The sequence below is a fragment of the Pelagibacterium limicola genome (assembly GCF_015694405.1).
Lineage (GTDB): Bacteria > Pseudomonadota > Alphaproteobacteria > Rhizobiales > Devosiaceae > Pelagibacterium > Pelagibacterium limicola.
This window is the reverse complement of sequence record NZ_JADQDB010000003.1, coordinates 1-456,688: the sequence shown is the minus strand read 5'-3', so window position 1 is coordinate 456,688 and position 456,688 is coordinate 1. Positions and strand designations below refer to the sequence as shown.

Here is a 456,688-nt window from a genome sequence, read left to right as displayed (position 1 = left end):
AGGCGACGGTGGAGGCGACCGTCAACACCTACGAGTTCCAGCTTCGCGAGAACAATTTCGGCGGCTATCCGCGCGGGATCATCTTTTTCTTCGGCGCGCTCAACAAGTGGCTCTATGGCGGCAATCCGCTCGACGGATTGAAATATGAATCAGCACTTGAACGCCTTAAAGCGCGGCTTGAGTCCGGTGAATCGGTTCTCGAGAACTTGATACGTAAGTTGTTGATTCAAAACGGACATCGCTCGCGGGTGGTGGTCAGGGCCGACAAGGCACAGGCCGAACGCGAAGCGGCGGCGGAACGGACGAGGCTCGACGGCGTCCGCGCAGCGATGAACGACAATGATGTCGCCGAGACCATCGAAACCACGCGCAAGCTCAAGGCGCTGCAGAACGCGCCCGACAAGCCCGAGGACCTCGCAAAGATCCCGACCCTGACGCTTGCCGACCTGCCGCGCGAGAGCATGAAGATCCCGAGCGAGGAGCGGGACGTTGCGGGCGTGCGCACACTGTTCCATGACCTGCCGACCAATGGCATCGTCTATTTCGACCTCGGCTTCGACCTCAAGACACTGCCGCGCCAATATGTCCCCTACCTGCCGATCTTCACCCAGGCGCTTTCCCAGACCGGGACCAGCAAGGAAGATTTCGTCTCGCTCTCGCAGAGGATCGGTCGCTCGACGGGCGGGATCAACGCCAGTCGCGTGATTTCGGCAATGCGCGACGCCGACGAGGCGGCGGCCTATGTCCTGTTGCGCGGCAAGGCCACGGCGGACAAGACGTCCGAACTGCTAGCGATATTGACCGACACCCTGACCGATGCCCGGCTCGACAACCGCGAACGCGTCCGCCAGATGGTCGCGCAGAACAAGGCGCACAAAGAGGCGGGGCTGGTCCCATCGGGACACCAGATGGTGTTCTCGTGGCTGCGCGCCTCGCTGCACGAGGCCGATTGGGCCAATGAGCAATGCACGGGCGTTTCGCAGCTGTTTTTCCTGCGTGAACTGGCCAGGCGGATCGAGGACGACTGGGGGGGTGTCGAGGCGGATCTTTTCGCCATGCGCGATCACCTGATCAATGCCGGCGCGGCGGTGTTCAACGTCACGACGGATGCGGAAACCTTCAGGCGCTTTGAAAGGGAGTTGGCCGGATTTGCCGGCACGCTGCCGCGCAAGAGCTTTGTACGCCAGGACTGGTCGCCGCTGCCGGCGCCCGGCAATGAGGGGCTGACGATCCCGGCTCAGGTCAACTACGTCGCCAAGGGCGTGAACCTCAAGAAACTGGGGCACACGCCCAGCGCGGCGCTTTCGGTGGTGACCAAATATCTCGGCACGGCCTATCTCTGGGACAAGGTGCGCGTCGAGGGCGGGGCCTATGGCGGGTTCGCGGGCTACAATCCGCTGGCCGATACCTATGCCTTCGGCTCGTATCGCGACCCCAACCTTCTCGCCACGCTCGATATCTACGATGCTGCGCCGGACTTCCTGCGCAAGGGCGTCTCGGAAAGTGACATCGTGCGTTCGATCATCGGGACGATTGGCGACCTCGACCCGTACCTGCTGCCCGACGCCAAGGGCTATACCGCGCTGGTGCGCGATCTGACAGGGGTCGACGAGGACTACCGCCAGGCGCGGCGCGAGCAGGTGCTGGGGACGACGGCGAAGGATTTCGCCGAGGCCGCCGATCTGCTTTCGGACGTCGCGCGCAACGGACATGTGGTCGTGATGGGCTCGGAAACCGCGCTCACCGCGGCCAACAGGGAGCGCAACAATTTCCTCAAGCTGACAAAGGTGCTTTAGGGGGCAGTGGCGGGATAACCCGACCAGACATACCGAACTTATCCTCGCGTCACGCTGGTCCGCTATAGTCCTGCTATCGTGAGATTACTGTGTTCGAAGGGCACCCCGGCAACGGCGGTGCCCTTTTCCATGGAGGACGAAGCATGGGCAGAGCGGAGCCGGATTGGGATGCAATCCGCATCGAATATGAGGACGGTGTAACGCCGGTGTCCGAACTGGTCGAAAAGTACGGGATTACGACCCGCCTTTTGCGGCTGCGGCGGATCGCCGAGGGCTGGCAGCTGCGGCATACGCAGCGCTCCGGCGCCGGACACGAGGCGCTGATCGGCCAGCTGTTCGGTCTCTTCGAGACCCAGCTCGGACAGATGAGCGACATCGCCGACGAGGACCGCGCGCCCGAAGTGCAGGCGCTCGGGCATATGGCGCGCACGCTCGAAAAGCTGATCGAACTCGATCTGGCATGCAAATCGGCCAAGCGCAGGAAGCCCTCTCCGGTCCAGCTCGAGGAGATGCGCAAGAAGCTCTCGCGGCGGATATACGAGATGGAGAAACAGACTGCCTGATCCGGACAACCACCCGCTGGTCGCCGCCCTCGACGATGAGGCCCTGATCCATCAATACGGTTTGTGGAGCTGGTGGGTGCGCGGCGCGCAGGAGCCGCCGGACGGCGACTGGACGACATGGCTTCTGATCGGCGGGCGCGGCTCGGGCAAGACAAGGGCAGGCGCCGAATGGGTGCGCCTTTTGGCGCTGGCCGATCCGCCGGTTTCGCCCATCGCGCTGGTCGGGGAAACGATGGCGGAGGCGCGTGCGGTGATGGTGGAGGGGGTCTCAGGACTGCTGGCGATTCACCCTTACGACCAGCGGCCGCATTTCGATGCCAGCCGGCACATGCTGACCTGGGACAATGGCGCCCAGGCCATGCTGCTGCCTGCCAACGATCCGGAGCGCTTTCGTGGGCCGCAATTTGCGGCTGCCTGGTCCGACGAACTGGCCAAATGGCCGAACGCGGAAGCGGCCTGGGACATGCTGCAATTCGCGCTGCGGCTGGGCAAGCGCCCGCAGCAGATCGTGACCACGACCCCGCGCCCGACGCGGTTGCTCAGACGGCTGATCGGCGAGCCGGGAACGGTCCGGACCGAAATGCCGACGGTGAGCAATGCGGCCAATCTTGCCCCGCAATTTCTTTCGGCTGTGGTGGGGCGGTATGAAGGCACCGCGCTGGGCCGGCAGGAACTCAATGGCGAGTTCATCGAGGACGTGCCCGGAGCCCTCTGGACGCGCAGCAGCATCGAAGCGGCGCGGATCGGGACTGTGCCTGATCTGCGCCGTATCGTGGTCGCCGTCGATCCGCCTGTGACGGGGACGGCGCGTTCGGACGCCTGCGGGATCATCGTGGCCGGACGGGCCGACGATATCGCCGTGGTGCTGGACGATTGCACGGTGCAGGGCGTGACGCCGATCCGCTGGGCGAGCCTTGCGGTGATGGCATTTCATGAATTCGAGGCGGATGCGATTGTCGCTGAGGTCAATCAGGGCGGTGATCTGGTCCGCGCGGTGATCGGGCAGGTCGATGCCGCCGTGCCGGTGCGCGAGGTACGCGCCACGCGCGGCAAATGGGTGCGGGCCGAGCCGGTTGCGGCGCTCTATGCGCGGGGCAGGGTGAAGCACGCCGCGCCCTTCCCGGAACTCGAAGACCAGATGTGCGCCTTCGGCGCCGACGGCATGGCGGACGGCCATTCGCCGGATCGGGTGGATGCGCTGGTCTGGGCGATCACGGCGCTGATGCTGCAGGACGGGCCGGTGCCGCGGGTGCGATAGATTTTCGAAGGAAAACACGATGCCAAACTGGTTCAACCGGCTGTTTGCCGGGCGTGTCGCTGTGCCTGCCGAACGGAAGATGTCCGGGCAGCAGACGCTGTTCACGCTCTCTCACCTCGGAACGGGCACGAGCCCCAGGAAGGGCTTCGCGGCGCTGGCCAATGAGGGGTTTGCGCGCAATCCGGTGGTCTATCGCTGCGTGCGGCTGGTGGCCGAGAGCGCGGCGCGGGTGCCGCTGGAGGTCGCGGATGCCAATGCGGTGCTGACAGAGCACCCGCTGCTCGAACTGCTGGCCCGGCCCAATCCGCGCGAGGACGGCAAGGCGCTGCTCGAAAGTGTTTTTGCCTATCTACAGATCGCCGGCAACGCCTATCTCGATGCGGCGATTGTCGATGGCGCGGTGAAGGGGCTTTACGGGTTGCGGCCCGACCGCATGGCGGTGATTGCCGGGCGCGACGGCTGGCCGGTGGGCTATGCCTATACAGCGGGCGGGAAGACTACGCGGTTGATGCTCGATACAACGCCTCTGGCGCGGGTGCTGCATCTGACGCTCTTCAACCCGCTCGACGATCATTACGGGCAAGCCCCGCTCGATGCCGCGCAGGGGAGTCTCGAGACCCATAACGCAGCGACCGCCTGGAACCGCGCGTTGCTCGAAAACGCGGCGCGGCCGTCCGGCGCGCTGGTTTATAATGCCGGGTCGGGCAACCTGACCGAGGACCAGTACGAGCGCCTGAAGGGCGAACTCGAAGAGGGGTTCGCTGGGGCGCTCAATGCCGGGCGGCCCATGGTGCTCGAAGGCGGGCTGGACTGGAAGGCCATCGCACTTTCGCCAAAGGACATGGATTTTCTCGAGGCCAAGAACGCCGCAGCGCGCGAAATCGCACTGGCCTTCGGCGTGCCGCCTATGCTGCTCGGCATTCCCGGCGACAACACCTATGCCAACTACGCCGAAGCGAGCCGGGCGCTGTGGCGCCAGACGGTCATACCGCTGGTCACCAAGGTCATCGCGGCGCTCAACCACTGGCTCTCGCCTGCCTTCGGCGGTGCGCGTCTGGTTCCGGATTTCGACGTGATTGAGGCCTTGGCGGCGGACCGCAAGCTCGATTGGGAGCGCGTCGGGAATGCGGGCTTTTTGAGCGACGACGAGAAGCGGGAATTGCTGGGGTTTGGGAAGTAGAGCCCCCACCCCTAACCCCTCCCCTCAAGGGGGAGGGGAATCCATCCTGCGCGATTGGCAGGCACTTGCGACAACCACCGAACCATCCCTTCCCCTTGAGGGTAGGGGTCAGGGCGGGTGTAAGCGGAGTTAGAGACATGGACGACATCACCAAGACGATCCTCGAACGCGGGGATCTGGCGCATCTGGCGCTGTTTTTGTGGGCGAGTGGCGCGAGTGCGGTGGTCGTTTTCCTGCTGCGCGAACTGGCGACCGCCAACAAGCGCTTCAATGCGTTCGTGACCGAAATCGCCCACCTTAACAAGCTCTTCCGCGCGCCGCGGGAATAGGCGGGCAGGACCAGTCGGTTAAACGGTGAAACGAGGGACGAGAACCGGAAATGAAGAAGACGCGGGGAACGAAGGCGGGCCTGCAGGAGGCCCAAGATGTGTTCCGGCAATTTGCCTGGCTGCTGGCGGGCACGCTGGCCAGCCGCAAATCGCCACCGGCAAAGCGCAAACCCGCGAGCCGCTGAATGTACGCGGCCATCGATGCCGACGGGCGCTTTTGGGGCTACGCCTCGATTTTCAGCCAGCTCGACCAGGGCGGGGACATCGTCATGCCCGGCGCCTTTGGTGAAACGCTCAAAAAGCGCGCGGCAGGCCGGGTGCGGCTGCTGTTCCAGCACGACCCCAAGGAGCCCATCGGGCTCTGGGACGAGATCGTCGAGGATGCGCGGGGCCTGAGGGTCTCCGGGCGCCTGCTCGACGCCGTGCCGCGCGCGGCCCATCTCAGGGCCCTGATCGCCCAAGGGGCACTCGACGGGCTTTCCATCGGGTTCCGCGCCGTGCGCGCGACCCGTGACCAAAGCACGGGTCATCGGCGGCTCTGGGCCGTCGACCTGTGGGAAATCTCCATCGTCACCTTCCCGATGATGGAAGCGGCGCGGATTGCCTCCGCGCCAGGCGGGCACGACGCCCGGCTTGCCGCAACGCTCGGCGCGGCGGCGCGCATGTTCAAAAGCTGAAGGGATAGCAATGACCAAATCCACCGAACCGCGCCTTGAAAACAAGGCAGCGGCAGGCCCTGTTGCGGGCAACGTCACCGCAATGTTCGCCGATTTCATGTCGGCCTTCGAGGAGTTCAAGGCGGCAAACGACACCCGCCTCGGCGAGCTGGAAAAGCGCGGCAGCGCCGATACGCTGCTCGAGGACAAGCTCGACCGGCTGAACGCCTTTCTCGACGGCCAGAAGGCGGCCATCGACAAGGCGAGCCTCGACCGCGCCCGGCCGGCGCTGGAAGGCGGCAGGGTGCGCGCAGGCGACGAATACAAGGACGCCTTCTCGGCCTATGTGAAACGCGGCGAGGAAAAGGCGCTCTCGGTCGGCTCGAACGCGGATGGCGGTTATCTCGTGCCCGCCGAGACCGAGACCGAAATCTCGCGGCTGCTGACGGCGATCTCGCCCATGCGGGCCATCTGCGGCGTGCGGCAGGTCTCGTCCTCGGTCTACAAGAGGCCGATCACCGTCACCGGGCCGCAAGTCGGCTGGGTGGGCGAGACGGCGGCGCGCAACCAGACCAATTCGCAGGTGCTCGACGAGCTGGTGTTCCCCACCACAGAGCTCTACGCCATGCCGGCGGCAACGCAGAACTTCCTCGACGATGCCGCGGTCGATGTCGGCCAGTGGATCGCCCAGGAAGTCAACGCGGCCTTCGCGGAGCAAGAAACGGCAGCCTTTATCCTCGGCGACGGCACCAACAAACCCACCGGGTTCCTCGATGCCGATATCGTCGCCGAGGAGAATTGGGCCTGGGAAAAGCTCGGCTATCTGGCGACGGGCGTCGATGGCGGGTTCCCGGACGGGAGCGATCCCGTCGATGCCTCGGACGTGCTGATCGATCTCGTCTACGCGCTCAAATCCGGCTATCGCCAGAACGCCACCTGGCTCATGAACCGGCGCACGCAAGGCGCGATCCGCAAGCTCAAGGACGCCGATGGCAATTACCTCTGGCAGCCTGCCGCAGCGCCCAATGGCCGCGCGAGCCTCATGGGCTTCCCGCTGGTCGAGGCCGAGGACATGCCCGATATCGACGTGGATACCACGCCCATCGCCTTCGGCGACTTCCGGCGCGGCTATCTGATCGTCGACCGGCAGGGCGTGAACGTGTTGCGCGATCCCTATTCGGCCAAGCCCTATGTGCTGTTCTATACGACCAAGCGCGTGGGCGGGGGAATCGCGGATTTCGATGCGATCAAGCTTTTGAAGTTTGCTGAGGACTAGGGCTCTCGGCGAGCGCGGCCAGTCCGCGCTCGTTCCTGCCAACAAATAAAGAGAAACAACGATGACTTCCTTCCTTCTCGCGGGACCCGCGCAGGAGCCGGTTTCGCTCGCGCAGGCCAAGGTGCATCTGCGCGTGGAAGACGGCGCCGAGGACGGGCTGATCGAGAGCCTTGTCACTGCGGCGCGCATCCATATCGAGGGTATCACCGGCCGGGCCCTGCTCGAGCAGCGCTGGCGGCTGGTGCGCGACGACTGGCCGGAAAACGGCATCGTTACCCTGCCGGTCGGCCCGGCCCTGGCTATCGACGAAATCCGCACCTACGACGCGCAAGGCGAACCGCATTTTGTCGATTCCGATGGCGTGCTGCTCGATGGGCAGGGCGTGCCGCCGCGCGCGATCCTGCCGGGAAACCGCCCGGCGCTCCGCACACGGCTGGGCATCGAGATCGACTATACGGCCGGCTACGGCAGCGCGCCCGAGGACGTGCCCGCCGATCTCATCCAGGCCCTGCTGACGCTGGTTGCCTACTGGTACGAGAACCGCGATGCCGTGCTGGTCGTCGGTGCAGCCGGCATCATCCCCTCGGGTTTCGAGCGCATTCTCACCAATTACAAAAGGGTGCGACTATGAGGGAAGCATCGCCTCCGCTTGGCTCGCTCCGCGACCGCGTGCACCTGCAACGCCGCGAGATGACCGTTGCGCCCGATGGCGGGCATGAGACGCTGTTCATGCCGATCACCAGCGTGTGGGCGCGGGTCCGCGCGCGATCGGCACGGTTTGCGCGCGAGGGGGATGGTCGTGCGGCCACCTCCACCCATGCGGTGACCATGCGCTTCCGCAAGGATCTCAAGCCCGGCGACCGCATCCTCTATCGCGGGCGGGCGCTCGAAATCGTCGAAGCCGAAGACATCAACGGACGCCGCGCTTATCTCGCCTGCCTCTGCATCGAAACGGCTATGGTGGGGTAGGGGCGATGAACGTTATCGACGATATCCAGACCGCGCTGGTTTCCGCCTGGTCGGCCGATGCCGCACTGACTCTCCTCGTGGGCGCGGGGGCGGTGTTCGATGCTCCGCCAAAGGGCCGCCAGCCGCCCTATGTCACCATTCTGAGCCACGATGCAGCGCCGCGCGACGGCGACGAGACGCCGGGGCACGAGCACCGGATGACTGTCCATTGCTGGTCCCCGCAACCCTCGCGCCGCGCCGCGCTCGAAATCGCCGACCGCGTGGAGCGGGTTGCGGTGGCCGGTGTCATCGCGCCGGACCACCACGTGCTGACCGTGCGCCGCCAGGTCCGAACCGAAACGACCATCGATCTCTCGTCTGGTCGCGCGCGGGCGGCGGTGACCTTCCGATTTCTCTCCGAACCCAAGGATTGACCTGATGACGGCCCAGAGCGGCAAGGACATGCTGTTAAAGCTCGACCAGACCGGGTCGGGCGGGTTTCTCACCGTAGCGGGATTGCGCACGCGCAGCCTCGCCTTCAACGCCGCAAGCGTCGATACGACCGACGCTGAAAGCGCCGGACGCTGGCGCGAACTGCTGGCCGGCGGGGGCATCAAGCGCGCCTCGGTTTCGGGCGCGGGGATTTTCAAGGACCGGGCTTCGGACGCCGAAGTCCGCGCGCTGTTCTTTTCCGGGACGATCCGCGACTGGCAGCTCATCCTGCCCGACTTCGGCATCGTCCAGGGCCCGTTCCAGATCGTGGCGCTGGAGTTTGCCGGGGACCATGCCGGCGAGGTGACCTTCGAGCTGGCGCTGGAAAGCGCGGGCGAGATTATGTTTCTGGCGGATTAGGAGCTAAACCAAATGGCCAATCCCCAAAGGGGTGAAATCGACGCCGAGATCGGCGGCGAGACGATGACGCTATGCCTAACACTCGGCGCCCTCGCGGAGCTGGAGGCGAGATTGCAGGCGGGCGATCTCAACGGGCTTGTCGAGCGGTTTGCGGAGGGGCGGATTTCGGCGCGGGATCTGACCGCCATTCTGGGCGCGGGCCTGCGCGGGGCGGGCAATCCGGTGACCGACGACGACCTGGCTCGGCTTTCCATCGAAGGCGGGCTCAGGGGCGCGGCGGACATCGTCGTGCGGCTTTTAAAGGCCACTTTCGGAGAGGCGCAATGAGCCGGTTGCCCTGGAGCGAGATGATGCGGTTCGGGCTTGGCGTGTTGCGCCTGCCGCCGCCGGTTTTCTGGACAACGACGCCGCGCGAACTGGCTGCGGCACATGCCGGACTTTCCGGGCGTGGCGCGACGGGGCCGCTCGACCGGCAAGCGCTCGAAACGCTTATGGCGCTGCATCCCGATGGAGGCAACAATGGCTGAGCTTTTCGGCGAGGCGTTTGACAAGGAACTTTCGGACGTCTCAGTGGAGCTTGAACGCATCCGGGACCTGGGGCAGTCCGTGGGTTCGGCGCTTACACGCAACCTGCGCAACGCCATTCTAGAAGGCCGCTCCCTTCGCTCGCTGCTGAGCGACATCGGCCGCGCCTTCGCCGATATTGCCTTGAAGGCCGCGCTCAAGCCGCTTGGGACGATGATTTCGGGCGGGATCGAGAGCCTCTTTTCTGCGCTCAATCCCGCGGTCGGCGGCATCAAGCCCTTCGCAAAGGGTGGCATCGTCGGAACGGCGACATATTTTCCCATGCCCGCGCAGTGGGGCTTGGCTGGGGAGGCGGGTCCGGAAGCCATCATACCGCTGCAGCGCGGGTCGGACGGCCGGCTGGGCGTCGCCGGTGGCGGTGGATCGGTGACGGTCAATTTCAACGTCACGGCCTCCGACGCCCGGAGCTTTCTTGCCGCCGAGGCGGAGGTGAGCGCGATGCTGTTGCGCGCGGTGCGCAGGGGCGGGCGGGGGAGTTGAGGTTGGGCATCGCTCACCCCCACCCCTAGGCCCTCCCCTCAAGGGGGAGGGGAATCTATTCAGCGCTTTTGGCAGTCATCCACCCCTTCCACGATGCCGTCCCCCTCCCCCTTGAGGGGAGGGGCTAGGGGTGGGGGTACAAGGAAAATCAAAAATGCCTTTCCATCCAGTCCGCTTCCCGCTCGATATCGCGCTTGGCGCGGTGGGTGGGCCGCAGCGGTTGACCGATGTGACAACGCTCGCCTCCGGGCGCGAGGAGCGCAATAGCCGATGGGCGCGCTCTCGGCGGCGGTACAATGCCGGTTACGGTATCAAATCGAAGGCCGACATGCAGGCCGTGCTCGTCTTCTTCGAGGAGCGGCGGGGGCGTTTCCATAGTTTTCTCTGGCGCGACGCGCTGGACCATGCGTCGCGGAACGACGGGCAGGCGCCAACCGGGCTCGACCAGCAGATCGGCACCGGCGACGGGGAGACGACGGCCTTCCAGCTCACCAAGCGCTATGGCGGCAGTTTCGATCCGTGGATGCGCCAGATCACCAAGCCGGTGGCGGGGAGCGTCGTCATTGCCGTCGATGGCGTGGCAGCGAGCGGTGCGGACTTCGCCGTCGATCCGTTGACGGGGATCGTCACCTTCGACGCCGCGCCCGCTGATGGTCAGGCCGTGACGGCGGGTTTCCTGTTCGACGTGCCGGTGCGCTTCGATACCGACCGCCTGGATATCGAGCTTTCGGGGTTCGACGCTGCGGTCGCGCCCAACATTTCGCTGATCGAGGTGCTGGACGAATGAGGACTTTCGACCCTGGCTTTGCCGGCCATATCGCGAGCGGTGCGACGACGCTGTGCTGGTGCTGGCGGATCGTCCGGCGCGACGGCATCGTGCTAGGATTTACCGATCACGACATGGCGCTGGATTTTGAAGGTACGTTCTTCGTGCCCGCGCACGGGCTCGACGGGTCCGAAACGGTCGAGCGCTCGGGTGCACAGACATCGACATCGGAAGTGCTCGGTGTGCTCCATTCCGAGACGATTTCGGAAGATGACATCCTGCTCGGGCGCTATGACGGCGCGCGCGTCGAAAGCTGGCGCGTCAACTGGCGCGACGTGAGCCAACGCGCACTGATCCGCGCCGACACCATAGGCGAGATCGTGCGCGAGGACGGCGTGTTCCGCGCCGAACTGCGCTCGGGCCAGCACGCGCTCAACGTCCCCAAGGGCAGGCTCTATCAGCATCTTTGCGATGCAAGGTTGGGCGATGGGCGGTGCGGGATCGACCTTGAACAGGCACCATATCGCGGCGAAGCCACGGTGACGGCGATTGGCGACGCAATGACGATTTTTGTCGATGGCCTGGACGATTTTGAAGACGGCTGGTTCGCGCATGGCCATGTGCGCTGGTCGTCCGGCCGGCGCGAGGGGATCGACGATCTGGTGGTGCGGCAGGCGGGCGGCGTGCTGGGCTTTGCGGGTCCGGTGGGAGACTGGGTCGGGCTTGGCGACACGTTGACCGCCTATGCCGGTTGCGACAAACAATTCGGGACCTGCAGCGCCAAGTTCGGAAACGGCGTTAATTTTCAAGGCTTTCCCCATATCCCCGGAATCGATTTCGTAATGCGTTACCCCAATACATCAGACCGCCTCGATGGCGGCGTGATGGTGCGATGAAGGCTGAAATCGTCGCTGAAACCCGCCGCTGGCTCGGCACGCCCTATCGCCATCAGGCGGCGGCGCGCGGCGCAGGGTGCGACTGCCTGGGGCTGGTGCGCGGGGTCTGGCGCACGATCTATGGCGCCGAGCCGCAAACGGTGCCGCCCTATAGCGCAGACTGGCGCGATAGGGGCGCGGGGAACGGTCTCGAGGCGGCGGCGCTGCGCCACCTCATCGTCCGCGACGGTCCGCCCCAGCCCGGCGACCTTATCGTCTTCGCGCTCATCCGCCACAGGCCGCCCCGCCATTGCGGGATCTTGGCCGAGGAGAGCCGGTTCATCCATGCGCAAGAACATCTCGGCGTGGTCGAGGCCGCGCTGACCGATGCCTGGCGACGGCGCATCGCGCGCGTCTTCATCTTTCCGGAAAAACACTGAATGGCAACTCTCGCTCTTTCGCTGGCCGGACAGGTCGTTGGCGGTCTCCTCGGCGGCCCGGTGGGCGCGACCATCGGGCGGGCGCTCGGCGCGCTCGCCGGGAGCGCGGTGGACTCCGCGATCTTCGGGCAATCGGCGCAACCCTCGCGCGCCGGCAGCGATATCCGTCTGACCGGTTCGAGCGAAGGCGTGCCCGTGCCACGTGTCTACGGCTGGAGCCGGATTGCCGGGAACATCATCTGGGCCACCGATCTCGAACGCCTCCCCGGCCAGTCCGCAGGGGCAAAGGGATTTGGCGCGGGCCAGGAAGAAGATGCGATTGTCGCGAGCTTCGCGCTGGCGCTCTGCGAGGGCCCGGTTGCCCATCTCGGGCGCATCTGGGCCGATGGCAAGCTGCTTGAAACCGAGGGGCTCAATATCCGCTTTTATCGCGGCACCGCCGATCAGCAGCCGGATGGGTTCATGGCAGCGCGGCAGGGGGCAGAGGTGCCGGGCTATCGCGGGCTGTGCTACCTCGTGTTCGAGCGCCTGCCATTAAAGCAATTCGGCAACCGCATTCCCAATATCAGCGCAGAGATCAGCCGTCCGGTGGGAGAACTGGAGCGCGATATCCGGGCGGTCTGCCTCGTCCCCGGCGCCACCGAATTCGGCTATGATCCCTCCCCCCGCGTGCGCATAGCCGGCCTGGGCAGGACGGCGCCGGAAAACACCCATGTCAGCGGTTTGCGCTCGGACTGGGATATTTCCATCGACGAGCTGACCGCGCTCTGCCCCAATCTCGAACATGTCGGGCTGGTGGTGGCGTGGTTCGGCACCGATTTGCGGTGCGGGCAATGTACCGTCGAGCCGCGCGTCGAAGCGGGCCATCGCGAAATCAAGAATGCGCACTGGGCCGTGGCCGGTCGCAGTCGCGCGACGGCCAATGTGGTTTCGAGCCACGATGGCGGCCCGGCCTATGGCGGCACGCCCTCCGACGCTGCCGTGCTGGCCGCGATTGCCGACCTCAGGCCACGCGGGCTGAGGGTGACGCTCTATCCCTTCGTGATGATGGACATTCCCGAGACAAACGACCTCACCGATCCCCATACGCTGGCCGCCGGGCAGCCCAGCTATCCCTGGCGCGGGTGCATCACGTGCCACCCCGCGCCGGGCGTTGTCGGATCGCCGGACGGCACGAGCGCGGCTTCGGTGCAGGTCACGGCCTTCGTCAACGCGGGCTATCGGGAGATGATCCTCCACTACGCCGGGCTGGCGCAGGCGGCGGGCGGAATCGACGCCATTCTCATCGGCTCGGAAATGCGCGGGCTGACGCAGGTGCGCTCGGGCGCGGCCAGCTTTCCCTTTGTCGACGCGCTCAAAGCTCTGGCCGGTGACGTGCGCGGCATCGTTGGCGCGGGGACCAAGATCACATATGCCGCCGACTGGACCGAATATTTCGGCTACCGGCCACCCGATGCGCCGGGCGACATGGTGTTCCACCTCGACCCGCTCTGGGCAGATGCCAATATCGACGCCGTGGGGATCGACAATTACATGCCGCTCGCCGACTGGCGCGACGGCAAGGGGCACCCGGATTCAGTCCTCGCCAAATCGATCTACGACGCCGGTTACCTTGCGGCCAATATTTCGGGTGGGGAGGGGTTCGACTGGCACTACGCCAGCGATGCGGATCGCATGTCCGGCACGCGCACCCCGATCATCGATGGCGAGCACGACGAAGCGTGGGTCTGGCGCTACAAGGACCTCGTCAACTGGTGGAGCCAGCCCCATCACAACCGCATCGGAGGCGTGCGCTCGGAAACGCCGACTGAATGGGTGCCTGCCAGCAAGCCGATCTGGCTGACCGAACTCGGTTGCGGCGCGGTGGACAAGGGGCCGAACGCGCCAAATGCCTTCGGTGACCCCAAGAGCAGCGAGGACAGGCGGCCGTGGTTCTCCTCGGGCCTCCCGGACACGCTCGTCCAGCGCCAGATGCTGCGTGCGAACCTTGCGTACTGGAAGACGCAGGGTGGCGCCATGCTCGATGTCTCGCGCATCTATCTCTGGTGCTGGGACGCGCGACCCTATCCGGCGTTCCCGGCGCTCGATGACGTCTGGTCCGATGCCGCCAATTATTCGACGGGTCACTGGCTCAATGGCAGGCTAGGCGCCGCGGCGCTGGACGAACTGATATTCGCGCTGGCCGGGGAATACGGCGTTCCGGTTGCACGGATCGATGTCGCCCCGCCGCTTGTCCAGGGGCTCACCGTGGAAGCGGTGGCCTCTATGCGCGATATCGCGGCCATGTTGGTCGAAACCAGCGGCCTTGCCGTGCGCGACGGGCCAGAGGGCATGAGCTGGATCGTCCCCGACGACCGTCATGTCCTGTCATTGGGGCGTGACGATCTCGTGCGCGCGGACGGTCCCGTCGTCTCGCGGTGGCGCGGCGATCCTGCGGAAGCGGTGGGGTCGCTTTCCCTCTCCTATGCCGACCGGGACAGGGACTATCAGGCCGCGACGGTGCTGGCGCTGAACCAAAAGGGGACAAGGGTTGCCGCCGAGCATAGCGGGCTGGTGCTCGATCCGGCGGCCGCACGCACCGCTGCCCAAAGCATGATCGTTCGGATGAGCCGAGGCAGCGATACGCTCAATACGTTCCTTCCGCCGTCCCTGCTGGCTGTCGAACCCGCCGATCTCATCGAGATCGATGGCGAGAGGGACGGGCCGTTTCTCGTCGGTGAGGTACGGGACGGGACCAGCCGGACCATCGGTGCGAAAGCCCATGGAGAGGCGGTCGCCGCGACCGTACTGCCCGAGCCGCGCCGGTTCCGCACGATGTTGCCCCAGATCGAGGCGGCACCGCTGGTCATCTTTGCCCATCTTCCAGTGCCGGACGGCGGGACCGAACTTGCCATCGGCACCTTTGCCGATCCCTGGCCGGGCGAAATCGAAATCCGCGACGCGACAACGGGGGCCAGCTTCGCAACCCTGAACCGGCCCGCGTTCATGGGGGCTCTCGAAGCGTCGATGCCGTCGGGACCGGCAGAAGTCTGGTCACATGACGTTCCGCTTCTGGTGCAGCTTCAAGAGGGCCATCTGGCATCCGCGACCGACGATGCGACGCTCTCGGGCGTCAACCGGATTGCCGTCCGACTGGACGATGGCAGTTGGGAAATCGTCGGTTTTGCGGAGGCCGAATTGATCGGCCCGGGGCTTTATCGTCTCGACCGGGTCTTGCGCGGGCTAGGCGGCACGCAGCCGGGCACGGCCAGCGCGGGCGCGCCCGTCCTTGTCCTCGATAGCCGCATTGCCCGGATTTCCGTCCCGCAGGAGGCGCTGGGTTCGGCGCGCACCCTCCGCGTCTATGCCGGTGCGCACGACGCCCAAGGCACGTCCGTCAACGCCCAGTTCGATCTTTCGCCCGCCCTGCCGCTGGCGCCGGTCCACCTTCGCGCCGAACGCGATCCCGTCAGCGGCGATGTTACGTTGCGCTGGATCCGGCGCAGCCGGGCGGCAGGCAGCGGTTGGGAATATGGCGATATCCCGCTGGATTTCGTCCCCGAACGCTATCGGGTCCGGATTTTCGATGGCGGCGACCCGGTGCGCGAAATCGACTGCGGCACCCCGCAGGCGGTCTACACCGCCGCCGACCAGACCGCCGATTTCGGTGCATTGCCCTCGACCTTCGCCTTTTCGGTCGCCCAGATCGGCCCGGTATTGGGGCCGGGCGGAGCATCACCCGGAGTTTTCCCATGACATCTACCGCGCGGCTCGCCCTACCGCTGATCGCCGCCGAACAGGCGCAAAAGCACATCACCCACAACGAAGCCTTGCTTGTTCTCGACGCCGCCGTACAGTTGCGGGTGACCGCGCGGGACGCAACCGAACCGCCTGCGGCGCCTGAGCCCGGCCAGACCTTCGCCATCGGCAGCGGGGCTGCCGGCGCATGGACGGGCAGGGAAGGGCAACTTGCCACCTGGACCGCGGGCGGCTGGCGGTACCTCATCCCACAAACGGGGTGGATCGCATGGGACGAGACGGCAGGTGCGCCGGTCATCTTCGATGGGGCCTCCTGGCGCGCACTCCTCGCCAACCTCGACGGGATCGGCATCGGCACCACGCCCGATGCAGCCAACCGCCTCGCAGTGCGCACCGAGGCCGCCCTTTTCACGGCCATTCCCGGCGCCGAAGGCGGCAGCGGCAATCTCCGCCTCATAGTGAACAAGGCCGCCGCCGCCGATAGCGCGACGCTGATTTTCCAGTCGGACTGGTCGGGCAGGGCCGAAGTCGGACTATCGGGCAACGAGGATTTGACCTTCAAGGTCAGCCCGGACGGAGCCGCCTGGGCAACCGCGATGACCCTCGACCATACGAACGGTTTTGTGCGCTTCGATCAGCTATTCGGATCGGCCGTGAGCTTTCCCGCCGTCGTTGACGGGGTGCTGGCCGTCGAGACCAGTTGTGCCGTTCCCGCGCCTCAAAGCGGGTCTGCGGACGATATAGAGACCATCGCGGGCGGGTTCGATGGCGCGCTGCTCGTCCTCACCGGCACCGCAGGGCTTGCGCTGACCTTCAAGAACGGCACGGGCAATCTCAGGCTTGGTGCGGACCGCGTCCTCGACGCTTTCGAGGACAGCCTGATGCTGACCCGGCGCGGCGGCGACTGGATAGAGCTGAGCTACGCCAACAACAGCTAGGGCGTCCTATTTCCAATCACGGAGACCATCCATGCCGGCTTCACGCTGGACCCATTGCCTTGCGCAGATTTTAAAGCATGAGGGCGGCTATGCCGACCACCCGTCCGACCCCGGCGGGGCGACGAACATGGGCATCACCCACAAGACGCTCGCCCGCTGGCGCGGCATCGCGCCATGGTGGGCGCTCGACAAGTCCGAGGTGAAGGCGCTCGCGAAAACCGAAGCCGCGGCAATCTACAAGGCGCTCTATTGGGAGCGCGTAAAGGCTGGCGCACTGCCGCCGGGCCTCGATCTCGTGGTCTTCGATTTCGCCGTCAATTCCGGCCCGGACCGCGCGGTCAAAACGCTGCAGGCCTTGGTCGGCGTGACGCAGGACGGCTTTATCGGCCCCATCACCCTCGCCGCCATCGGCAAACGCGTGCCACGCACGCTTATCGAGGCGCTGTGCAGCCAGCGCATGAATTTCCTCCAGCGCCTTGCAACCTTCGCAACCTTCGGCCGCAGCTGGACCAGCCGTGTCGCCGATATCCGCGCAACGGCGCTCGCCGATGCCGCCGACGCCCCCCAATCCGATCAACCCAAGGGAATAAACGACATGAACATCCTCGACGGCTACAAAACCTACGCCATCGGCATCCTCATGCTGCTCGTCGGCGCCGCCCAACTCGCCGGGATCGCAATTCCCCTGTTTGGCGAATATTCCGGCACCCAACTCATCATGGAAGCGCTGGCAGTGATCTTCCTGCGCAAGGGCATCAAGAGCGAGGTGGGGCGGGCGTGACAAACGATCAGCACTAAGTGTTGCCAGTAGCTTTGCATCAGGCTTGCGTGCTTATTGGTTATCTGTAAAAAATATGTAGATTCGCTTTGGGGGGATTTTTATGGCGATTGAAGACCGAAAGGGGCTCTATTCGCAAATTGAAGCTTCGCGCGGTTCAAAAGTAATTCTTTATGCGACTAGCGATCGACCAAATATGGAGGCTCAGATTGCGAATGATGCCTTCGATTATTTTGTGCACCATCTCGATAAAATATGGCCCTCAACAAAGCTGACGCTCATATTGCATACTGCAGGCGGCGATAGCGCGGCCGCATGGCGGTTAATAAACCTCTTGCGGATATTTTGTGACGATCTTGAGGTCATTGTTCCAAATCGCGCGCATAGTGCCGGGACGTTGATCAGTTTGGGTGCTAATCGAGTTCTGATGACAAAGCAGGCTACGCTCGGGCCAATTGATCCTAGTCTTAGCGGCCCATTAGCTCCAGCTGTCCCCAACAATCCTCATCAACGCGTTCCAGTCAGCGTGGAGGCGGTTCAGGGTTTTATAGATTTGGCGCGAAATGAAATGGGTATCCGCGATGATCTGGCACTCGCTAATGTGTTGATCAATCTTTCTCAACAAGTTCATCCGCTTGTTTTGGGGCAAATATTCCGGAGCAGGAATCAGATTCGATCGCTTGCTGAGGGATTGCTCGATAACCACGGTATAAAGCCAGAAGACAAATCCAAGATCGTGGATTTTCTGTGCAGCGAATCCGGTAGCCATGATCGGACGATTAATCGTCGCGAGGCCCGTGAGCTTGGGCTTGTGATAGAGAATCCGTCGCAAGAACTTTACGAATTGGTAAACAAGGTGTACGAGAATATTGCTGAAGACATGCAACTTCGGTCAAAATTTGACCCCATGTCTCTGCTAAAGGGTGCAAATCAGGTAAATTTCTCTTGCCAAAGGGTGCTGATCGAGAGTGTGACTGGCGGCAGCACTCAGCGAGTTACCAATGGTGAAATTCGATTAGTGACCGCACAACAGTCACCCGGACCAGGGCTTCCGCCGATATCAGTTTCGGGGACAGAGGTTCGCGTCACCTATGAAGGGTGGGAGCAAAAATGAATCAGGATTACGTATCAGTGCCATTGAAGTCCAATGAGAGCACACTTCCCGTATACGGAGTTTCTGTGCCGCAGTTCGCATTTGCCAACATTAGCCTTTCAAGTACCAAATTTCATGAAGTGCGTATTGATGACAGTTCGGATTATGAATCTGTTCCAATGCGCTGGGTTGACACGGACGCATCCGAAACGTCTTGGGAATAGCGGTAAAATTGCTGGCCACGGCTTATTCTCGATGATGATGTTCGCGGTAGAGGTTGGCCGTGCTCGATCTCTTTGTTAATAGCGGCTTTGGAACCTAGCCTGCAGTTGGCCCCTAGTGTCGCAGTCAGCTGTTCATTTGCAGTTCAGCAAACTCGCGCTAATGATGGCGCATGAAAAAAGCGCTTCTTTCCAAATTGGTCTCGGCCGTATGCGTCGCAACGCTCGTTCTGCCTCTCGGGGCAGGGTCTGCCGTTGCGCAGGGTGCGTGCTGGGATAACACCAGAATTCAGGCCGCTGTTGCCAGTGGAGAAATCCGCCCGGTCGCCGATATTTTGGAGCGCGAGGGGATTCCTGCCGCCAATGTTACCGGCGCGGTAAAGGTTTGCGAGCAGGGCGGTGGGCTGGTTTACGTGCTCCCGGTGCTTGAAGCTTCCGGCGAAGCGCGTAATCTTACAGTGAGCGCGCAGTAATAATAAAATCAGCCGGGGCGGGGCAGATGCGGATACTGGTTGTCGAAGACGACGAAAATCTCAACAGGCAGCTGGTAACGGCGCTGACCGACGCAGGTTATGTGGTCGATAGCGCCACCGACGGCGAGGAAGGCCATTTCCTCGGCGATACTGAGCCCTACGATGCGGTGGTCCTCGATATCGGTCTGCCGCAGATGGATGGGCTTTCGGTGCTCGAAGCCTGGCGGCGCGAGGGGCGATCCATGCCCGTCCTGCTGCTGACGGCCCGCGATCGCTGGAGCGACAAGGTGCAGGGAATCGACGCTGGCGCCGACGACTATGTCGCCAAGCCCTTCCATATGGAAGAAGTGCTGGCGCGGCTTCGTGCGCTTGTTCGCCGTGCCGCTGGTCATGCCTCCAATGAAATCACCGCAGGCAATGTCCGGCTCGATGTGAAGGCGGGTCGCGTGACCGTTGACGGGCAGGCCATCAAGATGACCTCCCACGAATTCCGCCTGCTCTCTTATCTTATGCTCCACAAGGGCAAGGTCATCTCGCGCACCGAGCTGACCGAACATCTTTACGATCAGGATTTCGACCGCGATTCCAATACCATAGAAGTGTTCGTCGGTCGCCTGCGCAAGAAGCTGCCAGAGGAACTTATCCAGACGATCAGGGGCCTCGGCTACCAGATTCTGGCTGATTAATGCAGCGCGGCTCGATCGCATTCAGGCTGTTCTGGCTGTCAGCAGGCTGGCTGATCGTCACGCTCGTTGCGACCGCATTTTTGCTCACCGAGCTCTACTCGCAGGCGCTCGATCGTGACCTGTCCGAAAGCCTCGATTTTCACATCGCTTCGCTGGTTGGACAGACGCTTTCATCTGAATCGCCTGCATCCCCCGATCTGGCTCTTGCGGATGCGCGGTTCGCCCGGCCCACTTCGGGCTGGTACTGGCAGATCCGCAGCGAAACCGGCGCAATCCTCAACCTCTCTCCATCCCTTGTCGGCACCATATTGCCCGAACTCACTGGCGCGTTCGGCGCCGGCGGCGTGCGCAGGGGCGTCATCATGGACGCCTACGACCAGCGCCTGAGCGCCGCCGAGCGCCAGATTCTTCTTGCCGGCACCGGACGCATCTCGATCCTCGTCACGGGCAACCTTTCCGATCTCGAAAGCCAGGCGGCCGCGTTTCGCGGGCAGGCGATTATCGTCCTCGGCGTCGTCGCCCTGATCCTTGCCGCCATGAGCGCCATGCTGACCCGCTTTGCGCTTCGTCCCATCGAGCGGCTGCGCGAGGCGGTCGAGGCTGTCCGCGAAGGCGAGCGGCCTACCGTCGAGGGTGAGTTTCCGCAGGAGATTTCCCCGCTCGCCGACGAGGTCAACGAACTGCTGCGCTCCAACACCCAGATCATCGAACGGGCGCGCAACCAGGTCGGCAATCTCGCCCATGGGCTCAAGACCCCGCTCGCCGTGCTGCGCAACGAAGCCGATGCCGATACGTCCCTGCTGGGCCGGACGGTGATGACCGAGACGGAAAACATGTCGCGCATCGTCTCGACCTATCTCGACAAGGCCCGGCTGGCGGCGCGTTCAAGCGTCGTGGGCAAGCGCTCCGACACGGCAGCGGTGCTCGCGCGGCTGGGCCGCGTCATGGCCAAGATCAACAAGGCCTGCGATGTTGCGACCGTCGTGGACGAGGCCACCCCCTGGTTCCGGGGCGACGAGAGCGATCTCGAAGAGATGGTGGGCAACCTGCTCGACAATGGCTGCAAATGGGCAAGAACCTCGGTCCGTTTATCAGCCGGCCCCGACGGTGCCCGGCGGGTGCGGATCGTCATCGATGACGACGGACCGGGTCTTTCGCAGGAAGATGCCGAGAAAGTGTTGCGCCGCGGTGTCAGGTTGGACGAAAAAACGCCCGGAAGCGGCCTTGGGCTCGATATCGTCAAGGAACTTGTGGATGTGTATGGGGGTTCACTGACATTGACCCCGTCGGAAATGGGCGGACTTAAGGCGACCCTTTTGCTTCCCGCCGCCCGCAGCGGCACAAGGGCCTGAGGCAGTACGCAATTTCGCCGCATTGGGCGATGAGGAAGAAGCGAAACGGACGCGGCCGTGGAAAGGTAGCTGAAATGAAGATGCTGAAAGCAATCGCACTGGTGGTTCTGGCGTTCTCGGTGGCGGCGTGTAGCCGGACGACCGGGTATTCGACGACGCAGGCAAGTCTGCCGCCCGCCCCGACCATGCAAACCCTGCCTGAATTCGAAACGCCCCAGCCCACGCAGAGCGCGCCAATCCAGCAGGCGCGCCTCGACCCGGGCAGCTATTCCTATCTCGACGCCTCCGCCTTGCCTCAGCTCAACGCCACCCAGCGCAGCGCTGCCAACGACGCGCAGTTCTATGCGCTCCAGTTCGGCCGCCCCGGCGCTCCGCGCTCCTGGAGTGCCGCCGGCGCCAGCGGACAGGTCTCCGTTGGCCCCTATGTCCGCGTCAACAATCTCGATTGCCGCGAGTTCTCGCATCGCGTGACGGTAGGCGGGCAGACCTATACCAAATCCGGCACGGCCTGCCGCGAGGTCGATGGCGCCTGGGGCGTCGTCAGCGCCTGACCTCAGGCCTAAAGGAGTTGCAAGCGCCGGGCTCGTTCCCGGCGTTTGCTTTAGCGCATCCGGCACAAAGGTTTATTTACGTTCCGCGCATAAATTGCGAATCTGGAAAAGGCCCTTCTGTCCGTGGTAGTCCCCTATGCTGAAAGGCAAGCCCCGCGCCGGCGTTGCAAGAGAGACGCTGCCCCGGACTAGCGCCGGTGGAGCGCCGAAAAAGAACGCCGGAGAACCCCTCGGGCTCGAAGCGTTCAACATCGCCCTCGATCACGTGCTGGTCGATCCTCCCGTTCATCACCATCTCGGGGGTGCCGTCGACCGCGACCTGGCGAAGTCCATCTGGACATGGATCGCACGCGACATCGCTCATTCCGAAGTCGCACGGTTGGTCGATGCCATCGATTCCGGTGCCGAGCCGCGCACCGCCTTCCTTCTGATGATCCCCGAATTTCTCGAGCGCCTCAGGGAAAACGCCGCGCACGAGAAGGAGGACTACGAGGCCGAGCGCCGCAACACGCTGCAAATGGGCGGCGAGGATGCGCGCATGCGGCTGCCCTATCTCATCATGGCCATGCGCCGTCATGCCTTGCTCGAACAGGCGATCAATTTCGGCAAGGCCATCGGCAAGCTGCAGGACGAGGCAACCATTTCGGCCGCGCTGCAATCGATCAGTATTTCGAACCAGTTGACCCGCGCGCTCTGGATGCAGGCGATGGTGGGCCACATGGCCAATCCCAGCCGCGTGATGGCGGCGGTCACCAAGCTGTCGGGCGGCAATACCGAGGTTCACATTGCCAACGCCGGATACGCGCCGCTGGTCGAGGCGATCCTGAGCCACGCCCAGAACCAGATCGGCAAGCTCTCCGCGCATTCGGGCATGTTCGCGGACCACGATCTTGCCTGCAAGTCGATCGACCGCTTCCATCGGCTGATGCGGGCCATCAACTACAATCTCGAGATCGAACGCAAATCGCTCTGGGGCACCGTCATCACCAATCTGACCGCCCGTTTTTCCGAGCGCCTCGAGCGGCCGATGAAGGAAATCAGCCTGCACGTGACCCAGGCGCTCCGCCGCCCGCGTGACGGCGCCGACTCTCTCGATCCCGGCGATGTGTTGATGGCGCTCAACAGCCTGTATCTCCTGCTCACCATCCGCAAGAGCCGCGATTCGCTCGCGGTGAACGCCCTTCTGGACAAGGCCTGGAACGATACGGGCCAGGCGGTCGAGGTGCTGGTGACGCGGGCACTCGATCATTACCGCGCCAATCCGACCGACCCGGTGGCCCGCGAGCGCATCGATGCCGGGATCAAGATGGCCGAAATCCGCTACAACCCTGAATATGCCGAGGTCCTCCGCCGCGCCCGTGACGGCGCCGACCGCCGCATGGCGCAGGGGTGAGAAGCCTCACTCCCGCCTGCGCAACCGCGCGGGGATAGGGGTCGTCCCGTCCCGGACATAAACCACGTCGCCTTCCCCGAACGCGGTACGCGCCATGAGCGCCGTGCACGCCCCACGGCCGCCCGCAAGGATCACGCCGATTGCCGTGCGGGGATGGGCGTCGTCGGTGTTGACAAAGACAAGGCAGCCCGGCTCGAGGATACGATCCTGCTCGGGCCTGAGACTCCATTTCTCCTGACCGGCACCGAAACGGCCGACGAGATAGCGCGGCAATTGTCCGGCCTCGGGATCGGGACTGGCCGGCAGGTCGCCGCGCCGGAAGGCGCGCGGGACAATGCACCATTGCCGGCAATAGTCCGCGGCTTCACCAGTCGGCAATACACCGGCAGCGAGGGCGCCCGCGACGTCCGGCAATTCGGCCGCGCGCACATCTTCGGGACGCTCGGGTGGCTGGCGCACGAGGAAGGCCCGCAGTCCGCGCGGCGGGCGCGGCGCGAGCGCGGCCCGTCGCGATGGGCCGAACCACGCCGGGGGCGCGCGCCGTCCCCGCGCCGGACCGACGGTCATGGGGCCGTCAAGGCTCTCGTAAATGGGGTCGATCTGCGGATCGGCAATCGGGCGCGGATCGTCGCCCACCAGCCGCGCGACACCGACGGCTCCGCTCTCGATGCAGGCTGGCGTACCCAAAAACCCTGCAACTGCGCCTGCGAGCACGACAGGCCCGGCCGCGCCGGTGGGCACCAGTCGATGGCGTGCCGCGTCCCAGGCAAGCCCGCCGCCTGCCAACTGCCACAGCGCCAGCGCGGGCTGCCATCCGCCCGAAACGATCAGCGCATCCGCGCGCACCGGCTCTGCCTCGACGCCGCCGAACACGGGATCGGCCAGACGGACTTCGATGCTGCCGCGGTCGGACCCGGCCTTGGCGATCTGCGTGCCCCAGCCGAGCCGGAAGCCATAGGCCTTGCAGAACTCGATGAAACGGGTACGCGGATCGGGCCGCGGATCGCTGGCCCGGTGGACGGACTTGCCCGCTTCTGCGCCCAGGATGGCGATGCGGTAGCCTGCATTGGTGGCCGTGTGGAGATGGAAACTCTCGCCCGGCCATACCCCGTAGCGGCTTGCCAGCCGCCAGAGCGCCGCGGCGCCCATGACACCGGGCAGGCGATTGCCGGAATAGACCGGCATCCTTTCGTCGGTGCCGGTCGCCAGGACCGCATGGGAGAAGGTGACCGCGATGTGGTGCGCCTTGGGCAGCCCCGCCTGCCGCGTCACCCTGACCGCGCGCAGGCGGTTCTGGCCGAGATCGAACACCTCGGCGCCAACCAGAACCGAGATCGCCGGTTGGCGTTCGACCTCCTGGACCAGACCCGAAATGGCCTCGAGCGGAGGCGTTTCGCCGTCGGCCTTGCCGAAAAACACAGCCATCCCGCCAAGCACGGCTTCTCTTTCGAGCAGAACCACGCGAAATCCGCGTCGCGCGGCGGCCAGTGCGGCAGAAAGACCAGCCACGCCGCCGCCGACGACCGCAAAATCGGTCTCTATCGTTTCGTCGGATTCGGAATCGACCCAGCCGCCGGGGCGGCGCGGTGCACCGAGATCGTGGCCGAGACTGTACCCTCGCCGGGAAAACAGGGACTTGAGCGGCGCGGCAGCCGTGCGGAGGCCGACGGTGCGGTACTGTGCACCGTCCAGCGCCGGGCAAAGCGCCATGGGGATCTGGCCGCGCCCCCCTTCGACCGTAACGGGCGGCGCGGAAGCCGCGTCGAGCGCGACAGCGTGCCCGGACTGTGTGCCTGCGCTGAGAACGCCATTTGCAAGGAGAGCCGACAGAACCGTATCGCCTTCAAAGCCGTGAACCGTCTTGCCATCGACCGTGAAGACAACCGGGCGCGACCTGTCGATCAGCGGGGTCTCGAATTCGGTGGGCAGCGCGGCGCCCAGTCGATGGGGCTGGGTCATGCCGCTTCTCCGTCCCCGATGTCGGCGACGAGCGAGCCCGCCATGCTCCGGCCGGGCGTACGCAACCCGCACCACTCCGCCTCCAAACCATGCCCGAGGCCGCAGATATGCCGCGCAATGACCGGCGCCAATGCGATATCGAGCATCCCCAGCCCCACCGAGAGGTAAATCCGGCTCCCCTTGGGCATCCCGACGACCGGCCCGCCATCGTGGGTGCGCAATTGCCGGTAATGGCGGACCGCCGCCTGACGCGTATCCGCGGCCTCAGGCAGGCTGGCCGCCACCCGCGCATCGGCGAGCCCGTCGCCACTATCGGCATAAGCAAGCAACGTTCCATCCCGGCAGGGGCTCAGCAGCGTGCCGTCAGGCAGGCGCAGGTCCACATCCGTCAGGCCGTGGCCGCGTTCCGCAAGAAAGGCCGTGCGCGCGACGCCAAACCCGATGGCCTGGCAGAGGTTGGGGTCGAGATGCTCGAAAATCGCTTCGTCGTCGGCAAGGACGAGCTGGTCGATGTCGTCGCTGCCCAGCCGCGCCGCGCCGCTGCGGCGTATGGACAGGCTCGCCCTATCCTCGACCCATTCGAGCCCGATCCGCGATGCCCATTGACGGACATGCGCGAGGAACGGCGTGGGCGAGAGCCGCGTGACGTCACGCACCCGCAGCGAAAGCCCGTCTTCGCTGGAGGGTAGCCGCTCCACGGCCAGCCCTAGGCCCGCGCCCAGATGCCGGAAATGGCTCAGCGCCGTCGCGTGATAGGGCGTGGTCGCGTGGACGGTCAGGTCCGTCCGGTCGAAGGCTGCAGGGGCGACTTTGGCGATCCGCCGCATGATATCCGGCGCGTTGGCAGCGGCCAGTTGCAGGGTCTCGGGCCGGGTAAGGGGCGCGACCGAGAGCGAGGGTGGTGGTGGAACGCCATGAGGGGAGGGCGGGCCGGCAATGACGAACACCTTCCGGCCGTGATCGGCCGCCAGCAATCCAGCCAGAACGAAAGCAAACGGGGTCGAGCCTGCAACGGCAATGGTTTGCTGCGGTTCGCCCATGATCCAGCCAGTATTCCTCGAAATATCCGCACCATCCGCGCCTTTCGCGAACGGTGCGGCAAAGCGCGCCCCGGTTGGGCCTGCAAAGCGAACGATTTTTAGCCTATAGAAACATGATCGATCTGGTTTTCAAGGGTTTGGCTTGCACTTGCTCTGGTTATTCGCCGCTTTACTGACGCTCACCGTGCTCGCCGCGCTCTATTTCGCGATGCGCAGGCCAGTCATGGCCGAAGACGGAGATGCCCCGACGCGCGCATTCCTGCGCAGCCAGCTCGAGGGCATCGAGGAAGACCTGCGCATCGGGCGAATCTCGGACACCGAAGCGGTCGCCGCCCGCGCTGAACTTGCGCGCGAAGTCATGCGCTTCGAACGCGAAAAGAAGCACGAGGCAGCGAAGGGGTCCGTCCGCCTCCCCATGCTCGTGGCACTGCCCCTGGTTGCGCTCGTTGCTTTCGGGACCTACTTCGCCATCGGCCGGGCCGACCTCCCCGCCCAACCGCTCGCTGCGCGGGATTTCGCCGCCGACCAAACGCATGTCAGCATCGCCGAGGCGGTGGCGCAGGTCGAAGCGAGGCTGGTCGAGACGCCCAACGACGTCCGTGGATGGCGCGCGCTCGCCCCGGTCTACATGCAGATGGGCCGCTATCCCGAGGCGGCGAACGCCTTCCGGCGCATTCTCGCGCTCGATCCACCCGACGCCGAGACGGAAACCGATCTCGCCGAAGCCCTCATCATGGTCAATGACGGCATGGCCGACGACGACGTGATCGCCCTTTTGCGGTCTGCCGCCGATCGGGACCCGATGCACGTCCGTTCCCGCTTCTATCTCGCCGGTGAGCTGACCCGGCGCGAGGACTATGACGAGGCGGCGGCGCTGTGGCAGTATCTGCTCGATATTGCCGTCGGCACGGAACCCTGGGTCGCGACGGCCCGTTCCGGCCTCGCTGCAGCGCAGGCGGGGACGACGGGTGGCAGCCTCGCCGAGCCGACTCCCGACGCTACTCAAGAGGTTATGATCAGGGGCATGGTTGAGGGGTTGGCGGCGCGCCTGTATGACGAAGGCGGAAGCGCTGCGGAATGGATGCAGCTCGTCCGCTCGCGGCTGGTGATCGATGGCGCCGATGCGGCGCGCGACGATCTTCAGCGCGGCCTTGCCGAACTAGCGCCCGAGGATCGCATCGCGCTCGAAGCCTTCGCGCAGGAACTTGGATTATAAGGAGAACGCAAACGTGGCGTTGACCCGCAAGCAGAAGCGACTGTCCGTCATTGCCGGCCTCGGCGTGGTCCTCGCGCTCGCCGCTACGCTGATCTTTACCGCGCTGCGCGACCAGATCGTTTTCTTTTATTCGCCGAGCGAGATCGCCGAGAGAGGCATCGAACCGGGCCTGCCGATCCGGATCGGCGGCCTCGTGCTCGAGGGAAGCTGGCAGCAGGACGGCGAGGCGAACGTCTTTGTCGTCCATGATGGCGAGACCCAGATGACCGCGCGCTATTCGGGCATCCTTCCCGATCTCTTCCGGGAAGGGCAGGGGGTTGTCGCCGAAGGCGCCGTGCAGGGCGACGGAACCTTCCTTGCCAGCAGCGTCCTTGCCCGCCACGACGAAAACTACATGCCCCGCGAAGTCGCCGACACCCTGCGCCAGCAGGGCGTCTGGCAGGGGGACGAGGAGTGACCGTGGGTATCCTTGACATTGCAGCCCCCTCATCCGTCTCGCCCTTTGGGCGATCCACCTTCTCCCAAGAGGGGATGGGGGTGAGAGGGTGCGATGCTGGCCAACATGACCGGGCGTTACGCGCATGATTATCGAACTCGGCCACTTTGCCTTTGTCCTCGCCTTCGCGCTGGCGCTCGCGCAGACGGTGGCGGGTTTTGCATTCTGGCAGCGAGGCGGCGCCGCGTCGCATTTCGTGCAGCAGGCGGCGATCATGCAGTTCGTGCTCGTCGGCCTGGCCTTTGCCGCGCTGGTGCAGGCCTTCATGGTGTCCGATTTCTCGGTGCGGCTGGTTTACGAGCATTCGCACTCGATCCAGCCCACACTCTACAAATTCACCAGCGTCTGGGGAAACCACGAAGGCTCGATGCTGCTCTTTGTGTTGACGCTCGCGCTGTTCGGGGCGGGCCTCGCGGCTTTCTCGCGCAACCTCCCCGACGATCTGCGCACGCTGGTGCTTTCGACGCAGGGTCTGATGGTTGCGGCCTTTTCGGCCTTCGTGCTGTTTACCTCGAATCCCTTCTGGCGCGCCGACCCCGCCCCCATGGACGGCACCGAGCTCAATCCGATCCTTCAGGATATCGGCCTCGCGATCCATCCCCCGCTGCTCTATCTGGGGTATGTGGGCTTCTCGATCTGCTTTTCCTTTGCGGTGGCCGCGCTCATCTCCGGGCGCATCGACGCGGCCTGGGCGCGCTGGGTGCGGCCCTGGACCCTGGCCAGTTGGGCCTTTCTCACCCTCGGCATCGCGATGGGGTCGTACTGGGCCTATTATGAACTGGGCTGGGGCGGCTGGTGGTTCTGGGATCCGGTGGAAAATGCGAGCTTCATGCCCTGGCTGGCAGGCACCGCCATGCTGCACTCGGCAATCGTCATGGAGAAACGCAATGCGTTGAAGATCTGGACGGTCTTTCTCGCCATCATCACCTTCTCGCTGTCCCTGCTCGGCACCTTTCTTGTTCGCTCGGGCATCCTCACTTCGGTCCACTCCTTTGCGTCGGACCCCACGCGGGGCACAGTCATCCTCGCCATGCTGGCCGCTTTCGTCGGCGGCGCGTTCCTGCTGTTCGCCCTGCGCGCCTCCGCCTTGCGCTCGGGCGGCCTCTTTGCCCCCATCAGCCGGGAAGGGGCGCTGATCCTCAACAACCTGTTCCTTTCCGCCGCCACGGCCGGGGTGCTGGTCGGCACGCTCTATCCCCTGGTGCTCGAGGCGCTGACCGGCGCGCGAATCACCGTCGGCGCGCCGTTCTTCGACGTGACCTTCGGCGCGCTCATGGTGCCGCTGCTGCTGCTCATCCCGTTCGGGCCGTTCCTGGCCTGGAAGCGCAGTGACCTCGTCGCGGTCACCCAGCGCCTGATAGGCGCCATTGTCGCGACGCTGGTCGTCACCATCATCGTCTTTGCCCTTATGGGCTTCCCCGTTTCCCTCGCGCCGATCGGGCTGGGCATCGGTTTCTGGGTGATGTTCGGAGCCATTGCCGAAATCGCCGACAAGGGGGCCATCGGCCGCGCGAGCCTCGCCCAGAACTGGTCGCGCCTAAAGGGGCTGCCACGTTCGGTGTGGTCGACGGCCATTGCCCATTTCGGCGTCGGGGTCACCGTCATCGGCATCGTCTGCGCCACGGCGTTCCAGACCGAGATCGTCACCTCCATGCGGCAGGGCGAGAGCGTGGAGATCGCAGGCTATACCGTTCATTACGATGGCGAACGTCTGGTGGAAGGCCCCAACTACATGGCCGAACAGGGCGCATTCCGCGTCACGACGCCATGGAACACGACACGGGGGATCACATCGGAGCGCCGCGTCTATGCCGTGAGCCGCATGCCGACCACCGAGGCGGGCATTAACACCTACGGTTTCACCCAGATGTATATTCAGTTCGGCGAACGCTTCGGCGCCGAAGGCCGCGTGGTGCGGCTTTGGTACAAGCCCTATGTGCTGCTGATCTGGCTCGGCTCGCTGATCATGGCCGGTGCCGGGTTCCTGTCGTTGACCGACCGCCGCATGCGGATCGGCGCGCCGCAATCGGCACGCCGCAAGCAGTCGGAGCCGGCGCAATGATCCGCCGTTTCCTCGTCCTGCTCGTTGCGGTGGTTCTGCTTGCGCCGGTGAACGGCTTTGCCGTCCAGCCCGACGAGGTTCTGGACGACCCGCTTCTTGAAACCCGCGCCCGGGCCATCTCGCACAATCTGCGCTGCCTCGTCTGCCAAAACCAGTCCATCGACGATTCGGACGCCGAACTGGCGCGCGACCTGCGCCTGCTTGTGCGCGAACGTCTGGTGGCGGGGGACAGCGACACCGACGTCATCAATTATATCGTTGCGCGGTACGGCGAGTTTGTCCTGCTCAGGCCGGTCTTCGCGCTGCACACGGTCCTGCTCTGGATTGCCGCGCCGGTCTTCCTGTTGATCGGCCTCGTTGTCGTCATCCTGGGTGCGCGCCGCAAACGTGCCACCGCTGCTGCCGCGTCCGACCCCAAACTCACCGCCGAAGAGCGCAAGGCCCTCGAGCGGCTGGCCAAGGATTGAGCTTTCGGGCATCGCGATAGGTCGGTTATCACCGATGGCTTGGGTGCCGATACTGGGGCTCAAGAGCCGGGATTATTCCCGGAATCCAGTGCGATACCGCCAGAATCCCGGGCTTCGGTGTTTCTATGCTAACCCGACGCAATCCGGGCAACCGGGGCATCGCACATCGGCAATTGCGATGGGTAGGGTTTCAGGGATATGGCCCGGAGCCGGTTCTTGCCCCAAGGTCTGCCCATGCCCTTCGATCTCGCCAGCTTCCTGCCGCCTGAAGTGACGCCGCTGGTCGCCGTCGCGCTGCTGGTCTTCAGTTTTTTCACGTCCGCGCTCACGGCGGCGTTCGGGCTGGGCGGCGGCATTGTCATGCTGGCGGGGCTTGGGCTGGTCTTCCCGCCCGCTACGCTGCTCCCGGTTCACGGACTCGTGCAGCTCGGCTCCAATGCCGGCCGTGCGGTGGTCCTGCGGCGATACCTTCATTGGCAGACGATCATATGGTTTGGCCTCGGCGCGATACCCGGCGCCTTGATCGGCGCCCAGATTGCGCTGGCGCTCCCCGAAGCGCTGTTCATGGTCCTCATCGCCGCCTTCGTGCTCTACAGCACCTGGGGTCCACAGCCCGAGGTGACCGCCAAAGGCCCGGCCGCCAATTTCCTTGGCGGCGCCATCATATCCGGGCTCGGAATGCTCGTCGGGGCGATAGGCCTGCTGGTCGCCAATTTCATCAAATGGCTGCCCGATCGCCGCGCGATCATCGGAACCCAGGCCGCCGTGGTGACGTTGTCCAACGGCTTGAAGGTTGCTGCCTTTGCCATGTTGGGTTTTGCCCTCGGGACCTATCTGCCGCTGGTTGCGGCGATGATCGGTACTGGGCTGTTGGGAACTCTTGCCGGTTCCCGACTGCTCGAACAAATGCCGGAAACCGGGTTCCGCCTGGGCTTCAGGATCGTCCTGACCCTCGTCTCGCTCGAATTGATACGCTCTGCGATCTGGTAAACCGCCCCAATTCGGACGCGTCCATTACCAAGATTTAATATTGGCGAAACTGTGCGGAAAGGCGAAAGACCCTATCTAAGCGTCATGCGAATGTTAGCCTTGAACGAAAGGACCAAAACCGACATGCGCTCTATCCTCTCGACACCCGCCCGCACGCTGATTGCGGCATCCTCCCTTGCCGTGCTCGTCGCAACCGGTGCGGTCGCCACCAACGTCATACCCATGCAACCCGCGCAGGCCCAGGTCAGCGTCCCCGCGACCGAGCCGTCCGCCGGATTCGCCGATCTGGTCGAAGCCGTCAGCCCCGCTGTGGTTTCGATCCGCGTCCGCGGTGAAGTTGCCCAGCAGCAGTTCACCCGCCGCGGCCCCAATTTCGAGTTCCGCTTCCCCGACCTCCCGGAGGACCATCCGCTGCGCCGCTTCTTCGACCAGTTCGAGGAGCCGTTCGGCATGCCTCACGAAAACCGCCCCAACCGCCCGCGCCAGTTCATGCAGGCCGTGGGATCGGGCTTCATCATTTCCGCGGACGGGCTCATCGTCACCAACAACCACGTCGTCCAGGACGCAACGGAAGTAACCGTCCTGCTCAATGACGATACCGAACTTGCCGTCGATATCGTGGGCACCGACCCGCGCACCGACCTTGCCCTCCTCAAGGTCCGCGAAGAACGCAGCGACCTGCCCTATGTCGAGTTTGCCGAAAGCGAAGCGCGCGTGGGCGATTGGGTTGTAGCCGTGGGCAATCCCTTCGGTCTCGGCGGAACGGTGACCGCAGGTATCGTTTCGGCGCGCGGCCGCGACATCCACGCCTCCGCCTATGACGACTTCATCCAGATCGACGCCGCCATCAACCGCGGCAACTCCGGCGGCCCGTCCTTTAACATCGAGGGCAAGGTGATCGGCGTCAACACGGCGATCTACTCGCCGTCCGGCGGCAACGTGGGCATCGCCTTCGCCATCCCCACCTCGGTTGTGCGCGACGTGATCGACCAACTCCAGTCCGAGGGCGTCGTGACCCGCGGCTTCCTTGGTGTCTCCCTGCAGGATCTCAATGACGACCTTGCCGAAGGTCTGGGCCTTACCAACACCAATGGTGCCCTTGTCACCGAACCCATCGAAGGTGCGCCGGCCGGCGCTGCCGGCGTGCGTTCGGGCGACGTGGTCGTTTCGGTGGACGGGCAGGGCGTGCGCTCGAGCCGCGAGCTCTCGCGTATCATCTCCCAGCGCTCGCCCGGTACGACTGTCAATCTCGGCATCATCAGGGGCGGACAGGAGATCGAGATTGCCGTAAGGCTCGACCGCCTGCCCGAGGACGAGGAGGCCGGTCCGGTCCCGCCCGCGCCCATCGAGGAGCCGGAACCCGAAGCCTCCGAGACCACGATTGGCGTCATCATCGCGCCCAATCCCGGCGGTGACGGCGTGCTGATCGAAGGCGTCGAGCGCGACTCCATCGCCGCCACCCGCGGCCTGGGCGCAGGTGACGTGATCCAGGAAGTCGATGGCCAGGCAGTCTCTTCGGTCGCCGAGTTCAATGCGGCAATCGAAGCCGTTCGCGAAAGCGGGCGTACTGCGGTGCCGCTCAAGGTGGCCCGCGAGGGCGTGGTGCGGTTCATCGGCATCCCGCTCGACCAGTAAGCAACGATCCGGCCCCGCCTCGGCGGGGCCGGAACCATGGGGGACCGGCGTGAAGATCCTGCTGATCGAGGATGACAGGGAAGCGGCGAGCTATCTCATGCAGGCACTCGACGAGTGCGGGCACAACACACATCATGCCGCCGACGGCGAAACCGGCTATGCCATGGCCTCGGGCATGAGCTACGACGTCCTGATCGTCGACCGCATGTTGCCGCGCCGCGACGGCCTCTCCATCATCGAGTCGCTGCGCGCCGAAAGCGACCAGACCCCCGCGCTCATCCTCTCGGCCCTGGGGGAAGTGGACGACCGCGTGCAGGGGCTGCGGGCAGGCGGCGACGATTATCTCGTCAAGCCCTACGCCTTTTCCGAACTCCTTGCCCGCATCGAAGTCCTCGCCCGCCGCTCGTCGCCCTCCGAGGCGCAGACGCAGTACCAGGTCGGCGACCTGACCCTCGACAGGCTTTCGCGCAAGGTCGAACGCGCCGGCGAAGCGATCGTGCTCCAGCCCCGCGAATTCCGCCTCCTCGAATACCTGATGAAGAACGCGGGGCGCGTCGTCACCCGCACCATGCTGCTCGAAAATGTCTGGGACTATCACTTCGACCCCCAGACCAATGTCATCGACGTCCACATGTCCCGCCTGCGCGCCAAGGTGGACAAAGGACATGCCAAGCAACTGCTGCAGACGGTCCGCGGCGCGGGATACATGATCCGTGACTGACCGGGATGCTCGCCGCGATCCTGCCGCGGAAGCGGTGCCCGCAGCGGGGAGTCGACTCATGACTATCCCACATGCCGCTTCCACTGCCGGCAGCCTCTGGCGCACGACGACCGTGCGTCTCACGGCCCTCTTCATCACCTTTTTCGTCGGCTTCGCCATCGTCCTCCTGGGGTTCCTGGCCTACCAGACCTCGGTGCAGATCCAGCGCCAGCAGATTGGCGCGATAGAGCGCGAGGTCACCCAGATCCGGCTGCTCTCCCAGCAGGCCAACATGCGGACCATCGTCTTCGCCATCCAGCGATTGGCCGACCGGCCGGGGCCGGGCATCTACTATCTGGGCGATCCGACGGGTGCCATGCTCGCCGGCAACGTCACCGACCTTCCCCCCGCGGTGCTCGTCGAACCGGGCCGTTACGAACTCAACTATGAGCGCGGGCTGGAAATCTACGGCGAGCCCGACGAACTCCCGATGACCGTGGGTACCGCCATAGTCGAATCGCTGACGCTCCCCAACGGGCTCGTGCTCGTCGTCGGGCGCGATGTGGGGGAACGCCGCAGTTTTACGGGCATCGCGTTTACGACGTTCCTCTGGGGCTCGGTCGCCATCGTGTTGCTCTCGGTCGTCGCGGGAGGGGTGACCGCGCGCTACGTGCTTCGCCGGATCGACGGCATCACCGGCACCTCGCGCAAGATCATGTCCGGCGACCTCTCCGAGCGCATTCCGGTGACTGGCCGGAATGACGAATTCGATTCCATGGCCACACACCTCAACCTGATGCTCGACCGGATCGAGCAGCTGATGACAGGGCTCAAGGAAGTGACCGACAACGTCGCGCACGATCTCAAGACCCCGTTGACCAGGCTGCGCAACAGGGCCGAGGTGGCGCTGCGGGAGAACGCCAGCCCCGAGGCCCAGCGCCTCGCGCTTGAAACGACGATTGCCGAAAGCGACCAGCTCATCCGCACCTTCAACGCGCTGCTGCTCATCGCCCGCGCGGAGGCCGGTACGCCGACCGGCGCGCTGTCGGAGACCGACATCAGCGAGGTCGTAGCCGACGTCGCCGAGCTCTATGCCCCGGTCGCCGAAGACGCAGGGATTACGCTCACAGCGGACGTGGCCCCGGCGATCACCATGCGGGCCAACCGCGAGCTCATTGGCCAAGCCCTTGTGAACCTTGTCGAAAACGCCATAAAGTATGGTGCTGAAAGCGAGGGCGGCGGTGGCACCGTGACCCTTTCGGCAAAGCGGGAGGCTGGAGACATTGTCATTGAAGTTGCCGATACCGGCCCGGGCATTCCGCCAGCCGACCGCCAGCGCGTCTTCGAGCGTTTCGCGCGGCTCGAATCCAGCCGCACCGAACCCGGTGCCGGGCTTGGGCTTTCACTGGTCTCGGCAGTCGTTCGCCTCCATGGCGGGACGGTACATTTCGAGGACAACGCGCCCGGTGCGAAAGCCGTTATCCGGTTTGCGGCACGGTAAAGCCGATCTGTTCGTGACGAAAACCGGGAACATGCTATGAATTTGGCTGCTCTCCTTCAGCCGCTCCCGGGCGGCGACGCCCATTCGGCTGCCCTCGATGACATCATCGCCGCCGCCCCTTCGGCAGAACCGATCCGCAGCGCCGCCGCGACGCTCGGTCCGATTTTTGAAACCGCGCCCTATCTCCGCGATCTCGCGCTCCGTCACGCGGAATGGTTCGGCGCGGCCCTTGCTGCAGATCCCAAAGAAACCATGGCTGCCACCCTCGCCGATATGCGCGCCGCTGGCACCGAATGCGCAGACGAGCCCGCGCTCATGGCCCGGCTGCGCATCGGCAAGGCACGCGGCGCGCTGCTTTCGGCGGTGACCGAGATCGGCAAGGTGTGGACCGCGCGCGAGACCACCCGCGCCATGTCCGACATTGCCGATGCGGCCATCGGCGCGGCGCTCGATTTTCTCATGCGCGAGGCGGCGGCGCGGGGCGACCTTGCCATGCCCGCCGAACGCGCTTCGGCAGAGTCCTCAGGCCTTACCGTCTTTGCGCTCGGCAAGCACGGCGGGCGCGAACTCAACTATTCGTCAGACATCGACATCGTTGTCTTTTACGATCCGCTTCTCGCCGTGCTGCCCGAGGGCGCGGACCACAACAAGTTCTATGTCCGCATCGTAAGGCGGCTGGTGGCGATACTTCAGGAGCGGACCGTGGACGGTTACGTCTTCCGCACCGATATCCGGCTGCGCCCCGACCCCGGCTCGACGCCCGTCGCCATCTCCATCGATGCCGCATTGAGCTATTATGAAAGCCGCGGGCAGAACTGGGAGCGCGCGGCCTGGATCAAGGCCCGAGCCTGCGCGGGCGATATCGGGGCAGGCGAACAGTTTTTGAAGGAGCTCGCGCCCTTTATCTGGCGCAAGCATCTCGACTTTGCGACGATTGCCGACATCCAGGCCATGAAGCGGCAGATCAACGTGCACCGCAATGTCGGCGGCATGCGCGTGGCGGGCCACAACGTCAAGCTCGGACGCGGCGGCATCCGGGAGATCGAATTTTTCGTCCAGACCCAGCAACTGATCGCTGGGGGGCGCGACCCACACCTGCGGGTAAGGCCCACGGTCGATGCGTTGCAGGCGCTCGTCGAAGGCCGCTGGATCGATGGCACCACGGCGCGCGCGCTGGCCGAGAGCTACTGGTTCCTGCGCGCGGCGGAAAACCGCCTGCAGATGCTGCGCGACGAACAGACCCACACCCTTCCTGAAACCCCCGAGGCCATCGGCGAGATCGCCCACCTGATGGGCTACGAGGACGCCGATGCGTTCGAGAGCGACTACCGTGCGACCCTTGTGCGCGTAGCCGACGACTATGCGGGCCTCTTCTCGGAAGGGGAGTCCCTTGCCGGGGAATTGGGGAACCTCGTCTTCACCGGTTCGGACGACGACCCGGGAACGCTCGAGACGCTGGCGGGCCTCGGCTTTTCCGATCCGGCTGCCGTTTCCGCCACCATCCGCAAATGGCACTATGGCGGCTATGCGGCGACCCGCGCGGCCAAGGCCCGCGAGCATCTGACCGAACTGATGCCCGCGCTTTTGCGCTCGATTGCCGAAACGGGCAATGCCGACGGGGCTTTCACCCGCTTTGACAATTTCCTTTCCCGCCTGCCTGCGGGGGTTCAGCTCTTCGCGCTTTTGCGTACGCATGAAGATCTCCGCAGCCTGCTCATCGATTTCATGGCCTCGGCGCCCCGGCTGGCCGAAGCGGTCATCCATCGCGCCCATGTCGTCGACGGGCTGATCGATCCGGCCTTTGCCGGGGAGGTCGGCGTCCACGAGCGGCTCGTCGCCAGTGTCGACGCCTTCCTGGCCGATGCGCGCAGCTATGAGGATCTCATCGACCGGGCGCGCATCGTGGGTTCGGAACAGAAATTTCTTCTCGCCGCCGGGCTTGTCGGCGGCGCGCTGAGCGCCGAGCAGGCGGGCCGCCAGTTCACGGCCCTAGCCGAAACGTTGATGGCGCGGCTTTTTTCCTCGGTCCGCGAAGCCTTCGCTGCACGGCACGGCATCATTCCTGGCGCACAGGTCGGCGTTCTCGGCTTCGGCAAGATGGCCAGCCGCGAAATGACCGCGACATCGGATCTCGACTTCATCCTGCTTTACGACGTGCCCGAAGGCTCGACGGGTTCGGATGGCGAACGCCTGTTGGACCCTACGACCTATTTCACGCGGCTGACGCAGCGGTTCCTTGCCGCGCTTTCCGCGCCCACGGCGGAAGGCGTGCTCTACGAGGTGGACATGCGCCTGCGCCCATCGGGCAATGCCGGCCCGCTTGCCACCAGCCTGAAACGCTTCCGCGCCTACCAGCGCGAGGAAGCCTGGACATGGGAGCACCTAGCCCTTACCCGCGCCCGCGTGACGCTGGCCGATGAGGGGCTGACCGAGGCCATCGCGGCGGAAATCGAAATGGTGATGGACCTGCCGCGCGACCGGGAAAAGATCATCGCGGACGTGCTCGAAATGCGGGCCCTGATGGCCCGCGAACGTCCCCCACGGCACACCTTCGACCTCAAGTTGCACGACGGCGGCCTCGTCGATCTCGAATTCATCGCCCAGACCGCGCAGCTGCTGAATGGCTCGACAATCGACGCCCCGCAGGCCCCGCCCGCCCGCGTCCTGTTCCGTCTGGCGGAAACCGGCCTCCTGCCGCAAGGCGAGCGGCTGGCCGAAATCCATGGCGTCTATTCCTCCATCCTCGAGCTGATGAGCGCGTGTCTCCTCGACCCGCTCAAGGATGAAGGCTGGACCAACGCGTTCCGCGACCTCCTTGCGCGGCGCACGCACTATCCGTCATTTGCGTTGCTGGAAACCGACATCGAGGCGATGCGTAAGGAGGTGAGCGCGGCGGCGGCGGCGTTTTACGGCAAGATGCGGGCCAGCCCCTCCTGACGCCGATGTGCGGCGTTTGCGAAGGGCCTGGATATCCGGTGCTAAGCGGCCTGCGCCTGCGTGACGTCCCACACCGCCGGTAGCCCTTGTGCAGCCGGGAGCGAGATCGCGACCGTCGTTCCGCTCTCGAGCTGGGAGTCGATCACCAGCCGCCCGCCGCTCGCCTCGGCAATCGCCCGGGAAATTGCAATTCCCAGACCGACGCCGTCATGATGCCTTGCGCAGCCAGCATCGGACACGGCGAAGGGCTGGGTGAGCGCGGAAAGCTGATCTTCGGCCATGCCCTTGCCTGTGTCGGAAATCTCGAGAACGACACCGTCATCCGCCGACCACACCGCGAGCCGGATTTCGCCGCCGCGCGGCGTATAGCGGATGGCGTTATCGACGACGTTGTCGAGCATCCGCCCCAGGGATTGCCGATCCCCCGCCAAATAGCCGCAGGCATGGGTCTGCACGTCGAGATGCACGCCCGCCCGGGTCGCGCGTCCGGAAAACCGTGCGGCGGTGTTCGCCACTAGATCGTCGAGAGGGACGGGCTCGCATTTCAGGACGCGGTGCCCGCCTTCGAGTTCGGCAAATTCCAGAATGTCCGAGAACCGCTTGAGCAGCCGTTCGCCCGCCTGCCGGATGTCGCGCAGATAGGTGTTGTACCGCGCATCGCCCAGTGGACCGTAGGTCTCCATGCCGATGAGGTCGGTAAAGCCGATGATGTGGTTGAGGGGGGTGCGGATATCGTGGGAGAGGTGGGCGAGGAACGCCGTCTTTGCCCGGCTGGCTGCCTCGGCGCGGATCTTTTCCTCGTGATATTTTTGGGCCAGCGTATGCTGTTCCTCGCGGATGGCGGCCAGCATGCGGTCGGCTGACTTGCGCTGGGTAATGTCGGTGACGATGGTCACGAACCCGCCTTCGGGAAGAGGGCGCTCATCGAGAAGCAGCGTCGTGCCATCCTCGCGTTCGATCTCCACAACCCGCTGGCGGCTCTCATCGAGCACCGGAAGGGCTTCGATCCGGCCGGCGAGGCTTTTGGAAACGGCGGCATAGGAAATGCCGCGCTTGGCACACCGGTCTTCGAGCCGGAGAAGCGATTGGAACGCCGGATTGGCGGCGATCAATCGCCCGGTGTCAGACCAGCGGGCCAGTCCGTATGGCACCGCTTCGAATGCCGGCTCCAGATCGCTCCGCGCCGCAGGTGCTGCCGGACGCATGAGTCTCGCGGCGAATGTTACGATCAGCGCCAGTGCAAGCAGTCCGCCATTGCGCAATGCGATCTCGGGCGCCACGCGATCCAATTGAGCGTCGTAAAGGGTAAGGAGAAACAAGCCTGCCAGGACGGAAATCGCGAGGGTGGGAAGGGCGGGGGAAAGATCGTCGAGGAGGTAGCCTGGCTGTCGTGTAGGTTCCAAAGCGGTTGCCGCTGAGCCGAATCCCTTAGCGCCTACGCCGGATGTCTCCGTCGAATCCATGCCACGTCACCCGCTTTCGAAGCGGGCGCCCCCGAACCGTTCATTGATTGCTAAGAGCTTGAATCGGCACGTAGACTCTTGTCCATAGGCAATTTTTTCCGTCGCGGTGAGCGACAGTGAAATCGTGAGTCGCGAGAGTCACTTAGCCCTCGAGAAAAATCTTTCCACAGACGTCCGGATATTGATTGGAAGTGGATTTGCCAGCCGCATGATTCGCTGGGACGGGAATAATCGCGAACTGTAGCGTCCGGGTTACATCGCCAATCACGAACTGGTGATATTCTGTTCGGCTGCATCGACTCCGTCCGGGCCCGAATTGGATCCCGAACGTTCTTGTAGCGGCGCTGCTTGACCAATAGCACGAATAAATTTATCAAGTAGTCGCTTGTTTAATTATCAAAGCCGATTGTCCCTGCACGCGATTGTGGGAAGCGCGTGTGGGCTTTGCCGTCTTTCCCGTTTGGTGACTACCATGTTTGGCTGGTTTGAAAAGCGTCTTGACCCTTATCCGCCGCGCGACCCCGCGCAGCCGCCCAAGGGCCTGCTTGCCTTCTGTTTGCATTATATGGACGGGGTCAAATGGCCTCTCGCGGGCATGGCCATGCTCACGACCGCGATTGCCCTCGCCGAAATTGCGCTGTTCGCATTTCTCGGCAACGTCATCGACTGGCTGTCGAGCGCCGACCGTGAGACGTTTCTGGCCGAAGAAGGCGCGGGGCTTATGTGGATGAGCGTGTTCGTGCTCATCGTCCTGCCTCTGCTGGTACTGTTCTCGAACCTCATCATTCATCAGACGCTGCTGGGCAATTTCCCGCAACGCATTCGATGGATGGCGCACCGGTATCTCATCCGCCAGTCGATGACCTATTTCCAGGACGAGTTTGCCGGACGCATCGCCACCAAGGTGATGCAAACTGCGCTCGCCGTCCGTGAGACGGTGATGAAGCTCCTGGACGTGCTCAACTACGTCATCGTCTATTTCATCGGCGCGGTCATTCTCGCGGCAATGAACGACTGGCTGCTCGCCATCCCATTCCTTGTGTGGGTCGCGGCCTACATCCTGCTGCTCTGGTACTACGTGCCCAAGCTGGGCAAGATTTCTGAAATGCAGGCCGATGCGCGCTCGATGATGACCGGGCGGATCGTCGACAGCTATACCAACATCGCGACGGTCAAACTCTTCTCGCACTCGAGCCGCGAGGAAAGCTATGCCCGCGAGTCGATGGACGAGTTCCTCGGCACCGTCTATCGCCAGATGCGGATCGTCACGATCCTCAACATGGGCATCACGGTGCTCAATTCCTTGCTGCTTTTCGCTGTGGGCTTCATCGGCATATGGCTGTGGCTCGATAACCTCGTGACAGCCGGCGCGGTGGCCGCCGCGGCGGCAATCGTCCTGCGCTTCCATGGCATGAGCCAGTGGATCATGTGGGAAATGTCGGCGCTGTTCGAGAACATCGGCACGGTGCGGGATGGCATCAATTCGCTTTCGCTGCCCCGCGTGGTCGCCGACGAGCCCAATGCGCCCCGTATGGGCCGGGCTGTTGGCGGGATCGAGTTCAAGGACGTTGCCTTCAACTATGGCAAGAAGGGCGATGCCGGGTCCACGCGCGTCATCGAGGGCCTCAATCTCACGATCCCTCCTGGCGAAAAGATCGGCCTCGTCGGGCGTTCGGGCGCGGGCAAATCGACCATCGTCAATCTGCTCCTGCGCTTTTACGATCGCCAGAGCGGCCAGATCCTCATCGACGGCGTGGACGTCGCCACGGTCGCCCAGGATACCCTGCGCGCCAATATCGGCGTCGTGACGCAGGACACTTCGCTCCTGCACCGTTCGGTCCGCGACAACATAAAGTATGGCCGTCCGGATGCCTCCGACGAGGAGATGATCGCCGCTGCCCGGCAGGCCGAGGCGCATGACTTCATCCTGGGGCTGGCCGACGCCAAGGGTCGCAAGGGCTATGACGCCCATGTCGGCGAACGCGGCGTCAAGCTCTCGGGCGGTCAGCGCCAGCGCATCGCCATCGCCCGCGTCCTGCTCAAGGATGCACCGATCCTCGTTCTCGATGAAGCCACCTCGGCGCTCGATTCCGAGGTCGAGGCGGCGATCCAGAGCCAGCTCAACCGGCTGATGGAAGGCAAGACTGTGATCGCCATCGCCCACCGGCTCTCGACCATCGCTGCGATGGACCGGCTGATCGTCCTCGAGGAGGGCCGCGTGGTGGAGCAGGGGACCCATGCCCAGCTCATCGAGACCGGCGGCACCTATGCCCGGCTTTGGGCCCGGCAGTCCGGCGGGTTCATCGATGTGGACCTCGATGAGGCCGCAGCGGAATAACGGTGACGCCGGAATGGGCTATCGAGACGGTCAGGGCTCCCTCTCCCTCCACGCTAGGCGGGAGAGGGGGCCCAAAGGCCTGCGTTTGAAGTCTGGTCCCATGGAGGGCATATTCTGCGCATGAGTAGCCAAACCCGGAATCCCGCCCTCTGGATATCGCGCATTTTCGAAACCTGGATCGATCCGTTCCGCCCGCGCGAAAACCTCCAACCCCCGCCCACGATATGGGCCTTTCTCTGGCATTATGTGAGCCAGGCCAAGGGCCCCTATCTGCTCGTGATGGTGACCGGCGGGCTGGTCGCGCTCTTTGAGGCGCTGTTCTTTTTCTACATGGGCCGGCTGGTCGACATCCTCGACAGCGGCATGAGCGGGCAGGGCTGGCCGGGGCTCATCGCCCGGCATGGGCCCGAACTGGCGGCAATGCTTGGCGTCGTGATCGTGGGCCGCTTCATCGTGCCTGCCTTCAATGCATTGGTCGAGGAACAGACCATCGGGCGCGGCTTTGTCTCCATGGTTCGCTGGCAGGCCTACGGCTATGTGTCCCAGCAGTCGATGCGCTTTTTCTCCGACGACTTCTCCGGGCGGTTGGTGACCAAGGTCAGCCAGGTTTCGGGCTCGCTCAACGATTTTGTCGCCGGGGTGCTGCAGGTCTTCTGGTTCATGCTGATCTATACGGGCACGACCATCTTCCTTTTTGCCCAGCTCGATTGGCGCATGGTGGTGCTGATCCTTGTCTGGATCACCGTCTTTGCCTTGCTCGCCTGGTATTTCGTGCCCCGCATGCGCCAGCGCGCCGCCGACAACGCCGAGGCCGCCTCGAACCTCAACGGGCGCGTGACCGACAGCTTTTCCAACATACAGACCATCCGCCTGTTCGGCACCGCCGACGATAACGACCGGTACGTCCGCGACGGGTTCGAGCGGTTCCTTTTCTCCTCGACTCGCCTCTCGCGCATGGTCACGGGCGCTCGCGCCTCGCTTGGCCTGTTGTCCGCCGTCATGGTGACCGCCTTCGGTGTGCTCTCGATCCACCTTTGGGCGGAGGGCGCGATCAGCGTGGGCGCGGTGGCCTTCGCGCTGAGCCTCATCTTGCGGCTCAACATGATGCTGGGCCGCCTGATGGGCCAGCTCAACGGCCTGATGCGCCATTTCGGGATCATCCAGAATGCGATGGAAACCGTCGCCCAGCCGATCGAGATCACAGACGCCCCCGATGCCGCGCCACTCAAGGTAACCGACGCTGCGATCCGGTTCGAGGACGTGCGTTTCCACTACGGACGCACGCGCAGCGTGATCGAGAATGTCAGCCTCGATATCGCACCGGGGGAAAAGATCGGCCTTGTGGGCCATTCAGGTGCGGGCAAGTCGACCCTCGTCAACCTGCTGCTGCGCTTCTACGATCTCGAGAGCGGGCGTATCCTGATCGACGGTCAGGACATAGCGAAGGTGACCCAGGAGTCCCTGCGCGCCAGCATCGGCGTCGTGACGCAGGATACCGCGCTTCTCAACCGCTCGATTGCCGACAACATCCTGTTCGGCAAGCCCGATGCCAGCCTGGACGAAATGGTCGCGGCTGCCAGGCAGGCCGAGGCGCACGACTTCATCATGGAACTGGCCGACCATCGCGGCCGCAAGGGCTACAAGGCCCAGGTCGGCGAGCGCGGCGTGAAACTCTCGGGTGGCCAGCGTCAGCGCATCGCGATTGCCCGCGCCATCCTCAAGAACGCGCCGATCCTCGTCCTCGACGAAGCCACCTCAGCCCTCGACAGCGAAGTCGAAGCGGCGATCCAGAGCCAGCTCGGGCGCCTGATGGAAGGCAAGACCGTGATTGCCATCGCCCACCGACTCTCGACCATCGCAGCAATGGACCGCCTCGTCATCCTCGACCGCGGCCGCATTGTCGAACAGGGCACCCATGCCCAATTGCTCGCACTCGATGGCCGCTACGCCCAACTCTGGACTCGCCAGTCAGGCGGGTTCATCGGTGCGGAGGCGGACGGAGAAACGGTTTAGGGTTGAACGGCCGTCCTCAGGTGAGGGGGAACACGTCCCGGATTCTGGGCTCCCGCAGCCACAGCGCCACCCAGGCGAAAACGCCGAGGTAAACGCTGAATAGCGTATGGCTGAACAGCGGGTTGTCGACGCGAAGGTTTGCCGCTAGTGCCGCCCCCAGGAGGGCGGTGAACAGAACCGCGCCCAGCAGCGCCGTCCGCGGGATCAGAAACAGCACGATCGTCGCGACCTCGATCAGTCCGATCAGCAGCACGTATTTGGCGGGCCATCCGACGATCTCTAACGGCTCTAGCGCGAGGCTCGACCCCATCAGTTTCGGCGCCGCCGAAGCCCCCAGCATGAACAGGGCCAAGAGGCCCGACATAACCCAACCCGCAATGATCATTTTTACCTCCAGCCAAGCGCCCACTTGGCGCCGATAGCCATACGACGTCGGAGTTTTCATAGGCCCGACACTTGGAGGTGTATTTTAAATCCAGCGCCGCGTCCGCGCGAGGAAATCGGTATAGGCCGCCCCGAACTTGGCGGTGAGATACGCTTCCTCGCGCCGCACCACCACGCGGTCGAGGGTCAGCCAAAGCAGGGGCACGAGGATGAGTGTCCATTCGAGGGCAAAGACCAGTCCGATGCCCGTGAACAGCAGCAGAAAGCCGACATACATCGGGTTGCGCGTCATTCTGTAGGGCCCGTCAACGACGATGGCCGTGGTCGGCTTGAAAGGCTCGGGGTTGGTGCCCGCGGCCTTGAACAGCCGGAAAGCCCAGATATCGAGCGTGAGGCCCGCCAAGACCAGCAGAACGCCCGCCAGCGTCTGGATCGCAAGCACGGCCGGCGCGGCGAGGAACCGGATCGGCACGAGGAATTCAAGAAATATCGCCAGGAGCAGGAAAGCCACCGGATAGGTCGGTGGTATGTGGGGAAGCCCCGGATTGTCGTTCTGGATTTCGGTCATGATGCCCTCCCGCTTCACTTTCCAATTTATCCGCAGATGGAACTAAAGTAGAAAAGGTTCAAGAGCGGTGCCGTCCGGCAGCCGCCTCTCAATTTCAGATAGGGAGGAATCGCGATGGCCATCGCCGACGATCGGGCTGTGTCTGCAATCGATTACAGCAATTTCGATCTCGCGGGGTGGTTTTCCCTTTCGACGCCCGAACGGGGCTACAGGGGCGAAATCGCCCTGCCCGGAGACGTTCACACCGCGCTGCTGGACGCCGGGGAAATCCCCGATCCCTATTTCGGCCAGAACGAGGACGCGGTGGCCTGGGTCTATAAGACCCCATGGTCGGTCGAGCGCAGCTTCGAGGTGCCATCCGAGTTTGCCAGGGGTTACATCACCCTGACCCTCTCGGACGTCGATTGCATCGCCACGGTCTCGCTCAACGGCGAGGTGATCGCCCAAACGCAGAACCAGTTCATCCGCTACGATATCGACGTCACCGGCAAGGTGCGTGCAGGGGCCAATACGCTGCGGATCGATTTCGCCGCCGTACCCGATGTCGCCAAGGCCCGCGCCGATGCGCACCCGTTCGCCATTCCCTATGCAGCGATGAACCAGAAGGTCGCGCACCTCAATTTCGTCCGCAAGACCGCCTGCCACGCGGGCTGGGACTGGGGCATCTGCCTGATGCCGGTCGGTATCTATGGCCGTATGGCGCTGCGCCGGGTGCGCCTTGCGCGCACCGAAAGCGTGCAGGCAGATCAGCGCCACGAAAACGGCGAGGTGACTCTGACGCTCAAGACGCGGGTTCATGCCTTTGAATCCGGTGAGGTTTCGCTGATCCATACCATCGATGGCCAGACGATTGGCGGGCGCGTAGCGGTGCAAAAAGGCGAGAACCTCTTTACCCACACTCTCACTATCGACAACCCCAAAATCTGGTGGCCGTCAGGGCAGGGCGGGCAGCCGCTCTACGATCTCGTCACCGATCTGGACGGGGAAGTCACCACCCGGAAAGTGGGCCTCCGCAAGCTCGAATGGATCATCGAAAAGGACGAGATCGATCATTCCTTCAAGTGCCGGATCAACGGGCGCGACATCACGACGATGGGCGCCAACTGGATCCCCGCCGACGCCATTCCCTCGCGCATCACGCCCGAAGCCGTGCGAGACCTGCTCGAAAGCGCCAAGGCGGCAAACTACAACATGCTGCGCGTCTGGGGCGGCGGGCAATATGAGCCGGACTGGTTCTATGACATGTGCGATGAGCTGGGCCTGCTCATCTGGCACGATTTCATGTTCTCGTGCATGCCTTACCCCTCGGACCGGGCCTTTCTGGCCGATGTGGAAACCGAGATCACCCAACAGGTCCGCCGCCTCTCACACCACGCCTCGATTGCCATCTGGTGCGGCGACAACGAGGTGATCGGATCGCTCAACTGGTATCCCGAAACCCGCGAGAACCGCGACCGGCACCTTGCCAATTACGACCGCCTCTCGAACCTGCTCGCAAATATCGTCGCCGACGAAGATCCCCAGCGCCGCTTCTGGCCGTCCTCGCCCTCGCTCGGCTACATGGACTTTGCCGATGGGTGGCACATCGACACGCGCGGCGACATGCATTTCTGGGACGTCTGGCATTCGGCAAAAACCTTCGAGCATTACCGTACGGTGAAGCCCCGTTTTGCCTCCGAGTTCGGCTTCCAGTCCTTCACGTCGATGAACGTCATCGAGACATTCACCGATCCAAAGGACCGCAACCCGTCCTCGCCGGTCATGGAAACCCACCAGCGCAACGATGGCGGCAACGCCCGCATCCTTGAAACCATGTGCCGCTATTTCCGCTTCCCCAAGGGGTTCGAGGAGATGGTGTTCCTCTCCCAGATCCAGCAGGGCCTCGCCATCAAGACGGCCATCGAATTCTGGCGCTCCACCAAGCCGCGCTGCATGGGCACGCTCTACTGGCAGATTAATGACATCTGGCCCGTGGCAAGCTGGTCGAGCCTCGATTATGGCGGGCAGTGGAAGCTGCTCCATTACCTTGCAAAACGTTTCTTCAATCCCGTCAGCGTGGTCGCCATCCCCGAAGGTGATGAGATCGTCGTCAAGGCCATGAACGACGGCCCGTCTCCGCGCGATGTCAGCCTGCTCATCACGCTGGTCAGCCTCACCGGCGCGACCAAGGAACTGAAAAGACTCGATGTTTCCCTCGGACTTGAATCAGCCTCTGAACTGGTTCGCCTTCCACTTAAAGTCGTGGGGGAGGGTGAGTTTCTCTTCCTCGAATGGCGCGATGACGAAGGCAATCTCCTGGGGCACAACGATTTCTTCCCCCGCGCCTACAAGTATTACGACCTGCCCGACGCTCGGGTAAGCGCGGTATGGAGCGAGGAAAACGGTGTCCCCGTTCTCTCCCTCTCGGCCGATAAACCCGCCTTTTTCGTTACCGCTCATGTAGATAGTCCGGGATATTTCTCGGACAACTGCATCACCCTGTTGCCCGGTCAGACGGCGCGGCTTAGCTATAGTCCCCGGAAAGGCGCGGCACCCGCTCTGGATGATCTGAAGACGTCATTGAAGATCAACCATCTGGCCCGGACCTATTGACTCGGATTGTGTAAAGGATCGCGCATGAAACGCTCCCGCGTAAACGAAATCATCCTCGAAGCCGACGCGTTCATTCGCTCCTTCGGTTATATCATGCCGCCTTTCGCGTATTGGTCGCCGTCCGAGATGAAGGAGCGGCGGGCCGATATCGACAACATTCTCAAGGCAGGTCTCGGCTGGGACGTGACCGATTACGGGCAGGGCGATTTCGACAATCTGGGCCTGTTTCTCTTTACCGTCCGCAATGGCGACGCCGCGGACCTCACGAAGGGCACGGGGATGCTCTATGCGGAAAAGATCATGATCTCGCGCCGCGACCAGATTTCCCCCATGCACCGGCATACGATCAAGGCCGAGGACATCATCAACCGCGGCGGCGCGCGGCTTGCGCTCCAGCTCCATAATGACGACGGCACGGGCACCGGCATCGACATGGAGAGCGATGTCGAAGTCTTCACCGACGGTATCCGCCGCGTCCTTCCCGCCGGCGGTATCCTCGAGCTCAATCCCGGCGAAAGCGTAACCCTGCTTCCGGGCAACTGGCACAAATTCTGGGGGGAGGGCGGCGACGTGCTGATCGGCGAAGTCTCCACCGTCAACGACGACCGTACCGACAATACCTTTCTCGACCCCATCGGCCGGTTCTCTGAAATCGAAGAGGACCAGGAGCCGATCCACCTTCTGGTGTCCGATTATCCCAAATGGTTCGGGATCGGCGGCGGTTCGGGTTACTGAGCGTCGCATCGCCGGCCCGTCGCCTCCGGCCTTCTCCCTGCCTGGGAGAAGGTGCAACGGAGCGGGACAAAGGGCTTGGTTCCCGTCTTTGTTGCCACTGAACCAATCGTGATCGCCCCTCCCACGTTTCGGGAACACCCTGGGGAACACTTCTCCGATCCGGTCATTGCCCAAGCAACCCGGAACACAGGAGATGCTCATGCCCCGCCACCTCGTCGCCGCTGCCTTGGCGACCACCATGCTCGCGACGCCCGCATTCGCTCAGACCTTTGAAACAGAGTACGGCCCGGTAACGGTCGAGCCCTATGTCGAGGGGCTGCAACACCCTTGGGGCCTCGTTTTCCTGCCGGATGGCGGTGCGCTGGTCACGGAAAGGGGTGGCGCGTTGCGCCATATCGATGAGGACGGTGCGCTTTCCGATCCCATCGAGGGCGTCCCCGAAGTCGATGCACGCGATCAGGGCGGCCTGCTCGGCATCGCCCTCGACCCCGATTTCGACTCCAACCGCTACGTCTACCTCAGCTTCGCGGAACCGGGACCGGACGGGACCAACTCGACTGCCGTAGCGCGCGGCGTGCTGAACGAGGACCTGTCCGCGCTTTCCGATGTCGAGGTCATTTTCTCGCAACAGCCCAAGCTGCCATCGACCATGCACTACGGCTCCCGCCTCGTCTTCGATAACGACGGCTACCTTTTCATCACGACAGGCGAGCGGTCGGATGCGCAGTTCCGCGACCAGGCCCAGGATCTCGATTCCCATCTCGGCAAGGTGATCCGCATCCTGCCCGATGGCACAGTGCCGGACGACAATCCCTTCCTCGACACCGAAGGCGCGCTGCCCGAAATCTGGAGCTATGGACATCGCAACATGCAGGGCGCCGCGCTGCACCCCGAAACCGGGCAGCTTTGGGTCGTCGATCACGGCCCGCGGGGCGGGGACGAGTTCAACCGGATCGAGGCCGGCGGCAATTACGGCTGGCCGCTCGTGACCGAAGGGACCGAATATTCCGGGGCGCCGATTGACCCCCCCACGGATCTCCCCGACGATCTCATCGCGGCAGAGCGGTCCTGGACGCCATCCCCGGCCCCTTCTGGCCTCGCCTTCTACACCGGCGACATGTTCCCCGACTGGCAGGGCGACGCCTTCATGGGGGCGCTGGCGGGAACCAACCTCATCCGCATCGACATGGATGGGGAAACCGTGCTGGGCGATGAATTCCTCTTCGACAACCTGCCCTATCGCATCCGCGACGTCGTACAGGGACCGGATGGCGCGCTTTATTTGTTGACCGATGAAACCGAAGGACAGGTTCTGCGTTTGAGCGCCGAGTAATGTAGTCCCCCTGCGCCGGCCAATACGGCGCAGGGGGCGATCCAATTTCCGCCGCACGCAGTCCTTGCTGTATAAAGGCGCAAATGAGTTGCCATTTGCACCGGAGCCCTCCTTCTTGTCCAAGCTGCCTTCCAAGCCGGTCCTCGAGATCCGCAATGCTCGCATCCGCGATATTCCCGCAATCATCAGGCTGACCCAGCGGGTTTATCCCGAAGAGGGGCCCTACGAGCCGGGTATGATCAGGGGCCAAATCAACGCTTTTCCAGAGGGCCAGTTCGTCGCTGTTTATGACGGCGAAATCGTCGGCTACGCCGCCACTCTCCAGCTGGCCGAAAAATCCATCTTCCGCCAGCATACCTGGGAGGACATCACCGGCGCCGGTTACGGCTCGATGCACAACGCCAAGGGCGAATGGCTCTATGGCGTGGAAGTGTGCGTCGATCCCGGCCGCCAGCGCGCCCGCATCGGCAAGCGCCTTTACGAGGCGCGCAGCCGGCTCTGCGACGAACTGTGGCTCAAGGGGATCGCCTTTGGCGGCCGCCTCCCGGGCTATCGCCGCAACAAGAAGGACTATCCCCGCGCGCGGGATTATTTCAAGGCGGTCAAGGAGCGCGAAGTGCGCGATCCCGTAGCGGCTTTCCAGATGAAGCTCGGCTACGAGCCGGAAATGCTGCTGCGTAACTATCATCCGGACGACAAGGCGTCCGGAGGACACGCCGCGCTCATGGTCTGGCGCAATCCGCGCTACGACCCCGAGGACGAACAGCGCCCGGCCCACCAGCGCTCCAAGGAAACCGTACGCGTCACGACCGTTCAGATGGAAGCGCGCCGGGTGGCCAATTCCGACGAATTCTTCGCCTATGTGCAGTATTTCGTGGAAGTCGCCGCCGACTACGGGTCGGACTTCATCGTCTTTCCCGAACTTTTCACCCTGATGCTGCTGTCGAGCGAGCCTGAGCGCCCGCCCCATGAGGCGGTGGTGCGGTTGACCGAGTTTACGCCCGAATTCCTCGAGCGGATGCAGAAGATGGCCCTGGGCTGGAACATCAACATCATCGGCGGTTCCCACCCCACGGAAACGGAAGACGAGGACATCCAGAACGTCTGCTATGTCTTCCTGCGCGACGGCACGATCCACGCGCAGGAAAAAATCCATCCCACGCCGGACGAGCGCGACTATTGGGGCATCGTGGGCGGCGACACCGTGGACGTGATCGACACAGACTGCGGCCCGATCGGGGTGATGATCTGCTATGACTCAGAGTTCCCCGAAGTGGCCCGCCGCCTCGCGGATCAAGGCGCCCGCATCATGTTCGTGCCTTACTGCACCGACACGCGGCAGGGGCATCTGCGCGTGCGCTATTGCGCCCACGCCCGCACCATCGAGAACCAATGCTATGTCGTGACCTCGGGCATTACGGGCAATCTCGCCAATGTCGATAATCTCGACATCAACTACGCCCATTCGGCCATCCTGACGCCCTCGGACATGCCCTTCGCCCGCGACGGCATTGCTGCCGAAGCGAGCGAGAATGTCGAAATGGTCGTCGTCGCCGATCTCAACGTCTCCACCCTACAATGGGCCCGCGCCCAAGGCGCCGTCCGCAACCTGCGCGACCGGCGCTTCGACCTCTACCGAGTGAGGTGGAAGGACGGGGGCTAGACCGCCGCGTACCGCAGGAACATATAGCCGCCGTCAAAGTGTCTGTGCTCGATGAGACGCAATTTTGTCTCGCGGGTAAAATCCCCGAACATCGGTTTGCCCCCGCCGAGCAGGGTGGGATAGATGGTCACCTCGAATTCATCGACCAGCCCCAGCGCGATGAAGTCGCGCGCCAGTGTCGCGCCGCCGAGGCTCATGTCCTTGCCTGGCTTTGCCTTAAGCTCGGCAACCTCTGTGGCAATATCCCGCGTCGCGAGCCGCGCGCGTCCCTCTACAGAAGTCAGCGTGCGCGAAAAGACAAGCTTTTCCTTGCTGTTCCATATGCGCGCATAGTCGAGCGTTACAGGGGATGCGGCGGGATCCGCGGCTGCGCCGGGCCAATAGTCGTTCATGATTTCATAGAGCCGCCGCCCATAGATATGCGTATCGATCGCGGCTTCGCGTTCGTTGAAATGCCGGTGCAATTCGTCGGGAGGATTGGTGAACCCGATGCTCCCCTCGGTGTCCTCGATATAACCATCGAGCGACATCTGCATGGAGTAGATGATCTTGCGTTCCGGCATCAGATTTCCCCCAATTCGCCCTGCAGATTGCGCAACGCCGTCGTCAGGCCGTTAAGGTTGCCGCGCACCATTTCGTCTCCGACATAGGACACGATCTGTGCCGACACCTCCAGTCGCGTGCCTTCCCCGACAGGGGAAAGCGCGAAACTGATCAGCGAGGAGGACAGAGCCCCTCCCGGTCCCGACACGTTCTCGCTGAACACGATGAATTTTTGCGGCTCGATGGCGAGATAGTGCGCTTCAACCCGGAACATGAGGTTGTCCTTGGGCCCGCAATGGCTGATCTCGAGCCCGCCAACACGGAAGTCGGAATTGTCAAAGACCAGCGCCTCGTCAGCACTCGGCGCGCCCCAGCGCGAGCGGGATTCCGTATCCGACAATGCCTTGAAAACGCGCTCTGGGCTGGCGCGATAGGTGCGTTCGAGATTGAATGCGCCGTGGGTCAGGGTACTCATTTTGCGTCGGCGACCTCCGGGGCAAAGTAGGCCTCGAGCTGGTCGAGCTGATAAAGGACGCCGCCCCGCCGTGTCTGGGGATTGTCGTGCCCGTCGAAATATGCGCCTTGCTCGGTGAGGCGAAGCACCGTGCCACGCTCATCGGGGATCAGTTCGACAGTGGTCACCGACGACGAGATCCGCGTCGTGCCTTTTGCGATGGAATAGGCGGTAACGATCCGGCTGTTGGGGACGATATCGTCAAACCGCGCCAGCGACACGAACGGTTCCTCGCCCTTGGGCCCGAACCGGCTCAGATCGGTGCCGCCGATTGTGAAATCGAACGTTTCGTTTTCGAATACCCAGCCGTCGGATGGTGCAGCCCAGATTTCGATCTGCTTTGGATCCGACCACGCGCTGAAAACGCGCTCCGGGGAAACCGGATAGGTCCGCTCCAAAGTGAAGGTTCCGTGTGTAACGCTCATGTTGACTCTCCCTTGTCTGCCAGCAATTCGCCCAGCGCATCGAGCCTGCGGCTCCAAAGCGTGCGGCGGTCGTTGATCCACTGTTCGGCCATGCTCAGTGCCTCGGGTTCGATCTGGCATGTCCGTACCCGGCCCAACTTCTGGGTCCGTACCAGTCCCGCGTTTTCCAGCACCGCCAGATGCTGCATCACGGCGGGCAGGGACATCGGCAAAGGCCTGGCAAGCTCGCTGACCGAAGCGGGGCCGCCGGTCAGCCGCTCCAGCATGCCCCGGCGGACAGGGTCCGCCAGCGCCTGGAACATGTGATCGAGCTGTTCTGATTGGTTAAGCATTCCCTTAAGTATCAAGCGGAGAGTAGATAGTCAAGCCGATGCTTAACTATTGGCGTCAAAATCTCACGCCCCCAGGAGCCTGCCCGGGGAGCGCAAAATTTTAGTGCATTTATTCAGGTACTTAACCGTGATAGCGGATTCGCTGGTCGATGCGGTTGAATCGAATTGCGAGGTCCGGAAGATCAGGCGGCCAGGCCTTCGCGCCTCAGGGCTTCCTTCACACCAGGCCTCGCCTCAACGCGTTGCGCGAAGTCGAGCAGCCTCGCGGGCGGGTTGAGCCCGAAATCCCGCGCCCAGCGCACCATCACATAGAGCAGGGCATCTGCGGCGCTGAATGTGTCTCCGAACACATAGTCGGCATCCATCTCGTCAGCGATCAGGGAGAGCCGCGAGACGATCGCATCCTTTGCCGCGTCCTTTTCCGCATCTGCGGGAGAAAACATTGACCGCATGAACGGCCTGTGCACCTCGGTCGCCAGAAAAGCCAGCATTTCGAGATTGCGCTGCCGCCCCAGCGGGCCGGGTGGCACCAGTTGCGGGGCCTGTGCGCTCACCCAATCCATGATAGCGACATTTTCGGTCAGCACTGCGCCGTCATCGAACACCAGCGTAGGGACATAGCCCTTCGGGTTCACCTCGGCGAAATTGTCACCATGCTCGGTTAGCCGGTTAGTGAGATCGACATGGATCAGGTCGACATCGATTCCCGCTTCAACCAGTACAATATGGTCCGCGAGGCTGCATGCCCCGCGATTGTAATAGAGCTTCATTTTGCGAGGTACTCCGATAGCGCGTCGAGCGTGCTGTTCCAGCCTTCCTCGTGGCCGTCCCGGGCGGATTCGCTGAGGAAGAACGATTGGTGAAGAGTAAGCGACGTGCCGCCACCCTCGGCGTCTGTCAGGGTGACGGTAACCGTCGTGTCGTGCGTCTTCTGCCCGGCGTCATCGAGCCAGCTATGGGTGAAGACAACTTTCTCGTCCGGCACGATTTCGAGATACGTGCCGCCTGTCCAATACTCGTCGCCCTCCGGTGACCGCATACAACTGCGATAGTCACCCCCTATGCGGATGTCGGCTTCAGAATGGGGAATAGTGAACCCGGTCGGGCAGCACCAGAGTTTGAGCTGATCGGGATCCGTCCAAGCCCGGAATACAAGTCCGCGCGGGGCTGAAAACTTGCGCCGGATCGTCAGTTCCGGACGCGTTTGAGGAGCCATTGCGTTCATGACTTTTCTCCTTTCTGGATTTCGCTGAGGTAGTCGTCGAGATGATCGAGGCTGCCATCCCAGAAGCGACGATAGTTTTCGATCCAGTCGGCGACGCCGCGCATGGGCGCGGCCTCCAGTCGGCAAGGCCGCCACTGTGCCGTCCGGCTCCTAGAGATAAGTCCCGCACGCTCGAGAACCTTGAGGTGCTTGGATATCGCAGGCAGCGTCATCGCGAACGGTTCCGCAAGTTCATTGACGCTCGCTTCCCCGGCACTGAGCCGCGTCAGAATTGCGCGCCGGGTGGGGTCGGCGAGTGCCGATAACGTCACACTCAGGTGATCCTGGGTCATATTTATTTACCGATAGGTTAATTATCTTATCGGTTAAATAGATTCGTTTGCGTGAAATGTCAACGCCGGTTCGCCGGAAGCGCACATGTGGTGAAATTATATTTAAGAACAGTAAGTTACGTGCAAACGCGGATTCAGATGCGGAGCAACCTGAATAGATTTTTCAACTCGCGGTACTATGAAGCCCGGGTCTGCCGCCGCGAAAGCGTGTCCAGATGCTGCCGGATGTGCGTCGCTTCGGCAGTCGTATTGGCCAGCGCAATGGCCCGGTCGAAGGCCGTGCGCGCCTCGCCGTCCCGGCCAAGCTCCATCAGCAGCCAGCCGCGCAGCCCGTGAAAATGGAAATAGCCATCGAGTTGGGCTGCAAGCGGGTCGACCATCTTCAGCGCAGCCTCGGCCCCCTCGACCTTGCTCACCGCCACGGCGCGGTTGAGCGTCACGACGGGGGAGGGCTGCATCTGTTCGAGGGTTCGATAAAGCAGTTCGATACCGCGCCAATCGGTGTCTTCGGGCCGTACCGCGCGGGCATGGGTAGCCGCAATGGCGGCCTGTACCTGATAGACGCCCGGCCGGTTGTGCCGGATGGCCTTGTCGAGCAGCGCTAGCCCTTCGGAGATCTTCGTGCGGTCCCAAAGTGCCCGGTCCTGATCGTCGAGCAGCACCACATCACCCTCGGCATCGAACCGCGCCGCCGCGCGTGACTCCTGGAGCAGCATGAGCGCCAGAAGCCCCATGATTTCCGGCTCGGCCGGAAACAGCCCCAGCAGCAGCCGCGCCAGCCGGATCGCTTCGCCCGAGAGCGATTGCCGCTCGCGCTGGTTTTCGCTGGCCGTCGAGTAGCCTTCGTTGAAAACCAGATAGATCATCGCCGCAACGACGCCGAGCCGCTCGGAGCGCTCGAGGGCGTCCGGCGTATCGAATGCCACGCCCGCTTCGGCAATCCGCCGCTTGGCGCGCGTGATGCGCTGCTCCATCGCCGCCTCCCCCACCAGAAAGGCGCGTGCGATCTGCTTGACCGAGAGCCCCGAAACGATCCTGAGCGCCAGCGCGATCTGCTGGGTCGCCGGCAGGTCGGGATGGCAGCAGACAAACAGCAGGCGCAGGATGTCGTCGCGGTAGTGGGAATCGTCGAGCTGTTCTACGACCCTTGCTTCCTGGTCTTCCGTATCCGAAAGCTTGTCCTCGTCGGGCAATTCGGTCTGCTTTGCGCGGCGACGCAGCGTGTCGATGCCCGTGTTCCGACCCACGAGAATGAGCCACGCTGCCGGATCGCGCGGCGGCCCGTTGCGTGGCCAGGATTTGAGCGCCTTGAGGCACGCCTCCTGGAACGCTTCCTCGGCAAGATCGATATCCCTGAAGTAGCGATAAAGGGCCGCCACGGCGCGCGGACGCGCACCGGTCAATGTCAGCCCCATCCATTCGCTATCGACTTCGCTCACGCTGATTTCGTCCCTTGGTTGAAAAAGCCCACTGGGCGGATCTCGTAGGACCCCGAACCCGGATTTACTGCGCAGAGCTCGCGCACGAACTGCACGACCTCTTCGAGATTCTCGCAATCGACCACGTAAAAGCCGAGGAACTGTTCCTTGGTTTCGGCAAACGGGCCATCGAGCACCAGCGGCTCGCCGGCTGTCTTGCGGATGGTCGTTGCTGCCGTCGTGGGGAGGAGCCTGGCGACCGGGCCGAGCTTGCCTTTCTCGGCCATCGGCCGTTGCACGGCAATCAGGTCGCCCATCACCTTGTCGTCATAGTCCTTGGACCAGGCGGCGACTTCGGCTTCGTCGTTGTAGCAAAGAATGGCATAAAGCATGGTTCGCTCCTCGCACATGCATAAGACGTTCAGTGTTCTGCCCCGCCGACAGCATCGGCGAGTTTTTTCACGGCGGCGACTTTGCCTTTCCGGCCGCATAAAATCTACCGTCGCGGAACGACTGGCTGGCGTTCCGCATTATTACTTCCGGCGCAATCCAACGAGGGGAGACCCAGAAATGGCGATGAACCGAAGCGAAATCGAAAAGCTGCTGGGGCCGGTCGACAATCAACTGGCGGCAGAAATCGTCCGCACCGATGCCAGCCCCGTCGAACTTGCGCAGGCATTGTCGTGGCTCCATTCGGACGAAGCACGGGTCAACGAAGGGGCACATATGCCTACCGGCGTGGTGGCCGAGCTCGTCGATCTGCTTGAAGCTGTCGAAGACGAGGATGGCGGCTCGACCCCACTCGACGATGGTACGTCGGACTGGGTTTAGGCCCCGTCTGGACAAACGGCGGAAAATCAAATTGTAATAGTGTTTTGGGTTGCCGGGGTGGTGGTGTCCGGGTTGGCCATGTCAGAGCGTTTCAAGAATTTCATTATTGACCTGCTCGCCCAATGCGGGGTCGAGGTCAACGGAAGTAGGCCCTGGGATATCCAGGTGCATGACGAACGCCTCTACCGGCGCATCATGACGCAAGGTTCGCTGGGACTGGGCGAAGCCTATATGGATGGTTGGTGGGATGCCGAGGCGGTCGACCAGTTCATCCATCGCGTGCTGGTGAACGACGTGCAGAGCAAGATCAAGCTCGATCTGGCGCTCGCCGTCTCGACCCTAAAGGGTATCGTCTTCAACCGCCAGCGCAGCGACCCAAGGGAAGTGGCCGAAAAGCATTACGATCGCGGCAACGATCTTTACGGGCGGATGCTCGACCCGCGCATGGTCTATTCATGTGGGTACTGGCGCGATGCTGACAATCTCGAGGACGCGCAGGAGGCCAAGCTCGATCTCATCTGCCGCAAGATCGGCTTGAAGGAAGGGATGCGCCTGCTCGATATCGGCTCGGGCTGGGGCGGGCTCATCAAGTTCGCCGCCGAGCGCTATGGCGTTAAGGCCGTCGGCATCACGGTTTCCAGGGAACAGGCCGCTTACGCCAACGATACGCGCGGCAACCTGCCCATCGAGACGCGGCTGATCGACTACATGTCGCTCGATGGCGAGTTCGACCGCATCGTCTCGGTCGGCATGTTCGAGCATGTGGGGTTCAAGAATTACCGCCGGTACTTCAACAAGGTCAACGATCTGCTGGCCGATGATGGGCTGTTTCTGCTCCACACGATCGGCGGCAATCTCAGCAGGATGCACGGCGATCCATGGCTGGAAAAATACATCTTCCCCAATGGCATGCTGCCCTCTCCCCGCCAGATATCGGACGCCTCCGAAGGGCTGCTGGTCATGGAGGATTGGCACAATTTCGGTGCCGACTACGACAAGACCCTCATGGCCTGGCACGCCAATTTCGAGGCCGCCTGGCCCGATCTCAGGGACAAGTACGGCGAGCGGTTCTATCGCATGTGGCGCTATTACCTCCTGAGCTGTGCCGCGATCTTCCGCGCCCGCTGGATACAGCTCTGGCAGATCGTTTACTCACGGCATGGGCTGCCGGGCGGGTATCTGAGCATCCGATAGGGCAGCCGGGCCCGGCCTAGACGGTCGCGCCGATCATCGGGGCGACCAGCAGCAGCGCGAGCGGCACCGTAACGGCGCCCAGCACCGTCTGGAACGCGATGATCCCTGCCATCAGCGGCGCATCCCCGCCGAGCTGCCGCGCCATCACGTAGGAGGATGATGCGGTAGGCAGGCACTGGATCATGAAGACGACCAGCGCCGCCGGCCCGCTCAGGCCCACGGCAAGGCAGATTGCGACGGTGATCGCGGGGACCAGCAAAAATTTTCCTGCCGTTGCGACGAGGGCAGGGCGGATGCCCCGCCCAAGCGCTTCCCAGTTCAGCGCCGCCCCGACGCACAAAAGCCCGATGGGCAGCGCCGCCTGACCCATCGCCTGCATGAACCCTTCAATCCCTTGCGGCAGCACGATCCCCGTCAGCCGCAGAACGATTCCGGCCACGCAGCCGAGAATGAGCGGATTGAGTGCGATGGATTTGACGACGCCGAACGCCGTTGGCTGGCGGGTGCCGTAGCGCGCGAACACTAGCGCGCAGAGCACATTGACCGTGGGTACCAGAATGGCGTTGGTGACCGCCGCCAGCGCCGCACCCGAAACGCCCAGCAGCCCCACCGCCGCAGTAACGCCGACATAATTGTTGAACCGGATGCTGCCCTGGATGACCGAGGTCAGCACCGGCCCTTCGAACCGGAACGCCCGGTTGGCGACGAGCATGACGAGCGTACCGATGACAGCCGGTCCGGAAAGCCCGGCGATCATTGCGCCGACCGGCACGCCGCTCAGATCGGCCCTGTAGAGCCCGTGGGCAAAGAGCAGGGGCAGCAGCACGAAATAGGCCAACCGCTCGGCCTGCGGCCAGAAGGCTTCCCCCAGAAACCCGAAACGGCGGAGCAGATGCCCCAGGGTGATGATGAGCGCGATAGGGAGAAGAGCGGAAAAGATAAGGGCGAGCATTGCCGTTCTCTATCGCGCCTTCGACGCCTCGCCAAGTAATCCAATGGTTGAGTCTTGCCAAATGGCGTAATGACGCCTATTTTACGCCAAAAGGAGATAGCCATGCTGCAAGAAGTGCCGCGCACCAAGGCCGCGCCCGAGGTCCCGCTCATCACCGCTACCGAAGCGGAAGCGATGGCGCGCGCCGTGATGAACCTCTTCGAACGCTGGCAGCTGTCGGACGCCGAGGCGCGCGAAATCCTCGGGGGTCTCGCCGCGCGCACCTGGGCACGGTGGAAGGCGGGTGAGATCGGTCGCATCGACCGCGATCTCGCAACGCGCCTCTCGCTGCTCATGGGCATACACAAGGGCTTGCGCTATCTCTTTTCCGATCCCGCCCGCGGCTATGAGTGGATCAGCAAGCCCAATAGCGCGCTGGGGGGCAAATCCCCTGCAAACATCATGGCGCAGGGCGATATGTTCTCGCTCGCCCGAGTCCGTGCCTATCTCGACGCCGAACGGGGCGGCTGGTGACCTCAATCCCGCCCGTCCGCGTAAGCTGGCCGCGCGCTTGCCGCATCATCCGCTCGATCCACCCGCCCATCGATCTTTTTGAGGATATCGCCGACCCACGCGATTGGGAGGCGCTTGCCTCCGCCGAATCCAAGACCAACCCGCGCCTATGGGAACACCTGGGCCGTCTCGATCTCGTTCCCCCGGACCGGCGCGTGGGCGGCGCCGGCGCCAGCCTCCTCATGGCCCCCTTCGTCCATGTCAGCACCGACCGTCCCGGCCGGTTCACCGACGGCACATATGGGGTCTACAGCGCCGGCGACAGTGAGGAAGTGGCCATTCGCGAAGTCGCCTATCACCACGGCCGCACGATGGCCGCGTCCAATGAAGCGCCTGGCTGGACCTCTCAGTTCCGCCTTCTCATCAATGCCATCGATCTCGACCTCGCCGACCTGCGGGAATTCGGCAAATACCACCACCCCACCGACTATTCGGCGTCTCAATCGCTCGGGCGCGACCTGCGCGCCAAGGGCGCCAACGGCGTCGTCTACAAGAGCGTCCGCTCCCCGGGCGGCCAATGCGCCGGCATCTTCTGGCCCAACCTCATCCCGCCACCCGTGCAGGGCGACCATTTCGACTATCATTGGAACGGCAAGGTCGTAGATCGCGTCCGCAATTGCCGAACGGGCGAGATATTCGCCTTGTGATGCGGCCGATCACCATGCCGAGATTGGACAGCGCCGCCGCCCTCCGGTATGGAACCGCGCAAGCACCCAACAAAGCTGTCGCGATGAGCCTCCGTACCGCCCGAAAATTCTCCGTTGCTCCCATGATGGATTGGACGGGCGTCTCGAATAGATAATTGAATTCAATGTTTTAGGTGTGACGATTTTCTAATGTTGTACCGTTGTTGTATTTGTTGGACGAGTCTGGTCGGAACCAAGGAAGTGTGACTAAGGTTCAGTTAGATGGCAGATGTGTCGTCCCGACTGGCGCTGATCAGCGGATTGCCAAAAACCAGGCATGAAGTCGGCCTCGAGGCACTATTTCCGACGGAAGGCGTGCGCTTCGGACAGTGCGATCTGGCGTCGCTTGTCGAGGTATGAGGCTAGGTCCTGAAGATGAACGCCCTTCGCGCTTTTCTGGCTTTTTTCTGCCCGGGTAATTGGAAGCTCGATTTCTCCAGCGCTCACTTTGCGCAAGAATTTGGTGAGCGTGAGGTGGGAAAAATAGTCTTTGCACACGGTTTCTGCGGGAACAATAACGCGTCCCTCATACTGCGCCATGAGTAAGAAGAGTGTGTTCAAGTTCGTGGTCCGCCAGCAGTTTTCGTGACGATGATCAACCGTACGGCTTCAATGTTCAATTGGAACGGACGGCGCCACGTGGGTAGGGAAGGCGACTATCGTGTGCTCGCGACATGAATAGAAAACCGCTTCGCAGTGCAAAAATGGGTGTCGCGCTTACACTAGCTCAAACAAGTTGGCAGCTTTTTGGTTCAAGAAGTCGCCATTCTGGTGGGATATCCGGAACCATACTGGCATCATCACTAAGCCAATCTTGGCGTACTGTAGCGTGGCATTCGAGCGAAAGTCTGTGTCCGCATTCTAAGCTGCGTCGATCGACAGCGTAAGCGCCATCGAGACTTTGGGCGACTGCCCCGAAAAGGTCCGGGACATTCTGGCTGGTCTTTAAAACAGTCTGGTCCGAAGGTCCGCTCTGCTTTTCCGGGAAATGATTGCGAGAATCATTTCCCGGATTTGGTTACCGGTATTGCAGCCGGGCGACGGATCAGTAGTTGGGCTCTGGCATGAGCAAGTGGGCCAGATAGGCCAGCCCTCCTTGCAGTTCGGTGCGGCCAATGGATCCGCCAAGACATACGCGCACACATTCGTCTGCGGTGCCGCCGACAGTGAACGCATCGGAAGGAATGATGCCGATGTGCCGGCCCGTCATATTCGCCATGATGTTTGCCCGGCTCGTACCGGGCGGAAGGCGCAACCATACATTGAATGCGTTTTCGGCCGAAAGGAATTCGAGGCCATGAAGGGCCTCTGCAGCAATGTCCTGCCGGATAGCGGTTTCCTTGCGAATAAAGCGTCTGACAAGGTCCGCGGTTCCATCTTCTATCCAGCGTGTCGCGAGCGCCATAGGCAATGTTGACGGCATCACCATAAGCGCGCGCAGTGACCCTTCCAGCGCAAGCGCATGTTTTGCCGATGGCGCAACGGTATAGGCCAGACGCAGCCCTGCTCCGATGCACTTTGCCAATCCGCCGATATACCAGGTCAGATCCGGAGCCGAAGCGGCGATTGGGGCTGGAGCCTTGTCAGGCACAAAACCATAGGCGTCATCTTCGATCAGTTGCACGCGGTAGTCGCTGATAATCTGGGAAATCTCCAGGCGCCGTGCCGTCGGTGAGGTGATCGTTGTGGGATTTTGCAGGGTCGGATTGAGATAAAGCATACGCGGCTGGTGGCGTTTGATCGCTTCCTCCAAGGCATCGGGAAGCACGCCCTGGTTGTCCATTTCAACCCCGACAAGGTTGACATTGAGACGCTGGGCGATACTCCGAATGCCGGGATAGGTAATTTTTTCGCACAATACCGTGTCATTGCGTTCGACGGTCATGGCCAATATGGCCGTGATTGTAGCGTGCGCTCCGGGCGTGACCGCGATGCGTTCGAGTTTTGCCATGAGACCGCGCAGCGACAGCCAACTTGAAGCCGCGGACCTGTCCTGTTCGCTGCCAATGGCCGATTGATAGCGCAGCAATTGAATAAGGTTGGCTGACACATAGTGCAGGCCATCGCGCATCTTCTCGACCAACGCGGGGTCTGTTGGTTCGGGCGGCATATTCATCACGAGGTCTTCGCTCGCCTCACGGGATGGATCCGCCAATGTGGTTGATGCGGCGCTCGCGGCGACAAAGGTTCCGCGACCGACTTGGCTATTCACCAGCCCTCGCGCCTGTGCCTCGGAATAGGCGCGCGTAACGGTTGTAAAGTCGATCTTGAGCCTGGCAGCAAGCTGCCTTTGAGGTGGAAGCCGCATGCCGGGCTTAAGCAGTCCGGACTTGATGTCCTCAGCAATTGCCTCTGCGATCATGAGGTAGCGGGGCGTTCCGTCACTCCGCATGCCCGGAGTCCAGTTCTGCATGAGTTCCTCAAATTGAGTCGATCAATATGTTGCACAATGTATGGATCACATTTTCTCTAATATCTAGCCATCATTAGCGATATTCTGAGCAGTGGGATGCCGAAGAAATAGCTCCCGTGCGCAAAATATATGCACATATGAGTCAAATTACAGAATTATTGTATGCATATTAAACTGACAATTGACCCATACATTTTTCCAGGCATACGCTCTCCCATATTCACTAACCCGGAGAAAGAAAATGCCTGCAGTTACCCAGCCAGCGCACAAGGACGGCGACTATTTTGTAGATTATGAGCAGAAGGTTTTTGAGGACGTAAAGGCGGATGAGGGCGAAAAGGCACTCGTGACGTTCCATACGGTTGCATTTGAAGGCTCAATCGGTTTGGTCAATATTCTCAACGCTATCCGGCTCAACCGGAAGGGCTATGAGACGTCGATCCTGCTCTATGGGCCAGGTGTTACGCTGGGAATTCAACGGGGCTTCCCGACATTGGGCGATGAGGCTTTCCCGGGGCATCAGAACTTTGCCGTCAACCTCAAGAAGTTTATGAATGAAGGCGGTAAGGTCTATGCGTGCCGGTTTGCACTGCAGGCATTGTATGGACATGGCGAGCCTTCGCTGTTGCCCGGCATTACCCCAATCGCGCCCCAGGATGTGCTCGACTGCATCCTGATCCACAAAAAGGCAAACGCCGTCATTCTCGACACCTGGACCGTTTGACCCTCGCCATATGCAGGGTCGTTCGCGGCCCTGCAGATTTTCTTGAACAGCCACCAAACAGGCAGATTTTATGCGCAGCGATGTGATACGAGCCGCAGCCGTTCAGATTGCCCCGGACCTGACCGGTAGGGCCGGGACCGTGGAGCGGGTTCTCAATGCCATTGCGGAGGCGGCCGGGAAGGGTGCGCAGTTCATCGTCTTTCCCGAGACCTTTGTACCCTACTATCCATATTTTTCTTTTGTTCTACCGCCTGTGCAGCAAGGTGCCGCGCATCTCCAGCTTTATAGGGAAGCGGTGACGGTACCTTCGCTCGAAACACAGGCGATCGCAGATGCCGCCCGCAAGAGCGGGGCTGTCATCGTTCTTGGCGTCAACGAACGCGATCATGGTTCGCTATACAACACGCAGCTAATCATTGACGCCGACGGGATGCTGGCGCTGAAGCGGCGCAAGATCACCCCAACCTATCACGAGCGGATGATCTGGGGGCAGGGCGACGGCGCCGGCCTCAAGGTTGTGGAGACCAAGGTTGGCCGTGTCGGGGCTCTGGCGTGTTGGGAGCATTATAATCCTCTGGCCCGTTACGCGCTCATGACACAGCACGAAGAAATTCATGCTGCGCAGTTTCCTGGAAGTCTTGTCGGGCCGATTTTTGCCGAACAGATTGAAGTGACAATGCGTCATCACGCACTTGAGTCCGGGTGCTTCGTTGTCAATGCCACCGGCTGGCTGACCGTCGAGCAGATCGCATCCATCCATCCTGATCCTGCAATGCAAAAGGCGGTGAGCGATGGCTGCATGACCTGCATCATTTCTCCCGAAGGGCGGCACCTCGCCGAACCGCTGACCCAGGGAGAGGGAATACTGATTGCAGACATGGACATGAAGCTCGTTACCAAACGCAAGCGCATGATGGACAGCGTCGGCCATTATGCCCGCCCTGACTTGCTTCACCTTGTTCACGATACCCGGCCCGCTCTGCCACGCCAGACGGTCGAGGATCGTGGCGATCAGCCGGAGAAGTATGAGCTTGCCTCCGGAATTACCGAAGAGGAGTGTGAAAATGTCTAGCTCCGAACTCATCAATGAGCTTCAAACGCGGGGCATGCGCTTGGTGGACCCGCGTGCGGGCCATGAAAGCCGCCGTGGCGGCGCGGGCCCATCGGACCACAAGGCGGTGACGATTGGCGCGACTACGGTAATGGTCCCGGTCCATACCGCGCCCGCGTTTGAAAGCCCCTTTCTGGTTGAGGCGCCTGCCGAAGACGGCCTGTCGCGCGTGACTCGCGAAGGCGTTGAGGTGGCGCGGGTGCGCTTTCCCGGCCGTCCGCGCTTCTACGACCTCAAAACCGCGGAAGGAATCCCCTATAGCCACATCGCAACGTTGCACTCGCGCAATGTGCTGGCCACGACCGTGCTCCAGACCTGCATTCGCTATGAAAGCCGTAAGAAAACCTGTCAGTTCTGCGCCATAGGTCAAAGTCTGGCGGCAGGCCGCACCATCGCTCACAAGACACCTGAGCAATTGGCCGAGGTTGCCAAGGCTGCCGTCGAACTCGACGGGATCGAGCATATGGTCATGACAACCGGCACCCCTGCCAGCCTGGATCGAGGGGCCGCTGTTCTGGCCGAGAGTGCCCGCGCGATCAAGGCAGCGGTCAATATTCCAATCCAAGGACAATGCGAACCACCAGCAGATGACGTCTGGCATGAACGCATGGCAGATGCAGGGATCGACGCTCTGGGCATGCATCTTGAAGCGGTAACACCCGAGGTTCGCGCCCGCATCATGCCAGGCAAGGCATCGGTCCCACTCGAGAAGTATTTTTCTTCGTTCGAGGCGGCAGTGAAGGTTTTCGGGCGGGGACAGGTTTCCACCTATATCCTCGCCGGGCTGGGCGACAGCGCCGAAGCCATCCTTGAGACGTCGCAAAAGCTTTGCAGCATGGGCGTTTATCCATTCGTGGTGCCTTTCGTGCCCATTTCCGGCACGCCGCTTGAGAGCCACCCGGCTCCGAAGGCGGAGTTCATGGCATCTATTTTGCGGCCTTTGGGTGAGATGATCGTCGAGGCTGGCATGAAGTCTTCCGACATCAAGGCTGGTTGCGGGCGATGCGGTGCGTGTTCGGCGCTTTCTACCTACGAAAAACTCAAGGTGGTTTAGCCATGTCCGGGGTCGTGCAGTTTCGTTCGCCGGGCTATTTCATCCGCGCGGCATCCAGGCCATGGCAAGCGCGCGGAGCCGCCGAACTGCGCCGGCGCGTATTTGTCGATGAACAGGCTATTTTTGCGAGTGATGATCGCGACGACATCGACCTGATCGCAACCCATCTGGTTGCCCTTTCCACCCTGGGGCATGAGCCCGATCGCGTGGTGGGCACGGTGCGCATACATGAGGAGCAGCCGGGCCTATGGTGGGGATCAAGGCTGGCCGTGGACGCCGATTATCGTAAGGTTGGGCGGCTGGGGGCAGAACTCATTCGCCTTGCCGTCAGTACCGCCAACGCACGTGGTTGCCATACTTTCCTCGCCCATGTGCAGATGCAGAACGTCCCATTGTTCCGCCGTCTCCACTGGCAGGGCCTGCACGAAGTGGATTATCACGGCGTCCCGCATCTGTGCATGTCGGCCGATCTGGCGAAATACGCACCGATAACTGACCCAGATACCGGTTGGTACTTCATGGCAAGGCGGAGCGCAGCATGAGCATTGCTGACGTTCAACAACTGGCGGCGAGCCTGCGGCAGCATCCGTCAATCCGCTCAAAGCTGGCCATTGGTGCCGCGACGGGCATGCTCGATATAGGGGCAAAGAGTGCCGGGCGGCCGGGCGACGATGCTGCGGTTCTGCCGCGCGGCGACGGCACATTCGATCTTCTGGCCGGAGAGGGGTTCATCCCGGCTTTCGTCAATGACGATCCGTGGTTTGCTGGCTGGTGCGGCCTCATGGTCAATATTTCCGACATAGCGGCAATGGGCGGGCGAGCCGTGGGCGTGCTCGATCAGGTGTGGGCCCCGGATTCCGCTACCGCACGTCCTTTGCTGGAGGGGTTGCGTGACGCTGGCGCAGCCTACGATGTGCCGATCCTTGGCGGTCACACGAATTTTGCAGCGGGCAGCCTTGGCCTGGCGGTGTCGATACTGGGGCGCGCCAGGGCGATCATTTCCAGTTTCGCGGCCCGGCCTGGCGATGTGCTCGTTGCGGCCATCGACCTCAATGGTGACTACAGGAACTACGACAATTTTTTCGCAGCCGGATCGCAAAGTCCCCGGCAGCTTAGAGATAAGCTCGAAATTCTGCCCTTTCTTTCGGAAACGCAATTGGTCTGCGCCGGAAAAGATATCAGTCAGGGTGGTATTGTCGGCACCGCTCTGATGATGGCCGAATGCTCGGGAGTGGGCATAGATATCGATGTTGACCGGTTGATACGGCCCCGCGCGGTGCCGGTAGAGCGCTGGCTCCGGACTTTCCCGAGCTTCGGCTTCCTGCTCGCGGTCCCACCGGACAGCGTTGAGACAGTCTGCGGTCGTTTTCTTGCACATGATGTCTGGGCCGGGCCGATTGGCCAAATTGTGCGCGGATCAAAAATCCGGCTCCGCGCGGGCGAGGAAACGGCATTGTTTTGGGACCATGCGGAGACCCCCTACCTGAACCTGCGCGCGAGTGAGGTGGATTATGCCTGAGATGTACTGGTATGTGCGCTGGCCCGATAACAGCGAAGAGCGCTGCTATTCCCCCTCCAGCGTCATAACCGATTGGTTCACCCCGGGTCAGAGCTATCCGCTGCCCGAGTTTCTTGAACGGGCCAGATCTTCGTTGAACATGGCGTCCGAGCGGGTTGAGCGCAAATACGGCTTTGCCTGCAGTTCAGCCCTGGACCAGTTGCAGCGGATCGAGCTTCGCGGAACCCAATTTGCACAACAGGCGGGCGCCGAAGTCACCTGCCTGTCGATTTCCAGATGAAGGAACTGATCATGAATGACACCGCACATCCGCATATTCCCGTGGTGATCGTTGGCGGAGGGCAGGCCGGACTTTCTGTGGCCTATAATCTGGGCAAGAAGAATATCGAAAGCGTGGTGTTTGAACGCCATGAAAAATTTCATTCCTGGCGCGTCAATCGTTGGGACAGCTTTTGCCTGGTTACGCCAAACTGGCAATGCCGTCTGCCCGGCTTCCACTACGACAAGCAATTTGGTGGCACCGATCCGCATGGGTTCATGCTCCGGAATGAAATCGTCGATTATCTGGATGCCTTTGCGTCGACCTTTTCTCCCAACATCGTCGAAAATGTTGAAGTGACCCGCGTTTCGCCGCGCACCCTCGGCGGATATGTCGTTGAAACTTCTGCTGGCGTATGGACCTGCGATCAGGTGGTTGTGGCCACTGGCGGATATGACAATCCGATCGAGCCGGCATATGCCAAACGGCTCGACCCTTCGATCATGCAGATGCACTCGGTGTCCTATCGGAACCCGGACCAGCTGCCCAACGGTGCCACATTGATCGTGGGAACCGGGCAGTCTGGGGTACAGATCATGGAAGATTTCGTGCGCGCGGGGCGCAAGGTGCATCTTGCCGTGGGCCCGGCACCGCGTAGCCCGCGCAAGTATCGCGGCCGGGACGCAACCGATTGGTTGTACGATGCTGGCCACTACGCCGTTACGATTGCTGAACACCCCGACCCTGTCAAAGCGCTGACCCAGACCAACCACTATATGTCGGGCCGGGACGGGGGCAAGGAAATCGACCTGCGCCGCTGGCACCTTGAAAACGGCGTGTCGCTTTATGGTTCGCTGTCCGATATGGACGGCAGCCGGATCGAATTCCTGCCTGACCTCAAGAAGAACCTCGATGATGCCGATGCCAGCTATGTTCGCATTTGCGAGCAGATCGACGCCTATATCGAGCGCCAGGGCATTGATGCGCCATCGACCCAACCCTTCGAGAAGGTATGGGAGCCGGAAAGCGAAGTGACCGAAATCGATGCTGCCGAACTCGGCATCACTTCGGTCATTTGGGCGATCGGTTTCAGGGCCAACTATAGCTGGCTCGAAGTGGACGTGTTCGACGAAAAGGGGCGTCCGGTGTTCGATCGCGGCGTTACCGCAGCTCCGGGGTTATATTTCATCGGCCTGGGATGGCTGAATACCTGGGGCTCCGGCCGTTTCCTCGGCATTGAAGAAGACAGTGTCTATCTGGCCGAAATAATCGAACGCAACGCGAATACTGACGCTGTGGCAGCCGCCGAATGAGCGCAGTCATGGCATTGGCGGATCGTGCTCTCGCTCCTGTCGAACAGGTCCGTACCATTCGTCTTGGCATGGCACAGCTCGCGCCTGAGGGGCTTTCCGAGCAATGGCTCTTACGCGAATGCGGTGACATTCATTGGTCGCTGATTGCCGAAGCCGCGGGCCTGGATCGGGCCGTGTTTACCGACAGCGAGGGCCGTCCCGCCTATGCGGCATTCTGCGCGACCTCCCTTGAAGTTTCGCGCTCTACGATACGTCTGCAAGGTGCCGAAGTTATTATAAAGTCCGGTATATTCAGGCTAAGTCGCGGACGAACGGGTTCTATCCACGCCGTTTGCCACCAAGGCCAGGAACTGGCACGGCTCTCGATGATCTCAACCTTTGTCAGTCACGACGAATCCGGCCTCAATCGCCGGATTGTGCGCAACCGGACTGTCAGTGAAGCCGAATTGCCAAGTGCTCCCGCGACCTTGCTTGCACTGAACAATGCCGCGCGGGAAGTATCGAAATCCAGTCAGGAGCTTCTCGCGGCTTCGGACAAAGGGTATCGCGAGAGGCCCTGTCCAAGTCTGGATTTCAATGCGGTCGGTCTGCTGTATTTCCCTGTCTTTTCCCGATTGGCGGAACGTGCACAGTGGGAGACGAACAGAAGCCTTGCTCCGCTCGCACGCAGGGATGTTGTATATCTGGGCAATCTGGACCAGGGTGATAGCATTGAGGTTTTGAAGACCCGCCTGGGCATGGGAATATTTCGCGACGACGGGCTGTTGATCGCCTGCGTAAGAACATCCCGGCATGTGCGTCCAGTGCTTTCGGAAACGCAGCCGAACACTTGCGCATAACCTGTAGTTTGTCCTGCTAATGAATAAGGAACTTGCGGATCAACCAGAAGCCGGACGATTAAGACCGTAAAGCAATGCTTGGGATAGGGCTACGATCCCTTTTCCAGCTGTATGAGGTGCAAGATGAGGCTGGCTCCCCCCGATTTCGATAACCTTTCTCCCGACCAGCAGCGGGTCTATGACATGATCATGGCCGGGCCGCGCGGCCGGGTGCGCGGTCCGCTCGCGCTCTGGCTTCATCGCCCTGAACTGGCTGAGGCAGCGCAAACGCTCGGTAGCTACTGCCGCTACAATTCCTCGCTTCCCAAGCGCTTGTCCGAACTGGCGATCATGACGCTCCTGGCCGAATGGAAGGTCGAGTTGCCCTGGTGGGCTCATCAACAGTCCGCTGCGGAGGCTGGTCTTTCGCCCGAACTTCTCGATGCGCTCAGCAGCGGCCGTGTACCCGAACTTGACAATCAGCAGGACCGGCTTGTGTACGAGGTCACCAAGAGCCTTGCGAAAGAGCATCGCGTTCCTGAAGCGCTCTATCGCGAAGCTCTTGAGACCTTGGGCAAGGACGCGATGGTCGATCTGGTTGGCGTTGTCGGCTATTACAGCCTTATCGCGATGACTGCGGATCTGTTCGACCTGTCGCCATCGGACGGCCGGGAGCGCGTATTTCCACCCAAGTCCTGAGTGACAGGCTCATCGGCCAAGGGATCAATTCTCTGCTTCGGGCAGCCCGCAGAAGGCATCGACCGGGCTCCGGCCGGAGAACGCAATTTTGCCCATTAGCGCATCGACGACCGCTTGCTGCATGGGCAGGATCGCGGAGTAGGCGTTTACGAACGTCTTGCACTCGGGCATGTGATAGAGCAGGAACGGCGTGCCGAGCGACACATAAATGGTGGGCAGCCAGTGCCAGAGACGGTTCATGGATGCGGGAAAGCGGCCGTGGAACTCGCTCCAGCGGGGCCCGAGATGCTCCTTGGCCGACATGCCCTCTTCGGCCTGCACATACATTGCGATGTCGTACGCCGTAGCGTCGATCGGCTCGTCAGGCTGATAACAATGAACCTCGAAACCGGCTTCGCGCAATAGCCGGTCGATCTCAAGAGGCTGAAGCGGCCCGGATGGGCTGAAGCGCTCCTGCGGTTGCGCGAGGAGAATCCGCCGATGCTTATCAGGGCGCAAAGGCAGCAGGTGCTGAGTATCTTTCACCAGCGTGACGGCCGCTTCCGATGCTTCGCGTGCCCATTGGCGATGTTCTTTAGATGCAAGCCTCTGCGGTTTGTTCGACTTGTCTGGTATTGCGCCACGCGAGAGGTGAAGGCCCATCGAAGCCTTGAGCGCGAGCACTCGCAGCACGGCCTGGTCTAAACGCTCCTTGGTCAAGAGCCCCGTTTCCAAGCCGCGTCGCAAGTGACCGATATCTTCCAGAGTATCCTTGGGGAAAAGCAGGATGTCGCATCCGTTCTCGATGCACATCGGAACAATTGTTTCACGCGGCCCGCACGCTCCAAACCCATTCATAAGTGTCGCATCGGAAACGACGACGCCATTGAATCCAAGCTCCTGCCGCAGAAGGCGGATGCTAAGGTCGGCATTGAGCGATGCAGGCATATGCTGCGGACTGTCAGCGTCATCGCCCAAAGAAGCCCCATAGGCTGGCAAGGTGATATGTCCGGCCATAATGATTTGTACACCATCGGCAATGGCGTCAGCGTAGATTTTGCCGAAGCTTGTACGCCATTCGTCCAGTGGCAGAGAATTGCGCGATGTTACGAAATGCTGGTCGCGATCGTCCACGCCATCACCAGGCCAATGCTTGAGACATGTCGCGAAGCCGTTCTCGCGTGCACCCCGGTGGTACTCCATTACAAAGGCGCTCACCGCAGCTGGGTCGGCCCCGAAAGCGCGCGTGTTCACAACGCTCGATCGAAAGTTGGCGGCCAAGTCGCCTATCGGCGACCAACTGAGGTTGAAGCCAAGATAGCCTGCTTCGCGAGCGGCCATTGCACCCATGCGTGTCGCGTGAACGCGGTCGCCTGTTGCCCCGATCGCCATTTGATTTGGGAAAAAGGTGCCAGAGCCCACACTGCTCTTCTCGGAGAACTCAATGTCGCACGTCATAAGCAGCGGAGTTGCGGCTTTCAACTGCGCATAGGCTGCGCTATCACGCAATTCGGCTTCGGCGCGGCGCGGGAGGCGGTGAAGGCCTCCCACGCCCAATGCCAGTTGTTGGTCAAGCGCCTCAGCGGAAAGATCCCTGCAAATGGGGATGATGAGCTGGCCGAGCTTCTGGTCGAGATTCAATGCATCGAAAGTCGATCGGACCCATGCCAGATCGGCGTCGTCGAGATTGAACGGTGCTGCACTGAGCGATCGATCACCGAAAGCGATATTCAACCTACCCATTTCAAAACCCAGGCATGCCTCGCAGAGAGGAGGGGACTGGCGGCGGAACCGGACATTCTAGATGCGCCGCTCGGTTTGGGCGTCGAACATGGACGCGAGTGAAAGGTCAAAACCGACCCTTACAGTATCACCCTTGACAATTCGGGTCTGCCCGTCGAGTCGGAAGCGGAACGGTTCCCCAGCAAGCTTGGCCCAGACCAGAGTTTCTGAACCCATTGGCTCCACCATATCCACAACGACATCAAACTGAGTCTTGCATTTGCCAAGCGCGTCTCCGCTCACAACATGTTCAGGACGAACCCCGAACCAGACCTGTCCCGAACGCTGTTCGGAAGACCATTGATAATCTTGCTGGGGAAAGGATAGTTCCTTGAGCTTGATTTCGCCCTGACCCAATACAGCCTCGAAGAAATTCATCGATGGTGATCCGATAAAAGAAGCGACGTACTTGTTTACCGGGAGGTTGTAAATTTCGGAGGGGCTGGCGAGTTGCATGATCTCTCCGCCGCGCATGATCGCGATACGATCAGCGAGCGTCATTGCCTCTACCTGGTCGTGCGTAACGTAGATCATTGTGTTGCCCAGATTCTGATGCAGGCGCTTGATCTCGACGCGCAACTCTGCGCGCAGCTTTGCGTCCAAGTTCGAAAGGGGCTCATCAAACAGGAATACGTCGACGTCGCGGACTAGAGCGCGCCCGATGGCGACGCGCTGTCGCTGTCCGCCGGACAATGCTGAAGGTCTGCGCTTGAGCAGCGGTTCGATCTGCAGGATTCCGGCGGCACGTGCGACACGCTCGGCAATCTCATTGCGTGGTACCTTTGCATTCTTGAGTCCAAAAGTAAGGTTTTTTTCAACCGTCATTTGTGGGTAAAGCGCATAGGATTGGAACACCATGCCAATGCCGCGCCGAGAAGGTTCTTCCCAGGTAACATTCCTGCCATTGATATGAATTTGGCCATCGGTTGGCTCAAGTAGCCCGGCGATACAGTTGAGGAGTGTCGACTTGCCACAGCCCGACGATCCAAGCAGAACGAGAAACTCTCCCTTGGGAACGTCCAGGTCGAGCTTCTTGAGCACCTCGACCGGACCGTAGTTCAGGGTCAGTTGATTTATGAGGATGCTGGGTTCCATCTGTTTCATCCTTTGACGGCGCCGGCGGCAATGCCGCGGACAAAGAGTTTGCCTGAAGCGAAATAAATTGCGAGCGGAACAAGGCCGGTTAGCACGGTGGCCGCCATGTTGACGTTGTATTCCTTGACGCCCTGAACCGAGTTCACGATGTTGTTCAGCTGGACGGTCATCGGATAGTTCTCCGGGCGTGTGAAGATCACGCCGAACAGGAAGTCATTCCAGATGCCCGTAACCTGAAGTATGATGGCAACAACGAATATGGGCAGCGACATGGGCAGCATGATATTGAAATAGATGCTCCAGAATCCGGCCCCATCGACACGGGCAGCCTTGAACAATTCCTCGGGTAGTGAACTGAAATAGTTCCTGAACAGAAGGGTAAGGATCGGCATACCGAACACGGTGTGCACGAGAACGAGACCGCCAAGCGACCCGTAAAGGCCCATTTCCCTGAGCAGGATGACCATCGGATAGATCATGACTTGGTAGGGGATGAATGCCCCGATGATCAGGATAGTGAAGAAGATGTCGGCGCCTTTAAAGCGCCAGTTGGCCAAGGCGTAGCCGTTCACCGACGCTACGGCGATCGAAACGATGACCGAGGGGATGGTAATCTTTACAGAGTTGAAGAATCCTCGCGAAAGCCCATCGCAACTCAGTCCTGTGCATGTGTGGGCCCAAGCCTGAATCCAAGGCTCGAAAGTCAGTTCCACCGGCGGGGCAAAGATATTCCCCATGCGGATTTCCGGCATTCCCTTGAGAGACGTTACCACCATCACGTAGAGCGGCAGCAGATAGTAGAGTGCCAGGATTGTAAGGGTGCCGTAGATGATTACGTTGCGAGGCGAAAGTCGGCGTACCGGCTTCATGCCGCGCGGACCGATCATTACTCTGGCATCCGAACCGTTCGAAGCGATTTCAGCGTTAGAGACTTGAAGCTTATGCACGTTTTTTCCCCCCGAATTCCAGGAATGCCCAAGGAATGATGACCAGGGCCACGGCGGCAAGCATCATGGTTGAGGCAGCGAATCCTTGTGCCAGGTTTTGAGACTGGAACATGTAATCGAACACGTATTTGGCCGGGACTTCCGATGATAGCCCAGGTCCGCCGCCGGTCTGGGCGATGACGAGGTCGTACAGCTTGATTATGCCGGACGTGATCAAAACAAGGGTCGTCACGAAAACCGGCTTCATCATCGGGATTACGACAAACAGATACGTTTTCCACTGGGGGATGCCCTCAACGCGCGTCGCCTTCCAGATGTCCTCATCAATGCCGCGCAGACCGGCCAGCATCAGGCACATAACGAGCCCGGTCCCGTGCCATAGCGCCGCGGCGATGACGCCGAAGAGCACGAAATCGGAACTGGAAAGGGGATCAAATACGAAGTCAGGGAAACCAAGCCCCCTGACGAAATGTTGAACTCCAAGGTCCGGGTTGAGTAGCCATTGCCACACAAGTCCAGTCACAATGAAACTCAGGGCGTAAGGATAGAGCAGTATCGCCCTGTAAGTGTTCTCGAAGCGGATCTTCTGGTCCAAAAGCGCGGCCAGAACGAAGCCGATGACCAGAGAAAGTACCAGCATTGAAGAACCATAAATCATGAGGTTCTCAATGGAGATGAGCCAGCGTCGGGTCGACCACAGTCGTTCGTACTGTGCAAGGCCTACCCAGTTGGTCTGCGGAAGCAGTCTGGAGTTCGTGAACGAATACAGAATGGTCCACAGAGAAAATCCTAAATAGACAATGAGCGCTGTGAGGATCATGGGAACCGAGGCAAACTTGGCCGAAAGGTTTCGCAATATCCCAATGCGCCGCGCAGCCTGTGCCATGGCGTCATCTCCTTGGAAATCGGATAATCTGTACGCGAGGGGTGTCATCCTCGCGTACTTGGACGTCGACTAGTCTGCCGTGCGAACAATAGCAGCGAACTCTTCCTGAGCCTGTTCGACCGGGAAGCTGGTGTCGTTGAAGAATTCCACCATCAGATCTGTAATCTGGGCGATGGTGTCAGGAGACAACAGGCTGTTGGCGCTGCTGACGATCTGCCCGCTGTTAAGGATCCCCATTCCCGCCTGCATGCAAGGCGTCACGTTGTGAAGTTCGACATCGCGCCGGACCGGCAACGATCCTTTGGCAAGATTGAATTCGACTTGGGTGACCGGCTGAAGAATAATGGAGGCGAGCGCCTCTTGAGCTTCCTGTATGGAGGGGTCGTTGACCTTGGGGAAGAAGAATGCATCGCCAGCCGCTGTGAGGTATTGGTGCTCACCCATGCCAGCCAAGCACACAATGTCGGTGCCGATAGTAAGCCCTGCGTGAACGAATTCACCCTGCACCCAATCGCCCATGATCTGGCCCGCAGCTTTGCCGTCGATCAACATCTGTGCGGCAAGGTTCCATTCCTGGACGTTCGAGCCTACGATCATGTGGCGAGCATCATCGGCGGCCGCAAAGACAATTGCCACTTCAGGGCCGCCAGCAAATTCGGCATCCTTGTCGCCATAGACGCGATTGAAGACATCGGGGCCTCCTACCGAAATCATCAGCGCATTGAAGATCAGTTGCATCTGCCATGGCTGGCGACCAGTCGCCAGCGGAACAATGCCGTGCTCACGAAGGGTTGGCGCGGCCGCAACAAACTCCGTCCAACTGGTGGGTACTTTGACTCCTGCGGTCGCAAAAGCCTCTGTGCTCAGCCAGAGCCATTGCTGTGAATGTGTATTGGATGGAACGCAGTAGATACGGTCTTCAAATGTACAATCATCAAGCAGCGTTGATGGAAATATGAGGTCGCGCCATCCTTCACGTTCAGCCAAGTCGGTGAAATCCCGCATGAACCCAGCTTCGATAAGTTCGCCCATGGCGCGCCCATGAGTGAACTGCGTCGCGCCCATCGGGTCACCGCCTGTAATGCGGCTGGTGATCAGTGGGCGCGCGACCCCACCCGCGCCAGCAATAGCTCCATCGACCCAGTTGTGTCCGGTGGCGTTAAACTTGTCTGCCAAAACCCGTACCGCAGCGGCTTCGCTGCCAGATGTCCACCAATGGGTTACTTCAAGGTCTGTGGCCCAAACAGGCAACGCAAGTGAAAATGTAGTGAAAAATGCCGCGCACGTTGTTCTAAGCATAATAAAACCCCTCCAATGTAGTGACAGTGTTGATAACTACTGCGGGAAAAACTCGAGCTGTATGAACTGCATCAATGAGTGCAAGCTTTTTTCGTCCGCATAAAGTCGAATAGACGAAAGTTGAGCAATGCAGAAATTCCCAATTGTTGGGCTGGGCGAACAAAATCTCGGTCAGACGGGAGGTCTGTCCGCAGGCCATGAACACGGTTCATGCTTGAATAAGCCGAAGTGTCTAGAGCGGAATCCGATCAGTCTGCATCATGTCCTGCAGCAGCGAAGTAGTTTGCGCATTCTTTGGGCGTGAAGGTTTCGACCAGTTTGCCAATCCTATTCCAAAGCGCATCAACGGTTCGTTCTGCCGCTTTACGGAGCATCGCCTTGAGTTTGGAGAAGGCGTTTTCGATCGGATTGAAGTTGGGGCTGTAGGGCGGCAGGGATTTCAGCGTTGCGCCGGCAGCTTCGATCAGGTCACGGGTGCGCGTTCTTTTATGGCTGGACAGGTTGTCCATGATCACGATGTCCCCGGGCCGCAACTCGGGCACCAGAACCTGCTCAACATAGGTTTCGAATGCGAGGCGGTTGATCGGCCCGTTGAGAACGAACGATGCGATCATGCCCCGCTGCGTCAGTGCACTTACGAAGGTATGCGTGCGTCAGTGGCCATGAGGTGCACCGACCTGCTGTCGTTCGCCTCGAGGTGCCCGGCCATGGGTGCGAGCCATGTTGGTCTTCGCTCACGTCTCATCGATGAACACCAACCTGGTCGGGTCAAGATCAAGCTGTCCCTCGAACCACTCCTGCCGCTGTTTCAGGATGTCTGGCCGGTCCTGCTCGGATGTGTGGAGCGTCGTTTTTTTCGAGTGATGGCGTGACGGATAAAGAAGCGCTGAATCGTGCCGAATCCGAAGCGGTGACCACGCGCGCTCAGCGCTTGCCGCAACTCCTTGATCGTAATGTCGGGCGTCTCCTCCAGCAGCGGTAGGATCAAAACCTTACAGGCGTCGATGCGTCCGGATCGAAGATCACCGCCCAGCGCCTTGGGACGAGGCGCTCCCTGATCGCGCTCACGCGTCCTCCAGCGGCTGACACTCGCAGCGCTGACATTAAAGCGTTCAACTGCCTGGCGATGGCTGAGCCCGCTGGCCCGGCGGCGAAAACACTTCTGCGAAGGTCGAGCGAGAGAGCTTTAGACATGTCCACCAGCCTCCTCATCCGGCAGACATGCTGAATCAGAAACGATCTGATTTGAGAACCCGTGTCAATTGAATCAGCTCGGGTTCCGCTCTAGGGCGGAACGGCTATCGCCATGATGGGTTTTGCGCCACGCTGCATTTCGGCGACTGTTCAGTCCTGCATCGGTTGGCACCTGTCCTCGACACACTGGTGGGCATGCTCTGCGGCTAACTCGTGTTTGTGGCGTCAATTCTGAACGGCGACATTTTGAAGACTCTCGCCCAAACCTGATGATCCGTGTTCTGCGTCATAGAGGTTATCGGAAAAGCATACCTACGCCGCCAGAAGCCGAGAAAACAATCGGAGCCTGTAGCGTATTTCTGGTAGGTGTGAGGATTGGCGGCAGCGGTCCTCCGCTACCACATCGTACTCTATGGCGCGATAACGTACTCAGGAAACACATTTTTCTGCGAAATCGCAGTAATATCGCGATGGGCCTGTTGGTAGCGGTTGGCGGAGATGAGAACTTGCAATGTTGCGAACAAAGGCAGTGAAACGTCCGGACGGCTAGCTATTGGTCAAGATCCGTTTTACCTGTCTAGGTCGTTCACTTGTTGCCGGTGTGCGGACGCACTTCTTGGTGGAATGATGCATAAGACGGTTCAAAAGGTCATATATTGTATTGGCTACCATGGGTCATGCTGAGATTCCGCAGTCCGCAAGAATGCCGTCGGTCTCACCACTCGGAAAGGCGTGGCAAAGACCGCAGCGCTCGATATTATCTGCCGGACCGTGCGGACCGTGGCGCGGGGGATTTGGCGCTCTGAAGGTCAGACCGCTTCCAGCGCCGCCGCGATGCCCTGGCCGACGCCGATGCACATGGTGACCAGTGCGCGTCTCTTGCCCGTCAGGCTCATCTCAAGCGCTGCCGTGCCGGCAATGCGGGCGCCCGACATGCCGAGCGGATGGCCGAGCGCGATGGCGCCGCCATTGGGATTGACGTGATCGGCGTCTTCGGCGATCCCGAGCCCGCGCAGCACCGCAATGCCCTGACTTGCAAAGGCTTCGTTGAGTTCGACGAGATCGAAATCGCTTGGCTTGATGCCGAGCCGTGCTGCGAGTTTTTCCGATGCCGGCAACGGGCCGATCCCCATGACGCGCGGCTGCACACCGGCGGTTGCGCCACCGGTTATGCGGGCGAGCGGGGTAAGGCCGTATTTCTTGACCGCGGCTTCGGATGCAATGATGAGCGCGGCCGCACCATCATTGACGCCCGAAGCGTTGCCAGCCGTCACTGTGCCGCCTTCTTTCTTGAAGGGTGTACCGAGCTTGGCGAGGGTTTCGATCGTCGTTGTGCGCGGATGTTCGTCCTTGTCGACGACAATCGGATCGCCCTTGCGCTGGGGGATGGTGACAGGTGTGATTTCCCTTGCAAGACGGCCATTGGCTTGGGCTGCGGCAGCCTTGTTCTGGCTCCTCAACGCGAACTGGTCCTGATCCTCGCGGTTGACCTTGTAGTCTTCAGCAACATTCTCGCCCGTCTCGGGCATGGAATCGACGCCGTAGAGCTTCTTCATCACCGGGTTGACGAAACGCCAGCCAATGGTCGTGTCGTAGATTTCCGCATTGCGCGAAAATGCGGTATCGGCCTTGGGCATGACAAAGGGTGCGCGGCTCATGGATTCCGTGCCGCCCGCGATCATGAGATCAGCTTCACCCGCCTTGATGGCGCGCGCTGCTGTGAGCACGGCATCCAGACCCGAACCGCACAGCCGGTTGATCGTCGTGCCGGTGACGGCGACGGGAAGCCCGGCCAGCAGCAGGCTCATGCGCGCGACATTGCGATTGTCTTCGCCGGCCTGATTGGCATTGCCGAAAATGACATCATCGACCGCATCGAAATCGACCGATGCGTTGCGCTCGACAAGCGCCTTCAAGACGGTTGCGCCCAGATCGTCGGGCCGAACCGAGGACAGCGCGCCGCCAAAGCGTCCGATGGGTGTGCGGATATAATCGCAGATGAATGCTTGGGGCATTTGCTGGTTCCCGAAATTCGATTGAGTTCAGTTATGGTCCAAATTGTCGATCAGCATTGGTTGATCGTCTTAATCGCACTATTTCCAGACTACTGAACCGAGAAATCGTTTTGCAGGCATAACGTTGTGCATGGTAGAGCGAATTTTGATGAAGTGCGTGGCAGAAACAGCCGGCACGCCGGTGGTCAACGCCCAGCGGTAGATCGCTATCATTACAATAAGTAAGGTCTGGCCAAGGAAGCTGCAGTTGTCTTACCCAATTATCATTTCCAGACTGCTTCAATAGCGGACGTGGATCGGCTTCGGCCAGGTGTCTGACCATTGGTCCGCTATTTTCTGTTGGGCAGAATGAGCGGGTAATTCGGCAATGGGTGGAACTGTTCACATCGATCGAGACGGCTCGGTCGCGCTTCTGATTTTGGATAATCCGCCCGTAAACGCCATTTCAAGCGATGTGCGTTCGGATCTTTTTGCTGCCCTTGGCGAAATCGAGGGGAACAAGGAGATCGAAGCGGTCGTCCTGATCGGGGCCGGAAAGACGTTCGTAGCCGGATCAGACATCAGCGAATTTGACCTTCCGCTCGCATATCCTCAATTGCCGGCGATCCTTTCCAAAATAGAGTCGTCGCGATTACCTTTTGTCGCCGCACTACAGGGCGCGGCTTTTGGCGGTGGTTATGAATTGGCCCTCGCCTGCGACGCGCGGATAGCCTTGTCAGGAGCCTTGGTGGGCCTGCCGGAAACGACGCTCGGGGTCATCCCGGGGGCAGGTGGAACCCAGAAACTTCCCAGGATTGTAGGCGCGTCCAAGGCGATCGAGCTTATTTGCACGGGCAAGAGGCTGCCGGTTGAGCAGGCGCTGGCCTTGGGAATGGTCGACAAGGTTGTCGAAAGCGATCTCAGGGTCGCTGCAAGGCAGTTGGCCGTAGCGTTGGTCGGGACAAAGCGGCGGGTGATTGACCGATCGGTCCCGGATAAAGCTGTGGAAAGCGTAGAGGCTGCTGCACGCAAGGCGCTTGGGTCGGGCCGACACCGACCACATATCGCAGCGGCGATAGACTGCATCAGACTTGCAGGGCATGTTTCCGCACAGGAAGGACTCAATCGTGAGCGCGCAGTTTTCGAGCGGTTGCGCACAGGAGATGAGGCACGGGCACTACGGCACATATTTTTCGCAGAACGGGATGCGGGCCGGGGCCGGGAGGGCAGGCAGGCCAAGGCAAGGCCGTTCTCCAGTTTTGGGGTCGTGGGTGCGGGAACGATGGGAGCTGGTATCGCTGCAAATATTCTGCAAGCGGGCTACAGTGTGACGCTTATCGACTCCGACGAGGGTGCAATTGCGCGTGCGCGCACCTTGATCGGCACCGTCCTTGATCGGGCACAGTCGGCTGGACGGCTGTCTTCGGGGGCAGCCGATGCTGCCAAGAGTAATCTGGCAACTGGATATGATCTTTCCAAGCTCGATACTTGCGACGTCCTCATCGAGGCCATCATCGAAGATCTCGGCGCCAAGACCGCGCTGTTTCGCGAACTTGACGTCGTTGCAAACAAGCAGGCACTGCTCGCTACCAACACGTCTTATCTGGATATCGATGCTATCGCGGATGCGACGAGCCGCCCCGAGAATGTCGTTGGGTTGCACTTTTTTGCTCCCGCCTATGCAATGAAGCTGCTCGAAGTCGTTGGCGGCAAATTCAGCTCCGACGAGGCAATGGCGACTGGACTTGCCGTCGCCAAGCGCCTTGGCAAACAGGCCGTCGAGGCCGGAAACGGCTTCGGGTTTATCGGCAACCGCATCTATTCCGCCTACAGGGCAAGCTGTGAAATCATGCTCGAAGATGGGGCTTTGCCTCACGAAGTCGATGCCGCCCTTGAGGCATTTGGATTTGCAATGGGGCCGTTCGCAGTCGCCGATCTTTCCGGGCTCGACATTGCATGGCGGATGCGCCAGCAGAATGGAGGCGCGCAGGCAGCTTCTGGAAGGTATGTGCATATTCCCGATCGACTGTGCGAAGCCGGGCGTTTGGGGCGGAAGACGGGGTTGGGATACTACCGCTATGGCGATGGCGGACAGCCGGAAAGAGATCCGGAAGTCGAAAACCTGATAATGAAGGCCTCGATGGAAAAGGGGGTCGAGCGCAAGCAGATTGATCCGGAAACGATCCAGTTGCGGGCGTTGGCAGCTATCGTCAACGAAGCCGGACTCGTGCTTGAAGAGGGCATTGCGCTGCGTCCTGGGGATATCGACGTGGTTCTCGTCAACGGTTACGGATTCCCCCGCTGGACCGGAGGGCCGCTACACTGGGCGAGCCGACAGGACGCGGTGCGATTTTCTCATGCCTGCGCGAGTTTCGTTGCCGACGCCGGCCCAAACAAGCGTCTGGCCGATTTGCGCAAGTTCGGAATCGGCAATCCCGACAATTGAGAGCAAACCTGTTTCAGGCGGACCGTGTCTCTATGGCTTGGGCGGCGGCAATAGTTGACGCCGCCTCGGCAAGCAACCACTGGTGAAAAATCTGCACGCTTCCGCGAAGCGGCCTGTTGGATGGCCAGATGAAGTGGTAGCCCTCATCAAGCCGTACGCGCGCCTTGAAAGGCTCCACCAACTGTCCGTTATTGAGCGCCGGCTGAACAAGCGCCTGGATCGCCATCGCCACCCCGATACCCTCGGCTGCCGCCTCGTAGCAAAGAGCCGAGTTTTCCAGTTTCATGTTGCGTGGGCAATGAAGGTCCGAATTGCCGGAGCCGGCGAGCCAACGCCCCCAATCATCGCGCCTGGCCAGACTGTGAATCAGCGTGTGGTTTGGAAGGTCTTCGGGAACGTTCAGGTTCCCGTTTCCCAAGAGGTTCGGAGAACAGACAGACGTCAGCACGATTGGGATCAGCAATTCGCTTTGGCAATCGGTATATTTCCCGTCCCCCGACCTGATCGCGCAGTGCAACTGGCCTGAGGAAAAATCCACAGGTTGCAGGGAGGCCGAAATGCGCACCTCTATGTCGGGATGGGCTGCATGGAATTTGGAAAGGCGGGGAATCAGCCATCGCTGAGCGAAGGTTGTATAGGCCTGAATAGCCACCACATCGCGTCGCCCGCGCATGCTTATAGAATCAATTCCTTCGTAAATTTCTTCAAACGCCGACGTCAGATGAGCAACCAGTCGCTTGCCTTCCTCGGTGAGAGCAAGTGACCGGTGTCCGCGCACGAACAGCTGGGTTTCAAGATAGTCTTCGAGAGTCTTCACCTGCTTGCTGACCGCAACCTGTGTGACGTTGAGCTCCTGGGCAGCCAACGTGAAGCTGAGATAACGTGCGGCGACTTCAAAAGCGCGCAGTGCGTTAAGCGGTGCGTTTCGTTTGAGCATTTAGATACTCCTCCCGAAGGCGAGCATATTTGCATAACCCAAGGTTGGTCAATCAAATCAAAACCGGGCCGCTTCGAGCCTAACCAGATGTTTGGATGTCCGCTCCCTATTCTCAGTTGTCCAACAAGCAAGCAACACCCAAAGTCCGGCCAAATGAGAATAGACGTTCGCGGACTTTTTTGGCCGCGTGGCGCTTTGAAGTGGAATGAGGAGATCGTGATGACTCTGGGCATCATCAACCAATTTGCAGCTCTTGATGCTCTTTTCAGTCCACAAAGCGTGGCGGTAGTGGGTGCCTCGGCGGATCCGGGAAAGACCGGAGGGCGTCCGGTCAATTATTTGCTCAAACACGGCTATACGGGCCGGATTTACCCGATCAATCCCAAGGCCGATGAAATTGCGAGCCTGAAGTGTTTTGGTTCGATTGGCGATCTTCCAGAAGCGCCAGACGCGGCTATTGTACTGCTCGGCGTGGAGCGCGCTCATCAGGCTGTCCGTGAACTGGCTGCGCGCGGGACCAAGCTAGCGGTCGTCCTCGCGTCAGGGTACGGAGAAGCAGGTGCGGAAGGTGCCGCCCGTCAAGTGGAGTTGCTTGAAGCAGCCGGGTCCATGCGCGTTCTGGGACCGAATACGATAGGTGCGATGGACCTTCACAAGGGTATCGTTCTCTCAGCGAGCGGCGCGCTGGAAATGGAAAATCTTCCCGTGGGTGGGATTTCGGTCGCATCCCAGAGCGGGGGCATTCTGGGGGCGTTGCTTTCGAGGGGAACCGCGCAAGGTATTGGCTTTTCAAAACTTGCGTCGACAGGCAATGAACTGAATGTAGAGATTGCCGATCTCATTGATTATTACGTCAACGACAAGGACACCCGCGTCATTGCAGCCTATGTCGAAGGCATCAGATCGATCGATAAATTCCGAGCTGCCGCCGGGCGTGCACAGGCCGTAGGCAAGCCACTGGTCGTCTATAAGGTTGGAAGGTCGGAGTCCGGCGCGCGCGCGGCCGTGTCACATACCGGCGCACTGGCGGGTGAGGACCGGGTATATGACGCACTCTTCCGTCAGACCGGTATCATCAGGGCAGAAACATTTGGCGACCTTCTGAATCTACCCAACATGCTGGCTACCGAACGCGTGATGAAGGGCAAGCGCGTTGCCGTTCTGACCTCAACTGGTGGAGCTGGCAGCCTTGTGGCCGACAATTGCGGGCTCGGCGGACTGGACGTACCGCTACTGGACGCCCAGACGGCCGAACGCCTGCAATCCATTCTCGCAGTCGGTGAGCCATCAATGGCCAACCCGGTTGATGTAACGCTTGCAGGTGTCCGACCCGAGGTGATGACTGCGGCAACCGAGGCATTGTTGACGTCGCAGTCCATCGATGGCGTTGTCGTGGTCGTCGGATCATCAGCACTGGCGCAACCCGATGTTGCGGTCGGTGCGATCAAGAATGGCGCGGCCAAAAGCGATAAGCCTTTGATTGCCTACGTCAGCCCCAGCGCGCCCGACATTCTTCGTGATCTCAATCTCATAGGCATCCCAAGCTATACCGATCCTGAAACCTGTGCATCGGCGCTTATCGCTGCACTGCCCCGGGCCATTCGCGCCGGTGCCCCACAGATTGCCAATGGCGGCATTGATAAAAGTATCCTTCCTTCAGGGACGCTCAACGAAGCAAACTCGCGCGAACTTTTCGAGCGCTTTGGCCTCGCAGGCGCAGAGCAGCGCATTGTGCAAAGTGCCGAGGAGGCCGTCGCTGCAGCACGAGAACTGGGAGGGAAAGTGGTTCTCAAGGTGCTCTCCAACGAGATCGCGCATAAATCCGACGTGGGCGGTGTGCGGGTTTCGCTCGACGAAGCCAACATCGGCGATGCGCTGGAGCAGATGGCGCAAAGTCTCGCGGCCCAGAACCTTCCGGCCCCCGAGGGCTACCTGGTGCAAAAGATGCTCAAGGGCGGGATCGAAATGATCCTGGGATTGCGCTACGATCCGCAACTTGGGCCATTTGTCTTGTTGGGGGCAGGTGGTGTTCTGGCTGAACTGACCAACGACGTCGCGATCAGGCTCCTTCCACTCTCCGAACAGGACGCCCAGGAAATGGTGGATGAACTGCGCGTCTCCAGCCTCCTTGGCGGCTATCGCGGCAGCAGCGCCTATGACGTGTCCGCGCTCGTCAAAGCCGTTCTCAGCATTGCCAACATGGGACAGGCACTAGGTGATAAACTGGTCGAGGCCGAGATAAACCCACTGTTCGTCATGCCCGAACGGGAAGGCGTTGCGGCGGCTGACGGACTGGTGGTTCTCGCCTAAGCTTTTAGGTTGAGCGTATCAGGCGCCAGACGCCTTGCGCCGAGACGATCGGTTCACTGTCGCAAATTAGTGTGCCTTCAACAAACGCCAACCTGCCGGTCATCCTGACGATTTTTGGAGCTATTGTCGCAAACTGGCCAATAGGCATGGGGATCATGAATTGTACGGTGAGGCTGATCGTTACAACCCGGTCAACCGCACTGGTTTCCCGTGCCATTTGGCCAAAAGCACGGTCGACGAACGCCGACAACATGCCTCCGTGAACGACACCCCCACGATTGGCGTGCATATCGGTTGATGGAAATCCGAACTCTGTGGTGTTGTCTTTGCGGCGATACCAGAGGCCCCCGACAAGTGCCATAAAACCGTCGCCGGGTTCGAAGTGCCAGCCCTGTGTGATCAGCTCTTCTTGCATGTTGGAAGTATGGCTGGGCGGCCGTTCTGCCACAAGCGATCCAGCGACCCGCCATTCCTCACTTTTGGTTATGCGTCCATGCAATCTGGCAAGTTGAATGCTTCATCTATACCCCCGACTATCCAGAACGCGCCGTCGGTGCGGAGGAAACTGGGAGGGTATAGAAGTGGTAGATCGCGACTTTCGCGACATCCTTGGAGGAGGTCTACTTGCCGCGCTGGGATTGGCTGCGGCTGCCTATGCCTTCATGCACTACAACATGGGGACCATAACCCGCATGGGTCCGGGCATGATTCCGGCTGCGTTGGGCGTGTTGATGGCTCTATTCGGAGTCACCATTTCGATTTCCGGGTTCTTTCGTTCAGGACGGTTTCCCGAGGTTCGGACACTGACGCCGATCTTCATTCTTGGCAGCATCGCCGCATTTGCGGTGCTGGTCCGTCCTTTCGGACTTATTCCTGCGGTCTTTGTCGCAACCATTGTCGCAACTTTTGCTGAGTTGAATTTCCGCCCACTACTGTGCGTCATTCTTGGCCTGGCTCTTTCCCTTATGGCCTATGTCATCTTTATCGTCGGCCTCAGACTGACCATTCCGCCGTTCGCGTGGCCCTTCTGATGGAAATCTTTGCCAACCTCGCGCTCGGACTGGAAACGGCGCTGTCGCCGACCAACCTGGTTTTCTGCTTTGCCGGCGTTTTTCTCGGGACGCTGGTGGGCGTCATTCCGGGAATCGGGCCGCTTGCCGCCATCTCGATGCTCTTTCCGATCACCTTCCATCTCAATCCTACGGCGGCCCTGATCATGCTGGCCGGCATCTGGTATGGAACCAGCTACGGCGGGAGTACCGCCTCGATACTGCTCAATATTCCCGGCACCACGTCCAGTGCGATCACGTGTCTGGATGGGTATCCATTGGCGCGGCAAGGAAAGGCCGGCGTTGCCTTGCTGATGACGACCGTGGCGTCCTTTATCGGCGGGTCTATTGGGATTGTCCTCCTGACGCTCTTTTCGCCCGTGATCGCCGCCTACGCACTTACTTTCGGGTCGGCCGAGTACTTTTCGCTGATGCTGCTGGGGCTCGTCGCCGCTTCGAGCATTTCGGGCGCCTCAGCGCTCAAAGGCCTGGCCATGGTCATCCTCGGCATGTTGATCGCGACCATCGGTATGGACAGTCAGAGTGGAACGGCGCGCTACACATTCGGCTCTCTCGATCTGCTAGATGGGTTGAGCATAAGTGCACTGGCCATGGGGTTATTTGGGGTGGGCGAGATCATCGCCTCGGTGCGTCGGATCACGGTCAAAGACATCGACCGCAAGGGCATCACCTTTCGATCGATGCTGCCGAACCGGGAAGAACTGAAGCGGTCCTGGTTGCCCATGCTCCGTGGATCATCGATCGGCGCGTTTTTCGGGGCCCTCCCTGGCACCGGCCCCTCGGTTGCTGCCTTCATGTCCTATGCCGTTGAGAAACGCGTCTCCCGCGAGCCGCAACGGTTCGGGCAAGGCGCAATCGAGGGCGTCGTGGCTCCCGAGTCAGCCAACAACGCCGCCGATCAGACGGCGTTCATTCCAACCATGGCGCTTGGCATTCCTGGAAGCGCAACCATGGCGTTGATGCTTGGTGCCCTCATGATCCACGGCATTAGCCCCGGGCCAAATCTCATTACAGATCAGCCGGCCTTGTTTTGGGGACTCGTGATGAGTTTCTGGATTGGCAATGTTTTGCTCGTCATCCTCAATCTGCCGCTGATTGGGCTGTGGGTTCGTCTGCTGCTGGTGCCATATCACCTCATGTACCCAGCAATCCTGATCTTCGTCTGCATAGGGGCATATAGCGTAAGATATGTGGTTTTTGACATCTTTGCCGTCATGATCTTTGGCGCACTGGGGTATGCAATGCGCATCTTCGGCTGGCCCGCTGCGCCCCTTCTTCTTGGCTTTGTTCTCGGCCCCCTCGTTGAGCAGCACTTCCGCCGCGCAATGGTGCTGGCGCGAGGTGACTTCACGGCCATTCTTGAGCGTCCGATCAGCGGCACTGTGCTCGCGATAACGGCACTGCTTCTCGTCTGGAGCATCTGGTCCGGACTGAGACAACGCAATGGGGCACTGGCGTCTGCAAAACAGTCCTGACGAACGCGAACGAACTGCGCGCGGACAATTGTTCGCGCACCAAATCTAAACAAGCAAATAAGGAGGAGCTTGAATCATGAAGACAATAATCGCTGCAACATTGGTTGTTCTGGCCGCTGGAGGAGCTGGGGTCGCCCAGGACTTCCCGAACAGACCGGTGACGCTTATCGTCCCTTACGGGCCGGGCGGATCGACAGACCTGTTGGGACGGCAGCTTGCCAATGAGCTGCAAGAAAAATGGGGGCAACCGGTCGTCGTGGAAAACCGTCCGGGAGCAGGTTCGATGATCGGCACTGCCTCGCTGGCGCAAGCTGAACCCGATGGTCACACAATTCTGATCAATACGGCAGCATTCTCGACGGCTCCGGCCGTCCAGACTGATCTTCCCTTTGACGCAAAAGCGGACATTTCCCCGATCGCCATGATCGCCACCAGCCCCTATGTGGTCGTTGGTGGCGCCCAGGTCGAGTCCGAAACATTTGCGGAATTCCTTGCAGAAGCTCAAGCGCGCCCGATGTTCTTTGCGACTGCGGGTGTCGGCAGCTCGAGTCATTTTGCTGCTGAACTGCTCATACAGCAAGCCGGTATTCCCGGCGACGTCGTCCACTTCTCAGGAGGTGGTGAAGCCAACACCAATCTGATGGGTGGCCATGCCGATATTTATATCAGCACCACCGCCAGCGTCATGCCCTATGTAAACAACAACCAGTTAAAGGCGCTTGGCGTTCTGGGGGAAGAGCGATTTGTGCTGTTGCCGGATTTTGAGTCGAGCGGCGAGAACGGGGTGCGCGGGATCGATGTTGACGGTTGGATTGGTCTTTTTGGTCCCGGCGGCATGAGTGACGAACTTCTCGATCGGATCAATTCGGACGTGAACGAGGTCATCTGGAGCGAGGCCTTCCAGGGCATCCTCCAGGAGAATTTTGTCATCGAGGGCCGCACCTCGGCACCTCAATTCAAGGCTCAGGTCGAGGCAGAGATGGATCTCTGGGTCCGGCTTGCCGATGAACGCGGCATCACCGGCGACTAATACCACCCCGCACGGAGGACTTGAATTGAGGCCCGGCGAGTGTTCGCCGGGCCTCTTACGTTTTTCGCGCTCAAGCCACGGTTCCTGATGCGTTATTCAGTCGGGCGATGTCGTTCAGTCAGTTCATTGGTTTCGCCCGCGGGCAGGCCTATGTCGAACGCGTTGATCGTCATGGAGATCAGTGTGTAGTAGCCGCATAGTCCGATCAGATCGACAAGCCGGTCGCGGCCCAAGATGCTGAGCGCGCGTTCGTAGAGTTGATCCCCGAGCGCGCGCGTCGCGTTCAATTCGCGGACGACCTCGAAGACGGCACCGGCCATGGGATCATCAAAGTCCGGCTTTTCGCCTCGGCGAAGCGCCTCGATCACGTCCAGGGAGAGCCCAGACTTAATTGCAGGCGGCTTGTGTGCCCACCACTCGAATTCGGACTGCCATATCTGGGCGGTCGTCAGGATCGCCAGCTCGGACAGATGTGGCTCAAGCGACGAGCTGTAACGACAATAGCTACCCAGAGCTTGGGCGGCCTCTGCCAATTCCGGGCGGTGCAGCCAAACGGCCAATGGGCCGCGTACACGCCCCCGTGGGCCGGATGCGATCGCCTGGTACACTTCGGTTTGCTTCTCGCTCATCGATGTCGGGTCGGGTGGCTGAAGTCGCATTGCTAATCTCCGCTTCGTTATGAGACCGCTTCAGGGGTATTGCGCCGTTCATGGCGAACCATGAAATGTACGATCCAAGGGATGGCGGGCATGAACATGAAAATGCGCGTCAAGTGGAACGCGGTGATCAAAGACACGTTCTGGCCGAGGAATTTTGCCGTCAAGGCCATTTCTACGACACCACCGGGAGCGGCGCCCAGAACCAGCGTTTCCCAGTTCAGGCCGGTTGCGAATGCAATCACCACGGCGCAACCCGAGCACATTCCGAGAACGAGCATCGTCGAAGCGGCAAAGTGGAGGGTCAGCCGACCCGCCGACGCCAAGCGACGACGCTGAAAATTGGAGCCCAACCAAGTTCCCAGAACAACTTGTGCGAGCGCTAGGATAAGGCCAGGGAATGGCATTGGTCCATATCCTGCCGCAGCCAGCGCTGCCGCGAAGGCGAGCGGTCCCAGAAAGTTCGGATTGGGAATGCGCAGCATCCTCGCTATGAGCGCGCCGCCCAATCCAATAGCGCCCAGCAGGGTTGCGCCGAAAACGTCAAAGGCTCCCCAATGCACGGGTGTCCTGCCGGCATCTGGCCACCCCGAAAGCGAAAATAGCGCGAAGGGCAGGATAATGACAACCGCCGAAAGTCTCAACGTTTGCGCGTAGGTTACCGCGGTCGGATCGATCCCGGCCTTGATAGCCATACTCGCAGCTTCGACCGGGCTCGTCGGCGCGCCGGCGAGAAAAGCCTGGGACAACCGCATTCCGCTGGCCTTCGATAACAACGCGGACACGGCGACAATGCACAAACCCGTCATCAATGACGTCGTTACGATCACCGGTGCCCATTCCAGCAACATCGCCAGAGCGGCAGGCGTAAATGTCAGGCCGACCTGACTTGCAACAACGACCTGGCCGACGATGCGGATTTTGTTGGGGACCTGACGTTTGACGAGACCCAATGCAAAGATTGCGGCCGTTGAGACGAGAGGGCCGATCATCCATGGCAGCGGTACGCCCAGGCGCTCAAAACCCCAGCCTGCGGCAATGGCCACACAGAAAACGGCCAGAAGCCGAAAGATGTCTGGCAACGCAACTTTACGCGGCTCGATCCCCGCGTGCTGGTTGTTCTCAGAATCCTCAGTCACAACGCACAGACATTCCGCCGTCGACTACAACTTCGGTCCCGGTGATGAACCTGGCTTCGTCGGACGCCAGGAACAGGGCGGCATTTGCCGTATCCCGACCGTCACCCATGAAGGGCAGGGGGATGCGGCTCTGCCGCTTTTGCAGGAGGATCTCGACGTCGCCGCCTTCGCGCTGGCGGGCCAGACGGGCCTCAACCATCGGCGTGTGCATCTGGCCGGGTACGACCGTGTTTACGCGAATATTATGCGGAGCGTATTGGACTGCCGTCACCCGGGAAAACTGGATAACGCCGGCTTTAGCGGCGGCATACGCAACCTGTGCGGACCCGGTCCATCTTATCCCGGACGTGGATGCGGTGTTGATGATCGCCCCTCCATTCTGGGCGATCATTGTCGGCAGGATGTGCTTGCAGGTCAGAAACACGCTGGTCAGGTTGAAACTGAGCTGCTTCAACCAATCCTCTTCCGTCAACTCGACAGCACCGCCCTTGGCCGAACCGCCTACGTTGTTCACGAGAACGTCGATGCGTCCGAACTTCGACAGCGTTGATTTCACTAACCGTTCCACCGAACTGCTGTCAGTGACGTCACACTGCTCGAGGACGTAGTCGCTCGATACAGGGGAAAGGTGTCGCTCGGTTTCCTCCATCGCCTCCCTGCGGATGTCCGTGACAACAACCGTGGCGCCTTCTTCGGCAAACCGCACGGCTGCAGCTCTACCGTTCCCCCATCCAGGGCCGACGCTTCCGCCGCCGGTAATGATTGCGATCTTGCCTGCGAGCCGTCCTGCCATGTTGCCTCCGGTTGAGAAGTAAGCTCGGCCCGCGCTTTATCTCGCCGTCGTTGAGCTCTCATGCTCAGCATCAGCCATCTGGAGTGCCCAGTTAACCAGCATTTTCTTTGTCAGGCATGAGCACAGATTATGCGAGGCCGCGGGTAATCACTTATCTCCCGGCCGTTGTTGCAGTTCCCTTTTCCGACCTCGGTTGCCCTACTCTTTGGAGGGTCGGCCAGAACCAAAGATCAGTTGAAAGGAGCGCCGCGAAAAGAAGGAATAAGTCAAAGCAAAAGGGCCGTCTCCCGACTTTCAGGCGAATGGCCCGGGGAGGATATCGCAATGCAGAATCCGCTAACAACACTGGCTGATGCCGCATCGCGCTGGGCCGGTTGCCCCTTGCCAAGCGATATCGACTGGCATGCGCGCAGAGCAATCCTCGACTGGTTCGCATCCATGCTTTCCGGGACTGTTTGTGCGCCAGCCACCAATCTGTCCGCCGTCCTTGCTTCAACCCGTGGGGCAGGAGATGCGGTGAATTATGTGGACGGCCAAAGGTGCTCGGCAAGGCATGCGGCGCTGATTAACGGTACAGCGTCCCATACGACGGAATTTGACGATATATATCGCGATGGGGGCTATCATCCCGGCTGTACGACAATAGCGGCCGCGCTCGCTGTCGCCCAAGATGCTGGCGCGTCCTATGAGGATTTCCGCAGATCGGTCATCGGCGGTTATGAAGCCGGTTGCCGAATTGCCCTGGCGCTACAGCCGAGCCACTATCGCAATTGGCACATCACCGCGACGGTGGGCACAATGGGTGCCGCCGTTTCCGCAGCCATGCTGCTGGGTTGCAACGCAGAAAAGATCGCTCATGCCATAGCGATTGCCTCCAGCTTTGCAGGTGGCCATCAGGAGAATTTGCAGGGCGGTGGCCTGGTCAAGCCGCTCCATTGCGGACACTCTGCCGAAGCAGGTGTCCTTGCCGGATATGCCGCCGCCGCGGGTGTGACAGGGTCGCTCGACAGTTTGCACGCCCCGCATGGCTATGCCGCCGCAACCAGCGAGTCCAAGGGCAACTGGGCTGGCGCGCTCTCTGGCCAGGGAGAGTGGACGCCCATCTCGCGCATGACATTCAAATTCTATGGATGCTGTGGCCATATTTTCCCCAGCCTTGACGGCGTGCAGGCTCTTCGCGCGCAAGGCGGGTTCGAAGCGGAAGATGTCGCGTCGATCGAGGTCTCGGGATATTCCGCAACCAAATTGCTGTGCGACCGGATGAAGGTCGAAAATGCGCGTGATGCCCGGTTCAGCCTGCAGTACTGTATTGCCGATCTGCTGCATGGTGGGACGCTCCGGTTGTCCTCGTTTACGCCAGAGGCGCTAACCCGCCCGGCCATTCGCAACTTCATGCGCAGGGTAACGGTAGGCGAGGATCCAGAGCTCTCTACCGCTTACCCTGGAAAACGAATGGCGAAAATCAGGATCACGCTCCGCGATGGACGTGTGCTCAAGCTCACCCAAGCAACCCGCAAGGGTGATCCCGAACAGCCGCTGACGGACGAGGAACTCTACGACAAGTTCGATGAACTCGCTTCGGAGGTTCTCGATACCGAAGCGCGCCGATCTCTCACAGAGATGGTCATGACGGGCAATACCTTGCCAACAAGCATCCCGCCGTTGTCCGCACACTGATGCCAGAACACATCTCTGACGCCGAAAAAGGAAGAAATACAGTGAATTCATCTCCCCACATCGATTCTACGCCGCAGGCCGAGTTTGTCGTCGTCTCCCTGAAGAGCGCCGTCGCGACGATCACGCTCAACCGCCCCGATGTGTTGAACGCCATAAATGACCAGATGCGCGCAGAACTCATCGCAGCCTTTGAATGGGCCGATGCAAGTGTCGCAGTAAAGGCGGTGGTTCTGACCGGAGAGGGCAGAGGCTTTTGCTCAGGTGGCGATGTTGGCGGTATGAAAGAGCGGCTCTCCGCGCCTTCTGGAAAGGTCGCATTCAACGGGTGGCGTCGTCAGAAGAGCACGCACAAGGGTGTCGCCGCTATCTATGGGCTGACCAAGCCGGTTATCGCGGCGATGAACGGCGCCGCGTTCGGACTTGGTCTGGACATGGCTCTGGCCTGCGACTTCATCATTGCAGCCAAAGGCGCCAAGATGGCCATGAGCTTTGTAAAGCGCGGCCTGGTTTCGGATGGCGGGGGGATGTATTTCCTGCCGCGGCGCGTCGGTCTTGTCAAAGCCAAGGAACTCATCCTGACCGGCCGCACGATTGAGGCCGAGGAGGCTCTTGGCATCAGTCTTGTCGATCGCGTCGCGGACAGCGAGCGCCTTCTTTTCGAGGCCCAGCAGTGGGCAGAAGAACTGAGCCAAGGTTCACCCGCGGCGATTGCGCTCACCAAGGCCATTCTCAACCAGACCTTTGAAAGTTCGGCCGATCAGATCTTTGCATTGGGTCGGGAGGCTCAGGCCATCTGTTACACCACAGAAGAGCACCGTTCATCGGTAGAACAGTTCCTGAACAAGTCGAAATGATGCCGGATCGACCGCCCCAGAGGGGGCGTCGGTAGGGAATGCCCAGCGCCAGGAGCGCGAACCTGCGGGAGGGAATTTGCCCCTGCCGCAGTCATAAAGGAGGAGGAATAAATGAAAAAACGCCTAGCGAGAATGGCCGTATCCCTATTCGCTTTGACCTTGTGCGGAGTGGGGTTCGCCGAGGAATTTCCTAATCGGCCAGTTACGCTCGTCGTGCCTTATGGGCCAGGAGGCTCGACCGATCTGCTCGGTCGACAGCTGGCGGCCCAGCTCCAGGAGCTCTGGGGGCAGCCAGTGATCGTTGAGAACCGCGCAGGAGCCGGTTCAATGATCGGGACCGCCCATGTCGCGCAATCCGAACCCGACGGCTACACGCTGCTATTCAATACCACGGCTGTCGCCACGGCGCCCGCCATCTATGACGACTTGCCCTTCGATCCTCAGACAGACCTTACGCCTGTCTCCATGGTGTCCTACAGCCCGTTCCTGATGGTCGCAGGGAGCAGCGTCGAGGCCACCACATTTGGCGCGCTCCTTGAGGAAGCGGCAGGCCGTTCGATGTTCGTCGCGACGGCAGGGTTGGGCAGTTCCAGCCATTTTGCTGCCGAGTTGTTTGTGGGCGTGAGTGGGCGCGACATTGATGTCGTTCACTATTCGGGAGGCGGGCCAGCACTCACAGACCTCATGGGCGGACATGCCGACATCTATATCAGTTCGACCGCCGCCTCGATGGCAGCCGTTTCCGGCGGTCAGGTGAAGCCAATCGGCATTCTGGGTGCCGCGCGCTTTGCGAGCCTGCCCGATACGGAATCAGCCGCCGAGGTAGGACTGGAGGTTCCCGATATCAGGATCTGGCAGGGCATTTTTGGGCCAGGTGGGATGCCAGAAACCTTGATCGAAAAGATTGAGGAGGACGTGGCTACAGTTCTCGCCAACGATGCGTTTCTTCAGATGCTCAACGACAATTACATGATGGCTTCGGACGTTTCCTCCAGTGCATTCCGGACAATGGTGATCGAAGAAATGGCGTTCTGGAGCGAGTTGGCCGAGACCCGCCAGATACGTGCCGAATAGGAGTGCTCGCTGATGAGATCGCGCGCAACATGGCCTGTGAGGGCTGGCTGGCCATAGCCGGCAGGCCATTTATTCGACTGAAAGCATTCAACGATCGACAGGAGACTAAACATGAGAGCCTTGTTGGCAACGGTAGGCGTGTTTGCATTGACACTATCAGCAAACGCGTTCGAATTTCCCACCAAACCCGTGACTATCGTTATTCCCTTTGCGCCTGGTGGATCCACTGACCTCATCGCCAGGCAGTTGGCAAGTGAGCTCGGCAGTATCTGGGATCAGCCGGTAGTTGTTGAGAGTCGGCCCGGCGCTGGGTCCATGATCGGGACGGCTGGCGTGGCCCAGTCTGAACCCGATGGACATACATTGCTTGTTACGACCGCGGCTTTCGCGACAGCACCAGCCATTATGGATGATCTACCATTCGATCCTCAAACCGATATCACCCCGATTGCCATGGTCGGTTCGAGTCCCTTCATCATTGCTGCAGGTTCCAATGTAAACGCCGACAATCTGGAAGACTTCATTTCGGAGGCGCGGGAACGACCGATGTTCATCGCAACGCCTGGCGTCGGCAGTTCCGGTCACTTCGCAGGGGAGCTGTTCAGCAGCGGGACCGGAATCGAGATGGACGTTGTCCACTTCAATGGCGGCAGTGAGGCTATTGCAAATCTGATGGGCGGCCACGCCGACATCCTCATCAACACAACCGCAGCGATCCTGCCTCAGGTAAGAGGCGGCAACATCAAGGCGATCGGCGTCTTGGGTCTGGAGCGATACGAAGGGCTCGAAGATGGCCAGACAACAGCGGAACTCGGCATTGAAACGGCCGATGTCAGCGGCTGGATCGGCGTCATGGGGCCGGGCGGCATGTCAGCAGAGCTCATCGAGAAAATCTACGCCGACATTCAAGAAGCCATGGCGACAAGTACCTTCGCCGAATTGCTCGAGACCAATTCGATGAATGTCAGCACCATGACATCGGCAGAGTTCGCCGTGAACATTGCGGCAGAGTCCGCGATGTGGATCGCGCTCGCATCAGAGCGGGGAATTACACGAGACTAGCAATTGGGGCTGGCCCTTTCTGAGTGGGGGCCAGCCCAATTAACAATCCCGGCCTATACGAGGGCAGCTTGAAAACGTTACAAATTTTGGCACCGTCTGCCTTCGCTCCAGCTCTTTTGCGCTTGTCCGAAATATATGGACACTGTGATCTGAATTTCAGATGGGGACCAGCCGCTGGCGCTGCGCCCACCTCAATTGTGAGCCAGTTGAAGAGCCAGACTGCGGCTGATGCTGCGTTGTTGCCCGGTCCGTTGATGTCCCAGCAAATCCAGAACGGCTACATTGACCAAAATTGCCGCGCGAAGGCTTTTAAGACCTGCATTGCGGTGGCGGTTTCAAATCGGCGTGCTTCCGTTGAGCTCGATACAATGGACCGACTTGAGGCAGCTCTTCTGGGTGCTGAAAACATAGGTGTCTCAGAAGCGGGCAGCGGCCTGTATGTCCGGGATAGGTTGATACCACGCTTCAAGAGTTCCGAACGGATCACCACGCGTCTTAGGGTAATAGATGGTCCGGTCGGGAAAGCTGTCAGGGATGGTGAGGTTGAGCTCGGATTTCAGCAGAGAATTGAATTGATGGCCATTGAAGGGATCACGATATTGCACTGCATTCCAGAAGCGGCCATGAACCCGACACCAATCGAGATCGGCGCCATTGTGGGGTCCCCAAACCAACAGGAAGTCAAGGATTTTGCAGCGTTTTTTGCCAGCAACGAGGCAGGCGCGGTTCTTAACGAAATGGGGCTGGACGCGCCTTGATTGAAACAGGCTTATGGGTTTGCCTAACCTCTCATTAGTGCTGCCAGACGAGCGGTATGTGTTACGGCGCTGCAGAAACGGCTAGCAGTCTGCACTGACGGTGATCCTTGCCTCCACTTGAACCATAAACACAATCTTCGCGACGAGGAATTGACATGAGCAACGCCCGACCCACGACATATGTACTTGTACCCGGCGCAGGACACGGGGGATGGGTCTGGCGCAAATTGGCTGACAAACTTCGCGCGGACGGGCACAGTGTTTATTCACTAACACTGACCGGCCTTGGCGAGCGATCGCACCTCATGAGCGGCGAGATCGACCTGCAGACGCACGTCAATGATGTGGTCAATGTGTTCTTGTGGGAAGACCTGCACGATGTTGTGCTTGTCGGGCATTCCTATGCTGGCTGGGTCATCACCCAGGCCATCGAAGAGATCGAAGGCCGTGTTCGGGCCATTGTTTATCTCGATGCCTTTTTGCCCGATCATGGTGATCGGGGATATGATTTCCTCAATGAGCAGCAGAAAGCTGCCTTTGATGAAGCCCGCGCGCGCAACGAGGTTTCGCGTCCTGGTCCAAATGCTGCAGCGCTGCGGATCCAGAATCCCGAGGATGCTGCTTGGCTCGATTCCAAGGTTACGCCGCAGCCAATCGGTGTCTCGCTCCAACCACTAGAATTGACCGGAGCCCGGGAGCGCATCGCCAAGAAAGTCTATGTGCGTACCCCGTTGTTCCCACAGCCGCTATTCGACGCTGCGTTCGAGCGGTGCCAGAACGACACGTCATGGGATGCAATCGTTCTCGAGGAATGCGGCCATGACCCCATGGTCGACTGCCCCGAAAAGGTACGAGAAATTCTCATCGCTGTCTGAGGTGGCACATGCCGATCACGTCGTCTGACCAGGGATGAACTTAGGCGATTAGAACCACTGCGAGCGCGAGCATCACGATGGTTGATAAATATCTCCGGCCAATTCAACGGATATGACGAAGTTCGGCCATTACGATGGCGATGTACCGGCACATCGTCGAGAGCGATGGCGCTCTTGTCTCGAAGAGACCTATAGTTGGGCGGTGACAATTGACGGGTGCCGCACAGTCAACGAGGTGCATCGATGCCTACTCAAAAAAAGAGTGAAAAGGCCTAAGTAGTGGAAAAGGAAAGGAAATCGCAGCTTGGCGTATCTCGGCGGTTTGCCATTGCCCCTATGATGGACTGGACGGATCGGCATTGCCGCTACCTGCATCGGCGGCTCACTGCGCGCGCGCTGTTGTTCACCGAAATGGTGACCAGTGCTGCGCTCGTTCATGGTGATGCTGAGCGGTTGCTGGCTTATGACGAGGCCGAACATCCTCTCGCCGTGCAGCTCGGCGGCTCGGTCCCGGCGGAGCTTGCCGCCGCGGTGCGGATTTGCGCGCGCTTCGGCTATGACGAGATCAACCTCAATGTCGGCTGCCCGTCCGACCGTGTGCAGTCGGGCAAGTTCGGGGCCTGCCTGATGGCGGAGCCTGATCTGGTCGCCGATTGCCTGCGCGCCATGCGCGATGCCACCGATATTCCCATCACCGTCAAATGCCGGATCGGCATCGACGATCAGGACGGCGAAAAGGACCTTGACCGCTTTGTCGATGCGGTGGTCCACACCGGCATCGAGGCGCTCTATGTCCACGCCCGCAAGGCATGGCTCAAGGGTCTCTCGCCCAAGGAGAACCGTGATATCCCGCCACTCGACTATCCCCGCGTCTACCGTCTCAAAGAGCGCCTGGGCGAATTCCCCGTCTATATCAACGGCGGCATCGGTTCGCTCGACGAGGTCGAGGCCCATCTCGCTCACGTCGATGGCGCCATGCTCGGCCGCGCCGCATACCACGAGCCCATGATCCTCGCGGCTGTCGACGCCCGTTTCTTCGGGGAAACCCGTCCCGCTCCGGCCCTGAAGGACATTGAGGAGACGATGATCGCCTATGCGGAAGCCGAGCGGGGGAGGGCCACCCGCCTCAACCAGATCACCCGCCACATGCTCGGCCTGGCCAACGGCCTGCCCGGGGCGCGGCGCTTTCGCCAGATTCTCTCGGTTGAGGCTTGCAAGCCGGGGGCAGGGCCGGAAATCATCGAGGCGGCTTTCGCTTGCCTGGACAGGGCACAAGCAGCTTAGCAGCGGAGGCGAGGGGAGCTCGGGCGCCTACAGATGGCCAGCGCGCCCTAACCCGGCTTCTTCCCGATCAGGAACATGGCCTTGCTCTTGCCCGGCTGCCAGCGGTGAGCGATGTCGAATCCAGCCCGCCGGAATTTCTCCACCAGCGCATCCGCCGTCATCACATTGATGATCGGCAGCAATCCAAGCGCGCGTCCGGCCGGCGCGATCAACTTGAAAAAGCCCATCGTATCGCCCAGGCACGCCGTGCTGGAGACAAAGTGCCCGCCCGGCTTGAGCATGGCGAACACCTTGGCGATCACCGCGTCGGGGTCCTCGAGCAGGTGCAGGATGCTCATCCCCAGCACCATGTCGTAGATTTCGTCCGGCATCGCGAGATCGACGATATCCTCGCGCTCGAACGTAACGTTGTCGACGCCCGCTGCGTGCGCCCGTGCCCGCGCCTTTTCGAGCATCGCCTCGGAAAAATCGATGGCCCGAATGTGCCTGACGCGGGCTGCGTGCTTGATCGCGGTTCCCCCGGTCCCGCAGCCAAACTCCAGAATCTCCATATCGGGCCGGAGCAGCGCCTGCGTCACCTCGAGCTTGATGCGGTAGGATTCTTCATCGGCGATCGGCTGGCGGTAGTAACGCTCCGACAGCCTGTCCCAGAATTTCACCGTCTCGGCCACTGTCGTCCCCCATGGATATGTAGGCGCCAATATAGCCCGCTCGCGCTTATAGGAAAATTGCTCAATTGTGCAGCAGTGATATACATATTCTTATGAGCAATCGCCTTCCCGCCTTCGACTGGAACCAGATGCGCGCCTTCCTGGCGACGGTGGAGGCGGGCTCTCTATCGGGAGGCGCGCGGGTGCTCGGGCTGACCCAGCCGACCCTCAGCCGTCAGATCGGGGCGCTGGAACAACATCTCGGCCTTTTGCTCTTCGAGCGAGTCGGGCGTCGGCTGGTCCTGACCGAAGCGGGCCGCCAACTCGTCGATCATGTCAGGGCGATGGGGGACGCCGCCGACCGGATCTCGCTCGCCGCGTCGGGACAGTCAACAAGCGTCGAAGGCCTCGTGCGCGTGACGGCTATCGACATCGTCGCCGCGCGCATCCTGCCGCCGATCCTTGCCGCGCTGCGCGACACGGCCCCGGGCATCGTCATCGAACTCGTCGTTTCCAACTCGATAAACGACCTGATGCGCCGAGAGGCCGATATCGCCATCCGCCACGTACGCCCCGACCAGCCAGACCTTGTGGCCCGACGTTGTCCCGATGGCCTCATCCGTCTTTATGCGGCAAAGACCTTTCTCGACCGGTTCGGCAGGAGCGCCGATCCCGGCCATTACGCCGATGCGCCGTTCATCGGATTCCAACCCGAGGACGACCTGATCAAGGAACTTGTCGCCCGGGGCGTGCCCATCAGCCACAGGAATTACAGGGTTATTTGCGCAAACTCGCTTGTCGGGCTCGATCTCATCCGTCAGGGCCTCGGCATCGGCGCGAGCTTTGCGGATGCCGTCGGCGATCTCGCCGATATCGAACCCGTCCTGCCCCAGATCGAGCCGCTGCGCGCCCCCATGTGGGTTGTGGCCCACCGCGAACTCCAGACGAGCCGTCGCATCCGGATGGTATTCGATGCCATTGCCGACGGGCTGGATGCCGCCTTGGGCCCGCCTAATCGTGAATTTCGAGCGAATCCTGGCTGACCGAATAGCGCGACAGCGTCTCGAGGAACGTCATCCCGAGAAGGCTGGTTTCGAGTGCCCCGTCCTGGACGACGAAGGCCCGAATGCGGTTCCGGCTGATATTGCCCACCTCGATCCGATCGAGCGTCACGGGGGCTGCAAAGCCGGTGCCGTTCGCCGTCTGCACCGGCAGCCGGAACGAGAGGCCCTCGGTATCGATCCCAGCCCGCCGCGCATCCGCCGCCGAGAGCACGACCGCCGAGGCACCGGTATCAAAGATCATGGGAACAGTTGCGCCATTGACGGTGGTTTCTATGCGGAAACTGCCGCCGAACGAGCGGTTGATGCGCACATTGCCAGTTTCGGGGTCCACAATCGCGGCTCCCGGCTGAATTTCCCCCATCAGCCTTTGGCCCAGGCGCGGAAATTCGTCGCGCAGCGCATACCCGACGAAAAACACCGCTCCGATGGCGATCCATACGACAAAGCCCGCAACGATCTCGCCCAGACGGTGCCGCCGCCCCACCAAGGCGCTGGCCAGCAAGGTCAGGATCACGATGAGCGGGATGGCGCGGGCGGTTTCACCCTGGGTCAGTCCAAGAAAGGCACCGAAATCCGCGTTGATTGCCAGCGCAATGCCAACGGTGATCAGAATGGCGAAGGCGACAAACAGCATTCAGTTCGGTGTCCCGGATTATCTCTAAACAATCAGTCGCATAAACACCGCCAATATGGCGATTTCGAGCAATGCCTGCGCGGCCCCGATCAGATCCCCGGTCAGCCCGCCGACCAGCCTTTCGCAAAGCAGCGTCCAGCCGATAACAACAAGCGCACCGAACGCGAGAGCAACGGCAAGGCCGAGAAGTCCCGTGAATGGCGCGGCCAGCACCAGGGCAATGATCGAGGCGAAAACGATGCCGAGGATAAATCCGTTCCGTGAAAGTCTGCCGACAGATGCTGCGGTTCCTGTCCCGCGTGCGGGGGCAAGCCGCAGCGAGACGTAAAGCGAGCCGGAGCGGGCAAGCATTGTCGCCGCCATCCAGACGCTCGCAGCCGCTAGCGGGTTGCGTGCCACGATTGCCGAAAGCGCCGCCACCTTGAGCCCCACAACGAAGACGACGGTCAGGACACCATAGGTGCCGTGCCGGCTGTCCTTGAGGATTTCGAGCCGCCGCTCGGGCGTGGCCCCGCCGAACAGACCGTCTGCCGCATCGGCTGCGGCATCCTCGCTCATTGCGCCGGTCACGATGGCAAACATTGCGGCCGCTGCGAGCGCCGCAAAGAGCGGCGGCACCCCACTGACCGCCAGCACCAGAAGCAGGACAGCCGGACCGATCCCAATGACGAGACTTGCAAAAGGCAGTGCCATGGCGATCCGGTTCAGGTCGGGCACTTCGTGCGCAGAACGCCCCGCCGGCAACCGAGAATAGAATCGCAGCGCCATCACAAGGTCGGCAACGAGATTGCCTCCCTGCGAGGGCTGGGAATTGTCGTTGCCAGGGGAGGGAGAGGCCGCCAATTGCCTTTTCCTTTTCGATGCCGCACAAGAACGTCCCCTCTTATCACCCGAATCTTGGAGCCGCCATGACTGCCTCAGCCTTCGTCGACATTCAGGACCTCTTGATGCTTGGGCCTGAGGGCGATGAAGCGGCGGTCGAGGCCGTACGTGCGCGCGATTCGCAGCTGACCAAGCCTGCCGGTTCGCTCGGCGAACTGGAAAAGCTCGTGGAATTTCTGGCGCGCTGGCAGGGCAAGGCCTCCCCCACGATGGACGATCCGATGGTCGCCATCTTCGCCGCCAATCACGGCGTGACCGATCAGGGCGTGTCGGCGTTCCCACGCGAGGTGACCACGCAGATGGTCGCCAATTTCACCAATGGCGGCGCGGCGATTTCGCAGATCTGCGCGCTGCATGAAATCAACCTGCGGGTGTTCGAACTGGCGCTCGACGTGCCGACCGGCGATATCACTGTGGTCCCCGCAATGGACGCGCGCACGACCGCCGCGACGATCGCCTATGGCATGGAAGCCATCGCCGGCGATGTCGATCTGCTCTGCATCGGCGAAATGGGCATTGGCAACACGACAGTTGCTGCCGCGCTCTACGCTGCGCTCTATGGCGGCTCGGGAGCCGACTGGGCCGGAAGGGGCACCGGGGTCGACGATGAGGGCCTCAAGCGCAAGGCCGATGCGGTGGATCGCGCATTGGCGCGCCATGCAGGCCGCCTGACGACGCCATTCGATATCCTCTCCCACTTGGGAGGGCGGGAAATCGCCGCCATGCTGGGGGCCATCATTGCCGCGCGGCACCAGAAAATCCCGGTGATCGTCGACGGGTTCGTCGCCACCAGCGCCGCCGCCATCGCCCATGCCGTCAATCCCTCGGCGATTGATCACTGTCTTTTCGCCCATGTCTCGGCCGAAGGAGGCCATGCGCGCGCGCTCGAAGCGATGGGCAGGAAAGGGCTGCTCAATCTGGGGATGCGGCTCGGGGAGGGTAGCGGCGCAGCCATCGCCGCAGCGCTGTGCAAAACCGCGCTGCACCTGCACAAGAACATGGCTACGTTCGCCGAAGCGGCCGTGGCAGGGAAGATCGAGTAAACCAGACTGAACGGGAGCACCGCCATGTACGTCCTCTACATCGCCAACAAGAACTATTCCTCCTGGTCCCTTCGCCCCTGGGTTTTGCTCAAGGGGCTCGGCATCCCCTTCGAGGAGCGCTTCGTTCCTTTCCTTGAAGGCGCCACCTACGATGAGTTCCGCAAGTTCTCTCCGACGGGGCTTGTCCCTTGCCTCGTCGGTGATGGCCGCACCGTCTGGGATTCCCTGGCCATCACGGAATACGTTGCCGAAGACCACCCGTCCATCTGGCCCGCCGACAGGACGGCCCGCGCCTGGGCGCGGTCTGCCTGCGCGGAGATGCATGCGGGCTTTTCCACGCTCCGCAGCACATGCGGCATGAATGTCGGCATTCGCGTCCGCCTCCATGAGGTCAGCCCTGCGCTTTCGCGCGATCTGTCCCGCATCGACGAGATCTGGAACGAAGGGCTCACCCGCTTCGGCGGCCCCTACCTTGCGGGCGACGGGTTTACGGCGGTGGACGCCTTCTTCTGCCCCGTCGCCTTCCGCATCCAGACCTATGGGTTGAAGCTCAGCGATCCCGCGATGGCCTATGCGCAGCGGCTGCTCGCATTGCCGGCCATGCAGGAGTGGTATGCTGCGGGCCTCGCCGAAACCATCCGCGACAAGCCTCATGACAATGAGATCCCGCATGTCGGCGTGTTGGTCGAGGATCTGCGGGCGGTCTGACGCCGGTGGACCGACGGACTGTGCAGTGAGCCGGCGACGTTAAAGCGCTAGCCGGCTTCGGAATAGATTTCGAGCGTGCGTGGCTCGACGACCGGCGCCATGCCCTCCATCACCCGGGCGCGGGGGAAGGTGGCGATGGTCTCGGTACCGAACCGGAGCTTGGAGAAGAGGTCGAACCGGCCCTGGTGCAGGTCCATGATCTTCTGGACGATCGGCAGGCCAAGGCCGGCGCCCTGTTCGGCGGTTTTCTGCGCCAGCGACCCTTGGCCAAACGAGGACAATACCGTCTCGATTTCGTCCTCGGGAATGCCCGGGCCGTTATCGGTGACCTTTATGAACTGCCCGCCGTCCCCGGACCGGCCGACGCTCAGCGCGACACGCCCCGATTGCGGGGTGAACTTGATCGCATTGGAGAGGAGATTCAGGACGACCTGGCGCACCGCCCGCTCGTCGCCCCAGAGCTTGGGCAGGTTCTGTTCGCAATGGAAAACGAACTCGATCCCCTTGGCGCGCGCGCGGATTTCCAGCATCCGGCGGCAATCGTCCGCGACGTCCGCAAGGCTGATGGCTTCCTCGTTGAGATCGTAGCGGCCCGCCTCAATGCGCGAGAGGTCGAGCAACTCGTTGATGAGGTTCAGGAGGTGCTGCCCGCTGGCATGGATGTCGCCAGCATATTCCTTGTATTGCGGCACGGTGTGGGCGCCGAGGAGCTCGGACTTCAACACTTCGGAAAATCCGATGATCGCGTTGAGCGGTGTACGCAATTCGTGGCTCATCGTGGCCAGGAACCGGGACTTGGCGATGTTGGCCTGTTCCGCATGGCGCCGCGCTTCGTCCGACATGTTGCGCGCCTCCTCGAGCTCGAGGATCAGCGCATCCTTTTCGAGCTGGTGCTCAAGGTTGCCAAGTTCGGATTTATGAAGCTGGTTGGCGAGGAAAACGAAGAAGATGAACGCCCCCATCGCCACTGAGGCAAGGGCGTAGTTCAGCGTCCCGCCCGACCATGCCAGGACTGCCCCCACTGCGAGCGAAGCGGGCAGGGTGGAGACCATAGTCGCGCGCGGCAAGGTGCGCGTCGAAACCGCGTTGACAGCGATTCCCACGAGCAGCATCGCAAAGACGATGATCTGAATGTCCGGTCCGCCAGCGAGGATCGGCAACGCGGCCATCAACGCCCAGGCAAGGCCATTGATGGTTTCGCCCGTGATGAAGATGGCGGTCCACCGCTGGGCGTTGAACGCCTCCGGCTTTGCGTGCTTGAACTGGCGGCAAAGTCCTGCAATTCCGGCATTGGCGACCAGCACGAACCCGGCCCAGATGGCCGCTATCGTCAGCGGAACCCAGAGCGCGGCGGCGGTCGTCAGAATGCCGATGACAAGCAGGGTGGGCAGGAACCCCGAAAGGCGCGCCGCGGCGTAATCGTCGAGCAGATCGTAATCGAAAGAAACGCGCGTACCCGAGCTGGATGTCAGGCGCTGGCGGGCGTCGAGAACGGTGCGTTGCACGTTCCTGCGCGCGTCATAACCTGACCGCTGCGTCTCAGCTTTCTGATATGCCGCACCAACGGGCATGACGGTACTCGGTACTCAACTCAAAACTCCACCAGGGAAAACCTAACGGAGAACACACATACTCGGACGTAAACTATGGTTGTCGTGGTTAATACGGGGTTATGAGATCCGGCCGATCTCGAGCGATGCGGGCATGGCGGGGCGCGAGCGGTCGATCAGGGGACAAAATGCCGTCCCTCCGCCTTGACACCAGCAACGCCGCCGCGTCAAATGTGGCAGCCAGGCGGACGATTTTCCTTCGTCACAGAAAATCTTTTAGAGTTTGGGAAAATAATTTCAGGGGCTCAAATGGCGCTCGATAAGCTCGACCGCAAGATTCTCCAGCTTTTGCAGAAGGATGCGACGACACCCGTCGCCGAAATCGGGCGCAAGGTCGGGCTTTCGACGACTCCGTGCTGGCGGCGCATCCAGAAAATGGAGGAAGAGGGGGTCATCAAGCGCCGCGTCGCCGTGCTCGACCCCGAAAAGGTCAACGCCGGGGTGACGGTATTCGTCGCCGTCAAGACGAACGAGCATAACGACGCCTGGCTGCGCAAATTCGCGGCCGTTGTCGAGGATTTCACCGAGGTCGTCGAATTCTATCGCATGAGCGGCGAGGTCGATTATCTGCTGCGGGTCGTCGTCCCATCGATCCAGGCATACGACGCCTTCTACAAGAAGCTCATCTCGCGGATCGCACTATCGGACGTCAGTTCGTCCTTTGCGATGGAACAGATCAAATACACCACCGCGCTCCCCCTCGAGTTCGCTCTTTTAAGCGACGCCTAGAACGTTCCAATCCGTGGAAGTCGCCCGGCAAGTTCCCTTTGATGGGGAAGCGAACGGGTGGACACGTTTTCATCGAAGCGTGGGCAGATTATCCCCCCGTCACCGACATGTGACGCGCCACGGCTGGCTGGGCACGATCGATGACGAAATCGTGCCCCTTGGGCTTGAGGATCATCGCACGGTCGAGTGCGGCATCGAGCCCTTCCTCGCCGCCCTCACGGAAGGCCGCGCGCAGGTCGACGCGGTCTTCCTGCCCCAGGCACATATAAAGCGCGCCGGTGCACGTCAGGCGCACGCGGTTGCAGCTCTCGCAGAAATTGTGTGACAGCGGCGTGATGAAGCCCAGCGTACCCCCGGTTTCGGCCACCCGCATATAACGCGCCGGCCCGCCCGTTCGCTTGGCGATCGGCTCCAGCCGGTAGCACTCGGTCAGACGGTCACGAACTTCGCGCAGGGAGAGGTGGGCTTCGGCACGGTCGATCGCGACCTCGCCCAAGGGCATCGCCTCGATTAGCGTCAGATCAAAACCCCGCCCATGCGCCCATTCGAGCAGGGGGACGATTTCGTCATCGTTTACCCCGCGCATGGGCACCATGTTGATCTTGACGGCAATGCCGGCGTTCTGGGCGGCATCGATCCCGTCGAGCACCTGACCCAGCCGTCCGCGGCGCGTGATCTCTTTGAACCGCTCGGAATCGAGCGTATCGAGCGACACGTTGATGCGCTTGATCCCCAGTGTGGCCAGCCGCTCCGCTTGAACCCCGAGCTGGCTGCCATTGGTGGTGATGGTCAATTCCTCGAGCTGCCCCGACGCCAGATGGGTCGCAGAGATGGCTTCGATCAGCTTGATGATATCGCGCCGTACCAGCGGCTCTCCGCCCGTGAGGCGCACCTTGCGCACCCCGCGTGCAACGAAGGCGGAAATGATCGCCTGGATTTCCTCAAAGCTGAGTACCTCGCTTTTGGGCAGGAAGGTCATGTCTTCGCCCATGCAATAGGTGCAGCGGAAGTCGCACCGGTCGGTGACCGAAACCCGCAAATACGTCACCTGCCGCCCGAATCCGTCGATCAGGGGTCGGAAGGGAGCGCTTGGCGATGGGGGCGATGGCTGATGCATGGATAGAGTATAGGGATTTGCTGGCCGCTTCGAAACTCCGTTGGAATAAAAAAGCCGCCCAAAGGGGCGGCTCTTCGTGTCAGCGAGATAACCGCCAGTCTTATCGCCGGACCACGACCGTCGCGCCGACTTCGACCCGGTTGTAGAGATCGATGATGTCTTCGTTGGTCAGGCGGATACAGCCCGAGGAAACAGCCTGGCCGATGGACCAGGGCTCGGAGGTGCCGTGCAGGCGGTACATGGTCGAGCCGATATAGAGGGCACGCGCGCCGAGCGGATTGTCCGGTCCACCCTCCATGTAGCGGGGCAGGGATGGGTCGCGGCGCAGCATGTTGACGGTCGGACGCCAGTCCGGCCATTCGGCCTTGCGGGTAACTCGGTGGGTGCCCGACCACGTTGCACCGTCGCGTCCGACACCGATCCCGTACTGCATGGCCTTGCCATCTTCGAGAACGAGATAGAGGCGCCGCTCACCGGTCTCGACGACTATCGTGCCGACCGCATAATTGGTCCGGTATTCGACGATCTGCTTCTTGATCGGGCTGCCGCGGAGACCGCCGCTCGTGGGACGATCGACGAAGGCGTTGAGATCGGCGTCATAGACCCGGACGGTCTGGCTTGCAGAAGCCGCGCCTCCGAAGAGGCCCGCCGAAAGAACAAGTAAGAGAAAGACAAATGCCGTTTTCATCCGTGATATGCCCCTTGAAGGACGGCTCCGCCATGCGATTCCGTCCACAAACCATTTCGCTGCATAGTGCGATTGCCACATTTCGCCTAGGGGCTTCACATCAGGTTGAGCGCTGTTCACCTAGTCCGACGGGCAAAGTGTTGCAAACAAGAGACATCTGGCGGGGCTCACAAACGCGCTTTACCCCTTAGGCCAATTGACATCGGGAATTTCACCCCGGAAACCTGCCGGGAAATTTCCATTTGGAGAACCCAATGAGCGATGCGTTTAAACGCCAGGCCGCCCAGGCGGCGATGTCCGAGGTTCGGTCTGGAATGCGAATCGGGCTGGGGACCGGGTCGACGGCAAAGCACTTTGTCGATCTGCTCGGCGCCGAAGTGGCGAAAGGGTTCGAGTGCCTTTGCGTTCCCACGTCGGAGGAAACGGCAAAGCAGGCCCTGTCGCTCGGTATACCCCTGACGTCGCTCGACGACATCGACGCGCTCGACGTTACCATAGACGGCGCTGACGAGATCGACCGCGGATTCAGGCTCATCAAGGGCGGCGGCGGCGCCTTGCTGCGCGAGAAGATCGTCGCGGCAGCCTCCGCCCGCATGGTGGTGATTGCAGACAACAGCAAGCTGGTCGAAACGCTGGGACAATTCCCGCTTCCGGTGGAAGTCAATCCTTTCGGGTTCGCCGCCACACGCAGGGCCGTTGGCAATGTGATGGAGGCCTTCGGAGCCCAGGGCGGACTGTCGCTGCGCCAGAGGGGCGGAGAGACCTTCACCACCGACGGCGGGCACTATATCCTCGACGCATCATTTGGCCGCATTTCCGACGCAGAAGCGGTTTCACGGGCATTGCTGGACATTCCAGGTGTTGTTCAGCACGGCCTGTTTCTCGATTTGTGCCGCGAGGCCTATCTTGCGGCGCCGGATGGTGTTATCCGCCTGTCGGAGCAACAAGCATAGCCGAATGGCAATTCGGAAGGGACCGAACGCACAAATGTCGACCACGTTTTTTTCCTTGCGCCGCCTGCCTGCGGCGCTGTTCCTCGCCGGTACTCTGGCGGTATCGGGTATGGCTTCCGCCCAGGCGCAGCAGGAAATCTCGCCCGAACACCTCGCGGCGGCGCGCAGCTATATCGACCTCACCGACAACGCCAATGTCTATGAGATCACGCTGATCGAGATCGGGCTCAACGTCATGCGGATCCTCGTCCAGCAGGATCCGGCCCTGGCCGATCCTGTGCAGGAGGCCATCCAGACCGCGTTCGACGAATATGAAGCGAGAAAGAGCGAGCTCTACAACCAGTTCGCCCGCATTTATGCCATGCGCTTCACCCAGGAAGAGCTCGAGGAAATCCTCACTTTCTACAACAGCGACCTCGGAAAGAAGCTCCTCGCCCAAAACGTCACCATAAACCAGGACATGCGGACGGTGCTGGGCGTTTGGGAACAGAACACGCAACGCGAGTTCCTCGCTCGCGTCCGCGCCATTCTGCGCGAAGGCGGCTACAACGTCTGATCTGCGGACGTAGCGACGAGATTGCGGACCCCTCGCCTTGTGCGAGGGGTTTTTTTGTGCCACCCCGCTTCCCACATAGTGCGTTCTTTCAAAGGTTCTGGTGCAGGCGATGAGCGATACATACGACCTCGTGGTGATAGGGGGCGGCTCGGGCGGGGTTCGCGCAGCGCGTATGTCGGCTCAACTTGGTGCCAAAGTGGCCATCGTCGAGGAATATCGGTATGGCGGTACCTGCGTCATCCGGGGCTGCGTGCCCAAGAAACTCTTCGTCTATGCCTCGCGCTTTCCCGACCTCTTCGACGTCGCGCCCAGCTTCGGCTGGCAAGTCGATGCGTCTTTCGACTGGCAGACCCTCCTCGCCAACAAGGACAAGGAAATCGCCCGGCTCGAAAAGATATATGAAACGCTGCTCGATGGCTCGGGCGTTACCCTGTTCCACGACCGTGCGACGATCACCGGCCCCAACAGTGTAAGCTTGAAATCGGGCGGCACGCTCGAGGCAAGGCATATTCTGGTCGCGACCGGTGGCTCCCCCTTCAAACCTGCCATCGAGGGCGCCGAACTCGGCATCACCTCAAATGAGGCCTTTCATCTCGAAACCCTGCCCAAGACTATTCTTGTTGAAGGCGGCGGATATATCGCTGTGGAATTTGCCACGATCTTTTCCGGCCTGGGGGTGGATACCACCCTCGTCTATCGCGGCGACCGTATCCTCCGCGGTTTCGATCATGACATACGCGAAGGTTTGGAAAGCGCCCTTCATGAACGCGGGGTACGCCTGCGCTATGGCTATCACATCAGCAAGCTCGAGAAGGACGGCGAGGGGGTGTGCGTCAGCTTCTCGCACGGCGAGGAGGCGACCTTCGGGGCGGTCATGTTCGCAACCGGCCGCCACCCCAACACCGATGATCTAGGACTCGAAGCAGCCGGCGTGGATCGCGACCAGACTGGCGCCATCGTGGTCGACGCCTATTCCCGGTCGTCATGCCCCTCGATCTATGCCGTGGGCGACGTGACGGGCCGCGCGGCGCTGACCCCTGTCGCGATCCGCGAGGGAGCCGCTTTCGCGCAGACAGTATTCAACAACACGCCGACGACCGTGCCCTATGACCTGATCCCCACGGCGGTGTTCTCCGAGCCGGAAATCGGCACGGTTGGCCTCTCCGAAGAGCGCGCGGCCGAACGCTACCGCTCCATCGATGTTTACCTCACCCGCTTCCGCCCGATGATCAACACGCTTTCGGGCCGGCAGGACAAGATGATGCTCAAGCTCATCACCGAGACAGCGACCGGCCGCGTCCTCGGTTGCCACATCATGGGGCCGGGGGCAGGGGAAATGATCCAGCTCGTTGCCATCCCCATGGGCATGAATGCCACCAAGGCCGATTTCGACCACGCCATCGCCGTGCATCCGACCGCCGCCGAGGAACTCGTGACACTCAAGGCGCCGAGCTATCGCGTGGTGGATGGGGAGAAGGTGGCAGCCTGAGTCAGGCCGCGGCGGTCACATCGAAATCGAAGTGAATGTTCTCATACTCAAATTCGATACCGCTCTCGGTGCGGTCGATTACGCCAGCATTGATCAGAGTCGTTACATCCCTGTGAACGGCTTGGACGTCGCGATTTACGCGGCGAGCAACCTCCCGGATCGACAATGCACCCTGTCCGGCCAAGGCTTTGACGATGGCAAGGCGCGAGGGAGCAAGTACGCGGTGCATATCGTCGTAGCTCGAAAAATTCAGCGTAGCCGTGGCAGGAGTCGGCGTTCCCTCTGTAGCAAGCCGTCCAGCCTCGACAAAACGGGCTTTGGCATCTTCGATCGAAGCCAACCGAACGATCAGAGTGTTCATTGGATTATCCTTTCCACATCGGCTCGAAATGCATCGAACAGCGCATCCAGCGAGGTGAACACAATCGGTTCCTCACGGCCCCCGATATGCCTGTGGTCTCACTTGCCGCGTTCATTATCGTAGCGAAGCACACACTCACCGCTCACGACCAATGCCAAGCGATACTTGAACGGGTGCCCGACTTCCTGGAACGGGCGACGGCAAATGCCACAGCACGACCTCGAAAAAGGCCGTGACATTGATCATCGTCCTCGATTTCTCGATCAATACGGCCTTCATGTTGTTATTTGTAACAACAATGCAGCCTGTTGTCAATTTGAACATCGGGCTTGATGTCCAGCGTTGCTGTCACGCCATTTTCGGGTCGGCAGCATCGTCACAATACTATAGGATACTTGGCATAGGGCCGTTGACTTGATAGACCGCCTGACCCTTCGGGTTCCCCGCGGGGCGATTAGCTATTGAAACAAGCGAGTAGAACGATGAGCACGTGGACACCTGACAGCTGGAGGAACAAGCCAATCCTGCAGGTCCCGACCTATCCGAGCCAGTCCGGGCTCGAGGCGGTCGAGGCCCGGCTCGCTTCGTTTCCCCCGCTCGTTTTTGCAGGTGAGGCGCGCGACCTCAAGGCCGCCCTGGCTGAGGTCGCAGAGGGAAAGGCCTTCCTTTTGCAGGGCGGCGATTGTGCCGAGAGCTTCGCCGAACATGCGGCCGATCACATCCGCGATTTCTTCCGCGTGTTCCTGCAGATGGCCGTGGTGCTGACGCACGGCGCGTCCAAGCCCGTCGTCAAGGTAGGCCGCATTGCCGGGCAGTTCGCCAAGCCGCGTTCGGCCGATACTGAAGTCATCAACGGCGTGGAGTTGCCGTCCTACAGGGGCGATATCATCAACGGCATCGAATTCACACCCGAGGCCCGCATTCCCGACCCCACACGCCAGCTCGAAGCCTACCGGCAGTCGGCGGCGACGCTGAACCTTCTCCGCGCCTTCTCGTCGGGTGGCTTTGCCAATCTCGCCCGCGTCCACGAATGGACGATGGGCTTCATGAAGGATTCCAACTGGTACCCGCGTTATGAAGAGGTTGCGAGGAAGATTGATGATGCCATCGAATTCCTCGGAGCGCTGGGCCTCAATCCCGAAAACACCCCGGCATTGCGCGAAACCAAGTTCTTCACCTCGCACGAGGCCTTGTTGCTCGGTTACGAGCAAGCGCTGACCCGCCGCGACTCGATCACCAACGAGTGGTACGCAACCTCGGGCCACATGCTCTGGATCGGCGATCGCACGCGCAATCCCGACCATGCGCATGTCGAATATTTCCGGGGCGTGAAGAACCCTATCGGCGTCAAGTGCGGGCCGAGCCTTTCCAACGACGACCTCAAGCGGCTGATGGAGGTGCTCAACCCCAACGACGAGGCGGGCCGGTTGACGCTCATCGCCCGCTTTGGGTCGGATAAAGCGGAAGAGCACCTGCCGCGCCTCATCGAAACGGTGAAATCGGAAGGCCGGACGGTGGTCTGGACCTGCGATCCGATGCACGGCAACGTGATCAAGGCGTCCTCGGGCTACAAGACCCGGCCGTTTGACCGCATCCTCTCGGAAGTGAAGTCCTTCTTCGATATTCATCGCCAGATGGGTACCATCGCGGGCGGTGTGCACGTGGAGATGACCGGGGCCGATGTGACCGAATGCACGGGCGGCGTTTCGGCCGTCACCGAAGCCTCGCTTTCGGACCGCTACCACACCCATTGCGATCCGCGCCTCAACGCATCCCAGGCGCTGGAGCTGGCCTTCCTCATCGCCGAGGAGATGCACGGCCAGCGCAATGGCCAGCCCAAGCAGGCTGTCGGCTACTAGCCGTTTTCGGAATTGTCGATGAGAGGGCGTCCCCCCAGGGCGCCCTCTTTGTTTGGGCGTTTAGTCAACATTAACCCTAACCACCCCATAACTGTAGGAGTTTCATTTGTATCTCGTTTGATCCGGAGGGGGCCAATGTCCCGCAATGTGCTCATTCTCGCTGCTACCGCGCTGGCGCTGACGGGAGCAGGAACGGCCCACGCCGCCGACTGGGGCCTCCCGGCTTACCAGGATACGATCTTCAAGCCGGCCTATCCGATCGACTATGAACAGCCAGACCCGCTGACCTTCGAGGCGGGGGTGCGGTATTGGTACGCAATGGGCTCGCACAGCATGAGTGCGGCGGGTTCGACATTTTCATCGGCCGATCAGAGCCATATTATCGAGGGCCATCTGAGGATCGACGATCATTCCACCAGTTCCTATCTCAAGGCCATAGCCGGCTACGCCGCCGTTATCGAAGGTACATACGACGTCGGCGGCGGTACCCAGACCACATCGTCGGGCCATATCGCTTATGCCGGGGCCGATTTCGGCATGCAGACCTTCGGCAGCGACCAGTTCCGCCTGGGTGCTTTCGCCGGATATCACTACTGGCGTGATAACCCGTACATGGGGCGCGCCGGGTACATGACCGAGACCGGTGCAGGCGCTTCGGAGCCGAACGCTCTCGATATCCACGCTCTGCGCCTCGGCCTCTCCGCGAGGAGCGAGCTTGGCAACAACGTCGATTTCAGCGTTGAAGGCGCGGTCGTGCCTTATGCCTGGATCACAGGCACCTATGGAGCCATGGGAATTCCGGATTTCGGTGGCTATACCCAAGGCAGCGAGGTGACCCTTAATGGTCATCTATACGGCGCCATGGGAGAGGCGATGATCGGGTTTCGTCCCACCCAGAACATGCTGATCCGCGCCGGCGCGCGCGCCTGGTATCTGACTGGACAGGCTGATTACGAGTTTACAATGCGTGATCCCGTCAATCCGGGGGATGCGCAGCGCTATATCGGGCAGACGACCGGCCTCGAATACTTCCGCTGGGGGCCCGTACTTGAACTGACCGCCAGCTTCTAAGGTTCTTCGCTCCTCACAAGCGATCCAGCCGGACGGCCTTGGCCGTCCGGCTTTTCATTTATGAAATAGGCGTTGCATTTGCGGCCGTAGCGCGATGCTCCCGGGATTGCCGATATTCCAGGCACGAAATCGAGCAGGGAGCAGAGCGATGCAGCGGACACTCGGACGGTCGGGGATAAAGACGGGCGCCATCGGACTTGGCTGCTGGGCCATAGGCGGGCCCTTTTTTATGCATGGGAAGCCGGATGGCTGGGGTGGAGTGGACGATGCCGAGTCGATCCGCGCCATCGAAGTGGCGATCGAACTCGGCGCCAACCTCATCGATACCGCAGATGCCTACGGAACAGGACACAGCGAAAGGGTAATCGGTCGAGCCGTGGCGAACCGCCGGCCGGAAGTGGCGATTGCCACCAAATTCGGCTTCACCTACGACGAAACCACCAAGGCGCTGGGCGAGATCGACATCAGCCCGGATTATATCCGCCGCGCCTGCAAGGCTTCCCTTGAACGCCTCAGGACCAGTTATATCGACCTCTATCAGATCCACCCCGGCGAAATGCCATTCGACCAGATCGAACGCGCGGCGGAGACACTCGAAAAGCTTTGCGAGGAAGGTTCGATCCGCTTCTGGGGCTGGAGCACAGACAATGCCGCAGCGGCGGCCCGGCTGGTGAATTATCCGCACTTCACCGCCGTCCAACAGGAACTGAGCGTCTTTAGGGATGGTCCCGGGGTAATTTCGTTGTGCGAAGCCGAGAACCTCGCCAGCCTCAACCGTTCCCCGCTCGCAATGGGGATGCTGACCGGCAAGTTTTCGGCGAGCACCGTGCTTTCGACCGATGACGTGCGCGGGGCAGGGCACGATTGGGTTCGTGATTTCGCAAATGGCCGCCCTACGGCTGAAGCGCTGGCGAAGCTGGACGCCATCCGCGAACTGCTCCAGACCGGGGGGCGGACACTGGCACAAGGCGCACTGGGCTGGATCCTTGCACGTTCGCCCAAAACCATACCCATCCCCGGCTTCAAATCCGAAGCGCAGGTGCGCGACAATCTCGGGGCCCTCGAGAAGGGGCCGCTGCCCAAGGATGTCATGGATGAAATTGCGCGCGTGCTCCCGGACCGGGCGCAGGCCGCCTAGCTCGGGCGCTTGCTCTTGAGGGCGGTGCGGGATAAGTGAGGAGCGCGTTCGGGGAAAGCGGGATCCGCTTTTCCGGCTCGGACGCGCGACCACCAGAAATCCGCCGTTCGGATCGGACCTCCCGGAACCGCCCTCGTGACAGATACCCTCCGCATTGCCCTGGCCCAACTCAATCCCAAGGTCGGCGCCATCGGCGACAATCTGGAAAAGGCCCGCAAGGCACTCGCCGACGCCGAGGCTGCGGGCGCCGACATTCTGATGTTCACCGAGCTTTATCTGACGGGCTATTTCCCCGAGGATCTGCTGCTCAAACCGCGCTTCGTGATCGAGGCCATGTCGGCGGCAAAGGCGCTCGCGGCGGCAACGAAAGGGCTCAACGTTTCGCTGGTGTTGCCCTCCGTCTGGTCCGCCGACGGCAAGCTCTATAATGCCGTGCTCATCGCCGAGGACGGCGCGATCATCGACCGGCGCTACAAGGTCGTCCTGCCCAACGACGATATTTTCTACGAAAAACGGTACTTCACGGCGGGCCAGTTGCCCGATCCGGTGACGATCAAGGGTATTTCCGTCGGCATCCCCATTTGCGAGGACGTGTGGCACGTGCCAGTCTGCGAGGCGTTGGCCGCCCGCGGCGCGGAAATCATGCTCTGCCCAAACGGCTCGCCCTATTGGCGCAACAAGCAGCGCATCCGGGTCGATCTCGTGCGCCAGCGGGTCGCAGAAACCGGCGTGCCGATGCTCTATTCCAATCAGGTCGGCGGGCAGGACGAGATCGTTTTCGACGGCGCTAGTTTCGGCATCAATATCGATGGCTCGCTCGCCTTCCAGGGCAAGAGCTTTGTCGAGGACATGGTGATTTCCGACTGGAGCAAAGGCGAGGGCGGCTGGCACTGCACCGACGGCAACGTCACCGACCTCGTGCCCGTCAAGGAAGCGCCGTGGCACGCGGCCATGCTGGGCCTGCGCGACTACGTGCACAAGAACGGTTTTTCATCTGTGGTTCTGGGGCTTTCGGGCGGTATCGATTCCGCCGTGGTCGCAACGCTTGCCGTGGATGCGCTCGGCGCCGAGAACGTGCACTGCGTGATGCTGCCGTACCGCTATACCTCCGAAGCGTCCCTCCGCGATGCGAAGGCCTGCGCGGAGACCCTCGGCGTGCGCTACGACATCGTGTCCATCGGCGAGCCGGTCGATGCCGCCAACGCGGCGCTGGCAGACCTCTTTGCCGGCCGGCCGGCAGATATTACCGAGGAGAACCTTCAGTCGCGCATGCGCGGCACACTCCTCATGGCGATCTCGAACAAGCTCGGATCGCTCCTCATCACCACCGGCAACAAGTCGGAAATGGCAGTGGGGTACGCGACGATCTACGGCGACATGAACGGGGCCTACAACCCCATCAAGGACATGCTCAAGATGCAGGTCTACGATCTGGCCGCCTGGCGTAATTCCTACAGGCCCTCGGACGTGCGCGGCCCGGCAGGGATCGTCATCCCGCCGGAAATCATCGCCAAGGCGCCCAGTGCCGAATTACGGCCCGACCAGACCGACCAGGACAGCCTGCCACCTTATCCGGTGCTCGATGCCATCATCACCGGACTGGTCGAGGAGGAGCTTTCGGTGGCCGAAGTCGCCGCCGATGGTTTCGACGAGGACCTCGTCAAGCGCGTCGAACGCATGATCTACATCGCCGAGTTCAAGCGCCGCCAGGCCGCCCCCGGGCCCAAACTGACGCCCAAGGCGTTCGGCATAGGCCGCAAATATCCGATCACGTCTGGTTATCGCGACGGGAGCCTCAACCGATGAATGTCGTCGTCCGCTACGCGCCCTCGCCCACCGGGCGCCTGCATCTCGGCAATGCACGACCCGCCGTGCTCAACTGGCTCTTCGCCAAGCGTGAAGGCGGCAAATACATCCTTCGTCTTGATGATACCGATACAGCCCGCTCCACCGAAGCCTTTGCGGCGGGGATCGAGGAGGACCTTGCCTGGCTCGGGATCGAACCCGATCTCAAGGTGCGGCAGTCCGACCGCTTCACGCTCTACGATGCGGCGCGCGACAGGCTGATCGCCGAAGGCCGTCTTTACCCCTGCTACGAAACGGCCGACGAACTCGACCGCAAGCGCAAGCGTGCCCGTGCGCTAGGCAAGCCCCCGATCTATGATCGCGCGGCGCTGAACCTCACCTCCGAGGACAGGGCAAGGCTTGAAGCCGAAGGCCGCGAGCCGCATTGGCGTTTCAAGCTCGATGGCCGCCCGGTTACCTTCATTGATCTCATCAAGGGCGAGCAGACGGTCAACACCGCCTCCATGTCCGACCCGGTGCTGATCCGCGAGGATGGCACTTATCTTTATACGCTTCCCTCGGTCGTCGACGACATCGATCTCGGTGTGACCCACGTTATTCGCGGCGAGGACCATGTCTCCAATACCGGCACGCAGATCGAGATTTTCGAGGCCTTGGGCGGCGCGGTTCCCACCTTCGCCCACCACAACCTTTTGACGGACGCCGAAGGGCAGGGGTTCTCCAAGCGGCTGGGCTCGCTTTCGCTCCAGCAGTTGCGCGAAGAGGGCTTCGAGCCGCTTGCCGTCGCCATCATGGCCTCGGTCACGGGCACCTCGTTGCCCGTCGAGCCCTATGCGAGCCTTGAGGCGATTGCGGAAAAGCTCGATTTCTCGATGATCTCCCACAGCTCCGCCCGTTTCGATCCCGCCGAGCTCGTAACCCTCAACGCCCGCATAATCCACGCAATGGATTTCGAAACCGCGCAGCCTCGGCTCGAGGCGTTGGGCATCGCCGACCCGCGCGCATGGAACGCGCTCAGGGAAAACCTCGTCAAGTTCAACGAGATTGCAGAACTGCGCAAGCTGATCGACGGCGAGATCGCCCCTGTCATCGCCCCGGAAGATGCCGAATTCATTGGCACCGCGGCCGACCTTCTGCCCGAGGAGCCGTGGGATGACGCCATCTGGGCGTCATGGACCAATGCGCTCAAGGAAAAGACGGACCGCAAGGGCAAGGCCCTGTTCCTGCCCCTCCGCCTCGCCCTGACCGGACGGCCCGACGGGCCCGAACTCAGGACGCTCCTTCCGCTGATGGGACGTAAGGTGTCTCTGGCCCGACTATCCGGACGCGGCGATCCCCGAAATTGACAATCCGCAAATCGCCGCCGCTTTGCGAAGCGGGGCTTGCGACCGGCGCGACCGTGCCATCGTCGCGCGGGCGGGGACGCGGCAGGGGCACCTCCACCAGATCGGTCGCCGCCGCCGTGGCAACCGCTTCCACCGTGCGTCGCGGATCGCGCTGGGGCAGAGGGAATGTGAGATCGCCAAACTCGATCACGGCCCGGGACTGCCCGCCCTCGGCATCGGCCAGTGCGATTGACCCCAGAACCTCTCTCTGCCGGCAGGCGCAGTCGGAAGCTACTGCCTCGCGGAATTTGAAGGCATACGGCATCGAGCGGTAGGGCACGCCCGAAAGCGAAATCATGTTCTCGGGCTCTTCGCCGGGATTGCGGTAGGAAAACAGCAGTACCTCGGTGCCGGGGCACATCTCATGACAGCTTATGGCGTCCTGCGCGATGAAATCATCAGTGGTCGAAAAGCTGATCGGCCAATAGAACCCGTCGCATGTCCGCACGCATACGGTGCGCCGCGTCGCCATCGTGGACCATGGATTGAACGGGGAATCGACATAGTCGTTGCCGAACTGCGGATCGCCTGCGCCGAAAAGCTCGTTAAGGAGCGGCTGGCGCTGGGACTGGCCGAAGGTGACCCCGCTCTGGTTTCCCGCCCCGCAATTGAACCGCGCCGAATCCTGAAGCAGTGCTTCGCGATTCTGCGCCAGGTTTTGCCCCTCGCGCGCGGCGAACGTCAGTTGCTGCACCTGCGAACGCCCGCCGGTAATCGTTTGTGCCAGGGTCTGGCACTCCCGGCTCAGCGCCTGCCCTGCGTTGAGCGTCTGCTGGCACCCGCCCCGGATCCAAAGGCTTTCGCCGTCGCGTACCCGCGCCTCGGTCTCGCGCAGGCTGGCGACAATGTTGTTGTAGTTGGTGAAGGCGGTATTGCGCTCGATCCCGCGCAACATCGCAACGATCTGCGTACATGCCTGATTTTGCGCCAGCGCGGAGGACATGTCGGCGGCGAAAACCGCAGCGGCAGCGATCACGGCAAGGCCCAGCCGTGCAAAAAGGCCGATGCCAGTATGCCGCCCCTGCCTCATCAAATAATACCCTTGCCGCATCGCTATTGGGGTACGCGCCGTTTTCCCGCAAAGCAAGTCTTTAACTCGCCTTGGCTATGGGCCATTGTGCGTTCCAAGGCCAACCATTCGTTCGACCTAATTCATTTATGAAACTTGCCACGCTCCGCAGCGGCCGCCCAGATGGCCACCTCGTTATCGTCTCGCGCGACCTCTCCCGGTTCGCTTCGGCGGGACGCATCGCGCCCAGCCTGCAGGCGGCGCTCGATGAATGGGGGCGCTGTGCGCCGATATTGCGCGCGGTGAGCGATCAGCTCAACAATAGCGAGATCGCGGGGATGCCCTTCGTACCGGACGAGGCGCTTGCGCCCCTGCCACGCGCCTATCAGTGGATCGACGGTTCGGGCTATATGGTCCATCTCGACCGTGTGCGGACGCTTAAAGGCTCCAAGGATACCGAACTGCAGGACCAGCGTCCGCTGATGTATCAGGGCGGGTCGGATAGCTTTCTCTCACCCACCGCGTCCATCGTCGTGCCCGAAGACAACCTTGCCGTCGATTTCGAGGCTGAGGTCGTTGTCGTCACTTCCCATGTGCCGATGCGCGCGACGAAGGAAGACGCCTCAGAGGCCGTTCGGCTGATCGGCATCTGCAACGATGTATCACTGCGGCGTCTCGTGGCGGACGATCTGCAAAACGGCTTCGGTTTCTTCCACGCAAAACCGGCCACGAGCTTCGGGCCGGTCTTCGTCACGCCGGACGAGTTGGGCGACAAATGGCGCGACAACCGCGTGCACCTCAAAGTCCGATCGCATGTCAACTCAAGCCTTTACGGCCAGCCAAATGCGGGTATCGACATGCGGTTCGATTTCGCGGACCTGATCGCTGAGGCCGCGCGCACCCGCGAATTGGGCAACGGCACGATCATCGGCTCGGGCACCGTGGCCAACGCCCATGAGGAAATCCTCCCCATCCGCAGCAATGGCATCGGCTTTTCCTGCATCGTCGAGGCGCGGACGATGGAAAAGATCAAGATCGGCGCGGCACGCACGCCCTTCCTCAGGCCCGGCGACAGGGTCCGTATCGAAGCCGTCGATGAGGCGGGCCGTTCGATGTTCGGCGCTATCGATCAGGAAGTCGTGTTACTTTCGCGTTGACACCTTTCTCGCGATCATCAGTTCCATGCCATCGAGAAGCCGGTCCAGTCCGAAGCGAAATGCGCGTCCCGGGTCACCTAAACCATAAGTTTCGCCAGCAATCGAACCGACCCGTGCCGAGAGCGGATAGGCGCTGTAATCGAGAGTCTCAAAGAACGGCGCCACGGCGTGCCACCATTGATCGTCGCTCATCCCCGTCAATTCCTTGACTGTCTGCGCGCGCGCGGCGTTGCGCACAGCGCCGGTTACGTAGTTCGCCAGCGAAGTGATCGCCAGATCCATTTCGATCTCGTCCAGTCCGATGTCAGCAACAGCGCTGAGCGCGACTTCGTAGGCCGCCATGGTGTTAGGGCCGAGCACCGGACGGTGGGTTTCGATCTGTAGCACCCATGGGTGGGTGAGGTAGTGCTGCCAGAGTGATTCCGCGACAAGGGTCATGCGCGCGCGCCAATCCATTTGTGGCCACTCGGGAGGCGGCACGCTGCCGGCTCCACTTACATGATCGAGCATCAGGTCGAGCAGTTCGGCCTTGGATTGCACATGGGTGTAGAACGACATCGCCGAAACCCCGGCCGCCTCGGCTACCCGGCGCGTGGAAACTGCTTCGAGCCCCTCCGCATCGGCAATGATGACTGCCGCGGCAACGATATCGGACAATGCGACCTTCGGCTTCGGGCCGCGTTTCGGCGTATCGGTTTTACCCCAGAGAAGCTGCAATATCCGCGTCTGATCACTGCGGCCCGAAATTTCTTCAGCCATGTCGGCTCCAATTTAATTCTTTACACCGTACAAAGTTATGATAAAACTTTGTGTGCTGTACGAGGTTATACGCCTTGTCCACTCAAGTCGAGTTGTTGCCTGTTTGCGACCTTCCTGACAACGCCTGTCAGCAGGGCGGACTAACCATTGTCACACTTTGAGAGCCATTCCGGAGACACCCATGATCCATGCACGCGATCTTGCCCGTACCTTCAAGACCAAATCAGGTCCCGTCGAAGCGGTAAGAGGTGTTAGCCTCGATGTCGCCGAGGGAGAACTCGTTGCCTTTCTCGGCCCGAACGGGGCAGGAAAATCGACTTCGGTCCGGATGCTGACGACGCTCTTGCCGCCTTCTTCGGGAGGCGCGCTGGTGGGTGGCCACGATATCGTCCGCGATCCCGCCGCCGTACGCCGCAAGATTGGATACGTGGGGCAGGGGACCGGCTCGGGGCCTTATCATCGCGTTCGCGACGAGCTCATAACCCAGGGCCGCGCCCAGCGCATGAGCGCAGCCGATGCCAGGCGTCGCGCCGACGAACTGCTGGGGATGCTCGAACTCGAAGGGCTGGCCGATCGGGATTGCTCTTCGCTCTCGGGCGGTCAGCGGCGGCGGCTCGATGTTGCTCTCGGATTGATGCACACGCCGCAAATCCTGTTCCTCGATGAGCCCTCGACGGGACTCGATCCGCACAGCAGGGCCAATCTATGGGGGCACATCACCCGCGTCCGCAAGGAGAGCGGCATGACGATCTTCCTCACCACCCACTATCTCGACGAGGCCGACATGATGGCTGAGCGCGTGATGATCATGGACCACGGCAGGATGATCGCCGACGACACGCCCGAACGGCTCAAGGCCGATCTCGCAGGCGATACCATTCGCGTCAGCTTTCTTGGCGACGGTGAGACAGTCACCGCCGCCGAACTGGCGCAGAACCTGCCTCAGGCCCGCGATATCGCCCCGAACGGCCGGTCTCTCACGCTGACGGTGCGCGACGGCGAGGCCATCCTGCCCGAGTTTATAGCCCGCTTGCAGGCCAAGGGTCTCGACATTGCCACCGCCAGTGTCCGCCGCCCGACACTGGACGATGTTTTTCTCGGCCTGACCGGCCGCAGCCTGCGCGAAAATGCGGTTGCGGCATAGCGGCGGCCCCCTTTTGAGGAGCGATACGACAATGAGTTTCATCACCGATACCGCCACGTCCTTCCGCCGCGAAATCGGCCCGACCCTGCGCAGTTGGTATTACATCATCTTCGGCATCATCCAGCCGTTGCTCTATCTCGGACTCTTCGTCCCGCTGCTGACCAACGTGCCGACAGGCGCGGAGGGTTCGCCCCTCCAGTGGTTCGTGCCCGGAATGGTGGTCATGCTGGTGCTTTTCACTACGGTAAGTTGCGGCTGGGCGCTGACAGAGGAACTGATGTCAGGGAGCTTCGAGCGCTTCCTCGCAACGCCCATGAGCCGACCGGCCATCCTCGTCGGGCGCGCGCTCAAGGAACTGGCCCCCTTGCTCGTACAGGCCTTGATCATCATCGTCGTTGCGGCTTCGTTCGGCCTGCAACTGCATATCCTGCCCATGCTGATCGGGCTCGTGTTGCTGCTGGTTTTCGGCGTTGGCGTCGCCGCCCTGTCTTATGCCCTGGCGATCGCTTCGAAGAACGATGGCAGCCTGTTCTATATGGTATCGCACTCGGTCGCCCTGCCACTCATGCTGCTCGGCGGAGTGCTGCTGCCGATGGAAATGGCTCCGGACTGGCTCTATATCGCCAGCCGATTCAACCCGCTGACCTTCCTGGTGGAAGCCGAACGTGCGCTGTTCATCGGTGAGGTGTTCTCCGTGACCGTTCTTTACGGCGCGCTGGTGGCGGTTGCCGTAGCGGTGGTCGGCATCGCCATCGGTGCGGCCACCATCAGGAAAGCGAGTTTGTAGCCATGAAGGTGCAGGCGTGGGGCGGTTTCATGATCGAAATCACCGCCTGAACTTTTCCGGGAGGCTATTTACAGCGAAAAAAGCCCATGCCACCGTGCCCGCACGGTGGCATGGCCTCGTCGTTCATGTGTCCGTGGGGGGAAGGGTCACTTTTGTTATTGAGGAATTATCGATGAGACTGAGAATTCTGGCGGCACTTTTGCTCGCTTCTCCCATGTTCGCCGGCTTCGGCACCTCCGTTTCCGCGCAGAGCGACGCGGTAAGCGAGCGGGTCAATCTCATGCGCTCCAATGGCATGACCATGCGTGGCGCGATGCGCGCAACAGGCGATGACGCCGTGGCCGCCGCGCGCACGCTGGCCGGAAATTTTGGCACGCTCCCCAAGCTCTTCGACGATCCCTCGGCGCCAGGCGATACGCTGCCGGCGGCCTGGGAAAACCGGGACGCTTTCCTAGCCCTCTTTGCTGAGGCCGAGCAGCATTCGCTCGAAGCATTGGAAGCGGCGCAGGCGGGGGACATGGACGCCTACGGGGTGGCACTGCAAAAGGTTGGGCAAACCTGCTCTTCCTGCCACGGCACTTTCCGGCGCTGAGCAAGAGTCGCGAACGCAGAGTGGCGCTCCGGCGCCGCTTTTTTCGCGCTTGATTTGCGCGCGCGGCGAGTCCATTGTGCGCGCCATGAAAACCGTTAATCCGATCTGCATTATCGGCTGCATTATTATCCGCTAACCACTCGTTGGCGGCGCGGTTTTCTTTGATCCAGACAATCCGGATGGGACCCGCTGCCAGCGTGAAAACGTCACGCATGGGGCAACTGGATGTCGTCTGGCGCGCATACGCTCAAGGTCTACAACACGCTCACGCGGAAAAAGGAGGAGTTCCATCCTCTCGATCCGGCCAATGTGCGTATGTATGTCTGCGGGCCGACGGTTTACGATTTCGCCCATATCGGCAATGCCCGACCGGTTATCGTCTTTGACGTGTTGTTCCGCCTGCTCCGCCACCTCTATGGCGACAGGCACGTTACCTATGTGCGCAACATTACCGACGTGGACGACAAGATAAACGCCCGCGCCCTGCGTGATTACCCGGGCCTGCCGCTAAACGAGGCGATCCGCAAAGTGACGGAGTCCACCGCCCGACAGTTCCACACGGATGTCGCGGCGCTGGGCTGTCTGGAACCGAGCTACGAACCCCGCGCCACCGAACATATCGAGGGTATGATCGCTCTGATCGCCAAGCTGGTCGAAAACGGCAATGCTTACGAGGCGGGCGGGGAAGTGCTGTTCCGCATCGACTCCATGCCTGAATACGGCCAGCTTTCGGGCCGCAACCTCGAGGACAATATCGCCGGTGCGCGCGTTGCCGTGGACTCCCACAAGGAAAACCCGGCAGATTTCGTGCTGTGGAAGCTTTCGAGCGGGGACGAGCCGGGCTGGGAAAGCCCTTGGGGCCGCGGCCGCCCCGGATGGCATATCGAATGCTCTGCCATGAGCGAGGCGCTGTTGGGTAAGACCTTCGATATACACGGCGGAGGGTTGGATCTCATCTTCCCCCACCACGAAAATGAAATCGCCCAGTCTCGCTGCGCGCATGGCACCTCAATGATGGCCAACTACTGGATGCATAACGGCTATCTTCAGCTCGAGGGGCGGAAGATGAGCAAATCCGAAGGCAACTTCGTGACCATCCACGATCTGCTGGAAACCGAAAAATTGGGCGGCAGAACCTGGCCGGGCGAGGTACTGCGGCTGGCCATGCTCATGACCCACTACCGCGAGCCGATCGATTTTTCGCTCGCGCGGCTCGAGGAGGCCGAGGCACGCCTCGCGGGCTGGCAGCGCGCGGCACGGGCAGAAGAGGGCGTTGCCCCCGATTCCGACGCCGTGGCGGAGCTTGCGGACGATCTCAACTTCGTCCGCGTCGCCACTGTCCTTGATGCAATGGCTCGCAAGGCAAATCGGGGTGAGGTTTCCGCCGCACACCGCCTGGCAGCGACTCTTGAGTTCCTGGGTCTGCCGCTCGAAAGCCTATTGGTCTCCAAAAACGTCGATTCCGCGCGGGTTGAGGCCAAGATCCAGGCAAGATTGGACGCCCTTGCCGCAAAGGACTTCGTGCTTGCCGATGGCATCAGGGCCGAACTGATCGAGGACGGCATTCAGCTCATGGACTACAAGGACGAAACTGGCGAGCGGAAGACGAAGTGGGAGGTCAAGCGGTGAGCGGGGAGATTCTGAGGCCGGACGGAGGAGGGGAGTTCGCGCACCCCTCACCTGCGACCCCTCTCCCTCAGGGGGAGAGGGGTGCTCAAGAGCCGTATGTATCGAAGCCGACGTCTGGGCTTGATCCTGTGAGCCCCGGATACCCTTCTCCCCTTGAGGGAGAAGGTGGATCGGGCCGGGGGCCCGAGACGGATGAGGGGTGTGTCCCGATGGGTCCGTTCATCGCCGATTTCGTCTGCTATTCCAGGCTATTGATCCTCGAACTGGACGGCAGCCATCATGGGGACGATGCGCGCGATGGAGCACGTGACGATTGGTTCGTCGCCAAGGGCTTCTCGAAGCTCCGTATCTGGAACAGCGATTTGACAGACGGTGCCGAAGCCGTTTCCGACGCCGTCTGGCATCGGCTAAAGGAGAATGCCCATGGCCAATGAAACCCTCACCGGTGGATGCCAGTGTGGCGCTATTCGTTTCGCAACCAAGCTGGTGGGCCGCGGGTCGATCTGCCATTGCCGCATGTGCCAGAAGGCATTCGGAAGTTTTTTCGGGCCGCTGGTCACCACCCATGATGGGCATTGGACCCGTGGCACGCCGAAATGGTTTCAGTCCTCGAATGCGGCAAGGCGTGCCTTCTGCGGGGATTGCGGGACGCCGCTGGCCTACCAAACCAAATTCGGGTTGGAATTTGCTATCGGGGCGTTCGATAATCCCGAAGCGGTTGCGCCTGAAATCCAGGTCAATCTCAATGACAAGTTGAGTTTCTTCGATGGACTGGGTGCGCTGCCGGTCCGCGACAATACCGACGAGTGGCGCGATTTCGTGGCCGGGATTCACTCCCACCAGCATCCCGACCATGACACCGAGGACTGGCCGCCGAGGAGAGACGACAATGATCCGATTTGAGCCGATGTCGGGGGGATGCCAGTGCGGCGCGTTGCGCTATCACATCGAGGCGGCGCTTGAAGGTCCCGAACTCTGCCATTGCCGGATGTGCCAGAAGGCGCACGGCGCACCGGCCGTTGCGTGGGGCACGATCCCAGCGGCAGCGCTCGTTTGGTCGCGTGGCCTGCCTGCGGAATTCCGCAGCTCGGATCACGCCGTGCGGGAATTCTGCGCCCGGTGCGGCACGCCCTTGATCTTTCGCCCGGATGGCCAGGGAACCATCGATATCGCCTTGGCAACGCTTGACCAGCCGCAAGACATCGCGCCGGAAGAACAGTATGGGATCGATACCCGGATGCCGTGGTTTCCGGGGGCACATCTCCTGCCGGCAAAGCCGTCCCCTGGCCGGGGCCGCACCTTCCAGCATCCCGATCACGACACGCCGACCTGGCCCTGAGCGGAGGATAACCTGATGGATCGCGTGGATATTGAAGTTTCCGGCGGATGCCAGTGCGGTGCTGTGCGTTACCATGCAACGCAAATGCTGGACAATTCGCATCTCTGCCATTGCCGTATGTGCCAGAAAGCGGTGGGCGGTATCTTTGCCGCTCTTGTCGCTGCGCCGGACGAGAAACTGGTCTGGACACGCGGGGAACCCGCAGTCTGGCGTAGCTCCGAGCATGTCGAGCGCGGCTTTTGCGCTAATTGTGGAACGCCGCTTTTTTATCGTGATGTCAACAATGGCCGCACGAATCTGACGATCGGATCGCTCGACAATCCGGGCGATTTCCCACCCCACGCCAACAGCGGCACCGAAAACATGGTTGGGTGGTTCCAGACCATCCCTACCATTGAGGATGACGGCGCGACCGAAGCCGACCGGGAGGACTGGGCTGCGGCAATCAAGGCCTCAAACAACCAGCATCCGGACCGCGATACGGAAAGCTGGAACGCAAAGCCGAGGCAATGATGGACGAGGTGGGGGAAACCTTCAGTGGCGGCTGCCAATGCGGCGCGATCCGGTTCCGTGTCGAGGGACCGGTCATCGACGCATCGGTTTGCCATTGCCGCATGTGCCAGAAGGCGACCGGCGGCCTCTTCGGTGCCTATGTCGCGGTCGAAAACAGATATCTGCAATGGAAGCGCGGGGCCCCCGCGCATTTCCGCAGCTCGAGCGTCGCGCAGCGCGGCTTCTGTCCGGCCTGCGGCACGCCGATGACGTTCGAATGGACGCACGAGCGGACCGCGATTGCGATCGGATGTTTTGACGAACCCGACTATTTCACATTGGACGTCGCCTATGCCGCCGAGAACATGCATCCGGCGATCGCCGGGCTTGTGCACGTCCCGGCCAGACCGCTGGCCGACACGCCTGAAGCAGAACGGGCCTATCAAGAGCTCGAAAGTTTCCAGCATCCTGACAACGATACGTCAACCTGGCCTTGAGGGAGGAGCCAATGACCATGATCGACCATTTCGGATTGAGCGTTGCGGACTACGAAACGTCCAAAGCCTTTTACGACAAGGTGCTGCCGGTGCTCGGCTACACCCGCCTTGCCGAGTTCGAGATCCCACGGGGCAAGATCGCCGGTTATGGCGATGGAAAGCCGGACTTCTGGATCGAGGCGGGCGGCCGGTGTTCGGGTAAGCTGCATATTGCCTTTGCTGCCAAGTCGCGCGCCGATGTCGATGCCTTCCACGCCGCCGCACTTGCCGCAGGTGGGCGCGACAACGGAGCGCCGGGCGTTCGGGAAATCTACCATCCGCATTACTACGGCGCGTTCGTCTTCGATCCCGACGGACACAACATCGAAGCCGTGTGCCACGCGCCCGAATGAGCGGCTGAGTTCCAGGTCCAATCAATGAAAAAAGAACGCGTCTATCTCTTCGACACGACCCTGCGCGACGGCGCGCAGACGGCTGGCATCGAATTCTCGCTCGAGGACAAGATCGCCATTGCAAAGCTGCTGGACGGTTTGGGCGTCGATTATGTTGAGGGCGGCTATCCGGGGGCCAACGTCGTCGATACCGCGTTCTTTGAAACGAGGCGAACCAGGACGGCCCAGTTCGTCGCCTTCGGAATGACCAAGCGGGCGGGGCGCTCGGTCGAAAACGATCCCGGCATTCAGGATCTCGTCCGCTCCGGCGCCGATGCGATCTGTTTCGTTTCCAAGGCCTGGGACCACCAGGTCAAGATCGCCCTCGGCGTTTCGACGAAAGAAAACCTCAAGAGCCTATCGGAGAGCGTCGGTGCGGCGCGGGCAGCGGGCAAGGAAGCCTTCGTTGATTGCGAGCACTTTTTCGATGGCTACAAGGCGAACCGTACCTATGCCCTCGACTGCGTCAGGACCGCGCTGGATGCCGGCGCGCGCTGGGTTGTCTTGTGCGACACCAATGGCGGGACCATGCCCTCGGAAATCGAGGAGATCGTCGCCGATGTGCTGACGGTCGCGCCGGGGGAGAAACTCGGCATCCATGCCCATGACGATACGGGGCAGGCCGTGGCCAATTCGCTGGCGGCGGTGAGGGCTGGGGTGCGGCAGATCCAGGGCACGCTCAACGGGCTGGGCGAGCGCTGCGGCAATGCCAATCTCGTCACGCTGATTCCGACACTCGTACTCAAGCCCTCCTTTTCAGACAGGTTTGAGACCGGCATCACGGTGGAAAAGCTCAAGTCGCTGACCCATGTTTCACGCGCCCTCGATGAAATTCTCAACCGCGCGCCTTACAGGCAGGCGCCTTATGTCGGTGCGTCGGCATTTGCGACCAAGGCCGGGATCCATGCCTCGGCCATCGCCAAGGACCCCTCGACCTACGAACACGTTCCACCCGAAAGCGTCGGTAACGAGCGCGCCGTGATGGTCAGCCAGCAGGCGGGAAAGTCGAACCTCGTTACGTCTCTCGGCCGCTTCGGCATCGAACTCGCCAAGGACGACCCCCGACTCGACAAGCTCCTGAGGCAGGTCAAGGAGCGCGAGGCGCGCGGCTATTCCTATGACGGCGCAGAAGCCTCGTTCTGTCTGCTCGCGCATAAACTCCTGGGAACGCTACCCCATTTCTTCGATGTCGCGAGTTATCGCGTGGGCGTGGAGCGTCGGCACAACGCCAGGGGCGAACTCGTCACCGTTTCGGAGGCAGTCGTAAAGGTTGACATTGATGGTGAAGTGTTCATGTCGGTTGCCGAAGGTAATGGCCCGGTCAATGCGCTCGATCTGGCCATGCGCAAGGACCTTGGCAAGTATTCGGACAGGATCGACGATCTCGAACTGGTCGACTTCAAGGTCCGTATCCTTGATGGCGGTACTGGCGCCGTGACGCGCGTTCTCATCGAAAGCCGCGATGGAGCGGGCGACCGATGGTTCACCGTAGGCGTATCTCCCAATATCATTGATGCCTCGTTCGAGGCGCTATATGAGTCCTTTACCTATAAGTTGATGAAGACGTGACGCTGGCTATAGTTCATAAGGTCGAAGTGTCGTCACCGATTCTGCGCGGCATTGCTGCGGCACCATTCGATCTCTCAGGAGGGAACCCTGGCCGGTCCTTTTACTCCCGTTACTCTCGCCGTCGCTGCTGCTGTCACGACAGGCGTTCTTGTTGCAGCTGTCGTTGCCGGCCCCGGTGCCGTGAATTGTATTCAGCGCGGCGACTTTGCCCAATGCATGAGCGAGACCTTCTTCGGCGGCCAGCCGGCCGTGGCAGAGGCCGAGACGCCGACCGCCCAGGAAGTCGCCGTTGTCGCCCAGCCGGCAGCTGAGCCCGCTCAGGAGGACGTTGCCGAGGAAACCGTTCCCGTTGTGCCGCCGTCTTTCGGCCTGGTCAGGGTCGAGCCGGACGGGTCGGCGGTCATCACCGGATCGGCGTCACCGAGCAGCGAGGTGCAGATTTTTGCCAACGATGACCCATTGGGCAGCGAGACCACGGAGCCTGGCGGCGATTTTGCGTTTGTAACGACCGAACCGCTTCCTACCGGGGGCGTCGAACTGCGGCTGCTCGACATGGCCACGGGCGAATTCGCCACAACGTCCGTCGTGGTCATCGTTCAGGATGATCGGACCACCGAGCCCCTCGTGGTCGCCTCTGAACCCGGTCAAGCCAGTGAAATCCTCCAGCAGCCCGAGCCAGAACCCGCCCTCGAGCCTGACGCGCCGGTCGATGTGGCCGAGGCGATCCCCGAACCGGTAGTGGAGCCTGCAGAAGAAGCACCGGCTGCAGCACCGGAGCCATTGGAAACCACCACTTCCGCCGAAGCCCAACCAGCTGCCCAAGAGCCCGCCGTCCAAGAGCCGGCTACCCAAGAGCCGGTCGTCGCGGAGACGCCGGTAGCGGCGGAGGAATCGATCGCCGTTGCCCAAACGCCTGTGGCTATCGAGGAAGCGCCTGCCGCAATTGTGGAAACCCCCGATGCCGACGACCCAACGGCCGAGGAGCGGCTCGACGTTGCACAGGCCGGGGAGGGAACGGCGCCCGCCGTCGCGACCCCATTGACCCAGCAACCCGAAATCGCAGCGACGGAACCCGAGGCAGCAGCCGAGCCAGAGCAGGAAGCCTTGGCAGAGCCAGCAGATGCTCCGCAGCCTCTCGCGCCGCAAGAGCCAATTACAGAGGAACCTGTCACCGCCGAAGAACCGGCCATCGAGGAGGAGCCGGCACCCACGGTCGCGGTGGCAGTTGTTCCGCCGACCATCGACGCCGTTGAGATCGACGGGGACCGCAACTTCTTTGCCGGCGGCGGCACGGACGGACATACCGTTCGCCTTTACGTCGAAAACCGACCCGTGGGGACTACGCGGGTCGCGGACGGGCGCTGGCTGGTCGAAGCGATCAACGTGCTCACGGCCACCTCTCAGCGCATTAGAGCCGATATGTTGAACGCAGACGGTTCGGTCGCGGGCCGTGCGGAAGTCAATTTTATCGTCGATCTGCCTGAGGCGGAGCCCGCAGAGGAGCCGGTGGTCATTGCCGATGCACCGGAAATCGCGCCGCAACCTGCCCAGGAGCCGGAAGCGACGATAGCTGACGCTCCCGTACCGGAACCGGAGGTGACGGTCACAGAGGCTCCCGTTCAGGAACCGGCAGCCGAAGAGCCTGCCGAGCCCTCCGTAGCGGACGAGGAACCCGCCGAGGATCCCGTGCCGACAATGGTTGCCACGACAACGGGCGAACGCACGACCTCGGGTCAGGTCATCATCCGGCGCGGGGATAACCTCTGGACAATCGCGCGCCGGGTCTATGGCGAGGGCCTTCGCTATACGCAAATCTATGAGGCCAACGCCGACCAGATCCGCAATCCGGACCTGATCTATCCTGGCCAGGTATTCGAACTACCCGACACCGACATGGTGATCGGCGAAGAGCCCTGATCGATTTTGCCGCGCCGGGCTTGTTTCCGGCGCGGCAATCTTCTATCGTAAATATACGATGGAAGATTAAATGATGCAGGACGAACAGCTTTCCTTGACCTTGCGCGCCTTGGGCCACCCTGTCCGGCTCGAGATTTTGCGCATTCTCATGGCCCGCGCCGACAGCTGCTGTTGCAACGATGTGACCGACTGCTTGTCATTGGCGCAAAGCACGGTTTCCCAACATCTCAAGGTGCTCCTCGATGCCGGCATCATCGAGCGTAAGGCGCAGGGCACAAGAAACAATTACTGCGTGCGCACCGACCGTCTTGAAGCCTTCGGCACCTCGGTTGCTCGCTATCTCGAGCAACTTGGGAACCAGGCGATCTGTGAAAAGAGCCTGGCATCTGCGTCCTGATCCCGCCGCCGGCAGTTGAGGTAAATCCATGGCCACCGCGCCTAAAGTAAGTGCCGACGCGGGCGCGACCGCATCGACCATCCGTCATCTCTGGACCTATATGTGGCCCGAAAACAGGCCTGACTTGCGCATGCGGGTCATTTGGGCAATTGCAGCCTTGCTGGCCGCAAAGGTCGCAACGACGCTGGTGCCGTTCGCCTATAAGGGCATCATCGACACGCTCTCGGCCTCCGGGCCGGACACCGCGCTTGTCCTCGGCCTTGCCGTTCCCATTATCCTCGTGATCGCTTACGGACTCGGACAAATCATCGATTCCGGCTTCCAGCAGCTGCGCGATATCCTCTTTTCATCGGTCGGCCAGCATGCAGTGCGCAGGCTCGCTTACGAAACCTTCGTTCATATCCACAAGCTCTCGCTGCGCTTTCACCTCCAGCGCAAGACAGGCGGGCTTTCGCGCGTGATCGAGCGCGGCACGAAGGGCATCGAGACCATCGTGCGCTTCACCATGCTCAACACCGCGCCAACGCTTATCGAATTTGTCATCGTGGGCGTGGTGTTCGGGGTGATGTTCGGCTTAGCCTACGTGCTGGTGCTTGCCGTCACGGTAGGCCTCTATCTCGCCTTCACCGTCCGCGCGAGCAATTGGCGCATCGCCATCCGCCGCGACATGAACGATAGCGACACCGACGCCAATTCCAAGGCCATCGACAGCCTGCTCAATTTCGAGACGGTCAAATATTTTGGCAACGAGCGGATGGAAGCGGATCGCTACGACGGAGCGATGGCGGGCTACGAGCGCGCCGCAACCCGCATCTGGACGTCGCTTGGCGTGCTCAACTTCGGGCAGGGGGTGATCTTCTGGCTGGGGATGATCGTCATCTCGATCATGGCGGCGCAGGGGGTGATGGCCGGCGACCTGACGGTGGGCGACTTCGTGCTGCTCAACACCTTCATGATGCAGATCTACCGCCCGCTCAACATGATCGGATTTGTCTACCGCGAGATCCGCCAGTCCCTGGCCGATATCGAGGCGATGTTCGCGCTGCTTGACCAGTCCCCCGAGATCGATGACCGGCCGGATGCAAGGCCGCTCGACATTTCCGGGCCCGTGCTGCGCTTCGAGGACGTCCACTTCCACTACGATCCAGACCGCGCGATCCTCAAGGGCGTGAGCTTCGAGGTTCCGGCAGGCAAGACCATAGCGGTTGTCGGCCCTTCTGGAGCCGGCAAATCCACCGTTTCGCGGCTCATTTACCGCTTCTACGATGCGACATCGGGCCGGGTGACAATCGACGGGCAGGATGTGCGCGAGGTCACCCAGGAGTCCTTGCGCGCCGCAATCGGCATGGTGCCCCAGGATACGGTGCTGTTCAACGACACCATCGCCTATAACATCCGCTATGGCCGCCCCGACGCGACCGAAGCAGAGGTTCACGCCGCAGCCGAGATGGCGCAGATCGCCGGGTTCATCGAAAGGCTGCCGCGCGGCTACGAAACGCAGGTGGGCGAACGCGGGCTCAAATTGTCGGGCGGTGAAAAGCAGCGCGTGGCCATTGCCCGTACCATCCTCAAGGCGCCGCCGATCCTCATTCTGGACGAGGCCACCTCCGCCCTCGACACCCAGACCGAGCGCGACATCCAATCCGCGCTCGACACCGTATCGAAGGGTCGCACGACCCTCGTTATCGCGCACCGACTCTCGACGGTCATCAGCGCCGACGAGATCATCGTGTTGCGGGATGGCACGATCGCTGAGCGGGGCACGCACGAGACGCTTTTGGCGCTCGACGGGCTTTATGCCCAGATGTGGAACCGCCAGCGCGAAGCTGCGGAAGCCAGCGAACGCCTGCGGGCTGCTCAAGACGATCCCGAGGGTTTCGTCACCCGCCGCGCCCAGGAAGAGCCTGCCGAATAAAGAAAAAAGCCCGCTCCGGAGAGCGGGCTTCAATGACCTCGGAGGCGAGGGTCTTTATTCTGCGGCCTGGCGCGAGACGATCGTCACGCCGTTCTTTTCGGTCTCCACCAACCTGGATGCTTCGCCGTCGTCGGCAGCGGCCTGCGCTGCCTCCTTGTGCTCGGGCTGCGGTGCTTCGGTTTCCACCTCCAGCCCTTCGGGCGTTACCGCACGGGCAGGGCGGCGGAAGAGGCCGATAAACCAGCTCCAGAGTCCACCGATGAAGGCCCCCGCCGCGAAGATCTGCCGTTTCCAGCGCCCCGGAGCGACCAGAAGCACCGGCGTCAGGATGAGCGTGAGGATTGTCGAGAAGGTCAACCCGAAGATGACGGCTGTGGTGAGGAAGGACCACCAGGCCCCCGACAACCCGCCGATCTCAAGCGTGCGGTTGAAGAAGTCGAACGTCGTGCCGATGGCCATCGGAACAAGGCCCATGACCGTCGTGATGGTTGTGAGCGCAATGGGCCGCAGGCGCTGCGCCCCGGTCATCAACGCCGCCGTACTCGGTTCAACGCCTTCGCTGCGTAGGCGGTTATAGGTATCGATCAGGATGATCGAGTTGTTGACGACGATCCCCGCCAGCGAGATGACGCCGATACCGGTCATGATCGCCGAGAACGGATGACCCGTGATCAGCATCCCCAGGAGCACCCCGGCCACGGACATCACGACGGTGAAGAGCGTGAGGAACACCTGATAGAAGCTGTTGAACTGCGTGAGCAGGATCAGGAACATCAGGAACAGCACGCCAAGGCCAGCCTGGGAGAGGAACTGCATCGTCTCCTGTGTCTGTTCGTCGGCACCTCCGAAGTTGAACACCACGCCGTCCGGCCATTCCTGGCCGTCCATCCATGTTCGCAATTCGGTAATCTTGTCCGCACCCAGGATCGGTTGTCCGGTCTGCGGGTTGGTGCCCTCGACATTGGCAGCCACGTTCATCGAATACGAGCCATTATAGCGCGAGATGTTGGCCACGCGCGGCGCGGCTTCGCGCTGGATGAAGCTCGAAACCGGGATAAGCCCGTCCTGCGTCGATATCCGCAGGGAGTCGAGCGCATCGAACGTGCGTTGGTCGAGCGGAAGCCGCACGACGATATCGACCTCCTCGCGGGCATCCTCGGGACGATAGGATCCGATCCGCACGCCATTGGTCACAAGCTGCACATAGGGCGAAAGCTCGCGCACCCCGATGCCGAATCGCGCCGCCTGTTCGCGGTCGATCGTCACCTTCCAGTCGATGCCGGGCAGGGGGCGCCCGTCCTCGATGTCGATGGTATTGCCCAACTCGTTCTCGATGTAACTGCGCAGTCTGGCAACGGTCGGGATCAGGTCGGAATGACGGGAGGTTTCGACGCGGATATTGATATCCTTGCCGGCCGGAGGGCCATCTTCCGCTCCGATGACCTGAACGCCGACGCCGGAAATATGCTGCGTGCGTTCGCGGATATCGGCAAAGATCACGGCGGCCGGAGAACGGTCTTTCCAGGGCTTGAGCTCAAGCTGGAAGTTGCCCATCGTGTCGGGCGGCAACGAGCCGAAAGCGCCGGTCGTGCCGAAATTCATGATCATCTCGGCGATGCCTTCGACCGGCAGGACGGCCTGCTCGACCTCGATGAGCAGATCGCGGATTTCGGTCGGCGAATAGTTGCCCACGCCGGTGACCACAATGGTTGCGAATTCCGGCTCGGTCGGTGGAAACGCCACCACACCGGTCGGATTGCTGGCATATGCGGTGAAAATTCCGCCGATGATTCCGAAGACCAGCACGATTGCGATGATCGGATGCCGGATGAAGAAGGACAGCATCCGCAGGTAACCGCCGGTAATGCCGCCGATCTTCTTTATATCGAAGGTGCTGGCAGCGCTCGAATTGAGCATGCGGGCCTTTTCCTGGTCAGCCTGGGAAACCTTCCAGCGTGCGATGATGGCGCCGACAACTGGTATGAAGATCATCGACGTTATGAGCGAGGAAATCAGGACCACGATCACCATGATCGGAAAATAGCTCATGAACTTGCCGATGATGCCGGGCCACAGGAGCAGCGGCAGGAAGGCAGCCATGGTGGTCAGCATGGATGAAATGATCGGCGCAAACATCAACCGCATGGCGCGGATGAACGCTTCCGTGCGCGACATGCCCTCGGAAATCTTGCGCACTGCGTATTCGACCATCACCACCGCGCTGTCCACCAGCATCCCGACGGTCAGCACCAGGCCGAACATGATCATCATGTTCACCGTCAGCCCCATGAGCTGAAGGATGAAGAAGCTGGTCATGAACGAGACGGGAATCGACAGGCCGATTAGCAGCGCTGGTCGCAGCCCGAGCATTGCCACCGCCACGATCATGACGAGCACGACGGCCGTCATCACCGAGTTTTCGAGACCGGTCAGCATCTCCTGGGCAAAGACCGCCTGATCGAGCATGTAGCTCACGCGGATTGCCTCCGGCCAGTCGGCCGTTGCCTCTTCGACCACTCGGTGTACTTCGGCAGACGTCGCGATGATATTGGTGCCGGTGCGCTTGGTCACGCCCAGCACCAGCGCCGGCGCGCCGTTGACACGGGTATAGGCCGTCGCATCCTTGAAGGTACGGTTGATGACCGCCACATCCCCCACCGTGATGAGGGTCCCATTGACGTTCCGCAGGGGCAGGGTCTGGACGTCGGCAAGCGTTTGCACGAGCCCCGGGACCTCGATATTGAACCGGCCCTGGCCGGTATCGAGGGCGCCCGCGGGTACGACCATGTTGTTGCGCGACAGGGCGTCGAAAATCTCCCCGGTCGTCAGGTTGTAGGATTCGAGACGAAGCAGGTCGATAATGACCTCCAGCACCTCTTCGCGCGTTCCTGACAGGGTTGCCTCGCGCACCGTCGAGATGCCTTCGAGTTCTTCCTGCAATTCTTCCGCATAGCGCACGAGCGTCCGCTCGGGGACGTCACCGAAGATCGAAACCGTGATCGTCGGAAAACCGGAGATATCGATTTCGTGAACAGTCGGATCGTTGGCGTCGGCCGGCAGGTTCGGCTTGGCGCGATCTACGCGCTCCCGAACCGCAGTCATCGCCTGGTCCTTGTCGAAATTGATGTCGAACTCGAGGAACACCGACGCATGGCCGGTGGTCGAGTTCGAGCTGTAGTTGACGAGACCGGGAAGGTCCCGCAACTCGTTCTCAAGCGGCCGGGCAAGCAATTGCTCGGCGTCCGAAGGCGAGACCCCGGTCATCGATGCCGAAACATAGAGATACGGCACGTCGATGTTGGGCTGGCTTTCCTTGGGCAGATTGATATAGGCCGAAATGCCGAGGAACAGCAGGACGAACATCACCGTGAGAACGGTTCGCGGCCGGCGCAGGACTGATTCAAGGAAGTCGATCATGGTTATGCCTCGTCAGCGCGGCCGACAGCCACGGTCTGTCCCGCCTGGACGTATTCCTGGCCGACAGTGATGATGTCGATTTCGTCCGGTAACCCCGTCACCCAGATACCGTCGCGCGTATCCCGGGCGATCTGCACGGGGTAGAAGGCGACGGTTTCGTCCTGAACCGCACGCACGCCAATGGTGCCGTCGGTATCCAGCGTCAGCACCGATTGCGGCAGGAGATGCGCGCGCAGCGTACCCACCTGAACGATAGCTTCGGCAGTTACGCCGTCGCGGATGATGCCGGTCGGGTTGGGAACTTCGATCTCGACCGTGAACGTACGGGAAGCAGGGTTGGCGACCGAAGCGATGAAGCGCACCGCGCCCACGACCTGCTGGCCGGTGACCGTGGTCACCATCGCCTGTTCACCGACTTCCATCGAGCCTACGCGAGCCTCAGGCACTTCGGCGATAAAGATCATGGGATCGAGCTGCACGATGGTCGCGCATTCTCCGCCCGCACTCAACGATGCGCCGACGGTAGCGAGGGGATCCTGAACGATCCCTGCGGTCTGTGCGCGGATTTCAGTGCGGTCGAGTTCGGCCTGTGCATCGTCAAGTCCGGCTTGGGCGGCAAGCAGTGCGACCTCGAACTGACGCGCAGTATTGGCTGGGGCGATACCCCTGTCGCGCAGCGCCACGTTGCTCTCGAGGTCCGCCTGTGCCTGGGCGAGCTGCGCCTGGGCCGTGGAAAGACGCGCGAGGCGTGTTCCCTGGTCGAGCGTGCAGATCAGGTCGCCTTCCGCGACGCGCTGCCCTTTTGTGACGTGCACCTCCCTCACCGTACCGTTGGTCTCGGCGCGCACGGCTACGGATGCGTTCGCCTGAGTACGCCCGCGCAACTGAACGATCTCGGGCAGATCCTCGGCAGAAAAGGCCGCGACGCGCACCAGCGGCAGCGCGTGTTGCTCCTCAGCTTCCTCGGCAAGCGTCAGCGCCGCAACTTCCGGCTCTTCTTCGGGCGCAATCAGGCCCAACGCCTCGAGTAGACCGCGAAGAGGGCCGCCTTCGCCTTCTACGACGTCGACCATCGGCCGCTCGCCTTCACCCGGCCCCCGGCCGCCCTGAATCAGTGTGCCCGTCAACATCCAGGCAGCAATCCCGGCCACGATCAGCAGGGCCAGTCCGTAGGATCTCAAAAAACGCCACATGCGCGTCCCCAAATTATCTCTGCCGCGGCGCCAGCAATACAAATGAGCGCGTCGGCGATTTTAGTGTATTAGTGTTATATAACACCCATTTGCTACGCGGACAAGACTATTCGGCTGCGGCAGCGGACCGCTCGGTCGCTTCCGCTGAGGCAATTAACTCGTCCATGTGGTCACTCAGATGTGATCGCGCAAGCTCCAGTACAGCGATTCCGTAGCGCAGCACCCATGCGTCGTTTGCATGGGTAGGGGCAGCATCGGCTGGAGGAGACTTCAGTTCCTTGTCCATTTCCTTGAGCTCGGCGATTTCGTCGTCCATCTGCCGCAGTTTTTCCGCAATGCGTGACCGCACCAGTTCCGCCGGAAGCAGGTGAGAGAACCGCACAAAAAGCAGAAACGGGCTCCGATAGACGTCCTCACCCACCGGTTCGTGAAGCGCATCGACGAAAGCGGCACGTCCGCTTTCGGTGATCGCGTAAATCTTCTTCGACGGCTTGCCGGCCTGATGTTCCACCCGGCTCGTGACCAGCCCTTCGTCCTCAAGCTTGGCCAGCGCGGGATAGATCGAGCCAAAGCTCGCCTCGACGAAATAGGAACACTCACCCTCAGTGCACATCTTGCGGATTTCGTAGCCGCTGGCTTCCTGCGCGTAGAGGATCGACAGGCATAGAGTGCGGACGTTCATTATGGTTCCTTCGGGCATATGCCGGACAAGAATATGCGTGGCATATATATGATCGGCGTGCACGATGCAATGCACACCTCCGCACGTTTGCCAATAGGGAAGAATAGCGGGCCAGCCCGCTGCTCTAAGTCCGGATTTCTATGTCCAGTCCGAGATCGAGGGGCGGGGCGCCCATCGTGATCTTGCTAGAGGAGATGTAATCCACCCCGGTTCTGGCGATTGCACGCACCCTTTCGAGGGTGACATTGCCCGAGGCTTCCAGTTTGGCCCGGCCGCCGGTCAGTGCGACCGCACGCGCGAGGGTTTCGTCATCCATATTGTCGAGCAATACGGCAGCAGCTCCGGCTCCGAGGGCCTCTTGGAGCTGGTCAAGCGTATCGACCTCGACTTCGATGGCCACGAGATGCCCGGCAAATGCTCGGGCCGCCTCGACCGCCGCGCGGACGCCGCCGGCCACCGCGATATGGTTGTCCTTGATGAGGATCGCGTCGTCCAATCCGAAGCGGTGATTGTGTCCGCCGCCGCACCGAACGGCATATTTTTCCAGTGCCCGCAGGCCCGGGGTGGTCTTCCGGGTGCAGCAGATATGCGCCGCAGTCCCTGCAACCTCGTCGGCAAAACGCCGCGTGAGTGTCGCGATGCCGCTCAGATGCGTCATGAAATTAAGCGCCGTGCGTTCCGCCGCAAGGATCAACCGCGCATTGCCGGAAACCTCCAGCACGGCCGAGCCCGGCACCAGGGTGTCGCCATCCTCGGTGAAGGCCGTGACCGCAAGCCCCGGTCCGATCTGCCGGAAGGCCGCCTCCGCACAAGCCAGGCCGCAAATGATCCCTTCGACGCGTGCATTGACGCGCGCAACGGCCGTGGCCTCCGGCGCAATGGTCGCCTGGCTGGTGATATCTCCCGCCTGCCCGAGATCCTCTTCCAGGGCAAGGGAAACCGAACGTTCAATGAGGTGAAGCGGGACGCGAGGCGCATGGGCAAAGAGCATTGGCTGAGATCCGGCGTAAAGCTGGCTTCAACGCCAGCGAATTTGGTTTCCGCTCATTCAATAACGAGCCGGGCCGGCACGCGAAAGCCCCTTCGGTCCCACTCCGCCGCGCCCGTTGTGAATTGCCCGGGCAAATTAACCCTGTGTTTGCCACACGCAAGGAAAGGCATCCCCAGCGCGCCAACTTCACTTTTATTTCAGGGACATCCGCGAATGTACGCGGATTGGAGAGGGCGCGCCGAAAAGATGAAGACCGCATTCTGGACTGACGACAGGCAGGTTATCGCGACGGCACTTGACGCGATTCCTCACGGAATGGCGATTTGGGACGCCGACTTCCGGTTGAAACTGTTCAATCAGGGTTACACTGCTGTCTACGGTCTGGCCGAGGGCGACCTCAAGCCTGGAATGCACTTGCGCGAAGCCGCCCGGGCCATCCTCGATGCCGGCAACTATTTCGGCTATTCGGTTGACGACCTTTATGAAGTTCTCGTGGAGCGGTTCGAGCGGCAGGGGGAAGGGGCCGCGCCCAAGGAATACCAGCAGATTCTACGTGATCGGTCGATCCGCTCGACTTACGCCGCACGGCCAGGCATTGGCTGGCTCGTCACCTGCGAGGACATAACCGACGCGGCCGACCATCAGACCGCCCTCTCAAAACGGGAGGCCGACCTGGCCAAACAGGCCATGCGGTTTGAAACGGCCGTGGACAATATGGCTCACGGGCTATGCATGATCGATCCCGACCACAGGTTGGTCATCTGCAATTCCAATTATGCAGCCCTTTACGACCTGCCCGAACACCTCCAGCGCCCGGGCACGCTCCTCACCGACATCATGGACTACCGCTTCGACAACGGGATGCGCCCGAAGGACGGCCCGATCGCCTTCCTGCAGCGGCGCGTTCAGACCATCTCCGAACGCAAGCGGGCGATTGACATCTGCGAGTTCGAAAACGGACAGATCATCTCCGTGGTGCACCAACCGATGGCCGATGGCGGCTGGGTCGAGACGCATCAGGACATTACCGAGCAGCGCCGTTCCGAAGCGCGCATCCATCACCTCGCGCGCCATGATGCGCTGACCGATCTCCCGAACCGGACCCTGTTCGCCGAGGAAATGGCGATGGCCGAATCCCGCGTGCGGCGCGGGGAGATGATGGCCGTCCTCTGTTTCGACCTCGACCACTTCAAGGTGATCAACGATACCCTCGGTCACGGCGTGGGCGATGCGGTGCTCCAGCAAGTGGCAGCACGCATCAATCACACCAAGCGCGAGCACGAGACCGCCGCCCGTTTCGGGGGTGACGAATTCGCATTGCTGGCCGGGCCGCTCAAGGGCCCCAAGGATGTCGCCGCGCTGTCCGAGCGCCTCATCGCGGCCATTGGCGAGCCGATGGATATCCAGGGCCACCGCGTGATGATTGGCACCTCGATCGGCATCGCCGTTGCGCCGATGGATGGCGACGACGGCGACACGCTGATGAAGAACGCCGACCTGGCGCTCTACCGCGCCAAGGGCGACGGACGCGGTACCTACAGGTTTTTCGAGAAGGGCATGGACGCCACCATGCAACATCGGCGCCTGCTCGAGAGCGGCCTCAAGATGGGCCTGACGCGTGGCGAATTCTCACTGGTCTTCCAGCCGCTGATGGAACTCGAAAGCAACCGCGTTTCGTGCCTCGAAGCCCTGCTGCGTTGGGAACACTCAGAACTGGGGCTCATCTCGCCGGTCGAGTTCATACCCGTCGCGGAGGAAATCGGCTTCATCGTTCCGCTTGGTGAGTGGGTGCTGCGTGAAGCCTGCCGTGTTGCGGCGACCTGGCCCGGGGATACACGAATTGCCGTCAACCTCTCGCCCGTCCAGTTCAAGAGCCGCCGCCTTCTGGACACCGTAAAAAGCGCGCTCAGCGACAGCGGGTTGCCGCCCACCCGCCTGGAGCTTGAAATCACCGAATCCGTCATGCTCGCGGATTCCGAACAGACGCTGGAGACCCTCCACGCCCTGCGGGCGCTGGGTGTCCGCATCTCCATGGACGATTTCGGAACCGGCTACTCCTCGCTCTCCTATCTCCGGGCTTTCCCGTTCGACAAGATCAAGATCGACCGCTCCTTCATCGAGGACGTCGGAACGGACGACGCCAACTTCGAGATCATCAAGGCCGTCATCGCCCTGGGCCGCAGCCTTGGCATGGCGACGACAGCCGAAGGCGTCGAGACCGAAGAACAGCTCGATGCCGTCCGTGCGCATGGCTGCGACGAAATCCAAGGCTTCCTGTTCTCCCGCCCGCTTAGCGAACGGGACGCGCTTGACCTGATTTCGCGCCTATCACCGAACGAGAGGGCGGAATTGGCGCGCCGGAAAGTCGGCTGACGAGCTAGCGGGAAAAACTCCCAGCGAACCGGTCCATGGCAAACGGTGTGATGTCGATTGCCGGCTTCTCGCCAGTCATCACCTGCGCAAGAAGATGCCCCGTCGCCGGCCCCAGCGTGAAGCCGTGATGGGCGTGCCCAATCCCGGCCCACAATCCGCGATGCTTGGGCGCCGGCCCGATGATGGGCATCATGTCCGGCGTACAGGGCCGCGCGCCTTTCCAAGGGGCCGGGTCAAGCCGCTCGCCCAGGGGAAATAGCTCCCGAGCCGCAGTCTCGGCCTTGCCGAGCTGGATCGGGGTCGGCGCGGCATCGCGCAGCGCAAATTCTGCGCCGGTCGTGAGCCTGATCCCGCGCTCCATCGGCGCCAGCAGATAGCCGACATCGGCATCGATGATCCAGTTGTTGAGCTTTGCGCCGCCTTCGGTGCCATAATGCATGTGATAGCCGCGCTTGACGAAAAGCGGCAGCCTGTAACCCAGCGGTTCGAGCACTTCAGGTGCCCACGGCCCCAGCGTGACGACCACCTCCTGGCCCTTCACGATGCCGCTTTCGATCTCGGTCGCCCAGCCCTCCGCGGTCTGCCGGAGGTTTTTGGCCGCACCTGCGGTGAACTGCCCACCCATCGATTTGTAAAGTTCAAAATAGGCACTCACCAAAGCGCCCGGATCCTTGATTGTCCACGGATCGGTCCAGTGAATCGCGCCCGCCATCCGGATACGGAAATCGGGCTCCATAGCCGCGATATCGTCGCCTGACAGCAGCTTGTGGTTCACCCCGTAGAGCTCGTAATCCTGCTGCGCCTTGGCCGCTTCCGTCTGCAACTTGGCCTCGGTCCGGAACCCGAGGAGCCAACCCTTCTTGATGACAAGGTGTTCGGCCCCGGAAGCCGCGATCAGGTCTGCGTGCTCGTCGATGGATAGCGCAATCAGCGGCGCATAGCTCTTGACGATCCTCTTGTAGTGGCTCGGCGAGGATTCCCACCAATAGCGCAACAAAGGTGGCGTGATGCGGGGCAGGGCCAGCGGGTCATACCGCGCCGCGGTGGAGAGGTGCAGCCCCACCTGCATCAGCATGGCGAGGTCGCGCGGGAAGGCGTGCGGACGAACGCCCTCGCGCTGGATGATCCCGGCATTGCCGAACGAGGTCTCACGGCCCGGTTCGTTCTTGTCGATCAAGAGAACCGACCGGCCCCGCCGCGTAAGGTGGATGGCGGTGGAAACGCCGACGATCCCGGCGCCAAGAACTAAAACGTCGTATTTCATTTTACGCCTTTCCTGGCGTTTGGTTATCGTTGTCAGCGCGCCGCGCCGCCCGTAGCCGCCGCCTTTTCCTCATCCCACCACCAGATGTCGGGGAAGCCGATCGCATAGTAAGGAAGCTCCTCGGGATGGCTGAACCGGTTCCAACGGGCCGTTCGGATCACCGTGCTGGTGTAGGAGGGGACGACAAAATGGTTCCACAACAGGACCCGATCGAGCGCCTTGGTCGCTGCAACCAGCGTTTCCCGGTCGGGCGCGAATATGATGCGCTCGATCAGTTGGTCGATCGCCGGATCGGCAATGCCCGCGTAATTGCGCGAACTGTCGACATCGGCGGATGACGATCCCCAGAAATCGCGCTGTTCGTTACCCGGCGACATAGATTGCGCCCATGCCGTGTAGATCACATCGTAATCCCGGGCGCGGACGCGGTTGATGTACTGTGGAGAATCCACGGTACGCACCGAGACATTGGCGCCGATTGTGTTGAGGTTTTCGGCAAAGCTCAGCGCCACGGGTTCGAGCAGGGGGCCATTGAGCAGGAATTCAAAACCGAACTGCACGCCGTTCTCATCGACGAGGCGGGTATCCTCGAGCCTGTACCCAGACTCGCTGAACAGCCTTAGCGCCTCGCGCAGGTTCTCGCGCCTGGCTTCTTCATCCCCATGTACCGGGTTGGTGTAGCGCGCAGTGAACACCTCTGGCGGAATACCGTCGCGCACCTCCTCCAGAATTTCGAGCTCGAGCCCTTCTGGCAGACCCTCGTGAGCGAGGTCCGAATTGAAGAAGTAGGAATCCACGCGCTCATAAAGCCCGTAAAAGAGGGTGTGACTCAGTTCTTCGAAATCGAAAGCATAATTGAGGGCATGACGTACCCGCGCATCCTGGAACTTCTCCAGCCGTAGATTGGGCACAAACCCGAACATGATACCGGAACTGCGGTAAGGCTCCTCAAACTCTTCGCGAACGATCCGCTCGTCGTTGACGGCAGGGAAGTCGTAGGCGGTCGCCCAGCGCCGCGCCGTATTTTCCATCCACCAGTCGAATTCATCGGCCTTGAAAGCCTCGAACATCACGGTCGTGTCGCGGAAATACTCGATTCGGTATTCGTCAAAATTCGACGAACCGACATTTACGGGGAGATCCTTGCCCCAATAATCCTCGACCCGCCGGTAGGTCACAGTTCGTGCCGGCACGAAACTGTCAAGGCGATAAGGGCCGGAGCCCATCGGCGGCTCGAGCGTGGAGGCGCGTATGTCGCGCTGCCGGCCGCTGGCATCCTCGCCTTCCCACCAGTGCTTGGGCAGAACGAGGAGTTGTCCCATGATGTGGGGGAGTTCACGATTGCCGGTTTCATCGAACCGGAACGTCACCTCTCCGGGCGCGGTGATTTCCACGTCGGTGACGTTGGCATAGTAGCTCTGCGAGAAGGGGCTCAATTCGAGAAGCGTTTGGAAGGACCAGACCACGTCCTCGGCCGTCACGGGTTCTCCGTCGTGCCAGCGGGCGTCGGGATTCATGCGATATGTGACTGAGGAAAAATCGTCGGGATATCGCATCGCTTCGGCGAGCAAGCCGTACTGAGTATATAGCTCATCCTGAGAACTCGTCATCAGTGTTTCGAACACCAGCCCCAGCCCGGTCGCCGTCTCGCCCTCTGGCAGCACGGGGTTGAAGGTATCGAACGAACCCTGTGCCGAAAGCCGAACGGTGCCGCCCTTGGGCGCCTCCGGGTTTACATAATCGAAATGGGCAAAGCCCTCGGGATATTTCGGATCCTCGTCCGTAAGATTGGTCGCATGGCGCCAGCCGCTATCCTCCTGCGCATGGCCCGAAGTGGCGAGGCCGGTAAGGACGGCAAGGGAAAGACCGATGAGGAGGGGTTTCATGGCGGCACTCCGGAACTGGTTCTCTTGAAACGATCTTATCGCGTTGCGCCGGAATATCGAGACACGTTTTGTCACGCCACGGTGTCATCGAGTGCGGCGGCGAGGAGGGTGCGCGTATAATCGTGCTGGGGGGCATCGAATATTTCGGCCACCGGTCCCCGCTCGACGATCTTCCCCGCCAGCATGACAACCACCTCCGAAGCCAGCGCGCGCACTACCCGCAGATTGTGCGAGATGAACACATAGGTGAGCCCGCGCCGCGCCTGCAGGTCGCGCAGGAGGTTGACGATCTGCACCTGCACCGTCATGTCCAGTGCCGAGGTGGGTTCGTCGAGGATGATGAGTTCGGGTTCAAGCACCAGTGCCCGCGCGATGGCGATGCGCTGGCGTTGTCCGCCCGAGAATTCGTGTGGGTACCGGTTGCGGGCTTCGGGGTCCAAACCCACCTCCTTGAGCGCGTCGACGACCCTGCGCTCGCGCTCGGAGGCGGACACGTTGGGATAGTGGACCGAAAGCCCCTCGGCAATGATATCGCCGACCATCATGCGCGGGGAGAGCGAGCCGAAGGGGTCCTGGAACACCACCTGCATGTTGCGGCGTAGCGGTCGCATCCTGCGCCACGAGCGCCCGGCAATATCCTCGCCCATGAAAACGATCCGGCCCTGCGAGGAAACCAGCCGCAGCATGGCAAGTCCGAGCGTCGTCTTGCCCGATCCGGACTCGCCCACCACACCGAGAGTTTCCCCCCGCCGCACCGAAAGGCTCACGCCGTCCACGGCCTTGATATGACCTGTCGTGCGCCTGAAGAATCCGGATTTCACCGGAAACCAGACCTTGAGGTCTTCAGTCGAAATGATCGGTTTGGCTTGGCTTTCCGGCGGCGGCGGTGCCTCCAGCAACTCGGCAGACAGCAATTGTTTAGTGTAGTCATGCTGTGGCGCGGCAAAGAGGGCTGCGGTCTCGTTGCGCTCCACAATCTCCCCTTGCCGCATGACGCATACCCTGTCGGCCATGCGCCGCACGATCCCCAGATCGTGGGTGATGAATAGCATGGCCATGCTCATTTGGGCTTGCAGCTGTTTGAGCAGCGCGAGGATTTGCGCCTGCACTGTGACGTCCAGCGCCGTGGTTGGCTCGTCCGCGATCAGCAGGTCCGGCTCGTTGGCCAGCGCCATGGCGATCATCACGCGCTGCCGTTGTCCGCCCGACAATTGGTGCGGAAAGGAGCCCAATCGCGTTTCGGGATCGGCGATGCCTACCGCATCGAGCAGCTCGAGCACGCGGGCCCGCGCTGCGGCCTTGCCCAGCCCCATATGCGTGAAGAGGATTTCACTAACCTGGCGTTCGACGGTGTGGAGCGGATTGAGCGAGGTCATCGGCTCCTGGAAGATCATCGAAATGTCGTTCCCCCGCACCGCCCGCAGCGCCTTCTCGTCAGCAGCCAAAAGGTTCCTGTCCTTGAACAGGATTTCGCCTTTCGGATGGTGCGCCGAAGGATAGGGCAGGAGCTTGAGCACCGAAAGCGCCGTCACCGATTTGCCCGACCCGGACTCTCCCACCAGCGCCATCGTCTCGCCCTTGGCGATATCGAAGCTGACTCCGCGCACGGCGTTGACCGTCGCGCCGCCGACACGGAAATCGATATGCAGGTCGCGGACGGAAAGGAGGGGGGAGTGCATTGCGTTCACCCGAATGTCTTGCGCGGATCGAACGCGTCGCGCACCGCTTCACCGGCAAAGACCAGCAGGCTGAGCATGATCGAAATGACCGCGAAGCCCGTCAGCCCGAGCCATGGCGCCTGGATATTGTTCTTGCCCTGAGCCAACAACTCGCCGAGCGAAGGGGATCCGGGGGGCAGGCCGAAGCCGAGGAAATCGAGCGCCGTCAGCGTCGTGATCGAGCCGCCGAGGATGAAGGGCATGAAGGTTACGGTCGCTACCATCGCATTGGGCAGCAGGTGCCGGTACATGATCGTGCCATTTCCGACGCCGAGGGCGCGCGCCGCATTGACATATTCGAAGTTGCGTCCGCGCAGGAATTCCGCGCGTACCACACCCACCAACGCCACCCAGGAAAAGAGCAGGAGGATCACGAGAAGCACCCAGAAACTGGGCGCAATGACGCTCGAGATGATGAGCAGAAGATAAAGCGAGGGGATCGATGTCCAGATTTCGATGAACCGCTGGAACAGGAGGTCCGTCCACCCGCCGAAGTAGCCCTGCACCGCCCCGGCCATTACCCCGACCACCGAGGAGAGGACCGTCAGTACTACGCCGAACAGCACCGATATGCGGAACCCGTAGATCAGCCGCGCGAAGACGTCCCGCCCCTGATCGTCCGTGCCGAGAATATGGGCATTGCCCAAGACGCACATCGTATCGTTCACGCCGTCGCGATAGCGCGAACACACCTCTTCCCGCGTCATCATCCACGATGGGGGCGCCGGGGCGGGAACGGGCAGGGCGTTGTCGACCGTGCGGAAGGAGTAGCGAAACAGCGGCCAGACCATCCAGCCGTGCTCGTTGATTTCGGACTGGATCGCCCGCGAGCGATATTGCGTTATGGCGAGGAAACCGCCGAACTTGGATTCAGGATAATCGATAACGACGGGGAACAGCAATTCGCCCTTGTAGGACGCGATGATCGGCCGGTCGTTGGTGATCAGCTCAGCAAAAAAGGTCACGAACACGAGAACGAGAAAGATCCAGAACGCCCAGTAACCCCGCCTGTTGCGCCGAAAGTTGTCCAGCCTGCGCCGGTTGAGTGCCGAGAGTGCCATCAGACCTCCCGTGCCTCAAAATCGATCCGCGGATCGATCCACATATAGGTGAGGTCCGATATGAGGCCGATAACGAGGCCGGCCAGCGAAAAGATATAGAGCGTCGCAAAGACCACCGGATAATCCCGGTTGAGCACCGATTCAAAGCCGAGTAGCCCCAAACCGTCGAGCGAGAAGATCGTTTCGATCAGCAACGAGCCGCCGAAGAAGGCCCCGATGAATGCGCCGGGGAAACCGGCGATGATGATGAGCATGGCATTGCGGAAGACATGGCGGTAGAGGACGCGCCGCTCAGTCAGCCCCTTGGCCCGCGCCGTCATCACATACTGCTTGCGGATTTCATCGAGGAACGAATTCTTGGTGAGCAAGGTGGTCGTCGCGAAGGCCCCGAGCGCCATAGCAGCGATCGGCAGCACCAGATGCCAGAGATAGTCGAGGATCTGCATATGGAAGGGCAGGGTGTGGAAGTTGGCCGATGTCAGTCCCCGCAGCGGAAAGATCGACCAGAAACTGCCTCCCGCAAAGAGGATGATGAGCAGGATGGCGAACAGGAACCCCGGTATCGCATAGCCCACGATGATAACGCCTGACGTCCAGACATCGAACCGCGACCCGTCGCGCACGGCTTTCGCGATGCCGAGCGGGATGGATATCCCGTAGGAGATCAGCATCATCCACAATCCAAGGGAAATCGAGACCGGCATCTTCTCGACAATGAGGTCGATGACAGAGATGTCGCGGTAATAGGACCGGCCAAAATCGAAGCGGATATAGTTCCAGAGCATCATGCCGAACCGCTCGAGAGGCGGCTTGTCGAACCCGAACTGGCGCTCGATCTGGGCGATGAACTGGGGGGATAGGCCGCGCGCGCCGCGATAGGCGGTCGGCTGCGATCCAGCGGCTGTCGGACCGCTCGTATCGATCCCGCTCTGACCGGCAAAGTCGCCCTCGACTGTTCCGGTGATGCGCGAGAGAGCTTCTACGTTCATCCCGCTCATACGCGCGATGGCCTGCTCGACCGGCCCGCCCGGCGCAAACTGAATAACGAGGAAGGAGACGGCCATGATGCCCAGAAGGGTAGGGATCATCAGCAGAAGGCGTCGAAGGATATAGGCGCCCATATCAGCTCCGGTTGGCGCGGAAATACGCGATTCTCCAGGCTAACATGTCGGTTTTGCGACGGCAGGCCAAGGGTTTTCGACCCGGCTTACGCACAATTGAGGGCGGCTTAGTTGTCGTTGCCGATCAGCCCGTTCTCGATGGCGTAGCGCGTCAGCCCGGCCGTGGTCGCGATGCCAAGCTTTTTCTTGATGTTCTTGCGGTGAGTCTCGACCGTCCGCGCCGATATGTTGAGTGTCGCTGCCACATCCTTGTTGCTCTTGCCGGCAGCGACGAGCAGCAGGATATCCTGCTCGCGCGTCGTCAGCGCCCGCCCTTTTTGCGCATGCGCGCCGCGTTCGAGCAGCACGTCGGAAACCCCGGTAGAAAAGAAGGTGCCGCCTGCCGCGACCGTTTCGATGGCCTTGAGGATTTCCTCGGTAGAGACGTCCTTGAGGATATAGCCCGAGGCCCCGTACATCACCGATGTCGAAATGTACTCGCGGCTGTCGTGCATCGAGAGCATCAGCAGGCGCGTCGAGGGCGTTTGCTCCTTGAAAAGCTCGATTGCGTCGAGCCCGTTCAGTTCGGGCATATTGATGTCCATGAGGACGACATCGGGTGCGTTCTTTTGGGCAAGGTCAAGTGCGATGCGCGCCGACGGGGCTGCGCCGACGACCTCGATATGGTCGTAGGTCTCAAGAATGGCCTTGAGGCCATCCAGAACCAGCGGATGGTTATCCACCAGAAGGACCCTGATCGGACTGCGCGCGTTCATGCGACCTCCGCCAGCCTGGCCTGCCGGATGAATACCGATTTGGGCAGGATTGCCCTGAGCGTCGTACCCTTGGGCGATGTTTCGACCAGCATCTGCCCGCCAAAATGGGCCATGCGCTCCTGCATGTTGCGCAGCCCGAGGCCGCCCTGATGTGTCCTCGCTTTTCTGCGGTCGTCGGGCTGGAACCCGCTGCCATTGTCGGAAACGGTCATCTGTACGCGCCCGTGCGGGCTGGCCAGCGTAATCGAGACTTCAGTCGCGTTTGCATGGCGTTCGACGTTGTTTAGCGCCTCCTGCGCCACACGATAAAGCGCCGTTTTGGCTTCAGGCAGCAGCACGTTCTTGAACGCCACCGATTCAAGCTTTACGGCGATACCTGTCCGATCGGTGAAATTGGTTGTCAGCGCCTCGAGTGCCGCTGTCAGGCCGAGATCGTCCAGAACGCCCGGGCGGAGATCGTGGGAAAGCCGACGCACTTCCTTGATGGCGCCATTGAGCGCATCGGCGCCCTTGCCGATGGCCTCCGAAGCCCCCTCAGCGCCGCTTTCGACCTTCCTGCGTGCTAGGTCGATCATGTAGCGCACCCCGATCAAGATCTGGGAAATCCCGTCATGCAGCTCCCGGGCGATGCGTGTACGCTCTTCTTCCTGGGTGTCGATGACACGCTGGGTCAACTCTTTGAGCTTGTTGTCCGCGAGGCGACGTTCATGGAGGTTCAGGAACATCCACGTCCCGAAAACCAGCAGGACCGAGGGCACCGCGATAAGCGCCACCGTCAGGAAGGTCGCGTTGATCGTGTTGCGCAGATCCTCGTGTGCCGCCGCTGTCTGCGCATAGACGTCGTCGAGGTACACCCCTGTCCCCAGCATCCATTCCCATTTCTCGAGACCTACGGCGAAGGAAAGCTTCTCGGCCACGGTACCGGCCGAGGGTTTCTCCCAGATGTACTGGTGCAAGCCGCCGCCTTCCCGCGCTCGCTCGATGAGGTTGGCAATGACCCGGTCGCCGTTGGGGTCTTGGAGGTCGATCCAGTTGAGTCCCGGGCGGAACGTCTGTCGCGGGTGGGCAATGTTATAACCCTCGTAGTCGTACACGAAGAAGTACCCGTCCGGGCCGTAATCGAGCGCGTTGAGGATCTGCCGGACCCGCTCCTTGGCGACGCTGTCATCCGGACCGGCATTCTCGTAAATGCCGCTGATTGCCGATAGCGCCAGATTGGTGAGGTTCAGGAGTTCCTCCTCCTTGGCCTTCAGCATGTTGCGCTCGAACGTATCGATGCTGGCACGTGCCAGTGTCGTCGACTGCCAGGTCACCAGCCCGGTAATTGCCAGGATCGACAACACCAGCGGCAAGATGGCGAGCACAAGAATCTGATGCCTCAGCTGCATGGACGCAAAACTCCTCCCGGTATTCCCGCAATCCTATCATCGCCTCGCGCGCGGGCGACTTCACGCCTGCGTAGTATTGGGTAGCATTTCGCTATAAACATTGTAAGCGGCGGGGTCGGGCACTCGACAGGTGCGGGCTCTTCCGATTCAGCTAGTCTCCGCGTTGTGTTCACGCGCAATGCACACCTGATTCTGAATGCGAATGGCGCAAAAGCGCCTGGGAGGAAAAAATGAAAAGACGCGACTTCTTCAAGAAGGCTGGCGCGGTAACGGCTGGTGCCGCCGCCGCTGCAACAACATCGCTCGCCGCTCCGGCGATCGCACAGGGCACGATCAATTGGCGCATGGTCACCACCTGGCCGCGCAACTTCCCCGGTCTCGGTGTCGGCGCCGAACGGCTTGCCCAGCGGATCACCGCCGCTTCGGGCGGACGGCTCTCCGTCCAGGTTTTCTCGGCAGGCGAACTCGTTCCCGCCCTGCAGTCGCTCGATGCCGTGATCGACGGTTCGGCCGAAATGAGCCATGGCGCCGCCTATTACTGGCAGAACAAGAGCCGCGGCCTGTCGTTCTTTACCGGCGTTCCCTACGGCATGACCAGCCGCGAACTTGCGGCTTGGGTGCGCTATATGGGCGGCCAGGAAATCTGGGACGAAATCTACGACCAGTTTGGTCTGAAGGGCTTCTTGTCCGGTGACACCGGCACGCAGGCTGGCGGCTGGTTCCGTAACGAGTTGACCGGTCTTGCCGATATCCAGGGCCTGCGCTTCCGCACACCCGGTCTCGGCGGCCAGGTCTGGGAAAAGCTCGGCGCCTCTGTCACCAACCTCGCCGGCGGCGAAATCTTCGCGGCCCTGCAGAACGGTACGCTGGACGCCGCCGAATTCGTCGGCCCCTACAACGATCTCGCCCTCGGCTTCTATCAGGTCTGCAAGGAATACTATTTCCCGAGCTTCATCGAGCCGGGCCTTGCAACCGAATTGGTGGTCGACAAGGCCAAGTTCATGGATCTGCCCCAGGATCTGCAGCTGCTGGTCGAGCACGTCTGCCAGGCCGAATACGATCAGGTCGCGTCCGACTTCTACGCCAACGATCCGCGCGCCCTTCAGACACTTGTGCGCGACCACGGAGTCAATGTCCGTCGGTTCCCCGATGAAATTCTCGAGGCTGGCGCAAAGGCCGCTCAGGAGCTTTTGACGGAAGTCCGGGACAGCGGCGACGCGCTGACCAAAAAGACAGCCGAGAGCTTCATCGAGTCGCTCAACATCCTCCGCGCGCGGACCGAAGGGACCGATGCGCCGTTCCTTCAGGCGCGCGAGAAGTTCTTCTCAATCAGCTAAGTGCGAGATATATCGCGATAAGGACGGCCCGGGGGCACATCCCGGGCCGTTTTTGTTCTTAAATCAGCTACGGCTGTTGATCGCCAATTGCGCCGCGAAAGCCCGCTGATAGGCGGGCCGGGCTTCGCCGCGGGCGACATAGGACGCAAGGTTCGGGAATTCATCCAGCAGGCCGGACGACCTCAGTCTCAGCAGCACCGAAACCATCATCAGATCCCCGGCGCTGAACGCACCATCGAGCCAATCTGCACCGCCAAGCCGCGTGGAAAGCTGGTCGAGGCGGTCTCGCACGCGATCCGCGAGGATAGGCAGCCGTTCATTCGTCCAGGGTTTGTCGCGCTCGAGCAATCTCGCATTTGCAAGCCCGAGGATCGGCGGCTCAACGGTGTTGACCGCGGCAAACATCCAGGTGATTGCCCGCGCACGCGCATTGGCATCCTCTGGAAGCAGACCCTCATGGTCCTGCGCGATGTGGAATACGATCGCTCCCGTCTCGAACAGGGCAAGATCGCCGCTTTCATAGGTCGGGATTTGCCCGAAGGGATGAAGCGCCAGATGCGCTGGCTCCTTCATTGCCTTGAACGAAACAAGGCGAACCTCGTACGGCTGTCCCACCTCTTCGAGCGCCCAGCGGACGCGCGTATCTCGCGCCAACCCTTTGCCTCCGTCGGGGGACCTTTCAAATGCTGTAATGGTGATCGTCATTTGCCTTTCCAGCGGTTGTTCCATGCTTGAAGACGCGTCGATTACTGCGCAACCGACACTTTTTACTCTTTAAAAACAGGGCCTCTCCTAATCTGCAATTAAGAAATTCCTGCGATGGTGCGCGGGCCATGGAAAAGCAGTCTGCGAAAGACAGCGAGGAAACCCCGTTTTTGTTCGGCAGAAGCGGCGCCTTGTTGCGCCGCATTATCGACAATGCTGCCCTCGGGATGGCGGTGGCCGGAATGGACGGGGCGGTGGTCTACAAGAATGCCGCCTTCGCCAAGGATTTTTTGCTCCGAAACACCCCCGACGAACCCCGCCTTCTGCTCAATGTCTTTGACAGCGACGATACCGTCGTCCGGGACGCGCTAGCGGACCTTTTCGCCGGACGGCGGGAAGAATACGGCGGCGAACATTGCTGCCGTGCCCCGAACGGCAGGATGGTCTGGGCTGTCATCGCTGTTTCCGTGCTGCGCTCCGACCAGACGGGAGACCCGCTCTACGTCGTCGCCCAGTTCTCGTCCATCGACCGCCGCAAGCGCGCCGAAGCTGCGCTGGCCGAAAGCGAAAGCCGGTGGCACTTTGCCCTCGAAGCGGCAAGGCAGGGGGTTTGGGATCACGATAACCGCACCAAGACGATGTTCTATTCGCCCATGTGGTACAAGATGCGCGGCATCCCACCGGGCGAGAAGGTGGATGACAGCCAGGAAGGATGGCTTTCCCGTCTTCACCCCGAGGATCGCCAACGTATTCGCGGAGTCGTCGGCAAGCAGAACACCGGGGAAGACGGCTACGACATCCTTGAATACCGCGAACGGCACCGGGAAGGCCACTATGTCTGGATCCTGAGCCGCGGCAAGCCGGTCGAATGGGACGAGAACGGCGAGGTCCTTCGAACTGTCGGCACCGATACCGACATTACCCATCTCAAAGAGATAGAAGCCCAACTCGCCGCCGAAAAGGAGCGCTGGCGCGTAACGCTGGCGTCCATCGCCGATGCCACGATCTGCGTGGACATGCGCGGGCATATCACCTTCATGAACGCGGCCGCTGTGCGTTGGCTCGGCCTAGACTATGCCTCTGCGGAAGACCGCTTTCTTCCTGACGTGCTCACCATCGATACCTCGACGCCAGATGCCTGCGCCGTGCTGCTCCAGCGTTGCCTCGAGACCGGCGAGACTGCGCGGCTCGAAGAGGATGCCGTGCTCGTCGCTGTCGATGGCGGACGCCGCGACATCCGCTTTTCGGTCTCAGCCGTCCGGCCGGACAACGGCACCCCGCTGGGCGCGGTCATCGTCCTTCAGGACGTAACCCGCAGCCGCTCGTTGCAACGCCAACTCGAATACGCTGCGAGCCATGATGGCCTCACAGGCCTTCGCAACCGCGCCGCATTCCATGCCGAACTGGCACTAGCCGCACGCGAGGCGCAGCCGGGTTGCCTGCTCTTTATCGACCTCGACCATTTCAAGCCGATCAACGACAATTACGGTCATGCCGCGGGCGACGATCTGCTCCGCCAGATCGCGCGCATCATCCAGTCGGAGGTGCGCCGTGGCGATATCTGCGCCCGCCTTGGCGGCGATGAGTTCGCCGTATTGCTTTACGGCTGCACGGTGAGCGATGCCGCAGCCGTCGGCGCAAAGCTTTGTCGTGCCATCGCCAATGTCGTGCCCATCGGCTTACCTGCCGGCGTCCGCGTGGGAGCGAGCATCGGCCTTGCGGTCATCGAGAGCGGAGCGAGTCCCGACGCGATCCTCAAGCGTGCAGACGCCGCCTGTTACGACGCCAAGCGCAATGGACGCGGCCGGGTCGCCGGGGCGAACTGAATCCATCCCGTACGAAAAGAAGAAGCCCGCCAGCTTGAGCTGACGGACTTTTGCGCGATGTACTCCGGCAATGCCTAACGCTGCAAGACGGAAGGCAGCCAGGTGACGATGTCGGGGAAGATGAACAGCAGCGCTATCGCAAAGATTTGCAACCCCACAAACGGGATAGCGCCCTTGTAGATCATACCCGTCGAGATGCGGTTTGGCGCCACCCCGCGCAGGTAGAAGAGCGCAAAACCGAACGGTGGGGTCAAAAAGCTCGTCTGCAGGTTGACCCCCACGATCACACCCAGCCAGATCGGATCGACTCCGAGCATAAGCAGGATCGGTGCCGTGATCGGAATGACGATGAAGATGATCTCGAACGTGTCCAGGATGAAGCCCAGGACGAACATGATGAGCATGACGACGATCATCGCGCCCACGGCGCCGCCGGGAAGGGCGGTCAGGAACTCGTGAACCAGATTGTCGCCGCCCATCAGGCGGAAGACGATCGAGAACACCGAAGCGCCAAACAGGATGATGAAGATCATCGAGGTGATCGTTGCTGTTGCAATGGCCGCTTCCCGAAGCACCCGGAACGAAAGCCTCCAGCGCAGGGCAGCAAGGATCGTCGCCCCTACCGCACCCACCGAACCGGCTTCGGTCGGTGTGGCGATGCCCAACAGAATGGAGCCCAGAACCGTGAAGATGAGCAAGAGCGGCGGAACGAGCGCCACCAGGACGTCTTTCCACAGGCCCCTCCGCTCCTCGGGGGGCACCGGCATGGCAGGGCACGATTCAGGATCGGCGATGGCCTTGAAGACCATCCATGCCAGATAGCACCCCACCAGCAACAGCCCCGGTAGGAACGCGCCGGCAAACAGGTCACCCACCGTCACCGGCGTTGGCGCGAAATTGCCCTGCTGCATTTGCACCTGCGCGTTGATCGAGGACAGCATGTCGCCCATGAAGATCAGGACCGTCGAAGGTGGAATGATCTGCCCCAGCGTACCCGAAGCGCAGATGACGCCGCTGGCCAGCTTGGGATCGTATTTGGCGCGCAGCATGGCGGGGAGCGAGATAAGGCCCATGGTCACAACGGTGGCGCCCACGACGCCGGTCGATGCCGCCAGCAATGCGCCGACGATGATGATCGACATGCCGAGCCCGCCGCGCAGCGAGCCGAACAGCTTGCCCATCGTGGTCAGCAATTGCTCGGCAATCCGTGACCGTTCGAGCATCACCCCCATGAAGATGAAGAGCGGCACCGCGACCAACACCTCGTTGGTCATGAACCCGATATAGCGCGAGGCCAGCGCCCCGAAATTGGAGGGGTCGAAAACCCCGAGCATGATGCCGAAAACGCCGAAGATCAGCGAGACGCCGGCCAGCGTGAAGGCAACGGGGAATCCCAGCAGCAGGAAGCCGATGATGCCCACGAACATGAGACCTGAAAGGATCTCGCCAAGAAGAACAGGGGACATTGCGGCTTACTCCTTATCCTCGGCCGAAGGATAGCGGTAGAGCTCGGGCAGGAGGTCCTGCTTGTCGGCCAATACCAGTACCGAACGGCAGAGCCATGCGATGCCTTGCAGGACGATCAGTACGGCGAAGGCGAGAATGAAGCTCTTGAGGATGAAGTAGCCGGGCATCCCGCCGGGATTGGGCGAGGCCTCGTAGAGCCGCCAGGAGCGCTGCACGTAGGGAATGCCCCAGGCGATGACGACATACATGAAGGGAAAGAGGAAAAAGACGACGCCGATGATATCGGCGATGGCCTTCCAGCGCAAAGAAGCCGGCCGGTAAAAGATGTCGACGCGAACATGGTCGTTGCGGAACATCGCGAAGGCCGCCACCGCGGTGAACATCGCCCCGCTCAGCCAGACATACAGATCCTGCATCCACAGGAAGGTCCGCCCGAATCCGTACCGCATGACCACGACCGTAAAGCACAGGCCGACAACGGCCACGGCCAGCCATGAAAATATATTGCCGATCAGCCGGTTCAGGTCGCCGATCGCCCGAACCGTAAACGCAAGCGCGCGCATACGTCCTCCTCCCCCGAGCATTCCTCAACGGGTGTTTTTTTCGACGATACCGGTATTCGCCCGATAGTTAAACTGCAACAGGCTTGCTGTACCGCAACCGCGCAAACGGTACGGACACCCCGTAATAATGGGTATCCTGGCGCGTCAGTCCCGCCACTTGATCGAGCAGCCGATGGAGGGAATCTGGACGTCCGGGCCTTTGCCGGTGGCCGCGATCTGGCGCATGGCGTCGAGCAACTCAGTTTTTGCGCCTGGACGCAGCGGCGCCGTCCGTCCTTCGTCGAGCCGTCCCCGGTAGCGGATTATCCCGTCCGCATCGAGTCCGAAGAAATCGGGCGTGCAGACGGCTTCCCAAGCCTTCGCCACCTCCTGCGTGGCATCGTGCAGGTAAGGGAAAGGGAATCCGTTGTCCCGAGCAAATCCCTTCATGTTCTCGAACGAATCCTCCGGATAGGCGTCGGCATCGTTCGAAGAGATCGCGGCAAACCCGATACCGTCTCCGGCAAGCGCTTTCGCGGCTGCTACCATCCGGTCGACGGAGGCCTTCACATACGGGCAGTGATTGCAGATGAAAACGACAACAGTGCCCTTGGGGCCGGACACGTCAGCCAAGCTATATGTCTGGCCCGATGTCGCCGGGAGGGTGAAAGATGGCGCTGCGATGCCGAGCATGGCTTCCTCAGGTTGAACAGCCATGACGGAAACTCCCTGATCTCGTGTGATGCAAGCTTGCGGGAACTTACCGGAAGGTTCAAGGCTTAGTCGTCGTCTCGCCCTCGGAACCGTCGCTGATAGGTCGCGTCGTAGAGTGCGCTTTCGCTGAAGCCTTCGGCGTCGAGGGTGCGCCCGACAAGGATGATTGCGGTGCGCTCGATCGGATCGGCAGCGATCTTTTCCGCGATATCGTCCAGCGTCCCGCGCACGATACGCTCCTTGTCCCAGCTCGCCCAGGCAACGACCGCTACGGGGCAGTCCGCACCGTAGAGCGGGGTCAATTTGGTGACCACGTCATCGAGCGCGTGGATTGCAAGATGGATGGCCAGTGTCGCCCCGGTCGCGCCGAATCCGGCCAGCGTTTCGCCCTCCGGCATCGGCGAGGCCCGGCCCGGCACGCGGGTGAGCACGAGGCTCTGTGCCAGCCCCGGCTTGGTCAATTCCTGCCCGAGCGCCGCGGCTGCTGCGGCGAAAGCCGGTACGCCCGGCGTTAGCGTATAGGGAATGCCGCGCGCCTCCAGCCGCCTGATCTGCTCGGCCACCGCGCTCCAGACCGAAAGATCGCCCGAATGGAGCCGGGCCACGTCCTGCCCCGCCGCGTGGGCAGCGGCATATTCGGCCTCGATTTCATCGAGCGAGAGCGGGGACGTGTCCACGCGTTTTGCGCCCTGGGGGCACCAATCGAGCAGTGCCCTGGGAACGATAGACCCGGCATAGAGACACACCGGACACTTCGCGAGGATGTCGCGCCCGCGCACGGTAATGAGATCTGCTGCGCCCGGACCTGCGCCAATGAAATGGACGGTCATGCCTTCGTCCACGCCCATTGCGTGACCGGCATGGCGGGACGCCAGCCGCTCATCGAGCCCAAGGCTTCGGCGCGCGAAATCTGGATGCGCGTCAAGCTGCCGCCCATCTGGCCGTGAAGGAGAGAAAGCAGCGCCTCCATCTCCAGCGTCACCGCGTTGGCGACGAGCCGGCCGCCGGAGCCAAGCGCCGCAATGGCGGCATCGATCACCCCATCGTCAGTCCCGCCACCGCCGATGAAAACGGCGTCGGGCTGCGGCAGGTTCTTGAGCCCTTCCGGCGCGCGCCCCGGTTTGAGCGTAAGTCCCGGCACACCCATCAATGCGGCGTTCTGTGCAATGCGGTTCAGCCTCGTGGCGTCCGCTTCGATGGCGATGGCCGACAGCGAGAGATCGGCCAGCATCCATTCGATGCAAACCGAGCCCGATCCGGCGCCGATATCCCACAGCAGCTCGCCCCGGCGGGGCGCCAGTGCGGAAAGGGTTAGCGCGCGGATTTCGCGCTTGGTGATCTGCCCGTCGTGATCGAAGAGATCGTCAGCCAGCCCGGACGTCAGCGGCACCATGCGCGCATCCGGCCCGGCTTCGACCTCGATCGCAAGAACATTGAGCGGATCGACAGCGATGAGGTCGAAGCCGGATGCGGTGGTTGCCCTGATTTTCTCGCGCGGGCCGCCGAGGGCTTCGAGAACCGTGAGGGCGCTACCGCCGAAACCGCTATCGGTCAATAACTGCGCGATCTGCGCCGGCCCATCGCCATCCGACGTCAGTGCGAGGATTCTGCGCCCCTGATGGAGGTGCGGGCGTACGAGATCGAGGGGCCGTCCGTGCAGCGAAAGGACCGTGATATCCTGCAGCGCCCAACCCATCCGCGCCGCCGAGAGCGAGAAGGCGGAGGGGGCGGTAACCACCAGCATTTCGGAAGCCGGAATGCGCTGCGCCAGCGTCGCGCCGATCCCGTAGTGGAACGGATCGCCGCTCGCCAGCACGCACACCCGCTTGCGCCCACGCAGCCGCGCCACCTCCTCCACAGAGGTTTCGATGGGGCTCTGCCACCGTCGTTTTTCTGAAAGGTTGAGCTGTGAGACGAGCTCAAGGTGCCGCGCGCCGCCGAAGACGATTTCGGCATTGGCGATGAGGCTTTTCGTGAGGTCGGTGAGCCCATCGAGCCCATCCTCGCCCAATCCGGCGATTGTCAGCCAGCGCTCAGCCATCGGCGGGCACCGAACGCGGGGTGTAGACGAGGGCAGGGCGGGCGCCGCGCTCGACGATCCGCGTGTGCGCGTTGCCCACGATGATGCAGGTCGCCATGTCCGCCATCTCCGGCATTGCTTCCTCGAGCGATACCACCGCGAGCCGCTCATCCGCACGCCCCACGCCACGTCCGAAGACGACCGGAATCGATCCGGGCAGAACCGCGCGCAAGATGCTGAAAGCATTACCCAATTGGTGGGGCCGCGCCTTCGATATGGGATTGTAGAGCGCCATCGCGAACCCTGCTTCCGCCGCCAGCCGCAACCGCTTTTCGATGACCGGCCAGGGCTTGAGGTTATCCGAGAGCGAGACGGCGCAAAAGTCGTTGCCCAGCGGCGCACCGGCGCGTGCGGCAACGGCCAGCATGGCGGTGATGCCAGGCACGACGACGAGATCGACCGCGCGCCAGTCCGGCGGCCCGGCATCAATGGCTTCGCAAACCGCCGCCGCCATGGCAAAGACGCCCGCATCGCCCCCCGAGACCATCGCGACGGTTTCGCCTTTTGCCGCCAAAGCGAGCGCCGCCCCGGCGCGCGCCAACTCTTCGCGGTTGTCCGAGGCGAGGGCTGTTTGATCCGCACGCAGGTCAAGTCGGTCCAGATAGGGCTTGTATCCAAGCAGGTGCGAAGCGGCGCTGACCGCCTCGCTGGCTTCCGGCGTGATCTGCGCAGGATCGCCGGGCCCGAGTCCTATGACGAAGAGACGCCCACTCATGGCCTGCCCGCCCAGCCTGGCACCAGAACCTGCGAGAAATAGGGAGCAGGGGAGTCGTCGCGCTGTGCAAGCGGCATCACCGCCGCGTTATCCATCGTTCCGCGCTCGACATAGACCGCCCCCTCGAGCTTGCCCGCATCGGCCAGCGCCTGCCGTATTTTGGGCAGGTTGCGCCCGACCTTCATGATCGCCGCCGCATCCGCATCGCCAAGCCGGCGTGTCAGTTCGTTGAGGTCGAGCGTTCCTGGAAGGACAGTGAACACGTCGTCTCCCTGCATCAACGGGAGCCCGGCGGCCGACCAGCACCCCGAAAGGCTGGTGACGCCCGGCACGACCTCGGTCGGATACCGATTAGCCAACCGGACATGGATGTGCATGTAGGACCCGTAAAACAGCGGATCACCTTCCGAGAGCACCGACACCGTCCGCCCTGCATCAAGGTGATCCGCAATCAACTCGGCTGAAGCATCGAAAAAGCCGGAAATGGCACCGCGATAGGCGGGCTCGGTCCGGTCGATCTCGGTCGTCACGGTATAGGCCAGCGGCAACTCGATGGCGCCCTCGGGCCAATGGGGAGAAACGATCCGCCGCGCATTGCCCTCGCGGCCTTGCTTAAGGAAATGCGCGAGCACGTCAGCTTGCCCGATGGCCTTCAGGGCCTTGAGGGTCAACAGTTCGGGGTCGCCCGGCCCGGTCCCGACGCCGATCAGGCGTCCCTTGCCTGCGCTCATAGCCCCGGCCTTGCAAGCGCATTGAGCGCTGCCGCTGTCATCGCGCTACCCCCCAGCCGGCCTTCGACAATGGCGAATGGAACGCCGTAGGAATTGTCCGCAAGGGCTTGTTTCGACTCGGCCGCACCCACAAAGCCCACCGGCATGCCGAGGATCGCCGCGGGCTTGGGTGCGCCATCGCGCAAAAGCTCGAGCAGATGAAAGAGCGCTGTGGGTGCGTTGCCGATGGCGACCACCGATCCCGCTATCCGCGGCAGCCAGATATGGATCGCCGCCGCCGAGCGGGTCGTGTCGTAGTCCTTGGCGAGATGCGGCGTTTCGGGATTGTTGATCTCGCAGACCACCTCATTGTTCGCCGGGAGTCGCGACCGGGTGACGCCGCGCGCGACCATTTCGGCGTCGGTGAAAATGGGCGCTCCGGCTTGCAGGGCTCCGCGCGCCGCTTCAACGAAGCCGGACGAAAACCGGAAGAACCGTGCTGCCTCGACCATCCCGCAGGCATGGATCATCCGCACGGCGATCTCGGCTTCATCAGGCGCAAAGCGCGCCAGGTCGGCCTCCGCTCGTATTGTGGCGAAGCTCTGGCGGTAAATCGTCTCGCCGTCACGGATATAGTCGTATTGCGTCATTGCGCTTGAGGCACTCCAGCACCGTTTCACCGGATCGCCGACTATTGCGGATTCGGTCGGCGAGCGAAACGAGCCCGGTTTCAATAGCGGCAGGATCGAGGCTTGCAAACGGCTTTTGTTCCCGCTCTCCGTAGAGCATGAGGTGAGCCCCTGAAAGAACGATCCCCGGCCGCCCCCCGTAGGCGCATCCTTTCACGCAGGTGGAGACGTGGAGATGGAATGATCCGTCGGAAAGATCGGTAGCGGCTTCGTCCCAGGCCCGTGCCAGATCGGCGGCGTGGATGATCCCGCCGTCCCCGGCCTCGGCGCCCGAACAGAGCGTCAGCGCACCCGCCGCAAAACCAAGGGCAGCGAGGGCGGGGGAGAGCCCTTCGCATGCGCCCATCAACGCGAGTGTCCGCCCCGGCGCCGGACGAGCCTCGGCAACCCCATGTGCCTCCATGAATGCTGCCAGTCCAGAAAGCCGGGACGCCAAGACTTGGCCATAGGGCAACGTGATCCGCAGGGCGGTCCTGCCGTCCTTCAGCTGAATGCTCAGCGGCTCGACACGATGTGTCGACGCTTCCCTTTCACCCATCGAGGTAAGAGGCGAGGCGGCGGATCGTGCGCCCTTTGCGACGTCGCTTCCGCGCGCCCTTGGCCCCATCGCCTGCAACTGCCTTAGCACGTCCGCTACCGCATCGGGAACAGCCGCTTCGGACAGCAGGCCCGTATCGCGACCGCCAACCGCCATAGCCCACCCTTCAGCGAAGGCGGTAAGCCTGATGTCCGCCTTGTGCGCATCGAGCCGGACCTGCCCGCCGCCCTCGATGACGATGGAAAGCTTGGGCGCCAGCGGCGCCCTTTCCAACGCTTGGGTACATACCGCTTCCACCATGCTCGCGAGAGGGCGCGGATCGCGGATCTCCCCCGGGTCCTCCCCCGCGACAGGCGAGAGCTCGATGACGATGCCGGTTTTGGCCGCAATGCCTGCCAGGTCCAGCGCCTCGCGGAACGCAACCTCCGTTCGCGCGGAAAGTCCGCGCACCTGAACGCTTCCGCGCGCGGTTACCTCGATCCGTCCGTTTCCGTACGCACCCGCAGCCCGAGCCAGAGCATCGACCTGCGCGGCTGAAAACCCTGTCACCGGGCGGAACCGTGCCAAGAGGCCGTCGACGACCGGCATTGGCGAGGCAAGGGTAGGGCAAGCGCCGCGTGAGGTCGGGTGGTCCATTCAAACCCTCCGCAACAGGTAAACGTCCATGATCCATCCATGCTCTGCCCGTGCATGATCGCGCGCTAAAGCGATTTTCTCTGCAACATCGGCTAACGGGCCTTCGATCAGCATCTGCTGCTCCATGCCAACATAGGCTCCCCACCAGATATGGAGACCCTCGGAGTCGAGCTTTGCAAAGCTTTTCTGTCCGTCCAGCATGACGACGACACTGTCCGCGCCATCGGGCCAGCCATGGAGCAGCTTGCGCCCGGTGGTAATCGTGACGGGATTGCCAATGGTATTGAGCGGGATCGCAAAGGCGGCGGTTAACGCCTGTAAAGCCGTAATCCCCGGCACCACCTTCATAGAAAAAGCGATTCCCTCCCCGCGCACGCAGTCGAGGATGCGCAGCGTGCTGTCGTAAAGGCCAGGGTCGCCCCACACCAGCAGAGCGCCGGTCTCGTCCGGTCCCATCGCACCGATCATGGCCGCATATTGGGCGGAGATTTCCGCGTGCCAGCCAACGACCCCGGCTTTGTAGTCGACGTTTGCGGTATCGCGGACCGGCAAGGCGAATTCGATCGTATTCAGCGGCCGCGTGCGGTATCGGGCGACGATCTCCCGCCGCACAGCCGCCAGTGCCGCCTTCTCCTCGCCCTTGGTCGGCACGAAAAGCACATCCGCGCGTTCGAGCGCATTGATCCCCTCCACCGTCAGGTGCTCGGGATTGCCTGTGCCGATGCCGATGAGGACGAGTTGTCGGGGCATTGTCTTGATGGCCGATAGCGAAACAGCGACTTAGCGAATAGCGCCAATTTGCCTCTCTGACCATCGGTCTTGCGGCTTCTTTGCACCTTTCCTGGCTGCTCTCGCAATCGATGATTTGATCATCGGCGTTAACTCCATTTTAGCCGTGCACGAGCGATGGTGCCATTAACGACAACTGTCGGGCCTCGATTAACCAATCGTTAGAGCCCCTCGAAGCAGTGTCGCGCTCACGTCTCAGGAAGAGGCGTTTGTGAGGAGTTAATCCTAGAAAGGGATTTCGAAATGGCTGAAATCAATCTGTCCAAGGCCGTACGGTCTAACCTTCTTTCCCTCCAGAACACTGCGACCATGATGGCCAAGACCCAGGAACGCCTGGCGACCGGTCTCAAGGTCAACTCTGCGCTGGACAATCCCACCAACTTCTTCACGGCTTCCTCTCTCAAGAGCCGTGCCAGCGACCTTGGACTGTTGATGGACTCCGTGTCCAACGCCGTCCAGACGCTCGCCGCTGCCGACAAGGGCATCAAGGCGATCACCAAGCTGGTCGAATCCGCTCAGGCGACTGCCCGTCAAGCTCTCCAGACTTCGGCTACCATCTCCGAACCTGGCGTTGCCACGTCGGCCACGGTTACGGCCGGTGCGTTTAGCGCGGTTGACGTGTCGGGTGCATTCCAGGCAGGCCAGGCCGCTGAAGTGTCGGGAACCGGCTTCTCGTCCGTCGATCTCAGCAATGCGCCGACGTCTGCCGAATTGACCGGTAGCAACTTCGCCGATGTGGACGTGAGCACGGGTAGTGTTACGTTCGACCTCTCAGTCGATGGCGGATCAGCGGTCACCATTACGATCGATTCCGCAGCGGTCGCCGCCTACAATTCCGCGCACAGCACTTCGCTCGATGAGAACGCTCTGACGGCGCAAGACGTTGCCGACATGATCAATGATCAATTCGGCTCAACGGTCGCTACGGTCGATAACGGCGAATTGGTCTTGTCTTCCGGTACGTCGGGTTCGGGTTCCTCGATTGAGATCTCGAACTATGCGGATACCGCCAACGGTGGCCTGGTGGGTCTAGCGGACGGAACCGACGCCGGTGTCGCCGGCGATTCGATCACGTTCGATCTCGCTGTCAACGGTGGTTCGGCCCAGACGATCACGATCGACGCGGCCGTGGTCGCAGCCTACAATGCGGCCAATTCCACGACGCTCGACGCTTCCGCGTTGGGAGCCCAGGACATTGCGGATCTGATCAATGATCAGGCCGGCGCAACTGTTGCCAGCGTTGATGGTGGTGAGCTCGTATTGAGCGCTTCGTCCAGTTCGTCGGCACCGACGGTCGCGATCACCAACTACTCGGCCACGGTTTCGGGTGGTTCCACCGGCCTTGCTGACGGCAGCGATACCGGTACCGCCGATACGCCTGCCGATGCGATCAGCTTCTCGATCAGCATCAATGGTGGGTCTGCTACAAACGTCACGATCGATGCCGCTGCGGTCACTGCCTACAATACCGCAAACGGCACGACGTTCGATGCTGGTGCTCTCACGGCCGAGAACATCGCCGCCCTGATCAACGATCAAGTCGGCTCGAACGTAGCGTCCGTCACCACGGGCGGTGCACTTCAGTTTGCCTCGACCACCACGGGCACTACTTCCAACGTCACGATCACGGGCTATACGGCAGACGTGTCCGGCGGTTCCACCGGTATCGCCAACGCCAACCAGTCCGGTACCGCCGCCGGTGCGGCGACCGAGGTCGCCAATCCCAAGCGCGCCGAACTGGTCGAGCAGTACAATGAGCTGCTCTCCCAGATCAACGATCTGGCCAAGGACGCAAGCTTCAATGGCGTCAACCTGCTGAACGGCGACGAACTGCAGGTTATCTTCAACGAAGATGGCTCGTCCAAGCTGGACATCAGCGGCGTAACCTTCGATGCGACCGGCCTCGGTCTCGCCGAACTCGACGCCGATGCGTTCGACTCCAATACGGCCATCAACGAAATTCTCGGCACGCTCAAGTCCGGCGTCGAAACCTTGCGCACGCAGGCTTCGAAGTTTGGCTCGAACCTGTCGGTCGTTGAAACCCGCCAGAACTTCACCAAGGACATGATCAACGTGCTCGAAACGGGCGCCGCGAACCTGACCCTGGCAGACACCAACGAGGAAGCCGCTAACCTCCTCGCCCTGCAGACCCGCCAGCAGCTGTCTTCGACCGCTCTGTCGATGGCTTCGCAGGCCGATCAGGCAGTGCTCCGTCTGTTCTAAGAATAGGGACAGCAAGCTATCCGGAAAGGGCGGGCCAGGAGGCCCGCCCTTTTCATTTGTAAACCAACAAAAAAATCTCGCTTACAACCACTTGCACCCCCCGAGCAGTTTCTTTAAATCACCCCGGTCCACACCATCCGGCATATCCGCCGCAAGGAGGTTCGATCGCAAGAATTGACGCTACAGACGCCCTACTACCTGCTCGACAAATCGGTACTTCTCCGAAACCTGGAAAAAATATCGTATTTGCGTCAGGCATCCGGCGTAAAATGCGTGCTTGCGCTCAAGGCCTTTGCCACGTGGAGTGTGTTCGACATCATGCGCGAGCACATGGATGGGACCACCTCGTCATCGCTTAACGAAGTGAAGCTCGGGGCCGAGAAGTTCGGCGGGGAAACCCACGCCTATTCCGTAGCCTGGGCGGACCACGAGATCGATGAGGCGATCGCCAATTGTGACAAGATCATCTTCAATTCGGTGAACCAACTCCAGCGCTACGCGGACAAGGCTGAAGCGCTGGGCAAACCCGTGGGGTTGCGCCTCAATCCGGGCATTTCACATTCCCATTTCCTTCTCGCCGATCCCGCGCGCCCCTTCTCACGATTAGGTGAGTGGGACATGGAACGCGTCCGGCCGGTGCTCGACCGCATTTCGGGCGTGATGTTCCACTTCAATTGCGAGAATGACGAGTATGACAGCCTCGATGGGCTTTTGAAGCAGATCGAGGAGCGCTACACGGATATTCTCCATAGGATGAAATGGGTTAGCCTTGGCGGCGGAATCCGTTTCACCAACGAGAATTACCCCATCGACAAGCTCGCGCAGCGCCTCAAGGCGATGGGCGAGCGCTATGGGATACAGCTTTATCTCGAACCGGGCGAAGCCTCGGTGACCAAGTCGACGACCCTTGAAGTCACGGTTCTCGACACCATCTTCAACGGCAAGCATGTGGCAATCGTTGACTCGTCGACGGAAGCCCATATGCTGGACCTGCTGACGTATAGTGAATATACCAGCGTGGCCCCGAATACCGGGCCGTACACTTATATTGTCTGCGGCAAAACTTGCCTTGCCGGAGACATTTTTGGAGAGTTCCAGTTCGAGCATGAGCTCAAGGCAGGGGACAGGATTTCGTTCCTCGACGCCGGCGGCTACACCATGGTCAAGAAGAACTGGTTCAACGGGGTCCAGATGCCGTCAATTGCGGTTCGTCACCTGGACGGGCAGGTGGAACTCGTTCGCGAGTTCACGTTTGAGGACTACGCGCGGAGCCTGTCGTAACCTTGGGGTGAGATCCCGAATTCGGCAGAGTCGCGTAGATTGGTTCAACCTCTGAAATAGGTGTTACGTGCGAAGTGAAAAAGAACATTCTGATCATCGGTGCCGGAGGTGTGGCGCAGGTCGTCGCCCATAAAGCCGCAATGGCGAACGACGTGCTGGGGGATATCCATATCGCCTCCCGCACGCTATCGAAGTGCGAGGACATTGTTGCCAGTGTCCTTGAAAAGAAATCGCTCAAGAAACCCGGCGTGATCGAGGCCCATCGGCTCGATGCCCTCGATATTGAAGCAACCAAGGCTTTGATCGCGAAAACGCGGTCTCAAATCGTCATCAATGTCGGCTCCGCCTTCGTCAATATGTCGGTCCTCGAGGCCTGCATAGCGACAGGTGCTGCCTACATCGACACCGCCATCCACGAAGAGCCCAACAAGATTTGTGAGACGCCGCCCTGGTATGGCAATTACGAATGGAAGCGGCGCGAACGGTGCGAGAAGAACGGCGTTACCGCCATTCTCGGCGCAGGGTTCGATCCCGGCGTGGTCAATGCCTATGCGGCTCTGGCTGTGGACGAATATTTCGATACGGTAGAGAGCATCGATATCATCGATATCAACGCCGGTTCGCACGGCAAATATTTCGCCACGAACTTCGATCCCGAGATCAACTTCCGCGAATTCACCGGCCGCGTCTATTCGTGGCAGGAGGGCCAGTGGCAGACAAACAAGATGTTCGAAGTCAAGCGGACCGACGACCTGCCGGTCGTAGGCACGCAAACCGCATATCTGACCGGCCATGACGAGATCCATTCGCTCTCGCGCAATCTCGACGTGCCGAACATCCGGTTCTGGATGGGCTTCGGCGAGCATTACATCAACGTTTTCACGGTCTTGAAGAACCTTGGCCTGCTCTCCGAGCAGCCGGTCGTGACCGCCGAAGGCCTGGAAGTGGTGCCGCTCAAGGTGGTCAAGGCCGTACTGCCCGACCCGTCCTCGCTCGCGCCTGACTATACCGGCAAGACCTGCATCGGGAACCTTGTGAAAGGCACCCGGGACGGCGAGGACCGCGAGGTCTTCATCTATAACGTAGCCGACCACGAGGACGCCTATACCGAAGTGGGCTCGCAGGGCATTTCCTATACAGCCGGCGTTCCGCCGGTCGTCGCCGCAATTCTCATTGCCAAGGGCATCTGGGATGTCCGCAGGATGGTCAATGTCGAGGAACTGCCCCCGCAGCCTTTCCTCGACCTCCTCAACAGGATGGGTCTCCAGACCTCCATCCGCGATGAGAACGGCGACCGTGACCTCTCCTTCGAGGGTTGGGAGGAAAAGCCAGCCGCTGGAAAGACAGCCGCCCGTCGCTGACGGGGCCCGACGATCGCCAGACGCCCGTGCCGAAAGGCGCGGGCGTCTTGCTTTTTCGGCAATGGCCTTGCGACCGCACCCGGCCTACATGGCTTCATCGATATGCCGGAAGGCGGTATAGTCGGGAAGGGGCAGGCGGATGGACATCAAGATGGGCGCAGAGGCCGAAAAGCGATCGGGCACAGTGCAATCGGTCGAGCGAGCACTGGCTATCCTGTCGGTACTCGGCGACGACGAGGACGGCTGCCGCCTGACTGACGTTGCGCAGCGGACCGGGCTCTCCATTTCAACGGTCCATAGGCTCCTCACCACCCTCGAGCAGCATCGCTTCGTTCAGTTCGACCGCTCGGACGGCATGTGGCACGTGGGGCGCGCTGCGTTCCGTGTCGGATCCGCCTTCGTGCGCCAGCGCAACTTCGTTGCCCCCGCACTTCCCGTTTTACGCCGCCTGCGGGACCAGACCCGTGAAACCGCAAATCTCGGCGTGGTCGAGGAGGGCGAGGTGGTCGTGCTCACCCAGGTCGAAAGCCGCGAAATCATGCGCGCGATCACAAGGGTGGGGGGCAGGGCGCCCATGGTGTCCTCTGGCATGGGCAAGGCGATCCTTGCGACTTACCGCGAGAACGACGTCGACGCGCTCATCCGACGCTACGGCATGCGCAAGCTGACCGAAAAGGCGATTACCGTGCCTTCGATGCTCAAGACCGACCTCGAGGAAACCCGCAAACGGGGCTATGCCTTCGACGATGAGGAATATGTCGTGGGTCTACGCTGCGTAGCGGCCGTGGTTTATAACCACCAGGCTGAGGCCCTGTGCGCGATCTCCATCTCGGGCCTCGCGGCCCGGGTCACCGATGACCGGGTGGAGCGCCTCGGAATTCTCGTTGCCGACGCCGCGCGCGAACTGACCGGCATCGTCGGGGGCACGATGCCGGGCGCCAACAGCTGACTACAGGTGTACCTGGTATTCCGGCATTCCGCGCGCCACGCCGCGGGCGTGGAACACCATGCCGCTTTCGGAGAATTTGGCGATTGTCTCGATGTCCATGTTTTCGCGCGCCGTCGTGGCAAAGAGCGTCGAGAAATCCTCTCCGCCGAACGCCGGGCAGGTAACCTGCGGTACGGAAATGGACATGTCCCTTACGAACGTTCCTTGGGCATCATAGGCCGCGACGCGGGACCCTCCCCACTGCGCGATCCAGACCAGCCCGTCGGCGTCGATGACCGCGCCATCAGGGCTCACGTTCTGGGAAGAGAAATCGATATAGATCTCCGGCTCGCCCGCGGGCCAGCCGGATTCCGCATCCAGTGCCACCCGCATTACTTTTTTGGAGCGCGTATCCCCGAAATAGGCGTAGGAGCGGTCATGTGCAAAACAGGTCGCGTTGGGAATCGAGATCGATCCAAAAAGCCTGCGCACTTCCCCGCGATAGTAACGGTAAAAGGCGCCCGCACCATCCTCATGGGTCTTGCTCATCGTGCCGATCCAGAACCCGCCCCATGGGTCGGCACGGCCATCGTTGGACCGCATGGTGGGATCGTTAGCTTCGATATCGGCTATCCTCGTCCGGTTGCCTGAAGCGATATCAAACCGGTGGAGGCCTGTTTCGGTCGCGAGAAGCAAAGCATCCTCGTCGATCCAGCCCGCTGCCGAACCATACTCTCCGAGCTCCCACGACCTGGCGCCATCTGGGTCGCGCGTATGGAGCTTTTTGCCCAGAATATCGAACCAGAACAGCTGTTTGCGCACAGGGTGCCAGAGGGGGCCTTCAGCCAGCGTCGATACCCGGTTGTCGTAGACTGTCGCGTTCATGTCATCGTCCTGTCATAGGCAGCGACGATTTCGCGTGCCCTGGTTTGCACCTCGTTGACGCTCATGCCTGGCGTGAAGACCGCCGTGCCGATGCCGAATCCGACAGCACCCGCGTCGCGCCACTCGGAAAAATTGTCCGGGCCGACGCCGCCCACGGCATAGACCTCGCATTGGGGCGGCAATACGGCCTTGAGTGCCGCCAGCCCCTTGGCGCCCATCGTAAAGGCCGGGAATATCTTGAGCCCGTCTGCGCCGGCCGCAAGCGCGGAAAAGCACTCGGTGGCCGTGAAAACGCCGGGGAACGAAGCCAGCCCCAGCGCCTTGGTGCGCCGGATAACCTCGGGGTTGCAATTGGGCGAAACGATGAGCTTTCCGCCTGACTCGGCAACCACCGCAACCTCCTCGGCCGTCAGCACCGTCCCCGCGCCGATCAAGGCATCCCTGCCGAACGAATCGGCCATGCGCCGGATGCTTTTGAGCGGCTCGGGCGAGTTTAGCGGCACTTCGATCCGGTCGATCCCGGCCGCAATCAGCGCCTCGGTAACGGCCAGCGATTCATCGGGCTTGAGCCCCCGCAGGATGGCTATCAGCTTGCGGCTCATCGCGTTCCCCCTTGCAGTTGCCGGTAGGCGGAAACGAGCCCGGCCAGCGTCATCGCATCCCCATCGGCGAGTTGAGCCTCGCCCCCAAGCATCTCTAATGCCTCGGCATAACGGCCGCCAATACCCTTCGCCCCGATAATGACCACCGGAACGCCCGTCCACAGCGTCCGTGTCGCCGCAAGCTCCATGCCGAGCAGGAGACCCGACAGTCGCGCTCGCGCGGCCTCCGGCGCCAGCCCGTGCACAAGCCCCTCGGCTCGCAGGCGGAACAGCCCGGCAATCGCGGTCTCCGGCGCCTCGGCGCTCACCCGGAGCGCAGCTGCGAAACTGACCGCGTGCCATCCATCGGTGCCGACGCTGTGTCTCAACACGGACTGCCCCGAAAGCAGCGCAAACAACTCGCCCGTCATGAACGTCGTGAAGCCGATCACCTTGCCATCGGCGACTCGCGCCCATTTGCTGTGCGTGCCAGGCAGGCAGACAAGGCCGGAAAATTCAGGATTCTGCGCCAGATACCCGGCGATCTGCGTTTCCTCCCCGCGCATCACATCGGCAGGCTCCGCCTGCATCAGGCCGGGAAGGATGGAAACGCGGATGCGACTGTCGGTACCTGACACCGCCAAGGCGCCGTCCCCGGCCGGCGTGCAGGGCACCGCACGATACGCGGCTTCCTTCCAGCCCTGCCGGGCACCCACCATGCCGCAGGCGACGACGTCTGTAGTCCGATCCGGTGAAAGCCAGTCCTCGACAAGCGAGAGCAACGCGCCCTGAAATTCGTCCTGCTTGAGCCGTCCCATTCCGGCGTCGGAGTCTTTCATCGCAAGGGCCGAACCGCCCTTGTCGATTGCCCAGGCGCGGAGATTCGATGTTCCCCAATCCACAGCAATCCAATCGGGTGCACCCGTCCCCCCCATGCGGCCGTACCTCCAAGCAAAACCGGTGCGGAACCTACACTGTCGATGCCGGAGATAAAAGCGCGATCGGCAAAATTACCTGATTATATTAGCTCGGCTTTCACAGCCGCCCGTGGGCCTTCTTCGAGGAACCGCCCAAGCGCCAGTAACACCAGATCATTCCAGTCTGAATCTGACTTGAGCTCCTGCGGAACAAGGCCCGGCAACCCAAGAAGAGCAGCGGCAATCCCCTCCGCGGATCCATCGGCACCGGCCAATGCAGCAGCGATCTCGGCCTCGCGCGGATCGCGCAGGGCATAGGTCTCGCCATCCGGTTTGACGCCCCGTGCGTATGCCATCCATGCGGCGGTCGCAAAGGCGAACGGCGCGAGCGATTGTTTGCGTTCCCTGGCTGTCAGCGCCGCCTCGAATATGCGCGGCGGCAGCTTCTGCGTGCCATCCATTGCAATCCGATAGGTCTCATCGGCCATCGCCCGGTTGGAAAAGCGCCCGAACAGGTCGTTGGCATAGAGCGCGAGATCGATCCCGGGCACAGGCGGCAACGTGTCTGCCGCCGCATGGACGTGCCTGCGGACGAGCGCTGCGAGATCGGGATCGTCCATCACGTCGCGGACATAGCGGTGCCCAAGCAGGAACCCGGTATAGGCGAGAAGAGAATGTGCGCCGTTGAGCATCCGCAACTTCATCAATTCGAATGGGGCGACGTCTTCGACAAACAGCGCCCCGCCAGCCTCCCAATTCGGACGCCCAGCGCAAAACGCGTCTTCGATGACCCATTGAACGAAGGGCTCGGCCTCGGTCGCCGCTCGATCTTCGACACCGAGGATTCGGGCGACGTCGGTAAAGGTTTCTTCCCGCGTAACCGGGGTGATCCGGTCCACCATCGTCGAGGGAAAAGTCACGGTCTGTGCGATCCACGCCGCCAAGTCGGGATCGATCCGCTCCGCCATGTCGAGCACCAGCGTGCGGATGACCTCGCCGTTATGGGGAAGGTTGTCGCAACTGAGCACCGTGAACGGACCGGTGCCTGCGTCGCGGCGTTGCTGGAGCGCTGCGGTGATAATCCCCACCGCGCTCGCCGGCCGTGCCAGCGTCCCGTTCAGATCGGCGGCAATCGCGGGATCGGAAAGGTCGAGCCTGCCAGTCTTGCGGTCCAGCCCGTACCCCTTTTCGGTTATCGTGAGGCTCACGATCCGCGTCGATTGCGCCGTTAAGAGCGTCATCAGGTGTTCGTGCTGCTCGGGCGCGAAGACGACACCCGCAACCGACCCCACGATCCGGGGCTTTGGCGCATCTGCCGCCCGCTCGACCAGCGTATAAAGCCCGTTCTGAGGGTTAAGCTGCTCGGCCACCGCGCGCGACCGCAGGCTTACGCCCATGATGCGCCAGTCCCCACCGCCCGCCGCGAGCGCCTCGTCGGTATAGACGCCGATATGCGAACGCATGAACGCGCCTGCGCCCAGATGGACGATCCCGATTCCATGCTCCTGGGGCGCATAGGACGGCAGGGTAACCTTGGCGGGCTCCAGGCCTTCGAGCGTTGAAAGCCGCGTCATGGCAGATTGTACGCCCTTTTTGCCGCGTCGTAGCTGAGATGGGCAGCCAACACCTCGGCTGTATCGCGCGAGACGCGATGCTCGCTCACCAGTAGCGCCAGAAACCGGCACACCTCTCGCCGCCATACATCGTGCCGCGCGGGGATCGACAGCAGCGCCCGCGTATCGTCGTTGAACCCGGCAAGGTTATAGAACCCTGCCGTTTCGTGCATGGTATCGAGATAGCGCCGGATGCCGTTCGGGCTGTCGTGGAACCACCAGGGCGGCCCGATAATCACCGATGGCCAATACCCCGCCAGCGGCGCCAGTTCACGCGCATAGGTGCTCTCGTCGAGCGTGAAGAGGATCAGGCGGAAATTCTCTGCACTCCCGAACCGCGCCAAAAGAGGCCGCAGGCCGTTGACGTAATCGGCCCGGCAAGGAATGTCGGCACCCAGGTTCGGGCCGTAGCCGGCCAGAAGTGCCGGATCGAGGTTGCGCTGTACGCCGGCATGGATCTGCATGACCATTCCGTCCTCGGCCGCGAGACCTGCCATCTCGGTCATCATCTGGCCCCGGAACTGTTCGGCTTCGGCCGACGTGATTGTTCCGCGGAGCGCCTTGTCGAGCAGTGCCTGCTTCTCGTACTCAGCAAGGTCCACCGTCAGTGCCGAAGGCACGCCGTGGTCGCTCGCAGTCGCACCGTACTCCCGGAAAAACGCCCGTCGCACCGCATGCGCCCGGATCAGCCCCGCCCATGTGCTGGTCTCTTCGTCCGTCAGTTCGCCGAGCCGGGCGAGGTTGGCGGCAAAACCGGGAACGTCGGGGTCGGTCACGTCGTCGGGCCGGTAGGTCGTGCGGATGCGGCCGATCAGGCCCTTCTCCTTGAGCTTCTTGTGATGCTCCAGCGTATCGAGGGCGAATTCGGTCGTGGCGATGACCTCGACCTTTGCTCGGTCGAGCACCGCCATCGGACGCAGGGCAGGGGTCTTCAGCCCTGCATCGATCGTGTCGTAGACCGTGTCGGCCGTCTCTGCCGAAAGCGGAACGGAGATGCCGAAGAACATCGCGAGCGAATGTTCGACCCAGAGTTGCGACGGCGTGCCCGCGAAAAGGTGCCAGTTGGCACAGAAGAGCCGCCAGGCCTCGCGCCCTTCTACGAGCGGTTTTCCGCCCCGGCGTACCACTCCGAGCCTGTCGTAGTTGATCCCTGCGCTGCGCAGCATGCGTAACACATAGTGATCAGGCGTCAGGAACAGGCTTGCGGGATCGGAGAACGGCGTATCGTTCGCGAACCATGACGGATCGGTATGCCCATGCGGTGAAACGATCGGCAGGTCCGCTACGCCCTCATAAAGCGCGCGCGCAACCGAGCGCACCTGCGGATCGGCCGGAAACAGCCGGTCTTGATGCAGAAATTCGGCGTTCATCGGGCAAGTCCCAGCGTGTCGTGCTCAAGCGCGCGCATGACGCCACGCAATTCCGCCAACCCCTTGAGCCGACCGATGGTCGGGTACCCCGGCTGCGCCTGCCGGTTGAGGTCGTCGATGATGTCCTGTCCGTGGTCCGGGCGCATCGGGATAGTATGATCCGCGCGTCCCTCGGCTTTACGCCGTGCCTCCTCGCGGATGATCGCGGCGATCAGCGCCACCATGTCGGTGTTGCCGTTGAGGTGTTCGTCCTCGTAGAACGAACCGGCAATGGCATCGCTCTCGCGCTTGACGTTGCGCAGATGCAGGAAGTGCACCTTCGGTCCCAGCCGCTCCATCATGCCCGGCAGGTCGTTGTCGGGCCGTGCCCCCAACGAGCCCGAACACAGCGTCACGCCATTCGCCGGGCTGTTCACGGCTTCGAGTATGCGCACATAGTCAGCTTCCGTGGACATGATCCGTGGCAGGCCGAGAAGCGCGAAAGGGGGATCGTCCGGATGGCAGCACATGCGAAGCCCGAGCTTTTCCGCGACCGGGACGACCTCGGAGAGGAAATCGATGAAGTGAGCGCGCAAGCGGTCTGGCGAGATGGCGCCGTACTGGGCTAGATGCTCGCGCACGCCGTCCAACGTCAGGCTTTCCGCCGCGCCGGGCAGCCCTGCCGTGATGTTGGACGTTAGCGTTGCGCGCCGTTCGTTGCTCATTTCCGAAAGACGCCGGCGTGCCTCCTCGACCACTTCGGGCGAAAAATCTTCCGCCGCGCCGGGGCGCTCGAGGATATGGATGTCAAAGACGGCAAAATCGACGACGTCGAACCGCATGCACGTCCCCCCGTGCGCCACGCGGAACGCGAGGTCGGTCCGTGTCCAGTCCAGCACCGGCATGAAGTTGTAGCAGATTGTCTCGATGCCGGAGGCGGCAACGTTTTCGAGGCTGAACTTGTAATTGGCGATGTGCGTGCGCCACTCGCCGGTCTGCTTCTTGATGTCCTCCGAGACCGGCAGACTCTCGATCACCTCCCAGGCGATGCCCGAGGGCGCGCCTTTGCTCGTATGCGCGACCTCATCCTGCCGCTTTGCGATCTCGTCCTGTGTCCAGACCTCGCCCGTCGGCACGTGGTGCAGCGCGGAAACCACGCCCTCCGCACCGGCCTGCACGACGTCCTCGATTTTCGTCAGGTCCCGGGGTCCGAACCAGCGCCACGTCTGCCGCATCTAGATAGTCTCCGTTAGAACACCAACCGGGGTAGGAACAGCGTCAGGTCCGGTATGAACAAGAGCAACAGGACCAGAACCACCACGGTCGCAATAAAGGGTATCGACTCCCGGACATACTCATCGATCCGGCAGTTGAGCAGGCTGCACACCGCAAACATCGCCACGCCCACGGGCGGCGTCATACCGCCCAGAGTCACGATGGTCATCATCATGATTCCGAACTGCACAGGATCCACGCCTGCCGAGGTAACGATGGGCACGAAGATCGGGGTGAGCAGCAGGACGAGCACGGTGGATTCGATGAACAGCCCCATGACGAACAGGATCAGCAGCACTGTGATGACGATGAGATAGGGCTCGCTGATGCCACCAAGGATAAAGCCCGAAACCTGCTGCGGCACCTGAAGGAAGGTGATCGCAAATCCGATCATGCCCGACATGAGGATGATCAGCATGATCATGCCGATATCGGAAACCGCGTGGTTTATGGCCGTGACAATCTTCTGCCAGTTGAGCTCGCGATGGGCGAAAAAGCCCACGAGCAGCGCGTAGATCACCGCGCCGGCACCAACTTCCGATGGAGTGAACAGGCCGCCGCGGATCGAGAACACCAGCAAGATGGGGAACAGCAATGCCCATTTGGCGCCCCACATCGCCGCAAAGAATTCCCTGGCCGTCGGCAGCCGCGTATCGGCAGCACGGTAGTTCCGCTTGCGCGCGATGAAATAGGTGGTGACCATCAGCATCGCCATCATCAGCATGCCGGGAACGATCCCCGCGAGGAAAAGCCGGCCGATCGAGACGTTGCCCACATAGCCGTAAAGAATCAGTCCGATTGCCGGGGGCAGGGTCGCTGTAATGAGCGAGGTGACCGCGATGACGGCGGCCGAAAAACCCCTAGAATAGCCTTGCTTGATCATCGAGGGGCCAAGAATGCGCGCTTCCATTGCCGCCTCGGCGACGGCCGATCCAGACACCCCGCCCATCAGGGCCGACAGAATGACCGAAACCTGCGCCAGCCCACCCGCCATCCACGAGACGGCGACGTTGGCGAACTTGAACAGCCGCTCGGTGATCCCGCTTGCGTTCATCAAATGCCCCGTCAGGACGAAGAACGGGACTGCGAGCAGGGGAAAGCTCTGGCTCATCGTCGCGATGCGCTGCACGCCGATGGAAAGCGGCATGATGTCCGAGGTCATGAAGAACACGAACCCGGCAATGCCGATGGCAAACGCCGCCGGCGCGCCGATAAAGAGCAGAACGAAGAAAACGCTGCCGATCAGCCACATGAGCTAGTCTCCAGCCTTGGCTGGTACGCCGAAATCGAGCCGGGAATAGATCAGTGTCTCCCCGTCGCGCCGGGTCCAGGCGACGATGGCGTTGTAGATCAGCGAGCTTGAAAGCAGCAGGCAGCCCACAGGAACTGCGATGGTGACGAACCCGTAGGAAAGGCCGCTATCACCATAGACGCGCTGCCTGTTGAGCATGGTGAGGTCGGCGCCTTCCTTGGCGAGGACCACGAGGAACACGATCACGATCACCGTGATGGCCGTCTCGACAACGAGACGACCCATATAGGGCAGGTGGCGGATCAATACGTCGACGCCCAGATGCCCCTTCTCGCGCAAGGCACGTGTCGCCCCGAGAAAGCACAGCCAGATGAACAGCAGTTGCGCCAAATCGACCGACCAGATCAGCGGGTGGCCGAAGAATCGCATCACGGCAGCAACAAAGACCATGACCGTGATGAGGCCGAGAATGCCGCCGGCTACGGCAAGTTCGATCTGCCCGAGTCGTTTGAGCATTTGGAACGCCTCCAAGAGGATGCACGACTTCCGGGGCCGTGGCCCCGGAAGTCTGGCGGATAAGTGGAGGACAGCTTACTCGGCCACGAGCTCCTGGATAAGGGCATGAAGCCCACCATACCCGAGTTTGTCGTAGACGACCTCGGTCGCCTCGACGAACGGGGCAACGTCGATGTAGTCGACGGAAATACCCTCATCGACCAGCCGCGCCTCGATACCGGCCAGTGCATCGCGCGTGCCGTAGGAAGCAACGTCGCCTGCAGCCAGCGCCTCTTCGCGCAGGATGACTTGCAGGTCCTCGGGAAGCGAATCGAACCAGGTCGCGCTCGTCACGAGGCCCGTGATGAGGTTGATGTGCCCGGTCATCGTCACATGCGTGATGACTTCCTGCAGATTGGCGCCGACGAGAGCGGGAAGCTGCACTTCTGTGCCGTCGATGACGTTCTGCTGAAGGGCGCTGTAGACCTCACCGAACGGCATCGGCGTCGGCACGCCACCCATTGCGGCAACGGTTTCAAGCCAGACGGGTGCGCCCGGCGTGCGCAGGCGCACGCCCGCGAGATCAGCTGGCGTCGTCACGGGCTTCTTGGTCACGAGGTGCCGTTCCCCCTGCCACCAGTTGAACGAAAGAACCTGATGGCCCGAGGCGTCGCGCAGCATCTCGACCCACTGCTCGAAGATATCGGACGTGACGACCTTGCGGATGCCGTCGTAGCCCTGCGCCAGATATGGTGCGCCAAGAATGCCGAACTCATTGACGAAGACGGCAAGGCGTCCGCCGTCGACCACAACCGCAACGGGAGCGCCGGCGCGGGCCTGCTCCAGCACGTCCTCATCCGGACCGAGTTGCGAATTGGGGAACAGCCGCACTTCGAGCCGGCCATCAGAACGCTCCGCGACGCTTTCGACAAAGGCTTCGAGGCCTTTGTAAAGCGGGTCGGTCGTGGCAAGTGCGGTGTTGACGCTCAGCGTATAGTCCTGGGCATTCGCCGCCGTGGCTATGGTGAAACTGGCAGTGGCCGCAAGAAGCAGGCCCGTAAAACGGTGAAATGTCATCGATATCCTCCCTGACGAGTCCGGTTATCTCAAAATGACCGGGCGTGACAATTCAATACTAGTATGGTAGTAGAGCAGGAGTCAATTGCTTGACTTGCCCCCCGGCAGAACGTCCTAACTACCGGGTACAACGTCGCCACAGCCAGGGAGCCGGGCCGAGTATAATGGGAGGAATTCGGAGCGCACGCGTTGAGACGGTCGGCGGTTTCGAGTTGGCCCTATTGGCCGATGACGGAACCGGCTCGCGGCAAGCGACGATAGGGTATCGCGTGTATCAGGCGCTCAAGCAGGCCATCGTTCGCGCCCAGTTCAAGCCCGGCCATCTCCTCTCCGAAGCCGAAATCGCTCGCCAGCTCGGCGTGTCCCGCCAGCCTGTGCGCGAGGCCTTCATCAAGCTCGCCGAAGTCGGTCTCGTCGATATCCGCCCCCAGCGTGGCACTTTCGTCTTGCTGATTTCACGCCGCGAGGTGGAGAACGCCCGCTTCATCCGCGAGGCGATTGAGGTCGCCGTCGTTCGTCGCGCGGCGGAAATGGCGTCCGCAGACGATGTTGGGCAACTGCGCGATCTGGTCGCGCAGCAGGCCGCTTCGGGCGACCACCCGGATCAGGCTCATTTCCTCTCCCTAGACGATACCTTCCACCAGGCTATCGCGCGGATCGTCGAGTGCGAGAACGCCTGGCGGGTGGCAGAGGATCTCAAGGTCCAGATGGATCGCGTCCGGTTCCTCTCGCTTTCCAACGCCACCCCGGTCGAAACCATCATCCGTCAGCACCTGGCCATCGTCGATGCCATCGAATCGGGCTCCGGCGACGCCGCCGAAGCCGCCATGCGCCTACACCTCTCGGAAGTGCTGCACTCGCTCCCGAAAATCGCCGACGCGCACGCCGAGTTCTTCGTGCCGTAATCAGTGGCCATGGTGACCCGCCGGCATTTCGCGCGCGCCGGCTGGCGCGACGACGAATTCCACCTCGACCGTACCGGCATTGGCAAATTCCAGCGTTACCGCAACCGGCTCGCCTTCAACCAGCGCCTGCTGCAACTGCAGGAACATGATGTGCAGCCCGCCCGGCGTGAGCACCACGCTCTCTCCGGCGGGAATTGCCAGTCCGTCTGGCAATTCGCGCATGTTCATCACATCGTTGACCACGGCCATTTCGTGAATCTGAACGTCACCGGCGAAAGCCGCGCTGCCCCCGATCAACCGGTCTTCGGTTTCCCCCCCATTGGTGATTGTCAGATACCCGGCACCAACCGGCTGGTTGGGAAGCGTTGCGCGCGTGAACGCGCCCGACAATTCGAGATCGCCGACGCGTATGATGTCTGCGGCGCGCCCGGCGTGGGCATCGTGGGCGAAAGCCGGAACGGCGCCCAAAAGCGAAATTAGGAGAATGCCTGATGCGACTATTTTCATTTCGTGGTCCTTTTCGGAGATTTCAGGGCAATGTGAACGTTTCGCTCAGCCGCACCATTTCAAAACGCGACAGGCGGATTTCGAGATCGAACTGCCAGTCCGCCGCGACCGGTAGGCGAACATCGTAAAGGCGCCAGAACCCGTCATCATCGAGGACTGCCTCGAATCGCGAGGCCTCGATTCCGCGATCGGGCGCCGAAATGGCGGCAACAACCGAGACCGGCTCCACCGGAGCGAACTCGCCATCCATCAGATAAACGGAAATCGTATTGAATCCGACCCGTCCGGGCTCGATTGCGACGTCCGCCATGGCCGTATTCGTGTGGATATGAAAGGCGATCGGCACACTTGCCTGAAGGGTCAGCGCGCGCGGCGGCGGCGTGAACCGCCATCCCGCGACCAGCGCCAGAATCGCGATTACGACGACGATCTCTAAAACGATGCTCCCGGCGAGCCTGCGAGCAGCACGAGAGTCGCCCAAGAGCGCCGGGCCGGTCAGGGCCCACCTGTTCCAGATCGCCAACCCGAAGAGGACCGCAACCAGCGCCAGCTTCGCGGCGAGAATATATCCGTGAGGTGAGAACCAGTATTCCGTGTCAGGCCCGAGCTGGGTCATCGCGAGGGCCAGTCCGGAAACGAGAAGCGCCGCGACAGGGTAGGGCACGAAGGCCGAGAATCGGGCCAGTGGCCGCACGGCATGCTCGGGCGCACGCAGAAGCAGTACGGCCAGGGGAACCAGGGCGCCAACCCAAAGGACGATGCCGCCCAGGTGCAGGAAAACCGCAGGCCGCGTGAGCCATTGCGGTTCGGCCGAGCCCGCGTGCCCGCTAATGGCAAAGGCCGCCGCAGCGGCGGCCCACGCGGCCACCGCAAACGCAACGGACCAGCTCTTTTTAGGTGTCATGAAACTCATAAGCGCGCCGGTCAGAGCCACAAGCAGCGCCAGGACGGTCATTCCATAGCTCGTCGCAAGACCAGCGGACCATGCAGCGGCCGAGAAAAAGCCTGTCAACGCAAGCCCCAGAGCGTCCACGCCATGCAGGCCCAACGATACCGGTGTGGCAACTGCCCCGGCGAATGCGGCAGTCTTTGCGGTTCTTGCTGCCAGGCCCGGCAGTTCACCAGAAGCAACCGCAAAAACCGCACCGCCGATGCCCAGGGTAACCCCAAGATAGATCAGCACTTTGCTGGCGAGCAGCAAGCCGACGACCGCCGGGTGACCGGCGGCTTCGACTATCCCGCCAGTCACGACGCCGACTGAAAATACCGTGGTTCCCCCAACGGGATGGCCGTCGATTGATGCCACCCTCCAGCTCAGGAGATGTGTACCTTGGCCGAGGCCGCCGGGAAGCGGAACCGCGAGGTATTCTCCCCCCAAACCTGCCGGATCGATCGCGATTTGCTCTCCACCGGGTGTAATCAGCGATGCCGCGAGGAGGCTCACCGGTTCGTTGAACCCGAGCATGACCTCCGCCGGCGCCGAGGCGACCACGGCATTTGCAACCGGATCGGTCGTGAGCAGCACGGCATGAGCGTAGGCCGGACCGGCAGCAAATGCCGCCAGAATCGCCGCCGCCAGATATCGAAGCAGGACGCGCATCAGCCCCATTCCCTCACGACGGCGTGCAACACGTGCACGCCGTCCCTCACAGACATCAATTGCAACCGGCCGGGCTGCCGGCAGTCGATATCCGCTCAGTGGCCGTAGTTGTCACCTTTGACAAGCGACAGCTTCGGGGCGGGATGAGATGCGCCGTGCTCGCCGCTCGTGTCGATCCAGGCCTCTTCGCCGTTCTCGCATTCCTGAACTGTCGGAAAGTAGAAGGGGCCTGGCTCGAGCGTATCGGCGAACGTACCCCGAAAGACGAATTGGTCGAACCATTCGTTCGGCAGATGGCCACCCGACCAGACGATTTCCTGGACGCCCTCGGTCACTTCCCTGCCATGGTTGAGATAGGTCTTCTCGTAAGGACCGGTGACGGTTTCGAGCGTCCAGCCGGGTTTAGGCATCGGTTTGGCGGCAAAGAATCCTTCGGGGATTTGGATGCGCACGGTGTGAGTGGCCTCCTTCCCGCAGCCATGCGGGATGTTCATGACGGCCTTGTAGCTCGCGCCGATGCGGGCTTCCCGCACCTCAAGGGTCGCGTGAGCCCAAGCCGGAACAGCCAGTGTGGTAAGTGTGGCAGCGGCAAGCGCTACGCGTGAAAGAACACGGATCATCATCGATCTCCGGTATGTGTGGGTCTGAGTGCGCACGGCGCCGTGCCGCGCGGAAACATGGATCAGACCGCGACCGGAGGCGCGCGCGGGTGGCCGTCGGAATGACGGGTGCCTTTGGGGTGCCCAAGCGCCAGGGCACCGTAGCGAATCGCCTCCATGGCCGGAACGATTAGCGGCGTTGCAGGATCGACGTGGGGCGCCAGATCGTATTTTGTAACGCCGGTGACGGGGCAGTTGACCGCTGCCGGCGTGTCCGAATCCTTTTCCGCCCCTTTGGCGACGGTGCAGACCGACCATCCCGCGATGGTCTCATATCCCAGTTCGGCAAATCCACGCTGCGTCGCCGCCGCCTGGTGGAGAGGCATCAGCAGGGTCAGCACGTAGATGGACAGCACGGCAACCGCCGCGCCGATCTCTCTCAAAACTGACCGCGTCGAATGGTTCAAGGCTCACCTTCCTCTTTCCTGACTAACCCCGGCGCGCCGGACGGACAACGGGCAATTTTGACGCGGCGGCCGGCGAAGGGTCTGTCGATATTGGCCACCGGCAGGCTACCGCTCTATGATCGGGATCAAAGAACGGCGGCTAAAAACGGCGCATAGAGACCGGATCTCTGGCCCTGAGGTATACAAATGTCGTCTCGACCCGCGTTCGAATCCCTTGCCGGCAACCTCGCGCAACGCCGCTCGACCAGGATTGCCCGCCCCATGACCATTTTGGGGATAGCCGTGCTGATCCTGGTCGCTCTGGCAGTCGCAAGCGCGGCGTTCGGCGCCTGGATTCATTCGCGCGACGCGGCGCAGGCCCGTTCCGTCTGGAACGCTCTCGAAGGTCTGCGTGAGACCAATCCCCCGGTCTATGACCCGGCGATGGTGGAAGGCCTTCCCGAAGTCGCGCGGCGATATTTTGCCCGAGCCATAACCCCCGGAACCGCCCTTCATCGCACCGTCCGGCTCGAAATGGCCGGTAGTTTCATGATGGATGGCAACGAGATGCCGATGACTGCACGGCAAATTCTTGCGCCGCCCGCACGCGGCTTCGTCTGGCAGGCGGAGATCGGCTCGGGAGCGATGCGTTTCGGGGGTTCGGATGGCTATTTTGCCCCCGATGGCGGCCCGGCAGACAGCTGGACCAAGTTCTGGCTCGGCGGCGTCGTTCCGCTTGCTCGCTTCGGCGGGAACGAGGATCATGCGAGCGCTGCCCTCACGCGTCTGATGCTGGAATCGGTCTGGGTCCCGGCCAGCCTACTTCCGCAGTTCGGCGCCGAATGGACGCAAACGGGGGACGACACGGCCGAGATCCGTTTCGCCCGTGCCCGCGGCATCGAGCCGATGCAGATCAAGCTCGATACGGCGGGAAATCTCGTTGAGATCCAGGCGCTGCGCTGGACGGACGCCAATCCTGAAAAGGTTTGGCGTCTGCAACCGTTCGGAGGCCGGATGATCGAGTCGGGTTTCCATGAGGGGTTTCTCATCCCCACCCGCGTGGAACTGGGCAACATGTACGGTACCCCTGAATACGCCCCGTTCTTCTTCGCCACCATTACAAGTGCCGGGTTCTGAGCGGCGACGGCCCCTGGACGTCACAGGACACATCATAGCGCGCAGCCCGCCGGCGCGAGGCCAAATGACAAGGCGTGTTATGCGGCGAACGGTACGGCGCGAGAGATAAATGAATGGTGGAGCTGAGGGGAATCGAACCCCTGACCTCGTCATTGCGAACGACGCGCTCTCCCAACTGAGCTACAGCCCCATCAGCCGGTGCATTCCCAAGGGAATGCGGCAAATGCTGCGAGCCTATTATCGCAAACTCTCCAGCCCGAAAAGAGGGAAAGTGAGGCCGGGGTTAGGACCCGCTCGGGAGCGCCAGGGCGATGAGTCCCGGAAGTCTCTGCGTCGGCTCGAATGATAGATTGAAGCAGTTTTCCGCAAAGAGGTTGACCCAGGCCTGCGCCATCTCCGTGATGTATCGCGCCCGCTCCGGATCGCGCGATAGGTCAACCGCCGCCCCTTGCACTTTGGCGCGGCCGGTCGCGGCAAGGAAATCGTCGTCTACGAAATAGGAGCATCGTTCGATCTCTATCGCCTGCCAGGCGACGAGGGCGATATCGATGACGTCGGCCGCCACCTGCCGGTTGAAATCGAGGAACGGTTCGAGCCCTTCCGAGCCGCAGGCTATACTATTGGCTTCCGCGCGCATGGCCGAAGTCTCATCGGCAAGATCCTCGATTTCCGTCGCAAGCGCAGCTTCGAGTTCCAGAATGCGGATTTCCACCCCCGTTGCTTCAAGGGGCGTCAGGTAGGAAAGGCGCGAATCATAGAGCGCGCAGCGGGTGGTCACCTGTGTACCGATAATCAGCGCATCGAGATCGGTCAGCATCTGCTCCGTTACCTCAGCGGCTTCTTGCGCGCGGACCAATGAGGGAAGAGCGCTTGCCGCCAGGAACAAGGCCAATGCGCATATTTGGCGGCAAGTTCTCAAGGACCGGTCTCCAATGTTAGATTGCCTTCGGCTACACCGTAGCTTTATGGCCATTTTGCGTTATCCGGCATCTTGCATACATGCATCGCGCCGGGATGCGAACGCTCAAAAGGCATTGGATGCCCTGAATTTCCGGGTTGCAATAGCCGGTGGGCGGTGGTCCCTTCGGTCCATCGCAAGAGCAAGACCCGACCCGGCACTGTGGCCCCCGCACGCCTCGATTTACCGATCCTCAACCACCCGCGACACAAGTGTTAACAGGTGGTTTCCAGATGTGTGCTCAATTTGCAACAACTGGAGCGCAACCCTGTCAGAAGCCCTGTTGATGGTCGTTTGGCTTGTTGCGAACGGCGCGCGCGTCAGTAGAGTGATGCTTGCGAGTCCATGCATGGGATCGTTTGTCGGTCGCAGCGCGACGGCAACACACGACACCAATAACAATTGTGGTCGCGTTTCGACAAACCGCCGGCAACCCCGGCAAACTGAATGACTGACTTTGGAGGTCAATTATGAAACTCAAGAGCCTTCTTCTGGGTTCTGCAGCAGCTGTTGCCCTTACCTCGGGTGCTTTCGCTGCTGATCCGCGCGCGAGCTTCGTTTCGCTCGACGTGTGCGATGCCTACGGCATCACTGGTCTGACCATTGCTTCTTCCGATACCTGCCTGAAGATCTCGGGCCACGTGGAATATGAGTTCCGTATCGGTGATTACGGTCCGGGCGTTCCCTGGTACTTTGCCTACGGTGACGGCGGCGGCATCGAGAGCATCGATGACAACGACGGCACGACCGATTGGCGTTCGCGTCTCGAAGCTCTGCTGCGTTTCGAAGCTACCACCCAGACCGATGCCGGCGCTGCGAAGGCCGTCCTTGTTCTGCGTGAGCGTCAGCGTTCGGGCGGCGGTGTTGACGCCGGTGATACCGGGCATAACGTTCGCTTCGAGCAGGCCTATGTTTCGTTCGGTGATACCACCGTCCTCATGGCTGGCATGAAGGGCTCGATTGGCAAGTTTGGCTCCGATGAGCCCTACAACTACCTCGGCCTGTTCAATTCTTCCAAGGTCGACACCGGCGTTGACTGGAAGTTCGGCGATCTCATCCGTACCGGCGGCACCTCCATCCAGGTTACGACCGAATTCGGTGATGGCATCTCTGCCGGTATCGGTCTCGAGAACATCAATCGCTGGACCGCTCCTGGTGGCTTTAACGTCATCACGACCGACGCTCGCGCCGGTACGCTGGTTGGTTTTGTCGAAGCCAAGGGTGCCTGGGGTGAAGCTCATCTGACGGTCCTTGCTGACGATGCGCTCAATAGCTTTGCCAATGCTGTTTGGGGCTTCCATGCCGGTGCAACCGCAAAGTTCGACCAGTTCGCGCTGACTGCGGCTCTTTCGGGCAACAGCCAGGAATACTTCAACGGCTTGATCTCGGGTCAGGCGACTTTCGACCTGTTCACCATCGCAGCTTCGGCTGAATTTGCTTCGGTCGGTGCCGGCAATCCGAGCGGTCCTGGTGTTGATGTGACGGGTCTCGGCTTTGGTGGTTCGGTTGGCTTCCAGGCAACCGACACCGTGAAGATCAATCTCGGTGCGCGCTACTGGGATTGGGATTCGGGTGATGCAGTCGCTGCGGGCACCGAAGTCTGGCAGATTGCTCTCGGTGCGTCCTTCGAAGTTTCTGACGGTCTGACAGTCGATGGTGCGGTTGGATACAAGACCGCTGGTACCTTCGCTGCTCTTCCTGACGACGGCGCCTTCTACGGTGAACTCGGCGTTGCTTACAAGCCCGGTGGCGGGTTCGAGACCGGTGCTGGCCTCGAAGTCAACTCCTACGGCGCTTACAAGCTGAAGTTCAACGCAAAGAAGACCTTCTAATCAGGTCTTCGCGTTACGCGACGCATATCGGAAAGGCCCGGCTCACCGCCGGGCCTTTTCTTTTGTTGCCCCCTCGGACAGTGACAGGTTTTGGCCGAGACGGCCCCAAACATTCCCTTCGCTTTTCCGGTGGAGACCGGGACCCACACCCCCACCCACGCAGGTGTTGGGGGCATGAACCTCGGCCCCAGCCGGGCTATGGCCTGACAATGATGCGAGAGTTCCCCTCGCCCTCAAAGGACGGGTTAGGGCGGGGCCTTATCCGGTTCACACGCGGGCACCTGCGCGGCCCTCCACTATCATCCGCTTGCCGAATCGTCGCACAAAACACCTATCCAACCTGGTCCTAGCCTGAGTCTGTTATGCCCGCCCGTTCGTTCCTGAAAATCTCCGCTTCGGCCTGCCTTTCATTTGTGGCCCTCGTCACGCCTGCTGCGTCACAGCCAGCGCCCGGGGAACTGCGGCTTGCGCAGTACCAGGTCCTCGAAGTTGCACCCTCGGACGAGAGCGAGAGCCAGGCCACCTACCTCTGGACCCTTGCGATATCTAACGGTGCCATCACTGTATCCGGCGATGTCCCTGCAGAGGCTTTTCAACGTTACTTCAAAGTCCGCGCCCAAGCCGCGCTGGACGACGAATCCGTGGTCCGGGACGGTGCTCCGGAGGGTTTCGTTCTCAATGCCCTCGCCGCGCTCGAAGTCTCGCGCTTGCTTGCAAACGGCCGAGCGGGGCTGGACGGAGAGGGATGGTACATTGAGGGTGAACTTGCTGCCGGCCGAACGCGTTCCGATGTCGTCTCCGCTCTCGCCGAAGCCCTGACCCCGGCGAAACAATGGCGCATCGTGCTTGTGGAAAGCCCGGTTCTGGACCCCTGGGATGAATCTCGGGGTGACATGGATGGGGAGGAGCGCACCGAATCAACTACCCCAACCGATGTCATTCCGGGACTTGTCCCCGGAAACCAGGACGATGCTCCCGCGGACTCCGAACCTGCGGAAAACCCCGCACTGGACCCCGGGAATGAGTCCCAGGGTGACATGGTGGGGGAGGAGGGCGCCGAACAACCCGCCCAGCCGGCTTATACCTTCCAGGCGGTCAAGGGTGCGGATGGCGTTATAGCGCTGCGCGGCAACGCCCCTGCCTCGGTCCTGCAGACCATCATCGCAATGGACGAAATTCCGGTCTATATCGACCGCATCGCGACCAATCCTCATGCCCCGGATGGTTTCCGTCCCACAGCGGTCACCGGTCTGCGCGCGCTTGACCTTCTCGATACCGGGCAGGTTGTCCTGCGCGACGGCACATGGCTGCTGAGCGGAAACGCGGCGATAGACACCGTTAGCAACGCCGCGCTCGCCATGCTCTCAAGCGAAACACCCGATGTTGCCTGGAAGACGCTGGTCATCGCGCCGCCAGCACTCGATATCTGCCGCGAGGCGGTATCCAATTATATGGCCGACAAGGCCATTCTCTTCCCTTCGGCCGGCACAACGCCTACCGCCGCGTCGCTCGACCTGCTTCCGGGTCTCGTCGAACACCTCGCGATTTGTCCCGATGCCCCTATTTTCGTAGAGGGTCATACCGATTCCGACGGCACTACCGAAGCCAATCTCATCCTTTCGATACGCCGCGCGGAGGCCGTCGTCGATGCGTTGGTCGAGTTGGGCGTAGATCCGGCGCGTCTCTATGCGGTGGGATATGGCGCAAGCCTGCCTATAGCGACCAACGCCACCGCAGACGGCAAGCGGCAAAACCGCCGCATTGTCTTCAGCTTCGAGGATATTGCGCGGCCCGCGCCGTGATTTCGGGCCGTACGACTTGCGAACGGGGCGCCGATGCCTGTATTGAGAGGCACGCAAATGTGGGAGAATTTTTCCAATGACCCTCAGCGCCTTGCTTTATCTGCTGCAAATCTATTGGCCGTTCCTCGCGATCGCTTTCGCGATCGGCGTAGCGACCGGCTGGTATAGCCTGCCCGAGAGCGCTGGGTCGGAGGGCAAGCACTGATGGACGCAACACCCCATATTATCGAAAGCGCGCTGTTTTTACTCGTCGCCTTCCTGCTCGGTTGTGTCGTCGGATATCTCGCGCGGCGCATTGCGGCCTCGCGCGCGCCTGCATTGGTGCCGGCCGCCGACCCCGTGGCCGCCGCCGAGCAGCCTGCGCGCTCGAGCGAGTCCGCGGTGAGCGCCGACAGCGTTTCCCCCACCCCCAAGGGCAAAGCCCCCCGCGCGGGGCGCAAAGCGTCGGTCCCAGGCTCTTCCCAACGCGCCCGTAAAACCGTCGCCACCAGTAGTGGGCCTGCCGATGATTTGAAGAAAATCAGAGGCATAGGTCCGCGACTTGAAGCGAATCTTCAAGAGCGAGGGATCACCCACTATGACCAGATTGCCAAGCTGACAAAAAAAGCTACCTCAGAACTCGACGCCGAACTGAACCTGCGCGGCCGCATCGAGCGCGAGCAATGGGTGGAACAGGCCAAGGCGCTGATGAAGGCCGGAAAGTAGGGGCCGACGGGGTATCGTATGGGCCGGGATTTGGCCCCTCAATTTGCAGCCTCGAGCTAATCCCGGGCAAGTGCCGGAATGGAACTGCGGGAGGCTCAGGTGGCCATGTCGTTGAGGGAAGTGTTTCCCGTCACGAGAAACGACGCCCCGATGCACTCGAGGCGAGCGGGACCTACGCAACCTCTTCCTCAGCGGCCTGCGGCGTGCCGATGCTGGCGCAAAACTCGCCAATGGCCCGCAACTCTTCTGGCTCATCGAGCAGAGCCGGGCTGCCAGTGCCCGAGATAGTGATGCGCGCCGCATCCGAGCGCCGTCGCGCCATTTCCTCGAAGGTTTCGCGCCGTAGCTGGTCGGAAAGCTGCGTTCGCACCAGCATGAGCGGGAAAGGGGAAAGGGCATCGAACAGTGGCCATTGCGGTTCGAGAACATCGTCAAAATCGAACTGTTCGAGCTGCGCGATCAGTCTCGTATCGAACAGGGGAACAAGCCGCCCATGCCCGTCCTGCCGATATTGCCGCGCGATCAAAGCGTCAAGGCGCGCCTCGCTCTCTCCCGGATAGTCGGCTGCCACGGTTTTCCGAGCAGCGTCCTGCATTGCTGATCCCGATTTGAGCGCGGCGATGTGCTTGACGTTACTGCGCACGCGCACGATTCCCCGAGGGTCGGTCACCGGCCCTGCATCGATGAGCACGACACCGGCCAATAGCGAAGGTTGCGCCCGCGCGATGAGCATTGCCACCTGGCCGCCGTGCCCCTGGCCGACCAGGATGCAGCGCCCGATGCCCATCGCGGTAATCGCCGAAATGGCCGCGCCAGCATCATGTAGTGAGGAATAGCCCGATTTGGCCGAAAGATGCGCCGAGCGACCGCGGCCGGGCAGGTCAAGCGTGGCCACGCTTCGCTCGGGGTACTGAGCGCGGAAATTGCGGATGAAGTCCGCAAAGTCCAACATGTTCCGCGTATATCCGCCGATGCAGATCAATGGCGGCAGCGCACCACCCGTCCTCCCCGACATATGCACCGCCAGTTGCAGCCGCGCCGGTCCAGCCGTCACCATGGTCGCCGGCATGGCGGGGAAAGCGGGATGCTCTTGCATCTTGTTGCGGCGCAGGAAGGAAAACATCGAAGGTACTTAGCACGGCTGCACAGACCTGCAAGTCTTGCCGTTCGCGCTCGAACCTGCTTGTTGTGCCCGATATCTGACATTATGTTGCGCTCCGTTGGGTTCCGGGCTTGCAAAGCCCCCACGCCTTGCTGCAAAACGCGGATGTCACAGAACCACCGGGCGCGCCGGTGGACCACAACCGAGGATTACTGATGTTTAGCGGGTCGATCCCGGCGTTGATAACGCCGTTCCGTAATGGTGCCATTGATGAAGACGCCTTCGCGCGCCTCGTCAAATGGCAGATCGACGAAGGCTCGAACGGTCTCGTGCCGGTCGGCACGACGGGTGAGTCCCCAACGGTTAGCCACGAAGAGCACCGCCGCGTCATCGAGCTGACCGTCGAGGTCGCCGCAAAGCGCGTGCCCGTGATTGCCGGCGCGGGCTCCAATTCGACGCGCGAGGCCGTCCAACTGGCCGAATTCGCCGAACGGGCTGGAGCCGATGGCATCCTGTCCATAGTGCCTTACTACAATCGGCCCAACCAAGAGGGCCAATTCCAGCACTTCAAGGCCGTCGCAAAAGCCACCAGTCTGCCAGTGATCGTTTATTCGGTGCCGGGCCGCACGGTGGTCGATATCGCGGTCGACACCATCAAGCGCCTGCGCGACGAATGTCCCAATATCGTGGGCATCAAGGATGCCACCTCGGACATGGGCCGCGCCTCGTTCGAACGGATTACACTGGGCGACGATTTCGTCATGCTCTCGGGCGAGGATATTACCGCGCTGGGGTATAATGCGCATGGGGGGAGGGGCTGTATCTCGGTCACCGCCAATGTCGCGCCCGCCCTCTGCGCTGCCTTCCAGAACGCATGCCTTTCCGGGGACTACGCAACGGCGCTCACCATTCAGGATCGCCTCGTACCGCTTCACAAAGCTTTGTTCATCGAGCCCAATCCGGCGGGCGTCAAATACGCGGCTTCACGCATGGGCCTGTGCAGCGAAGACCTGCGCCTGCCGATGGTGCCGGTAACCGAAGGCACCCGCAAGGCAATCGACGACGCGCTTGTCCATGCGGGGTTGATAAACGGCTAACATGGCCCCCAAAAAGCAAAGCGGTATGATCTCGCACGGACCTGTTGCCGAAAACCGGCGGGCCCGGTTCGACTACGAGGTGCTCGATACGCTCGAGGCCGGGATTATGCTCACCGGAACCGAAGTCAAATCGCTGCGCACGGGAAAGGCTCAGATCGCGGAGTCCTATGTCTCGCCCGAAGGCGGCGAACTCTGGCTCATCAACGCCACCATCCCCGAATACCTCCAGGGCAACCGTTTCAACCACGACGAAAAGCGCCGCCGCAAACTGCTGGTATCGAAAAAGGAACTGGCAAAACTCGCCCGCGGCGTCGAGCGCGCGGGTAATACCATTGTACCGCTAAAGCTCTATTTCAACGATCGGGGCACCGCCAAACTCCTGATTGGTCTCGCCAAGGGCCGCAAGAATTTCGACAAACGCTCCGTTCAAAAGGACCGGGACTGGGCCCGCGACAAGCAGCGGTTGCTCAAGCAGGGATAAAATGGGGCGGACTTCATGGATATCCCTGATCTTGCCCCCGATTTTTCGTTTCCGAGACTTTCAACTCGTCCCGCCGACAGGGAATTTGCGTTTGAAATAAAGCGAGCCGCGATGGCGCCTCACATCGCTCCGCGGTGGGGTTGGGATGATATCTATCAGCGTGAAGTCCATCGCCGCCACTATTCGGTCAAGCCGTTCTTTGCGATAGCCAAGGGGGAACGGCGTATAGGTACGCTTTCATGGTGGATTCTGCCCGATCATATCCGGTTCGGCGAGTTCTATCTCTTGCCCGAACTGCACGGGCGAGGTTGGGGCACGGCAATTTTGCTACATGTTCTGATGCTAGCCGATAGTGCCGAACGTCCGGTCAGGTGCGAGTATCTTCGGTGGAATCCCGTGGGGTCGCTTTATCGGCGCCACGGTTTTGAGGAAATCGCCAGATCCGAGTCACATATCTTTTTAGAACGTCCGGCCCGCAAGATTTGGCGCGGGCCACCTACCTAGCCGGCAATATACGCCGCCGCCCGCCCGACAACATCCTCGAACATCTCGGTCGTCAGCCGGCCCGTATTGGTGTTGTAACGCGAGCAGTGGAAGCTGTCGAAGAGCATGCGTCCATCGCTCAGCCGATGCTCGGCGCCGTGCCCGAAAGGGAACGCAGCCCGACGTTCGCCGAGCGCCGTCAACAGGGAATCATGCGCGATCCGCCCGAGCGCCAGGATTGCTTTCGCTTGCGCACTTGCATTGAGCGTTGCGACAAGAAAGCGGCGGCAGGTGTTGATCTCGGGCCCGGTCGGCTTGTTCTGCGGGGGAACGCAGCGGACCGAATTGACGATCATCGTATCCCGTAAAACCATCCCATCGGCGGGATCGGCCCCATATTCGCCCTCGGCCAGCCCGAACTTGCGGAGCGTTGCGTAGAGCAGGTCCCCCGCATAATCCCCGGTGAACGGGCGTCCTGTGCGGTTCGCCCCGCGCAAGCCGGGGGCAAGCCCGACAATCAGAAGGCGCGGCGAGGTATCACCCCAATTGGGAACGGGGGCATTGTGCCAGTCGGGAAACTGCGCGCGCGCGTCCTCGCGAAAGGCAACGAGGCGCGGACAAAGCGGGCAGTCAGGAGGTGGGTTGGTCTGGTCCAACGGCGGTCAAAGGTCGGAGAATCGATCAGGCATCCTCGCGGGCAGAGACCTGACGGTCAACCTGCGATCGTCCCACCTTTTTGGCAAGCGTCGAAATTTCGAGGAAATGGTCGGCCTGTCGGCGCAGGTCGTCAGAAATCATCGGGGTCGGCGTCGAAAGGGTGGATGCGACCGTCACCTTCTTTCCCCGCCGCTGCAAGGCCGATACGAGCGCAGTGAAATCACCGTCGCCCGAAAACAACACGAAGTGATCGAAGTGCGAGGACATCTCGAGCGCATCGATGGTCAGTTCGATGTCCATATTGCCCTTCACCTTGCGGCGACCCTGGGCATCAACGAACTCCTTTGCAGGCTTGGTGACCACCGTGTAACCATTGTAATCGAGCCAATCAATCAATGGACGGAGGGATGAGTATTCCTGGTCTTCCACCAAGGCTGTGTAGTAATAAGCCCGCAGCAGATAGGCTGATTCCTGAAAGGATGCCAAAAGCAGTTTATAGTCTATATCTATTCCCAGCGCGCGCGAGGTCGCATAAAGATTTGCGCCATCTATAAACAAAACCACTTTTTCCCGCGGATCGAACATAACCGCAAAACTCCAAAACTATCAATATATTGTCCCTGCGAGCCCCCCACACTCGATCAACACACTAACACGTTAGCTGAGACATTCCAATTGCTACTGTAGTCGCATTTGGCAATTTTTGTGATTTAATCCCCCACCAATAGCCGCCCGACCACTTCCGGATGGCATTCTCTGATTTTTGAACGCGGCCCATTAAAAGCCCATAATTCGTCTCTCGCCAATTGGTTCCGTATTCCGTAAGCCCGGAATGCACTTCTCCGCCCGTCCGCCGATGGCGCGGTAGTTGCCCTCGCGCTTGTTTTTGAGTTCGGCTTCGTGTAAACGGGCCCTTCGCTCCCCTCTTTAGTCAATGGAGACCGGCCGTGGCACGCGTCACCGTAGAAGATTGCATTGAAAAGATTCCGAACCGCTTTGAGCTGGTGCTTATGTCGGCCCATCGCGCCCGCATGATTTCGTCCGGCGCGGCGATCACCGTGGACCGCGACAACGACAAGAACCCCGTCGTTGCCCTGCGCGAGATTGGCGACGGGACGATTTCGCCCGAGGATCTGAAGGAAGACCTGATCCACTCGCTGCAGAAGTATGTCGAGGTCGACGAGCCCGAGCGCGAAGCCGCGCCAATGATCGAAACCTCTTCGGACGAGGACGGTCCGGTATTCGACACGATCAGCGAGGAAGAGTTGCTCCGCGGCATCGAGTCGCTGGCTCCCCCCGAGCGCCGCGACGATTGATCGTTAACCCCCTTTTCTTATATTGTCTTTTAAGGCGTCTGGCGTTCAGCCCGGCGCCTTATTCGTTTGCCGTTCCTTGGAGTAACCCGGCGCATGATGCGTCAATACGAACTCGTTGAGCGTGTTCTGGCCTACAATCCGAACGCCGACGAAAACCTGCTCAACAAGGCCTATGTCTATGGGATGCAGAAACATGGCAGCCAGACCCGCGCGTCTGGGGACCCGTATTTCGCCCATCCCCTGGAAGTGGCTGCCATACTCACCGATCTCAAGCTCGACGATGCCACCATCGCCGTGGCCCTCCTGCACGATACCTTAGAGGACACAGACGCCACCCGCGCCGAAATCGACGAACTCTTCGGACCCGAAATCGGGCAGATCGTCGACGGGCTGACCAAGATCGAACGACTCAATCTCGTCTCCCGCGAGGAAGCCCAGGCCGAAAACCTGCGCAAGCTCCTGCTCGCCATCTCGCAGGATGTGCGCGTGCTGCTCGTCAAGCTCGCCGACCGCCTGCACAACATGCGCACGCTCGAATACATGCCCGTCCAGAAGCGCGCGCGGATCGCGCAGGAGACGATGGACATCTATGCGCCGCTTGCCGGCCGCATGGGCATGCAGGACATGCGCAACGAGCTCGAGGACCTGGCCTTCAAGTCGCTGCACCCCGAGCACTACAAGGCCATTACCCAGCGGCTCGCTGCAATGGAAATGTCGAGCCGCGAGATCATCGCGGAGATCCGCTCCGAACTCGAGAGCCATTTGGCCGAGCAGGGCATCAAGGCCAAGGTCTCCTCACGGCTGAAATCGGCCTGGTCCATTTATTCCAAGATTGAACGCAAGGCGATCGCGCTGGAACAATTGTCCGATATGATCGGATTTCGCGTCGTCGTGGACACCATCGACGCCTGCTATCGCACGCTGGGGGTAATCCACGCCCGCTGGAAGGTCGTCCCCGGCCGCTTCAAGGACTATATCTCGGTCCCCAAGCACAACGATTACCGCTCGATCCACACCACGATCGTCGGCCCGGGCCGCCAGCGCGTCGAACTCCAGATCCGCACCCACGAGATGCACGCCATCGCCGAGTACGGTATTGCCGCGCACCAGCTCTACAAGGAAGCGATCTCGGGCGACATGCGCCGGCTCGAGGAAGAAAGCCACGCCTATAACTGGCTGCGCACGACAATCGCACACCTCACCGAGGGCGATAACCCCGAGGAATTCATCGAGCATACCAAGCTCGAACTGTTCCAGGACCAGGTTTTCTGTTTCACCCCGCGTGGCCGGCTGATCGCGCTGCCGCGCGGCGCGACGCCCATCGATTTCGCCTATGCCGTCCATACCGACGTGGGCGATAGCTGTGTGGGATGCAAGATCAACGGTTCGGTCATGCCGCTCATCACCCAGCTTCATTCGGGCGACGAGGTGGAAATCCTGCGCGATCCGACCCATACGCCGCCGCCAAACTGGGAAAACATCGCTGTTACCGGCAAAGCCCGCTCAGCCATTCGCCGGGCCGTGCGGATCGGAGCCCTCCAGCGCGCATTTTCGCTCGGAGAGCAGGTTCTGGCCGCCGTTCTCGAGCGCGAGGGGCTATCGTTCTCGGACGATGACATTGCAACGCTGGCTGGACGGCTGAACGCCGGGGATCGTCAGGCGCTGCTTGTGGAAATCGGCGAAGGCCGGCTCAGCGCCGACGACCTCGCCCGCGAGGCGGCCGCCATGAAAGGCAAGCGCCGCAGGCGGTCCAAGCTGTCGCTCCCCGTCGGCGACAATGCAGAAGGTTGGTTCTCGCTCAAGCGGGGCGAATGCTTCAAGTTCCGCATGCCAGGCGGCCAGCGCAGCGCGGTCAAGCGCTTCGCGGCTCTCGTAGGGTTCGATTTCAACATGCCGGTCGAGGTGTCGCGCGAAGGTGTGGTGCCCGGGGACCGGCTTATCGGCATCCTGCAACAGAACGGAACGATGACGGTATATCCCGCCGAATCCGATGCGCTTGCCGAATATCATGACAAGGATGTAGGCTGGATCGACGTGCGGTGGGATTTGCAAGGCAAACCCGAGCGTCTTTTCAGGGCGGTGATTTCGATGCACTCGGCGAACCGTCCCGGCGCGCTTGCGCAGATTACCTCCGCCATCGCGGCATGCGACGCCAACATCTCCAATCTCGTCATGCGGGCGCTGGCCCAGGACTCCCACGAGATGATTTTCGAGCTTGAGCTTCGCGACCTGGCACAGTTGACAGACGTGCTCGCAACCCTCAAACGCACTCCGGGGCTTTCCAGGGTCCAGCGGGGCAGCGTGCTTCAGGCTAGCGCCATTGCTGGGATGGAAGGCGTCTTTTCGACCGACATGGAGAAAGCGCAATGACCCGCGACGAAGTGCTCGATATTTTCCGTTCTTGCGATGCCCTTCTTGAGGGGCACTTCATCCTGTCCTCGGGCTTGCGCTCGCCGGTATTTCTGCAAAAGAACCGTGTCTTCATGTTTCCTGACCGTGCCGAGAAGCTCTGCAGGGCGCTTGCGGAAAAGATCAGGGCCGAGGGCTATGGAGACATCTCGCAGGTCGTGTCGCCGGCTGTCGGCGGAATCATCCCGGGCTACGAAACAGCACGCCATCTCGGCGTACCTGCCATCTTCACCGAGCGCGTCGACGGCGTATTTGAGCTTCGCCGCAGCTTCCGTGTCGAGCCGGGAGAAAAAGTGATCGTCGTCGAGGACATCGTTTCGACCGGTCTCTCGATCCGCGAATGCATCGATTGCGTCAAGGCGCTCGGCGCCGATGTGGTCGCCGCAGCCTGTATAGTCGACCGTTCCGCCGGCGAGGCCGATATCGGCGTGCCGCTGGTCGCGCTCACCGAATACAAGGTGCCCGCCTACGCCCCCGACGCATTGCCGCCGGAGCTGGAGGCCCTTCCCCCGGTCAAGCCCGGGAGCAGGGGGCTCCAATGATCATCGGAATGGGCAACGACATCTGCGAGATTGCCCATATCGAGCGCACGCTCGAGCGTTTTGGTGAGCGGTTCACCCAACGGTGCTTCACGGACATCGAGCGCGCGAAATCGGATCGCCGCCGCAATCGCGCCGCTTCCTACGCCAAGCGTTTCGCCGCCAAGGAGGCCTGCGCCAAGGCGCTGGGCACCGGCCTTTCAAATGGCGTATTCTGGCGCGACATGGGAGTCGTGAACCTGCCGAGCGGCAAGCCAACCATGCGGCTGACCGGTGGTGCGGCCAAACGGCTCGCGCGGCTTGTTCCGCCGGCCCACGAGGCCCATATCCACGTGACCATAACCGATGACGTGGGGCTTGCGCAGGCTTTTGTCATCATCGAGGCGCTGCCGGTTGACCGGTGAGGGCCGCTCCCTTAACAGACAGGCGAATGCAGGAAAAATGAGCACCCCGATGTCGGACGCCGAAAAGAAGAAAAAATCCGGCAAGGGCGAATTGCGCGAAACGATCGTCGTCATCGTTCAGGCGCTCCTCATCGCGCTCGTCTTCCGCACCTTCGCCTTCGAGCCGTTCTCTATCCCCACCGCCTCGATGCAGTCCAATCTCCTGATCGGCGACTACATCCTGGCGTCCAAGTATTCCTATGGCTATTCGCGCTATTCGCTGCCCTATACCGAGGTGCCTTGGCGGGGGCGTGTGTTCGGGCGGGAACCCGAGCGGGGCGACGTGGCCGTCTTCCGTCCGGTTCCCCAGTCCGAGAATTACGTCAAGCGTGTCGTCGGCCTTCCGGGCGACCGCGTCCAGGTGACGGGTGGCATTCTGCATATCAATGGCGAACCTGTTGAGCGGGAACGCCTCGGTCAGGGGCAGGACCGCGACAGCAACTCGATGACGCTGCCGGTCAACATCTATCGCGAGACGCTGCCCAATGGCGTGAGTTATGTCATTCAGGAAATTTCCGATAACGCGCAGTTCGACAATACGCAGGAATATGTCGTGCCGCCCGGGCATTTTTTCATGATGGGCGACAATCGCGACCGCTCGCTCGATAGCCGCTCGCTTTCCCATGTCGGGTTCGTGCCGTTCGAGAACCTGCTGGGCAAGGCGGAATGGCGCTTCTTCTCGATTGAGGACAATATTCCGCCCTGGCAGATCTGGCGCTGGCCCGGCAACGTCCGCTTCGACCGCATCTTCACCTCGATTTACGAATGAGCCTGCGCGCGCGCGACAAAGAGCAGTTAGAGCAAAGACTGGGATACGCGTTCAACAACCCGGCCTTGCTCGCGCGCGCCCTGACCCATTCGAGCGCCGTAGCGCCGTCCCGGCGCACCGCCGAATCCTACCAGCGCCTCGAATTTCTGGGTGACAGGGTGCTCGGCCTCGTTGTTGCGCACATGCTCTCGGACAGGCTGCCCCGGTCCAATGAGGGCGAACTTTCGCGCACGCTCAACAGCCTCGTGCGCAAGGAAACCTGCGCCCGCGTCGCCCGCAAGCTCGGGCTTGGCCCGTTCCTGCATCTGGGTGAAAGCGAGGCGCGAACCGGCGGTGCCGACAAGGATGCGATCCTGGGCGACGTTTGCGAAGCCGTGATTGGCGCGATCTATGCCGACGGCGGTCTCGATCCCGCCTTCACTTTCGTCACCCGCATGTTCGGCGACAACCTCGATGTCACCCAGGCGCGCCGCGCTGACGCCAAGACTGCATTGCAGGAATGGGCTCAGGGCAAGGGGCTGGAGCCGCCGAACTATCTCGAAACGGACCGCAGTGGCCCAGACCACGCCCCAATCTTCACGATTTCGGTTTCGGTGCGCGGCTACGAGCCCATCACCGCGTCCGGAGCGTCCAAGAAACTGGCCGAGCATCTGGCCGCCGAAAAGTTCCTCCTGCGCGAGGATGTCTGGAGCACAGGCCTATGACCGCCACCACCAAATGCGGATTCGTCGCCCTCGTTGGCGCCCCGAACGCGGGGAAATCGACGCTCCTGAACGCCCTCGTCGGCACCAAGGTTTCCATCGTCACCCACAAGGCCCAGACCACCCGTGCGCAGGTGCGTGGCGTCGTGACCATCGATGAGGCCCAATTGGTCTTTATCGATACCCCGGGCATTTTTGCTCCCAAGCGCCGTCTCGACCGCGCGATGGTGCAATCGGCATGGACCGGGGCAGGGGATGCCGACATGGTCGGCCTCATCGTTGACGCCCAGCGCGGCCTCGCGCCCGATGTCGAAGCCCTGCTCGAGGGATTGCAGAACATCCGCCAGCCCAAGGTGCTGGTCATCAACAAGGTCGACAAGGTCAAGCGCGAAACCCTCCTCAAGCTCTCCGAGGAGCTCAACGAAAAGGCGCGCTTTGAAACAACCTTCATGATCTCCGCCCTCAAAGGCGATGGCGTTGCAGATTTCATCAATTGGTGCGTCGCACAGGCGCCCCTGGGCGAGTGGCACTTCCCCGAGGAGCACCTGACCGACCTAACCCTCGCCCTCACCGCAGCCGAGGTCACGCGCGAAAAACTCTTCCTGCGCATCCACGACGAGATTCCCTATAACGCCACGGTGGAGACCGAGAGCTTCAAGGTCCAGTCCGACGGCTCGTATCGCATCGATCAGGTAATCTACGTCACCCGCGACACGCACAAGAAGATCGTCCTCGGCGCCAAGGGGCAGACGATCAAGGCCATCGGCGCCGAAGCGCGAGCAGAGATGATCGAGATGTTCGAATGCCCGGTTCACCTCTTCCTTTTCGTAAAGGTGCGCGCCAACTGGGCCGACGACCCCGAACGCTACCGCGAGATGGGGCTGGACTGGACGAAGTGACAAATGGAATGGTCGGCTGAAGGCCTCATCATCGGCATCAGACGACATGGGGAAACCAGCCTGATCCTCGAAACCATGGTGCCCGGCAAGGGGCGCTGGCTTGGCCTCGTGCGCGGTGGCCGCAGCGCAAAGCAGGCAGCTTTCCTCCAGGCCGGCAATTCCGCGCTGCTTACCTGGCGCGCGCGCCTCGAGGATCATCTGGGCCTGTTCACAGTCGAAGCAACGAAGCTCCGCGCCGCCGGAATGCTGACCGACCGCACGCGCCTCTATCTCTGCCAGCTCCTTGCCGACCATCTCCGACTGCTGCCCGAACGCGACCCGCATGACGCTTTGCTCGATGCCATCCTGGCGCTGCTCGATGCCGACTGCACACCTGCCGAACTCGGCGCCGAGTTGGCCCGCTTCGAAATCTATCTTCTCGAAGAACTCGGTTTCGGACTCGATCTCGAAAGCTGCGCCGCCACCGGCGCGCTTGAGAACCTCACCCACGTCTCGCCCAAAACCGGCAGGGCGGTCAGCGCCCAGGCCGCGGAGCCCTACAAGGACCGACTCCTGCGCCTCCCGCCCTTCCTCGGGGCCGATATCGTGCCCGAACCCGGCGACATAGCAGATGCCTTCCGCCTCACCGGCCACTTCCTCGATCGCCACGTGTGGGCTGCGCGTGGAATAGAACAACCCGCCACTCGCGAGTGGTTGGTTGGTGTGTTGTCGGCCTAGGATGCGGCCTCTATCGGGGCCGACATATCCATATAGACGGGCTCGAAGATATTTCCGTCCGGGTCGGCAAAGGCGCGCGAGTACATGAAGCCCAGGTCCTGAGGATCGCGCACATCCGCCCTGCCGCCGGCCTTTCCGGCCGCTTCGGTCACCGCGTCCACGGCCGCCTTGTCCTCACAGGAAAACGCATAGAGCGCCCCGACCGCTTGCTGCGCGTCGGCAATCGGCTTGGTGATGAACGTCGAGAAGAATTCATGCTTGAGCAGCATGAACACGATCGCATCCGACCACGCCATCGAAACGGCATTCTCGTTGCTGAACTGCGGGTTCTTCTCGCATCCGATGGCGGTATAAAACCGCTCGGCGGTATCGAGGTCCTTTACGGGGAGGTTGATGAAAATCATTTTGGTCATGGGTCATTCTCCTGTCACCGAGGCCTTGTTGCCTCGGTGCGAGGACGATACGCCGGGGCGGCTCCCGACATTTGCGGAATTATTGCTGCAGTCATGATGGTGGGTGCCTCTACAGTTCCCCACGCTTTTTCTTGCCGCGCATGATTTCGGTGTCGAGCGCACCCAGCTTCGGTTCCCAGAACGCCCTGAAGCGATCGAGCCACATATCGACTTCCCGTAAAGGTCCCGGATCGACCGAATATACGCGCCGCTGCCCGTCCACCCGCACATTGGCAAAGCCGGAATCCCGCAACACACGCAGATGCTGCGAGACTGCAGCTTGTGTGATCCCGAATTCGGCCTGGATCACCTCGACAATCTGCCCCGAGCGATGCTCGTCCTCGGCGAGCAGTTCAAGAATACGGCGGCGCACCGGATCGCCGAGGACATCGAAGGCATGCATCACGCTTCCGGTGCCGGCTGTCCGGTATAAAAGGCAGTGGTCGCCTTCGCCGCCTTCCGGGCCGCCGCAGCATCATCGCCTGCATCGATAGCAGCCCGTGCCCAGTCATCGCTCGCGCCGCCGATAAACGCGCGGCCTTCCTCCGATGTTGCAAAGGCGGTCTCGTCAAACTTCTCCATCGTGCTGCCCGCCAGATGGTAGACCAAGCCCACCAGCCCGAGGTCCCAGCCAACGCCCACAGCGCCCGGACCATACTGATCCCAGAATTCATTGACTGGCGCGATATGGCAGAGCGTCAGCCGCGCACCATTCCCCTCCGCTTCAATGCGAACTTCGATCCAGCTCACGCCGCCGCCAAACTCCCAGGTCGCCGCGAAAAACGTCGGAGCATCGCAATCGGTAATCGTGCCGCTCGCATTGCCTTCAAGCTGATACTTTCCGCCGAGTTTGAGGTCGCCGTTGATTGGTAGGAACCAGCGCGGAATCCTTTCCGCATTGGTCACGGCATCCCACAAATCCTCGACGGTTGTCGCGTAGGTCCGTGAAAGCGTCACGCCCTTTGCCGGAGCGCCATCGCGCTCAAGATTGGAGACACTGCGCTCGATAGCGCCGAGATGGGTTGCAAAGTCGAAGTGCATGGCAAAGCCTTATATGCAAGTTTGAAATTATATAAGGCTATCCTTGTATATTTGGCATTGTCAATCCCGCGCTTGCCAGTTCCGATTTCATGTAATAGATAAAGTTACATGAAATCCAGCAGCCGCCTTTCCGCCGTACTTCATGCTCTCATGCACATGGCTGCCCATCGCGGGCCCATGACCTCGGAGGTACTCGCGCAATGCATGAGCACGCACCCCGTCGTTGTGCGCCGCACGATGTCCGGGCTGCGAGAAGCTGGGCTTGTCACCTCAACCAAAGGTCACAATGGCGGCTGGTCCATCGCTTGCGATATGGAAAAAACAACCATCCGCGACATCCACGAAGCGCTTGGTGAACCGGCGGTCTATGCAATCGCCAATAGCAACGATGCCCCGCAATGCCTTCTTGAACAAGCGGTCAACGCCGCACTCGACGACGCCATGAAGGAAGCCGAAGCGCTGCTTCTGGCTCGCTTCCAGAGCCTCACCCTCGCGCAAATCGCCGGTGACTTCACTGAGCGTCTGCGTCAAAGGCACCGCCACAAGGATCACTGAAATGAACTATGACGCCATCATCGTCGGCGGCAGCTACGCCGGCATGAGTGCGGGTCTGCAATTGGCCCGCGCCCGGCAGAAGGTCGCCATCGTCGATACAGGCAAGGGCCGCAACCGCTTCGCCGGTTTTTCCCACGGCTTTCTCTCGCAGGATGGCCGTGCCCCTGGTGACATCGCCGCCGACGCCCGCACCCAGCTTCTCGCCTATCCAACCGTCGAATGGATTGAAGGGGAAGCAGTCAAGGCTAGCGGCAAAGTCGGCGATTTCGGCGTCCGCCTCGCCAATGGCCGCGACCTCAAATCAAAAATTCTCGTCCTCGCATCCGGTGTCAGCGATACCTTGCCCGAAATCCCCGGCCTCGCTGAACGCTGGGGGAAAAGCGTTTTCCATTGCCCCTATTGCCACGGCTACGAGCTCGATCAGGGGCCGATCGGCGTGATAGCGACCGGCCCTGCTTCCATCCACCAGGCCCTGCTTCTCCCCGATTGGGGCCCGACGACCTTCCTTCTCAATGGCACGTTCGAACCCGATGCAGAGCAAAGTGTCCAACTCGCCGGCCGCGGCGCCAGAATCGAGGCCGGTCGCGTCGTCCGCATAACCGGTAGGGCCGATGTCGAGCTCGACGATGGCCGCACGATCTCCTTTGCGGGCCTCTTCACCGCCTCGCGTACCGCGCCATCCACTCCGCTGGCAACGCAACTGGGCTGCCGCATGGAGGACGGGCCCTTGGGCGAGTTCATCTGGACGGACGCCATGAAACAGACTTCGGTTCCCGGCGTACTGGCCTGCGGCGACGCCGCGCGCGGGGCGGGCAACGTTGCTGTCGCGGTGGGGGACGGCGCAATGGCGGGGGCCGCGGCCCATCGCTCGCTGATCTTTCCGTAAGACCGGCTTGTGCGGCTACCCTTAAGGGGCTACCCATTTCGGACTGAAAAACGAGGGAAGCCGCACATGCTTACAGTTTGGGGTCGGAAATCGTCGTCCAACGTTCAGGCCGTGATGTGGGCGATTGGAGAAATGGCGCTTCCCTATGAGCGGCACGACGTCGGCCATATCTATGGCGGCAACGATACGCCCGAATTTCTGGCCATGAATCCCAACGGCCTTGTGCCGGTCATCAGCGACAACGGCGCGGACCCGATCTGGGAAGCAGGCGCGATCCTGCGCTACCTCGCCAATCGCTACGGTCACGAAACCTTCTGGCCGTCCGATCCCCAGGCCTGCGCCCAGATCGACAAATGGGCCGAATGGGCCAAGATCAACGTGACCCCCGCCTTCACTGGCCCCATCTTCTGGCAACTCGTCCGCACTGCACCGTCAAAGCAGGATCCGCAAGCTGTCACCGCGGCCCTCGTGAAGCTCGACAAGCTCCTCGACATTGCCGAAGTGCAGCTCAACACCCACCCCTTCCTGGCGGGCGAGACATTTACGCTCGCCGATATCCAGTTCGGTCATATCCTCTATCGCTATTTCGATATGCCCATCCCGTTCCCCGAACGCCCCGGTCTTGAGCGCTACTACGGGGCGCTCACGGGGCGCCCCGCATATCGCGAGCACGTCATGGTGTCCTACGAGGAATTGCGCGTTACCGATTGAACCAGGATTGCGCACCATATCGCGCGGAGACATTAAATGATTGGCACTCTTCTCGTGCGCTCGTCGCCGCTATCCACATCTTCATCGCCATCGTTGAAATTGCCCTGCGGGACAAGCCGATCGGCCGCAAGATGTTCGCGCTCGCGCCCGACTTTGCCGAAAAAACCAAGGTGCTCGCCGCCAATCAGGGCCTCTACAACGGCTTCCTCGCCGCAGGACTGATCTACGGCCTCGTGACCGGCGACTTTGCCTTCAAGGTTTTCTTCCTCCTCTGCGTCGCGGTCGCCGGCATCTTCGGCGCTGCAACGGCCAGCCGGAAGATCATCTTCGTCCAAACCGTTCCGGCTGCACTTGCACTGTTGGCGGTGCGGTTTGCAATTTAAGCGCAACGCAATGCGTCGCTATCGTTGAGCAGCAGAGATTCGACGAGCGGGATTTTGCCCATTCCGTATCGAGCGAGCGGCGTATCGATCCAGAGGCCGGGCGTACCTTTGGGGCGCTGATGCGGTGCAAATGGGAGCATCACGGCATCCAGCCGCTCCATGACTTCGATCAGTTCGAGTCGCTCGGCAGGAGAAAGCGTGGAGCGTGTTCCTGAATAGGTGATTTCCCGTATCCTCACCGTGCCACCCGCCTTTGTTACGAGGCCAAGCGCATCGAAACGTCTGAGACAGACGCCGTAGCCGCCGTTTATCCAGTCCTCCCATTCCAGCAAGCCGGTTTCCCGCGCTGCCTCAGGGACAAGTCCTTCCGTCGAATAGGCGCCGGGGTAGGCCAGTTCGCCAAGTGGATCGCATTCGAGAGCCTTCAGGAATTCGGCAAGAAACATCTCGCGGAACGTGGCGGCGATCTCCGATGGCGAATGCCCTTCGTTGATAAAAACATTTGCCCGCCGTGCCCACCATATCGCTGCTGGACTGAACCATTCCGATGCCGGTTCTTTATCACGACACTCTCCGACCCAGCCGCCGATTGGGCTCCAGGCCGTACCGTCGGTCCAAAGCCGATAGATCGCACCCGGTATCGCGCGCGCCGCGATCAGCCCATCGAAGATTGGCTTTGTTATGCCGCTCGACTGGATAAAAACTATCTCATCCACAAAATGCGTTTTGAGATAGCGCGACAGCATTGCTGAAAGCATGGGACGGCTCCGTCTAGTGAATGTGCTGATGATGAGGGTGGAAGCCGCGCTAGTAAAGTAAAACGCTGGAAGCGGCTGAAATCCGCAATCCAGCGCGCGCGATATGGCCTTCGGTGGGTATACTCAACAACTGATTCGATAACCTGTACGAAGGTTGGCCGATGGCCGAAGTGATGGACCCGCCGGGCGGGGAAGAACGTATTGTCGATCTCAAGGAAGCGCTTGAGGAGCGCTATCTTTCCTATGCGATCTCGACGATCACCCAACGCGCGCTGCCCGATGCACGGGACGGGCTGAAGCCCGTTCACCGCCGCATTCTCCATGCCATGCGGCTTTTGAAGCTCGACCCCGGGCAGGGTTACAAGAAATCCGCCCGCATCGTGGGCGACGTGATCGGCAAGTTCCATCCCCACGGCGACCAATCGGTCTATGATGCGCTCGTGCGCCTCGCGCAGGATTTTGCCGTGCGCTATCCGCTGGTGGACGGGCAGGGCAATTTCGGTTCGGTCGATGGCGATGGCGCCGCAGCCATGCGTTACACCGAAAGCCGGATGACAGAGGTTGCCGCGCGTCTGCTCGAAGGCATCACCGAGGACGCCGTCGATTTCCGCCAGACCTATGACGGCGAGGACGAGGAACCTATCGTCCTGCCTTCGAATTTCCCCAACCTCTTGGCCAACGGGTCGAGCGGCATCGCGGTGGGCATGGCGACATCCATCCCCCCGCACAATGTGTCCGAGCTTTGCGACGCGGCGCTCCATCTTCTGATGGAGCCCAACGCCACAGCCGCTGATCTCATGCGCTTCGTGCCTGGCCCCGATTTCCCTACCGGTGGCATCATGGTCGACGATCCTGCGGCCACCGAACAGGCCTACGCGACCGGCCGCGGCTCTTTCCGGGTTCGCGCGCGCTGGCACAAGGAGGACAAGGGCAGGGGCGTCTATCAGATCGTCATCACAGAAATTCCCTATGGCGTGCAGAAGTCGCGGCTGGTCGAAAAGATTGCCGAATTGCTCATGGCCCGCCGCCTGCCGCTATTGAAGGATGTGCGCGATGAGAGCGCCGAGGATATCCGCCTCGTTCTTGAACCCCGCGCCGGCAATGTCGATCCGACCCTTCTGATGGAATCCATGTTCAAGCTCACCGAGCTCGAACAGCGCATCTCGCTCAACATGAACGTGCTCGACAAGGGCATGGTCCCGCGCGTGATGAGCCTCGCCGAAGTGCTCAAGGCCTGGCTCGAGCACCGCAAGGAAGTCCTCGTCCGCCGCTCGCGCTACCGCCTCGGCCAGATCGAGCATCGCCTAGAGGTCCTCGGCGGCTATCTCATCGCCTATATTAATCTCGATGAGGTCATCCGCATCATCCGCGAGGAGGACGATGCCAAGGGCGAACTGATCGCCCGCTTCAACCTCACCGATGTTCAGGCAGAAGCCATCCTCAACATGCGCCTGCGCTCTTTGCGCAAGCTAGAGGAAATCGAAATCCGCACGGAGTTTGAAAAACTCACCGCGGAAAAGGAGCACCTCGAAGCGCTGCTTGGTTCGGAAAAGCGTCTCTGGGGTGAAATCCGCAAGCAGGTCGAGGCGCTCAAGGCCGCCTATCCCAAGACCAATCCCGATGGGACGCCGCATCCGCTCGGCGCCCGCCGTACCGAACTCGCTGCCGCGCCGCATGCCGATATCGCCGATATCGAAACCGCGATGATCGAGCGCGAACCCATCACCGTGATCCTTTCGGAAAAGGGATGGATTCGGGCGCTCAAAGGCCACAACAATGATATGTCGGCCCAGAGCTTCAAGTCCGACGACAGGCTCAAACTCTCGCTCACCTGCGAGACCACCGATAAACTGCTCATGCTCACCACAGGCGGCAAGGTCTATACGCTCGGTGCGGACAAGCTCCCCGGAGGCCGTGGCCACGGCGAACCGGTGCGCATCATGGTCGATATCGAGGAAAGCCAGGACATCGTCACGCTTTTCATCCATCGTCCCGGCTCAAAGCGCCTTCTCGCCTCGGATATCGGCAATGGCTTCATCGTCGCGGAAGAGGAACTGATCGCCAATACCCGCAAGGGCAAGCAGATTCTCAACGTCTCCGGCGCGCAGGAAGCCGTTTTGTGCGTGCCCGCCGAGGGTGACACCGTCGCCGTCGTTGGGAAAAACCGAAAACTCCTCGTCTTCCCCCGCGATCAACTCCCCGAAATGTCGCGTGGCAAAGGCGTGCGCCTGCAGAAATACAAGGATGGTGGCATCTCGGATGCCAAGGTCTTCTCGTCTGCCGATGGGCTCACATGGACCGACAGTTCGGGGCGCACCTATACCAAAACGATGGAAGAGCTGCGCGACTGGCTCGGTGAACGCGCACAAGCAGGCCGTCAGGTGCCGACGGGGTTCCCGCGCAATAACCGCTTTGTCGGGTAGGGGATGTCCTGAAGGGCAAATCGCTCCGGGTAGAGCGGTTTGAGACTGAAAGCCTGGAGTGCAGGTACAGGGCCGGGCAGGGGGGCTCACTCTCCTCCCACCGAAAACCGCAATATAATCGGCAGGTGATCGGAACCGCTGGCGTCGCCGCGATAGAGCTCATGGACCGCAATCCCGCCTCGGCTCATCACGTGGTCGATGGGCAGGATGGCCGGCGTCCATCGCCAGTCACCGAAATAGTACCAGAGCTTGGGGAAGGTCGGCAGGTTGAAGGTATGGCGGATAAAACCGGCCTCGGTCACAAACCGGCGCAGCGCATATGACCATGGAGTCGAGTTGAAATCCCCCACGAGCAGCAACGGCCCTTCAACTGTTTCCAGCGCATCGCGGAGCGCGTTGAATTGCTCGACCTGCCGCGTTACGGGGGCCGGCCAGTCGTTATGCGTGGTCGCCAACGCAAAGGGTGCGCCGCTGGGTGCGGCGAAGCGCACGACAATCCGCGCGGTGCGTTCGGTATTGATGGCGCTGGCCGAACACACGTCCTCGATCAAGGGCTCGAATGGCAGTTTGCTGTAGAGCCCCACAAATGCCCGCTGGCCGCCCGCACAATACTGGAAATGCTCATAGTGCTCGGCAAGCCGGGTATGGATCGCACGCCGCACCTCGGGGCTATATTCCTGCAAGGCCACGATGTCGGTGTCGGTGCCGATGATGTAGCTCGCCAGCGTGTCGGGTTCCTCGTTCCGTCCGAAGACGTTGAACGTCATCAGCGTGTAGACCGTGCTTTCCTGGGGAGCAGGCGCAAAGCGCACCGTCAAACCAGCAATGAACTCCGGAACGTACACAACCGCCGAGGCCACCAATCCGGTTGCTGCAAGGCTCAGCGCCATCGCCCGCATGGCGCCCGCCCGAACGAAAATCCCGCAGAACAGCATCGCTACCAGTGCGGCAAAAAACAGCGCAGGCTGCATATGGTTGAAAAGATCAAGGGCGGGATGAGCAAACCCCAGCACCGCGCCGACTGCCATCAGGCATAGCGCCGCGCATCCACCCAGATAAAGGCGTGAGACAAGTAGGCTCGCGAGGGTAGGCCGCTGGGACGCCACGGGCCTAGTCGTTCCCCCATCCGGTATCGAGCACCAGCGGCACCCATCCGCGCGAGCCGCGCTGCACTTCGAGCGGCTCGAAATCAGTCTTGTATGCCATCTTGGGCGAGTTCTTCACCCAATAGCCCAGATAGAGATATCCCTGCCCCCTGCGCGAAAGCCGGGCGATATGGTCGAGAATCATGAAATTACCGAGCCCTCGCTTGGGCATGGCCGGATCATAAAAGCTGTAGACCATCGAAAGCCCATCGGGCAGCACATCGGTTAGAACGGCGGCGATGAGTTGGTCCCGATCGCCATCCGGCCCGTCCTCCTTCAGCCGGTATTCGACGAGCTCGGAGTGCACAGGTGTATCTTCGACCATGAATTCATAGTCGAGGTAGCTCATCTGGGTCATGCCGCCATTGGCATGCCTTGCATCGAGATAGCGCCGGAACAACCCGTACTGCTCTGCTGTCGCAACGGGTGGGATCACTTCGGCGCGAACATCGGCGTTACGTTTAAGAACCCGGCGATGCCGCTCGGACGGAGAGAATTGCGTGCTCAATACCCGGATCGACTGGCAGGCGTCGCATTCGAGGCAGGCTGGGCGATAGATGAGGTTCTGGCTGCGCCGGAACCCGTGGTCGGAAAGCAGCTGGTGCAGCGCGCCCGCGCGTCTGCCAGAAAGGTGGGTAAACAGTTTTCTCTCCTGCCGCCCGTCGAGATAGGGGCAGGGCGAAGGCGCGGTCAGAAAAAACTGGGCGCTTTCGGGGGTTTGGTCCATTCGGCTTCACTCGTTCAGCGCACATTTGCGCAGGATCTCATTGTAATGGTCCCACGCAAGGCGCGCAACGCGCCCGATTATCACAAAACCTAAAGCTAAACGCCCTGTCCCTCTACGTGATAGGTGCGCCAATGCCGGACCATGGGCGAGCGCCGGACCATCAGCACCCCGAGCAGAATATCGTGCAGCAGCTGCCGCCGGTTGGTGATGAGTCCCACAGCAAGAATGAAAGGGGTGAGAATCGAGCAGGTCGCCCAGAACGCGACCACATGCAGCATGGCCATCCACCCGTCGAGGGGAACGTCGCGCGTCGGGGTGAGAACGATATCCATGGCCCGCATCCCGAGCGTCGCCCGCGATGGAGATCCTAGCGTCACAGCGTAGTAGGCGACGAAGACGACCGGCACGATCAGCGGAAAGGCCAGCCAGGCGAGGCCTAGCGTCAATATGCCGAGCACCGCAGCGGCAATCGAGACCGCAGCGATAAGGATCATCATCACGATACAATCGATGATGAATGCAAACACCCGCCGCGACAGGATGGAATCGAACAGCTCCGGCGACGTCGCCGGGTTCGGAAGGTCGTCGCGCAGAATACGCCCGAAGAAATCAGTGGCCATGGTTCTAGCTCCCCAGTCGCGGCAAGAGATTGGGGTTTTGAGCCGTGATAGCAAGGGGGCGCCGAATTTTATCTTCGCGGTATCAATGCCGATAATTCACCCATTCAGCTTCCGCGCCATATCCAGTGCGAAATAGGTGAGGACCCCCGAGCATCCCGCTCGCTTGAATGCCATCAGGCTTTCGGCCATCGCCGCGTCACGGTCGACCGCGCCGGCTTCTGCAGCAATCGAGATCATCGCGTACTCCCCGCTCACCTGATAGGCAAAGACCGGCACGTCAAAACTGTCCTTCACCAGCCGGCAGATGTCGAGATAAGGCATCCCCGGCTTCACCATTACCCAGTCCGCACCTTCGGCCAGGTCCTGCTCCACCTCGCGCAGTGCATCCTCGGCATTGGCCGGATCCATCTGGTAGGTCAGCTTGGACCCCTTGAGCCGCGCCCCCGATCCGACGGCTTCGCGGAAAGGGCCGTAAAAGGCCGACGCATATTTTGCGGCGTAGGAGAGGATGATGGTCTTCTCGAAGCCCTCTTCGTCCAGCACGGCCCGGATCGCCCCGACCCTGCCGTCCATCATGTCCGATGGCGCAACCACGTCTGCGCCCGACCGCGCCTGCACCAGCGCCTGCCGCGTCAGAATCTCGACGGTTTCGTCATTGAGGATTTCCTCGCCAGCCATTACCCCGTCATGCCCGTGGCTCGTATAGGGATCGAGCGCCACGTCGGCGATAAGCCCGATTTCGGGAACCGCGTCCTTGATGGCCGAAAGCGCTCGGCATACGAGATTGTCGCGGTTGAGCGCTTCCTCGCCTCCCTCGGACCGTTTCGCGGGGTCGGTGTTAGGAAACAGCGCCAGAGCCGTAATGCCCTCGGCGCGGGCGGCTTTTGCCGCCTCGACCGCCAGATCGATGCTCAGGCGCGACACGCGGGGCATCGTCTTGACGGGTTGGCGCTCGTTCTGCCCTTCGATGACGAAAATCGGCCAGATCAGGTCGGCTGGCGTCAACGCGTTCTCACGCACCAGGTCGCGGCTCCATCCGGCCATGCGCGAGCGGCGCAACCGCCGGCCGCCTAGAAATCCAAGATCATGCTTTTGCCACTTGCCGCTCATGCCGCTACCCAACCCGGTTCGAACTGTGCACTGTTTAACAACCGACGCTTGCGGGCGCAAAGCAGCAAATGGTTCATTGCACCGGATGGAACATTTCGATCGTGATTTCTTCCGCCAGAGCGTCTTGCGCTCCGCCGAAATGCGTCACCGTCGTAAACCACCGCGTTTCGCCTTGCGGGGTTAGGAAGATGAGCGGCAGAAGGATACCGGAGCTGGTTTTGCTCAGGCCTGCTTCCAGCTCCCGCACCCCGGGCATCGCAAGCGCCTGCCTGAGCTTGTGAGCGATCGGCGCGTGCGGGCCATTAATCCGCGCACCATGTCGCAGGCGATGCAGGAAATAAGCGGCGATGTCCGGCCAGTTCCCGATCGCGGACCGAACCGGGCCGGGCGTGAATACGAGGTCGACGAGGTTGGGCTGCACGTCGCCCGGTTCGCCTAGCAGCCCCCATGCGCCGTCATTGGCATCGAGCATCGTGAAGCATCCATCGAAAACCATGGCAGGGTAGGGGCTGTGCGTATCGAGAATAAGCCGCGCTGCTGCCCGCACATCGGCAAGTTCGGGGCTGCTCCAGTCTCCCGCGCCATATCGCGGGGCAAAGCCCGCCGCGACAAGCAGCGCGTTCCGCTCCCGCAGCGGCATCGCAAGCGCCTCTGCCAAACGAATCGTCATCTCGACACTCGGTCGCGCCCTGCCGGTCTCGAGAAACGAGACGTGCCGTGCGGATACCGACGCCTCCAGCGCAAGGTCCATCTGGCTGATGCCCCGCACCTGCCGCCAATGCTTCAACATGGGTCCGAACATGCCCGTTTCCTCATCGACTCTCTGATGGACCGGGCAAGCGCCGCATTCCATTACCTTAGAGGTAATTGAAACCATTACCTCAAGATGCGCAACTGCCCGATATCAACAATCGGAGTATTTCCAATGTCCACCACCTCCCACGTCTCCGCAGCGCGCGGACTCCTCAATGTCTACGTCCTCGATGCGGTCGGCAGCGCCGTACTCGGTGCCGGAATGATCGCACTCGCTCCGATGATTCCGGATCTGTTGGGAAGCAATGTCCCTTCGCTCGTGTTTTTCATACTGGGCGCCGCGTTGCTGCCCTGGGCCGCGTTCAATTACTGGTGCGGGCGCCAGCCTTCCGTCGGTCGCGTCGCGTTCGGTGTGCAGATGGCAGGGGATTGGGGCTGGATCGCCGCGAGCCTTGTCATGCTGATCGCGGAGTTTTCTCGCCTTTCGTCGGTGGGGCAGCTTGTCGTGCCGGCTCTGACGATCTTCGTGTTCGGAATCGTGTCCCTCAAGCTCGCCTCCACAAGCCTGCGTTGATCGCAGGGTTGTCCCGCGCTCCCATTCACGTTAGCAGAATCCCCTTCGGGGGATTCTGCCAATGGATTTGACAACCGAACCGGTCGGGATTGCAGCGAGGGTTCTCGCTATAGCCAGCCTCGTCATGGGTCTGAGCGATGCTGCCCGGCTGCTTGGCGTCTGGGGCGGGGCTCCGAGCCCCATTGCTGCTTTGGGCGGCACGGGGTTCGCCTTGCTCGCGACTCTCGCGGCGGCGCGCCTGTTCGCCGCACTCGGGCTCTGGCTCCAGGTTCAATGGGGGGCGGTCCTGCTTGCCGCCGCATTGTTTATCGAACTGGCCGTCCACCTCTCGGGCAACCTCACTGTTGCCCTGACTTTGTTTGACTTTATCTTCAAACTTGGTGCCTTGCTGGCAACCATTGCCCTGATCGCCATGGGATGGTTTCTGGCCCGCCGACACGCTGCCGAATAAGCCAAGCCGCACGGCTTTGCCTTCCAGATGCCTTGGGGCGAGCTTCAATTTTCGTGCCCCGCAACTGGCCGAAACCTGCCCGAACCCTGCGGGCTTGCGCCGGTTTCCCGGCGCGTTGACGGCTTGTAAAGGTTACAAATTTCACACCTTGGGTAAGAAAGCAAAAACCAAAAAACCCCAAGTTTTCCCGTAAGATAACATTAAGCGTGTCTATTAAACCGATCTTATGGCGAGGCCGATAGTTTGGCCTCACAGACACGGAAAACCGTGCGCATAAATTGACAGTGAGGCAGAACAAATGGCTACCAATCTTTCCGCCGCAAAGGCAGAGACGGCCGAACAGCATCGCAGCTTGAAGCCGCTTTATCTCGAAGCGGTTTCTCGCGTTGAACGGCTCCACCGCCGCCTGCTCGATCTCATCAAGGACGAGTTCGACCGCATGGGCTGGGACGACATCAATCCGGTCCAGGCGCTCCTGATGTTCAACATCGGAGATAGCGAACTGACGGCGGGCGAGCTTCGGACCAGGGGCTACTATCTCGGTTCGAACGTCTCCTACAATCTCAAGAAGCTGGTCGAGACCGGCTATATCTACCAGGAGCGGTCCAAGACCGACCGTCGTTCGGTTCGTATCCGCCTGACGCCCAAGGGGGAGGAAGTGGCCGAGGTGATCGACGATCTTTACGAGCGGCACCTCAAGTCGATTGAGAAGGTGGGCGGGCTTGCCGAGTCCGATTTCAACGGCCTCAACACCGCTCTTTCGCGTCTTGAGCGCTTCTGGGTCGACCAGATCCTCTACAAGCTCTGAGCGAGCGATGCCTCGCTGTGGCAACCTTGCCACATTCTCGCAGCAAACGCCGGCCATCGAGCCGGCGTTTCTTATTTGCGCCGCAAACCCGTTTTAGCCGCATCACAGGCGGTATAGAACCCGTCGGCCTCTCTCCCGTTCGTCTGTTCCGCATCCGGTTCACAGGGCGGTGAGTGGCGTTGAGATCAGATCAAACCTGGTGCACAAGATTTCCTCGATTGCACCCAACCGATGCGACAGGGCTCCGATTCGAATGCGTGACTTTTCGTCCAAAACCGACAGGCGCACAGCGCTCAAGACGATTGCCGGCTTTGCGGCGGCGGCCGCCTTTCCGATGCCTGCCATTGCGCAGGACGGGCTTATGGAGGTCTTTACGACCAATCGTATCCTGCGCGAGACCGACCGTGATGCCAATTCACGTATCGCTATGGATGCCATCGGCGGACCGGACCCGATCGTTTCGCTCGATACCGAGTACAATCTCCAGCAGGTCGCCGAATATTATGAGCGCCTGGCCGCGAGGGGCGGCTGGCCTGAGCCTCCCACCAGCATCTACAACCTCGTGCTTGGTAACAACCGCAGCCAGGTGCGCCATCTCCGCGAATATCTGATCTATACTGGCGACCTCTCCCAGGAGGCGGGCGTCAGCAATGAGTTTGATTCCAAGGTCGACGCCGCCGTGCGTGGCTTCCAGGCCCGCCACGGGTTGCAGATCAACGGCAAGGTCGACGAGATCACCTATTGGACGATGAACGTTCCCACGTCCGAGCGTCTGCGCCAGATCCGCCTCAATCTCGATCGCGTTCGGGCGCTGGAAGGCAAGCTCACCGAGCGCTATGTGAACGTCAACATTCCGGCGGCAACCATCGAGGCGGTCGAGAGCAACCAGATCCGTCAGCGCCACACCGCCGTTGTGGGCCGTATCGACCGGCAGACGCCTATCCTGCGCAGCCGTATCCACGAGATCAATTTCAATCCCTTCTGGACGGTGCCAAAGTCGATTATCCAGCGCGATATCATCCGCCTGATGAACGAGGATCCCGAATACCTCACCAAGTACAACATTCGCATCTTCGACGGGCGGGGCAACGAAAAGCAGCCGCACGAGATCAACTGGTCGACAGATGAAGCCGTGAACTACACCCTGCGGCAGGATCCGGGCGCAGAGAACTCCATGGGGCATGTGAAGATCAACTTCCATAACCCCCACACGGTTTATCTCCACGACACCCCTGACCGTGGGCTGTTCTCCGAGAATCAGCGTTTCCACTCGTCAGGTTGCGTTCGTGTCTCCAACGTCGATGAACTGGTCGCCTGGATTCTGCGTGATAACGGCTATGATATCATCGCCGTCAACTCTACCTTCGCCTCTGGCGAACGGCTCGACGTTTCTGTACGCAATCCGGTGCCGATCTTCACAACTTACTTTACCGCTTGGGCCAACCGCAACGGTGTCGTAAGCTTCCGTGATGATGTCTACGAGTTCGACAAGGTCGGCCGCACCGAGTTCCCCGAAATCGCCTGATCACGGGGGCAGGGCATGACGCCTGCCCCTAATGGATCGCGTGAAGTCCTCTTTGAATTCCGCCCCGCGGGCAACCAGGTTCGCGTGGCGGCCATCGATGCCACGACAGGCGTCGAGGTGGTCATCATCGCACCGGTGCATACATCACAGGAGCAGATGAAGGCCGTAGCGCTGGCAAAGCTCCGCCGCCGTTTGGAGAAGGCCGGAGATAAAGCCTGACCACTTCCGATCTTTGCTTGGAATCGCCGCTACGCCTGTGCTAATCGGGGCGCGCTTGCTTGCCTTTTATTGCACTCTTCAAAGGTCGAGGGTCCGCCAATGAGCGCCACCGGGTCAACCCCGCTTTTTCCCGATTTCTTCACCCGTTCGATTGCCGATCACGATCCCATCGTGGCTCAGGCCATCGCGGATGAACGCGATCGCCAGCAGCACGAGATCGAACTGATCGCCTCCGAGAATATCGTCTCGAAGGCGGTCCTCGAGGCTCAAGGCTCGGTGATGACGAACAAATACGCCGAAGGTTATCCCGGCAAGCGGTACTATGGCGGTTGTCAGTATGTCGACGTGGTCGAAAACCTTGCCATCGATCGCGCCAAGGAACTCTTCGGCGCCAATTTCGCGAACGTCCAGCCCAATTCCGGTTCGCAGATGAACCAGGCCGTCTTCCTCGCCCTGCTTCAGCCAGGTGATACCTTCATGGGCCTCGATCTCAATTCGGGCGGCCACCTTACCCACGGCTCGCCGGTCAATATGAGCGGCAAGTGGTTCAACGTCGTTTCCTACGGCGTGCGCCGCGACGACCACCTGCTCGATATGGACGATATCGAGCGGAAGGCACACGAACATAAGCCGAAGCTTATTCTTGCCGGGGGCACGGCCTATTCGCGGATCTGGGACTGGAAACGGTTCCGGGAAATTGCCGATGCCGTTGGCGCCTATCTCATGGTCGACATGGCCCATATTGCCGGGCTCGTCGCGGGCGGCGTGCATCCGTCCCCGATCCCGCACGCCCATGTCGTAACCACCACGACCCACAAATCCCTGCGCGGCCCGCGCGGCGGCCTGATCCTTGCCAATGACGAGGAAATTGCCAAAAAGATCAACTCCGCCGTCTTCCCTGGTCTGCAGGGCGGACCGCTAATGCATGTCATTGCCGCCAAGGCCGTAGCGCTCGGCGAGGCGCTGACGCCCGAGTTCAAGACATATGCGGCTCAAGTGGTCGCCAACGCCCGCGCGCTCGCCACGGTTCTCATCGAAAACGGCCTCGATGTCGTCTCGGGCGGCACCGACAACCACCTGATGCTGGTCGATCTGCGTAAGAAGAACGCTACGGGCAAGCGCGCCGAGCAGGGACTTGGCCGGGCCTGGATCACCTGCAACAAGAACGGCATCCCCTTCGATCCCGAAAAGCCCTTTGTCACATCCGGTATCCGCCTCGGCACACCGGCAGGGACGAGCCGTGGTTTCGGGGAAGCGGAATACCGCCAGATCGGCGAATATATCGTCGAGGTTCTTGATGGTCTGCGCGAGGCCAATTCCGACGATGGCAATGCCGCCGTCGAAGCTGCGGTGCGTCAGAAGGTCAAGGCCCTTACCGACCGTTTCCCGATCTATCCGGCCTAGGACTCTTTCGACAATGCGCTGCCCGTATTGCGGAAACGACGATACTCAGGTCAAGGATTCCCGGCCGACCGAGGATTCCAATGCCATCCGCCGCCGCCGAGTCTGCAATGGCTGCGGCGGGCGCTTTACGACCTTCGAGCGCGTTCAGCTGCGCGACCTCACCGTCGTCAAGAAGTCGGGCCGCAAGGTGCCATTCGACCGCGAAAAACTCTCGCGGTCGGTCTACACCGCTCTCCGCAAACGCCAGGTCGATCCCGAAATCGTCGAGCGCATGATTTCCGGCGTCGTCCGCCAACTCGAAAGCCTGGGCGATATCGAAATCACCTCCGACCAGATCGGCGAATACGTGATGGAGGGCCTCAAGGGACTCGACGACGTCGCATTCGTCCGCTTTGCTTCGGTCTACAAGAACTTCGCCAAGGCCGACGATTTCCAGTCGTTCCTCAAGACCCTGGACGAGGAGGAGGGGTGAACTCCCCCGGCGGGGACGACCTGCGCTGGCTCGATGCCGCTGCCCGCATCGCCATGCCCTATCGAGGTACGACCGCCGAAAACCCCACGGTCGGCGCCATAGTCGTCTCTCCCGATGGCGTCATGCTCGGCCGTGCCGTCACAGCATCCGGCGGCCGTCCTCATGCCGAACCCCAAGCCTTGGCATTGGCCGGCGAAAGGGCGAAGGGGGCGACGCTCTACGTCACGCTCGAACCCTGCAATCACTGGGGCAAGACGCCCCCATGCGTCGATGCCGTGATCGCCTCGGGCATTTCGCGCGCCGTCATCGGCGCCTCCGACCCCGATCCCCGCACCGCGGGCCAATCCATCGCCAAACTGCGTGGGGCCGGTCTGGACGTAGCGGTCGCCGAAAATCACGCTCCCTCCCTCGAACTCCACGAGGGCTTTTTCTCCCGCATCGTGAGACGCCGCCCCTTCGTCACGGCAAAGCTCGCCATTTCCGCCGACGGCAAAGTCGGCCTTTCCGACAAGGCGAACGTCGCCATCACCGGCGAAATCGCGCGACGCTGGACCCACATGCAGCGCGCGCTCTCCGACGCCGTCATGGTCGGGGGCAATACCGCGATCCTCGACCGCCCGCGCCTCTCCGTCCGGCTGCCGGGATTGGAAAACCGTAAGCCCTTGCGCGTGTTCCTTTTCTCCTGGAAGCAAATGAATCACGTCGCAAATCTCGCCGGACAAGATACTGTTTTCATTACAGAAAAACGCACTCTTGAATCAGTTCCTCAACCGCATGAAGGCGTTGAATCGGAATTTGACGTCGTTGAATCGCCGTCTGACAATGGCCGCCCCAACCCCCTGAGAGGACTCGAGGAATTGGCCCGGCGCGACATTTCGACCGTGCTGGTCGAAGGTGGCGCAACTCTCAACGACGCACTGCTGGACGCCGGCCTTGTCGACCGCTTCCACCTGCTCGAAAGCGATATCGAAATCGGCCCCCAAGGCGTCCCGGCCACTGTTCATCGATCCTTGCCGGACCGTTTGGCTCAACTGGGCTTCATCCCGGTTGATCACCGCGCGCTCGGGTGCGATAGACTGACGACGTTCGAGAAGAAGCAGCATCGCTGAACCTCCCATCTTCGCCTCGCAGGGACAAAGCAAACCCAGGCCCCCATGTTCACCGGCATCATCACCGACATCGGCAAAATCCTCGAAATCGACGACCGTAACGACGGGCGCCGCCTGCGCATCGGCACGACCTATGATCCCGCGACCATCGATCTCGGCGCCTCGATCATGTGCGAAGGCATCTGCCTCACCGTCACCGAAAAAGGCACTGGCGGCGGCACCAACTGGTTCGACGTCTTCGCCGCGCGCGAGACCCTCGACGTGACGAGAGTAGGGGGCTGGCAGGTGGGCCGCCGCATCAACCTGGAGCGGTCCCTGAAGGTTGGCGACGAACTCGGCGGTCATATTGTGTCGGGCCACGTCGATGGCCTGGCAACCATCATCGAGCGGACCGATATCGGTGACCAGACCACCTTCGTCTTTGAAGCCCCGGCCGAACTCGCTCCCTTCATTGCAAAAAAAGGCTCGGTAGCCCTCAACGGCACCTCGCTCACGGTCAATTGGGTGGAAAAAAACCGCTTCTCGGTCCATCTCATCCCCCACACGCTCTCCGCGACCAATTGGCCGGATTACCATGTTGGTGATGCGGTTAACCTTGAAGTCGATCTCATGGCGCGCTATGCCGCCCGCCTGCTCGAAACAAGGATGAATTGATGGCCTCTCACGGCGACGCCTTTTCCGTTAAACCCGGTTCCGCATCCGGTCAGCATTACCTGATCGCCGAAGCGCGGTTCTATGACGATATCGCGGACGCCCTGCTCGAAGGTGCCACCAGTGCGTTGCAGGCCGCTGGCGCATCCTGGGAGGTTGTCACAGTCCCCGGTGCACTCGAGATTCCGGCTGCCATTGCAATGGCCAGCGAGCACAAGGGGCCCCGCTACGATGGCTATATCGCGCTCGGTTGCGTCATTCGTGGGGAAACCACCCATTACGAGATCGTCTCGAACGAAAGTGCCCGTGCGCTGATGGACCTTTCGGTGGCCGATGGCATTGCTCTCGGCAATGGGATCCTGACCGTCGAGACCGAGGAACAGGCATGGGTCCGTGCGCGGAAATCCGACCTCGATAAGGGCGGCGGGGCTGCTACCGCGGCCATGGCAATGGTAGCGCTCAAAAAGACCCTGGAAGGCTAACGATGGTTGACCCACGCGAAATAAAACAGGCCAACCAGCGCGGCTCGGCCCGTCTCGCCGCCGTCCAGGCGCTTTACCAGATGGATATTGGCCAGCAGTCCCTTGAGGACACGCTTAGCCAGTTTGAAAACATCCGGGCCGGCCGCGAGGTCGAAGGGGAGCAGTATCTCCCTGCCGATGCCGATTATTTCCGCCACATCGTGCGCGGAGTCGTTCAGCACCAGCTCAAGCTCGATCCCATCATCGATTCCGCACTGCAGGGCGGGTGGCCGATGACCCGCATCGACGCCACGCTGCGTGCTCTCTTACGTGCAGCCGTATTCGAGCTGACCCAGCGCAAGGACGTCCCCTTCAGGGTCGTCATCCGCGAATATGTCGACGTGGCCCTGGCATTTTACGACGACGAAGTCCCCGGCATGGTCAACGGCGTGCTCGATGCCGTGGCGCAAAAGCATTCGGAAGGCTACGAGGGACCGGCGAAAGCCTGACGTCCACATCCTTCCTATCACCTCAGCGCTTTCCGGGTGTATGGTTATCCCTTCAGATTGCATCGCCCACCGAGTCGTCCCCGGAAGGCGAAAAATTAAATGAACGATTGAACGATTTTCGTTCAATCGTTCATGAAAGAATCGGGAAAGCCCGCATGAATCATTACCGGAATATCGGTCTCCTTTCCGGCGCCCAGGCGATAGCAGGTTCGGCACAGGGCATGGTAATGGCCGTGGGCGCACTCGCGGGTGCATCGCTGGCTATCGATCCTGCCTTTGCCACCATCCCGACGACGGTGATGATCATCGGGGTCGCACTCATGGCGGGCCCGGCGGCGATCATTCTTCACCGACTGGGCCGCACCAGGGGCTTTGTGCTCGGAGCCTCTATTGCCGCCACTGGTGGGCTTCTGGCCGCATTCGGACTTTACCTGCACAGTTTCCTGATTTTCTCGGGCGCCATGCTGCTCATCGGCGCTGCCGGCGCCTTCGGCCAGCAATATCGTTTCGCGGTGGCCGACAGCGTTCCACCCGAACTCAAGGCCCGTGCCGTGTCCTGGGTGATGTTCGGCGGCGTCCTTGCCGGATTCCTCGGCCCACGCCTTGCGTCAATGACCAGCGAAGCGGTCGCCGATGCGCCCTATACGGGCTCTTTTCTCGCCCTTGCCGCTGTCTGTGCGGTCTCTATTGCGCTGCTCGTCTTCACCCGGCTGCCCAAGGGTGAGCCCAAGCGCCCTGCAAGCGAAACCGGACGGCCGCTCAAAGTGCTGATCCGTGAGCCCGACGTCTTCGTCCCTGTGCTCACCGGCATGGCGAGCTATGCGCTGATGACCTTCGTCATGGTCGCCGCTCCGCTGGCCATGGTCTTCATCTGCGGTCACACCACCGGCGAGGCCGCCAACGCCATCCAGTGGCACATCGTGGCCATGTTTGCCCCCAGCTTCATCACGGGCTCGATCATCAACCGTATCGGTACCCACCTGACCGCCGGCATCGGGCTGCTCTTGATTCTCGCCAGCGCCGCTACCGCCCTCTCGGGCACGACCACGCTGCATTTCGATATCGGCCTGGTGCTGCTAGGTGTGGGGTGGAACTTCGGCTTCATCGGCTCGACGGTGATGCTCACCAAGTCATACCGCCCCGAGGAGGCCGCCAAGGTTCAGGCGCTCAACGAGCAGCTTGTGTTTGGCGTCATGGCCCTGGCTTCGATCGGCGCCGGCGTCTTGCTCAATACCTTCGGATGGGAAGCGATCAATATGATGGTCATGCCCATTGTCGCCGCCGCATTGGTCCTGCTCGCATGGACTGATATACGCCGCCGACGCGCCGAGCGGGTCGCTCAGGCGTTTCCGGAATAATCCCAAGCCGTTATCGACGCGGGCTCGGAAGTCCGGCCCGCGGGTAGGGAGGTTCTAGGAGTTCGTCACAGAGCCCAGCAATTGCTGCACAAACGTCCGGTCTTCGCCGAAGGATGGCGTGCGGCGCTGCTCGATGGCAAACACGCGTCCGTCCTGAAGTGTATAGACCGCGCGGTCGACCACCTTATTGTTGCGGTCGAAATAGACCGCCAGCACCGTGCGCTCCTGGATCGTCGTCAACCCGAACGCGGTCTGGTTGACCTTGGTCTCCACGTAGTACCAGGCCGTTTCGTTGCCGAACGTGCTCGTCGTCTGGGGCGAGCCGAGAACGATACGGACGAGATCGGCGCTGGAGCCGGGCCGAATCTGCTGGATGGCGTCGGCGGGAATGACATAGCCCTGCGTGCGGGTCGCGACCAACCCGGAGCCCGAACAGGCCGAAAGGGTAAGTCCCAGTGCCAGTGCCGCGGCAATTGGAGACAGGCGGACAAGGGCGGAACGCAGGGTCATGGAATTGACTTTCCTCTTGGCTCTCGACTATAGCCACGCGACGCGGGTGCCGGGGCGAGGGTGTTGTTTAGCTTTTCAAAGGCTGTTCTGGCAAGCGAGCAAACGGAATTCTCCTTTCCGCGAAGCCAGTTCTCCTCGTTTTGAGACTCAGGTGATGATCCTTCAGTTTTTCAGAAAACCCAAGCTCTCCGAACAGGTTTACGCCGTCTACAACGCCATTGTGGCGCAATCCCGGCGTGAGTTTTTCTATGCCGAATGGGGCGTGCCGGACACGCTGACCGGCCGTTTCGACATGATTTCGCTCCATGCTGCGCTGGTTTTCCGTCGCTTGCGGACTTCGGAAAAGGCCACCACGGAATTCTCGCAAAGCGTTTTCGACTGCTTCTTCCACGATATGGACCGCTCCCTGCGCGAACTGGGCGTGGGCGATCTTTCGGTACCCAAGCGCATCGAGAAAATGGGCAGCCTCTTCTACGGAATGCTCTCCAATCTTTCCGCCGCTCTTGAAGGGGGAGACCGCGCCGCGCTCGAGGGCGTCGTCTCGCGCAATTTTCACGAGGGCAGGGACCATCCCGCTCTCGCCGTTTTCGTCGATTATATCCTGCTCAATGACAATATGCTGTCCACCCAGCCGATCGAGGATATCATGGCCGGGAAGGTGACGTTCGGGGAACCCAGGTGAAGCAGCAAAACGACGATATCGATCTCGACGCCCGCGTCCGCGTGGACCGGATTCCGGCGGCGGGCCGCGTGGTCGACGTGACGACCGATGTAGAGCAGCGCGAAATTCTCGCGCAGCGCTTCCGTGTCGACGCGCTGCCGGCCTTCGGTGCGAAGGTCACCGCCACCCGCTTCCGGGGCGGTATCCGCGCGCAGGGCGAGGTGTGGGGCGACGTGGTCCAACCGTGCGTCGTGACCGGCGAGCCTGTACATCAGGCAATCCGGGAGACCGTGGATCGCGTTTACCTTCCCAACCGCGACGAGACAGTGGAGCATGGCGCTGGCGCCGAGGTGTTCGTCAACCTCGAGGACGACGACTTCCCGGATTATTTCGACGGCGAGGAGATCGACCTTGCCGATCTCATTACCGAGGTATTTGCGCTGGTGATCGACCTCTATCCACGCTTGCCCGGCGTGAGCCTGCCGGCCGAAAAGGCCGGAGACGATCCGGCCGAGCTTTCTCCTTTTGCGGCTTTGAAGGCCCTGAAAAAGGAATGATTGCAGGGTTCAATCCGCTTGCGTGCGGGATTTCGTCGGGTAAGGTGGCCCCCGGGTGGGGCGCCCTGGCGTGAATATGGGCAGACGAACAGGCAGACGATGAGTGGGACAATAACGATCTCCGTTGACGCCATGGGCGGAGACAATGCACCCCGTGCGCCGATCGAAGGGGCCAGGCTGCTGCTGCGCGAGCACCCCGATGCGAGGTTCATCTTTCACGGCCGCCAGGACGTACTCGAGCCGTTGCTTTCAGAGTTCACCGATCTCGCACAGGTTTCCGAAATCCGGCATTCCGAAACCGTCATCACGATGGACGATAAGCCCAGCCAGGCCTTGCGCAAGGGACGGGGCTCCTCTTCCATGTGGGCGGCCATCGAGGCGGTGAAGAACGGCGAGGCGAAAGTGGCCATTTCAGGGGGCAACACTGGCGCGCTGATGGCTATGGCAACCTTCTGCCTGCGCCCCATGCAGGGGATTTCCCGCCCGGCAATCGCCGCCATCTGGCCCACCCTGCGCTCGGATATCATCGTGCTTGATGTCGGCGCCACGATCGGCGCGGATGCCGAGCAGCTCGTGGATTTTTCGATCCTTGGCGCGGCAATGGCCCGCGCGCTCTTCGATATGGAAACGCCCACGGTCGGTCTGCTCAATGTCGGTGTCGAGGAGGCCAAGGGCAACGAGTGGGTCAAGGACGCCGCCAAGAGCCTCACCGAAAAAAGTGGTGCGGGATTCACTTACCACGGGTTCGTCGAGGGCGACGATCTGGGAAAGGGGACGGTGGACGTCGTCGTCACCGAGGGTTTCACTGGCAATATTGCCTTGAAAACGGCGGAGGGTACCGCCCGCCAGGTCGCGACCTACCTGCGGAATGCCCTCAAGGGCAGTTTTCTATCCCGACTCGGCGCGATGCTGGCCTATCAGGCGCTCTCGGCGCTAAGGAGCAAGATGGACCCGCGAACCGTCAACGGCGGCGTTTTCCTTGGCCTTAATGGCGTCGTCATCAAGAGTCATGGTGGTACCGACGAAATTGGCTACAAGAGTGCGCTCGGCCTTGCCTACGACATGGCACGCAACGATCTGATCGAAAAGATCGGCGAAGGGCTCGAACGCATGAAACCGGGCGCCATCCCGGATCGGCAAGAAGAATCGGAGGCACCGACAGCGTGAGCAAGATCCAATCCGTAGTCCGCGGCGTAGGCGGCTACCTTCCCGAGCGCGTGATCACGAACGACGAGCTTTCAAAGACCGTCGACACGTCCGATGAGTGGATCGTGCAGCGCACCGGTATCCGGGAGCGCCATGTTGCCGCCGAAGGCGAGATGACCTCCGATCTTGCGCTCCACGCTTCGCGCATCGCGCTCGACAACGCGGGATTGACCCCCGCCGACATCGATCTGATCGTCGTCGGAACGACAACGCCGGATCGCACCTTCCCGGCGACCGCCGCACTGCTTCAGCACAAGTTGGGAATCACGCACGGCGTTGCATTCGACGTCCAGGCCGTATGTTCGGGTTTCGTCTTTGCCGTTGCCACGGCCGACGGCTATCTCAAAGGAAAAATGGCCAAGCGCGCGCTAGTGGTTGGTGCCGAGACGGCGTCTCGCCTGCTCGATTGGAACGACCGTACCACCTGTGTCCTTTTCGGCGACGGTGCCGGAGCGATGATTCTCGAAGCCCGGGAAGTCCCCGACGATGCCCCGGAAAACGGCGTGCTCGTTTCGAGTCTGCGGACAGACGGCTCGCATTGGGACAAGCTTTATGTCGATGGCGGCGTTTCCGCCACCGGAACGATTGGACACCTTCGCATGGAGGGCAAGGAGGTCTTCAAGCACGCAGTGGGCATGATCTCCGACGTCATCGAGGACGTGCTTGAAAAAACCGGAAAGACCACTGCGGATCTCGACTGGTTCGTCCCCCATCAGGCCAACAAGCGCATTATCGATGGTGCCGGCAAGAAGCTCGGCATTCCAGAGGAAAAGACCATCGTCACCGTCGATCGCCACGCAAACACGTCAGCGGCGTCAGTTCCGCTCGCGCTTTGGGTGGCGTCCGAGGATGGCCGGATCAAGTCGGGAGACCTCGTGATGATCGAGGCTATGGGAGGCGGGTTCACATGGGGCGCCGCCCTCATTCGCTGGTAGACGTTGACCCGGTCCCCATTTCCTCGTTAAGTATTTGAATTGTGGGATTGCTTCCGTCCTGCGGGTGAGGGGATAGCTATGTCCGGTAAGACCGTAACACGAGCCGACTTGGCCGAAGCCGTATATCAGACCGTTGGACTATCGCGCACAGAATCGTCCGAACTTGTCGAGCGGGTTCTCCAGGTCATTTCCGACGCACTCGCGTCTGGTGACAATGTCAAACTGTCGTCGTTCGGATCGTTTCAGGTTCGCTCAAAAAATGAGCGCTTGGGCCGGAATCCAAAGACTGGCGAGGAAGTGCCCATCCTGCCCCGTCAGGTTCTTGTGTTCAAACCATCCAATGTCTTGAAAACCAAGATCAACAAATCTATGGTTCGTTCAGCAAAATAAAGGTTTTTTGAAACCGGGGCACTGCGTTGGACAAATCGCCAGACGCCTTCCGGACCATTTCCGAAGCGGCGGACGAACTCGACCTACCTCAGCATGTGCTGCGTTTCTGGGAAACGCGGTTCAGCCAGATCAAGCCGCTCAAGCGCGGCGGCGGGCGACGCTATTATCGCCCCGATGACGTTCAGCTTCTCAAAGGCATCCGCCATCTGCTCTATGATCAGGGCTTCACCATCAAGGGTGTGCAGCGCATCCTCAAGGAGCAGGGCGCCCGTCACGTTGTCGCCATCGGGGAAACCGGCATCATTCGCCCTTTAGGCCCTCGCCCCGACGCGGAGCCGGAGATCTCTGTCGGAGGGGTCGAGCAGATCGAATTTGTCGATTCCGACGTCATCGACGACACTGTGGCCGTAACGCCAGGGCTGACCGTCGATCAGCGCGACCAACTCACCCAGGTTCTAGAATCGCTCATCGAATGCCGCGACACCCTCCGGCGCGCGCGGGAAGGTTGAGCCTCCTTCCGGCACGCACGCAGGACCTCACCGGTCGATTGAGCCCGTGCTCAGATACCGCTCCGCCAATTCCGCCGTGCCGTGCGCATATGTGCCATGGATGCTGCGGGCGAGCTCGGTTTCCGCATGGGAGCCGCTCCAGGCGAGCAGGGCCATGCGGCGGAGCATGACGAGCGTGTCAAGCATCGCTTCGTGTTGGGCGGAAAAAGCGCGATAGCGGCGATAGCCTTCCAGCCAGGCCGAACGCAGGGCAGGGACCGTCTCGGCGTCCTCGAAGAATGAGATTGCTGCGGCAAAATCGTAGCCGAACCAGCAAAAGCCGCAGTCGTCGAAGTCGATAAGGCGTGTCGTGCCGTCCTCGACGAGCAGATTGGCCAGCCGCATGTCGGCATGGATTAACCCGAACCGATCCGGGGCGCGGCCATAGGCGGCGAGCTTTTCCCGTAACGCCATGTCCAGCCTGTCGATATGGGAACGGACGGCGCCCTCTACCCCCGGCGCCACACGCCAATCCCCCCATATCGCGTCAGGATCGAGGACGGCTTCCGCGGTCCACACCTGCCGTTCGAAGGGCGTCGGCGGCTGCCAGCGTTCCACATGGGCGTGGCATTGCGCGGCAAGCGCGCCGAGTTGGGTAAAGATCGGCGAAAGATCGTCATCTACGACCGGCTCCTCCCCCGCTTCAAAGTGGAACAGCACCATGTGACGAATGTCGTCCGGACCGTCGAATGGCGCCTGCTGGACAAGGAGTCCATTGCGGCCCGGTATGGGCCGGGGCGTGAACAGTCCTGCTTCGGTGCGCAGAGCCTGCATCCAGGCGAGCTCGCTTTCTATGGCGAGGCGCGAATGATAGTGGGGCCGATGGACGCGGAGGATCGCCCTGGTCCCATCGGGGCAGTCCACCCGGAACGTGTGGTTTTCGGAGAGATTGACGAGCACCGGCAGCCCGCCCTCGAGCCCATCCCACAGCGCAAGCGCCGCCCGCACCCCGTTCCAGTCCGACATCAACCCGTACCCCCAGCGCTTTCCGCACTCTTATCAAGGCGGCGTATGTGGAAGGCAAGGTTCCTCGTGTCAGAAATTCGCGCAGGTCGAAAGCATTCCCTCGGCCGCCTCCCGGGCCCAATCGAGGGGATACTCCGCGGTGCCATCCTCGACGAACACGTAAAGCGTGCCCCGGGATGTCAGGAGGTCCGCCAGCCGCTCGTCGAGCACGGACATGCCCTCGAGGATGAAGAGATCGTCCATCTCGAGCCGCAGGCCGGTGGTTTCGATAGGTACCTCAAGGTCACCGGCCTGAAGCAGCACGATGACTTCGACGCCGTCCCGCGCGTCAATCGGTTCAAACTCGTAGGAGAAAATCACTTCGCTGTTTCCACGCTCGCAATAAAAGGCAAGCGGTGCAAAACCCGTTTCCGGAACGCCATACACCAGCGAAGCGCCGTATTCGTCCGAATGTCCGATCCATTGAAGATCTTCCTGGGCGTTAATGGAACTCGCGGCCAACGCCACGGCAACACCCAGTCCGATGGTATATATCCGCCGCATTGCTTCCTCCTCGCATTCCGGCTTACCGAGCCTAAAGATGGCATCTCATTGGAAAGTCGCAACTGGATTTTGTGAGTGCGGCCCAGTATTCGGACTAGCGGATGTCGGGGGCGCTCCGGTGGAGCGCCCCGTGTTATCAAGACGCCGATCAGGCCGCGTCGTCCACGATGATGGTGACGCTGGCGCCACCCTCGACGGTTACCGCCACGACGTCGTCAACCGTGTAACCTTCAGCCTCGAGTGCAGCCGAAATTGCTGCGCTGGCACCCAGCGCGGCGCGAATGTCGGCGATTGAGGTTTCAAGCGAACCGAGAGCTGCATCCAAAGCGGAGGCATTTGCGGCTGCGTTGCCCCGGATATCGGAAAGGGCGATGATCCGGATGCTGGCAGTCGCATCGAGGCCCTCGATGTCGGCCGCGGTCACGCCGGACGTGCGCAGGCTTGAGATGATCGAGCCGTAGTTGGTTTCGCCATGGCCGGATGCCTTGGCATTTCCCGACGCGTTTGTGCCGGCTTCGCCGCCGACACCGACTTCCACATCGACGTCACCAGACACGCCTACACCGGCATCGGCCTGCGCGAGCACGGCGGTTGAAGAAGAAGCGAGAAGAGCTGCCGAAGCAAAGAGCTTTACAAAGGTATTCATTGGGTTCTCCTGTGACCAGTAAGAAACCCCCCGTTGCACAGAAAATGCAGAATCCCGGGATTGGTTGCGACAGGCAGGAGCGGATGAGGAGGCCAAGTGCAGGCGGAGGAGCCCTGTTCGAGCAGCCGGAGGGGAAAGGTGGCCAAGATGAAAGCTGTTGCCAGAAACGACAAAACCCCACGGATCCCCGTGGGGTTTGAATGGTCGGAGCGGCCGGATTTGAACCGACGACCCTTTGTCCCCCAGACAAATGCGCTACCAGGCTGCGCTACGCCCCGACTGGCACTTCACCTATATAATCGCGGCGAGGAGTTCAAGAGCGCAATTGCGATTAATGGGGATGGCTGAAACGGGAACTCGCTGCGGCAGTTCCCCGTTCCGTAACGGACACTCACAGAGGAGTATCGGGGGCATGCCCATCATTTTCATTCTCCTGCTTGCGCTGCTGATCGGAACCCTGGGCTTTTGGGATGCGCTCGGCGCAATACTGGGCGCGGTGGCTCTGTTCGTACTGTTCTGGATATTGGTCGCCGCCGCAGCCGTCGTTGGCATTCTCTGGCTCATTCGCAGAATTACGGCCTGAACCGCTGCTATATCAGCGGGCGCCCCTGCCGTTGGTCAGCGGTGATCGTGTCGTAGCCGGCTGTAATGCCCCAAACGAGCCCGACGACCAGGAACCAGTGCCGCCAGTGGTCGGTATCGATGATCCCGGCCAACATGAACAGCGGTATCGCGGTCGAAAAGACCGGGATCAGGAGCAGGCGATTGGGCGAACGCCGTGAGAGGGTCGAGACACTTCGCCACGCCGTCCAGACCACGAGACTGAAGTAAGCTAGGGCGCCGCCCCAGCCATAGGCGTGGATGACGTTGATATACGTGTTGTGGGGAAGCTCGACGATCTTGAGGAAAGAAAACTCCAGCGGTCCGATGCCCCAGGGATTGGACAGTGCAAGGTCGAGCGCGTAGCCGATCCGACCAAATCGCCCGGTTTCGCCAGTGTCGTAGCTCTGGGTGAGCGAGAAGCGATGGACGAACAGTTCGGCGACCGAATCGATGCTGAGCAGAACCATGAGAGCGGCGGCGAACACCATCACGCCCCCGACGGCCAGGAGCAGCATCCGCACCTTGTCCTGCGCACGCGCTTCGAGAAAAAAGCACAGGAAGAACACCATCGCCGAAGACGCGGCGAAATGGCCCCACGCCCCGCGCGAGAACGAGACGAACACCCCAACGAACAACACCATGTAAAGTGCTCCCCCGATCAAGGCTCGCCTGGGGGTGCCGAGCAGGGCCCGCTGCAGGAGGAACATCGCAGGGAGAATGAGAAAAGGCCCGAAGACGTTAGGATCCTTGAAGAACGCCTTGGCCCGGCCATAGAGCAGGAACACGCCTTCGCCGGGCAGGAGGCCGAGATAAGCCAGTGTTCCGACCACCGAAGCGATGAGGGCAGCCGTGATATAGGCATTGCCGATCAGCCGCATATTGGAGAAGGGCGACTGCGCCACGAAATTGGCGGCGAAGTAACTGGTAATCATCAGGAAGATGGTGACCAGCGTGAAGAGCAGGGCATCCGAGACGTCCATGAAACGGACCTGGAACACCGCGATCATCGCAAAGGGCGCAAAAAGCAGGATGAGGGCCAGCAGTGGCAGCGTATCGCGGTGCAGCTTCAGGCCCCCGGCCAGCGCGACGGCGAACGCAGCGAGAAAGGTTACCTCGTAAGGAGAAGGCTCAATGAGGACGAACGCGCCGGAAAAAATCCAGACGGTGACCAGAACCTTGAGCAGCCCCTGCATCCGGGCCGAAAGGAATGCCCGTCCCAAAGCGCGGGTATCGGTTTCCCCGGCCGGGATTGCCGTTGTCAAAATGCATTCTCGCTTTTGGTGACGAGCGATACCGGTGTCATGATGAGAATGTAAAGATCGAGCAGCACCGACCAGTTCTCGATGTAGTAGAGATCGTGATCCACGCGCTGCATGATCTTTTCGACCGTATCGGTTTCCCCGCGCCAGCCATTGATCTGCGCCCAGCCGGTGATGCCTGGCTTGACCTTGTGACGGGCGAAGTAGCCGTCAACGGCCTCGTGGTAGAGCGTATTGGCCGCCTTGGCTTCAAGCGCATGGGGACGCGGGCCAACGATGGAAAGCTCACCCCGCAGCACGTTGAAAAGCTGCGGCAATTCATCGATGGAGGTCTTGCGGATGAAACGTCCCACCGCGGTCACGCGCGGGTCGTCGCGCGTCACCAGTTTTGAAGCCTTTGCATCCGACATGTCAGTGTACATCGAACGGAACTTGAAGATCTCGATCAGCTCGTTGTTGAACCCGTGACGCTTCTGGCGGAAGAAAACCGGCCCTTTGCTCGTCAGCTTGATCGCGATTGCCGTTCCGACCATCAAGGGGGACAGGAGGACGAGCGCCATGAGCGCCACTGCCTTGTCGAACACCCATTTAAAAACGAGGTTCCAGTCCGAAATCGGCCGATCGGCCATGTCGAAGACCGGTAGATCACCGACATAGGAATAGGTCTTGTCGGTAAAGCGCAGCTTGCTCATATGCGCCGAGAGGCGGATATCGACGGGAAGAACCCAGAGCTGGCGCAGCATCTCGAGGACGCGCGCTTCGGCCGAAAGCGGCATCGAGACGATGACGAGGTCAATTTTGGCGCGGCGTGAGAACTCGACGAGATCGGGCACCCGACCCAGCTTGCGCAGCCCCTTGATTTCGTTGGGCGAACGTTCGCCTTCGCGATCGTCGAACAGCCCCACGAGCTCGATGTCGCCGCTGGCGCTGTTGTTGATCGCCTCGATCAAAGCGGCCGCGGCCTCGCCGCCACCGACGATGACGGTACGCCGCTTAAGTTGCCCCGACGCAGACCAACGCATCACCAAATGACGGAGGGCCAGGCGGAAGGCCACCAGACCCGCTGCACCGGCGACGTACCATCCGATCAACCAGACCCGCGAAACCATATCGCTGGCTTTGAACAGGAACAGCCCGACCATGAGAACGAAGAAGACGACCGTCCAGCCGCCCAGCACCCGCAGGAGCTGCTTTGCCATCGTACGATAGGCCGGCATCCGGTGGGTTCGCGAAAGGTTAAACGCGACGTTGGCGAGAAAGACCGCGCCCAGGATGAGCGGGATGTAAAACTCTGGCGTCGTCCCTCCGACATATGTCCCGAACAGGACAAGTCCGATCACCGCAAGAATGGCGGCTTCGGCGATCTGTGCAAAGCCGGAAATAACCGTATGGGAATAGCCCGCCTCGACCGGACGCGAGGCAATCGCTTCCGCTTCGGGAGAGAGCTGACCGGCAGTTTTTGTGCTGCCGTTATTGAGATGGTTGATAACGGCTTGCTTGGGATCGACCCGGAACATAGGGAACGCCTGCTTCTAGGACTTTTGGCCGGGAATAATGGCGCGCGAGGTATGAAAACTCGGTGAAAAGCGCCGGCTAATCCTCGGCTACTCGTGCTTTGCGAGCGCCGCATAGAGCGTGGCGATGTCCGTCGCCATTCGCTCGACCGAAAAGTGCTCGGCGATGTGAGCGCGGCGCAGACCGGCATCGGTTTCCATTTTCGCCGGGCTGTCGAGCCAAGATTGCATGGCATAGCGGAGCGCGTCCGTCGCGTCAGGGGCGATCAGGGCAGGGGACGTCGGGCCGAAGATTTCAGCTATCCCGCCGACATCGGTGGCAATGAGAGGGCGCCCGGCGGCGGCGGCCTCAAGCACGATGTAGGGCAGCGATTCTGCTCGCGAGGGAACAACCACACACTTGCCAGCGGCAAACATCGATCGAGCGGGCTGGACCCCGGCAAGAGATACGCGGTCGGCCAGACCATGTTGTGCGATCAGCGCCCTGAGATGATCTTCATCAGGCCCAGCGCCCGCCATGACCAGCGTCGCGGGGCGGTCGAGCTGAGCCAGTGCGGCGACGAGCAGATCGATGCCCTTGAGTAGCCGCAGCTCTCCCACAAAAACGAAATCGGCAGCGTCCGCAGCGGGGGTCACCATCTCGAATTCGGCCTTGCGCAGACCATTGTGTATCACGGCGTTGCGGCAGCGGGGCGCGGCGATCTTTTCGGCAAAGACCCGCTGCCCGTAAGCACTCTCGAATATGATGGCATCGGTCGCTCCAAGCAGAGAACGTTCGATGGCCATGAAAACGGCCCCCGATGCGCTTCGGGTATCGAAATGCAACACCCCGCCATGCGGCGTATAGAGGGCCGAGACCCTGCTGTTGCCGACCCGCGCAAGCCTCGCTCCGAACCCGCCCTTGGCACCATGCCCGTGAAGGATCGTGACGCCGAGATCCCGGGCGAGCTTGCGGATGCGTAAGGGTGTGATGACGTCCTGGACGCCGAGAACGCGCGGCATCGGCATGCGGTGAATGCCGAACGTTGCGAATGCGCTCAGTGCCGCTAGGCGAGCCTCGGTCTGCGCATCGCCGGCGAGGCTGTCCACGACCACCCCAACCTCATGCCCCATGCCGGCAAGCGCCTCGGTGAGATCGGCCACATGCCGGAAAAGCCCGCCAACCGGCGCACGCATGATCTGTAAAATGCGCATTGGCCTCAAAGCCAGCGCTGGGAGATGACGATGGTATCTCCGGGGAGGATTGGGAAGTCCAGCCCGACCGTACCTTTGACCATTTCATGGCCCTGCCGGCGATAGACGACGGCGCTGTCGCGATTTGCCGTTTCAGTATGGCCACCGGCCGTACTGATCGCCGCCCGCACCGTCATGCCGTAGACATAGGTAAACTGGCCAGAGTTACGGACAGCGCCCTGGATGAAATAAGGCCTGTATTCAGCAACTTCCACGGCAACGTTTGGGCTCCGCATGAAGCCGTTTGCAAGTGCCCCGGTAATGCCGCGGGCCACCATTTCGGTGGTTTTGCCGCGGGCCGCCACCGTCCCAACCAGAGGCATCGCGATCGCGCCGGCATCGTCGATCCGGTAAGTATTGGTCAGGTCCTGTTCGCCATAGACAGTCACACGCAACACATCCCCGCTGTCGAGCGCATAGGGGCCTGTTTGCTCGACAAGGTAGGTCGCCGGTCGTCCATGCGCACACGCTGCCGCAAGCAGCGGCAACAGCAGCAGGAACCATCTGGCAATACGCATGGCACAACCCGTTCAGATAATGCGGACAGGAGTCCCATGTTATAGTTAAGAATCTCCTTATCGGCTGACGGCGGGCCCGGATTTTAACCGAATGCTTACCATGCAGCGCCCATAAAGGGGCTTCACTCAGGGGCCCAGTTATGAGTATTGCCGCGCCTCCGGCCGACCAGCGGGACGCCAGTATCGACATCGGGATCGTGGTCGCCGCGGTGCTCAGGCGCGTGGTGCGGGTCATGCTCGTCACGCTGATCTTGTGCGCCGCGACATTTGCCGTCTTGTTGTTCGTGCCGCGGCTCTACGAGTCGTCGGCGGGGCTTTTGATCGAGCCGCGTTCCAACGCATTCACGCGGGCGACCAACGACCCCCTCGGTTCCGCAGCCATTGTCGACGAGGCGACCGTCGCCAGCCAGATTGAGCTCATCAAATCGCGCGACACGATTGTCGCCGTGATCGAGGAGACTGGCTTGCGCGACGTTCCAGAGTTTGCAGCGAGTGGGGGAATCCTGTCGCTTTTCGGGCTCCGCGGGAGGCCGAGCGAGCAGGGAATCATCAACGCGGTCAACGACAATCTGACGGTCGCCCAGGAGCGCAATTCCCGGCTCGTTTCCGTCGCGTTCCGATCTCAGGATCCCGAACTCGCAGCACGCGTTGCCAACACGTTTGCGACCGTCCACGTCAACCGTCGGGCGGGGCAGCAGATCTCCGACACGCGCGAAGCCACGGCCTGGCTCGAACAGGAAATCGACGGGCTGCGCGCCCGCGTCGCCGAGGCCGAGCGGCGCGTGGCGGAGTTCCGCGTTCAGAATGATCTCTTCATGGGGGCCAACAACACCAGCATCGTCGATCAGCAGCTTTCCAACTATACTGCCCAGATCACCGCCGCTGCCGAGCGACGCAGCGCTGCAGAAACCCGCGCGCAACTCATCCGCTCATTGCTTCAGTCGGGGCAGTCGGTCAGTGGCGTGACAGAAGTACAGGCCTCTCCGGTGGTTCAGCAGCTGAGTAACGAGATGGCGCGTTTGCAGGGGGAGCGGGCGCAGCGATCGTCCACCCTGCTCTCCAACCATCCGACTATTCGCGCGCTGGACGCCCAAATCGGCGAGATCAACAGCCAGATTACTGCCGAGGGCCGCCGTGTTGCAGAAGCTCTCGAACGCCAGGCGCAGATTGAAGCAGATTTGGTGCGATCGCTCGAAGACGAGCTTGCTCGCGCGAAAGTGGCGGCGGGATCGGCAACCCGCGAAGGCGTGACGCTCGCCGAACTCGAACGGGAAGCCGCGGCCCAGCGGGATCTCCTCAATGCCTATCTGATCCGCCATTCGGAGGCGCTAGCGCGCACCGATGCGACCGCTGTGTTGCCGGACGTGCGCATCGTCAGCCAGGCAGCTCCATCGGTTTCACCTGTGTCGCCCAAGACCTCGCTGATTCTCATCGCCCTGGCCTTCGTTTCGGTGACGCTGCAAGTGGGCACGATCATCTTTCGCGAATTGCTTTCCGGGCGTGCGCTCGTTGAACGCCCTGGGCCGAATCCCCGCGCTGAAGATGCTTTCGAGACGCCTCCGCTTGCAGAGCCGCTTCCTCCGGAATTGGAGCCTGCTCCTGAAACCGAACCAGAGGCGGAACCCGAACCGATCCGGATAACCGGCGCCCCACCCAGCCGCACCGAAGTTGAACTGGAGTCGCTGGTCGCCACCGTACTGGCCGGCACCGTCCGTCGCGTGGTCATTGCTTCCCTGGACAGCTGGAAGGAGAGCATGTCCTTCGCAGAACGGCTCAGCGCGCGCCTGATCGACAATGGACACTCCGTCGCCGAAATAGATGCTGCCAGCCGCCAGCAGGGAATAGAGCTCGGTCTCACTGATCTTTGCGCCGAGGAGGCCGATTTCGGCGATGTCGTCCATCGCGGTGTCGAACAGCGGTTCGCCTTCGTGCCATGGGGACAGGGTGCCGCCTTGCAGCGCAACACCGAACGGGCGGCGACACTGGTCGATGCGCTGGATGACATTTACGAAGCGGTGGTTGTGGTGACCGGTAAGGTTGGCATGACATCGGCATTGCCGTTATTTGCCGGGTCGGAGAGCACTTGTGTGCTGATCGCGGCCGAGGGCGCCAATGCGGAGAGCACGCGCAAAGAGATCGATGCGCTGGGCTTTTCTCAGGTCCTTATGGCGACGAGCGGTTCCACGCAGTCCGAAGTCGCTTGAGCATTAGCATATCCGGGAGGAAGCCGTGTCGCGATACCGGGCATTTAAGGCCGCCTTCGAGGTGCTCTCGCTCCTGCACCTCTCGCCGCTGCTCCGGCGGTTTTCCGCATGCCGGGGAGTGATCTTTACCCTTCACAGGGTTTTGCCTGAGCCGCCTGCCGCTTTCTCGCCCAACGCGATCCTGCAGGTGAGACCTGATTTCCTGGAAGCTGTAATCGTCAAGGCGCGGGCAGCCGGCTTCGACATCGTCACGATGGACGAAGCTCTCGCGCGACTGCGTTCGGGCGCGCGGCACAGGCCGTTCGTCGTTTTCACCTTTGACGACGCCTATCGGGACAACCTGACCCATGCTTTGCCTGTGCTGCGCAGGCACAATGCTCCCTTCACGCTCTTCGTCCCGACTGCGTTGGTGGATGGGGTGGGGGAGGTGTGGTGGCAGGCGCTTGAGGACATCATTGCTGCCAACCTCGTCGTTTCCTTGGGAGATCGAAAGGTGGACACGGCGACGGTCGAGCAAAAAAACGCGCTGTATGAGGAACTCTACTGGTACTACCGGACAATCCCCGAGAGCCAGCGAGTCGAGGAAATCACCGCTCTCGCCGATGCCCACGGCGTCGATCTTCCTGCCCACTGCCGCGCGCTGATCATGGATTGGGACGAGTTGCGAACGTTCGCCAATGAGCCGCTCTGCACCATCGGTGCTCACACCGTGCATCATTACGAACTTTCAAAGCTCGCTGAAGATGAAGCGCGCACGGAAATGACAGCCTCCGCCGATATCCTCGCAGAAAGGTTCGGCGTACGGCCTCGCCACTTTTCGTACCCGATCGGCAGTCGGCAGGCGGCGGGAGCACGTGAATACCGGCTGGCCCGCGAGGCCGGGTTTGAATCGGCTGTGACGACGATTCCCGGCGGTCTCTATCCCGACCATGCGGAAAACACCACCACTCTGCCGCGCATCTCGCTCAACGGCAATTTCCAGGATCCGCGTTATATCGATGTGTTCCTGACCGGCGCGCTGTTCACCCAAATCGCCAAGCGCGACAAGGGGCCGGGAGGCTAGGCGTCCGGCTTGGCCATCCAGAGGATGATTGCTCTTGCGGGGAACACCCATGCGAGACCGAAGCCGACAAAGAAGACGAGGTGCCAGATTGGTGAGGCGTCCTCAAGGAACCAATCGTAAACCCACATGCCGATGGTCGCCCATATGACGAGCGACAGCACGGTAAGGACGGTTCCGATAGCTTTGCGTTGACGCTGGGTCACTTGGGGTCGAGGCCTGCGGCGATTGGGGTTATTGTGTTCGAGCGCTGCTCTCGTTAGCAGATTGGCATTCATCCACAAACCCCGGTTATGCCGTGACAGCCGCTGCTTCTAATTTCGTCGAGGCCCAGGATCGTATTCGCCCCGTAAGGATCTGGCTCTATGTTCTGGCCGCGATGGTGCTGCTTATGGTGCTCGTGGGCGGCGCAACGCGCCTTACGGAATCCGGCTTGTCGATCACCAGCTGGCGGCCTGTCTCGGGGATCATCCCGCCCCTCTCGGATGCAGACTGGCAAGCCGAATTTGAGGCTTACAGGCAAATCCCCCAGTATCAGCAGGAATTCGCCGGCTGGATGGGCGTAGAGGAGTTCAAGCTCATTTTCTGGTGGGAATGGCTTCACCGCTTCCTCGGGCGCATGATCGGTTTTGCCTTCGCCATTCCGTTCGTGATCTTCCTCGTGCAAAAGCGCCTCCCGAAGGCGCTGATCTGGCCCTTGGCCGGTCTTTTCGTGTTGGGTGGGTTTCAGGGTTTTCTCGGCTGGTGGATGGTTTCGTCAGGACTGAGCGAGTTGACCTCGGTTTCCCAATACCGTCTCGCCGCGCACCTTTCGGCCGCGTGCGTTCTTTGGCTTGCCCTGATCTGGGTGGCGCGCAGCCTCGAGCCACCCATCACGGGCACCAAACCTTCCCCCGGTTGGACATTGGCGCTATGGGGTCTGCTGGTCGCGCTCTTCGTGCAGATCGGCGCGGGCGCCTTCGTCGCCGGGCTCGATGCAGGATCGTCACACAATACCTGGCCGCTTATGGATGGGCAGTTGATCCCCGCAGGCATGTTTGCCATGCAGCCGCTCTGGGCCAATTTTTTCGAGAACGTGATGACGGTGCAGTTCAATCACCGCGTGCTTGCTTATCTCATAACCGCTTATGTTGCGCTCATGTGGTGGTTCGGGCGCAAATCGCCTGGATTCGGGGGCGTGAACGGCTGGTTCCCGCGTATCGCCCTGGTTACCGCTCTGCAGGTGGTTCTGGGCATCGCAACGCTCCTGACGGTCGTCAATATCCCGCTCGCCCTGGGCCACCAGGCGCTGGCCTTCATGCTGATCGGTATGGTGATTGCCTATCTTGCTGATCTTAAAAGAGTTCTTTAGCGGTATTATAATACCGGAATGATAACTAGTTGAAAAACAAAGATGAATTAATCATGCTTGACGCCTGCGTGCAACGTCTGTAAGACGCGCCGCGAAAAGGGCGTTTCGCAATTGAGATGTCCCGGGAAAGCTGCCGGCTCCGGCCGCTTGTTCCGTAAAGAGCGACCCAAGGAATAAGAACAATGAAGACCTACTCCGCCAAGGCTGGCGAGATCGAAAAGAAGTGGGTTCTGATCGACGCGGAGGGCCTCATCGTTGGCCGTCTCGCCGCGGTCATCGCGACCCGCCTGCGCGGCAAGCACCTGCCCACCTTCACCCCAAACCAGGACATGGGCGACAACGTCATCGTCATCAATGCCGACAAGGTGAAGTTCACCGGCAAGAAGCTCGATGACAAGCGCTTCTACTGGCACACCGGTTACCCCGGCGGCATCAAGGATCGCACCATGCGTGAGATGCTCGAGGGCCGTTTCCCCGAGCGCGTCGTCGAGAACGCCGTTCGCCGCATGATGCCCGGCGGCCCGCTGACCCGCGCTCAGCTCAAGAACCTCCGTGTTTATGCTGGTTCCGAGCATCCCCATGAAGCCCAGAAGCCCGAGACGCTCGACGTTGCCGCGCTCAACACCAAGAATGTGAGGGTGAAGTAATATGTCCGAGACCACCATCAACACCCTCGAAGATCTCGGCGCCGCCACGCAGACCGTCACTTCGGAAGCGCCTGTGCGCGTCCAGAAGATCGACGCCCAGGGCCGTGCCTATGCCACCGGCAAGCGCAAGGATGCCGTTGCCCGCGTTTGGGTCAAGCCCGGTTCGGGCAAAATCACCGTCAACGGCAAGGAATTCACTGCCTACTTCGCCCGTCCGGTGCTCCAGATGATCCTGCAGCAGCCCATCGTCGCCGTTGAACGCGTTGACCAGTACGATGTCGTCGCTACGGTCGCCGGCGGCGGCCTCTCGGGTCAGGCCGGTGCCGTCCGTCACGGCATCTCGCAGGCGCTCACGCACTACGAGCCTGAACTGCGTGGCGTGCTCAAGAAGGGCGGCTTCCTTACCCGCGACAGCCGCGTGGTCGAGCGCAAGAAGTACGGCCGTGCCAAGGCCCGGCGTTCCTTCCAGTTCTCCAAGCGCTAAGCGACTGGACGAACCACAGAATTTCGAAAGGGCCCGCTTCGGCGGGCCTTTTTTTTGTCGGCATCGGTCTAGGCAATTCGTCGTATCGGCCTATATAGGCTGCCAAGGCCGGAGGGCGGACAAGAATGAACATGCACGTGCAGGCCGCAGAAGCTGCGGTTTCGATATCCAATTTATCCAAGACATACGATACAGGGTTCGAGGCGCTCAAGAATGTGAGCCTCGATATCCGCAAGGGCGAAATCTTCGCGCTCCTGGGCCCCAACGGCGCGGGCAAGACCACTCTCATCGGCACCGTCTGCGGTCTCGTCAATCCGACTTCGGGACAGATTCTGGTCGGCGGCCACGATGTCGTCGCCGACTTCCGCAAGTCCCGTGCGCTGATTGGGCTTGTGCCGCAGGAATTGACCGGCGATCGATTCGAAACCGTCTGGGCAACGGTCTCGTTCACGCGCGGCCTGTTCGGCAAGCCGCGCAACGATGCGGTCATCGAGAAAATCTTGAAGGACCTCTCGCTTTGGGACAAGCGCAACGAGAAGCTGATTACCCTCTCAGGCGGCATGAAACGCCGCGTTCTGATCGCGAAGGCACTTAGCCACGAGCCTGAAATCCTGTTTCTCGATGAACCTACGGCCGGGGTCGACGTCGAACTGCGCCGTGACATGTGGCGGGTGGTGCGCGAACTCCGCGAGCGCGGTGTTACCATCATTTTGACAACCCACTATATCGAGGAAGCCGAGGAGATGGCCGACCGGATCGGCGTGATTTCCAAAGGCGAGATCATACTGGTGGAGGAAAAAACCGAGTTGATGACCAAGCTCGGCAAGAAGGACCTTACCATTCAGCTCCAGGAGCCGATCGCGACGCTTCCCGCGACACTCACGGCAATCGGACTGCGCCTGAACGGTGATGGAACCGAACTCATTCATACTTATGACAGCCAGGCCGACCGGACAGGCATCGCCACCCTCATGGCAGCGGTGAGCGCCGAAGGGTTGAGCGTCAAGGATTTGAGCACGTCCCAGAGTTCGCTCGAGGACATCTTCATCGGTTTGCTGAGGGACCGGGCATGAATTTCTACGCAATCAAGGCAATCTATACTTTCGAAATGGCACGCTGGTGGCGGACTATCCTTCAGTCGATCATTTCGCCGGTCGTCTCGACCTCGCTTTATTTCGTCGTCTTCGGCGCCGCCATCGGGTCGCGCATCGAGGCGGTTGAAGGCGTCAGCTACGGCGCATTCATCGTGCCGGGCCTCATCATGCTCGCACTCTTGCAGCAATCGATCTCCAACGCATCGTTCGGCATCTATTTTCCGAAATTCGCGGGCACGATTTATGAAATCCTTTCGGCACCCATCTCGCACGTCGAGACCGTGATCGCCTTTGTTGGCGCTGCAGCGACCAAGTCGGTGATCCTCGCCTTGATCATGCTCGCAACGGCGGCATTGTTTGTCGATCTCAACATCGCGCATCCGGTCTGGATGCTGGTTTTCCTCATCCTGACTGCCGTGACGTTCTCGCTGCTGGGCTTCATCATCGGCATATGGGCAGACGGGTTTGAGAAGCTCCAGCTGTTCCCTCTGCTCATCGTGACGCCCCTGGCGTTCCTGGGCGGGACGTTCTATTCGATCACCATGCTCCCTCCGCTGTGGCAGACGATCTCGCTGTTCAACCCCGTGGTCTATCTCGTGAGCGGATTCCGTTGGGCATTCTACGATGCGTCGGATGTCCATATCGGCATAAGCCTTGCCATGACACTGGCTTTCCTTGCCGTCGCGCTCATCATCGTTGCATGGATATTCAGGACCGGCTACAGGCTCCGGACATAGAGGACGGGGCATACGCACCCGGGAGGAGGAATACAATATGCGCAAGGCACTTGTCGCTTGGGGCGGCTGGGATGGTCACGAGCCTGAACAGGGCGCTGCCATCGTTCGCGATTTTCTCGCCGAGGATGGTTTCGACGTGAGCGTGCGCCAGGGGACCGCGGCATTTGCGGACGAGAACCTGGGCGCTTTCGACCTGATCGTACCAATCCTGACCATGCTTCCCATTCAAAAGGAAGAACTTGCCAATCTCCTGGATGCTGTCCGCAACGGGTCGGGCATCGGCGGATATCACGGCGGTATGGGCGACGCTTTCCGGCAGGAGCCCGAGTACCAGTTCATGTGCGGTGGCCAGTGGGTGGCGCATCCGGGAAATGTAATCGATTACCACGTCGATGTGACCGAGCCGGAAGATCCGATCATGGAAGGCATCTCACGCTTTCCATATCGGTCGGAACAGTACTACATGCACGTCGACCCCTCCAACGAGGTACTGGCCACCACGACCTTTACCGGTGAACACGCCGAATGGATCGATGGCGTCACGATGCCAGTGGTCTGGAAGCGGCGCTACGGGAAGGGCAGGGTGTTCTTTTCCTCCCTGGGGCATGTGGCGAGCGAATTCGCGGTGCCGGAGATGAAGACCATTCTCAGGCGTGGCCTGAACTGGGCGGCGCGGGGTTAAGGTCCCCTCGGCCAAGGGCTGTCTATCCGAGAGTCCGGCCGGACGATTGTTTTCGTCCGGCCCGACGCAAGTCGTCCTCAGAAGCGTGGCGCTATCTATCCGGCGCGTTCTCGAGTTTGATGGCAACCGCGCTACGCGGCGGCAGAGCCATTTTGCCCTCGCCCAACACCGTTCCGTCGCTCTTCCAATGAACCTCGCCGAACAGCGCCGGCGTGCCCGATGCGCCAAGCGTGACGCTTGTTGTTTCCGCGCTGCGACTGGGATTGATGAGCCAGAGATAGGCCGCGTCCTCTCCACGGTGAAGGCGTGCCTGCAAACGTACGTTGTCGAGCCGCACGTGCCGTGCCTTTCCGGCCCAAGAGGCTAGAGCATCGAAATATGTGCGATTTTCCGAACTCGAAGTGCGGAAATAGGCGATGGAAGGATGCGTTCCGATTAGCAGCGTGCGGCCGTTTCCGAAGCCGTGCTCAACGGCGGCAAGACGTCCATCGTTGAATCGCCCTCGCTCGCGCCCCCCGGCCAGCGCGTAGGTTTGCAAAAATCCGCCGCCGGCCACCGGCTCGCCGTCGAGATCGAACGCGATCCGGTCTCCGATGTCCGGCATGAACTCGACGTCTGCCTCTCGCACGCCGAAAACCCGATCCAGCCCATGGTTTGGCTGAACAGTGCCGACCTTTCCGCGGTCTCCGAAATAACCGGGGCACGCCTCGGAAATCAGCGTTCCTCCCCGCTCGACCCAGTCGGATATCCGCTTGGCATTCTCGCCCGTGAGCATGATCGGGTACGGGGCATAGAGGGTGTCATAACCCTCGATGTCCTCGATATGCACCCAATCGGGCTGGAACCCGTTGTCGAAAAAGCCCCGATAAGCACCCCACATGGCGTGTGCGTAGGTCTCGGGTTCGTGGTTGTGATTGAGCAGATAATCCCAGGCCTGAGCTTCGGGAATAACGAGAATCCCGATTTCTCCTTTTACCGGACGTGCGGCAAACAGCGGCTTTTGCTCGGGCGCATTCGCCCAGCGGGCAATGTCTGAAGCCATGTCGGAGCGCGGCGTGCGCGAGCCATCCATGCCATAAGATCCGAAGGCGCCGAACAGCGGCCCGTCGAGGAGCGGCCGCCAGCGCAGGTTCAACACACCAGTCGCGCCGGCGGCAAAGGAGGTCATGGTCCAGACGCAAATATCCTCCGGCGTGGCGATGCGCCCGTCGTCCTTGTCGCGGCCGACGACCTGCGGTTGCAACCATAAAGGCCCGCCCTGCCGTTCGGCATGCCAGAACGGCTTACCGCGCGCAGCCGCCCGTGTGATGTCCGCGCCATAGAAATTGCGCCATTGCTGGTCCCCCTTGCGGGCCGGAATCCAGGTCATGCCGTAGACTTCGACCTTTGATGCTGCGAGCCAGTCGTCGCACCCGTTGGCGACCATGTTGGGAATTGCACCGGCAATGCCGTGGGCGGCGATCAGGCAATCGGTATCGACCGCCCGGATCGTGTCGATCCGCCACTGCATCTGACGGTAATAATCGTCCCGCTTGAAGGCCAGCCAATCGAGGTTTTCGGGGTAGGGGGCGATCTGTGAGGGTGGTTCGATATCGTCCCATTCGGCATAGGAATAGCGATACCACGCGCGTGCCAGCGCTTCGAGGTCGCCATACTTGGCTTTGAGCCACGCGCGATAGACGACCTTGGTGTGCTCCGAATAGTCGACGTCTGCGGAATAGTTGCACTCATTCCAGACGTCATAGCCCAGTAGCGCGTCGTGTCCCTTGTATCGGCTCGCGAGCGCGGAAAGGAAGTTGCCCGCCGCCTCGCACACCTCAGGGCAGTTGAGTGTCAGCGCCCCTGCGCCGCCGCCATTGTGAGCGAACCCGCCAACAGCCGCCGAAACCCCCATGTCGGCGCGCAACGGCGTGCCATCGGCGCGCACTTGTCGCGCGTGGGCAAACTGGCGCACGGCCCAGTCCGGTACCGCGTGAATCAACTCCGCAATGATCGTCTTGAGCCCGTTCTTTGCCGCGAGGTCCATCTGCCGGTCATAATCGTCCCAGTCGTAATGGCCGGGACGGCGTTCGATAGCGCCCCACATGAACCAATGCCTGAATACGTTGAGCCCATCTTCTGCGGCGGTCGTATAGTCGCGATCCCAGTCCTCGCGCGGCGGGTTCGACTTGCGGAAATACACGGCCCCGAAGGGAATCTGCGGAATCTTGTCGGTCGGCATCGGAGGTCCTTTGGACAAAGCGGTATCGTCCGGCGGTCGGATGACCGCCGTTAATGAATGCAACGTGATGGATTAGCGTCTCAGGCCGGCGAGTGCCTCCAAGGTTCGGATCAGGCCGGAATGGTCCAGATCGCCATCGCCCATCGCGATGGCCGCATTCATAAGCTGCTGGGTCGCCGCCGTAGTGGGCAGGCTCAGGTCGAGAGCCTTTGCAGCATCGACGGCAAGGCTCAAATCCTTACGATGCAGGTGAATGCGAAAGCCGGGATCGTAGGTGCCGTCGACCATGCGTTGCCCGTGCACTTCGAGGATACGCGAGGAGGCAAAACCACCCATCAGGGCTTCGCGTACGCGCGCTGGATCGGCTCCGGCCTTCCGCGCAAATGTGAGCGCTTCGGCCACGGCCTGGATCGTCAGCCCCACGATGATCTGATTGGCGACCTTTGCGATTTGTCCCGCCCCGACATCACCGACGAGCGTGATGCTCTTGCCCATTGCTTCGAACAGCGGCCGTGCGCGCTCGAAATCGCTTTTGGCTCCGCCGGCCATGATGGTCAGCGCCGCGTTCTTGGCACCAACCTCGCCGCCAGAGACCGGCGCATCGAGATAGGCACATCCCAACGCCTTGATACGGGCTGCAAACTCCTTGGTAGCGACCGGCGAAATCGAACTCATGTCGATGACGAGCTTTCCGGCAGAAAGTCCTGCGGATACGCCATGTTCCCCGAACAGCACCGCCTCGACATCCGGCGTATCGGGGACCATGAGGATGACGACATCGGACTTTTCCGCAACCTCTTGCGCCGACAGCGCAGCGACGCCGCCCTTATCCACCAGGAATTGCGATACCGGTTTGACACGGTGGAGGTAAACGGTGTGTCCCTTGTCGATCAGGTGCCCGGCCATTGGGCGGCCCATGACCCCGAGTCCTATAAATCCGACATTCATGGCGACTTCCTCCTAGATATAGGGCTGCATCCAGCCGAGCCCGGCAGGGGTTGGCTTGTATTCGCAACCGACCCATCCGTCATAACCGAGCCGGTCGAGGGCAGCGAAAACATTGGCGTAGTTGATCTCGCCGGTTCCAGGTTCATGCCGGCCGGGATTATCGGCGATCTGGACATGCGCGATCCGTGAGAACAGGCGTTCCAGAGTGGCGATGAGGTCACCCTGCATCACTTGCGTGTGGTAGACGTCATACTGGAGATAGAGATTGTCAGAACCGACAGCTTCGAGGATCGCCTCGGCATGGTCGGTATGCGAGAGGAAAAAGCCGGGAATATCGCGCAGATTGATCGGCTCGAGCAGCAGCTTCATACCGGCATCCGCCAGACGTGGCGCCGCGTATCTGAGGTTTTCGATCAGCGTGCGTTCGAGAACACTCGTTTCGATGCCCTTGGGCGCTATTCCCGCAAGACAATTGATCTTCTTGCAGCCCAGTGCTCGCGCATAGCGAATGGCGGTATCGACGCCCGCCCGGAATTCTTCCACCCGGTCAGGCAGGCAGCCGATGCCGCGCTCTCCACCTGCCCAGTCGCCCGGCGGCAGGTTGAACAGCGCTTGTTCGAGCCTGTTTTCGGCAAGACGCGCGGCTATCGTTTCCGCGTCTTCCTGGTAGGGCTCGACATACTCCACCGCCATAAACCCGTCCCTGGCCGCCGCCGCGAAACGGTCAAGGAAGGGGCGGTCGGTGTAGAAGAACGAAAGATTTACGGAAAAGCGGGGCACGGGGAGAAAATCCTTTACGCAATGAACCTGGTGCGATGCATCATCCGCTTGTGGCGCGGATCGGGATTGGGGACAGCGGAAATAAGGCTCCTGGTATAGGGCTCCTGCGGATCGTTGCAGATCTGTTCGGCCGGGCCCAGTTCTACGACTTTGCCTCGGTGCATCACCGCAACCCGGTCGCAGAAGTAGCGCACAACGGAAATGTCGTGCGAAATGAAGACGAAGCTGAGGCCCAGCCGCTTCTGGATGTCGAGCAAAAGATCGAGAATTTGGGCCCGGATCGAAACGTCGAGCGCTGCCGTTGCCTCGTCGGCGATGACGATGCGCGGCTCGAGCGCCAGAGCGCGAGCGATGCCGATGCGCTGGCGCTGTCCACCCGAGAAGGCGTGCGGATAGCGCTCCCTCGACATCGGGTCCAGACCAACGAGTTCCAGCAGGTCTCCCACGCGCCGGTCCAGTTCCGCTCCCGATGCGATGCCGCCCACGACAAGTGGGTCCCCGACAATCTGCTTGACCGTCATGCGTGGGTTGAGCGAGGCGAACGGATCCTGGAACACCAACCTTACGTCGCGGTGAAACCCGCGCAGTGCGCGCTTGCCAAGTGCTGTGACCTCGGTTTCGGTACCCGCCCGGTCCCGGTAGACGACCGATCCGGACGAGGGCTCCACGGTACGCAGAATCAACCGACCCAGTGTTGTTTTGCCCGAGCCGCTCTCTCCAACGATTCCGAGGTTTTCGCCGGGGAAGAGGTCGAAGCTCACGTCGTTGACGGCCTTGATCGCATAGTCATTGCCCCCGAACCAGCCGCCGCTCCCGCCGAACGTCTTGGTCAGATTCCTTACGCTCAGAATCGGCTGGCGGGCTGCGGCGTCCGCGCCTTCGTGCGCCCGGCTTTGCTCGAGTTTAACCGTCGAGGCCAGCAGGCGTTTGGTATAGCCATGCTGGGCACCGTGAAAAATCGAATCCACGTCTCCGCGCTCGACGATCCGGCCGTAATGCATCACGGCCACTTCGTCGGCCACTTCGGCGACGACGCCCATATCGTGGGTGATGAGCAGCATGGCCATCCCCCGGCTTTCCTGTAGTCGCTTGATGAGGTCGAGGATTTCGGCCTGTGTGGTCACGTCGAGCGCGGTCGTGGGCTCGTCCGCGATGAGAATTTCAGGATCTGCCGCCAGGGCCATTGCGATCATGGCGCGCTGGCGCATCCCGCCCGAAAACTCAAAAGTGTAGCGGTCGAGCATCTTGTCGGGATCGGGGATTTCGACCTGCCGCAGCAATTCGATAGTCTCGGCGCGCGCCTGCTTCTTGTCCATCTTTCGGTGCAGGCGCAGGGCCTCAGTGATCTGGCTGCCGATTGTGTGGACGGGGGAAAGCGAAGACATTGGCTCCTGGAAGATGAGACCGATGCGTCCTCCGCGGATGCGCAGCAAATCGGTTGACCGCTCCGTGAGTGGCACGATGTCGATTTCGGGCTGTCCCGCGCCCCGCAGCAAAATGCGCCCGCTTGAAATCGCGCCATTGCGATCGATGATCCGCAACAATGCGCGCGCCGTGACGCTCTTGCCGGATCCGCTTTCGCCCACAAGTGCGAGCGTCTTGCCGCGTTTGAGACTGAAGCTCACATCGCGGACAGCATGGAGAATGCTCGTGCGCAGGTGGAAATCGATACTGAGATTTTCGACCGAGAGTACGGTATCGGGATTTTCGCTCATGCCGGCCCCTTCACGACTCGTAGGGGTCGGCTGCATCGCGCATCCCGTCCCCAAGGAAGTTATAGGCCAAGACCACGACGATCACGGCCCCGGCCGGCCAGGCCAGCAACCATGGCGCCGTCGCGATAGTGCGGACGTTTTGCGCCTCCTGCAGCAAAACGCCCCAACTCACCACGGGTGCCTTTAATCCGATGCCGAGAAAACTCAGTGCAGTCTCGGCGACGATCATCGTGGGCACGGCGAGCGTGACAACGGCAAGAATGTGGCTTGTGAGCGAAGGCAGGATATGACAGAAGATCAGACGCCGCTCGCTCGATCCGTCGAGCCGGGCTGCGGTAACGAAATCCTCCCCCCGCAAGGCATAGAAGCGCCCGCGCACCTCCCGCGCCAGCCCTGTCCATCCGAACAGCGAAACGATCAAGGTGATGACGAAATAGACCTGCAATGGGCTCCATGCGAGCGGGATTGCCGCTGCCAACCCAAGCCAGAGCGGGATGGTGGGCATCGACGAGATGACTTCGATGGTGCGTTGCACCGCGCTATCGACCCAGCCCCCATAGAACCCCGCGAGGCTTCCGAGAGTCACGCCCAGGCAAAGGCTGAAGATTACGCCGATGAGCCCGATCGACATCGATACCCGCGTTCCGTAGATCAGCCGGCTCAACAGGTCGCGCCCCAACCGGTCGGTGCCCAGGAGATACATAGGATCGCTGGGGTTCACCGGGCCGATGAGGTGCAGATCCATTTCGAATAGCCCCCACATCCTGTATGACGCGCCGCCGACGAAAAAGGCGATGGGCACGATTGCTTCGTCGTCCACAACGAAAGTCCGGCGTAGCGCCACAGGGTCGATCTCGATCGAGTAGCCCTTTACATGCGGCTGAAATGTCCGGTTTCCGGCCGCATCCTCGATGAACAGCCCGATGGTCTGGGGTGGAGCATAGGTATATTGGGGCCGGGACGTTCCCGGCAGGCCCGGAGCGAGGAATTCGGCGAACAGGCCGATCAGAAAGAAGATGACGATCAGGATGCCTGAGGCGACAGCCAGTTTGTTGCGTACAAACTTGTGCCAGATGAGGGTCCATTGACCAGCGGCTTCCAAAGATCCCATCGTCAGGCCCGGCTTTAGCGGGCTGATCGCGGGGCCGGTTTCGATGGGGCTCGTGAGGTCGGCGTGCGTGCGCATCAGCGGTACCGGATTCTGGGGTCTAGCAGGGCCAGCAGGATGTCGGAAACCAGCATCCCGATCAGCGTGAGGACGCCCATCAGCAGAATGAAGCTGCCCGCGAGGTACATGTCCTGGCTCACCAGTGCGCGCAAAAGCAATGGCCCCGCAGTAGGCAGATTGAGCACGATCGCGGTGATCGTCACCCCCGAGATCAACTCGGGAAGCACCCAGCCGATTGCCGAAACAAAAGGATTGAGCGCAATGCGGACCGGATATTTGAGCACCACCTTGTGCTCGGGTAGCCCCTTGGCCTTGGCGGTGATGACGTAGGGCTTGTTAAGCTCGTCGGACAGATTGGCGCGCAGGATGCGAATGAGGCCCGCCGTCCCTGCCGTGCCGATGACGACAATGGGGATCCAAACGTGGGCCAGCAGATCGACGAACTTGTCCCAACTCCAGGGGGCATCGACATATTGGGGAGAGAACAATCCGCCCACCGACTGGCCGAGATAGCGGTAGGACACGTACATCAGCGTCAACGCCAGGATGAAGTTGGGGATTGCGAGCCCGATGAAACCGAGGAACGTGAAGAAATAGTCGCCGACAGAGTGGCGGCGGACGGCGGAGTAGATGCCGATGGGCAGCGCCACCGCCCACACGAATAGCAACGCAGCCAGTGATAGCCCCAGCGTCGAGCCCATGCGTTCCCAGATCAAGTCGGCGACGGGACGGTTCCATTCGAATGAGTGGCCGAAATCACCCCGGAAGAGAATACCCGACATCCACTTCCAGTATTGGACATAGAATGGGTCGTCGAACCCGTAGAGCGTCCGCAATCTGGCGATTTCCGCAGGATCGATCGCCCGCCCGGAATCCTGCATCGAGGCGACCATGGAGGTGACGTAGTCGCCCGGCGGAAGCTGGATGATGAGGAACGCGATCAGCGAAATCCCGAACAATGTCGGGATCATGTAGAGAACGCGCTTGATCACATAGCGTAGCATCGCCAGCCTCCTCTAACCGGCGTCATGCCCATTCGACATGAACGACCTCGATCAGCTCGATACCCGGCACGCGGATATCGACCCGGCCGTTGAAGATATTCGCCTGCGCCGCCTGTCCGGCAATCAACAATTGTGCCGAGCCGAAGCGGCGGCCAGCCGGTATCTCGACAGATATCCGCTGTTCACCTACCGGCGTAATCCTTCGGATCGGCCCCTTCATCATCATCGGGTTGGAAAGATTGACGAGGCTGATCGCCATACCGGTCTCTCCCTCCCGCACTGCAACATCCAGCACCGCATCGCCTTGGACCTCGACACTCGGCCGCTTGCCGAGCGCCCAGCGTACGGCATTGGCAATAAGCCTGCCATGATCGGCCGCCAGCACTTCCCAGAAGACCGAACCGATATTCCAGGGAATGAAAACGGTACGTCCGCCGCCGGAATGTTCACGCGCGATGACAGCCGCGCCACGAGGCTCCTCGCGCGGATAAACCTCCTCCATGGGCAAATCGGGGAAATCGGGAACGTAGAGCAGGGGGACGATGGCATCTGCGGCCGGCTCCACCGCTAGCAGATGTGTCCCCCCTATGATTCTCGCTGCACCATCGAATCCCTGGGTGATCGGATGCTTGCCCGAAAAGGCGACATAGGTGTTCTTGACCGGCCCGCGCGCGGGAGATGTGAGAATGGCTCCCAGCAATCCGCCGAGTGCCAGCCCCTTTCGGGGTGTATTATCCGCATAGCGCGTGCCGGTCTCATGCGCGGCCACAATCGAACCGCCGCGCGCCACATAGGCTTCGAGCATCCTGACCTGGTCGTCGTCGAGGCAGGTCGAATTGGCAAGGATAACGACCTTGAAACGGTCGAGTAGCGCGTCGGTCATCGCCTGATCCGAGAGCATCTCGAAGGGCAGGCCCGCTTCGACCAGCGCGTGATAGAAACCGTAATCATCTGCCTCAGCGGTCTTGCGCGTTTCATAGCTATGATGGCGCAGCGTGGTGGCTGGATCGAGGACGGCGATTTCGGCAACCGGGGTCATCCCTGCCAGCGCGCCTTCGAGCGCGGCGTGCAGCGCAAAGGCGTCGGCCACCGGTTTGATCCAGCGGGTGTCGGGCACGACGCCATTGAACTTGGTGAACCAGGGCAACAGGCCATGCGCGGTCCCATCGATTATCCATGCCTGGATTTCGGGGCCGGTTGTTACGGCGTCCTTCCAGCGATGCTCCTCTTCAGGGCCGATGGAGGTGATAAGGATTGCCGGACGCTCGCGGAACGTCGCTCGCATCCGCTTCCCGTTGCGTCCCGACATCCAAATGGGCTCGGTGCCGCGCCGGCCTTGATCGTCCACCACCAGGAAGGGGCAGTGCTTTTCGATCAGCGAGAGATCGAATTCCGTCAAGGATACGCTGCCCATATTGGGAATGAAGCTGGTATTGGGCTTTATGGCCTTCATGCGGCCGTCCCAATCGACGACGAGCCTGCTCAGCACTGTCCGCCGCCAAGCTGTCCATGCCAGCCAGACCGGATCTTCAGCATCGGCGACAACCGGCAGGTCATGGCCTGAGGTCGCCTTGAACCGGCTCTTGCAACTCTCGCAGTAACACACGCCGTGTCCCTGCCAGCGATTGGCAAAAATGGCGTCGATGTCGTAGTCCCGCGTGAGTTCCTCGACGATCTGCGGCATGAATTTCGCGTTGTAATCTCCATAGGCGCACGTCACCCAAACGTCCGGGTAAGCCCAGTGGCGTCGCGGACGGCCCTCCTTGTCCACGGCGATCCATTCTGGATGCGCGTCGGCTGCATCCTGATGGATCGCGTGAGGGTCGATACGCGCCATCACGTGCATGCCCAGCTGCCGAGCGCCGTCCACCAAGGCGCCGAAGGGGTCGCAATCTTCGAGATGTTTGCTCACATAGTGCAGCGGCACCTTGCTTGGATAATAGGCGACATAGCCGCCCGCGCTGATGCATGCCGCGTTCGACTGCGTGCGTTTGAAGACATCGATCCAGAATGCCGGATCGAACCGCACCGGATCGTCCTCGGCGAGCGTCAGCTGGGTCCACCGCGTGGCGGACTTGTACCACTCGGCAGTTCTGAGATTGGGTGTGGCGGCGGTCGCGGAATCGAGCATTTTTGTCTCTGGCTATGAACTGTCGTTCTCGCCGCCGACCCTTTTTCAAGGGGCCGGCGGCAAGCCTTGGGAGGAAGGCGGTATCAGGCCTTGAAGAACTGTTCCGGCCTTGCAGGGCCTGGCGTTGGCCAGCCGAAGGAATTGGGCATCGTGTCCATCACGTTGACCATGTTGTTCTTGACGATGCCGTAGCCGTCGGGCGGCTGGCTGACGCCGAAGACCAGAAACTGGTCGGCGGCGTTATCGAGCAGCTTCGTCATCAACTCCGCCTGCTGTTCCGGGTCGCCGGTTGCGAGCAGGGTGCGGTAGAGATCCTGCTGTGCCTTGATCTCGGCCGGCGGCTCAATAGCGTTGGGATGGCTGGGGTTGTTGTAATACTGTTGCCAGCCTGGCGCGTAGAGCGAGTTCGAGTTGATCGGTACGAAATAGCGTGCGTCCAGCATGGCCGCGATGCCGCTATTGGCACCGAAGCTGTGCACGGTTGCATCGAACTCGCGGCCGTTGCGAACCCGCTCTTCCCAGAGCGAGCGGTCCATCGTGCGCAGCTGCGCATCAAGACCCACCGCCTGGAACATCGGGATCGCGAGTTCCATCATGTCGAGGAAGATCGTGCGGCTTTGGTCAACCTCGAAGATGATGGTCAACCGCCGCCCTTCCGAATCGAGCCTCCAGCCTTCCGAGTCGCGGTTTGGCACCAAGGTGTCGAGCAGCGCATTGGCCTGATCGGGGTCGTATTCGGTATGCTGTGTCGACAGGCGCTCGTGGTAGAGCGGATCGGTGTTGATGATCGAGGGTTGGGCCGGATAGCCCTGGCTGATGAATACCGTGTCGATCAAGGCCTGCCGGTCGATGGCCACCGACATCGCCACGCGGAAGTCGCGCGTATTGAACAGCGCATTCCGAACCGGGTCCGGATGATTGAAGTTGAGCTGGAAGACCATCGTGTTGGCGGCGGTTTCCTTGAGCGTATAGAATTTGTAATCGCCCGTTTCCTGGCCGTCGAACAGCACCGGCCGGTTGGCTGGGGTGCCGATATACTGGTCCATCATGTCGATCTCGCCTTGCAGCGCCTTGAGCAACAGCACTTCCGGGTCGGCGACCATCTGGTAGTTGATCCGGTCGAAATAGGGCAGTTGCGTGCCCTCGGTGTCGACCTTGAAATAATAAGGATTCCGCTCGGCCGCCGAGCGCTCGGTATCCTGGCCCGGCGCGATGGTAAGTTTCCACGCATCGAGCGTGGGCCGATTTGAGTTCTGGAAAAACACGTTGTCCTGATGCAGCCCGCATTCGGTCTGGAACAACGGAATCCAGCTCGCCAGACCGCGCTGCTCGGCGATCGCATTGGCTTCGGGATTGTATTTAAGGTGGAACTGCTTGAGGTAGTGTGCGGGCGTACGCGTCAGGTGATCCTGTTGTGCCCATGCAAGTTGCTGGACGAAAAATCCGTTCGGCGCACGGAACTGCACGCGGAACACCTGTTCGTCGACGATCTCGAGTTCCCCCACGGCGCCGCCGGCATACCACCAGGCCTGGCCACCCATCGTGACCTCTTCGTCGAGGAACACGTCCTCATACCAGAACCGTATGTCCTCAGTCGTGTAGGGGTGCCCGTCGGACCATTTCATTCCTTTGCGCAGGGTGAAAGTGTAGACGGTTGAATCGTCGCTGACTTCGTAGCTTTCCGCCACATTGGGGATGACCCCGGACCAATCCGGCGAGAACCGGAACATCGGCTCGTATGACTGGTAGCGCACCAGCATGGACAGCGATCCGCCGCCTACCAGCGCATGGTTCCACGTACCACCTTGCTGTCCCGGGCGGTGCAGCGGCGTGATGACCAGCGGGTTTTCTGGCAGGCGTTCATTGACGGGCGGCAGGGCGCCACTGGCGACCTGGGCTTCGAAAAATGCGCTCTCCCGGTATTCCTGGGCGCGCAACACATTGGGAAGAACCATCGTCCCCGCAAGTGCGGTCGTTGCGGCAACGAAGGCTCGACGGCTCATTCTGACCATGTTGATCTCCTCCTCAGCCCGGCAGTTCCTCCCTGCCGTTAGCTAATAGGAAGGCTTGCATAGCGATAATTGTTAGGTAAAGCGTTATGTTCGGATTATCGAGCCTTTTTGCACAGGCAGGGGATTGGTTCAGCATTATTGACGCAAACAAATTGCCGATACCGACAGGAAATCACGACAGGATCGGCGATTAAAAGAAAAACGTTATGTTGCGTTATCAAATGGATTTAGGTATCAGGCTATAGTGGCTAGGCAATCAAAAGGTTCCAGATGGCGCGCGTAACGCTTTCGACAATCGCCAGACAGATTGGCCTATCGAAATTTGCGGTGTCGCGTGCGCTCTCGGGAAAGAGTGGCGTCAGCGAAGAAACGCGTCGCCGCGTGCTGGAGATCGCCGGCGAACTTGGCTACGAGCGCCCGACCCCGCGCCCCGACATGCCGACCCTGGGTGTCATTTTCCATGATATGGACCTCATCAACAGCGAGCTCCATATGCTCGTCCAGAACGGGGTCCAGGCTGAAAGCCAGCGGCTCGGCTACAGGGTGGCGATGCGTTGGACGCATCTGCCGGACGAAATCGAAGCTTTGATTGCTGGATGTGCTGGCGTGCTGATGGTGGGCCCCCATGAGCAAACCAGCCTCGACCGCGCCTATGGTCTGGGCAAGCCCATCGTCCGCATGAGCTGGCTAGGCCCGCTCGAGCCCGTGGACCAGGTGTCGGGTACTGACCACGAAGCAGGGTCCGCCGTCGCCAACTACCTGCTCGACCTTGGACATCGCTCGATCGTCTACGTCCACGGAACGCCGGGCTATCGGGGTCGGATCGAGCGCTTTTACGGAATGCGCGAAGTGCTGGAAAAACGCAACGACGTGGTTTTCGAGGAAGTTCGCTTTGCCGATGGTGAACGTTTTGCAGTCATCTACGAGCAAATGGTGAGCAGAGATGTCGCGCCCACCGCGCTGTTCTGTGCCCATGATGGGCTGGGCGTAACGGTCATCTCCGAATTGCTGCGCTTGGGCATAAAAATCCCAGAGGATGTTTCTGTGGTTGGCTTTGGCGATTTTTCAAGCGCGATGCAGATATCGCCCTCGCTGACCACCGTAAATCTGCATGGCACCCATATGGGTGCGGCGAGCGTCAGGCTCCTTGACGATCGCATCGGTGGGCGCATTTCGCCCGATGTCCACATGCGCATCCTGATTGCGGGGCAAATCGTCGAGCGTAATTCCAGCGGACCCGCGCCTTCGCGCTAAAAAGCGTGCCGATCACCCGGGACGTAGCTTTCGCCCCGGGACAACCTGCGATAGCATCGCCGCTTCAAAATTGACGTGACCATTTGCATGATTGAGCGATTCAGGAACGACCCCGCGCTAGCCGGACAAGCCGCAAAACTCATCGCCATCCTCGATACGGCGGTCGATGCGATCATCACGATCAACAGGGGCGGACTCATCAAGACCGTGAACCCGGCCACAGAGCGACTTTTTGGCTACGAGCACGACGAATTTATCGGGAAAAACGTTCATTTCCTGATGCCCGAGCCCTACCATTCCGAGCATGACGGCTATCTCAACGCCTACCGCACCACCGGTCGAAAAAAGATCATCGGAATCGGGCGTGAGGTGCAGGCGCGGCGAAAAGACGGAACGATCTTTCCTGTCCACCTTGCCGTAAGCGAGTTCGAAATCGACGGGGAGCAACACTTTGCGGGCATCATACGGGATCTGACCGAACACAAGGCCACGGAACAGGCCCTGCGTGAAGTGCTGAAAATGGAAGCGATGGGCCAGTTGACGGGTGGAATCGCTCACGATTTCAATAATTTGCTGACCGTGATCATCGGCAATCTCGAAATGCTGGAGGGACGCCTCACCACCGATCAGCAGCGTGAACTCGCTGGCGATGCGCTCGAGGCTGCCGAGATCGGTGCGCGACTGACCGCGCGCCTCCTCGCATTCGCCCGCCGCAGCCATCTCGAGCCCGAGCCAGTCAATCTCAACACATTCGTACTCGATCTCACCGACATGCTCCACCGCACGCTGGGCGAGACGATCCTGCTCTCCAATGCCCTGAGCCCCAATCTCTGGACCGTGCGGGCGGACCCTTCGCAGGTCGAGAGCGCCATCGTGAACCTGGCGCTCAATGCTCGAGATGCAATGCCCGAAGGCGGCCGCCTCGCGATCGAATCGGCGAATGTGCATGTCGATGAAGACGGCGCCGACGCCGGACTTTTACCGGGGGATTATGTCCGGCTTTCGGTTGCCGACACCGGGACTGGGATGCCCCAGGAGGTGCGGGACCGAGCTTTCGAGCCCTTCTTTACCACCAAGGAAAAGGGGCAGGGCACTGGTCTCGGCCTTTCCATGATCTATGGCTTCGCCAAGCAATCGGGTGGACACGCGACGATCTACAGCGAACAGGGGCAGGGGACGACCGTCAACCTCTATTTGCCCCGCTTCAAGGACCAGGCCCCCGAGGCGGCAGACACACCGCGTTCGGTCACTGCCTACGGCCAGGGCCAGCTGATTCTCGTGGTTGAGGATGACGAGCGGGTACGCAAGCTTACCGTCTCGCGCCTCAAGGAACTCGGCTATCGCGTCGTCGAAGCGGAAAACGGCAAGGATGCGATGAATATCCTGGCGGCCAACACCGATATCGAACTGATGTTTACCGATCTCGTGATGCCCGGAGGCATGTCGGGTTACGATCTGGCCAGGGAAGCGCGCGAGACGTTCGCCCATATCAAGGTGCTTCTGACCTCGGGCTATGCTGAAGAATTGACCCGATCGGAAACACTCGCCGCAGCGCGACTGAAAGTGCTCCGCAAGCCCTACCGTTTGGTAGATCTCGCCGAGGCAATCGCCGAGGCGTTCAGCGGCTAGAGCGCTCCGGTGCAAACGTGTAGCCCGCACCTCTCACTGTTTTGAGCAGTGTGGGATTCTTGGGATCGACCTCGATTTTTTTCCGCAGCCGGGCGATCTGGTTATCGATGCTGCGGTCGAGTGGTGCCCACTCATACCCCTTGAGCTTGTCCATGATCTGGTCACGATTGAGCACGCGGTTGGGGTTGGAGGCAAAAAGTGCCAGAAGATCGAACTCCCCGGTGGTCAGCGCGACAGGCCCATCGGGCCCAGTCAGTGTCCGCCTTTCTGGATCGAGAAAATAGCCGTTGAAGGCGAGACCGGATTCCGGCTGCGGAGTCGCCGTGTCAGGCTTGGGAGCCCGAGCCGTCGAGCGGCGCAACACCGAGCGCACGCGCGCCAGAACTTCGCGCACGTGAAAGGGCTTGGCGATATAGTCGTCGGCGCCGACTTCGAGTCCCACGATACGGTCGATCATGTCGCCTTTGCCGGTGATCATGATGATGGGGACTTCCGAATGCTGCCGGATCTCGCGGGCGACCGTAAGGCCGTCGGCGCTCCCCAGATTGAGATCCAAAGTGATGAGGTCGAGCGGTTGCGACAAGTACTCACGCACCCCATCACCATCGGTTGCCTCCGATATCTGATAACCTTCATCCTCGAGGCATCGGCGCAGCATACGCCGTACCATCGGGTCGTCGTCGACGATCAGGATGTGGGCTCCTGCCCGATCGATCATGCCGTTCCTGAAGCTTGAATCACTCACCAGTCCATAATTACACATTGTTACATTTCGTTACATGGCGGGCGCAAGCGCGTTACCGCCAGCAGCCATTGTCTCCCCAACGCGATTTAAGCCTCCCGGGGAGACATCGAATGCTTTCTGCACTTGCTATTGAGAATACTGCCTACGCTTCGGCGCCGATGCCCTCGCGCGATCCGGCCATACGCACCGTACGTCCTCACGAGCCGCTCCTTTTCGAAGGTGATGACGCCGATCACCTCTATGAAGTGATCGAGGGTGTCATCCGCGTCTACAAACTGTTCCAGGACGGACGGCGCCAGATCATTTCCTTCGCGTTTCCCGGGGACGTTATTGGCCTCGGACAAGGGGATACCTATAGTTACGACTGCGACGCTGTCGTCTTCTCCCGTGTTCGCGTGATTCCAAAAGGCGACCTGATGCGCATGGTGCGCGAGCGCGCTGATCTCGGCGAGAAGATGCTCGAGATGGCCGCACGGGAAATCAGCGCCGCGCAAAACCTTTCCATAGTCTTGTGCCGCAAATCCGCTATCGAAAAGGTTGCCAACTTCCTGTGCGCGCTCGCCGATCGCCGTCGTTCAACTGCGGCCGATGTGGTTGGCGTGCCGATGACCCGTCTCGACATCGCCGATTACCTCGGACTGACCATCGAAACGGTAAGCCGCAATATCTCCAAGCTCCGTTCGATGGGCATTATCAGCCTGCCGCGTAGCGGCGTTGTCGCCATCAACGACATGCAGCGCCTGAGACGGATTGGCGACTGCGACGTCGGACTTCATTAGGGCGGTGCAAATGACCTCAGTTTCCCGAAAACGCGATGGGGGGACATCGAGCGCCGACCTACGAGGTCAATGGACGCATCGCGTTGCTGTCTGCGCATTTGCCGATCTCGCCGCGCTGCTTGCCGGTTTTTCCCGGATAGAGGAGAGAGGCATCGATCTGGCGGACATGGCCGTACTCGCCGGGCCTGACGCAGTGCTGCCAGCCGACACCAAAGGGCGACCTGCCGTTTTCCGGTTGGGCGGTGTCTGGGAAGGGTCGCGCCATCCGGAAGGAGGGACGGCCCCGTCGTTCACAGCGAACTGCCTCGCCGACATTTTCGCGTGGGCTTCCCAACCCACCGCCGAAAAGATTGCTCAGGATCTTTCGCAGGGACATTTCGTACTCTTGATCTACGGGCTGAGATCGATCCTGCACGCGATCATAGATACTATTCTCAGCGATCCCGGTGTCCGGTCGGTCGAAGTACACGATATCGCGGAGCTCAGCGCAGCCTGATCGACACGCGATGCACGCCCCCATCATCTGGTCTGGAGGCCATCCTGAACCCCAGTTCCCTGCAGAGTTCCAGCATTTTGGAATTTCCGGCGTAGACATCGCCCAACACCGTTCCGATACCGTCTGCGCGTGCGTAAGTCAGCAAATGGTCGAGCAGCGCCCGCCCCAGGCCGTAGCCTTGCAGGTCGGAGCGGACGAATATGGCGTACTCGGCCTCTTCGCGATCGGGGTCGCTATAGAGCCGGGAGACGCCCGCTAAATCGCCGGTCGCCGTGTCGATGGCAACAAAGGCCATTTCCCTATCATAGTCGATCTGCGTCAGCCTCACGAGCGTATCTTGCGGCCAGTCGCGCTTGGCCACATGGAAACGCATCCGGATGTCTTCCATCGTAACCTTCTGGAAAAACGTGGGAAAGAGGCTCACGTCGGTGGGGCGGATCGGCCTGATGTCGTAGCTGTCTCCGTCCTGCGCGTCGAAACGGATATCCCAGCCAGAAGGGTAGGGCTTGAGGGAGAGTCGATCCGCCGCCTTTTCGTGGTCGAAGTCCGCCCTGATCACGATACGTGCGTCCAGCGCGACCGCACGCTCCGTGCCGACGAGCAGGGGATTGATGTCCATGCTCTCGATTTCGGGAAATGTTGCCACGAGGCGTGAAACCTCGATCAAGGCTTCGATCAATGCTGTCCGGTTTGCGCCAGGCACGTTCCGGTACGCCCCGAGGACGCGGGAAATGCGTGTCTTTCCAATGAGGTCGCCCGCCAGCTTGTCGTCCAGTGGGGGCAGGGCCATTGCCGTATCACCGACGGTCTCGGCGGCGATCCCGCCTGCTCCGAAAAGAATGGCCGGGCCGAAAATGGGATCGGTATGCGTTCCGATCAGCACCTCACGGGCGTGGGGGATCGAAACCATCTCCTGAATCAGGAAGCCGTCCGGGACCAGGCCCGGATGCGCCTGGGACAGTCGCTCACTGATTGAATTTGCCGCAGCGATACAATCCTCACGCGTGCGGAGACCCAAAACCACGCCTCCGATGTCGGATTTGTGTGAGATCGCTTTGGAAACGAGCTTTACGACCACAGTGTCGACTTCCGACAGCAGGCAGTCGGCCTTCTCGCCGACTGAGTCTGCGGTTTCCGCAAATTGCGATCGCGGCACCGCAAGGCCGAAGCGGGAGAGGAACTGCTTGGCCTCGTCCTCCAGCAACATCGTGCGGCCCTCTCGCCGCGCCTGCGCGAGGATCTCAGCCAACGCTGGATCGTCCACACGTACGTCTTCGCTCCCTACCTCGGGGACGCGCAACAAGGCGGCTCCGACTTCCGTGCGCCGTTCGAGGTAGCTGATTGCATTGACGGCCTGGGCAGGCGTTTCAAAGCTCGCAATACCCGCCGCATCGAGGATCGCGCGCGCCGGAGCGCCGGTAAAGTCGCCGAGCCAGGACGTGATGAGCGGCTTGCCCTCGACCATCCCGTTGTTTGCCATACCGGCGATGACGTTGGCACTGTCAGCCGTCGACGCGAGACCCGTAGGACAACTTAACGCAAGAACCGTATCGACTCCCGGGTCGCGCGCCACAGTTCTGAGGACCTGCGCGTAGCGTTCGGGGGGTGCGTCGCCGAGGATGTCGACCGGGTTGGCGTGAGACCACGCATCGGGAAGCAGCTTGTCGAGCATGCCCAGGGTATCCGGCGACAGCTCAGCGAGATTGCCGCCGTGATCGAGCAGCGCATCGAGCGCAAGGACACCCGCGCCGCCGCCATTGGTTACAATGGCAGTGCGAGCTTTGGCGCGGGCAGGAACCCGCGTCAAAACCTGCGCGGCAGCAAAGAGATTTTCGAGCGTATCGACCCTAACGATACCTGCCCGCTCCAGCGCTGCATCGAATACCCCGTCTTCACCTGCAAGCGCGCCGGTATGCGTGGCAGCAGCCTTGGCAGATTGTGCGTGCCGCCCCGACTTCACCGCGACGACCGGCTTGATCCGCGACAGAGCGCGTGCGGCCGACATGAATTTGCGCGCATTGGTGACTGTTTCGAGATACATCAGGACCGCGCTGGCTTCCCGATCGCGCGCCAGCATGTCCAGACAATCGCCGAAATCGACATCCGCCATATCGCCCATCGAGATCACGTGGGAAAATCCGATTCCCCGCGCACGCGCCCAATCGATCAACGTCGTTGCAATGGCGCCGGATTGACTCAGCAGGGCGAGCCGACCGGGCAAGGGGAAAAGGTGCGCGAAACTCGCATCAACCTTCTGGCTCGGCAAGACGAGGCCGATGGTATTGGGACCAAAAATGCGTAGCGTATGGGGACGGGCCGCATCGAGCATTTTCTGCCGAAGGCCGTTGCTATCGGTGATGCCCGCGCTCAGCACAACGACCGCCCGCGTGCCACGTGCGCCCAATTGCGCGATCAGGCTGGGAACGGTCGCCGCTGGAGTGGCGATGATGGCCAGGTCGGGCGCGCCTGGCAATTGGCCGACATCGCGATAGCAAGCTATCCCCTTTAAAGTGTCGTATTTGAGATTGACCGGCCAAACCGGCCCCTCGAACCCGGCAGCGAGGACGTTCGCCAGCACTTTTTCGCCTACGGAGCCGGGACGTTCCGAAGCGCCGATGATGGCAATCGATGTGGGATGAAACGCTTTGTCGAGATTACGGATGGTCATCGGAACTGCACTACGGATCGGCGAAGAATTGCTGGGTGACGACGCTGGGCGTCAGGGCTTTTCTACCTGCGTAACGCGGTAGGTATGCATTTGGTCCCCCGCATCCGCGATCGACACATATTCGCCGATGATGAACCTTTCGTCCCCGAACCGGTATCCATGCTCGTCGTCGCTGGAACGGGATTCGTCGTAATCGAAATACCATTCGCCGTTCTCGTCCCGCTCAAGCATGCCCTTGCGGTCCTGCTGGCCGGGCGTAAAGAACCGCACCATGCAGCTCGCGGGCTCGTCTTCCCATAAGTCGCCCCAAATCCGTCCCTCATCGTCGAGCGGTGCAACGAATTCGTAGCCAGTGCGGGCGTCTCCCGAAGGACTGTGCGTTTCGCGCGCCAGTTCGAGCCTGATCTTGAAGAAATGTGGGCGATTGCGGTCCATGAGCGGTCTCCAAAAGTGATACAATTTCTTTATGGAGAAAGCCGATTAGTGGCGTTGACTTCGATCAAACCCGGGGACAAGCGACAGTGATCGCATGGAAGGAGCAAGCCATTATTTGAGGCTGCGCGCTGTTGCCGGTGGATAACCGCGCCGAGCCATCTCGTCGAGAAGGCGCTGCGGGATCGGCCGGCAGTCGCAATTGGCAGCGTGCTGGAGATGCCAGCGCATCCGCTGCTCGATAGTTGGGTTCTTGGGCATCCTGTGCAGCAGATGCCATTCGCGATTAAATCGGCCCATATCGGCCTCCTGTATCCCATGCCAGGAAAATACGCGTTGAACGGTGCGGCGGCCAAAACCTCGGCCGCAGCTCGATTATCAAATGTTAGCTTGCCCCTTGGGTTCTACCTGTAGGTGAGGGAGGCACAGCGGAACGACGCCCGGCGCTAGACAGAAGCGGTCGCTGCTTGCGTCAGGCTAGGGATACAGTATCGGGAACCGCGGGTGTTCGCGTTGACGGAAATCAAACACCCAACGCCGGAACGCCGGGCTGGAGGGAGTCTGCTTGAAGAACTAGCGAGCGCTTACGCAAGTTGGGGCTGCTCGGACATCACGAGCCGCTTCTGCATCTCACGGGGCGTCATGCCATAGGCAGACCGGAAGTGCTCGTAGAACTGGCTCTGCGAGCAGAAGCCGGATTCGAAGGCGACATTCGCGATCGACAGGTTGCCTTCGAATAGGAGGGAGCGCGCTCGGATCAGCCGCATGCGGATGACGAATTTCTGCATCGCAATCCCCATCACCGAGGTGAAGAGGTTCAGCGCATAGTTCGGGTGCAGGCCGACCACGCGGGCCACGTCCCGCGCCCCGAGAGGCTCGGACAGATTCTCCATGATGTGGCGCACCATGGCCACCACATAGCGCAGGGGCGAGGCCGCACGCGTACCGGGCGAAAGGCGTTCGATCCAGGGCGGAAGCAGAACGTCCCAGCCGATCATGGCGCTTCGCCGGAGCATATTTGCGATCTCGGATTTCAGTACGTCCGCCCGCTCTGGCTTACCGCTGCGGTAATCGGCGTACCAGCGCTGCAAAAGGGCGGTATCGGCGGCATCCTCAGGGAGCAGCGCCACGCCACCCGCCATCATCGTTTCGGTCAGATCACCGAGATTGGGCATGTATAGAAAAGCATCGAGCGGCAGATAGATGTTGCACTGTCGCGAGTCCTGCGCCGGCCCCGTATCGATTCCGACAGTCTGGTGCGGAATGCCGGCCCAGAACATGGCGAGGCGATTGGCCGGGATTCTCACCGGCCGACCGTCGAACAGGTATTCCATACTCCCGCCCGTAAGCCAGTTGAACTCGATATGGCCGTGCCAGTGTTCGCTGGACATCAAAAGCGGGGCGAACCATCGCACGCCGAATCGTCCGAACGCACGGGTGTTGGCGTAGAACTTGCGGTCGGGTCGAGGTGCGGGACCGGGGGCAGGAGAGAGATCGCTCATGGAATATCGGTTTCTTTAAAACCCGGAATAAGTGTTTAGAAAAGCGGATTGTACGGCCAATTGCAAGAGATACGATCAATGCGTCGCGTCGAGGCTGGGTAGGAGGCCCGCCTCCCGAGCGCGATCTTAATATCATGGGAGGAACCATGCGCAGGAAGCTTTACGCCCTTGGCGGGGCAGGCTTGTTGCTGGGCATATCCGCGACCGCGGTTTGCGCCCAGTCTGTCGAGCCGATGTCCCCACCGCCGCCACCCGAATTCGCTGCCCAGAGCGAGCCGATTTTCGTCGGCATTTCCGACATTCTGGAGTACCGCGCGCTTGACTCGTATTCCGAGCCCGGCTGGGTAACGGAGAACTTCGTCAACGCAGGCCGCCTGCCGCCGGTCGAGGAAAGGTTGCCGGCCGAACCGATGGTCTACAAGGCCGCCAACATGCCTGACGGCATCGGCGTCTATGGCGATGTCATGCGCCACGTCATTGGCGGACGCCCCGAAGGCTGGAACTATTTTGCCGGTCAGGTCCAGGGCTGGGGCGGCATCGACATCGGCATGTACGAATGTCTGACCCGCACCGGTCCGTTGTTCACGATCCGCGCCGATGAGCTCGAGCCGATGCCCAATCTGGCCAAGAGCTGGGAATGGTCCGAAGACGGTCGCGAGTTGACCATGCACCTCATAGAAGGCGCCAAGTGGTCGGACGGTCATCCATTCACCTCCGACGATGTGATGTTCTACTGGACCGATCACGTTCTCAACCCGAACGTCAGCCCGCTTGGCGGCGCAACGCCTGAGAGCTTCGGCGAAGGCACGACGCTGGAGGCCCTGGACGACTACACGATCAAGTGGACCTTCGCCGAACCGTTCCCGACCCAGTATCTCTACCAGATGGCCTATGGCACATTCTGCCCCGGCCCTGCACATATCCTGCGGCCCCACCATCCGGACTACTCCGACAACACCTACGACCAGTACGTCAACGCCTTCCCGCCGGAGTTCATGAACTTCCCGGTCATGGGCGCATGGGTGCCGGTGGAATACCGCCCCGACGATATCATCGTGTTGCGGCGGAATCCCTACTACTGGAAGGTGGATGAGGAAGGGAACCAGCTTCCCTATCTCGACGAGGTCTATTACCGCCTGTCCACCTGGGCAGACCGAGATGTTCAGGCCGTTGCCGGCTCTGGTGACTTCTCGAACCTCGAACAGCCCGAAAGCTATGTCGAAGCCCTGCGCCGCTCCGCCGACGAGAGCGCTCCGGCCCGGCTACAGTTCGGTCCGCGGACCATCGCCTATTCGCTGCACATGAATCTCTCCGCCACCGGCTGGGGCGATCCTGACGAGCGGCAGCAAGCGGTGCGCGAACTCAACCGCATGACCGATTTCCGCAAGGCGGTCAGCATCGCGCTCGACCGGCAGCGGCTGGGCGAAGCGTTGGTGCGTGGTCCGTTCACGGCCATCTATCCTGGCGGCCTGCTCGCAGGAACGACCTATTACGATGCCGACTCCACCGTCTATTACGGCTTCAACCTCGACGCGGCCAACGCACTGCTCGATGGGCTGGGGCTCGAAGATACCGATGGCAATGGCATCCGTAACTTCCCCGCCGACATGGCCAATGGACAGGATATCGAAATCGCCATCCTGACCAATACCGACTACGAGACCGACCGTAGCCTGGCCGAAGGCGTATCCGCCATGATGGAGAACATCGGCATCCGCGCCATCGTTCAGTTCCAGGACGGCAACGCCCGCGAAGCGGCGCGGCAGTCAGGTCGGTTCGACTGGCACATCTGGCGCGAAGTGTCCGAAGTCGTGACGGTGGTGCAGAACACCGTGCAGCTTGCCCCCACGGGTCCGCGGCTGCACAACTTCCACCGCGCTGGCTCGGATGGCACGATGGAACTGCTCGATTTCGAGCAGGAGATGGTCGACATCGTCAATGCCTTCATCAGAACGCCCGATCTTGAAGAGCGTGCGGAGTTGATGAAGGAGTATCAGCGGCTTTTCACTGAAAATGTCTATTCGGTTGGGCTGACCCAGTATCCGGGTGCGCTGATCATCAACAAGCGTTTTGCCAACATCCCGGCGGGTGCACCGATCTTCATGTACAACTGGGCGGAAGACAACATCATCCGCGAACGTGTGTATGTGCCGGCCGATGCGCAGTCGAGCAACGAATTGCATCCGCAGACGCTGCCCGGCGAGCCCGGCGGATCGGGCCCGGCGTCCTGACATCGGACTAGGCAAGCAAACGCGGGCAGGAGGCACGTGCCCCCTGCCCATCCCGGAAAGGATTCGGCGCCATGATCAGGTTCCTCACATTGCGGATATTGGGGGCGATCCCCATCCTGCTGCTGCTCTCGATGGTCACCTTCGCCATCATCGAAGCCAAGCCCGGCGACTATGCCGACTATATCCGCTCGATGCTGATGAACCAGGGCGGCGCCTCGGCCGAGCAGGCGGAAGCGCAGGCACAGGCCTACCGCGAGGCCCATGGTCTCAATGATCCGATGGTCGTACGCTATGTCCGCTGGATCACCGGGATCGTGACCCGGTTCGATTTTGGCCACTCCCTTTACTATAACAAGCCCGTTGGCAATGTGATCGCCGAACGCCTGCCGCCGACCATCGCGCTCGCGCTGACCTGCCACATCCTGGCTTCGATTTTCGGAATAACCCTCGGCATCATTGCGGCGACCCGCCAGTATAGCTGGACGGATACGTTTCTGGGTTTCATCTCGTTTCTCGGGATGACCGTCCCGCGGTTCCTGCTCGCAATCATCATTCTTTATGTGCTGGTCTTCCAGTTGAATGTATCGGAAGTCGGCATGTTCTTCTCGGCCCAATATGGCGGCGCGCCCTGGAGTTGGGCCAAGTTCGTCAACCTCCTTCAGCACGTCTGGCCGGTGATCTTCATCGCAACGCTTGGCGGTCTCGCCTACAACATGCGCGTCATGCGCGGCAATCTGCTCGATGTGCTGAACGCGCAATACGTGGAAACCGCGCGCGCCAAGGGGCTGTCGGAAGGCGCCGTCGTTATGCGCCACGCGGTACCCAATGCGCTGCATCCGCTGGTTGCCTATCAGGGCGTCGTGCTGCCCTACATGCTGACCGGTGAGATCGAAGTCGCCATTGTCTTTGGCCTGGCGACAGTCGGACCGGCCATCGTCGGTTCGATGGGCATCGGCGATGTCTGGGTCACCGCATCCTTCATGCTCGTCCTTGCGACCACCCTCATCATCGGCAATATCATTGCCGATATTCTGCTCGCCGTTCTCGATCCGCGCATCCGGCTTGGCGGGGAGGCACGTGAATGACCGACGTCCGCAACCCTCCCGCGATCCCTTTGCCCGTCGAACCGGGCGGCGGCGTCAAGCCGACTCCCGCCACCGAGCCTGCGCCTCCCTCGCGCTCGCGCTACGGCAATGAAGGCTATTACACCCTCGTCTGGCGCCGCTTCCGCCGTTCCGTCATGGGAATGATCGGCTTGGTATTGGTCCTCATCCTTTTCACCATGACCATCTTCGCCGATTTCTTCGCGCCGATGGATCCCAGGGCAACCAATATCCCGTTCGCGCCCCCCGACAGGATCAGCTTTACCGATCCCGAGGGCAACTTCACGCTCATTCCCCACGTCTACCCGATCGGGGAAACGGGTGAGTTCGACCCCATTACCTTCCAGCCTCTGACCGGCCCGGTCCTCGACGATCCCACCCCGATGGGCTTTTTCGTAAAGGGCAACCCGTACATGATTTTCTGGGTGATCCCGGCCGACATCCATTTTCTCGGGACCAGGGACGGTCGTCCCGTGCATTTCCTGGGTACCGACAAGTTCGGCCGCGACATTCTCTCGCGCGGCATCCACGGCGCCCGCATCTCGCTCATGATCGCCTTGGCCGTGGTGACCATAACGACGACCGTCGGCACGCTTGTTGGCATTACGTCCGGCTATTTGGGCGGGCATCTCGATACCTGGCTGCAGCGGTTCGTTGAGTTCGTTCTGGCCTTCCCGCAGTTGCCGCTCTATCTCGCGCTCACCTCTCTGATCCCGGTGACGGCGCCATCCAATGTGTTCATCGCCTTCGTGATTGGGGTCATGGCGGCACTCGGCTGGGCGCAGCTCTCGCGCGAGGTGCGTTCGAAAACCCTTGCGTTGGCGCGTATCGAATATGTGCGCGCCGCAATTGCCGTGGGGTCGGGGGATGCTCGCATCATCACGCGGCACATTCTGCCCAACGTCTTGAGCCACATCATCGTCGCGGTAACGATAGCAATCCCGACGGTCGTGTTACTGGAAAGCTTCCTCGGTTTCCTCGGCTTCGCCGTCAAGCCGCCGCTTATCTCCTGGGGGCTGATGCTGCAAGATACGGGCACCTTCTCGGTGATCGGCTCGTATCCCTGGATACTCTCGCCAGTGGTTTTCGTGCTCATTACCGTCTTTGCCTTCAACGCGCTGGGCGACGGCCTGCGCGATGCCGTCGATCCGTATTGAGGGAGAAGAGAAGATGACCGGAACGCAACCGAATCTCGCTCCCCCCGAACGTTACGACCTTGGCAAACATGGTCGGGAGCTGATCCTCGATGCCCGCAATGTCGCGGTCGACTTCAAGGTCGAAGGCGGCACGGTGAACGCGGTGCGCGACGTCTCCTTTCAACTCCACAAGGGCGAGACCATCGCGCTTGTCGGCGAATCCGGATCGGGCAAATCCGTGACCGCGCGGACCATCATGCGGCTGCTCACCAAGCGCGCCACCATCCTTCCCGGGACGAAGATTATGCTCGCCGGCAAGGACATCGTCTCCATGAAGGAAGACGACATGCGCAAGCTGCGCGGCAACGACGTTGCCATGATCTTCCAGGAGCCGATGAGCTCGCTCAATCCGGTTTACACCGTCGGCCAGCAGATCTGCGAAATCCTGCACCTGCACAACAAGATGTCCCGCAAGGAGGCCATGGAGCGCGCCAAGCAGCTGCTCGAAGAGGTGCAGATTCCCGAACCGGAGGCCCGACTCAAGCAATATCCTCACCAGCTCTCAGGCGGACAGCGCCAGCGCGTGATGATCGCCATGGCGCTCGCCAACCGCCCCGACGTGCTGATCGCCGATGAGCCGACAACGGCGCTCGATGTGACGGTTCAGGCGCAGATTCTCCATCTCATAAAGGGGTTGAAGGACAAGTACGGAATGGCGGTGATCCTCATCACCCACGACTTGACCATTGTCCGGCAGTTCTCCGAATACGTCTATGTGATGCAGAATGGCACGGTTCAGGAGCATAACGAGACTGAAGCCCTATTCTCCATCCCGCGGCATCCTTATACGCAACATCTTCTCGCCTCCGAGCCTAGGGGCGTTGCCAACCCGATTAAGGGTGACGAGCCGGTCGTTCTGGAAGGCAAGGGCGTCAAGGTGGCCTTTACCCTGAAGCGCGGCGGCTTCTTCAAGCCTGATTATTTCGAACTGCTCGCCGTCGACAATCTCGATATCAGGCTTCAGCGTCATGAGACGCTGGGGCTTGTCGGCGAGTCCGGCTCGGGCAAGACGACGTTCGGCCAGGCTCTCATCCGCCTGATACGGAACAATGGCGGCGAGATTTTCTTCGACGGCCAGTCGTTGCACGACAAGTCGCGCAACGAGATGCGCCCGCTGCGCTCACGCATCCAGATCGTCTTCCAGGATCCGTTCGCTTCGCTCAACCCCCGCATGTCCATCCGCCAGATCATCGAGGAGGGACTGATCGTCAACAATATCGGCGCCAACGGCCGGGAGCGGGTGGATCGCGTCCGCGCGGCCCTGCGCGATGCCGGCCTGCCCGATAACATCCTGACGCGGTTCCCGCACGAATTCTCCGGCGGCCAGCGCCAGCGCATAGCCATCGCCCGCGCTATTGCGCTCGAACCCGAGTTCATCCTGCTCGATGAGCCCACCTCGGCCCTCGATCTTTCGGTGCAGGCCCAGATTATCGATCTGCTGCGCAAGCTCCAGGATGAGAAGGGCTTGAGCTACCTTTTCATTTCGCACGACCTCAAGGTCGTCCGCGCTCTGTGCCACCGCGTGATGGTGATGCAGTTCGGCAAGATTGTCGAACAGGGGCCGGTCAGCGAGGTCCTGACCAACCCGAAAACCGAATACACGGCTCGACTCGTTCGCGCCGCATTTGAAATTGCCGCCTAATTCCTTGGAGACTTTCCCAATGGCCAACCCCAAAATCGCATTCATTGGCGCCGGTTCGACGGTGTTCATGAAGAACATCGTCGGCGATATCCTGCAGCGCCGCGCGCTGTCGGGTACCCACATCGCCCTTATGGACATCAACCCCACCCGTCTCGAAGAGAGCGAGATCGTCGTCGGCAAGATCATCTCGACACTGGGTGTCGGCGCGACCGTCAGTACCACCACTGACCAGCGCAAGGCGCTCGAGGGGGCCGACTTCGTGGTCGTCGCCTTCCAGATCGGGGGGTATGAGCCCTCGACCGTCATCGATTTCGAAGTGCCCAAAAAATTCGGTCTGCGCCAGACCATTGCCGATACGCTCGGCGTGGGCGGCATCATGCGGGGCATTCGCACCGTGCCGCACCTTTGGAAGATCTGCGAAGACATGCTCGAGCTTTGCCCACAGGCGATCATGCTCCAATATGTGAACCCGATGGCCATCAACACCTGGGCAATTGCGGAAAAATATCCGCAGATCAGGCAGGTCGGCCTCTGTCACTCGGTTCAGGGCACCGCGTGGGAGCTCGCCCGCGATCTCGACATTCCTTACGAGACGCTGCGCTACAAGGCCGCTGGCATCAACCACATGTCCTTCTTCCTCACCTTTGAGCAGAGACAGCAGGACGGCAGCTACAAGAGCCTCTATCCCGATCTGCTCAAGGGGTATCGCGAGGGGCGCATCCCGAAGCCCAGCCACTGGAACCCGCGCTGCCCCAACAAGGTGCGCTACGAAATGATGACGCGACTGGGCTATTTCGTCACCGAAAGCTCGGAGCATTTCGCCGAATACGTTCCGTATTTCATCAAGGAGGGCCGGGAGGATCTCATCGAGAAGTATGGCATTCCGCTCGACGAGTACCCAAAGCGCTGCATCGAGCAGATCGAGCGCTGGAGCAAGCAGGCCGAGCAGTACCGTAATACCGACACCATCAAGGTCGAGGAAAGCCACGAATATGCTTCCTCCATCGTCAACTCTGTTTGGACGGGCGAGCCGTCGGTGATCTATGGCAACATCAGGAATAACGGCTGCATCACGTCCCTGCCGGCCAATTGCGCCGCAGAAGTTCCGTGTCTCGTCGATTCAATGGGCATCCAGCCCACCTATATCGGCGAACTCCCGCCCCAGCTCGCCGCGCTGATGCGAACCAACATCAACGTTCAGGAACTGACCGTCCGGGCGCTGATGACCGAAAACCGCGAGCACATCTATCACGCCGCGATGATGGACCCGCATACTGCCGCCGAACTCGATCTCGATCAGATCTGGACGCTTGTCGACGATCTCCTCGCAGCTCACGGCGACATGCTGCCCGAATGGGCGCGAGGATCCCGCCAGCAGCGCGTTGCCTGACGGCTACCTCCCGGCCGTCACAGCAGACGGCCCCGGCGCACAAATCCGGGGCCGTCTCTCTCTTCACCTCAACCGATTGCGCTCAGTGCGACAAGAACGGCAAAAACGGTCAGAACGACCGCCGCGATCCGGTCGATGCCCCTTAGGGTCAGCCGTTCCATGCCGGAGCGCCGGAGCAGCGCCCCGAAGGTCATCCAGCCGATTGCGGTGACGGTGACGAGTACGGAAAATGCAGCGAAGTAAGGGAGCCGCGAAACAAAGCCGACGGGCGGGAAGATGCCGAAGGCCAGCACCAGCGCCTTGGGATTGAGCAGCGTGGTCAGGAACACGCGGCGTACCGCAATGCCGTTGCCTGGCAGACAGTCGGTGCCAGCGATCTTCCAGAGCTTGACCGACGACCATACGAGGAACGCTGAAGCGGCAAGCTTGCTGACGATCAGCACCGACGGCTGGACAGACGCGGCCGCGCCGACGATCTCCGTCCAGAACGTTATCGCCAGCCCATAGCCGGCCAACTCACCGATCAGCAACGGCATTGCACCGGCGACCCCGCGCCCGGCGCCGCCAGCCGCGACGAGCGTATTCGTCGGCCCGGGGGTGGCAAGCAGCACGAGCACGGCGAAAAGGAATAGCGGCCACTCAACCATAAGGCAGAGGCTCGCCGGTTTGCCGCGTCATGCCATCTCCCGGACGATTCTGAGGAACTCCGCGTGCCCCAGGGCCTTGGTCGCGGCCTGCTTGTACTCCTTGACGAGGCTATCATAGCTCTTTTTCGCAAACGTGCGCAGCGCAGGGTCGCGCGCCATCTCGCGCTTTGCGAGATCGCGGTCGAGCAGCCCCAGGCCGTCGAGTACAGGATAATGCAATTGCGTTTCGATGTGCGGGAGGCCATCGAGGTAGTTCGGGAAGTGTTCGTGCCGCGGCATTTCCCGTCCCCAGCGCGCAAGCCGATCCTTGGTCTCGGGATGGATGCGATTGGCCTTCACCTCGCGCCAGAAGGGGGTGTCCTCGCGCTCGACCACATAGTGCGTGTTGACGAATGTCCGGAAGTCGTCGACCTGACGGCCGACACGACGGTTATAATCATCCCGGTCCGCCTGGCTCATCTTGCTGGGCTCCTTCAGGAATCGCCCGGCAAACAGCATCACCTGGACGATCGTGCCGTGGATCGATGTGGATTCGAGCGGTTCGAGGAAACTCGACGAAAGCCCCACCGCAAGGCAGTTGCCAATCCACGGTGTTTCCAGCCGGCCAATGGAAAAACGAATGTCGCTGCGCACTTCGATCCCGTGCCCCAGAACGCGCTCGACCTCTTCCTTGGCTTCCTCGGGCGTCAGGAATTCGTCGGAATAGACGTAGCCGCAGCCATAACGGTACTGCGTGGGAATTTGCCACATCCAGCCCGCGCTTTGGGCCCATGCGCGCGTGTAGTTGGCGATCTCCTCGCCCTCCTTGATGTCGATCCAGAAGGGCAGGGCCCGATTGACGGGCAGTTCATGGGCGTAGGAGATCCAGGGCGCCTGCAACTCCTTGACGATGATCTGCTTGCGAAAACCCGTGGCGTCGATGAAAAAGTCCGCCTCAAGCCGCCTTCCTTCATCCAGGACGAGCGCATTGATAAGCCCGGTTTCAGGATCGCGCTCGACACCGGAGACGAGCGCATCGACAATATCTACCCCCTTGGATTTGCGCGCGAAGAACTTGCCGACCAGCGCTTGATCGAAATGGAACGCATAATGGAAGGGACCAAGCGGTACCAGCGAACCGTCCTTGCCCAGCGCATAGGGCGCCTTCTTGCGTTCGAGCAGCGGTCCGAAAAGATGCATATCCTGCACCGGTTTGCCCGCCGACACCGCGTAGACGTTAAGGTAATCGCTCGGTGCCCCGCGCGGCGGCTGGATGACCTGGTGCGGATCGTCGATCGGACCGTAATAGGTATAGCCCTTGCGCCGCCAGTCTTCGTGCCGGATGCCGAGCTTGAAGCTGGCCTCCGTCTCCCGGAAGAATTCGAACTCATCGATGTTGAAATGCTTGAGCAGCACACGAAACGCGGCCGTCGTCGCCTCGCCGACGCCAACCGTAGGAATTTTCGAGGACTCGACGACCGAAATCCTTGCGTTCAGCCCTTTACGCCACGCGCTATCCTGAATGATGAAGGCGGTGATCCAGCCTGCCGTCCCACCGCCTACAACCACAAAATGGCTTTGCCGTCCGTCCATCTTAACCCTCCCGCGTCGCGGCAGTCTGCCCCGCGGCGCGGCAATCGGCAATCCGGTAACGAAGACCAGATTTGCGGGTTTTAAAGATGTTAACGGCCGGTTGTCCGCAATTCCTCGACCGCCCGGATACGCTGCCGCGCCGCCCCTTCCCATTCGCGCGTCTTGACCGTGGACTTGGCAAGCCTCTCCTTGGCCGCGGGAACGGCACCGGCATATTGCGGCAGCCACTTGGCCTGCGCGACGACCATCTCGTCGGCCATGGCCCACACCTCCTCGGGCGTGCAGATCGCACCTACGAGCGGGTCGTGCAGCATGGCGAGCTTCAGCAGATCGATGTCGCCCTTGACCGCAGCCTCCATTGCCATGCGCTGCACAGAAATGGTTGCCGAACACGTCGCGGCGCAGGCCAATGGCAGCGTAATGCCCTCGACCATGTTGATCCCGAACCGGTCTACGAAGCCCGGGCTCTCGATGATCGCGTCGGCGGGTAAATTTGTGATCGCCCCATCGTTTCGCACGTTGAAATGGCCGCGATAGACGCGGCCGGTTTCGATGGCCTCAATGATATGGCTCGCATGTTCGGAGGTGCGCTTGTGCTCGCTCAAGGACTTGCCTGCTTGCTCGAGGAATTGGGGAAAATCGGTTTCGAACCAGTTGCGTTGTTCCGTGCAGTGGCGCAGATAGCCGCCCGTCTCGCCGTGAATCCATTCACTGGTATCGATCCACTTGCCGATTTCCTCGGGCCGCTTGCGGTACCAGGGCAGGTATTCCGACAAGTGCCCGTTGCTCTCGGTCGAATAGACCCCAAACCGCTTGAGCACGTCGATACGCAGCTTTTCCTGCCGCGAGTAAACGGGGTGTCGTTCAAAAGCGGCAATGAGTTCGTCCGCTTCGATTTTCCGTCCCTTCGCGCGGATATCGACATACCACGTCTGGTGGTTGATGCCTGAACAGATATAATCCAGTTCGTCGTCCGTTACGCCCAACACCTTTGCAATCTGGTGCGCCCCGTGCTGCACGCCGTGGCAGAGGCCCACGGTATTGACCCCACCGTACTGGAGAGCCGCCCAGGTATTGATCGCCATCGGGTTCGCATAGTTGAGGAACAGCGCTCCCGGCTCGGCAACTTCCTTGATGTCCCGACAGAAATCGAGGATCACCGGCACATTGCGCTGGCCGTACATGATGCCGCCGGCGCAGATCGTGTCGCCTACACATTGGTCGACGCCATATTTGAGCGGGATGTTGATATCGGTTTCGAAGGCTTCCAGTCCGCCGACGCGTACGCAACTGAGGATATAACGGGCGCCCGCCAGCGCAGCACGCCGGTCTGTGGTCGCCGTAACCTTGGCGGGCAGGTTGTTGACCGACACGATGCGTTCGATGATCTGCCGGATCATGTCGAGATTGTGCGCGTTGATATCGGTGAGGGCAATCTCGATATCCGCGAAGTCGGGTACCTTCAGAACATCCGAGACGAGGGTCCTTGTAAAGCCCACCGAACCGGCGCCGATAATGGCAATCTTGAAGCTCATGGCGGCCTTCTCCCTTTCTCGCCGTCGTTGCTATGCTCAACCACTAGCCCGGCATGACCTAAAGTTGTAGAGAAAGGATGTGCGAGGGAGGGTAATCTTGTGCTCAAGTCGCTGATTGCGCATGGCCACAGCATGAGGGAGATCGCTCTTGTGCGGGGCGAGACCGGGCTGCATTGCATGGCAGGCGGCGTCGGCTTCGAAATGCGCGCTAACGAGATTTATTCATGGGACGGCCTGCAGCGTGGCGGGGCGCCGTTCGCCCTAATCCAGCATACGGTATCTGGAACGGGCCGCCTTGATTTCGGTGGCGTGCTGCATAAGCCCGGGCCGGGAGAAACCATGCTATTGACCTTCCCGCATGCCCATCGGTACTGGCTGGCCAGCGGCGAAAGCTGGGAGTACTTCTGGGCCATACTCAAGGGCCGAGAGGCGCTGCGGCTTGCAGGGTCGATCCTGTCCGTGACCGGGCCAATCCTGCGTCCGTCCAAGTCTGGGGTGGATAGGTTGGCCGGCGCGTGCCTCGACCTGCTGGAGGGCAGTTCCGATACCCCCGGCGCGGTTTCGAGCGCCGCATACACGATGCTGATGACGCTCTATGATACCGCTCTTGGTTCATCTCGCGAGGAAGTCTCGCTGCCGCCTGCCGTCCAGCGCGCTGTCGGCTTCATCGAAAGCAATCCGGCGCGTGCCATTGATGTCGGCCTTCTCGCACGTATTGCGGGACAGAGCAGGGCCCATTTCGTGCGGACCTTTACCAAGGCTACCCGGGCAACTCCGTCCGCCTTCGTTCTGGCGGCACGTATGAACCGTGCAGAGCGGTTGCTGCTGGCGACGGACTTGCCGGTAAGGGACATAGCGCCTGCCTGCGGTTTTCCGGATCCCAACTATTTCGCAAAGGCATTCCGCCGGTTATATGGCCAATCGCCGGGAGCCTTCAGGAATGCGCGCCGCCGGGTGGGTTTCAACAATCCGGGTCAGCTCGATCCCGGGGAAGTCCGCGCCGTTTCACCACATGGCGATCAGCGGGAGTAGCCGGTCAGGCTCCAGGAGCACCAGTAACGGCCCGGCCTTGGCGTATCCAAGTACGCGCTTCGCGTGTCCCCGCAGGGTATGTTCAATCTCCTCGAGGCGCGCCAGAAATTGCGTTTGCCATCCGGACGGTCCTACGATGAGCGTTCCATGCGGACGTGTTTCATTCCAGAAACCCGAAATGAGATGGCCATCAACCGTTGTTGCGGCGTCCATCCCGGTGTGCTTCTTCTGGGCATAGAAGGCCTCGACCACCAGGTATTCGAGGACGATTCCCGGCCCAAATTTGCGGTAGCGCTCGTCGAAAGCGCATTTGGGCGTAAAGAGGATGCCGCCGGTGCCGATATTGATGCTGATCGCGATCGGTTTGTTGTCGAGCAGGAGGCTATCGACCACCACATAGCCATCCTCCGCGCCACTGTGGCCGAAGGCTTCGCGCGCAAAGGCGGCATGGGCGGGGTTCGACAGGAATGAAGTGCCACGCTCGCCTTTCCATCCCGAGTGCTCCATCTCGAGAAAGGCTTCCACGCGCCAACGGACGAGGTCGGGATCCGTTGTGCGCTCGAACCGTACCTCGCCCAGTTCACGCAGGCGTCGCAGGCTTCGCTGGACCTCCTTGGCCCGTTTGCTGCCGATGACAGCCTCGACATGCGCAGCGAATCCATCGGACATCTGCGACAGCCTGGGACGCATATAGCGTTTGATCGCCGCGATGGCTTTGTTGTGCCGACGGGCGTGGCGCTCGCAGTATTCGGCAAAGGGCCCCTTCATGTCGATATGCGGGAACGTCCAGTGCCGGGGAAGGTCCGGTAACGAGTTCATGGCTTCGAACAATGCGTCCGCCGCATGCTCGGCGTGATCCCTGTCTATCAGGGGAGCCCCGTTCACCTGATAGAGGTTCAGCGCTGTCCGGGCTGGTCCGATGCGAAGGCCCCCCGCAAGCACCGTCTGGCGAAATGGCACCAGCGCCAGAAGGTCGTCTTGTCCTTTGTGAGAAATTACCAGGATCTGGACGTCGGAAAACTGGCCAAGGGCCGTCACGCCTGCTTCGACGAACGGCCGGGCAAAGAACGGGTTTTCCTCAAGTGCATTCGCCGCCAACCGGTCCCAGGCGCCGCGGTCGATGCCGGCCAGTTCGGACCCGGAGACCACGCGCGCATCGAACGCGAAACGGCCTGTTGTTGCTCCGGCGCGCGAGCGGCGGTGACCGGGATTATGGGGGTGCGCATCAGCCACTGCCTTCACAGTTGGACCTCCTTGGGCACCTTGAATCCGAAGGCTGCCGTCCCTAGGGGCAACATCAGCCCGAGGCGGCGGTATGCGAAGTATGACAAAAGCATTCCTCTTCCAGCGAAGGCGGCCGCGGTCGCGAGGGCTGCGCCGGCCATTCCCCAATGCGGAATCAGAAGGAAATTGAGCCCGACATTGAGTCCCAAAGAGAGGGTGACGACGACGGAGCAGATGCGCTCCTGACCGAGCATGGTCAGTACATCCTCGCCAGGTCCCAGCGCGCAGGCGATCACGATGCCGAGGCAGAGCAGGGGGAGTACGGGAGCGGCTGCCGCGTATTCAGGTCCGAACAGTGTCAGCAAAGGAACCGCCATAAGCCAGAGAACGGTACCTGCAATTGCGGTTGCGACGGTCGATACGCTTGTAACCTGCCCGATCAGCCGTTGGAGATCGGCATGCCGTTGTTGAGCCGAGAGGCTGGCGTATTTCTGAGCCGAAACCGCCGTCATGCCGTAGGGCACGTAACTCAAGACCTGAGCAAACCGCGTAGCTGCAAAATAGAAGGCTACCGTTTCTGCCGGGACGAAAAGGCCCAGCACAAGGATATCGGCATTATGGAACAGTACCTCGGAGGCGTCGAGGAACGCGATGGGGAGCGCGGTGCGGAACCAGTATCCGACGCGATATTCCGGGCGCGAGCCGCCGAGAGTGGCGGACAGGTGGCGACGCAACAGGAGATACTGCACGAATACGCTGGCTGCGAGTCCCACAACGGTCATCGCCATGATCGTTATCGCGTCTCCGCCCGCGCCCATGGCGAGCATAGCCAGGACGCCGGCGATGATCGCCACGTGCCGGAGCATCAGTGCAGGCGCGATGCCGAGATTGGGCTTATCCAGGCCGCGCGCGATGGCTTCAAGAAAATCCTGCAGCACGAGCAGCGGGATGACCGCAAAGGCAAGGGTGAACAACAGCACCGTTGCGGGCTCGAGATCGAAAACACCCGTTTGAACAACAGCAATGGATATGCTGGCCACCAAGACCGCAGCGGCCCCCGCCATGCAGAACGCAAACCGGAGGAGTCCGGATGCGGCTGCCCTGTCCCCTTTGGTGAGATAATCGGCCAGGAAACGGCAGACGATCTGGTTGGTCCCCGCAGTGGCACCGTGGCCCAACAGCAGGAGCCATACCAAGGCCAGTGCGTAGTATCCAAACGCTTCCGCGCCAACCAGGCGCGAAGCAAGGACCTGTGCGACAAGCCCAAGGCCGGCGCCGCCTATGCGTATGGCAATCACCACAAAACCGGACAGACTCATCTGTCCGCCGCCGGTCCCGACAAGGGTCGCCAGCCGTGCGCTGATTGTCCGGATCATCGTTCCACTAGCCATTCCCGGCTTAGCGTTACCGCTAACCGGTCAGGCTCGTCAAAAATGCAACCGCGAGTGGCCATAAGTATTGCTTCGAATGAAAAACGAGAATCCATCCATAAATCAGCTTCGTTAAGCACTGTTTAGGATCGGAAGAGGAATTGGACCTGGGTTGCTTTTGTCGTTCCTCTGCTCGCCCAGAAGGAACACATCAGGCCAATGAAACAAACACGCAGGGGGCGCGTTGACGAGCATAACCTCATTTGAAGGAAATATCATGCCCCTGCGTTTGCTCTGCCTTTCCGCTTGCCTGGTCGCCTTACCTGCAACCGCAACAGCACAGTCTCAGGCTGCGGGCCTCGAGAGCAGCTCGGGCGGTCCGAACGCAGGTTATGCCGACGCCCAACGCGATGCGATGACCCTGGGCACCACAGGCCCGATGGAACTGCTGGGCCCCGGCGATGGGCCTGACGGCACGGGCGCCGACGGGGACGCATCGGGCGAATCCCCGGGCGCGGCTCCGCTTGAGACATCGGCGTTTACCGCGCCGCAAGTGGATGCCCAATATGTCTTGGCCGCCTGCGCGAAGTCGCCGGACAGCCATCTTGTCGATATCCTCAATGTCCAGAGTGGCACACGTTGAGCCACCAAGGGCGGTGGACTTTCTCGAGACCCTAGACTGTGGCTGACGCGATTGGGCTCAAGTGTAGCGCAAAAGCGAGAGGTCGGTCACGTGCATATCCGGATTGAACCCGCCCTCCAGGTCACTGATGACCCTGGCGGCAACCGTACCAATCGTCCACCCCAGCAGCCGTAAAGCAGGCGCTCAATTACCGGGCTCGCAGCGAGCAGGTCGGCCACCAACTAACACGCATAAATATGATAAAAATACTCTTGTTTTAACGTGTGCAGGGGTATTTAGGCGGCGCGCCTCCGTAATCTGCCAGCCTTTGGAGGGCACAAATGCAGATAAAATCCCTCTTCATCGTTTCGAGCCTTTCAGCACTGGCCGCTATCGCGGCTCCCGCAGGTGCAGGCGCCACATACTATCCGCTTACCCTCAGCAATTGCGGTGTCGAGGTGACGTACGATAACCCACCTGAGCGTGCTATCGCTTTGGGGCAGAACAGCGCGGAAATCATGCTTCTTCTAGGGCTCGAAGACAAAATGGCGGGTACGGCATTTTGGCCCAACAACGTACTGCCCGAACTGGCGGATGCCAATGCGGCGGTGAAGCTGCTCACGGTCGAGTTTCCGACTTTCGAGTCCATCCTCGCAGAACAGCCGGATTTCGTTGCGGCTGCGCTTCCCACGCTCATGGGCCCGGACAGCAATGTCGCCAAGCGCGAGGATTTCGAGAACATCGGCATTACGACCTACCTTTCGCCCAACACATGCCTGAGCACCGCGCAGGTTCACGATGCCTATGGCAGCCGGGATGCCCTGTGGAACATGGACCTTCTCTACCGGGAGATCGACCAACTCTCGCAGATTTTCGACGTGGAGGAGCGCGGGCAGGCGTTGATCGAGAGCTTCCGGGCGCGTGAGGCCGCGCTGCGCTCTGCTGTCGCGGCAGGGGGGCGGGACTTGTCCTACGTCTTCTGGTTTTCGAGCCCCGAGCCCACCGCCGACGCCTATCTGGGCGGCAAGAACGCGGCGTCCGGCTATATCGCTGAACTGCTTGGCGGGCACAACGCGGTGACTGCTGATGCGGAGTGGCCCACCCTTGGATGGGAAGGGATCATTGCACTCGAACCCGATGTCATCGTGGTGGCAAGCCTTGACCGCAATCGTTGGGAACTCGACAAACCTGAAGCCAAGATCGAATTCCTGACCACTGACCCCGCGACCAGCCAGATGCCGGCGGTCCGGAACCACGCCATCGTGGTCATGGATGGTCAGGCCATGAATCCGACGATCCGCACGATCTATGGCGCCGAACAGATCGCAACACAGCTCAAGGAACTTGGTTTAATCAGGTGAGTACCTTGATATCAACCGCGCGTCAGCAGGGAGGTTTTCTCTTCCTGCTGTTGGCCTCCCTCCTGGCGATTGCGTTTGCGGTCGGCATTAGCGTGGGGGTTGGCGATTTGCCCATCCCCCTTTCGAGCGTATGGACCATCATCTTCAACCGGTTGGGCTGGACCGCGCTTGAAATCAACGGCATTCATGATGCGGTGATCTGGGACTACCGGCTGAGCCGCGCTCTGGTAGCGGCTTTTTGTGGTGCCGGGCTTGCGCTTTGCGGCGCCATACTGCAGTCGCTGTTGCGCAATCCGCTGGCAGAGCCCTACGTACTGGGCATTTCGGCAGGAGCCTCCACCGGCGCTGTGGCGGTTGTCATTCTCGGGATCGGAGCTGGTGCGCTCTCGCTTTCTTTCGGCGCCTTTCTGGGTGCTTTTGCGGCCTTTTTTTCGTAGCCTTGTTATCGAACGGCGCGCGGGGTGGGCCAGAACGCACCATCCTGGCCGGCGTGGCAGCGTCCCAGCTCTTCAATGCCGCGACCTCGTATGTGGTCACGACATCGGGCAACGCACAACAGGCGCGGGACGTCATGTTCTGGCTTCTGGGAAGTTTCGGCGGCGTGCGATGGCCCGAATTCGCCCTATCGTCCGTCGTCGTAAGCCTCGGCCTGGTCGCGTGCCTGTTCTACGGCCGTATTCTCGATGCTTTTGCATTTGGGGACGAAGCGGCTGCTGCCCTGGGGGTCGATGTCGGCCGCGCACGACTCGGACTTTTTGCCATCACCGCCGTCATGACTGCCACCATTGTGAGCATGGTGGGCTCTATTGGCCTTGTGGGCCTCGTCGTGCCTCATGCCGCGCGGTTCCTGGTCGGCCCGCTCCATGGAAGGCTCTTGCCGGCCTGCGCCGTCGTGGGTGCGATCTTCATGGTCCTGGCGGATGTCGCCTCCCGTGTGCTCATTCCTGGACAGAGCCTGCCAATCGGCGTTGTGACCGCGCTGGTGGGCGTGCTGCTATTCGCACTTATCCTTTACCGCTCACAGATCGCTTCATGAGCATCGTGGCCGAGAATCTGGGCTGGAGAATTGGTTCCAAGCGCGTGCTGGAGGGGGTGTCACTCGCCGTCGAGCCAGGCAAGACACTTGGTCTGCTGGGCCCCAACGGGTCGGGAAAAACGACCCTTCTGCGCTTGCTGGCCGGATTGCGTTCGCCTCATTCCGGTCGTGTCCTGCTCGATGGCAATGAGATTGGCGCGCTCAATCGACGCAAGGTGGCGTCACGGGTGGCCTTTGTCGAGCAACATGCTTCGACCAATGCCAACATTCCCGTCATCGAGGTTGTAAAGCTGGGCAGATTTCCGCACCGTTCGCTTTTTTCGGGGTGGACATTGGCGGACCAAGAGGCCGTGGAAAACGCGCTCGAACGCGTGGGCATAGCCGACAAGCGCGACCGGAATTGGCAAAGCCTTTCCGGTGGGGAAAGGCAGCGCGTCCATATCGCGCGCGCCTTGGCTCAGGCTCCGTCCGAACTCATTCTGGACGAACCTACGAACCATCTGGACATCGAACACCAGATTGCCCTGATGCGGCTGGTTGCCGGGCTGCCATTGACGAGCGTCATCGCGCTACACGACCTCAATCACGCCGCCATGTTCTGCGATTCCCTGATCGTGCTCGATAGCGGCAGGATCGTGGCTGCCGGCCGGCCAAGAGAGGAGTTGACCGAAGAGCTTCTGCTCAGCGTTTTCCGGGTCGAAACGCGGATAGAGTTCGATTCCGATCAAGACAGACCGCGCATTCGCTACCTACGCTAGGTTTGCAATTGCTTTTTGCTCGACCAGTTCTGCCGAGAGGATGGCAACCTCGCCAAACTATTCCCAGTGTTTCGACTCGTGGGAATCGTCCGCCTGATCTGAAGCGGACTCCTGGTTCTCGTCCTCTCCCAGCGCTGCGAGCAATGTTTCGATTTTCTTGCTCGGTGACGGCAGATGAAATGCATCCCAATGGCTCAGGGCCTCGCGACTCATCTGCGATTGCGCAACTTCGAGGGACTTTTCTGAGAATTTCACCATCGCCCGTCTCCGGCTGTTCGATAGTGAAAGCGAAAGCTGCGGGAGTTCGTTCCGATAAATAAAATTGTCCACAGATATGGTTAAGCGTCTGTAACCCGATCGCATAGAGGCAAGGGATGTCAGGTCTCTAGGAGGATTTTTTGCGCCTGGCGGTCCGCCGACGTGATGGGAAAGCCTGCGTCGCCCGTTTCAATTGATATCGTCTATCGGCTGACGGGAATGCTTTATTGATTGAACCCGCTTTCTTTGATTTTCTAACGACTTGGCTTGGCATTCCAAGCAATCGGAGGGAATCTGCATGGCGCTGCAGACAGATGATGGCCGGGCGGCGGCCCGCGCCCTTGATATTATCGAGCGTTTCAAAGGGCTTGAAGGGCCGCTCCTTCCCATACTTCACGGGTTACAGGAAGAATTTGGCCATGTCCCTACCAGTGTCTTGCCGGTCGTTGCCGATGCGCTCAATATTTCCCGCGCCGAAGTCCATGGCGTCGTCACGTTCTATCATGATTTCCGCAAGGAACCCGCTGGCCGCCACGTCCTGAAAGTCTGCCGCGCCGAAGCGTGTCAATCGATGGGCGGTGAGCAGGTTGCCGAAAGGCTGCAGATCCTACTGGGCGCGCGCTTCGGGGAAACCAGCGCCGATGGCGCTGTGACGATCGATCCTGTCTATTGTCTCGGCCTTTGCTCCTGCGCACCTGCGGCGATGTTCGATGGCGAGCCGGTGGGTCGTCTCGACGACGAGAAGATTGTAGGGATCATCGAAAGGGTGCGCGCATGAGCGTGAGGATTTTCGTACCGCGCGACGCAGCGGCGCTGGCAATGGGCGCGGATGCTGTGGTGAAGGCGATCGAAGAAGAAATCGCCGCCCGCGGTCTCGACGCGCGGATCGTCCGCAACGGTTCACGTGGCATGCACTGGCTCGAGCCGCTAGTGGAAGTGGAAAAGGAGACAGGCCGCATTGCGTATGGCCCTGTCCGGGCGGCCGATGTGCCGTCGCTGTTCGATGCGGGATTGCCGAGGGGCAACGATCACCCGCTTTGCCTGGGGCCCACCGAGGATATTCCGTTTCTCGCAAAGCAGATGCGGCTGACGTTTGCGCGCTGCGGGATCACGGATCCGCTCTCATTGGACGACTACCGGGCTCATGACGGACTGAAGGGCCTTGAGAAGGCGGTGGCGATGGCGCCAGCAGACATCGTCAAGCAAGTGACCGTGTCCGGGTTGCGCGGGCGCGGTGGTGCGGGTTTTCCGACCGGCATCAAATGGAATACGGTTCTCGGCGCCGTTGCCGACCGCAAATATATCGTCTGCAACGCCGACGAGGGAGATTCTGCCACCTTCGCCGACCGCATGATCATGGAAGGCGATCCGTTCGTCCTGATCGAAGGCATGGCCATTGCCGGGATCGCGGTTGGGGCCACCAAGGGCTTTATCTACATTCGCTCGGAATATCCGCACGCCGTCGCCACAATGCGTAAGGCCATCGAAATCGCGCGCGATGCTGGCGTGCTGGGCTCGTCGGTGGTCGGCTCCGCCCACGCCTTCGACATGGAAGTCCGTGTCGGGGCAGGGGCCTATGTGTGCGGCGAGGAGACCTCGCTGCTCAACAGCCTCGAGGGAAAGCGCGGCGTCGTGCGCGCCAAGCCGCCGCTGCCTGCCCTGGAAGGACTGTTCGGCAAGCCGACCGTCGTCAACAACGTTATATCGCTCGCTTCGGTGCCGGTCATTCTCGAGAAGGGCGCAAATTTCTACAAGGACTTCGGCATGGGCCGCTCGCGCGGCACAATTCCTATCCAGATCGCGGGCAATGTGAAACACGCTGGCCTGTTCGAGACCGCGTTCGGCCTGACCTTGGGCGAGATTGTCGATGAGATCGGCGGCGGCACGGCTTCGGGTCGGCCGGTCAAGGCCGTGCAGGTGGGCGGACCGCTGGGTGCCTATTTTTCGCGAGATTTATTCGACACCCCGTTCGATTACGAGGCTTTTGCAGCTAAGGACGGACTTATCGGCCACGCCGGGTTGACCGTGTTCGACGACAGTGCCGACATGCTGAAAATGGCGCGCTTTGCGATGGAATTCTGTGCCATCGAGAGTTGCGGCAAGTGTACCCCGTGCCGTATCGGCTCCACACGCGGCGTCGAGACGCTCGACAAGATTGCGGCGGGGATCGATCCTGAAATCAACCGCGTTCTCATAGAAGACTTGTGCAACACGATGAAGTTCGGGTCGCTGTGCGCACTGGGCGGGTTCACGCCATACCCGGTGATGAGTGCGATGACGCATTTCCCCGATGACTTTGCACCGCGCCCCGCCGCGGTCGCCGCCGAATAGGAGCCTTGCAATGGGTCTCATCAAGGAAATCGACTACGGCACGCCCCAGGCGAAATCCGAAAAGCAGGTAACGCTGACGATCGACGGATTTGCGGTCACCGTCCCTGAAGGCACCTCCGTCATGCGCGCGGCGATGGAGGCGGGGATCAAGGTTCCCAAGCTTTGCGCCACCGACATGGTCGATGCATTCGGTTCGTGCCGATTGTGCCTCATAGAGATCGAGGGGCGTAACGGCACGCCGTCCTCCTGCACGACCCCGGTGGCCGAGGGGCTGGTAGTACGGACCCAGACCGAGAGGCTTAAGACGCTGCGCAAGGGCGTCATGGAACTCTACATCTCGGACCACCCGCTCGACTGCCTCACCTGCGCGGCCAATGGCGATTGTGAATTGCAGGACATGGCCGGCGCTGTCGGCCTAAGAGACGTACGCTATGGCTATGAGGGCGACAATCACGTCTCGGCCAAGAGCCGCGATGGCGGGAACGACAATTTCCGCTGGATGCCCAAGGATGAATCCAATCCCTATTTCACCTACGATCCGTCAAAATGCATCGTCTGCTCGCGGTGCGTGCGCGCTTGCGAGGAAGTTCAGGGCACCTTTGCGTTGACCATCGAGGGCAGGGGATTCGATAGCCGGGTCTCGCCCGGTATGCATGAGGATTTTCTCTCAAGCGACTGCGTTTCCTGCGGTGCCTGCGTTCAGGCCTGCCCCACAGCAACGCTCACCGAAAAGTCCGTCATCGAGATCGGCCAACCCGAGCATTCGGTCGTAACCACCTGCGCCTATTGTGGAGTGGGTTGTTCGTTCAAGGCGGAAATGCGCGGCGATGAACTGGTGCGCATGGTGCCTTGGAAGGACGGGAAGGCCAATCGCGGCCACTCCTGCGTTAAGGGACGCTTTGCCTGGGGCTATGCCACCCACCAGGACCGTATTCTCAACCCCATGATCCGCGAGAAAATCTCGGATCCCTGGCGCGAAGTCACGTGGGACGAGGCGTTCGCGCACGTGGCCAGCGAGTTCAAGCGCATCCAGAGCCAATACGGCCGCGGCTCGGTGGGTGGCATCACGTCCTCCCGCTGCACCAACGAAGAAACCTATCTGGTCCAGAAACTGGTCCGGCAGGGCTTCGGTAACAACAATGTCGATACCTGCGCGCGCGTCTGCCATTCCCCGACCGGCTACGGGCTTGGTCAGACCTTTGGCACCTCGGCAGGCACGCAGGATTTCGATTCCGTCGAGCATACCGATGTTGCAATCGTTATCGGTGCCAATCCGGCAGCAGGGCACCCTGTATTTGCCTCCCGGCTCAAGAAGCGGTTGCGGCAGGGTGCAAAGCTGATCGTCATCGACCCGCGCCGAACCGAGACCGTACGCGCGCCCCATGTCGAGGCCGCCTATCATCTGGCACTCCAACCCGGCACCAATGTCGCGGTCATCACATCGCTTGCACACGTAATCGTCACCGAAGGCCTGTTCGATGAAGCCTTCATCCGCGAAAAGTGCGACTGGTCCGAATTCGAGGACTATGCACAGTTCGTCGCCGATCCTAGCCATAGCCCGGAGGCAACAGAGGCTTATACGGGTGTGCCGGCAGACGCCCTGCGTGGTGCGGCTCGGCTATACGCGAGGGGAGTCAATGGCTCGATCTATTACGGGTTGGGGGTCACCGAGCACAGTCAGGGCTCGACCACCGTCATGGCGATCGCCAACCTTGCCATGTTGACCGGCAATATCGGCCGGCCGGGCGTGGGCGTGAACCCCTTGCGCGGTCAGAACAACGTGCAGGGTTCATGCGATATGGGGTCGTTCCCGCACGAATTGCCGGGGTATCGGCACATCTCCGGCGATGCGGCACGCGAAACATTCGAAATGCTCTGGGGCGTGAAGCTCGACCACGAACCTGGGCTGCGCATCCCCAATATGCTCGATGCTGCCGTCCAGGGCAGTTTCAAGGGGATTTATATCCAGGGCGAGGATATCCTGCAGTCCGACCCCGATACCAAGCACGTCTCGGCAGGCCTTGCGGCGATGGAGTGTGTCGTGGTGCAGGACTTGTTTCTCAACGAGACGGCCAATTACGCACATGTGTTCCTGCCCGGTTCGACCTTCCTAGAAAAGGACGGAACCTTCACCAATGCGGAACGCCGTATTAACAGGGTGCGCAAGGTGATGGCGCCGCGCAACGGATACGCCGACTGGGAGGTAACCCAGGGGATAGCCCAGGCGATGGAAATCGACTGGAACTACACTCACCCATCCCAGATCATGGACGAGATCGCGGCCACGACGCCCTCTTTCGCCAGGGTCTCCTATGCGCTGCTCGAGGAATTGGGCTCGGTTCAGTGGCCCTGCAACGAGCAGGCGCCAAACGGAACTCCGGTCATGCATGTCGATGGCTTCGTGCGCGGCAAGGGCAAGTTCATCCGCACCGAGTACATCCCCACGGATGAAAAGACGGGCCCACGTTTCCCATTGCTTTTGACCACCGGACGTATTCTCAGCCAGTATAATGTTGGTGCCCAGACGCGCCGGACGGAAAACGTTGTCTGGCACGCAGAGGACGTATTGGAGATTCACCCCCACGATGCAGAGCAACGCGGCATCCGCGAGGGCGACTGGGTACGTCTGGCCAGTCGCGCCGGCGAGACGGCGCTGCGCGCGACAATTACCGACCGGGTCGCGCCGGGCGTGGTCTATACAACGTTCCACCACCCCGAGACCCAGGCCAATGTCATCACGACCGACTATTCGGACTGGGCCACCAATTGCCCTGAATACAAAGTGACCGCAGTGCAGGTCTCGCCGTCCAACGGCCCGTCCGATTGGCAGGTAGAGTACGATGCACTCTCACGCCGGTCGCGCCGTATCGTGCCCAGGGATGCGGCCGAATAGCGATGTCGCATCTGCCAGTCAAATCCGCGATGCGTTTGGCCCACCGGAAGGATGGGATATCGCGCGCCACAAGGTCCGTGCCCGAGGAAACACCTGTGGCGTTTACCTTCAAGGGGACGACTCATGCCGTCATGATGGCAAGCCCGTCCGATCTGGAGGATTTTGCGCTTGGGTTTGCGATTACCGAAGGCATCGTCGGGGGCCCCGACGAAATCGAGGCCATCGAGATCGAGGATCTGGGTTTGGGCATCGATATCCGGGTACGCCTCAAGGATGCAGCCAATACCCGCTTTGAAGCGCGCCGCCGCAGGCTGGCCGGTCCGGTAGGCTGCGGGCTTTGCGGCATCGAATCCATCGAGGAGGCGATGCGCGCGGTAAAGGACGTGGGGAGGTCTACCCTGCAGCTGTCGTCCGACGATATTGCGCACGCTGTAGCCTCCCTTGCCGAACACCAGCCTCAACATCGCGAAACCGGAGCCGTTCACGCAGCCGGCTTTTATGTGCCCGGTCAGGGTCTTCTGGCGGCCCGCGAGGATGTGGGACGGCACAATGCGCTCGATAAATTGGCTGGAGCATTGTGCAAGACAGGGCGCGACGGGGCGACCGGGGCGGTGGTGGTGACCTCCCGCATCTCCGTTGAAATGGTGCAGAAGGCCGCCGCGATCGGCGCACCGGCGATCCTGGCGGTTTCGGCGCCGACCGCGCTGGCCGTCCGGACGGCCGAGGCTGCCCGGATGACGCTGATCGCCCTGGTCCGAGGAACCGAATTCGACGTTTTTACCCATCCCGAACGCACCGAAAGCAAGGCAGGAAAGCATGTCGCATGAGGAGGCCGGGGCGTCTTCGCCGCACGCAAAGATCGTCCGCATGGCCAACCAGATCGGGGCCTTTTTCCGCTCCAAGCCACACGATGAAGGCGTGGCGGGGGTCGCCGAGCATATCAACAAGTTCTGGGAGCCTCGCATGCGCCGTCAGCTCTTCGAGGTGGTCGATAGCGGAGGGACGGGATTGGCGCCGCTGGTCCTCGAGGCCTCGAGCGTCATCCGGCGGCCAACTGCCGAGCAGGAACGGACGCCGCCGGCTTGACGAACGGCGCCCGCCCGTGGTGAACCTTTCAGGCTCCCGCAATGAGGGTACGCTGAAAGTCCGCCATGTTGATCGAACGTCTGGAACTCTTCATCGTCTTGGCGCGCGAGAAACATTTCGGCCGGGCGGCGGAAGCCTGCGGTATTACCCAGCCAACCCTCTCGTCCGCCATAAAGCAGCTTGAAAACGCCCTTGGAGTCATGCTGGTCCGGCGCGGGGCCCGTTTTGGGGGACTGACGCCAGAAGGCGAACTCGTTCTCGAGTGGGCCCGGCGCATCGTGGGCGATGCCCGCGCCATGCAGGAAGAACTTGAAGCCTCGCGTCATGGTTTGTCGGGTAGGCTGCGCATTGCGGTAATACCCACCGCGCTGACCGCCGTATCAGATCTCACCACGCCGTTTCTCCTGCGGCATCCGCATGTCGGCTTTTCGGTCTTTTCCTGTACGTCGATCGAGATTCTTTCTCTGGTCGGCAGCTTCGAAGCCGATATCGGCATCACCTATCTCGACAATGAACCTCTGGGGCCGGTCGTCTCCGTGCCGCTCTATACCGAGCGCTACCATCTTGTGACGGCCACCTCGGCGCCTATCGCCGAGAAAGGCGAAGTGACCTGGGCGGAGGTCGGGGCATTGCCGCTATGCCTCTTGACCGCCGACATGCAGAACCGGCGCATCATCGATCGGCATCTGAGTCAGGCCGGGGCACCGGCCCGTCCCGCACTCGATTCCAATTCCATGATCGTGTTGCTCTCTCACGTCCGGTCGGGCAAATGGGCCTCGATCATGCCAGGCAATCTCGTTGGAGGCCTCGACTTTTCGCCAGGCATCCTCAGCATCCCTATTGTCGAACCCACCGTAAGCCATACGGTAGGCATTATCGCCGCCAACCGAGAGCCACAAACCCCCCAAGTCGCTGCCTTCCTCGCCGAAGCGCGCCAAATGGCCAACCAGGTGCGCTAGACCGGAAGCGAAGTACGAGCCGATTTGCATTCGGATTGATTTCGTCTTCTATTTTAAGGGGTTAGATTGAACAGGGGGCGATTGGCTCCCCGTTCTTGCTTCTAATCGGCCAGTTCCAGTATGTCCCCTGCGCTAGCGAAGGCCCATGATCTCGGAATATTTGGCGACCAGGCGCTCATAGTTTTCGCGGATCCATTCCTGTGGCACGTAGCCGGGATTGTACTGGGCGAGCAGCTGCGCCTTGGTGGAGTCAGCGCGGTTGATCGTTGAGTAACCCGTTGCCGCGTTCAGTGCAGCCTGGCCTTCATCGGTTGCGACAAAGTAGGCATAGAGCTTGGCTGTGTTTGGGCTCTGCGTGCCCTTCACCAGGTTCAGTGCCCATGGGGCAAGGAACATGGGTTCGATGTGTACATAATCGAGCGGTGCACCGCGGATCACCTGGGATTCGATATCGACACCGAGTGCAAGGGAGGCTTCGCCACTGAGAAGGCGTGTTGCGGCGTCTGGGGTGCGGGGTACCCAGATGACATCCTGCTCCATGATGCCTTTGAGGATCTCCGTCATCTTTTCTTCACCCACCGAGTATGTGTTGAAAAAGAACGTGCCGCCCGGGAGTTTTGGAGTCGTGATCTTGCCTTTCCACTTGGGATCAAGAAGGTCCTCCCATGAGGTCGGCAGGTCCTCAGCCGCGACCAGCTCGGTGTTGTAGGACATAAGCGGGAGGGAACTATCGATAATTTTTACCGAGGCGCCGTCAACAAGGCGGTCTTCGGGTATTCCCAGCTCACGGGCCCATTCCTCCTCGATGAGTGCGCCTTCGCTCCGCAGAAATATCGTTGTGCCTTCACCCGCATAGAAGGCGTCCACTCCGGCAGGAACGCCCCGATTGACCAGTTGTGCAACTTCTGCAGCCTTCTGGGGACCCAGGCCGCCCTGAAACTGAATGTTGAGCGAGAACCCGTAAAAGTCGTCCAGCGCTTTCTTGAAGTCGGCGGCGCTGTCTGCGGGTATCGATAGGCCGAACATCACGGCTTCGGGCTCGTTCTGCGCGGCGGGTATCAGGGCGGCAATCGATTCTGGTAATTGCGCGGTGCCCTGTGCAAAGGCAGGCTGAACCATACCAAATGCCAGCATTGTCACGCCCGCCGCTGCCTGCTTTAGCACATTGCGCCGGGGCGGCCTTTCGGTCGGTTGGGGTGTGTTTCTCAAATTGGTCATTCCAGTTTCTCCTCCTCGTTAAGACCCCGTCATGCGATCGGGGCCGTCCTTCTTCGCGACGCGAGTGCAAGCACAAGCAGGATCGCGATTATCAGCAGGCTGAATACGGCGGCCTCGTCGTAGCGGCCGGTCGCCTGAAGATCGAAAATGGTGGTCGAGATGACTGAAGAGCGCGGCGAATAGAGCATCAGCGGGATGGTCAACTCACGCGCGGAAATCAACGTGGTAACGAGCACCGCAAACATGATCGCTGGCTTGATCACCGGCAAAAAGATGCGGAGGAATGTACGCATGCGACCCACACCGGACACATAGGCCGCTTCTTCCAGCGAGGAATGGATCTGCAACGCGGAAGAATTGAGCGTGCGTGTGGTAAAGGCCAGCGAGCGGATAGCCATGGTTATGATGATCAGCCAAAGCGTTCCGAGCAGGGGGACCCAGTGATATGCGCTGAGCGCCAGGAATTGCATGGCCACGGCGGCAAGCATTCCAGGCACTGCGAGCGACAGAAACACGATGGCATCGAGAGCTTTATCGATTTTGGAGCGGACGCGTGTTGCCAACCACGAAACGCTGACACTCCACACAATCGAAAAGACGATTGTGCCGATAACCAAGAGGATTGTGTTTACAAAGGGCGCCCACACAAGTCCGGCAGCGCCACGATAGCTGCTGAAGCTCAACTGCGAGAGTGCTGCCATCGACGGGGGCTGAAGGTAAGGGGTCAGTGAGGTCCAGATCACCGTCAACAGCGGAAGAACGACGGCGAGCGTGCCCCATGTCCCAATCAGACCCCATACGGCGAAGCGCCAGCGACCGAGGTCGCGCAATATGGGTGCACGGTTCTTGCCGCTCAGCATCGAATAGCGATCGGCTCGGCGCAGCAGCCAAAGATAGATCAGCACGCCAATGGCACATAATGCGAGCAGGGGCATGCCCAGAGTGGCGGCGAACCCATAATCGGGCGGCCCATAGACGGTGTAGGTAGACTGGTAGACCAGCGTCGTGATCACATCGATATTGCCCGGCATGCCGATAACGCCGACAACGTCAAATATCTCGACCGCTAGGATGAAAAAGAAGATCGACACCGCACCAACCGCTGGTGCCAGCGTGGGCAGGACAATCTTGAAAAACGCGCGGCGAGGGCTGATGCCGCTGACAGAAGCGGCCTCTTCAAGCGTTGAATCGAAATTGCGGAACGCCGGGAGCATCATGAAGACAGCGGCAGGCGTGAGCATCAGCGCCTGAATGAAGCAGATCCAGCCAAGCGAATAGACATTGAACACCCGGCTCCAACCGAAGGCGGATTCCAGCAACCGGTTGAAGATTCCCGAATTGGGGTTGAGCAGCCAGACATAGGCCATTGCGGTCACGAAGGCCGGGAGGGCCAGCGATACCGTGAGGATGGTCAGCAAAACTCCCTTTGAGGCAAAATCTGTCCGGCTCAGTACCCAAGTGAAGGGCAGCGCGAACATCAGCAAGAAGGTTGTCGTGCCGATGCCTACAACCAAAGTGTTGAAGATGGCCGGCCAAAGCTGCCGCATTCCGGCCATATCGATGTAGTTGGCGAGCGTCCATGCGCCGAATTCAGACTTCGGGCTGAAGCTGGCGATAATCAGCATGGCCAGCATCGCAAACACGCAGATCACTGCGGTCGCCGCAATGATCCGCAGGAGGATCACAAATCCTTTTGGGCCGAGCGTCATGACGCACCCGTTTGGCCGTCTGTTGGAACAACGAGACAATGTTCAACAGGCAATCTGAGTAGAACGTCGCGTCCGGGAGGAACATCGAAACGGCGATGAAGCCGGCATTGAAGACCCGTTCCGTTGACATTCATCTGGTAGCTGATCGAGTCCCCTGAAAATGTGGCGCGATCAACACTGGCCGATACGATATTGTCGGCACCCTGATTGTCGCCAATCTCGATATCTTCCTGACGGACGCCAAACAGGCACGATTGCCCGACTTTGGCATCGTCAATGCAGTTCGTTCCAGCCCGCAAACGACCAAGCGGCGTATCGACCCATAAGTTTGGTCCGACCTCGGCAATCCTGGCAGGCAGCAGGTTCATATCGCCGATGAAGCGGGCGACAAATTCACTCGATGGTCCATGATAGAGTTCGCGCGGAGAGCCTATCTGGCGAAACTTTCCCGCATCCATGACAGCCAGCCGGTCGGCCATCTCCAGTGCTTCGTTCTGATTGTGGGTCACGTAAAGCGTGGTCACGCCAATCCTGGAAACCAACTCCTTGACCTGTCCGCGTAACCGTACCTGGAGTTCATAATCGAGGTTGCTCAATGGCTCATCCATCAGCAAAAGGCGCGGACGCAAAGCCAGCGCCCGTGCAAGTGCGACGCGCTGCTGCTGGCCACCACTCAACGTTGTGACAGGCCGGTCCCGCATGTTTGACAGGCCCAGCATTTCGAGAACCTCGGTCACCCGTTCCGCAACCTCGTCGCGCGGCACGCCACGTCTGCCTTCACGCAATGGAAAAGCCACGTTTTCAGCGACGCTCATATGCGGCCAAAGGGCGTAGGACTGGAAAACCATCGAGACCGGCCTTTTTTCAGGCGGTACCGAATTGCCAGATTTCGAGTTGTAGACGTCCTGCCCATCAATGGTGACGCTGCCCGAATGCGGGGCCTGTAGCCCTGCGACCGCACGCAGCAATGTTGTCTTGCCGCACCCACTTGGGCCAAGCAGGACAAACATCTCGCCTTCCGACACATCCAGATCGAGATACTGCACCGCGTTTTCGGATTGCCCTGCACGTCCGTATGAGACGGCCAGCCCCCTAACACTCAGCAACGGCTTGTCATTGGTTGGTTCTGACATGACTCAAACCACATTCAGGCGATTGGGGAGAGTGTTGAGGTCTTCAAACCCGGTTTTGGTAACGATTACCGTGCCGCCAATATTGACGCGGGTTTGCCCCTTGCAGACATTTGGCTCGAACGCGATGATCATCCCGGCCTCGAGCACGGTGTCCTGACCTTTGCCGGTCATTTCCGCGACGCGAGGGCTGAGTGCGCGCGCTGGCGAGTTCTCGATATTGTATCCAAGATTGCTGACGAACGGCCCCGGGCCGAGGGTGTGAACCAGCGGCGAAAGCGTCCAGTAATCAGGGTTCTCGCGGATCGGCGCGAACATCGCCTGTGCGACTTCGCCAAGCGTCACACCCGCTTTGAGAATGTTTGCGCCCTCTGCCAGCGACTTCGACGCGACTTCGCCCAACTCATAATGGAGGTCAGGAACTGGCCCGACGGCAATCGACATCTGTTGCTGGGTTTCTGCACCCCCATAGCAAGGGAAGATCTCGGCCTGGACCAGATCGCCTTGACGGACCCGGCGCGGTTCACCGCCACGATAAATCCATATCGGGGGTCCCCAGCCGATATCGTCCGCCCCGACCGTCAAGTTGAGGTGAGGCCACCAGGCATCGGCTCCGTTCCTGAAAATGGCATGCTGGACCGCGGCGTAGATTTCAGTCTCGGGAACGCCTTCGGCCGTCGCTTCGAGCATGGCACGACAGGCGATATCGCCGATCTTTCCGCTGAACCGGTACAGTTCGATTTCTTCGGCGCTCTTTTTGAGCATCATTTTCTTGAACGGCACGGAAATGTCGACGAATTCGGCTCCGGGCAGGCCTTCAAGTACGGTCTGCCACATGCGGTAGGGTACGAGGCCGTCAAATTCGCCAGGCCCCCAGGAGTCGAGGCCAAAGACGCCGATGCGCCCACGCTCGAGGCCGAGTTCTTTCAATACGCTTACTGTCTGTGGTCCATAGCGGCCAATCCGAACGTCGTTGACCCAGAATTCGCCGGGAAGATTGCTCGCAAGGCGGCGTGTCAGGCGTTGGGTCAGCGCAGTAAAGGCGATGGGTTCACCTTCCCGCGGCAGGATGACAGCCCCATCGAACTGCTCGTTGGTGAGATAGCAGTCATAGTGGTCATGGCTCTTGTAGCCAAAAAGGACGAGGCAATCGAGGTTATGCTCCTCCAGCATTGCACGCGTCCTGGACCAGCGGCAATCGCGCTCTTTTAGCGACAAAGAAGGCCACGGGCTGGGCATTCTTTCGCTCGCGTGCGCAGACAATACCGCACCTGCACCTCTTGGGGCCGCATTCATCAGATATTTCCTCCGCCTAATTCGGGATGCTCGGAGCATCACTTTCTGGGCAGCTTCTGGCACTGCCTCTCATTCGTCAAATTCATTTACCTAACGAAGCATCATTGATAATACTAATGATGTTGCAGGAGGAGCGGGCAGGGGTAAGGAGGTTGGCATGTATTCATCATTGCTGCGGCAACTCGACATCAAGTTGCTGATAGCGTTTCAGGTCATCCACAGCGAAGGTCATCTGACCCGTGCGGCAGTGCGCTGCGGATTGACCCAATCGGCACTAAGCCAGTCGCTTGGTCGCCTGCGGGTCATTTTCGACGACCCACTTTTTGTACGCACGGCGTCAGGCATGGCGCCGACCGAAAAGGCGAATGCACTGGCGCCGACCATCCAGGATGTGCTTGATCGGCTAGGCGGCATTATCGCAGGAGAACGCAGTTTCGATCCGACGAAATCGGATCGCACGCTGCGCATTGGCACGTACCAGTTCGCCACAATTACGCTCGCGCCGCACCTGCTCGAAATATTTCAGGCACAAGCGCCACGCGCAAAAATACAATTTGTGCACGCCGGCCCGATAGAAGCCCCGGGGATGCTTGCTCGTGGAGATTTGGATCTTGCCATTGCCCCGTTTCGTGAGGTTGCTGAAGGTCTGCACAAAACGGTCTTGATGACAGGCGACGTCGTTGTCGTCAGCCGATCGGACTGGACGGAAAAGTTTGGGCCCTTGACCGAGGCCAGTTATTTCGCCGCGAGCCACATATCGCTCGTCAACCAGGGACTGCAGGCCGACCCGATCGAGGCCCATCTCGACAATACCCTGCAACGTCGCCGCATTGCGATCTCAGTACCCCATTATGTCACAGCACTGCATCTGGCTTCGCGCAGTGATCTTCTGGCGACCCTGCCACGCAAACCTGCAGAATGGCTCGGCAACCAACGGCGAATTGCCATCCATAAAGCCCCGATACGCCTGCCGCCGGTGAAGCTTTCAGTCGTGTGGCATCAGCGCAGCACTTTGGACCCTTTTGTGCAATGGGTGCTGCAGATCGTGTGGAACCATCGCGAAAAACTCCTTGAGGTGCCTGACGAGTAAGGCTCGTACGGTCGGTCATGTCAGGCCGTGTTCGGCGAGGCGCGATCTTCGATTTCCCATAGACCTCCTGTTACTCGGCCGGTTCCTAAGAAAAATATTGGTTTGCCATCAAACTAAATTTATAGTTTGATATCAAACTAATCATGCCGCCGAGAAGGCAGGCCAAAAAGGGGAGGGAGGCGGATGCCCAGTGCACGGCCCGTTGCAGTAGAACAGACCATCGCCTATCATCTTCGGCTCGCTCAGGAGGCGAGCTTTGCCGCGATCAGGCGCCGCTTCGGGGATCCTGACCTGAAGCCGGGGCATTATACAATTCTGAGCATAATTGCCCGCAATCCGGGTTTGACCCAGGGCGAACTAAGCAGGGCGTCGGCACGGGACACCTCGACACTGACCTCAACGCTCAGCGAACTCTCGCGCAAGGGCTATGTCCAGCGTCAACGATCCGATGTCGACCGGCGCAGCTATCGGATCGAACTGACTTCAGCGGGTAAAACGCATCTGGCCCGTCTCGAAGACCTTGCCGTCGTTCATGACGCACTTCTCGATCAAATCGTGGGTCCGGAGAACAAGTCCGATTTGATATCGATGCTCAAACGCATCCAGGACGCACTCAGCGTGGAGACCACGCTTCAGGCAGCACAGCAAGCCGCCGTCGAAACCGCATAAACTTCAAGGGAGGGCTTTCGATGACCTATACTGCCAGCAGCGCCTTTCTCGACGCTCTCGTTGAGGCCGGTGTATCGTATATTTTCGCGAATTGGGGCAGCGACCACCCTGCGCTGATCGAAGGCATCGCATTTGCGCGTGCGACGGGCAAAAAGGTACCCGAGATCATCATTTGCCCTAATGAGATGGTCGCCCTATCGGCCGCGCATGGCTTTGCACAGACAACCGGACGCGCTCAGGCGGTGATTGTTCACGTAGAATGCGGCACGCAGGCGCTTGCTGGCGCCGTGCACAACGCCGACAAGGGGCGCGTTCCCGTACTGATATTTGCCGGAAGTTCTCCTAGTACCCAGTCAGGCGAATACAAGGGCAGCAGAAACGAATTCATCCAGTGGATACAGGACGTACACGACCAGCGCGGTATCGTGCGCGGCTATATGCGCTATGACAATGAGATACGGGCAGGACGCAACATCGGCCAGTTGGTCGAGCGGGCGCTGAAATTCGCTTATGCAGACCCCAAGGGTCCCGTCTATCTCATGGGCTCACGAGAGGTTATGGAAGAGGAGGTCCCCGAGGTTCGCCAACGGATCGATTTCCGCCCGCCCGCACTTACGGCGCTATCTGACGACAGCGTGGAAGACATCCTTGGTGACCTTATGCGGGCGCGGCGCCCTCTAGTTATCACCTCATATCTGGGGCGCAGGCCCGAAGCGGTCGCCGAGCTGGTGAAACTCTGCGACCGGCTGGGCATCGCTGTTCTGGAATCCGTCCCCAACTACGTCAATTTCCCGGCGAGCAATCCGCTCCATCAGGGCAATCAGTGGAACCAGCCGGTGCAGAATCCGGTGCTGGCGGAAGCCGACGTCGTGTTGCTGATCGATAGCGACATTCCCTGGATCCCTGCGGTCAGCCGTCCCAAGGATGATGCCATCATCCATCACATCGATATCGATCCACTCAAACAGCAGATGCCGCTCTGGCACTTCCCCACCCGACGTTCCTATCGCGCTGACGCAGCGACTGCGCTCAAGCAGATCAATCGCCGTTGCGAAACGCTGCATCTGGACGACCCGGTTCTGTCCGAACGCCGTAGCCACTATGCAAATCTGCATGAGCAACGCCGGCAACGGCTTAGTGCGCTTGAGCAGAATGAATCGCTCACGGGCGAAGTGCTCGTCGCCGCCCTTCGCCGCCATATTGGCGAGGACGCGATTTATATCAGCGAAGGCATCTCGCATTATCACACAATCGGCGATCACCTGCAGCTCGATAAGCCCGGAAGCCTATTTACCAGTGGTGGGGGCTCGCTAGGCTGGAATGGCGGGGCCGCCTTGGGGGCCAAGCTCGCCTATCCGGACAAGACGATCGTCGCGCTGACAGGTGATGGGTCCTATATGTTCTCGGTGCCTTCGAGCGTCCACTGGATGTCCCGGCGGTACAAAGCTCCCATCCTTCAGGTCGTTTTCAACAATCGCGGCTGGAAGTCGCCGCGTCTTTCAGCGCTCGCCGTTCATCCGGACGGATATGCGAGCCGGGCCGACACTGTGGATGTCACTTTCGACGAGCCGGCCGACTATGGCGGGATCGCCGCGGCTGCGGGTGGAGCCCTTGCGATCAAGGTGACCGACCGCAGTCAGCTTGACGATGCAATTGTTACGGCACTCCGCGCTGTGCGTTACGAAAACAGATCAGCGGTTCTCGATGTTTGGGTACCGCACCTTGCGGAAGGTGCCGTTGCACCAGCGCCCAAGCAGCAATCGGAACCCCGAGCCATTGCCACATCGGAGACCACGCCGAGCAGCACACACCCGACAGAGGAGAGCAAGATTATGGACCAAAGACTTCTGATCGACGGCGAGGATCGCGGAGCAACCGGTGGCGCCACATTTGAACGTAACGATCCTTTTACCGGCCGGGTTGCAACGCGCGCTGCGGCGGCAGCAGTTGATGACGCTGTCAAGGCTGTTGAAGCTGCCCAGGCAGCCTTCCCAGCCTGGTCCAAAACCGGTCCGAGCGAGCGCCGTGAAATACTGCTAAAGGCCGCCGATATCCTCAAGAGCCGGTCGGATGACTTCGCGCGCCTGATGACCGAGGAAACCGGCTCGACCGGTCCATGGGGCGCGTTCAACGTCATGTTTGCCGCCAAGATCCTGACCGAGGCAGCCTCTATGACGACCCAGATCGGTGGCGAAATCATTCCTTCGGACAAACCAGGGAATCTTGCCATGGCCATGCGCCGTGCGGCAGGCGTCTGCGTTGGCATGGCACCGTGGAACGCGCCGGTCATACTGGGTGTGCGTGCCGTCGCCATGCCGATTGCCTGTGGCAACACTGTGGTGCTCAAAAGCTCCGAAGCCTGTCCAGCAACACATCGACTTATAGGCGAAGTTTTGACCGAGGCCGGGCTACCCAAGGGGGTTATCAACGTGATCTCCAACGCGCCCGAAGACGCACCCAAGATCGTTGAAGCGCTCATTGCGCATCCGGCCGTACGACGCGTCAACTTCACCGGCTCTACCCGTGTTGGCAAGATCATCGGCGAACTTTGCGGTCGCCATCTCAAACCCGCTTTGCTCGAGCTGGGCGGAAAAGCCCCTTTCATTGTGCTCGATGACGCGGATCTGGATGCGGCGGTCAATGCTGCGGCGTTCGGCTCCTACATGAATCAGGGCCAGATTTGCATGTCCACGGAACGCATCATCGTCGACGAGAAGGTCGCGGACGCGTTCGTTTCCAAACTCGCCGAAAAGGCAAAGGGTTTGCTGGCCGGAGATCCACGCGGGCAGGTTGTGCTTGGCTCGCTCGTTGAACCCAGCGCGGCCGAGCGCATGGAGGAGTTCATAGCCGACGCCCGCAACAGGGGCGGCAATATCGTCGCGGGGGGCTATCGCGAAGGATCGGTGGTTAACGCGACTCTGGTCGACAATGTCCGTGCCGACATGCGCATTTATATCGAAGAGTCGTTTGGCCCGGTCAAACCCGTCATCCGGGTGTCGGGCGATGAGGAGGCCGTCAAGGTTGCCAATGATACGGAATATGGCCTCTCATCGGCGGTCTTCAGCCGTAACATACAGCGCGCACTCAAGATTGCCGAACAGCTCGAGACGGGTATTTGCCACATCAACGGCCCCACGGTGCACGACGAACCGCAAATGCCGTTCGGCGGCGTAAAGGGCAGTGGCTATGGCCGCTTTGGCGGCAAGGCGGGTATTGCCGAGTTTACTGACCTTCGCTGGGTTACTATTGAGGACCCAAATCAGCATTACCCATTCTAAGATAGAATTGTTTGGTCAGGCAGTGGTCGCGTGAGCCCAAAGTGTCGAACGGGGTTACCCGGCACGGGCGGCAAATGATGGCATATTTAGTTCTTCTATCCAAGCCGACAATCCGCCTTCGGCCCCACCGATGCAAGCCGCCCCAATCAGTTCTCCTTCGGCCAATCAAGGCCAAAGAGAACTGAAATGGGATAGTCTCGATATGATGCTACGGCCCGTGCCGTGCCGCTTGGAATACTGGAAAGACGGTTGAAACCAAGCGTCCTTTGACGCAAAAGCAAATCGGGCCATTTGCTTCTTCCTGGATCGAGAAGAGCGAGTCGAGACCGTACTTGCAATCGACAGCACGCTTCGCGGATGCGATCTAGGTTAGCCATAGGTTCATCGACATCGAATCAAGGGCCGTCAGTGGGATGGTCAAGCTGGTGGCCAAACCGGTGGGAAAGCCCACGATTTCACCGGCGAAAGCCGGCTTAAGCCTTTGGGAGGAAATAGTTTTTGCTGAGAGTCTGGCTGGGGAACCTGGATTCGAACCAGGACTAACGGAGTCAGAGTCCGTGGGTCTACCGTTAACCTATTCCCCAGCACAAGCGGGCGGTGGCGCCCGCTTCAGTGTGGCGCCTGTTTAGCGGCACACGGTGGCGATTTCAAGCCCGCAATTGAACTTTGCCGATCATGATTTCAGTGCCGGACGGGTACCCGCCATGCAATGGCGCGACTGGGGTTGTAGCAACCCAGGGCCACCTGGTTGGAGTAGTTGCCCGAAACGATCTGCACGTGCCCGTTATCGCATTCGCCGACGACGACGCCCACGTGATTGGACATGACCATGATCGCCCCGACCGCGCCAGGCTCTGCTTCGTTGCCATAAGATGCGAAGTCTCGCGCCTTGTTGGTGCCGTGCGGCTGGAGGCCCAGGCGGGCAAGAACGGTGTCCATGTAGCAGGCGCACCACCGGCTCGGACAGCCTTGAGGGCGGCGTTCTCCGAGTTCGGCAAGCATGGTGTTGATGACGGATTGGGCATCGCGGGTCTGCCCGGCGCCGGCGAACGAAAAGAAGGCTACCGCCGCGAGCACGGCGGAAAGGATCATACGCATATAACTCTAGTCCCTGATGGCGGCGCCTGGACTGATCCAGATGAATGCCAGAAGCGCCGGTACGCTGCTCGATACCTGTCTGGTTTGAACCATCGACGGCGAATGCCGTCCGCTCGGTCAGGCAGCGTCACGGGACCCTATGCCCACGGCAAAGAGAGTGCGCCCGTCAGCGCTGCCCCCCAATGCGTGAGCGGCATAAACAGGCGTTTTGTGGCGATAAATTGACGTCAGCCATTCGGCCTGATTGTCACGATTGCGTTGCGCGTCGCGATGCACTACCTTGATCGACGAACATGAAACGCGTCTGCCAATGGGCGCCAGTGCGGGTTTCGGGGGACGAAAAGCGATCACCTCGAAGGCCGATCGAGCGGGCGACCGGGCAGCTTGGAGATCGACCAGTGACCGATTCCGATCGGTCCGTCGCCCTTTCGCAGGCCGATGGAGTGCCTGCGGAAACTGTGCCCGCAACATTTGGCGGGCATGGGCAGGGTGCCCGTAAATCCCGCGGCAGCGGGATTGGCCGGGACCCCAGGCGGACTCACCCCCCAAGGCCGCAGGACACGCGAAAAAAGCGTGCGCCTGTTTATGCCGCTCTCGACCTTGGGACCAATAATTGCCGCCTGCTGATCGCGCATCCCACGGAAAACGGATTCCGCGTGCTCGACGGGTTTTCGAGGATCGTGAGGCTCGGGGAAGGGCTCTCTCAGACTGGCCGTCTCTCGGAGGCGGCAATGGACCGCACCATTGAGGCGCTCAAGCTATGCCGCGGCAAGCTTGCCCAGTACGAAGGCGTGCGTGCCCGCATTATCGCAACCGAGGCCTGCCGCTCGGCGGATAATTCCCAGACTTTTCTCAGTCGTGTAAAGCGAGAGGTCGGCCTCGACTTCGAGGTGGTTGACCGGAAGACGGAGGCTGAACTTGCCGTCACCGGCTGCGCGGACCTTATCGAGTTCGATGCGCCGGGGGCTTTGCTGTTCGATATCGGCGGCGGCTCGTCGGAACTCGCCTGGCTCGATTTCCGCGGCGGCCGCCCCAAGAATCAGGGGAAGACGGCTTCCTCGATCAGGTCATGGCAGTCTCTGCCCGTGGGCGTCGTCTCGATTGCCGAAAAGTTCGGGGGCGTCGATGTCACCCCCGAAATATTCGAGGCGATGGTTGCCCATGTCAGCCACCAGTTACGCCAGTTCCGCGGCCGCGAAAAGCTGCGTGCGATGCTCGCCTCGCACCCCATCCCGTTTTTGGGCACCTCGGGTACCGTGACGACGCTTGCCGGACTTCATCTGGGGCTCGATCGTTATGAACGCTCCAAGGTCGATGGCCTTTGGATGCGGTCCGAGGACGTGGATGCGACAATGCGCGTGCTGCTCGCCATGAGTTATGAGCGCCGCATGGCCAACCCGTGCATCGGCAGGGAACGGGCCGACCTCGTTATCCCGGGCTGTGCGATTTTCGAGGCCATCCGCCGCGAATGGCCCTGCCAGCGCATCCGCGTTGCGGATCGCGGCCTGAGGGAGGGCATTCTGATATCGATGATGTCGGAAGATCGTGTGTGGAAGCGCGGCCGGCCGTTCCGTAGCCAACGGGGAGGCCGCATTGCCAAATAAGCCCACGGGAAAGGGCAGCGGCCGCCGCAGCGAACGCGACCTCAAGACCCGCGTGAAGACAGCCCGCAAGCGCACAACATCATCGACCCTCTGGCTGCAGCGCCAGTTGAACGATCCTTATGTCGCCCGTGCCCGCGCCGAGGGCTTTCGCGCGCGTTCAGCATACAAACTTCTCGAACTCGACGAAAAGTACGGGCTTTTGAAGCCCGGGATGCGTGTGGTCGATCTGGGCGCCGCGCCCGGCGGCTGGTGTCAGGTGGCGGCTAAGGCGGTAAAATCGGATCCTGAAAATCCTACGGTGGTCGGGATCGACTACCTCGAAATGGACCCCGTGCCGGGTGCGTTTTTGCTCCAGAAGGATTTTACGGACGATGACGCCCCGCAGGCGCTTATCGATGCGCTTGGCGGGCACAAGGCCGACATTGTGCTGTCCGACATGGCCGCGCCAACCACGGGTCACAAGGCGACGGACCACTTGCGCATTGTCGCGCTTGTCGAAATCGCCGCCGATTTCGCCCTTGATGTCCTGGCGCCGGGCGGGACGTTCCTCGCCAAGGTTTTCCAAGGCGGTACCGAGCATGAGCTTCTTGCCATGCTTAAACGCAACTTTGCGTCCACCTTCCATGCCAAGCCGCCATCAAGCCGGGCGGAATCTGCTGAGACCTATCTTATTGCGCGTGGTTTCAAAGGGACGCGCCAGGATTAGAACTACGACTAGAACCGCGGCGATTGCCCGTCATTTCCACGCTCGCGCGAGCGCTTGAGCGCCTCTTCCCGGGACCTTGAGGAAAGGTGACCCGACACCACGCTGCCGGCATCCTTGGGCAGCAGGATGAACGGCACCACCGCAAGCGCCGACACCCCGCTGACGACAAAAAATGCGACGTGAAAATCACCCAGGCTTAACGCGTCGCCGTGAGCGCTCACCTCGAGCACGAACCCCGCCAGGGCAACCCCCAGTGCCGTCGCAACAGGTCGCGTGACGGTTGAAATCGCGGTGGCCTGTCCGGCTTCGTCCTCGGCGATCTGTGACAGGCCCAATGCGTGCTGTCCGGTGAAATATGCCGAGCGAACGAGACCGGTGACGAAAAGCAGCACTACAATCAGTGCGGTTGACGTCTGAGGTGTCACGAAACCGAGCACACCCATGCCCAAAGTCGAGAGGATCGTCGCGCCCATCAGCGCATTCCTGAAGCCGATCCCGGCATAAAGCTGCCGCGTGAAGAACTTTGTGAGCATCGCTCCGAAGGCGCCCATGAATGTCACGAGCCCCGTCTCGAATGGCGTCATGCCGAAACCGAGTTGTAGCATCAGGGGCAGGAGAAACGGCATGGCGCCGACCCCGATCAGGAAAAGCGCAGTGCCGAAAATGGTCGCGCGAAACGCCGGTTCCCGAAAGATCCTGGGATCGAGAAGCGGCTCGTCAGTGCGTCTTACATGAAAGCCATATAGAATGATCGCCGCGATGCCCGTTCCGCCGGTAACGATCGCTACCCAAACCGGGAGCACGGGCAGGCTGACGAGTGAAAGTCCGAAAATAACCCCCGAAAATGCCAGGCCGAGCAGGACGAAACCGGTTACATCGAGCCGCCGTGGTGGGCCTGGCTCGAGCTCAGGTAGACATTTGACAATCAGCCCGAGGCCAGCCAGGCCGATGGGCACATTGATGAGGAAAATCCAGTGCCAGCTCACGAAGGTGGTGATAAAGCCACCCACCGGCGGCCCCAGCGTCGGCGCGACGAGGGCCGGGACCGTCAGCCATGTCATGGCGCCGATAAGGTCGGATCGTGGTACTGACCGGAACAGAATGAGCCGCGCAAGCGGCGTCATCATCGCGCCGCCCATACCTTTGAAGAAACGTGCGAGCACGAATTCAGTCAGCGATCCTGCGAAGGCGCATGCCACCGAGCCGAGCAGGAAAACGATGATGGCGAAGCAAAAGACCCTCTTTGCCCCGTAACGGTCCGCCACCCAGGAGCTCACAGGGATGAATATCGCCAAGGCAACGAAGTAGGCTGTGAACGCGAGCTTGAGTGCCACCGGCGACGTGCCGATATCGGCGGCGATCGCGGGCAGGGACGTCGCGATAACGGTAGCGTCCATGTTCTCCATGAACAGAGCAACCGCCAAGGTGATGGGGACTATGCGCTTCAACGGACCGGGCAGAATCGGAAAAGAACGGAGGTCCACAATCGGGCCACCGGCAACCGATTGCAACCGGACCAAAGGGTCAATTGGTCCGTTCGGGCCAATGAAATCGCGAGGAAACTGAACCCAAACGCCCCCTGGCGCCTTATTCAACGGAATGAAGCAAAATGGGAAGCATGATGACCGCGCGTCGCTATTATTTCCTGATTAACGGCAACTCGGGGAGTGTCGCAGCACTCGGCCTGACGGCCGATCGTCTGCGTGACGTTCTTGCCGCACGCGGCATTGCGGCCGTTGTAGATGCCGAACTGGAGGGCGACCTCGCCGGCGCTGTCGCGCGCGCGACAGCTTCTGATGCCGATATCGTTGTCGCCGCCGGTGGAGACGGCACGGTCACGGCGCTGGCTGGAGCCATGCTTGGCACAGACAAGTCTTTGGGCATCCTGCCCCTTGGCACGGCGAACATGCTGGCGCGCGATCTCAACATCCCGCTCGATGTTGACACCTGGATCGAAGCGCTTGAGGCCATGCAGCCGCGGGCAGTGGATGTGGGTGTAGTGAATGGGCGGATTTTTCTCCACAAGGTGGTGGTTGGCCTTTTGCCTGCGCTTGCCGCTGGGCGCGAATACATCCGCGGCGAAGGGGGAGGTGCGATTCTTGGATACTGCCGTTTTTTCGTGCGGCGCCTGGCCCGCACGCGCAGGATTGCGCTCTCGGTTTCCACGGACGGGGGCCTGCCCCACGCCGAGCGCTTACAGGCGCTGGCGATAGCGTCCAACGCATACGAGGAGGGCGTCGGCATGTTCTTTTCCCGCTCCAAGCTCGATGCCGGCAAACTGACCCTCTACCGGCTCAAGCACCTGACGCTCGGCGATGTTATTCGCCTTTCGCTGCTCATGATTGCCGGCCATTGGCAGGACGACGAAGCACTAGAAATAGAAGAGGCGCAAACCGTGACAGTTATGAGCAGAAAACCCGCGCTGAAGGTCATGCTGGACGGCGAGGTGGAGACCCTGACCTCTCCGCTTGAATTTGCCATTGTCCCACAGGGGCTGAACATCCTCGCGCCGCCTATGTTGTCAGACCCTGGCATTGAGCCAGGGACCACCAAGGAGTTGGCGCCATGAGGTTGATTCACTTATCGGATTTGCATTTCGGCCATCATGACGATGCCGTCGTCGATACATTGAGCGCTGAAATCCGTGCGCAGAACCCGGATCTGATCGTCGTTTCCGGCGATTTCACCCAGATCGGCAGCAGGAGGGAATTTGCGCGAGCGCGGGAGTTTCTCGATACGCTGTCCGCTCCCGTATTCGCCGTGCCGGGCAACCACGACGTTCCCGAACGCAACCTGGTCAAGCGGTTTATCAATCCCTACGGTCACTACCGGAAATACATCCATGAGGACCTGGAGCCTTTCGGGGTCTTCGGGGACGTTGCCATTGCCGGGATTAAAACGTCCCGGCGAGCGCGATTGAGTTTCAATTGGTCCGACGGCACGATCAGCCGTGCGCAGCTGGAGCGTATCGAGCAGCGTTTCGACCTGCATCCCGAGGCAACATGCCGTGTGATCGTGGCCCATCATCCGCTTCTCCATCCCGAAGAACCCATGGCCCGCTTTCAGCGGCGCGTGAAGAGGGCCGACAAGGCGCTCGAAGTATTCGCGCGGATCGGTGTCCGGCTTGTGCTGTCCGGACATTTTCACTTGAGCTACGTGAGGCGTCACGAAGGGCCGGGTGCGGTCCGCGAAGCAGCGCCTGTCGGGCCGCGTTTTGCCGCCAGTGCTCCAATTCTCGTCGCCCAGGCGTCCTCGACGACGTCGACAAGGCTCAGGGGCGAGCCCAATGCATATAATGTGATCGAGTTCCATAACGGAGAAATCGATATTGCGGTGCGCGAATGGCTGGGGAGCAAGTGGGTGACCCGCGAAAAGACGAGCGAAAGCGAGCTTCCTCCGGTTCCTGCGGATCAGGGCCTCAGGTTGTAGGGGACCGGCGGCGCGTTATTGAGGATCGTAATGCGGATGCGTTCGTTCGCGGCAAGGTAAGGATCGTTGGCGAAATATGGCTCGGTAGATGCGCGTCCTACGACCGAATGGATGCGGTCGTCCGACAGCCCGAATTCGCCCAGCAGTGCGCGGACAACGTTCGCCCGGTCGGCAGAAAGCTCCCAGGCTCCGTAACGCGGATCGCTGTAGTGCCCCCCCGCTGTCGTATGACCGGAAATGCGGATCTGATGCGGCAATTGCTGAAGGATGGGACCGAGAACCGTTATGGCGTTGCGCGTACGCTCGAACGGGAATTTCGAGCCCTCCGGGAACATGGGGCGCCCCTCATGATCCACGATCTGGATATCGAGCCCCTCCTCGGTCTGTTCGATGATGAGGTTGTCGGCGATCTCGTTGATCTCCGGTAGGGCCTGCCAAGCTTGGCGGATACTGGCCGCCGCACTGTGGAATACCTGCTCGTAGGTCGCGTTGATATCGATCTGTGAAGCATTGATGGCGTCGTTGAGGTTGCCGGTCTCCCCTTCGCGCCCGGTTGCCGCGCTTTGGATGGAAAGAGGAACGGCGCGTTCGGTCACCAGAGCGACGCCGCCGCGCTCGACCTCGGACGACCCTGCCATCTGCTGGCCGGCCTGGTCGAGTGCGCGCCCGCTGAGCACGCCGCCGGCGCCACTGGTCGTCTCGGCAATATTGGGTGGTGCGAAATAGTCGGCCAGCCCCTGCTTCTGCTCCGGCGTCGTCATCGAGATCAGCCAGAGCAGAAGGAAAAACGCCATCATAGCCGTCACGAAGTCGGCGTAAGCGATCTTCCACGCGCCGCCGTGGTGGCCATGGACGACCTTCTTTACCCTTTTGATGACGACAGTTTCGTTCCCCCGGGGCACGGCTTATGCCCTCTTGAGGTCGGCTGTGGCCCTGTCGATTTCGGCAAAGGTAGGACGGTCTTCCGACATCACTGCCTTGCGTGCGAATTCGATCGCGATCACGGGAGCGTAGCCGGCGACGTGTGCAAGAAGGCCGGCCTTCATCGATAGGAAATACTTGGCTTCGGCATCATGGGTGTTCCGCAGCGCCTGCGCCATCGGACCAAAGAATCCGTAGGAACAGAAAACGCCCAGGAAGGTCCCGACCAGCGCACCGCCGATGAGGTGCCCGAGAACTTCAGGTGGGGCGGTGATCGAGCCCATGGTTTTGATAACGCCGAGAACCGCCGCGACGATGCCCAGCGCGGGGGTGGCGTCGGCCATAGACTGAACGGCGTTCACGACGCGCTCGGTTTCCTGGTGATGGGTTTCCAATTCCTCGTCCATCAGCGATTCAAGCTCATGCACCGCGTAAGAGCCGAGCGTGATCATGCGCAGATAGTCGCACATGAACTCGACAGCGTGGTGGTTGGCGGCAAATGTCGGGAAGCGCGCAAAAAGATCGGATTGCTCCGGGTTTTCGATATGCTGTTCGAGCGCCAACAGGCCCTTGGCCTGGACAAGCTTGAAGATCGAAAACTGCAGGCCGAGCAGTTCGACGTAGGATTGCTTGTTGTAGCGCGGGCCTTTGAACAGAGTCGAGAATACGCTGAGCGTCTGCTTGAGGATCGCTTTGGTGTTGCCGATGATGAAGGCGCCCAGCGCAGCACCCAGAATGATCACAGCCTCAAACGGCTGCCAGAGCACCTCGAGATGCCCACCCATCGCCGCGTAGCCGCCCAGGACAGATGCAAAGACTATTATGGCGCCGACGATCAGCCGCATACGCAATTACTCTCGTTCCGGCCCGCCGGTACGCTGCGGGCTATGCATTCTGCTCGTTACGGAGCCCTATTCTAATTGATGTATAGCGGTGTAAAGTTACCGAAATCTGATCGGATATGCCGAATACTGGAGCAATCCGCGCCATCGTGTGAAACCGGGAGCCAGTTAGGGCAGGGGCGCTTCTTCCAGTGTTGGAGCCGGCTGTTCCGCACGCCAAGGCAGGAGCCGTTTCTGCGCCTTGCGAGCCGTTGTGCCGAGTCCCCTGACAGCCCGGGCATAGGTGAGGGCGGCCTCTGCTTTTGTCATCGGCATCGCGCCGCTCACGGCCGCGCGTAACAACGCGGCCTTCACTGCAGCGTAGGCATCCTCGCTTGCCGCACCCAGTGCATCGAGATTTTTCGCTGCATCCGGGCCTTCGGCGCGCTGGCAGCTTTGCCCGGTTATATCGGCCACCATCGCGAAGGCCATAGGCGCGAGCCCAACGGTCGCGGGATCGGGCCTCTCCGGCAGACGCAAGGTAGCCTCCGCCAAGTCTTCGAGGTGATGCAATCCGCGGAGTACATTCGAAAGCGCCTCGACGGTCCGGTCATCGAGCGCGCCACGATTCATCTGTGCCAGATAATCCCGCACAGACATTCTGAGCTTGAGCACATCCGCGGCGGCTGGCTCATCGGCAGGGTATCCTGCTAGACGATGGTGCACGAGCGCGTAGGTGGCGTCCGACAGCCGGTCCATTTCCATGACCAGGGCGCTGAGCGCCAGGTCCGGCACCGCGAAAAGAGTGTTGTCGAGGTGCCGCGGCGCCAGTTTGTCTTCGTGCGGCTTCTCGAATCGCCGGCTCAGGAATGAGACGAGCCAAGGCGTCAGCGGCCAGATGAGAACTACACCGAGCAAGTTGAACGACGTATGGAACACCGCCAGCGCAACAGGCACATCGACCCCGCCACCCGAAAGCCAAATTCCGGGCAGGAGCAGCAGCGGCAGGGCGAAAAAGGTGAAGACCCCGGTAAGCAGGTTGAAGATGATATGCATCACCGCGACGCGCTTTGCCGTTGCGGTCGCACCGATAGAGGCAAACAAGGCGGTCGAAGTGGTTCCGATATTGGTGCCTACGATTGTCGCCGCTGCCTGCTCGAGACTGAGCGTGCCGCCAGCGCCGGCTGTCAGGGCAATGGCGATAGCGGCACTCGACGACTGCGTTAGGGTGGTCAGAACGACGCCCAGCAGCACGAACACAGGCAATTCCCAACCAGTTCCAGCAAATGGGGCAGATATTTCCGCGACATGGGGTGCCAAGTCGACGAACCCCGATTGCAGCACGCTGATCCCGAGGAAAAACGCGCCGAACCCGGCCAGGGCTTCTCCGGCGCCTTCGGTGCGTGGTCGGCTCCTGGCCATCAACCGGCCCGCCATGCCCAGTCCTAGCAGGGGCAGCGCCAGGGCCGCTACGTCGATCTTGATCCCGAGGGTCGCCACCAGCCATCCCGTCATGGTGGTACCGACATTGGTGCCGTAGATCACCCAGACCGAGTTGGTGAGAGTCATCAGCCCCGCATTGGCGAAACCGATGGCCGCAACGGTGACAGCGCTGGATGACTGCACGATCGCGGTGATGACGACGCCGACCGCCAGCCCGCGTAAGGGCGATCCGGTTGCTGTGGCCAGTCCCGACTTCAGCGCGGCCCCCGCCGCGCGCGTCAGCCCGTCCGTCATTAACCGCATTCCGAGCAGAAACAATCCGATTCCACCCAGCAGCGACGCCCAGATTTCCATCTTCCAGCCCGCCCAATGAACCCGATTCACCAATGGCCGAAGGGGGCAGGGAAATCAATGGTGGCTTGAAGCCTCTACGACTTCCATATTTCATTCCATAGGTGTCGGGAAGGGCGACCCGCCAACGTCGTTTCTTGATTGTAACCGATAGAGGAAGCCCAATGAAAACTGCCCGACTCGCCTGTACCTGCGGCAAGGTTCGCCTGGAAGTTCGCGGCGCGCCGATCATCACGACGGAATGCCATTGCAATTCCTGTCGTGCGGCCGGGGACCATTTCGAAGCGCTAGGCGCTCCGGATTTTCGCTCGCCCAACGGTGGCACGCCTTTTGTCATGATGCGCAAGGATCGTGTCGACGTCGTTGCCGGTTCCGAACACCTCAAGGCCATCCGCCTTGGGACGGGTTCGACCCGCCGTTTCATCACCACTTGCTGCAACACCCCCGTATTCCTCGAGTTCAAAGGTGGACACTGGCTCTCGCTTTATAAGAGCGTCTGGCCTGTTGGCACGATGCCTGCCGTTGAACTGCGCACGATGACCTCCGACCTTCCCGACCCGGGAGTACTGGACGGAACGGTACAAATTGGCAAACGCCAGACTTGGGGGTTTTTCGCAAAGCTCCTCGGCGCATGGATCGCGATGGGATTCAGGTCGCCGAGAGTGGAGGTGCAAGAGGAGGTTATATTGCGCTGATCAGCCCACTTCCCAAACCCCATCGCCAGTGCTATTGACCCTCGCCAACCCGAAACCGGCAGGTGAGTCTCCCGCCGGTCATCAAACCATCGAAATTCATCCGCTTAGATGAAGGGCAAGAAGGGGTCTGGCCTTGGCGAAGATTATTTCCTCAATCACTGGTGACGCCGCGCTCACTTTCGACGACGTGCTCCTCCAGCCCGCGCGCTCCGACGTTCTGCCCACCGAGGTCGATATCCGGACGCGGGTGACCAGGGACATCACGCTCAATATCCCGATCCTCTCTTCGGCGATGGATACGGTGACCGAGGCCAAGATGGCCATCGCCATGGCGCAGGCAGGCGGCATGGGCGTGATACATCGCAACCTGACCCCCGAGCAGCAGGCCGAGCAGGTCAAGCAGGTCAAGCACTTCGAGAGCGGCATGGTGGTCAACCCCATCACCATCGGTCCCGATGCAACGCTCGCCGACGCACTGGCGCTCATGGACCGCTACAAGATCTCGGGCATCCCGGTCGTCGCCAATGGCGGCACGGGCGGGCGGGTCAATGGCAAGCTCGTTGGCGTGGTCACCAACCGCGACGTGCGTTTTGCATCCGACATGGCCCAGAAGATTTCCGAACTGATGACCAGCGATCAGCTCGTAACGGTGCGTGAAGGCGTCAGCCAGCAGGAAGCCAAGAAACTCCTCCACCATCACCGCATTGAAAAGCTGCTCGTGGTGGACGAATTCCAGAATTGTATCGGGTTGATTACCGTCAAGGACATGGAAAAGGCCCAGCTTCACCCCTCGGCCATCAAGGACGAGAGCGGGCGCCTCCGCGTTGCTGCCGCCTCAACGACCGGCGATCAGGGCCTCGAACGGTCTTTGATGCTCATCGATGCGGGCGTCGACCTCCTGGTTATCGATACTGCCCACGGTCATTCCGTGCGTGTCGCCGAGGCCGTCGAACGCGTTAAGCGCGAGAGCAATTCCACCCGCATCGTCGCCGGCAACGTCGCGACCGCTGAAGCCACCAAGGCGCTGATCGATGCTGGCGCGGACGCCATCAAGGTCGGTATCGGGCCGGGCTCGATCTGTACCACCCGTATCGTTGCCGGTGTCGGCGTTCCCCAACTCGCGGCTATCATGGCCTGCGCCGAGGAGGCCGACAGACAGGGTATTCCAGTCATCGCCGATGGCGGCATCAAATTCTCGGGCGATCTCGCCAAGGCGTTGGCCGGTGGTGCATCCTGCGCCATGGTCGGCTCGCTGCTCGCGGGCACCGACGAGAGCCCGGGCGAGGTCTATCTCTACCAGGGCCGCTCGTACAAATCCTATCGCGGCATGGGCTCGGTCGGTGCAATGGCGCGCGGCTCTGCGGACCGCTACTTCCAGCAGGAAGTTAACGACCAGATGAAACTCGTCCCTGAGGGCATCGAAGGGCAGGTGCCCTATAAGGGCCCGGCAGGCGGCGTGCTGCACCAGCTCGCTGGCGGCCTCCGCGCCGCGATGGGCTATACCGGCGCCAAGGACCTCGAGACCTTCCGCCGTGAGGCGACGTTCGTCAGGATTTCCGGCGCTGCGCTATCGGAGAGCCACGTCCACGACGTGACGATAACGCGAGAAAGTCCCAATTACCGCGGGAGCAAGTAGTGAGCGGCGCGGCACTCGCCGTCGCGCTGGCGCTCTGGATGCAGGGGATGATCGTTTTTGCGCTCATCCTCGTTCTCTGCGTCCGCCGCATCCCGCGCGTCATGCGCGGTGACGTCAAGGTGCGCGATATCGCGCTCGACAGCAGCAACTGGCCCTCCGACGCGCGGCAGGCCGCGAATGCTTACAATAATCAGTTCGAGCTTCCCGTCCTGTTGTTTGTGGCCGGCGGCATCGCCGTTTGGCTCGGTGCAAGCTGGTGGGAAGCATCGCTGTGCTGGCTTTTCGTCGCCGCCCGCGCCGTACAGGCCTTTGTCCACGTCACCGACAATAATGTGTTCAACCGCTTCAAGGCCTTTATATCCGGTGCGGCCATCATCGCCGTTCTTTGGCTCACAATAGGAGTGCGCCTGCTGATGGAAGGGTTTGCCTGATGCGTTTGCCGGGACGGATAGCGGCGGCCATTGAGGTTTTGGCCGATATGGAGCTGCGCAAGCGCCCCGTCTCGGAGGCGCTCAAGGGCTGGGCGCTCGATCATCGTTTCGCAGGGGCAGGGGATAGGGCCGCCATCGGCAATCTTGTCTATGACGCGCTGCGCAAGCGGACCTCCCACGCTTGGCGCATGGGCGAGGATTCGCCCCGCGCGCTCGTCCTCTCAGTGGCTGTCAACGACTGGAATCAAGATGTGAAGTCCTTGAATCAGGACTTCAACACCGATCGATTCGCTCCTGAGCCGATTTCGGAAGCCGAGGCCGCAAGGCTTTCTACCGACTCGTTTTTTGCCGAAGCACCCGCCCATATACAGGCGGACGTTCCCGAATGGCTCTCCCCGTCACTGGAACGCAATTTCGGTGCCGATTGGATCCGCGAAGGGCAGGGCATGGCGACCCGTCCGCCGCTCGACATGCGCGCCAATACGCTCAAGTCGAGCCGAACCCGCGTCGTAAAAAGCCTTTCGCGCTTCTCGCCAGAACCGTGCGCCATAGCCCCTGACGGCCTGCGCATTGCTTCCGGCACCGCCGATGCCCGCACTGCCAATGTGCAGGCGGACGAGGGTTATCAGAAGGGCTGGTTCGAAATTCAGGATGAGGGCAGCCAGGTCGTTTCCCTGCTTGCAGGCGCGAAATCCGGCGAACAGGTCCTTGATCTATGCGCTGGCGCCGGCGGCAAATCGTTGGCGTTGGCGGCCGCGATGGGCAATTCAGGCCAAATCTTCGCTTATGACACCGAACGTCCACGCTTGGCGCCCATCCACGAGCGTTTGAAGCGCAACGGCGTCCGCAATGTTCAGGTCCGCAATCCCGATCCCGGAGCCCTCGATGATCTCGGAGGACGGATGAATCGCGTTATCGTCGACGCCCCTTGTACCGGCACGGGGACCTGGCGACGCCGCCCCGATACCAAATGGAAGCTCACGCCAGCACAACTCCATGCGCGCCTGGCCGACCAAATCGCTGTGCTGGATCAGGCAGCCGGATTCCTCAAGTCCGGAGGCGAACTGGTTTATGTCACCTGCTCGATCCTGCCCGAGGAAAACGACGATCAGGTCGATGCCTTTCTCGATCGGCACAAGGACTTTTCCCTCGTTTCGCTGCCCGAGGTCTGGACAGAGATTTTCCCCGGCGCTCCGATGCCTTTAAGCCGGAACGGCAAAACCGTAACGCTTACCCCGGCAAGCACGGGCACGGACGGGTTCTTCTGCGCGCGGATGAGAAAAGCGTAGGGATTGGATACCACCCCGGATGCGAGGGACATCCGGGGTGGCAGCCAAAGACCGAAAGAATTTGACCTTCGGTCTCTAGGCCGGTCTGGACGGGCTGGGACGCGGAGCCCGTACAACCGGCTGAAGGCATCGGACCAAACTGTGGTGATTACATCCGATGCGATAACGAATATGGGGGTGCGAAGTCCGTTGAAGCGCTCCCTTGTGTTTCCTCAAACGCACCCGCCTCCAATGAGTTGCAGTCTTGAACGAAAATTCTTGAGAGCATCGCAAACCATTGCCTGCCACTACGATTCCGATTAAAGCCTCGCCATGCAGAACGCCTCACCTTCAGACACCATTCTCATCGTTGATTTCGGTTCGCAGGTTACCCAGCTTATCGCGCGCAGGGTCCGCGAAACCGGGGTCTACTGCGAAATTCATCCGTTCAACTCTGCGGTCACTGCGCTCGAGACGCTGAAGCCCAAGGGCATCATCCTTTCCGGTGGCCCAGCCAGCGTGATCGAGGAGGGGGCCCCGCAGGTCGACCCGGCGCTGCTCGAATACGGCGTTCCGGTCCTTGGTATCTGTTATGGCCAGCAGGCGATGTGCGTTGCGCTCGGGGGCGTCGTTGAACCGGGCTATGTCCGCGAGTTCGGTCGCGCTGAAGTCCGCATTGAAAAAGACTGCGCGCTTTATGAAGGGGTCTGGGCGCTCGATCATTCCTATCAGGTCTGGATGAGCCACGGCGACAAGGTCTCGAGACTCCCCAATGGCTTTCACGTGGTGGGCACCTCACCCGGTGCGCCGTTCGCAATGATTGCCGACGAAACCCGCAGACATTATGGCGTCCAGTTCCACCCCGAAGTTGTCCACACTCCGGACGGCGCCAAGCTTTACGCCAATTTCGTACACGCGATCTGCGGTTGCGAGGCGAGCTGGACGATGGCCGCCTATCGCGAACAGGCCGTTGCAGCCATCCGCAAGCAGGTCGGCAAGGAAAAGGTCATCTGCGGCCTTTCCGGCGGCGTCGATTCCTCGGTTGCGGCCGTCCTCATTCATGAGGCAATCGGTGACCAGCTGACCTGCATCTTCGTTGACCACGGCCTGATGCGGAAGAACGAGGCCGACGAAGTCGTCACCATGTTCCGGCACCAGTACAATATCCCGCTGGTCCATGTGGATGCATCGAACGCTTTTATTGGCGAGCTCGAAGGTGTCATCGAGCCGGAAGCCAAGCGCAAGATCATCGGCCGGCTTTTTATCGAGACCTTCGAGGCGGAAGCCAAAAAGATCGGCGGCGTCAAGTTCCTTGCCCAGGGCACGCTCTATCCAGACGTGATCGAATCCGTCTCCTTCACAGGCGGGCCATCGGTCACGATCAAGAGCCATCACAATGTCGGGGGCCTGCCGGAGCGCATGAACATGCAGCTCGTCGAGCCGCTGCGCGAGCTCTTCAAGGACGAGGTGCGCAAGCTGGGCCGGGAGCTAGGCCTGCCTGAACATTTCGTCGGTCGTCACCCGTTCCCCGGCCCGGGTCTCGCTATCCGCTTGCCCGGCGGCGTCACGCGGGAAAAGCTCGATATCCTGCGTCAGGCCGACGCCATCTATCTTGACGAGATCCGCAAAGCGGGCCTTTACGACACGATATGGCAAGCCTTCGCCGTTCTGCTCCCGGTCCAGACGGTTGGTGTCATGGGCGATGGCCGGACATACGAAAGCGTCTGCGCCTTGCGCGCCGTCACTTCGGTCGACGGCATGACCGCCGATTTCTTTCCCTTCGACATGAACGTCCTCGGCCGCGCCGCAACCCGGATCATCAATGAGGTCAAGGGCATAAACCGGGTGGTTTATGACGTGACCTCCAAACCCCCGGGAACAATCGAGTGGGAATGACCTAGGGCCGCTGAAGACGGTGGTCTAGGCTTCTTTCAGGTAATGCTCTTTCTGTGCCGGATAGTAGTCATCGAAAGACGGCGGTGCCTTGCCCTCGCGCGCGGCGACCAGCATGTCGAGATAATACTCCCAGCCCGGCCCTACCTCGCCCGCTAGAGTGCGGTCGCTCAGGTTCTGCACGAAACGCAACTCGGTCGTATCGCCCGATTGTGCCAACGTCAGTTGGAGGCGCCAATCCCCGTAGTCATCTTTCATTACGAGGGTGAGACGGCGCGGCGCCTCGCATTCCTCGATCAAGACGTTTGCCCAGGGTTGATCTTTCTCGTGGACCATTTGCAGTCGCACGGTTCGGCCGGGGCCCGCGTCGCCTTCCCAGCGGCCAAACCAGCGGGCCGTGCTCTCGGACTCCGTGATGCTCGTCCAGACATCGTCGATGGGTGCGCGGAATATGCGCGTGAGGATCAGGTCGTTGCCGTCAACACGGCCGGTGGGCTGGAGGCTCATGCTGTATCCTTCTTGCTATCGTTCAAGCGTTTTGGGGTGACTGGCGTGCTCCGTCGCGTACGCGACACGCGGTGAACCTCGGTTTCGAGTGCCATGAACCGGCGCTCCCATCGGCTTGGCGCACGCAATTCGGCCAGAAACGCCTCTAATTCCACGAGCGCATCCAGCGTCAGCCGGTAAACACGCTCGCGCCCTCTCAATTCGTCACTCACCAGTCCGGATTCGCGCAGGACCCGCAGGTGACGGCTGACTGCCGGTCTACTGACCGGGAAGGCCGCCGCGATACGGCCCGCATTTACCGGTCGGTCGCGCAACATCCGCAGGATGTCACGACGAACAGGGTCTGCGAGCGCGTGGGCGATTGCATCCATACAAAAAAATGTAACAGATCGGTTACGCATAATCAACGCGCGCTGAGAGGCTATGGCAGTGCTCATCGGCATCAAAGGGTTGCCGCCTCAACTGGGGAAGGGTCGGAAGGTCACCGGCGCTGCGAAAAGGTCGTGCCGGGATGCCCCCAGACCTGAAGGCCTTTGGAGTTTTTTCAACTTCCCGCGCAGCGAATTTTGGTCGGTTTCAGGATAGTATTTTTGAACAGTTGTGCCAAATTCGTCGTTCCAAAGCGGGCGAGGATTTGGAAATTCCGTGAAGATAACATCTGTCAAGACGGCCGCCACGATAGGCCACTGCATGCATGTGTGGGTTAGGGTTGAAACCGACGCCGGGATCACCGGCCTCGGGGAATGCGTCCATGGGGGGAGCGCTGCCATCGCCCTGATTGCGGATCTCGAACGCAGGCTCATCGGCCAGGATCCCTTCGCCATCGATGCATTGTTCGAAAGCCTGCGACGCAGCCTTGTGTTCGAAGGCGGCTTTGCAGGTGCTTTCATCACCGCCCTGACCGGTATCGAGATTGCGTTGTGGGATCTCAAGGGCAAGGCACTAGGGGTGCCCGTCTATGAGCTGATGGGCGGCAAATTCCGCGACAGGATCAAGGTCTATGCCGATTGCGAAGTCGAACCCGGCCTTGATTTCGACGACGCCAAGCGCGCGGTCGACGAGATTCTCGAACAGGGGTTCAAGGCGCTCAAGATCGATCTCGACATCTTTGCCTACGGTCATCGCGGGGCAGAGACCGAGAGCTTCGTCAAGGACGCCTTCAACATGACCCCGGACAAGTGGGAATATGGCCGTATGCTCCAGCTCGCCCAAATGGTCAGCGAATTGGCGGGGCCGGAGGTTGAGGTGGCCTGTGACCTGCACACGAGGCTCGATAAGCATTCGGCGATCAGGCTGGCGCGCGATCTCGAGCATCTGAACCTGATGTGGCTGGAAGAACCCATACCGCCCGAGAACATCGATACCATGCGCGAGATCACCGCGGCGACGTCAACGCCGATCTGTGCCGGTGAAAACCTCTATCTCCGCCATGGCTTCCGCGATCTGATCGAAAAGCATGCCGTCGACATCATTATGCCGGACATCCCTAAATGTGGCGGGCTGAGCGAATGCCGCAAGATCGCCAATATGGCCGAAATCTATTCAATGCCGTTCGCACCGCACAATGTGTCTTCGCCCGTCGGTACCATGGCGTCGGCCCACGTCTGCGCTTCGATCCCCAATTTCCTCATTCTCGAGTTCCACTGGACCAAGCGCGATTACTGGTCGACGATCATCGCCGAGAAGCGCGACATCATAGAAGATGGGTTTATCGCGCTGAGTGACGCGCCAGGTATCGGCGTTACGCTCGATGAAGAGGTCGCCCGGGCCTATCAATATCCTGGGACGACCTGGTTCTCCTGAGTGGGAAGAGCGCGCTGCCCCGGTCGCATCATGCGGCCGCAGCAGCCTTCGACGTCACAATTTTTTCGCGATTGGTGACGGCTGCGCCGGTGGGAAGAAACAGATGTGCCTTGGCCGGGTCGAAACCGAAGCCGATCTCTTCGCCGACACTGACCTCAGCATCACCGGTTGTCGTGACGATCACCGTTTCCCCGCTCCTCGTTGCCAGATTGAGCACGGTCTCGCTGCCGAGGCGCTCGACGATCTGGACAACGCCGGTGGCAAAACTGTCGGGGCCGCCGATAACAAGGTCCTGGGGGCGAACGCCCAGAACGAGCGCATCGCCTGGGGCTACACCGTGGTGCGGAACTGAAAAGACAACCGGGGACACATCGTCCGAGCCGATCTTGATGCCTGAGCCGTCCACAGAAACGGCTCCGACCTGCAGCAGATTCATTTTGGGGGAGCCGATGAAACCCGCGACGAACAGATTGGCGGGTGCACGGTACAGCTCGAGCGGGGAACCGATCTGCTGGACGACGCCATGATCGAGGACGACTATCTTGTCGGCCAACGTCATGGCTTCGACCTGATCATGTGTCACATAGATCATCGTGGCGCCGAGTTGCTGATGGAGCTTGGCGATTTCCATGCGCATCTCGACGCGCAGCGCCGCGTCCAGATTGCTGAGCGGTTCGTCGAACAGGAAGACTTGAGGCTGGCGAACGATCGCGCGGCCGATGGCGACGCGCTGGCGCTGTCCGCCGGAGAGTTGGGCTGGCTTGCGGTCGAGGAGTTCACCCATCTTGAGGATCCGCGCCGCCTCGCGGATTTTTTCGTCGCGCACCTTCGGCGGGTCGCCGGCCAGCTTCAGGGAGAAGCCGACATTGTCGTAGACCGTCATGTGCGGGTAAAGCGCATAGGACTGGAAAACCATGGCAATGCCGCGGTCGCGCGGAGCGACGTCGTTGCATAGCCGATCGCCGATGAAAAGGTCTCCGCCTGTGATGTCCTCGAGCCCGGCGATCATCCGCAGCAAAGTAGACTTGCCACAACCCGACGGCCCTACGAAGACCACCAATTCGCCATGCGCGATGTCGAGGTCGAGATTCCGGATGACCGGAACGGCGCCGTAGTTCTTTACGATTTGCCTAAGCCGCAGATCGGCCATGAAATTCCTCCTTTGCGCCGTGGCGGCCCACGCATTTCTCCCCGTAGGGCATTTAGCTACGGTCAGGCCGGATTAGCAAGGCCGCGATACATCCCTCAAGTGCCGCAAAGCTATTAAACAAGCTTCTTCAATGGCTTGGCTGGATGCAATTATTATTACTAATTTTTTGATGTCAATCAGTGATTGCAATATGAATAATATTCTGGATAGGTTTGGTCGCCGGCACCGCTGTGGAGGAGGATGCTGGCAGTTTTGCCGGTCATCGGCATTTCACACGACCGACGCCTCGGGGCGGGTCAGGGAGGGAAACGAATATGAACGACAAGATTACGCGTCGCCATTTGCTCAAGACGTCGTCTGCGGCGGGCATCGGCCTAGTCGCTGCCGGCACCGGCCTTCGCGCCTTCGGGCAGGACAATGCCGAGATGGAATTGCCTGTGGGCGCGAAGGGCAAGCTTACAGTCATTCACCGCACCGAGTATTTCGAAGCGGCACAGAACATATTCCGCGAAACGGTCACCCAATTCGCATCAGCCAAGGGCGTCGAACTCGATATTTCAACGACGAACGCCGAAGCCTTCGGCGATTTCCTGGGCAAGATGACAGCCGCGGTGCGCGCGGGCAATCCGCCCGACCTCGCCTATACCAGCAACGTGTCCATCCAGCAGATGGCCGTCCTCGATATCGTGGAGGATGTTACCGACGTGGTCGAAGAGGCTATCAGCCGCTACGGCCGTGTCATGCCGGGCATCAACGCCGAAAAGATCGGCAAGATCAACGGCAAATGGTACTCCATTCCCTTCATCGCCAACACCACGGGCACCTTCTTCCGTGGCGACAAGCTCAGGGAGAAGGGTATCGATCCCCAATCGCTCGATACCTGGCAGAAGCGGGTCGATGCGGCACTTGCGATCTCCGATCCGGATAACGAATTCTGGGGTTGGGGCAACACCGTCAACCAGTCCGGCGACGGTTGGGGAATTGCTTCGGGCATCTTCAATGCCTTCGGCGGTCACTTCACGGATGCGTCCGGCCTCAAGGTGACCTTCTATTCGCCCGAAACCGTTGCAGCGCTTGAATTCATCAAGAAAATCTACGACCGCAACGGCGAATACGCAGCCATGCTGCCCCCGGGTGTCGAAAGCTGGGGCGATATTTCCAATAACGAGGCGTGGCTGGCCGGCAATATCGGCTACACCCACAACGCCTTCTCGCTTTATGCGGCGGGCAAGCGCGATAACAATCCGGTATTCCCGAATACCGTTCTGTTGCGCCAACCAAGTCTAAACGACGGCACCAGCACGGACGGCGGTCAGGTCGGCGGATGGCTCACCATCTTCAAAGGTGCGCCGAACCTTGCTCTGGCCAAGGAACTGGCTCTCGATCTGCTCAACCCGGACAACTTCACGCCGATGTCGTCCGTCGCTGGCGGTCTGCTAATGCCGGCTTATGAAAACCTTTGGACCGACGAACTGATTGCTGCTGATCCCAACTTCGCCATCATCAAGGAACAGGTGAGCGTGGAAGATCCGTGGATCGGCGCGTCTTGGCCGGCGGATCCCAATCCCCTGATCGACTCGATCCGCCCCCAGGGCATTCTGGAACAGGCGATGGGCAACGTCATCTCCGGCCGCATGTCTCCGGACGAGGCCGCGCAGGATGCGCATCAGAAAATCGTCGACCTGTTCGAAGAAGGCGGCGCGATGCAATAGGGACACTGTCCTCGATCGGGGGCGGTACGCCGTCCCCGATGCTTCGTCTGCGATCGTTCCGGTGGCGTCCTCTTGAGGCTGCGTGTCCCGGGATGTTCGTTCCGGATGGACCATTGTGGCCGCCTGCGCGGCGCAAACCGGAGCAACCATACTGATGGATCAGGCTCACGAGACCATATTGCCCGCCTCAAAACGACCTCCTGCATTGCTAAAGCGGCTCAGGATGCTCTTTGGCCCGGACTGGAGTGTGGGTTTCCCCTTTGTCCTACCTATGGTCGTGCTGATGCTGGGTCTCATCGCTTGGCCCTTTATCCAGGCGATCATGCTCAGCACGACGACATTCAACCTCTTGACCGGGGAAACCGTGTCCGTCGGCTTGCGCAACTATGAGAGGCTGGCGTCGAGCTCGGATTATCGCCTGGCGATGGGTAACACGATCAACTTCACCCTGTGGTCGCTTGGCCTGAAGCTGATCACTGGCCTGATCATCGCTCTGATCCTCAATAGCCGTCTGCCTTACCGCAATGTGTTGAGCGGCATAATTCTGTTGCCCTGGATCGTTCCGGAAATCGTGACGGCGCTGGCTTGGAAAAGCATTTTCGATCCGATTTTCGGTGGCTTGAACCCGATACTTCAGGGCTTGGGTGTAATCGACCGGCCGCTTGGATGGCTGTCCGATCCCAACCTCGCGATGTCGAGCATCATCGCGGTGAACGTGTGGAAAGGCATTCCCTTCTTCGTGCTGCTTCTGCTGGCGGGCCTCAAGGCCATCGACCGGGAGCAACTGGAGGCCGCCACGGTCGATGGTGCGGACGCAGTTCAGCGGTTCCGGCATGTCACCTTGCCTGGACTGCGCTACGTCATCCTGATCATGCTTTTGCTGTCGTTCATCCTGACCTTCAACCAGTTCGGTCTGCCGTACCTGATGACGGGTGGCGGTCCAGCCGGCGCCACCAAGCTCTATTCGCTTCTGGCCTATGAGAAGGCCATCGGCGCGTTGCAATATGGACCGGGCATTGCCATCGCGCTTTCGGTTGCGCCCCTGATGGCGGTCCTGATCTGGCTGCTGGCCAGATTCATGCGCCGGGACGAACGCAAATCCGCGTCCAACCGCAAGGGTGGAATCGGCGTCCAGGTTTCCCGAGTCTTCGCCCGGATACTGGATATCCTGCTCGATATCATATTCCTGCCCCTGCAATTGGGCGCACGCGGGTTCGCGGCCATCGGTCGCGCAATTCAGGCGGCCTTGGGTGTGGGTCGTCAGTTCGGCCGCAAACATATCGCTCGGCTCGGCATCGTGGGCCGGCTGGCCTTGCTGGTGCCATTCCTGATCTTCGTTCTGTTCCCCTTCTACTGGGTGATCATAACCTCGTTGAAGTCGACGCCGCAGATCAGCGAGCGGGCTTCGATCTTCTGGCCCGATCCGTTTACCTTGGATCAGTATACGTCCCTGCTGTACTCGACCAACTTCTTGCAATGGCTGGGCAATTCCGTACTGGTCGCGACCGTTTCGACCATCATTTCGGTCACCTTCTCGGCGCTTTCCGCCTATGCACTGTCACGGCTGAAATTCGCCGGGGCGAACCTCCTGACGACGCTGCTTTTGATCACCTACCTGCTTCCAGGCACGCTGTTGTTCATCCCGCTTTACCAGATCCTGACCCAACTGGGCGTCATCAACACTTATGCCGCGCTCATTCTGACCTATCCGACGTTCCTGTTGCCGTTCGCCACCTGGGTTCTGCTCGGTTATTTCCGTTCGATCCCCGTCGAGCTTGAAGAAGCGGCCATGATCGACGGCGCCACGCGGCTCTATGCCTTTTGGAAGATCACGCTGCCACTGGCGATGCCAGGTGTCCTCTCGGTCACGCTGATCGCCTTCACAACTGCATGGAACGAATTCCTGTTCGCCTTCGTCTTCATCACTTCGGAGTCGATCCGGACGCTGCCGATCGGTATGCTCTCGATGGTGGTGGGTGACATCCTGCCCTGGGGCAAGCTGATGGCGGCCTCTTTGCTGACGGCGATACCGGTGGCGGTGCTTTACATTTACGCCCAGCGGTTCCTCGTCGAGGGTTTGACGGTTGGCGGCGTCAAAGGATAGCGCGCCGACACAACGGAGCGTGTAGACATGGACATTGCCAGGATCAGCAGGCAGGACAAGGACCTGCTCGATAGAGTGCGGGAGGTCGGTGCTGCCACCGCCAGCGCAACGCTGGCCCATATGGGGCTGCGTAATTGCTTCCTCACCGGTCCTCTGTGTTTCAGCCCCGGTCGGGTTGTGGCGGGGCCGGCTGTGACCCTGCAATGCATGCCCAAGCGCGAGGATCTGTTGGACGAAGGCGAATATGCCGACGTCGAAGCCCAGCTCCATCGTCATGTTCTCTATCAGGTCGAGGAGGGGGACGTCGTCGTCGTGGATGCGCGCGGCGATATGACGTCGGGCATATTCGGCGACATGATGATGACCTATTTCAAGGGGCGCAAAGGGGCGGGCGTCGTCATTGACGGCTGCATCCGCGATTGGGGTCGCGTGCAGAAGCTCGATCTCGCCCTCTGGATCAGGGGCGTCACGCCGAATTATCACGCCCAGACCAATATCATGCCCTTTGCCGTCAACGTCCCGGTCGCATGCGGTGGCGTAACGGTCGTGCCCGGTGACATCATCGTTGCCGACGATGACGGGGCCGTCTGTGTTCCGGTTGCGTTGGCCGAGGAGATGGTCGAGAAAGCCCACAAAGACCACGGCTGGGAGGAGTTCTCGCGCGAAAAACTGCTCGCCGGCGAATCTTTGAAACGCTACTACCCGCTCCACAAGGACGCCGAGCCCGAATACCGCGAGTGGTTGGTCAGGACTGGACAAGAGCCCGAATAACCGATTCGCTCTGAACGGTCTGACGCTCCGGCCTCGGGACGGAGTCTCTTTCAACCAGCTCGCACTCGACCTTGATCTGGTTGAGGCGCGGGTCGAGGTCCGTGGTTCCGTCGAGCAGCAGCTCGGCAGCAATTTCGCCCATCTGGCGCTGCGGCAAGCGCATGGTCGTGAGTGGCGGGCGCGTATATTGCGCGATCTCGCGGTCATCGAACCCGATCACCGGGATGTCGCCGGGCACCGAGATATGCAATTCCTTCAACGCCTCGAGACAACCGATCGCCATCAGGTCGTTGGCGCAGAATATCGCGTCCGGCGGGCTGGCGAGCGACATGAGCTCGTGGGTCTGTTCATAGCCTGACGGGGGCTGGAAACTGCCAGGCCGAACAAGGTCGGCATCATAGGGAATGTCGTTACTGGCCAGGGCCTGGCGATACCCGCGCAGCCGGTCGCGAGAGGACTCCACGCCCTGTTGGCCGTTAATGAAGCCGATGCGGCGGCACCCTGCAGCGAGCAGCCGCTCGGTCGCGGCGCGCGCGCCGAGCAGGTTGGCCGGCAGGACCGAAGCGAAAGCGCGCTTAGCATCGTAGCCATTCACCAGCACGACGCGCTGGCCGCGCAGGGCAGGGGGCACCTCGATAGCGCGGGTCACGATGGAGGCGTAAATGAAGCCGCGCACGGTAAGACGGCGCATACGCTCGACAATGGCGGCCTCGACATCGGGATCGCCATTGCTGACTTCGAGACAAATGTCGACCCCCAATTGCGAGGCCTTCTCGCGGGCGCCTTCATAGGCGAGCGCGACCCAGGGGTCGGCCGTCAGTTCGTCGGCGATGAAGACAATTACCGAATGGGGGTCCGTGCTCTTCTGGCTGTTGCGCCGCACGAAACGATAGCCGACTTCTTCTGCGGCCTCATATACCCTGCGCCGCGTAGCACTTGTGAGCGTTGCGCCCGGACTTCCATTGAGCACCAGGGATACCGTCGCCTGCGAAACGCCCGCCTTTACAGCCACGTCCACCATGGTGGGGCGGCCGCTGCCACCACGGTTCTTGCTTCTGGACATGCGCGCTGGGCCCCCGGGCGGCAAGAGACTTGGATATTGGTCGTTTCTAACAGGCACAGGGTAAATTGCAATCGCCGGGGCCTGGAATCGGCGCGGCCTTTCGTCCCAACTCGACCATTTCGATAAGGTTGGATAGCCGCTGTCATGCCCGTGAGTCGAGGAAAAGCCCGTACTTTTTCTTGGGTTAATCTGGATTGCAAAGGGCGGCGAGCCGAGTAATATTTCTTTAATAATATTAATCGGCCGCATTCAGGCTGCCCCCGCCTTGGGCGGCAAACGCACTGACCGTTGGGGAGAGGCAATGTATATTGGCGAACAACTCATCAATCCGACCGACGACCGCCTGCGGCTTTCCGCTCAGCTTGGCGCCGAGGGCATTGTCGACGACGCGCGCCCCAATCATGCGGTTCTGGGAGACAACGGTTCCTGGGACAACCGCAGGCTCGCCCAACGGCGCCGCTACGTCGAAGGGTTCGGCATGAAGTACGAGGGATTGGCGCTCGACGTCGGCTCGGTTCTCCTTGATAGCCTGCATAATCCCGAAAAGGCCGCCGCGACAATGGACAGGCTGCGCCGCGACATACTTGCGGCGGGCGATGCCGGTATTCCGATGGTGAAATACATGGTGGGTATGGTCGGCATCACCCGGACCGCGCCGGTGATCGGGCGTGGCGGTGTGAAATGCTCGAGCTTCAAGGCGGCCAGCTATTCGCAGCAGGATGACGTCCTGTACTCCTACCGCGGCACGCTGATCCCGGAGGAGGGCGATGGGGCCTTACTGGATGAAGCGGAGGCCGGAGGTCAGGTGCTGGCAACGCAGATCGACGGCGTCTCCCGCGCGCAGGGTTGGCAGGCCATCGAGTATCTAGTTCATGGCCTGCTGCCGGCTGCCGAAAAAGCCGGCGTGCGGCTGGCCTGCCATCCCCACGATCCGGCCTATCCCCCTGAGGGACTGAACGGCGTCCACCATGTCCTAGGCTCGCTCGAGGGCATGCGGCAATTCATTGTGCTGGCGCCCGAAAGCCCTTGGCATGGTTTCAATTTCTGCCAGGGAACCATCGCCGAGATGGCGACCGACCCGAACGCGACGGTGCTCGAAGCCATCCGCGAATTCGGGCCGCAGAAGCGTATTTTCATGGTCCACTTTCGCAACATCGTCGGCGGCTACCTCGATTTCCACGAGGTTATGCCCGACGAAGGCGTCGTCGACATGGCCGCTTCGATCCGCGCCTATCGGGAGGTCGGCTACGAGGGCGTGCTCTGTCCGGATCATGTCCCGCAATCGGATCTCGATCCGGACCGTGAACGCTTCTTCGCCTTCTGCCTGGGCTACACCAAGGCACTTATCCAAACCCAATAGCTCATAGAAGGGATCAGAGCTTGAAGACTCGCCGGGCGTTATCCTCGAAGAACTGCTTGAGCCCGGCCGCATCGAGCCCGAGATTGGCTTCGAGCTCGCCCACCTCCTCGGGCACGAACTGCCAGGGGTAGTCCATCGCATACATCATTCGATCCGGCCCGATCACATCGCGCACGAAATTGACGGGCGGCGCCCAGCCGACGCCGCTGTTGCTGTAGAGAAAGTTCTCGAGCAGATAATCCCGCGCCCGGCGCTTGAGCGGCCCCACATCGGGATAGCGCCCTGTCACCGAGATATGGCCGTGCATGTAGTCGATACGATAGAGCCAATAGGGCAGCGCCTCGCCGCAATGGCCCAGCATGATCTGCAGTTTGGGGAAACGGTCGAAGAGGCCGGAGACCATCAGCCGTAGCGCATGCAGCCCTGTCTCGCAGGCAAAGCCATAGACCGCCGCATCTAGGCCGCGCTTGAGGAACGGCTCGATCATCTGCGGGGACGGCGTGTTTGGGTGCAGGTAGATCGGCACATCCAGCGCTTCGGCCGCCTCGAAAATCTCCCAATACTGCTCGTCGTCCAGATAGGTCCCGAGCGTATGCGAGTTGAGGATGCCGCCTTTGAGACCGAGCGTGTTGACGCCACGCTCCAGCTCCTTGGCCGCATTCGCCGGATCGAGCGGGCTGAACGCGGCAAGCCCCGCGAAGCGGTCGGGATGCCTGGCAATGCCCTCGGCCAACTCATCGTTGAACCGGATGGCCATAGCGCTGGCATCCTTTGGGTCGAAAATCTGCACCCCTGGCGAGGTCAGCGAGATGATCTGCATGTCGATCCCGCTGTCATCCATATCCTTGAGGCGCAATTCGCCCAGGTCCTGGATGCGGCGCCCATGTGCCTGCGCCTTCTCGCTCGTGCCCGAGAAAAAACCCCAAAGGCTGTGGAAGCCGGGCTCTCCTATGGCTTTGGTTTCGATCTCCTGACGATAGAGCTTGATAAGCTCCTGGGGTGCCCAGGCTTCTTCGGTCGCAATGCGCTTGTAGGGGGGATTGGGGTTCTTTTCTGGCACCTTGGGCTCCACTTATTCGGATATACGGGTAGGAATGCGGTCGCGGAAATAGACGAGGAAAACGACAAGCGGGACCGCAACGAGCGTGATGGCAATCGCTTCGATGCTTGCCGGGGAAAAAATCGAGGTCGTCGCGCCGATCAGGATGGCAAAGCCGCCCCCAGCCAAACGTCCTATGCCTCCACCGAGCGCACGACGGTCGGCAAGCACGTTCGCCAGCAGAATTGCTGCCGCGAAAACGCTGACGCACGAGACTGCGATTTCGAGCGCCGTGCCGTCCAGCAGCAATGCTGGGTTGAACGCAAAGGCAAAGGGTATGAGATAGGCGACGATGGCAAGCTGGATACCCGTCACGCCTGTCTTCCACATATCGGATTTGGCGAGCGTTGCCGCCGCATACGAGGCGATGGCGACCGGCGGGGTCAACATCGACAACAGCCCAAAGTAGAAGATGAACATGTGCGCCGACATCTCACCGATTCCGGCGCGGACGAGGGCTGGCGCAAGCAAAACGGAAACAACCACGTAAACGCCGGTTGTCGGCATGCCCACGCCCAGGACGATTGCGATGATCGCGGTCGTTGCAAGCAGGGCGAGCGTGCCGCCATGCTCGGCGATCTTGCCAAGCGCCATGGTCAGGGCAAAGCCGAGCCCCGATATGTTGATGGTGCCGATGACAATGCCTGCAATGGCGCAGACCAGCAGGATGGGCACGACCGTCATGCCGGCGCGCTCCGCCATCGTGCCCAGTATCGCGAACCGTTGGGTGCCCTTGGGGGCGAAGATGACGAAGCTCAGATACGCGACCATTGCCGAATAGAGCGCCGACTTGCCCGGGGAGTATCCGAGGCCGAACAGGAAATACATGAGAACGGCGAGCGGCATCAGAAGTGGCCACGCCTTGAAAATGCTTTCGCCCAGCTTGGGTAGGTTTTCGCGCGGTTCGCCTACAAGCCCTTTGACGGCCGCGTAGCGATCGACCTGCAGATAGAGGGTCACGTAATAGGCCGCAGCTGGAATGATCGCCGCAAGCACGACTTGGGAATAGGGAATCTGCAGAAACTCGGCGATAACGAACGCCGTTGCTCCCATGACCGGGGGCGCGATCTGCCCGCCATTGGAGGCAACCGCTTCGATCGCAGCGGCATAACGCGAAGGAAATCCGGAGCGGATCATCATGGGGATGGTCACGACGCCCGTCGACATGACGTTGGCGACAGTGGAGCCGGACAGTGTACCGAAGAGAGAGGAGGCGAGAATAGAAACCTTTGCTGGCCCGCCTCGCTTATGGCCCATCGCGGCCATCGCCAGGTTGGTAAGCACCGCGCTTCCGCCCACGGCGTTAAGAACCGCCCCGAAAACGATAAAGCCCAGAATTTGTGTCGCACCCACATTGAGCACGAGACCTAGAATGCCATTTGTATCGGTGAAGATGTAGAGTGCATACCGGGCAGGGGCGAGCGGTGCTGCCGAGAAAATTCCCGGCAGCACGTGCCCGAAAAGGCCATACGCAATGAAGATTCCGGCAAGAATGGCGAGAACGTTACCGCAATGTCGGCGCGTGCCCTCGATGACGCCTGCAATGGCAATGACGGCAGGAATCCATTTGTGCGGCCCCCTGTTGATGGGATCCATCAGCCATTGCTGGTAGTTCATGGCCAGCCAGATCCAGGCGGCAAGGCACGCAATCCCGAACACCCAATCCAGCACGACGAGACGCTTGCTGAGTGGGCTCATGACGAACCCGGTCAGCGTCGTCAGACCGATCATCAGGGCGAGATATTGCTCGCCCATGATGACAAGGCCCAGATGTCTGGGAACGTCCAAAAGCCAAAGGATGCCTGTTGCGATGAGAATCATCGCAAGGATGCGCGCCGCCATGTCAGTTGCCTGTTATGAGCCTTACAACCCAGCGTCTCGTGCGGCGTTCTCTTCTGTCCAAAGACCCTTCGAGACGAAAAAGTCAACTGCCGCAGGGTGGTAGGGTATCGTATTGGACGGAAGCGACAGCAAATCCTGCCCGGCCTGCGCTAATGCGGGATAGTCGGTCTTGAGCTGGGGCAGGGCATCATAAAGCGCTTCCAGAATCCGCGTCACATCCTCGTCCGGAAGGTCCGAGCTTGCCGAAATGAAGACGTCGAAAGCCCCCACGGTCACCGGCTCGGTAACTTCGGGAAGACGGGGATTGGGAGTCAATTCTGCAAGATAAAGACCTGCCAGCTTGGCGTCGGCGTTTTCCGAAGTCGCATCCGGGCCGGCAACGCTCAAATAGCGTATGCCGCCGGGAATCGTCGCATGTGCCTGCTGCGTCAGCGGAATGCCGGTCGCGATCAGCGTGGCATCCAGCGAATTTTCGGTCAGTCCTTCCATGCCGGGTGCCAGTCCGGCAACCGTGACGTTCTCCACGTCATCGGTTGAAAGCCCGGACAACTCCAGCATCACCTGGGAAACCACGCTCATCGAGCGCAGGGCGCTGAGATCTGTAACGACGCGCTTGCCGCTCAATTCTCCGACTTCGGTGATGCCGAGGTCGTTGCGAGCCACAAGGGCGACCGTAAGCGGCCAAAGGCGAGCGAGAACCCTGAGGTTTTCCATGGGTTCGCCAAATTCGCCCTCGCGGGCGCTGGCAAGGTCGAGACTCGAATTAAGGCCAAGCGTGACTTCGCCCGCACTGATCATCGGCAGGTAGACCGAGGCCCCCGTATAAGGCTGAACCGTAACCTGCACGCCCAGCGCGTCCTGCAGCGTGGCGGCGAGCCCGCCGCCGATCGTGAAATAGACGGTGCCCTGGGGATTGGTTCCGATGGTGTAGCGCTGGGCGTTGGCAGTCCCCGCCATCAGCATTGCGGTGCCGGCAAGCGCCAGCGCCGAAAGTGTGCGCAATTTCATTGTTCTCTCCTCCTCATCGCTTCACGCCCTCGCCTTCCGGCGTTTTTGGAGCGCTCGCTCCGGGGCATTGAACGACATCGGCATTGTGAATAAAATCGAAAAATTCAAAACCATTCATGCAGTCGCTTTATGGATATCCTTGGCCGCCTGACCTTCAAGCAACTTCGTGCTTTTGTGCTGGTCTACCAGCACCGCAAGTTGGCTGCGGCCGCTGAAGATCTCGGCGTAACCCAATCCGCCGTCAGCGTGCTGATCCGCCAGATCGAATCTGCGCTCAACATCCGACTGTTCGACCGTACGACGCGCTCGCTGGAGCCGACCCTGGCCGCCACCGAAATCTTCGGCATGGCGGAACGCATTCTACAGGACGTGGGCTCGCTCGTGGACAGCGCCGGTGACCTGACCGCGGGCATCAGAGGGCGCGTAACCCTCACGGCCACGCCCGCAACGGCCAGCGGATTGCTCACGACCACGGTGCGCCGCTTCGCCCGTGAATACAGTTCCATCCGTCTCGTCCTCGATGACTGCGCACCAAACCAGTTTCTGCCCAATATCCAGGGCGAAAGGGTCGAGTTTGGCGTCGGCACGCCGCCACCGGAGGGCGGCGATTTCATTTCCGTTCCCCTGATCGAGGACACGCTCCATCTGGTTTGCTCTGAGACGCACGCCCTGGCCGACCGCGAAGCGGTGTCCTGGGCCGATCTCACCGGTCATCCCATCATCGCCTTTCGCCCCGGCTACGGCGTGCGACGGCTCGTCGACAGCGTCGCGGCGCGAAATGGTGTAACGCTCGATATCGCCCACGAAGCGGGTTTTCTCGATACCGCGATCTGGATGGCCGCAGTCGAACTCGGCGCCTGCATCCTGCCTTCCACCCTCGCGCGCAACCACGCCCACAATACAGTGCGGCTGATTCCAATGATCAATCCGGAGGTCAAGCGCACAGTTGCCCTTGTCACCAAACGCGGCCGGTCTCTTTCCCCCGCCTGCCAGATCTTCGTCAACATGCTTCGAGCGGACCTGGGTGTATCGGGCTAAACACTTTGTGGGGCTTCGCGTCGGCTCTCATTTGTTTTATGACAGCGCAGCTTGCGAGAAGCCGTTGTGGTTCCGACATATAGACGGAGCCTTCAACCATCAGGGAAGGGTTGAGCAATGACCTATGGCACGGGCAAATCAGCACCGCTGACGCCGCCAGACATAACGGCCCGCAAGGGCGGTGCGCCCATCGTGTGCCTCACCGCCTACACCACGCCAATGGCCGAAATTGTCGACAGGCATTGTGACCTCGTTCTCGTTGGCGACAGTGTGGGCATGGTGTTGCACGGGCTGCCCGATACGCTCGGCGTCACCCTCGAAATGATGGTCATGCATGGCAAGGCCGTCCGCCGGGGCCTCAAGCATGCGCTTATGGTCGTGGACATGCCCTTCGGCACCTATGAGGAAAGCCCCGAACAGGCCTTTCGCAACGCCGCGCTTTTGATGCGCGAGACCGGCTGCGCCGCAGTCAAGCTCGAGGGCGGCAGGGCAATGGCCTCGACGATCGGCTACCTCACCGAACGCTCGATCCCTGTCATGGCCCATGTCGGCCTAACGCCGCAATCCGTGAACGCCAAAGGGGGCTACAAGGTACAGGGCAGGGGCGCTGCTGCAGAGATAGTTCTGCGCGACGCTCGCACCGTCGCTGAAGCCGGGGCATTCTCCGTAGTCATCGAAAAGGTGCCGGATGTGCTCGCCCGCCGGATTACTGCCGATATCGATATTCCAACCATTGGCATCGGCGCTTCTGCTGCATGCGACGGACAGATCCTCGTGGTCGACGACGCGCTGGGAATGTTCACCGCCTTCCAGCCCAAATTCGCCAAGCGGTATGCCGAACTGGGCGAAATGGCCGACAAGGCCGTAGCTGCCTATGCCGAGGACGTCCGCTCCCGAGCCTTCCCGGCCCCCGAGCATACCTATGGCGACAACCCGCAACCTTTGCCGGGTGGCAAGTCGGCATGAGCCTTGAAATTGTCCGCTCTGTTGCAGCGCTCCGGGCGCGGGTCGCCGGTTGGCGCAAGGAAGGGATTCGCGTCGGTGTCGTGCCGACCATGGGTGCGCTGCACGAAGGACATATGAGCCTCGTCCGGCTCGCGCAGTCCCACGCCGACCGGGTCATCGTCACCCTGTTCGTCAACCCGACCCAATTCAACAACAAGGATGATCTCGCCGCCTATCCGCGCACGGAGCATGAAGACGCAGCCAAGCTGGCTGCCCTCGATGTGGACATCCTCTACGCCCCGGATGCAGCCGAAATGTACCCGAATGGCTTCTCCACCACTGTCTCCGTAAAGGGGGTCAGCGAGGGGCTGTGCGGCGCCTTCCGCCCCGGCCATTTTGATGGCGTCGCCACCGTCGTCACCAAGCTACTGCTGCAGTCCGGGGCCGATTGCGCCGTTTTTGGCGAAAAGGACTTCCAGCAACTCTCAGTAATCCGCCGCCTTGTCGCAGACCTCGATATCCCGGTCGAAATCATCCCGGGTCCCACGGTACGCGAAACCGACGGTCTTGCCATGTCCTCGCGCAACGTCCGCCTTACCCCCGACGGGCGAGCAGCGGCGCCCGCACTTGCCGCTGCGCTGTTCGAAGCCGCCACCAAACTCCGCACCGGCGCGCCAATCGCGCCAACCATCGCTGCGACTCGCGACGCCATCCTCGCCGCCGGTTTCACCGAAGTTGAATATCTCGAACTGCGTGACGCGATCTCGCTTGCGCCCGTTGATGCCTTGACCGGCCCCGCGCGCCTGCTTGTTGCGGCGTGGCGCGATGGCGTAAGGTTGATCGACAATGTGCAGGTGGACCGGCCATGAGCTTTCAAGCCTATCTTGATACGATCCAAAGCAAAACCGGCAAGGGACCGGAGGACTTCCAGGAACTCGCGGATCAAAAGGGCTTTTCCGAAGGCGGTAAATTGAAGCTCGGCGTCAAGGCCGGAGAAATCGTCGAGTGGCTTAAAGCGGATTATGCTCTCGGCCACGGCCATGCGATGGCGATCTACGCACTGCTCACGGGCAGGAAAAAGCCTGGCGATTAACTGGTTTCGGCCAGCGGGAGGGTGACCCGAAAGCATGCACCTTCGGTCCCTGGCACCAGGTCCAGTTTCCCGTCCATGCGCGACACGATTTCGCGGCTGATCGGCAGTCCCAGCCCCGCGCCTGCATAGGGTGCCGCTTCCCCGAGCCGCCCCCGATAGAACTTGTCGAAGATGTGCGCGCGCTCCTCCTCGGGAATGCCCACGCCGTTGTCCTGCACCTCGACGACGTAGTGCTTGCCCCTGATACGCGAGCGTACCTCTACTTCCGGAGCGATAGTGCCGTTATATTTTATGGCGTTGGAGATGAGGTTGATCATCACCTGGCTTAGCCGGTCGGGATCGGCCAATACGATGGCCTCGTCCACCCGCCATCCGTCCTTCATTTTCGTGTTGCTCTGACGCGCCAGCGCGTCGCAAACGCGCAACGCCCGGTCGAGGGATTCTTCGGCATTGATGGGATAGTTCTCCCACGTGCGTTCCCCTCGCTCCAGCGCGGAAAGATCCAGGATTTCATCGAGCAGGGAGGTCAGGCGCAGGCTTTCCTTGTGGATCGTGCCGACAAAACGCTCCCGCGAATCCGGTCCCAGGTCTCTTTCGGTGAGGAGGATTTCGGAAAAGGCGCGGATGGCGGTCATGGGCGTTCGCACCTCGTGGCTGACCTGGCTCAGAAATTCGTCTTTCTGCAAATCGACCCGTCGCAATTCCCGGTTGGCGGCCTCGAGCTTTTCCGCTGTAGCCCGCAACTCGGCCGAGGTGCGTTCGAGTTCCTGAGAGTACTCGATGGCCTGTTGGGTTTCGTCGGCCATCTGCATGACCTCTTCGAGCGAAACCGAGTCGCCCGAAACCACTTTTGAAAGCATGACATGCGCCGATGCTGCACCGATCGAGCCGGCCAACTCGCGCTCGAGGGTTCGGATAAAGGTCGGGCTCGGTTCCAGCGCCGACCAGGGCAGGCGCGCCCGCTTGGCTTCCTGGGAAAACAGCGCCACCGCCTGCTTGTGCCCCAGCACACGTCGAGCCACGAGGAACAGGTCGTCAGCAGTGGCGGACCCTCGGATAGGGCTTGTCTCACCCGTCGCCTTGCGGAAAACGTTTAGGAAAACCGACGCCTGAATGTGCTCGAGTGGCGATTGCTTGGTAATGAGCGAACCGAGGATCAGGACCGTCGTATTGAGGAAAAGGCTCCAGAATACCGCGTGGGCGAGGGGATCGAGCCCGTTCATTCCGAACAACCCGTGTGGCCTCAGCCATGCGATGCCCATTGGGCCTTCCGCCATGATCTGTGCGACCACAGGAGATGACGAGGCGAACGAGGGCATGAAACTCGACCACAGCCACACAAGGAATCCGACCGAAACCGCGGCTATCGCCGCCTTGGTCGAGGCGTCGCGCCAGAACAGGCCCGCAAGGATCGCCGGCAGGAACTGCGCCACCCCGGTAAACGAGATGAGTCCGATCGGCGCCAGGGCGTCGGAGGCGCGGGTGAGATAGAAGTAGCCGAACCCCAGGAACAGGATCAGCACGATGGATAACCTGCGTGCGTTGAGGATCAGCCGCCGCACCCCCTGCCCATCGCCGATATTGTCGTCCGACGTCGCCCTGAGCATGATGGGGACGACGATATGGTTGGACACCATGATCGAAAGAGCAATCGACTCGAGGATGATCATCGATGTCGCCGACGAGAAGCCGCCGATAAAGGCGAACAGCGCCAGCGCGTCCTGACCCGCCGCCAGCGGCAGCGTCAGAACGAACATGTCCGGATTGGACCCCACGGGTAGGAAAGTCAGCCCGAAAAGGGCAATCGGCAGGGTGAAGAGGCTCATCGCGAGCATGTAGAACGGGAATGCCCAGCTCGCCGTGCGCAAGTGGTTTTCGTCCGAATTCTCCACCACTGTCACCTGGAACTGCCGCGGCAGGCAGATGATGGCCGCTGCCGCGAGGAAGGTCATGGCGATCCAGCGGTCGTCAAATGTCCCCTCGGCGTGGATTTGGTGGCCGGCTGCCACCGCGTCCGCGAAAATGGTGTCGAGCCCCCCACCGATATAGAGTACGAACACCCCGACGGCGACGAAGGCCGCGAGCTTGACGACGGCCTCGAACGCAATCGCCGCTACCACCCCGTGATGCTGCTCCTTGGCATCGACATTCCGGGTTCCGAAGAGGATCGTGAACACGGCCATCCCCGCCGCCACCGCGAGCGCCAGCCCGGTTTCGTCCAGCCCTTCGATGCTTCCCCGTCCGAATTGCGAAGCGCCTGCGATCGCGCCGATGGAGGAGGTGATGGCCTTGAGCTGGAGTGCGATGTAGGGCGCAATGGCAATTACCGCGAGAACGGTAACCAGCACCGCAAGGCTGCTCGATTTCCCGAACCGGGAGGAAATCAGGTCGGCGATCGAGGTGATGCGCTGCTCGTGGCTGATGCGCACGAGGCGCCTCAATATGAACCACCAACCCACGAAGACGAGCGTGGGACCCATATAGATCGTGAGGAACTCGAGGCCCGTCCGGGCTGCCGAGCCCACGGCGCCGTAAAAGGTCCAGCTGGTGCAATAGACGGAGATCGAGAGCGTATAGACGAAGGGCGAGCGCAGGAACACGCCGGCCCGGGTGTTCGTGTTACGGTCGGCGAGATAGGCGATGAAAAAGAGCAGGCCCACATAGGCCACGGCGGAGGCGATGACGAGATCGGCAGTCAGTGTCATCGTCACGACGTCTCATCTCCCTCGCTGGGTGGCAGATGGTGTTCGTGCGGCAGCACATAGCTGAACCAGCATGCGCCGATCACAAGGAAAATCCACAGGCCGAAGAGATAGACCGTTTCGACCGGAATGCCGAACAGAAGCATGTCGAAACGAAAAAGCAGCACCAACGGCGGCAACATGGCCATCAACCCGAAGAGGGTGAAGAACAGTGATGCACCGATGATTTTCCTGCGGTTCATTAGCGCACGCCGCTCAGGTGGCCACCTTGGGCTCTGCCTCGCCGAGCAGGCTGCGCACGGCATTCACCACGTCGGAATTGGAATAGGGCTTGGTGATAAACGCATCAGCGCCGAGTTCCTCGGCAACGCGGCGATCCTGCTGTTGGCCTTTGGCCGTCAACACGAGAACGCGCAACCCGGCCGTCGCGCGGTCTGCGCGGATTTGCTTGAGAACTTCGAAGCCGCTGCGCTTGGGCAACATGACATCGAGGACGAGCACGCGCGGACTGAGCCGCCGCACTGCATCGATGACAGCCTCTCCATCCATGACCGAGTCGATCGACCAGCCGGCCCGCTGGAAGACGAAATCCAGTGCCTCCAGAATGCTCGGCTCATCCTCGGCGATGAGTACGTCTATGGACAATATCGCCCCTCCAGACCTCCTCCTCCGGAAGCCACCTGTCACATAACCTTATTTCCAGGACCGCGCCAACCCCTAGGCGGGCCGGAGGGCGGGCGCTGGTGTCATCGTGGGGGAGAAAGGTTCCTCCTGCCGGCTTGCGCAGTCGGGGCGCGCGCACAGTCTGCACGTTGGGCCCACGGCAATGTCCGCCTGTCCGTCGGCAAGGTTGAGGCCATCGGCATAAACCGTCCGGTCGGCATGCAGGATATCGGTGGCGATGAGGACCGAATGGGGGAGGGCTTGGTCGGTGAAGCCGGAACTGCGGCGCGTCACCGCTTTGGCGATGAACAGGAAGCGGGAGCCGTCGAGGAAGCGCACGGGTTGGCGCACGATTTGCCCCGGCGTGCGGAAAGCTGAATAGATCGCCCAGAGCGGGCAGGCATGACCGGTGTGGGGCAGCAGCAGCCCGGGAAGCGGAAAGTGCTTTGTCAGCCGCCCGGCAGGGTCGGACCGCAGGAAGCCGAACGGCACGCCCTGCGCATCCGACCGCCTGAGCGTCACCAGCCGGTGCGCCATCTGCTCAAAGCTCGCATTATAGAGTTCGCTCAGCGCATCGATGTCGTACCGCACCGATTCTGCGTCTTCTATGAACCGGTCGTAGGGGAAGAGCATCGCACCGGCAACGTAGGCCGCGAGATAGCGCCGTGCCAGCGCACGCCCGCGGTCGGTCAGGAGCAGAGGGGTATCGACAGCGGCATCGAGCGCTTCGGGGTGCAGCATTTCGGCAAACAGCCGGGCCATCTGGAACTGGCGCGTGGATTGCGGCACCGTGTTGCGAAACCATAGCGTGCGGAACTCGGGGTAATACCCGAAACTCTTTCCGTCTCCCTTGCGCGCGGTTCGCAACACATTGATGCCAAGCATGCTCTCGAGACCCGAGACAAGCGTTGCCTCATTGATAGGCCCTGCCGCTTCGAGTTTGAGCCGGACTTTGTCCGCCACGGCTTCGAGCGCTGGAAAGTAGTTGCCGGCGGCGAAAATCATGTCGTCCACTTCGCGCCGTGTGGAGACCGAACGGCCCGCATCGCTCGATTGGTCGAACTGTCCGATGAGGTTCTGTGCGACAGCCGAGAGGCTCCCCGCTTCTCTGAGGATCGAAGTGACGAAACGCTCGCGCTCCTCAGACGAAAGATCGGGGACGTCGCCGAGAATTTCGGCACCGGCGCGCACCGCGGTGATTCCCGAAAGCACCTGATGGAGCAATTGGCTCAGTAGAGGATCGGCCCGCAGCCGGTTGGCATAGGCATCCGCGTTGGCATTTGCGGTGGTGTAGCCCCGGTAGAGCGTTGCGAGAATCTGGGCGATTTCCGGGCTAGTGGCGACGAGTTGGCGCGCATTGTCGAGCCCGAACCCGCGGCCGGCCAGAATGGGATCGGCAAATGCTTCGATCAATTCGTGGATGAGTCGGTGTTCAGCTTCGCCCGTCAACTCGTCGATATCGATGTCGAGCGCCGTCGCAATCTTCTGTAACAGCGTTCCGCCGACCTGACGCTTGTTGGCTTCGATGAGGTTGAGGTAGCTGGCCGATACGCCAACGGTCCGTGCGAGAGCGGCCTGCGATTGGCCTAACGCCTTGCGGCGTGTGCTAATTCTCAGCCCGATCGGTGCGCGCAATGCTTTACCTCTGTCAATGAATTTACATAGAATGTGTATTTTAGGTTCAATAATTTACAGAATTTCTTTTGAATTACAATAAGATATTGAATCGTTGTTACCACGGCCCGATAGTGCTTCTGCGCGATCAGGAGCGATTCCATAACAGCACCGTTCGCGCCGTGGAGGGGAAATGATCAACGCTTGGGACAGGACTGGAAGTAGCGCGCTTGCCCGCGTGGTTTCCGTGTCGGCTATGTCCGCGGATCGTATTCACGTTTTCCAATTGCCGCATGTTGACGCACGGCAATTCTCCAACGTCCCCGTGGGCCGTGGCCCGCTTCCGCTCGTCGTTGCGCCCCACCGCGACTCGTTTGCCGGAAGCCTTCGGCCGCGCGCCCACGGGGCGACTGGTTTTAATCGCCGGGCCCAGCGCCCGGCCGCGGTCTCCTCGACGCCCGTGGCGCGGGCCATTGCAACGACGGTTTCTTTCCGTCGCGGGAATGGCCGGCCATGTGGCTCGGAGACGGATTCAGCTTCATGGCGCGCCAGTTCGGTTCGCCATGCTAACGGGCTCCTCCAGGTAACCGGTATGTCAACGCATGGAAGGGTGATCAATTACCCCGCCATCCGTGGCGGGGCGGTGGGTTTCCACGTTCCGCGGATGCCGTATCGGTAACCTGGCCCGGCGCTGCTCGCAGCGTTCGGGCGAAATTCGCCGTCCTCCCGCGAAGGCGGCAGGCGGAATAAGGAACGCCCCGCGCACCCCGATGTATCGTCCGGGTGCGCGGGGAGTTTGTAATGCCGGGGCCATCCCCACCGAGCGTACACCCCTGATCGGGCAGGGGTAGGGGCCTCCGGCCCGACAACAGGCGCGAGGAACGAACCGCGCCATTCAGGACGTCAGAAGAGGCATCATCCATGAACAGCCACGCTTTCCTTACCCGCCACACCCGCCTTACGCCCGAAAGCTACGCGCAAAAATACGATCTCTCGCTCGCGGAGCCCGAAGCGTTCTGGATGGAGGAAGGCAAAAGACTCGATTGGATCCAGCCCTACACCAAGGCCAAGAACACGACCTATGCCTGGCCGGATGTCTCGATCAAATGGTTCGAGGACGGCGTTCTCAACGTTTCGGCCAATTGCATCGATCGGCACCTCGAGGACAGAGCGGATCAGGTTGCCCTGGTCTGGGAACCGGACAATCCGGCGGATGCGGCGAAACACATTACCTTTCAGCAATTGCATGACGAGGTCTGTCGCTTCGCCAATGTGCTCAAGAGCCTCGGCGTGCGCAAAGGTCACCGGGTCACCATTTACCTGCCCATGATCCCGGCCGCCGCCTACGCCATGCTCGCTTGCGCCCGCATCGGTGCGGTGCACTCGGTGGTTTTCGGCGGGTTTTCACCTGACGCCTTGGCCGGTCGCATCAACGACTGCGACAGCCGCGTGGTCATCACCGCCGACGAAGGCCGCCGCGGCGGCAAGTCGGTGCCGCTCAAGGCCAATGTGGACGTGGCTCTCGAGGACTGCCCCGGCGTCGAGAAGGTGCTGGTTGTCGAGAACACCGGCGGCAATATCGCCATGAAAGGCAGCCGCGATGTCTGGTGGCATGAAGCCGCCGCGGGCGTCGAGCCCTTCTGCGATCCCGAGCCGATGAACGCCGAGGATCCGCTCTTCATCCTCTACACGTCCGGTTCGACCGGCAAGCCCAAGGGTGTGCTGCACACCACCGGCGGTTACCTCGTTTGGGCTTCGCTTACACACGAAATGATCTTCGATCCCCGTCCGGGCGAGGTCTACTGGTGTTCCGCCGATGTCGGCTGGGTCACAGGCCACTCCTATATCGTCTACGGTCCGCTCGCCAATGGCGTCACGTCGTTGATCTTCGAGGGCATTCCCTCCTGGCCCGATGCCTCGCGCTTCTGGCAGGTCGTCGACCGCCACAAGGTCGGCATCTTCTATACCGCACCGACCGCTATCCGCGCACTGATGGGGGCCGGTCTCGAATACGTTGAGAAAGCCGATCTTTCCAGCCTGCGCCTCATCGGAACTGTGGGCGAGCCGATCAACCCCGAGGCATGGCAGTGGTATCACAAGCATGTGGGGCGTAGCCGTTGCGAGATCGTCGATACCTGGTGGCAGACTGAAACCGGCGCCTCGATGATCATGCCCCTCCCGGGCGTCATTCCGACAAAGCCCGGCTCGGCGACAAAGCCCTTCTTCGGCGTCAAGCCTCTCGTTCTGACGCCTGAAGGCCAGGAAATCACCGAAACTGCCGCAGAAGGCGTGCTGGCAATTGCCGACAGTTGGCCCGGTCAGGCCCGAACCATCTGGGGCGACCACCAGAGGTTCATCGAAACCTATTTCTCGACTTACAAGGGCCTCTATTTCACAGGCGACGGCGTCCGTCGCGACGAGGACGGCTACTACTGGATTACGGGCCGCGTCGACGACGTGCTGAATGTTTCAGGCCATCGTTTGGGGACTGCCGAGATCGAAAGCGCACTCGTCGCCCACCCGAAGGTCTCGGAAGCCGCTGTGGTCGGCTATCCGCATTCGATCAAGGGGCAGGGTATCTACTGCTATGTGACCCTGATGGCGGACGAGGAAATCACGCCCGAGCTTGAAGCCGAATTGCGGGGCTGGGTGCGCAAGGAAATCGGTCCCATCGCGACGCCCGACCTGCTCCAATTCGCGCCTGGACTGCCCAAGACCCGCTCCGGCAAGATCATGCGCCGCATCCTGAGAAAGATCGCCGAAAACGACTACTCCTCGCTCGGGGACACGTCGACCCTCGCCGATCCGGGAGTGGTCGACAACCTCATCGATAACCGCAGGAATCGCTGACAAGCCTCTTTGCTGCCTCGCATTTATTCAATCCGCGAGGCAGGGCCCGCCTTACCACCGAGGCACAGATAGAGCCCCACGCCGACAATCGCGGCGCCGGCGAGGGTGCGCAGCTCGATGCCCGTTTGAAATACTGCATGGGATAGCAATACGCCGAACACCGGATTGAGCAGGTGAAACGCCGAAGCTCGCGCAACGCCGCCCATGCGGATCAGTGCGAGCCAGAGCAGCATCCCGCCCATCGTCACCCCGATCGTGAGATAGAGTACCGCAGCCAGCGCCGCCGGGGACAAACCACTGATCACTCCCGCTGTCAGCAGGGCGAATGGCAGGAGCACCACGGCGCCTGAAACGGACTGCCAGAAATTGAGGGCCATCAACGGCATGCCCGTGGACTTGCCGCGAAACAGTACCGTCGCCAGTGCGAAGCTCACTGTTCCCGCCAAGGCGAGCCCGATCCCGAAAATGTCGTTCCAGCCGAGATTGATCCCGGTAATGACAACCACGCCTGCAACGCCGATCACCGTCCCCAGCCCCTTCCGCCAGTTCAGCCGCTCGATACCCATAAGCGCCGCCAGTCCCAAGGCGATGAAGGGGGCACAACTTACGCACACGACGACGAGCGCCGGAGAGATGTATCCGAGCGCGTAGAAGGTCAGCCCGAGATAGACTCCATTGTTGAGCGCACCGAGTAGCAGACCGGTCCCGACAAGCCGCTTCTCAAGAATGCGGTTGTCCCGCAAACACCATGGCAGCAAGGCAATGGCGCTGAGGACGAAGCGCAGGACAAGCGTGGGAAACGGCCCGAGCTCGGGAACAGCGACAGCCCCGGCAATGAAGGCCGAACTCCAGACCAGGCTGAACAGCACGCCGAGCGGAACGAAAAAAAGCGGCGGGGAACCGTTCATGGTACGATTCTCACGTGGAGGATTTGGTCTTGTCTGGCTCCAGATACCGAGCCGTTACCAGGGCAAGTAGCAGGAATGGCAGGATCATCGCAAAACTCACGCGTATGCCCAGAGCCTCCGCGACAAGTCCAATAAGGACCGGCGTGCCCAGATTGATGAAGGTCATCGTCATGGTGACCGCCGCGACGTTTTCTGCCGCAGGCCTGTCCCCCAGCCGCGCTGCCGCCGAGAGCATCAGGGGGAACGAGGTGCACACGCCGAGCCCCAGAAGCGCAAAGCCCGCGATCGCCATGACAAGGCCCAGGGGCAGGACGACCATCAGGAGTCCGACCAGCGAGACCAGGGTGAGGATTCGCGCGGTCCGGATCGGCCCGAACCGCGACGTCCAACCGTCAGCGAGCATCCGTCCCGCTGTCATGGTGATGAGGAAGGCCGGTAGCGTCAGCGTTTCCACCCATTCCAGTGTTTCGAAACTGTCGCGCATGAAGATGACCGACCAGTTCCGTGTCATCACCTCGATCAGCACGCCCGCAAGCCCGAAGCCGACAAGGCAGACGGTGCCGAAGGTCGGCAGGGCAAAACGCGGCCGCTTCTCGGCCCCCGAATGCCCGCGCGGCGGGGCGGGACGCATGGCCACGAAAAGCGGCACGCTGACGAGGAGGACCAGCGGAACCAGAGCGAGCAAATGCACCTGCTGGGATATCCCCGCGCCGCGCACCGCGGTCGAGAGGAGGGCGGTTCCGAGAAACCCGAGACTCCACAGCCCGTGACACCGGTTCATGATGCGTGCGCTGGTGCTGGCCTCTATCCGGTCCGCTTCCACGTTCATCGAAACATTGGCGATCGCAAAGCTCGCCCCGAAGCCATAGAACGCAAGGCCCAGGAGCCAGGCGTTTGGAGCGAGCGACATCAGCCCCAGAGCAATGGATAGACCCGGTATCGAGCATGCCAGAAGGAACCGCGTGCCGAGCTTCTCGACCAGCATCCCCGAAAAAATGAAGATCGTCAGGGCGCCCAGCGGCTGGCCGAGGAGCGCCAGCCCAAGCGTTGCCTCCCCAATCCCGAGCGCGGCCTGAATGTCGGGGATGCGCGCGTAGATGCCGCCGCTGGCGAAGGCCTGAAGAAAAAAGACGGCCATTATGATATAGGCCGCGCGCTGGTCCTGCCCGGAGAGGGGCTGGTCGGTTGTGGTCATTAGAGTGTCCCCGGCCCGAATGAGCGATGCCCTCAATAACCGCTCCGCACTCAATATGCACCCCCAAAGGGCCGCCTCGCGGCAGCCCTCTGGGGCAAACATTGCGATGATCAGATCACCTTGCCGAAGAAGGCCCGGATATCGTCGGCGAGAAGCTCGGGCGCCTCGGCCGCAGCAAAATGTCCGCCTTGCGGCATCTCGGTCCAGTGCACGATATTGTTGGCGCGCTCTGCAAAAGCACGCACCGAACGGAAGTCGTTGGGAAACACCGCGACGCCGGTGGGCACCGTATTCATGACTTCGCGATACCCCGCGCCGGTTTGGGCATCCTCGAAGTAGATATTGGTCGCCGAACCGCCGGTTGCGGTGAACCAGTAGATCGAAGCCATCGTGAGATAACGGTGGCGATCGGTCGTCGTTTCACCCTCGCCGAGAAAGCCGAAGTGGAGTTCAGCATTCCAGGCAAGCAGCGCGACCGGCGAATCCACCAACCCGAAAGCAAGCGTCTGGGGGCGCTTTTGGTGCGCGTCGTTGTAGGATGCATATTTCTGGAAGTGGCCGAGAATGGCAAATCCTTCCATCTCAAACGGCGTGAGCTTTTCCATTTCCCCTTCGGCGCCTGTCGGAAAAGCAAAGATCTGCTGGACATGCACGCCTTTAAGTCCGTCCGGCGCGAGGATGCCAAGTTCGCGGCCGATTCCCGAACCCACGTCCCCGCCGTGATAGCCGTATTCAATGTAGCCAAGACGCTTCATCAGAGCATCAAAAGCCCTGGCGACCCGGGCGCCGTCCCATCCCGGCGCCGTCACCGGACCCGAAAAGCCATAGCCAGGGATAGAGGGAATGACGAGATCGAAAGCCTGCCCGCCTGCTTGCCGGTGGGCTGCGGGATTGCTCAAGGGGCCGATCACATCGGTGAATTCGAAAGGCGTGGAGGGCCAGCCGTGAACGAGGAGCAGCGGAAATGCACCGGCTTCGGGCGATTTGATATGAAGGAAATGGATCGTCTGTCCTTCGATCTCGGTCGTGTATTGCGGGAAGCGGTTGAGCTCGGCTTCGACCGCGCGCCACTCGAAACCATCGAGCCATTGTGCGGCGAGCTCCTTGACGAGATGCAGGGCTTGGCCGCGATCCCAATCGGCTGTCGGCGCGACCGGCCAACGCGTCATCGCCAGCCGCTCGCGAAGGTCTGTAATCTGGTCGTCGGAGACGGAAATCTTGAAGGGGAGGATGGTCATGGTCTTGTCCTTTCGGTGTCTCGGCAGCGCCCCGCCGCCGTTGAAAGGACCATGCACCACCCTGCTGACAGCCCGCGTCAGGAACCGCGCTCGCGCCATTCGGCATACCATTGGGCGGCAAGAATCGCCCGGCGGTTGCCATACCGGTTTGCTGTCAGTTCTGCGGCATTGATCCGCTCAGTCCTGAAATGCCGGAAGGCCTTACGCAGGGTGCACCATGCCGCGACGATCTGCTTGTTCTCGTAAAAGGCGAGCTGCACGGGCCAGATTTCGCGCGACGAGCTGGAACCCTTTTCGTCGCTGTAATCGATCCACAGCGCCTTTTCCCGCCGCATCGCTTCGCGCACGAGGCCGAGCAGGGGGAGGGGTGCATAATCGCCCGACACGCGAACAGGCCAGAGCCCGGTATCGGCGATCTTGTCGCGCAAATCCTCCGGTGAGGCCGTGGCGATCTTTCCCAGCGCGTTCTTTGCCGCCAGCGAGAGCTCGGTATCGGGCTGCGCCTCGACCCAGCGAGCGCCCAGCACCAGCGCTTCGAGCTCTTCTGCTGAGAACATCAGCGGTGGCATGAAAAAGCCCTGCCTCAGCATGTAGCCCACCCCCGCTTCGCCATCGATGGGCGCGCCGAGCCCGATCAGCGTCTGGATGTCGCGGTAAAGCGTGCGGACTGATACGCCCTGTTCCTCTGCAAGCGCGGCCGCGGTCACCGGGTGCCGGTGACGGCGCAGGGCGTCCATGATGGAAAAAAGGCGTTCGGTCTTGTCCATGAGGCGCACAATGCGCGAAGCCCCCCATCCATTTCAATCTCGATTGCCAAGCGCGAGCGCACAACTCACACTTGCCTTCCACGCGACTCAGTGAGGGAGAGGGCATATGTGGGTTCTGATCGTCGGCCTCGTTCTGTTTCTGGCCATCCATTCCGTCCGTATCGTTGCACCGGGCTGGAGGGACGCCCAACTGGTTGCCCGTCCCGGAACCTATAAGGGCGCCTATGCAACGCTTTCGGCTGTCGGGCTCGTCATGATTGTTGTGGGCTACGCCATGGCGCGGCCCGAGAGCGGCTTCGTCTTCTCGCCGCCGGGCTGGGGGAGGCACCTTGCCGGTCTCCTGACCGTGCTCGGCTTTGTTGGCATCGCCGCCGCCTATGTGCCCACCGGGCGGATCAAGGCGACCTTGCGCCATCCCATGCTGATTGGCGTGATGCTCTGGGCATTGGGCCACCTCCTCGTCAATGGCGACTTGGTCTCGCTCATCCTGTTTGGTGCGTTTCTGATCTGGACCGTCGCCGATCTCGTCTCGCTCAGCCGCCGGGACGATCCGGCCCCCGTGGCCGGTCCGGTGCTCAACGATGTCATTGCTATCGTCCTTGGTGTTGCGCTCGCCCTGATTTTTGCGTTCTGGCTTCACGGACCCCTGATCGGCATTGCGCCATACGGCTGAGAAAAGCCCTGGCTTTCAATTGCAATCGCGCGGCCGGGCCACTATTGTCCGGCCGAATTTCATTGAGCCCAGGGCGTACCCATGAGTGATGACTCCTTTCTGCGCGAAGTCGAAGAGGAACTGCGGAGCGACAAGCTCAAGGCGTTCTGGAAGCGCTACGCGCCGTTCATCATCGGTGGGGCGGTCCTGATCGTCCTGGTCGTCGCGGCCAACGAGGCCTGGAAATGGTGGCGCGATACTTCGGCCGCCAATGCTTCGGAGCGTTACTATGCCGCCGTCGCGCTCGCCGACCGTGGCGACCTCGGCGAGGCACAAGCTGCGCTCAAGGCAATCGCCAACGAAGGTCCCGAGGGTTATGCGATCCTCGCCCGTTTCCGCGCCGCGGGGCTTCTGGCCGAGCAGGGAAATGCAGACGCTGCGATTTCCGCCTATGACGCCCTCTCGTCCTCGCTCAACGAAATCCGCCTGCGCGAGCTCGCGCTGATCCTCGGGGCCTATCTCGCCGTCGATCATCTCGATGTCGCGGGCGTCGAAGCGCGTGCCGGTTCGCTCACCGGCGAGGAGAATGCGCTGCGCAACCAGGCTCGCGAAGCGCTTGGCCTGGCCTATTACAAGGCCGGCGATTACGAGGCAGCGCGCCAGAATTTCGAGGCGATCGCCGCCGATCCGGCCGCTAGCCAGGATATCCAGATGCGGGCATTCGTATACCTCGAACAGCTTGCATCCGCCGGTGTCGCGGTGAACGAGGAACTGCTGGTGCCCGAAGGCGAACTCGACCTTGGGCTCGAACCCGCTGACGATCCGTTCGCGACCCCCTCCGAATAGGCGCGCCATGACCGTCACCGTCGCCATCGTAGGCCGCCCCAATGTCGGGAAATCGACCCTGTTCAACCGGCTGGTTGGCAGGAAGCTCGCTATTGTCGACGACACCCCCGGCGTCACGCGCGACCGCCGCGAAGGGCCGGGGCGCATCGGCGATCTGACCTTCAATCTGGTGGATACCGCCGGCTATGAAGACGCCAATGACGACAGCCTCGAAGCGAGGATGCGGCAGCAGACGGAGATGGCCATTGCCGAGGCCGACATCATTCTCTTCATGATAGACGCGCGCGCCGGGGTGACCCCGACCGACGAGCATTTCGCGCGCCTCCTGCGCCGCGCCGACAAGGACATTCATCTCGTTGCCAACAAGGCGGAAGGCCGGGCCGCCGACGCGGGGCTGATGGAGGCATATAGCCTCGGCTTCGGCGAAGCGATCCCGTTGTCCGCCGAGCACGGGCTGGGACTCGCCGATCTCTATACGATCATTTCGCAGGCGGTGGACAAAGCCGAAGCGGAAAAGGCGGAAGCCGAGCGGCAGGAAGATTTCGACTACGAGATGGTGCAAAAGCCCGCCGTCGACGTCGATGTCAACGAGGAAGAAGGCGAGGACCAGGCTGGCGACACCGCGCCCATGCGCTGGGACCCCAACCGCTACCTCAACGTCGCCATCGTCGGACGGCCCAACGCGGGCAAGTCGACGCTCATCAACCGTATGGTCGGCGCCGAGCGCCTGCTGACCGGCCCCGAAGCCGGGATCACCCGCGATTCGATCATGGTCCCGTGGGAATGGGACGGCCGCGTCATTAACCTCGTCGATACCGCCGGTATCCGCCGCAAGTCCCGCGTGCAGGGCAAGCTCGAGAAGCTCTCGGTGGCCGATAGCCTGCGCTCGATCCAGTACGCCGAGGTCGTCGTGCTCCTGCTCGACGCGACCATCCCGTTCGAAAAGCAGGACCTTGCACTGGCCGATCTCGTCGAGCGCGAGGGCAGGGCCATGGTCATCGCGATCAACAAATGGGATCTCGTCGAGGACAAGAATGCCAAGCTTGCCGAACTGCGCGAGCAGTGCGAGCGGCTCCTGCCGCAATTGCGCGGTATCCCGATGGTGACCCTGTCGGGTTTACAGGGGCGCAATATCGACCGGCTGATGAAGGCCATCTTCGATATCGAGCGGGTGTGGAACGTCAAGATCAGGACGGCCAAGCTCAACCGCTGGCTGGCGGCACTGATCGACCACCACCCGCCCCCGGCGGTCTCCGGCCGGCGGCTCAAGCTCCGTTACATGACACAGGCCAAGACGCGGCCGCCGAGCTTCATTGTCTTCGCTTCTCGTCCCGATGCGCTGCCGACGGCCTACCAACGCTATCTCGTCAACGGCCTGCGGCAGGATTTCGGGCTGTTCGGCACGCCTATTCGGCTATGGGTGCGCGGTGGGAAGAACCCGTACGTGGATGAAGCGGACCGGTAAGCCTGGAAATCTTTATTGAACGAAATGAACGAAATGAACGAAATTCGTATAATTCGTTCAGTTAAATATTTGCCGCGCTCTGTCGAACCCCGTCCACGTGCATCCAGTCAACCGGCGAATATCGCGCCGGTTGAGATGACGGGAATATTTGCACCCTAAGCCGGAATAGCCTCGTCGATGCGGCGTCCTGTGGCAATCGTCGGACCCGACGCGTTCAGTTGTTCGACGGCAAACCCTGCGGCTGCTTTGTATTTTGCCATGAAATCCCGGCGTTCGTCGGGAGGGATGATATCGTCGATATTCTCGAAAATGCCGCCACAGCGCTCATCGACCATGTTGAGCAACCCGAAAGGTCCGGCGCTGCGATTGCGCAGAATAACCTCAGATATCGGACCGCAGAGCTTCTGGTCGTAGGCGGACAACGCAGCCTGTGTCACACCGTGCGCCAGTATGGAAGCGCCAAGTATGCGCGCATCGATGATCGCCTGGCTCGCGCCGTTGGAACCGGTGGGATACATCGCATGGGCGGCGTCCCCCAGTAGCGCCACGGGTCCATCCTGCCACGTATCGACCGGGTCGCGATCGATCATCGGGTTTTCGTAAGCAATGTCGGCGCGGCCGAGGAGGTCCGGAACGTCGAGCCAGTCGTAGCGCCAATCGGCAAAATGCTCGATGAACTCGCTGACTTCGACGGGCCTGAACCACCCGGAATTCTGCCAACCTTCCGAATTATCGACGGTACGCTCAGCGATCCAGTTGATCGTTGCGAGTCCTGTTTCCGGGTCGGCCGGCGAAATCGGATAAAAGACGATCCGGTGTTTGTGGGTGCCGAGCCCGATAAAAGACGATCCCGTCCGGATCGGGCGTGCCTTGGTCGTTCCACGCCACATGATGGCGCCGCCCCAGTTGATGGGCGGTTGGTCGGGGTGCATCTGCGCCCGCACGGCGGAATGGATGCCGTCGGCGGCTACAAGCAATGCGCCGCGATCCTGGATAACAGAACCGTCAGCCGTGTTGACTGCGATAGTGACGGACCGGTCCGCACCGATCGCATAACCGGTCACCTTGCAACCGAGCCTTACGCAATCGGGCCCTGCGCGCTCGACCAGCTTGCGGTACAGCAGCATGTGCAATTGGCCGCGATGGACCGAGTATTGCGGCCATTTATAGCCGGCGAGTAGCCCGCGCGGCTCGGAATAGATATCGTTGCCATTGAGACCGACAAGCGCCCATTCCTTGGAGGGAACACCGATCGTATCAAGGTCTCCGGCCCCGATGCCGAGGTCGTACATCTCGCGCACGGCATTGGGCTGCAGGTTTATCCCCACGCCGAGGGGCGCAAGCTCGCGAACGGATTCATAAACCGTGAATGGTACGCCAATCTGATCCAGCGTCAGGGCCAAGGCCAATCCGCCGATGCCGCCACCGGCGATAAGAACCCGATTTTCCACTTAGCCGGTCCCCCTGGTACTTCTTCGGGCAACGGCCCGAGCGTTTATTGTTATGCTTAGTAGCAAAAGCTGGCGGGATGGCCAACCTATTCGACGGCGTAGAGGTCAATCTGCACCATGGTGGCCAGGCGCGCGCCGGTGCCCACGAACATCGTCCGGTTGACCCAAGCATAATCGGGGTGCCCGGTTGTCAGCCTCGCGGCCGTCCGCATGTAGTAGGAGTCCGGGGGACAGATTTCGCCAGCCGCGAGCTTGCGGATGACATCCTCCGGCCCGTGTCGGAATCCGAAATTGCGGATTTCGATGACTGCACCGTCATCGGTTTCGAAGGCATAGTGGGCGTCCAACTCTGCAACGCCTCCCTCGAAAACCGATTGCCAATCGGCGCCGATCGGCAGGATCCGCCCATTGATATTGGGACCGTGGACCCGCCCGCCGGTGATCGGAATGATCCGCTTCGTGCCGTTAAGCGTTTGCCCGGTGGCCACCGGCGGCGAAAGATCGACCTCCAGCGTGCAGAAATAGTCGAGGCCGGGCGCTGGCAGAAGGGGCATCGTCAATCTCCCGGATTGCCGCGATTAAAGCGGCTCTTCGTCCTTGAGGACGTCCACGCGCATCCCGGTCTTTGTGTAGGCTGGGGAAACGAGGTCGACCATCTTGGGCGCGATCTCATCGGGAGAGGGCAGGGTGGCCGGATCCTCCCCGGGCATCGCCTTGGCACGCATCGCCGTACGCACCTGGCCTGGATAGAAGATGTTGACCTTGACGTTGGTTATGGCCATTTCACCAGCATAGCTCTTGACCATTGCATCGAGAGCGGCCTTGGAAGCGGCATAAAGGCCCCAATAGGGTTTCGCCGACAGCGCAGCGCCCGATGAGATGAAAACTGCGCGCCCGGCATCTGACTGGCGCAGGAGCAGATCGAGCGAGCGGATCAGGCGGTAATTGGCCCCGACATTGACTGCAAAGACCTTCTCGAACTCCTTGGGTGCAATGTGCGGCAAAGGCGAAAGCACACCCAACACACCCGCATTGCCGATCAACCCGTCCAGATGTCCCCAGCGCTCGAAGATCGCCGCGCCCAACCGGTCAACGGCATCGCCATCGGTTACGTCCATCGGAACCAGGGTCGTCGAAGAGCCAAGCGCCTGGATTTCGTCGTCGAGATCCTCCAGCCCTCCCACCGTACGCGCAATCGCGATCACGTGCGCGCCGCGTGCTGCGGCGTTCTTGGCGGCGGCATAGCCGAGCCCTCTCGAGGCCCCGGTGACCAGCACCACGCGGCCGGCCAAGTCTTTTTGCTCGGTCATATTATACGGCTTCTCTCAGCATGGAGACTCTCTTGGGGTCGCTCTTGTCGCGCCCTTCGAGATCGGTAAGCGGCGTCGGATAATCGCCAGTAAAATAGTGGTCTGTGAACTGCGGGGTCTTGGGATTCCGCTTCTCGCCGCCCACCGCGAGATAAAGTCCGTCTATGGAGAGGAACTGCAGGGAATCGGCGCCGATATACCGGCCCATTTCCTCCAACGTCGCATACTGGTTGGCCAGCAGCTTCTCGGGGTCGGGCGTATCGATGCCGTAATAGTCCGAATGAAAGATCATGGGGCTGGCAACACGAATATGAACTTCGCTCGCCCCGGCATCGCGGATCATCTGGACGATCTTGAGCGAGGTGGTACCGCGCACGATGGAATCGTCGACCAGCACGACGCGTTTGCCGGCGATTTCAGCACGGTTTGCGGAGTGCTTGAGCTTGACGCCAAGCGCCCGGATCGACTGTGTCGGCTCGATGAAGGTGCGCCCCACATAGTGATTGCGGATGATGCCATATTCAAAGGGAATACCTGACGCCTGCGCGTATCCGAGTGCGGCGGGTGTGCCGCCATCGGGCACCGGAACCACGACATCGGCCTCGACGGGCGCCTCCTTGGCGAGGTTGATGCCCATGTTCTTGCGCGCGGCATAAACCGAACGCCCGGCTACGACCGAATCCGGTCGGGCGAAATAGACATACTCGAACAGGCATACCCGTTCACGGCGGGGCTTGAAGGGCTTGAAGCTGTCGATGGTGATCTCGCCGTCGCGCTGGATTTCACAGACGATCACCTCGCCGTTTTCGACATCGCGCACGAACTTGGCGCCAATGATGTCGAGGGCGCAGGTTTCGGAGGCAAAGATCGGCTTGCCGTCGAGATCGCCCAAGACCAGAGGGCGGATGCCGTTGGGGTCGCGCGCGCCGATCAGCTTGGTACGCGTCATGGCGACCATCGCGTAAGCGCCCTCGACGGCGCCGAGCGCATCGATAAACCGGTCGGCCGAACCGCTGCGCTGCGAGCGCGCGATGAGGTGCAACACCACTTCGGTGTCCGACGTGGACTGGCAGATGGCGCCCTGCGCGATCAGCCGCTTGCGCAGCGAGAGCCCGTTGGTGAGATTGCCGTTATGGGCAATGGCGATGCCCCCGACTTCGAGTTCTGCGAACAGCGGTTGCACGTTGCGCAGCACGGTCTCGCCGGTCGTCGAATAGCGCACATGGCCCATGGCGATGTTGCCGGGGAGGCGTGAGAGCGTTGCGGCATCTGTGAACTTGTCGCCGACAAGCCCAAGGTGGCGTTCGGAGGAAAAACGTGAACCGTCGAATGAAACGATGCCTGCCGCTTCCTGCCCGCGATGCTGGAGGGCATGGAGCCCAAGTGCGGTAAGGGCAGCGGCGTCTTCATGCCCCAAAATGCCAAACACGCCGCACTCTTCGCGCAGCGTGTCGCCGTTCATTTCGAGATCGAGGCCGGTCATTTTGTCTGTCGTCGCGTGAGGCTGGCTCAAAGTTTCCACCGTGGCTGGCGAGGACTGATATTTATCGCGGGGATTACGCCCCGCTGCCCGTCAAGTCAACATAACACGGCGGAAGACTTGCGCCCATCACGCGAGGGTGACCAAAGGCCACAGGTCGCGTATCAGGCCTGCGGATCGTTGGCGCCTTCCTCATTGACAATCGTCTCGCTCGGCACCGGGGGAACGCCATCTTCCGGCGCGACACCGCGCTGCAGGATATCGTTGACCTGCTCCTCGAGGTTTTCGGGCAAGAGCGCGATGAGCCGGTCTCCGAGACTTTCGAGCGTCGGCAGGGTTTGCGCCTGCGCAGCCCAATCCGGCAGGTTGGTGCCCAGGAGCCACTTGCCGAAAATGACGACGACGACGGCGATCAGGATGCCGCGCAGCGCGCCGAACACAAAGCCGAGCGTACGGTCGAGCGGCCCCAGCCGGCTATCGGTAATCCAGTCCGCGATCCGCATGGTAAGCAGGTGCAGAACGATGAGCGCGACGAGGAAGCTCGCCACGGCCGTGGCCACATCCGCCCAGATATCAGGGGTGATATACTGGCGCGCAATATCGGGGTGGTAGAAGAACATGTAGGCGGCAAACGCTGCCGCGCCGGCCCATGTGATGAGCGAAAGCACTTCGCGGGTCAATCCGCGCGTCGTCGCCAGCAGAGCCGAGACCAGAACAAGGATACCGACACCGATGTCGAAAGCGGTCAGCATAGGGGATGTCTCCACCAACTCCGGAATTGGCTCCGTTTAGCGGCTAAATGTGTCAAAGCCAAGCGTTTGCTTGGAATTATGCAAGGGAAATCAGTTCGTCCCGGTGGGCGCCCTCTGCCCACGTTGTAGCGAACGGACCGCTAGTCCTCATCCCCTGCGACCTGGGGGCGGCGATTGGCGGCGATGCGCCCCACCAATTCGGCGAGCGCGGAAAACTCATTGATGGCCACGCCGTCGGCACGATCGGCCCGACCGAGACGGGCGGTGTGGACCGAACCGAAGCCCAGCTTGGCCGCTTCGCGTATGCGGAGATTTGCGTGAACGACCGGGCGGATGCCGCCAGAAAGGCTGACTTCACCGAAATACACCGCATCAGCAGGAAGGGGGGCGTTTGTGAGGGAGGAGATGAGCGCGGCTGCGACGGCAAGGTCGGCCGCCGGCTCGTTGACCTTCAACCCGCCCGCTACGTTCAGATAGATATCGTTCGCCCCGATCCGCACCCCGCATCGGGTTTCAAGCACAGCCAGCACCATCGAGAGCCGAGCGGAATCCCACCCGACCACCGCCCGCCGGGGCGTGCCGAGGGGGGAGGGAGCGACGAGGGCCTGGATTTCGACGAGCACGGGGCGTGTGCCCTCCACGCCAGCGAAAACGGCCGATCCTGCTGCGCCGCTGTCGCGCTGGTCGAGGAAAAGTGCGGAAGGATTGGGCACTTCGCGCAGGCCCGAGCCCGCCATCTCGAAGACGCCGATCTCGTCGGTCGCGCCGTAGCGGTTCTTGACCCCCCGCAGGATACGGTAGGTCAATGAGGTATCGCCCTCGAAATAAAGCACCGCATCAACCATGTGCTCGACGACGCGCGGGCCTGCGATCTGCCCGTCTTTGGTGACGTGCCCTACCAGCACGACCGCGGCCCCGGACTTCTTGGCAAAACGGGTCAAGGCCTGCGCGCTGGTGCGGACCTGGGTCACGGTACCCGGCGCGCTCTCGACGCGTTCTGTCCAGCAGGTCTGGATCGAATCGATGATGACGAGGTCGGGCGCATCACCCTCTTCTATGGTTGCAAGGATCGTCTCGACATGGGTTTCGCTGGCCAGTTCCACTGGTGCGTCTGCGACGCCCAGCCGCGAAGCACGCAGGCGCACCTGTGCGATAGCCTCCTCGCCGGAGATGTAGATGACGCGCTTGCCTTGCCGCGCCAGCGCGGCCGCCGCTTGCAGGAGCAGGGTGGATTTGCCGATTCCCGGATCGCCGCCGACGAGAATAGCCGATCCCATGACGAACCCGCCGCCCAGCACGCGGTCGAGTTCACCATTACCGCTGACGATGCGGATGGCATCCTCGCTTTCGCCCGAAAGCGCCACAAGTTCCACCGGACGACCAGATGAAACCGCCGCCTTGGGACCGGCGCCGACGCCTGAGGACGCGATTTCCTCGACAATCGTGTTCCACTCCCCGCAGGCCTCGCACCGCCCCGCCCAGCGGGGGGTGATGTTGCCGCACATCTGGCAGATATAGGTGCTGCGCGCCTTGGCCATTCAGCGCCCCGCGCCGCCGCGGGCGGCACACCGTTCGGCCAGTCCGCGCACCGTGTTCCAGTTACGCGCAGTCACAACCCCCGAGCGCTTTTCGATGATCCGGGGGAGCCGGAGGCTCTGCGTGTGGTCCTCGCCATAATCGACGATGAGGTGCATTCCCTGGACATGAATTCTTTCAGGCCCCTCATGATCCCCAATCCAGCCGAAATCGGGCCGCGCACCGAAAAAGAAATAGACGCCCACCCTTTCCGGCCGTTGCGCCGCAGCATCGGGGAAGGGATCCGATCTCAGAATATCCTTCAATGTACCGGGCTTGCGCACGATGGCGTTGTTGTTCTCGCCAAGCCCCAATTGCCGCACGATCCGGTTCATGGCCTTAGTCATTTCTGCAAGCGTCTTCCCGCTTTCGACGATCATGTTTCCAGTCGCGACATAGGTTTCCGGGGCCCCGAACCCTTCGGCCTCGCACGCCGCCCGCCAGTCCGCCATTGACATTACCTTGTGCGTCATCGGGCCGATTGCGCGCAGCAAGACGACGTACGCGCCCATCGCTATACCGCCTCCAGACCGAGATTCCTTTGCCGCACCATAGGAACGAATTCTACTTCGTCAAGAACAAAATATGAACATCATTCGACCGAAATGCCATCCGGCACGTTTTCGTAGCGCCGCGGAAAGCGCCCGTTAAGCGATGTCAGCACCTCGTAGCTTATTGTGCGCGATGCGTCGGCAACATCGTCGATGCCGATGGTGGAGCCGAGGATTTCGACCAAATCTCCCGGCTGGATGAAGCCTGGGACGTCCGTGATGTCGACGGCGGTCATGTCCATCGATACGCGGCCGAGCACCGGGGCAAGGGCGCCATTGATTGCGACCTTGCCGCCCATCTGGCCGCCGATCCCTGAAAGCGCGCGGGTGAATCCGTCTGCATAGCCGATTGCAATGATTGCGAGCCGCGTATTGCGCACGAGGCGATGCAGGGCACCGTAACCCACGGTTTCTCCAATCCGCGCTTCCTTGATCTGCAGGATCGGCACCTCCATGCGGATGACCGGCGCCATCGGATTGGCCCGCCCGTTGACCGCCCGCCCACCAAAGACCGCAATGCCGGGGCGGACCATGTGATAGTGATAATCCTTTGAGGCCATCAGCCCCGCAGAATTGGCGAGCGATGCCGGCGTATCGGGGAAAAGGTTGAGAATGCCCTGAAAGAGCCCATTCTGCTTGCGGGTCATCTCGTGGCTGGGTTGGTCCGCACACGCAAAGTGGCTCATGATCATCTGCGGTTCGAACCGGGTCTGCTCAATCTCGCGCTTGACCAGTTCGGCCTCCTTGAGCCGAAAGCCGACGCGATTGAATCCGGTATCGAAGTGCAGCGCTGCGGGAGCAGCCTGGCTCCGGTTGAGGCAGAAATCGAGCCATTCGGTCAATTGCCCCATCGAGGCCAGCACCGGCATCAGGTTGTGCGCCGAATAGTCGGCCGCGGTGCGCGGCACGAGCCCGTCGAGGACGAAGATGTGTGCCCGCGGCAAAGCTGCTCGCAGCGCTACACCTTCATCAGGCGTCGCCACGAAAAAAAAACGCGCCCCGGCCTTGTAGAGCGTGCGCGAAACTGCCTCCAGGCCCAGCCCATAGGCATCAGCCTTGACCACCGCAGCGGTCAAGGCACCGCCCGATACCTTGTCGAGCGCCTTCCAGTTACGTGTGATCGCCCCCAGATCGACGGTTATTCCGCCGCCGAGAATTGTCTGGTTGGTTGCCATTCGCCCTCAAAGACTGCGCATAAGCGCCATCAATCATGCCGTGTGGGGAGATAATCCTCGCGCGCCAGATTCGAGAAGCGTGTCAGATTCGCTTCGAAATGCAACTGAACGGTGCCGGTGGGGCCGTGGCGCTGCTTGGCAATGATTATTTCGGCCCGCCCGTGGATCTTTTCCATCTCGGCCTGCCACTCAAGATGCTCCTGCGTGCCCTCCTTGGGCTCCTTGTTCTTGAGGTAGTATTCGTCACGGTAAACGAACAATACGACGTCGGCGTCCTGCTCGATCGAGCCCGATTCACGAAGGTCAGCCAGTTGCGGGCGCTTGTCCTCGCGGCTTTCGACCTGACGGGAAAGCTGGGAGAGCGCGATGATGGGCACCTCGAGTTCCTTGGCGAGTGCCTTGAGACCGGTGGTGATCTCGGTCAACTCCTGCACGCGGTTTTCGTTGGCCTTTCGCGATGATCCGGAAAGCAGTTGCAGATAATCGACAATCAACAGGTCGAGGCCCTTTTGGCGCTTCAAACGTCTCGCGCGTGCCGCCAACTGGGCAATGGAGATGCCGCCCGTATCGTCGATAAAGAGCGGCACCTGCTGCATGAGTTGGGAAACGTCCATGAGCTTTGCAAACTGGCTCTCATGGATATTGCCGCGTCGGATATCTGAGGAAGAAATCTCTGCCTGCTCTGCCAGAATACGGGTCGCCAGCTGCTCAGCGCTCATTTCGAGCGAGAAAAAGCCGACTACGCCACCATTGACGGTTTTCATGTGGCCATCGGGCAGGGGCTCGGCCTTGTAGGCGCGGGCAACGGCGAACGCGATATTGGTCGCGAGCGAAGTCTTCCCCATCGCGGGACGCGCCGCGAGGATGATAAGGTCCGAACGCTGGAGACCGCCCATGAGGCGATCGAGATCGGTCAAGCCTGTCGCGGTGCCGGAAAGCGAGCCGTCGCGCTTGAACGCTTCGCCCGCCATGTTGATGGCTTCGGTCAGCGCCTGGCTGAAGCCCAGGAAGCCTCCGTCGTAGCGGCCCTTTTCCGCGAGGTCGAAAAGCCGCTTTTCGGCTTCCTCGATCTGCTTGGTCGCGGTGGTTTCGACCTCGGCATTGTATGCGCTGTCGATGACCTCCTCGCCAATGAGGATCAGGTTGCGGCGGATCGCAAGATCGTAGATGGCCTGGCCATAATCGGCCGCATTGAGCACGGTCGTGGCTTCTGCCGCCAGCCGGGCGAGATATTGTGCCATCGTTACGCCCTCGATGAGGTCGTCGGGCAGATAGGTCTTGGCGGTGACAGGGGTGGCGGTCTTGCCCGTTCTTATGATCTTGCCGCAAACTTCGTAGATATCGCGGTGAATGGCTTCGTAGAAATGTCCGGGCTCGAGAAAGTCCGACACACGGTAGAACGCCTCGTTGTTGACCAGGATCGCGCCCAGAAGCGCTTGCTCCGCCTCAATGTTGTGCGGGGCAACCTTGTATTTCGGCTCAGATTCGGTCGGTACGGGCGCAAGCCGCCTTACAGCTTCCATGGTGGTGTCGGTGTCCTGATGCGTTAAAAAGGTCTTAACGCGATGGTTTGGGCTTGCAATCGCCAAGCTCGAATCCGGGTGATTCCAAGGCGAAAATTTTGATCCACCACGGCAAATTCGACTCGGTGGAAAGCCAGTGGGAATTATGGGGATAATTCGGACAAAAAAGAAGGCCGGACTTGGCAGTCCGGCCTCAAATTGTGTCGGTTGGCTTCAAAGCCTACGCAGCAGGCTCTTCTTCTTCGGCCGCAGCGTACTCGTCCTCGTCCATATCGGCGAGGGAGACAAAAGCCTCTTCCTCGTCGTTATAGTCTTTGCGGGCAAGGTTTTCGCCCTTTGCCTGGCGTTCCGCCTCATCCGCCGAGCGGGCGACGTTGACGGTAACCGAAACGGTCACTTCGGCGTGCAGCTGGATGGCCACGATATGCAGGCCAACGGTCTTGATCGGCGCGCCGAGATCGATCTGGTTGCGTTCGACCTTCTCGCCATCGGCAACAAGCGCGTCGGCGATGTCGCGGGCAGAAACCGAGCCGTAAAGCTGGCCGGTCTCGCCAGCCTGACGGACCATGACGACAGTCTTGCCGTCGAGCGAAGATCCGGCTTTTTCCGCTTCCGAGCGGCGCTCGGCATTGCGGGCTTCGATGGTCTGGCGTTCGGTCTCGAACTTGGCGCGGTTGCCTTCCGAGGCGCGAAGCGCCTTGCCCTGCGGAAGCAGGAAGTTGCGGGCGAAGCCGTCCTTTACGGATACTTCGTCGCCGATACCGCCGAGGCGGCCGACGCGTTCAAGCAGGATAACTTTCATTGTATTTCTCCAATGCTGTCCCGCTCCTGTTTTGGGAGGAACGGTTAGAGGATGCAGACCATTCCGCATCCCCAACGGATGACGCCGCTTTAGTTCACGGCGTAGGGCAGGAGGCCCAGGAAGCGGGCGCGCTTGATGGCGCGGGCCAGCTCACGCTGCTTCTTGGCCGAAACGGCGGTGATGCGCGAAGGCACGATCTTGCCGCGTTCGGAAACATAACGCTGAAGCAGGCGGACATCCTTATAGTCGATGGCCGGCGCGTTGGCGCCCGAGAACGGGCAGGTCTTGCGGCGGCGCTGGAAAGGACGGCGGGCCTGCGAGGTGGTGAGATCACGAATAGCCATGTGTCAGTACTCCTCAGGCCTTAGAAACGGCGCGGGCCGCGCGGACGGTCGCCACCGGGGCCACCGCGCTCGGGACGGTCGTCACGGTCACGCTTCTGCATCATCACCGACGGGCCGTCTTCATGGGCATCCACGCGGATGGTCATGAAACGCAGCACGTCTTCATTGATGCGCATCTGGCGCTCCATCTCGGCAACGGCGGCAGCCGGGGCTTCGATGTTGAGCAGCGTGTAGTGCGCCTTGCGGTTCTTGTTGATGCGGTACGAGAGCGACTTGACGCCCCAGTATTCCGACTTGGCGACCTTGCCGCCGTTTTCAGCGAGAAGGTCGGTATAGGTCTTGGTCAGATCTTCAACCTGCTGCGCGGACACGTCCTGGCGCGACAGAAAGATGTGCTCGTAAAGGGGCATGGAAAGCCTTTCCTCAAGCGTTGAATCAACACGTACCCATCGGCGCGGAGCCTCTTTGAAGCCTTCGGAAAAGGCAGCAAAGGTTCTACTTCAAGAGCGGGAACACGGGAGGCCAGACCCAAATCCAAAAGGTCTTATCCGGCAAAGCCGAACCCTCCGTTCAGCCCCCGGCCAAACGAATACGAGGCGGTGTGTATAGCGGAGAGGGCCGGAAGGCAAGGAGAAACTGGGGGTGTTCTGTCGCATGTTGTTTTGTCTCACGGGCCGCACCGAGAAAATCATGACGGGCTCGATCTTTTGGCCTCGCGCCGGCGGGCTGCGCCCTATGACTTTCACTGGCCCTCCGACGGGGCGCGCGAAAACCCTCGGGTCGCGCCCGAGGGCAGGCTCTGCACGGGGTCGTCGCGATGCTCCTCCTTCCCGTACTGCGGCATCGATTGTCTCCATTCGTGGCCTAAAACTCAAATCGTCATCCTTGGGCTCCACCCGAGGGTCCGCAATGGTTTCGCTTGCACCGGTGGAAGCGTGTCCTCCCTGATGCTGGAGCCGCATGGCGGGTCCTCGGGCGGAGCCCAAGGATGACGGCAGTGGGGTGGAGGGCTTGTGGGCAAACAGTTGGCGCTCCTCTGCGTTGTTGCGGCACCTCATGGGTCCTCGGGTCGAGCCCGAGGATGACGAGGGGTGGGAAATGGGGGGGCCTCTCATGCAGGCGCGTCCAAGCGCCCGATGGCGTTGAGCCTCGGGGGATGATGGCAGTCGAACAGGCATGGGGCGATGAACGCTCCGCACTCTTTTAGTCTAGTATGAAGCGATCATCGCCCCAGGCATCCGGGATTTTAGGCTTATGGCGGCTTGCTCGGGCTGGGGATTGTTGGGAGCCAATGGCTCCCGCTGCCCCTCCGGGTTTCCCCGGTGCGACGTGGGAGAGTCACACGGGACCGTTCTTCTGGCCCGCACCCCTCACATGTTATCCACATCCGGCCATCCGTCCGCTTTGGACCTCCGCTGGGACGACTCCCATCGGACCCGGACCGACGCGGTTGTCTGGGCCGGCCCAGGGGGTAATCCGCCCTGAACCCTTCCATCCAACCTCCCGCCACACGTTCGTTGCGCATGCGTTCGGCGCGGGGTCGTGAGGGCAGTATGGCGCGAGTGGAGAGGGCGGGGATAAGAATTGTTGCGTTGTACTGGTTTCCGCTTTCGACGCAATCTCTGTCATCCCGTGATCACTGACGGCTGTCCGAAAGCCGTCGTTCTTTAGCTGCTAACGCAGCAGCCCGTTCAAATGCTTGAACGCCGCCTCAAAGCGGTCCTTCGTTTCGTCTGAAACCTTGGGCCACAGCTTGTCTAGCTGCTCGGTGAAGTAGCGCGCCGGGCGGTAGTGCCCGAAGGAGCCGGACTTCATCGGATTGTCCGCCAACCAAGCCTCAATGGCCCGCAGGGTGCGAGGCTCCTTCGCGTTTAGCTTGGTCTTAGTGATCTTCTCAGGCAGTTGCCCAACGAACTCCCCGTTCACCAGGTCGATGTAGAAGGCACGGTCGAACATGTCCTCCACGTCTGCCTCGACGGTACCGGTGAAGTCGGCGTAGGTCGAAACCTGCTTCTTGGTGAGCAGCTTCTTCTTGTAGAGGTCTTCGATGAGCTGCTTGTCGCTGTTCTGAATGTCCAGCAGCGTGGCCACGTTCATGCCCTTTTGGGAGCCAAGCATGGCAACGAACGTCGGGACCTTGCCGCTTCCACCCACCGGAGTGATGACCCAGTCCTCCGACAAGCCAGTCCTACCTTCACGCTCCAGCTGTGCAGACACTGCGCGGAGGTAGAGCATATCGGCGACGCCCTCTACGACCAGTGAGTTGGGGCCTATAAATAGAGTCTGTTGGATTTCGTACCCCAGAGCACCCTGTAACGGGAACAGGCTGTCGTCCGTGGCGTCGAACACGTTAGCCAGCACTTTTGTCCCGTCCTCATCTTTGGGCAGGGCTTCAGTGGCGTCGATTCCCAAGTCCTGCACAATGCGCACGCGCCCGAACTTGGTCGAGTCGATCATGAACGGTGAGTGCGTGGTGTAGAGAAGCTGGTGTCCCGACAACTCAGCGTCGAAGTACCTCAATAGGTCGGCTTGGGCGCGGCCGTGCAACGACAAGCCAGGCTCATCGAGAAGCAGAATCACGTTCTCACCCTTACGCTTTACATCTTCGTACCAAGCGAGGAACGAGAAGAACCAGACAAACCCACGCGAGCGATTCCGCAGCGGGGTCGTGGCCCAGTGCACGGTGTCGTAAACCTCGCCCCAGACATTCACACCCTCCCGCATGCCCTCAGGGTCCTCGGCGCGGGCATCGCGCACGTCGAAGCGCATCTGAATGTGCCGATTCTGCGACCAGTACTTAACGATGCGTTGGGTTAGGTGGTTGCCCGCACCCTCCAACTTGTTCTTGAGTTCGGTCGTGTTGTTGGTGGACACGAGCTTGCGATGGTCGAGGCGGGCGAGATTGATGAGTCCGATGAGTGGGTAGTCCGAATCCAGAAGGTCTCCACTATCCTCGCGCGTGATGAGGGCATTCAGGTTGGCTTGGCCCTCCATTTGATAGTACTCATCGAAGTAAAGGAACTTTGGCACCCGAGGCCAAATCAGATTGTGATAGATGTAAGAACGAACGCTTCCGCTCTTAATCACCTTGGCGACGAGCGACTTGAGCGCCGTGACAGCGTCGGTAGCCTCTGCCTCATCGAGCGCCGTGGAAAATGCCTGCCAGTCCGCCGCTCCAAGTAGCTGGGCCTTCAAATCGTCCGTCAGAGCTGAATTGTTGGCAAGGTGCTTCCGCGCAGCCGCTTCGTCGCAACTGAGGTAGCCCATGCTGGAATTCTTGCCGTAGTAGCAATCGCGGGTGAAGGTCGGCGCGATAAAGGCTTTAGGTCCGAAAACTTCGCTTATCGCGTCGAAATCATTCTGCTCAAGTTCGTAAGTACAACTTACGACGACAGCCTCGTCCCGCTCACCCTTCTCGACTGCGAAACGGTAGTCCTCCACCTCACGCTTCGGATAATCATAGGTTTCATCAAAAACTGCGTCCTTCGCACGAATTGGATTCGTCCGATACAGCGCGTCTAAGATTGTGGTCTTGCCCGCCTCGTTTTTCCCAACGAAACAGGTGGTCTGATTATCGACCTCAATCTTCCCCGAGTCCCAGATGCTGCGGAACTCGCGGACTCTGAACTGCTTCAGCTTCATCTCACGCCCCCTGTTTCTTTGCCGGTCGGTATTTGCCCACAGCATCTATGAAGGAACAGAAGTCGAACGGCAAGACTTACGACCTGCTGACCTATTCTGATCAGTCAAGTGGGAAGATCGGCAGGAAATCAACACCGACCAACCGATGGCCGCCGGTAAGAGTATTTGCTGGAATGGCGTATCTGCGCGTCAGACTTGGAAAAGCTCGGTGTGGGAGCAGAGGGCTCTGAAAACGCGCGCGCACAGGTTTGGCACATCGTGCAGTTGACCATCCGGCGTTTTCACAACGACCGCCTCAGGCATGTCGGACCAAGTGACATTGCCTACCAAATAGGATCCGTCGCAAAAATGTTGCCCCCTTTCCCCTAACCAGGTGCTCAGCACGAAGTCCCACCAGTCCGGACTTCGGATGGCGGGTTAGCTCGACGTGCTTGCCTGCGTTGGCAATGGCCCGAATCGTGTGGAAATCGGGGACCTTCGCCGCGATCTCCTCCGAGACGTCATGTACTGTACGGCCCCGAACGTGGGCCACCACATCCGCGAAGTGGTACAGAATGATGCAGGATGAAATGGCGAGGTCGTAGGCGGTCGGCTCCGCTTCAAGGCGACGGCAGAGCGGCCCGACCAATTCTTTCATGTATACTTGAGGGTTAGAGAAAGCCATGGGTGGAGCATACTCGAAGCCGACCAACTATTCCATGAGGCATCATCACCGACGAAGCTCGTGGGCCATGTGAAGGGCAGCTTTCCCGGCGTAGTCGCCTGAAACTTGCCCGTCCGCTCTCCACCCCGTTCAAGCCGATAGGGTCGCGCGGTGTGCCGTGATCGAAGATTGGCAGGAGTCGACCCCATTTCGGTCGATTGATCGGAATGATATCTGCGACGTAAGCAGATATCAGGGGGCAGGCTCAATGAAACTTGAAAAATCCTTTATCCCCTCAGTGGAGCCTGGCGCTCGTTTGGAGATCGTTACCGCGAGGCCCCAGGGCGAAGGTCCTCATCCAGCTGTCGTGTTTAACCATGGCTCGACCGGAAGGGGGCAGAACAAATCCCTCTATTCTAGAACGGTCGCTCCTGCGGTCGTGGCAAACTACTTCGTGGAGAGGGGATGGATGGCACTGTTCCCTCAACGGCGGGGAAGGGGAAAATCTGGCGGGGGATACGGTGAAGGTCTTGCTACAGATGGATCTGGCTATTCCTGCGACGTTGATATCGCGGTCTCGGGCTTCGAGCGAGCCGCTGAGGACATCGATGCCGTAGTCAGCCATCTGCGCAGCCGATCCGACGTAGACCAGGAACGGCTGGTTATCGGGGGCGTGTCACGCGGCGGCATATTGGCCATCGCATATACCGGGATGAGGCCGAACACGTTTCGCGGCTCGATCAACTTCAACGGGGGATGGCTGGGGAGGGGTTGCCCGAGCCATGAAATCGTCAATCCACTGCTTTTCGAGCGTGGCGCACGTGCCGGTATTCCGACCCTATGGCTGCATGGCAGCTACGATCAGTACTACCGGATAGCGCATTGCCGAGGGAATTTTGACAGGTTCCAATCTGCGGGCGGGCAAGGAAAATTTGTAGCAGCACCGATGGGCCATGCACTGATGTTCAAGCCTGCGCTTTGGAGTGAGCATGTCGACCAATACTTGCAAGAGATGGCCGAGTAAGCCTCTAAAAGGGCAGCTTCGCGATCTGCCAGGCTAAGAGCCGACTGCCCGCTTTCCACCCCGAATAGGACGCAAGGACGTTTGCCTTCAGCGCACCACGAGCACGGGGGTGGTCGTGCGCACGAGAACCTCGGCGGTCTGGCTGCCGAGCAGAAGCTTGCTCAGGCCCCGGCGGCCGTGCGACGCCATGACGATCAGATCGATGCCATGCTCCTTGGCGGCGCGCACTATGGCTTCGGCCGGCACATTCTCCGTCTCGCGCAGAACCTGCAGCGGAACGCCGAGTGCGCGGGCCTTTTCTTCGGTCGGCGCCGATATCTTCCGGAAGCGGGCCTCCATCTGTTCCTCGTAACGATCGAGCGGGTTGGCGACTCCGCCATTGGCCGCCGCTTGCAGATCCGAAAGCGATATGGGCTCGTTGACGAGCAGCAGCGTGGCTTTCGCGCCGAGCACCTTGGCGAGCACCAGCCCGTGTTCGACGCCCTTGGCGGCGAGTTCCGAACCATCGGTCGTCAACAGTATATGGGAATACATGGCCAGCCTCCTGAGCAATTGCCGCTCCTATGAACCCTTGAATACGTCGCCGCAGCGACCGGCGCCTTGACTTCGGTCAACTGCCGGGCGGATCCGATTATCCGCAGCTTTGTTGGGCTCCCGCCTTGACACTGCGCGGCATTGCGGGCAGTTGCGCGGCCCATCACCGCGCCATAAAGTTCCGTCAATAAAGAACAATCGTTCGGAGGGATCATGAGCAAACCTGCATTCACCTTCCCCGGCCAAGGTAGCCAGGCCGTCGGCATGGGCCGCGATCTCGCCGATAATTTCGTCGAAGCCCGTGAGGTGTTCGCCGAAGTCGACGATGCGCTGGGCCTAAAGCTCTCGGCGATCATGTTCGAGGGCCCCGAGGATACGCTGCGGCTCACCGAGAATGCCCAGCCCGCGCTGATGGCCACATCGATGGCGGTGATCCGGGTGCTGGAAGCCCGGGGCGTAACGGTGGCCGGTGCCGCCAGCTATGTCGCCGGTCATTCGCTGGGCGAATATTCCGCTCTTTGCGCGGCCGGCACGTTTTCGCTCTCCGACACCGCGCGGCTCCTGCAGATCCGCGGCCGCGCCATGCAGCAGGCCGTGCCGGTGGGGCAGGGCGCCATGGCAGCGTTGCTGGGGCTGGAGATGGACGACGTGAAGGCGATTGCCGCGGAGGCCGCACAAGGCGAAGTCTGCGACGTCGCCAATGACAATTCTCCGGGACAGGTCGTCGTCTCGGGTAACCTCGCTGCGATCGAGCGGGCTATCGAACTCGCCAAGGGCAAGGGCGCCAAGCGCGCCCTGGCGCTGCCCGTGAGCGCGCCGTTCCATTGCGCGCTGATGGCGCCGGCTGCCGAGGCGATGCGTGAGGCGCTCGCGGCAGTCGAGATGAAGGCGCCGGTGGTGCCGGTCGTCTCCAATGTCCTTGCGCGACCGATTTCCGATCCCGGCGAAATCCGCAACCGACTTGTCGAGCAGGTTACGGGCATGGTCCGTTGGACTGAGAGCGTGAGCTGGCTGGCCAAGGATGCCGGCGTAAGCGAACTTTATGAACTGGGCACCGGGAAGGTCCTGACCGGACTTGCCAAGCGCATCGATCCCGGCCTGACCGCTCAGGCCGTTGGGACGGCAGAGGACATCGAAGCCTTGATCGCCGCGCGTGGCTGAGGCTCAAGAAGAAAAGAAGGTAGCCATCATGTTCGACCTCACCGGTAAAAAGGCATTGGTCACTGGCGCGAGCGGCGGCATCGGCAGCGCGATCGCCAAGGCGCTCGCGGCCCAGGGGGCTGAAGTCGCGCTCAGCGGAACCCGCATGGGCGCCCTCGAAGATGTCGCAAAAGGCATTTCGGGCAAGACCCATATCCTGCCCTGCAATCTTTCCGATCTCGACGCCGTCGAGCGCCTCGTCCCGGACGCGGAAGCCACCATGGGCGGACTCGATATCCTCATCAACAATGCCGGCATGACGCGCGACAACCTCTTCATGCGCATGAAGGACGAGGAGTGGGACGATGTCCTCAAGATCAACCTCACCGCGCCCTTCCACCTGACGCGCGCAGCGGTGAAGGGCATGATGAAACGCCGCTTCGGCCGCATCATCTCGATCACTTCGGTCGTCGGTGTCGTCGGCAATCCTGGCCAGGGCAATTATGCCGCAACCAAGGCGGGCCTTGGCGGCATGTCCAAAGCGCTCGCATACGAAGTCGCGAGCCGCGGTGTTACCGTCAACATGATCGCCCCGGGCTTCATAGCCTCGGCCATGACCGACGAACTGAACGAAAAGCAGCACGAAACCATTATGCAGAAGGTGCCTGCCGGTCGCCTCGGCACAGCCGACGAAGTCGCCGCCTGCGCGGCGTTCCTTGCCAGCGATGCCGCCGGCTATATCACCGGCCACACGCTCAATGTGAATGGCGGGATGGTTATGCTTTAGAGCGAGGAAAGGGCTTGCGTTGACAGGCGTTGGCGATATGGTCATCGCCAAGAAAGTGTGTTAAGTGCGCCGGCACATTGTGGCCGGACAGCGAGGAAGAGAGCCAAAAATTCTTTGTCCCGGCACTGCGGTGGAGCTGATTGAAAAGCTTGTGTTTAGGTTCCCCGCTGAAACAATGCCCAAGATCAACAAACGATTGTCTGAAAAAAGGAACTCAGTATGAGCGACATCGAAGATCGCGTCCGCAAGATCGTCGTGGAACACCTTAACGTCGAAGCCGACAAGGTCACCGAAAAGGCCAGCTTCATGGACGATCTGGGTGCGGATTCGCTCGATCAGGTCGAGCTCGTGATGGCTTTCGAGGAAGAGTTCGGCGTGGAAATCCCCGACGACGCCGCCGAATCCATCCAGACGTTCGGTGACGCTGTCGCGTTCCTGACCAAGGCAACCGCATAAATCGGCCGCTGGCCGGTTAGCGTACCCATGACCATGCGTCGCGTTGTCGTAACGGGTCTCGGGATCGTCAGCCCCTTGGGCGTCGGTCACGAGATCGTCTGGTCCAACATGCTGGCCTCGAAAAGCGGGGCGCAGCGCGTTACCGATTTCCAGGTCGACGACATCCCCTGCCAGATCGCCTGCCGTATTCCCCTCGGAGACACCTCCGAAGGGAAATACAATCCGGATGACTGGATGGACGTCAAGGAACAGCGTAAGGTCGATCCGTTCATCGTATTCGCGATGGCCGCTTCGACCCAAGCGTTGCGCGACGCGGGTTATGAGGCAAAGACCCTCGAACAGCAGGAACGCACAGGCGTCCTGATTGGTTCGGGTATCGGGGGTATCGGGGGCATCTACGATGCTTCGATCACTCTCGCGGAAAAGGGGCCGCGCCGCATCAGCCCCTTCTTCATTCCCGGTCGGCTCATCAACCTGGCCTCGGGTTATGTTTCCATCGAACACGGCCTGAAGGGTCCGAACCACTCGGTTGTCACCGCGTGTTCCACCGGCGCGCATGCCATCGGCGATGCTGCCCGGCTCATCATGCTCGGCGATGCCGACGTGATGGTGGCGGGCGGAACGGAATCTCCCGTCAATCGGCTCTCGCTCGCAGGCTTTTCTGCCTGCCGCGCGCTTTCGACGAGCTTCAACGATACCCCCGAAAAAGCCTCACGACCTTATGACAAGGACCGCGATGGCTTCGTCATGGGCGAAGGGGCAGGGATCGTCGTGCTCGAGGAATACGAGCACGCCAAGGCGCGCGGCGCCAAGATCTACGGCGAAGTCATCGGCTATGGGCTTTCCGGCGACGCGCATCACATCACAGCGCCCGCCGAAGACGGCAACGGCGGCTTCCGGTCCATGTCGGCGGCCATCAAGCGTGCCGGCATTTCGACGGCCGAAATCGACTACATCAACGCGCACGGCACTTCGACACCGCTCGGCGACGAAATCGAACTGGGCGCGGTAACCCGTCTTCTCGGCGATCATGCTGCCAATGTCGTGATGAGTTCCACCAAATCGGCGACCGGGCACCTGCTCGGAGCGGCTGGAGCAATCGAAGCAATCTTCTCCCTACTCGCCATGCGCGACAATGTCGCGCCACCCACGCTCAATCTCGACAATCCGTCCGTCGAGACGGTCATCAACCTTGCGCCGCACAAACCGGTCCAAAAAGAGATCAATGTGGCGTTGTCCAATTCCTTCGGGTTCGGCGGCACCAATGCGTCGCTGGTCTTCCGCAAGGTTTAAGGACCGGCGCCGGCTGAGCCTCTTGTTTTTGCCGGAATTTTTCGACCATATGGCGTTTGATCACCGGGTCGCCCGACCCCTATGAAGAATCAGGATGAGCTACCGTCATGGCTGACAGAAAGAGACGGGCGCGCCGCCGCTCCGGAAACGGTTTCCTTGAAGCACTGAACGGGCTGCTGACGCTCGTACTTCTGGTGCTTCTCGCCGTCGCCGGCGTCGCCATTTATGGCGTGGTGACCTTCAATGCCGATGGGCCGTTCGGGGAGGATCGCACCTTTGTCGTCGAGCCCGGCAATGCGCTGGCGACTGTGGCCCAGCGTCTCGAAGAGCAGCAACTGATCTCAAACGCCATGGTGTTCCGGCTCGGCGCGAGCGCGCTCAAGCGCGATGCCGACATCAAGGCCGGAGAATTCAACATTGCCGCTGGCTCATCCATGTCAGATATCCTGCGTGAGTTGACTGAGGGCCGTGCGATCCAGCTTCAGGTCGTGATTCCGGAAGGTTTTACCTCATGGCAGGTGGTTGAGCGGGTCAATGCCGACCAGAATCTCAGTGGAAACATTTCTGTACTCCCACCCGAGGGCAGCCTGTTGCCGGGAGCATACGCATATCAGCGGGGCGAATCGCGCGAAGGCGTGATTGCCAGGATGGCTGAAGCTATGGATACGGCTCTAGCCTCCGTTTGGGCGGAGCGTTCGGACAATCTGCCGATCGAGACACCCGAGCAGTTGCTGATTCTTGCGTCGATCGTCGAAAAGGAAACCGGTCTGGCGTCCGAGCGCCCGCAGGTTGCCGGTGTCTTCGTCAACCGCTTGCGCATAGGCATGCGGCTCCAGTCCGACCCGACCATCATCTATGGTATTACCCAGGGCCAATCGACCCTCGGACGTGGACTGCGTCGATCAGAGATAGACCAGGTGACACCATACAATACCTACCAGATCGATGGCCTGCCTCCCGGGCCGATTGCCAATCCCGGTATCCAGTCGCTCCGGGCGGTCGCTAATCCGGACGATCACGACTATCTCTATTTCGTCGCGGCAGGCGCGGTGCCCTCCGATGGCCATGTCTTTGCGCGTACCTATACTGAGCACCAGCGGAACGTTGCCGCTTATCGCGAGATTGAGCGCCAGGCGGCCCAAGAGCGCGCCGAAGCCGAAGCACAAGCCGCAATGGACGCCTTGGCCGCTGAAGAGGCCGAGGAAGCAGGCGTGCTTGGGGATGAAGACGCGACGGCTGGAAACGGCAATTGACCGCACTTTAGGAGAGAAAGCCCGCGCCATGAGCAAACCGCTCGCCTCGATGACCGGATTCGGCCGCGCTTCTGCAGAGGCGGAAGGCGCGACCATCCTTGTCGAGATCAAGTCGGCCAATGGGCGCGGGCTCGATATCCGCTCCCGCCTTTCCCCCGGCCTCGATGGTCTCGAAGCCGACATTCGCCGCCTGATCGGAGAGCGCGCGGCGCGGGGATCGTTCTCGGTTTTCATCAATCTCCAGCGCGACGTTGCCTCGACCGAACTTGTCATCAACACCCACGCCCTCGACGCCATCCTCGCAGCAATGGATGCTCTTGGGGACCGCATCGATGCCAGAAGACCTAGCCTCGACGGTATATTCGCTCTCAAGGGGGTTCTGGATACGAAAGAGGCGCCGCTCCTCCCGGATGCCGAGGAACGGCTCAACGCCGCGATACTTGGCTGCGTCGAACTGGCAATGGCCGCCCTTGTTGAAACGCGACGCGTGGAAGGGGAACGCATCGGTGCGGTCCTCAGCGCGCGGGTCGGGGAAATCGAAACCCTGACGGCAGCCGCAGAAAACCACCCCGGGCGTAGCCGTGAGGCGATTCTCGCGCGCCTTTCCGAACAGATCTCCGCGCTTACCGAGGCTGCCAACGGGCTTTCCGAAGATCGTCTTCATGCGGAAGCCCTGCTCCTGGCGACCAAGGCCGATATCCGCGAGGAACTCGACAGGCTCGCAGCCCATAGCAAGGCGGCAAGGGCATTGCTGGCCGCGGGCGGCCCCATTGGGCGCAAACTCGATTTTCTCTCCCAGGAATTCAACCGCGAAGCCAACACGCTTTGCTCCAAGAGCAATGATGTGGGCTTGACCGCCATCGGACTTGACCTCAAGGCGGCGATCGATCAGTTACGTGAACAGGTTCAGAACCTGGAATAGGGGGCTTTGATGGACTTCGCGCGCCGCGGTGTCATGCTCGTGATCGCTTCGCCGTCCGGTGCAGGAAAATCATCGATCTCGCGTGCGCTGTTCGCGCAGGACCCCAATATAGAATTGTCCGTCTCCGTCACGACCCGTCAGCGCCGCACGGACGAGCTCCATGGAACCCACTATTGGTTCATCGACGAGGCCGAATTCGCCCGGATGCGCGAGAGCGGCGATTTGCTCGAGTCCGCAGAAGTGCATGGGAACTTCTACGGAACCCCGCGTTCGAAGGTGGAGGAGCGCCTTTCTGCGGGCAAGGATATCCTCTTCGACATCGACTACCAAGGGACGCTCCAGCTTTACGAAAAATGCCGGGACGATATGGTCACGGTTTTCATCCTGCCGCCCTCGATTGCCGAGCTTCGGGCACGATTGGAGCGCCGGGCTCAGGACAGCAGCGGGACGATCGAGAAGCGTCTCCGCAACGCGCTGATCGAGATGGAGCACTATGACGAGTACGATTTCGTGCTGGTCAACGAAGACCTCGAACAATCGGTCCAGATGGTCCGTTCCATCCTCGCCAGTGCTCGCCTCGCCCGCCAGCGGCAAACGAAACTCGGCGGGTTTGTCGAGGACCTGAAGGCTCAGATCGCCGCGCTAGGATAGGCGCGCCGTAACTTTCCAACCTCGCGCGCCAGCTCGACATAGGTAGCGACGGGAAGGTTTTCGGCGCGCTCGTCGCCTTTGAGGCCCGTGGCTGCGAACAAGGCGTCCAACGGAACGTTCAGGCCCTTGAGGCTCTGCCGGATCATCTTGCGGCGCTGGCCAAAGGCGTGGCGGGTTATTTCTTCCAAAGCGCGGACAGCGATATCGGGAGCTACGGGCTTCGGGACGAGATGGACGACCGCGGACGTTACCTTGGGCGGGGGCGTAAAGGCGTTGCGGTCGACCTTCATTACCGTTCGCGCGTCGGTGCGCCATCCTGCGAGGACACCGAGACGACCATAGGCATCGTCCGTGTGTCTCGAGACGATGCGGTCGGCGACTTCCTTCTGAAACATCAGCGTGAGCGAGGAGAACCAGGCGGGCCAGGGTTCCTGCGACAGCCATCCGGTCAACAGCGGCGTTGCGATGTTGTAGGGAAGGTTGGCGACAATCTTTGTGTCGCTATCGGAAAGCGCGCGGTAGTCGGTCTCGAGCGCATCGGCCAAAATGACATCGAGCCTCCCGGGATAAGCGTTCGAAATCTGCGCGAGTGCCGGCAGGGTGCGCTCATCACGTTCGATGGCGATGACCTTTTTCGCGCCTGCTGCAAGGAGCGCCCGCGTGAGGCCGCCCGGCCCGGGGCCGACTTCAATGACGGTGCTCGCCGTCAGGTCGCCGGCAGCCCGAGCGATGCGCATGGTGAGGTTGAGATCGAGCAGGAAATTCTGCCCGAGCTCCTTTTTTGCGCGCAGGCCATGTTCGGCGATCACCTCGCGCAGCGGCGGCAGCGTATCGATAAGACTCATGAAATTGCGTCCGCCAGCCTGATCGCCGCCAACATGGAATTTGTGGAGGCTTCACCCTTTCCAGCGAGGGCGAATGCCGTGCCGTGATCTGGCGAGGTCCTGACAAATGGCAGGCCCAACGTGACGTTGACCCCTGCATCGAAAGCCAGCGTCTTAATGGGGATCAGTGCTTGATCGTGATACATCGCCACCACCACGTCATAGCGGCGCCAGTGGGGCGGGTAGAAAATCGTGTCGGCGGGATGCGGTCCGGAAACGTCCAGCCCGTCAGCACGGAGAATTTCTAGGGCAGGCGAGATCACTTCTATCTCTTCGCGGCCGATAGTACCGTCTTCCCCCGCGTGAGGGTTGAGCCCCGAAATCGCTATCCGCGGGCGGGCTATTGCGAAGCGGTTGCGCAGATCGGCATCGACAATGCGCACGGTTTCGAGGATCAATTCCTGATTCACGGCGTCCGGGACGTCCGCGAGCGGGATATGGACAGTCAGCGGCACCACCCGCAGGTCGTCATGCGCGAGCATCATCACTGGACGCGGTATGGTGTCGTCCTCTGCAGCAAGCGCGGCGAGAAACTCCGTATGCCCGGGATATTCGAACCCAGCGCCATAGAGCGTTGCCTTGTGGATGGGAGCCGTCACCAGCCCGCGCAAATGGCCATGGCGGATCGCGCGTACGGCATTTGCTATGGAACCGATGACAATGGGAGCGACATTGGGATCGGGCTCGGCGGGCGTATCCGCTACCTCGCCATCCATCGAAACGACCGGAAGCGCGTCGGCAAAGCCTGCGGGGACGTACACCGCGGTCACCTCGACAATGTCAAAATCGAGCCCCAGCCGCCGCGCCCGGGCCGCCAGCAGGCCGCGATGACCGAACACGACGAATGGAGGTAGGTCGAGCGACTCCCTTTTCGCATATAGCTGCAGGATGAGGTCAGGGCCGATACCCGCAGGCTCCCCCATCGTGAGGGCGAGCGGTTTGGGCCCTGATCCGAACATCAACGGCGGACGATGGCAGCCTGCTGGCGCAGCCGCGCGAGATAGGCTTCGGCCTCGGCAATCAGAGCTTCCGTCCCAGCCTCCTGTCGCAGTTCATCCTTGATGAACGTCAGGTCACGCGCTTCTGCCTTTTCGCAGATTGCCAGCATGGAAACACCCTGCTCGACCACGCGAGGGCTGGTGATCTGTCCGACATTGAGCCGCGCAAGCTCAGCCGCAATGGCGTCGGGAAGCTGGGTCGCGTGGCGGCGCCCGATATCGCGCACTGCGGCGTCGCTGAATTGAAGGACGAGATCCACAGCCGAGTCACAGCCCTGGAAGCGGCTGCGATACTGGTTGGCCTCCGCCGTGCGGCGTGAGGCCGATACCCCCGATCCCTGCGGAATCACGAAAACGACTTCCTTGAGGATGTAATCGAAGCTCGACGTCTGTTGTACCTGCTCGGCGGCCCGCAGATCGAGATCGAGTTCGGAGAGCTGGATGCGCGGAGAAATGGCCTGCTGTACCACGGCCTGCCAGGCGATGGCGGCCTGCAGCCGCGAGCGAAGCGTCTGCGGGTTGACCCCGTTCTGGGTCAGGATCTGGGTGAGATTGGTGGCGCTCACGTTCATATTGCGGGCAATGGTGGTAAAGGCCCCGTCGACCTGACCTGGCGAAACGGTGACGCCGATCCGCTGAGCCTCGGCGAGCTTGAGTGCATCATCGATCAACTCGTCGGTCGCCATCTGCGTCCGCGCCGAATTGCTCGTCCCCCGACCCTCGATCCGCAGGAGCTGAGCCCGCTCGTTGATCATCTGGTCGGTGATCGGTGTGCCGTTTACGGTCACGCGCACGGCTTGTGCGTGCACCGCGGCGGTCGCTACGAGCACCAAGCCGAAAGCCAGCCAGGCCGCCGCCATCCGTGCTGCAATTGAGCGTACCATCATGTCCGAAACTCCCCGGCGCGTTGCTTGGTTATTGCGCCTCTTCTTCACTCACAATTGCGGCCAAAATCTGCGGGGGGACTAGTTGTCCCAACTATACCCCAGACCGACCACCTCACGATTGCCCGCAGCGCGCAGACGCAAGCTGAATTCAACCCTGAAGTCATTGCCCCAGTTCGAAACCGGCCCACCCAGCCGCGTGCCTACGCCAAAGGCGAGGTATCTGTCGTCATACTCCAGAGCACCTTTGGTTGTCAGCAACTGGTTCGCGACAAGATCATAAGATGTTCCGAACCTGACCCGCCAGTAATCGGCGATCGGAATGGTAACGTCGGCGCCGACGTCGTGTCGCTCCTGGGTAATGCCCAGCGCAGGATTGACGTCCGCCCATGCGTAGGTTCCGGAAACGGCATAGCCTTCGTGAGCAATCGTGGCGCGCATATTGGCCGCGGGAATGGCGCCCGTCGCCGGATCGACCTGGAGCCGACCGCCGCCGCTGAACAACTCGCCAAAGCCCGCTTCCAGTCCTGCGACAATATAGGAGGACGCCGATTCCAGGCTCGTTCCGACGCCTCCCGTCGACCCGTCTGCGGTAGCATAACCGTTCGGACCTGCCAGATGATGCGACTGCCCGATGCTGGCAGACAGCCAGCCGCCGTCATCGAAACTGGTGTCGAGCGTTACACCGACATTGGCCCGCAACCCTGTTTCTTGCCGATCCGCGCCGGAAAAACGATTGAAGGAGAAAATGTTTGCGGTGTCGAGATCCACGTTCTGGGAATCATTGTTGGTGATTCCGGGTACGGGCGGGCCGTCGCGATAAACCAGCTGCACGATCGGCGCGATGATCGTCGTCGCGCCTGTGGCGCGCACCGCCAACGGATAGCGGACGTCGAGCGCCGCGATCGGCGTGGCGGACAGCAGCGTTTGCGCAGCTGGCGCTGATGCCAGAGCGCTCGAGCCGTCATATCCGGCCGCATCGCCACGGAGGCCCAGATAGGGCGAGACCTCTAGTCCGCCGGGCACGATATACTGGTTCGTCCAGGCACCCTGCAGCATCAAATGGGCCGATTGACCTTCATAGCCATGGACATAACGCTGGCCGCCGAAAATCCTGGATTGGTGGTCCTGCAGGCGCGTCAAACCCAGCAGGCGCGCCGAAAACTCGAACCGGTCATTATCGTCTCCGAGATCCTGCACGTGTTCGACCCGGGCGTTCGGGTGGGTTAGGGCCTGGCGCTCGACCGCGTTGTCGAAACGCGCCTGATGACTTGCAGCACTCTCACCATTGCCCGGGACGGTCTGGGGTACGAACTGCTGGAAGCGTACGTCGGCGAAGGTGGTCTCGTTCAGATGGGTGGCATAGACCTCATTGCGAATGATCCGCCTCTCGATCCGGTAATCGCGAAGGTAGCTCGGGTCGGTTGCGACAGTATACGACCAGCCCATCGTCCATTCGACCGTGGGCGTAAACTTTCCGGTGGTTTGCAAGTGACCGCGAAACGGCCGGTTCGCAAGCCCATTGTAGGCACCTGGATCGAGTTGATAGATGCCCGAACCCGCAACCGTATAAGTAAGATCGCCCACCGTTTGCCGCCATTGCGCGCCCAGCATGAAGCCCTGTCGCGAATAGAGGGAGGGCATCAGCAAGAGCGTCCCGCCCGAGATCCGATAGTTAAAGAGAGGAAGGTGCAGCCCAATACCGTAGCGGTTGTCGAAGCTGGCGACCGGAAACTCGACATCCTCGTCCATCGGCATTGTCAGCCAGGGCAGGTGCAATACCGAAACGCCGAGCAATTCAAGGGAAGGCTGCTCGAAATAGACGACGCGTTCCTGTTCGTCCGTGACGACACGGGCCGCCCTGACTTTCCAGCCGATCGTATTGCCGTTCTCGTCAACGCACGAACCGCAAGGCGCATACGTGCCATCGATATAGATGCGCTCGACACCCTGATCGAAGCTCGTTTCCGCAGCACTCAACCAGGTGCCGTCGGGCTGGGCAACGGTCAAGGCTTCGAGGAAGCCGCGTCGGAATCCGTCTTCGAGTTCGACGCGTTCGGCGATGTATTCGTGCCCCAGGGGATCGATGAAGGCGACATTGCCGACCAGTTCGACCCGACCGGAACGCTGGTAATAGATCGCGCGATCCGCAGTGACCCGGAAGCCGGCGTACCGAATGCCGACATTGCCCTCGGCAATCACGGCGTCGGACCGTTGGTCGAACACCATCACATCGGCCTCAAGCGAGAGCCGGCCGGCCACCTCGGTCGGGATGCGCGAGAAGAAATCGGGCGGCAAAATCTGCTGGGCACTGACCGGGAGGGCAGGCGCACAGGCGAGCGCAACGGCCAGCGCAACCGTGCGGGTTGCGCGCAACGCGGCATGTCTGCGCGACGTTCCCCCCATCAAACCGTGCCGTCCTCCCGTAGCAGGATGATCGTCAAGCCGATTCCTATGGCACCGATGGCAGGCCCCCAGGCAGCGGCAATGGGATCGAGAACGCCAGCCGTTCCGGCCCTGTCGGCCATTTCCATAATCAAAAACACAATGAGGCCCAACGCGATACCAAACAGGATAGTCCACCCATAATGCCCGGCTCTTCGATAACCGGCGGTAAAGGCAAACGCAATCAGCAATGATCCGATAAGCACGAACGGCATGGCATTGAGCTTATGAAACCGCGTCTCGGCAGCCGATCGGGCAAAGGGATCGTTGATCCCGCGTCGCAGCGCCTCGCGCAGACCGAACCAGGAAAGATCCTCGGCCGTCCCAAGCTTGAGGCTGAGTTCGGAGAGGGTCGCGGTCGTGGCAAGTTCCATCATGTCGAACGCCCGCGGAGCCCGGTCCACGTCGAGCACGGTGCCCTTCTCGATCCGCCAATACCCGCTTTCGAGAAATGCACGTTCGCCATGGATGCGGGTCCCGGATTCGCCGTCTTCGAGAAGCCGGAACACCGTGATACCGCGCAATTCGGACCCGCCGCGCAGGACGTTGCGAGCGAACAGCATGTAGTTGCCGTCGTCTCCGGTCTGATTGAACCACGTTGCGCGGTTCTGGACACCGTAAGCGCGACCCCACCCGATCTGGGCAGCATCGAACTGTTGATAAATACGGATCGCGTAGCTATCGACCACGGTGGTCACCACCACGCCGGCGACCAGGGTCATCAGCACCGGCCAGCGCAGGGCGGTCCATATCGAGTGTCCAGCCGCGCTGACGATGACCATTTCGCGGTGCGTGTGCAGATCGATCAGCGCCACGATTGCGCCAATCAGCACCGTCACCGGCAGCCCGAGCAAACTCCAGCGCAACGCGCTGAGAAAGGCGAGCCCGGTCGCCGTCCAAGGACCAGCAAGCGTGGCGGTCTGGTTGAAGCGGCCAGTATCGAGAAACTCGACCAGAAGGATGATGCCGAAAAAAATTCCGACCACCAAGCCTATACGCGCGGCAAGCCGGATACAGAGTAGGCGTCCAATGCGGTTCATTGCGCGCGCCTCCAGCCCGACCATGGCAAGGAAGCCCGGGACGCCTTGCGCCAAAGGAGCAAGAGACTGGCAAAGAGGATGAGGGCAGGGGAGATATAATGGTTAGCCCCGCCACCGGAGAATGCGCTCACCGCCTGTTCGGCAAAGGCGACGAGCAGGACCACCAATTCGAGGGGCAGTCGCTTGGCGGCCCGTTTACCGTCTGGGAAGGCGCAGAGCGCAGCGACAAAGGCGCAAAGCGCCAGTGCGCGCAGCGTATCGGCTAGTCGGCCGTGGATTGTAGCGATGGCGGCCTCGGGGTTGCGGATTTCCTCGGCCGCGATCCTCTCCATCAGGTCCAAGGTGTCGGCTTGATCGATGCCACGGTTGGGCGAGCCTGCATCGATCAGGCTGGCGAGGCTAATGTGGTATTGCACGAACCGGATCTGGCTCAGCCCGCCACGCACGCGGTTTTCATACTGGATGGCGCCGTCATTGAGAATGAGCTGGTAGCCGTCGTCATCCTGGAAAACGCTTGCCGTATCGGCGAAATAGGTACGGCGTGTGTCGGTATTGGTCGAATCGTCAAAGAAGAAATCTATCAGCGTTCCATCGGGATGCCGTCCGGAAATCGAGAACACGAGGCCCTGCTCGATTTCCGAAAATCTCCCCGGGACCAGCGCCCGGCCCACCACGTCCGCTGCGATTTCTGCCGACCAGTCCGCCGCGATCCGCCGCGAATGGGGTTCGATCCAGTTAGCGACCAGCGTCACCGCCGTCGCACCGATCAGCGTAAAGGCAAAAACGGCACCCCAAAGCGCCGGCGTGCGCTGGGCAGCGTGGATGGTGTGCAACTCGCGCGATTGATGCAGGGCCCTAAGCCCGCGCACCAGCCCGATGGCAAAGCACACATAGAGGATCGAACGGGCAAAGGTCGGCGTCGTCAGGGCGCTTTGGCCCATGAGGGTCAGGAAATTCTGCCCCTTCGCAGCCACGAGGTCGAATAACCGCAAAAGCTGCATCAGCCAGATCAGCACGCCACCTGCCGCAAAGATTGTCAGCGCCTGCGCGAGAAACTGGGTCAACAGATATCGGGAAAGACGGTCCATACTGTCCTTACAGGCGGCCGGTTCGGTCAAATTGTTTGTATCGCAAGGCAGCCCAGGACGATAGCGTCGCGGCGACACACCTGGGGCTAAATAACATTGGCAGGAAAACAATGCGGCCGCGCCAGGCGCTCATTGACCTTGCCCCCTTCGATGCCGATGTTGGAGCGTTCACCCCAACCGCTTGCTGAGTCGCTGCGCAGATGCCCCAAGTTCTTAACATTGCCTACACAAGCAAGCCCGTATCGCGGTCTGGCGCCATTGTAATCTATGTGGCTGAGAACGGCGTCCCCGACGGCCTCGCGGAGCCCATCTGGGCGCGAACTGGCCTCGATTTCAAGAACGTCGCCGGCGCCACCGGATTCGCTGGAAAGCCGGGCCACATGATTGATCTCGTCACGCCATCCGGGCTTGATTGCGACAGGCTCGTCGTGCTGGGGCGCGGCAGGAACGGGGACATGAGCGGCGAAACGGTCTGGGCCGACCGCGGCGGTTCGCTTTTTGCCAAGCTCGATTCTCTCGGCGTCGATTCAGCTGCGGTCGTCATAGACGAACCGGGGCAATCTCCGGATGGTGTTGCCGCCCTGCTCGCGGGCCTGCGCCTGCGCCAATACAGTTTCGATCGCTACAAGACCGCCGAGCCTGCGAACGGCAAATCCACAAATCTGGCGGTAACCGTGCATCTCCGTAGCGAGGACGGCATGGAGTCGGCCTTGGCCCAGCGCATGGCCACCGTCGAAGGCACGTTGCTGGCCCGCACGCTGGTCAATGAGCCGCCCAACGTCCTGGGGCCCGTCGAATTTTCTGCCCATGCCAACCTGTTGTCCGAATTCGGCATCGAAGTCGAGATACTGGCGCCCGAAGACATGGAAAAACTCGGGATGGGTGCACTGCTGGCCGTGGCGCAAGGGTCGGAGCGACCTGCTCGTCTCGTGGTCATGCAATGGAAGGGCGGGGCAAAGGAGGCCGCGCCCCTTGCTTTCGTGGGCAAGGGGGTCGTGTTCGATACCGGCGGCATATCGATCAAGCCCGCATTGCCGATGTTCGACATGAAGGGTGACATGGGCGGAGCTGCGGCTGTCACCGGGCTCATGAAGACCCTGGCGCTGCGGAAGGCGCCTATCAATGCGGTGGGCATCATCGGCTTGGTCGAGAATATGCCGGATGGCAAGGCCTACCGGCCCGGTGATATCGTCACCGCCATGTCGGGCAAGACCATCGAAATCATCAACACCGATGCCGAGGGTCGCCTCGTCCTGGCCGATGCGCTGTGGTACACACAGAGCCGCTTCAAGCCTTCCGCCATCATCGATCTCGCCACGCTCACCGGTGCGGTGACAATTGCGCTTGCCCACGACCATGCAGCGGTCTTTTCGAACGACGATGCGCTGGCCGACCGGCTTATCAGGGCTGGGCTTGCGTCAGGCGAGAAATGCTGGCGCATGCCCATGTCGCCGGCCTATGCCAAACTCATTGAAAGTCGCTTCGCGGACATGAAGAATTCGGGCGGACGCCCTGCAGGGTCAATCACGGCGGCGCAATTTCTAGCGCACTTCATTGGCGACGTGCCTTGGGCCCACATCGACATTGCCGGCACGGCCTTCGGGGTGCCCAATACGGAAACCAACACGTCCTGGGGCACGGGCTTTGGCGTTGCCCTGCTCGACAGGCTGGTCCGAGACCATTACGAAAACCAGGGATGACACCTTCGAGCGCGCCAATGGCCACCGAACTGCTCTTTTATCATCTGGAAACCCGTCCGCTGGATTCAGTCCTGCCGGTTCTGCTCGACAAGACACTGGAGCGCGGGTGGAAGGCCGTGGTGGAAGTGGGATCGGCCGAACGGCTCGAAGCGCTCGATGCCGCGCTCTGGACCTATGCCGACGACAGTTTTCTGCCGCATGGCGCTGCGACAGGAAGTGCGCAGGACGCGCTCCAGCCTATTCTCCTCACAAACGGGCCGGAAAACCCGCATGGGGCCGATATCCGCTTTTTTGTTGACCGCGCGACGCCCGCGCCGGGCCAGGACTATGCGCGCCTCGTCTACATCTTTGACGGCCACGACCCCGACGCCGTAACCGAGGCGCGCACGTTATGGCGCGACCTCAAGGATACATACGCGCTCACCTATTGGCAGCAGGATGCCAACGGGCGGTGGTCGAAAAAGGCCTGATTATCAAAACGGAGCACTGAATTGGTTCCCGTTTCCGACAAGCCGGCCCGGCACACGCTGGCGGAGGATGCCGCAGCCATCGCAGTGGGCACCCTGTTCGTAGGGCTGGGCGTCACATTCTATTCCGAAGCGCACCTGACGACCGGCAGCACGGCGGGGCTCGCGCTTCTGGTGCAATATGTCACCGGCTTGCCATTCGGTTCTGTCTTCTTTGTGTTGAACCTGCCGTTTTACCTGCTCGCTTTCCTCCGCATGGGGATGCAGTTCACGGTCAAGACGTTCATTTCGGTCGCCCTGGTCTCGGCCTATCCCGCGTTCATGCCGGCGTGGCTGGATATTTCAGGCATCAACCCGCTATTTGCGGCAGTGGCTGGTGGGGTATTGATGGGAATGGGCATTCTTGCCCTGTTCCGACACCGCGCGAGCCTGGGCGGCGTCAACATCCTCGCCCTTTACCTCCAGGACCGGCACAATGTCCCTGCCGGTTATGTGCAGTTCGGAATCGACCTGGCTATCCTGGCAGTAGCTTTTTTTGTTCTGCCGCTCGACCGTGTCGTGCTCTCGATCATTGGTGCCGCAGCGTTGAGCATGGTCATCCTGCTCAATCACAAGCCCGGCCGATACATGGGAGTGAGTTGACGGGCGCGGCTAACGCGCCCGCCGCATGTCTCACTGTTCTTCGGAAGCCCAAACGATAAGATCGCGGAAGTATTGCGCGAGTTCGTAGCAGAACACGACGCTTCCATCCTCCGGATCGTAGAAGGCGTTGGCCACGCCGCATTCGGTTGCAATGATCACGACATCGCGGGGCAACTCGAATCCCATGAGCGCCTGCGTCGCGGCATACTCGAGCAGTTCGCCTTCTTCGAGCATGGCTGCAATTTCGGAGAAGTTTTCGCTCGGGTGGTAGCCAACGGTGATCTGGACAGAGGGACCGGTGTCGGACATGTGCGGCTCAAGGAGCGTGAACCAGCTTGAGGCGGCTTGCTGGAAGGTGAAAGCGCAACTCGACTGCCTATTCTCGTCCATTCCGAATTCGGTCGCGACCTCGGTGAAGACTTCCATGTTCGCCCCGACCATCATGCAGACGGCGGCGAACGAACGCTGGAGGTCAAGGCTGTGTTCTCCATAAAAGGAGTCCAGATCGTATTCGGGAGACTCCTCGGCAGCGTACGCATCAGACAGATACCAGCCATCAGCGGCGTCGATCAGGGCCTGGTCGGCCTCGTCGGTTTCCTCCAACAGCAGGAGGAGCGCCGCGAGGGAGTCGGCGGCGTCCTCTTCCCGGCCGAGAACCGGAAGGCCGAGCTCACCGATGAGGAGATGGCCGATTTCATGGTACACGACGAAAAGCGAGTTGTTGAATGCGAACTCGTCGTAGAAGGCGTCGTCGGTCATTTGCGCGGACGCAGGCGAAATGATTGCCGCAAGGATCGCTGCCGAAGCGACACCCGCAGCCAAACGGCGGCGTTTTGCCATTGTATGTGATACCCCCAAAAAATGCGTTCGGCCGGACGACCGATCCGTCGCACATTATAGCTAACCCTGCGGGGCTGGGAAATCCGATTTGCGGCAGGCGGTTAACGGTCGAGCTTTTCGAGCTTGAGTTTGCGCATTTCCGCAAAATGTTCACGTATATCCATGATATCGCTTATAAAAAGTTCATAAAAGTAATCGGCCCACTCATAGCAAAGAATGACTTCGCGCGTGGTGGGGTCGTAAAACGCATTGACCTGCCCGCATTCTTCCGCAGTCAGCCGGACCGGTCGCGGCAGAACGTATGTTTTGCGCAGCCAGTCCGCCGTGTTTTCCAGAACGAGGTTTTGCTTGAGGATGGCGGCGATATCGCGGTAGGCGGGATCGTGGGAACGGTAGACGACCGACACCTGAGAGTTCGCAGTTTGCCCGGCCCGCACATGGGGCTTGAGTACGCTTTCCCAGCCATACCCGGTCAACCGCAGATCCTCTTCGCAGCTTTCCTGGCGATTGTGGGGCAGTCCCACGCGCGTGGCAAACCAGGTGAACCGATCATAATCGTGCGCGACCATGAGGCAGGCCATCGCAAAGGAACGCTGGATATCGAGACTGTGCATCCCGTAGAAGTCGGAATTGGAATAGCGCCGCCGCGTGGTTTGCTGTTCCGAGTAGATCCAGCCATCCACCGTATCAATCAGCGCCTGCAGGCTTTCGGGCGTGCCCTCCGCCAGCATGGTGAGGGTGGCGAAATTGTCGACGGCATCCTCTTCGCGACCGAGAACGGGCAGTTCGAACTGATCGACAAACAGATGCCCAATCTCATGGAGCAGGGTATGCCGGGTATTGTTGAGCATGAATGCGATCGCCGCATCCCGCTGGGCGTTCGTCAGCTCTCGTGCCCAAGCGGGTGCGGCAAGCCCCCCAAAAGCGATCGCTACCGCCATCAACTTGCCGAGCGTTTGCATTCGGTCCCCCAAAGCTATCCCCCTGCAAGCAAATCGCGGAGAAGGGCGTCCGTCAATCACCTATCGCAGCGGCCGCGTCTTCGAACTCGGCACTCTTTTCGAGCCATGTGTCTTCCAGAGCGGCAATTTCGGCTTCCAGCCGGGACTTCTCGATGCCGAGCTGGATCGCGCGATCTGGCTCGCCGGAATAGATCGCAGGATCTGCCAGCTTGGTCTCGACCTTGCCAAGATCGGCGCGTCTCCATTCCAGCTTTTGCTCGATACCCTTGATTTCCTTCCGCAGGGGCGCCAACTCAGCGCGCCGCGCGGCGGCCTCCTGCCTTTCCTTCTTGCGGTTGGGTGTAGACGTGCCGCCCCCTGAATTGCCTGACGCCCCGAGCAATGTGCGCTGGTAGCCATCCAGATCCTCCTCGAGCACGCTGACCGTGCCGTTTTCGGCAATCCATAGCGTATCGCACGTCGCTTCGATCAAATGCCGGTCGTGGCTTATGATGAGCACGGCCCCTTTGTACTCGTTGAGCGCGTGAACCAGCGCGTCCCGGCTGTCGATGTCGAGATGGTTGGTCGGCTCATCGAGGATGAGCATTCCCGGGCCTTGGAAGGTGATCAGCCCCATCAGCAATCGCGCCCGTTCACCGCCCGAGAGATTGGCGGCCTTGGTATCCATGCGCGAGGTCGAAAGCCCCATCTGCGCGATCCGCGAACGGCGTTTTGCTTCACTTTCCAGAGGCATCAGGTCGATGATGTGCTCGTAGGGCGTCTGGTCGGGCTTGAGTTTGTCGAGTTGGTGCTGGGCGAAATAAGCGACCTCCAGCGTCTTGGCACGCTGGAGCTTGCCGCCCATCGGCCTGAGATCGCCCGCAATCAGCTTTGCAAAAGTGGACTTGCCGTTGCCGTTAACGCCAATCAAAGCGATGCGGTCGTCGGGATCAATGCGATTGGTGATCCTGCGCAGCACCACCTTTTCGCCATACCCTACCGAGACATCATCGAAGGCGATCATCGGCGAAGCCTGCGCTTTTTTGGGCTGCGCGAAGGTGAAGGGCGCCGAAAATTCGTCGAACAGCGCCTCGGGGGGCCTGAGCTTTGCGATGGCCTTGAGGCGCGACTGGGCCTGCTTGGCCTTGGAGGCCTTGTAGCGGAACCGGTCGACATATTTCTGCATATGCTCGATCTGGGCGAGGGTTTTATCCCGCGCCTTGTTCTGCAGCTCCATCTGCATCCGGCGGGTTTCCTCGAAGGTATCGTAGCCGCCCTTGTAGAAAGTGAGCTTGCCGCGATCGAGGTGGATGATCGAGTCTACCGCCTTGTTGAGCAGGTCGCGGTCGTGGGAGATCATGAAGACCGTATAGGGATAGGTCGCCAGATACTTTTCGAGCCACAGGGTGCCTTCGAGATCGAGGTAGTTGGTCGGCTCGTCAAGCAGCAGAAGATCGGGCTGCGAGAACAGCACGCCCGCCAGCGCGACGCGCATCCGCCACCCGCCCGAGAGCTCGGAACAGGGGCCGTTCTGTCGATCCAGTGCAAAGCCCAGGCCCTTGAGGATAGCGCTGGCACGCGCTTCCGCAGTATGAGCATCGATGTCGGCCAGCCGCGTGTGAATTTCAGCAATTCTGTGCGGGTCCTGCGCCGTTTCGGCTTCCGCGAGAAGGGACGTCCGCTCCTTGTCCGCCGAGAGCACCATGTCAATGACGCTCATCGCACTTGCTGGCGCTTCCTGCGCGACCGCCCCGATACGTGCGCGTTTGGCGAGTTCGATGGTGCCTTGTTCGGGCGAGATGAATCCCTGGATCAATTGAAAGAGCGTGGTCTTCCCCGACCCGTTCTTGCCCACGAATCCGGTCTTCGCGCCGGTCGGCAGCGTGACCGAGGCGCCATCGAAGAGGGACCGGCCTTGTATCTTGTAGTGAAGGTTGGAAATCGTAAGCATAATGGCGGCTCACCTATCGTTCAGCGCCGATGAGTGCAACACTCTTGATTGTGAATGGAGGCGTCAATGAATGCGAACGAGGTGCGGGAGTTCGCTTTGGCCCTGCCTGGGGCGCAGGAAAGCGGGCATATGGGAAAGGCCGATTTCCGAGTGGGAAACAAGGTCTTCGCTACGTTGCCGGATTCCGAGTATGCCGTGGTCAAGCTGACGCCCGAACAGCAGGAGATGCTGTGTGCGACCGAGCCGGAAATGTTTTCGCCGGTTCCAGGTAGCTGGGGAGCGAAGGGCTGGACGCGCATCCAACTACCATCAGTGGATGCAACCACCCTCAAGAGCGCCTTGCGCATGGCCTGGCGAAACGTTGCGCCCAAATCCTTGTTGTCGCAGAGCTAGCCACTGTCTTGCAACGGCAATGGAGGGAGGCTAAAAGGCGCCACCTTCCGATCCATTTATTTTCAGGGACCACAGACAGATGGCCAATCAGCGCACCTTTTCGATCATCAAGCCGGACGCTACCGCGCGCAACCTGACCGGCAAGATCATTGCCAAGTTCGAGGAAGCCGGGCTGCGCGTCGTTGCGTCCAAGCGCATCCGGATGACCCGCGAGCAGGCCGAAGGGTTCTACGCCGTACATAAGGAACGTCCGTTCTTTGGCGAACTCGTAGACTTCATGATCTCCGGCCCGGTGGTCGTGCAGGTCCTCGAAGGCGAGAACGCGATCGCCAAGAACCGCGAAGTGATGGGCGCAACAAATCCCGCCGACGCCGCGCCGGGCACCATCCGCAAGGAATTTGCGCTCTCGGTGGGTGAAAATTCGGTCCACGGTTCGGACGCGCCGGAAACCGCTGCTGAAGAGATCAAGTTCTTTTTCAAGGACGAAGAGATTGTCGGCTAGACCGATACCCAAGGAATAAAAAAGGCCGCCTTGGGCGGCCTTTTTTATTGGCCATTTCAGGCTCAGCACGATTGGTAGGCGGCGGCGCGGTCGAGAACGATTCTGTGTTCGGCAACGAGCCGATCAACGTCGCCGCGATTAAGGCCGATATCGCGCAATTGCCAGTCGGGCATTTCCGTCATCAGGATGATCGCCCGCCTTTGTGCCAAACGCCTTGCGCGCTCAGCCCGCCAAGTGGTGAAAGCGGTCCCAAGGGCGACAAGAAACGCGCCGAAAAGCCGCTCCCGGGGAAGGTCTTCTTCGTCGTGATATGTCGTCATTTGAGTGTCTCCTTCTTGGATGAGACAATCATGACGCATTCAAATTCATTGATCTAACGAATGTTTTTTGTTAGTTTCATCGAGAAATTCGATGAGAGGTTCTGGCCGTGTATTCACTCGATCCTGACTTCCTGAGGACATTCCTGGCCATATCCGAGACGGGAAGTTTCGGCGCCGCCGGAGAAAAGGTGAACAAGACGCAATCCACCGTTTCCGCCCAGATGAAGAGGCTCGAGGAGATCGTGGGTGTGAACCTTTTCGAAAAGGAAGGGCGACGGAATATCCTGACCGTCGAGGGCCACAAGCTGCTCGAATACGCCGCTTCGATGGTGCGGCTGAACGACGAGGCCCTCCATGCGTTCCGGCCGCCTGAGGTGACAGGAAACATTAAGGTCGGCGCAATCGATGAATATGCGCAGGCCTTTTTCCCCGAGGTGCTGGATAGCTTTACCAAGGCCCAGCCCGGCGTTCTGGTCAGTGTCACGACGAGCACGTCCACCATACTCAAAGCAGGGCTTGCGGCAGGCGAGTTCGATGCGGTTTTCGTTTCCTGTCATTCGGGCGATGCCGACATCGAATTGCTGCGCATCGATCAATTGCACTGGATCGGCGGCGAGGGCCACAACTTGCATTACAACGATCCACTGCCGCTCGCAGCGTGGTCCGAAGGGTGCTCATGGCGCGAGATGGCCCAGGCAGCGCTCGCAAAGCACGGGCGCTCGGTGCGCCTGGCGTTTTCCACGTCGAATGCTGCGCTGATGACGACGACGCTTAAACGCGGCCTCGGTGTCACGGTTGCGCCACGCTGGTTTGTGAGCGAGGGACTGCGCGTTATCGAGGAGCTCGATGCCAAATGCCCACTCGGCCGTGCCGAGATCGGTGTGAAGCGCAAGCCCGGGACGAATCCTGCGCGGGAAGCATTTATTGCGCATCTGCAGCAGCACTTGCGGCTATCTGCTCTTGCGGCCTGATTTTCCGTTATCTTTCGCCGGGTAGGCGGCGCTTTCGGCGATGGCGGCAATTTCCCCGGCCAACCGTGCTTCACTGGCGGCGACATCGCTAAACCAGTCGGTGTAGCGCTCAAGGAGCGGGACGAAGGTTGCGATGTCCTGGCGCGACCAGCCGGCGAAATAATCCGCCATCATCAACCATTTATAGGACCGTACGGCATCGATCATGGCCAATCCCTTTTCGGTCAGCTCGACGACCGTGCGCCGTGCATCGGCTTGCGATACTGCACGCCGGGCAAATCCGGCGCCGACCATATCGGCTACGATGCGGCTGGCCCGCGAAGGATCGATGGCAAGGCGCTCGGCGACGGTGGCCACCATTGTCTCGCTGTCGGCATCCGTCCCATAAAGCGGCGCCGCGATGGCGAACAACACGTCGAGCTGGCTCTGCTCAAGTGGAAGGTCGAGCTTTTCGATCGCCCGGCGGCCAAGCTCGCGCTTGGCCATCTTGCGCCGCAAGTGCTGCATAACGGCATCTAGCCGCATCACAGCGTCGACGATCTGTGGATCGGCGCCGACGCGGCCGAGCAGGGCCTCTATGTGGTCCTTCTTGTCGATCATTCGCACCCTCGAATTACATGCTATTGACATGTAAATGCCAGAGGCAGATATATCAAGCTCATCTGCTGCGGAGCATTTTCTTGTCCACCGGTCCCATTCCCGAACAGGCACCCGTCAACGTCAAGCTGGTGATGGGCGCTGTGCTGGCAACCTTTTTGCTCGCCTCCCTAGGACAGACGATCATCACAACGGCACTACCCATTATCGTGGCTGATCTCGGCGGGATCGAACATATCTCATGGGCCCTGACAGCTTATCTGATGGCCGCGACAGTCGCCTCGCCCATGTTTGGCAAGCTCGGCGACATGTACGGCCGCAAGCTCGTGCTCCAGATCTGCATCGGCATCTTCCTCGCCGGTTCGGCGCTGGCCGCGATGTCACCCAATCTTCCCGTCCTGGTGCTATTCCGGTTCGTCCAGGGGCTCGGCGGCGGGGGATTGATCGTCACCGCCATGGCTGCCATCGGCGATGTGCTGCCACCACGCGAGCGTGGCAAGGCGCAAGGTGTGGTCGGCGCAGCATTCGGCATATCGACGGTCATCGGCCCGTTGATGGGCGGCGTAATCGTCGAGATGCTCAACTGGCGATGGCTGTTTCTGGTCAATGTTCCCATCGGTATTCTAGCTTTCGCGATCATCGCTATCGCCTTCGAAAGCCGTACCAAAGGGCCCAAGCGCAAGATTGACTACGCCGGCGCCGGGCTATTGGCGACAACCCTTGCGGCGCTGGTCATCTATGCCAGTATCGGCGGTACGATCCTGCCTTGGCTGGCTCCGCAAGCACTCATCCTGCCGGTCATCGGGGGCTTTGCGCTCGCCGCCTTCATCGTCATCGAACGAAGGGCCGCAGAGCCAATCCTGCCGCTGTTCCTCTTCCGGAACAACGCCTTTCTCGTGAGCAATGCGGTGGGTTTTGTGGTGGGGACAGTGATGTTTGGTACCATCACATACATGCCCTCGTACCTGCTGATCGTCCAGGGTTTCTCGCCAACCGCGGCGGGACTGGCCATGCTGCCGATGATGATCGGGCTGATCGGCGCTTCGATGCTTGCGGGCACCTATATGTCGCGCACCGGACGCTACAAGGTCCTGCCGATCCTTTCGACTGCGGTACTCGCGGTTGGCGCGTTTCTCCTCGGCACGCTCGATGTGGATACGCCTGTCCCGCTGGTCCTCGCCTATACATTCATCGTCGGGATTGGAATCGGGCCGGTGATGAGCGTCGGTGTCGCTGCAATCCAGAACGCAGTGCCGCGAGAGGTGCTGGGGGTAGGAACAGCGAGCGCGCAGATGTTCCGTCAGATCGGGGGTTCGCTCGGCGTTTCGGTTCTGGGTGCGTTGTTTGCCAACCGCCTCGCTTTCGAGACGGCTGCTATTGGACATGCCGAGGGGACCGCTGCCTTTGCCGCACAAGCGCTGGCGGGCCTGCCGCAAGTCGAGCGTTTGGCGATGCTCGAAGCCTATGTGGCGGCCCTGCATCCCGTCTTCTGGGCTGGCGCGGCGTGCGCACTCGTCGCCTCGTTTTTGGGTTGGCTGCTGATAGAGGTTCCGCTTTCGGACGACGCCGTGCCGGAGAGGGAGCCGAGCGCCGCCGAATAGATTCCGGCTTTCGTTCGACTTTCCCGCTGACAGCGCCGGGGCCTCGCCATACAATGGCCGGCAACTCATCAGATTCCTCTCGTCATGAACAAGCCAGTCTCCCCCCGCATCGCGCGTTCCGTCTGCCCGCATGACTGCCCCTCGACCTGCGCGCTGGACGTCGAAATCATCGATGAAAGAACCATTGGCCGCGTGCGCGGGGCCAAGGATGACCCGTATACGGCCGGGGTGATCTGCGAAAAGGTGGCGCGCTATGCCGAGCGGGTGCACCATCCCGAGAGGCTGTTGCACCCGATGCGGCGGACAGGCCCCAAGGGTTCGGGGCAGTTCGAACGCATAAGCTGGGACGAGGCGCTCGACGAGATCGGGCACAGATTCCTCGAAATTGAAGGGGAATTCGGAGCCGAGGCGATCTGGCCTTACTACTATGCAGGCACGATGGGCCACGTGCAGCGCGACGGTATCAACAGGTTACGCCACGCAAAGGGCTATTCGGGTCAGTACGATACGATCTGCGTGATGATCTCCTGGACCGGCTATGTCGCGGGGACAGGGCGGCTGTCGGGGGTAAACCCGGAGCAAATGGCCGAAAGCGATTGTGTGGTCATTTGGGGCACCAACGCGGTCAACACCCAGATCAATGTCATGACCCACGCCACCCGCGCCCGGCGCGAGCGCGGCGCGAAGATCGTCGTCGTCGACGTCTATCGGACCACCACGATGGAGCAGGCCGACATGGCGCTTCTCATCCGCCCCGGCACGGACGGCGCGCTGGCGCTGGCGGTGATGCACGTGCTGTTGCGCGAAGGGTTGGCGGCTCGCGATTATCTGGCAAGCCATACCGATTTCGATGAGGACGTCGAGGCGCATCTGGCTGACAAGACGCCGGAGTGGGCGGCAGAGATTACGGGCTTAAGCGCCGCCGAGATCGAGGATTTTGCGCGACTGATCGGCAAGACACCGAGAACGTTCTTTCGGCTTGGCTACGGTTTTTCGCGCCAGCGCAACGGTGCGACGAACATGCACGCAGTGCTGTCGATCCCGGCGATGACCGGTGCCTGGCGATACCGGGGTGGCGGCGCGCTGCATTCCAATTCCGGAACCTGGGGGCTAGACAAATCCGCCATCACCGGCGCCGCGCTGGCCAGCAGCGGCGTGCGAACGCTCGACATGAGCCGGATCGGCGCGATCCTCAACGGCGATCCCGACGCGCTCGATAATGGCGTGCCGGTCAAGGCGCTGCTGATCCAGAATACGAACCCGATGGTGGTAGCTCCCGATCATAGCCTGACGCGAAAGGGTTTCGAGCGCGAGGACCTCTTCACTGTCGTCCACGAGCAGTTCATGACCGAAACTGCGCTGATGGCCGATATCGTACTGCCCGCGACGATGTTTCTGGAACATAACGACTATTATACCCGCGGGGGGCATACGCGCGTGCTGTATGGACCCAAACTGGTCGAGGCGCCGGGGGAGGCGCGGCCCAACCATTTCGTCATCAACGAAATCGCCAGGCGGGTCGGGGCTAAAGCGGCTGTGGACGAGCGGTCGGACCGCGAGATGGTCGCGGCGGTTTTTGCCGTTTCCGGCTACGGGGATCTGGATGATATCGAAAAGACCGGTTTCGTAGACCGCGCGCTGCCGGACCGCGAGGCGCGCTTTGCGGAAGGCTTCGGTTGGCCCGATGGAAGATACCGGTTCAAGCCTGATTGGGAGGGGACGCGGATAAAGCGCGGCGCGCTTTGGGTCTGCGCACCGGATGGCATGCCGAAATTGCCTGAGTACATGGACTGGAACGAGCCGGTGACGGAGAAGACCCCGTTCCGGCTGACCACATCGCCCGCGCGGACGTTCCTCAATTCCAGCTTTGCTGAAACGCCGGGCAGCCGGAAACGCGAAGGCGACCCTGCCTTGCTCATGCATCCTGCAGATGCAGAACGACTTGGCCTCGTTGACGGATCGCCAGTGACGGTGGGCAACCATCGCGGATCGGTGGAATTGTCACTCAAGCTGTTCCAGGGACTCCGCGAGGGCGTGGTGGTCGCGGAGGGGCTTCACCCAAACAAAGCACACCGCAAGGGTAGGGGGATCAATACCCTCATTGGTTCAGATCCCGTGAAGCCCTTCGGTGGAGCGGCGTTCCACGATGCCACTGTCTGGGTGAGGGCGTCGGAATCGTGAGTGGTGCGACTGACATGACCGCCGCCGCTGCGCCGGTGCGCGAGCGGTTTGCCGCCCTCGATATGGCGCGCGGCGTCGCAATCCTTGCGATGATCCTTTATCACTTCGCGTGGGACCTCGGTTTCGTTGGGCTTATCCCGCTCGACGTGACCGTCGAGCCCGGTTGGGTCGTCTTTCAGCGTGCCATCGTATCGAGTTTCCTGTTCCTGACGGGCGTTTCGCTGGTGCTGGCGCATGGGGACGGCATTCGCTGGCCCGCCTTCTGGCGACGCTTTGCGATCGTCGGCGGGGCTGCACTTCTGGTGACGTTGGGTACCTGGCTCTTTGCGCCAGAGACCTTCGTTTATTTCGGCATTCTTCACGCGATCGCGCTGTTCGGGCTGATGGGCCTACTGTTTTTGCGGCTGCCGCTCGCCGTGGTCGGCCTTATCGCCATTTTCGTGCTGACGCTGCCGCTCTTCCTGCAAAGCCCCGCATTCTCCGAGCGGCCGCTTTCATGGATCGGATTATGGACGGTGCCGCCCCCAACCGAAGACCTCGTGCCGCTTTTTCCGTGGCTTGGCGTGGTGCTGATCGGCATCACGGCCATGCGCTGGGCGCGCCAGAGCGGATTTATTGCAAGGCTTTATGGCATAAGGGCTGGAAACGGCGCGGCCAGGGCGTTGGCCCTTGCGGGGCGTTGGAGCCTCGTCATCTATCTCGTCCATCAGCCGTTGATGCTCGGGGCGCTGCTCGCGGTGACGCAAGGCGGCATCCGGCAAGAGGCGTCGCGGGCCGAGAATTTCACACTCAGCTGCCAAGCGAGTTGCACGGAGACCGGCGGACAGGAAGCGTTTTGTACCAGTTACTGCGCTTGCGCGCTTGAAGAGGTCGCCACCCGCGATCTGTGGGATCTGCTCGAAGAGCCTGTGCGCTCCGAAGATAACGAGGCGCTATTGCAGGAACTCGTCGACCAGTGTGCGGTACGGATACTCGATGAGAGCCTGCTGGCACCGCAATGATCAGAAATAGGTGATCCAGAAGAAATACGCGGTGAGTCCCACGCCATAAACAATCACGAAACCGCGGATGACGCGTGCGGGAACGAGCGGAGCGAAATACGCGGCAACGAACCCGCCGACAACGGCGCCCGCCAAGGCTGCAGAGCCTTCAAACCACGCGATCGAGCCAGTCGCGGCAAAGCGCACCACCGCAACGACGGCCACGACGGAGGAAACCAGCAGCTTGAGCCCGTTCATCGCGTGAACGTCCTCGAAGCCTGCGAGCGCGAGCCAGGCGAGGAGGATTATGCCGAGGCCGGCGTTAAAGAACCCGCCATAGACGCAGATCGCGAGCAGCAACAATGATAGGCCGATTGCCCCCGCAGCTTTCGCGCCTCTGCCGCCCTGCGAGCGCGAGGCAAGAAAGCGGTTGATCCTTGCCCCGAAGACATAGGTGATGACCGCAAACAGCATCAGCCAGGGGATGATGACAGCGAACTGCTCGTCCGATACCCGCATGAGCAGTTCCGCACCCAGATAACCGCCGACAAGTCCGAGGAGCGCATAGATGAAAATCTTGTCCCTGTGCGCCGCGATGTGTCGCCAATAACCGATCGCGCCGCTGACATAGCCGGGCATGCAAGCATACGTGTTGGAGGCGTTGGCCAATACGGGGGGAACGCCTGCAAAGAGCAGTGCAGGAAACATGATGAACGAGCCGCCACCGGCCAGAGAATTGAGCATGCCACCAAGGAAACCGGCGGCAAAAAGCAGAAAGATAGTCAACACGGTTTTTCCATCCGAGCGCTGCGGCGCGCAGACCTTGAACATCTTCTTGCGCAATTGCAAAGGCTAAAGCTGGGGATTTCCATATCGCGAGATGTGCGTATTCCACGTATCTGCCACGCACTTGACGAACAGAGACCGCGCGCCTATCTCACGCTGTGGTTTGAAGCGCCCGCCGTCCGCATGGAGTACCGCTCCAGAGGTAAAGGCTTCCACGCCACCAAGCGTGCATGAAAGCAATCATCGTCCCTCACTTCCGGCGGTGCTTGGCAATGCGGACCCCAAGTCGACAATGCCGCCAAGGAGATGACGATGCGCAAGGCTGCATCCTTTTTGACGACGTCTGACCTCAAGGCGGAGGCGCGCAACTGGCGTGCCGAGCAAGGTCAGGCAGGCAATTCAATTACCCATTCCCATGCGCTCGAGATGGTCGCGCGCTTTCACGGCTTTCGGGACTGGAACACCGCAAGCGCAGTGCTGCCGGCAACGCGGGCACCGGCTTTCGCCGTCGGCCAGGCCGTCAAGGGCAAGTACCTGAAACAGCCCTTCACCGGCTCGATTACCGGGATGAGCATTCTTGGAGGCGGTGACCTGTTTCAGGTTACCGTGGAGTTCGATGAGCCGGTGGACGTCGTGACGTTCGATAGCTTTTCGGCATTCCGGCACCGGGTAGTCGCGACAGTAAATCGCGAGGGCGTTTCGCCTGCCAAGACAGGGGATGGAATTCCCCAGATGGTCATGGACGGAGTCACCTGAAGCGGACATAGGTTTGGGGAGGGTTGCCTTTATCGTAAAATTACGATGAAGTGCGTTTCCCTCCCCAATCCTCCGAGGACCCCATGTTGAAACAGACCCTTCCAATCGATCTCTATTATTTCCCGACCCCCAACGGGCACAAAATTTCGATTATGCTCGAGGAACTGGGCGTACCTTACAAGGTCCACCCCATCCACATCGGCAAGGGCGATCAGTTCAAGACCGAGTACCTGGCGATTTCACCCAACAACAAGATTCCCGCGATCGTAGATCCGGAAGGGCCTGACGGAAAGCCGATCTCGGTGTTCGAGTCCGGAGCCATCCTCAAATACCTCGCCGAGAAGTTCGGCAAGTTCTATCCCTCCGACTGGCGTGCGCGGGTCAGGGTGGACGAATGGCTGTTCTGGCAGATGGGCGGATTTGGTCCCATGCTGGGTCAAAATCATCACTTCGCGATCTATGCGCCCGAAAAGATTCCCTATGCCATCGATCGCTATCGCAACGAAACCCATCGGCTCTACGGCGTGCTCAATAAGCAGCTCGAGAGGCAGGAGTATATTGCGGGCGACTATTCCATTGCCGATATCGCCACACTGAGCTGGTCGCTGGGCTGGGAGCGGCAGGGAATTGATCTCAAGGAATTTCCCCATATCGCGGACTGGCAGGAACGGCTGAAGGCCCGCCCCGCCGTGACCAGAGGGCTGGCGGTCGAACTGCCCGAAGAACCCAAGGTGGATCTGGCGACCGACAAGGAGGCGCAGAGCGTTCTCTTCAGTCAGAAGGCGCGGTAGCTCTCGTCGACACTGCGAATTAACCTGGGATTCACCTAGGACAGCTTTCCGGAAATCGGGAAACGATTGTCCCCTCCCATCATTGGGTCAGTGCGGGCGTGCGATACGTCCGCTCTCCTGAGCGACCGCCCCTTCGGGGGCGGGCGCGACGGATCAGGAGTTCGACCCGAAGGGTCAACAATCCGAACATAATGATGAAAGGAGAGGCAATCATGCTTCGAACGCTTCTTGCGACCACCGCTCTTGTGACTTTTGCCGCGGCACCTGCCTTGGCTCAGGCCCAGATGGAAACCGCGCCGGACGCGGGCGCCGGACTTAATGGCGACCCGTTTGGCCAGGCGGCTGAACAGGTCTTTGTGTCGCCGGGCGACACCGTAATGGTCGTGGCGCCAACCGGCCACGAGAGCGTCACCCTCAATTTCGTTTACAGTGATCCGGCTACTCTTACTGAAGGCCTCGCCGGACAGAATCAGGCCGGCTTTGCCGGTACTGCTCAACCCCAGCCTGGTCAGGCTGGACAGGACGGCCTAACTGGCCAGGACGGCTTTGAAGGGCCGGGCCAGGCAGGAGCTGCCGTCGGGATGGATCAGCACGTCGTCTCGGACGGCGGCACGATCGTGATTGACGGACCGGCTGGCGCAGGTGCAATCGACATCGATCTGCGCATCGTGGCTCAGGCGGACGGCATGGCCGGCAACGCCGGTATCCAGCAGGATGGCCAGTTGGGGCAGCAGCCCGCTCAAGGCATCCAGCCGCAGGGTGAAACCCTGCAGGACGGCACGATGCAGGCGCAGGATCCAATCGCACAGGATCCTCTCGCCCAGGATCCCCTGGCAACCCAGCCGGCGCAGCCCGGCACGGCTGACGGGATGGCCGGCCAGTTCAGCGCCGATCAATTGATCGGAGCGACGGTCTTTGGCGCGGACGGCGACAATATCGGCAATGTGGACGATGTTCAGTTGACTGCCGAAGGCGAAGTCGGTGCGATTATCGTGGATGTCGGCGGGTTTCTCGGATTCGGCGCACACCGTGTAGCGCTCCCGCTGCAGGATGTTGAAGTCAGCCAGGACCAGAACCAGATTCAGGTCTTTTCGCCCTATACCCAGCAGCAGCTGGAAGACCAGCCTGAATTCCAGGATGACGGCGGTTTCTGGGACTGGAACTAATTCCGCTCTCCGATGACATCCTTTGGCCCACGCCTCACGGCGTGGGCCTTCTTTTTGGGGGGTGTAGCCTTGCGACTTGGCAGTTCAGTCCGATCAGGTGAGGGGAAAATTGTTTGGATCATGGTGCCATGCATTACCAGGGTCGACCAACCGAGCCTTTCGATTCCCCGACACAGCGACAAAAGCACCTGAAAGCGCCCACCCAACACATCCAGCCCAAACGCCATTTAGGGGGAACGGAGAAAGGAGTGTCTTTGACGCAAACTGGCCGCTAGGCTTGCAGCCTTACCGATATTCCACGGTTCAGCGAATTCATGGCCATGGAAATCTCGCTCGTCCGCCGAATGAGGTCGGCACTGTCCACTCCCTCCGCCAAATGAACCCAAGCGCGAAGTACCGCATCTGTTGCGATAATCGGGTCGCCTTGCAACGTGACCTCGACCGAGATGCTGATATCCTGGATTGTCAAACCCTTTTCAGCAGCAACATAGCGCAGGTCGTTGGCGAAGCATCCGCCGATGGCGAGACCCAGTAACTGGGCTCCATTGAAGCCGAGCCCCAAGCCGCCCGCTTTGCCCACGGCGCGATCGATTACAACGGTATGGCTACCTGCCCATCCCAGGGCGGCTTCTGTGCCTTCCACATTCCTGATCTCGATCGTTTCGGTCGGCATTATGCGCTCCTTTGAACCGGCAACTAGTGCGAAATTCTCATCAAGGCCAGAAGAACGGCAAGTTCTTTTACTGGACTGTTCGGCTGTCGCAGGCGTTTTACCAACCGAGACGGCGGGCAATGCGGGCGGCGCTGGCGCGGACGAGCTGGGGAAGATCGGGCTCGGTCTGTGCAACCTTGTTGTCCGGAACCACAATGGAAATTGTAGCGCGGCAATGGCCTGCCGGATCGACGATGGGTGCGGCAATGCACGCAATGGCGTAGGCGGATTCGCCAGCCTGGATGGAGAGACCGGATTCGAAAGCTTGTCTTGAGGACGAGACCAGCACGTCGATGTCAGTTTCCGCGCGTCCGGTGGGCGAGGGACGGGTTGCTCGCGTGAATATCTCGCGCCGCTCGGCTTCGGGCAAATGACCGATCAGCAGGCGGCCCGAGGCAGACCAGTTGAGCGGGGTGCGGCTGCCCACTTGCGAGGCCACCTGAAAATGGTCAGGGCCGTCGACCATGCCGAGCACGACCATGTGGTCGCCGTCACGGCCGCAGATCTGGACGGTTTCTCCCGACGCGAGGGCGAGATCGCTCATCTCGTGATTGGCAGCGCTCAACAGATCGACATGGCGGGCATAGGTTAGGCCATAGTGATAAAGCCTGTGCCCGAACCACAGGCGACCATCCTCTCGCCGGTCGATCATCTCCTTTTCCACAAGATCCTCGACCAGAGTATAGATCGTCGAGAGCGGCGCGCCGACGGCGCGGGCAATCTCGTATGCGGTGGCGGGCGCATCGTTGTTCTGAAGGAAATCGAGCACTTGCAGGATGCGGTCGAGCGCACTGGTGCGCGTGCGCTTCGCCTTGCCTGGAACGTCTTCGTTGGTTTCGATAATGCTCATGCGGCTCAGTTTTTCATTCCGGTCGGCGCCAGATTGCACCATTCGCGCCAACCTGCAAATGCCCTGGCCTTCAATCGGGCCAGTTGAGGATTGCCTGCTCCTGTGCCAGCAAGCGTCCGGCGAAATCGGAAACGATCGGCTCGTTTGATCTGCGGGCGGCGTCGAGTTCCTCGACGAGGCGCTCGGCGACGATGAACTCCTCATCGGGATGGAGGTTGCAGGGGTCGAGATAGAAATAGCCATGCTCGGCTTCGTGGTCGCGGACGATCACCGGGCGTTCGCCTTTGCCGAGCCGGTCGGCGAGGTCCCAGGCGGAAATGTTGGCGCGCTCTGGGTCGACCCAGATTTGCAGGCGATCGAGAGGGTTGTCAGTCGGATCCGGGACGATGACGGGGGCGATGCCCTCTCGGCCTTCGAGCGTTGCTTTCCAAAGATCGAGGGCTTTCTGTTCGCGGGCGCGGATAGCAGAGTGGTCCCGGGTTTCCCAGGCTTCCAGCGCCGCGATGACTCCCGCCATGCCTTCCTTGCCGATCTTCATACCACGGCCAACACCGCGGTTCTGGAGGTAGCAGGCGACGACAAGGTCCTTTTTACCGGCGATGATGCCGGAGGTCGGGCCGCCGAGAAATTTATGGCCCGAATAAAGAACGAGATCGGCACCAGCTTCAAGGAAGCGCTTGAGGTCGTATTCGGACGCAGCATCGACGATGACCGGCACGCCCTTCTCATGGGCGATCTTGCAGAAGGTGGTGAGCGGTATCTGGCCATAGTCAACGACATGGTGCGAGACGACGTAAACAGCCGCAGCGGTGTTTTCGGTGATGGCGCCGGCGAGCTGGTAGGCGTGTGCGCTGGTGGCCTGGCCTACGGGCACGAGTTTGGCACCCGAGAGGCGGATGCCCTGATCGACCGGCGCGCCATAGGACACCAGGTGCCCGGTCTGGACGACGATCTCGTTTTTGAGGCCGGTAGAGTCAGGCAGGCGTTCGATGGCGGCCAGGTCCTTGCCGGTCATTGCGGCGGCACAGGCGAGCGTGATGGCTGCGGAGCACGATGCCGTGACGCAGCCTGCCTCCGCACCGGTCAGCCGGGCGATGGTGCGGCTGGCTATCCGCTGGAGATCGGATAGCTCGGTCCACTGCGTCAGGATCGCAGCGATGGTTTCGACAGCGTGCGGCACGACGATGGAAGCGCCGAGCGAGGTCATGGTTCCCGAGCAGTTTATGACGGGGCGGAGGCCGAGTTTGGCGCGGATATCGGGTTCGGACATGGGGTGTACTCAGTTCTCGATGGCAACGATGGCTTCGATTTCCACCGTGATTGCGTTGGGCAGGGAGGAAAAGCCGACCGCCGAGCGGGCGTGTATGCCCTTTTCGGCAAAGACGGCGTTGAACAGGTCCGAGCAGCCGTTGATGACCTGGGGATGCTCGGTGAAATCGGGGGTTGCGTTGACCATTCCGAGGAGCTTGACGATGCGGCGGACCCGCGCCAGGTCCCCCAGCGCTTCCTCCATGACCGCCAGGAGGTTAAGACCGGTCAGCCGGGCGTGCTCATAGGCCTCGGAGGTCGAGACATCTTCTCCCACCTTGCCGGTATGCTTGCGACCGTCGGGATGGGTGGGGCCTTGACCAGAGAGATAGAGCATATCGCCTTCGATGACGTAGTTGACAAAATTGGCGATGGGAGGGGCAGCGGAAGGCAGCGTCAGCCCAAGCTCGGCGAGCCTGTCGTAGGGGGTTTGCGCGGCGCGCTTTGGTGCCTCGGACACGGTCATGAATACTCCAGACTTCAAGAAATTTCTGCCAGCTCGCGATGGCGGATACAGGCTACATGATGGTCGCCGCCGATATGGTCGGCGGTCGGAACGGTTTGCGCACAGGCGTCGATAGCGTGCGCGCAGCGGGTACGAAACACGCAGCCCGAGGGAGGATTGATGGGACTTGGGATGTCCCCGGCGAGCGGCACGTGGAGCCGCCGGCGCTCCGGATCGGGGATCGGTGCGGTGGCGAGCAGGGCCTTGGTGTAGGGGTGACGGGGGGAGGTATAGACAAGGCGGGAAGGACCACGTTCCATGACGCGCCCCAGGTACATCACCACGACCTCGTCGCAGAGATATTCGACGACGGAAAGGTCGTGGGCGATGAACAGGAGCGTGAGGCCGAGTCGCTTTTGCAGATCGCTCAGAAGGTTGAGCACCTGTGCCTGCACCGAAACGTCGAGTGCGGAAACCGGCTCGTCGGCGACGACGAAATCGGGTTCGACCGCCAGCGCACGAGCGATGCCGATACGCTGGCGCTGACCACCGGAAAATTCGTGCGGGAAGCGGCGGGCATGGTCGGGCTGGAGGCCAACCAGGCTCAGCAGTTCGTTGACCCGATCCTTCCGCTTGGAGCCCCGCGGATAACCGCACGCATCGAGAGCCTCGCCGAGTATCGCCTCGATCCGCATGCGCGGGTTGAGCGAGGAGAAGGGGTCCTGAAAGATGATCTGCATGCGCCGGCGATAGGCTCGCATTTCTTTATCCGGCAGGGCAAAGATATCGGTGCCGTCGAATATCGCCCGTCCACCCGTGGGTTCGATCAATCGCAGCAGCGTACGCCCGGCGGTCGTCTTGCCGGAACCGGATTCGCCCACCAGCCCGACGGTCGTACCGCGCTTGACGCTGAAGTTCACATCCTCGACGGCGTGCACGGTCTTCCCGCCGCGCGCAGGAAAGCGCTTGATCAGACCTTCCACTTGGAGAAGTGGAGGGGTGGTGCCGGGGATGGAGCTCACAATTCAGCACTCCTCAAGCAGCGTGAGAGGTGATGGTCGCCGACCGCTTCAAGCTGGGGTGGGATCGAAGAGCAGGCATCGATCGCATAGCGGCAGCGCGGTGCGAACGCGCAACCGGGCGGCAGGGCGGTGATGGGCGGGACCGATCCGGGAATGGAATAGAGCGCCTTGCGTTCGCCACTGGCGCTCAGATCCCGGGCGGCATTGGGTGTGCAAGCGAGGAGGCCCTGCGTATAGGGGTGCTTCTGCTTGCGGAACAACGGAACGACGGGCGCGTGCTCGACGACCCGACCCGAATACATCACCACCACGTCCTGGGCGATCTCGGCGACGACGCCCAGATTGTGGGTAATGAACAGGATCGACATGCCGAACTGGTCCTGAAGCCTGCGCAAGAGATCGAGGATTTGGGACTGGATGGTGACGTCGAGCGCTGTCGTCGGTTCGTCCGCGATCAGAAGCGAAGGGTTGCAGGCGAGTGCCATGGCAATCATCACGCGCTGGCGCATGCCTCCCGACATCTGGTGGGGATAGTCGTCCAGGCGGTTGGCGGCATCGGGGATTTCGACATGTCGGAGCATTTCAAGCGCGCGCCTGCGCGCTTCTGCGTGGCTCATCCGCTCGTGAAGCGCGATCATCTCGCCGATCTGGTCACCCACCGTATAGAGCGGGTTGAGGCTGGTCATCGGCTCCTGGAAGATCATGGCGATTTCCTTGCCGCGCAGCCTGCGGAATTCGCGGGCGGATGCCCGGGCAAGATCGTGGACCACGCCTTTGGAATCGCGAAAAAGCACCTCGCCGCTTTCGATACCGCCCGGCGGGGACAAAAGTCCCATGATCGAAAGGGACGTGACCGACTTGCCGGAGCCGGACTCCCCGACCACCGCAAGGGTTTGTCCGCGTTTCAAATCGAATGTCACCCCGTCGACGGCCTTGGCAATGACCCGCCTGGACTTGAACCAGGTGCGCAGGTCGCGCACGGACAGGATCGTGTCGGGGGCGAGGTCACTCATAGTGCCCATCCGCAATGCGGGCAGTTGTTGAGCGCGGTGCCCGGCGCGGGCTGGTAGCGATGCGCCTTGATCGCGCGGGCGCCGAGGACGGCGTGGTGCGGCTCGAAAATCTCGTGCAATCTCGATTTGATGCCTTTGGAATCCTTGACTTCGAGCTCGCTCTTTTCGAGGCCGAAGATCGTGAATTCGGCGGGCTTGCCGGGGGCCAGGAGATCGGCGTGGTCCAGCCTTATCGCCTTGCGCGGGGCGATGGTTGCGGCGTGAACCACATCGTCGAACGTCATGCCGAGCGAGAGGAGCTTGGACATGGTGGTCCCCATGTCCCAGACCGCCCCGTCCATCGAGCGGTTGTGGAGGTCTGTCGAGATGGTCTGCGGTTTGAGACCCTTGTCGAGCGCGGCCTTGGCCACCTCGAAGGAAAAGGAGGCGCCGCCATGGCCGACATCGAGAACGATGCCGCGCGCGGCAGCGTCCTCCGCAAGGGCATAAAGGTCCTCGTCCTCCAGAATCGAGCCACCGACCTTGCCGTTGAAGCAGTGGGTGACGATGTCACCTTCGGTCAGAAGCGCGAGGATGTCGTCATAGAGCGGGGGCGGTTCCCCCACATGCACCATGATGGGGAGCTTGAGTACGCGGCCAAGCTTTTTCGCGAGTTTTACGGGCACGAGGTCCCACCCGCCTGAGATCACCGCGCTGGCGCGGACCTTGAGGCCGACGATGACGTCGCGATTGGCCTCGACCGTGGCAGCGATGCGGTCGATATCGATCGAGCGCATGTCGGCGAGTTCGGTCACACGGTTGCAGGCGACGAGGCCGATGGAGCCGATGTTGAGGAAGGCATAGACGTTCTCGACGGCCGGTTCGATCATCAGCTCGCGCAAGCCGTGGAAGTTGGCTTCGCCAGCCGACCCGGCATCGACCATTGTGGTGACACCGTGGCGGGCACCGCATTGCTCGGGTTTGAGTGAAATGTCTGTGCCACCGTACCAGATATGGGTGTGGATATCGGTCCAGCCGGGAGAGAGGAAGGAGCCACCGGCATCAAGGATTTCGACATTGTCGGGGGCGCACATGTCGGTGCCCGATTGCGCGATTTTCCCATCCTTGCCCACAAGAATATCGAGGGCAGGAACGTCGACCCCTGCGAAGCCTACGGGTTTGGCATTGCGGATCAGAAGCGGTCTGTCGGCGGAGGGGAAACGGTTACCGATCATTCAGATGTCCTTTGCAAGACGGGGGTCGAGAAGATCGCGCAGCCCGTCGCCGAGAAGCTGGAGTGCCAGCACCGTGATGACGATCGCAAGGCCGGGGTAGAACAACAACCAGCTTGCCGAGTTCATGAACTGGCGGCCAGCCGAAATCATGATGCCCCATGTGGGGATGTCGGGCGATATGCCGACGCCGAGGAAGGATAGTCCCGCTTCGGCAAGGATGGCCTGGGCAAATATGAATGTGCCTTGCACGAGGAGCGGGGAGGTCACGTTGCGCAGGACGTGCCGGACCAGGATAACCGGGGTGGGCACAGCCAGGGCGCGGGCGGCTTCCACATAGGGCAGCTCGCGGATGACGAGGGTGGAGGCGCGGACGACGCGCGCCATGCGGGGGGCATAGACGATGCCGAGGGCAAGGACCACGTTGAAAGCCGACGCGCCGAGCGCGGCAACCAGCGCGATGGCGAGAAGGATGTCGGGGAAGGCCATCATGGCATCGATAAGGCGCGAGACCGGGGCGTCGGCTTTGCGGAAGAAGCCCGCCACGAGACCGAGGACGATACCGATGATGGACGAAACAATCACCACCGAGAAGGCGACGGAGAGCGATGTGCGCCCCGCGTGCAGAACGCGGGTGAGGATGTCGCGTCCCAACTCGTCGGTGCCGAGCCAATACACGGTGTTGGGTGCGGTGAGGCGATTGGCGATGGAGAGCTGGGTCGGGCTGTGGGGCGTCACATACGGCGCCAGTATGGCGGCGAGGGCGATGAGGACAATAGCGACCAGACCCGCCGCCGCTGTGGGCCGCGAGAGCAGCCGGACTAGGAGGCCTGGGTTGTGCCCTTGCGTGGAAGTAGCGATGGCAGCCATCAATACCTCACGCGTGGGTCGACGAGCAGGTAGAGCATGTCGATGAGGAAATTGACGAGGACATAGAGGCCGGCGACGATCAGCAACGCGCCCTGGATGACCGGGTAATCGCGGCGCAGCACCGCCGAGACGATGAGGTTCCCGATGCCGGGCAGGGCAAACACAGTTTCGGTGACAATGGCGCCGGAAATGAGCAGTGCCGCGGTGAGGCCCAGAACGGTGAGGATCGGGATGAGCGCGTTCTTGAGCGCATGACGGATGACCACGCGCCACTCGCTCATGCCTTTCGAACGCGCTGTCCGCACGTAGTCGTCGTTGAGGACGTCAAGCATGGAAGCTCGGGTGAAGCGCATGATGAGAGCCGAAGAGACGATACCAAGCGTCGTGGCGGGCAGGGCGAGGTGAAAGAGCCTTTCGCCTAGCGAGGAGTAAGGGCCGCCGTAACCCGAGGTGGGGAACCAGCCCAAACCCACGGCGAAAGTCTGGATAAAGACGAGGCCAAGCCAGAAGCTCGGGACGGACGCTGCAAACATTGCCAGGGTGGTCGTGGCCTGATCGAACCAGGACCCGCGCCAATAGGCTGAAGCGATTCCGATGGGCAGCGCGACGGTTGTTGCGATGGCGAGCGAGAAGATGGTGAGGAAAAAGGTCGGCTCGGCACGCAGCCAGAGCGCGGTGGTAACGGGCTGTCCGAGGAAAATGGATTGACCGAGGTCGCCGCGCAGGATGCCGCCGACATAGGAGACGAACTGCTGGAGGATCGTGCCGTCGAGACCCAGACGTTGCCGCAAGGCTTCGACGTCGGCTGCTGTTGCATCCGGGCCCAGCATGACAGCGGCGGGGTCGCCGGGCGTGACGCGAACGATGACAAAGACGATGGTAACGACGATGGCCATCACCGTCAGCATGCCGATCAATCTGTTGAGCGCTGCGCGGAGCATTGCGAGGTACCTTGGCGTTAATCCGGACAAGGGCGCCGCTCAGGTCACACGGACCGGGCAATAGCGGCGCCCCCGGGAGGATAGCTTACTCTTGGATGTAGGCGTTCCAGAAATATGGCCACGGGGCAGGGACCACACCCTGAAGCTCGGGCGACTGGGCGGCCAGCGCGTTGAAATTGCCGACCTTGTACGCGGGCACTTCCTCGTAGACGGCTTCCTGAACCGCTGCCCAGAGGGCCACGCGGGCATCCGGGTCGGCCTCGGCGTTAAAGGCCTCGAGCGCCGCGTGCTTGGTGTCCGACACCCACCAGCCGGGGGAAGTATCCGACATGATGCCAATCAGCGAAGGCTCGGGCAGGAAGGGCGAGTGGGTTATATAGATGTCCCATAGGGCCGGATCTGTGCGGCGCTGGGTGAGGGTCGCCCATTCGACCACGTCGAGCTGCACGTCGAAACCGGCAGCCTCAAGATACGCCTCGGCGACCTGCGCCATGGTGTAGTGGAACTCGTACTGACGCGAGGTCAGGACGCGGATCGGCGATCCGTCATACGAAGACCCCTCGCGAAGCTGGACGGCCAGGTCGTTATCGCCCATGGGCTTGTACGGATCGGTGCCGGCTTGGGTGTGCCAGACATAGCCCTCGGGATACATGGCGCCATCGATCGAGAAGAAGTCTTCCGAGCCGAAGGCGGCGAGCATCATGTCGTGCGGCGCCAGCGCGGCCTGGATCGCCTTGCGGACCTGGACGTCGGCATTGACTCCCTCTGCGGTGTTCATGACGAAGACCGGCCAGCCGAACGGAGCCAGCAGCACAGGGTCGGTATTGCCACCCGCGATGCGGTCATAGGCTTCGACAGCAATGGAATCGACATAGTCGAACTGCCCGGCAACTGCGCCTTCGATGCGGGTGTTGGGATCGGGGACCGGCACGAACCGGATTTCGTCGAGATACTGATGGCGAGCGCCACCATAACCATTGGCTTCGCCCTCGCGCGAAGCATAGTCCTCGAAACGGGTTACCTGGATGTACTGATCCGGACGCCGTTCAGCAAGTTGGTAGGGGCCGGTGCCGATGAAGCTCTCCATGACATCGTCGGCGGCGATTTCCGCCGGGATAACGATTGCCGCCGAGTTGTTGAGCGAGAGTAGCGAAAGGAGCGGCGCATAAGGGCCGTTTAGCCTGATCTCGACCGTCAGGTCCCCGACCGCGGAGACAGTTTCGACCACGGTTGCTGCCTGCTTGCCGCGACTGGCAATGCGCAGCCAGCGTTCGAGGGAGGCGACGACGTCCTCGGCGGTCATGCTCGAGCCGTCATGGAAGGTCACGCCTTCGCGCAAGGCGATTGTGTAGACGGTGCCGTCTTCTGAAATCTCCGGCATGTCGGCAGCCAGAAGCGGGGTTACCGCCCAGTTTGCATCGAATGTATAGAGCGTTTCAAAGATGTGTTGGGTGATGATGCCGACGAGATCGGCCGTCGAGGTCATGGGGTCCAGGGTGGGGGGCTCGCCGATCGTGGCGACGTCGATCGCTCCGCCTGCGGTCTGTGCGACGGCAAAATTAGGCAATGCGATACCGGCCAGGGCAGCGAAGGCCGCTGCCTTGAGAATGGATTTCATGATGGTGCTCCCTTTGCTCAATGATATATAATAATGTAATATATACCATTGTTTTGTTATGAGAGCAGAGTTGGTGAGAGGCGTCAAGGGTGAAGAAGCCAGCGCCCGATCGCTTGCAATCTCGATTTAGTCAGGCCTGCGGCTGAACAATTGAGGGAATGAGGCGCAACGAGAACGAAAGTGGTTTCATAGACCGAACCTCTCCACGAACTGAAACGGAGCGAGTTCGCTCCGCTCCCTATACTTATACATTTCGCTCGCCTGTGGTCGGCTCGTAAACCTCGCGACTAGTCAATCCGCTCCCTGGGGGCAACGCTGACACCGTCCCGAACTCTATCTCCGGGATGCAAGATCACATATTCGCCCGGCGACAGCCCCTCGAGAATTACTGCCTGGCGGTTGGTCCTTGCGCCGAGCGCTACCGTCCTGAGTTCAGCCATCCCGCCTTCAGCAACCACGAATACGGCCCATTCGTTTTCATTTCGAAACAGGGCGCTCAAGGGGGCAAGAACGGCATCCTCGGCACGTTCGACAATAATGTCGGCCACAACCCTGTAATTGTGCCCGAGCCGCCCAGCGGAAAGAGCGTGCGATTCGGGTGTGAGGTCGAGGATCGCGCGTACGCGCTGCTCTTCGATGCCAAGAGCGGAAACCCGTGTGAAACCCGCCGGTTCGAGTCGGCGCACCGTTGCGGCCAAATCTTCGCCACCCCAACCTCCGATTGCGGCACGGGCACCGGCGGTGACCCTGACCGCATCGGAGGAGATCAGATCCACGACGATTTCCAGCTCGGCAATATCTCCGATTTCCAGCAGTGGGGCGCCGCCCGCGATCACCTGTTCGCTTTCATGGTGAATGGCGAGAACGCGGCCGCTTACCGGCGCCATCACGTCGACGCAGCATTCGCCATTGACCGGCCCCGTCGGGGTGTCCGGACCAATCAGGCGTGCTCGAGCGGCATCGGCTTCCCGCTGTCGGATCAGCAGGGTCGCTTCGGCGACCGCGAGTTGCCCATCCGCAATTGTCGTTGCGATTCTCAATTGCTCGAACTGGCTTTCCGACAGGGCGTCGCGCTGGCGCAATTGGGCACCACGTGTGTATTCGCTATAGGCAAGGGCCGTTCGGGCTTCGGATTCCTGAACCTGGGCCCGCGCCAGACGTACGGCGGCGTCCGCCGCCGCCACAGCTGCCAAAGCTTCGGCTCTGGTGCGGGCGTCCAGAAACGCGGGTGCGGGAGGCCGGATGCTCGCAACAATCGTTTCGCCTGCGCGCACCTCTTGGCCAAGATGCAACTGGGAGCGCGTGAGCGTGCCGCCGATGGGCGCCGACACTGCATAGATATCGGTCACGCGCGTCCGCCCTTCCTGGCTGATTGTCACCTCCAGCGGTCCTGTTGATATCCGGGCCATGTCGACTGGAACCGGCTGGGGCTGTAGCGCCCAAATCACCGCCACTCCTACAGCGACAAGGAGAGCACCGATCACAAGCGTGGTGCGCCACTTTTTGGCCATGAGACTACTCCCGTGTCTTGAGAACTTCGATGAGATCGAGCCGGCCGACGCGGCGGCGAACGATGAGCGCAGACCCTAAGGCGGCAGCGAGAACGATCAGTGAAGCCATGGCGTAGGTGCTGCGCTCAACGATCAGAGGAATACGGAACAGCTCGGTTTCAAATCCTATCGCCATCGCGGCAGCCAATCCGAACCCGATCAGCCAGCCGACCGGCAGTGCCAGAAGGGTCAAAAGCGCAAGCTCTGCCAGAAGGATCCAGGACACTTCCGCTTTTGTGAAACCAAGAACGCGCAGGCTGGCCAGTTCCCGGCCGCGCTCGGACAGTTGGATGCGGGCACTGTTATAGATGACACCAAAGGCGATGATCGAAGCGAGGATAGCGAACACCCCAGTCATGAGCAGGATGTTCTCGTCCATCGTTTCACGAAGCGCCTCTCTGGCGAGGCTTTGGAGGGACACGCCGACAATCGCCGGTGACTGCTTGATCCGGGCAAACAGTTCGTTCTCCAGGGTGGGGTCGAGCCTGATATTGGCACCCCCGATCAGTGGCCCGTCGCCCATGATGCGATTGAGTTCGCCGAGATCCATGTAAACGGCGGAGCCGACATAAGACCGCACGATCGCGGTAACGGGTATTTCGGCAGTGATGGCCCGACCGTCGAGCGTTTGCATCCGCGCCAGATCGCCGACTTGCAGTTCGAGCGTTCTTGCGAGCCAGTCCGAAAGAACGAGGCCCGTCTCGGGGAGGGGAACCCAACGCCCGTCCTCGTCCACCAGTTGAGAAAGCGTGGCATCTCGATGCCGGCCATCGATCGCGACACGGCGGGTCAGGTGGCCGTTGGCCAGTTCCACTGGAATGGCGCGTACCGGTTCGGCGGCCATGATGCCGGGCAGCCGCTCGATATCGAAAAGGGCGCCTTCCGGGCGTGGGAGATTGAGTACAATGGATGCGTCCTGACGTTCGGCCTTGTAATAGGTCAGGTCGATCATGTGATCGATAGCGTCATAGGCGAACATGGAAGCAACAAGCACCGATACTGCCAACGCCATGCCGAGCATGGTGAAGACCGCCCGTAATGGCCAGCGCACAATGTTGCGGATGATCATGACCGTGGCTTGCGAGAATCTGGACGCCAACCCCGTCGCAAAACCACGCCTGTAGCGCGGCGGTGCAGCCGGTTGCATTGCCACCGAGGGGGAAAGCCGGACAACGCCCCAGACAGCTTTGGCAGCACCCAGGCTTGCCGCTGCCATGGTCGCGGTGGCGGCGAGCAGGTAGACACTCGTATCTACCCGGAAGATGAGGTAGGGGAAATGGAAATACTGGCTATAAAGATTGGCGAGCTCGCGGCCGAGCCAGCTTCCGGCGCCGAAGCCGATTATGACGCCGATTGCTCCAATGGCCAGAACGAACTTCAGATAATGCCAGGCGACTGCCAAAGAGGAGTAGCCCAGCGCTTTCATCAGCCCGATCTGTTCGCGTTCGAGCGCGATGAGGCGCGAGAGGGTCAGGTTGACCAGAAAGGCGGCGATGAACAGGAATATGGGAGGAAGAACGGCGCTCGAACCCTGCAGCTGTTGGAGTTCCGCATCGAGAAAGACATTGCTTTGCTGTCCGTCACGGCCATGGGCACCAAGCCCGCCATAGGATGCAAGGATGTCGTCGATCCGGTCGATCACGTCAGCTTCTAGAGCGCCGGGCAAGAGCCGCGCTGTTACCGACGAAAACGCACCTTCAAGATCGAATGCGGCAGCAAGTGCCCTGCGTGACATCCAGACGATTGCGAACCGCCGATCGTCCGGCATCAGCGCGCCGGGCGCCAGACTGTAGATGAACTCAGGGCTGAGCGCTATGCCCACAATCCTGAGATCTCGCCTTTGACCGTTGAGGATGGCACCGAAGCTGTCACCCAGATCCAGTCCGTGTACCCGGGCAAACCCTTCATTGACAACGACCTGGTCTGGCTGGGTCGGATCCGGCAAGGCGCCGGCGCGCATATAGAGCGTATTAAGCAGCGGCTCGCCGTGGTCAGGCACAGAAACCAGTTGCGCCGAACCGGGCTCGATCATGTCCTCGAGATCGAGTATCGCCCGGTCGACAATCCGGCTCTCTGCCATGGCGACACCGGGAATGCGCTCGATGGCTCCAAGGGCATGTTCAGGGGCCCGGCTGGCCTGGGCGAAAACGTCGGCAAACCGGCTGCGATCGTAATAGGCTTCGCGCGTTTCAAAAAGCGACTGATAGGTCGCAACGCCGAGTACCAGGGTTGCAACACCGGCCGCTACCAACAGCGCGATCGAAAATACCTGTGCTCGAAGCCGCCAGAGTTCCCGAACCAATTTGCGATCGAGCATTCTCATCGCAGACTCACCAGCTGATTTCGGAGGGACGGATCCGCTTGGCATTGGTCCTTATGTCGGTGACCCTGCCGTCGCCAAACTGGATGACGCGATGGGCCATGCCACCGATGGAGACATTGTGAGTTATCACCAGCGTCGTGGTGCCGAGTTCGGAATTGACTGTGTCGAGCGCTTCAAGAACACGTACGCCGGTTTTGGAATCGAGCGCGCCTGTCGGCTCGTCGCACAAGAGCACCTCCGGTCGCTTGGCAATAGCGCGGGCGATGGCAACGCGCTGCTGTTCGCCCCCTGAAAGCTGAGCGGGAAAGTGATCGTGGCGCGAAACGTCCAGGCCTGCCAGTTCGAGCGCTTCGCCGGGTTCCATGGGATTCGGAGCGATTTCAGTGACGAGGGCGACGTTTTCGCGCGCGGTGAGGCTTGGAACGAGGTTATAGAACTGGAAGACGAAGCCGACATGGTTCCGTCGGAACCGCGTAAGAGCGGCGTCGTTGCGCCCGGTCAACTCGTCGTCGCCAAAATAGATGCGACCTTCGGTCGGTGCATCGAGAGCGCCGACGATATTAACTAATGTGGACTTTCCAGAACCCGACGGCCCGAGCAGAACCAGAAATTCACCGGCCTCGATTTTGAGATCAACGCCCCGTAACGCATGCACCTCCACGTCGCCGGTGCGATAAACCTTGGTTATCCCCTCGATACGAAAAATTGCGCCCATCATCGCTCTCAACCGTATGCCAAGCTCGACCTTACCGCAATTTGTACTTGGATTCGCCTCTCGTATGGGAAAGCGCGCCGCTTGCTGCAACCGGCGCCTTGGACGAACGAGACACCAAGTTTGACGACTGTGGGGTTTGGTAATCATATGCGCCATCGTCGGGCGCCCAGCGCTAACGGGGCTCTCGTCTCGCGCCGATTTCCCCGACATCGCCGTGCCGACCGCGAATGTGCCCGCTGTACAGATCAGGGATCGAGCCGAATTTCCGCAACGGCAAATCTCGCCTGCCGTAGTCTGCCCTAAACCCGTATTGGGGTCACTGCGGTTACTTGGAAAACTGACGAGCCGTGGCGCGATTTTGCTCGAGCATGGCGCCCATAGCGTCGCACGCAGCTTGTGGATCCCGGCGCTTGATAGCTTCGGCCACGTTGATGTGGCCCTGCCTGGTAACAGGCTCTGTGTCGACAGCGAGCACGCCAAATTCATATGAAATGCGAAGCATTGTGAGGATGATCGAACGCAGCTGTCGCATCATCTGGTTGCCAGTGGCATCGAGCATCGTGGCGTGGAAACGGCAGTCGGCGGCAAAAAGCGTTGTAGGATCGTTGTTTCCTGGCTGCATGGCATAGGCCGCATCAAGGATCGTCTGGATCTGGTCTTCGGTCGCTCTTTCGGCGGCAAGTGCAGCCGCGGCTGGCTCGAAAATGCTGCGCAGCTCAGTGGTCTCGATAAACATCATACGCAGGCGCGGATGGTTGGGCTCGTGCCATGCCGCAACGTCTGCATCCAGCAGGTTCCACTCATCGACCGGGCGGACGCGCGTTCCATAGCGGCGCGCGGTTCTGACCAATCCCTTACCGGACAGCACCTTGATTGCGTCGCGAACGGTGGCGCGGCTTACCCCAAGAGATTCGGCAAGTTCGAGCTCGGTCGGCATCACCTGGCCGGGCCGATAAAGATCATTGGCGATGCGTCGACCCAGAACGGAAACCGCCTGCTTGGCCGCCCCCGTGGGCATGGAGGAGCCAAGATCGATTGGGAAAGCGAGGGTCAATTCAAAATCCGGACGCTCAGCGCTCATTATCCCCAACCTTACGTATGATCTTTACATATGATCTAGAGATCGTCATAGTCGATCCATCGGCCACAGGCGGACCAAAGAAACCCCAGCCGCCGATGTCAAGCAAATAGCTTGAGGCCATCGAATGGGAGGAAACCATGGCATTTAGAAAAATGTTGGCTGCTGCGTGCGTTGCAGCTCTGATCGGCCTGCCCCAAGGCGCAGGTGCGATGGAAATCAAGTTCGGTATCGGCGTCGCCGAAGGCGACTATCCTGAATATAACGCCCTTGTGCGCTTCAAGGAATATGTCGAGTTCAAGACCAATGGCGAGATCACCGTCCGCCTGTTTCCGGGCAACCAGCTCGGTGGCGAACGCGAAATGATCGAGCAGGTGCAACAAGGGAGCCTCGAGCTGACATTCCCTGCCGATGGGGCGATGGCCGGCTTCTATCCACCCATTCAGGTCTGGTCGATTCCCTATGTCTTTGAAAGTGCGCCGCAGGCCTGGAGCGTGATGAACGGTCCATTCGGTGACGCAATGCGCGCCGATATTCTTGAGCAGACCGGCATTCGTGCGCTGGCCTTCTCGCAGAACGGCTTCCGCTCGTTCACCAACAACACGCGCCCGATCGTCAATCCGGAAGACATGGCCGGGCTGAAAATCCGCACCATGGAAAGCCCAGTCTATATGGAAATGGTTGGTGCGCTCGGCGCCACGGCCGTTCCGATCAGCGGCGCCGAAGTGGTGATGGCCCTGCGTCAGGGCGTGGTCGATGGTCAGGAAAACCCGCCAGCCGTGGTCTATAGTGGCGGGCATGGTGAAGTTCAGCGCTATTATACTCTGAACGAGCACACCTTCGGTCTGCATGTCATCATCGCCAACAATGACTGGTTCGAGGCGCTCTCACCCGGTCATCAGCAGATCATCCAGGACGCTGCTATGGTGATGGCGCTGACCGAGAACCTCGAAAAGACCGAAGGTGACTGGCTCTATAGCCGGAAGCTCGCAGAGGAACTCGGCATGGAGATCCATGTGTCGTCGCCTGAAGAAAAAGCAGCGTTCCGCGACATCGTTCAGGCGCCAGTCGTTGATTTCATCCGCACCCGTGTGGGCGATGAGCTTGTCGACGAGCTTCTTGCCGAAGTCGAAGCCGCCAAGGATCGCCTCTACAATTAATCCCTGGGAACCGGGGCCGCTCCTCCCCTATTGGGAGCGGCCTCCGGCCATTCATCATGCGCCAAATCGCTTTCAAAACGGCCCGGCTGCTGACGCGCACAACCGAAATTGCCGCAACGCTGTTGCTGATTGTTGTGACCGCTCTCAACCTGACACAGGTGATCGGACGCTATGCGTTCAACACAGGTTTCAGCTGGACCGAGGAAGCCATGCGCTATCTGATGGTCTGGCTGATGATGCTGGGCTCAGTAGCGTGTATTTTTCGTGCCGAGCACATGGCGCTCGCGACGCTTGAAAGCATGGTTGCGCCCTCGAAGGCCCGGTTCGTGCGCTCCGCGCTCTATACGATTGCCGCGATATTCTGTCTTTTCGTGCTCGTTTATGGCGGGCCGCTGGCCATGCGAAACGCCGCGCAGGTCGCCCCCGCTTCGGGTATTCCCATGATCTATCCCTATCTGGCGTTGCCCGTGGGCGCTTTCCTGATGCTCGTGCAGATCGCGCTGACCTGGTTCGCCGGGTTCGACCCGATTGTCGACAATGAAGGCGATCCGGAGGGCGTACAATGATCTGGGTTGCGCTTGTCGGGTTGGCGCTTCTGTTCATCGGTGTACCGGTCGCCTTTGCGCTTGGACTTGCAGGGTTGGTCGGGGTCTGGATCGCAAATATACCGTTCTCGATTGTCACAACCCGCTTGTTTACCGGCGTTGACAGCTTCATCTTTCTTGCCGTTCCGTTTTACATCCTCGCCGCAGAAATCATGAATCAGGGCGGCATTACCTCGCGACTCATTACGCTCGCTCGAAATGGCACACGCTGGCTTCCGGGCGGCACGGCCTATGCCAATGTCGGCACGTCAGTCATGTTTGCGGGCATTTCAGGTTCGGCGGTTGCCGATGCGGCGGCGCTTGGCCGGGTCTTCATGGCCGAGATGCCCAAGGAAGGGTACACAAAGCCCTACGCTGCTGCCGTTACGGCAGCGTCTTCGGTTATCGGGCCTATTATCCCGCCGTCGGGGCTGGCCATCCTTCTGGCCGCGGTGTCAGGCCTTTCGGTGCTCGATCTGTTTCTGGCCGGCGTCATTCCAGGTCTGCTGATCGGTGCTGCCTGCTGCGCGGTTGTCGCCATCGACTCTTTCCGGGGCAAGGTGCCGCGCTCCCGGCCTGAAGTGCGTGGTGGCGAGCGGTGGCGCATGCTCATCGAGGCGATTGCCGTCATTACGCTGCCGGTCATCATCGTCGCGGGCATGGTGCTCGGTGCCTATACGGCAACCGAAGGGGGCGGGATCGCGGTCGCATATGCGATCTTCCTGTCGATCGTCGTCTTTCGACAGCTCGACATGAAAGGGCTGTGGCGCGCCTTTGCCAGTGCAGCGCGGATATCGGCTACGATCTATCTGCTGGTCGCGGCGGCAACGGTCCTGTCCTATGCGCTGAATTTGCTCGGTATCGCCAGTTGGGTACGGGAAGCCGCGATCCTGTTTGAAAACCAGCCGCTGGCCTTTCTTTTCGCCATCGCGATGCTCATGCTGATCCTAGGGACGTTCCTCGATATCGGCGCGGCGATTCTGATCTTCATTCCGCTGATCCTGCCAGCGACTTATGCACTTGGCATCGATCCGTTGCAGATGAGCATGGTGGTTATGGTGACGCTGGCGATCGGGCTGATAACACCACCCGTCGGAGTGGTGTTGTTCGTCATGATCCGGGTGGGAAACATTTCCATGTTCCCGCTGATGCGGGCGCTCCTGCCTTTTCTGGTCGCGCAGCTTGTTGCCGTGGGCCTATTGTGCCTCGTTCCCGAGTTCTCGACCTGGCTGCCATCCATATTGAACCCCTGAACATTCGAGGCCAACTTGAAGATCACTGCCATTGAAACGGTCATCGTGAACGCTATCCACCGCAACTGGATATTCGTCAAAGTCGTGACCGATCAGCCTGGCCTTTATGGATGGGGCGAGGCTACGCTTGAATGGAAAACGCGCGCGGTTACCGGGGCTCTGGAGGATCTCGCCCCCTTTGTCATCGGCGAAGACCCGTTCCGTATCGAGCACATTGTGGCGCGGATGACCGGGTTCAGCTTCTGGCAATTGGGCGCGATCGGCATGAGCGCACTATCGGGTATCGAGCAGGCCCTGTGGGACATCAAGGGCAAGGCGCTGGGGGTGCCCGTCTGGCAATTGCTGGGTGGTTCCGTGCGCGATCATGTACGGGTCTATACGCATTTGCGGCGCGCAAAGATCGGGCAGCAAGTCGACAATCGCGACATCTCGGCCTTCTGCGATGCAGTGCAGGAGACGGTCGAGATGGGATACAACGCCATCAAGCTCGGCTTTGTGCCCTATACGGGCTATGACGCGTCGCCCGCCACCGTCCGCCATGTCGAAAAGCTCGCGGCAGCGGTTCGCGAGCGCGTCGGCTGGGACGTCGATATCATGACCGATTTTCATGGGCGCCCGGATTCGATCGATGCGGCCAAGGCCTATATCGACGCAATCGCACCGATCCGCCCGCTATTTGTCGAAGAGCCGATCCAGCCCGGAAACACGCCGGCCATGGCCGATCTTGCGCGGCGCGTGGATTGTCCTCTCGCGACCGGCGAGCGCCTGTTCACGCCGCGCGAGTTTGCCGAAGTTGCCGAGACACGGGCAGTCGCCTTCATCCAGCCCGATCTTGCCCATTGCGGCGGGTTTTCGGGTGGGCGCAAGATTGCGGCCATTGCCGAAGCTGCTGGAATTGGCGTTGCCCCACACAATCCCATGGGGCCGGTCGCGGGTGCGGTTGCGCTTCAGTTCGACATCGCAACGAAAAATTGTGTCATTCAGGAAGAAGCCGTCGGGCTGGTACCGTGGTTTGAAGAGATTTGTTCAAGCTATCCTTTGGCACTGGTGGACGGGGCATGGGCGATCCCTCAGGCTCCGGGGCTCGGAATTGAGATCGATGAGGTCCGGGCCAGCCGCTATCCGTTCAAGCCCGAGGAAATTCCGGCTCTCGATGCCGTTCTGTCGGATGGACGCATCGCAAACTGGTAGATGCGTGAAAAGAGCAAAGTCCTTTACACTATTCGTCTCGAGTCAGCCCCTGACACTGCGAGACAGTCAGTGTTGCCGGTAAATTCGTGGCCGGCTTTAGCGCTCGAATGTGAGGTGGATCGTCCCGCTCTCGGCCGGTTCAGTCTTGATGGTGTAGCCGGCCTCCAGCCCGCGCAAGTTGTCCCAAAGACGGATGCCGCGCCCGAGCAGGATCGGAGTGATGGCGACATGCAGGCTGTCGATGAGACTGGCCTTGAGAAAATCGCGGACGAGGCTGGGTCCGCCGCCGACGCGTATATCCTTGCCGCCGGCGGCCGCCACGTGCCCGAGCGCATGGGTAAGGGACGTATTTAAAAAATGGAACGTGGTGCCTACTGCCATTTTCAGGGGAGGCCGCGGGTTATGCGTCAGGACGAAGACTGGGACGCGTGAAGTTGCCCCCATCTTTTATCCAGCGTGACGCTCGCTCATCTCGAAGGTCTCCCTGAGATAAGCGACAGCCTTTCGCTTCGCGGCGGGCGCTACCATTTTTTTCCCAGAAGATCCTTGAGTGCGGAGTTGTCGAGCATGGTATCGGCCAAGAGTTTCTTGAGCTTGGCGTTCTCGTCTTCGAGCGATTTAAGCCGCTTGGCTTCGCTCACATCCATGCCGCCATACTTGGCTTTCCATTTGTAAATGCTGGCGTTGCTCACGCCGTGCTTGCGGCACAAATCGGCAACCGGAACGCCTGCCTCACGCTCTTTGAGAATGCCGATAATCTGTTCTTCGCTAAACCTGGTGCGCTTCATCTCTGGTCCTTTTCGAGGGGCCAGAGTCTATTTCAAACTGGATTAGGTCCGTGGGGCAACGTTAAGAGGTTTCGTCCAATCGTTCTTCGGGCAAACTGGACCGCGCGTTCGATTGATTGTGCGCAATCTGAGCCGCTTCGCAGGACTATGAAAGCGACCTGATTGCGGTCGGTTCGGGCCCGCCATATGCCCAATCGAGCAATAGCGCGGTATGCAGGATGGGGATATCGGTGCCCTGGGCAATCTGCGTCATGCACCCGATATTGCCAGCCGCGATGATGTCGGGCGTGGTGCGCATGATGTTTTTGATCTTGCGCTCACGCAGGCGGGTGGCGAAGTCGGGTTGGAGGATGTTGTAGGTGCCGGCCGAGCCGCAGCAGATGTGGCCTTCGGGCACATCGCGGACGGTAAAGCCGGCGTTTTTCAGGAGGCGTTTGGGCTGGTCCTTGATCTGCTGGCCGTGCTGCATGGAGCAGGCCGAGTGATAGGCCACGACCATGCTTTTTGGTTCAGCGGCGGGCAGATCGAGCGTGTCGAGATATTCGGTGATATCCTTGGAGAGCGCCGAGACGCGGGAGGCCTTTTGCGCATAGGAGGGATCATCGCGCAGCATGAAACCGTAGTCCTTGATCGTCGTGCCGCAGCCCGACGCGGTGATGATGATGGCGTCCAGCCCGTTCTCGATCAGTGGCCACCACGCATCGATATTGCGCCGCGCAAAGCCGAGCGCATTGTCTTCCTGACCCATGTGATGAACGAGCGCGCCACAGCAGCCCTCGCCGGGTGAAAAAACGACGCCAATGCCGAAACGGGCCAGCAGGCGATTTGTGGCGGCGTTGATTTCGGGATCGAGAACCGATTGCGCGCAGCCGCCGAGGATTGCGACCTGGCGCGAGGACTGGATGGCGGCTGGCTCGTCGCTGCTGGTTTGTGGCAGACCGCCTTTCGGAATAAGCGAGAGCATGGCTTTGAGACGATCGCCCCCGGGCAGGGCGGCGAGCAGTGGCGCGAAGGGACGCCCGAGCCGTCCAAGCGTCAGAGCTAGGCGGAAGCGGTTGGGATAGGGGAGGATGGCGGCAAGCATGGAGCGGATCAGCCGGTCGTGCCAGGGGCGCTTGTAGGTTTTTTCGATATGGGCGCGGGCGTGATCGACAAGGTGCATGTAATGCACGCCGGAGGGGCAGGTGGTCATGCAGGATAGGCAGGAGAGGCACCGGTCGATATGGGTGACGACTTCGGTGTTTGCCGGCTTGTCGTTCTCGAGCATGTCCTTGATGAGATAGATGCGCCCGCGCGGGGAATCGCGCTCATCGCCTTCAAGCAGATAGGTGGGACAGGTCGCAGTGCAGAAGCCGCAATGGACGCAGGAGCGCAGGATCTTTTCGGATTCGCGCGTGTGGCTATCGGCAAGCTGTTCGGGGGAAAACCGTGTCTGCATGGTCAGATATGTCCTGCGAGCAGGCCGGGATTGAATATCCCGTGCGGATCGAAGGCGTGTTTGACCTTTCGGGCGAGTGCGGCGATGGCGGGACTTGCTGGCGTGAGGACCGGGAGTGTCACAACTGCACTTTTCACGATCATTGGGTGCCCGCCTGCCTCCGATATGCGCTGGATCGTTTCGGACGCGTCAGCGCCTTGTGCCAGTCCCAGCCAGATCAGCCCGCCACCCCAATCAAGCATGATTGAGGCCTTGTTTGCATGGGCGATATCGACAATGGCGCCGGCTTTTGACGGGGCGACATGGACGCGCAGGACAGTGGCGAAGTCACTGCCCGCAAAATCTTCAGCGTCGCGGATGCGCTGCCAGAGGGCGGTGCCTTCATCGATCTCAAGGAGGCGCAATGTCCCGAAATTGTCGAGGTGTTTCGAGAGGCGCTCGGCGCGATAGGTGCAGCTTTCGGAAAAGCCTTCCAGCCGCAGAAATGTAAGAGAAGGTGCGCTGGCATTGGCCGAAACGTGCGCGGCGGCGCTGATCTCGAAGGGCGTGGCCAATGCCTCCGCCATTGCGCTGACGGCATTTTGTGCAGAAAGGCCGTCGAGAGACAGCGTCATTGCCGTTTCCGGTCGGGGCAGAACCTTGAACGTCACTTCGGTCAGGACACCAAGCGTGCCAAAGGCTCCGGCGCTAAGTTTGACCAGATCGAGACCGGTGACGTTTTTCATGACACGGCCACCCGACTTGATGATGTCGCCATAGCCATTGACCAGCCGGACACCGATCAGGTGATCGCGGGCAGCGCCAATGCTCACGCGGCGGGGGCCGGAAATATTGCCGGCGGCAATCGCTCCGATCGTCGGTGTGCCGGTGGTGCCAAGTAGCGCGCGGTGATCCATCGGCTCGAAGGGCAGCATCTGGCCCTTCGTAGCGAGTGCCGATTCGATCTCGGCAAGCGGCGTGCCCGCGCGGGCGGAGATGACCATTTCAGCCGGTTCGTAAAGGGTGATGCCTGTCAGCGCCCTTGTCGACAGGGGCGCGCCATTGCCGCGTCCACCGATGCTGCCGCGCGTTCTGCCGCCGACAATCGATAGCGGCGCTCGATCTGACACCGCCTTGTCAATGAGGGCCGCGAGTTCGTCTTCGCTTTGCGGTGCTGCCGGAGCGTTCACGAGGTGCGGCCCTCGAGCGGAAAGACCTTGGCGGGGTTCAGCCGCCAATCGGCGTCGAACGCGGCGCGGACGCGGAGTTGCTGGTTGAGGTCTGCGGCGTTGAACTGGACGCCCATCAAATCGCGTTTTTCGATGCCAACACCATGTTCGCCAGTGAGGCAGCCGCCGACTTCGACGCAGAGTTTCAAGATGTCATTGCCGGCGGACTCAGCCTTTGCCTGTTCGGTCGGATCGTTTGCGTTGAACAAGATCAGCGGATGAAGATTTCCGTCCCCTGCGTGAAAGACGTTGGCGACACGGAGCCCATATCCGGCAACGATCTCGCTCATGCGCTTGAGCACGTAAGGCAATTGGCCGGTGGGGATGGTGCCATCCATGCAGATGTAATCGGCAACGCGCCCGGTTGCGCCGAAGGCGGATTTGCGGCCCTTCCAAATCTGGGCCGTTTCAATAGCGGATTTCGATTCCTTGACGACGCGCACGCCGTGCTGGCGAGCGATGGCGACAATGCGGGCGAGGCTGGCATCGATTTCGGCCTCCGAGCCTTCAACTTCGATGATGAGCATGGCTTCGACATCGAGCGGATAGCCCGCCTTGGCAAAAGCCTCGCAAATCTCGATGGCGGGCTTGTCCATGAATTCCATCGCGACCGGCACGATGCCCGCCGCGATGATTGCGGCAACGCAAGCGCCTGCGTCCTCGCTTGAATCAAAGCCGAAAAGCACGGGCCGCGCGCCTTCGGCGGTGGGGATGATGCGCAAAATGGCTTCGGTGACGATACCGAGTTGGCCTTCCGAACCGATCATCAACCCAAGTAGATTGAGGCCCGGCACGTCCATTGCATCGCCGCCCAGATCGATGATGGTGCCGTCGATCAGGACCACTTTGACGCCGAGAACATTGTTGGAGGTGACGCCATATTTGAGGCAATGCGCTCCGCCCGAATTCATGCCGATATTGCCGCCGATGGTGCAGGCGAGCTGGGAGGAGGGGTCGGGGGCGTAGAAAAAGCCTTCCGGTGCAACGGCGGCCGATACGGCGAGATTGGTAATTCCGGCTTCCACGGTGATGGTCCGGTTCGCGATGTTGAAATCAAGAACCTTATTGAGTTTGGAGATGCCTATGACCACGGCGTCTTCTTGCGGAATCGCGCCGCCGGCCAGCGAAGTGCCCGCGCCGCGCGGAATGACGTTGACGCCCGCGTCGTGGCAATAGCGTAGTACTGCGCTCACTTCCTGGGTGGACCGGGGGAGTACGACGGCGAGCGGCATACGGCGATAGGCGGTCAGCGCGTCGGTTTCGAAGGGCCGCATTTCATCATCGCCGGTGACGAGGCATTCGGGTTCCACGAGCCGCGCAAGTCCGGCGATAATCTCGTCTCGGCGCACGATGATTGTGTTGTCCGGCGCGGGGAACGCAATGGCACTCATGTGGGATATTTCTCCTCGACCTTACATTGAGTTTCGAAGGTGTCTTGCCACAACCGGCCGGTCAAACATTTCCGCATGATGGAAAGCCGAACCGCACAGTGCAGCAATTTCGGTGCCGCTGTGCATGGTGTTGATCCTGACGAAACCGAAGGCCGGAGGATCAGCCTATGTACAGTGTAACACGTCTCGATATCGCGGATGCGCGCATTCTGATTGCGGGGGCAGCAGAGAAATCCCGCGAAATCGGGGTGCCGATGTGCATTGCCGTCACGGACGAGTCCGGCCAGCTCATCGCGTTCGAGCGCATGGACGGCGGCAAGGTCACCAGCACAACCATTGCAATCGACAAGGCATTCACCGCGGCCGGGGCGAAGCGGGCAACACATGAATATGGCGCAGTCAGCCAGCCCGGAAAGCCTGCCTATGGGATCAATTCGGCAATCGGGGGGCGCCTGATGGTTGTGGGTGGCGGGTTGCCTGTCATTGTCGACGGCGAGGTGGTTGGCGGTATCGGCATCAGCTCGGGCACGCCGGATCAGGATCTTGCCTGTGCACAGGCCGGAGTCGATGCGTTTCTTGCCGCCCGATAAACAAAGAACATGAGGGCGAAAAGTACGCGATGTGCATTTCGGATATGAAACCGTGCATAGCGGGCATGTTAAAGGGGTATGGTTTCGTCTATAGAGTGGAGAACGATAATAAGAAACGAAATCGTTCTGGATCTAAGGAGGAGACCATGACCAGTTTTCTGGGGCGTCTGTTGACGTCCAGTGCTCTGATTGCTGCCGGTACTGTGGCTGCAAATGCACAAGTTTCCAATGATGTGGTGCGCATCGGCGTCCTCACCGACATGAGCGGAATCTATTCCGATCTGGCCGGTGATGGCGCGGTTGAAGCCGTGCGCATGGCGATAGAAGATTTTGGTGGCGAAGTCGCCGGTGCGCCGATCGACCTCGTCGTTTACGACCACCTGAATCAGGCTGACGTCGCGGCTGCCAAGGCCCGTGAATGGTTCGATGTCGATGGCGTCGACATGATTACCGATCTTTCCAACTCCGGTGCCGCTCTTGCGGTGGCGGGCGTTGCCAAGGAAATGCAGCGCCATATCATCGTCAATGGCTCGTCCAATATCGGCATCACCAATGATGCGTGCTCGCCATATGCTGTCCATTGGGCCTATGATGCCTATTCGCTTGCCAACGGCACCGGCAAGGCCGTGGTCGAGGACGGTGGTCTCGACTGGTTCTTCATGACCGTCGATTTTGCCTTCGGCATAGGGCTTGAAGAGCAAGTTACGGGGGTTGTCGAGGCTGCCGGTGGTCGCGTGCTCGGTTCTGCCCGCCACCCGCTCGGCACGACCGACTTCTCGTCCTATATGCTGCAGGCCCAGACGTCGGGCGCCGAGATCATCGGCATCGCCTCGACCGGCGGTGACGCGATTAACGCGATCAATGCTGCGGCAGAATTCGGCATCACCCAGAACCAGACGCTCGCCGCTCTACTGCTCTGGGCAAACGACATCCACTCGATTGGCCTTGAGGCCGCCGGTGGGCTGATGCTGACCAATGCCTGGTATTGGGACATGAACGAAGAAACGCGCGAATTCGCCAACCGCTATTACGAGCGGGTCGGCATGATGCCCAATATGAGCCAAGCCGGCAATTATTCGGCGACCATGCACTATCTCAAGGCCATCGAGGCAGCGGGAACTGACGATCCGGATGCTGTGTCGGAAACGATGCGTGCAACGCCGATTTCAGACTTCTTCACGCCCAATGGTTATATCCGCGAAGACGGGCGGATGGTGCACGACATGTATCTCTGGAAGGTCAAGACTCCTGAGGAGTCTCAGTATGACTGGGATTATCTGGCACCCGTTGCCACAATCCCTGCCGAGGAAGCGTTCCGTCCGCTTGACCAGAGCACCTGCTATCTTGTGACTGGCGGCTAAGACCGGCATTTCGTACCCTCCCAAGGGACAAAAGCTGCCGGGCCAATATACCGGCCCGGCAGCTCCTTTTACGCCAGACGGGTTGCGCCATGAGTGAACATGTTCTCGAAGTCTCCGGGCTGACCAAGGATTTTCGTGGTTTTGTTGCCGTCAACGATGTTTCGATTTCGGTCAAACGGGGCGCGATCCACGCGCTGATCGGGCCGAATGGCGCGGGCAAGACCACCTGCTTCAATCTCCTCACCAAATTCCTCAAGCCGACTGCCGGGTCGATCCGGTACAATGGCAAGGACGTCACGGACAAAGGTCCGGACGCGATTGCGCGCATGGGGCTGGTGCGATCATTCCAGATTTCAGCTGTGTTCAACACGCTGACCGTGCGCGAGAATGTCATGCTCGCCGTGCAACGCCTCAGGGGCGAGTCATTCGATTTCTGGCGCTCGAAATCCACGCTCAACGAAAAGCGCGAAAAGGCAGAGGCGCAGATCGAGGCGGTGGGGATTTCCCGGCTTGCCGATACGCCGGCTGGCGAATTGTCATACGGCCATCGCAGGGCTTTGGAGATCGCCACGACGCTGGCGCTTGAGCCTGATGTCATTCTGCTCGACGAGCCGACAGCCGGCATGGGTATCGAAGATGTCGAGCGCATCACCAACCTCATAAGCGAGGCGGCCAAAGGCCGGACGGTGCTTATGGTGGAGCATAATCTGGGCATCGTTTCGCAGATCAGCACCGATGTGACAGTGCTGGCGCGCGGGCGCATTCTGACGGAAGGCGACTATGCGTCCATTTCCGCCAATCCCGAGGTTATCGAGGCCTATCTTGGAGGCGGACATGGCTGAGGCAGCGCAGAAATTGCATTCACACAGCCATCTTGCAATCAAGGGGCTGGAGGCCTGGTACGGGCCGAGCCAGGCGCTCTACGGCATCGATATCGATGTACAGCCTGGTGAGCTCGTGACCCTTTTGGGGCGCAATGGCGCTGGCAAGACGACTACGCTGCGCTCGATCATGGGCATGGTTTCGCGACGGTCCGGATCGATTTCTGTGCTTGGCGAGGAGACGATTGATCTTCCTTCGCACCGGATTGCACGCAAGGGCATTGCTTTTTGCCCGGAAGATCGCGGGATTTACGCTACGCTTTCAGCAGAAGAGAATCTGCTTTTGCCGCCCGTTGTTGGCAAGAACGGGCTTAGCGTTTCCCAAATTCTGGAACTGTTTCCAAGCCTTGAAGGCAGGCTGCAAAGCCCCGGTACAAAATTGTCCGGTGGCGAACAGCAGATGCTTGCCATTGGACGGATTCTGCGTACCGGCGCGAAGCTGCTCTTGCTCGACGAGCCGACCGAAGGGCTGGCGCCCGTGATCGTCCAGCAGATCGGGTCCGCAATCGCGCGGCTCAAGGATCAGGGCTATACGCTTTTGATGGTGGAGCAGAATGTGCGTTTCGCTTCAACGGTCGCGGACCGGCATTACATCATCGATCGCGGACGTGTGGCCGATAGCGTGAGCAATGACATGCTGGTCAAGGATTTTGACCGGATAACACGATTACTCGGCGTCTAGTTTTTTCGATGTGACTGGAAGCGCGAGGGGCGGAAGCCGGTCATGCGCTTGAAGGTATTCGAGAAAGCGAACGGGTTCTGGTAGCCGACTTCAAAGGCAACGTCTTCCACACGCATTTCGGTGGTCGCGAGAAGGTGGGCCGAGTGCTGGATGCGCAGATAGGTCAATTGTTGCATCGGGCTGCGGCCGAGCCGGGACTGGCATAGTCGCCGAAGATGTTCGCCGCTCATGCCCGCCATGTCGGCCAGCATTTCGAGTGTCCAGGCGTGGCCGAGATCTTCGTTGACCTTGCTCCAGAGCGTACTCAGTCGCTCTTCGCCTTGCAGCGGTTCGACGAACAAAGAGACATAGTGCTCAATGAGGTTGATCCAAAGTGTTGTCGAGCGGATATCGGCCCCGTTCTGCATTTCGTGATAGAGGCCGAGAATGGCGTGCGAAAGGGGGCGGGCATCGAAACTGGCGACCAGCGGGGTCATGCCGCTCCAAGATGAACGCGGCGAGGTTGGCAGATACCGCACCCAGCAATATTGCCAACGCTTGCCGAGAATTGCGTGGAAGGCATGGAGCACGTGGGCAGGGGCAAGCGTGACCATGCCCTGCCTATGAGCGCGCCAGCGACCATCCAAAAGCATGCGCCCTTCGCCGCCGAGGCAGGCATGGAGATAGGCGCCAGACAGATTGGTGCGGACAACGCGGTAGGGTACGGCCGCGTCACCGACCCCCACATGCGATATCTGTCGTTGGGCGAGTGCCGGGCAATCCTCGGCACGGACGATCTGCTGGAAGGTGTCGTCGCCGACAATGTGTGTTTCGGATAGTTTCTCGTGCATGATGGCCATTGTTAGGCCGATAAATGCCCGTGTAAAGTGGGGAACGATAAAATGCGTACGCAGGTGGCGTATTGATTTCCGCCTGAAACAAAGCGCGCAGAATGAGGAGGAATCCACATGGGTTTCGCGCAGTGGGGCGCGCGGCCTTGCTCGATCAGAATCGCCGGTTCCGGCGTTGCGATGGAGTAGGCCGTGGACCTTTTTGGCATTCCGATTCAGGCGTTTCTGGGCCAGATCATGCTCGGGCTGGTCAACGGGTCGTTTTACGCCGTTCTGAGCCTGGGACTGGCGATCATTTTCGGCATCGTGAAGATCGTCAATTTCGCGCATGGCGCCTTCTTCATGACGGGCGCGTTCGTCGCGTTCCTGATCGGGCGGCATTTCGGGATCGGCTATTGGCCGGCTCTGATTGTTGCACCACTGATCGTTGCAGCGATAGGCGTTCTGGTCGAGCGTCTCCTGCTGCGCCGGATTTACGGGCTGGACCCGATCTACGGACTGTTGCTGACATTCGGGATGGTGCTTGTGATCGAGGGAGGATTCCGGATTGCCTTCGGGTCGTCGGGCTATCCCTATCCGGTGCCTGATGAATTGCGTGGTGTCACAAATCTCGGGTTCATGTTCCTGCCCAACTACCGGATTTTCGTGATCGTCGCAGCGCTGGTCGTTTGCGCAGCCACATGGTTTGTGATCGAGCGCACAACGATCGGCGCAAAACTCAGGGCTGCGACCGAGAAGGCAGAACTGACTCAGGCTTTTGGCGTGAACGTTCCGCTGCTCCTGACGCTTACCTATGGGGCTGGGGTTGGTCTTGCTGCCTTTGCAGGCGTGCTTGCAGCGCCAATCCAGCACGTCAATCCGTCTATGGGTTCCGAACTGGTGATTATCGTTTTCGCAATCGTCGTGATCGGTGGTCTGGGCTCGATTTCGGGCGCCGTTTTCACTGGTCTCATGCTCGGTGTCATCGAAGGCCTGACCAAGGTTTTCTACGCCGAGGGTTCAACCGTGATCGTCTTTGTCGTCATGGCGCTGGTGCTTTTGCTGCGTCCAGCTGGACTGTTCGGGCGGGAGGAAAGCTGAGATGAGTTTTCCTCTCATTCCACGCGGCGTCGTCATCGCCTTTTTCGTTATCCTGCTGGGATTGCTGGTTGCGGTGCCGTTCTTTCCGACGGTTGTTTATCCCGTCTTTGTCATGCGGATCATGTGCATGGCGCTGTTTGCCTGCGCATTCAACATCCTGCTCGGGCACACCGGCATTCTCTCATTCGGCCATGCGGCGTTTTTCGGCAGCGCGGCTTACATCACCGGTTACGGACTTTTGCATCTTGGCTGGGCGCCCGAGTTTTCGATCCTTCTGGGGGTTGCGTTCGCAACAGTGCTCGGGGCGATATTCGGCGCACTGGCGACCCGGCGGTCGGGTATTTATCTGGCGATGATTACCCTGGCTCTTGCACAGCTCGTCTATTTCGTCTTCCTGCGCCTGCCGTTCACGCATGCGGAAGACGGGATGCAGGGCGTACCGCGCGGAACGTTGTTCGGCTTCATCAATCTGCGCTCGGACCTCAACCTCTACTTCATGGTGCTCATTATCGTCGCGCTGGCGCTGGCGCTGATCCATCGCATTATCAACTCGCCATTCGGTGAGGTGTTACGGGCCATTCGCGACCATGAGCCGCGTGCGCAGTCGCTCGGTTATCCTGTGGCGCGATACAAGATAATGGCGTTCACGCTTTCAGCAGGACTTTCGGGGCTTGCAGGGTCGCTCAAAGTCATCATCTACCAGGTCGCGTCGCTTCGCGACGTGCACTGGTCGATGTCGGGCGATGTGATCCTGATGACGCTGGTTGGTGGGATGAATTCGGTCTTCGGGCCGGTCATCGGCGCGGCCATCGTCTCTGCGCTCTATTATTACTTCTCCGGCTTTGGCGGCTGGGTGACGGTGATGGTGGGCAGTGTTTTCATCATCTGTGTTCTGGTGTTCCGGCGCGGCGTCGCGGGCCAGATCCGTCATTTGCTCGAAACGGGCCGTGCAAGGTCCGCCGCCGCTTCCCATTCAGAAATCAAGGACAAACAGAATGCCTCGCATTGAACGCGCAAAGATCGTTGAGCGATTGCAGGACATGGTGCGCAACCGTCGCCCCATCGTGGGTGGAGGCGCCGGTACCGGGATTTCGGCCAAGAGCGAGGAAGCGGGCGGGATCGACCTCATCATCGTCTATAATTCCGGCCGCTATCGCATGGCGGGCCGCGCCTCGTCGGCGGGTCTGCTGGCTTATGGCAACGCAAACGAGATCGTCAAGGAAATGGCGCTCGAAGTCCTCCCGGTCGTCAAGCACACGCCGGTGATCGCGGGGGTCAATGGCACCGACCCATTCGTCATCATGCCGGTGCTGTTGAAAGAGCTCAAAGAGTTGGGTTTTTCGGGCGTACAGAACTTCCCCACTGTCGGGATTATCGACGGGACGTTCCGGGTGAGCCTTGAGGAAACGGGGATCAATTATTCTTCGGAAATCGACATGATCCGGCAGGCGCACGAGCTCGACATGCTCACGACGCCCTATGTTTTCGATGTCGAACAGGCGATCGAGATGACCAAGGCCGGTGCCGATATGATCGTACCGCATATGGGGGTCACAACCGGTGGCACCATCGGAGCAACGACGTCAAAGACGCTGGCGGAGTCCGTCGCGTTGATCGATGAATGGGCCGAGGCGGCGCGCAAGATCCGCAAGGACGTGATCGTGATCGCGCATGGCGGCCCCATCGCCACCCCGGAAGATGTCGCTTATGTTCTCGAGCATTCCGAGCATTGCAACGGGTTCTATGGCGCATCGAGCGTCGAGCGGCTGCCGGTGGAAACTGCGATCAAGAAGAATATCGAGGCGTTCAAGAACCTCAAGATGAAATAGACCGGAACGGTCAAGGGAGGAGAGCATCATGGCAAGGGTTTATATCAGCGCGATCATCAATGCGCCGATCGAGAAGGTCTGGGGTGTGCTGCGGGATTTCAATGCCCTGCCGCGCTATCACCGGTTTTTCGCTAGAAGCGAGATCGAGGATGGCTTGCCGTCCGATCAGATCGGGTGCGTACGCAATTTCTACACTCATGATGGCGGGCATATCCGCGAGCGGCTGCTGACGCTATCCGATCGGGAATACCGGTGCTGCTACAACATCATCGAGGCGACGCTGCCGGTGGAGAACTATGTTGCGGAAATGACGCTCAGGCCGATCACGGAAGGCAACAAGACCTTTGGTGAGTGGTGGGCGGAATATGACGTTTCGCTGGAAAATGCCTCTGATGTGCATCAGACGGTTTCTGACACCTTCCGCCTCGCATTTGAGGGCGCGGAAGACGTGATCTATGGCCGCGAGGTGCGGCGGTGAACGCCAGAAGGGTTTATGTCGTCGGCACGTTCGACACAAAGGCCGATGAACTTCTCTATGTTGCGGGATTGATAAAGGCCCAAGGCATCGGCGTCGTCACCGTCGATGTCGGGACCACCGGAAGTCACGCCGCCGCTGATGTTCCAGCCAGTGAGGTTGCGGCACATCACATTGATGGCGCTGCTGCTGTGATGGATGCTGGAGATCGGGGCAGGGCGGTGATTGCCATGTCCGAGGCACTCACGCGGTTCATCGCGACGCGGGACGATGTGGCCGGCGTCATCGGGCTTGGCGGTTCGGGCGGCACCTCGCTTATCGCGCCGGCCATGCGCGCGCTGCCGCTGGGTACGCCCAAGCTGATGGTCTCGACGGTCGCTTCGGGGGATGTTTCCGGTTATGTCGGGGTGAGCGACATGACCATGATGTTTCCGGTGACCGATATTGCCGGGCTCAACTCGGTGTCGCGGCGCATTCTGGCCAATGCAGCGCATGCGATTGCGGGGATGACGAAAGTTGATGCGGTTAGCGTCGACGCGTCCAAACCGGCGCTTGCCATGTCGATGTTCGGGGTCACGACAGCGGCGATCCAGAAATTGCGGGACCGGCTTGAGGCCGATTACGATTGCATCGTCTTTCATGCAAACGGGTCAGGCGGCAGGGCGCTCGAGGCTATTGCTGCGAGCGGCATGGTTCGCGCGATTGTCGATATCACGACGACCGAGACGGCAGATCATTTGATGGGTGGAATTTGTTCGGCCGGACCGGAGCGGTTCGATGTGCTGGCCAGGACCGGCATACCCTGGGTCGGATCGTGCGGCGCGATGGACATGGTCAATTTCGGACCGCGCGAGAGCGTGCCGCCGAAATATGAAGGGCGCTATTTCCATATCCACAACGCCAACATTACGCTTATGCGGACGACGCCGGAAGAGAACGTCAATATGGCGCGCTGGCTGGCAGCAAAGCTCAACGCGTCGCCCGGGCCGGTTGATCTCGTGCTGCCGCTGGGTGGCGTTTCGGCGCTCGATGCGCCGGGGCAGCCATTCTGGGACCCGGTTGCAGATGAGGCCCTGTTCAAGATGCTTGAGGCCGAGTTTGTGCAAACGGAAATGCACCGGCTGCACAAGGTTGATGCCCACATCAATGATTGTGCGTTTGCGGATTATTGTGCTGAATTGGTGCTGGATCGCTCAATATACTGAGAACGGACCGGCCACCCATCCGGCAACAAGGCTACGCTTGAGGAGGCGATCGCCGGCAAATCAAGTGTTCGCGGTTTTGCACGGAAGTGGCGCGCCGGTCAGAATAGAACTACGAACACCTACTCACTGGAAATTACTCGTCAACGCCAAGTGTAGTAGTCACATGGATGCCCGCTTCCGGCCCCCAATTCGCCGTAGCGGAGGGTTTGAGAGACTTAAGCCTACGGCGGAGAGCGGGGCGTCGCTGCTTTTGGCAAGTAGGGCTCGAGCCAGATCGTTCGGCAAGTGGCCTGCTCAACATTATCTGTGATAGCCCTGCTGCTACTCAATCTCCATCCACTGTTTTGATAGCTGAATTTGGAGGACGCTTTATCGGAGTGCGATGCCGGTACGCGGCCCATATGCTCCAAGCCAGCAGGAGCGCAGCAAGAATGATGAACGTGGCGCTCATCGGCCTTGTCATGAACACATCAAAGCTTCCGCGTGACATCAGCATGGTGCGGCGAAATTGCTGCTCCATCAGGGGACCGAGCACGAAGCCCAGCAACATCGGCGCGACGGGAAATCCGAGGGTCCGGGCGCCGTAACCAACAACGCCAAATATGATGATCAGAAACACATCGAATGCGCTGCCGTTCACACTGTAAACGCCAATACAGATAAAGACGATGATCGCCGGATAGAGATAATGGTAGGGAATGGTCAGCAGGCGGACCCAGATCCCTATCATGGGTATGTTGAGCACCAGCAAAAGCACGTTGCCGATCCAAAAGCTCATCACGACGCCCCAGAACATTTCGGGGCGATCGGTGATCATGGACGGGCCGGGCGTAATCCCGTGGATGATGAGCACCCCAAGGATCAAAGCCATAGTGGCACTGCCTGGAATACCCAGAACGAGGGTGGGAATGAAGGCTGCCTGATCGGTGGCGTTGTTGGCGGTTTCAGGAGCGACAACACCTTCAATCGCACCTTTGCCAAAGCGTTCAGGTTCCTTGGCGACGCGCTTTTCGATGGCATAGGAGATGAAGGATGCGACCGTCGGACCAACGCCGGGCATGATGCCGAAAAACGATCCAAGGGTCGATCCGCGCACCATCGGCATCCATGAACGCCTGACGTCGTCCCGTGTCGGGATCATTGATTTCAGGGTGATGTGCTGGATCAGGGTACCCGTTGCCTGCCTTACGCTGGATGTCACCTCGGCAATGCCGAACAGACCCATTGCGAGTGCCACAAGCGATATCCCGTCGATCAGATTGATCATGCCGAAGGTAAACCGCGTCTGTCCTGTCTGGACATCAAGCCCGACAACGCCGAGCAGGATGCCCATCAGCACCATGGCAATGGCCTTGAGCGCCGAACCGTCCGAAATAACCGAGGCGGCAATCAGTCCGAGGACCATGAGCGAGAAATATTCCGAGGGGCCAAAACTCAGCGCTAGGGCCACGAGCGGCTGGGCGAAAGTCATCATGAGGAGGATGCCGACGCTGGCGCCAAAAAAGCTGCCCATTGTCGTCATGAACAATGCAATCCCGGCCCGGCCCTGGCGGGCCATGGGATAGCCGTCGAGACAGGCAACCGCGCTCGATGGCGTGCCGGGGAGATTGAGCAAAATCGAGGCGATCGAGCCGCCGTAGGAACTGCCGTACCAGATGCCCGCCAGCATGATGATTGCCGACGTCGGATCCAGATAAAAGGTAATCGGAAACAGCATGGACATTGTTGCCAACGCTCCAATGCCGGGAATTACCCCCACAAAGGTGCCGAGCGTAACGCCGAGAACACAATACAATAGGTTCTCGATGGAAAATGCCGTCGACAGCCCGAGTGCGATATTGGTCGAGAATTCGCCTAGCATGATGTCACCACGGCCAGTTAAAGGCGGTCAGAGTCAGTTTCAGCCCGATCTGGAAAATGAGAACGGCCACGACCGAGAGTATGGCCGACAAGATCACAATGCCCCCCGGCGAGAGCTTTGCGTCGGCCCGGCTGGCGAGTATGACCACCGCGGTAATTGCAGGGACCAGCCCGAACGAACGGATCAACAGTGCAAAGGCGAGAACCGACAGACCGATGAGCACTATCGAGCGCAGATCGAAATCGATAGCTTCGCCCGATCGGAGTATGCCCGTAATGAGCAGCACGACGCCGATGGTGGCCAGCAGGACGCCGACCGCCGCGGGAAACATCCCCGGCCCCATCTGCCAGATTGTGCCTAGCCGCAGGGTCATTATGGCGTGCACAGCGGCAAAGCCACCGATTGCAACAAGGGCGGTGCCCCCGATTATGTCCTTGTGGTCTCGCATGTAATCCCAATCGAAAATTTGCTGTCCGCCTGCCGCACGCATGCGCTCTCGAATCTGCTGGCGAACATCCTCCCGTGCAACCTGAGCCCCATTGCCGGACAGTCTTGCAGGCACACGAACTAAGGCCGTTTCACAGTATTGATGTCGATGGACATGTCCATCCGTTCCACGATGTGAAATGCTGGGGGTGCCGAACAGCTCAGCCCGCGAACATTCCGGGGAGAATTCCGGCCACATCGACAGTCATGGAGAACAGGCCCCCGGCCAGTGGCTGCGCCGCGAGCTCTTCGGGCGTCAGCTTTCCCGAAGCCGTCGTGATGTAAAGCGTGCGCAGATCCGGCCCACCAAAGGCAAGGCTCGTGACCTTGCTCACCGGCAGGGAGATACTGTGGGTGATCCGGCCATAGGGATCGATCCTCAGGATTCGTCCGGCGCCAAAGCCGGCGCTCCACATGTAGCCCTCCGCATCAATGGCCGCGCCGTCGGGTTTGCCAGGCTCGCTTGAGAGATCGCAAAACACGCGCCTTTCATCGACCAGTCCTTGCTCGGCGTCGAACGCGAACGACCAGATCAATTTGCGCGCGGAATCCGCAAAATAGAGCGTTGTGCCGGTTGGATCAAAGCACAAACCGTTCGGGGTCGTTATGCCGCCCAAAGCCTGATGCACTGCGCCGCTCGGCCCGACACGGAAAAGCCCGCCGCTGGGGCCGCTTGCGCTGCGTTCCATCACACCTGCCCACAGTTGGCCGGCGCTATCGACTGCGGTTTCGTTGACCCGGTGGGAGGCCTGCAATGATCTTGCGGGAATTTCGGCTACCAACGGGCCAATTTCGGTGTCCGTGAGGCCGAAAAGTCCGTTATCCAGCGCGACGATGGCGCCACCTCCTGCTCGCAAGGCCCAGCCCCCGGCAGTATTCCCCGGGAGCTGGTGGATTTGGTGCATACCCGACGTCACGTCGAGGGTCTGCAGGCGTGCCCGGCTTACATCGAGCCAGCAAATACGGCTATTGTCCTTGTCCCAGATCGGCACCTCGCCAAGAATATCGGCACAGGCGAGTATACATTCCGGCGTCACGACACCCCCCGGATCAGCAGGACCTAATTGGCCGGGTTGTCGTAAAGTGCCCGGATTCTCGCATCTCGACTCGATATTAGGTCGACGACGCCTTCAGGACCACGATTGAGAGCCTCGTTGTTAAAGGAGACCATGAGGTTGTGGTAGATTTCCGAGTTCACGGCCTCGTCCACGACCTGCTCCAGGCATATCCGCACATCGTCGGGCAGACCCTTGGGCGCCATTAGGACTGTGACGCTTTGGATGGGCAGGGCGGTTGCGCCCTGTTCCTCGAGCGTCGGGGAGTCAGGCTGATAAGGCAAGCGATGAGAGGTCACCGAAGCAATCTGCTTCATATTTCCCGATTCGAGTTCCGCCAGATGTGCGACGCCCTGAATGGTGGCATCCACATGGCCGCCCAGCGTCAGCATCATCGATTCCGCCGATCCCGCGACCGGGATCGGCACGAGATTGATGTCATACTGATCTGCAAGCTGCTCGACCACAAGCGTCTGATTGAAGCCCGCGACCGCCACAGTCGCCATGCCGATCTCGCGGGTATATTCCACAAGGCTCGCAATATCATCGAAAGGCGCGGTCGAGAGCGCTGCAAAGCTGTTCCAGCTATCCATAGCCGAGCCAAGAAACAGGAAGTCGCTATAGTGAAAGTCGAGGTCGCCCGATGTGGGATTCCACACTAGCGTATCGCTGCTGCCCAGCCCGATCGAATGTCCATCGGGTTCCATGTTGAGCAGGCTCTGTGCCATGACCGCGCTCGCGGCACCGGGACGGTTTTCGACGACGATATTCCAGCCTTGGGCCTGTTCGATGGCCTGCGCGAGCGTACGGGCAATTGAATCGGTGCCGCCGCCGGCGGCAAAGCCCACATAGAAATTGATAGGCCGTTCCGGGAAACCTTCCGGGCAGGCGGCCGCCAGTGCACTCTGCGCGCCGAGCGCCAGACACGATACTGTCGACAATAGCAGGAACCTGCCGATCTTTGTTTGCTTGTTCACCACAAAATCTCCTCCTTATTGGTGCATGCTGCGGCTGTTGAAGCAGCACAAGGTCTTGAAACCTGTGCCAGTGTGCGGACAGCTCTCCTGCGGCTCCACTTATTCCACACGACATTTCAAAGTGTGAAATGCAGGATGCGGGGTATGTGAACCGCTCCGGCGGCAAGAGTCTTTCCGGAACAACTCGGACCCGTTGGTCCGGTTTGAAAATGGCATGTGAGGAATTCTGAGCCGCCGTATCAGTTCAGTCAGAACAGCGGTTCTTAGGTGAAATAAAGCTTGAGCGGGGTTCGTGCGCCGACGGCATGGCGCATATCCGGGTTCGGCACCCAGCGCGAAAGATCGGCAATTGTATCGGCATAGGTCACCTTCTCCTCGAAGGCGGCAAATGGCCAATCGCTCGCCCAGACCAGCCTATCCCAACCGCCGGCATTGACAAGCGCGGCAGCACAGGAATCGGCCAATCCCTGCGTCGTGAACCTGTAGCCCCCAGAAAGCTTGACCCAGGTGCGGCCCCGGTCAATCGCCGCAAGGATCGCGCGAAATGCCGGATCGTTGACACCCTGAGCGGTATCGATCAGACCGATATGGTCCAGAACGACATTGACGCCGGCGTCCTCGATGGCGCGCACCGTGGCATCAAGGCGTTCGGGCTTGTCGGTCAGATGGATGTGCCAGCCCAGATCCGCGCAGCGGCGCAAAAGACGCCTGTAGGCGTCGGAATTGATGTCGGGGATTTCGGCAAGCGGCCGCCAGAGAAGGCGCAGGCCGACAAAACCGTCATCGCGCATCCTTTCGAGTTGGTAGATGTCCCATGCCGTATCAATGATCGCGGTGGCGCGCAGCCGTGAATGGGCCTTCAGGGCCTTGCGCACATAATCATTGTAGGTCCCGTAAAGGCTCGCGGCGGAAATGACGCCAAAGACAACGCCGTGCGCGTCGAGCGTTTCCAAACACATCTCGATCGTGGCGTCGTGCCCGGGTCTGTGCCATGCGCTGCCGAGCAGCGGCATGTCCCGCGTGTAAACGTGAAAATGGGAGTCAACCAGCGGCCCGGTATGGGGTGTCATGAGGTTGCGCTGCCATTTGTGTCAAGCCCGAGCAAACGGGTTGCATTGCCCGAAACCATAGCGCGGACGTCCTGCTCGTTATAGCCGAGTTCGAGGCACAACCGGATGACGGCACGATAGCCTTCGACCGGACGGGGATTTTTCATTTGTCCAAGGTCCGAACCCAATATTGTCTGGCCGACCGTCGCCGCGTCGATGAAGGATTTGAGTTCGTCGGGATCGAAATGGCGGCTCGGGCAGTCGATGACCATGCAGGCGCACTGTTCCATGAACACGCCCATTCCGGCAAGCTCGCGCATGTCGGCAAGGCTCGCATCGATGAAGAGGCCCGGATGGTTGACGAGCAACCGGCCAACGCCGCGTTTTTGAGCTTCCGCAAACAGCACCCAGATCTCGCTGATATGGAGGTGTCCGGCAGAGAGGACACCGTCATATTCGGCAATTATGTCGAGGATTTCCTTGACCTCGTCGAACAGATTGCCCAGCGCATCGGTCACCTCGAGCCCTTTGTGACGCTTCATGGGGCGGGGTGGCTTGAGCGCGCCGGAGCGATGGACATGGCGGATATGGTTGGCGGCCGAAATTGTCGGCATCCAGATCAATTGCCCACCTAGCATCAGGTCATGCTCGACCGCGTACGGGTTTAGGCCACCCGTGGCGTTGTTCAGTACGACGCCGGACAAAAGCGAAAGCGAACTTGAGGCAAACTCCTGGCGCTTGAGCAATTGAACCACGGGCGTCGAGGAATAATAGTGATCCTTGAACATCAAAGCGCGCATGCCCGCAGCTTCTGCCTCGCGGGCAGCCTCGATATGGTCAAGCTTGCGCTCCATGATTGATGGCCCGCTGTGGCAATGAAGGTCGATTGCCCCTTCCATCAGGGAGTCGATCAGCGCATCGGTGATTTCGGGGGATTTTTCGGAAGCCATTGAATTTGCCTTTTAGTTCAGGAAGCCATCGAGGCGGACGAGCAATTCGCTCCGCCCGCGTTCGGGGCGGTCGAGCAGCAGGTAGTGGGTGGAGTTTGCTGCCCGCCAGTGAATGACTTCCGGACTGTGATAAAGGTCCTCGCAGAAGACAGCCATATCGGTATCACGGCAAAGAGAATCATATTCGGGATTAACGATGAAAACCGGGCAGTAGATCTGGCTGGCGTGAAACAGCTTCTGGCCTTTGGCGCCCATGAGGTAGAGGTCTTCGAGCATGCCGTTTGGGCTGCGATAGGTGGGCGGTGTCCGCGTGCGGGCCGTGGGGTCGCCATCGAGAAGGGCGTTGCGGAACGCCACCACCATTTCCGGGTCGCGCCATGCCACCTTGTCGTCGATCGGGATTTGCTCGTCCCAATGTGTTTCCAGCATCTCTATGCCGTTGAATGTGTAGTTGCCGTAGACTTTCTGGTTGAACCGCCCCGAATTTTCCGGATCGTCCCAGGGCGACCCGATATTAATCAAAGGGTGATCGGCTGTTGCCCCATAGACCATGCAATAAAGAACGAGATGGCTGGCCTTTTCGGGATACAATGCAGCATACATCGCCACGCAAGTTCCGCCGACGCCCCAGCCGAACAGTCCCACTTTCTCGCTTTGACTGGCGGCGCGCAGATGGTCGGCGGCGGCATCGATATCGCGCATGATTTCCATGCAGCGCACAAGCGGAGCGCTGGGCTGGGGCGGTAGAGCCATGGCGTCGGGGCGTTGAGAGCCGCCAAATCCGCGCGCATCGACGATGTAGCAGATATGGCCGGCGGCCGCGAGGTCGGCAGCGAGCGAGCCATTGGCCACCGGAAGGTCATATTCGCTAATGCCAGGGATACGCGTGCCATGCATGAGAATCATCGGGGTGCGGTTAGCGTGCCCAACTGGTCGCACCTCGCGCACCGCGATTGTGACGCCATCGACTGTGCGAACGGTAAAATCACGTCTTATGACGTCCATATGTATTCTCGCTCCCGAACTTTTTCCAACCCTAGGGCCGGCACCCCCGGCATGCGAATGCAAAACCCATCTCGTTTCAAGCAGTGAAATCCATTCTCGCCCGAGTTGTGTACCGGACGATGGCGCCGGCCTATACTCCAGCTGCTTCCGGAACGGATACTGTCATGCCTGATCTCATTGTGGACACCCATGTCCACATCTTCGACCGCAACACGCCCATGCTTGAGGATAAATGGTGGCCAAACGGCGAGGAGGCCCCGGTCGAGGATCTGATGGCATGCTTTGTGGCGTATGGGATCTCCTATGGGGTTCTGAGCACCGCGAGCATATACGGATATTTCAATGACGATTTCCGGCACGCGCTCAAGCGCTTTCCGCGTTTGCGCGCCACTGCGAACTTGCCGCCCGATGCCGATGCCCACGCCTTTGAGCAGATGAGCAGGGAGGGTTTTCTGGGTATTCGCCTGCTTTGGCATGGTGATGGTCACGTGGCGGATTTGATCTCTGACGCCAACCGGCGGTTGCTGCGCCGTTGTGCGGACCATGGATGGCATGTGCACCTCACCGACCGCCCTGACCGCATCGGAGCGACCATAGCGGCGCTGGAAGCCTCGGGCGTCCGGGTGGTGGTGGACCATATGGGCATGATCGACACCCAGGCCGGGATCGACGATCCGGGTTTTCGCGCCATCCTCGATGCTATCGATCGGGGGCGTACATGGGTCAAGCTTTCCGGGGCCTTCCGTTACAGAAATCCGCAAAACGCCAAAGCCGCCGCTAGAGCCCTTGTGGCCGCCGGAGGGTGGGACCGCCTGATGTGGGGCAGCGATTGGCCGTTTGTGGGGTATATGGGTAATGTCACCTATCGCGACACGCTCGCTTATCTCGACTGGGTCGAAGATGGTGACATGCGCCGGCGCGTTGCCGCACTAACGGCGCTGGATTTCTACTTCTAGAGTAGAAATGGTTTTACGCGATAGTCCGCTTCTAGCGCTGACATGTCATCTGCGCTCAACTGCAGGTCGAGCGATGAAACGGCGGTGTCCAGTTGCGCTGCGGATGTGACACCGATGATCGGTGCGCTGACAGGGTCTGTCTGGCGCACCCAGGCAAGCGCGACTTCGGCGCGTGACACCCCGTACCGCCCGGCGATGGCGCCCACTGCATCAATCACAGCCAGGTCTGCCGCGGTCTCGTGCGCATAAAGCCGGGCTGTCACGACATCGGTCTGGGCGCGCCCTGTTGATTGTCCGTGTGGACGGGCAAGCTTGCCGCGGGCCAGAGGGCTCCAGGGGAGGAGGCCGATCTTCTGGTCACGGCAGAGGGGGAGCATCTCGCGCTCTTCTTCCCGGTAAAGAAGGTTGAAATGATTCTGCATGGACACAAAGGGCGCCCAGCCGTGCTTTTGCTGGGTGAACAGGGCCTTGGCAAATTGCCAGGCATACATTGAGGAGGCGCCGATATAGCGCGCCTTGCCCATGCGCACGACATCGTTCAGCGCTTCCAGCGTTTCCTCAATGGGCGTGTCGGGATCCCAGCGGTGGATCTGGTAGAGGTCGACATGATCGGTGCCGAGCCGTTTGAGGCTTGCATTGATCTGCTCGAATATGTGCCGGCGCGAGAGGCCGGACCCGTTGGGGCCGGGGCGCATCCTTATGCCGACCTTGGTGGCGATAACCACCTCTTCGCGCCTGGCGAAATCCTTTAACGCGCGTCCGAGAAATTCCTCGCTGGTTCCGTCCGAATACATGTTGGCGGTGTCGAAGAAATTAAGCCCGGCTTCCAGTGCGCGGCGGATGATGACCCGGCTGCTGTCCTCATCGAGCGTCCAGTCATGCTCGCCGCGGCCGGATTCCCCAAAGCTCATGCAGCCAACGCATAACCGCGCGATCTCGAGGCCTGTGCTCCCAAGGCGTCCATATTGCATTATGTGTGCTCCACCGGTTCTAGCCCGCCAAGGCAGACATATTTCAGATTGAGGAACTCATCGATGCCGTAGCGCGATCCCTCGCGCCCGAGGCCCGATTGCTTTATTCCGCCAAACGGCGCCATTTCATTGCCGATCACGCCGCAATTAACCCCGACCATTCCCAGCTCAAGTGCCTCGGCGACCCGCCAAATACGCGAATGGTCGCGCGAATAGAAATAGCCCGCCAGCCCCAACTCACTGTCATTGGCCATCTCTATGGCCTGGGCTTCTGTATCGAACGTGATGACCGGGGCGAGGGGGGCGAAGGTTTCCTCATGGGCGACGCGCATGTCCTGCGTGACACCCGAGAGGACGGTCGGCTCGAAAAAGGTCCCGCCAAGTTTCGAGCGATGCCCCCCAACGTGCAATTGCGCACCTTTGCCGACGGCATCGGCTATATGGTCCTCAATCTTGGCTATAGCGTCCCTGTCGATGAGCGGTCCGAGATCGACGTCTTTGCCAGTGCCCATGCCAAGTCGCAACCGGCTGACCCGTTCTGTCAGCTTGTTCGTGAATGCTTGCGCGACGGTGCTCTGGACATAGATGCGGTTGGCGCACACGCATGTCTGTCCCGCATTTCGGAATTTGGCAGCCATGGCCCCATCCACGGCTGCATCGATATCGGCATCGGCAAATACGATGAAGGGAGCATTTCCACCCAGTTCCAGCGACAGTCGCTTGATTCCGTCCGCGGCATTGCGCATCAGCCAGCGCCCCACCTCGGTCGAGCCGGTAAAGGTGATCTTGGCGATCCTAGGGTCGGAGCAGAAAGTTTCTCCGATCATCCGGGCCGAACCGGTGATGACGGAAAATACGCCCGGTGGCACGCCTGCGCGCTCAGCAAGGACGGCAAGCGCTAGCGCCGACAGTGGCGTCTGGGAGGCAGGTTTGAGGATCATGGTGCAGCCCGCTGCAAGCGCCGGGCCTGCTTTGCGCGTGATCATGCCATTGGGAAAGTTCCAGGGGGTGATCGCCCCGACCACCCCAACCGGCTGCTTGAGCACCAAAATGCGCTGGTTGGGCGCGGACGATGGAATGATGTCGCCATCGATCCGTTTTGCTTCTTCGCCGAACCAGTCGAGATAGGCGGCGTTGCTGGCGATCTCGCTGCGGGCCTCGGCAAGCGGTTTGCCCTGCTCATGAGTGAGGATCAGCGCGAGGTCATCGAGATGTTCTATGATGAGGTCATGCCAGCGGCGCAAGATTCCCGCGCGCTCTTTTGCGGTCCTCCGCGCCCAGACAGGCTGGGCCTTCGCGGCCAGCGCAATTGCGGTTTGTATCTCTGCCCGATCGAGGCTAGGGACACCAGCAAAGACTTTTCCATCACCTGGATCGGTGACCTCGATATGATCGCCGCTGGCGGCGTTTTGCCATTGACCTGCAAAGAAGGCCCGCTCCTCGAACAGGCGAGGATCACTGAGTACCGGTTTGGTCATTATGTTTCCGTTCGTTGTGGACGCTAATGCACGACCGTCCGGGCCGATTGGATCGCGGTCTGCATGCGAGCGACATTGTCGCTGACCGCTTCCGCCGCAACCATGAGATTTGGCACCAGCTTGTCCATGATCTCGCTGCGCTTCACGGCGCTGGCATAATATGTAAGCCCTATCGTCCCGAGCACGCGGTTGGTTGCCTGCTGATAGATCGGCACGGCTATACTGGCCGATGTATCAGATTTGAGGCAACTTTGGCGCTCGGCAAATTGCTGCTTACGGGTTGCCCGCATGATCTGTTCGATGGCGTCGGGCGCCCCCATCTGGTCGTTGTCCGGATGGGACGTCGTCAACAGGAGTCTATGGATCAGGCGCCGTTCTCCGGCAGGGCAGAACGCGAAATAGGCGCGACCCAGCGCCTTGCTGACGAGACCAAGCCTTTTGTAGATGAGCGCATGATAGGGTGCGACAGGACTTTCTCCACTGGTGGTGTAGCAAACCTGAACCGCATTGCGGTCAAGCACGGCAATGGCTGCCGGCCAGTTGAACATCCGGGTCAGTTCCTGTGCCCAAGCGCGCCCGGCCTCCACAACCTGGGGTGCGCCGTGAAAGCCGCAACTGAGCGCATTGACCTGTGACGCGACCTGGTAGCCCTTTCCCGTATCGTCCCTGACCACATAGCCGGCCTCGATAAGCGTTTCGAGCAGCCGCACGATTGTGGATTTGGGCAGGCCGGTCAGGCGATAAAGATGGTCCACGGTCGAATAGCGCTGCCGATTGAGCGCCTCAAGCACCTCGAACGAACGCATCACTGAAACAACCGGCCTATAGGATGTCATGTTTTCCTCCCCGGAAACACAAGCGGACTGTGACGCATCGGCCCGGGTGATTGCAAATCAAATGCGCAGGAATTTCAGGCAATCTTCTCCCAGGTTAAATCCCGGTACTGAACGATACCATCGATCTCGACGGGCGGCGCGGTGAGAATGACGCAATTGCCCTCGAATCGTGCAGGGCGCACCTGGTCGGTGCCAATCCGGTTCGGAATGGTGGGCGTCGAACAGTCGACTCGCGTAACGAGCGTCGTGCCGTCGAATTTGTAGTTTCCTGCATAGGACGTGTATTCGCGCTGGGTCTCGCCGTCACCCAGATGCTCGCGGCCATCACAGATGACGACCATCATGCGGTTTTGCTCGGTGAAGGTAATCAGACCCATTTTCAGAGGACCATAGGATGAAGGCAGAACGCGCCCATCGGCATCCTTGTTGGTAATATCGACAAGGCGCCATACGCCAACGAGACTAGGCAAATTTCTGCTCCGCTTCTGAAACATCCGAACGCATGATGAAAGTGTACGCCTTGGGGTCCGGGCGGCGGGTCATGTGCCAATAGTCGACCATGGACCATGGCGAGTTCGTCGTGACGCGCCCTTTTGCGTTCTTGTACCAGTTGGTGACGCCCTCGAACGACCACACCATCTCGGCAAGCGTTTCTTCCGCCAGACGGTTGTAGTCGTCATGGGCTTCGTGCGTGCAGTCGAGCGCATCCGCGCCGCTTTCGAACAACAGGGCCAAGCTGGCCATGATGTAGTTCACCTGGCATTCGATCTGGAAAATAATGCTGCCGCCATGCGCCAGGTTGGTGTTCGGCCCATAGGTGAGAAAGAGATTGGGGAAGTCTGGAACTGTGATGCCGAGATAGGCACGAGGGTCATCGTCGCCCCAAAGGTCCCGCAACCTGACCCCATTACGCCCCGTGACCTCTATAGGATAGAGCATGCGGCTGGCCTCGAACCCCGTCGCATACACGACGACATCGACAGGGTGATGCCTGCCGTCCCTGTCGAGAACGCCGTCTGGGACGATTTCGGCAATTGGCGTGGTGACCAGTTCGACATTGTCGCGACGCAGCGTCTGGTACCAGTCATTGTCGCGAAGCGACCGCTTTCCGTAAGGGGGGTAATCGGGGAGCACCTTGGCATAAAGCTCGGGCAGGTCTCCCATCTCGGCCTTCACATATTGCGTCCAGGCTTCCCGGATCTCGTCATTGCGCGCCGAAATCGAAGTCTTGCCGGTCCATGACCGGTCGATCTTGAGGAGCGGGTAGACGCCGTCGCCATATGCCCAGAACAGCAGGAACCGGTACCATCGCGCATAATGGGGCACATTGGCGAGGACCCATTTGACATTTTCGCTGACGGTGTTGTGGTAATTGTGCCGGGGCAGGACCCAGGGCGCCGACCGCTGGAAGATCGTGAGCTTGCCGACCGTATCGGCAATCGCGGGCCCCACCTGCATACCACTTGCGCCGGTGCCGATCATGGCGACCGATTTGCCGGCAAGGTCGAGATCGTGGCGCCAGCGCGCCGTGTGCATGGCCGCGCCTGCGAAGCTTTCCATGCCCTTGAGTTTTGGATAGGCGGGCCGGTTGAGCTGACCCACCGCGCTGATCACGGCGTTGGCGGTCACATGCCGGGTTGACCCATCCGGTTGAGTGATCGACACATGCCAGAGCGCAGTTTTGGAATCGTACCGCATGGCGGTGACGGTCTGATTGAATTTTACGTGGCCGATAAGGCCGTACCGCTCGGCGCAATCGCGGAGATAGGACCGCAGCTCGGGCTGTTTGACGTAATAGCGCGACCAGTTGTTGTTGAGCTCAAATGAGTAGCAATAGAGGTGGTTGGCGCTGTCCACGCCGCATCCGGGATAGGTGTTCTCGTGCCAGACGCCGCCTATGTCGTCATTTCGCTCCACGATCTCGAAAAAGATACCGGCCTTTTTGAGCGCGATGCCTGCGCATACGCCCGAAGCACCGGCACCCACAACCAATACCGAAAATTCTGCGGCGCGGTTCGGCTGGGCGGCGACCGCTGCGGGCAGGGGCTGCTCGGGCGCCTTGAAGCCGAGATCTTCCATCAGGAGGGGCATATAGAGGTCGGAAATGTCCTCGCCGACAAAGGTGCTCATCATCCGGCGCAATTTTTCCGGTGCGGTTGCCTCGCGCTTTCTACGATCTTTTTCGAGCTCGGCTGTCAGCTTTTCGAGCAATTCCTCGACCATTGCAGGGGGCAGGGTGTGCGTAAATTCGCCGGGCTTGCCCAGGAATGGTACGTAACGGTCGAGCAATTCGATATCGCCCGAAAGTTGTACCGCAACCATCAGCAATATGGAAATATCGGCGTCCCTGAGTGCCGCCTTGATCTCGTCGCGGCTGCGTCGGCCCGGCAATCCGCCATCCCTATTCATGTCGCCCATAGTCATCCTGTTTGTAGTGTTATGAGTTCTAGGCTGGCGACACCGGGATGGCTCTCCTGATTTGCCAGCGTTTCATCTGTTGAAATGCTCGTCAGGCGCGAACTTCGACCCCCGCCCAGTCCTCTACGACGCGACAGATGGAGGTGAAGTCGGAATCGGGGCCAAAGCGCGCATTGGTGACGGCAAGCATCTGGCGGATAACTGCACCCGCGACCATGGGCACGCCCATGGCCTCGGCCTCGTCGATACAGAGCCGGACATCCTTGTAGGAGAGCCCGGTGGCAAATCCGAAATCGAAGGTGCCCGGCAGCACCGAACGGGGAAATTTGTCCTGGGTGGCACTGTTGCGCCCGCTGCCCGCGTTTATGATGTCAAGCAGAACATCGGGACGGATTCCGGCCTTGGTGCCCATCACCATGGCTTCTGATGAAACCACCATTGCCGCCGCGGCCAGCAGATTGTTGGCCAGCTTGGCAACCTGGGCAAGACCGGATTTTTCGCCGACATAAAAGAGGCGCCCGAAGACTGTTAGTACGGCTTCGATTTCGGTGAACGTCAACTCGTCACCGGACACCATCACTGCCAGTGTACCATTGGTCGCGCCCGCAATGCCGCCGCTGATCGGGGCGTCCATCCAGCGCAGATTGCGTCTGGCCAGCTCCCCGCCAATGCGGGCCGCCATGCTAGGACCAGTGGTCGAGAGATCGACGACGGCGCGGACCTGTTTGCCATCGGCCACGCCATCGTTTCCGGCGACGACTTTGTAGACAATGTCAGGTGTCGGCAGGCTAACGAGCACAATATCCGCCCTGTCGCCGACGTCACTCGGCGAACTGGCAATTTTGGCCCCGTGGGATGCTGCAGCATCGAGGGCAGCCGAGCTGGTATCGAACACGGTGACATCATGGCCCGCATCGAGCAGGCGTTTTGTCATCGGGCCACCCATGCGTCCGAGACCAACGAAACCAAGGTTGAGAGAACTCATCGATAACTCCTAGATCGACATGTCGCCGGATCAGAGCGCCGGCAGTGATTGGGGATCGGCGTCGAGACGGACAATCCAGTCCGTCGTACCGGCGCTGAATGCGGGGTAGAGGTCCGCGACAAGCGGGTCATGGCCGGGAATGATGTGGGAAATGTCGGGTGCGAGGCTCAAAAGCCGGTCGTATCCGGCATGGACATCGGCCACGCTATCGACCGTCGGGAAGACCCGCCGCTCGCGCAAATGGGCATAATGGTGTGCGGTGTCGGATGCGATGATGACTGGTCCACGGCGTGTATTGACGCTCAGCGCCTGCAACCCGCGGGCATGGCCGCCGATATGATGAAGATCGATGCCCGGAAAGAGCGTGCTGTCGCCATCGTAAAAGCGGACGCGACCGGCAAAAACCCGCCGGACCATCGAGACGACATCCTCGATCTCGTAAGGATGATTCATCCCCGGGTGGCACATGCACCGCCCAGTGGCAAAGGACATCTCGCTGTCCTGCAAATGAAAGCACGCATTGGGGAACAGCCCGTCATTGCCGGCATGGTCATAATGCATGTGGGTGATAACGACGTCGGTGACTGCCCCGGGATCGACCCCGAGCGCGGCAAGGCCCTCGCGGACGGGGCGCGTGATCGTCCGCCCTCTCAGTCCCGCGCCGCGCTCATCAAAGCCGGTATCGATGACGAGCGTCCGCTCGCTGTTTCGCAGGACCCAAACATAGTAGTTGAGCGGCATCGGCCCGTTATGGGGGTCGCCGCCGATGAAATTTTCGGCGGCGCCACGCTCATGCCGGGCATAGGCGATGGCATAGGCTTCATAGATGTCGTTGCTCATCGCTCACTCCTGCGCAGCGCCGGTCAGGCGCCGCTGTTCTCGCTGAAAACGTCACGCGCGATGCGGAAGGAATCGACGCCTGCGGGAATGCCGCAATAGATGGCGACCTGCAGGAAGACCTCGCGGATTTCCTCCTTGGTGACGTCATTGCGCAGCGCGCCCTTGATGTGCATCCGCAACTCGTGCGGACGGTTTAGCGCGCTGATCATGGCGAGGTTGAGCATGCTGCGCGTGCGCCGGTCGAGCGTGTCGCGTCCCCACACGGCCCCCCAGCAATATTCGGTCGTCAGTTCCTGCATCGGCCGGTTGAAATCATCGGCAGTGGCCAGCGACTGCTCGACAAACTCGGCGCCTAGCACCGATTTGCGAATTTCAAGCCCGATATCGAATGTCTTTTGGTCCATGGCAGAAAGTCCTTTCAGTCGACAAGTTGGACGCGCGGCATTTGCAGCGCATTGAGGGGGAGGGCATCGTCTGCATCCGCGATGAGGCGGACAAAGTCATAAAGATCGGTCCCGCCCTGGTCGCCCAGCGCCGATTGCGTCGAGATGAGGAAGCGGTCGATGACCATCTGCTCGTTGGCAGGAACGATATCTTCGCGAACGGCATCAACAATTCTGCCATCGGCGCAGGTGATGCTGACCGAGGCGGGCTGGCGCGCCGGAAAGGCTGCCGAATAGTCCGGATTCTCGACGAGCGTGGTCACCGCGATTAGGCGGGCGATTTCGCCATCGTCAAGATCGGCATAGTTCTCGCTTTCGATCACCCCGCGCGCCAGCGCTGCGGCAACGCCGAACTGAATGCTCATCTTCGCCTGAAGCAGGTTCGCAAAGGGGCCGGTCGAATCACAGCCGGGATAGAGCATCGCGGCGCGGGTAACGCCGACGCGCACTGCGGTGATGGTGTTGCTTGGTGCGCCGAGTGCAAGCCTTGCCTCAAGAGCTGCCTGACTTGGGGTCTGCGCGAAGTTGCAGGCCGGGGCCGGCTTGTGAAAAACCGAGCAGATCTCAAAAAAATCATTGGGGAAAAGCGAAATCTCGCCGGTGAGCGGGCGCCGCGCAAAGGCTGCGAACAAGCCCGCTTCCCCTTCGATGACATCGGGCGAACCAAAGGCGCCTGCCTCCGCGAGATCGGCGCACAACAGGGCGTTGCGCGCGGCAAAACCTGCATGAAAATACATGTCGCTGCCGCCGCTGGTCGGCCATTGGTTGAGACCAGCCGAGCAATTTATGGCCAGAGCCATCGCCGACGCTGTTTGTTCCACCGTCAGGCCGCGAAGATGGGCGATGGCCGTGACGGCTGCAAAGGGACCAATCAGTCCCGTCGGGCGAAACAGCCGGGACAATTCGGCTGTCATGAGGCTTTGGCCCAGCCTTGCGCCGGCCTGATAGCCGACAATCGCTGCGGCCAGCAAATCGCGGCCGCTTGCCACCCGTCCCGGTTGCGCAAGATCGGCCAGGAGCGCGGGCCAAACCACAATGCCCAAATGGGAGACCGAGGCGGTGTGCATGTCTTCGCGGACCAGCCCGTGTGCCGCCACAGCATTTGCAAAAGCGGCATCCGCCGGGGCGACATTGGATCCCAGAGCAATCGCTGCCGCTCCCTCTGCGCCCGGCATCAGACGCGCTATCGCCTGCTGACTCCAGGGCAGAGTGCGCGCCTCATATGCGCTCGAGAAATAGTCAAAGAGGCACAACCTTGCCTTTTCGAGAACCGGACGGGGTATTGAACCGGCGCTGACTGCCATTGCCTGGGCCGCCAAAGTGCGCGCAAGAAAAGGCATCGGCGTCATCTCGGTCCGGCGATCGTAAGACCGGCATCGATCTTGAGTGTAACCCCCGTGATGGTGGCGGCAGCGTCGGAAGCCAGAAACACCGCGGCATCGGCGACCTCGGTGTCTTCGATGAGCCGCCCCATGGGAGACAGCAAGCGGCGTTTTTCCCAGCCTTCCTCTTCGATGACCGAGCGTGCGCCGGGCGTGGACACAGTGCCGGGCGCGAGCGCATTGACCCTTATGTCGTGCCCGCCAAGCTCCACCGCCTGCTGGCGCGTGAACGCATCGATTGCACCCTTGACCGAGGTGTAGACAGCCGCGTTTTTGATGGCAAATGAAACAGCGATCGAGGAAAGATTGATGATCGTGCCCCCACCGCGGGCAATGAGATGGGGCGTCGCTGCGCTCGTGCCCCAGAACGTCCCTTTGATGCCGACATTGAGCATCCGGTCAACAGCGTCTTCGGGCATCTCGGTCAAGGGCGCATAAAAGAACGCCACCGCGTTGTTGACAAAGATATCAAGTCCGTCGGTCGCAAAGGTATTGACAGCATTGGCAAGCGCGGCGCGGTCGCAGACGTCGACGACGAATGACTGTGCGTCGGCAATGGTCCCGGCAGTCTCGCGGAGCAGGTCCGCATTGATATCGGCGAGCCCGACATCTGCGCCTTCATCGGCAAAACGCCGCGCTATTGCCGCGCCGATGCCGCCACCTGCACCTGTTATGAATGCGCGCTTCCCGCTAAGCCTGCCCAAACCCGCTCTCCCTGATTTTGAATTTCATCCTCGTTAAAGAGCGTTCGGGGCATCCGGAGTCGATGCCTTCATGTGCTGGTTTCATCATGTGAAACGGGCAAACTCGGAAGTGCTCAACGCCGAATTGGCAGGCTAGATTCGATCCTATGGAAATCCTGAAGGACCAGACTCGATGAACACCCTTGGCCAAGAGGCGATAGGTTTTGCAAGGCGTATAAGAGACGGTGAGGCGTTGCGTGGAACCTTCATAAAGATCCCCACAGTGCATTCGACAGAAGTCATGGGTTCGGTCGGGTTCGATTTTATCGTCGTCGATCAGGAACACGCGCCATTCGATCGCCTGGCCATCGACAGCGTCATTCTGGCCTGCCGTGCAGTGGGAATGAGTGCGCTGGTCCGTGTGGGCGATCCCTCTCCGGCCAATATTCTCAATATGCTCGATTGCGGCGCCGCCGGGGTAATGGTCCCCCATGTCGAAAACGTTGAAATCGCGACACGGATCGCCGCAGCGTGCCGGTATCGGAACGGCAAAAGAGGTTTTTCGCGAACGGGTCGCGCCGGCGGATATGGCTCAGCCGATGTCGGGAACCACATCGCCAGCCAAGACGCCCAAACGCTCTGCATAGCAATGATCGAGGATGTCGGCGCCATCGATCGGGCCGAGGCGATCGCCTCTGTCGAGGGCATCGATGCAATATTTGTCGGCCGGGGCGATCTCTCGGCCGCTATGGGTGAACTGTCGAGCAACACACCCAACGTCTGGGCTGCCGTCAAAAATGTGGCGGAAGGTACGCGCCGCGCCGGCAAGCCAATGCTTTTTGTTGCCGAGAACCCCGCCGACCGAAATGCCATGACCGATCTTGGTGGCTCCGCCTATCTGGTTGGTTCCGATCTGGCCTTCTTGCGCAGGGCTGCCATTGAAGCGCTGGCCTGAAATTTTCTAACGACCGACAAGGACCAATTGCATGTATGTTGCATCCGATCCCCGCAGCAGGCTGAACTCTAGCGAAACCGAGGCGCCTGCCCCGTTGCAATCGGCTGCAAACTGCGCGCGGTTCTATGAGGAGGAGAGCCACACCACCTCCGAAGCCTTGAAAACCTGGTACACGCGCGGCCAGAATTTCGTTGTGGCCTATAGTGAGGCGAAAGCCGGTGCGGTGTTCGCGCGCGCGGTGCAACCGGACGAATTCATGGTGCTGCTGCCCGACCCGGCAAGCCGGGCGAGACTTCTCTGGAACGGCGAGACGTCAATTCTGGAAGGCCATTCCGTAACCTTCGTTCCGCCGGGCGAGAGCCGGATTTCAATGGAGAGAGATGGCACAATTGTGCAATTCTTCACAACGGCGTCCGACGACTTGGTGGCCACCTGTCCCCCCGGCTATGATAACGATCCCAACGTTCCAGCGCTTGTCCCGTGGCCAGAGCCCAATGGCGGCTGGAAGCCGCGCTGCTATTCAATGGACGTGCCCCCCGAAAAAGGCCGCTTCGGCCGCATTCTGACCAGCACCAATTTCATGGTGAACTATATTTATCCGCGCACGGGACCGCGGGATCGCAGCGCGATGTCCCCCCACAGCCATGTCGACTTCCAGCAATGCTCGCTCGTCCTCGAAGGTTCATATATTCACCACATGCGCTGGCCGTGGGGCAACAATGCCGATCTCTGGCGTGACGATGAGCACGCGATCTGCGATGCCCCGTCAGTCATGGTTATTCCAGCCCAGGTCGTCCACACTTCCGAAGCGGTTGGGCTTGCGACAAATTTCATGATAGATGTGTTCTGCCCACCCCGGCGCGATTTCTTGCGCCAGCCGGGATGGGTGTTGAACGCTGACGACTACCCAGAACCCCAAGACCCGTGACACTCCAAGACCTTACGAGCCGGACCCGATGGACCACGCAGTGACGGGGTCTGCACGTGAACAGTTGATCTCCGGATTGCTGGTCGGCGCGGTCGATCTTCACTGTCACAGCGGTCCGGCTGTCATGCCGCGCATTCTCGATCACCATGATCAATTGATCGATGCTGCCGCGGCCGGTTTTCAAGCCGTGGTGACCAAGGACCATTATTATCTGGGGACGCCGCACGCGATTATTTTAAACAAACTCTTCCCCGATGCGGCCACGCACATGTTTTCCGGCATTGCGCTCAACAATGCCGCAGGCGGGATCAACCCCCATGCGGTCGATCACGCGCTGAAACTGGGCGCGAAAATTGTCTGGATGCCGACTCTCTCTGCGGCCAACCATATCGAGAAACTGGCGAGCGAGGCCAAAACCTTCCCCACCGTGAGCGGTTCGCTCAAACCCGTACCTCTTTCCGTTTTCGATGCAAATGGCCGGCTGACGGACGATACGCTCAGAGTGCTGGACCTGATTGCGTCTGCCGACGCAATTCTGGCGGGCGGACATTTAAGTGCGCATGAACTGATCGCATTGTTTGCGGAAGGAGGGCGGCGCGGCGTACGCCATATGTTGGTGAACCATCCCACTTATCTTATCGGCTGTACCGATGACGACATCCGGACGCTCGTGGAACTGGGCGGCAAGATGGAGCACTCGATCTGCCAGTTTATTCCCGGACGGGCGCAGAAATTCCCTCCCGAAATGCTCGTGCACCTGATTGCTGTAGCCGGTGTACAAAATACCCTGTTCGGGTCCGATCTCGGATTGGAAGGGCTTCCCCGTCCGGTGGAAGGGTACCGCATTATCGTTGACATATTGCTGGACCTTGGCATATCGGCGTCGGATATTTCCATTATGATTTCACTTAACGGCTCAAGTCTGCTGAATCTGCGAGCGGCCTAACGGCACTTTAGATTGTTGCAAGGCGTTGCGCGGTATTGAACCCACTTTTGCTTCGAGGCTGCGGCTGATTGTGATACCGGCCCGCCGCTTCTCTGATCACCAGGACGTCGAATTTCTCCGCTTCTGCGCAGCAACCGAACAGTCCGGTAACGGCCCGTGTCGCGCCGTTGCGAAGGTGATGTAAATTCCGCAGGTCGACCGCGATGGAGTGGGAACCAGCCGTTCATTTTTTGCGGTGGAGTGGTGGAAGCAGACGCAATCACTCAACCAAACAGAAATGATTTCCTTCCGGGTCGGCCATCACCGTGTACCCTTCGGCCTCTCTCACCATGGAAGCGCCCCGCTCGATAAGGCGATCACGCTCGGCACGGCGATCTTGGACCCGTAGGTCGAGATGAAGGCGCCCTTGCGCCCTCCCGCGCTCGATTTCATGAAAACATAAGGTCGGTCCGGGGCCGTCAACCATTACCACTGGATCGGTTTCTGGCGTGAGCCCGAGCGAAGCAAGGCGTGCAAGCTCCCCGTCATCGTAGGCGCGCACAGCATACCCATCCAGGAGGTCAGCCCAGAATCTTGCCAGTGGAGCCGCATTGCGGCAGTCGATAACGATTTCCTTGAGAGTTCCTGCCATCGCCTCAACTCTGCACTACAGCAACGATATCTTGGTTCCCGCGTTGAATGACGTCAACATTTGGCGAACCAACGGCAGACGCTCCCGGGGGCGGACACCAACGCTGATCGTCCCAAAGCATGAACTGTAGCGCATACCTCGTTGAGGTGTCGGCTCACAAAGCTTGACACATAATATGCATAAATATACATATACATGGCTATGCAACAAAATGTGTTCCAGATATTGGCCGACCCATCGCGGTTTCGTATCGTTGAGGCGCTGGCAGGTGGCGAACAGGCCGTTGGTGACCTGGTTCGTGCCGTTGATATCGACCAGTCCGGCGTTTCACGGCACCTGCGGATCCTCGGCGAGGCTGGTTTCGTCACGATGAGACCTGATGGGGCGCGGCGCCTTTATTCGCTTCGACCCGAGCCGTTCCAGGCGATCGACGACTGGGTTCGCAGCTATAGCAAGCTTTGGGAGGGTAGGCTCGATCGCTTCGACGCCGCCCTAGCGCGACGGCAGGGCATGCGGCAACCCGGGGGAAAGAAGTGATGACGCAAGCCAGCGAGCCGGGCGTGGATACGATCAGGTTCGAACGGGTCTACGACGCGCCGATCGAGGACGTTTGGGCGCTGTGGACCACCAAGGAAGGGCTCGAGGAGTGGTTCGCACCCGAGGGAATGCGCTTCGAGGTATTGACCCTTGATCTGCGGGTTGGCGGCGCCTTCGATCACGTGATGACCGCGGTGGGTGCCGAGCAGGTCGCATATCTGGCGAGCCTCGAGAGGCCGCTGTCGGTGTGGGTAAGCGGTCGGTTTCTGGAAATTGAGCGCCACCGTAAGCTGCGCATTCGCTTCGACATGGACTTCGTCCCCGGCGTCGAGCCGTATCCTTACGACATGATGGTCGAGTTTCACGCTGAGGCCGGGCAAGTTCGGATGGTCCTGACGTCCGATCGTCACCCGGACCCCGAAATGACACGCGGTGCAGTTATCGGGTTCACCAGCCAGTTGCAACGCTTCGACCGAGCTGTCGCGGCACGATCGACAAAGGAGCAAAAACCGTAATGCGACCTCTCCTTTATTCCATCAACGTAACGCTCGACGGATGCGTCCACCATAACGCCATCCCGTCGGACGAGGCGCTGCAGCAGGAGCAACTGCGTGCAACGCATCGCCACGCCACTGAGAGCCTCGGCCGCGCCGACGCTCTGCTCTTAGGTCGCGTCACCTACGGAATGATGGAAGGGGCTTGGCGTCTGGCAACGCGAACTTCGACGCCGCCTGACTGGACAGAGCCTTTCGCCCGTACCATCGACGCGATGAAGAAGTACGTCGTTTCGAGCACGCTCGACCGGGTCGAGTGGAACACGGAGTTGGTGCGTGGAGATCTGGGTGAGGCCGTCCATGCGCTAAAACAGCAACCGGGCAAGGCGCTTCTCACGGGCGGTGTGCGGCTCCCGTTGGCACTGGCGGAACTGGGCCTGATCGATGAGTACGAATTCGTGATGCAGCCCAGAATTGCCGGTCATGGGCCCACCTTGTTCGCCGGACTGTCCAAGTATGCCGAGTTGAAGCTCGTCGACCGGAAGGAACTCAGCTCAGGCGCTGTCGCGCTGCGCTACGAGCCGAGACGGGGCGGGTGAGCCCGCGACCTTGAATCAGGCATCAGCGACCGAAGGTCGGTTTCAGGCAAGCTTGGGCGAGGCCGGCGTGGGGCCCCTTCAAGCCGAAGGCCGGATGGCCGTTGAATGGCAGGTTTCGGGGCACGCGCGATTCGAGTTGAACGTCCGACTTGAGGGTCGGAAGCCGACCGGGCCATTGGGGTGGGTTGCTGATGGTCCGCTCCTGATCAGGGCTCATCAAGAGCGGACATCCCGGGGCGTTCCTGCTGTTACACTTGAACCGCGCCGCCATCGACGAAGAGCTCCACCCCGGCAATGAACGAGGCTTGGCCGCTGAGAAGAAAGACTACCGCAGCAGCGACTTCTTCGGGTCGTCCCATCCGACCCATGGGTATCTGTGAGGTAATAGCAGCACGCGCCTCCTCTGGCACGGAGGCAAACATTTCCGTGTCAGTCGGTCCGGGGCTTACGACATTCACTCGAATGCCGCGAGGTGCCAACTCCGCAGTCCATGTCCGCGCATAGGCCCGCAGCGCTGCTTTCGTGGCACCATAGGTGCCGAAATTTGGTGATGCAGACATGGCTGCAACGGAGCCGATGAGAACAACGGAACGGCCGGGCGCGAGAAGGGGCAATGCCGCTTGCAGGCCAAAGACTGGCCCACGCACATTGACCGCCACTTGGCGACCGAACCTAGCTTCGGTGAGGCTGCCAAGCGCTGCTGGTTCCATCGTGCCGGCGTTGAAAACAAGCGCGTCGATACGCTCGTGCTTCTGCTGCACCGCAGAGATCACCTGCGCCAGGTCGTCAGTATTGCCGGCATCGGCGACAAGGCCGTGAGCATTGGCTCCTAGAGCGGAATCCTATCAGTCTGCATCGTATCCAGCGGCTGCGAAGTAGTTGGCGCACTCTTTGGGCGTGAAGGTTTGGACCAGTTTGCCAATTCTGTTCCAGAGCGCATCAACGGTTCGCTCTGCTGCTT

433 protein-coding genes, 3 tRNA genes and 8 pseudogenes (1 of these 444 cut by a window edge) are annotated in these 456,688 nt (G+C 60.9%); 236 read left to right on the top strand and 208 right to left on the bottom strand.

The genetic code is table 11. The features are described 5' to 3' along the window. From I2G20_RS08335 to I2G20_RS08210, 27 genes are all read left to right on the top strand, one after another. Positions 1 to 1,796, top strand: partial view of an insulinase family protein gene (locus I2G20_RS08335; protein WP_196259225.1) — the 3' portion only. Its footprint begins 1,111 nt before the window's first position; the window shows 1,796 of its 2,907 coding nt (coding positions 1,112-2,907); the start codon falls outside the window, past its left edge; it ends in the stop codon at positions 1,794 to 1,796. A gap of 143 nt (positions 1,797 to 1,939) precedes the next feature. Continuing rightward, complete coding sequence (locus I2G20_RS08330) at positions 1,940 to 2,359, top strand: hypothetical protein (RefSeq protein WP_196259224.1); 420 nt, start codon at positions 1,940 to 1,942, stop codon at positions 2,357 to 2,359. Positions 2,360 to 2,435: 76 nt separating this feature from the next. Further along, a complete protein-coding gene (locus I2G20_RS08325; RefSeq protein ID WP_343070318.1) occupies positions 2,436 to 3,617 on the top strand; it encodes a DNA-packaging protein in 1,182 nt (393 codons plus the stop codon). 19 nt (positions 3,618 to 3,636) lie between these two features. Beyond that, positions 3,637 to 4,797: a phage portal protein gene (locus I2G20_RS08320; protein ID WP_196259223.1), complete on the top strand. Its 1,161-nt coding sequence runs from the start codon at positions 3,637 to 3,639 to the stop codon at positions 4,795 to 4,797. 137 nt (positions 4,798 to 4,934) lie between these two features. Continuing rightward, positions 4,935 to 5,126 carry a hypothetical protein gene (locus I2G20_RS08315; RefSeq protein ID WP_196259222.1) on the top strand — a complete coding sequence of 64 codons (192 nt, stop codon included), beginning with the start codon at positions 4,935 to 4,937 and terminating at the stop codon, positions 5,124 to 5,126. Between the two features lie 50 nt (positions 5,127 to 5,176). After that, positions 5,177 to 5,311: a hypothetical protein gene (locus I2G20_RS17395; RefSeq protein ID WP_281389641.1), complete on the top strand. Its 135-nt coding sequence runs from the start codon at positions 5,177 to 5,179 to the stop codon at positions 5,309 to 5,311. After that, a complete protein-coding gene (locus tag I2G20_RS08310) occupies positions 5,312 to 5,803 on the top strand; it encodes an HK97 family phage prohead protease (RefSeq protein ID WP_196259221.1) in 492 nt (163 codons plus the stop codon). It begins immediately after the preceding gene. A 10-nt stretch (positions 5,804 to 5,813) separates the two neighbouring features. Further along, entirely contained in the window at positions 5,814 to 7,058 is a 1,245-nt protein-coding gene (locus I2G20_RS08305) for a phage major capsid protein (protein ID WP_196259220.1), read from the top strand. A gap of 61 nt (positions 7,059 to 7,119) precedes the next feature. Further along, positions 7,120 to 7,689, top strand: a complete 570-nt coding sequence (locus I2G20_RS08300) for a head-tail connector protein (protein ID WP_196259219.1) — start codon at positions 7,120 to 7,122, stop codon at positions 7,687 to 7,689. Then, the gene (locus I2G20_RS08295) at positions 7,686 to 8,027 is read left to right on the top strand and encodes a phage head closure protein (RefSeq protein WP_196259218.1); all 342 of its coding nucleotides are present in this window, start codon (positions 7,686 to 7,688) and stop codon (positions 8,025 to 8,027) included. The genes I2G20_RS08300 and I2G20_RS08295 overlap by 4 nt, the downstream gene beginning before the upstream one ends. A gap of 5 nt (positions 8,028 to 8,032) precedes the next feature. Continuing rightward, positions 8,033 to 8,440: a DUF3168 domain-containing protein gene (locus I2G20_RS08290; RefSeq protein ID WP_196259217.1), complete on the top strand. Its 408-nt coding sequence runs from the start codon at positions 8,033 to 8,035 to the stop codon at positions 8,438 to 8,440. A 4-nt stretch (positions 8,441 to 8,444) separates the two neighbouring features. Then, positions 8,445 to 8,858, top strand: a complete 414-nt coding sequence (locus I2G20_RS08285; protein WP_196259216.1) for a phage major tail protein, TP901-1 family — start codon at positions 8,445 to 8,447, stop codon at positions 8,856 to 8,858. A gap of 12 nt (positions 8,859 to 8,870) precedes the next feature. After that, positions 8,871 to 9,185: a gene transfer agent family protein gene (locus I2G20_RS08280; RefSeq protein WP_196259215.1), complete on the top strand. Its 315-nt coding sequence runs from the start codon at positions 8,871 to 8,873 to the stop codon at positions 9,183 to 9,185. After that, the gene (locus I2G20_RS08275; protein WP_196259214.1) at positions 9,182 to 9,385 is read left to right on the top strand and encodes a rcc01693 family protein; all 204 of its coding nucleotides are present in this window, start codon (positions 9,182 to 9,184) and stop codon (positions 9,383 to 9,385) included. Before I2G20_RS08280 ends, I2G20_RS08275 begins: the two co-directional genes overlap by 4 nt. After that, entirely contained in the window at positions 9,378 to 9,923 is a 546-nt protein-coding gene (locus tag I2G20_RS08270; RefSeq protein WP_246472937.1) for a phage tail tape measure protein, read from the top strand. The genes I2G20_RS08275 and I2G20_RS08270 overlap by 8 nt, the downstream gene beginning before the upstream one ends. Positions 9,924 to 10,077: 154 nt before the next feature. Beyond that, positions 10,078 to 10,710: a DUF2460 domain-containing protein gene (locus I2G20_RS08265; protein ID WP_196259212.1), complete on the top strand. Its 633-nt coding sequence runs from the start codon at positions 10,078 to 10,080 to the stop codon at positions 10,708 to 10,710. Next, entirely contained in the window at positions 10,707 to 11,585 is an 879-nt protein-coding gene (locus I2G20_RS08260; protein WP_196259211.1) for a DUF2163 domain-containing protein, read from the top strand. Before I2G20_RS08265 ends, I2G20_RS08260 begins: the two co-directional genes overlap by 4 nt. Then, on the top strand, positions 11,582 to 12,004 hold the full coding sequence (locus tag I2G20_RS08255) for an NlpC/P60 family protein (protein WP_196259210.1): 423 nt from the start codon (positions 11,582 to 11,584) through the stop codon (positions 12,002 to 12,004). Before I2G20_RS08260 ends, I2G20_RS08255 begins: the two co-directional genes overlap by 4 nt. Beyond that, on the top strand, positions 12,005 to 15,739 hold the full coding sequence (locus I2G20_RS08250) for a baseplate multidomain protein megatron (RefSeq protein ID WP_196259209.1): 3,735 nt from the start codon (positions 12,005 to 12,007) through the stop codon (positions 15,737 to 15,739). Then, positions 15,736 to 16,680, top strand: a complete 945-nt coding sequence (locus tag I2G20_RS08245) for a DUF2793 domain-containing protein (protein WP_196259208.1) — start codon at positions 15,736 to 15,738, stop codon at positions 16,678 to 16,680. Before I2G20_RS08250 ends, I2G20_RS08245 begins: the two co-directional genes overlap by 4 nt. 31 nt (positions 16,681 to 16,711) lie before the next feature. Continuing rightward, the gene (locus I2G20_RS08240; RefSeq protein ID WP_196259207.1) at positions 16,712 to 17,461 is read left to right on the top strand and encodes a glycoside hydrolase family 108 protein; all 750 of its coding nucleotides are present in this window, start codon (positions 16,712 to 16,714) and stop codon (positions 17,459 to 17,461) included. A 100-nt stretch (positions 17,462 to 17,561) separates the two neighbouring features. Next, on the top strand, positions 17,562 to 18,572 hold the full coding sequence (locus tag I2G20_RS08235; RefSeq protein WP_196259206.1) for an SDH family Clp fold serine proteinase: 1,011 nt from the start codon (positions 17,562 to 17,564) through the stop codon (positions 18,570 to 18,572). Positions 18,573 to 18,945: 373 nt separating this feature from the next. Further along, on the top strand, positions 18,946 to 19,245 hold the full coding sequence (locus tag I2G20_RS08230) for a hypothetical protein (RefSeq protein ID WP_207747573.1): 300 nt from the start codon (positions 18,946 to 18,948) through the stop codon (positions 19,243 to 19,245). Positions 19,246 to 19,271: 26 nt separating this feature from the next. Further along, positions 19,272 to 19,931, top strand: a complete 660-nt coding sequence (locus I2G20_RS08225) for a response regulator transcription factor (RefSeq protein ID WP_196259205.1) — start codon at positions 19,272 to 19,274, stop codon at positions 19,929 to 19,931. Then, entirely contained in the window at positions 19,931 to 21,283 is a 1,353-nt protein-coding gene (locus I2G20_RS08220; protein ID WP_196259204.1) for a sensor histidine kinase, read from the top strand. The genes I2G20_RS08225 and I2G20_RS08220 overlap by 1 nt, the downstream gene beginning before the upstream one ends. A gap of 74 nt (positions 21,284 to 21,357) precedes the next feature. Then, on the top strand, positions 21,358 to 21,834 hold the full coding sequence (locus tag I2G20_RS08215; RefSeq protein ID WP_196259203.1) for a hypothetical protein: 477 nt from the start codon (positions 21,358 to 21,360) through the stop codon (positions 21,832 to 21,834). A gap of 136 nt (positions 21,835 to 21,970) precedes the next feature. Further along, positions 21,971 to 23,227, top strand: a complete 1,257-nt coding sequence (locus I2G20_RS08210; protein ID WP_196259202.1) for a hypothetical protein — start codon at positions 21,971 to 21,973, stop codon at positions 23,225 to 23,227. Between the two features lie 6 nt (positions 23,228 to 23,233). Here I2G20_RS08210 and I2G20_RS08205 read toward each other — a convergent pair whose 3' ends face one another. Continuing rightward, on the bottom strand, positions 23,234 to 25,186 hold the full coding sequence (locus I2G20_RS08205) for an FAD-dependent oxidoreductase (RefSeq protein ID WP_196259201.1): 1,953 nt from the start codon (positions 25,184 to 25,186) through the stop codon (positions 23,234 to 23,236). Next, the gene (locus tag I2G20_RS08200; RefSeq protein ID WP_196259200.1) at positions 25,183 to 26,226 is read right to left on the bottom strand and encodes a hypothetical protein; all 1,044 of its coding nucleotides are present in this window, start codon (positions 26,224 to 26,226) and stop codon (positions 25,183 to 25,185) included. The genes I2G20_RS08205 and I2G20_RS08200 overlap by 4 nt, the downstream gene beginning before the upstream one ends. A 148-nt stretch (positions 26,227 to 26,374) precedes the next feature. On the opposite strand from I2G20_RS08200, the gene ccmI reads away from it, so the two are divergent. The 9 genes from ccmI (at position 26,375) to I2G20_RS08155 (ending at position 38,230) form a co-directional block, all read left to right on the top strand. Beyond that, positions 26,375 to 27,442 (top strand): c-type cytochrome biogenesis protein CcmI, encoded by a 1,068-nt coding sequence (ccmI, locus tag I2G20_RS08195; protein ID WP_246472935.1) that lies wholly within the window; start codon positions 26,375 to 26,377, stop codon positions 27,440 to 27,442. Positions 27,443 to 27,461: 19 nt separating this feature from the next. After that, positions 27,462 to 27,899 carry a cytochrome c maturation protein CcmE gene (gene ccmE / locus I2G20_RS08190; protein WP_196259348.1) on the top strand — a complete coding sequence of 146 codons (438 nt, stop codon included), beginning with the start codon at positions 27,462 to 27,464 and terminating at the stop codon, positions 27,897 to 27,899. Between the two features lie 124 nt (positions 27,900 to 28,023). Further along, positions 28,024 to 30,000, top strand: coding sequence for a heme lyase CcmF/NrfE family subunit (locus I2G20_RS08185; protein ID WP_196259199.1), 1,977 nt, complete (start codon positions 28,024 to 28,026; stop codon positions 29,998 to 30,000). Then, the gene (locus tag I2G20_RS08180) at positions 29,997 to 30,467 is read left to right on the top strand and encodes a cytochrome c-type biogenesis protein (protein ID WP_196259198.1); all 471 of its coding nucleotides are present in this window, start codon (positions 29,997 to 29,999) and stop codon (positions 30,465 to 30,467) included. The genes I2G20_RS08185 and I2G20_RS08180 overlap by 4 nt, the downstream gene beginning before the upstream one ends. 216 nt (positions 30,468 to 30,683) lie before the next feature. Further along, positions 30,684 to 31,457, top strand: coding sequence for a sulfite exporter TauE/SafE family protein (locus tag I2G20_RS08175; protein WP_246472933.1), 774 nt, complete (start codon positions 30,684 to 30,686; stop codon positions 31,455 to 31,457). Between the two features lie 123 nt (positions 31,458 to 31,580). After that, positions 31,581 to 33,092 (top strand): Do family serine endopeptidase, encoded by a 1,512-nt coding sequence (locus tag I2G20_RS08170; RefSeq protein WP_196259197.1) that lies wholly within the window; start codon positions 31,581 to 31,583, stop codon positions 33,090 to 33,092. 49 nt (positions 33,093 to 33,141) lie between these two features. After that, positions 33,142 to 33,813: a winged helix-turn-helix domain-containing protein gene (locus I2G20_RS08165; RefSeq protein ID WP_196259196.1), complete on the top strand. Its 672-nt coding sequence runs from the start codon at positions 33,142 to 33,144 to the stop codon at positions 33,811 to 33,813. A 58-nt stretch (positions 33,814 to 33,871) separates the two neighbouring features. Beyond that, complete coding sequence (locus tag I2G20_RS08160; RefSeq protein ID WP_196259195.1) at positions 33,872 to 35,293, top strand: sensor histidine kinase; 1,422 nt, start codon at positions 33,872 to 33,874, stop codon at positions 35,291 to 35,293. 36 nt (positions 35,294 to 35,329) lie between these two features. Then, complete coding sequence (locus I2G20_RS08155) at positions 35,330 to 38,230, top strand: bifunctional [glutamine synthetase] adenylyltransferase/[glutamine synthetase]-adenylyl-L-tyrosine phosphorylase (RefSeq protein ID WP_196259194.1); 2,901 nt, start codon at positions 35,330 to 35,332, stop codon at positions 38,228 to 38,230. A gap of 41 nt (positions 38,231 to 38,271) precedes the next feature. Here the strand turns inward: I2G20_RS08155 and I2G20_RS08150 are convergent, their stop codons facing one another. Beyond that, the gene (locus I2G20_RS08150) at positions 38,272 to 39,633 is read right to left on the bottom strand and encodes a sensor histidine kinase (RefSeq protein WP_196259193.1); all 1,362 of its coding nucleotides are present in this window, start codon (positions 39,631 to 39,633) and stop codon (positions 38,272 to 38,274) included. Between the two features lie 532 nt (positions 39,634 to 40,165). Here I2G20_RS08150 and I2G20_RS08145 point away from each other — a divergent pair. Beyond that, a complete protein-coding gene (locus I2G20_RS08145; protein WP_196259192.1) occupies positions 40,166 to 42,031 on the top strand; it encodes an ABC transporter ATP-binding protein in 1,866 nt (621 codons plus the stop codon). 120 nt (positions 42,032 to 42,151) lie between these two features. Continuing rightward, the gene (locus tag I2G20_RS08140) at positions 42,152 to 44,044 is read left to right on the top strand and encodes an ABC transporter ATP-binding protein (RefSeq protein WP_196259191.1); all 1,893 of its coding nucleotides are present in this window, start codon (positions 42,152 to 42,154) and stop codon (positions 44,042 to 44,044) included. Positions 44,045 to 44,060: 16 nt separating this feature from the next. Here I2G20_RS08140 and I2G20_RS08135 read toward each other — a convergent pair whose 3' ends face one another. Together I2G20_RS08135 and I2G20_RS08130 are read right to left on the bottom strand one after the other, a co-directional pair. Then, positions 44,061 to 44,429 carry a DoxX family protein gene (locus I2G20_RS08135; RefSeq protein ID WP_196259190.1) on the bottom strand — a complete coding sequence of 123 codons (369 nt, stop codon included), beginning with the start codon at positions 44,427 to 44,429 and terminating at the stop codon, positions 44,061 to 44,063. Positions 44,430 to 44,513: 84 nt separating this feature from the next. Next, positions 44,514 to 44,996, bottom strand: a complete 483-nt coding sequence (locus I2G20_RS08130; protein WP_196259189.1) for a methyltransferase family protein — start codon at positions 44,994 to 44,996, stop codon at positions 44,514 to 44,516. A gap of 114 nt (positions 44,997 to 45,110) precedes the next feature. Here I2G20_RS08130 and I2G20_RS08125 point away from each other — a divergent pair, with 114 nt between their 5' ends. From I2G20_RS08125 to I2G20_RS08110, 4 genes are all read left to right on the top strand, one after another. Further along, positions 45,111 to 47,588: a beta-mannosidase gene (locus I2G20_RS08125; RefSeq protein ID WP_196259188.1), complete on the top strand. Its 2,478-nt coding sequence runs from the start codon at positions 45,111 to 45,113 to the stop codon at positions 47,586 to 47,588. A 24-nt stretch (positions 47,589 to 47,612) separates the two neighbouring features. After that, the gene (locus I2G20_RS08120; RefSeq protein WP_196259187.1) at positions 47,613 to 48,323 is read left to right on the top strand and encodes a D-lyxose/D-mannose family sugar isomerase; all 711 of its coding nucleotides are present in this window, start codon (positions 47,613 to 47,615) and stop codon (positions 48,321 to 48,323) included. Between the two features lie 199 nt (positions 48,324 to 48,522). Next, positions 48,523 to 49,656 carry a PQQ-dependent sugar dehydrogenase gene (locus I2G20_RS08115; RefSeq protein ID WP_246472931.1) on the top strand — a complete coding sequence of 378 codons (1,134 nt, stop codon included), beginning with the start codon at positions 48,523 to 48,525 and terminating at the stop codon, positions 49,654 to 49,656. Between the two features lie 115 nt (positions 49,657 to 49,771). Then, positions 49,772 to 51,319, top strand: coding sequence for a bifunctional GNAT family N-acetyltransferase/carbon-nitrogen hydrolase family protein (locus I2G20_RS08110; RefSeq protein ID WP_196259185.1), 1,548 nt, complete (start codon positions 49,772 to 49,774; stop codon positions 51,317 to 51,319). Here the strand turns inward: I2G20_RS08110 and I2G20_RS08105 are convergent. The 9 genes from I2G20_RS08105 to I2G20_RS08065 all read right to left on the bottom strand — a co-directional run bounded on the left by I2G20_RS08105 (position 51,316) and on the right by I2G20_RS08065 (position 56,500). Continuing rightward, on the bottom strand, positions 51,316 to 51,882 hold the full coding sequence (locus I2G20_RS08105) for a dihydrofolate reductase family protein (RefSeq protein WP_196259184.1): 567 nt from the start codon (positions 51,880 to 51,882) through the stop codon (positions 51,316 to 51,318). The genes I2G20_RS08110 and I2G20_RS08105 overlap by 4 nt on opposite strands. Beyond that, positions 51,882 to 52,337, bottom strand: coding sequence for an SRPBCC domain-containing protein (locus I2G20_RS08100; RefSeq protein ID WP_196259183.1), 456 nt, complete (start codon positions 52,335 to 52,337; stop codon positions 51,882 to 51,884). Before I2G20_RS08100 ends, I2G20_RS08105 begins: the two co-directional genes overlap by 1 nt. Then, positions 52,334 to 52,801 (bottom strand): SRPBCC family protein, encoded by a 468-nt coding sequence (locus I2G20_RS08095; RefSeq protein ID WP_196259182.1) that lies wholly within the window; start codon positions 52,799 to 52,801, stop codon positions 52,334 to 52,336. The genes I2G20_RS08100 and I2G20_RS08095 overlap by 4 nt, the downstream gene beginning before the upstream one ends. After that, entirely contained in the window at positions 52,798 to 53,133 is a 336-nt protein-coding gene (locus I2G20_RS08090) for an ArsR/SmtB family transcription factor (RefSeq protein WP_196259181.1), read from the bottom strand. Before I2G20_RS08090 ends, I2G20_RS08095 begins: the two co-directional genes overlap by 4 nt. A 182-nt stretch (positions 53,134 to 53,315) precedes the next feature. Beyond that, positions 53,316 to 53,903: a glutathione S-transferase N-terminal domain-containing protein gene (locus I2G20_RS08085; protein WP_196259180.1), complete on the bottom strand. Its 588-nt coding sequence runs from the start codon at positions 53,901 to 53,903 to the stop codon at positions 53,316 to 53,318. Next, positions 53,900 to 54,358, bottom strand: coding sequence for an SRPBCC family protein (locus I2G20_RS08080; protein WP_196259179.1), 459 nt, complete (start codon positions 54,356 to 54,358; stop codon positions 53,900 to 53,902). Before I2G20_RS08080 ends, I2G20_RS08085 begins: the two co-directional genes overlap by 4 nt. Further along, a complete protein-coding gene (locus tag I2G20_RS08075; protein WP_196259178.1) occupies positions 54,355 to 54,690 on the bottom strand; it encodes an ArsR/SmtB family transcription factor in 336 nt (111 codons plus the stop codon). The genes I2G20_RS08080 and I2G20_RS08075 overlap by 4 nt, the downstream gene beginning before the upstream one ends. 176 nt (positions 54,691 to 54,866) lie before the next feature. Continuing rightward, complete coding sequence (locus I2G20_RS08070; protein WP_196259346.1) at positions 54,867 to 56,105, bottom strand: RNA polymerase sigma factor; 1,239 nt, start codon at positions 56,103 to 56,105, stop codon at positions 54,867 to 54,869. A gap of 20 nt (positions 56,106 to 56,125) precedes the next feature. After that, positions 56,126 to 56,500, bottom strand: coding sequence for a YciI family protein (locus I2G20_RS08065; protein WP_196259177.1), 375 nt, complete (start codon positions 56,498 to 56,500; stop codon positions 56,126 to 56,128). A gap of 178 nt (positions 56,501 to 56,678) precedes the next feature. On the opposite strand from I2G20_RS08065, the gene I2G20_RS08060 reads away from it, so the two are divergent. Together I2G20_RS08060 and cfa are read left to right on the top strand one after the other, a co-directional pair. Beyond that, a complete protein-coding gene (locus tag I2G20_RS08060; protein ID WP_196259176.1) occupies positions 56,679 to 56,939 on the top strand; it encodes a hypothetical protein in 261 nt (86 codons plus the stop codon). A 78-nt stretch (positions 56,940 to 57,017) separates the two neighbouring features. Next, the gene (cfa, locus tag I2G20_RS08055; RefSeq protein ID WP_196259175.1) at positions 57,018 to 58,133 is read left to right on the top strand and encodes a cyclopropane fatty acyl phospholipid synthase; all 1,116 of its coding nucleotides are present in this window, start codon (positions 57,018 to 57,020) and stop codon (positions 58,131 to 58,133) included. A 16-nt stretch (positions 58,134 to 58,149) separates the two neighbouring features. On the opposite strand, the gene I2G20_RS08050 is transcribed toward cfa, so the two are convergent. Beyond that, on the bottom strand, positions 58,150 to 59,085 hold the full coding sequence (locus I2G20_RS08050) for an AEC family transporter (protein ID WP_196259174.1): 936 nt from the start codon (positions 59,083 to 59,085) through the stop codon (positions 58,150 to 58,152). Positions 59,086 to 59,187: 102 nt separating this feature from the next. On the opposite strand from I2G20_RS08050, the gene I2G20_RS08045 reads away from it, so the two are divergent. Then, positions 59,188 to 59,598 carry an MbcA/ParS/Xre antitoxin family protein gene (locus I2G20_RS08045; RefSeq protein ID WP_196259173.1) on the top strand — a complete coding sequence of 137 codons (411 nt, stop codon included), beginning with the start codon at positions 59,188 to 59,190 and terminating at the stop codon, positions 59,596 to 59,598. Then, positions 59,595 to 60,284 (top strand): RES family NAD+ phosphorylase, encoded by a 690-nt coding sequence (locus I2G20_RS08040; protein ID WP_425502628.1) that lies wholly within the window; start codon positions 59,595 to 59,597, stop codon positions 60,282 to 60,284. The genes I2G20_RS08045 and I2G20_RS08040 overlap by 4 nt, the downstream gene beginning before the upstream one ends. A 336-nt stretch (positions 60,285 to 60,620) precedes the next feature. Here the strand turns inward: I2G20_RS08040 and I2G20_RS08035 are convergent, their stop codons facing one another. Together I2G20_RS08035 and I2G20_RS08030 are read right to left on the bottom strand one after the other, a co-directional pair. Next, complete coding sequence (locus I2G20_RS08035; RefSeq protein WP_196259172.1) at positions 60,621 to 60,884, bottom strand: pyocin activator PrtN family protein; 264 nt, start codon at positions 60,882 to 60,884, stop codon at positions 60,621 to 60,623. A 484-nt stretch (positions 60,885 to 61,368) separates the two neighbouring features. Beyond that, on the bottom strand, positions 61,369 to 62,736 hold the full coding sequence (locus I2G20_RS08030) for an aminotransferase-like domain-containing protein (protein WP_196259171.1): 1,368 nt from the start codon (positions 62,734 to 62,736) through the stop codon (positions 61,369 to 61,371). A gap of 241 nt (positions 62,737 to 62,977) precedes the next feature. On the opposite strand from I2G20_RS08030, the gene I2G20_RS08025 reads away from it, so the two are divergent. The 9 genes from I2G20_RS08025 to I2G20_RS07985 all read left to right on the top strand — a co-directional run bounded on the left by I2G20_RS08025 (position 62,978) and on the right by I2G20_RS07985 (position 70,233). After that, entirely contained in the window at positions 62,978 to 63,460 is a 483-nt protein-coding gene (locus I2G20_RS08025; RefSeq protein WP_196259170.1) for an MSMEG_0572/Sll0783 family nitrogen starvation response protein, read from the top strand. 70 nt (positions 63,461 to 63,530) lie between these two features. Next, positions 63,531 to 64,532 carry a Nit6803 family nitrilase gene (locus tag I2G20_RS08020; protein ID WP_196259169.1) on the top strand — a complete coding sequence of 334 codons (1,002 nt, stop codon included), beginning with the start codon at positions 63,531 to 63,533 and terminating at the stop codon, positions 64,530 to 64,532. After that, the gene (locus I2G20_RS08015) at positions 64,525 to 65,625 is read left to right on the top strand and encodes an MSMEG_0568 family radical SAM protein (RefSeq protein WP_196259168.1); all 1,101 of its coding nucleotides are present in this window, start codon (positions 64,525 to 64,527) and stop codon (positions 65,623 to 65,625) included. The genes I2G20_RS08020 and I2G20_RS08015 overlap by 8 nt, the downstream gene beginning before the upstream one ends. A gap of 2 nt (positions 65,626 to 65,627) precedes the next feature. Further along, positions 65,628 to 66,167 (top strand): MSMEG_0567/Sll0786 family nitrogen starvation N-acetyltransferase, encoded by a 540-nt coding sequence (locus I2G20_RS08010; RefSeq protein WP_196259167.1) that lies wholly within the window; start codon positions 65,628 to 65,630, stop codon positions 66,165 to 66,167. Next, positions 66,164 to 67,144 carry a sll0787 family AIR synthase-like protein gene (locus I2G20_RS08005; protein ID WP_196259166.1) on the top strand — a complete coding sequence of 327 codons (981 nt, stop codon included), beginning with the start codon at positions 66,164 to 66,166 and terminating at the stop codon, positions 67,142 to 67,144. The genes I2G20_RS08010 and I2G20_RS08005 overlap by 4 nt, the downstream gene beginning before the upstream one ends. Continuing rightward, positions 67,137 to 67,424 carry an MSMEG_0570 family nitrogen starvation response protein gene (locus tag I2G20_RS08000; RefSeq protein ID WP_196259165.1) on the top strand — a complete coding sequence of 96 codons (288 nt, stop codon included), beginning with the start codon at positions 67,137 to 67,139 and terminating at the stop codon, positions 67,422 to 67,424. Before I2G20_RS08005 ends, I2G20_RS08000 begins: the two co-directional genes overlap by 8 nt. Positions 67,425 to 67,435: 11 nt before the next feature. After that, positions 67,436 to 68,716 carry an MSMEG_0569 family flavin-dependent oxidoreductase gene (locus I2G20_RS07995; RefSeq protein ID WP_196259164.1) on the top strand — a complete coding sequence of 427 codons (1,281 nt, stop codon included), beginning with the start codon at positions 67,436 to 67,438 and terminating at the stop codon, positions 68,714 to 68,716. After that, a complete protein-coding gene (locus I2G20_RS07990) occupies positions 68,713 to 69,555 on the top strand; it encodes a Pnap_2097 family protein (protein ID WP_207747572.1) in 843 nt (280 codons plus the stop codon). The genes I2G20_RS07995 and I2G20_RS07990 overlap by 4 nt, the downstream gene beginning before the upstream one ends. A gap of 123 nt (positions 69,556 to 69,678) precedes the next feature. Next, positions 69,679 to 70,233: a carboxymuconolactone decarboxylase family protein gene (locus tag I2G20_RS07985; RefSeq protein WP_196259163.1), complete on the top strand. Its 555-nt coding sequence runs from the start codon at positions 69,679 to 69,681 to the stop codon at positions 70,231 to 70,233. A gap of 24 nt (positions 70,234 to 70,257) precedes the next feature. On the opposite strand, the gene I2G20_RS07980 is transcribed toward I2G20_RS07985, so the two are convergent. From I2G20_RS07980 to pcaF, 7 genes and pseudogenes are all read right to left on the bottom strand, one after another. Next, positions 70,258 to 71,955, bottom strand: coding sequence for a glycoside hydrolase family 3 protein (locus I2G20_RS07980; protein WP_196259162.1), 1,698 nt, complete (start codon positions 71,953 to 71,955; stop codon positions 70,258 to 70,260). Positions 71,956 to 72,012: 57 nt separating this feature from the next. Further along, positions 72,013 to 73,089, bottom strand: a complete 1,077-nt coding sequence (locus I2G20_RS07975; protein WP_196259161.1) for an ABC transporter ATP-binding protein — start codon at positions 73,087 to 73,089, stop codon at positions 72,013 to 72,015. 5 nt (positions 73,090 to 73,094) lie between these two features. Beyond that, positions 73,095 to 73,976, bottom strand: coding sequence for a carbohydrate ABC transporter permease (locus I2G20_RS07970; protein WP_196259343.1), 882 nt, complete (start codon positions 73,974 to 73,976; stop codon positions 73,095 to 73,097). Between the two features lie 52 nt (positions 73,977 to 74,028). Then, a complete protein-coding gene (locus I2G20_RS07965; RefSeq protein ID WP_196259160.1) occupies positions 74,029 to 74,922 on the bottom strand; it encodes a carbohydrate ABC transporter permease in 894 nt (297 codons plus the stop codon). A gap of 69 nt (positions 74,923 to 74,991) precedes the next feature. After that, positions 74,992 to 76,221 carry an ABC transporter substrate-binding protein gene (locus I2G20_RS07960; protein WP_196259159.1) on the bottom strand — a complete coding sequence of 410 codons (1,230 nt, stop codon included), beginning with the start codon at positions 76,219 to 76,221 and terminating at the stop codon, positions 74,992 to 74,994. 248 nt (positions 76,222 to 76,469) lie between these two features. Continuing rightward, positions 76,470 to 77,415: pseudogene (locus I2G20_RS07955) on the bottom strand (IS630 family transposase). 809 nt (positions 77,416 to 78,224) lie between these two features. Then, complete coding sequence (pcaF, locus tag I2G20_RS07950) at positions 78,225 to 79,430, bottom strand: 3-oxoadipyl-CoA thiolase (protein WP_196259158.1); 1,206 nt, start codon at positions 79,428 to 79,430, stop codon at positions 78,225 to 78,227. A 367-nt stretch (positions 79,431 to 79,797) separates the two neighbouring features. Between pcaF and I2G20_RS07945 the strand changes: the two genes are divergently transcribed. Beyond that, a complete protein-coding gene (locus I2G20_RS07945; RefSeq protein ID WP_196259157.1) occupies positions 79,798 to 81,855 on the top strand; it encodes a 3-hydroxyacyl-CoA dehydrogenase NAD-binding domain-containing protein in 2,058 nt (685 codons plus the stop codon). 13 nt (positions 81,856 to 81,868) lie between these two features. Here I2G20_RS07945 and gcvA read toward each other — a convergent pair whose 3' ends face one another. Then, entirely contained in the window at positions 81,869 to 82,792 is a 924-nt protein-coding gene (gene gcvA / locus I2G20_RS07940) for a transcriptional regulator GcvA (RefSeq protein WP_196259156.1), read from the bottom strand. A 219-nt stretch (positions 82,793 to 83,011) separates the two neighbouring features. On the opposite strand from gcvA, the gene I2G20_RS07935 reads away from it, so the two are divergent. Continuing rightward, complete coding sequence (locus tag I2G20_RS07935; RefSeq protein WP_196259155.1) at positions 83,012 to 85,102, top strand: acetate--CoA ligase family protein; 2,091 nt, start codon at positions 83,012 to 83,014, stop codon at positions 85,100 to 85,102. A gap of 4 nt (positions 85,103 to 85,106) precedes the next feature. Here the strand turns inward: I2G20_RS07935 and I2G20_RS17475 are convergent, their stop codons facing one another. After that, on the bottom strand, positions 85,107 to 85,550 hold the full coding sequence (locus I2G20_RS17475; RefSeq protein WP_196259154.1) for a hotdog domain-containing protein: 444 nt from the start codon (positions 85,548 to 85,550) through the stop codon (positions 85,107 to 85,109). A 133-nt stretch (positions 85,551 to 85,683) separates the two neighbouring features. On the opposite strand from I2G20_RS17475, the gene I2G20_RS07925 reads away from it, so the two are divergent. From I2G20_RS07925 to I2G20_RS07915, 3 genes are all read left to right on the top strand, one after another. Then, positions 85,684 to 86,133, top strand: a complete 450-nt coding sequence (locus I2G20_RS07925) for a tripartite tricarboxylate transporter TctB family protein (RefSeq protein WP_196259153.1) — start codon at positions 85,684 to 85,686, stop codon at positions 86,131 to 86,133. Continuing rightward, positions 86,133 to 87,647, top strand: a complete 1,515-nt coding sequence (locus I2G20_RS07920) for a tripartite tricarboxylate transporter permease (protein WP_196259152.1) — start codon at positions 86,133 to 86,135, stop codon at positions 87,645 to 87,647. The genes I2G20_RS07925 and I2G20_RS07920 overlap by 1 nt, the downstream gene beginning before the upstream one ends. A gap of 76 nt (positions 87,648 to 87,723) precedes the next feature. Then, positions 87,724 to 88,677 (top strand): Bug family tripartite tricarboxylate transporter substrate binding protein, encoded by a 954-nt coding sequence (locus tag I2G20_RS07915; protein ID WP_196259151.1) that lies wholly within the window; start codon positions 87,724 to 87,726, stop codon positions 88,675 to 88,677. A gap of 92 nt (positions 88,678 to 88,769) precedes the next feature. On the opposite strand, the gene I2G20_RS07910 is transcribed toward I2G20_RS07915, so the two are convergent. Genes I2G20_RS07910 through I2G20_RS07900 form a run of 3 tightly spaced genes read right to left on the bottom strand, consistent with a single transcriptional unit; the run spans position 88,770 to position 91,265 of the window. Further along, entirely contained in the window at positions 88,770 to 89,336 is a 567-nt protein-coding gene (locus tag I2G20_RS07910; RefSeq protein WP_196259150.1) for a carboxymuconolactone decarboxylase family protein, read from the bottom strand. Positions 89,337 to 89,353: 17 nt separating this feature from the next. Next, a complete protein-coding gene (locus I2G20_RS07905) occupies positions 89,354 to 90,472 on the bottom strand; it encodes an AbrB family transcriptional regulator (protein ID WP_207747570.1) in 1,119 nt (372 codons plus the stop codon). Then, positions 90,465 to 91,265 (bottom strand): SDR family NAD(P)-dependent oxidoreductase, encoded by an 801-nt coding sequence (locus I2G20_RS07900; RefSeq protein WP_196259149.1) that lies wholly within the window; start codon positions 91,263 to 91,265, stop codon positions 90,465 to 90,467. Before I2G20_RS07900 ends, I2G20_RS07905 begins: the two co-directional genes overlap by 8 nt. 324 nt (positions 91,266 to 91,589) lie before the next feature. On the opposite strand from I2G20_RS07900, the gene I2G20_RS07895 reads away from it, so the two are divergent. The 7 genes from I2G20_RS07895 (at position 91,590) to dusA (ending at position 98,849) form a co-directional block, all read left to right on the top strand. Then, the gene (locus I2G20_RS07895; RefSeq protein WP_196259148.1) at positions 91,590 to 92,942 is read left to right on the top strand and encodes an MmgE/PrpD family protein; all 1,353 of its coding nucleotides are present in this window, start codon (positions 91,590 to 91,592) and stop codon (positions 92,940 to 92,942) included. After that, positions 92,942 to 93,796: an enoyl-CoA hydratase/isomerase family protein gene (locus tag I2G20_RS07890; RefSeq protein WP_196259147.1), complete on the top strand. Its 855-nt coding sequence runs from the start codon at positions 92,942 to 92,944 to the stop codon at positions 93,794 to 93,796. Before I2G20_RS07895 ends, I2G20_RS07890 begins: the two co-directional genes overlap by 1 nt. Before the next feature lie 111 nt (positions 93,797 to 93,907). Then, a complete protein-coding gene (locus I2G20_RS07885) occupies positions 93,908 to 94,870 on the top strand; it encodes a Bug family tripartite tricarboxylate transporter substrate binding protein (RefSeq protein WP_196259146.1) in 963 nt (320 codons plus the stop codon). A 111-nt stretch (positions 94,871 to 94,981) separates the two neighbouring features. Then, entirely contained in the window at positions 94,982 to 95,932 is a 951-nt protein-coding gene (locus I2G20_RS07880; protein ID WP_196259145.1) for a Bug family tripartite tricarboxylate transporter substrate binding protein, read from the top strand. A gap of 68 nt (positions 95,933 to 96,000) precedes the next feature. Continuing rightward, positions 96,001 to 96,690, top strand: a complete 690-nt coding sequence (locus I2G20_RS07875; protein WP_196259144.1) for a substrate-binding domain-containing protein — start codon at positions 96,001 to 96,003, stop codon at positions 96,688 to 96,690. A 155-nt stretch (positions 96,691 to 96,845) separates the two neighbouring features. Further along, positions 96,846 to 97,565, top strand: a complete 720-nt coding sequence (locus I2G20_RS07870) for an alpha/beta fold hydrolase (protein ID WP_196259143.1) — start codon at positions 96,846 to 96,848, stop codon at positions 97,563 to 97,565. 279 nt (positions 97,566 to 97,844) lie between these two features. Continuing rightward, entirely contained in the window at positions 97,845 to 98,849 is a 1,005-nt protein-coding gene (dusA, locus tag I2G20_RS07865) for a tRNA dihydrouridine(20/20a) synthase DusA (protein WP_343070317.1), read from the top strand. A 47-nt stretch (positions 98,850 to 98,896) separates the two neighbouring features. On the opposite strand, the gene I2G20_RS07860 is transcribed toward dusA, so the two are convergent. Then, positions 98,897 to 99,520, bottom strand: coding sequence for a methyltransferase domain-containing protein (locus tag I2G20_RS07860; protein ID WP_196259142.1), 624 nt, complete (start codon positions 99,518 to 99,520; stop codon positions 98,897 to 98,899). Positions 99,521 to 99,612: 92 nt separating this feature from the next. On the opposite strand from I2G20_RS07860, the gene I2G20_RS07855 reads away from it, so the two are divergent. Further along, positions 99,613 to 100,542 (top strand): LysR family transcriptional regulator, encoded by a 930-nt coding sequence (locus I2G20_RS07855; RefSeq protein WP_196259141.1) that lies wholly within the window; start codon positions 99,613 to 99,615, stop codon positions 100,540 to 100,542. On the opposite strand, the gene I2G20_RS07850 is transcribed toward I2G20_RS07855, so the two are convergent. Together I2G20_RS07850 and I2G20_RS07845 are read right to left on the bottom strand one after the other, a co-directional pair. Further along, a complete protein-coding gene (locus I2G20_RS07850) occupies positions 100,511 to 101,197 on the bottom strand; it encodes a retropepsin-like aspartic protease family protein (protein WP_196259140.1) in 687 nt (228 codons plus the stop codon). The genes I2G20_RS07855 and I2G20_RS07850 overlap by 32 nt on opposite strands. Before the next feature lie 24 nt (positions 101,198 to 101,221). Continuing rightward, positions 101,222 to 102,040 carry an adenosylcobinamide-GDP ribazoletransferase gene (locus tag I2G20_RS07845; RefSeq protein WP_196259139.1) on the bottom strand — a complete coding sequence of 273 codons (819 nt, stop codon included), beginning with the start codon at positions 102,038 to 102,040 and terminating at the stop codon, positions 101,222 to 101,224. Positions 102,041 to 102,105: 65 nt separating this feature from the next. Between I2G20_RS07845 and cobT the strand changes: the two genes are divergently transcribed. Together cobT and I2G20_RS07835 are read left to right on the top strand one after the other, a co-directional pair. Next, a complete protein-coding gene (gene cobT / locus I2G20_RS07840) occupies positions 102,106 to 103,122 on the top strand; it encodes a nicotinate-nucleotide--dimethylbenzimidazole phosphoribosyltransferase (protein WP_196259138.1) in 1,017 nt (338 codons plus the stop codon). A gap of 24 nt (positions 103,123 to 103,146) precedes the next feature. Next, positions 103,147 to 103,830: a glutathione S-transferase family protein gene (locus I2G20_RS07835; RefSeq protein ID WP_196259137.1), complete on the top strand. Its 684-nt coding sequence runs from the start codon at positions 103,147 to 103,149 to the stop codon at positions 103,828 to 103,830. A gap of 47 nt (positions 103,831 to 103,877) precedes the next feature. Here I2G20_RS07835 and I2G20_RS07830 read toward each other — a convergent pair whose 3' ends face one another. Next, positions 103,878 to 105,401: a sensor histidine kinase gene (locus I2G20_RS07830; protein WP_196259136.1), complete on the bottom strand. Its 1,524-nt coding sequence runs from the start codon at positions 105,399 to 105,401 to the stop codon at positions 103,878 to 103,880. A 288-nt stretch (positions 105,402 to 105,689) separates the two neighbouring features. Between I2G20_RS07830 and I2G20_RS07825 the strand changes: the two genes are divergently transcribed. Further along, positions 105,690 to 106,169, top strand: coding sequence for an Lrp/AsnC family transcriptional regulator (locus tag I2G20_RS07825; protein ID WP_196259135.1), 480 nt, complete (start codon positions 105,690 to 105,692; stop codon positions 106,167 to 106,169). An 88-nt stretch (positions 106,170 to 106,257) separates the two neighbouring features. On the opposite strand, the gene moaA is transcribed toward I2G20_RS07825, so the two are convergent. Continuing rightward, positions 106,258 to 107,286, bottom strand: coding sequence for a GTP 3',8-cyclase MoaA (gene moaA / locus I2G20_RS07820; RefSeq protein ID WP_196259134.1), 1,029 nt, complete (start codon positions 107,284 to 107,286; stop codon positions 106,258 to 106,260). 100 nt (positions 107,287 to 107,386) lie between these two features. Next, positions 107,387 to 107,974, bottom strand: coding sequence for a L,D-transpeptidase (locus I2G20_RS07815; protein ID WP_196259133.1), 588 nt, complete (start codon positions 107,972 to 107,974; stop codon positions 107,387 to 107,389). Between the two features lie 254 nt (positions 107,975 to 108,228). Between I2G20_RS07815 and rpiA the strand changes: the two genes are divergently transcribed. The 3 genes from rpiA to gor all read left to right on the top strand — a co-directional run bounded on the left by rpiA (position 108,229) and on the right by gor (position 110,972). Then, positions 108,229 to 108,927 (top strand): ribose-5-phosphate isomerase RpiA, encoded by a 699-nt coding sequence (gene rpiA / locus I2G20_RS07810; RefSeq protein ID WP_196259132.1) that lies wholly within the window; start codon positions 108,229 to 108,231, stop codon positions 108,925 to 108,927. 34 nt (positions 108,928 to 108,961) lie between these two features. Next, positions 108,962 to 109,483 carry a DUF2059 domain-containing protein gene (locus I2G20_RS07805; protein WP_196259131.1) on the top strand — a complete coding sequence of 174 codons (522 nt, stop codon included), beginning with the start codon at positions 108,962 to 108,964 and terminating at the stop codon, positions 109,481 to 109,483. 109 nt (positions 109,484 to 109,592) lie between these two features. Beyond that, the gene (gene gor / locus I2G20_RS07800; protein WP_196259130.1) at positions 109,593 to 110,972 is read left to right on the top strand and encodes a glutathione-disulfide reductase; all 1,380 of its coding nucleotides are present in this window, start codon (positions 109,593 to 109,595) and stop codon (positions 110,970 to 110,972) included. A gap of 1 nt (position 110,973) precedes the next feature. Here the strand turns inward: gor and I2G20_RS07795 are convergent, their stop codons facing one another. After that, a complete protein-coding gene (locus tag I2G20_RS07795; RefSeq protein WP_196259129.1) occupies positions 110,974 to 111,333 on the bottom strand; it encodes an HVO_A0114 family putative DNA-binding protein in 360 nt (119 codons plus the stop codon). Beyond that, positions 111,330 to 111,612, bottom strand: a pseudogene (locus I2G20_RS17255) (toxin-antitoxin system TumE family protein). The gene I2G20_RS07795 and the pseudogene I2G20_RS17255 overlap by 4 nt, the downstream one beginning before the upstream one ends. A gap of 203 nt (positions 111,613 to 111,815) precedes the next feature. Between I2G20_RS17255 and I2G20_RS07790 the strand changes: the two are divergent. The 5 genes from I2G20_RS07790 (at position 111,816) to gltX (ending at position 118,553) form a co-directional block, all read left to right on the top strand. Further along, positions 111,816 to 113,192 (top strand): class II 3-deoxy-7-phosphoheptulonate synthase, encoded by a 1,377-nt coding sequence (locus tag I2G20_RS07790; RefSeq protein WP_196259128.1) that lies wholly within the window; start codon positions 111,816 to 111,818, stop codon positions 113,190 to 113,192. 135 nt (positions 113,193 to 113,327) lie between these two features. Further along, positions 113,328 to 114,263, top strand: a complete 936-nt coding sequence (locus I2G20_RS07785) for a hypothetical protein (RefSeq protein ID WP_196259127.1) — start codon at positions 113,328 to 113,330, stop codon at positions 114,261 to 114,263. Positions 114,264 to 114,411: 148 nt separating this feature from the next. Beyond that, a complete protein-coding gene (locus tag I2G20_RS07780) occupies positions 114,412 to 115,401 on the top strand; it encodes an aldo/keto reductase (protein ID WP_196259126.1) in 990 nt (329 codons plus the stop codon). A 135-nt stretch (positions 115,402 to 115,536) separates the two neighbouring features. Continuing rightward, positions 115,537 to 117,207: an NAD+ synthase gene (locus I2G20_RS07775; RefSeq protein ID WP_196259125.1), complete on the top strand. Its 1,671-nt coding sequence runs from the start codon at positions 115,537 to 115,539 to the stop codon at positions 117,205 to 117,207. Continuing rightward, the gene (gene gltX, locus I2G20_RS07770; RefSeq protein WP_196259124.1) at positions 117,204 to 118,553 is read left to right on the top strand and encodes a glutamate--tRNA ligase; all 1,350 of its coding nucleotides are present in this window, start codon (positions 117,204 to 117,206) and stop codon (positions 118,551 to 118,553) included. The genes I2G20_RS07775 and gltX overlap by 4 nt, the downstream gene beginning before the upstream one ends. Here gltX and I2G20_RS07765 read toward each other — a convergent pair. Beyond that, positions 118,477 to 119,622 (bottom strand): DUF2865 domain-containing protein, encoded by a 1,146-nt coding sequence (locus I2G20_RS07765; RefSeq protein WP_196259123.1) that lies wholly within the window; start codon positions 119,620 to 119,622, stop codon positions 118,477 to 118,479. The two genes, gltX and I2G20_RS07765, sit on opposite strands and share 77 nt — an antisense overlap. 128 nt (positions 119,623 to 119,750) lie before the next feature. Between I2G20_RS07765 and I2G20_RS07760 the strand changes: the two genes are divergently transcribed. Beyond that, a complete protein-coding gene (locus tag I2G20_RS07760) occupies positions 119,751 to 120,758 on the top strand; it encodes a fumarylacetoacetate hydrolase family protein (RefSeq protein WP_196259122.1) in 1,008 nt (335 codons plus the stop codon). Here the strand turns inward: I2G20_RS07760 and I2G20_RS07755 are convergent. After that, entirely contained in the window at positions 120,744 to 121,517 is a 774-nt protein-coding gene (locus I2G20_RS07755) for a TetR/AcrR family transcriptional regulator (RefSeq protein ID WP_196259121.1), read from the bottom strand. The two genes, I2G20_RS07760 and I2G20_RS07755, sit on opposite strands and share 15 nt — an antisense overlap. Before the next feature lie 181 nt (positions 121,518 to 121,698). Between I2G20_RS07755 and I2G20_RS07750 the strand changes: the two genes are divergently transcribed. From I2G20_RS07750 to I2G20_RS07685, 14 genes are all read left to right on the top strand, one after another. Beyond that, the gene (locus I2G20_RS07750; protein WP_196259120.1) at positions 121,699 to 122,661 is read left to right on the top strand and encodes an ATP-binding cassette domain-containing protein; all 963 of its coding nucleotides are present in this window, start codon (positions 121,699 to 121,701) and stop codon (positions 122,659 to 122,661) included. Positions 122,662 to 122,692: 31 nt separating this feature from the next. After that, complete coding sequence (locus I2G20_RS07745) at positions 122,693 to 123,448, top strand: ABC transporter permease (RefSeq protein ID WP_196259119.1); 756 nt, start codon at positions 122,693 to 122,695, stop codon at positions 123,446 to 123,448. 172 nt (positions 123,449 to 123,620) lie between these two features. Next, positions 123,621 to 124,040, top strand: coding sequence for a c-type cytochrome (locus I2G20_RS07740; RefSeq protein ID WP_196259118.1), 420 nt, complete (start codon positions 123,621 to 123,623; stop codon positions 124,038 to 124,040). A gap of 225 nt (positions 124,041 to 124,265) precedes the next feature. Next, a complete protein-coding gene (cysS, locus tag I2G20_RS07735; RefSeq protein ID WP_196259117.1) occupies positions 124,266 to 125,669 on the top strand; it encodes a cysteine--tRNA ligase in 1,404 nt (467 codons plus the stop codon). A gap of 209 nt (positions 125,670 to 125,878) precedes the next feature. Continuing rightward, complete coding sequence (locus I2G20_RS07730; protein WP_196259116.1) at positions 125,879 to 126,103, top strand: DUF559 domain-containing protein; 225 nt, start codon at positions 125,879 to 125,881, stop codon at positions 126,101 to 126,103. Continuing rightward, the gene (locus tag I2G20_RS07725) at positions 126,093 to 126,572 is read left to right on the top strand and encodes a GFA family protein (RefSeq protein WP_196259115.1); all 480 of its coding nucleotides are present in this window, start codon (positions 126,093 to 126,095) and stop codon (positions 126,570 to 126,572) included. The genes I2G20_RS07730 and I2G20_RS07725 overlap by 11 nt, the downstream gene beginning before the upstream one ends. Continuing rightward, a complete protein-coding gene (locus I2G20_RS07720) occupies positions 126,559 to 127,008 on the top strand; it encodes a GFA family protein (protein WP_196259114.1) in 450 nt (149 codons plus the stop codon). The genes I2G20_RS07725 and I2G20_RS07720 overlap by 14 nt, the downstream gene beginning before the upstream one ends. A 15-nt stretch (positions 127,009 to 127,023) precedes the next feature. Beyond that, a complete protein-coding gene (locus tag I2G20_RS07715; protein WP_196259113.1) occupies positions 127,024 to 127,521 on the top strand; it encodes a GFA family protein in 498 nt (165 codons plus the stop codon). Then, complete coding sequence (locus I2G20_RS07710; RefSeq protein ID WP_196259112.1) at positions 127,521 to 127,997, top strand: GFA family protein; 477 nt, start codon at positions 127,521 to 127,523, stop codon at positions 127,995 to 127,997. Before I2G20_RS07715 ends, I2G20_RS07710 begins: the two co-directional genes overlap by 1 nt. Before the next feature lie 17 nt (positions 127,998 to 128,014). Beyond that, a complete protein-coding gene (locus tag I2G20_RS07705; RefSeq protein ID WP_196259340.1) occupies positions 128,015 to 128,389 on the top strand; it encodes a VOC family protein in 375 nt (124 codons plus the stop codon). A 24-nt stretch (positions 128,390 to 128,413) separates the two neighbouring features. Next, positions 128,414 to 129,997, top strand: a complete 1,584-nt coding sequence (gene cimA / locus I2G20_RS07700; protein WP_196259111.1) for a citramalate synthase — start codon at positions 128,414 to 128,416, stop codon at positions 129,995 to 129,997. A 216-nt stretch (positions 129,998 to 130,213) separates the two neighbouring features. After that, the gene (locus I2G20_RS07695) at positions 130,214 to 131,914 is read left to right on the top strand and encodes a LysM peptidoglycan-binding domain-containing protein (RefSeq protein WP_196259110.1); all 1,701 of its coding nucleotides are present in this window, start codon (positions 130,214 to 130,216) and stop codon (positions 131,912 to 131,914) included. A gap of 70 nt (positions 131,915 to 131,984) precedes the next feature. Next, positions 131,985 to 132,311, top strand: a complete 327-nt coding sequence (locus I2G20_RS07690; RefSeq protein ID WP_196259109.1) for an ArsR/SmtB family transcription factor — start codon at positions 131,985 to 131,987, stop codon at positions 132,309 to 132,311. A 28-nt stretch (positions 132,312 to 132,339) separates the two neighbouring features. Continuing rightward, positions 132,340 to 134,226, top strand: coding sequence for an ABCB family ABC transporter ATP-binding protein/permease (locus I2G20_RS07685; RefSeq protein WP_196259108.1), 1,887 nt, complete (start codon positions 132,340 to 132,342; stop codon positions 134,224 to 134,226). Positions 134,227 to 134,280: 54 nt separating this feature from the next. Here the strand turns inward: I2G20_RS07685 and I2G20_RS07680 are convergent, their stop codons facing one another. The 4 genes from I2G20_RS07680 to nadC all read right to left on the bottom strand — a co-directional run bounded on the left by I2G20_RS07680 (position 134,281) and on the right by nadC (position 140,509). Continuing rightward, on the bottom strand, positions 134,281 to 137,643 hold the full coding sequence (locus I2G20_RS07680) for an efflux RND transporter permease subunit (protein ID WP_196259107.1): 3,363 nt from the start codon (positions 137,641 to 137,643) through the stop codon (positions 134,281 to 134,283). Positions 137,644 to 137,645: 2 nt separating this feature from the next. Then, positions 137,646 to 138,836, bottom strand: a complete 1,191-nt coding sequence (locus I2G20_RS07675) for an efflux RND transporter periplasmic adaptor subunit (RefSeq protein WP_196259106.1) — start codon at positions 138,834 to 138,836, stop codon at positions 137,646 to 137,648. Positions 138,837 to 138,942: 106 nt separating this feature from the next. Then, on the bottom strand, positions 138,943 to 139,518 hold the full coding sequence (locus I2G20_RS07670) for a PadR family transcriptional regulator (RefSeq protein WP_196259105.1): 576 nt from the start codon (positions 139,516 to 139,518) through the stop codon (positions 138,943 to 138,945). A gap of 124 nt (positions 139,519 to 139,642) precedes the next feature. Further along, complete coding sequence (nadC, locus tag I2G20_RS07665) at positions 139,643 to 140,509, bottom strand: carboxylating nicotinate-nucleotide diphosphorylase (protein ID WP_196259104.1); 867 nt, start codon at positions 140,507 to 140,509, stop codon at positions 139,643 to 139,645. Between the two features lie 246 nt (positions 140,510 to 140,755). Here nadC and I2G20_RS07660 point away from each other — a divergent pair, with 246 nt between their 5' ends. Then, a complete protein-coding gene (locus I2G20_RS07660) occupies positions 140,756 to 142,882 on the top strand; it encodes a putative bifunctional diguanylate cyclase/phosphodiesterase (protein ID WP_196259103.1) in 2,127 nt (708 codons plus the stop codon). A gap of 4 nt (positions 142,883 to 142,886) precedes the next feature. Here I2G20_RS07660 and I2G20_RS07655 read toward each other — a convergent pair whose 3' ends face one another. The 7 genes from I2G20_RS07655 to mctS form a co-directional block, all read right to left on the bottom strand. Beyond that, positions 142,887 to 144,146, bottom strand: coding sequence for an NAD(P)/FAD-dependent oxidoreductase (locus I2G20_RS07655; protein WP_196259102.1), 1,260 nt, complete (start codon positions 144,144 to 144,146; stop codon positions 142,887 to 142,889). Positions 144,147 to 144,178: 32 nt separating this feature from the next. Continuing rightward, positions 144,179 to 146,032: an extracellular solute-binding protein gene (locus tag I2G20_RS07650; protein WP_196259101.1), complete on the bottom strand. Its 1,854-nt coding sequence runs from the start codon at positions 146,030 to 146,032 to the stop codon at positions 144,179 to 144,181. A 71-nt stretch (positions 146,033 to 146,103) separates the two neighbouring features. Continuing rightward, positions 146,104 to 147,711, bottom strand: a complete 1,608-nt coding sequence (locus I2G20_RS07645; protein WP_196259100.1) for an ABC transporter ATP-binding protein — start codon at positions 147,709 to 147,711, stop codon at positions 146,104 to 146,106. A gap of 5 nt (positions 147,712 to 147,716) precedes the next feature. Continuing rightward, complete coding sequence (locus tag I2G20_RS07640) at positions 147,717 to 148,811, bottom strand: ABC transporter permease (RefSeq protein ID WP_196259099.1); 1,095 nt, start codon at positions 148,809 to 148,811, stop codon at positions 147,717 to 147,719. After that, positions 148,811 to 149,932: a microcin C ABC transporter permease YejB gene (locus I2G20_RS07635; RefSeq protein WP_196259098.1), complete on the bottom strand. Its 1,122-nt coding sequence runs from the start codon at positions 149,930 to 149,932 to the stop codon at positions 148,811 to 148,813. Before I2G20_RS07635 ends, I2G20_RS07640 begins: the two co-directional genes overlap by 1 nt. 107 nt (positions 149,933 to 150,039) lie before the next feature. After that, on the bottom strand, positions 150,040 to 150,687 hold the full coding sequence (gene mctR, locus I2G20_RS07630; RefSeq protein WP_196259097.1) for a two-component system response regulator MctR: 648 nt from the start codon (positions 150,685 to 150,687) through the stop codon (positions 150,040 to 150,042). Beyond that, complete coding sequence (gene mctS / locus I2G20_RS07625; RefSeq protein ID WP_196259096.1) at positions 150,684 to 152,075, bottom strand: two-component system sensor histidine kinase MctS; 1,392 nt, start codon at positions 152,073 to 152,075, stop codon at positions 150,684 to 150,686. The genes mctR and mctS overlap by 4 nt, the downstream gene beginning before the upstream one ends. A gap of 230 nt (positions 152,076 to 152,305) precedes the next feature. On the opposite strand from mctS, the gene I2G20_RS07620 reads away from it, so the two are divergent. Continuing rightward, a complete protein-coding gene (locus I2G20_RS07620) occupies positions 152,306 to 153,412 on the top strand; it encodes a TRAP transporter substrate-binding protein (RefSeq protein ID WP_196259095.1) in 1,107 nt (368 codons plus the stop codon). A gap of 63 nt (positions 153,413 to 153,475) precedes the next feature. Here I2G20_RS07620 and I2G20_RS07615 read toward each other — a convergent pair whose 3' ends face one another. Further along, positions 153,476 to 154,117 carry a glutathione S-transferase family protein gene (locus I2G20_RS07615; RefSeq protein WP_196259094.1) on the bottom strand — a complete coding sequence of 214 codons (642 nt, stop codon included), beginning with the start codon at positions 154,115 to 154,117 and terminating at the stop codon, positions 153,476 to 153,478. Positions 154,118 to 154,245: 128 nt separating this feature from the next. Here I2G20_RS07615 and I2G20_RS07610 point away from each other — a divergent pair, with 128 nt between their 5' ends. Beyond that, a complete protein-coding gene (locus I2G20_RS07610) occupies positions 154,246 to 155,943 on the top strand; it encodes a diguanylate cyclase (RefSeq protein WP_196259093.1) in 1,698 nt (565 codons plus the stop codon). 74 nt (positions 155,944 to 156,017) lie between these two features. Here I2G20_RS07610 and I2G20_RS07605 read toward each other — a convergent pair whose 3' ends face one another. From I2G20_RS07605 to cobF, 10 genes are all read right to left on the bottom strand, one after another. Next, a complete protein-coding gene (locus I2G20_RS07605) occupies positions 156,018 to 157,409 on the bottom strand; it encodes a TRAP transporter large permease (RefSeq protein WP_196259092.1) in 1,392 nt (463 codons plus the stop codon). Positions 157,410 to 157,415: 6 nt separating this feature from the next. Continuing rightward, entirely contained in the window at positions 157,416 to 157,973 is a 558-nt protein-coding gene (locus I2G20_RS07600; protein ID WP_196259091.1) for a TRAP transporter small permease subunit, read from the bottom strand. Between the two features lie 144 nt (positions 157,974 to 158,117). Next, entirely contained in the window at positions 158,118 to 158,669 is a 552-nt protein-coding gene (locus tag I2G20_RS07595) for a thioredoxin family protein (RefSeq protein ID WP_196259090.1), read from the bottom strand. A gap of 62 nt (positions 158,670 to 158,731) precedes the next feature. Then, positions 158,732 to 159,496, bottom strand: a complete 765-nt coding sequence (gene cobM / locus I2G20_RS07590) for a precorrin-4 C(11)-methyltransferase (protein WP_196259089.1) — start codon at positions 159,494 to 159,496, stop codon at positions 158,732 to 158,734. Beyond that, positions 159,493 to 160,707 (bottom strand): precorrin-6y C5,15-methyltransferase (decarboxylating) subunit CbiE, encoded by a 1,215-nt coding sequence (cbiE, locus tag I2G20_RS07585; protein ID WP_196259088.1) that lies wholly within the window; start codon positions 160,705 to 160,707, stop codon positions 159,493 to 159,495. Before cbiE ends, cobM begins: the two co-directional genes overlap by 4 nt. Then, complete coding sequence (locus I2G20_RS07580; protein WP_196259087.1) at positions 160,700 to 161,461, bottom strand: precorrin-3B C(17)-methyltransferase; 762 nt, start codon at positions 161,459 to 161,461, stop codon at positions 160,700 to 160,702. Before I2G20_RS07580 ends, cbiE begins: the two co-directional genes overlap by 8 nt. Then, on the bottom strand, positions 161,458 to 162,192 hold the full coding sequence (locus I2G20_RS07575) for a precorrin-2 C(20)-methyltransferase (RefSeq protein ID WP_196259086.1): 735 nt from the start codon (positions 162,190 to 162,192) through the stop codon (positions 161,458 to 161,460). The genes I2G20_RS07580 and I2G20_RS07575 overlap by 4 nt, the downstream gene beginning before the upstream one ends. Then, complete coding sequence (locus I2G20_RS07570) at positions 162,189 to 162,821, bottom strand: precorrin-8X methylmutase (protein WP_196259085.1); 633 nt, start codon at positions 162,819 to 162,821, stop codon at positions 162,189 to 162,191. Before I2G20_RS07570 ends, I2G20_RS07575 begins: the two co-directional genes overlap by 4 nt. Continuing rightward, on the bottom strand, positions 162,796 to 164,034 hold the full coding sequence (locus I2G20_RS07565) for a hypothetical protein (RefSeq protein ID WP_196259084.1): 1,239 nt from the start codon (positions 164,032 to 164,034) through the stop codon (positions 162,796 to 162,798). The genes I2G20_RS07570 and I2G20_RS07565 overlap by 26 nt, the downstream gene beginning before the upstream one ends. Beyond that, positions 164,035 to 164,784: a precorrin-6A synthase (deacetylating) gene (gene cobF / locus I2G20_RS07560; protein WP_196259083.1), complete on the bottom strand. Its 750-nt coding sequence runs from the start codon at positions 164,782 to 164,784 to the stop codon at positions 164,035 to 164,037. It lies immediately after the preceding gene. Between the two features lie 282 nt (positions 164,785 to 165,066). On the opposite strand from cobF, the gene I2G20_RS07555 reads away from it, so the two are divergent. From I2G20_RS07555 to I2G20_RS07540, 4 genes are all read left to right on the top strand, one after another. Beyond that, positions 165,067 to 167,046, top strand: coding sequence for a flagellin N-terminal helical domain-containing protein (locus I2G20_RS07555; RefSeq protein WP_196259082.1), 1,980 nt, complete (start codon positions 165,067 to 165,069; stop codon positions 167,044 to 167,046). A gap of 174 nt (positions 167,047 to 167,220) precedes the next feature. Then, a complete protein-coding gene (locus tag I2G20_RS07550; protein ID WP_196259081.1) occupies positions 167,221 to 168,327 on the top strand; it encodes a carboxynorspermidine decarboxylase in 1,107 nt (368 codons plus the stop codon). 74 nt (positions 168,328 to 168,401) lie between these two features. Beyond that, positions 168,402 to 169,688: a saccharopine dehydrogenase NADP-binding domain-containing protein gene (locus I2G20_RS07545; RefSeq protein ID WP_196259080.1), complete on the top strand. Its 1,287-nt coding sequence runs from the start codon at positions 168,402 to 168,404 to the stop codon at positions 169,686 to 169,688. Between the two features lie 139 nt (positions 169,689 to 169,827). Next, positions 169,828 to 170,637, top strand: a complete 810-nt coding sequence (locus tag I2G20_RS07540; protein ID WP_196259079.1) for an IclR family transcriptional regulator — start codon at positions 169,828 to 169,830, stop codon at positions 170,635 to 170,637. On the opposite strand, the gene I2G20_RS07535 is transcribed toward I2G20_RS07540, so the two are convergent. The 9 genes from I2G20_RS07535 to I2G20_RS07495 form a co-directional block, all read right to left on the bottom strand. After that, positions 170,638 to 171,501, bottom strand: a complete 864-nt coding sequence (locus tag I2G20_RS07535; protein ID WP_196259078.1) for an SMP-30/gluconolactonase/LRE family protein — start codon at positions 171,499 to 171,501, stop codon at positions 170,638 to 170,640. It abuts the gene before it with no gap. After that, on the bottom strand, positions 171,498 to 172,103 hold the full coding sequence (locus I2G20_RS07530; RefSeq protein ID WP_196259077.1) for a 2-dehydro-3-deoxy-6-phosphogalactonate aldolase: 606 nt from the start codon (positions 172,101 to 172,103) through the stop codon (positions 171,498 to 171,500). Before I2G20_RS07530 ends, I2G20_RS07535 begins: the two co-directional genes overlap by 4 nt. Then, positions 172,100 to 173,017, bottom strand: a complete 918-nt coding sequence (locus tag I2G20_RS07525; protein ID WP_196259076.1) for a 2-dehydro-3-deoxygalactonokinase — start codon at positions 173,015 to 173,017, stop codon at positions 172,100 to 172,102. Before I2G20_RS07525 ends, I2G20_RS07530 begins: the two co-directional genes overlap by 4 nt. Before the next feature lie 83 nt (positions 173,018 to 173,100). After that, positions 173,101 to 174,573, bottom strand: a complete 1,473-nt coding sequence (locus tag I2G20_RS07520; RefSeq protein ID WP_196259075.1) for a mannitol dehydrogenase family protein — start codon at positions 174,571 to 174,573, stop codon at positions 173,101 to 173,103. Continuing rightward, positions 174,570 to 175,982, bottom strand: a complete 1,413-nt coding sequence (gene uxaC / locus I2G20_RS07515) for a glucuronate isomerase (protein ID WP_196259074.1) — start codon at positions 175,980 to 175,982, stop codon at positions 174,570 to 174,572. Before uxaC ends, I2G20_RS07520 begins: the two co-directional genes overlap by 4 nt. Then, positions 175,979 to 177,196: a mannonate dehydratase gene (uxuA, locus tag I2G20_RS07510; RefSeq protein ID WP_196259073.1), complete on the bottom strand. Its 1,218-nt coding sequence runs from the start codon at positions 177,194 to 177,196 to the stop codon at positions 175,979 to 175,981. The genes uxaC and uxuA overlap by 4 nt, the downstream gene beginning before the upstream one ends. Positions 177,197 to 177,210: 14 nt before the next feature. After that, on the bottom strand, positions 177,211 to 178,488 hold the full coding sequence (locus I2G20_RS07505; protein ID WP_196259072.1) for a TRAP transporter large permease: 1,278 nt from the start codon (positions 178,486 to 178,488) through the stop codon (positions 177,211 to 177,213). Between the two features lie 3 nt (positions 178,489 to 178,491). Next, positions 178,492 to 179,004, bottom strand: a complete 513-nt coding sequence (locus I2G20_RS07500; protein WP_196259071.1) for a TRAP transporter small permease — start codon at positions 179,002 to 179,004, stop codon at positions 178,492 to 178,494. Positions 179,005 to 179,079: 75 nt separating this feature from the next. After that, a complete protein-coding gene (locus I2G20_RS07495; RefSeq protein ID WP_196259070.1) occupies positions 179,080 to 180,060 on the bottom strand; it encodes a C4-dicarboxylate TRAP transporter substrate-binding protein in 981 nt (326 codons plus the stop codon). 164 nt (positions 180,061 to 180,224) lie between these two features. On the opposite strand from I2G20_RS07495, the gene I2G20_RS07490 reads away from it, so the two are divergent. After that, positions 180,225 to 180,965 (top strand): GntR family transcriptional regulator, encoded by a 741-nt coding sequence (locus I2G20_RS07490; protein WP_196259069.1) that lies wholly within the window; start codon positions 180,225 to 180,227, stop codon positions 180,963 to 180,965. Here the strand turns inward: I2G20_RS07490 and I2G20_RS07485 are convergent, their stop codons facing one another. The 4 genes from I2G20_RS07485 to I2G20_RS07470 form a co-directional block, all read right to left on the bottom strand. After that, on the bottom strand, positions 180,966 to 181,472 hold the full coding sequence (locus I2G20_RS07485) for a copper chaperone PCu(A)C (RefSeq protein WP_196259068.1): 507 nt from the start codon (positions 181,470 to 181,472) through the stop codon (positions 180,966 to 180,968). It abuts the gene before it with no gap. Between the two features lie 22 nt (positions 181,473 to 181,494). After that, a complete protein-coding gene (locus tag I2G20_RS07480) occupies positions 181,495 to 183,072 on the bottom strand; it encodes a copper resistance CopC/CopD family protein (RefSeq protein ID WP_196259067.1) in 1,578 nt (525 codons plus the stop codon). A 95-nt stretch (positions 183,073 to 183,167) separates the two neighbouring features. Then, positions 183,168 to 183,695, bottom strand: a complete 528-nt coding sequence (locus tag I2G20_RS07475; protein WP_246472927.1) for a YcnI family protein — start codon at positions 183,693 to 183,695, stop codon at positions 183,168 to 183,170. 59 nt (positions 183,696 to 183,754) lie between these two features. Beyond that, positions 183,755 to 184,138, bottom strand: coding sequence for a hypothetical protein (locus I2G20_RS07470; protein WP_196259066.1), 384 nt, complete (start codon positions 184,136 to 184,138; stop codon positions 183,755 to 183,757). 261 nt (positions 184,139 to 184,399) lie between these two features. On the opposite strand from I2G20_RS07470, the gene I2G20_RS07465 reads away from it, so the two are divergent. Then, positions 184,400 to 185,254 (top strand): DUF6544 family protein, encoded by an 855-nt coding sequence (locus I2G20_RS07465; RefSeq protein ID WP_196259065.1) that lies wholly within the window; start codon positions 184,400 to 184,402, stop codon positions 185,252 to 185,254. A 114-nt stretch (positions 185,255 to 185,368) separates the two neighbouring features. Here the strand turns inward: I2G20_RS07465 and I2G20_RS07460 are convergent. Further along, positions 185,369 to 185,444, bottom strand: a tRNA-Ala gene (locus I2G20_RS07460). Between the two features lie 93 nt (positions 185,445 to 185,537). Further along, on the bottom strand, positions 185,538 to 186,071 hold the full coding sequence (locus tag I2G20_RS07455; RefSeq protein ID WP_196259064.1) for a hypothetical protein: 534 nt from the start codon (positions 186,069 to 186,071) through the stop codon (positions 185,538 to 185,540). 611 nt (positions 186,072 to 186,682) lie between these two features. Here I2G20_RS07455 and I2G20_RS07450 point away from each other — a divergent pair. The 4 genes from I2G20_RS07450 (at position 186,683) to I2G20_RS07440 (ending at position 190,551) form a co-directional block, all read left to right on the top strand. Next, positions 186,683 to 188,044, top strand: a complete 1,362-nt coding sequence (locus I2G20_RS07450; protein WP_196259063.1) for a porin — start codon at positions 186,683 to 186,685, stop codon at positions 188,042 to 188,044. Positions 188,045 to 188,406: 362 nt separating this feature from the next. Next, the gene (locus I2G20_RS17390; protein ID WP_281389633.1) at positions 188,407 to 189,846 is read left to right on the top strand and encodes an OmpA family protein; all 1,440 of its coding nucleotides are present in this window, start codon (positions 188,407 to 188,409) and stop codon (positions 189,844 to 189,846) included. A gap of 76 nt (positions 189,847 to 189,922) precedes the next feature. After that, positions 189,923 to 190,051, top strand: a complete 129-nt coding sequence (locus tag I2G20_RS17385) for a hypothetical protein (RefSeq protein ID WP_281389632.1) — start codon at positions 189,923 to 189,925, stop codon at positions 190,049 to 190,051. Continuing rightward, on the top strand, positions 190,051 to 190,551 hold the full coding sequence (locus tag I2G20_RS07440) for a hypothetical protein (protein ID WP_196259062.1): 501 nt from the start codon (positions 190,051 to 190,053) through the stop codon (positions 190,549 to 190,551). The genes I2G20_RS17385 and I2G20_RS07440 overlap by 1 nt, the downstream gene beginning before the upstream one ends. A gap of 172 nt (positions 190,552 to 190,723) precedes the next feature. Here the strand turns inward: I2G20_RS07440 and I2G20_RS07435 are convergent, their stop codons facing one another. Further along, the gene (locus I2G20_RS07435) at positions 190,724 to 191,674 is read right to left on the bottom strand and encodes an alpha/beta hydrolase (RefSeq protein ID WP_196259061.1); all 951 of its coding nucleotides are present in this window, start codon (positions 191,672 to 191,674) and stop codon (positions 190,724 to 190,726) included. Positions 191,675 to 191,868: 194 nt separating this feature from the next. Here I2G20_RS07435 and dapA point away from each other — a divergent pair, with 194 nt between their 5' ends. The 3 genes from dapA to I2G20_RS07420 all read left to right on the top strand — a co-directional run bounded on the left by dapA (position 191,869) and on the right by I2G20_RS07420 (position 193,735). Then, entirely contained in the window at positions 191,869 to 192,750 is an 882-nt protein-coding gene (gene dapA / locus I2G20_RS07430; RefSeq protein ID WP_196259060.1) for a 4-hydroxy-tetrahydrodipicolinate synthase, read from the top strand. Between the two features lie 25 nt (positions 192,751 to 192,775). Beyond that, a complete protein-coding gene (smpB, locus tag I2G20_RS07425; RefSeq protein ID WP_425502626.1) occupies positions 192,776 to 193,231 on the top strand; it encodes an SsrA-binding protein SmpB in 456 nt (151 codons plus the stop codon). Positions 193,232 to 193,342: 111 nt separating this feature from the next. Then, positions 193,343 to 193,735, top strand: a complete 393-nt coding sequence (locus I2G20_RS07420; RefSeq protein ID WP_207747568.1) for a GNAT family N-acetyltransferase — start codon at positions 193,343 to 193,345, stop codon at positions 193,733 to 193,735. Here the strand turns inward: I2G20_RS07420 and I2G20_RS07415 are convergent. Together I2G20_RS07415 and I2G20_RS07410 are read right to left on the bottom strand one after the other, a co-directional pair. After that, the gene (locus I2G20_RS07415) at positions 193,732 to 194,370 is read right to left on the bottom strand and encodes a uracil-DNA glycosylase (protein ID WP_196259057.1); all 639 of its coding nucleotides are present in this window, start codon (positions 194,368 to 194,370) and stop codon (positions 193,732 to 193,734) included. The genes I2G20_RS07420 and I2G20_RS07415 overlap by 4 nt on opposite strands. Before the next feature lie 25 nt (positions 194,371 to 194,395). Further along, positions 194,396 to 194,956, bottom strand: a complete 561-nt coding sequence (locus I2G20_RS07410; protein ID WP_196259056.1) for a LabA-like NYN domain-containing protein — start codon at positions 194,954 to 194,956, stop codon at positions 194,396 to 194,398. 362 nt (positions 194,957 to 195,318) lie between these two features. Here I2G20_RS07410 and rpoZ point away from each other — a divergent pair, with 362 nt between their 5' ends. The 8 genes from rpoZ to recO all read left to right on the top strand — a co-directional run bounded on the left by rpoZ (position 195,319) and on the right by recO (position 202,164). Further along, positions 195,319 to 195,687 (top strand): DNA-directed RNA polymerase subunit omega, encoded by a 369-nt coding sequence (gene rpoZ / locus I2G20_RS07405; RefSeq protein ID WP_196259055.1) that lies wholly within the window; start codon positions 195,319 to 195,321, stop codon positions 195,685 to 195,687. A 93-nt stretch (positions 195,688 to 195,780) separates the two neighbouring features. Then, complete coding sequence (locus I2G20_RS07400) at positions 195,781 to 198,057, top strand: RelA/SpoT family protein (RefSeq protein ID WP_196259054.1); 2,277 nt, start codon at positions 195,781 to 195,783, stop codon at positions 198,055 to 198,057. Then, positions 198,054 to 198,638, top strand: coding sequence for an orotate phosphoribosyltransferase (pyrE, locus tag I2G20_RS07395; protein WP_196259053.1), 585 nt, complete (start codon positions 198,054 to 198,056; stop codon positions 198,636 to 198,638). The genes I2G20_RS07400 and pyrE overlap by 4 nt, the downstream gene beginning before the upstream one ends. Beyond that, positions 198,635 to 199,039 carry a holo-ACP synthase gene (gene acpS, locus I2G20_RS07390; protein ID WP_196259052.1) on the top strand — a complete coding sequence of 135 codons (405 nt, stop codon included), beginning with the start codon at positions 198,635 to 198,637 and terminating at the stop codon, positions 199,037 to 199,039. Before pyrE ends, acpS begins: the two co-directional genes overlap by 4 nt. A gap of 37 nt (positions 199,040 to 199,076) precedes the next feature. Then, the gene (gene lepB / locus I2G20_RS07385) at positions 199,077 to 199,847 is read left to right on the top strand and encodes a signal peptidase I (protein ID WP_246472925.1); all 771 of its coding nucleotides are present in this window, start codon (positions 199,077 to 199,079) and stop codon (positions 199,845 to 199,847) included. Beyond that, positions 199,844 to 200,551 carry a ribonuclease III gene (rnc, locus tag I2G20_RS07380; protein WP_196259051.1) on the top strand — a complete coding sequence of 236 codons (708 nt, stop codon included), beginning with the start codon at positions 199,844 to 199,846 and terminating at the stop codon, positions 200,549 to 200,551. The genes lepB and rnc overlap by 4 nt, the downstream gene beginning before the upstream one ends. Next, complete coding sequence (gene era, locus I2G20_RS07375; RefSeq protein WP_196259050.1) at positions 200,548 to 201,447, top strand: GTPase Era; 900 nt, start codon at positions 200,548 to 200,550, stop codon at positions 201,445 to 201,447. Before rnc ends, era begins: the two co-directional genes overlap by 4 nt. 3 nt (positions 201,448 to 201,450) lie before the next feature. Continuing rightward, positions 201,451 to 202,164, top strand: coding sequence for a DNA repair protein RecO (recO, locus tag I2G20_RS07370; protein WP_196259049.1), 714 nt, complete (start codon positions 201,451 to 201,453; stop codon positions 202,162 to 202,164). Here recO and I2G20_RS07365 read toward each other — a convergent pair. From I2G20_RS07365 to I2G20_RS07355, 3 genes are all read right to left on the bottom strand, one after another. Further along, a complete protein-coding gene (locus I2G20_RS07365; protein WP_196259048.1) occupies positions 202,161 to 202,577 on the bottom strand; it encodes a VOC family protein in 417 nt (138 codons plus the stop codon). The two genes, recO and I2G20_RS07365, sit on opposite strands and share 4 nt — an antisense overlap. Positions 202,578 to 202,686: 109 nt before the next feature. Further along, positions 202,687 to 203,019, bottom strand: a complete 333-nt coding sequence (locus I2G20_RS07360) for an ArsR/SmtB family transcription factor (RefSeq protein WP_196259047.1) — start codon at positions 203,017 to 203,019, stop codon at positions 202,687 to 202,689. Beyond that, a complete protein-coding gene (locus I2G20_RS07355) occupies positions 203,019 to 203,657 on the bottom strand; it encodes an SRPBCC family protein (RefSeq protein WP_196259046.1) in 639 nt (212 codons plus the stop codon). Before I2G20_RS07355 ends, I2G20_RS07360 begins: the two co-directional genes overlap by 1 nt. Positions 203,658 to 203,765: 108 nt before the next feature. Between I2G20_RS07355 and I2G20_RS07350 the strand changes: the two genes are divergently transcribed. The 4 genes from I2G20_RS07350 to I2G20_RS07335 all read left to right on the top strand — a co-directional run bounded on the left by I2G20_RS07350 (position 203,766) and on the right by I2G20_RS07335 (position 206,192). Further along, positions 203,766 to 204,212 (top strand): Rrf2 family transcriptional regulator, encoded by a 447-nt coding sequence (locus I2G20_RS07350; protein ID WP_196259045.1) that lies wholly within the window; start codon positions 203,766 to 203,768, stop codon positions 204,210 to 204,212. A gap of 1 nt (position 204,213) precedes the next feature. After that, positions 204,214 to 205,098: an NAD(P)/FAD-dependent oxidoreductase gene (locus tag I2G20_RS07345; protein ID WP_196259044.1), complete on the top strand. Its 885-nt coding sequence runs from the start codon at positions 204,214 to 204,216 to the stop codon at positions 205,096 to 205,098. A gap of 66 nt (positions 205,099 to 205,164) precedes the next feature. Then, positions 205,165 to 205,809, top strand: coding sequence for a glutathione S-transferase family protein (locus I2G20_RS07340; protein WP_196259043.1), 645 nt, complete (start codon positions 205,165 to 205,167; stop codon positions 205,807 to 205,809). Further along, positions 205,806 to 206,192 (top strand): DUF1304 domain-containing protein, encoded by a 387-nt coding sequence (locus tag I2G20_RS07335; RefSeq protein WP_196259042.1) that lies wholly within the window; start codon positions 205,806 to 205,808, stop codon positions 206,190 to 206,192. Before I2G20_RS07340 ends, I2G20_RS07335 begins: the two co-directional genes overlap by 4 nt. On the opposite strand, the gene I2G20_RS07330 is transcribed toward I2G20_RS07335, so the two are convergent. Next, positions 206,189 to 206,950, bottom strand: coding sequence for a DUF6058 family natural product biosynthesis protein (locus I2G20_RS07330; RefSeq protein WP_196259041.1), 762 nt, complete (start codon positions 206,948 to 206,950; stop codon positions 206,189 to 206,191). The genes I2G20_RS07335 and I2G20_RS07330 overlap by 4 nt on opposite strands. Positions 206,951 to 207,111: 161 nt before the next feature. On the opposite strand from I2G20_RS07330, the gene parC reads away from it, so the two are divergent. After that, the gene (gene parC / locus I2G20_RS07325) at positions 207,112 to 209,373 is read left to right on the top strand and encodes a DNA topoisomerase IV subunit A (RefSeq protein WP_196259040.1); all 2,262 of its coding nucleotides are present in this window, start codon (positions 207,112 to 207,114) and stop codon (positions 209,371 to 209,373) included. Between the two features lie 86 nt (positions 209,374 to 209,459). Here parC and I2G20_RS07320 read toward each other — a convergent pair whose 3' ends face one another. From I2G20_RS07320 to I2G20_RS07300, 5 genes are all read right to left on the bottom strand, one after another. Next, positions 209,460 to 210,401 (bottom strand): endonuclease/exonuclease/phosphatase family protein, encoded by a 942-nt coding sequence (locus I2G20_RS07320; RefSeq protein ID WP_196259039.1) that lies wholly within the window; start codon positions 210,399 to 210,401, stop codon positions 209,460 to 209,462. Positions 210,402 to 210,483: 82 nt separating this feature from the next. Further along, the gene (locus I2G20_RS07315; RefSeq protein WP_196259038.1) at positions 210,484 to 211,245 is read right to left on the bottom strand and encodes an arginyltransferase; all 762 of its coding nucleotides are present in this window, start codon (positions 211,243 to 211,245) and stop codon (positions 210,484 to 210,486) included. Positions 211,246 to 211,340: 95 nt separating this feature from the next. Next, positions 211,341 to 211,865 carry an RDD family protein gene (locus I2G20_RS07310; RefSeq protein WP_196259037.1) on the bottom strand — a complete coding sequence of 175 codons (525 nt, stop codon included), beginning with the start codon at positions 211,863 to 211,865 and terminating at the stop codon, positions 211,341 to 211,343. A 96-nt stretch (positions 211,866 to 211,961) separates the two neighbouring features. Beyond that, positions 211,962 to 212,975: a porphobilinogen synthase gene (hemB, locus tag I2G20_RS07305; protein WP_196259036.1), complete on the bottom strand. Its 1,014-nt coding sequence runs from the start codon at positions 212,973 to 212,975 to the stop codon at positions 211,962 to 211,964. 73 nt (positions 212,976 to 213,048) lie between these two features. After that, a complete protein-coding gene (locus tag I2G20_RS07300; protein WP_196259035.1) occupies positions 213,049 to 213,777 on the bottom strand; it encodes a helix-turn-helix domain-containing protein in 729 nt (242 codons plus the stop codon). Positions 213,778 to 213,900: 123 nt separating this feature from the next. On the opposite strand from I2G20_RS07300, the gene I2G20_RS07295 reads away from it, so the two are divergent. The 12 genes from I2G20_RS07295 to I2G20_RS07240 all read left to right on the top strand — a co-directional run bounded on the left by I2G20_RS07295 (position 213,901) and on the right by I2G20_RS07240 (position 223,269). Next, positions 213,901 to 214,302: a hypothetical protein gene (locus tag I2G20_RS07295; RefSeq protein ID WP_196259034.1), complete on the top strand. Its 402-nt coding sequence runs from the start codon at positions 213,901 to 213,903 to the stop codon at positions 214,300 to 214,302. 61 nt (positions 214,303 to 214,363) lie between these two features. After that, on the top strand, positions 214,364 to 214,753 hold the full coding sequence (locus tag I2G20_RS07290; RefSeq protein WP_196259033.1) for a DUF6163 family protein: 390 nt from the start codon (positions 214,364 to 214,366) through the stop codon (positions 214,751 to 214,753). A gap of 298 nt (positions 214,754 to 215,051) precedes the next feature. After that, positions 215,052 to 215,561, top strand: coding sequence for a transcriptional regulator LdtR (gene ldtR / locus I2G20_RS07285; RefSeq protein ID WP_196259032.1), 510 nt, complete (start codon positions 215,052 to 215,054; stop codon positions 215,559 to 215,561). A gap of 253 nt (positions 215,562 to 215,814) precedes the next feature. Continuing rightward, positions 215,815 to 217,086: a L,D-transpeptidase family protein gene (locus tag I2G20_RS07280; RefSeq protein ID WP_196259031.1), complete on the top strand. Its 1,272-nt coding sequence runs from the start codon at positions 215,815 to 215,817 to the stop codon at positions 217,084 to 217,086. 15 nt (positions 217,087 to 217,101) lie between these two features. After that, positions 217,102 to 217,305, top strand: coding sequence for a DUF6898 family protein (locus I2G20_RS07275; protein ID WP_196259030.1), 204 nt, complete (start codon positions 217,102 to 217,104; stop codon positions 217,303 to 217,305). Between the two features lie 99 nt (positions 217,306 to 217,404). Beyond that, complete coding sequence (gene glyA / locus I2G20_RS07270) at positions 217,405 to 218,709, top strand: serine hydroxymethyltransferase (protein WP_196259029.1); 1,305 nt, start codon at positions 217,405 to 217,407, stop codon at positions 218,707 to 218,709. A gap of 13 nt (positions 218,710 to 218,722) precedes the next feature. Beyond that, positions 218,723 to 219,181, top strand: a complete 459-nt coding sequence (gene nrdR / locus I2G20_RS07265; protein ID WP_196259028.1) for a transcriptional regulator NrdR — start codon at positions 218,723 to 218,725, stop codon at positions 219,179 to 219,181. Beyond that, positions 219,178 to 220,290, top strand: coding sequence for a bifunctional diaminohydroxyphosphoribosylaminopyrimidine deaminase/5-amino-6-(5-phosphoribosylamino)uracil reductase RibD (ribD, locus tag I2G20_RS07260; RefSeq protein WP_196259027.1), 1,113 nt, complete (start codon positions 219,178 to 219,180; stop codon positions 220,288 to 220,290). Before nrdR ends, ribD begins: the two co-directional genes overlap by 4 nt. Positions 220,291 to 220,335: 45 nt before the next feature. Further along, on the top strand, positions 220,336 to 220,944 hold the full coding sequence (locus I2G20_RS07255) for a riboflavin synthase (RefSeq protein ID WP_196259026.1): 609 nt from the start codon (positions 220,336 to 220,338) through the stop codon (positions 220,942 to 220,944). Next, positions 220,944 to 221,423, top strand: a complete 480-nt coding sequence (locus tag I2G20_RS07250) for a 6,7-dimethyl-8-ribityllumazine synthase (protein WP_196259025.1) — start codon at positions 220,944 to 220,946, stop codon at positions 221,421 to 221,423. Before I2G20_RS07255 ends, I2G20_RS07250 begins: the two co-directional genes overlap by 1 nt. Positions 221,424 to 221,425: 2 nt before the next feature. Next, complete coding sequence (nusB, locus tag I2G20_RS07245; RefSeq protein ID WP_196259024.1) at positions 221,426 to 221,911, top strand: transcription antitermination factor NusB; 486 nt, start codon at positions 221,426 to 221,428, stop codon at positions 221,909 to 221,911. 155 nt (positions 221,912 to 222,066) lie between these two features. Continuing rightward, on the top strand, positions 222,067 to 223,269 hold the full coding sequence (locus tag I2G20_RS07240) for an MFS transporter (RefSeq protein WP_196259023.1): 1,203 nt from the start codon (positions 222,067 to 222,069) through the stop codon (positions 223,267 to 223,269). A gap of 54 nt (positions 223,270 to 223,323) precedes the next feature. Here I2G20_RS07240 and I2G20_RS07235 read toward each other — a convergent pair whose 3' ends face one another. Beyond that, the gene (locus tag I2G20_RS07235) at positions 223,324 to 223,779 is read right to left on the bottom strand and encodes an outer membrane protein assembly factor BamE (protein WP_196259022.1); all 456 of its coding nucleotides are present in this window, start codon (positions 223,777 to 223,779) and stop codon (positions 223,324 to 223,326) included. A gap of 154 nt (positions 223,780 to 223,933) precedes the next feature. Here I2G20_RS07235 and I2G20_RS07230 point away from each other — a divergent pair, with 154 nt between their 5' ends. From I2G20_RS07230 to I2G20_RS07205, 6 genes are all read left to right on the top strand, one after another. After that, on the top strand, positions 223,934 to 224,461 hold the full coding sequence (locus tag I2G20_RS07230; RefSeq protein ID WP_196259021.1) for a ubiquinol-cytochrome C chaperone family protein: 528 nt from the start codon (positions 223,934 to 223,936) through the stop codon (positions 224,459 to 224,461). Then, on the top strand, positions 224,458 to 224,997 hold the full coding sequence (locus I2G20_RS07225; RefSeq protein WP_196259020.1) for a YceD family protein: 540 nt from the start codon (positions 224,458 to 224,460) through the stop codon (positions 224,995 to 224,997). The genes I2G20_RS07230 and I2G20_RS07225 overlap by 4 nt, the downstream gene beginning before the upstream one ends. A 99-nt stretch (positions 224,998 to 225,096) precedes the next feature. Continuing rightward, positions 225,097 to 226,164, top strand: a complete 1,068-nt coding sequence (gene plsX / locus I2G20_RS07220; protein WP_196259019.1) for a phosphate acyltransferase PlsX — start codon at positions 225,097 to 225,099, stop codon at positions 226,162 to 226,164. Further along, the gene (locus I2G20_RS07215) at positions 226,161 to 227,138 is read left to right on the top strand and encodes a beta-ketoacyl-ACP synthase 3 (protein WP_196259018.1); all 978 of its coding nucleotides are present in this window, start codon (positions 226,161 to 226,163) and stop codon (positions 227,136 to 227,138) included. Before plsX ends, I2G20_RS07215 begins: the two co-directional genes overlap by 4 nt. Before the next feature lie 78 nt (positions 227,139 to 227,216). Continuing rightward, entirely contained in the window at positions 227,217 to 227,528 is a 312-nt protein-coding gene (locus I2G20_RS07210; RefSeq protein WP_196259017.1) for an integration host factor subunit alpha, read from the top strand. Between the two features lie 26 nt (positions 227,529 to 227,554). Next, positions 227,555 to 228,037, top strand: a complete 483-nt coding sequence (locus I2G20_RS07205; protein ID WP_196259016.1) for a MerR family transcriptional regulator — start codon at positions 227,555 to 227,557, stop codon at positions 228,035 to 228,037. A 27-nt stretch (positions 228,038 to 228,064) separates the two neighbouring features. Here the strand turns inward: I2G20_RS07205 and I2G20_RS07200 are convergent, their stop codons facing one another. The 4 genes from I2G20_RS07200 to I2G20_RS07185 all read right to left on the bottom strand — a co-directional run bounded on the left by I2G20_RS07200 (position 228,065) and on the right by I2G20_RS07185 (position 230,509). Beyond that, positions 228,065 to 229,042: a phosphotransferase enzyme family protein gene (locus tag I2G20_RS07200; RefSeq protein ID WP_196259015.1), complete on the bottom strand. Its 978-nt coding sequence runs from the start codon at positions 229,040 to 229,042 to the stop codon at positions 228,065 to 228,067. 69 nt (positions 229,043 to 229,111) lie between these two features. After that, on the bottom strand, positions 229,112 to 229,585 hold the full coding sequence (locus I2G20_RS07195; RefSeq protein ID WP_196259014.1) for a hypothetical protein: 474 nt from the start codon (positions 229,583 to 229,585) through the stop codon (positions 229,112 to 229,114). 148 nt (positions 229,586 to 229,733) lie between these two features. Further along, positions 229,734 to 230,231, bottom strand: coding sequence for a hypothetical protein (locus tag I2G20_RS07190; protein ID WP_196259013.1), 498 nt, complete (start codon positions 230,229 to 230,231; stop codon positions 229,734 to 229,736). Between the two features lie 201 nt (positions 230,232 to 230,432). Continuing rightward, a tRNA-Pro gene (locus I2G20_RS07185) sits at positions 230,433 to 230,509 on the bottom strand. A 134-nt stretch (positions 230,510 to 230,643) separates the two neighbouring features. Between I2G20_RS07185 and I2G20_RS07180 the strand changes: the two genes are divergently transcribed. Beyond that, a complete protein-coding gene (locus tag I2G20_RS07180) occupies positions 230,644 to 230,814 on the top strand; it encodes a hypothetical protein (protein ID WP_196259012.1) in 171 nt (56 codons plus the stop codon). A 7-nt stretch (positions 230,815 to 230,821) separates the two neighbouring features. Here the strand turns inward: I2G20_RS07180 and I2G20_RS07175 are convergent, their stop codons facing one another. The 4 genes from I2G20_RS07175 to I2G20_RS07160 form a co-directional block, all read right to left on the bottom strand. After that, positions 230,822 to 232,096: an O-antigen ligase family protein gene (locus tag I2G20_RS07175; protein ID WP_196259011.1), complete on the bottom strand. Its 1,275-nt coding sequence runs from the start codon at positions 232,094 to 232,096 to the stop codon at positions 230,822 to 230,824. After that, the gene (locus I2G20_RS07170) at positions 232,093 to 233,610 is read right to left on the bottom strand and encodes an undecaprenyl-phosphate glucose phosphotransferase (RefSeq protein ID WP_196259010.1); all 1,518 of its coding nucleotides are present in this window, start codon (positions 233,608 to 233,610) and stop codon (positions 232,093 to 232,095) included. Before I2G20_RS07170 ends, I2G20_RS07175 begins: the two co-directional genes overlap by 4 nt. An 87-nt stretch (positions 233,611 to 233,697) precedes the next feature. After that, the gene (locus tag I2G20_RS07165) at positions 233,698 to 234,801 is read right to left on the bottom strand and encodes a glycosyltransferase family 4 protein (RefSeq protein ID WP_196259009.1); all 1,104 of its coding nucleotides are present in this window, start codon (positions 234,799 to 234,801) and stop codon (positions 233,698 to 233,700) included. Positions 234,802 to 234,806: 5 nt separating this feature from the next. After that, complete coding sequence (locus tag I2G20_RS07160) at positions 234,807 to 235,358, bottom strand: polysaccharide biosynthesis/export family protein (RefSeq protein ID WP_196259008.1); 552 nt, start codon at positions 235,356 to 235,358, stop codon at positions 234,807 to 234,809. A 140-nt stretch (positions 235,359 to 235,498) separates the two neighbouring features. Between I2G20_RS07160 and I2G20_RS07155 the strand changes: the two genes are divergently transcribed. After that, on the top strand, positions 235,499 to 237,562 hold the full coding sequence (locus I2G20_RS07155) for a GumC family protein (RefSeq protein WP_196259007.1): 2,064 nt from the start codon (positions 235,499 to 235,501) through the stop codon (positions 237,560 to 237,562). Between the two features lie 25 nt (positions 237,563 to 237,587). Next, positions 237,588 to 238,625, top strand: coding sequence for a polysaccharide deacetylase family protein (locus I2G20_RS07150; RefSeq protein WP_196259006.1), 1,038 nt, complete (start codon positions 237,588 to 237,590; stop codon positions 238,623 to 238,625). On the opposite strand, the gene I2G20_RS17380 is transcribed toward I2G20_RS07150, so the two are convergent. Next, complete coding sequence (locus tag I2G20_RS17380; protein ID WP_196259005.1) at positions 238,622 to 238,828, bottom strand: DUF2842 domain-containing protein; 207 nt, start codon at positions 238,826 to 238,828, stop codon at positions 238,622 to 238,624. The genes I2G20_RS07150 and I2G20_RS17380 overlap by 4 nt on opposite strands. Before the next feature lie 92 nt (positions 238,829 to 238,920). On the opposite strand from I2G20_RS17380, the gene I2G20_RS07140 reads away from it, so the two are divergent. The 6 genes from I2G20_RS07140 (at position 238,921) to I2G20_RS07115 (ending at position 243,617) form a co-directional block, all read left to right on the top strand. Then, positions 238,921 to 239,973: a COX15/CtaA family protein gene (locus I2G20_RS07140; protein WP_343070316.1), complete on the top strand. Its 1,053-nt coding sequence runs from the start codon at positions 238,921 to 238,923 to the stop codon at positions 239,971 to 239,973. Positions 239,974 to 240,155: 182 nt separating this feature from the next. Beyond that, positions 240,156 to 240,620 (top strand): 50S ribosomal protein L13, encoded by a 465-nt coding sequence (rplM, locus tag I2G20_RS07135; RefSeq protein ID WP_207747567.1) that lies wholly within the window; start codon positions 240,156 to 240,158, stop codon positions 240,618 to 240,620. A 1-nt stretch (position 240,621) separates the two neighbouring features. Continuing rightward, positions 240,622 to 241,104 carry a 30S ribosomal protein S9 gene (gene rpsI, locus I2G20_RS07130; RefSeq protein WP_196259004.1) on the top strand — a complete coding sequence of 161 codons (483 nt, stop codon included), beginning with the start codon at positions 240,622 to 240,624 and terminating at the stop codon, positions 241,102 to 241,104. 125 nt (positions 241,105 to 241,229) lie between these two features. Further along, on the top strand, positions 241,230 to 242,177 hold the full coding sequence (locus I2G20_RS07125) for an ABC transporter ATP-binding protein (protein ID WP_196259003.1): 948 nt from the start codon (positions 241,230 to 241,232) through the stop codon (positions 242,175 to 242,177). Further along, a complete protein-coding gene (locus I2G20_RS07120; protein WP_196259002.1) occupies positions 242,174 to 242,935 on the top strand; it encodes an ABC transporter permease in 762 nt (253 codons plus the stop codon). The genes I2G20_RS07125 and I2G20_RS07120 overlap by 4 nt, the downstream gene beginning before the upstream one ends. Positions 242,936 to 242,972: 37 nt before the next feature. Continuing rightward, positions 242,973 to 243,617, top strand: a complete 645-nt coding sequence (locus I2G20_RS07115; protein ID WP_196259001.1) for a ThuA domain-containing protein — start codon at positions 242,973 to 242,975, stop codon at positions 243,615 to 243,617. Positions 243,618 to 243,708: 91 nt separating this feature from the next. Here I2G20_RS07115 and I2G20_RS07110 read toward each other — a convergent pair whose 3' ends face one another. The 8 genes from I2G20_RS07110 to I2G20_RS07075 all read right to left on the bottom strand — a co-directional run bounded on the left by I2G20_RS07110 (position 243,709) and on the right by I2G20_RS07075 (position 255,596). Beyond that, a complete protein-coding gene (locus tag I2G20_RS07110; protein WP_196259000.1) occupies positions 243,709 to 245,838 on the bottom strand; it encodes a beta-galactosidase in 2,130 nt (709 codons plus the stop codon). A gap of 72 nt (positions 245,839 to 245,910) precedes the next feature. After that, complete coding sequence (locus I2G20_RS07105; RefSeq protein ID WP_196258999.1) at positions 245,911 to 246,786, bottom strand: 2-hydroxy-3-oxopropionate reductase; 876 nt, start codon at positions 246,784 to 246,786, stop codon at positions 245,911 to 245,913. A gap of 12 nt (positions 246,787 to 246,798) precedes the next feature. Continuing rightward, positions 246,799 to 247,566, bottom strand: coding sequence for a hydroxypyruvate isomerase (gene hyi, locus I2G20_RS07100; RefSeq protein ID WP_196258998.1), 768 nt, complete (start codon positions 247,564 to 247,566; stop codon positions 246,799 to 246,801). 14 nt (positions 247,567 to 247,580) lie between these two features. Beyond that, positions 247,581 to 249,281, bottom strand: coding sequence for an ABC transporter ATP-binding protein (locus tag I2G20_RS07095; protein WP_196258997.1), 1,701 nt, complete (start codon positions 249,279 to 249,281; stop codon positions 247,581 to 247,583). A gap of 10 nt (positions 249,282 to 249,291) precedes the next feature. Beyond that, on the bottom strand, positions 249,292 to 250,467 hold the full coding sequence (locus tag I2G20_RS07090; protein ID WP_196258996.1) for an ABC transporter permease: 1,176 nt from the start codon (positions 250,465 to 250,467) through the stop codon (positions 249,292 to 249,294). Beyond that, positions 250,467 to 251,453 (bottom strand): ABC transporter permease, encoded by a 987-nt coding sequence (locus tag I2G20_RS07085; protein ID WP_196258995.1) that lies wholly within the window; start codon positions 251,451 to 251,453, stop codon positions 250,467 to 250,469. The genes I2G20_RS07090 and I2G20_RS07085 overlap by 1 nt, the downstream gene beginning before the upstream one ends. A 22-nt stretch (positions 251,454 to 251,475) precedes the next feature. After that, on the bottom strand, positions 251,476 to 253,584 hold the full coding sequence (locus I2G20_RS07080; protein WP_196258994.1) for an alpha-amylase family protein: 2,109 nt from the start codon (positions 253,582 to 253,584) through the stop codon (positions 251,476 to 251,478). Between the two features lie 83 nt (positions 253,585 to 253,667). Further along, positions 253,668 to 255,596, bottom strand: coding sequence for an ABC transporter substrate-binding protein (locus I2G20_RS07075; protein ID WP_196258993.1), 1,929 nt, complete (start codon positions 255,594 to 255,596; stop codon positions 253,668 to 253,670). A 270-nt stretch (positions 255,597 to 255,866) separates the two neighbouring features. Here I2G20_RS07075 and I2G20_RS07070 point away from each other — a divergent pair, with 270 nt between their 5' ends. Both I2G20_RS07070 and I2G20_RS07065 read left to right on the top strand, forming a co-directional pair. Then, complete coding sequence (locus I2G20_RS07070; RefSeq protein WP_196258992.1) at positions 255,867 to 256,850, top strand: LacI family DNA-binding transcriptional regulator; 984 nt, start codon at positions 255,867 to 255,869, stop codon at positions 256,848 to 256,850. 87 nt (positions 256,851 to 256,937) lie between these two features. Continuing rightward, positions 256,938 to 258,479, top strand: coding sequence for a PAS domain S-box protein (locus I2G20_RS07065; protein WP_196258991.1), 1,542 nt, complete (start codon positions 256,938 to 256,940; stop codon positions 258,477 to 258,479). On the opposite strand, the gene I2G20_RS07060 is transcribed toward I2G20_RS07065, so the two are convergent. Beyond that, positions 258,469 to 259,197 (bottom strand): response regulator, encoded by a 729-nt coding sequence (locus tag I2G20_RS07060; RefSeq protein WP_196258990.1) that lies wholly within the window; start codon positions 259,195 to 259,197, stop codon positions 258,469 to 258,471. The two genes, I2G20_RS07065 and I2G20_RS07060, sit on opposite strands and share 11 nt — an antisense overlap. A gap of 137 nt (positions 259,198 to 259,334) precedes the next feature. On the opposite strand from I2G20_RS07060, the gene I2G20_RS07055 reads away from it, so the two are divergent. Together I2G20_RS07055 and I2G20_RS07050 are read left to right on the top strand one after the other, a co-directional pair. After that, positions 259,335 to 260,003 (top strand): helix-turn-helix domain-containing protein, encoded by a 669-nt coding sequence (locus I2G20_RS07055; protein ID WP_196258989.1) that lies wholly within the window; start codon positions 259,335 to 259,337, stop codon positions 260,001 to 260,003. Positions 260,004 to 260,013: 10 nt separating this feature from the next. Beyond that, positions 260,014 to 260,499: a hypothetical protein gene (locus I2G20_RS07050; RefSeq protein ID WP_196258988.1), complete on the top strand. Its 486-nt coding sequence runs from the start codon at positions 260,014 to 260,016 to the stop codon at positions 260,497 to 260,499. On the opposite strand, the gene I2G20_RS07045 is transcribed toward I2G20_RS07050, so the two are convergent. The 4 genes from I2G20_RS07045 to I2G20_RS07030 all read right to left on the bottom strand — a co-directional run bounded on the left by I2G20_RS07045 (position 260,486) and on the right by I2G20_RS07030 (position 265,101). Next, entirely contained in the window at positions 260,486 to 263,167 is a 2,682-nt protein-coding gene (locus I2G20_RS07045; RefSeq protein WP_196258987.1) for a bifunctional acetate--CoA ligase family protein/GNAT family N-acetyltransferase, read from the bottom strand. The genes I2G20_RS07050 and I2G20_RS07045 overlap by 14 nt on opposite strands. Positions 263,168 to 263,218: 51 nt before the next feature. Next, positions 263,219 to 263,602 carry a hypothetical protein gene (locus I2G20_RS07040; RefSeq protein ID WP_196258986.1) on the bottom strand — a complete coding sequence of 128 codons (384 nt, stop codon included), beginning with the start codon at positions 263,600 to 263,602 and terminating at the stop codon, positions 263,219 to 263,221. A 111-nt stretch (positions 263,603 to 263,713) separates the two neighbouring features. Next, positions 263,714 to 263,899, bottom strand: a complete 186-nt coding sequence (locus tag I2G20_RS07035; protein WP_196258985.1) for a hypothetical protein — start codon at positions 263,897 to 263,899, stop codon at positions 263,714 to 263,716. Positions 263,900 to 264,183: 284 nt separating this feature from the next. Then, on the bottom strand, positions 264,184 to 265,101 hold the full coding sequence (locus I2G20_RS07030) for a helix-turn-helix domain-containing protein (RefSeq protein ID WP_196258984.1): 918 nt from the start codon (positions 265,099 to 265,101) through the stop codon (positions 264,184 to 264,186). A 146-nt stretch (positions 265,102 to 265,247) separates the two neighbouring features. Between I2G20_RS07030 and I2G20_RS07025 the strand changes: the two genes are divergently transcribed. From I2G20_RS07025 to melA (I2G20_RS07005), 5 genes are all read left to right on the top strand, one after another. Beyond that, complete coding sequence (locus I2G20_RS07025) at positions 265,248 to 267,332, top strand: ABC transporter substrate-binding protein (RefSeq protein WP_196258983.1); 2,085 nt, start codon at positions 265,248 to 265,250, stop codon at positions 267,330 to 267,332. Between the two features lie 71 nt (positions 267,333 to 267,403). Further along, the gene (locus I2G20_RS07020) at positions 267,404 to 268,417 is read left to right on the top strand and encodes an ABC transporter permease (protein WP_196258982.1); all 1,014 of its coding nucleotides are present in this window, start codon (positions 267,404 to 267,406) and stop codon (positions 268,415 to 268,417) included. Further along, on the top strand, positions 268,414 to 269,592 hold the full coding sequence (locus I2G20_RS07015; RefSeq protein WP_196258981.1) for an ABC transporter permease: 1,179 nt from the start codon (positions 268,414 to 268,416) through the stop codon (positions 269,590 to 269,592). The genes I2G20_RS07020 and I2G20_RS07015 overlap by 4 nt, the downstream gene beginning before the upstream one ends. 13 nt (positions 269,593 to 269,605) lie before the next feature. Continuing rightward, the gene (locus tag I2G20_RS07010) at positions 269,606 to 271,273 is read left to right on the top strand and encodes an ABC transporter ATP-binding protein (RefSeq protein ID WP_196258980.1); all 1,668 of its coding nucleotides are present in this window, start codon (positions 269,606 to 269,608) and stop codon (positions 271,271 to 271,273) included. Positions 271,274 to 271,292: 19 nt separating this feature from the next. Then, a complete protein-coding gene (gene melA, locus I2G20_RS07005) occupies positions 271,293 to 272,663 on the top strand; it encodes an alpha-glucosidase/alpha-galactosidase (RefSeq protein WP_196258979.1) in 1,371 nt (456 codons plus the stop codon). Between the two features lie 68 nt (positions 272,664 to 272,731). Here melA (I2G20_RS07005) and I2G20_RS07000 read toward each other — a convergent pair whose 3' ends face one another. From I2G20_RS07000 to melA (I2G20_RS06990), 3 genes are all read right to left on the bottom strand, one after another. Further along, the gene (locus I2G20_RS07000; RefSeq protein WP_196258978.1) at positions 272,732 to 273,310 is read right to left on the bottom strand and encodes a LysE family translocator; all 579 of its coding nucleotides are present in this window, start codon (positions 273,308 to 273,310) and stop codon (positions 272,732 to 272,734) included. Positions 273,311 to 273,337: 27 nt separating this feature from the next. Beyond that, a complete protein-coding gene (locus I2G20_RS06995) occupies positions 273,338 to 274,882 on the bottom strand; it encodes a tryptophan halogenase family protein (protein WP_196258977.1) in 1,545 nt (514 codons plus the stop codon). 89 nt (positions 274,883 to 274,971) lie between these two features. Further along, the gene (melA, locus tag I2G20_RS06990) at positions 274,972 to 276,417 is read right to left on the bottom strand and encodes an alpha-glucosidase/alpha-galactosidase (protein ID WP_196258976.1); all 1,446 of its coding nucleotides are present in this window, start codon (positions 276,415 to 276,417) and stop codon (positions 274,972 to 274,974) included. A 132-nt stretch (positions 276,418 to 276,549) separates the two neighbouring features. Between melA (I2G20_RS06990) and I2G20_RS06985 the strand changes: the two genes are divergently transcribed. Continuing rightward, a complete protein-coding gene (locus tag I2G20_RS06985; RefSeq protein ID WP_196258975.1) occupies positions 276,550 to 277,449 on the top strand; it encodes a helix-turn-helix domain-containing protein in 900 nt (299 codons plus the stop codon). Here I2G20_RS06985 and I2G20_RS17470 read toward each other — a convergent pair. Beyond that, the gene (locus I2G20_RS17470) at positions 277,423 to 278,691 is read right to left on the bottom strand and encodes a GNAT family N-acetyltransferase (RefSeq protein ID WP_196258974.1); all 1,269 of its coding nucleotides are present in this window, start codon (positions 278,689 to 278,691) and stop codon (positions 277,423 to 277,425) included. The genes I2G20_RS06985 and I2G20_RS17470 overlap by 27 nt on opposite strands. After that, positions 278,688 to 280,049 carry an oligosaccharide flippase family protein gene (locus I2G20_RS06975; RefSeq protein ID WP_196258973.1) on the bottom strand — a complete coding sequence of 454 codons (1,362 nt, stop codon included), beginning with the start codon at positions 280,047 to 280,049 and terminating at the stop codon, positions 278,688 to 278,690. Before I2G20_RS06975 ends, I2G20_RS17470 begins: the two co-directional genes overlap by 4 nt. 271 nt (positions 280,050 to 280,320) lie before the next feature. On the opposite strand from I2G20_RS06975, the gene I2G20_RS06970 reads away from it, so the two are divergent. From I2G20_RS06970 to I2G20_RS06955, 4 genes and pseudogenes are all read left to right on the top strand, one after another. Then, entirely contained in the window at positions 280,321 to 280,686 is a 366-nt protein-coding gene (locus I2G20_RS06970; protein ID WP_196258972.1) for a hypothetical protein, read from the top strand. 320 nt (positions 280,687 to 281,006) lie between these two features. Further along, positions 281,007 to 282,026, top strand: coding sequence for an ABC transporter substrate-binding protein (locus I2G20_RS06965; RefSeq protein ID WP_196258971.1), 1,020 nt, complete (start codon positions 281,007 to 281,009; stop codon positions 282,024 to 282,026). Beyond that, positions 282,023 to 283,062 (top strand): annotated as a pseudogene (locus I2G20_RS06960) (FecCD family ABC transporter permease). The gene I2G20_RS06965 and the pseudogene I2G20_RS06960 overlap by 4 nt, the downstream one beginning before the upstream one ends. Beyond that, the gene (locus tag I2G20_RS06955; RefSeq protein ID WP_196258970.1) at positions 283,059 to 283,820 is read left to right on the top strand and encodes an ABC transporter ATP-binding protein; all 762 of its coding nucleotides are present in this window, start codon (positions 283,059 to 283,061) and stop codon (positions 283,818 to 283,820) included. Before I2G20_RS06960 ends, I2G20_RS06955 begins: the two are co-directional and overlap by 4 nt. A gap of 57 nt (positions 283,821 to 283,877) precedes the next feature. Here I2G20_RS06955 and I2G20_RS06950 read toward each other — a convergent pair whose 3' ends face one another. After that, positions 283,878 to 284,078, bottom strand: coding sequence for a hypothetical protein (locus I2G20_RS06950; RefSeq protein ID WP_196258969.1), 201 nt, complete (start codon positions 284,076 to 284,078; stop codon positions 283,878 to 283,880). A gap of 298 nt (positions 284,079 to 284,376) precedes the next feature. On the opposite strand from I2G20_RS06950, the gene I2G20_RS06945 reads away from it, so the two are divergent. From I2G20_RS06945 to I2G20_RS06920, 6 genes are all read left to right on the top strand, one after another. Further along, the gene (locus tag I2G20_RS06945; RefSeq protein WP_196258968.1) at positions 284,377 to 284,856 is read left to right on the top strand and encodes a formate dehydrogenase subunit gamma; all 480 of its coding nucleotides are present in this window, start codon (positions 284,377 to 284,379) and stop codon (positions 284,854 to 284,856) included. Then, complete coding sequence (locus I2G20_RS06940; protein WP_196258967.1) at positions 284,853 to 286,409, top strand: formate dehydrogenase beta subunit; 1,557 nt, start codon at positions 284,853 to 284,855, stop codon at positions 286,407 to 286,409. Before I2G20_RS06945 ends, I2G20_RS06940 begins: the two co-directional genes overlap by 4 nt. 10 nt (positions 286,410 to 286,419) lie before the next feature. Continuing rightward, positions 286,420 to 289,302: a formate dehydrogenase subunit alpha gene (gene fdhF / locus I2G20_RS06935; RefSeq protein ID WP_196258966.1), complete on the top strand. Its 2,883-nt coding sequence runs from the start codon at positions 286,420 to 286,422 to the stop codon at positions 289,300 to 289,302. Continuing rightward, positions 289,299 to 290,129, top strand: coding sequence for a formate dehydrogenase accessory sulfurtransferase FdhD (gene fdhD / locus I2G20_RS06930; RefSeq protein ID WP_425502630.1), 831 nt, complete (start codon positions 289,299 to 289,301; stop codon positions 290,127 to 290,129). Before fdhF ends, fdhD begins: the two co-directional genes overlap by 4 nt. Further along, entirely contained in the window at positions 290,119 to 290,388 is a 270-nt protein-coding gene (locus tag I2G20_RS06925) for a formate dehydrogenase subunit delta (protein ID WP_196258964.1), read from the top strand. Before fdhD ends, I2G20_RS06925 begins: the two co-directional genes overlap by 11 nt. 68 nt (positions 290,389 to 290,456) lie before the next feature. After that, positions 290,457 to 291,347, top strand: a complete 891-nt coding sequence (locus tag I2G20_RS06920) for a LysR family transcriptional regulator (RefSeq protein WP_196259334.1) — start codon at positions 290,457 to 290,459, stop codon at positions 291,345 to 291,347. Positions 291,348 to 291,479: 132 nt separating this feature from the next. On the opposite strand, the gene I2G20_RS06915 is transcribed toward I2G20_RS06920, so the two are convergent. The 4 genes from I2G20_RS06915 to I2G20_RS06900 all read right to left on the bottom strand — a co-directional run bounded on the left by I2G20_RS06915 (position 291,480) and on the right by I2G20_RS06900 (position 296,577). Beyond that, positions 291,480 to 292,565 (bottom strand): ABC transporter substrate-binding protein, encoded by a 1,086-nt coding sequence (locus I2G20_RS06915; RefSeq protein WP_196258963.1) that lies wholly within the window; start codon positions 292,563 to 292,565, stop codon positions 291,480 to 291,482. A gap of 29 nt (positions 292,566 to 292,594) precedes the next feature. Beyond that, positions 292,595 to 294,274, bottom strand: coding sequence for an ABC transporter permease (locus I2G20_RS06910; RefSeq protein ID WP_196258962.1), 1,680 nt, complete (start codon positions 294,272 to 294,274; stop codon positions 292,595 to 292,597). Further along, positions 294,271 to 295,320 (bottom strand): ATP-binding cassette domain-containing protein, encoded by a 1,050-nt coding sequence (locus I2G20_RS06905; protein WP_196258961.1) that lies wholly within the window; start codon positions 295,318 to 295,320, stop codon positions 294,271 to 294,273. The genes I2G20_RS06910 and I2G20_RS06905 overlap by 4 nt, the downstream gene beginning before the upstream one ends. 90 nt (positions 295,321 to 295,410) lie before the next feature. Continuing rightward, positions 295,411 to 296,577 (bottom strand): M24 family metallopeptidase, encoded by a 1,167-nt coding sequence (locus tag I2G20_RS06900; protein WP_196258960.1) that lies wholly within the window; start codon positions 296,575 to 296,577, stop codon positions 295,411 to 295,413. 280 nt (positions 296,578 to 296,857) lie between these two features. Between I2G20_RS06900 and I2G20_RS06895 the strand changes: the two genes are divergently transcribed. The 4 genes and pseudogenes from I2G20_RS06895 (at position 296,858) to I2G20_RS06880 (ending at position 301,737) form a co-directional block, all read left to right on the top strand. Then, a complete protein-coding gene (locus I2G20_RS06895; RefSeq protein WP_196258959.1) occupies positions 296,858 to 297,790 on the top strand; it encodes a LysR family transcriptional regulator in 933 nt (310 codons plus the stop codon). 183 nt (positions 297,791 to 297,973) lie between these two features. Then, positions 297,974 to 298,459, top strand: coding sequence for a MarR family winged helix-turn-helix transcriptional regulator (locus I2G20_RS06890; protein WP_196258958.1), 486 nt, complete (start codon positions 297,974 to 297,976; stop codon positions 298,457 to 298,459). A 20-nt stretch (positions 298,460 to 298,479) separates the two neighbouring features. Beyond that, a pseudogene (locus tag I2G20_RS06885) lies at positions 298,480 to 300,168 on the top strand (thiamine pyrophosphate-requiring protein); the annotation flags it as partial. Between the two features lie 123 nt (positions 300,169 to 300,291). Then, the gene (locus I2G20_RS06880) at positions 300,292 to 301,737 is read left to right on the top strand and encodes an aldehyde dehydrogenase (protein WP_196259333.1); all 1,446 of its coding nucleotides are present in this window, start codon (positions 300,292 to 300,294) and stop codon (positions 301,735 to 301,737) included. A gap of 510 nt (positions 301,738 to 302,247) precedes the next feature. Here I2G20_RS06880 and I2G20_RS06875 read toward each other — a convergent pair. Both I2G20_RS06875 and I2G20_RS06870 read right to left on the bottom strand, forming a co-directional pair. After that, positions 302,248 to 302,321 (bottom strand) — tRNA-Gln (locus tag I2G20_RS06875). Between the two features lie 97 nt (positions 302,322 to 302,418). Next, on the bottom strand, positions 302,419 to 302,835 hold the full coding sequence (locus I2G20_RS06870) for a C40 family peptidase (RefSeq protein WP_196258957.1): 417 nt from the start codon (positions 302,833 to 302,835) through the stop codon (positions 302,419 to 302,421). A 398-nt stretch (positions 302,836 to 303,233) separates the two neighbouring features. On the opposite strand from I2G20_RS06870, the gene I2G20_RS06865 reads away from it, so the two are divergent. Further along, complete coding sequence (locus tag I2G20_RS06865; protein ID WP_343070315.1) at positions 303,234 to 304,439, top strand: Ppx/GppA phosphatase family protein; 1,206 nt, start codon at positions 303,234 to 303,236, stop codon at positions 304,437 to 304,439. Beyond that, complete coding sequence (locus I2G20_RS06860) at positions 304,429 to 305,145, top strand: RlmE family RNA methyltransferase (protein WP_196258956.1); 717 nt, start codon at positions 304,429 to 304,431, stop codon at positions 305,143 to 305,145. Before I2G20_RS06865 ends, I2G20_RS06860 begins: the two co-directional genes overlap by 11 nt. An 8-nt stretch (positions 305,146 to 305,153) precedes the next feature. Here the strand turns inward: I2G20_RS06860 and I2G20_RS06855 are convergent, their stop codons facing one another. Next, complete coding sequence (locus tag I2G20_RS06855; RefSeq protein ID WP_196258955.1) at positions 305,154 to 306,593, bottom strand: MFS transporter; 1,440 nt, start codon at positions 306,591 to 306,593, stop codon at positions 305,154 to 305,156. A gap of 161 nt (positions 306,594 to 306,754) precedes the next feature. On the opposite strand from I2G20_RS06855, the gene I2G20_RS06850 reads away from it, so the two are divergent. Both I2G20_RS06850 and I2G20_RS06845 read left to right on the top strand, forming a co-directional pair. After that, complete coding sequence (locus I2G20_RS06850) at positions 306,755 to 307,714, top strand: diacylglycerol/lipid kinase family protein (protein WP_196258954.1); 960 nt, start codon at positions 306,755 to 306,757, stop codon at positions 307,712 to 307,714. Continuing rightward, on the top strand, positions 307,711 to 308,574 hold the full coding sequence (locus tag I2G20_RS06845) for a metallophosphoesterase family protein (protein WP_196258953.1): 864 nt from the start codon (positions 307,711 to 307,713) through the stop codon (positions 308,572 to 308,574). The genes I2G20_RS06850 and I2G20_RS06845 overlap by 4 nt, the downstream gene beginning before the upstream one ends. Here the strand turns inward: I2G20_RS06845 and I2G20_RS17465 are convergent. From I2G20_RS17465 to I2G20_RS06830, 3 genes are all read right to left on the bottom strand, one after another. Then, positions 308,556 to 309,476: a flagellar motor protein MotB gene (locus I2G20_RS17465; protein ID WP_343070313.1), complete on the bottom strand. Its 921-nt coding sequence runs from the start codon at positions 309,474 to 309,476 to the stop codon at positions 308,556 to 308,558. The genes I2G20_RS06845 and I2G20_RS17465 overlap by 19 nt on opposite strands. 3 nt (positions 309,477 to 309,479) lie before the next feature. After that, positions 309,480 to 310,340 (bottom strand): flagellar motor stator protein MotA, encoded by an 861-nt coding sequence (gene motA / locus I2G20_RS06835; protein WP_196258952.1) that lies wholly within the window; start codon positions 310,338 to 310,340, stop codon positions 309,480 to 309,482. A gap of 165 nt (positions 310,341 to 310,505) precedes the next feature. Next, positions 310,506 to 312,113 carry a Na/Pi cotransporter family protein gene (locus I2G20_RS06830; RefSeq protein ID WP_196258951.1) on the bottom strand — a complete coding sequence of 536 codons (1,608 nt, stop codon included), beginning with the start codon at positions 312,111 to 312,113 and terminating at the stop codon, positions 310,506 to 310,508. A gap of 161 nt (positions 312,114 to 312,274) precedes the next feature. Here I2G20_RS06830 and I2G20_RS06825 point away from each other — a divergent pair, with 161 nt between their 5' ends. From I2G20_RS06825 to guaA, 5 genes are all read left to right on the top strand, one after another. Continuing rightward, the gene (locus I2G20_RS06825; protein ID WP_196258950.1) at positions 312,275 to 312,805 is read left to right on the top strand and encodes a GFA family protein; all 531 of its coding nucleotides are present in this window, start codon (positions 312,275 to 312,277) and stop codon (positions 312,803 to 312,805) included. 133 nt (positions 312,806 to 312,938) lie between these two features. Beyond that, entirely contained in the window at positions 312,939 to 314,441 is a 1,503-nt protein-coding gene (gene guaB, locus I2G20_RS06820; RefSeq protein ID WP_196258949.1) for an IMP dehydrogenase, read from the top strand. Then, positions 314,441 to 314,872 (top strand): MAPEG family protein, encoded by a 432-nt coding sequence (locus I2G20_RS06815; protein ID WP_196258948.1) that lies wholly within the window; start codon positions 314,441 to 314,443, stop codon positions 314,870 to 314,872. Before guaB ends, I2G20_RS06815 begins: the two co-directional genes overlap by 1 nt. Next, positions 314,872 to 316,161: an RsmB/NOP family class I SAM-dependent RNA methyltransferase gene (locus tag I2G20_RS06810; protein WP_196258947.1), complete on the top strand. Its 1,290-nt coding sequence runs from the start codon at positions 314,872 to 314,874 to the stop codon at positions 316,159 to 316,161. Before I2G20_RS06815 ends, I2G20_RS06810 begins: the two co-directional genes overlap by 1 nt. 312 nt (positions 316,162 to 316,473) lie before the next feature. Beyond that, a complete protein-coding gene (guaA, locus tag I2G20_RS06805) occupies positions 316,474 to 318,036 on the top strand; it encodes a glutamine-hydrolyzing GMP synthase (protein ID WP_196258946.1) in 1,563 nt (520 codons plus the stop codon). A gap of 24 nt (positions 318,037 to 318,060) precedes the next feature. Here the strand turns inward: guaA and I2G20_RS06800 are convergent, their stop codons facing one another. Further along, the gene (locus I2G20_RS06800; protein WP_196258945.1) at positions 318,061 to 318,540 is read right to left on the bottom strand and encodes an SRPBCC family protein; all 480 of its coding nucleotides are present in this window, start codon (positions 318,538 to 318,540) and stop codon (positions 318,061 to 318,063) included. After that, on the bottom strand, positions 318,537 to 318,911 hold the full coding sequence (locus I2G20_RS06795) for an ArsR/SmtB family transcription factor (RefSeq protein ID WP_196259331.1): 375 nt from the start codon (positions 318,909 to 318,911) through the stop codon (positions 318,537 to 318,539). The genes I2G20_RS06800 and I2G20_RS06795 overlap by 4 nt, the downstream gene beginning before the upstream one ends. A 274-nt stretch (positions 318,912 to 319,185) precedes the next feature. On the opposite strand from I2G20_RS06795, the gene I2G20_RS06790 reads away from it, so the two are divergent. After that, positions 319,186 to 320,343, top strand: a complete 1,158-nt coding sequence (locus I2G20_RS06790) for an enolase C-terminal domain-like protein (protein WP_207747565.1) — start codon at positions 319,186 to 319,188, stop codon at positions 320,341 to 320,343. 28 nt (positions 320,344 to 320,371) lie between these two features. Here I2G20_RS06790 and I2G20_RS06785 read toward each other — a convergent pair whose 3' ends face one another. Beyond that, positions 320,372 to 321,493 carry an ABC transporter ATP-binding protein gene (locus I2G20_RS06785; protein ID WP_196258944.1) on the bottom strand — a complete coding sequence of 374 codons (1,122 nt, stop codon included), beginning with the start codon at positions 321,491 to 321,493 and terminating at the stop codon, positions 320,372 to 320,374. A gap of 314 nt (positions 321,494 to 321,807) precedes the next feature. Between I2G20_RS06785 and I2G20_RS06780 the strand changes: the two genes are divergently transcribed. The 3 genes from I2G20_RS06780 to I2G20_RS06770 all read left to right on the top strand — a co-directional run bounded on the left by I2G20_RS06780 (position 321,808) and on the right by I2G20_RS06770 (position 326,080). Further along, the gene (locus tag I2G20_RS06780) at positions 321,808 to 323,205 is read left to right on the top strand and encodes an ABC transporter substrate-binding protein (protein WP_196258943.1); all 1,398 of its coding nucleotides are present in this window, start codon (positions 321,808 to 321,810) and stop codon (positions 323,203 to 323,205) included. Positions 323,206 to 323,359: 154 nt separating this feature from the next. Next, positions 323,360 to 325,309 carry an ABC transporter permease gene (locus I2G20_RS06775; RefSeq protein WP_196258942.1) on the top strand — a complete coding sequence of 650 codons (1,950 nt, stop codon included), beginning with the start codon at positions 323,360 to 323,362 and terminating at the stop codon, positions 325,307 to 325,309. Between the two features lie 27 nt (positions 325,310 to 325,336). Beyond that, complete coding sequence (locus I2G20_RS06770; protein ID WP_196258941.1) at positions 325,337 to 326,080, top strand: RraA family protein; 744 nt, start codon at positions 325,337 to 325,339, stop codon at positions 326,078 to 326,080. Here the strand turns inward: I2G20_RS06770 and I2G20_RS06765 are convergent. After that, positions 326,055 to 327,143: a LacI family DNA-binding transcriptional regulator gene (locus I2G20_RS06765; protein WP_246472920.1), complete on the bottom strand. Its 1,089-nt coding sequence runs from the start codon at positions 327,141 to 327,143 to the stop codon at positions 326,055 to 326,057. The two genes, I2G20_RS06770 and I2G20_RS06765, sit on opposite strands and share 26 nt — an antisense overlap. Positions 327,144 to 327,444: 301 nt before the next feature. Between I2G20_RS06765 and I2G20_RS06760 the strand changes: the two genes are divergently transcribed. Continuing rightward, entirely contained in the window at positions 327,445 to 328,503 is a 1,059-nt protein-coding gene (locus I2G20_RS06760) for a mannonate dehydratase (protein WP_196258940.1), read from the top strand. Positions 328,504 to 328,516: 13 nt separating this feature from the next. Here I2G20_RS06760 and I2G20_RS06755 read toward each other — a convergent pair whose 3' ends face one another. From I2G20_RS06755 to I2G20_RS06745, 3 genes are read right to left on the bottom strand one after another with little or no spacing between them, the layout of a single operon-like run. Continuing rightward, positions 328,517 to 329,563 (bottom strand): amidohydrolase family protein, encoded by a 1,047-nt coding sequence (locus I2G20_RS06755; protein ID WP_196258939.1) that lies wholly within the window; start codon positions 329,561 to 329,563, stop codon positions 328,517 to 328,519. Positions 329,564 to 329,575: 12 nt separating this feature from the next. Next, positions 329,576 to 331,444, bottom strand: coding sequence for a TRAP transporter permease (locus tag I2G20_RS06750; RefSeq protein ID WP_196258938.1), 1,869 nt, complete (start codon positions 331,442 to 331,444; stop codon positions 329,576 to 329,578). A 21-nt stretch (positions 331,445 to 331,465) separates the two neighbouring features. Next, positions 331,466 to 332,452 carry a TAXI family TRAP transporter solute-binding subunit gene (locus tag I2G20_RS06745; RefSeq protein WP_196258937.1) on the bottom strand — a complete coding sequence of 329 codons (987 nt, stop codon included), beginning with the start codon at positions 332,450 to 332,452 and terminating at the stop codon, positions 331,466 to 331,468. Between the two features lie 129 nt (positions 332,453 to 332,581). Here I2G20_RS06745 and I2G20_RS06740 point away from each other — a divergent pair, with 129 nt between their 5' ends. From I2G20_RS06740 to I2G20_RS06725, 4 genes are all read left to right on the top strand, one after another. Beyond that, positions 332,582 to 333,490, top strand: coding sequence for a LysR family transcriptional regulator (locus tag I2G20_RS06740; RefSeq protein ID WP_196258936.1), 909 nt, complete (start codon positions 332,582 to 332,584; stop codon positions 333,488 to 333,490). A gap of 117 nt (positions 333,491 to 333,607) precedes the next feature. Continuing rightward, positions 333,608 to 334,456, top strand: coding sequence for a 3-methyl-2-oxobutanoate hydroxymethyltransferase (panB, locus tag I2G20_RS06735; RefSeq protein WP_196258935.1), 849 nt, complete (start codon positions 333,608 to 333,610; stop codon positions 334,454 to 334,456). After that, a complete protein-coding gene (gene panC, locus I2G20_RS06730; RefSeq protein ID WP_196258934.1) occupies positions 334,453 to 335,304 on the top strand; it encodes a pantoate--beta-alanine ligase in 852 nt (283 codons plus the stop codon). Before panB ends, panC begins: the two co-directional genes overlap by 4 nt. Continuing rightward, a complete protein-coding gene (locus I2G20_RS06725) occupies positions 335,301 to 335,528 on the top strand; it encodes a DUF4287 domain-containing protein (protein WP_196258933.1) in 228 nt (75 codons plus the stop codon). Before panC ends, I2G20_RS06725 begins: the two co-directional genes overlap by 4 nt. On the opposite strand, the gene I2G20_RS06720 is transcribed toward I2G20_RS06725, so the two are convergent. The 4 genes from I2G20_RS06720 to I2G20_RS06705 all read right to left on the bottom strand — a co-directional run bounded on the left by I2G20_RS06720 (position 335,525) and on the right by I2G20_RS06705 (position 340,528). Continuing rightward, a complete protein-coding gene (locus tag I2G20_RS06720; protein WP_196259328.1) occupies positions 335,525 to 338,233 on the bottom strand; it encodes a sensor histidine kinase in 2,709 nt (902 codons plus the stop codon). The two genes, I2G20_RS06725 and I2G20_RS06720, sit on opposite strands and share 4 nt — an antisense overlap. Before the next feature lie 2 nt (positions 338,234 to 338,235). After that, a complete protein-coding gene (locus I2G20_RS06715) occupies positions 338,236 to 338,472 on the bottom strand; it encodes a hypothetical protein (protein WP_196258932.1) in 237 nt (78 codons plus the stop codon). Between the two features lie 13 nt (positions 338,473 to 338,485). Next, positions 338,486 to 338,875 (bottom strand): response regulator transcription factor, encoded by a 390-nt coding sequence (locus I2G20_RS06710; RefSeq protein WP_196258931.1) that lies wholly within the window; start codon positions 338,873 to 338,875, stop codon positions 338,486 to 338,488. Positions 338,876 to 338,947: 72 nt separating this feature from the next. Further along, complete coding sequence (locus I2G20_RS06705) at positions 338,948 to 340,528, bottom strand: helix-turn-helix domain-containing protein (RefSeq protein ID WP_196258930.1); 1,581 nt, start codon at positions 340,526 to 340,528, stop codon at positions 338,948 to 338,950. A gap of 900 nt (positions 340,529 to 341,428) precedes the next feature. Between I2G20_RS06705 and acs the strand changes: the two genes are divergently transcribed. Next, positions 341,429 to 343,357 carry an acetate--CoA ligase gene (acs, locus tag I2G20_RS06700; protein WP_196258929.1) on the top strand — a complete coding sequence of 643 codons (1,929 nt, stop codon included), beginning with the start codon at positions 341,429 to 341,431 and terminating at the stop codon, positions 343,355 to 343,357. A 23-nt stretch (positions 343,358 to 343,380) separates the two neighbouring features. On the opposite strand, the gene I2G20_RS06695 is transcribed toward acs, so the two are convergent. The 4 genes from I2G20_RS06695 to I2G20_RS06680 all read right to left on the bottom strand — a co-directional run bounded on the left by I2G20_RS06695 (position 343,381) and on the right by I2G20_RS06680 (position 347,465). Further along, positions 343,381 to 344,265: a DMT family transporter gene (locus tag I2G20_RS06695; protein WP_196258928.1), complete on the bottom strand. Its 885-nt coding sequence runs from the start codon at positions 344,263 to 344,265 to the stop codon at positions 343,381 to 343,383. A gap of 10 nt (positions 344,266 to 344,275) precedes the next feature. After that, positions 344,276 to 345,460 (bottom strand): MFS transporter, encoded by a 1,185-nt coding sequence (locus I2G20_RS06690; RefSeq protein ID WP_196258927.1) that lies wholly within the window; start codon positions 345,458 to 345,460, stop codon positions 344,276 to 344,278. Between the two features lie 110 nt (positions 345,461 to 345,570). After that, complete coding sequence (locus I2G20_RS06685; protein ID WP_196258926.1) at positions 345,571 to 346,698, bottom strand: epoxide hydrolase family protein; 1,128 nt, start codon at positions 346,696 to 346,698, stop codon at positions 345,571 to 345,573. Positions 346,699 to 346,775: 77 nt separating this feature from the next. Next, positions 346,776 to 347,465: a helix-turn-helix transcriptional regulator gene (locus tag I2G20_RS06680; protein WP_196258925.1), complete on the bottom strand. Its 690-nt coding sequence runs from the start codon at positions 347,463 to 347,465 to the stop codon at positions 346,776 to 346,778. A gap of 106 nt (positions 347,466 to 347,571) precedes the next feature. Here I2G20_RS06680 and I2G20_RS06675 point away from each other — a divergent pair, with 106 nt between their 5' ends. The 3 genes from I2G20_RS06675 (at position 347,572) to der (ending at position 350,428) form a co-directional block, all read left to right on the top strand. Continuing rightward, entirely contained in the window at positions 347,572 to 348,138 is a 567-nt protein-coding gene (locus I2G20_RS06675) for an NnrU family protein (RefSeq protein ID WP_196258924.1), read from the top strand. 81 nt (positions 348,139 to 348,219) lie between these two features. Beyond that, positions 348,220 to 348,963, top strand: a complete 744-nt coding sequence (locus I2G20_RS06670; protein ID WP_196258923.1) for a tetratricopeptide repeat protein — start codon at positions 348,220 to 348,222, stop codon at positions 348,961 to 348,963. Positions 348,964 to 348,970: 7 nt separating this feature from the next. Beyond that, positions 348,971 to 350,428: a ribosome biogenesis GTPase Der gene (gene der, locus I2G20_RS06665; protein ID WP_196258922.1), complete on the top strand. Its 1,458-nt coding sequence runs from the start codon at positions 348,971 to 348,973 to the stop codon at positions 350,426 to 350,428. A gap of 155 nt (positions 350,429 to 350,583) precedes the next feature. On the opposite strand, the gene I2G20_RS06660 is transcribed toward der, so the two are convergent. From I2G20_RS06660 to I2G20_RS06600, 13 genes are all read right to left on the bottom strand, one after another. Continuing rightward, a complete protein-coding gene (locus I2G20_RS06660) occupies positions 350,584 to 351,879 on the bottom strand; it encodes an FAD-dependent monooxygenase (RefSeq protein ID WP_196258921.1) in 1,296 nt (431 codons plus the stop codon). Positions 351,880 to 351,965: 86 nt separating this feature from the next. Further along, positions 351,966 to 352,433 (bottom strand): DUF3237 domain-containing protein, encoded by a 468-nt coding sequence (locus I2G20_RS06655; RefSeq protein WP_196258920.1) that lies wholly within the window; start codon positions 352,431 to 352,433, stop codon positions 351,966 to 351,968. Between the two features lie 24 nt (positions 352,434 to 352,457). Beyond that, positions 352,458 to 353,189: an SDR family NAD(P)-dependent oxidoreductase gene (locus I2G20_RS06650; RefSeq protein ID WP_196258919.1), complete on the bottom strand. Its 732-nt coding sequence runs from the start codon at positions 353,187 to 353,189 to the stop codon at positions 352,458 to 352,460. Position 353,190: 1 nt separating this feature from the next. Continuing rightward, a complete protein-coding gene (gene purF / locus I2G20_RS06645; RefSeq protein WP_196258918.1) occupies positions 353,191 to 354,672 on the bottom strand; it encodes an amidophosphoribosyltransferase in 1,482 nt (493 codons plus the stop codon). A 161-nt stretch (positions 354,673 to 354,833) separates the two neighbouring features. Then, complete coding sequence (locus I2G20_RS06640) at positions 354,834 to 355,421, bottom strand: CvpA family protein (protein ID WP_196258917.1); 588 nt, start codon at positions 355,419 to 355,421, stop codon at positions 354,834 to 354,836. Positions 355,422 to 355,561: 140 nt separating this feature from the next. After that, positions 355,562 to 356,959 carry a DNA repair protein RadA gene (gene radA, locus I2G20_RS06635; RefSeq protein WP_196258916.1) on the bottom strand — a complete coding sequence of 466 codons (1,398 nt, stop codon included), beginning with the start codon at positions 356,957 to 356,959 and terminating at the stop codon, positions 355,562 to 355,564. Then, entirely contained in the window at positions 356,960 to 357,508 is a 549-nt protein-coding gene (locus I2G20_RS06630) for a DUF1697 domain-containing protein (RefSeq protein WP_196258915.1), read from the bottom strand. An 80-nt stretch (positions 357,509 to 357,588) separates the two neighbouring features. Next, a complete protein-coding gene (gene alr / locus I2G20_RS06625) occupies positions 357,589 to 358,722 on the bottom strand; it encodes an alanine racemase (protein WP_196258914.1) in 1,134 nt (377 codons plus the stop codon). Positions 358,723 to 358,751: 29 nt separating this feature from the next. Beyond that, positions 358,752 to 360,245: a replicative DNA helicase gene (locus I2G20_RS06620; RefSeq protein WP_196258913.1), complete on the bottom strand. Its 1,494-nt coding sequence runs from the start codon at positions 360,243 to 360,245 to the stop codon at positions 358,752 to 358,754. A gap of 220 nt (positions 360,246 to 360,465) precedes the next feature. Continuing rightward, complete coding sequence (gene rplI / locus I2G20_RS06615) at positions 360,466 to 361,047, bottom strand: 50S ribosomal protein L9 (protein WP_196258912.1); 582 nt, start codon at positions 361,045 to 361,047, stop codon at positions 360,466 to 360,468. An 89-nt stretch (positions 361,048 to 361,136) separates the two neighbouring features. Next, positions 361,137 to 361,391 (bottom strand): 30S ribosomal protein S18, encoded by a 255-nt coding sequence (gene rpsR, locus I2G20_RS06610; RefSeq protein ID WP_207747564.1) that lies wholly within the window; start codon positions 361,389 to 361,391, stop codon positions 361,137 to 361,139. A gap of 20 nt (positions 361,392 to 361,411) precedes the next feature. Then, the gene (gene rpsF, locus I2G20_RS06605; RefSeq protein WP_196258911.1) at positions 361,412 to 361,801 is read right to left on the bottom strand and encodes a 30S ribosomal protein S6; all 390 of its coding nucleotides are present in this window, start codon (positions 361,799 to 361,801) and stop codon (positions 361,412 to 361,414) included. Between the two features lie 1,264 nt (positions 361,802 to 363,065). Then, positions 363,066 to 365,033 carry an ATP-dependent nuclease gene (locus I2G20_RS06600; RefSeq protein ID WP_196258910.1) on the bottom strand — a complete coding sequence of 656 codons (1,968 nt, stop codon included), beginning with the start codon at positions 365,031 to 365,033 and terminating at the stop codon, positions 363,066 to 363,068. Positions 365,034 to 365,944: 911 nt separating this feature from the next. Here I2G20_RS06600 and I2G20_RS06595 point away from each other — a divergent pair. Continuing rightward, complete coding sequence (locus I2G20_RS06595) at positions 365,945 to 366,700, top strand: dienelactone hydrolase family protein (RefSeq protein ID WP_196258909.1); 756 nt, start codon at positions 365,945 to 365,947, stop codon at positions 366,698 to 366,700. An 87-nt stretch (positions 366,701 to 366,787) separates the two neighbouring features. Here I2G20_RS06595 and I2G20_RS06590 read toward each other — a convergent pair whose 3' ends face one another. After that, a complete protein-coding gene (locus tag I2G20_RS06590) occupies positions 366,788 to 367,234 on the bottom strand; it encodes a universal stress protein (protein ID WP_196258908.1) in 447 nt (148 codons plus the stop codon). A gap of 213 nt (positions 367,235 to 367,447) precedes the next feature. Here I2G20_RS06590 and fabD point away from each other — a divergent pair, with 213 nt between their 5' ends. From fabD to gmk, 7 genes are all read left to right on the top strand, one after another. Continuing rightward, positions 367,448 to 368,395: an ACP S-malonyltransferase gene (gene fabD / locus I2G20_RS06585; RefSeq protein WP_196258907.1), complete on the top strand. Its 948-nt coding sequence runs from the start codon at positions 367,448 to 367,450 to the stop codon at positions 368,393 to 368,395. 28 nt (positions 368,396 to 368,423) lie between these two features. Beyond that, a complete protein-coding gene (fabG, locus tag I2G20_RS06580) occupies positions 368,424 to 369,161 on the top strand; it encodes a 3-oxoacyl-[acyl-carrier-protein] reductase (protein WP_196258906.1) in 738 nt (245 codons plus the stop codon). A gap of 219 nt (positions 369,162 to 369,380) precedes the next feature. Further along, positions 369,381 to 369,617: an acyl carrier protein gene (locus tag I2G20_RS06575; protein WP_090595791.1), complete on the top strand. Its 237-nt coding sequence runs from the start codon at positions 369,381 to 369,383 to the stop codon at positions 369,615 to 369,617. 33 nt (positions 369,618 to 369,650) lie between these two features. Then, complete coding sequence (gene fabF / locus I2G20_RS06570; protein WP_196259326.1) at positions 369,651 to 370,910, top strand: beta-ketoacyl-ACP synthase II; 1,260 nt, start codon at positions 369,651 to 369,653, stop codon at positions 370,908 to 370,910. Positions 370,911 to 371,017: 107 nt separating this feature from the next. Beyond that, positions 371,018 to 372,163, top strand: coding sequence for an endolytic transglycosylase MltG (gene mltG / locus I2G20_RS06565; protein WP_196258905.1), 1,146 nt, complete (start codon positions 371,018 to 371,020; stop codon positions 372,161 to 372,163). 28 nt (positions 372,164 to 372,191) lie between these two features. Further along, complete coding sequence (locus tag I2G20_RS06560) at positions 372,192 to 373,085, top strand: YicC/YloC family endoribonuclease (RefSeq protein WP_196258904.1); 894 nt, start codon at positions 372,192 to 372,194, stop codon at positions 373,083 to 373,085. A 9-nt stretch (positions 373,086 to 373,094) separates the two neighbouring features. After that, positions 373,095 to 373,736 carry a guanylate kinase gene (gmk, locus tag I2G20_RS06555; protein WP_246472918.1) on the top strand — a complete coding sequence of 214 codons (642 nt, stop codon included), beginning with the start codon at positions 373,095 to 373,097 and terminating at the stop codon, positions 373,734 to 373,736. Here gmk and rsmA read toward each other — a convergent pair. The 6 genes from rsmA to I2G20_RS06525 all read right to left on the bottom strand — a co-directional run bounded on the left by rsmA (position 373,715) and on the right by I2G20_RS06525 (position 381,075). Then, entirely contained in the window at positions 373,715 to 374,581 is an 867-nt protein-coding gene (rsmA, locus tag I2G20_RS06550) for a 16S rRNA (adenine(1518)-N(6)/adenine(1519)-N(6))-dimethyltransferase RsmA (protein ID WP_196258903.1), read from the bottom strand. The genes gmk and rsmA overlap by 22 nt on opposite strands. Then, the gene (gene pdxA / locus I2G20_RS06545) at positions 374,578 to 375,579 is read right to left on the bottom strand and encodes a 4-hydroxythreonine-4-phosphate dehydrogenase PdxA (RefSeq protein WP_196258902.1); all 1,002 of its coding nucleotides are present in this window, start codon (positions 375,577 to 375,579) and stop codon (positions 374,578 to 374,580) included. Before pdxA ends, rsmA begins: the two co-directional genes overlap by 4 nt. After that, a complete protein-coding gene (locus I2G20_RS06540; RefSeq protein ID WP_196258901.1) occupies positions 375,579 to 376,505 on the bottom strand; it encodes a peptidylprolyl isomerase in 927 nt (308 codons plus the stop codon). Before I2G20_RS06540 ends, pdxA begins: the two co-directional genes overlap by 1 nt. A gap of 78 nt (positions 376,506 to 376,583) precedes the next feature. After that, a complete protein-coding gene (locus I2G20_RS06535) occupies positions 376,584 to 378,908 on the bottom strand; it encodes an LPS-assembly protein LptD (protein ID WP_196258900.1) in 2,325 nt (774 codons plus the stop codon). Beyond that, positions 378,908 to 379,987, bottom strand: coding sequence for an LptF/LptG family permease (locus I2G20_RS06530; protein WP_196258899.1), 1,080 nt, complete (start codon positions 379,985 to 379,987; stop codon positions 378,908 to 378,910). Before I2G20_RS06530 ends, I2G20_RS06535 begins: the two co-directional genes overlap by 1 nt. Next, the gene (locus I2G20_RS06525; protein WP_196258898.1) at positions 379,984 to 381,075 is read right to left on the bottom strand and encodes an LptF/LptG family permease; all 1,092 of its coding nucleotides are present in this window, start codon (positions 381,073 to 381,075) and stop codon (positions 379,984 to 379,986) included. The genes I2G20_RS06530 and I2G20_RS06525 overlap by 4 nt, the downstream gene beginning before the upstream one ends. 200 nt (positions 381,076 to 381,275) lie before the next feature. On the opposite strand from I2G20_RS06525, the gene I2G20_RS06520 reads away from it, so the two are divergent. The 3 genes from I2G20_RS06520 to I2G20_RS06510 are packed head-to-tail and all read left to right on the top strand — an operon-like array spanning position 381,276 to position 383,884. Further along, positions 381,276 to 382,775, top strand: a complete 1,500-nt coding sequence (locus tag I2G20_RS06520) for a leucyl aminopeptidase (RefSeq protein WP_196258897.1) — start codon at positions 381,276 to 381,278, stop codon at positions 382,773 to 382,775. A gap of 17 nt (positions 382,776 to 382,792) precedes the next feature. Continuing rightward, on the top strand, positions 382,793 to 383,245 hold the full coding sequence (locus I2G20_RS06515) for a DNA polymerase III subunit chi (protein ID WP_196258896.1): 453 nt from the start codon (positions 382,793 to 382,795) through the stop codon (positions 383,243 to 383,245). A 21-nt stretch (positions 383,246 to 383,266) separates the two neighbouring features. After that, the gene (locus tag I2G20_RS06510) at positions 383,267 to 383,884 is read left to right on the top strand and encodes a YitT family protein (protein ID WP_196258895.1); all 618 of its coding nucleotides are present in this window, start codon (positions 383,267 to 383,269) and stop codon (positions 383,882 to 383,884) included. A gap of 30 nt (positions 383,885 to 383,914) precedes the next feature. On the opposite strand, the gene I2G20_RS06505 is transcribed toward I2G20_RS06510, so the two are convergent. The 3 genes from I2G20_RS06505 to I2G20_RS06495 form a co-directional block, all read right to left on the bottom strand. Further along, entirely contained in the window at positions 383,915 to 384,724 is an 810-nt protein-coding gene (locus I2G20_RS06505; protein ID WP_196258894.1) for a DUF4344 domain-containing metallopeptidase, read from the bottom strand. Positions 384,725 to 384,825: 101 nt separating this feature from the next. Then, positions 384,826 to 385,686, bottom strand: coding sequence for a DUF4344 domain-containing metallopeptidase (locus I2G20_RS06500; protein WP_196258893.1), 861 nt, complete (start codon positions 385,684 to 385,686; stop codon positions 384,826 to 384,828). Positions 385,687 to 385,738: 52 nt separating this feature from the next. Further along, on the bottom strand, positions 385,739 to 387,616 hold the full coding sequence (locus I2G20_RS06495) for an ABC-F family ATP-binding cassette domain-containing protein (protein ID WP_196258892.1): 1,878 nt from the start codon (positions 387,614 to 387,616) through the stop codon (positions 385,739 to 385,741). Positions 387,617 to 387,682: 66 nt separating this feature from the next. Between I2G20_RS06495 and I2G20_RS06490 the strand changes: the two genes are divergently transcribed. Together I2G20_RS06490 and ndk are read left to right on the top strand one after the other, a co-directional pair. Further along, positions 387,683 to 388,009, top strand: coding sequence for an MmcQ/YjbR family DNA-binding protein (locus I2G20_RS06490; protein WP_196258891.1), 327 nt, complete (start codon positions 387,683 to 387,685; stop codon positions 388,007 to 388,009). Between the two features lie 79 nt (positions 388,010 to 388,088). Beyond that, complete coding sequence (ndk, locus tag I2G20_RS06485) at positions 388,089 to 388,511, top strand: nucleoside-diphosphate kinase (protein ID WP_196258890.1); 423 nt, start codon at positions 388,089 to 388,091, stop codon at positions 388,509 to 388,511. 62 nt (positions 388,512 to 388,573) lie between these two features. Here ndk and I2G20_RS06480 read toward each other — a convergent pair whose 3' ends face one another. Further along, positions 388,574 to 388,831 (bottom strand): DUF1127 domain-containing protein, encoded by a 258-nt coding sequence (locus I2G20_RS06480; RefSeq protein ID WP_196258889.1) that lies wholly within the window; start codon positions 388,829 to 388,831, stop codon positions 388,574 to 388,576. A gap of 107 nt (positions 388,832 to 388,938) precedes the next feature. Here I2G20_RS06480 and I2G20_RS06475 point away from each other — a divergent pair, with 107 nt between their 5' ends. Then, on the top strand, positions 388,939 to 389,802 hold the full coding sequence (locus I2G20_RS06475; protein WP_196258888.1) for a LysR substrate-binding domain-containing protein: 864 nt from the start codon (positions 388,939 to 388,941) through the stop codon (positions 389,800 to 389,802). Here I2G20_RS06475 and I2G20_RS06470 read toward each other — a convergent pair. Beyond that, the gene (locus tag I2G20_RS06470; protein ID WP_196258887.1) at positions 389,782 to 390,402 is read right to left on the bottom strand and encodes a MarR family winged helix-turn-helix transcriptional regulator; all 621 of its coding nucleotides are present in this window, start codon (positions 390,400 to 390,402) and stop codon (positions 389,782 to 389,784) included. The genes I2G20_RS06475 and I2G20_RS06470 overlap by 21 nt on opposite strands. Before the next feature lie 80 nt (positions 390,403 to 390,482). Here I2G20_RS06470 and I2G20_RS06465 point away from each other — a divergent pair, with 80 nt between their 5' ends. The 3 genes from I2G20_RS06465 to I2G20_RS06455 all read left to right on the top strand — a co-directional run bounded on the left by I2G20_RS06465 (position 390,483) and on the right by I2G20_RS06455 (position 395,182). After that, complete coding sequence (locus tag I2G20_RS06465; RefSeq protein ID WP_246472916.1) at positions 390,483 to 392,000, top strand: MDR family MFS transporter; 1,518 nt, start codon at positions 390,483 to 390,485, stop codon at positions 391,998 to 392,000. Between the two features lie 84 nt (positions 392,001 to 392,084). Next, entirely contained in the window at positions 392,085 to 394,181 is a 2,097-nt protein-coding gene (locus I2G20_RS06460; RefSeq protein WP_196258885.1) for a molybdopterin-containing oxidoreductase family protein, read from the top strand. Beyond that, on the top strand, positions 394,178 to 395,182 hold the full coding sequence (locus I2G20_RS06455) for a heparan-alpha-glucosaminide N-acetyltransferase domain-containing protein (protein ID WP_196258884.1): 1,005 nt from the start codon (positions 394,178 to 394,180) through the stop codon (positions 395,180 to 395,182). Before I2G20_RS06460 ends, I2G20_RS06455 begins: the two co-directional genes overlap by 4 nt. On the opposite strand, the gene I2G20_RS06450 is transcribed toward I2G20_RS06455, so the two are convergent. After that, positions 395,183 to 395,947: a sulfite exporter TauE/SafE family protein gene (locus I2G20_RS06450; RefSeq protein ID WP_196258883.1), complete on the bottom strand. Its 765-nt coding sequence runs from the start codon at positions 395,945 to 395,947 to the stop codon at positions 395,183 to 395,185. A 312-nt stretch (positions 395,948 to 396,259) separates the two neighbouring features. On the opposite strand from I2G20_RS06450, the gene I2G20_RS06445 reads away from it, so the two are divergent. From I2G20_RS06445 to I2G20_RS06435, 3 genes are all read left to right on the top strand, one after another. Further along, positions 396,260 to 396,703, top strand: a complete 444-nt coding sequence (locus I2G20_RS06445; protein WP_196258882.1) for a glyoxalase superfamily protein — start codon at positions 396,260 to 396,262, stop codon at positions 396,701 to 396,703. An 83-nt stretch (positions 396,704 to 396,786) separates the two neighbouring features. Continuing rightward, on the top strand, positions 396,787 to 397,494 hold the full coding sequence (locus I2G20_RS06440; protein WP_196258881.1) for a glutathione S-transferase N-terminal domain-containing protein: 708 nt from the start codon (positions 396,787 to 396,789) through the stop codon (positions 397,492 to 397,494). A gap of 212 nt (positions 397,495 to 397,706) precedes the next feature. Further along, positions 397,707 to 398,660: a PRC-barrel domain-containing protein gene (locus tag I2G20_RS06435; RefSeq protein WP_196258880.1), complete on the top strand. Its 954-nt coding sequence runs from the start codon at positions 397,707 to 397,709 to the stop codon at positions 398,658 to 398,660. Between the two features lie 271 nt (positions 398,661 to 398,931). On the opposite strand, the gene I2G20_RS06430 is transcribed toward I2G20_RS06435, so the two are convergent. The 14 genes from I2G20_RS06430 to I2G20_RS06365 form a co-directional block, all read right to left on the bottom strand. Beyond that, positions 398,932 to 399,333: an OsmC family protein gene (locus I2G20_RS06430; protein ID WP_196258879.1), complete on the bottom strand. Its 402-nt coding sequence runs from the start codon at positions 399,331 to 399,333 to the stop codon at positions 398,932 to 398,934. A 97-nt stretch (positions 399,334 to 399,430) separates the two neighbouring features. Next, complete coding sequence (locus I2G20_RS06425; RefSeq protein WP_196258878.1) at positions 399,431 to 400,222, bottom strand: IclR family transcriptional regulator; 792 nt, start codon at positions 400,220 to 400,222, stop codon at positions 399,431 to 399,433. 70 nt (positions 400,223 to 400,292) lie between these two features. Next, positions 400,293 to 401,492, bottom strand: coding sequence for an aminotransferase class V-fold PLP-dependent enzyme (locus I2G20_RS06420; protein ID WP_196258877.1), 1,200 nt, complete (start codon positions 401,490 to 401,492; stop codon positions 400,293 to 400,295). A gap of 9 nt (positions 401,493 to 401,501) precedes the next feature. Beyond that, positions 401,502 to 401,996, bottom strand: coding sequence for a RidA family protein (locus I2G20_RS06415; protein ID WP_196258876.1), 495 nt, complete (start codon positions 401,994 to 401,996; stop codon positions 401,502 to 401,504). 14 nt (positions 401,997 to 402,010) lie between these two features. Next, complete coding sequence (locus I2G20_RS06410) at positions 402,011 to 402,997, bottom strand: oligopeptide/dipeptide ABC transporter ATP-binding protein (protein WP_196258875.1); 987 nt, start codon at positions 402,995 to 402,997, stop codon at positions 402,011 to 402,013. Next, the gene (locus tag I2G20_RS06405; RefSeq protein ID WP_196258874.1) at positions 402,994 to 404,010 is read right to left on the bottom strand and encodes an ABC transporter ATP-binding protein; all 1,017 of its coding nucleotides are present in this window, start codon (positions 404,008 to 404,010) and stop codon (positions 402,994 to 402,996) included. Before I2G20_RS06405 ends, I2G20_RS06410 begins: the two co-directional genes overlap by 4 nt. Continuing rightward, a complete protein-coding gene (locus tag I2G20_RS06400; RefSeq protein WP_196258873.1) occupies positions 404,007 to 405,224 on the bottom strand; it encodes an amidohydrolase/deacetylase family metallohydrolase in 1,218 nt (405 codons plus the stop codon). The genes I2G20_RS06405 and I2G20_RS06400 overlap by 4 nt, the downstream gene beginning before the upstream one ends. Then, a complete protein-coding gene (locus I2G20_RS06395; protein ID WP_196258872.1) occupies positions 405,225 to 406,091 on the bottom strand; it encodes an ABC transporter permease in 867 nt (288 codons plus the stop codon). Continuing rightward, entirely contained in the window at positions 406,091 to 407,032 is a 942-nt protein-coding gene (locus I2G20_RS06390) for an ABC transporter permease (protein ID WP_196258871.1), read from the bottom strand. The genes I2G20_RS06395 and I2G20_RS06390 overlap by 1 nt, the downstream gene beginning before the upstream one ends. 85 nt (positions 407,033 to 407,117) lie before the next feature. Beyond that, positions 407,118 to 408,650: an ABC transporter substrate-binding protein gene (locus I2G20_RS06385; RefSeq protein ID WP_196258870.1), complete on the bottom strand. Its 1,533-nt coding sequence runs from the start codon at positions 408,648 to 408,650 to the stop codon at positions 407,118 to 407,120. A 287-nt stretch (positions 408,651 to 408,937) separates the two neighbouring features. After that, entirely contained in the window at positions 408,938 to 410,161 is a 1,224-nt protein-coding gene (locus I2G20_RS06380; protein ID WP_196258869.1) for an efflux RND transporter periplasmic adaptor subunit, read from the bottom strand. Positions 410,162 to 410,165: 4 nt separating this feature from the next. Beyond that, complete coding sequence (locus tag I2G20_RS06375; RefSeq protein ID WP_196258868.1) at positions 410,166 to 412,523, bottom strand: ABC transporter permease; 2,358 nt, start codon at positions 412,521 to 412,523, stop codon at positions 410,166 to 410,168. A gap of 7 nt (positions 412,524 to 412,530) precedes the next feature. Further along, complete coding sequence (locus tag I2G20_RS06370) at positions 412,531 to 413,241, bottom strand: ABC transporter ATP-binding protein (RefSeq protein WP_196258867.1); 711 nt, start codon at positions 413,239 to 413,241, stop codon at positions 412,531 to 412,533. A 322-nt stretch (positions 413,242 to 413,563) separates the two neighbouring features. Then, on the bottom strand, positions 413,564 to 414,319 hold the full coding sequence (locus I2G20_RS06365; RefSeq protein WP_196258866.1) for a FadR/GntR family transcriptional regulator: 756 nt from the start codon (positions 414,317 to 414,319) through the stop codon (positions 413,564 to 413,566). 137 nt (positions 414,320 to 414,456) lie between these two features. On the opposite strand from I2G20_RS06365, the gene I2G20_RS06360 reads away from it, so the two are divergent. The 4 genes from I2G20_RS06360 to dgoD are packed head-to-tail and all read left to right on the top strand — an operon-like array spanning position 414,457 to position 418,504. Continuing rightward, a complete protein-coding gene (locus tag I2G20_RS06360) occupies positions 414,457 to 415,476 on the top strand; it encodes a TRAP transporter substrate-binding protein (protein ID WP_196258865.1) in 1,020 nt (339 codons plus the stop codon). Between the two features lie 56 nt (positions 415,477 to 415,532). Then, positions 415,533 to 416,042, top strand: coding sequence for a TRAP transporter small permease (locus I2G20_RS06355; protein WP_196258864.1), 510 nt, complete (start codon positions 415,533 to 415,535; stop codon positions 416,040 to 416,042). Further along, entirely contained in the window at positions 416,039 to 417,313 is a 1,275-nt protein-coding gene (locus I2G20_RS06350; protein ID WP_196258863.1) for a TRAP transporter large permease, read from the top strand. The genes I2G20_RS06355 and I2G20_RS06350 overlap by 4 nt, the downstream gene beginning before the upstream one ends. 15 nt (positions 417,314 to 417,328) lie before the next feature. Beyond that, positions 417,329 to 418,504 carry a galactonate dehydratase gene (gene dgoD / locus I2G20_RS06345; RefSeq protein ID WP_196258862.1) on the top strand — a complete coding sequence of 392 codons (1,176 nt, stop codon included), beginning with the start codon at positions 417,329 to 417,331 and terminating at the stop codon, positions 418,502 to 418,504. A gap of 96 nt (positions 418,505 to 418,600) precedes the next feature. On the opposite strand, the pseudogene I2G20_RS06340 reads toward dgoD, so the two are convergent. From I2G20_RS06340 to I2G20_RS06320, 5 genes and pseudogenes are all read right to left on the bottom strand, one after another. Continuing rightward, a pseudogene (locus tag I2G20_RS06340) lies at positions 418,601 to 418,927 on the bottom strand (dihydrofolate reductase family protein); the annotation flags it as partial. 30 nt (positions 418,928 to 418,957) lie between these two features. Further along, positions 418,958 to 419,292 (bottom strand): annotated as a pseudogene (locus I2G20_RS06335) (transposase); the annotation flags it as partial. 145 nt (positions 419,293 to 419,437) lie between these two features. Beyond that, complete coding sequence (glcF, locus tag I2G20_RS06330; protein ID WP_196258860.1) at positions 419,438 to 420,730, bottom strand: glycolate oxidase subunit GlcF; 1,293 nt, start codon at positions 420,728 to 420,730, stop codon at positions 419,438 to 419,440. A 2-nt stretch (positions 420,731 to 420,732) separates the two neighbouring features. After that, positions 420,733 to 421,899 carry a glycolate oxidase subunit GlcE gene (gene glcE, locus I2G20_RS06325; RefSeq protein ID WP_196258859.1) on the bottom strand — a complete coding sequence of 389 codons (1,167 nt, stop codon included), beginning with the start codon at positions 421,897 to 421,899 and terminating at the stop codon, positions 420,733 to 420,735. Continuing rightward, positions 421,896 to 423,329: an FAD-linked oxidase C-terminal domain-containing protein gene (locus I2G20_RS06320; protein WP_196258858.1), complete on the bottom strand. Its 1,434-nt coding sequence runs from the start codon at positions 423,327 to 423,329 to the stop codon at positions 421,896 to 421,898. The genes glcE and I2G20_RS06320 overlap by 4 nt, the downstream gene beginning before the upstream one ends. Positions 423,330 to 423,496: 167 nt before the next feature. On the opposite strand from I2G20_RS06320, the gene I2G20_RS06315 reads away from it, so the two are divergent. From I2G20_RS06315 to I2G20_RS06300, 4 genes are all read left to right on the top strand, one after another. Continuing rightward, entirely contained in the window at positions 423,497 to 423,919 is a 423-nt protein-coding gene (locus tag I2G20_RS06315; RefSeq protein WP_196258857.1) for a GlcG/HbpS family heme-binding protein, read from the top strand. Between the two features lie 146 nt (positions 423,920 to 424,065). Further along, entirely contained in the window at positions 424,066 to 425,280 is a 1,215-nt protein-coding gene (locus I2G20_RS06310) for an ABC transporter substrate-binding protein (protein WP_196258856.1), read from the top strand. A gap of 89 nt (positions 425,281 to 425,369) precedes the next feature. Beyond that, positions 425,370 to 426,122, top strand: a complete 753-nt coding sequence (locus tag I2G20_RS06305; protein WP_196258855.1) for an ABC transporter ATP-binding protein — start codon at positions 425,370 to 425,372, stop codon at positions 426,120 to 426,122. Next, positions 426,115 to 426,843: an ABC transporter ATP-binding protein gene (locus I2G20_RS06300; RefSeq protein ID WP_196258854.1), complete on the top strand. Its 729-nt coding sequence runs from the start codon at positions 426,115 to 426,117 to the stop codon at positions 426,841 to 426,843. The genes I2G20_RS06305 and I2G20_RS06300 overlap by 8 nt, the downstream gene beginning before the upstream one ends. Here the strand turns inward: I2G20_RS06300 and I2G20_RS06295 are convergent. Beyond that, positions 426,840 to 427,682, bottom strand: coding sequence for a helix-turn-helix transcriptional regulator (locus tag I2G20_RS06295; protein ID WP_196258853.1), 843 nt, complete (start codon positions 427,680 to 427,682; stop codon positions 426,840 to 426,842). The two genes, I2G20_RS06300 and I2G20_RS06295, sit on opposite strands and share 4 nt — an antisense overlap. Positions 427,683 to 427,910: 228 nt before the next feature. Here I2G20_RS06295 and I2G20_RS06290 point away from each other — a divergent pair, with 228 nt between their 5' ends. The 5 genes from I2G20_RS06290 to I2G20_RS06270 are packed head-to-tail and all read left to right on the top strand — an operon-like array spanning position 427,911 to position 432,262. Further along, positions 427,911 to 428,753 (top strand): branched-chain amino acid ABC transporter permease, encoded by an 843-nt coding sequence (locus tag I2G20_RS06290; RefSeq protein ID WP_196259324.1) that lies wholly within the window; start codon positions 427,911 to 427,913, stop codon positions 428,751 to 428,753. Position 428,754: 1 nt separating this feature from the next. Next, positions 428,755 to 429,762, top strand: coding sequence for a branched-chain amino acid ABC transporter permease (locus tag I2G20_RS06285; protein ID WP_196258852.1), 1,008 nt, complete (start codon positions 428,755 to 428,757; stop codon positions 429,760 to 429,762). Further along, positions 429,749 to 430,582, top strand: a complete 834-nt coding sequence (locus tag I2G20_RS06280; RefSeq protein WP_196258851.1) for a phosphoenolpyruvate hydrolase family protein — start codon at positions 429,749 to 429,751, stop codon at positions 430,580 to 430,582. The genes I2G20_RS06285 and I2G20_RS06280 overlap by 14 nt, the downstream gene beginning before the upstream one ends. A gap of 28 nt (positions 430,583 to 430,610) precedes the next feature. Further along, positions 430,611 to 431,060 carry an SRPBCC family protein gene (locus I2G20_RS06275; RefSeq protein ID WP_196258850.1) on the top strand — a complete coding sequence of 150 codons (450 nt, stop codon included), beginning with the start codon at positions 430,611 to 430,613 and terminating at the stop codon, positions 431,058 to 431,060. Next, on the top strand, positions 431,057 to 432,262 hold the full coding sequence (locus I2G20_RS06270; protein WP_196258849.1) for a Tm-1-like ATP-binding domain-containing protein: 1,206 nt from the start codon (positions 431,057 to 431,059) through the stop codon (positions 432,260 to 432,262). Before I2G20_RS06275 ends, I2G20_RS06270 begins: the two co-directional genes overlap by 4 nt. Before the next feature lie 325 nt (positions 432,263 to 432,587). On the opposite strand, the gene I2G20_RS06265 is transcribed toward I2G20_RS06270, so the two are convergent. The 7 genes from I2G20_RS06265 to I2G20_RS06235 form a co-directional block, all read right to left on the bottom strand. Then, positions 432,588 to 434,123, bottom strand: a complete 1,536-nt coding sequence (locus I2G20_RS06265; RefSeq protein WP_196258848.1) for a tripartite tricarboxylate transporter permease — start codon at positions 434,121 to 434,123, stop codon at positions 432,588 to 432,590. A gap of 4 nt (positions 434,124 to 434,127) precedes the next feature. Next, positions 434,128 to 434,613 (bottom strand): tripartite tricarboxylate transporter TctB family protein, encoded by a 486-nt coding sequence (locus tag I2G20_RS06260; RefSeq protein ID WP_196258847.1) that lies wholly within the window; start codon positions 434,611 to 434,613, stop codon positions 434,128 to 434,130. A 157-nt stretch (positions 434,614 to 434,770) separates the two neighbouring features. Further along, positions 434,771 to 435,646, bottom strand: coding sequence for an SMP-30/gluconolactonase/LRE family protein (locus I2G20_RS06255; RefSeq protein ID WP_196258846.1), 876 nt, complete (start codon positions 435,644 to 435,646; stop codon positions 434,771 to 434,773). 23 nt (positions 435,647 to 435,669) lie between these two features. Further along, positions 435,670 to 436,641 (bottom strand): tripartite tricarboxylate transporter substrate-binding protein, encoded by a 972-nt coding sequence (locus I2G20_RS06250; protein WP_196258845.1) that lies wholly within the window; start codon positions 436,639 to 436,641, stop codon positions 435,670 to 435,672. Positions 436,642 to 436,904: 263 nt separating this feature from the next. Beyond that, complete coding sequence (locus I2G20_RS06245) at positions 436,905 to 437,711, bottom strand: amidohydrolase family protein (protein WP_196258844.1); 807 nt, start codon at positions 437,709 to 437,711, stop codon at positions 436,905 to 436,907. Next, positions 437,708 to 438,640, bottom strand: a complete 933-nt coding sequence (locus I2G20_RS06240) for a DUF6282 family protein (protein ID WP_196258843.1) — start codon at positions 438,638 to 438,640, stop codon at positions 437,708 to 437,710. Before I2G20_RS06240 ends, I2G20_RS06245 begins: the two co-directional genes overlap by 4 nt. A gap of 12 nt (positions 438,641 to 438,652) precedes the next feature. After that, positions 438,653 to 439,645, bottom strand: coding sequence for an alpha/beta hydrolase (locus I2G20_RS06235; RefSeq protein ID WP_196258842.1), 993 nt, complete (start codon positions 439,643 to 439,645; stop codon positions 438,653 to 438,655). Positions 439,646 to 439,809: 164 nt separating this feature from the next. On the opposite strand from I2G20_RS06235, the gene I2G20_RS06230 reads away from it, so the two are divergent. Further along, on the top strand, positions 439,810 to 440,601 hold the full coding sequence (locus tag I2G20_RS06230; RefSeq protein ID WP_196258841.1) for an amidohydrolase family protein: 792 nt from the start codon (positions 439,810 to 439,812) through the stop codon (positions 440,599 to 440,601). Here I2G20_RS06230 and I2G20_RS06225 read toward each other — a convergent pair. From I2G20_RS06225 to I2G20_RS06180, 10 genes are all read right to left on the bottom strand, one after another. Beyond that, positions 440,598 to 441,572, bottom strand: coding sequence for an aldo/keto reductase (locus I2G20_RS06225; protein WP_196258840.1), 975 nt, complete (start codon positions 441,570 to 441,572; stop codon positions 440,598 to 440,600). The two genes, I2G20_RS06230 and I2G20_RS06225, sit on opposite strands and share 4 nt — an antisense overlap. Further along, complete coding sequence (locus I2G20_RS06220; protein ID WP_196258839.1) at positions 441,572 to 443,050, bottom strand: NAD-dependent succinate-semialdehyde dehydrogenase; 1,479 nt, start codon at positions 443,048 to 443,050, stop codon at positions 441,572 to 441,574. Before I2G20_RS06220 ends, I2G20_RS06225 begins: the two co-directional genes overlap by 1 nt. 23 nt (positions 443,051 to 443,073) lie before the next feature. After that, on the bottom strand, positions 443,074 to 443,886 hold the full coding sequence (locus tag I2G20_RS06215) for a helix-turn-helix domain-containing protein (RefSeq protein ID WP_196258838.1): 813 nt from the start codon (positions 443,884 to 443,886) through the stop codon (positions 443,074 to 443,076). Between the two features lie 74 nt (positions 443,887 to 443,960). After that, the gene (locus I2G20_RS06210; protein ID WP_196258837.1) at positions 443,961 to 444,356 is read right to left on the bottom strand and encodes a lipocalin-like domain-containing protein; all 396 of its coding nucleotides are present in this window, start codon (positions 444,354 to 444,356) and stop codon (positions 443,961 to 443,963) included. After that, positions 444,349 to 446,304: a flavin-containing monooxygenase gene (locus I2G20_RS06205; RefSeq protein WP_196258836.1), complete on the bottom strand. Its 1,956-nt coding sequence runs from the start codon at positions 446,302 to 446,304 to the stop codon at positions 444,349 to 444,351. Before I2G20_RS06205 ends, I2G20_RS06210 begins: the two co-directional genes overlap by 8 nt. Before the next feature lie 91 nt (positions 446,305 to 446,395). Beyond that, positions 446,396 to 447,289 (bottom strand): NAD(P)-dependent oxidoreductase, encoded by an 894-nt coding sequence (locus I2G20_RS06200; protein WP_196258835.1) that lies wholly within the window; start codon positions 447,287 to 447,289, stop codon positions 446,396 to 446,398. Between the two features lie 30 nt (positions 447,290 to 447,319). Next, positions 447,320 to 448,129: an N-acyl homoserine lactonase family protein gene (locus tag I2G20_RS06195; protein WP_196258834.1), complete on the bottom strand. Its 810-nt coding sequence runs from the start codon at positions 448,127 to 448,129 to the stop codon at positions 447,320 to 447,322. 23 nt (positions 448,130 to 448,152) lie between these two features. After that, positions 448,153 to 448,533 (bottom strand): carboxymuconolactone decarboxylase family protein, encoded by a 381-nt coding sequence (locus I2G20_RS06190; protein ID WP_196258833.1) that lies wholly within the window; start codon positions 448,531 to 448,533, stop codon positions 448,153 to 448,155. Positions 448,534 to 448,547: 14 nt separating this feature from the next. After that, positions 448,548 to 449,912 (bottom strand): MmgE/PrpD family protein, encoded by a 1,365-nt coding sequence (locus I2G20_RS06185; protein ID WP_196258832.1) that lies wholly within the window; start codon positions 449,910 to 449,912, stop codon positions 448,548 to 448,550. Between the two features lie 5 nt (positions 449,913 to 449,917). Beyond that, positions 449,918 to 450,658 carry an SDR family NAD(P)-dependent oxidoreductase gene (locus I2G20_RS06180; RefSeq protein ID WP_196258831.1) on the bottom strand — a complete coding sequence of 247 codons (741 nt, stop codon included), beginning with the start codon at positions 450,656 to 450,658 and terminating at the stop codon, positions 449,918 to 449,920. Positions 450,659 to 450,920: 262 nt separating this feature from the next. Here I2G20_RS06180 and I2G20_RS06175 point away from each other — a divergent pair, with 262 nt between their 5' ends. The 3 genes from I2G20_RS06175 to I2G20_RS06165 are packed head-to-tail and all read left to right on the top strand — an operon-like array spanning position 450,921 to position 453,466. Continuing rightward, on the top strand, positions 450,921 to 451,592 hold the full coding sequence (locus tag I2G20_RS06175; protein ID WP_343070312.1) for an HpcH/HpaI aldolase family protein: 672 nt from the start codon (positions 450,921 to 450,923) through the stop codon (positions 451,590 to 451,592). A gap of 31 nt (positions 451,593 to 451,623) precedes the next feature. Then, positions 451,624 to 452,520 (top strand): cupin domain-containing protein, encoded by an 897-nt coding sequence (locus tag I2G20_RS06170; protein WP_196258829.1) that lies wholly within the window; start codon positions 451,624 to 451,626, stop codon positions 452,518 to 452,520. 28 nt (positions 452,521 to 452,548) lie between these two features. After that, the gene (locus I2G20_RS06165; protein WP_196258828.1) at positions 452,549 to 453,466 is read left to right on the top strand and encodes a DUF6282 family protein; all 918 of its coding nucleotides are present in this window, start codon (positions 452,549 to 452,551) and stop codon (positions 453,464 to 453,466) included. 259 nt (positions 453,467 to 453,725) lie between these two features. Here I2G20_RS06165 and I2G20_RS06160 read toward each other — a convergent pair whose 3' ends face one another. Beyond that, the gene (locus tag I2G20_RS06160; protein WP_196258827.1) at positions 453,726 to 454,097 is read right to left on the bottom strand and encodes a VOC family protein; all 372 of its coding nucleotides are present in this window, start codon (positions 454,095 to 454,097) and stop codon (positions 453,726 to 453,728) included. Between the two features lie 195 nt (positions 454,098 to 454,292). On the opposite strand from I2G20_RS06160, the gene I2G20_RS06155 reads away from it, so the two are divergent. From I2G20_RS06155 to I2G20_RS06145, 3 genes are read left to right on the top strand one after another with little or no spacing between them, the layout of a single operon-like run. Beyond that, positions 454,293 to 454,634 carry an ArsR/SmtB family transcription factor gene (locus tag I2G20_RS06155; RefSeq protein WP_196258826.1) on the top strand — a complete coding sequence of 114 codons (342 nt, stop codon included), beginning with the start codon at positions 454,293 to 454,295 and terminating at the stop codon, positions 454,632 to 454,634. Continuing rightward, positions 454,634 to 455,149: an SRPBCC family protein gene (locus I2G20_RS06150; RefSeq protein WP_196258825.1), complete on the top strand. Its 516-nt coding sequence runs from the start codon at positions 454,634 to 454,636 to the stop codon at positions 455,147 to 455,149. Before I2G20_RS06155 ends, I2G20_RS06150 begins: the two co-directional genes overlap by 1 nt. Beyond that, entirely contained in the window at positions 455,149 to 455,727 is a 579-nt protein-coding gene (locus I2G20_RS06145; RefSeq protein WP_196258824.1) for a dihydrofolate reductase family protein, read from the top strand. Before I2G20_RS06150 ends, I2G20_RS06145 begins: the two co-directional genes overlap by 1 nt. Positions 455,728 to 455,975: 248 nt before the next feature. On the opposite strand, the pseudogene I2G20_RS06140 reads toward I2G20_RS06145, so the two are convergent. Beyond that, a pseudogene (locus I2G20_RS06140) lies at positions 455,976 to 456,548 on the bottom strand (SDR family NAD(P)-dependent oxidoreductase); the annotation flags it as partial. A 24-nt stretch (positions 456,549 to 456,572) separates the two neighbouring features. Then, positions 456,573 to 456,688, bottom strand: a pseudogene (locus I2G20_RS06135) (IS630 family transposase); the annotation flags it as partial.

Bases quoted from the DNA above. Each gene is read 5' to 3' on its own strand.
- I2G20_RS08330 (WP_196259224.1), top strand. From the start codon at position 1,940: ATGGGCAGAGCGGAGCCGGATTGGGATGCAATCCGCATCGAATATGAG.
- I2G20_RS08320 (WP_196259223.1), top strand. From the start codon at position 3,637: ATGCCAAACTGGTTCAACCGGCTGTTTGCCGGGCGTGTCGCTGTGCCT.
- I2G20_RS08315 (WP_196259222.1), top strand. From the start codon at position 4,935: ATGGACGACATCACCAAGACGATCCTCGAACGCGGGGATCTGGCGCAT.
- I2G20_RS17395 (WP_281389641.1), top strand. From the start codon at position 5,177: ATGAAGAAGACGCGGGGAACGAAGGCGGGCCTGCAGGAGGCCCAAGAT.
- I2G20_RS08310 (WP_196259221.1), top strand. From the start codon at position 5,312: ATGTACGCGGCCATCGATGCCGACGGGCGCTTTTGGGGCTACGCCTCG.
- I2G20_RS08305 (WP_196259220.1), top strand. From the start codon at position 5,814: ATGACCAAATCCACCGAACCGCGCCTTGAAAACAAGGCAGCGGCAGGC.
- I2G20_RS08300 (WP_196259219.1), top strand. From the start codon at position 7,120: ATGACTTCCTTCCTTCTCGCGGGACCCGCGCAGGAGCCGGTTTCGCTC.
- I2G20_RS08295 (WP_196259218.1), top strand. From the start codon at position 7,686: ATGAGGGAAGCATCGCCTCCGCTTGGCTCGCTCCGCGACCGCGTGCAC.
- I2G20_RS08290 (WP_196259217.1), top strand. From the start codon at position 8,033: ATGAACGTTATCGACGATATCCAGACCGCGCTGGTTTCCGCCTGGTCG.
- I2G20_RS08285 (WP_196259216.1), top strand. From the start codon at position 8,445: ATGACGGCCCAGAGCGGCAAGGACATGCTGTTAAAGCTCGACCAGACC.
- I2G20_RS08280 (WP_196259215.1), top strand. From the start codon at position 8,871: ATGGCCAATCCCCAAAGGGGTGAAATCGACGCCGAGATCGGCGGCGAG.
- I2G20_RS08275 (WP_196259214.1), top strand. From the start codon at position 9,182: ATGAGCCGGTTGCCCTGGAGCGAGATGATGCGGTTCGGGCTTGGCGTG.
- I2G20_RS08270 (WP_246472937.1), top strand. From the start codon at position 9,378: ATGGCTGAGCTTTTCGGCGAGGCGTTTGACAAGGAACTTTCGGACGTC.
- I2G20_RS08265 (WP_196259212.1), top strand. From the start codon at position 10,078: ATGCCTTTCCATCCAGTCCGCTTCCCGCTCGATATCGCGCTTGGCGCG.
- I2G20_RS08260 (WP_196259211.1), top strand. From the start codon at position 10,707: ATGAGGACTTTCGACCCTGGCTTTGCCGGCCATATCGCGAGCGGTGCG.
- I2G20_RS08255 (WP_196259210.1), top strand. From the start codon at position 11,582: ATGAAGGCTGAAATCGTCGCTGAAACCCGCCGCTGGCTCGGCACGCCC.
- I2G20_RS08250 (WP_196259209.1), top strand. From the start codon at position 12,005: ATGGCAACTCTCGCTCTTTCGCTGGCCGGACAGGTCGTTGGCGGTCTC.
- I2G20_RS08245 (WP_196259208.1), top strand. From the start codon at position 15,736: ATGACATCTACCGCGCGGCTCGCCCTACCGCTGATCGCCGCCGAACAG.
- I2G20_RS08240 (WP_196259207.1), top strand. From the start codon at position 16,712: ATGCCGGCTTCACGCTGGACCCATTGCCTTGCGCAGATTTTAAAGCAT.
- I2G20_RS08235 (WP_196259206.1), top strand. From the start codon at position 17,562: ATGGCGATTGAAGACCGAAAGGGGCTCTATTCGCAAATTGAAGCTTCG.
- I2G20_RS08230 (WP_207747573.1), top strand. From the start codon at position 18,946: ATGAAAAAAGCGCTTCTTTCCAAATTGGTCTCGGCCGTATGCGTCGCA.
- I2G20_RS08225 (WP_196259205.1), top strand. From the start codon at position 19,272: ATGCGGATACTGGTTGTCGAAGACGACGAAAATCTCAACAGGCAGCTG.
- I2G20_RS08220 (WP_196259204.1), top strand. From the start codon at position 19,931: ATGCAGCGCGGCTCGATCGCATTCAGGCTGTTCTGGCTGTCAGCAGGC.
- I2G20_RS08215 (WP_196259203.1), top strand. From the start codon at position 21,358: ATGAAGATGCTGAAAGCAATCGCACTGGTGGTTCTGGCGTTCTCGGTG.
- I2G20_RS08210 (WP_196259202.1), top strand. From the start codon at position 21,971: ATGCTGAAAGGCAAGCCCCGCGCCGGCGTTGCAAGAGAGACGCTGCCC.
- I2G20_RS08205 (WP_196259201.1), bottom strand. From the start codon at position 25,186: ATGACCCAGCCCCATCGACTGGGCGCCGCGCTGCCCACCGAATTCGAG.
- I2G20_RS08200 (WP_196259200.1), bottom strand. From the start codon at position 26,226: ATGGGCGAACCGCAGCAAACCATTGCCGTTGCAGGCTCGACCCCGTTT.
- I2G20_RS08185 (WP_196259199.1), top strand. From the start codon at position 28,024: ATGATTATCGAACTCGGCCACTTTGCCTTTGTCCTCGCCTTCGCGCTG.
- I2G20_RS08180 (WP_196259198.1), top strand. From the start codon at position 29,997: ATGATCCGCCGTTTCCTCGTCCTGCTCGTTGCGGTGGTTCTGCTTGCG.
- I2G20_RS08170 (WP_196259197.1), top strand. From the start codon at position 31,581: ATGCGCTCTATCCTCTCGACACCCGCCCGCACGCTGATTGCGGCATCC.
- I2G20_RS08160 (WP_196259195.1), top strand. From the start codon at position 33,872: ATGACTATCCCACATGCCGCTTCCACTGCCGGCAGCCTCTGGCGCACG.
- I2G20_RS08155 (WP_196259194.1), top strand. From the start codon at position 35,330: ATGAATTTGGCTGCTCTCCTTCAGCCGCTCCCGGGCGGCGACGCCCAT.
- I2G20_RS08145 (WP_196259192.1), top strand. From the start codon at position 40,166: ATGTTTGGCTGGTTTGAAAAGCGTCTTGACCCTTATCCGCCGCGCGAC.
- I2G20_RS08140 (WP_196259191.1), top strand. From the start codon at position 42,152: ATGAGTAGCCAAACCCGGAATCCCGCCCTCTGGATATCGCGCATTTTC.
- I2G20_RS08135 (WP_196259190.1), bottom strand. From the start codon at position 44,429: ATGATCATTGCGGGTTGGGTTATGTCGGGCCTCTTGGCCCTGTTCATG.
- I2G20_RS08130 (WP_196259189.1), bottom strand. From the start codon at position 44,996: ATGACCGAAATCCAGAACGACAATCCGGGGCTTCCCCACATACCACCG.
- I2G20_RS08125 (WP_196259188.1), top strand. From the start codon at position 45,111: ATGGCCATCGCCGACGATCGGGCTGTGTCTGCAATCGATTACAGCAAT.
- I2G20_RS08120 (WP_196259187.1), top strand. From the start codon at position 47,613: ATGAAACGCTCCCGCGTAAACGAAATCATCCTCGAAGCCGACGCGTTC.
- I2G20_RS08115 (WP_246472931.1), top strand. From the start codon at position 48,523: ATGCCCCGCCACCTCGTCGCCGCTGCCTTGGCGACCACCATGCTCGCG.
- I2G20_RS08105 (WP_196259184.1), bottom strand. From the start codon at position 51,882: ATGCCGGAACGCAAGATCATCTACTCCATGCAGATGTCGCTCGATGGT.
- I2G20_RS08100 (WP_196259183.1), bottom strand. From the start codon at position 52,337: ATGAGTACCCTGACCCACGGCGCATTCAATCTCGAACGCACCTATCGC.
- I2G20_RS08095 (WP_196259182.1), bottom strand. From the start codon at position 52,801: ATGAGCGTTACACACGGAACCTTCACTTTGGAGCGGACCTATCCGGTT.
- I2G20_RS08090 (WP_196259181.1), bottom strand. From the start codon at position 53,133: ATGCTTAACCAATCAGAACAGCTCGATCACATGTTCCAGGCGCTGGCG.
- I2G20_RS08085 (WP_196259180.1), bottom strand. From the start codon at position 53,903: ATGAAGCTCTATTACAATCGCGGGGCATGCAGCCTCGCGGACCATATT.
- I2G20_RS08080 (WP_196259179.1), bottom strand. From the start codon at position 54,358: ATGAACGCAATGGCTCCTCAAACGCGTCCGGAACTGACGATCCGGCGC.
- I2G20_RS08075 (WP_196259178.1), bottom strand. From the start codon at position 54,690: ATGACCCAGGATCACCTGAGTGTGACGTTATCGGCACTCGCCGACCCC.
- I2G20_RS08070 (WP_196259346.1), bottom strand. From the start codon at position 56,105: ATGGGGCTGACATTGACCGGTGCGCGTCCGCGCGCCGTGGCGGCCCTT.
- I2G20_RS08065 (WP_196259177.1), bottom strand. From the start codon at position 56,500: ATGCTTTATGCCATTCTTTGCTACAACGACGAAGCCGAAGTCGCCGCC.
- I2G20_RS08060 (WP_196259176.1), top strand. From the start codon at position 56,679: ATGGCGATGAACCGAAGCGAAATCGAAAAGCTGCTGGGGCCGGTCGAC.
- cfa (WP_196259175.1), top strand. From the start codon at position 57,018: ATGTCAGAGCGTTTCAAGAATTTCATTATTGACCTGCTCGCCCAATGC.
- I2G20_RS08050 (WP_196259174.1), bottom strand. From the start codon at position 59,085: ATGCTCGCCCTTATCTTTTCCGCTCTTCTCCCTATCGCGCTCATCATC.
- I2G20_RS08045 (WP_196259173.1), top strand. From the start codon at position 59,188: ATGCTGCAAGAAGTGCCGCGCACCAAGGCCGCGCCCGAGGTCCCGCTC.
- I2G20_RS08030 (WP_196259171.1), bottom strand. From the start codon at position 62,736: ATGCAGAACTGGACTCCGGGCATGCGGAGTGACGGAACGCCCCGCTAC.
- I2G20_RS08025 (WP_196259170.1), top strand. From the start codon at position 62,978: ATGCCTGCAGTTACCCAGCCAGCGCACAAGGACGGCGACTATTTTGTA.
- I2G20_RS08020 (WP_196259169.1), top strand. From the start codon at position 63,531: ATGCGCAGCGATGTGATACGAGCCGCAGCCGTTCAGATTGCCCCGGAC.
- I2G20_RS08015 (WP_196259168.1), top strand. From the start codon at position 64,525: ATGTCTAGCTCCGAACTCATCAATGAGCTTCAAACGCGGGGCATGCGC.
- I2G20_RS08010 (WP_196259167.1), top strand. From the start codon at position 65,628: ATGTCCGGGGTCGTGCAGTTTCGTTCGCCGGGCTATTTCATCCGCGCG.
- I2G20_RS08005 (WP_196259166.1), top strand. From the start codon at position 66,164: ATGAGCATTGCTGACGTTCAACAACTGGCGGCGAGCCTGCGGCAGCAT.
- I2G20_RS08000 (WP_196259165.1), top strand. From the start codon at position 67,137: ATGCCTGAGATGTACTGGTATGTGCGCTGGCCCGATAACAGCGAAGAG.
- I2G20_RS07995 (WP_196259164.1), top strand. From the start codon at position 67,436: ATGAATGACACCGCACATCCGCATATTCCCGTGGTGATCGTTGGCGGA.
- I2G20_RS07990 (WP_207747572.1), top strand. From the start codon at position 68,713: ATGAGCGCAGTCATGGCATTGGCGGATCGTGCTCTCGCTCCTGTCGAA.
- I2G20_RS07985 (WP_196259163.1), top strand. From the start codon at position 69,679: ATGAGGCTGGCTCCCCCCGATTTCGATAACCTTTCTCCCGACCAGCAG.
- I2G20_RS07980 (WP_196259162.1), bottom strand. From the start codon at position 71,955: ATGGGTAGGTTGAATATCGCTTTCGGTGATCGATCGCTCAGTGCAGCA.
- I2G20_RS07975 (WP_196259161.1), bottom strand. From the start codon at position 73,089: ATGGAACCCAGCATCCTCATAAATCAACTGACCCTGAACTACGGTCCG.
- I2G20_RS07970 (WP_196259343.1), bottom strand. From the start codon at position 73,976: ATGATCGGTCCGCGCGGCATGAAGCCGGTACGCCGACTTTCGCCTCGC.
- I2G20_RS07965 (WP_196259160.1), bottom strand. From the start codon at position 74,922: ATGGCACAGGCTGCGCGGCGCATTGGGATATTGCGAAACCTTTCGGCC.
- I2G20_RS07960 (WP_196259159.1), bottom strand. From the start codon at position 76,221: ATGCTTAGAACAACGTGCGCGGCATTTTTCACTACATTTTCACTTGCG.
- pcaF (WP_196259158.1), bottom strand. From the start codon at position 79,430: ATGCCCCAAGCATTCATCTGCGATTATATCCGCACACCCATCGGACGC.
- I2G20_RS07945 (WP_196259157.1), top strand. From the start codon at position 79,798: ATGGGTGGAACTGTTCACATCGATCGAGACGGCTCGGTCGCGCTTCTG.
- gcvA (WP_196259156.1), bottom strand. From the start codon at position 82,792: ATGCTCAAACGAAACGCACCGCTTAACGCACTGCGCGCTTTTGAAGTC.
- I2G20_RS07935 (WP_196259155.1), top strand. From the start codon at position 83,012: ATGACTCTGGGCATCATCAACCAATTTGCAGCTCTTGATGCTCTTTTC.
- I2G20_RS07920 (WP_196259152.1), top strand. From the start codon at position 86,133: ATGGAAATCTTTGCCAACCTCGCGCTCGGACTGGAAACGGCGCTGTCG.
- I2G20_RS07915 (WP_196259151.1), top strand. From the start codon at position 87,724: ATGAAGACAATAATCGCTGCAACATTGGTTGTTCTGGCCGCTGGAGGA.
- I2G20_RS07910 (WP_196259150.1), bottom strand. From the start codon at position 89,336: ATGCGACTTCAGCCACCCGACCCGACATCGATGAGCGAGAAGCAAACC.
- I2G20_RS07900 (WP_196259149.1), bottom strand. From the start codon at position 91,265: ATGGCAGGACGGCTCGCAGGCAAGATCGCAATCATTACCGGCGGCGGA.
- I2G20_RS07895 (WP_196259148.1), top strand. From the start codon at position 91,590: ATGCAGAATCCGCTAACAACACTGGCTGATGCCGCATCGCGCTGGGCC.
- I2G20_RS07890 (WP_196259147.1), top strand. From the start codon at position 92,942: ATGCCAGAACACATCTCTGACGCCGAAAAAGGAAGAAATACAGTGAAT.
- I2G20_RS07885 (WP_196259146.1), top strand. From the start codon at position 93,908: ATGAAAAAACGCCTAGCGAGAATGGCCGTATCCCTATTCGCTTTGACC.
- I2G20_RS07880 (WP_196259145.1), top strand. From the start codon at position 94,982: ATGAGAGCCTTGTTGGCAACGGTAGGCGTGTTTGCATTGACACTATCA.
- I2G20_RS07870 (WP_196259143.1), top strand. From the start codon at position 96,846: ATGAGCAACGCCCGACCCACGACATATGTACTTGTACCCGGCGCAGGA.
- I2G20_RS07855 (WP_196259141.1), top strand. From the start codon at position 99,613: ATGAGCAATCGCCTTCCCGCCTTCGACTGGAACCAGATGCGCGCCTTC.
- I2G20_RS07850 (WP_196259140.1), bottom strand. From the start codon at position 101,197: ATGCTGTTTGTCGCCTTCGCCATTCTGATCACCGTTGGCATTGCGCTG.
- cobT (WP_196259138.1), top strand. From the start codon at position 102,106: ATGACTGCCTCAGCCTTCGTCGACATTCAGGACCTCTTGATGCTTGGG.
- I2G20_RS07835 (WP_196259137.1), top strand. From the start codon at position 103,147: ATGTACGTCCTCTACATCGCCAACAAGAACTATTCCTCCTGGTCCCTT.
- I2G20_RS07830 (WP_196259136.1), bottom strand. From the start codon at position 105,401: ATGCCCGTTGGTGCGGCATATCAGAAAGCTGAGACGCAGCGGTCAGGT.
- I2G20_RS07825 (WP_196259135.1), top strand. From the start codon at position 105,690: ATGGCGCTCGATAAGCTCGACCGCAAGATTCTCCAGCTTTTGCAGAAG.
- moaA (WP_196259134.1), bottom strand. From the start codon at position 107,286: ATGCATCAGCCATCGCCCCCATCGCCAAGCGCTCCCTTCCGACCCCTG.
- I2G20_RS07815 (WP_196259133.1), bottom strand. From the start codon at position 107,974: ATGAAAACGGCATTTGTCTTTCTCTTACTTGTTCTTTCGGCGGGCCTC.
- rpiA (WP_196259132.1), top strand. From the start codon at position 108,229: ATGAGCGATGCGTTTAAACGCCAGGCCGCCCAGGCGGCGATGTCCGAG.
- I2G20_RS07805 (WP_196259131.1), top strand. From the start codon at position 108,962: ATGTCGACCACGTTTTTTTCCTTGCGCCGCCTGCCTGCGGCGCTGTTC.
- gor (WP_196259130.1), top strand. From the start codon at position 109,593: ATGAGCGATACATACGACCTCGTGGTGATAGGGGGCGGCTCGGGCGGG.
- I2G20_RS07795 (WP_196259129.1), bottom strand. From the start codon at position 111,333: ATGAACACTCTGATCGTTCGGTTGGCTTCGATCGAAGATGCCAAAGCC.
- I2G20_RS07790 (WP_196259128.1), top strand. From the start codon at position 111,816: ATGAGCACGTGGACACCTGACAGCTGGAGGAACAAGCCAATCCTGCAG.
- I2G20_RS07785 (WP_196259127.1), top strand. From the start codon at position 113,328: ATGTCCCGCAATGTGCTCATTCTCGCTGCTACCGCGCTGGCGCTGACG.
- I2G20_RS07780 (WP_196259126.1), top strand. From the start codon at position 114,412: ATGCAGCGGACACTCGGACGGTCGGGGATAAAGACGGGCGCCATCGGA.
- gltX (WP_196259124.1), top strand. From the start codon at position 117,204: ATGAATGTCGTCGTCCGCTACGCGCCCTCGCCCACCGGGCGCCTGCAT.
- I2G20_RS07765 (WP_196259123.1), bottom strand. From the start codon at position 119,622: ATGAGGCAGGGGCGGCATACTGGCATCGGCCTTTTTGCACGGCTGGGC.
- I2G20_RS07760 (WP_196259122.1), top strand. From the start codon at position 119,751: ATGAAACTTGCCACGCTCCGCAGCGGCCGCCCAGATGGCCACCTCGTT.
- I2G20_RS07755 (WP_196259121.1), bottom strand. From the start codon at position 121,517: ATGGCTGAAGAAATTTCGGGCCGCAGTGATCAGACGCGGATATTGCAG.
- I2G20_RS07750 (WP_196259120.1), top strand. From the start codon at position 121,699: ATGATCCATGCACGCGATCTTGCCCGTACCTTCAAGACCAAATCAGGT.
- I2G20_RS07745 (WP_196259119.1), top strand. From the start codon at position 122,693: ATGAGTTTCATCACCGATACCGCCACGTCCTTCCGCCGCGAAATCGGC.
- I2G20_RS07740 (WP_196259118.1), top strand. From the start codon at position 123,621: ATGAGACTGAGAATTCTGGCGGCACTTTTGCTCGCTTCTCCCATGTTC.
- cysS (WP_196259117.1), top strand. From the start codon at position 124,266: ATGTCGTCTGGCGCGCATACGCTCAAGGTCTACAACACGCTCACGCGG.
- I2G20_RS07730 (WP_196259116.1), top strand. From the start codon at position 125,879: ATGGGTCCGTTCATCGCCGATTTCGTCTGCTATTCCAGGCTATTGATC.
- I2G20_RS07725 (WP_196259115.1), top strand. From the start codon at position 126,093: ATGGCCAATGAAACCCTCACCGGTGGATGCCAGTGTGGCGCTATTCGT.
- I2G20_RS07720 (WP_196259114.1), top strand. From the start codon at position 126,559: ATGATCCGATTTGAGCCGATGTCGGGGGGATGCCAGTGCGGCGCGTTG.
- I2G20_RS07715 (WP_196259113.1), top strand. From the start codon at position 127,024: ATGGATCGCGTGGATATTGAAGTTTCCGGCGGATGCCAGTGCGGTGCT.
- I2G20_RS07710 (WP_196259112.1), top strand. From the start codon at position 127,521: ATGGACGAGGTGGGGGAAACCTTCAGTGGCGGCTGCCAATGCGGCGCG.
- I2G20_RS07705 (WP_196259340.1), top strand. From the start codon at position 128,015: ATGATCGACCATTTCGGATTGAGCGTTGCGGACTACGAAACGTCCAAA.
- cimA (WP_196259111.1), top strand. From the start codon at position 128,414: ATGAAAAAAGAACGCGTCTATCTCTTCGACACGACCCTGCGCGACGGC.
- I2G20_RS07695 (WP_196259110.1), top strand. From the start codon at position 130,214: ATGAGCGAGACCTTCTTCGGCGGCCAGCCGGCCGTGGCAGAGGCCGAG.
- I2G20_RS07690 (WP_196259109.1), top strand. From the start codon at position 131,985: ATGATGCAGGACGAACAGCTTTCCTTGACCTTGCGCGCCTTGGGCCAC.
- I2G20_RS07685 (WP_196259108.1), top strand. From the start codon at position 132,340: ATGGCCACCGCGCCTAAAGTAAGTGCCGACGCGGGCGCGACCGCATCG.
- I2G20_RS07680 (WP_196259107.1), bottom strand. From the start codon at position 137,643: ATGATCGACTTCCTTGAATCAGTCCTGCGCCGGCCGCGAACCGTTCTC.
- I2G20_RS07675 (WP_196259106.1), bottom strand. From the start codon at position 138,836: ATGTGGCGTTTTTTGAGATCCTACGGACTGGCCCTGCTGATCGTGGCC.
- I2G20_RS07670 (WP_196259105.1), bottom strand. From the start codon at position 139,518: ATGAACGTCCGCACTCTATGCCTGTCGATCCTCTACGCGCAGGAAGCC.
- nadC (WP_196259104.1), bottom strand. From the start codon at position 140,509: ATGCTCTTTGCCCATGCGCCTCGCGTCCCGCTTCACCTCATTGAACGT.
- I2G20_RS07660 (WP_196259103.1), top strand. From the start codon at position 140,756: ATGAAGACCGCATTCTGGACTGACGACAGGCAGGTTATCGCGACGGCA.
- I2G20_RS07655 (WP_196259102.1), bottom strand. From the start codon at position 144,146: ATGAAATACGACGTTTTAGTTCTTGGCGCCGGGATCGTCGGCGTTTCC.
- I2G20_RS07650 (WP_196259101.1), bottom strand. From the start codon at position 146,032: ATGAAACCCCTCCTCATCGGTCTTTCCCTTGCCGTCCTTACCGGCCTC.
- I2G20_RS07645 (WP_196259100.1), bottom strand. From the start codon at position 147,711: ATGCACTCCCCCCTCCTTTCCGTCCGCGACCTGCATATCGATTTCCGT.
- I2G20_RS07640 (WP_196259099.1), bottom strand. From the start codon at position 148,811: ATGGCACTCTCGGCACTCAACCGGCGCAGGCTGGACAACTTTCGGCGC.
- I2G20_RS07635 (WP_196259098.1), bottom strand. From the start codon at position 149,932: ATGGGCGCCTATATCCTTCGACGCCTTCTGCTGATGATCCCTACCCTT.
- mctR (WP_196259097.1), bottom strand. From the start codon at position 150,687: ATGAACGCGCGCAGTCCGATCAGGGTCCTTCTGGTGGATAACCATCCG.
- mctS (WP_196259096.1), bottom strand. From the start codon at position 152,075: ATGCAGCTGAGGCATCAGATTCTTGTGCTCGCCATCTTGCCGCTGGTG.
- I2G20_RS07620 (WP_196259095.1), top strand. From the start codon at position 152,306: ATGAAAAGACGCGACTTCTTCAAGAAGGCTGGCGCGGTAACGGCTGGT.
- I2G20_RS07615 (WP_196259094.1), bottom strand. From the start codon at position 154,117: ATGACGATCACCATTACAGCATTTGAAAGGTCCCCCGACGGAGGCAAA.
- I2G20_RS07610 (WP_196259093.1), top strand. From the start codon at position 154,246: ATGGAAAAGCAGTCTGCGAAAGACAGCGAGGAAACCCCGTTTTTGTTC.
- I2G20_RS07605 (WP_196259092.1), bottom strand. From the start codon at position 157,409: ATGTCCCCTGTTCTTCTTGGCGAGATCCTTTCAGGTCTCATGTTCGTG.
- I2G20_RS07600 (WP_196259091.1), bottom strand. From the start codon at position 157,973: ATGCGCGCGCTTGCGTTTACGGTTCGGGCGATCGGCGACCTGAACCGG.
- I2G20_RS07595 (WP_196259090.1), bottom strand. From the start codon at position 158,669: ATGGCTGTTCAACCTGAGGAAGCCATGCTCGGCATCGCAGCGCCATCT.
- cobM (WP_196259089.1), bottom strand. From the start codon at position 159,496: ATGACCGTCCATTTCATTGGCGCAGGTCCGGGCGCAGCAGATCTCATT.
- cbiE (WP_196259088.1), bottom strand. From the start codon at position 160,707: ATGGCTGAGCGCTGGCTGACAATCGCCGGATTGGGCGAGGATGGGCTC.
- I2G20_RS07580 (WP_196259087.1), bottom strand. From the start codon at position 161,461: ATGAGTGGGCGTCTCTTCGTCATAGGACTCGGGCCCGGCGATCCTGCG.
- I2G20_RS07575 (WP_196259086.1), bottom strand. From the start codon at position 162,192: ATGAGCGCAGGCAAGGGACGCCTGATCGGCGTCGGGACCGGGCCGGGC.
- I2G20_RS07570 (WP_196259085.1), bottom strand. From the start codon at position 162,821: ATGACGCAATACGACTATATCCGTGACGGCGAGACGATTTACCGCCAG.
- I2G20_RS07565 (WP_196259084.1), bottom strand. From the start codon at position 164,034: ATGGACCACCCGACCTCACGCGGCGCTTGCCCTACCCTTGCCTCGCCA.
- cobF (WP_196259083.1), bottom strand. From the start codon at position 164,784: ATGCCCCGACAACTCGTCCTCATCGGCATCGGCACAGGCAATCCCGAG.
- I2G20_RS07555 (WP_196259082.1), top strand. From the start codon at position 165,067: ATGGCTGAAATCAATCTGTCCAAGGCCGTACGGTCTAACCTTCTTTCC.
- I2G20_RS07540 (WP_196259079.1), top strand. From the start codon at position 169,828: ATGGACATCAAGATGGGCGCAGAGGCCGAAAAGCGATCGGGCACAGTG.
- I2G20_RS07535 (WP_196259078.1), bottom strand. From the start codon at position 171,501: ATGAACGCGACAGTCTACGACAACCGGGTATCGACGCTGGCTGAAGGC.
- I2G20_RS07530 (WP_196259077.1), bottom strand. From the start codon at position 172,103: ATGAGCCGCAAGCTGATAGCCATCCTGCGGGGGCTCAAGCCCGATGAA.
- I2G20_RS07525 (WP_196259076.1), bottom strand. From the start codon at position 173,017: ATGGGGGGGACGGGTGCACCCGATTGGATTGCTGTGGATTGGGGAACA.
- I2G20_RS07520 (WP_196259075.1), bottom strand. From the start codon at position 174,573: ATGACGCGGCTTTCAACGCTCGAAGGCCTGGAGCCCGCCAAGGTTACC.
- uxaC (WP_196259074.1), bottom strand. From the start codon at position 175,982: ATGAACGCCGAATTTCTGCATCAAGACCGGCTGTTTCCGGCCGATCCG.
- uxuA (WP_196259073.1), bottom strand. From the start codon at position 177,196: ATGCGGCAGACGTGGCGCTGGTTCGGACCCCGGGACCTGACGAAAATC.
- I2G20_RS07505 (WP_196259072.1), bottom strand. From the start codon at position 178,488: ATGTGGCTGATCGGCAGCGTTTTCTTCGTTCTGCTCTTTATCGGCGCG.
- I2G20_RS07500 (WP_196259071.1), bottom strand. From the start codon at position 179,004: ATGCTCAAACGACTCGGGCAGATCGAACTTGCCGTAGCCGGCGGCATT.
- I2G20_RS07495 (WP_196259070.1), bottom strand. From the start codon at position 180,060: ATGACATTTCACCGTTTTACGGGCCTGCTTCTTGCGGCCACTGCCAGT.
- I2G20_RS07490 (WP_196259069.1), top strand. From the start codon at position 180,225: ATGGGAGGAATTCGGAGCGCACGCGTTGAGACGGTCGGCGGTTTCGAG.
- I2G20_RS07485 (WP_196259068.1), bottom strand. From the start codon at position 181,472: ATGAAAATAGTCGCATCAGGCATTCTCCTAATTTCGCTTTTGGGCGCC.
- I2G20_RS07480 (WP_196259067.1), bottom strand. From the start codon at position 183,072: ATGCGCGTCCTGCTTCGATATCTGGCGGCGGCGATTCTGGCGGCATTT.
- I2G20_RS07475 (WP_246472927.1), bottom strand. From the start codon at position 183,695: ATGATGATCCGTGTTCTTTCACGCGTAGCGCTTGCCGCTGCCACACTT.
- I2G20_RS07465 (WP_196259065.1), top strand. From the start codon at position 184,400: ATGACCATTTTGGGGATAGCCGTGCTGATCCTGGTCGCTCTGGCAGTC.
- I2G20_RS07455 (WP_196259064.1), bottom strand. From the start codon at position 186,071: ATGCTGACCGATCTCGATGCGCTGATTATCGGTACACAGGTGACCACC.
- I2G20_RS07450 (WP_196259063.1), top strand. From the start codon at position 186,683: ATGAAACTCAAGAGCCTTCTTCTGGGTTCTGCAGCAGCTGTTGCCCTT.
- I2G20_RS17390 (WP_281389633.1), top strand. From the start codon at position 188,407: ATGCCCGCCCGTTCGTTCCTGAAAATCTCCGCTTCGGCCTGCCTTTCA.
- I2G20_RS17385 (WP_281389632.1), top strand. From the start codon at position 189,923: ATGACCCTCAGCGCCTTGCTTTATCTGCTGCAAATCTATTGGCCGTTC.
- I2G20_RS07440 (WP_196259062.1), top strand. From the start codon at position 190,051: ATGGACGCAACACCCCATATTATCGAAAGCGCGCTGTTTTTACTCGTC.
- I2G20_RS07435 (WP_196259061.1), bottom strand. From the start codon at position 191,674: ATGTTTTCCTTCCTGCGCCGCAACAAGATGCAAGAGCATCCCGCTTTC.
- dapA (WP_196259060.1), top strand. From the start codon at position 191,869: ATGTTTAGCGGGTCGATCCCGGCGTTGATAACGCCGTTCCGTAATGGT.
- smpB (WP_425502626.1), top strand. From the start codon at position 192,776: ATGATCTCGCACGGACCTGTTGCCGAAAACCGGCGGGCCCGGTTCGAC.
- I2G20_RS07420 (WP_207747568.1), top strand. From the start codon at position 193,343: ATGGCGCCTCACATCGCTCCGCGGTGGGGTTGGGATGATATCTATCAG.
- I2G20_RS07410 (WP_196259056.1), bottom strand. From the start codon at position 194,956: ATGTTCGATCCGCGGGAAAAAGTGGTTTTGTTTATAGATGGCGCAAAT.
- I2G20_RS07400 (WP_196259054.1), top strand. From the start codon at position 195,781: ATGATGCGTCAATACGAACTCGTTGAGCGTGTTCTGGCCTACAATCCG.
- pyrE (WP_196259053.1), top strand. From the start codon at position 198,054: ATGACCCGCGACGAAGTGCTCGATATTTTCCGTTCTTGCGATGCCCTT.
- acpS (WP_196259052.1), top strand. From the start codon at position 198,635: ATGATCATCGGAATGGGCAACGACATCTGCGAGATTGCCCATATCGAG.
- lepB (WP_246472925.1), top strand. From the start codon at position 199,077: ATGAGCACCCCGATGTCGGACGCCGAAAAGAAGAAAAAATCCGGCAAG.
- rnc (WP_196259051.1), top strand. From the start codon at position 199,844: ATGAGCCTGCGCGCGCGCGACAAAGAGCAGTTAGAGCAAAGACTGGGA.
- era (WP_196259050.1), top strand. From the start codon at position 200,548: ATGACCGCCACCACCAAATGCGGATTCGTCGCCCTCGTTGGCGCCCCG.
- recO (WP_196259049.1), top strand. From the start codon at position 201,451: ATGGAATGGTCGGCTGAAGGCCTCATCATCGGCATCAGACGACATGGG.
- I2G20_RS07365 (WP_196259048.1), bottom strand. From the start codon at position 202,577: ATGACCAAAATGATTTTCATCAACCTCCCCGTAAAGGACCTCGATACC.
- I2G20_RS07360 (WP_196259047.1), bottom strand. From the start codon at position 203,019: ATGCATGCCTTCGATGTCCTCGGCGATCCGGTGCGCCGCCGTATTCTT.
- I2G20_RS07355 (WP_196259046.1), bottom strand. From the start codon at position 203,657: ATGCACTTCGACTTTGCAACCCATCTCGGCGCTATCGAGCGCAGTGTC.
- I2G20_RS07350 (WP_196259045.1), top strand. From the start codon at position 203,766: ATGAAATCCAGCAGCCGCCTTTCCGCCGTACTTCATGCTCTCATGCAC.
- I2G20_RS07345 (WP_196259044.1), top strand. From the start codon at position 204,214: ATGAACTATGACGCCATCATCGTCGGCGGCAGCTACGCCGGCATGAGT.
- I2G20_RS07340 (WP_196259043.1), top strand. From the start codon at position 205,165: ATGCTTACAGTTTGGGGTCGGAAATCGTCGTCCAACGTTCAGGCCGTG.
- I2G20_RS07330 (WP_196259041.1), bottom strand. From the start codon at position 206,950: ATGCTTTCAGCAATGCTGTCGCGCTATCTCAAAACGCATTTTGTGGAT.
- parC (WP_196259040.1), top strand. From the start codon at position 207,112: ATGGCCGAAGTGATGGACCCGCCGGGCGGGGAAGAACGTATTGTCGAT.
- I2G20_RS07320 (WP_196259039.1), bottom strand. From the start codon at position 210,401: ATGGCAGTCGGCGCGGTGCTGGGGTTTGCTCATCCCGCCCTTGATCTT.
- I2G20_RS07315 (WP_196259038.1), bottom strand. From the start codon at position 211,245: ATGGACCAAACCCCCGAAAGCGCCCAGTTTTTTCTGACCGCGCCTTCG.
- I2G20_RS07310 (WP_196259037.1), bottom strand. From the start codon at position 211,865: ATGGCCACTGATTTCTTCGGGCGTATTCTGCGCGACGACCTTCCGAAC.
- hemB (WP_196259036.1), bottom strand. From the start codon at position 212,975: ATGAGCGGCAAGTGGCAAAAGCATGATCTTGGATTTCTAGGCGGCCGG.
- I2G20_RS07300 (WP_196259035.1), bottom strand. From the start codon at position 213,777: ATGTTCGGACCCATGTTGAAGCATTGGCGGCAGGTGCGGGGCATCAGC.
- I2G20_RS07295 (WP_196259034.1), top strand. From the start codon at position 213,901: ATGTCCACCACCTCCCACGTCTCCGCAGCGCGCGGACTCCTCAATGTC.
- I2G20_RS07290 (WP_196259033.1), top strand. From the start codon at position 214,364: ATGGATTTGACAACCGAACCGGTCGGGATTGCAGCGAGGGTTCTCGCT.
- ldtR (WP_196259032.1), top strand. From the start codon at position 215,052: ATGGCTACCAATCTTTCCGCCGCAAAGGCAGAGACGGCCGAACAGCAT.
- I2G20_RS07280 (WP_196259031.1), top strand. From the start codon at position 215,815: ATGCGTGACTTTTCGTCCAAAACCGACAGGCGCACAGCGCTCAAGACG.
- I2G20_RS07275 (WP_196259030.1), top strand. From the start codon at position 217,102: ATGACGCCTGCCCCTAATGGATCGCGTGAAGTCCTCTTTGAATTCCGC.
- glyA (WP_196259029.1), top strand. From the start codon at position 217,405: ATGAGCGCCACCGGGTCAACCCCGCTTTTTCCCGATTTCTTCACCCGT.
- nrdR (WP_196259028.1), top strand. From the start codon at position 218,723: ATGCGCTGCCCGTATTGCGGAAACGACGATACTCAGGTCAAGGATTCC.
- I2G20_RS07255 (WP_196259026.1), top strand. From the start codon at position 220,336: ATGTTCACCGGCATCATCACCGACATCGGCAAAATCCTCGAAATCGAC.
- I2G20_RS07250 (WP_196259025.1), top strand. From the start codon at position 220,944: ATGGCCTCTCACGGCGACGCCTTTTCCGTTAAACCCGGTTCCGCATCC.
- nusB (WP_196259024.1), top strand. From the start codon at position 221,426: ATGGTTGACCCACGCGAAATAAAACAGGCCAACCAGCGCGGCTCGGCC.
- I2G20_RS07240 (WP_196259023.1), top strand. From the start codon at position 222,067: ATGAATCATTACCGGAATATCGGTCTCCTTTCCGGCGCCCAGGCGATA.
- I2G20_RS07235 (WP_196259022.1), bottom strand. From the start codon at position 223,779: ATGACCCTGCGTTCCGCCCTTGTCCGCCTGTCTCCAATTGCCGCGGCA.
- I2G20_RS07230 (WP_196259021.1), top strand. From the start codon at position 223,934: ATGATCCTTCAGTTTTTCAGAAAACCCAAGCTCTCCGAACAGGTTTAC.
- plsX (WP_196259019.1), top strand. From the start codon at position 225,097: ATGAGTGGGACAATAACGATCTCCGTTGACGCCATGGGCGGAGACAAT.
- I2G20_RS07210 (WP_196259017.1), top strand. From the start codon at position 227,217: ATGTCCGGTAAGACCGTAACACGAGCCGACTTGGCCGAAGCCGTATAT.
- I2G20_RS07200 (WP_196259015.1), bottom strand. From the start codon at position 229,042: ATGTCGGACTGGAACGGGGTGCGGGCGGCGCTTGCGCTGTGGGATGGG.
- I2G20_RS07195 (WP_196259014.1), bottom strand. From the start codon at position 229,585: ATGCGGCGGATATATACCATCGGACTGGGTGTTGCCGTGGCGTTGGCC.
- I2G20_RS07190 (WP_196259013.1), bottom strand. From the start codon at position 230,231: ATGAATACCTTTGTAAAGCTCTTTGCTTCGGCAGCTCTTCTCGCTTCT.
- I2G20_RS07180 (WP_196259012.1), top strand. From the start codon at position 230,644: ATGCCCATCATTTTCATTCTCCTGCTTGCGCTGCTGATCGGAACCCTG.
- I2G20_RS07170 (WP_196259010.1), bottom strand. From the start codon at position 233,610: ATGTTCCGGGTCGATCCCAAGCAAGCCGTTATCAACCATCTCAATAAC.
- I2G20_RS07165 (WP_196259009.1), bottom strand. From the start codon at position 234,801: ATGCGCATTTTACAGATCATGCGTGCGCCGGTTGGCGGGCTTTTCCGG.
- I2G20_RS07160 (WP_196259008.1), bottom strand. From the start codon at position 235,358: ATGCGTATTGCCAGATGGTTCCTGCTGCTGTTGCCGCTGCTTGCGGCA.
- I2G20_RS07155 (WP_196259007.1), top strand. From the start codon at position 235,499: ATGAGTATTGCCGCGCCTCCGGCCGACCAGCGGGACGCCAGTATCGAC.
- rplM (WP_207747567.1), top strand. From the start codon at position 240,156: ATGAAGACCTACTCCGCCAAGGCTGGCGAGATCGAAAAGAAGTGGGTT.
- rpsI (WP_196259004.1), top strand. From the start codon at position 240,622: ATGTCCGAGACCACCATCAACACCCTCGAAGATCTCGGCGCCGCCACG.
- I2G20_RS07125 (WP_196259003.1), top strand. From the start codon at position 241,230: ATGAACATGCACGTGCAGGCCGCAGAAGCTGCGGTTTCGATATCCAAT.
- I2G20_RS07120 (WP_196259002.1), top strand. From the start codon at position 242,174: ATGAATTTCTACGCAATCAAGGCAATCTATACTTTCGAAATGGCACGC.
- I2G20_RS07115 (WP_196259001.1), top strand. From the start codon at position 242,973: ATGCGCAAGGCACTTGTCGCTTGGGGCGGCTGGGATGGTCACGAGCCT.
- I2G20_RS07110 (WP_196259000.1), bottom strand. From the start codon at position 245,838: ATGCCGACCGACAAGATTCCGCAGATTCCCTTCGGGGCCGTGTATTTC.
- I2G20_RS07105 (WP_196258999.1), bottom strand. From the start codon at position 246,786: ATGAATGTCGGATTTATAGGACTCGGGGTCATGGGCCGCCCAATGGCC.
- I2G20_RS07095 (WP_196258997.1), bottom strand. From the start codon at position 249,281: ATGAGCGAAAATCCCGATACCGTACTCTCGGTCGAAAATCTCAGTATC.
- I2G20_RS07090 (WP_196258996.1), bottom strand. From the start codon at position 250,467: ATGCGCACGCACGCCGACCTCACGAGCCCCATCGAAACCGGCCCCGCG.
- I2G20_RS07085 (WP_196258995.1), bottom strand. From the start codon at position 251,453: ATGCTACGCTATGTGATCAAGCGCGTTCTCTACATGATCCCGACATTG.
- I2G20_RS07080 (WP_196258994.1), bottom strand. From the start codon at position 253,584: ATGCTCGATTCCGCGACCGCCGCCACACCCAATCTCAGAACTGCCGAG.
- I2G20_RS07075 (WP_196258993.1), bottom strand. From the start codon at position 255,596: ATGGTCAGAATGAGCCGTCGAGCCTTCGTTGCCGCAACGACCGCACTT.
- I2G20_RS07070 (WP_196258992.1), top strand. From the start codon at position 255,867: ATGGCGCGCGTAACGCTTTCGACAATCGCCAGACAGATTGGCCTATCG.
- I2G20_RS07065 (WP_196258991.1), top strand. From the start codon at position 256,938: ATGATTGAGCGATTCAGGAACGACCCCGCGCTAGCCGGACAAGCCGCA.
- I2G20_RS07060 (WP_196258990.1), bottom strand. From the start codon at position 259,197: ATGATCGATCGGGCAGGAGCCCACATCCTGATCGTCGACGACGACCCG.
- I2G20_RS07055 (WP_196258989.1), top strand. From the start codon at position 259,335: ATGCTTTCTGCACTTGCTATTGAGAATACTGCCTACGCTTCGGCGCCG.
- I2G20_RS07050 (WP_196258988.1), top strand. From the start codon at position 260,014: ATGACCTCAGTTTCCCGAAAACGCGATGGGGGGACATCGAGCGCCGAC.
- I2G20_RS07045 (WP_196258987.1), bottom strand. From the start codon at position 263,167: ATGACCATCCGTAATCTCGACAAAGCGTTTCATCCCACATCGATTGCC.
- I2G20_RS07040 (WP_196258986.1), bottom strand. From the start codon at position 263,602: ATGGACCGCAATCGCCCACATTTCTTCAAGATCAGGCTCGAACTGGCG.
- I2G20_RS07035 (WP_196258985.1), bottom strand. From the start codon at position 263,899: ATGGGCCGATTTAATCGCGAATGGCATCTGCTGCACAGGATGCCCAAG.
- I2G20_RS07030 (WP_196258984.1), bottom strand. From the start codon at position 265,101: ATGAGCGATCTCTCTCCTGCCCCCGGTCCCGCACCTCGACCCGACCGC.
- I2G20_RS07025 (WP_196258983.1), top strand. From the start codon at position 265,248: ATGCGCAGGAAGCTTTACGCCCTTGGCGGGGCAGGCTTGTTGCTGGGC.
- I2G20_RS07020 (WP_196258982.1), top strand. From the start codon at position 267,404: ATGATCAGGTTCCTCACATTGCGGATATTGGGGGCGATCCCCATCCTG.
- I2G20_RS07015 (WP_196258981.1), top strand. From the start codon at position 268,414: ATGACCGACGTCCGCAACCCTCCCGCGATCCCTTTGCCCGTCGAACCG.
- I2G20_RS07010 (WP_196258980.1), top strand. From the start codon at position 269,606: ATGACCGGAACGCAACCGAATCTCGCTCCCCCCGAACGTTACGACCTT.
- melA (WP_196258979.1), top strand. From the start codon at position 271,293: ATGGCCAACCCCAAAATCGCATTCATTGGCGCCGGTTCGACGGTGTTC.
- I2G20_RS07000 (WP_196258978.1), bottom strand. From the start codon at position 273,310: ATGGTTGAGTGGCCGCTATTCCTTTTCGCCGTGCTCGTGCTGCTTGCC.
- I2G20_RS06995 (WP_196258977.1), bottom strand. From the start codon at position 274,882: ATGGACGGACGGCAAAGCCATTTTGTGGTTGTAGGCGGTGGGACGGCA.
- melA (WP_196258976.1), bottom strand. From the start codon at position 276,417: ATGAGCTTCAAGATTGCCATTATCGGCGCCGGTTCGGTGGGCTTTACA.
- I2G20_RS06985 (WP_196258975.1), top strand. From the start codon at position 276,550: ATGAGGGAGATCGCTCTTGTGCGGGGCGAGACCGGGCTGCATTGCATG.
- I2G20_RS06975 (WP_196258973.1), bottom strand. From the start codon at position 280,049: ATGATCCGGACAATCAGCGCACGGCTGGCGACCCTTGTCGGGACCGGC.
- I2G20_RS06970 (WP_196258972.1), top strand. From the start codon at position 280,321: ATGCCCCTGCGTTTGCTCTGCCTTTCCGCTTGCCTGGTCGCCTTACCT.
- I2G20_RS06965 (WP_196258971.1), top strand. From the start codon at position 281,007: ATGCAGATAAAATCCCTCTTCATCGTTTCGAGCCTTTCAGCACTGGCC.
- I2G20_RS06955 (WP_196258970.1), top strand. From the start codon at position 283,059: ATGAGCATCGTGGCCGAGAATCTGGGCTGGAGAATTGGTTCCAAGCGC.
- I2G20_RS06950 (WP_196258969.1), bottom strand. From the start codon at position 284,078: ATGGTGAAATTCTCAGAAAAGTCCCTCGAAGTTGCGCAATCGCAGATG.
- I2G20_RS06945 (WP_196258968.1), top strand. From the start codon at position 284,377: ATGGCGCTGCAGACAGATGATGGCCGGGCGGCGGCCCGCGCCCTTGAT.
- I2G20_RS06940 (WP_196258967.1), top strand. From the start codon at position 284,853: ATGAGCGTGAGGATTTTCGTACCGCGCGACGCAGCGGCGCTGGCAATG.
- fdhF (WP_196258966.1), top strand. From the start codon at position 286,420: ATGGGTCTCATCAAGGAAATCGACTACGGCACGCCCCAGGCGAAATCC.
- I2G20_RS06925 (WP_196258964.1), top strand. From the start codon at position 290,119: ATGTCGCATGAGGAGGCCGGGGCGTCTTCGCCGCACGCAAAGATCGTC.
- I2G20_RS06915 (WP_196258963.1), bottom strand. From the start codon at position 292,565: ATGACCAATTTGAGAAACACACCCCAACCGACCGAAAGGCCGCCCCGG.
- I2G20_RS06910 (WP_196258962.1), bottom strand. From the start codon at position 294,274: ATGACGCTCGGCCCAAAAGGATTTGTGATCCTCCTGCGGATCATTGCG.
- I2G20_RS06900 (WP_196258960.1), bottom strand. From the start codon at position 296,577: ATGCTGGAGGAGCATAACCTCGATTGCCTCGTCCTTTTTGGCTACAAG.
- I2G20_RS06895 (WP_196258959.1), top strand. From the start codon at position 296,858: ATGTATTCATCATTGCTGCGGCAACTCGACATCAAGTTGCTGATAGCG.
- I2G20_RS06890 (WP_196258958.1), top strand. From the start codon at position 297,974: ATGCCCAGTGCACGGCCCGTTGCAGTAGAACAGACCATCGCCTATCAT.
- I2G20_RS06880 (WP_196259333.1), top strand. From the start codon at position 300,292: ATGGACCAAAGACTTCTGATCGACGGCGAGGATCGCGGAGCAACCGGT.
- I2G20_RS06870 (WP_196258957.1), bottom strand. From the start codon at position 302,835: ATGCGTATGATCCTTTCCGCCGTGCTCGCGGCGGTAGCCTTCTTTTCG.
- I2G20_RS06850 (WP_196258954.1), top strand. From the start codon at position 306,755: ATGGGAAGCATGATGACCGCGCGTCGCTATTATTTCCTGATTAACGGC.
- I2G20_RS06845 (WP_196258953.1), top strand. From the start codon at position 307,711: ATGAGGTTGATTCACTTATCGGATTTGCATTTCGGCCATCATGACGAT.
- motA (WP_196258952.1), bottom strand. From the start codon at position 310,340: ATGCGGCTGATCGTCGGCGCCATAATAGTCTTTGCATCTGTCCTGGGC.
- I2G20_RS06830 (WP_196258951.1), bottom strand. From the start codon at position 312,113: ATGGAAATCTGGGCGTCGCTGCTGGGTGGAATCGGATTGTTTCTGCTC.
- I2G20_RS06825 (WP_196258950.1), top strand. From the start codon at position 312,275: ATGAAAACTGCCCGACTCGCCTGTACCTGCGGCAAGGTTCGCCTGGAA.
- I2G20_RS06810 (WP_196258947.1), top strand. From the start codon at position 314,872: ATGCGTTTGCCGGGACGGATAGCGGCGGCCATTGAGGTTTTGGCCGAT.
- guaA (WP_196258946.1), top strand. From the start codon at position 316,474: ATGCAGAACGCCTCACCTTCAGACACCATTCTCATCGTTGATTTCGGT.
- I2G20_RS06800 (WP_196258945.1), bottom strand. From the start codon at position 318,540: ATGAGCCTCCAGCCCACCGGCCGTGTTGACGGCAACGACCTGATCCTC.
- I2G20_RS06795 (WP_196259331.1), bottom strand. From the start codon at position 318,911: ATGGATGCAATCGCCCACGCGCTCGCAGACCCTGTTCGTCGTGACATC.
- I2G20_RS06785 (WP_196258944.1), bottom strand. From the start codon at position 321,493: ATGGCCGATCTGCGGCTTAGGCAAATCGTAAAGAACTACGGCGCCGTT.
- I2G20_RS06780 (WP_196258943.1), top strand. From the start codon at position 321,808: ATGAACGACAAGATTACGCGTCGCCATTTGCTCAAGACGTCGTCTGCG.
- I2G20_RS06775 (WP_196258942.1), top strand. From the start codon at position 323,360: ATGGATCAGGCTCACGAGACCATATTGCCCGCCTCAAAACGACCTCCT.
- I2G20_RS06770 (WP_196258941.1), top strand. From the start codon at position 325,337: ATGGACATTGCCAGGATCAGCAGGCAGGACAAGGACCTGCTCGATAGA.
- I2G20_RS06765 (WP_246472920.1), bottom strand. From the start codon at position 327,143: ATGTCCAGAAGCAAGAACCGTGGTGGCAGCGGCCGCCCCACCATGGTG.
- I2G20_RS06760 (WP_196258940.1), top strand. From the start codon at position 327,445: ATGTATATTGGCGAACAACTCATCAATCCGACCGACGACCGCCTGCGG.
- I2G20_RS06750 (WP_196258938.1), bottom strand. From the start codon at position 331,444: ATGGCGGCGCGCATCCTTGCGATGATTCTCATCGCAACAGGCATCCTT.
- I2G20_RS06745 (WP_196258937.1), bottom strand. From the start codon at position 332,452: ATGAAATTGCGCACACTTTCGGCGCTGGCGCTTGCCGGCACCGCAATG.
- I2G20_RS06740 (WP_196258936.1), top strand. From the start codon at position 332,582: ATGGATATCCTTGGCCGCCTGACCTTCAAGCAACTTCGTGCTTTTGTG.
- panB (WP_196258935.1), top strand. From the start codon at position 333,608: ATGACCTATGGCACGGGCAAATCAGCACCGCTGACGCCGCCAGACATA.
- panC (WP_196258934.1), top strand. From the start codon at position 334,453: ATGAGCCTTGAAATTGTCCGCTCTGTTGCAGCGCTCCGGGCGCGGGTC.
- I2G20_RS06725 (WP_196258933.1), top strand. From the start codon at position 335,301: ATGAGCTTTCAAGCCTATCTTGATACGATCCAAAGCAAAACCGGCAAG.
- I2G20_RS06720 (WP_196259328.1), bottom strand. From the start codon at position 338,233: ATGACACTGACTGCCGATCTCGTCATCGCCTCCGCCGTGGCCTATGTG.
- I2G20_RS06715 (WP_196258932.1), bottom strand. From the start codon at position 338,472: ATGAACCGCAGGAAAATCATCGGTGCATCACTGTTCTTCACCCTCTTC.
- acs (WP_196258929.1), top strand. From the start codon at position 341,429: ATGAACAGCCACGCTTTCCTTACCCGCCACACCCGCCTTACGCCCGAA.
- I2G20_RS06695 (WP_196258928.1), bottom strand. From the start codon at position 344,265: ATGAACGGTTCCCCGCCGCTTTTTTTCGTTCCGCTCGGCGTGCTGTTC.
- I2G20_RS06690 (WP_196258927.1), bottom strand. From the start codon at position 345,460: ATGACCACAACCGACCAGCCCCTCTCCGGGCAGGACCAGCGCGCGGCC.
- I2G20_RS06685 (WP_196258926.1), bottom strand. From the start codon at position 346,698: ATGACCATCCTCCCCTTCAAGATTTCCGTCTCCGACGACCAGATTACA.
- I2G20_RS06680 (WP_196258925.1), bottom strand. From the start codon at position 347,465: ATGGACAAGACCGAACGCCTTTTTTCCATCATGGACGCCCTGCGCCGT.
- I2G20_RS06675 (WP_196258924.1), top strand. From the start codon at position 347,572: ATGTGGGTTCTGATCGTCGGCCTCGTTCTGTTTCTGGCCATCCATTCC.
- I2G20_RS06670 (WP_196258923.1), top strand. From the start codon at position 348,220: ATGAGTGATGACTCCTTTCTGCGCGAAGTCGAAGAGGAACTGCGGAGC.
- der (WP_196258922.1), top strand. From the start codon at position 348,971: ATGACCGTCACCGTCGCCATCGTAGGCCGCCCCAATGTCGGGAAATCG.
- I2G20_RS06655 (WP_196258920.1), bottom strand. From the start codon at position 352,433: ATGCCCCTTCTGCCAGCGCCCGGCCTCGACTATTTCTGCACGCTGGAG.
- I2G20_RS06650 (WP_196258919.1), bottom strand. From the start codon at position 353,189: ATGACCGAGCAAAAAGACTTGGCCGGCCGCGTGGTGCTGGTCACCGGG.
- purF (WP_196258918.1), bottom strand. From the start codon at position 354,672: ATGACCGGCCTCGATCTCGAAATGAACGGCGACACGCTGCGCGAAGAG.
- I2G20_RS06640 (WP_196258917.1), bottom strand. From the start codon at position 355,421: ATGCTGACCGCTTTCGACATCGGTGTCGGTATCCTTGTTCTGGTCTCG.
- radA (WP_196258916.1), bottom strand. From the start codon at position 356,959: ATGGCCAAGGCGCGCAGCACCTATATCTGCCAGATGTGCGGCAACATC.
- I2G20_RS06630 (WP_196258915.1), bottom strand. From the start codon at position 357,508: ATGGGCGCGTACGTCGTCTTGCTGCGCGCAATCGGCCCGATGACGCAC.
- alr (WP_196258914.1), bottom strand. From the start codon at position 358,722: ATGGCAACCAACCAGACAATTCTCGGCGGCGGAATAACCGTCGATCTG.
- I2G20_RS06620 (WP_196258913.1), bottom strand. From the start codon at position 360,245: ATGGAAGCTGTAAGGCGGCTTGCGCCCGTACCGACCGAATCTGAGCCG.
- rplI (WP_196258912.1), bottom strand. From the start codon at position 361,047: ATGAAAGTTATCCTGCTTGAACGCGTCGGCCGCCTCGGCGGTATCGGC.
- rpsR (WP_207747564.1), bottom strand. From the start codon at position 361,391: ATGGCTATTCGTGATCTCACCACCTCGCAGGCCCGCCGTCCTTTCCAG.
- rpsF (WP_196258911.1), bottom strand. From the start codon at position 361,801: ATGCCCCTTTACGAGCACATCTTTCTGTCGCGCCAGGACGTGTCCGCG.
- I2G20_RS06600 (WP_196258910.1), bottom strand. From the start codon at position 365,033: ATGAAGCTGAAGCAGTTCAGAGTCCGCGAGTTCCGCAGCATCTGGGAC.
- I2G20_RS06595 (WP_196258909.1), top strand. From the start codon at position 365,945: ATGAAACTTGAAAAATCCTTTATCCCCTCAGTGGAGCCTGGCGCTCGT.
- I2G20_RS06590 (WP_196258908.1), bottom strand. From the start codon at position 367,234: ATGTATTCCCATATACTGTTGACGACCGATGGTTCGGAACTCGCCGCC.
- fabD (WP_196258907.1), top strand. From the start codon at position 367,448: ATGAGCAAACCTGCATTCACCTTCCCCGGCCAAGGTAGCCAGGCCGTC.
- fabG (WP_196258906.1), top strand. From the start codon at position 368,424: ATGTTCGACCTCACCGGTAAAAAGGCATTGGTCACTGGCGCGAGCGGC.
- I2G20_RS06575 (WP_090595791.1), top strand. From the start codon at position 369,381: ATGAGCGACATCGAAGATCGCGTCCGCAAGATCGTCGTGGAACACCTT.
- fabF (WP_196259326.1), top strand. From the start codon at position 369,651: ATGCGTCGCGTTGTCGTAACGGGTCTCGGGATCGTCAGCCCCTTGGGC.
- mltG (WP_196258905.1), top strand. From the start codon at position 371,018: ATGGCTGACAGAAAGAGACGGGCGCGCCGCCGCTCCGGAAACGGTTTC.
- I2G20_RS06560 (WP_196258904.1), top strand. From the start codon at position 372,192: ATGAGCAAACCGCTCGCCTCGATGACCGGATTCGGCCGCGCTTCTGCA.
- gmk (WP_246472918.1), top strand. From the start codon at position 373,095: ATGGACTTCGCGCGCCGCGGTGTCATGCTCGTGATCGCTTCGCCGTCC.
- rsmA (WP_196258903.1), bottom strand. From the start codon at position 374,581: ATGAGTCTTATCGATACGCTGCCGCCGCTGCGCGAGGTGATCGCCGAA.
- pdxA (WP_196258902.1), bottom strand. From the start codon at position 375,579: ATGTTCGGATCAGGGCCCAAACCGCTCGCCCTCACGATGGGGGAGCCT.
- I2G20_RS06540 (WP_196258901.1), bottom strand. From the start codon at position 376,505: ATGATGGTACGCTCAATTGCAGCACGGATGGCGGCGGCCTGGCTGGCT.
- I2G20_RS06535 (WP_196258900.1), bottom strand. From the start codon at position 378,908: ATGGGGGGAACGTCGCGCAGACATGCCGCGTTGCGCGCAACCCGCACG.
- I2G20_RS06530 (WP_196258899.1), bottom strand. From the start codon at position 379,987: ATGAACCGCATTGGACGCCTACTCTGTATCCGGCTTGCCGCGCGTATA.
- I2G20_RS06525 (WP_196258898.1), bottom strand. From the start codon at position 381,075: ATGGACCGTCTTTCCCGATATCTGTTGACCCAGTTTCTCGCGCAGGCG.
- I2G20_RS06520 (WP_196258897.1), top strand. From the start codon at position 381,276: ATGCCCCAAGTTCTTAACATTGCCTACACAAGCAAGCCCGTATCGCGG.
- I2G20_RS06515 (WP_196258896.1), top strand. From the start codon at position 382,793: ATGGCCACCGAACTGCTCTTTTATCATCTGGAAACCCGTCCGCTGGAT.
- I2G20_RS06505 (WP_196258894.1), bottom strand. From the start codon at position 384,724: ATGGCAAAACGCCGCCGTTTGGCTGCGGGTGTCGCTTCGGCAGCGATC.
- I2G20_RS06500 (WP_196258893.1), bottom strand. From the start codon at position 385,686: ATGCAAACGCTCGGCAAGTTGATGGCGGTAGCGATCGCTTTTGGGGGG.
- I2G20_RS06495 (WP_196258892.1), bottom strand. From the start codon at position 387,616: ATGCTTACGATTTCCAACCTTCACTACAAGATACAAGGCCGGTCCCTC.
- I2G20_RS06490 (WP_196258891.1), top strand. From the start codon at position 387,683: ATGAATGCGAACGAGGTGCGGGAGTTCGCTTTGGCCCTGCCTGGGGCG.
- ndk (WP_196258890.1), top strand. From the start codon at position 388,089: ATGGCCAATCAGCGCACCTTTTCGATCATCAAGCCGGACGCTACCGCG.
- I2G20_RS06480 (WP_196258889.1), bottom strand. From the start codon at position 388,831: ATGACGACATATCACGACGAAGAAGACCTTCCCCGGGAGCGGCTTTTC.
- I2G20_RS06470 (WP_196258887.1), bottom strand. From the start codon at position 390,402: ATGATCGACAAGAAGGACCACATAGAGGCCCTGCTCGGCCGCGTCGGC.
- I2G20_RS06460 (WP_196258885.1), top strand. From the start codon at position 392,085: ATGAACAAGCCAGTCTCCCCCCGCATCGCGCGTTCCGTCTGCCCGCAT.
- I2G20_RS06445 (WP_196258882.1), top strand. From the start codon at position 396,260: ATGCGCAAGGCTGCATCCTTTTTGACGACGTCTGACCTCAAGGCGGAG.
- I2G20_RS06440 (WP_196258881.1), top strand. From the start codon at position 396,787: ATGTTGAAACAGACCCTTCCAATCGATCTCTATTATTTCCCGACCCCC.
- I2G20_RS06435 (WP_196258880.1), top strand. From the start codon at position 397,707: ATGCTTCGAACGCTTCTTGCGACCACCGCTCTTGTGACTTTTGCCGCG.
- I2G20_RS06430 (WP_196258879.1), bottom strand. From the start codon at position 399,333: ATGCCGACCGAAACGATCGAGATCAGGAATGTGGAAGGCACAGAAGCC.
- I2G20_RS06425 (WP_196258878.1), bottom strand. From the start codon at position 400,222: ATGAGCATTATCGAAACCAACGAAGACGTTCCAGGCAAGGCGAAGCGC.
- I2G20_RS06420 (WP_196258877.1), bottom strand. From the start codon at position 401,492: ATGTCCGAACCCGATATCCGCGCCAAACTCGGCCTCCGCCCCGTCATA.
- I2G20_RS06415 (WP_196258876.1), bottom strand. From the start codon at position 401,996: ATGACCGTGTCCGAGGCACCAAAGCGCGCCGCGCAAACCCCCTACGAC.
- I2G20_RS06405 (WP_196258874.1), bottom strand. From the start codon at position 404,010: ATGAGTGACCTCGCCCCCGACACGATCCTGTCCGTGCGCGACCTGCGC.
- I2G20_RS06400 (WP_196258873.1), bottom strand. From the start codon at position 405,224: ATGATCGGTAACCGTTTCCCCTCCGCCGACAGACCGCTTCTGATCCGC.
- I2G20_RS06395 (WP_196258872.1), bottom strand. From the start codon at position 406,091: ATGGCTGCCATCGCTACTTCCACGCAAGGGCACAACCCAGGCCTCCTA.
- I2G20_RS06390 (WP_196258871.1), bottom strand. From the start codon at position 407,032: ATGCTCCGCGCAGCGCTCAACAGATTGATCGGCATGCTGACGGTGATG.
- I2G20_RS06385 (WP_196258870.1), bottom strand. From the start codon at position 408,650: ATGAAATCCATTCTCAAGGCAGCGGCCTTCGCTGCCCTGGCCGGTATC.
- I2G20_RS06380 (WP_196258869.1), bottom strand. From the start codon at position 410,161: ATGGCCAAAAAGTGGCGCACCACGCTTGTGATCGGTGCTCTCCTTGTC.
- I2G20_RS06375 (WP_196258868.1), bottom strand. From the start codon at position 412,523: ATGAGAATGCTCGATCGCAAATTGGTTCGGGAACTCTGGCGGCTTCGA.
- I2G20_RS06370 (WP_196258867.1), bottom strand. From the start codon at position 413,241: ATGATGGGCGCAATTTTTCGTATCGAGGGGATAACCAAGGTTTATCGC.
- I2G20_RS06365 (WP_196258866.1), bottom strand. From the start codon at position 414,319: ATGAGCGCTGAGCGTCCGGATTTTGAATTGACCCTCGCTTTCCCAATC.
- I2G20_RS06360 (WP_196258865.1), top strand. From the start codon at position 414,457: ATGGCATTTAGAAAAATGTTGGCTGCTGCGTGCGTTGCAGCTCTGATC.
- I2G20_RS06355 (WP_196258864.1), top strand. From the start codon at position 415,533: ATGCGCCAAATCGCTTTCAAAACGGCCCGGCTGCTGACGCGCACAACC.
- I2G20_RS06350 (WP_196258863.1), top strand. From the start codon at position 416,039: ATGATCTGGGTTGCGCTTGTCGGGTTGGCGCTTCTGTTCATCGGTGTA.
- glcF (WP_196258860.1), bottom strand. From the start codon at position 420,730: ATGCAGACACGGTTTTCCCCCGAACAGCTTGCCGATAGCCACACGCGC.
- I2G20_RS06320 (WP_196258858.1), bottom strand. From the start codon at position 423,329: ATGAGTGCCATTGCGTTCCCCGCGCCGGACAACACAATCATCGTGCGC.
- I2G20_RS06315 (WP_196258857.1), top strand. From the start codon at position 423,497: ATGTACAGTGTAACACGTCTCGATATCGCGGATGCGCGCATTCTGATT.
- I2G20_RS06310 (WP_196258856.1), top strand. From the start codon at position 424,066: ATGACCAGTTTTCTGGGGCGTCTGTTGACGTCCAGTGCTCTGATTGCT.
- I2G20_RS06305 (WP_196258855.1), top strand. From the start codon at position 425,370: ATGAGTGAACATGTTCTCGAAGTCTCCGGGCTGACCAAGGATTTTCGT.
- I2G20_RS06300 (WP_196258854.1), top strand. From the start codon at position 426,115: ATGGCTGAGGCAGCGCAGAAATTGCATTCACACAGCCATCTTGCAATC.
- I2G20_RS06295 (WP_196258853.1), bottom strand. From the start codon at position 427,682: ATGGCCATCATGCACGAGAAACTATCCGAAACACACATTGTCGGCGAC.
- I2G20_RS06290 (WP_196259324.1), top strand. From the start codon at position 427,911: ATGCTCGGGCTGGTCAACGGGTCGTTTTACGCCGTTCTGAGCCTGGGA.
- I2G20_RS06285 (WP_196258852.1), top strand. From the start codon at position 428,755: ATGAGTTTTCCTCTCATTCCACGCGGCGTCGTCATCGCCTTTTTCGTT.
- I2G20_RS06280 (WP_196258851.1), top strand. From the start codon at position 429,749: ATGCCTCGCATTGAACGCGCAAAGATCGTTGAGCGATTGCAGGACATG.
- I2G20_RS06275 (WP_196258850.1), top strand. From the start codon at position 430,611: ATGGCAAGGGTTTATATCAGCGCGATCATCAATGCGCCGATCGAGAAG.
- I2G20_RS06265 (WP_196258848.1), bottom strand. From the start codon at position 434,123: ATGCTAGGCGAATTCTCGACCAATATCGCACTCGGGCTGTCGACGGCA.
- I2G20_RS06260 (WP_196258847.1), bottom strand. From the start codon at position 434,613: ATGCGTGCGGCAGGCGGACAGCAAATTTTCGATTGGGATTACATGCGA.
- I2G20_RS06245 (WP_196258844.1), bottom strand. From the start codon at position 437,711: ATGACACCCCATACCGGGCCGCTGGTTGACTCCCATTTTCACGTTTAC.
- I2G20_RS06240 (WP_196258843.1), bottom strand. From the start codon at position 438,640: ATGGCTTCCGAAAAATCCCCCGAAATCACCGATGCGCTGATCGACTCC.
- I2G20_RS06235 (WP_196258842.1), bottom strand. From the start codon at position 439,645: ATGGACGTCATAAGACGTGATTTTACCGTTCGCACAGTCGATGGCGTC.
- I2G20_RS06230 (WP_196258841.1), top strand. From the start codon at position 439,810: ATGCCTGATCTCATTGTGGACACCCATGTCCACATCTTCGACCGCAAC.
- I2G20_RS06225 (WP_196258840.1), bottom strand. From the start codon at position 441,572: ATGCAATATGGACGCCTTGGGAGCACAGGCCTCGAGATCGCGCGGTTA.
- I2G20_RS06220 (WP_196258839.1), bottom strand. From the start codon at position 443,050: ATGACCAAACCGGTACTCAGTGATCCTCGCCTGTTCGAGGAGCGGGCC.
- I2G20_RS06215 (WP_196258838.1), bottom strand. From the start codon at position 443,886: ATGACATCCTATAGGCCGGTTGTTTCAGTGATGCGTTCGTTCGAGGTG.
- I2G20_RS06205 (WP_196258836.1), bottom strand. From the start codon at position 446,304: ATGGGCGACATGAATAGGGATGGCGGATTGCCGGGCCGACGCAGCCGC.
- I2G20_RS06200 (WP_196258835.1), bottom strand. From the start codon at position 447,289: ATGAGTTCTCTCAACCTTGGTTTCGTTGGTCTCGGACGCATGGGTGGC.
- I2G20_RS06195 (WP_196258834.1), bottom strand. From the start codon at position 448,129: ATGAGCAACGACATCTATGAAGCCTATGCCATCGCCTATGCCCGGCAT.
- I2G20_RS06190 (WP_196258833.1), bottom strand. From the start codon at position 448,533: ATGGACCAAAAGACATTCGATATCGGGCTTGAAATTCGCAAATCGGTG.
- I2G20_RS06185 (WP_196258832.1), bottom strand. From the start codon at position 449,912: ATGCCTTTTCTTGCGCGCACTTTGGCGGCCCAGGCAATGGCAGTCAGC.
- I2G20_RS06170 (WP_196258829.1), top strand. From the start codon at position 451,624: ATGTATGTTGCATCCGATCCCCGCAGCAGGCTGAACTCTAGCGAAACC.
- I2G20_RS06165 (WP_196258828.1), top strand. From the start codon at position 452,549: ATGGACCACGCAGTGACGGGGTCTGCACGTGAACAGTTGATCTCCGGA.
- I2G20_RS06160 (WP_196258827.1), bottom strand. From the start codon at position 454,097: ATGGCAGGAACTCTCAAGGAAATCGTTATCGACTGCCGCAATGCGGCT.
- I2G20_RS06155 (WP_196258826.1), top strand. From the start codon at position 454,293: ATGGCTATGCAACAAAATGTGTTCCAGATATTGGCCGACCCATCGCGG.
- I2G20_RS06150 (WP_196258825.1), top strand. From the start codon at position 454,634: ATGACGCAAGCCAGCGAGCCGGGCGTGGATACGATCAGGTTCGAACGG.
- I2G20_RS06145 (WP_196258824.1), top strand. From the start codon at position 455,149: ATGCGACCTCTCCTTTATTCCATCAACGTAACGCTCGACGGATGCGTC.